This window comes from Nonomuraea sp. NPDC050536, assembly GCF_044457685.1.
In the GTDB taxonomy this organism is placed as follows: Bacteria; Actinomycetota; Actinomycetes; order Streptosporangiales; family Streptosporangiaceae; genus Nonomuraea.
In genome coordinates, this window is record NZ_JBITHD010000012.1 from 1 (window position 1) to 333453 (window position 333453).

Consider the following 333453-nt stretch of genomic DNA (forward strand, 5'->3'; position numbering starts at 1 on the left):
CCTCTCGGAGAAGATCCTTTACGGCGAGCTGCGCCCCGGCCAGGTCGTCAAGGTGACGATCGAGGGCGAGGGCGACGCCGCGAAGTTCATCTTCACCGGCGAGAACGCGACCCATGACCTGCGTCGGGCGGTGGCCGCCTCCGCATGAGACCGCATCCGCCGGTGATCATGATGCCGACCATTCTGTCGCATCTCAGACCATTGACCACCGTCGCGCGCGTGGATTCAGCGGTACGGCTGACTCTCAACCCGGCGTTGGACCGGCGTGCCGTCGTAAACGGCGCGTGGTGGCCCTACTCCCGCGACGCAGCCGCCGAACTGCCCGGTCTCATCGCCGCCGTCGACCGGCTGCTCGGACGGGTGGCCTCATCCTGTTCATGGTCCGGCTCCTGGGAGCCTCGGGCCTGGAGCATCGTTTCGCCATCGCCGTATGATCCCCTGCGCGCCACCGGCCGCCACGGCCGAGTCGCCCCAGCCTCCCGTGAGGCTTCCCTGCCGGAGCATGTCTCCATCCTCGCCGGCAGGGAGCAATCATGCGTCCATGGCATCTGACGACTCAGTCGCGCAACGGAACCACCGTGATCACCATCGTCGGCGAGCTGGACATCGCCACCCGGCCCGAGCTCGCGGCCTGCGTCGATCGAGCCCTGGCCGCCCATCGCGGTCCGCTCATCATCGACCTGAGCGGGCTGACGTTCATCGACGCTCACGGCCTGGGCGGCCTCCTCGCCCTGCGCGACGTCGCCGCGCTTTCCTTCGCCGGGAGGCCGTACGCGCTGGTGCGGATCCTCGAGCTCGCCGGGTTGGAGGGCGTCTTCGACAGCTCAGCCATCCCCCACCGCCGAACAGGATCCCGAGGACCAGGAAGTGCGGGATGGCCAGCAGCCACTTCACCACCCACAGCCAGCGGGACAGGGGGCTCTCCAACTGCCCGTCCACGCGGACCGGATATGGCCTGGCTCCGGGAGTGATACTCATGGCCGCTTCCTCTCGCGATGCCTCCAGCCAAGCCAGCCGACGACGGGGCGGAAACGCCCGATCCGAGCAATCGATATCACCGGCGCCGATTACAGTGACGACCATGAGGGTGGCGTTACTGGGACCGATCGCGTGGCGTACGCCGCCGCTGCACTACGGCCCGTGGGAGCAGGTCACGAGCCTGCTGTCCGAGGGCCTGGTCGCCCGCGGGATCGAGGTGACGCTGTTCGCCACCCTGGACTCGCTCACCGCGGCCGCGCTGGACGGCGTGTGCCCGCACGGGTATGCCGACGATCCGTCCCTCGACGGGCGCGTATGGGAGGCGATGCACGTCGCGCACGCGTTCAGCCGCTCCGCGGAGTTCGATCTCGTCCACAGCCATCTCGACTGGTTGCCCCTGGCCTTCGCCGGCCACTGCCGGGCCCCGCTGCTCACCACGGTGCACGGATTCTCCGGTGCGGGCATACTGCCCGCCTATACCCGCGCCCGGTCTGCGTACGTGTCCATCTCGGACGCCGACCGCGCCCCTGAACTGGACTACGTCGCCACCGTCCACCACGGCATCGACTTCGAGGCGTTCCCGTTCGAGCCCGTGGGCGGCGAGAGGCTGATCAGCTTCGGCCGCATCCACCCCGACAAGGGAACCCACAACGCTATCGAGATCGCCCGGCGCGCGGGGATGCCACTCGCCATCTGCGGCATCGTCCAGGACGAGCGGTACTTCGAGGAGGAGGTCGCGTCGAGGATCGACGGAGAGCAGGTCACGTTCCTCGGGTCTGTCGGGCCTGAACGGCGGGGCGAGCTCCTCGGCGGGAGTGCCGCGCTCCTGCATCCCATCACGTTCGAGGAGCCGTTCGGCCTGTCGGTGGTGGAGGCGATGGCCTGCGGAACCCCCGTCGTGGCCTACCGCCGTGGGTCGATGGCCGAAATCGTGGACCCGGGAGTGACGGGCTTCCTGGTGGATACGCTCGACGAGGCCGTCGCCGCCGTGGCGCGCATGACGACGATCGATCGTCACGGTTGCCGCGAGCAGGCCAGGCGCAGGTTCGGCCTGGATCAGATGGTTGACGGCTATCTGCGTGTATACGACGAAATGTTGAGGCCGAGGTAGCGGCTGGTACTGTCGCAATGACGCAGACCCCGCCCCATGCCGAGGGTCGCGGCGGCTGGGCCCCGCACGAGGACGGGCCCCGGTGGCAAGCCCTGGACCATCGAGCGAGTCCGTATGGCATCCACCTGGTGCGGGCGTTCTGGGAAGGCACGACCATTGGCCTGCACCTACGGTTTCCTCAGCACGCATCCGCCCACCCGATGCGGCCTGGCGACCTTCAACTCCGCCCTGGCCGCCCATCTCACTCGGGACGGCCTGCTCGGCGGGGTCGTCCGGGTCACCTCGGACGGCGACGACGAGCCGCCTCCGCCCGAGGTCGTGCACACCTGGTCCCCCTCCGGGCTCGGCGGGTGGAGAGCCGCGGCCTCCGCGCTGGAGGAATTCGACGTGGCCATCGTGCAGCACGAGTACGGCATCTATCCGGGTCCGAACGGCGAGGACGTGCTGCCGCTGCTGCGGTGCCTGGCCGTACCCAGCGTCGTCGTGCTGCACACCGTGCTGGCCGGTCCCACTCTCCAGCAGAAGGACCTGCTGGAGGAGATCGCGGCCGCCGCCGGGGTGATCGTGACCATGACCGGCACCGCGCGTGATCGGCTGCTTGCCGGCTATCGCGTCGATGCCGCCAAGGTGGTCCTCATCCCGCACGGAACCGCCGACCACCGGCGCATCCCGGCGCGGCGCCAGGTCCGGCCGCACCTGCTCACCTGGGGGCTGCTCGGTCCCGGCAAGGGCCTGGAGTGGGCGCTGGGCGCGCTCGCGCTGCTGGACGACCTGTCGCCGACCTACACCATCGCAGGCAAGACCCACCCGAAGGTGCTGGAGTCCCAGGGGGAGGCCTACCGGGAGAGCCTGTACGCGCTCGCGGCCCGGCTCGGGGTGGTGCCGGCCGTACGGCATGATCCGGTATATCGGGACCAGTGGTCGCTGGGCCGTCTGATCCGCTCGGCAGACGTCGTCGTGCTGCCGTACGACTCGACCGAGCAGGTGACGTCGGGCGTACTCATCGAGGCTGTCGCCGCCGGCGTGCCCGTCGTCGCCACCCCCTTCCCGCACGCGGTCGAGCTGCTGACGGGAGGTCCCGGGCTGCTCGTTCCGCACGCCGACCCTGTCGCGCTCGCCGCCGCCGTACGGCGCGTCCTCACCGAGCCGGGACTGGCCGACGAGCTCGCCGGCCGTACCCGCCTGCTCGTCTCCAGCTTGTTGTGGCCCGCGGTCGCGGACCGCTACGCCGGACTGGTCCGCGCGCTCCTCGCCGAACGGCCGGCCATGACGGCCGCGGCGATCCCTTGACCTCCGGATTCCAGCACCTGATCCGGCTGAGCGACGACACCGGCCTGTTCGAGCACGCGAGATACGCCACCGTCCGCCGTCAGCACGGCTACTGCACCGACGACGTGGCCCGCGGGCTCGTCGTGCTCAGTCGCGAATCACGCCCGACTCACCGGCTGACCCGGCTAGCAGAGTGCTACATGACGTTTCTCTCGCACGCCCAAGATCGCTCCGGCGCGTTCAGGAACAGGCTCGGCTTCGACCGGCGCTGGCATGACCGGCCCGATGTCGGCGACGCGTGGGGACGTGCGATGTGGGGGCTCGGCACCGCGGCCGCCCGTAATGCCGCTCCCTGGATCCGGCAGGAAGCACTGCATGCCTTCGCCCTCGGTACCGAACAGCGCTCCCCGCACCCGCGCGCCATGACCTTCGCCGGGCTCGGCGCCGCCGAGATCCTGCGGGCCACCCCGGACAGCACCATGGCCGCGGCCCTGCTGACGGACGCCGTGCAGGCGATCGGCACCCCGCCGGAGGATCCGTCCTGGCCATGGCCGCAGCCGTACCTGACCTACGCCAACGCCGCTCTCGCCGAAGTGATCATCGCTGCCGGAGACCTCAGCGGCGACCAGGAACTGCTCGGGCGCGGCCTGCGCCTGCTCACCTGGCTGTCAGACGTCCAGACACGGAACGAACGGTTCTCCGTCGTGCCGGCCGCCGGCTGGCAGCAGGGCGAGCCACGAGCGCGCTACGACCAGCAGCCCATCGAGGTAGCCGCGCTCGCCGACGCCTGTGCCGTCTCAGCGACCGTCACCGGCGACCCCTCGTGGCACCTGGGTGTACGGCGGGCCGTGGCCTGGTTCCGTGGCGCCAACGACGCCGGAACCCGGATGTGGGACCCCGCCACCGGCGGCGCCTACGACGGGCTTACCGAGTGCGGCCCCAATCTCAACCAGGGCGCCGAATCCACCATCGCGTTGATCGCTACCTTGCAGCATGTCCGGGAGCTCACATGACCAGCGGTGACCTTGCCACCAGGCTCGAGCCCACGATCGCTCCGGACCCGCACAGAATGATCATCAAACTCTTCGTGCCGGGTGAGGACGCCGCCCTCTCCCACAGCCGCTCGACCGCAGTCATCGAACGCATCACCGCCCTCGACGGAGACACAGCCACCTACGTCCTCCAGGACACGTTGCGCCGCTTCGGCGGGCGCCACCACGACCTCGAAGCGGCCTTCGCCCATCACCACGACCTGGTCCGCCATCGCATCCAGCAGGGCGTCGAGCTCTCCCTGACCACTCGCCTCCTCGTAGGCGCCTACTTCAGCCACGAGTACGCCGTCGAGGGCGCGGCCGTGTGCAACCCCTCGATGGTCCCCCACCCCGACCAGAACGGCGTGGACCCCGGCAAGCTCCGCGTGGCGATCAGCCTACGGCAGATCGGTGAGGGACATCTGTCCTCCATCGGTTTCACCACGGCCCTGCTCGGACCGGGCTCCGACCTCGTCCTCGGCGACCGCACCGGCCCGCTGTCCACCGGCCGCAGGCACTCGGTCCACCATCGGCGCGACCTGCTCGCCGCCGACGCCTGGGACAACGAGGTTTCGGCCGCCCTGCTGAGATCGCTCCCGGAATGCTTCGACGACGACGACTTCGAGCAGGCCATCGCCCGGCTCCCCGGCGAACTGCTCACCCGCGACACCGCGCAGCGGACTCTGGAGGAACTCCGCCGGGCGATCCGCTCCGAGTACGCGGTGTCCTTCCCCGCCGATCTTCCCCTGCACCAGCGCGTGCTCTGGCCCTCGACCGCGGCCGAGCGCAACGGTATGGAGGACGCCCGTCTCGTGCGCGTGCTCGACGAGGACGGCAAGGCGTCCTACCAGGCCACCTATACCGCCTACGACGGGCAGCACATCCGCTCCCACCTGATCTCCAGCGACGACCTGAGCCGCTTCGCGATCACCCCCATGCGTGGCCCCGCCTCCGCCAACAAGGGCATGGCACTGTTCCCCCGGCCAGTCGGAGGACGCAGGCTCGCGCTGTGCCGCTCAGACGGCGAGACCATCGCTCTCACGGCCCTCGATGGGACCAACACCTGGCAGCCGCCGGTCCCGCTGCATATCCCCCGCCGCGCCTGGGAGTTGATCCAGGTCGGCAACTGTGGCTCCCCCATCGAGACCAGGTACGGCTGGCTCGTCCTGACTCATGGTGTCGGCCCGATGCGCGACTACGCCATCGGCGCCCTGCTCCTCGACTCCCACCACCCGGAAAGCGTCATCGCCGAACTCCCCGGCACGCTTCTCACCGCCGATGGCATCGAGCGCGAAGGATACGTCCCCAACGTCGTCTACTCCTGCGGAGGACTCCTGCACGCCGACGCCATCTGGCTGCCCTATGGAGCGAGCGACGCCCGCGTCGGATTCGCCCACATCCCCCTGGACGCCCTCATCGAGGCCATGCGGCCGCCCAGCTGAGCACGGTGCCGTAACTGTTCCGTACTCGCGGGAGCGTGTTTTCGCAGTCGAAAAGCAGCTGGAGTGACCGAGGACTTCTCGAGCGTTGGCATTCGGTTTGCGTCGCCCCCGGAGAACCATCACCGGCCCTTTCTAAGGACCCGAAAGGCGCAGGGTGCGGGTTGAGAAACAACGGCGTCATGGTCGCCTGACCATGTGGGTGGCGAATATTGTGTCACAGGGCAGGTCTGCCCGGCGTCGGCGTACGCTTCGAGCCGCTTGCGGCCAAACCGCTCGACCAGCACCGGCATCAACAGAGAAGGGCTTGGTCACGTAGTCGTCACCGCCCAAGGCCAGGCCGCGGACGGTGTCCGCGGGGGGATGTCCCGCGCGGTCAGGAAGATCACCGGGATGCGCCGGTCGGCGAGGCGCCGGCAGACCTCGACTGGATGGGGCCCCGGCGCATCGGCGGGGCCCCACCCTCCCCGGTCAGCTCGCAGGGACGGACGGCGTCTCGAGCACCGCGCGGTCACGCGGCACGAACACGGCCGCGGCGGTCGGCCCCGTGCTGCCGGGGACGCCGATGGCGAACACGCCGTCGCCCACGACCAGCTTGGACAGGTCCGCGGGCTGCCCCAGGCGGCGGAAGCGGGTCCCCGCCTCCGTCGTCCAGGTCTGGGAGAAGCCGTCCTTGCTGGCGATCGTCACCGACGTGGCGCTCTTGGCGCTGATCGTGCCACTCTGCCAGGTGTGCCGAGGGCGACGGTCTTCTTCATCGATTTTCTCCTTGGTGAGGGTGCTGCCCGGAATGGGCAAAACCAAGGCAATCGGTCCAGCTTGTGATGATCTATGGAGGAGTATGCGCATTCCCTGAGAACCCCTGCGCAGGCGCGGTGGACGTGGACTGGTGTTGCACACCGTCCACGATCTCGCGCCTGACGTCACCCTCGACAGGGACCGAAGTCCCGTGTTGTCCTTTCCGCGGAGCTCACGCGGTTGCCGCCGCCGAGTTGGGATCTAGGTTGGGATCCAGCACGTGACGTGCGTATCGGATGGCCGACGGGGTATCGGGGAAGATCAGGTCATCTCGGCGCAGATGCTCGGCGACACCGAGCGCGGCCAGCACCTGGTCGTGACCGGGCTTGATGCCGGACAGCACGACGGTGATGCCGCGCTTCTCCAGCCGCGTGATCGCATCGCCCAGCACCTGGGCGCCGGTGGCGTCGATGGTGGTCACCCTGGACATGCGCAGGATGACCACACGCACGTCGGCCACTTCCGACAGCTCAAGCAGGAAGCGATGGGCGGCGGCGAAGAACAGCGGCCCGTCGAAGCGGTAGGCGACGATGTGCTCGGCCAGCAGCGCATGTTCCTCCTCGCTGTGGTCCCCGGTCTCCAGCGGAACCTGCTCTACTTTGACCGCACGAGCCACCGCGCGCAGCGCCAGCACGATGGCCACGCCGATGCCCACGGCGACGGCGGTGACCAGGTCCAGTGCGACGGTGACCAGGAAGGTCAACGCCATGACCAGCGCGTCGCTCCGGGTGGAGCGGGCGATGGCGCGCAGCGAGCCAACCTCCACCATGCGGACCGTGGTGGCCAGCAGCACGCCGGCCAGGGCGGCCAGCGGAATGCGGCCGACCAGCCCGGAGGCGGCGAGCACGATGACCGCCAGCACCACCGCATGGGTCACGGCCGCCAGCCGGGAACGGGCGCCGGCGCGCACGTTAACCGCGGTCCGGGCGATCGCCGCGGTGGCGGGCACGCCGCCGAAAAGCGGCGCGGCCAGATTGGCCAGACCTTGCCCGAACAACTCCCGATCTGGATCATGCCGCTCGTTCACACTCATCGAGTCGGCCACCGATGCGCACAGCAGGCTCTCCAGTGCGGCCAGCGCCGCCACCGCCAACGCCGAGGGAAGCAGCCCGGCCAGCGCGCTCACGTCCACAAATGCCACGGAGGGAGCCGGAAGCGTGGCGGGTAGCGCGCCGATGCGGGCGACATCCAGCCTGGCCAGCTCGGCGACGGCGGTCGCCGCGACCACGCCGATCAGCGAGAACGGCACGCCGGGCCGCCAGCGGCCGCCCACGAGCATCACGACCGCGACCCCCAGCGCCATCACCAGCGAAATCGGATCGGGCGAGACCGCGAAGCGGACCACCGCGTCGGCAGCCGTCTGCCAGACGCGCTCACCCTCCACCCCGGACACCCCGAGCGCGGCCGGCACCTGCTGCATAGCGATGACGACGGCGATGCCCGCGGTGAAGCCCTCGATCACCGGGGTGGGCATGAACTGCGCGAACCGCCCGACCCTGGCAACGGCCAACACCACGAGCACCAGCCCCGCCAGCAAGCCGACCGTGAGCACCCCGGCACCGCCATACCGGTGCATGATCGGCACCAGGACCACGGTCATGGCTCCGGTCGGCCCGGACACTTGCAGGTTGCTGCCGCCGAAAACGGCCGCGAGCACCCCGGCCACGATCGCGGTGGCCAGCCCGGCCTCAGCGCCCAGACCCGAGCTGACACCGAACGCCAACGCCAGCGGCAGCGCCACAATCGCGACGGTCACCCCGGCCAGCAGGTCCCGGCCAGGAGCGCGGCGCACCGCCGTCCAGTCCAGGGGCTGTGGCAGCAGCCCGCGCAGCCGCGCGGTGACGGCATTCGCGCTCACCTCATGGCCCCCGCGCACAGCTCCGCCAGCAGCTCGCGCTCCGGCAGCGGCCTCTCCTGCAGCAGCTCCAGCACGGTGATCCGGGCCGGGTGGCCGAGCGTACGAAACAGCTCCGCCTTGATCTCATAGAGCAGAGGCGGCACAGTCACTCGCTCCATACCGCCGGGAGTCGCACGTCGATGCCGTGCTCTCGGGCGATACGCAGAAGGTTGTCCAGCCGCCCGGTCAGCACCTGCACGGCGTGATCGTCGAGCGCTCCATGTGCCCGGGTCAAATCGGCTTCCACCTCGTCGATACGCACTCGAAGCTCCGCGGCGAACTCGCTCAACACGGCACTTCCCATCTCGATCACTAGGAAACAACGTTCTCATCATGTTGCAAATTGAAGAATTCTTCAAATCGTAAGCCTGCTTGACCTGGTACCAGAGCTCGCCTTCAGATCCTCCATCAGGGCCGGAAACTTCCCATCCCGGTCTCGGATCAGATGGCGCGCCCGGCAGCCCGCGTCCTCCAGATCCATCACGAGATTCTTGAACGCCTGACTGACCCAGGCCGCAGTCGGGTGTGCGGTGGTGCCCAGCACGCGGACCCGCCTGCCGGCGTGCTCGATGACCGCCAGGATGTATCGGCGCTGCCCGTTGAGTGTGACGCTCTCGATGAAGTCGCAGGCCAGCAGCGCGTCGGCTTGGGATCGCAGGAAATCAGCCCCACGTAATTGATGCCCGTGCAGGGGGCGGATCTACGCCTTCCCGCTTGAGGATCTCCCAGACGGGAAGGCGCGACCTTGATGCCAAGAGCCGCGAGCTCGCCGTGCACGCGCCTGTACCCCCAATGAGGGATTCTCTCCGACCAGCCGCAGAAGGAGCACGCTGATGGAACGCACGGTGGGCGGGCGCCGTTTCCGATGGCCCGAATCTCGACTACCTCACCCTCACCAGAGACGGCTCATGAACGCTGGTCAGCCGTGCTCGCGCGCCTTCTGATCTGCGGCTGCGCGGCATGGCTGACCAAGAACGCCGCACGCCGCAACGACCCGCGCGCGTGAGGAACATTCGGCGCCCTCGACCCAGCCAGCCTTCATGTCGGGGACCATCCCTGCGTGCGCGGGGAGCACGTGTTGCGCCGATCGGACAGGGTCTGCACGCCGGGACCATCCCCGCCACGAGCACCGGCACTCCGGTATCGGCCTGCACATCGGTCCATCTGGGCACCGTCGGCCAGATCAGGGCCGAGCGGGCACGAACGCTTCAGGCCACCTACGCCGCCAACCCCGGCCGGTTCTGTCGCAAGCCCACCCCGCACTGCCTGCCTAAGGCTTGTCTGGATCAACGAACCCGACAAGGAGGAAACCAGCTCCGATACAGAACAAGTCGCCTGAAACGTCTCAAACGGTTTGACGGCTACCGGGACCCGACCCCACCTGCCCGGTCTCTCTTATAAGGGAAATACAGAGAGAATGCCATCGCGATAGTGTTCCCTTATGGAGCTACGGCAGCTCGCCTACTTCGTCGCGGTCGCGGAGGAACAGCACTTCACGCGCGCGGCCCAGCGGGTGAAGGTGGCGCAGCCAGCGGTCAGCCAGCAGATCATTCGGTTGGAACGTGAGCTCGGCGAGCAACTGCTCATCCGGACGCCCCGAGGCGTCCTGCTCACTGGTGCCGGCATGGCATTCCTGCCGCATGCCCGGGCCACACTCGCCTCCGCGCAGAGCGGACGCGATGCGCTTGCCTCACTGCGCGGCCTGCTCGCCGGGCGGCTTTCCGTCGGCACGCTTGTGCCCGCGCCGCAGGAACTGCCGTCACTGCTTGGCCACTACCGCCGTGACCACCCCGGAGTCGAGCTGCGCCTCCGCGACGGACACACCACCTCGCTCATCGCCGAGGTCGACGAAGGAACACTCGACGTGGCCGTCATTGGGCTCGGTGTCCGCCAACCGGTGCCCGACAAGGTCGACTCCCAGGTGATCAGAACAGAACCGGCCGTCATTATCGTCTCCCGCGACCATCCGCTCGCCGCCTCTCGCTCCGTCCCACTCGCGCAGCTCCGTGACGAACCGATGGTGACCCTGCCACCGGAAAGCGGGCAGCGCATGGCACTGGACGCGGCCGCACGCAGCGCGGGATTCACGCCCCGTATCGCCGCGGAGTCGAGCGACCTGCGGATCCTCGTCGATCTCGCCGCCGAAGGCGTGGGGATCGCGCTCGTGCCACGCTCTGCAGCACCGCCGTCAGAACGGCTCGCGATCGTCCAGCTCAGCCGGCCGAAACTGACTCGGCGACTGATCTTGATCTGGCAGAAGGACGGCCTCTCACCCGCCGCGCGGGCATTCCTGCCCTACGCCAGAACCGCTCTGGCAGACCCAGCTGACTCAGTGGAGGTATAGGCCACCGTCCACGACCAGGGTTTGGCCCGTGACGAAATCCGACATCGGTCGGCACAGGAAGAGTGCAGCGCCGACCAGGTCCTCGGGCTGCTGGTCGCGTTTGATCGCGCGGGCGGAAACGGCTGCACCGCTGAGCTGGTCAGGAACCCCGCCGTGCTCCAGTACGCCCGCGCTGAGGGTGAAGCCGGGAGCGATGCAGTTGACGTTGATGCCGTCGGGGCCCAGTTCCTTCGCCAAGGCGCGGGTGAAGGCGATGATCGCCCCCTTGGAGGTCACGTAATGCAGGCGGTGCGGAACTCCTAGAAATGGCGTGGCTGATGAGATGTTGACGATCTTGCCGCCGCGCTCGCGCATGTGCGGCACGACGGCCTGGCAGGTGAGGAACATCGAGGCGACGTTGACGTCCATGACACGCCGCCATTCGGCAAGGGGAATCTCCGTGAACGGTCGCATCGCCAGCGAAGCGAACAGACCCGCGTTGTTGACGAGCAGGTCGATCCCGCCGAAACGCGTGATTGTCTCTTCGGCCATGCGCGCGACCGCATGCTCGTCCGCGACGTCCACCTCGATGCCGACACTTTTCTGCGGAAGGGCCTGAGCCGCTTCCTCGACGCCGTGGAGATCGGCGATGACGACGTGCGCGCCGTCAGCGGCGAGGCCATGCGCGATGGCGTTGCCTATGCCCTGCGCTGCACCGGTGACGATCGCGACTTTCCCCTCCAGCGGGACGTCAGGACGAGCACCTTGCGGCTTTCGGTTGGTCATCGACATGGCGTAAAGCTAGCTGCCACCTCCGCTATAAGTCCAAGACATGAGGGGTCTGGAGGCAAGACCTATTGCTTATCGCAACGAGCCCAGCTGGTCCCGATGATGCCGAGCGGCCTTGACGCCGTTTCACCAGATAACTCTCCCGCTGGGCCAAGAAACGGACTCACCTTCAAGATCGATCCCGGCCTCTACATCGCCATGACAGACTCCCCAACCCCCTTGCCAAGGCCTTAAAAAGGCTGACTACCCGGCCTTGGCCAATTCCGCATCGCGGAGCGGAATATTTTCCGCGTTTCGCTGGTTCTTAATGATGTAGCCGGTGTGTCCAGTGTCCCCGAGCGCACTTATTGCCTTCGCGGATTACCGTTCGGCTGGAGCCGTGTGGAGCCTTTCGTCGAGGGTGACCTGCACACCGGAGTACACAAAGTGTTGGAACGCCCGCTCTTCCAAAGGAGCGGGCGTTCTTGCGTGTGCGGCCACAGGCCGAGGCGTACCGCTCTCGTAACGCTCGCGCGCAGACCAGGAGTAACCGGGCGACACCGGTGACCTGGTTCGGCAGGCGCGCTACTCCTCCCGAGCCAACCGCGCCTACCTGCGCAGACGCGGCGTGCGAGGCTATGCTCGGACATGTCGGAGCGTAGGCGCGAAGGGATCCATCATCAGCGACTCCCTTCCCGCGTCGGAGGATCCCCCACGAACAGTGCGCCGCCGCGTCACCGAGGCGGCGATGCTGAGCACCCGCGAGCAGAGCCGGACCGACGTCCTCCAGTGGACCTGCCCGCATGGTCAGCACGCCGGGCACGGCTGTGTCACCTGCTACTACGCCTCAGCAGAAGCCGATCTGGCATTGCCTCTGTGGGAGGTCGCGGCGTGGTTCACCACCACGCGGCCGATCCCGATCAGGGCCCTGCAGGACGTCCACCGCCACGACCGCAGCTTCGCGCTCACCCAGCCGTCGACTCCTCTCGTCTACCTCCTGAGCGGACAGGCGAGAGCCACCCTGAGCGCGGAGGCGGTGGCGGGCGTCGTCGGGTTCCTGCTGCAGAATCGACACATCGTCGATGAGTTCACCGTTACGGAGATCCGCGCCGTCCACTCCTGACCAGCGCCCGCGATTGGGACGTGTCTTATCCGTGCAGCCACACCGGAGGCAGCGCTATGACAACCATCACCGTGCGGAACCGGTAGGCGAGGTAGTTCGGTCCGGGCCATCCCCTTGGCGACGGCTATATCGACCCCGCCCAGTTCCGCGACCTCTTCGCCACTGGAGGTCACATGACGATCGGGAAGCGGCTGTCCAAGCCAGAGATGGTCAGCAGCTGGGTCATGTGAGGGCGGAGGCCGGTCAGGGCCAGTGTGATGCCCTGTGCTCGGGCACGACCCTGGATGCCGAGCAGGACGCCCAGCCCTCCGGCGTCGCAGGACGACACCTGCGACAGGTCGACGATGAGCAGGCTGGTGCTGTAGCGCAGTGCGTTCAGCAGTTTCAGGCGAAGTGCCTTGCTGGTGAAGATGTCGATCCCACCGGATAGGTGGACGGTGGTGGGAACTGCTGGGCTCCGCTCGGCGGGCGGGACGATGTCGATGACGGTCATGGAGTTTCTCCAATCGGAGAAGGAAAGAGCGCCTGCCGGCCGGAGATCGGTGCGCCGCCAGAAAAGGTGTCAGCACCGCTCAATCCGGTCGGCAGGCAGTGCCGGGGTCACGCTGGCGTAACTAGACGTCGATGAGGTGTCCGCCCTCGTTCTCCCAGCCGTTCTCCTCGGGCGTACGGGTGGGCGGTACCGGGGGCAGGTGCGCGATGGCGAGGATGTCGGTCAGCGCGAAGCCGGCCGTACCTTGCACGGTCAGCGCCATTGCGGCCTCGGCAGGAGCGCTCGCGGTGCCCGGCGGGATGACCAGCAGGACGATCGGCTCAGCGCCCGAGAAGATCAGGGTGATCACCCGGGGGTCGGCATGGCGGAACCAGCCGACCCGGACCTGCCGGCCGCGCGCGGAGATACGGCGCGGGATGTGGTCCCACGCGTCCCGATACACGCCGACGCGCAGCGTGACCCGGCCGAGCCGCTGATCGACGGCGGTGATGAGCGCGGGCAGTTCGGCGGCGGCGTCACGCGTGCGGGGCCACCACGCCCCGTCCACTACAGCCCGCCCATCCAGCACGGGGCTAAGACTGAGCCGGAGCGCGGAGGCTACGGGGCTCAGCGGCTTGAGAGGAGAGAGGATCGTCGGCGTCATGGTCGCCTGGCCTGACCGGGCCCTCGGAAGGGCCGATACAATGCTTCGCCGCGGGCGACGCAGACCTGAATGCCAACGCTCGAAATGTCCTCGGTACTTGCAGTCTACCTGATCAATGACCATTTTCCGGGAATTGCCCGGTTCCGAAAGGGAGCCTGTGGAGTGGAGCCACGGTCGCTGACGAGGGTGCAGAGTGCGACGCTCGGTGAGTGGGTGATGCGGTCAGCTACATTTTGATCAGTGCCGTCGGTGGAGAAGCCGACTCGCCCGGCGCAACGGCGCCCGCGCCCGAAGCTCGTGTCGTAGCCGCAGGTGCTCTATCGCGGATTACTTCAGGTCGTCGGCCCACGGTGTACCGTCGGGAATGGCGAGCACACCAGGAGGTGCGCGATGAGCCGTACGGACAACACCCAGCCTTTCCGGTTCCTGAAGCGGGACGGCCGCTGGTTCAGGGAACAGTGCAAGAACCTCTCGCACGGTTCCAGCAAGGAGACCACACACCGGGAGCATCAAGCCCGGCAACGGGTGCGGCTGATTCTCGCGCGTGGCGAGGAGCCTGAGCCGACACGTCACCGCCACGGCGTCTTGCATGACGATCATGATCCTCTGCGGCGGACCGCAACCCACCTTTCGCGAGGGTAGCGCTGCTGGAGCCGGTCGCCTGGCGTACGCCTCCGCTGTCACGCACACGGCGATCAAGATCGCTCGGAGCTCTGACTTCGTGGCAGGAATGCCCGTAGTGCTCCGGGCTCATCGACCTGACCGGTGCGAACGCGTGAGCCCCGCCCGCTCTAGCGCCCAGCAGGACGCGGGAGGAGACTGGACTGTATGAGCGGTGGGCAGCTCCCGCCAGCCAACCAGCGCCGGTGGATGCATCCTGGCGCCGACACATCGTGCGGCGCACCATATCGGCGGCTGCTGGCTGCCATCGGCGGGATTCTGCCGATGGCGGTTCCCGGCCCCGGCGGGATCCTGCAACTGCGCCGAGTGGCCCGTCACACAGTGGCTGAATGATCGTCACTGACCCATTGGCCGCGGGGCGCGACAGCCGTACGTGAAGATCGCCCAACTGAGGGCGCAAACAGAACAACGGGTCGGCAGGGCAGTCATGGAGGAAATCTGCCCAGGTCCTCCATACTGGGCACGTACCCCCTTCCGATTCTGGTGAGGGGAGCCGACCGTGTCCGACAACGTCATGCTGGTCATTCGATTTCACCCGTTGGGCGGCGAGGACTTCTCCGTGGTCAGCCAGGATTTCGATAGTGAGCCCGAGGCGATGACGGCGATCGCCCGCGCGCTGGACGAGCGGCGCAGCCTGGTGTTGAACCATGCGAGGTACGACCGTGAGGCCGACATGAACGGCGTGGTCGTCAACCTGGCCAACGTGGTGTCGGTGCGCCTGTCGAAGACAGATAGCGCCGAGGCAGGCCAGTACCTGTAAGCGAAAGCGCGCTGGCTCATGGCTGCGCCTGCCGGAAATTCTGTCCACGCAGCTCACGCAGCATGCTGGTATTCGTGGAGGAATCCGCCGAGCCGGTCTCGTCGACGTACATTGATGACTTGACACGTATCGCGGCGCGGCTTCTGATAAGCCGCTTCACTGGGTTCTCCAATCCGTGCGGTGGGTGGGAACTGCGTGCGCTGCGTTACTTGACCGAGCCTGCGGTGAGACCGCCCACCAGGTGCCGCTCAATGGACACGAAGAGGATCACGACCGGGATGACCGCGACGATCGAAGCGGCGAACAGCTGGTCCCAGTGCTGCTCGTAGCCGGTGACGTAAGAGCTGATCCCGACGGTCAGAGGTTTCTTGGCGTCGTCCTGGATCAGGGTCAGAGCCACGACGTACTCGTTCCAGGCCGCGATGAACGTGAAGATCACCGCGGTCACCAGGCCAGGCCGGATCAGGGGCAGGATCACCCGTCGAAGAGTTCCGGGCCTGCTGCAGCCGTCAAGCTCGGCGGCCTCCTCCACCTCCCGTGGCACGGAGGCGATGAAGCCGTGCAGGATCCAGACGGCGAACGCCAGGTTGAACCCCGCGTTCGTCAAGATGATCGCCGCGTACGTGTTCACGAGACCCACGTCGAAGAACTCGCGGTATATGCCCACCACCAGTGACGTCGGCGAGAACATCTGGGTGACCAGGACAAGGAACAGGAACGCGGTCCGGCCGGGGAATCTGAACCGCGCCGTGAAGTAGGCCGCCGGTACGGCGACGGCGATCACGATGACGGTCGACGCCGCCGCGACCAGCACGGAAGTCTTCAACCAGTTCAGGTAGCGGTCATCGGACAACACGGTGCCGAATGTCGACCACTGCCAGGTGCGCGGCAGAACCGTTGCGGGCGAGGCGACGACTTCGCTGGAGGGCCGCAGCGCGTCCAGCAGCATGATGAGATACGGGCCCAGGAACCCGAAAGCCACGGCCGCCCCGCCGGCGGGAAGGACGAAGCGGCGAGCACGGCGCCACCGGGAGTTGCGGCCGCGGTCATGGAGGATGCGGGCCATGGACGGAGCGGAGGACATCAGATCTCCTTCCATTTGACGCTTCGCAGGTAGACCAGCACCACGATCAGGATGAGCGCGACATTGAGAACGCCGGCCGCGGCGGACATGCCGATGCTGTGTTCGGAGCTCTTGAAGGCGAGCTTGTACATGAAGGTGATGGACGTGTCATGGGCGAAGCCCGGGTTCCGGTCGTTGAGCGTGTACACGATCGGGAAGGAGTTGAAGACGTAGATGATGTTCAGCACACTCGCCACCAGGAGTGCGGGTCGAAGCAGCGGCAGCGTCACATGCCAGCAAGTCCTCCACTTCCCGGCCCCGTCGATCCGGGCGGCCTCGTACACATCCGCGGGGATGGCCGACAGGCCGGCCAGCAGGACGTAGGCGGTGAACGGCAGCGAGACGAACACTCCGACCGCGATCATCGAGGGCGTCGTCCACGAGTCGTCGGCCAGGAAGTCGATCGGCTTGTCGATGATGTGTGCGGCTGTCAGCAAGCTGTTCAGAACACCGTGGTAGTAGTCGAGGACCAGAGTGACAGGCGTGCGGTGACGATCAGGGATGTCGCCCACGGCACGATGACCGCCCAACGCACCGCTTTACGACCGAAGAACTCCTTCGACAGGAACTGCGCGAGACCGAGGCTGATGACGATCGTGACGGCGACGACCGCGAACACCCAGATCGCGGTGTTCGCTATGACGGTTGCGAACGCCGGATGATGCGACACCTGGGTGAAGTTGGCTGCGCCGACCGACCCGCGACGCAGGCCGGTGAGCGAGTAGTCGCCGGTGGAGGCTTTGACCAATTCCACGGCCGGATAGATGACCACCCCGGTGATGAGGGCGATCGCAGGTCCTAGCCACAGCAGCGCTGTACGCAGCGGGACGTTGTCGCGGCGGAAGCCGGCGCGGCGGGGCGATCGGGCCACGCCGGGTGCGGCGGTCCGCGCCGCACCCGGCGAGGCCTTCGCGGCGGGGCGCATCTCGAGCTGTGCGGCCAACGTCAGCCGCCGGCTTCGGCGGTCTGCTGCAGCTGGTCCAGGACCGCCTTCGGGTCCCCGTTCGCCTCCACCGCCGCACCGAGGTTCTGCTGCACCGCGGTGAGGGTCTTGTCCCACATCGGGTCCTGGTTCGGCGTCAGGATGATGTTGGGCAGCGTGTCCAGGTACACCTTGAGGGCCGCTTCAGATTTGAAGACTTCCAGGCCCGACTTGGTGACCGGCAGGAAGCCCTCGGACTTGATCCAGGTGTTGACCTGGTCGGGCTGGTAGTAGAGCTCGTAGAAGTCCTTCACGGCTTGCTGGTTGCCGGGCTTCTTGAAGGCTTCCAGGTAGTCGGTCACGCCGTAGGTGCGTGGGGCCGAGCCGTGCGCGGTGGGCATCGGCGCGATGCCGTAATCGACGCTCTTGTCCTTGTCCAACTGTGCGGACAGCGGTCCGAATCCCACGACCATTCCGGCCTTGCCGCTGGTGAACAAGGGGAACGCGCCGTCGGTGCGGTTGGTCTTGCCAGGGTTGTTCTGGGTGACCTTGTCCTCAACCGACAGCTTCTTCAGGAACTGCAGTGCCTTGACGTTGGCGTCGGAGTTGATGCTCCATTTGCCAGAGGCATCCTTCCAGTTGCCCCCGTTGTTGAACGCCCACATGGAGAACTCAGCCTGTGCCTCCTCGGGGCCGAGGGGCTCGGCGTAGCCGACGACCGCTTCACTCCGCGCTCCAGACACGACGAAGGGCCCCGGTGTGCGCCGGGACCCTCCATACCCAACACTTGCCCAAGTCGGGCTACTGCGCGGCGAGCGCGTGGGGGCAGATAATGGTCCACCTGCCTTGAGCTGGAGTTGTTCCCATGTTGATCATCTTCGTCTGAGCGAGCGCTCAACAAAGTTCGAGCAGATGCTCGGATCGTTGCGTCGCCACAGCTCAAGACATGGCGTTGAGTTTGGAGCATTACAGCATCAGGCGACCTTCCGGAAGACGACGTGAGCGCGGTAGCGACCCTCACGCTCCTCGTCCGACTCGGCTTCAGCGCTGATGACGTCCAGCTCGGCGCCAGGTCCGAAGAATTGGAGGGCCTGCGTCACGGCCTTCTCTCTGATCTCGTCCAGTGTTGCTTCGCTCACGGTGACGCGCAGTGTTAGCGGGAACGATCTCACGCTCATTGGTGATCTTCTTCCGCAGAGGAGTACTCGCGTCTGAGCATAACGCGGAAACGTAACCTGAATTGTGTTCTACTCTAAGTGATCATGACCATTGAGGCACAATGCTCCGATCCGCCTGGAGCGCTTCAGAACTCACCACATAGAGCTTGACCTGCAGGTTTCGTCGAGTGGCCGAATCGGCCATCGGACCCGCCGGTCAAGGACGTGTGATTACTCGGTGGTTGCTCGCGTGTATGCGGTACGGCATGGCAGGCACCGTCACGTTCAGACATGTTGGGCCGGGCAATGGCGGGCAAGCCAGCAGGAAATGGCACAGTATGGCAGCGAGCGGCACGGATCAAGGAAACCCATAATCCGTGGGTCGTGGGTTCAAGTCCCACCCGCCCTACTCTCCAACACCGCGTTCGACCTGGGGTTCCTCGGTTCTCGCCAGCCTCTGATCGTGCTGTTGATCATGATTGGTTGCTCTTGTGTACGGACCGTGTATCGCGGTAGATCATTTAGGCGGCCATCGTCAGTTCAGACCTGTACCGCGTCAAAATTCATCACATCGGGCTTGGCCTGGGAGTTCCCTGTAGTGCTACGCGGCTCGGTGATATTCATTGATTAACCCGCCGAGCATCCTCCGGCGTTCGATCCGCCCTTCCAACGCTACGACGATCCGCTCGTCGTGATCGGGTGGCTGCTGCGAGCGGGACTGGTGCGGCCGATGGCCGTTGTAGTGATCGGCATACTCGGTCAGAACCGACCACAGATGCCGTCCCCCGTAGATCAGCATGTGGTCGGTGCACTCGGCCCGTACGGTGCGCACCCACTGCTCGGCGTAGCAGTTCGCCTGCGGTGTGCGCGGCGGGATCTTCACCACCGTCGTACCCTCGCCGGCGAAGACTTCGTCGAACGCCCCAGTGAACTTGGTGTCCCTATCGCGGATGAGGAAGCGGAACGAGCCGATCCGCTCACCGAGCTCCATGAGCGTTGCGGGCCTGCTGGGCCGTACAGGCACCGGTGGGGTTGGCGGTCACACCGAGGATGTTCACACACCGGGTGGCCACTTCCATGACGAAAAGCACGTACAGGCGCTTCAAGGAGATCGTGTCGACGTGGAAGAAGTCGACGGCCAGCAGCCCTTGCGCCTGGGCGCACAGGAACGTTCGCCAGGAGGTGTCGGCGTCTCGGGGGAGCCGGGCCAAAGCACCGGCTCCGAAGGATCCGCCGGACGGTCGCTTCGCTGACCTGATAGCCGAGCCGGATGAGCTCACCGTGCACCCGGCGGTATCCCCAGCGCGCGCGACGTGGCGATCTGGCTAACGGCAGTCGAAGCCCTCTGCACCCGCACAGTCGATGCCCTCCCCACCGACGAGGAGAAGATCTACTTCGTGTCGATGGACAAGCGGGCATTCGGCGACGGCACTCTCCTCCCGGAGCCGGCCGCTGACCTGGGCCCGGCAGCGGACCGGTTCGTCAGCCGAGGGGGCCGGTCACGGCGCGAGCGCCGCGCAGGGCATCGCATGGCGACAAGCAGTCAAGATCTTCTCGCCGGGACTGTCCAGCAGGGGGTAGGCGGAGACCGATGATGTGGTGCTGGGTCAGCGGTCAGGTCGGACGGCCCGTCGGAGGTACGGCAGGCGGAGCAGCCGAACAGGATGACGAGTCGCGCCCCGCCGCTTCGGAGTAGCGCGTATGGAGCAGCCCACGGCAGAAGTCGGCGTTGCCCTCGATGCTGACCCGCACGGCACGGGCGAAGCGCAGCCGCAGCGCGGCCTCCTCGGCGGGGATCGGTTCGCCGCACTGGTCGAGAAGCAGCGGCGACTGCGGCGAGCAATCCAGCCCGAGCTCGGCCCGGCGGCGAAGCAGCCCGGCTAGCTCTGGGGACTCCGGGACGTCGCCCAGCCGCAGCCGCGCAGGCTGCAAGCCTTCGGCGGTCAACCGGGTGCCCAGCCGGTCGAGGCTCGCCAGGTAGGCCTTGCGCCGGAACGTCAGGCGCAGCTCGTCAAGCTCTCCGCGAGCCTCGCCGGGGAAGGACCCGGTGAACCTCGCGCCTTCCGCGACACCCGCGTTGATCTCGTGGGCCGCGAAGTGGTCCTCAAGCCGGATGTCCACCGAAACCACACCGGGTATCGCCCGTACGGCGTCGCAGGCGTCGGCGACCATCAGGTAGGCGAAGTTCGGCGCGCAAAAGTACGTCGGCAGGCGGAGCCGTACCGAAACGTGACCCTCATGAACCTCCACCTCGCTGACGAACCCGAGCTCGGTGATCGGCTCATCCAGCTCAGGATCTCGCACGGTCGCCAGCGCGTCCCAAATGCCGCTGTCGGAAGGCACAGTCATGCCGGCGCCTTCGGCCCGGATGCGACGGGCTCGCCGCTGCCTGCGTGGGCGTCCACGACGTCCAGCTCGGGCGGCACCGGGATGTCGTAGAGCCGGGCGGCGTTGAGACCCAGGATCTTCTTCTTCACCTCAGTGGTGAGCTCGCCGTACTCCCCGCGCATGTCTTCGGGGATCTGGAAGTCCACGAAGCGTTCGATGAGCCACTTGGGCGTCCAGATCGCGTAGTCGCTGGCGAAGGTGATCCGGTTCTCGTCGAGCCAGTACAGCAGTTCGCCGATCACCTGCGCGAAGTAGCGCGGCCTGGTGTGAATGAACGGCATCACCACGGCGAGCCCGCCGTAGACGTTGGGCTCCTGCGTGGCGATCCAGCAGAAGTCCTCCAGCCTGGGCAGTCCGCAGTGCTCGACGATGAACGTCAACTCCGGGAACTCGCTCGCGACCTCGTCCACATCGGCCACGTCGAACGCATCCAGATTGAGCGGGTAGATCGTCGGCCCCTTGTGGACGTGAATATTACGGATGCCGAGTTCCTGGCATTTCTCGAGGTACCGGTAGGACCACGGGTCGGTCAGTTTCCAGCCCTTCGAAGCGCCCTTCCATTCGGCGGTGTAGAGCTTGACCCCCTTGAGATTCCAGCGCTTCGCCAGCGCCTCGAGCCTGTCGAGTCCCGCCTCACCGTCGCGCGGATCCCACGACCCGTTCACGATGAACTTGTCTGGATACTTCTCCGCTAGCACCCCGTCCTGCTCGGTGGTGTTGAAGCCGTCCACGAAGAAATCGGTGAGGTAGGTCGGCAGGAAGATGGCCTTGTCCACATAGCCGACCTCGAAGACGTCGTGCAGGATCCGTTCCTCGCTCTGCTGCCAGAATTCCTCCAGCGGCCAGACCTCCGACGCCGGAGAGAGATTGCGGTGGTAGTCGTAGAAGCAGTTGATGAAACCCTCGCCATAGCGGTTCGCCTGATTTGACGGCCTGCCGTCCCAGAAATGGATGTGCCCGTCGACGACGAAGTACCTCTGGCCATCCTTTTCGTACATCTCAGCTCCTCATCGGTACGAGAATTCCCCGGCCTTGCAGGCGCCCGCTGTCCAGGTCGTCCATTGCCTCGTTAACGGCTTCGAGGGGATATTTCCTGGTGTGCAGGTGTACTTTCCCCTGCGCGGCAAGGGCCATCAGCTCGTCCAGATCGTTGTAGGAACCGACAAGGTTGCCGATCACGTTGATCTCTGTGGAGATGATGTCGATGGTGGGGATCTCGATACGGCCTCCATAGCCGATCACGAAGTACGAGCCCGCCCGGCGCAGCATCGCCACACCCTCGGCTTCGGTGCCTCCCTCGCCGACGAAGTCGAGTACCACATGCGCGCCGCGCCCGCCGGTGAGGTCGGCAACCGCGCGGAGCTGGCTGCCATCGGCCGGCACGGTATGCGTGGCGCCCCACCCCTTGGAGAGCTCGAGCGCCGCCGGCGACCGGTCGACGACGATGATCTCGGCCGACGTCATGGCGGTCAGGCACTGCACGCCGATATGGCCCAGTCCGCCAGCGCCGATCACCACGACCTGCGTGCCCGGGTAGAGCAGCGGCAGCGCCTTGCGTACCGCGTGGTAGGCGGTCAGGCCCGCGTCGGCCAGCGCGGCAACGTCCGCAGGCTCCAGGGAAGGATCCAGCTTGACCACGGACCGGGCGTTGGTGAGGAGGAGCTCGGCCATGCCGCCATCGGTGTTGATACCGGGGAACTTCGAACTGGCGCAGTGCACATCGTCGCCCGCGCGGCACGCCCGGCACAAGCCGCAGGTGGCGACCGGGTGCAGGATGACCGCGTCGCCGGGCTGGACGCCTGTCACGGCCGCGCCGACATCCCGTACCCAGCCGGAATTCTCATGCCCGATCGTGTACGGCAAGGCCACGCCGGACTTCTCCGCCCACTGACCTTCGACGATGTGCAGGTCCGTACGGCACAACCCGGCCCCGCCGATCTCGACCAGCACATCCAGCGGCCCGCTGACCTTGGGGTCCGGGATCTCCTCGACCACCGGGCGGTTGTTGTACTCGTGGAGTCGTACGGCTTGCATCGCCACCCCTGACCAACGAAAGGCTGTAATTCGATCGTTGGAGGGTCGCCGGTTGCGGTCAATGGCCGAGATTCCACAGAGCCGGAATTTTGCCCGATATTTCACGATGCTGGAATTCGGGGCGGCACGCGCCACACGCGGCGGGCGGCAGCGGGTATAAAGGCCAGGTCAGGCGAACACTCGCACTCTCAACGCAGTGCCACGGCATCGCCATGGCTACACCTCTATAGGGCGCTGCACATCGGGGCGAGAGCCAAGAGGTGGACGACCCCGGCCGCGCGTTAGACCCTGGCGCCATGTTCGGCAGCGAGGAGTTCTACGGGACAGCCGCCCAGGTCCTCCCCACGCTTCTGGTGGCGATCGCCGTGGAGGGCGGCCTGCTACTGCAGAAGCGGCCCCGCGGGTTGTACTCCGATGTACAGCGCGCGGCCGAGTTCGAGGTCCCCGGGCGGACCCTCCTCCGTAAGCTCGCCAACCTCCCGTACATGACCACGATCGCAGCGGTGAGCGTCGGGTTCATCCTCGGCGAGGTCGCCGCCATGACGATCCTCTTCTGGGAGGGGCCTACCTGGCTTTCGGTGGTGGCCGCACCCGTGGTGTGGCTGTGCCTGCTCATCATGATCGTCGGAGTGGTCGCGATCCCCGTCGCGCGGATCGCTGACATGATGATCCAGGAGGCCGCCGAAGAATATGAGCGGCAGCACAAGGACGACGATGAGTACCCGCCCCTGGAAGTCTGACCGCCGCGACCCTGCGCGGGTCGGGTACGTGGAGCGCGACGGATGCAGCGACAGCCGCGCAGACCGAGCGTCGTCGCGACCCGATGGAGGTACGAGGAGAGGGCGATCGGTGAACCGAGGACTGCGGCGCGCCACTCCATCACCCGTTCCTGCGGTTCTTGTTGTATTCCTCGACCAGCTTGAAGAACTCGGATTCTGAGTCGGCGAACTTCGTGAAGCGCTTCTCCGGATCGGTCGTCACGAAGTACAGCCAGGGCCCAGCGGCCGGCTTCAGGGCAGCTTCGATGGCGTCGGCGCCCGGGTTGCCGATGGGGCCGGGCGGCAGGCCGAGGCGCGCGTAGGTGTTGTACCGCGACCGGCTCTTGAGATCCTCGTGCGAGGCCTTGATAGCGAACTTGTTCAGGCCGTACAGGATCGTGCTGTCCAACTGCAGCTTCATCTCAGGCGTGTGGTTCAGCCGGTTGTAGATGACCCGCGCGATCTTGGGCATGTCGCGCTTGTTGGGCGACTCGGCCTGGAGGATGCTGGCGATGGTCAGGATCTCCAGTGGCGTACGGCCGACACGCCTGGCGCCGTCGACCAGGTTGCTGTCCTCGGCGGCGCGGTTGAAGCGTGTCACCATCGCGGCGAGGATCTCGTCGGGGCTCGATGTGGGCGAGATCTCATACGTCGCGGGGAAGGCGAATCCTTCCAGCGCGCCCTTGGCGTAGGCGGGAAGGCCGAGCGCCCCACCGTCCTTGGCTGCCCGCTCGAACTCCTCCAGCGGCTTGCCGGTGGAGGTCGACAGATCCTTCAAGACCTGGGAGATCCGCCATCCTTCGTTCACCGTTACGGTGATCCGGGTCTCCGCACGCGTTTCGCCGGAGCCCTGCCCGGTGAGAACGCCGGGGGCCGCCGTCCGCGAGGACAAGCCCTGGACCGCGAGCATGGATCCGGCCACCAGCACGGCGACGGCTGCCGCCGCCGCCAACGCGAGGCCGCGGCGACGGGATCGGCTCTCGTTGACGTGGAGGAAACGGCCAGGCGGGGGCGGCTGCTCCTCATGGGCCATGTCGGAAAGAGTCTCGCGCAGCAGATCCTCGATGTTCATCCGAACTCCCTCACCGTGCTCAGTTCAGGCGCCGCCTTCTTCAGACGCTCCAACGACCGGTAAATCTGGCTACGGACCGACCCCACCCTGAGGCCGAGCAGCCGGGCGATCTCGGTCTCGGACAGGTCTTCGAAGTAGCGGAGCACGAGCATGGTCCGCTGCCGGGGTGTCAACCGGGCGAGAGCCGTACGCATCACCACGCGAAGGTCCACCATCTCGGCGTGCCCCCCGCCAATCTGGTCGGGCAGCCATCCGGTGGGCACTTCCGCAACGCGGGAACGGCGCCGCCACCAGCTCACCTGCTCGTGGTACATGACACGGCGGACGTAACCCTCGATGGCTGCCGGGTCGCGCAGGCCGCGCCACTTCACCGCTGTCTTCGCCAACGCCGACTGCACCAAGTCCTCAGCGGCGTCTCGATCACCTGTCAGCAAGTACGCGGTACGGAACAGCGCATCTGATCGATCGATGACGAACTCCCGAAAGTCCGCCTCAAACCCTGGATCCACCCGTCCTCCTCGCAATGTCACCAAGCAAGGACGCGGACACGGCGTCGATCTATGCCAGCATGGCCGAACTGATCTGCATCAAGGGCTGCATGCCGTGGCCTGCATCATCCACCTGCGCCGCTTGCGGGCCTCAGCCTGAAACAATTTGGCGAAGGGCGCGGAGCGAGTTCTCGACGAGGACGCGGTTCTGGATCGGTGCTGCCCTCCCGATCGCCTGATGGTGGCTGATCTCCGCTCAGGGCCAGGGGCGATCGACGGCCCGGAACTTCGTTCCTCAGTCCCGCCCCACCGGATAAGGCGGGGAACCGGGGTCCTCCTGACGGCACTGGGGACGCCAGGATCGACCAAAGGCTTGAGCTCGTGGGACGGTTTTCAGAATTCTGGGACAAGACTCATGCCGTTGCGGATCAACTCCGTTACAGCGGTTTCCATGTGACCACGTGTGACTCGCTCGATCACGAGCGAAGGAATGTCACCAGGCGCTCGAAGCTATCGCTCCAATTGATGTTGCCGTTGCGCAGCGCCTCATCTCGGAGCTTCTCGACGGCTCGGAGGAGCTCACACTTGGACAGTGTCGGCCTGGCCGCGGCGAGGTACGTACCGCTGCCATATCTGGCGAGCGTCAGCGGCATACTGCGGGTCCATGGCGGTCACCGTACAACCATGCCTCCGGCGGGGGGCCTCAGGCTCCGAGATGATCGCGATGAGCCGAAGATAGTCAGTGGCTGGGGTGGGCCTGATCGTCCCGTCGCGACGATCAGACGGGGAGCGTGCGGGTCGCGTCCAAGGGGGCATGCGTGTCTGGCAAACGAATCAGAATTCGGCATGCCAGGATGCCGTGTATGCCAAATTCGGTAGGCGAGTACTCGGTTGGGTGGATGACGCTGAGTTTAATCAACGCCGGTTTAGCGCAAGGCAAGGGAAGGAGCGGCCTCAACTGGTGGCTTCTCTCGCTACTCCTTGGACCGATCGCAACCTTCCTGATCGTGTTCCTTGATCCACTTAAGTGACCTCGCCCGGCAAGAGATCACCCCTCAGTTGCAACCCTCCGTCGCAGTTCAAGGTCGTTTCACGCCGTTTAAGCAGGACCACGCATAGCCTCTGGCATGCATTGAACTACTCGGAACAGACCAAGATCGAGCTTTTAATCCGTAGGTTCCGGGTTCGAGCCCCGGGCGCCCTACCACTCCACACCCCTTCCGACCTGGGATTTCTCGATTCTCGACTCCCTTCTGAGAGGCGAAGATGGCCGAGTCGGTGCTCGGAAAGTGCTCTTCGGCACGCGTCCGGCATGGCGACAGCATGGCGGCGGTCTAGCGCGCGGGCGGCCGTAGGCTGCCCGAACCCGGCAGGCAAAGTCAGACCCGCCAGAAGCCCATCGGAAGGGTGCGGCGAACGGACTGGCGGGCAGGCTGCTCCCAGCTTGATCGCAGGCCCGTCCAAGCACTGACAAAGCGGATCCTGGATCCCGGCCTCGGTGAGGACGAGGTTCTGCCGGGCGGTCGACTGCTGGTCGGCCGAGACCCGCTTGTAGACCAGGTTCGCCATCTCGGGCCCTTCCGTACGGAGGATCGGACCCTATTTGTCGTCAAACCCTGTCATCAAACACCATCGGATCTGATCGGATCGGCGCCGCCCTGAGGCCCCGGAATGTCCGGGTTCATTGGCCGCGCGCGATGGCTGTCGTCATTCGATCGTTTGACGACAGGCACGGGGCGGCAGCCGGAACAGAGGGTGCCGGTATGAACGCTGTCAGGAGCCGCAAAAACGTAGCCCTCAAGACAACAGTTTCTTGATCCGTCCGCGCGTACGCTGGAACGCGTACGCCATCAGGCCGTTGGCCAGTATCATCAGCCAACCCCCGGGCATGAATACGGAACGGATCTCATATGCGGGGTTGTCATCCTCGATCGAGATGCCGGCAGTCATCGGAAGTATGAACAAGGCGAAGAACGCGAAGATGACGATCCAGCACCAGTAGATCGCGTGTGCGATCTCGCTGACGCGCTTGGCTTCGGGGTTTTTGGAGAGAGTCAGCAGGAACAGTGCGCAGGCGACTAGCGTGAGAGCCGTGCCGAAGATCCCGACCGGAGCCAATTGCCAGTTCGATTCCACTCCTGAGACGCCGATAGGGATCTGCGGCATCCATGGATCATGCAGGTGGAAGAAGACTGTCACGTGCGCCACTTGATTGCCGGAGGATTTGTCCGTCCAGTGCTCGGACATAATCGGCAGGAAGGCCGCCCAAATGAGCGCCCCAGCTGCAGCGAGGATAAGTGTCATGTGGGCGGCGATGATTCCACCCACTCTGGCAGGACGGGAGCGCGTCGGTGCCTGTACCGTCCGCTTCGGGGAGCCCAGCACCTCAGTAGGAGCCGACGAAGTGGTGTTTTGGTCCTGCGAGACCCTCACTTCGTCGCCCCCGTCGAGGCCGGACCGATCACTGGTTGCTGTACTGGGCGCGCTTGGACCATGGAGGGCTATGGCGCGCAGGGCAGCGGTGCGCTGCTGTATCGACTCGCGGGCGCCGGTGATACCCATCCACGCGCCCGGTCTGAGCGCGTCACCCAGCTCTTGCTCGCACCAAGCCTGCACCTGCTGCGGAGTCGGACGCCGCTCGGGGTCCTTGTTCAGGCAGGCGGTGATCAGGCGGCGCAGAGGCGAGGCGAGGCGGGACAGGTCAGGGTGATCGGCGACGACGCGGTGGACAACAGCCCACTCGTTCTCGGCGGCGAACGCCTCGCTGGCGGTGGCGAGGAAGTACAGCGTGGAGCCGAGGGCGAACATGTCCGAGGCCGGCCCGACGGTGCGGCCCATGGCCTGCTCGGGAGACATAAACAGCGGGGTGCCGACGCGGGTGGAATGGCTGCTGTATGTCACCGACTGCGTCAAGGATTTGACGATTCCGAAGTCGATGACCTTCACGCCGGTTTCGTCCAGCAGGATGTTTCCGGGTTTCAGGTCCCGGTGTACCACGTTGGCGGCGTGGATGTCGCCAAGGGCGTGCGTGATACCGAAGGCCAGCAGCATCACCTGACCGGTCGGCAAAGGCCCATGATTGACCACCAGGTCCCGGAGGGATGGCCCGGCTACATACGTGGTAGCCAGCCACGGCCGATCGTCGTTCGGGTCGGCGTCCAGCAAAGGCGCGAGGTGGGCGCCGCGTACCTTCTGCGCGGTGCGGACCTCTTGCGTGAACCGCCGTACGAACTGGGCATCCTGGGCAAACTCCGAGCGGATGACTTTCACCGCCGCCGGCTGCCCGCCAGGGGAGAGGGCGAGGAACACCTGCCCCATGCCGCCTTCACCCAGCCGCGCCACCAGCCGGAAATCCCCGAGAGTCTTCGGATCCTGCGCATGCATCGCTGGAAATAAAAATGCCGTTCCCGACATGAAGCGCTTCTCCTTCACCTCGTGCAACTTCGGGCGGCTCGCCCATCGGCCCTCCGTGAGGAGGATGGTGCGCGTCGTGACGTGGTGCCCGCAGCGTACGTTGGACACCACGGCGCTGAACACCCCCCGGGCAACGTCACGCTGGGGCCGTGGCTGCCTCGCTTTGCGGGGGTGCGCGGCCCAGGCACCGCCGCCCGTAGGGACAGGTCCAGATCGAGGTGGCTGTTCATGTCCAGCTCGAACCGGCCATACGGATTGACGTGGGTCCAGAACAGTGGCGACAGCGCCCGCCGGTCGGCGTCGGTGAGTTTGTCCGCCCTGCGGGTGCCGATTAATCATCCGGGCAGGTCAAGCCGCACGTTGGTATTCCCTGAGGACACCGCCGAGTCGATCACGTCGGCGGATATCGAGGCGGGTGATCCCGGTTTGGATGGTGTCCGGCTCAGGGAGCGGTCGGAGCGGGGCTGCCTGTCCCAGAGTTCGGTGTGGTCGGTGTTGGTTGTAGAACATCTCGAACTCACGCAGGGCATAGAGAAGATGACGCTGGTTCCAGATCAAGGTGCGGTCCAGCAGCTCGCGTCGACACGTCTGGATCCAGCGCTCCATGATCGAGTTCATCCGCGGCATGCGGATGCCGGTAGTGACGACCTGGATGGCGGCGTCGGCTGGCACGGCGTCGAAGGCCTCGGTGAATTTGGCGTCCCGGTCGCGGAGGAGGAATCTGGCCGTGGTGCCCGCCTCTTGCAGGTCCATGAGGAGGTTGCGGCCGAGTTGGGTGACCCACTGACCGGTGGGGTGCGCGGTGAGGCCGAGGATGTGGATGCGGCGGGTGGCGTGCTCGATGACGGCGAAAACCTAGAGCCGCGCCTCGGTCAGGGTGCGGACCTCGAAGAAGTCGCACGCCAGGAGCGCAGGCCTGGCCGTACAGGAAGTCGGCCCAGGTGGTGTGAGCGCGTTCAGGCGACGGGGTAATGCCGTGCTCGTTCAAGATCTCCCACACGGTGGAGGCGGCGACTTTGATACCGAGCACGGCCAACCGCTGCAAGACCATCAACTGATGCCGCAGCACCAGAATCTCGATCTCCTTGTCACGATCTCTAACCGGCAGCAGCCGCATGAACGAGAACGTGTTCGTCACGGCGAGGTAGGCCAAGCGCAGCAGCACGATAGATCATCACGCCGTTCCTCAGGCGACCTCCGCGCCGCCAGACTCGAAGCGCATGACCGCCCGTTGCCCCCTGTGACCTGCACGGACGAATTTTCGGCACCCGCAGTACTACGGCATCATCGACAAGCACAGCAGCATGGCCCTGACCGTCTACAGCGGCATGGGCGAAGACGGTACTCCTATCCAGATCTGGGACTGGGCCGGCTCGCCCCACCAGACGTGGCAGATCCGCCCCATCGGCGATGACAACTGAGCTCGTCTTACGGCTCTGTCGCAGAATCTGCGGCAGAGCCGGTCTCCTGCGGGCGCCGGCGGCTGATCGTGTGGCCTTCAGGTGACTTTCTTGATTTGATGGCCGGCGTCTCGGAGAAGGTCGGCGAGTCGCGGGAATTGGCGGGCTCGCCGTTCGAGGATTTCCCCGAGGGGGCGGTCCAGGTCGGTGCCGTAGTGCTGTTCGGCGATGGTCAGGTGATCAGCCATGGCTGTGATGGCGGCCTCGCGGTCGCGGTCGAGTATGGCGGTGAGGATCACTTCGTGCTGTGGGACGCCGAGGCGGTTGACGAGGCGGTCGGTGAGGCTGCGCAGGACGATGCCTCGGACCAGGGCCCGGATGGAGCCGAACATGATGTTCAGGACCGGGTTGGCAGCCGCGATGATGATCGACTCGTGGAAGGCGACGTCCAGGACCGCGGCGGCTGAGGGGTCGCGGGCCTGTTCCTGCAGGGCGCTGAGCAGTTCGGCCATGCGGGCCGCATCGTCGGGGGTGTGGTTGTCGGTGGCCAGGGCGACAGCCTGGCATTCCAGCATGCGCCGGGCGACGATGAGGTGGCGTGCGGTGACGATGCCCTCGCGGGCGAGCAGGTCGAGTGAGGCTTCTCCTGAGGTAGGCCGCAGGGAGCGTACGAAGGTGCCGCGGCCGGGGGTGATGGACAGGAAGCCGCGGGTTTGGAGGTCGCGGAGGGCTTCTCGCAGAATCGGTCGGCTGACGCCGAATTCCTCGGCGAGTGCCCGTTCCCCAGGAAGCCGGGAGCCGACGGGCCAGCGCCCCGAGATCAGCCGGCTTTCCAGGGAGCTGAGCAGTTGCTCGCCGGAGGGGCGGGGGTCGCCGTCGTCCTCTCCGATCAGGGCCGTGGTATCACCGGTCATACCGCGATCCTTGCACGCTCTGCCGTAGGGTGCCCACATCCTGGATGTCGATCGTGATCTCGTCGCCGGGCTGGAGGGAGAGTTCGAGCGGTGGCACGATCCCGGTCCCGGTGGACAGGATGACCCCGTCGGGAAAGGGCTGTGCGCGGAACAGCCAGCTCAGCAGCGTCTGCGGGTCGCGTCGTAGCTGCCGGGTACTGGAGGAGCCGGCGAAGTGCGTCTGACCGGCTCTGCTGATCTCCAGTGAGATCGCCAGGTCGGCAGGGGTGGCGAGCTCCCACCAGGGCCGGATTCCATGAGCGATCCCGCAGCTTCCCTCGAATATCTTGGCCTGGGGGAGATAGAGCGGATTGTCGGCCTCGATGGTCCGGGCGGTCATGTCGTTGCAAACGGTGGCGCCCACGATTTCGCCGTAGCGGTTGGCGACGACGGCGAACTCGGGTTCGGGAATGCAGGATCGGGTGTCGGCCCTGATCCCGATCGGCTCGCCGTTGGTCGTCACCCGCCAGGCGGGGGACTTGAAGAACAGTTCGGGCCGGTCGGCATCGTAGATCGAGTCATACACGGTGGTCTGGCCGCTTTCCTCGACGCGAGCGTCGCGGGAGCGCTCGTAGGTGACTCCCGCCGCCCAGACCTCCATCCGCCCGTCGATCGGCGCGAGCATCCGGGCCGCCGCCAGTGGGATCTCAGCGTCCGCCGCCGCGAGCAGTTTTCTGATCTCTTCCAGTGGCTTGGCCAGCAGCTCGGAGAGTCCGCCGGGCTGTGGCAGGCTCGCGATCTTGTCGCCGCGCAGGATCCCGACCTGGGCAGGTCCCCCGTCCCGGCTGAAACGTACGATCTGCATCGTCATCCTTCCCCGGCCCACGGCGTAGCGGGAGCCCCTGTGCTGGTGGTGGCGGCCAGGAAAAGCCCGCCGGCGGCGGGCTCGCGGGCGAGCGCGGCGGCGTCCATCTGGTGGACCGCCGAGGTGATGTACAGCGTCGCACGGCCGGGGCCGCCGAAGGCGCAGGAGGTGACCTGGGCGGTGGGCAGCTGTACGACGGTGTCCAGCCGGCCCTCGGGGGTGTAGCGGTGGACCGCGGAACCTCCCCACAGGGCCACCCAGACGCAGCCGTCGTCGTCGACGCACAGACCATCGGGCATGCCCTGAGCAGCCGCGATCTCCACGCACGCCCGTTCAGGCCCGAGGGTCGCGGTGTCGAGGTCATAGGCATAGCCGACGACACGCTGCGTGGCGGAGTCGGTGAACCACATCGTCCGGCCATCCGGTGCCCAGCCCAGCCCGTTGGCCAGGGTGAGCCCGCGCAGGACGGGAACGGCCTGAGGCCCTGGATCCAGACGGTAGAGGGTGGCCGCACCCGGGGTCTGGTCGTAGGCCATGGTGCCGGCCCAGGCCCGTCCGCGCGGGTCGCATTTGCCGTCATTGAAGCGCAGGTCCGGGCGGTCTGGGTGCACGGGCAGGACCGTCCGACAGCTCCCGTCCTCGCTCAGGTGCCGGAAGCCCTCCTGGCAGGCCAGCAGCCAGCCGCCCGCCGCGCTCGGCAGCGCTGCGCCGACGTCGACACCGACGTCGTAGGTCCGCAGCCACCGGCCGGAGGCGTCGGACAGGTGAACCAGCCCGGCTGTGATGTCGGTCCACACCAAGCAGTCGTGCGCGGCGTCCCAGGCGGGAGCCTCGCCCACCTGGGCAGCGGCCGGGTCCACCAGCTCGGCGTGGAGTTCGCGGATCACGTGGTCCTCTCAGGGGCGATGAGCAGCTTGAAGACGGACCGGTCGGTGGCCGCCCGTTCCAGGGCCGCCGCGCTGTCGGCGAGCGGAACCGTGCCAGTGTGCAGAGGCGTGGGATCGATGATGTCTCTGGCGAGCAGGGCGACCGCCGCTGTGACCTCCTCGTCCCACAGGTGCGCCGCGCTGCCCAGCAGCCGCCGCTCCCCAAGGACGACGTCCATCCACGGAAGTTCCAGGCTGCCGCGTTTGAAGCCGACCAGGACGGTCGTACCGCCCCTGCGGCTCAGCCGTACGGCCGCGTCCGGCGCGGTCTCGACCCCGGCGCACTCCAGGACGACATCCGCCCCGCGGCCGCCGCTGACCGACGCCACCACCTCGGCGGCTTCCTCGGGCGTGGCGGCGATCGCTCCGCATGCCTCGGCCAGCGCTCTGCGGGAGGACAGGGGGTCCACCGCCACCACCTCAGCGGCCAGGCCATGAACAGCCAGTTGAACGGCAAGCTGCCCGATCGTGCCCACACCGTAGACGACCACCACCGCGCCGGCCGTTTCCGGCACCTTGCGCAAGGCCCGTATGGCCACGGCGATGGGCTCCGCGAATGCCGCCCGGTCGGCGGACACCCCATCAGGAACGGGGACGCAGGTGGCCGCCGAGGCGATCATGAAGTCGGCGAGGCCGCCGTCCTGCTGCTGCCCGCGTACCAGCAGCTTCGGGCACAGTCCCTCCTCATGGCGTCGGCACCACCAGCACTCGCCGCAGCCGACGACCACGTCCGGGACGACCCGGGTTCCCTCGGCCAACTCTCCTCCCGGACATTCGGCCACGATGCCGACGACCTCGTGGCCCAGGACGATCGGGATGATCCGCCCCTGCTCGTCCACCGGCACCGAGACCGGGGCGTCCCGGTATTCCTCCACGTCCGAGCCGCACAGCCCGACCCGTTCCACCGCGATCAGGACCTCGCCGGGGCCCGGCCGGGGGCGCCGGATGTCCTCGAGCCGGACATCGCCGGGACCGTGCAGCCGCATCGCCCGCATCGTCGGTCTCATAGCGCGCTGACCCTTCGCTCCACGACTCCCTCATCCCCCTTCAGCAGACGATCGGTCAGCCGTACGCCATGGCCAGGCGCGGTCGGCACGGTGACCGTACCGCCGGTCACCTCCGGGAGCCCCTCGGCGACTTCCTGGTACCAGGTGCGCAGGAAGGCCCGGGCGGTCTCCTGGATCATCCCGTTGGGCTGGCTGCAGACCAGGTGCACCGCGCAGGCCAGGGTGACCGGGCCGGTGCAGTCATGCGGAGCGATCGGGACCCCGTGGCAGTCGGCGAGGGCGGCGACCTTGCGGGCCTCGGTGAGGCCGCCCGACCACTGCAGATCGAGGGTCGCGACGTCGATCACGCCGGTACGCAGCAGCGGCGCGAACCCGCGCCGCCCCACGCAGGTCTCCCCGGTCGCGATCGGCACATCAATCTGCCCGGCGAGACGCTCCAGCGCGTCGACGGCGTCAGGCCGGATCGGATCTTCAACCCACATCGGCTGCAACGGAGTCAGCGCCTCGATGATGGATACCGCGGCGGGCCTGGTCCACAGCCCGTGCAGTTCGACCATCACGTCCATCGCCATCCCGGCCTCGGACCGGATCGCCTCGATGACCGCCAGCCCCTCGGCCAGCTCCGCACGGGAGATCCGCGTCCCACCGCCGGCCTCGGCGGCCTTGTCGAACGGCCAGACCTTCATGGCCGTGATGCCCTCCGCGAGCAGTTCTCTGGCCAGCTCCCCTGGGCGGTTGAGGAAGGCGTGCAGGTCCTCGTAGCGGCCGGGCTCTGCTGGAAGGCCCCAATTGTCAGAACGCTGCATGGTGCTGGTGCCGACGTACCCGGTGCCGGCGCAGGTGTTGTAAATCGGTATCTCGGCGCGGACCGGGCCGCCGAGCATCCTGGCCAGCGGAAGACCGGCTTGCTGACCGAGCAGATCCCACAACGCCATGTCGATCGCGCCGTTGCCCCGCGTCTCCGCGCCTGCCCCCTGATATCCGACATACGGGGCCAGCGACGCGGCGACGCCTTCAGGGGTCGGATCGACGATCCCGAGTAGTGCTCCTGCGACTGTCTCGTGGAGATAGGCCTCCACCGCGCGGGCGCCGAAGAACGCCTCGCCCAGGCCGATCAGCCCGGCGTCGGTGTGCAGCCGGACCAGGAGCAGGTTGGGTTGCACCCGGGGACGCAGCGTCTCGATCTGAACGACCTTCAAGGAGTTCCCTTCATGAGTTCACAGGCGGACATCTAGCCGACGCGCCCGCCGACGGCGACGCTCTGCTGGATCTGGCGGCGCAGCACGAGATACCCGATGAGGGCGGGCAACGTGGAGACGGTCACGGCCGCGAAGACCAGGTCATACCGGGTGCCGAACTGGCCGCTGAACTGCAGCAGCGCCAGTGGCAAGGTCCGGTTGTCCTCCCCCGCGATGAGGACGAGCGCGAACACGAAGTCGTTGTAGCCGTTGAGGAAGGTCAGGATGGCGAAGGTGGCGATGGTGGGCTTGATGAGCGGCAGGGCGATGTGGATGACAGTCCACGGCACCGACGCGCCGTCGAGCGCCGCCGCCTCCAGGTACTCCCCGGGTAGCTGGTCGAAGGCGCCCTTGAACAGCAGGACGCCCAGTGACACCGAGAATCCGGCGTAGACCAGCACCAGCCCCAGCGGGTTGTCGGTCAGCCCCAGGCTCTGGAACTGGGTCAGGACAGGGATGAGCAGGCTGAAGGTCGGGATCATCAGGCCGAGCAGGAAGAAGGTGAACAGCGGTCTGGCGAAGGGCAGCCGGCCACGGCTGAGCGCGAAGCCGACCAGGCCGCTGACCAGGCCGCACAGCAGCGTTGCCGCGGCGTTGACCAGGATGCTGACGACCAGCGCGCGGCCCATCCCGCCCTGCTGCCAGGCCTGGGAGTAGTTGCCGCGCCGCGCCCACTCCGGTGCGCCTATCGCGTGCAGGAAGATGCCATCACTGGAGCGGAGGCTGTTGGCCAGCATCCAGAGCAGCGGTCCGAGACAGAGGACCGCCCAGACGCTCATCAGCACCACGATCAGCACGGTGAGCGGAGTCCAGCGCGGAGTCCTGCGAGGGGTGGTCCGGCGTACGGCGGTGGCCGGCCGGGTGAGGGTGTCGAGGGCCATCGCGCTCCTATCCGAATTCCAGCGGGCGGCGTCGGAAGAGCCGCTGCAGCCCCAGGGCCAGCACCAGGTTGATCACGAGCATCAGGGTGGCGACGGCGGCGGCGAAGCCGAGCCGGTTGTCCTGAAAGGCCTTGGTGTACATGTAGCTGGCCAGAACCGAGGAGGATCCGGCCGGGCCGCCCTTGGTCATCGCCCAGATCAGGTTGAAGTACTGCACCGCCCCGGTCACCACCAGGATCACCGACATCTTCACGGTGTCCAGCAGCATCGGGATGGTCAGCCAGACGGTCTGCCGCCATCCCGTCGCACCGTCCAGCTCGCCCGCCTCGTAGATCGACTTGGGGATGGACTGGAGCGCGGCCAGGAAGATCAGCATGTAGAGGCCGACGTACTGCCAGCCGACCACCACGATGACCGAGGCAAGGGCGGTGCCGGTCTCCCCCAGCCAGGCGTGGGTCAGACCGGACAGGCCCATCCCGTCCAGCACCGAATTCAGCAGTCCGTACTGCGGCTGGTAGACCTGCGTCCACAGCACGCCGATGACCACCGTCGACAGGACCACGGGGATGAAGTACACGGCCTGGAAGAAGCCTCCGCCCGGATACCGCTTGTGGATGAGGACGGCGAACAGGAAGCCCAGTGGGATCTGGATCGCCATCGCTCCTACCAGCAGGGCGAAGGTGTGCCAGAGCGCGGAGATCAGCTGCGGGTCGGCGAACATCTCCCGGTAGTTCGCCAGGCCCACCCATCGGGCAGGCTCCCCGGCCGACCAGTCGAAGAACCCGTAGTTCACCACACTGAACGTCGGCACGATCACCACGAGCAGGTAGAGGGCCGCCCCGGGAAGCAGGAACGCGACCGCCCAGCGGCGTAGGCTCCCGGTCACGATGTCACCGGATGCGCCTGTAGGTAGGCGGCGAAGTCGCTCATCATCTTCTCCGGGGTGACATCCCCGGTGGCGAGCCTGTTCTGCAGGTCGGTGAAGGCGGTGTTCTGCGCGGGAGGCAGCAGCTCATTCCAGAACAAGATGGAGGTCTTGTATCCGGAAAGCCTGTCCACCAGGTCGTTGTACATGGCGGGAACCGCGGCCCGATCGTAAGTGATCTTGTTCGGTACCAGGATCAGGGATTTCTGCGCCACCTTCGCCGCTTCGCTCGAGGCGGTCTGACCCTTGATGAACTCCCAGGCCAGCGCCTTGTCCGGGGCCCAGGTGCTGATCCCGAGCGCGCTGTTGGGACCACCCAGCACCTCGGCCGTCGTTCCCTTGCCGCCGGGGACCAGCGGGAAGTCGGCGAAGCCGGTGTCCCGGAGGACACTCGCGTTCTCGCTTGCGGCCAGCGACGACATGATCCAGGTGCCGCTGAGGATCATCCCCGCCCTGGAGCCGGTGTAGTTGCTCATGGCGGCGTCGTAGCCGGTGCCCAGGTACCCCTTCTCGAACGCGCCCGCGTCGATGAGCTGCTTGAGCTGGCGGGCGGCTTGGACGAAGGGCGGCGCGGTCCACGGAGCCCGGCCCGCCATCGCGTCGGTGACCAGCGTGGCCCCGCCGTTGCGCATGGCCAAGTAGGCGAACCACTGCTGTAGCGGCCACCCGTCCTTGCCGTCCAGGGTGATCGGGATCAGGCCGGCCGCCTTCAGCTTGCCGACCGCGGCGAGCAGGTCGTCGAAGGTTGCCGGCGGCCCGGCGAGACCCGCCTTCTTGAACAGCGCCTTGTTGTAGAACAGCTCGACGACCGGCGACTCCACCGGGGCCATGTAGGTCTTGCCGCCGGCGCCGTAGTTGTCCAGTGCGCCGGGCAGCAGCTCGCTCTTCCACGATGCGTCCGCGTTCGCGTACGGCGTGAGGTCGGTGAGCGCACCGGCCGTGATGAGCGGGGTCAGGAAGCTGCCGCCGTACCATTGCACGATCGTCGGCAGGTTGTGCGCGACGAGCCCAGCCTGCACCTTCTGCTTCATATCGTCGTCCGACATGTAGTCGATCTTGACGGTGATGCCCTGGTGCGCCCGCTCGAAGTCCTTGCCGTACTGGGTGAACAGGTCGCGCTGCGGCCCCGACAGCGAAGTCCAGACAGTCAGCGTCTTGGCGCTGCCGCCAGTGCCACCGCCGGAAGTGGTGGTGGGCGAGCAGGCCACGGCGGCGAGCGTCGCGGTGGCGGCCACCATGATGAGCCGTTTGTTCATGAGGTGCCTCCTGGAGGGGTGGGAGTGTTCCTGATCTGAGAAGTGAGGCGCTGGTGCCAGGCCACGTCCTCCCACATGCCGCGGAATTGAGGGCCGCAGAAGTTGCTGGTGGCCAGGCCGATCCACCGGCCGGTGGCCAGAGCGGCGCCGACGCCGAACTCGCACAGCTCCTTGATCCAGGCCCAGTCGAGCCCGGGACCGTCCTTCCAGTTGACGATCGCCCAGCACTCGGTGGTGATCAGCGGTCGACCGGCGACTCGCGACCAGTCGGCGACGTTCTCGACCGCCCCGGACAGTACGGCCCGCCAGCGGTCACGGTCTCGGGCATAGAGAGCGGGCGCCTCCCGCGCGAGCAGTTCGTACTGCGCCGGATCGAACATCGAGGCGGTCATGTCGTAACCGAGCTCGGCATAGAAGCCGGTCTTCTGGTTGTGTGCCATCCACACGTGCGGCTCGAGGAAGTCGAAACCGGACACGTCCTGCTCCGACCAGCTCCACAGCTCCGCGGAGACCGAGAAGCACAACGGGATAATCGGATAGGCGGTACGGACCTCCGCCAGCGCCTCATCCGTCCAGCCCATGACCGTCGGATCGGCCCGGGAAAGCCGGGCAGGGTTCTCGACGGCCGGGTCGTAGAGGTAGGGCGCCCAATCGGAATCCGGCCACTCGTTGCACAGATCTACATAGAGGATGTGATCCAGGAGGCCGGCGGCCTCGATGGACCGCAACGTGGCGGTCCAGACCCTGCCCAGGCCTGCTCCGCTCGCGATCAGCCTCCGCGCGTCAGTGGTGTCCTCGCGGAACCAGCTGGACAGCGCCACCTTTACGCCCCTGGCGGCGCACAGCGCGATGAACTCGTTCAACGCCGGCTGGACCTGCACCTGAACCGGCAGCGGACTTCCCCAGTCGTGCTGGTTCCAGATCGGTAGCAGCGTCCACGTACGGGCCGGATCGGCAGCGACCAGATGAGGGAACGCGTCGATGCGTACCGCGTCGTACCCGCGCTCGACCAGTTCGTCCAGCGCCCGCCCCCAATCGTGGTAGCCCGCGCCCGGCCATCGCCGCTCCAGCCACGAGAAGTCCCACATCGCGATCGCTACAGGCTGCCGCCACCCCTCGAATGCCATGTGAAATAGCACCTGCTCTTTCGGTCTAGCCGGTCAGACCGGTCAGACTAGGTGGGCACCATACGCACGGTCAAGGGTGCCCCCGCCGCTGTAGTGCACTCGAAACTCACGCGCGGGGCCTGACCTGGGATCTTGCGGTCGAGCTGGGAGACGTGGCGCCGGCCGTCGGCGGCCGAGGTCATCAGCCGGTTGCGGTCGAAATTGAAGGTGGGCCAGGATCCGCAACCCTCCCAGATAGGCTCGCGACCTGCGGAAACATCGATCGGCTCTTGACTGCCTCCGAGATCCATGTCTAGATCGAAACCGTTTCCCCCACCAGCGACGGGGGTTCGTGCATGAAGTGGAACCGCCACCACGCAGTCAAGATCGCCGCGATCTGCGCCGGCATCGCACTCCTCGGCACGGCCGCGGCACTCATCGACGACGCCCGCTCAGAGGCCACCCTCGAGACCCTCACCCTGCCCGACCGACCAACCCCCAGACCTATCCGACCCGCCATCCTCCGAGCCCACCCCACAGCCGTGACAGCCACCCGCCTGACCACCATTGCCAGCGCGGCCGCGATTACCGGAGCACACGCACACCACCACTCCGCGAAACCCCGCTGGAAGGGACACGGAAAACACCACCACAAATACCCACACCACGGCCATTCCAAGAAATGATCCGAAGCATCCTGCCCGAGAATCGTCGATATCAAGTACGACTCAACGCTGAATTCTTCTGCTTTTCGGGGTGCCGCGCAGTCGACGTTCATCGCGCAGGAGGCGGGCGAGGACAGGCGGCGGATTCCAGAGCCCCACGTGGATGAAAGTTTTGGGGCTTGGCCCTCATGCTGCTATTTGGAATGGCCCCGCATATTAGCCGTGGCCGACACTTCCTGTGGCTGCTAGGACGCCCGTAATGGAGAATCGACCGAGCTTTGGTGCTGTATGCGCTTGAGCATGGGCATGGATGGAAATCCTTAGTTGAAGCGCGTGATTGCCGGTGCCGACGGCGAGTACATCGACAACTCCTCACGGAAGTGACGGCCGCCTGTTCCTTCAATCCGGATGCGCCCGCGCGATCCTGGTTAGTTTCTTCAACCAACCCTCCGGCGGCTACGACACCGCCTGCGTCGACAAGCTCACCGTTCCCCCGTTCACCACCGGCTGAGTGCGTGGGGCGCGGGTCGAGCAGAGGGACTACTGGACGGGTGGCTCCGCGAGCGACAGGCTGTTGCCGTCCGGGTCGAGGACCTCCACGTGGCGTACGCCGTTGCCGTAGGTCTCCACGGGCTCGTGTTCGATGCCGTGCGCGGCCAGCCGAGCCAAGATGTCGTCGAGGTCCGTCACGCCGAACGTGATCATGGTGCCGCCCACCCGTGCGGCCCGCATGTACCGGTCGTCGATGACGACCCACGCGTTCTCACCGACCTGCCACAGGTACTCCTCGCCGAGGATCTCGTCCGCCGGCCGTCCGAAGAACACCTCGAACCACTTCTGCGAAGCCGCCCGGTCACGCACGCACACGACGCTGTACGAGTCCATCGGAACCACCCCTTCCAGTCGTTCGAGAGTGAGACCACTCCCGCGACCGAAACTCATCGGCGACGTGGTCACTGTGTTAGCAGGTCGTTCAGTTCGTCGGCGATCAGGAGGTTGGGGTCGAACCGCATCCCGGAGAAGTGGCCGGCGAGTTCGAGGGAGAGTACGCCGTGCAGGCGGGTCCAGAAGGACAGGGCGCGATGCAGGGTCGTGGCTGCTGCCGGGTGATCGTTTACCCATTCGCGGTGGCTTTCCAAGTGGGCGTCGAACGGTGTTGCCGGCTTGTCTTCCGGTAGCGCACCGCAGGCTTCGAGCAGGACCGTCATGACCTCGAACGAGATCGCGGTGATGTCGTCGGGTGCGTGGTAGCCGGGGACGGGCGTGCCGTAGATGAGGAAGTACCGCTGCGGGTCGCTCCGGGCCCATTCCCGGATGACGTGGGCCAGTCCGGCCAGGTCGGCACCTGAGTCGAACGCCGCCCGGACGGTGTCGGCGAGGCTTCGGTAGGCGTCGCGGATGAGTTCGGTGATCAACTCATCGCGGCCGGCGAAGTACCGGTAGAGGGCAGGGCCGCTCATGCCCATCTGTTTGGCGATCGCGTTGAGCGACAGCGCGGGCACTCCCGCCGCGGCGATCTGCTCCCACGCGTGTCGCTTGATCTCCGCGTGCACCTGAGCCCGGTAGCGCTCCCGCGGGCTCTGCCCTCCTGGGTCCGTCATCTGCCGCTCCTTCCTGGTCCGCGTGACACCGTCGAAGTCTAGTTAGAGCTTCTCACTTTTGCTATTGACGCTAAGATTCGCTGCGTTATAGCTTCTAACTATAGCAAGAGCTACTAACTAACGCAGTGACGAGGAGAAGAACCGTGATCAACACCAACCGCCGCCAGGCCCGGGTGCGCTCCGCCCTGCTCGCGATCCCGCTGGCCGCCACCGGACTCCTCGGCGCCACCGCCGCCGCACCGGCTCATGCCGCCACCGCCGGCCAGAGCGCGACGTACGGCCACGCCACTCCTCCGGATTCGCCGACCTGCAGGGGCGAGGGCATCGATCCCACCGCCAAGCTCCACCACCGGGCCGAAACCCTCATCAAGGCGCCGCTGAGCACCATCTGGAACCTGCACACCGACGTGGAAGGCTGGCCCTCCTGGCAGGCCCCCGTCACCAGCATGAACCGGCTGGACCCGGGACCGCTGCGGAAGGGTTCGCGGTTCCGGTGGACCACGCCGGCGCCCGCCACACCCTCGACCCCCGCCACCACCCTGGTCATCACCTCCACCGTCCAGCAGGTCAAGCACAACCAGTGCATCCGCTGGACCGGACCCGCGATCGGCAAGGGACTGCGCATCGACCGGGGCGTCCACGTCTGGAACTTCATCAAGGTCAAGGGCGGTGTCCTCGTACGCACCGAGGAGAGCTGGACCGGCGACCAGATCGAGGCCGACCCGGCCACCGCCATCAAGTACCTCGCCCCAGGCCTCGATGCCTGGCTGGCCAACCTCAAAACCGCCGCCGAAGCCCGCTCCTACGACAACTGACCGGCCCTTATCTGGCTGGACGGCAGGTCGACGCTGGGAAACGACCTGCGTCGACATCGATCGGGGCGCTCAGGTCGGTAGCGCGTACACGACGAGATTGTCTCGATAGTGGCGGGTGGCGCGGTCGAACGGACCGGTGCAGGTGATGAGTACCAGGCAAGGAGGGCCTGTCTGCGCGAACACCTGTGCGGGCAGGCGGTCCTTGCGGTAGTGACGGCGGGCCACGATCCGGTACGTACGTGACTGTCCGTCAGCCAGCTGCACGCGTACCTTGTCTCCCACCTCTACGTGGGCCAGCCGGAAGAAGGCGCCGGGCCCCTGTGCGGCGGTGTCCACGTGACCGACGATCACCACTCTTCCCGCGGCCGATCCCGGTCGCGCACCGCCGCTCCACCAGCCCAGCTGGTCCGGGTGGGCCGGCACGCGCAACGCCCCGTCGGCGTCAACGCCCACGGGGTGGATAGCGGCATCGATGTGCAGTGCCGGGATACCCAGGCGTACGGGCAGGACCCCGCCACCGACGGACGGTGCCGTCGAGGAGAGAGCCGGCGGGATGGCGCCGGTGTCCACCGGCCGGGAGGGCGCCATCCCGTGGAGGACGGCAGCCCCGGACAGGGCGAGCGCCGCGCCGAGCAGTACCGTCACGGCGCTCGCGGCCTTCAGCGTCGCCGCCACCTGGGGCGGATCCAGATCAGACCGCCGGCCAGGGCAAGAAGCAAACCGGCGGCGAGCCCTCCGTAGCCGACTCCCGCCATGTCGTTGTTCTGCGCCTGGCCGCCGTCTCCGGCCGGAACAGCACTCGGCATCCCGAGCGTCTGCTGAGCCTCGAGCAACCGGTCCAGGTGTCCCTGGATGATCGGCGCGCTGGACTCGGCGGCCTGCTTGGCCGCCGCCGCCGTACCCGTCTGGACCTGCCGCTGACCCATCTGCAGCGCCATGCGGTGGCCCTCGATCATCACGGCGACCCAGGCCTGGTCGAACGCCGAACCGGACAGGGCGGCCAGCTTCGCTCCCACCGCCTTCTGATGCGCAGACGGTCCAGCGGGCAACGACACCTGCAGGCGTCGTGCCGTCGCCTTCACTGCGACGTCGAGCTTGGTGTGGTCAGCGACGAGCTTGGCTCCGATCGCGCGGACGACGTCGGCCTTTCCCTTGTCCTGCGCGAGCTTCCCGGCGGCGATCTCGGTCAGGTTGCCCTGATGGGCCTGCCTCAGGAATTGACGGTCCTGCGCCGACACCTCAGCCGCTGCTGCCGTGGACAGCCCGCTGGCCATGACCGTCACGGCAACCGCGGCAATCGCTACAAACGACGCGCATGGAGAACGCAGCGACATCACTACCTCCGAGAAGGATGCGTGGGACAAATTGCTCACGCTCAGCGATTCCCTGCCAAGAGATGCCACATGTGCGCCAGCGCCAGAAAACTAACCAAAAGTGACTGTTTGATTACAATCTGCCACTAGGGTCGGCAGCAGTCAATCCAGGGTGAGGACGATCTTTCCAACGGCCTTGCCGACGTCGGCCAGCGGGAAGGGCCGGACAGGTCCAGGACCTCCGGGCTGCCGAATGTCTGCTGGACCACGGCCTTCATTCGTGCGCTCATGACTGCTCACGGCGGGCCGTACATGGCGCTCATCGGGTCTTCAGCGGCAGCAGGATCGAGCAGATCGCCATCGCCAGGGCGGGGACGAGTGCCAGGCGCAGGAACACGTAACCGATGTCCTGCGTGACGGTCATGGTGCCCAGGGAGGTGCCGATGTGGCTGTAGACCTGGTCGAGGGAGGCGCCGCTCGCGGCGTCGTAGGCGCGTCCGCCGGTGCCCTCGGCGAGCTGCCGCAGCGCCTCCTCGTTGGGTGGGACGTTCATCGGCTGCCCGTCGATGGAGACCGTACCGTCTGCTGTGCCGAGGGCGATGGTGGAGACAGGCACCTTGGCCCTGGCAGCAGCCTCCATGGCGTCCGGCACCACTCGCCCGGAGGTGTTGGCTCCATCTGAGAGCAGGATGACAGCCGACGGTGGCGGATTGCTCGCGGCCTGCTGGTCGAAGGAGTGGATGGCGTCCAGGCACGCGAAGACGGCCTCGCTGATGGCGGTGCCGCGTGCGGGCTTGAGGGTGTCGATCGCCCGGTTGACCGCGAGATGGTCGGCGGTGGGAGCCACCACGACGGCCGCAGATCGGGCGAACGACACGAGTCCGACGTTGAAGCGCGCGGGCAGCATGTCGACGAAGCGCTTGGCCGACCCCTTGGCGGCCTCCATCCTTGAAGGTGGCACGTCGGTGGCCACCATCGACAGGGAGACGTCGACGGCGACCATGACGGTGGCTCGCTCGCGGGGCACCCGCACCGCCGTGACAGGCCGGGCGGCGGCGACGACGAGCAGGCTCATCATGAGGATGAACAGGGCCGCGACGACGTGGCGCGACAGTCCGGGCCGAGAGGGGGCGACCAGGTCGAGCAGGCGCGGGTTGGTGAAGCGGACGTAGTAGCGCGGCCGTCTGAGCTGGGCGACGACGTACGCGGCCACGGCCACGGCCAGCGCGGCGAACAACCAGAAATAGCCCGCGGACTGGAAGGTCATGCGTCCTCCCCCGGGACCTTCGGTGGTCGGGGCCTACCTTCAGTTTAGGTTGCCCGATTCCGGAGGGCTCGCCGGCCGTCAGTCTCCGTTGTGATAGACCTTGGGGCCGATCGCGTTGTACGCCGCCTTGGAGGCGTCTTTGAGCCACGGCTTCGCGCTGGAGGTCGTGGCGCGATTGGTGTAGATCGCCATGGTGTGCAAGACATAGCGGTGGGTGTATCCGGTCCACCCGTACGTCCGCGCGTAGGACCAGTTGCCCGTGTCGCACAGGCCCGCGCCCGGACCCGTCCTGGGACACACGATGCCCCAGGCGTCCGAATAGGCGTTCTTGAGCCGCGAGTACGCGGTGTCGGCCCTGCCGTCGCTCTGCAGCGGAACGACCCACACGGCCACCATGATCCGTCTGTTCTTCGACTTCGCCGGGTTGACGTAGGCGCCCGAGACCATATCGGTGCAGTGCGCCTTGCGGAGGGCGGATCGGACATTGCTGTCGTGGTACGAAGCCGGGCAGTCGTGCACCCCACTCCCCTTGAGGTTGTAGCGCACCCCCCTGGCGGTCGTGAAGGAATCCGGGAGCAGAGCCCCCGAGGTGATCGGGGTCGAATCGGTGGACTTGCTGTTGAGGTCCGCGGGGTCGAACGCATCCACGGTAGGCGTCTCGGAGAACGTCTCCGAAGGTGTCTCCGAAGGCGTCGGCTCAGGGGTGTAGGTGTCGGTGGTCTCAGTAGAGGTGTACGGCGAGCTGGACGACGCCTCGTACGAACTTCTCTCGCTCGAGCCCTTGACCAGGGACGTCACGGCCACCACGGCCACCACGGCCGCGAGCACCAGGGCGAGCACTCCCGCCCCGACCCCGAGCCCGATCTTCGCCGACTGGGAGAGGCCGCCCCCGGCTGGTGGCGGTAACAGGGGAACCTGGAGTGGAGGCGGTGGCGGTACCAGGGTGGGCACGGTGGAGGCTGAGATCGCCGCCTCCCTCAACCGTGCGGCCCACTGCTCGGGAACGGGCCGCTGGGACGGCGGCTCGTGGAGCCCCGCCGCCGCGAACTCAGCCAGGGCGGGGCTGAGGGCGGCCAGCCGTACGGGATCCGTGGAGGCCTGGTCGCGGGCGAAGACGCGGATGGCCAGCAGCGCGAACTTGTACGCGTCGCTCTGCGGCGTGCCCTTCTGCTCGTCGGCGGGGATCCGCCAGTCGGGCGTCTCCACCTGGGGCAGAGCCTCGGCCCCGCCCAGCCGCATCGCGTCGCAGTCGATGAGGAAGCACTCCGGAGAGGCCCCCGTGGTGAACAGGAGGTTCTTGGGCGACAGGTCGCCGACGACGATGTCCATCGAGTGCAGGCGATTGAGCGTGTCAGCAAGGTCGGCCAGCACCAGCAGGCGGTCCCGATCGCTGATCTGCAGGCCGATCTGGCCGACGTACGCGTCGTCGTTGAGCAGGAACTCCATCGTCGTCAGTTTCCGCATGGTGCCCGACAGGGTCCGCAGGTCGAAGGAGAACCTCTGGGGAACGGACCTCATCAGGAACCCGGTGACCGCGCCCTCCGCCTCCACAAGCTCGGCGGGCCAGGCCGTCTTGTCGCACAGCCACGCCGCGTCCCACCCGGGGAGCCGGCCGATCAGGTCCGTCATCGCGGTGAGGGCGGCGATGTCGAGGGTGGGCAGGACGCCGGGATCGTACTCCTTGAAGGCGACGTCCCATTGGCCGTTGATCTTACGGTTGAGTACCTCGTGGACCGTCCCCTGGCCGCCCTGTCCGAGGCGCTGCCCGAGAGTGAGCGTGGCGCGGTCCGTCCGGCTCACCGGGCTTCGCTCCGCGGCCAGAGAGCCAACAGGGTCCGGTCGTCGTCGAACGTCTCCCGGGAGAAGTCGAGCAGGTGGCCCAGCCACAGCGGGGACGGCGGCGCGGCCAGGTGCTCCGCGAACATCGCGCCGACCTGGCCGTCGCCGTCGCCGAGCGGATCGCCGAACCCATCGGTCCCCACCAGCAGCACCTGTCCGGGCGCCAGCCTCCCGGACCACTGCTCCAGCGTCTGCGGCACGCTGGGGAGGGCGGTGACCGAGGTGGCGACCACGTCGCCCTCGGTCTTCCCGCTGAAGAGGGGATGGAAGCGGGGCCGGGTCAGGTCGAGCACCCAGGCGCTCGAGTCACCGACCCGGAACAGGGAGACCTCGATGCCTTCCGCGCCGGGCCGGGCCGTACCCGCCACCAGGGTGGTGGCGACGAGCTCCTCCGGGTCCTGCCGCGGCGATATCGCCGCGGCAGACCGGTGCAGCATGTCGACCGCGAAGGAGACGACCGCGGGGAAATCGTTGTCGGGGCGGCCCTCGTCGAGCTGCGCGTGGAGGGCCCAGACCGCCGCCCGGCAGGCCTCGGCCGCTCCGACCGCCGAGGCGGCGGCGCTGGACAGCCCGTCGGCCACGGCGAACACCACGGTGCCCGTCCTCTCGTGGGCCACGGCACAGGTCGCGTCCTGCCGGGGCTGGCCGTAGTAACGGTGCCGCTCCCCACGCACGGAGGCCGATCGAAGGGTCACCTTCGCGGTGGACCACCCGTCACACTCGACGTCGGGGCACGTGTCTCCCACCACGCGCGGGGGCGTCGGCTCGAACGCCGGGCCGGGAATGTCGACGACGACACGTTGCCAGGCCGGAATCCCTGCGCGCTGCATCAGACCACGTCGACGGCCAGGCGGAACTGGTCCGGCCGGTTCACGACGAGCGTCGGGTTGCCGTCCGCCATGGCCCTGCCGGACGCGATCAGGCTCGCCGTCAGCGCGTGGAAGAACTCCGCGATCGCCCTGCCGATGTCGGCGCTGGGCAGCGCCACGAACGCGAACTCCTGGCGGGTCGCCACCTGCAGCATCGTCTCCGCGCGTGCGGTCCCGATCCCGCAGGCGATGATGTTGGGCGCGACCGGCAGGGCGTTCCTGTCGACCAGCGTCCGGTGCGGGCCGTACCAGTCCTGGCCGTCAGTGGGCTGGCCGTCGCTCAGGAAGAACACCACCGGGCGGTGCACCTTGTAGCCGTCGTTCTTCATCATCTGCACGTCGTACGGGACGCGCTGCAACAGGTCGGCGAAGGCCGCGCCGTAGTTCGTCGCTCCGCGCATCGCGAGCTGCGGCAGCCTGTCGACCGTCCGCATGTCGCTCATCCCCTGGCGCACCTGCACGTCGTCGGAGAACCCGAGGATCGCCAGCCGTACCTTCGCCGCGATCATCGGCTCCGCGCGTAACCCGTTGCACAGCGACGCGAGCCCTCCGGACAGGTCCTGGTGGTACGGGCTCATCGATGCCGACTCGTCTGCCACCACGTAGGCGGGCAGCAGCACGCCCCTCGTCTCGGCCATGGCGCGCACCGCCCCCTTCGACTCTGCCCGTCTCAGAAAGACACTAGCGTCCTCATATTGAAGATCAAAGGCATGGAAGCCGCTGCGCTGGCGCCGACAGCCGATTTGTCGGTACGGCCCGCCACCATGGCCCGCATGACGACAACCGATCCCTTGGCCCCGTTCCAGTGGCTCAACGTAGCCGAGGCCGAGGGCGGCGGCCCACTGGGCGTGATCTTCAGCGTGGCCTTCTTCCGCGGGCTCGACCCGGCGGAGGTGGTGCGCCGCTTCAGCCGCGGCGAGGACTCCGGCCAGGAGTCGGACTTCGGCCGACTCAACGACAAGGCCTACGCGTTCGTCAGCGAGACGGGAGGCGGGGATGGCGGCGGCTACGTGGGCGCCTTCCAGGTCGGCGAGTGGTGCGTGGCCATCGAGCCCCATGGCTGGATGGCCACGCTCCACGAGGTGGTGACCACGTTGTCGCGGGGCTGCGAGGTGCTGGCGGTCACCCGGCACGACTACGCCGCCGAGCACAGCTTCGAGTACGCGATCGACGGAACCATCGTCACCGGCTACCCGCTGCGGCACCCTTACGAGCGTTACGGCTCCGACCCTGACCGGCTCAACGGCTTCATGCGGGAGCTGGGCATGGGGCTGGACGAGCCGGAGGACGACGCGGCCGCATGGGACGCCGCCTGGGAGGACAACTACGACACCGCCGTGCCGAGGGGCTTCGCCCTGGCGGCGAAGGTCACCGGGGTGTCGTTCACGCCGGACATGCTCGACCGTCCGATGCTCGTGGGGCCCATCGTGGAAAGATGACCCACCCGGAGGTCAGGCGACCTTGGAGTCGGGGGCCTTCCAGGTGTTGCACGCACCCGGCTTGCCGGCCTTGTAGCCCTGCTGGAGCCAGTAGAGGCGGTTGACGGGCTTTCCGCTGTACTTGTTCTTGAGGTAGCTCTCCCAGAAATCCTTCGTCCCGATGGTGGGCTTCCAGTCCTTCACCACCCGGGTCACGGCCTTCGCGGATACGCCCATGAAGCAGTCCAGCTGCAGGTAGTACCGGCGGTTCTGCTGGCTCATCTGGGATTCGGAGGCGTCGTTCTGCATCGACCACCAGGCCTCGCCGATGCCGCTCTGCCCGGTCACGACCCCGCTCCACGTTCTGACGATGGAGGTGAACACCTTCAGGTCGCTCTTGGCCTTGATCCAGTCATTGGCCAGCCGTACCCGGATCTCGGTGTCGCAGATCTCGGAGAAGGAGGCGGAGACGTCCAGTCCGGTGGAGCAGGACCGCTTGTCGTCGGCTTCCTTGAAGATCACCTTTACCGGCTGGAAGTCCTTGATCGCCGGCTCCCACACCTTGTTCAAGCAGCCGACGAGCCGGGTCACGTACTTCTTCGTGGAGGCGGCGCTGGTGCCCTTGGTCAGCTCGCATCCGACACTGGGCAGCTTGGGCGCCTTGTAGAGCGCGTTATTGGTCAGCTCGGGAGCACCGCTGACCGGCTCGGCGTACGCCACGCCGGAAAGCAGCATCATCCCGGCTGCCGTGCCTGCTAATAGACGAATGATCACGAGGTCGGATCATAAAGGTCATGCAGGCGCTGCGGTATCACGTTCTCAACCGGCTGGCGCGGGACTCCAGGTAGCGCTGCTCGGCGATGCTGGCGGTGGACTTCGCGGCGCGCCGGTAGTGCTCGTACGCCCCGGCCGTGTCGCCGGTCTTCTCCAGCAGATGCGCCCGTACGGCCAGCAGCCGGTGATGCCCGGCCATCCGCTCGTCACCGTCCAAGGTGGACAGCAGAGCCAGCCCGGCCGGCGGCCCCTCGGTCTCGGCCAGCGCGATCGCCCGGTTGAGGGTGACCATCGGATTGGGCGCGATCCGTTCCAGGATCAGATAAAGGGCGTGCACCTGCGACCAGTTGGTCTCCTCGGCCGTGGCCGCGTCGGCGTGCGTGGCGGCGATGGCGGCCTGCAGCTGGTAGGGCCCCAGCTCCGGGCCGGCCAGCGACGCCTTGACCAGCTCGATGCCCTCGTCCATCAGCTCGCGGTCCCACTTCGTACGGTCCTGCTCGTCCAGCGGCACCAGGTCGCCGGCCGCCGTCGTACGTGCCTCCCGGCGGGCGTGGGTCAGCAGCATCAACGCGAGCAGCCCGGTCACCTCGCCGTCCTCGGGCAACTGCGCGTGCACCATCCTGACCAGCCGGATGGCCTCACGCGCGAGGTCGGCGCGGTGCAACTCGCTGCCCGAGGAGGCGGTGTAGCCCTCGTTGAAGATCAGGTAGAGCACGTGCAGGACGACCCGCAGCCGCTCCTCGCGCTCCGCGCCGTCCGGCAGGCTGAACGAACTACCGGCGGCCTTGATGCGCTGTTTGGCCCGGCTGATCCTGGCCGCCATCGTGGCCTCCGGCACCAGGAAGGCGCGGGCGATCTCGGCAGTGGTCAGGCCGCCGACCGCGCGCAGCGTCAGGGCGGTCTGGGAGGCCGCGGTCAGCGTCGGATGGCAGCACAGGAACAGCAGGACCAGCGTGTCGTCGGTGTCCGGCACGTCCTCGGGCACCACCTCGTTGGACGTCGCCGACTCCCGCTCGCGGCGCGCGTGGTCGCTGCGCATCTGGTCGATGAGCCGCCGGGACGCGACCATGAGCAGCCAGCCGCGCGGGTTGTCCGGCACTCCCTCGGCCGGCCACTGGACGGTGGCGGCGAGGACGGCCTCCTGCACGGCGTCCTCACACCCCTCGAACTGGCCCTGCCGGCGTACCAACGCGCCGAGGACCTGCGGCGTGAGCTCACGCAGCAGGTCCTCGATGGCGGGTGCCGTCATGCCTCCAATTGTCCGTCAGCGAACATCACCTGACGCACCTCGATCCCCAGGCCCTCGATCGCGGCGTCCGGGATCTGCGCTGCCAGCTCGATCGCCCGCTCCTTGTTCTCGCAGTCGATCAGGTAGAAGCCGCCCAGATACTCCTTGAACTCCAGGAAAGGTCCGTCGGTCACCACCGGCTGGCCGTTGCGTACGGACACCACGGCGGCCTGCGACGGGTCGACCAGCGCCTGCGTGGTGATCAGCTCGCCGGACTTCTTCAGCGCCTCGATGAACGTGCCGTGGCCGTCGCCGATCGCCATCTTCTCCTCGTCGGTCAGCGCGTCCAGCACGGCCGGGTTGATATGCATGCTGATCAGGAACTTCATCTCGTACTCCTCGTGGTGCGCGAGCCCCGGCTGGGCCCTTTCACCGATTGGTCGGAGCCGCCCCCGCCGTCTTGACATCCCCCGCCAGAACTTTTCCATTCATTCCGGTGACGCTGAGTGCCCCTCCACGCTGCTCAGCTCTGGATGAAGGCGAGCAGGTCGGCGTTGAGCTGTTCCTGGTGGGTGATGTACACGCCGTGCCCGGCTCCCGGGTACTCCTTGTAGTCCGCCTTCGGCAGCAGCTCCGCCGTACGCCTGCCTGTGACGTCGATCGGGGCGGAGAAGTCCGCGTCACCGTGCACGATCAGCGTCGGTACGGTGACCGCGGCCACTTCCTGGCGGAGGTCGGTGTTGAGGACGGCGCGCTGGCTGTGCAGGACTGCCCAGGGCGAGGGGGTCAGGCATTGCGCGATCACCGACTCGACCAGGGCGGGTGAGACGTCGTTGCCGAGGTGGGTGGCGAAGAAGACCTGTGCCTGGCCTGCCAGCCACCGCGGGCGTTCGCGCTGAACCTGTGCCAGGGTGGCGGCGATGATCGGCTCGGGGATGCCGTGGGGGTTGTCGTCGGTCTGCTTCATGAACGGCAGCAGCGCGCTGACCAGGGCCAGCCGGGCGATCCGGCTGTCGCCGTGCCTGGCCAGGTAGCTGACCGCCTCGTGACCGCCCATGGAGTGGGTGATCACGGTGAGGTTGCGCAGGTCGAGGTGTTCGATCAGGTCGGCCAGGTCGTCGGCGCCGGTCTGGATGTCGTAGCCGGTCGAGGGGCGGTCGGAGCGGCCGTGACCGCGCCGGTCCATGCCGATGACGCGGTAGCCGTGCTCGACGAAGTAGGGGAACTGGTACTCCCACATATCGGTGCTGAGCATGGCGCCGTGGACGAACAGGATGGGCTCGCCCTGACCGTAGTCCTCGTATGCCAGCTTGGTCCCGTCTCGGGTCTCGAAGAACATACGCCACAGTTTGTCGGGATCGATGGGTGGTGCGGTATGGGGCTGGACGTACGGGTCGGTGGGGCTAGGCCTACATCTCAGAGCACGCGGCGGACCCCGGGGAGCCGACGGATCGGGCCGGCGAGCGCGAAACAGGCAGGCAGTACCACGACAGCCGCGATCGCGAACTTCGCCGGCGTGGGTAGGTCCAGCGCGCTGAGGGCGTAGCCCGCCGCGATCACCACGAACGCATGGATCACGTACACCGTGAACACGTGATGGGACAGGTACCGGCGCAGCGGCCCCTGGGTGTTGAACCTGCGGCGGAAGAAGGTGAGCAGCGCGAGAACGATGCCGACCGCGAAGGTGGAGTCCCACAGCGCGTAGAACAGCGAGCTCAGGGTGCCGTGCCCCACCCATGCGCTGATCCCGCCGCTCAACGCGAGCGGGAGGAACACCAGGGTGGCGCCGATGGCCATACCGAGCCCGGCCCAGCCCATCCGGGCGCTGGTGGCGTGGAACCAGCCGCGCCGGTACGCCACGGTTCCCAGGACGAAGAAGCTGACGTACTGCGGAAGGTAGGCACTGGTCGGGAAGTCGACGACCGGCACCCAGAAGCCGATCGGGATCGCGATCCGCAGCGCGTACGTCACCAGAGCCAGCGCAAGCACGAACCCGATCACCATCGGATAGGTGAGCGGCCGGGGAGTCCGGCGTTTCCTGGTCACCAGGCGGAAGGCGGCGTAGGACCCGTCGAAGACGAGCAGAGCGAGCACGAACCACAACGGCCCGGCACCGATGGTGTGCAGGTAGGCGTCGAGTATCGAACCGCCGTGGTAGGAGCCGACGTACAGGATCGGGTTGAGCACGAAGTAGAACGTCACCAGCGGGATCCCCAGGCGGATCAGCCGGTCGCGGAGGAAGGCGCGCGGGCCCTTGCGGTCGTACGAGCCGGGCGTGAAGTAGCCGGCGAGCAGAAAGAACGCGCCCATGAACCAGGCCTGGTTGACCAGCAGGAAGACCGTCAGGCCGGTCCCGACGGCTGCGCTGGTCGGCTTCTCGGTGTAGTACCAGAGCGGGAGCCCGCTGTAGGTGACCGCGATGTGGTGCAGGACCACCAGGGCGGTCAGGACGATCCGCAGGTTGTCCACGAACCACATGCGCGACGGGGAGGCGGTGCTCTGGCGGGGCGACGCGCTGGAAGGCGCGGCCGGGGTCGGGTCGGCCATCAGGATTTCTCCCTTGTGTTGTCTGACGTGGCCTCGACACTAGGGAGCGCATAGGTGGCGCGATATGAGCCTGGACGTACAGGTGGGTAGGCCCAGACCTACCCTGGCTCTCCACCGAAGCGGAATCCGGTCAGCCGTTTCCCCGGTACAGCCGGTAGGTGGCCAGGACGTTGAGCCGGTGCAGGTTCCTGCACAGGTCGAGCATGGAGCTGGTGGCCGCTTCCATGGGCAGCCCGTAGGTGGCCAGGGCGGCCTCGAGTGACGGGTCGAGCCGGTCGCCCGCCCAGGGGTTCGCGCAGGCGGCCATGGTCTCGTCGAGCGTGCTGCCTGCGGCCACGGCGTCGCGGACGTCCTCATCCAGTCGGTCAAGGTAGGCGAGGAGCGCGTCGACAGCCGTGTGCGCGTCGCCCATGGGACCGTGGCCGGGCACGATCGTCCGCAGGTCGGGGAGGGTCTCCTTCATCGCGCGCAGCGTGGCGGCGTACGGCCTCGGCCCACCCTGCAGCAGCATGTGCGCGATCCCGGCATGGCACAGCAGGTTGCCGGTCCAGGCGACCTCCGCGTCGGGGACGTGGACCACGGTGTCGCCGGGGCGACCATAGTGTCACCGTGTCCTCGCCGCCGTGCGGGGGAACAAGGGCGGCATGGAGGTGTTGAGCAGCCGCGTGCTGCTGCGTCCACGCGACCTCGGACGCAGCCGGCACTTCTACGCCGAGACGCTCGGCTTGGCGGTCTATCGCGAGTTCGGCCCGGCCGATCAGCCCGGAACGGTCTTCTTCCTGGGTCAGGGGTTCCTGGAGCTCTCCGGGCACTGCGACGGCGAGGCCGGCTCCGGGATGTCCCTGTGGCTGCAGGTGCGCGACGTGGCACGCGAGGAGGAACGCCTCCGCGCAGCGGGCGTCACCCTGCTGCGCGAGGCCCGCCTGGAGCCGTGGGGTCTCATCGAGCTGTGGATCGCGGATCCCGACGGCCATCGCATCGTCCTGGTGGAGGTTCCGCCCGGCCATCCCCTGCGCCGCGACCCGCGCTGACCCGGAAGCCCGCCGAACGAGAATTTGCGTAGCACCCAGCAGCGTGTGCTAGGCTTTCGCAAGCTGCAGTAACAGTACCCATAAAGACTTTGTACCCGCCCGGCAGAGTATGTGATCTACGGGCGCGTTTTTGTTTGCCGGTCATTTCCGGATGGGCTTATCGCGGCGACACGGATTTCGCACGGTGCGAAGTTCGTTGGTTTCTGCACTTACCTGAAGGAGATCGACATGGCTACCGGAACCGTGAAGTGGTTCAACTCCGAAAAGGGCTTCGGCTTCATCGCGCAGGACGGCGGCGGCGCCGACGTCTTCGCGCACTACTCCAACATCGTGGCCAACGGCGGCTACCGTGAGCTGACCGAGGGCCAGAAGGTGTCCTTCGACATCGTCCAGGGCCAGAAGGGCCCGCAGGCGGAGAACATCGTCTCTGCCTGATTTGGCGCGTGTCACGAGGCCGGGCCCGTACCCCATCGGGGGTGCGGGCCCGGTCCGCTTTCGGGACAACACCCCACGACCCTACGATGCGCGCGTGTCTCGGAGGGCGGGCAGCAGCTCCTTTTCCGACCACGCGAAGAAGGCGTCCTGGTGCTCGTGACCGATCTGGACCAGCGCCAGATGGGTGAAGCCGGCATCCACGTAGGCGCGTACCGCCTCCACGACCGCCTCGACGTCCGGGCCGCACGGGACCTTGGCGGCCACGTCCTCCGGGCGGACGCTCTCGGCGGACGCGGCGAAGTTGACCGGCGCCGGCAGCTCGGCCATGACCTTCCAGCCGGCCATCGCCCAGCGCCACAGCCGGTGCGCCCGTTCCACGGCCGCTTCCCGGTTGACATCGAAGCAGATCGGCAGCTGGCCGTACACCGGCTTCTGCTGCTCGACGAACCCCCGGACCAGGTCGGCGTCGGGCTCCACGGCGACCAGCGCGTCGCCGTACTCGGCTGCCAGGGCCGCTGACCGCTCCCCCGAGGCGGCGACGGCCAGCGGGACGCCCTCCGGCGGCCGGTCGTACAGCTTGGCCGAGTCGACGTCGAAGAACTCGCCGCGGCGCGTGACGTACCCGCCATCCAGCAGGTCACGGATGATCCGCAGCGCCTCGGCGAACATCTCGTGCCTGGTGTCCACCGTGGGCCAGCCCTGGCCGACCCCGTGCTCGTTGAGGTTCTCCCCCGCCCCCAGTCCGAGCGTGAACCGGCCCTCGGTCAGGACGCCCATCGTGGCCGCCTTCTGCGCCACCACTGCGGGGTGGTAGCGCATGATCGGGCAGGTCACGTACGTCATCAGCGGAAGCCGTGTCGCCTGGGACGCGGCGCCGAGCACCGACCAGGCGTACGGCGAGTGCCCCATCTCCTCCAGCCAGGGGAAGTAGTGGTCGGAGATCACGGCGTAGTCGAAGCCGATCTCCTCGGCGGTGGCGACGTCTGCGACGAGCTGCCTGGCGGGCGTCTGCTCGCACATCATCGTGTATCCGATCTGAGTCATCCTGCGCCCCTACCCCCAGTTCAGGCATCATTCCTGGTCACAGCCGCACGACCCCGCGTCAACTGCCGCGGTGACCGCCGTCATAGCCCGAGTGCGGGGTGCGGGTCAGGAGACGCGGGCCGTGGCCGGGTGGAGGTTGTCGCGGCGTTCCTGGATGTGGGCCCAGCCCATGAGGCCGAACAGGAGGGCGAGCAGGACAGCGGAGGAGCCCGCGGTTCCCAGGTCGAGGCCGCCCTTGGCGGTGGGCTTGGTGAGGAGGTCACCGGCGGTGGCGCCGAAGGGCCGGGTCAGGACGAACGCGAGCCAGAACAGCAGCACGTTGGGCACGGCGGGAACGTACTTGAGGGCAAGGAGTAGGGCGAGCAGAGCGGTGACGAGTCCCACCCCGCCGCCGTAGCCGAGGTCTGAGCTGTCGGAGAGGAAGTCGCCCATGGAGGTGCCGAGCGTGTTGGAGACGAGGATCGCCGACCAGAAGAGGGCTTCGCCGCGGAAGGTGTCGATGTCGCGAATCGCGAAGGTCAGCCCGGTGAATTTCCAGCTGACGAAGATGGCGATCAGGATCGAGATGAGGATCGCGGCGCCGACCGGGTAACCCAGGCCGAGCCCCTGCGGTCCCCAGCCCAGCGACGTGGCCCCGCCGGAGAGATATTCGGCGCTGGCATCGCGGTTCATGAAGTCCGACATCGTGGTACCGGCCATGCTGGTGGACAGGATGACCGTCCAGTAGAAGAACGGGTTGTACCGCTTGGAGGCGAGCTGGATCACCAGGGTGACAACGAAGATCAGGAACAGGCCGATCGTGGTGAGGAAGTAGCCGATCTTGAGCGTCTGGGCGAACAGGTCGCCGGCCGTCTCGCCGAGCGTGGTGGCGGCGACCTTCATGATCCAGAAGGCCAGCGTGACCTCGGGCAGCTTCTTCATCACGTACTTGCCTCCGCCGGCGATGTCCATCCCGGCGAAAGCGTCCGGCTTCGTCACTCCTGATCTCCCTCCATGGCCCCCGTGGCAGACGAAAATCTACATGCTTGTAGATGTTGCGTGTGGGAGTCCGCGACATCAGCGAGTCGCGGCACGCATGCCAGGCGCGTGGCAAGCTTGCTTCGATTGAGTTGTAAGAGTACGAAGGGCGGGTCTGGTGGGCGGTGGCGAGCGTCGCGCCGCGGGTGCGCTGGAGGCGGAGGTCATGGCGGTGCTGCAACGGGCGGACGGTCCGTTGAACGCCATGCAGGTACGGGATCGGCTCGGCGACGATCTGGCGTACACGACGGTGGTGACGATCCTTTCGCGACTGTACGGCAAGCAGCTGCTCACGCGGGTCAAGTCGGGTCGCGCCTTCTGCTACGCCCCGGTGAGCGACGAACCGGGGTTGGCCGCCCAGCGTATGCACCAGGTGATGGCGGGTGAATCGGACCGGCGCACCCTCCTCGCCCGGTTCGTGGACTCGCTGTCGGACCACGACGAGCAGCTACTGCGCGACCTGCTGGACGGCCGCGGCGGCTGAGCGCGGATATCGGGGGGCAATACCGGGATGAACATCGACGCCTGCGTCTCACCGGTCGCATCCATCGTCACGGCTGTCGCGGCCGGGCCGTTGTCGCGACGGCTGTCGCCTCGTGCGGCCACCTGGACGCTCACCATCGTGGGCGTGGTGCTGTCCGCGACGAGCATGGCGACACTGGCGCTGCTGGCGACCGGCGGCATCCTCGAGTCGCCGAAGGTCGCGGCGCTGGGACATCTGTCGGTTCGGTTTCTGCGCAGGATGCAGCCGCCGGAGAGCGTGGCGGAGGCGGCCGGGGCGCTCCTGGTGGCCTCGGTGTGCGGGGCGGTGTACGTGCTGGTGCGGCAGGTGCTCGCACTGCGGGCGGCGGCTCGCACCGCCGCCGGGTTGCCCGGCTCCGGTCCGGTTTCGCTGATCGAGGACGACGAAACGATCGACGCCTTCGCACTTCCCGGCCGTCCGGGCCGGATCGTGGTCTCCACGGGGATGCTGGCCGTACTGGAAGAAGGGGAGCGTGCGGCGCTGGTAGCTCATGAACGGGCGCATCTGGAGTGCCGTCACCATCTGTTCCGCGCGGCGGTGCGGGTGGCGTCGGCGGCCAACCCCTTGCTGCGGCCGTTGCGGCCGGCCGTGGCCTTCGCCAGCGAACGGTGGGCCGACGAACGCGCCGCATCGACGGTCGGGGACCGGCGCTGCATCGCCCAGGCGATCGCCAAGGCCGCCATCGCCGCTCGCTCTGGCACCAGCCGCTTCGGCAAGGCTTACTCCGCCGCTCTGGGATTCGGCCCCTGGGAACGGCCCGGCCCGGTCCCACGCCGGGTCCAGGCACTGCTGAAGCCGCCGCCACGCAGGCGGCCCGAGTTCGCCCTGGCTGTCGCCGGCCTGCTGATCGCGGTCGCGGCCGTGCAGGAGCAGGCGGCTGACCTGCACGAGCTCGTCGAGATCGCGCGGATCCATCAGGAGCGCGTGCTCGCGTGTGCTCCGCGGCACGATTGCGTACGGATCCTTACTCCGTAGGTTCCGGATGCGGTCAGCGCGGGGCGAGCCGGATCACCGGGTATTCGCGGTCGGATTTGCTTTGGTACTTGGCGATGCGGGGCTGGGCGGCGGCGATGCGCTGCCATGCCCGCTCACGGTCGGCGCCGCCGAGCCGGTACGGCGTCACCGGCACGGTGTCGCGGCCGGGCAATTCGATCGACGCCCGGTCGGGGTGCGCCATCAGATTGACGTGCCAGTCCGGGTGCCGGCCCCCACCGCCCGACGCGACGACCAGCCAGGCGTCCTCACCATCGGGGAACCACGCCACAGGCGTCTGCCGCGGCTGCCCGCTCCGGCGACCCACCGTGTTCAGGATCAGCACGTCCATGCCCATGAACGTGCCGCGGCCACGTCGGACCTTGCGATTCATCCGGGCGTTCATCTTCCGCTGCACCCACCGCGACACCGCCCCTGGCGAACCGCTCTTGCGCCCTGCGCCACTGCCTGCCTGCTGCTTCTGTGTCACCGGTTACCTCCAGTCAGTCACCGTGATGTCCGTGGCAGTCACGCTAAGTGGGGCTGCCACACGGACGCTTCTCGATTCCTGCTCTGTACGGCAAGCCGTCAGGATGGCGGCTCGTTGGTCAGGACGGCGTCGCCGAAGACGGCTCCTCGGTCGTTGGCTCGGTTGTCGCCGTTGACACGGGTCGCCGAGAGGCGGAGCTTCACCAGGCCGGTGATGTCCACTGCCATCTTCACCTGCTGGGTGTACTTCACCGTCTTTCTGTAGAGCGCTTTTCCGTTGCCGTAAACGACGAACTCGACCGACGAATCGGTGGCCAGCTCGTCACGGAGCCCCAACGTGGCTTCGAAGCGGCGATACGACCCGTCCAGTGTGTATTCGGACCAAGCGGTATAGCTCGGCTGCCAAACCTCGACACCGATGCTGTGCAGATAGGAGGTGCCATTGATCTTGAATCCCCCCGGCCCCGCGGTACCGTGCGAGTCCGTTATGGCGTCCTGCATATCAGCCAAATACGCCATCGCTCCACCCGTGGCCGGAGTGGGGCCGGGAGAGGCCGGCGGCTCCGTGGTCACGATGGGCTGCGCCGTGACCGTCCGCAGCACGGTCTGGACGACCGTGGCGGTCACCGCAGCATTGGGCGCGACCAGGCTCGCGACGCCGCTGGGGGAGAAATGGAGGCTGACCAGTGTCCCTACCAGGGTCACGACCGCCGCGGCGATGGGCGCCCCCGCCGCGATCAGCGCATTGCCCCGCGCACTTCTGCGATCTTTGTCGTTATCCAGGCTGCCTTGATCCGCAGACGTCATGGGTGTCTCACTTCCTGGCCTTAGTCCCGTCTCTATGAGACGCGCCAAGTATTCGCGCGAGATACCCAAAACTGTCTCGATCACATAACGCGCTGACCGGCATACCGAATGTAATTCGGCAGCATATGTGAGGTAAGATCTATATGTTCTCTTGAAAAGCTGCCCTATTTACAAGGCCGCTGGGCACCCGAACAATCGCTGACCGAAACCCCGATATCCGAGCCAGCGGTTCAGGAGTCCGGGCAGGAAACGGCTATCGAGGATGGTTCTGCGCCTTTGCCGCCGCCCGGGGTGGACTCGGAAGGGCCGGGCGGCGGTTTGGTTGGGCGAGATCAGTGAGCTGCGGCGACTGGGACGTGGACGATGCCGCCGCGATGGTCGTAGGCGTCGGCCTCGGGGTCGTCGGACCACGCGCCGCCCTCGCGCAGATAGCGGAAGGCGTAGCTCTGGCCTTGCGGGACCTGGACGGTGGTGGTGTGCCGACCGTCGGTGCCGATGGTCATGGGGTGAGCGTAGGGATCCCAGTCGTTGAATTCCCCGACGACGGAGATGGGCCCGCTCACCTCGGCCGGCAGCGTGAAGGTGATTGTGACCAGTCCGTCTTTGTCCGGTGCACTGCGCGTGATCATGATTCCCCCTGTAATGCGATGAGCAGTGATGCTTGTTGCCGTCCTATCGGTGCTCTTGCCGCCGGACGGGGTGACACGCCGTCAATGGTGCGCTCTTGACCGATGCGTGCTGGCGTACCCGAATCGACCGGTCATACCGCCACGCCTCCGGCATCGCGGTCACCCTCGTGGTCCACGACCACACACCGCATCGGCGGTCGAGGTGGATTTCTCGGGCCTTGTACGCCTTGAGGACCGATGAGTTTTCTCGCTGACGCCGGTCTGTACAGGCAACCACTCGCTCCGAAGGAGACGGCGATGACCAACGACCCAGCACTGCAGGCCCTGGCCAGACTCGTCGGCACCTGGAAGATCAGCGGAGGGCACGAGGGAACCGTGACCTATCGCTGGCTGAACGACTTCTTCCTCCAGCAGGATGTCCAACTGGGCGACACCCACGGCTTCGAAATCATCGGCCGGGAACGGACACTGATGGCCGAGCCCAGCACCGACATCAAGTCTCGCTACTACGGCGACGACGGCAGCACCCTCGACTACACCTACGAACTCGAGGGCGACACGCTCACCATCTGGGCGGGTGAGCGGGGTTCCCCCGCCTACTTCCAAGGCACCTTCAGCCCCGACGGCCGCAGGCTCACCGGAGCCTGGGTCTACCCGGGCGGAGGCGGCTACGACTCCAACGCCGAACGCGTCGAATAGGGCCGCCAAGCCGCCCAAGCGCCTGGCTACAGATCACCCCTCGGAGCCGGTTGACGCGCCCGGTACCGCGTGCCGGCCGGCATCGGCCAGGGCCTCTTTGAGACTGGCGTACAGGTGCAGGTGACGGATGACCCCGGTGATCTCCAGGATCCGCTTGGGGGTACGGAGTACAGCGGCCAGATGCACGCGATCGCCGCGTCGTTCCGCTGCGGTATGCGCATCCAAGATCACCCTCAGCCCCGTGCTGTCCATGAAGTTCATGTAACCGAGATCCAGGATCAATGGACGGCCGGGGCCGCAGGCCTCGTCGATCGCATGCTTCAGCTGGTCGGAGTTGGTTCTGTCGACCTCCCCCATCACTCTGATGAGGGTGCATTCGGGCAGGTGCCGGCAGGACAGCGTGAGCGTGGTCATGGCGCGCCTCGGGTTCTCGACGGTGCCTATGTGCAGCATTGACGTGATGCGCGACGCACCTCCCCCGCCATCGATGGCGTGATCGAGTGCGCACGACCACTCTAACCCCGGAAGGAGTTTTCCGGAATATGTGTTCATCTCCCGAAATATCCGGCACGCGAGCTGTACCAAGCGCGCGCAGCCTGGATCGAGGCTTCCGCGTCGATCGTCCTGCCAGGTGCCCTGATCGCGCGGCTAATCGTGCGGCTGAGATTGGAACAGGTCGCTGAGTGGGGCGAGGTCGGTCGCCGGTACGGCCAGCCGTACCTCCTGCTCGATCGATTCGACCTGGTCCCAGCCGGCGTAGCGGCTGTGGCGATGCAGGCGGCGGATGATGACGCGCACCAGCCAGGGGTTCTGCCCGCCTGGCCCGCGTTCGTAGCCGAACAGCCGGCCGGTGTTGCGTGGCACGACGATGAGCCCAGAAAGGCGCAGGGCGTGCTGGACCTGGCCGAGCATCGGACCATCCTGGGTCAGCTCGACGTCGGCGACCTGGCCCACGACGGCTCCCGCGGAGTCGATGACGGGGCGCCCGATGATGGCGCCCATGCGTAGTTCGTCGCTGGGTTGGCTGCTGCGCGGCGAAGGTCGGTCGGATTCGCGCGCCGAAACGCCGCTGCCGGGCAGCGGGGCGATGAGATACCGCCTGGCCCAGCATTCGTTTTGACATGACATCGGGCTCTTCCCGTAGTGGGAAGAGCCCGAGTACGCCGCTAGGTGCCAGCCCTACGGCTGATATGGGAAGCGACCGTAATAGTCGCCGAGCTGCTGGCGGTAGCCGGGATCCTTGTAGGTGTCCTCGTCGAATTCGGGAGCGTCCTTGATCTCCTCCTTCGTACGGGCGAGGAAGACCTTCTGGTTCTGGGTGTCGATTCGGGTGATCGTGTTGGCGGGCATCACGACTTTCTTGCCGAAAATCCAGAAGCCGGTGTCGACGACCAGGTAGCTGTCGCCGACCGCGTTGCTTTCCTCGTCCACCGAACCGATCTTGCCGTCGGTCGCCTCGACATCGAAGCCGATCAGGCTCGAGCCGATGCCGGCTCCGATTCCTTCTCGATAGCTCCATGGCTCGTTCATGGGTAGCACTTCCCTTGCGATCGTTTGCGTTGGGGCCTCAGCTACCCGGTCGCTTCACCGTAAACAAGGATTGTCATCGGCTCCTCCTGATTCGTTGACCGGGAAGTGAAAGGGTGCCCGATTTCCTGTTTCGCCAGCGAACGAAGGCCGGCTGGAGGAACCAGGCCCACCCGGCGAACAGCGCCAAGGCTGCTCCCATCAGGACCGCCGGCAGCCCGCCGTAGAGATAGTCGACGACGACGGCGGTGGCCGATGTCATGGAGATGATCAGGGCGGTTCCGCCGAGCAGGCCGTACATGTTGGAGCGGCGCACCAGCGTCTCCTTGAGTCCCTGGCGGAACAGGACGCGGTGCTGCGCGGCGGGGGCGATGTAACAGATCGAGGCCAGCGCGGCCGCACCGAGCGCGACCAGGTAGAGCCACCGGTCCACGGTTCCCAGCCGGGTGAAGCCGATGGAGAACGGCACGGTCAGCAGGAAGGCGAACAGGACCTGCACTCCGGTGACGGCGACGCGAAAGCCCTGGAGCAACTCCACGAAGTTGCGGTCGGCCCGTTCAGCGTGGGTTTCGGATGGAATGCCGGAGATGGAGGTCCTTGTGTTCGATCTTCTGATGATCTGTGCTCCTTCGCCCATGGCAGGCCGGCGTGGGCCGGCGGCCTATGTGCTGGGCCTACGGCTGGAGTACCGCGCCACTAGACGTGGAAGATGCTGACGCCGCCTGGCCCGACGAGCAGCCCCAGGACGATCAGCACGATGCCCCACAGGATGTCGCGACGTGCGATGAGTACGTAGATGCCCGCGATGACCAGGATCACGGCGATGATCCACAAAAGAGTTGCCATGCTCTGTAACTGCCCTGGGTGGGGCCGCGAAACATGGGGCGTTAGAGGCGGCGGACGAAGCGGACGGCGGCGCGCTGGCTCATGCCGGTCTCACCGCGCACCAGGAAGACGGCCTCCTGGATCTGGCCGAGCGCCTTCATTTCGCGGGCCTGTTCGGCGAGGTCGTCGGCGGGGACTAAGCGGTTGCGCGGTCGGCGGGTGAGACGGGCGGCCAGAACGATCAGCCAGATGACGGCGGCGGTGACGACCAGGGTCAGCGCGATGAGCCCGGGGAGGGAGATCGCCAGACTGGGCATGCACTGATCGTAACTCCGCCGCGCCGGAACAACACAGCGCGGAGAGAACCGGCACCTGCTCGCCTTCATCCAGAGGGTTCTGACCTTGGGCATTGGGTACGTAATGTCCATATACGAGTGGGTTCAGAGGATCCGCCGCGATAGTCCCCCCGGCTCGCGTGAGGGAGGACTGTTATGGCGGGAGACGGTTATCCGGCGATCTCCGACTACGCGTTTCTGAGCGATTGTCATTCGCTGGCGCTGGTGGGCCGGGACGCGTCGGTGGAATGGGCGTGCTTTCACAGGTTCGACAGCAGTCCTGTTTTCGCGCGGATTCTGGATCGCGATCGCGGTGGCTACTTCCGGATCGCTCCGAGTGGGGACTATCACGTCACGCGACGGTATCTGCCGCAGACCAACGTGCTGGAGACCCGCTTCGAGACCGCGACAGGTGTGGTCACGGTGACCGATTGCCTGCCGGTACGAGAGGACCTGACCCGGCCCGGCCGTCCCGAGCGACGTTCCCCTGGCCACATGCTCCTGCGCCGGGTACGAGGCGAAGCCGGTGTCGTGGAGATGGATCTGGAGTTCTTCCCGAAATTCGAGTACGGGATGACGACGCCGCTCCTCGAGCTGCTGGGCGACGATCTGGCCGTCGCCAGCGGCGGCCCTGAAACGCTGTTGCTGCAGAGCGGTCTCGGCCCGCTGCGTCATTCGGGAATCGGCGGCTGCACGGCCCGGACCAGTGTGGCAGCGGATGAGGAGCGCTATGTGGCGCTGACCGATTCCAGGGCGGGTGCGCTGGCTGTGCGACGTCTGTCCGACGTCGAGTTGCGCGGCCGGCTGGAGGAGACAGTGGAGTTCTGGAGCCGCTGGGCCTCCCGATGCACGTATCAAGGCCCGTATCGGGAGATGGTGGTGCGCAGCGCGCTCGTCCTCAAGGGCCTGATCTACGACCGGAGCGGTGCTGTGGCTGCCGCGGCGACGGCCTCGCTGCCGGAGGAGATCGGTGGTGAGCGTAACTGGGACTACCGCTACGCCTGGTTGCGGGACTCGTCCGCGATGATGGCGGTGCTCGCGGGCATCGGCTATGTGGAAGAGGCCGGGCAGTTCGCCGACTGGCTGCTGCGCACTACCGCGGGCCGAGCGGACGATCTGCAGATCATGTACGGTCTCGGCGGCGAGCGGCTGCTGCACGAGGTCCATCTCGATCACCTGGAGGGCTACCGGCACTCGCGTCCGGTGCGCATCGGCAACGGTGCGTGGAACCAGTTCCAGCTCGACATCTACGGGGAACTGCTCGCGGCGACCTGGTTCGTCGTGCGGCAGCGCAACTGGCGGCCGCGCGGCCCGGGGCGTTTCGCGTTCATCCGTGACGTGGTGGAGCTGAACATCCAGCGCTGGCAAGAGCTGGACGAAGGGATCTGGGAGATCCGCGGTGGACGCCGAGAGTTCGTCTTCTCCAAACTCATGGCGTGGCTCTGCGTCGACCGCGGCCTCCGTCTGCTCGAGGTGATCCCGGAGCTGGCCGCGGACACCGAACTCCGGGGGCGGTGGGAGCAGGCGCGTTCGGACATCCGGACCAGCCTGGAGACCCGGGGAGTGGACCCCAGGACCGGCTCGTTCCTGCAGGCCTATGATCACGACGCGTTGGACGCGTCCGCTCTGCAGATCGGGCTGCGCGGATTCCTGCCCTTCGACGATCCCCGGATCCTGGCCACCATCGATCGGATCGAGGCGGAGCTGACCCGCAACGGTCATGTCTACCGCTACCTGGGCGACGACGGGCTCCTGGGGAGCGAGGGCTCTTTCGTCTTCTGCACCCTCTGGCTGGTCAGCGCCCTCGCATGTGCGGGGCGGATCGAGGCCGCCGAGGCGCACCTGGCCCGAGTCCTCGACTGCGCCAACGACCTGGGACTGCTCGCCGAGGAGATCGACCCTGACACCGGCGAGCAACTCGGCAACTTCCCGCAGGGGTTCAGCCATCTCGGAGTCATCGCGGCCGTGCTGAATCTGGGCTTCGCGCAGGGCCATGACGTGGGATTCGTGTTGCCAGGTGCCCTGGATACGACCGGTACGGCGGACCGTACCCACAGCTGATGCTCAGCCCTGAGGAGCGTCGCGCTGCTCTTCGGAGGACGCCGGCCCCATCCAAGGACCGTGCAGCAACTCCGCAGCGGCGAAGGCCACGACGGTGGCGATGATCATCAGCGGCATCTGGTTCGCGGCGTCCTCTCCCATCAGGACCGCCGCGAGGACCACCGCGGCCACCGGGAGCCGCAGAGCCGCGGCACCGCCCGCGGCCATCCCCACGGCGATGCCGGAGGCCGCTCCGAAACCGGGCAGCCCCGAGCAGGCGACTCCCAGCGCAGCGCCCAGCAGCAGCGCCGGGAAGGCCGGGCCGCCGCGCAGGCTGCCCAGCGAGATGCCCCAGCCGAGCCCCTTGAACAGCAGCAGCATCAGCAGCGCGGGGACCGGCCAGGAATCCGGGTGCGCGGCCAGCGCCGCGAGGGTGGCCTGACCGGACAGGGCGGCCTCGGCAGGCGATCGGCCGGTGGCCAGTGCGTAGCCGGCCGCACACGCGCCGACCGCGACCGCGCAGCCGATCGTCCTTCGCGCCGTATGAGACCTGGTCCAGTCGTCCAGCCTGCGGCCGAGCGCCATCGCGGCGACCACACCGCACGCGATCACCACCGCGAGGGGGATGGCCCACAGGAAGTCACCCAGGCCAAGCCCCTGGTTCGGCGGCACCGTGGGCAGCGACAGCGCACCGATGCCCAGCCCCGTCCACTTCCCGAACCCGGTGAAGACCACGGCACCTACCCCACTGGCCACCAGGCTGGGCAGGATGACCGCGAAGAGCTGCGGCCCACCGAGCCCCACCGCCTCGATGAGCAGTACCACGGCGATGAGCGGGCTACCGAAGATCGTGGAGATGGCGGCGGCCGACCCCGCGGTACTCAGCACGGCGACCGCCCGCGGGGCGTCGCCGCGTCGCGCGGAGCGGACGGTCAACATCGCGAGCCCGCTTCCGATCGCCATCAGCGGCGCCTCCGGACCCAGCACGGCGCCGAGCGACAGGCTCGCCAGCGCGGCCAGCACCACCCCTGGCAGCTCCCGCGGCGGCGTCGGCCCACCGCCGAGCCCGTGCACGGGGACATGACCACCGCGACCAGGAAGCCGGACCACCACCAAAGCCACCAACACGCCGGCGACCGCGAGCGCGGGCAACGGCCACCACCACGGAGCGATGGGGTAGCCGACCGCGCGAGGGAGTTGCCCCCAGACCCAGTCCTGTACGGCATGCTCCAGGCTGACGAACCCGAAGGCGACGAGCGAGATCGGAACACCGATCAGAGCCGAGAGCAGCAGCAACCCCAGGTAGCCGGGGCTGCGCAGCAGGCGGTGGAGCTCGATGGGCTCGGACGTCGGCATCGACAACCTCCCCCGCCATCGACCGCGGCCACCTGGAAAACCAAACTAAGGCGGACCATCCGGCCGATGCCGCACCCACGCTTCCCCACTTCGCAAACAAACAGCAACGGGTACGGGATCCTTCAGAGCGAGCGGAACAGGCCGATGGGGTCGTAGGCGGCTTTCACCTCCCGCAGCCGCGGCAGGTTGCTCCCGTAGTACGCCTGCGTCCAGTCCTCCAGGTCCGCGTCGGGGTAGTTGGGGTAGACGGCGCCGGAGGCCCACGGCGACAGCCGCGCCCACGACCGGCACAGCCACGTGTGCGCGTCCCGTCTGCGGCTGTCGGTAGCGCGGAATCCCACCTGGACGGCCTGCTTGACCAGGAAGCGCGGGTCGCGGTGGACGAAGGCGCTCGCGCCGGAGGGGACACCGGTGATCGCGCCTCCCCAGGGCACGAACTCCAGATCCCGGATCTCGCCACGCACACGGTCGGCGGCCAGCCGTCCCAGCAGGTCCTCGATGGCGGCCTTAGGCAGATATCCGGTGAAAAATCCGGACTTGTTCAGGCGAAGCCCGGGCCGCTCGCCGCACGGCAGCTCCGTGACGGCGCCCTCCCCGCCGTCGGCGTAGGCGTGGTGACAGGCGGCCGCGGCACCCTCCAGGCGGGCGAACATGAGCCGGTCCCGTGGCGCGAGATCACCGACCAGCTTCCTGGCCCACTCCTCCGGCCCGGCGACGATGCCGAAGAGCACGGCGTAGGGCGCTTCTTCGGGTTCGTCGCCTGAGACGACGGCGATCTCCAGGTTGACCTCGTCCGGCGCTTCGGGCGCCCAGCGCTGCCAGGCGTCGACGAGGTCGGCGGCGCGGCCGAAGTCGCAGATCGCCTGGACGGTGGTGATCGGCACGATGGGGCGGGTGCGCAGCGTCACCTCCGTGACCACGCCGAAGGTGCCGCCGCCGGCTCCGCGCAGCGCCCACAGGAGGTCGTCTCCCGCCTCGACCGTTCGCCCGTCGGCCAGGACCACGCGCGCCGCCAGCAGGTGGTCGGCACCGAGCCCGTACAGGCGGCTGAACACGCCGTATCCGCCACCGAGCACGGCCCCGACCACGCCGACCGTGGGGCACCAGCCGCACGGAACCATGCGTCCGTGCCCGGCCAGGCGGCGTGACAGCTCGCCGATCCGCACGCCGGGTCCCACCCGCACGGTCTCCTCGCCGACCTCGATCTGGTTCATCGCGCCCAGGTCGATCAGCAGCCCGGTCGTGGAAGAGTGCTCGGCGAAGCTGTGGCCGCCGCCGCGCAGGGCGAACGGCAGGCCGCGGGAACGGGCGAACTCCAGGGCGTCCAGCACGTCGGCTTCCGAGGAGCAGCAGGCCACGACGGCCGGCAGCGCCTCGGTGAGCGTGCCGAGGAACGCCTTGCGCCTGGACTGGTAGCCGGGCTCGCCCGGGTGGATCATCCTCATCGGCGGGCCGCCTTCCCGGTCTGCAGCGCGTACAGCTCGGCGTAGCGTCCCCGCAGTGCCAGCAGTTCCTCGTGCGTGCCCGCCTCGGCGATGCGCCCCTGGTGCAGCAGGTAGATGCGGTCGGCGTGCCGTACGCTCGTCAGCCGGTGCGTGATGAGCAGGACGGTCCGCTCCCCCGCGATCTTGCGAAGCGTCTCGTAGACGGCGTACTCCGCCTTGGCGTCCAGCGGCGCGGTCGGCTCGTCCCAGATCAGCAGGGGCCCGTCGCGGAACAGCCCGCGGGCCACGGCCAGGCGTTGCCACTGCCCCGCCGACAGCTCGTGACCGCCCCTGAACTGCTTGGACAGCAGGGTGTGCCATCCGGCGGGCAGGCCGGCGACCACGTCGTCGGCCGCGGCGAGCGAGGCGGCCTCGCTCAGGGCGTGGTCTCCCGGATCCGGGCGGTCGTGGCGGCCCATGCGGACGTTGGTCCTGGCGTCGTGCGGCCAGCGGACCGGCTGCTGCGGCACCAGGACCACCCGGTCGGCCAGGGTGTCCGGGTCGAGGTCGGCGCTGTCGAGCCCGTCCCATCGCAAGGTGCCGCTGGTGGGCCGGTAGAGTCCGGCCAGCAGCCTGGCCAGCGTGGTCTTCCCCGAACCGTTCTCGCCGACCAGCGCGATCGTCTGGCCTGCGTGGATGGTCAGGTCGATCTCCCGCAGCGCGGGGTGCCGGCTGCCCGGATAGGTGAAGCCGACGCCGTGCAGGGTGATGCGTTCGGGTGAGCGCGGCGCCGCCGTACCACCCGAGGGTCGTCGGCGAGCCTCGGCGTCGGCGAGGAAGTCGTGGTAGTCGGCCACGTACATGAACTGTTCGAACAGCTGGTTGGCGGCCTGGGCGAGCTGCCTCAGCGCCGTGGCCGCCACCCTGACGGCGATCACCGCCGTGCCCGCCCCTGCCAGCGCTATCCAGCCGGCGTGCAGCATCAGCCCGAGTACGGCCAGCGCACCCGCCATGGCCAGACCGCCCGCCGCGCGGCCCACGGCCCTGACCCGCGCCATGGACAGCCCGACCCGGGTCTCCTTGTCCTTGAGGACGTCCGCCACCTGGCGGTATTCGGCCAGGACGTACGGCTGCGCCTGGCAGGCCCGCAGCTCGCCCGCCGGTTCGCGCTCGGTGGCCAGGTCGGCGAGCATGTCCACCCGGCGGTTCAGCGTGACCATCTCTCCCATGCCCGCGTATCCGTACTGCGCGGCCTTCAGCACCGCCCACGCCTCCGGGACGACGCTGATCACGAGCAGCGGCACCAGCAGCGGGTGGATGACGGCCAGCCCGGCGGCCGCAGCCGTCACCCCGCAGGAGGCGCCGAGCAGGTCGACGGTGTTGCCCACCGCGCGTTCGAGATGGAACAGCCCGCGGTCGCGTGCCCGGTGCAGGCCGTCGTAGAAGTCCACGTCGTCGAAGTCGGCCAGTTGCACGCCGAGGGCGGCGGCGAACAGCCGCTCCTCCGCCGCCCGCCGCAGCGCCGGCTCCAGCCGCGCCCTGGCCAGCGCCACCGCCGCCTCGGCCGCCCCGCGCAGCGCCACGATCGCGGCGACCAGGGCGAGGCCGGGCACCGCCGCCATGAGCCGATCGGGCGCGGCACCCGAGGCCAGCAGCTCGTCCAGCACGGCCGCGGTCGCCAGCAGCCCGCTGGCCGTCGCGGCGCCCAGGGCGACTTGCAGGACGACGACGGTGAGCGCGGGCCACCGTCCGCACTGCCAGATGAGGCGCAGCACCGGCGCGGTGAGCGCCGGCAGCCGCCGCAGCGACCGCCGGGGTCCGTCGTGCTGGTCCAGGTGCCAGTACGGAGTGACGAGTTCCTCCTCCACGTGGCTCACCCCAGGTCCGGGAGCAGGACGGAAGGCAGCACGCAGTCCGGGTGCATGCGTAGCAGTTGGTAGGCCACCCCGCCCAGGCCGGGCAGCAGGCCCGGCGCGAAGGCGTCCCTGGCCAGGCCGCTGATCGGGCCGTTGACCTCCAGGCTGCCGAGGATGTGGGAGTCCAGCAGGGTCCGGTCCACCGGCGCGACCCCGGCCGTCCGCGCGTGCTCGATCACTTCCCAGGATCCGAGATCGCCGTGGCAGAGCGTGTGGTTCCAACCGACGCCGTCGCTCCAGCAGGAGGCGGCGGCCCGCGCCAGCCTGTCACGCCACACGGCGCCGCCCCCGCGGGCCAGCTGGTCGGCGGCGACGATGCCGACCCCGCCCGCGCCGTGACACCATGCGGCGGCTGTGAAACCGTCGCCGCGCAGGTCCACCCAGCCACGCTGGTCCTGGTCGTACAGGGTGTCCTCGTAAGCGAAGGCCGCCTCGGCGAGCTCCTGCAGGCCGTCAAGGCGCGACAGGGCCCAGCCGATGCCGGTGGCGCCGTGAGCCAGCCCGCCGAGGCCCTGCGGGAAGCGCGGGCTGGGCCAGCAGACCCCGCCTGAGCGGCGCTCCGCCAGGTGTTCGAGGCGCGCTCCGATCGATCGGGCCAGCTCGGCCCACCGCGCCTCATCTGCCTGCTCGCTCAGCCGCAGCAGCGGGACGATCGCCCCCGCCATCCCTGAGAGCAGGTCGTAGCCGTCGTCGGCCTCGATCGCGTCCGGAAGCAGCTCGGCCAGCGCGCGGGCGCGCGTCAGCGCCTCCTCTCCGGCCACCCCGAACGCGCGCAACTGCAGCCACCCCCACACCTGCGAGGCGATGCCGAGGTAGGCGCCGGGGGGCTCCGGCCGCATCCGCATGTCCTCCCGCCGTTTGGCGGCGTCGCGGTCCTCCGCGATGCGGATGGTGCGCAGGACCGCCTCCAGTAGGCCGGGCAGCTCCTCGATCGGTTCGGCCCTGCCTTCGGCGGCTTCCTGGGTGTAGGCGGTCAGCAGGATCGCCACGCCGTGGGCTCCGCCGTACAGGTCCGCGGAGAGCGGCTGTACGGCCCAGCCGGTGGGGTTGAGCAGCGGTGTGATCCAGGTGACCGTGCCGTCTGCCCCGCGCACGGCGCTGTCGAGCACGCCGCGCATGATGCCGGCCGCGGCCGCGCGCCGCCGGGGATCCAGGCGGTCGGTGCGGACCAGGCCGGGCGAGAGCCGGCTGTCCCCCGGCGTCCAGCCCTCGTTGAGGTAGGCGCTGACCAGGGCCGCCTGCGCCACCCGGCGGTCCAGGCCGTGGTCGCGGGCCCGCCAGCGGGCCACGGCGTCGGCGATCAGGTCGACTTCCGGGCCGCACCTGGTGCCGGCGGGGCCGCGCAGCACGCCGACGCGCGGCGTGGTGTCGAACATCGGGATGTCACCGTGGCACAGCTCGTCGACTTCGGCGGCGATGATGGCGGAGTCACCGGGAGCGCCCGGCACGTTCTCCGACATCTTGGCCAGCAGCACGGCGGCCTTCGCGCGGGCGGGCGCCTCGTCGTGGAGCGCGGCGGGATGCCAGAGCATCCGGCCCAGCTCGGCGTACGACTCGGTGGAGCGCAACACCGCACGTACCGGGCAGTCCGCGAAGCCGGCAAGCAGCGGCTCCAGCTCGCCCGACCGGTCCAGCTCGGTCAGCCGCTCGTCGAGCTCGTCGAACCCGGCGATGATCGCGTCCCAGTAGTCGCCGAGCACCGGCTCGGGGCTGGGATGGTTGGCCGCGGGCGGCAGCTCCACGCGCTCGGTGCCCATCCGGGGGCTGTCGGTGCCCGCGTCGAGCACCACCGGCAGCTCGACCATCGGCTGCTGGCCGGGTAGCGCGCCGGCCGCCGACATGTCCACGCCCCGCCAGCCCAGGGCCACGCCTCGTCCCGGGAGCAGCCCGGTGCGCATCACCGAGGTGTCCACCAGCGCCACGGCCAGGTCCACGGCCTCGCCGTACCCCGAGGGACGGGCCCTGGTGTGCGGGGTGAACAGGCTCTCGCAGTCGACGACGACCGGGTGCGGTCCCGCGGCGATGAGGTTCTCGGCGTGCAGGTCGCTGCCGCCGAGCAGGCGCATGAGCGCCAGCCAGTGGCCCATGCCGCGGTAGAACGCGCGCAGCTCCCCGTCGCCGGCACAGTGGCGGTGCTCGATGTGCTCGGCCCAGCCGTACCCCTGCCTGGTCACGACCGCGGGCACGCACATGGTGGAGGCGCCGAGGTGGGTGAGCAGCTCGGCGAGTACCGCGTCCACCGCCAGCGAGCGCGGCTTGTAGATCACCCGGCCGTCCTCGCCGTGCACCACGACGACTGTCTGCCCGCCCCGGTGGCTGTCTCCTGCTCCGAACTCGACGCGCTCGAGCTCGCCCGACGGTGCTCCTGGAAGGACGGCCAGCGCCGCACGGTCCTCGGCGAAGCGTACGGCGAAGCGGTAGGCGGCCTCGCATCGATGGCGTATCACCGTGGTGAGCCTGGCCATCATGCCCGGATACGGCACCGCCAAGTCGCGCCAGAATGCCGGTTCCGCCACACTTTTCTTCCATTCCTCCCATCGAGCTGCCGGGTCGGCGGCGGTCAGGCGCCCGGACAGCCGGGCGGCATTCAGCTCCAGCACCAGCACCCTGGTGATCTTGCGGCGCACGTCCTCCTCGACAGACCGCCCGGAGCCCGCCAGGATGGCGCCGCGCTCCGCCGGGGTGAGGCCGGTGAGCGACCCCAGCCGGGCCTCCAGGTCGGCCAGAGCCGGTCCGATCAGCGGGTCCAGCGGAGGATCGAACTCACCGGCCATGTGCTCCCGTCCCCGCTCAGCAGCAGTAACGGGTGTAGGAGCCCGAGCAGGCGGTCCCGCACCTGCCGGAGTATCCCGGCCCGGTCATGGTGATCTCGGACTCGACGTACGTTCCGGGCAGCAGCGGGCCGACCGGACTGTCCTCCTCCCCACCTGCGCGCCAGGCAGCGATGATCTCCTCGGCCCTTTCGAGGGTGACGGTCATGGTTGCTCCCTTCTCGGACTTGGCGCCATGTTCCGTTGCGGGGGCTATGGCCGATAGACGCCATAACTGCGCACTTGACATGACATTCCGGATATGGGAAAGACAGTCGTGATCACCCTTTCCGCGGTAGACGACGACCGGATGCTCATCGAAGGGCTGGCCGCCTGGCTGGCGGGGGTGCCCGACGTACGGCTGACCGGATGGGCGGCAACCGTCGCCGAACTGCTCAGAACCGAGCAGTCTCCCGCCGACGTGGTGCTGCTCGATCTGCTGCTGGCCGACCGCTCCGATCCCGTGGACAACGTGCGCACGCTGGTACGGCTGCGCCGTCGGGTGCTCGTGGTCAGCGAGGTGACCTCGGGAGACATGGCCAGGCAGATGATCGACGCCGGAGCGGGCGGGTTCCTCACCAAGGACCACGACCTGGCGGCCCTGGTGGCGAAGGTCAGGGAGGTGGCCAAGGAGGACGTGGCCCTCTCGCCCGAGCTGACTCTGGGCTGGCGGGCAGACCGCGACGGCGAGCGGCCCGTCCTGTCCCCGCAGGAACGTGCGGTACTGATCGCCTACGCCTCCGGCATGACGCTCACCGCAGCGGCCCGCAGCGCGGGAGTGCAGCCGGGGACGGCCAAGAACTATTTGGAACGTGTCAAGGACAAGTACCGGAAGGCGGGCCGTCCCGCCTACACCAAGCTGGAGCTCGCCGCCCGCGTCAGGGAGGACGGGCTGGCCACCTGAGCTCCACGCATCAGTGGGTCGGTGCCGCGTCGGCTGGGTGGGCGGACGCCGGGTCGCTCGCCGACGCGGACTTGGCGGGGATGCGCTTGCCGAGGGTGACGAACAGCAGGACCAGGCCCACGGTCAGGAGGATGTGGCCCAGTCCGGCGATCATCGCGATGGCTTCGCCGCTGGGGCGGCCCAGAACGGTCAGCGTTCCGTGGAGTGTCATCATCGCGACGGTCACCGCCAGGCCGGCGTTGTAGATCCAGAAGAACCAGCCGAAGAGCTTGCTGGAGGTCAACGCGAACAACTTCTCCAGTACCAGGACGAGAAGAAAGAACAGCATCCCGAGCGTTAGCAGGTGCGTGTGGACGACACCGAGCTGCGTGTCGCCGGTGAAGTCGTTCAGCTTGGTGAGCTCTCGGTAGTAGAGGCCACTGACCACGCCAAGAATCATGTAGACGTGGGCAAAGTTGAGGATCTTCCTCATGTGCTGACCTTCACTCTCGCGCAGCAGGAAAGAGGGACCATAGTCCGATTTCTGTCGAGAAGGTACCGAAACGCCATCCGATTCCGCAATACCGGACGAGCCGCAACCGGCTATGGGTTGGGGAGCGATCGGGGTAGGCCGAAGGCTGGGAGCACGGTGTTCTCGAAGCGGGTCAAGGCGCAGATCCGGTCGCCGGTGAGAGTGAGGACGTAGAGGCCGGTCCCGTGGCGGATGCCGGCGGGGGCGCGCAGGTAGGCTCCGAACGCCGGTTGACCGTTGGCTCGGGTGGGGACGAGGTCGAATCGCCGACCCGCACGGAAGATATCTTCGGCGAGACCAGCGACACGAAGTCCCTGCGGCTCGTCGATGTGCGCACCGTCGGTGACAGCCTGGCGTTCCTCACCTACCGACCTGTCCGAGATGCCTAGCATGCTCGGTGGTCACAGGGATCGGGGCAGGCCGAAATAGGGGAAGACGCTCGTGTCCCGGAACCAGGTGATCGCCGAGATCCCCTTCGGGCTGGTGGTGAGCACCACCAGCCCGTACGGCCGGGCGATCGCGGCGTTCTGGCACGGCAGGTAGCAGCCCAGCGCCGGCTGCCCGTTCGCAAGCGTGGGTACGGCATGCAGCACGGCTCCCCGGAGCATCGCCCGGTACCGCAGGAACTCCCCGATCGCGATCGCGCCCTGGTACTGGTAGGGCTCGGGCGGCATGGTGAGCCAGGCGTCATCGGTCAGCAGGGAGAGGACGCCGTCGGTGTCGCCGGTTTCCAGGGCGGTGGCGAACAGGCCGGCCAGCTCGCGCTCCCGCGGCGACGGCGGCGCGGCGATCTCGTCCCAGCCGGCTTCGAGGGTCGTGCGGGCACGTTGCAGCAGGCCTTTCACCGCGGTCGGCGTGCTGTCCAGCATCGGCGCGGCCTCGCTGAGGCGGAAGCCGAGAACGTCGCAGAGCACGACGGCGGCCCGCTGGCGGGGCGGGAGGCGCTGGATCAGGGTGGTGAAGGCCAGGCCGACGGTCTCGCGCGTCTCGTAGCGGGCCTCGGGGCCCGCGGGCGCGGTGAGCGCGTCGTCCAGGAGGCTGTCGGGGTACGGCTCGAGCCAGAGGGGTTCGGCCAGCCGCGAGGGCTCGGGAAGCTGGTGGGCCGCCTGCTGGGGGCGGCGGGCGTTGCCTCGCAAAGCGTTCAGACTCCGGTTCGTCGCGATCCGATACAGCCAGCTGCGCAGCGTGGCGCGGCCCTCGAAACTCTCCCGGCCGCGCCACGCCGCGAGCAGGGTCTCCTGCACCAGGTCGTCGGCGTCGGCGAGCGAGCCGACGATCCGGTAACAGTGCAGGTGCAGCTCACGCCGGTAGGGCTCGATGAGCTCGGCGAAGGCGTCGTCGACGCGGGGCTGGACATGGTCGGACACGTGGTGGCTCCCTTCCTTCCCCTGTTGTGACACCGGGCGGCCCCAAGAAGGAACGGTCTGATTCCAGATCGGGTGGTGTCTTAGCCTGACATGAGCGAAACAAGAACATCCGGATGGGTTCTCGGGCTGACGGCTGTGGCGGCCCTCCTGGTCGGATTGGACGCGACCGTGGTGTCCACCGCCCTGACCTCGATCAAGGCCGCGCTGGACGCTTCGGGCGAGCAACTGGAATGGATGGTCAACGCCTACACCCTGAGCTTCGCGGTTCTCATGCTGACGGCCGCCGCGCTGGGGGACCGGTTCGGGCGCAGACGGGTGTTCGCCGCAGGACTGGCGATCTTCGGTGCCGCCTCGGTGGGGTGTGCGGTCGCGCCGGACGCCGGCTGGCTGATCGCGGCCCGCGCCGTGCAGGGCGCCGGGGCGGCCGCGGTGATGCCGCTGGCGCTGGCGCTCCTCGGGGCGGCCGTCCCGCCGGCCGGGCGGGCCAAGGCGCTGGGCGCCTTCACCGCGGTGGTGGGCGCGTCGGTCCCGGTCGGCCCGCTGCTGGGCGGCGCGGTCGTGGACGGGTTCTCCTGGCGGTGGATCTTCTGGCTGAACGTGCCGATCGTCGCGGTCATGATCCCGGCGGTCGCGCGCCTCATCCCCGAGAGCCATGGCGCGCGAACCCGGGTCGACCTGCCTGGTCTGGTGCTCGGCACCGGGGCCGCGTTCGCCCTGGTATTCGGGCTTGTCAAGGCGGCAGCCGTGCCTCTGATCGCAGGCGGAGCGCTGGCCGTGGCCTTCGTGGCGGTGGAGCTGCGCCGTGCCGAGCCGATGCTGCCGATGCGCCTGTTCCGGTCCCGCGCGTTCTCCGCCGGGAACGCGGCGATTTTCCTGCTGTCTGCGTCCACCCTCGGATCGCTTTTCTACATGGCACAGTTCCTGCAGCTCGGCCTCGGTTCCCGGCCGCTGGTGGCGGGGCTGCAGCTGGTGCCGTGGGGCGCCATGACGATTCTGGTCCCGCGGGTGGCGGGCAGCCTGATCTCCCGGTACGGCGAGCGTCCCTTTCTCGTGGCCGGGATGGCCCTGCACGGGGCGTCGATGCTGTGGATCGCCGCCATCGCGGCACCGGACCTGGAGTACTGGTGGATGATCATCCCGCTGGTGCTGTCGGGCACGGGCGTGGCAGCGGCGATCCCCGCCACGCAGAGTGCGGTGCTCGGCGCCGTCACACCGGCCGACATGGGCAAGGCGTCCGGCGCCTACAGCACGCTTCGCCAGCTCGGCGGCGCGTTCGGGGTCGCCGCGCTGGTGGCCGCGTTCTCCGCCGGGGGTGGCTTCGCCACGCCGCGGCAGTTCACCGACGGATTCACCGTCGCCATCACCGCGAGCGCCATCCTCGCAGCCGCTTCCCTGCTCGCCGGGGTGTTCCTTCCTGGCCGATCTGTCGCCAAGGCGATGAGTTCCGCGCTCCGGGGGTGAGGTTCACCGGGCGGACGTCTTTCTGCCTTCGGTGGGAGCTTTCGCCGTCATTTCGACATGTCGACATGGTCGCGAGACGCTTCCAGGGAAGGACCGCGCCCATGACGATCTCTCTTGACACTGCTCGCTACACGGTCGGCATGGCCACAAGCGCCGCCGACGTCCAGGCCGCGCAGCGGCTGCGGCACGAGGTCTTCGCGGAGGAGATGGGGGCGCGCCTCGACAGCCCCGTCTCCGGCCTCGACGTGGACAGGTTCGACGCCTCCTGCGACCACCTCCTGGTCCGCGACGGCGACAGGGTGGTCGGCACCTACCGGCTGCTTCCCCCTGGGCGTACGGACCGGCTGTACTCCGACACCGAATTCGATCTCGGCAACCTCGCGCCCCTCAGGAAGGACCTGGTCGAGGTGGGCCGTACCTGCGTGCACCCCGACCATCGCAACGGTGCGGTGATCGGCCTGATGTGGGCGGGCATCGCGCGCTACATGGTGAACGGCGGCCACCAATGGCTGGCAGGGTGCTGCTCGGTGCCCCTCGACGATGGCGGTGCCCTCGCGGCGGGTGTCGTCGAGCGGGTGCCGCTGGGCCCGGCGGAGTATCGCGTCACCCCGCGCCGCCCGTGGCACGACCAAGGCGCTGTCCGTTCCGACCGATTCGTAGCGCCTGATCTTCTGCGCGGCTACCTGCGGCTGGGCTCCTGGGTGTGCGGCGCGCCGGCGCACGACCGGGACTTCGGCACCGCCGACTTCTTCGTGCTGCTCTCGATGGCCCGAGTGAACAACCGCTACCTGCGGTACTTCCTGGGACAGCCGCTGTGAGCACGGCCGTCAATCCCTGGCTGCGGATGGGGCCGTGCTCTCCCGAAGCCTGCGTGGAGGCCCCGGCCGCCGTCGCCGGGCCCGTCCAGCGCCTGGCGCGGCTCTTCGCGACCTGTCTCGTGCTGCTCGCGGGCATCCCCATCTCCCTCGCGATGAGCCGGTCCGGAGGGGTACGGCGAGCGGAGATCACGAAGACCTGGGCCGGCCTCATGCTGCGCGCGCTCGGCCTCCGGGTGGAGATCACGGAAGCTGTCACCCCTGCGCCCGATGAGGGAGCCCTTCTGGTGGCCAACCACATCTCCTGGCTCGACCCGCTGGTCATGGCGGCGACCGTGCCGTCCCGCCCACTGGCCAAGCGGGAGGTCGGCGAGTGGCCGCTCATCCGTACGCTGGCCGCGGGCTCGGGCGCGCTGTTCATCGACAGGGACCGGCTGTCCGCGCTGCCGTCGGCCGTCGCGACGATCGCGAGCGCGCTCAGGGCGGGCGACACGGTGATCGCGTTCCCCGAGGGCACCACCTGGTGCGGGCGCGGGATGGGGACGTTCCGTCCGGCGGTGTTCCAGGCCGCGATCGACGCGGGCGCCGCGGTGCGCCCGGCGACGCTGCGCTACCGCGAGGGGGAGTCGACGTCGACCCGCGGCTGCTACGTCGGGGAGGACTCGCTGCTGGCCTCCCTCCTGCGGGTGGCCGCGACCCGGCACCTGGTGGTCGAGGTGACCATCGCCGCCCCCGTACGGCTCGCGCCCTCCGAACTCCGGCACGAGGCGCGCGCTGCGCTGGCCAGAATCGCCGAGGCCCAGGTGCGGACCGGGGTCATCGACCGTCACGAGGAACCCACAGGGGTGTCCGCGCAGTGTTCACCATACTTTTGAGGGCTTTCACTGCTATTTGACCGGGATGACCGGCGACCATGACTATGTCCGTCATATCCGCAAGGAGGCTCCGTGCACGCTCCGCAGCGCTCCAGACTTTCCTGGCCGGTACGGCTCGCCGTCATCCTCGTCGCCGGCGCGTCCCTCATCTCCCTGGGCGGCTGCTCCCCCGCCAACGCGGCCGTCTACAACTCCTGCACGATGGCCCGGTGCGCCGACGCCCGCTCGGCGAACGCGATCTGGGCGACCAAGGGCTACCCCACCACGAGCGGCTGGTACCCCTGGCCCAACGGCAGGTACAACTACACCGGCGGGCGTTTCTACAACCGGGAGGGCCAGCTCCCCAGCACCGCTACCTACTATGAGTACGACGTGTACTCCCGGTCACGTGGCGCCGCGCGTGACGCGTACCGGATCGTCGTCAACCGCAGCACCGGCGTGACGTGGTTCTCGCCGAATCACTACACCGACTTCTACCGGCTCTAGGGATTGCGATGACCGCACGTCCGCTGCCGTCCTGGCTGACGGTGTCGACCAGCCCGGCACCGGCGGTGGTGGACGGGCGGGCTTGCCGTACCCGCGCCGCCTTTTTCGAGGAGGTGGCGCGGGCGCTGCGCCTCCCCGACTACTTCGGCCGCAACTGGGACGCGCTGACCGACTCGCTACGTGATACCGGCCCCGTCGCCCTGGTCGTGGAGCACGCCGAGGAACTGCTCGGCGCGGAGCCTCCCGAGCAGTTCGCCACCCTGCTGGCAGTCCTCGCCGACGCCGCCGAGAACGGGCTGACCCTCACGCTCCGCACCGACCCCGCCCACGAGGACCTGCTCCAGCAGCGAGCCGCCGCCGCACTGAGCTAGGCCCGACGCCCTGTTCGCCTGAGCACGGGCGAGGCGTTTTGCATTCGTCGGCGGGGGTGGCTACGCGCTAGGCGGCTCTGTTTCTTCCAGAGACGGGCTGGTAAGACCCGCTTCCAGAGGGGTTGCGGCTCTGGTTGTGGTTCTGGTGAACACCCGGGACGTTTGGTAACAGCCCGGCTTACTGCAGCCCCGTTGGCGCGGGGTTGTGCCGAGAGATATCGGTACTCGGTTGGCTGCCGAGAACGGCTGATCTCCCGACGACGTAGGACACGCCCCGGTTGGCATACCGGGGCCTACGCATTTATGCGCTCAGTTGCTGGTCAAGCGGCAGGGTGTCGGCTTCCCCGGTCGTGAGCAGATGGTCAAGCTCGCTGAGACGCTCCAAGTACAGCGACAGGGACAGTCCCCGGCGCCGGGCATTCGCGTCGTAGCGGTCTTTAAGCCACTGGGGAAATGCATTCCCAACACGCGGCGTGTCGCCGAAAAGTGAAGGCCGCCACGATCTGGCGCATAAAGTCTTCCACGGCCGCAAAAGCCAGGTGTTCCAGCGGTACTACGAGGGAATGGAGGACCAATTAGGAGCCCTGGGCATTGTTTTGAACTGCCTGGTGCTGTGGAACACCGTCTACATTGACGACGCTTTACACCAGATGCGGGCGCAGGGCTATCCGGTGCTGGATGACGACGTGGCCCGGCTCAGTCCCTTTATCAGGCGGCACATCAACGTGCACGGCCGCTATTCCTTCCAACGTCCGCAGCTGGGCGCCGGGCGGCGGGCCTTGCACGATCCTGACGCCGACGACTCCGACGACGAGGATTGATGGGAATGCCCCCGCGCCGGGTCCTGAACATCTCCGCGCCCAGGGGGTGCCCGTCAAGGACGAGGACGTCGCCCGGCTCAGCCCGCTGGGCCACGCCCACGTGAATTTCCTGGCCCGCTATGCCATCGCTTCGTCCGGGCCTTCCGAGGGACTGCGCGAACTCGGCGAGATCCCCGATCTTCCCGAGATCAACAGCGGCGCGGTGCGAAGGGAGAGCTGACGGACAGCCTTCCCCGTGGGAGCCGATCAGCGAGTCAGGTCTGTGTCGCGTTCAACGAGGTAGACGTTCGTCAGCTCAGGCAGAACTCGTTGCCCTCGATGTCCTGCATCACGAGGCACGACTCGTTTTCTTCATCGGCGGGCAGGAGCCGCACGCGTTTCGCGCCGAGAGGGATCAATCGTGCGCATTCGGCCTCGAGGGTTGCCAGGCGCTCTGCACCGACGAGTCCGGTGCCGACCCGCACGTCAAGGTGCAGCCGATTCTTGGCGACCTTGCCTTCGGGAACGCGCTGGAAGTACAGCCGCGGACCGACACCCGAGGGGTCGCTGCATGCGAACCATGAGTCCCGCTGCTCGGGCGGCAGCGTGCGATTGAAGTCGTCCCAACTGGCGAACCCCTCAGGCGGTGCCGGCGCGACATACCCCAACACCTCGCACCAGAAGCGACCGACACGCTCAGGTGAAGCGCAATCGAAAGCGACTTGAATCTGCTTAACGGATACCATGGAAAAATCCTCCCATAGATCACTGTGCATATCGTAATCGTCCACCGTGCACCCCGGCCGGATTGGCGAAGTCTTGAAAAGATCCACAGCTCCAGCCTGAACGCCTCGTCCACCGAAGGGTTGCGAGATAACCTTCGTTATCTGGCAAGACCAAGATCGAACGGCCGTGGTGAGCAGGGAATCATCCCTCCACGATGGGCCGTTCGATTCCCAGTTATCTGGCAACTCGGCGCACGGGAGGGTGAGGACGTGGATCCGGTGATCGTCGAACACCTCGGGCGCGAGCATCCGCTCGCCCGTCATCTCGACGACTTCCTCACCGACCGCAAGAACGCGGGCGCTTCCCCGCACACCCTGCGCGCCTACCGCGGCGATCTCCTCCAGTTCACCGCGCACTGCGACGGCGAGATCGCCGAACTGACCGCGCCGCCCATCCGGCAGTTCCTTACCGCGATCGGCGCCCTGTCGGCCGCGACCCGCAAGCGCGCCGCCGTCGCCTCCTGGTGCAAGTGGGCCGTGCGCCACGACCTGCTCGACGCCAACCCCATGGACAAGATCGACACCATCAAGGTGTCCAAGAACCTGCCCCGGCCCGCCGCGACCGCCGACATCACCAAGGTTCTGGGCTCGATCTGTAGCCGTCGGCCGCGCACGGACGTCCCCCTCGACCGGCTCCGTGACCGGGTCCTGTTCGAGACGATCTACGTGTGCGGAACCCGCGCCGCCGAAGCCTGCTCCCTGGACCTCGATGACCCCAACCTGGCGAGACGCGTAACCGGCAATCAATCATGAACTTCGCTTTTCAGATGCCCTCTGAGAGGTTCCGTTGCGGTTACCGTGGGCGACTGGGCGACCGGCGGATAGCACGCCGCACGGGCTCGGTCGGCCTCGGCTTTCGTCAGAAGCAGTCGCCGGGCGATTCGGCGGGCCCGTATGTGTGACCGCTTTCGGTGAACCAGATCTTGCTGTAGTAGCAGTGGCCCGGGTCGACGTGTTGGCCATACTCCTGGTTGACGACATAGTTGGGGCCGTAATGCCCTTGCTGGCTGCCCCAGTCGAGGACCGCTCCGTTCCAGTGGGGTTCGCCGGGCCAGGGGTTGCCGTCCCTGCCGCGGTACTTCCAGCCGGTCTGGCTGTAGATGTGGATGTCGGTCTGCGGGGACAACACCTCGACGCCACCCCACACCCAGTGGCCGTTCGACTGGATGGAATCGAGGCATGGGTTGAGCCGGACTCCGTACGGGTAGGCGCCAGGGTTGGTGTAACCGCGGCATGCCTTAACTTGGCCGTAGTACGTCGAGGCCTCCGCCACGCCGGCAGCGGCCAGTAGGGCCCCCACGGCCAGGGCAGCCGCGAGAGTCATTCGCGTCAGGGCTCGCGCACGCTCGCGGTTTTTCATGGATCTCCGTTCCGTTTGAGAAGTGTGGAGGCTCAGGGAGATGCCGCGTGGATCCGTCTTGCATCTGGGGACGGGACCAGAGTGCCCGGGCAGGCTGGATGGAGTCACCTTTCCCGTACGAATCCATACGCTCCCGGCTTCTGGAATCTGCCTGCCGGGAGTACAGCTCCACATATCGGGAGGCGTCGCGGGGAAACAGCGAGGCACGGTTCCGGATCCGGGTCGGTCACTGATCTGACCGAGTTCATCGCTGTGCTCGGGGAGTTGCGGTGTGGGCGGGGACCGTCCTACCGGCCCTCCGCTCCCGAACATGTCCCCAGCCGCCAGGTAGCGGAGTGCCGCCTCGGCGCGCTGGACGCGGGCCTCCTGAAGGGATTGGCGTTCACCGGCGAGTCCCGCACGCAGCTCGGCGATCTGCCCGTCGTGCTGTCTCCCGGTCCTGTTCGCTGACAGCCTCGCCTTGTGTAATCGCTGCGCGTATAGCGTCTCGAGAGTCTGCAGCTGTACGGACGGGAGGTCGCCGAGCCCGAACTGTCCACCCACGCCCGCCGCTGATCGCCGAGATCGGCTGATGATCGCGTACCCAGAAAAGCCGCAGCGTGCGGGCATGTTTCGGCTATAGGGTGCGCTCGTGGACAATCTGGAGAGCCTCGTCATCGCCCGGCGGCTTCGCGTCCCCATCGATGCCCCTGCCGGCTCCACGCCGGGCTGGGGAGAGGCAGCCACCCGCCAACTCGACGCCGCGCTGTTGAGCGTCGGCTTCAAGTGCTCGGCGGCCCTGCTCGAACGCCTGTCGAGGCTGCGCGGCGAGAGCGCGGTGGATCTCGGCGTTCGGATCCTGGCCGCCGTCCGCGGCCTGGTGGGCGACCACGTCCAGCACAACTCCTACTTCATCGACTTCCCCAAGAACGTGCCCGACACCCTGGAGTTCTGGGCCGGCCTGCTGCGTGAGGCCCTGCTCGACCCGGTCGCCGCCGCGCGCCTCCAGCCGCCGACGCTCAACCTGCTGACCCTGCCGGGCTACGGCCACTACCAGCACACCTACGCCGACCTGCTGGCCGCTCACGCCGAGCTGATCCAGCTGTCCGGGGACCGGGTGACCGTGCTGGAGCTGGGCGGGAGCCTGGAATCGGAGGCGCGGGAGCTTTACTTCTCGCTGGCGGGCTCCGAGGTGCCGCTGGCCGCCGAGGATCTGGCGGCACTGCGCTCGCTGGCGTTGTTCTGCGCCGACCAGCCGGAGCGCGTCCCCGTGCGGGAGAACCGCGCTGTCGTCAACGAGGTACGGCTGGCCGCCGGCCAATCGCTGCTCGTTGACACGGTGACCGACGTACTGCGGCTCGCCTGCGGCTGCTCCGGCGGCGATGTCACGCTGGCCACCCCCACCAGGTTCCGCTCGTTCCGCCGCGCCGAGCGCCGCGCCCTGCTGCAGGCCCTGGACGGCGTCGCCACCCCGGCCAAGCTCGGCGACGTGCCGCGCCACCGGGAGCAGTGGAAGCGGCTTGGCGAGCGGCTGCATCCTCACGAGTACCCGCAGTTCCCACGGGCCGCCCGCCTCTTCGAGGTGGCCAGGGGCACGCGCCAGGCCACCGGCTTCGACAGCCGCGTCGAGGCCGCCCTGTCGGCGGGCCGTACCGCCGACGCCGTCGAACTGCTGGAGAATGCGCCCGGCGCGTTGCTGCGCCGCCTCGACCACCTGCTGCGGACCGGCCCGTCCGCGTCGACCGTACTGGACGCCGCGGAAAAAGCCGTGACGGGCGCCTCCGGCCGCGTCCTGCTGTCCCTGCGCGAGCACCTGCAAAACCGGCTCGCCCCCGCCGCCAGGCGCATCTTCACCAACCGGTACGGTAGGGCGTGGACGACATCCGATTCCCGCTTGCCGCTTGAGCAGGAGGTCCTGTCGCGGGCGGTGGCCATCCTGGATGAGGAGATCACCCGTCGCCTCCCCGATCCTGGCGAGCTGATCGTCGATCCCGACGTGCTTGATGTCGCCCTGCCGTTGTCGGGCAAGGCGGTGGCGCCCGGGCTCGGCATGCTGCCCCGCGGCTCGCTTTCGACCGTCGACGGTGAGCTGCTCAGGTTCTTCGTCCACTGGCGCCAGGCCGAGCAGCGCACCGACTACGATCTGTCGGCGCTCATGCTCGACGCCTCCTACGACAACCCGACGCACATCGCGTGGACAAACTACGCCAACGGCTTCGCCGAGTACTCCGGCGACCTCACCGAGGCGCCAGCGCCCCATGGTGCGTCGGAGTTCATCAACATCCGTCTCGCCGACGCGACCCAGCCGATCATCATTCCCCAGGTCAACATCTACGCCGGGGAGCGGTTCGACGAGGCCGCCGAGGCGTTCTTCGGGTACATGACCAGGGACGCCGAGCAGGAAGGCAGGCCGTTCGAGCCGCGCACTGTACGCATGAAGTCCGACCTGCGCGGCTCCGGGCGGATCGCCCTGCCGCTCGTCTTCCTGCGTGGTGACGACGGCGCATGGCGGGTGAAATGGCTGCATCTCTACCTGAAGGGGCATCCCGGCTTCAACCGGGTGGAGGGCAACCGGGTCACCGCCTCCCTGCTGGTGCGCTCGATCGTGGAACGCGACTACCTGCGAGTCCGATACCTGGCCGACCTGCTGCGTACGAAAAGCTCTTCGGCCAGGCACACCACCTACATCGGGCGGGAGGCTCCGGCCGGCCTGCCGTCGGGGTCGCGGATGTACACGCCAGGGACGCTGCACGAGCTGATCCCCGCCTGATACGGTTGGGACCGCGAGGCCATGGGAGGGCTTCCTTCTCAAACTCCTTTTGAATCTAGCCTTCCCGCTTTCCTCGCATACCGGTCGTGAGGCCATCCGAGGGCTTCCTTCTCACCTGGTTCGACTCCAGGTAGGCCCCCATGGGGCCTACTGGCACATCTAGCTCCTGGGCCTTCCTCACGACCGGTTGGCTGCCAAACCCCGCCGGAACGCCGCGGCCCCGAGCTGTCCACGTTCACCCGGCAGGCGGCCAAGATACAGAAGAAACACACCGCGCCGCCGCATCCCGCAGGTCATCGTCATCATGTCCGGCTGGGGCCGGTCTGGAGATGTACCGGATGACGTGCCCGAGTCGCGCGGCTCTCGACTTCGCCCCGTTGCTGGTCAACGGCACCGTGACGTCGGCTATGTACCCGATAACGGTCCCTTATCCGGTACATCGCCCCGGCCCACGGTGTCCTTCTGGTGTACTCCGGCGAACCCCCATGATCGCTGCGCGTATGCGCCCGCTGTCCTACCCCGCCAGCACCGCCGGATCCAGCTGCGTCCGCTCGGCCAACCGCACCACCGCCGCGCTCACCGCCAGGTGCTGGCCCTACGCCTGCTCCTTGTACACCGCCTCGATGTTGTTGCCGTCCGGGTCATCCACGAACGCGCAGTAGGCGCCGTACTCGGGCCAATGCCGGGGTTCGTGCCGGGACTTGCCGCCAGCCGCCAGCGCGGCCGCGTGGAAGGCGTCGACCGCGGCCCGGTCGCGGGCGGTGAATGCGATGTGCGCGCCCCGAGTCACCGTGGCATCGCCTGCGGGATACAGACCGAAGGACGGGGTTTCCAACTCCTCCTCCCAGAACTCCGCTCCGCCGTCAGCCGCCTGTCCGACGACACCGAGGGGCTTCAGCGCGGCGGTGAAGAAGCGCGTGCTCGCCTCGAGGTCCGCGGCGATGAAGGTCACGTGGTGGATGAAGGGCCATCGTTCTGTCATGACCGCGGAGTCTACGAGAGCCCGGCGCCGACGCCTCGTGCCGGGCCTCATGTAGTTCGCCGAGCTCAGTACGGCTCGAAGATCCTGGCCCCGGACACCGGGGGAACGGCCCTCCGCTCCCGAACGTGGGTCACCGGCCTAGATGGCGGCTGGGGACACGTTCGGGAGCGGAGGACCTGGTAGCGCAGCTTCCCCACGACGATCAGCCGCTGGCCGCGCTCAAACCCGGACTCGGCGAGGTACTCGGCGGGCTTGCGCCACACCGTGCAGGTCATGAACAGGGTCTCCCCGTCCTTCCACTGCCCGGCCTTGTCCTGGAAGCGGGGCGTGGAGGCGACGCGGAAGCGGGCGACGACCTGCCCGCTGGGGGTCAACCGCAGCTCGGGCGGGTCGACCAGGTTGCCGACGATGGTCATCTGGGTCATGGCGGGTTCCTCTCGCGGATGGTCAGGCGGTGATCGTGTGGTGGCAGTCCTGGCAGACGAGGATGTTCTCCTCGATGGCGGGCTCGACGTCGGCAGAGCCACACTCGGGGCACCAAACGGCGTTCATGGGGGTCCTCCAGGAGGTCAGGCGGGTATGGCGGGTTCGGCGGCCGCCGTGGTGGCGCGGGCCTCGGCCTCGGCGCACACCTTGTGGCACGGGCGGCCGTCGTCGTCGACCAGGAAGGCGGGGTTCCCGCAGATGCGGCAGGGCCGGCGCTGACCGCCGCCCCAGTGGCTGATGCCGTCATCGCCCGACCAGTCGAGCCCGTTGCCGGTGCTCCTGGCCTTGCTTGCGCTGGTGCGGGCCCGCCGTCGAGCCATCTCGCGCCCTCGTTCTTCCTGATCGGCAAAGTGTCAGGTGCCGTGATCACCGGGGCGGGTGGCCTGCATCCAACCCATTGCAAGTAGGGCCTGTTTGCATTCACCGCCAGACTCATTGCAAGTCTGCTTGATTACATGGTTTGATGCCAGATCAAGCGTTGACGAATCGATGAATGCAAGTTAGCTTTTGCATATTCGCAAACGCTAGTCGTGGTTGGAGCCCCCATGAAGTCCTGGCATCGTCCTCTGCTGCTCTGCGCGGCCCTGATGTTCGCCCTGATGCTGGTCTGCGGTGTCGGCCTGGTGATCGACGGCCGCACCCTGCTGGGTGAGTCGGTGTGGATCAAACCGTTGAAGTTCGGTTTCGCCTTCGCCCTCTACGCCGGGACGCTGGCGTGGCTGCTGTCCAAGCTGAACAAGGGCAGGCGCCTGGGCTGGTGGGTCGGCACCGTCTTCGCGGTCGCGGCGACCGCCGAGGTCGCCGCCATCACCACCCAGGCGGCCCGCGGCACCTTCAGCCACTTCAACGCCGACCAGAGCGACCCGATCACCCTGGCGCTGGTCCCGATCCTCACCTACGGCGTGATGACCGTCCTGATCGCGCAGCTGATCATCGCGATCATGGTGCTGATCCAGCGCACCGCCGGTCCCGCGCTCACCCGTGCGATCCGCGCCGGGCTGGGGCTGGCCACCGCGGGCATGCTCATCCCGCTCTACTGGATGGTCACCGGCATCCACTCTCGTACGGTCACCGACGCCAACGGCGCCCAGATCCCGATGTACCAGGGTCACGGCATCGGCGACCCCGACGGCCACGGCATGCCCCTCACCAACTGGAGCGTCACCGGCGGCGACTTCCGGGTCCCGCACTTCTTCGCCCTGCACGGCATCCAGGCCCTGCTCATCCTCACCGCGGTCCTGGCCGCCCTGGCCACCAGGCACGCCTGGCTGCGTGACGAGCGGGTGCGCGCCCGCCTGGTGGGCAGCGCCGCGCTCGGCTACGCCGGCCTGGTCGCCGTTGTGACCTGGCAGGCCGGACGCGGCCAGTCCCTGGTCCACCCCGACATGCCCACCCTCGTGGCCTTCGCCGCGGTGGTGCTGGTCACCGCGTTCACCACCACCTGGACGATCGTCTCCGCCAAGCGGGCCGCGGTCGACGTCGACCTTCGCCGGCCGGCCACCGTCTGACCCGGCGGCGCGAGGTCACGATCGGACGTGGCGCAGGACGACGCCGACCACTCGGTCGGCGGGGATCGCGCCGAAATGCCGGGAATCTCGGCTGAACTCGGGGTTGTCGCCGAGGACGACGAGGTTACCGGGCGCCACGACGCCCTCAGATCGCCGCACCCAGGCGGGCAGGAACGACGGCTGCGCGTCGCCCGGCACGGCGACGACCCGCTTGACCATCCAGCGGGGACGATGAGCCGCGCCCGGCCGGCACGGAACCGGCTCGGTGAGGACCACGACGTCGCCACGGCGCAGCGTCTCCCCCGCCACCCGGCGCACCAGCAACCGATCCCCGTGCCGCAGGGCCGGGATCATGCTGGCCCCGCTGACAGACACCACGACGACCTGCCGGCGCAACACGGCGACGGCGACCACAGCGGCGAGCAGCAGCGCCCCTGCACCGGCGAGAAGGCCGGTCACACGAGCTCCTCCGGCTCCGAAGCGCGATACCCGGCCGCCTGCAGCGCGAAGAGCCGGGCGTACGCGCCCTCATGCGCCACCAGCTCGTCGTGGGTGCCGTGCTCGACGATCCGCCCGTCCGACAGCACGACGATCGCCTCCGCCTCGCGCACCACCCCCAGCCTGTGCGAGATGAGCACGCTGGTCAGCCGGTGCCTGTGCGCGCGCAGCCGTACGTGGATCTCGTGCTCGGCCTCCGCGTCCAGGGCGGAACTGGGCTCGTCGAGCACCAGGAGGTCCGGCCGGTCGAGCACCAGGCCGCGGGCGATCGACAACCGCTGCCACTGCCCGCCGGAGAGGACCACCCCGGTGCCCGGATCGGCCCGGTCGGCCTCGGAGAAGAAGATCCGCGTCAGCATCGTCTCGTAGCCGTGGCGCAGACCGGCGAGGACGCCGTGCAGGCCCGCCCTGCGTGCCGCACCCTCGATCCGGGCATGATCGTTCAGGGCGGTCAGATCGCCGATGGCGATGTTCTCCCTGGCCGTGAAGTCGTAGGAGGTCGGGTCCTGGAAGACGGCGCGGATCCTGCGCCTCAGCTCCGCCGGATCGAGATCGCGCAGGTCGACCCCGTCCCAGAGGATCGCGCCGCGGGTCGGGTCGTAGAGCCGGCACAGGAGCTTGACCAGCGTGGTCTTCCCCGCCCCGTTGAGCCCGACCACGGCGGTCGAGACTCCGGCGGGCAGCACCAGGTTCACGCCGCGCAGGACCCATGGCTGGTCCTCGGCATAGCGGAACCAGACGTCGCGCAGCTCGATGCCACGCCGTAACGCCGGAGTCGGCACAGGGTCGGCGCGGACGGGCAGGTCGAGCTCGGCATCCACGACCGCGAGGTAGTGGCCGAAGAGCGCCAGCGCCTGGTGGACGGACACCACATCGCCGACGAGACCGGCGAGGGCGCTCTGCACAGAGCCGACCGCGGCGAGCACGAGCGCCACGTCACCGACGGTCAGCTCGCCGGCCACCGCGGCGCGGACCGCCCACAGCAGCAGGGTGGCCGCCACCGCCGCACCCAGCAGCGCGAGCCCGGCCTGCACGGTCAGCTGCCGCCGGTCCATCCGGCGGTGGGCGTCGTGGATCGTCCGCGTCTCCGCGGCCATGCGGCGCCACACGTACGGTCCGGCGCCGAACAACCGCAGCTCCTTGGCGGCCTGCGGGTTGGTGAGCAGGCCGGAGTAGAACATCTCGCGCCGCCCGGCCCTGCCTGTCTCGGCCACCATCCTGGCCCGGCGGCGGCTCAGCGCGAGCTCGGCCAGCAGCGCCGGTACGGCGGCGAGCAGGACGGCCACCGCCACCCATGGGCCGAGCAGCAGGATGGTGCCCGCGAATCCGATGACGGTGAGCAGCGCCTTGACCATGCCGAGCCCGCCGTCCACCACCATCGCCGGACTGGTGACCCCGCTGGATCGGGCGATCTGGAGGCGGTCCAGGAAGGCGGGATCCTCGAAGCGGCGCAGCCCCACGAAACGGTCCACCGCGGCGTACAGCCGCGTGGTGGCGAGAAACAGGACGCGGCGGTCGGTCTCCGCCCGCAGGTAACGGACGGCGTGCGGTATCAGGACGGTGGAGATTCCCACCGCGGCCAGCGCGGTGACCAGCCCGAGGACGTCGAGCCACCGCACCGACGCGGTCGCGAGACGGTCGATCATGAACTTGGTCAGCCACGCGGTCGCGAGCGGGGCGATCCCGCTGAGGAAGGACAGCAGCGAGTACGCGGCGATCTGCGCGGGAGCGGCGTGCCGGGCGAGAGCCAGCGCCCGCCCGGCGCTACGGAGCGACATGGACTGGGAGGTCAGCCCGCGGCCGGGACCGCGAGGTCACGGTCGGCGACGGGCAGGAAGACGTAATCCGATGCGGCGACCGTCTCACCCTCGATGAGGAGGAACGCCGGGAACCCCGTCACGCCGAGCGCCCTCTGGAGCGGCCCGGCGTCAGGCTCGACCACGACGGTCGCCACCGGACGAAGCAGCTCGGCCGTCTCTTGCGCCTCCTCCTCGGTCCCGACGATCACAGCCAGTACGGTGTCGCGGCCCCCTGGCCGGGCCGCCGCGTACTTGACGAAGGTGGGCAGTTGCTCCTTGCACGGCGTGCACCGCGGGGAGAAGAACCCCACCAGGGGGCGTTCACCGAACGTGCCGAGCGTGACGGGCTCGCCGTCGATGGTGGTGGCGGCGAACGCACCGGCCGGTGCGCCGACCGGTAGCGCGACATCGTCGACCGGGCGGGGCTTGGCCTGGCCGCTCTCGCGAAGCGCGGCCAGCTCGGCGGATTGGTCACGCAGCCGGCGCACCACGCCCACGGTGAACAGCAGGTTGAGAGCGGCCAGCAGGCCGATCAGGGCGATGGCCGCGGCCAGATACGACATCAGGTCTCCTCCGGGAAGTCGGTGCGGGCGCGAAGAGCTCGATCAGTTCGTCCAACAGGTCGGCGACGCGGCCGGTGGCGTCGCCGGGTCGCGCAGGGCCTGTCGCCGCGTGGTCCGTTCGCCGCGCGGGCGGCGGACAGGACGGCGAGCAGGCTCTGACACGGTTGAGCGGGAAGGGCCGCTCAGCAGCCCTTGCCGACACTGACGCAGTTGCCGCGCCACACCGAGCCATCGCTGAGCACGCAGACCTCCCGCTTGTACAGGTACATCCCGCTGCAGTAGCAGAACTCTTCACCGCAGAAGGTGGCCGCTCGCGCGGTCCCCTTGGGCGCGAAGACGTTGACGAGACGGTCAGTCAGCCTGGTGATGGTGCGGGTCATGGCATCCTCCTCCGCTGTCGGCCACCCAGTGCGCGCCGACAGGGCTATGGAAACGCGGAGGCCCTGTGCTGAGCCATGACGTTCAGCCCGACGTTCTACCGGACGTGCGGTAGCCTGACGAACATGATCATGGGCGATGCCCCTGAATCAGCGAGCCCGTTCGCGGTGCTGCTCCGCCGTCACCGGCTGCGCCTCCACCTCACCCAGGAAGCCCTCGCCGAGCGGGCCGGGCTCAGCTCCCGCTCCGTCGCCGAGATGGAGCGCGGCCGCGGCCGCAGTCCACGACCACGTTCGGTCGAGCAGCTCACGGTGGCGCTCGAGCTGACCGGCGACGAGCGTGCGGAGTTCGTCGACGCCGGGCGCGCGCTCTTCTGGGCCAGCCGCGCCGGCCGTCCCGATCGCCGTACTCCCGCCGGAGGCGACGTCCGGGCCGTGGACCTACCGCCGAGGCAACTTCCCGCGGACCTCCCCGACTTCGTCGGCCGCGTGGACGAGCTCTCCCTGCTGGGCGCCGTTCTCGACCCGGCCGCGCAGCGCGATGCGCGGCTGGTGGCGCTCTCCGGGCCACCGGGCGTCGGGAAGACGGCCCTGGCCGTGCACGCGGGCCACCGGTTCGCGTCCTGGTTTCCCGCCGGGCAGCTGTACGTGGCGCTTCGGGGCGCGGGCGGAGATCCGGTCGACCCGGCCGAAGTCCTCGCCCAGCTGCTGCGCGTGCTCGGCGTGGACGGATCGACGTTGCCCGCCGGGGTGGACGCCCGGGCCGGGCTCTTCCGTACCCGCCTGGCGGGGCGGCAGGTGCTGCTCGTCCTCGACGACGCCGACGGATACCGCCAGGTCGAGCCATTGATCCCGGCCAAGGAGGTGGCGGTGGTGGTCACCAGCCGACTACCGCTGACCGGCCTTCCCGGCGTGAGCGCCATCGACCTCCAGCCGCTGCCCGGCCCGCAGGCCGTCGAGCTGCTCTGCCAGGTGGCCGGGAGGGAACGCGTGCAGGCCGAGCCCGCGGCGGCGGCCGAGCTGGTCACGGCCTGTGGCGGGCTGCCGCTGGCCGTCAGGATCGCCGCGGCCCGGCTGGCCGCGCGCCCGCACTGGATGGTCAGCACGCTCAACAAGCGGCTGGCCGACGAGCGCCGGCGGCTCGACGAACTACGCCACGGCGACCTGGCCGTACGTCCGGGGCTCTACCTCGCCTACCGGGGGCTCACCTCGGGCGCCGCACGGGCGTTCGGGCTGCTCGGCGAGCTGAGCGTGCCCTCGTTCCCGGAGTGGTCGGTGGGCGCGTTGCTGGGCGTCGATCCGGTGGAGGGGACCGCCGTCCTCGAAGAGCTGCTCGACGCGCGGCTGCTGGAGTCTCTCGGTCCTGACCGGGCCGGGCAGCCGCGATACCGGCTCCACGACGTGACGAGACTGTACGCGCGGGAGCGGCGGCAGGCCGAGACCAGCGCGGAGGAGTGGACGGCCGCGCTGGCCAGGGCCGCCGCCGAATGGCTGGCCCGCGCCCGGCAGGCTCAGGACGGCCTGCACTGCCTGCGGCTCTACCTCGACGACAGGGGCGATCCGGTGCAGGCCGCCGGCGGCGACGAGCCCGTCGAGTGGTTCGAGGCGGAGCGGCAGTCGCTCGCGGCACTGGTGACGGCCTGCGCCGAAGTGGGCCTGGCCGCGGCCGCGCGCTCGCTGGCAGGTTGCAGCGCCGACTTCTACGAGCTGCGCAGCTACTACGACGACTGGCAGCGCGCCATGCGGGTGGCGGGAGAGGCCTGCCGGCGGGCGGGCGACCGTACCGGTGAGGCGGCGATGCTGCGCGGGCTCGGCACCTGCATGTCCGAGTTCGGCGATCGGGAGGCCACGCTGTCGGTACTGCGTGCCGCCCGGACCTTGGCCGAGGAGGTCGGCGACCAGGCAGGAGTCGCCCTGACCAGTCATGAGATCGGCTTCATCCTGGGCCTGCAGGGCAGCCTTGACAAGGCCGAGGTCGAGCTGGGCACGGCCGCCAAGCGGCTGGAGGCCGTCGGCCTGCCTCTCGCCAGGGCCATCGCCCTCACGAGCCTGGGATTCGTGCGGCGCCAGCGCGGCGACACGGCCGAGGCCGTCGACACCATCCGTGGCGGGCTGTCCATCGCCCGGTCTCGCGGCAACCTGTTCGTCGAGGCCTATACCTTGCGGGGCCTTGCCGGCGCGCTGCTGGCCTGCGACCGGGCCGAGGAGGCGGAGCAGGCGGCCAGACGGGCCGCCACGCTCTTCGAGCGCATCGGTGATCTCGCTGGGGCCGCCCAGGGATTACGGGCGCTGGGCGAGGCGCTCGCGCACCAGTCGCACCGGGAGGCGGAGGCCGAGCAGGCACTGACCGCCGCGGCGGACCTGTTCCGCGACCGGGGGCACGAGTGGGGGCTGGCGCTCACCGAGCTGAGTCTCGGCGAGATCGAAGCGCGCCGCGGTGACCCCGCGGCCGCCGCCCGGCTTCACCAGGCCCTGCGGTACTGGTCCGGCGCGCAGGTCCCGGCCCTGCGGGCACGTGCGCTGGTGGCTCTCGCGACCACCGCCGAGCAGGTCGGCGACGACCCGGCCGCGTGGGACTTCCTGCTGGAGGCCTATCACCTGTACCAGGCGTTGGAAGCGCCTGCCGCCGACGATCTCGCGGCCCGCCTGGGCCTGTCCCAGACCGCCGGGTCTGTGGAACGCGGTGGAACGCCTGACTCGTAGGGGGTCAGTCCACCGATCAGGAGATACCGGCATGAGACATCTACGCAGGATCGCGGGCGCGATGGGTGCGGTGGCGATCGCGGCGGCCGTCTGGTTCGTCCCCGGAGCCGCCCAGGCGGCCTCCCCTGTCCACATCAAGGAGGCCGAACAGAGCAAGTGCCTCGATATCCGGACGCAGGACAACATCTTCGTCCCCGGTGCCCGGCTTCAGCGTTTCACCTGCCACGACGTCAACGAGCAGCGGTGGGACATCATCCCGCTCGCTGGGGACACCTTCGTCCTGCGCAATCCCCTGACCCTGCTGTGTGTGGCGGTCGACACGGCGGACTTCGGCGCTCAGGTGGTGGAGCGGGAGTGCGCCGACTCCAACCCCGGCATCAAGTGGTTCACCCTGGGCGGGGTGCCGTTCGTCAAGGGTTCCGGGTTCAACCAGATCCGCTCGGTCCTGGCATCCGGTAGCTGCCTGGACACCTTCGACACCTTCGTCAAGATCTTCCCCTGCTCCCCAGGGCTGAACAACAAGGCCCAGCTCTGGGCAGCGGTCTGACCGTCCTGGGCCGGCGGGGAAGACGGCGAACCTCCGCCTTCCCCGCCCAGGCCCTCTCGATTCGTATGGTGAGCCGTGGGGTATCTGGGACTCGAGACTTCCCGCGGGATTAGAGCCACCACATGATTGACCACGAAGTTCTGGATCGTCGGCTCGACGACGTGGCCAAGACCCTGACCGGAGCGATCGCCGGGGTAGCCGGACTGCTGGCGATATTCGGCATCGCCAACGACAGGGCCCTGGTCGCCTTCAACAATCAGAGTACGGCGATGACGCTGGCCTTCATGGGGGCCATCATCGCCACGATATGCAGCGTCACGGCATTCTTCACGCCGGCCACGAAAAGGGGAAACCTGCTGGAGGGGACCCTGCTTGGCACCGGCATGGCACTGTATCTGCTCGGGCTGGTGCTCGGCGTCATGACCGTGGCCAGCGAGGCGATGGGCAACGGGCGGCCGACGCTGACCATGGTCAAGCTGGATGCGGCCCAGCGCAACGACATGACCTTGAGCTTCACCGTGCGCGCCGACGGTGTCCGGCAGGAGGACCACGTCGCCTGGACCGTACAGGCCCTCGCCAAGAACGCGAAGGGAACCCTGGACGTGCTGGACAACATGACGTTGGCCTATCTCCGCCCCAACGACCGCGGAGCGATAGAACAGACTGTGGTGGTGCCCTTCAGGCCTCCGGCAAACGCGACCCATATCGCCATCCTGACGTGGCACGAGCACAGATCCGAGTCAGGACAACGGCCGCCGCAATGCCAGGACATCACCTCGAAGCAGGGTCCCGGATGCGTGACCATCCACCTGCCGAGCTGATGATCACTTCACCGTCAGGTTGGTCTCCATGCCCTGGTCTCGGTGGCCGTCGATGGGGCACCACACGTCGTACGTCCCCGATTGAAGCTTGACGGTGAAATTGGTGGTGCCTCCGCTGGGGACCTGCTGTGAGGTCTGGTTGTCGACCCCGGGACCGTTGATCGTCAGCGCATGCGTCGTCCTCCCCACGTTCTTCAGCACGAACGTGTACGTGCCAGGAGCCAGGTTCGGCTTGGAGAAGACGATGTTGAACTCGGCCAGACTCACCGGGACCTGGATGCCCTTCACCTGGCCGGCGGCAGGCGGAGCCGAGTAGGCGGGCTGGGAACTGGGTGGCCCGGACCCACATGCCGCGGCGGCCGTCAACGTGGCCGCGAGCGCGCTCACGAGCGCCGCGCGTCTGCTGAGACTGATCATGACGATCACCACCTCACTCCCTCCAGTCTCTCGCCAACCGGGCCTCCGGATCACCCCACACCCAGGATGATCAGGTAAAACGCTCATAGATCAGCGCCGGTCGGCGAGTACTCGGGCCAGGGCGTCCAGCGTCTCCAGAGGCGTGCCGGGCGGCGGCGAGACCCTGAGCACGGGCTCGCGCAGGTCCAGCGGCGCTCGGGCAGTCGGCACGACGTTGACCAGCAGGGACGCCGCGGCCGCCCGAGCGGCGGCCTTCTCGGGCGTGTCTCCCGGCGGGGGATTGAGGGTGACGAGGGCGGAGGGCTCGTCGAGCGGCTCGGCCACGCGCCAGCCCCCGACCCCGTCGAGCAGGCGGCGTGCCGTACGGCCCAGGTCGGCAAGGTGCGCGTGGACCGCGGACGAGCCGAGCGCGTGGTGTTCGAGCGCGGCCACGCCGAGCCCGATCCGGGCCGCGATCGCCCCCTCCGAGGTCTCGTAACGGGCCGCGCCGGGCAGCGGCACCAGCGGCCCCGGGCCGTCCCAGGCGTGCCCGCCCAGGGTGGGGGCGGCGGCGTCCATGTCGGCCGCGAGGCCGGGCACGATCAGGAACCCGACGCCGCGCGGCCCGGCCAGCCACTTGCGCGAGGTCCCCACGTACGCGCTCGCGCCCGCCCCGCGTACCTCCACGTGCCCGAGCGACTGACAGACGTCCAGCACGAACGGAACGCCTGCCGTACGGCACAGCGTCCCGATCTCCCTGGCCGGCTGGACGACGCCGCGATGGGAGCCGAGGTGCGAGACGATCACCAGATCCAGCCCGGCCGCCAGCTCGGCCCGCAGCCCGCCCAGGTCGAGGCGGGCGTCGCCGTCCACCGGTAGTTCGACGAGGTCCCAGGCCAGGCGGCGCAGCAGCATCAGCGTGCTGCCGTACTCGGAGCGCGTGACGCCGACGCGGCTGCCGGGCGCGAGCCGCCACCCGCCCAGCAGGGCCGCCATCGCCGCGGTGCCGCTCTCCAGGAACGCCACGTCCTCGGAACCGGCGCCGACCAGCGCGGCCAGCGCCGACCTGGCGGCCGTGAGGTCCGGGACGGCCACGTAGCCGCCGCGCTCGCGTTCCAGCCGCAGGTGCGCCACGACCGCGTCGAGCACCCGGTCGCTGGGCACGTTGCAGCCGGCCGCGTCGAGGTGTCCGGGCGGCGCCACGCTCCGCGCGACCTGCCAGGCCCCGCCGACGGCGCTCACACCCCGGCCAGGACCAGGGTGAAGTCTCCCGCGGGGTCGGTGTAGCGGCGGCGCACCTCGAACCCGGCGGCGGCGAGCTCCTCCCGGAGCCTGTCCGGCTGGAACTTGGCGCTGATCTCGGTCCGCATCTCCTCCCCCGCGCCGAAGTCGACGTCCAGATCGAGTCCGCCGATCCGCACGCGCATGTCCCGGCTCGCGCGCAGCCGCATCTCGATCCAGTCGTGGCGCGGGTCGTACAGCGCCACGTGCTCGAACGCCTCCGGTTCGAAGTCCGCGTCCAGCGCCCGGTTGATCACTCGCAGCACGTTCCTGTTGAAGGCGGCCGTCACCCCGGCCGCGTCGTCATAGGCCGCCACCAGCCGATCCACGTCCTTCACCAGGTCGGCTCCGAGCAGGAACGTGTCCCCGGGCCGGAGCGTGAGGCGCAGTTCCTTCAGGAAAATCTCGCGGGCGGCGGGTTCGAGGTTCCCGATCGTGCCGCCGAGGAAGGCCACCATCCTGCGCCCGGTCCGCGGCAGCAACGCGAGATGACGCTCGAAGTCCGCGCACACCGCCCGTACGGCCAGCCCGGGGAAACGCCTGGCCAGCCGCTGCGCCGCTGCCCCGAGGGTGACTCCGTCCACGTCCACCGGCGTGTAGGCGCGCAACGTGCCCATCGCGGCGAGCGCGTCCAGCAGCAGTACCGTCTTCTCGCTGGTGCCCGAGCCCAGCTCGACCAGGGTGTCCGCGCCGCTGGCCGCCGCCAGGTCCGCGGCCCGCGCCCGCAGGATGGCCAGCTCGCGCCGGGTCGGGTAGTACTCGGGCAGGCGGGTGATGCGGGAGAACAGCTCGCTGCCGGCGGCGTCGTAGAACCACTTGGGCGGCAACCATTTGGGCGACGATGTCAGGCCAACCCTGACATCGTGTTCGAGCGCCTGGCGCAGATAGTCGCGATCAAGATGGTTGATCACGTGTACGGTCGACAGGCTGACGGGCACAGTGCCTCCTGGGATGAGATCACAACGGCTGGACGCGCACGTGATCGTGAGTGACGGTCAGCAGGCTGCGCTCGGGTACGGCCCGCCAGCCGGGCAGGTCGTCGAGTGGCTCGCTCGCCACGAGCACGCCGTCGTGGAGTCGGTGGTAGAAGAGCGTGTCGCCCCAGACGGTCGCGGCGATCGACGCGCCGTCGCAGGCGAGCAGGTTCAGGCGGGCACCGGGGTCCTTCTCCCCGGCACGGACGACGACCTCGGTCAGCGCCTCGCCCAGGCCGGATCCGGCCCGCGCGCGCAGGAACACGGCGGCGGCGACCCAGGCGGCGTCGCACGCGCTGTCCGCGCGATCGGGCAGATCGTCGGCGAGATCCCGCAGCGCGTCCCTGATGACGCGCCCGTTGTGGCTGAGCAACCACCTCCCGTCGGTGAACGGCGCCGTGGCGCTCTCCTCGATCGGCATGCCCACGGTGGCCGACCGCACGGCCGCCAGCAGGCAGGTCGAGCGGGCGACCTGCGCGAGCGCCGGCAGGTTGGCGTCGGTCCAGATGGGTACGGCACGGCGGTACCGCACCGGCTCGGCCCGCACCGGGTCGTACCAGCCCATGCCGTAGCCGTCGGCGTTGACCGTGCCGAATCGCTGGCGCCGGGGCGCGTACGACTGCTTGAGCAGGCCGTACTCGGGCTCGTGGATGAGCCGGGTGAGCGGACGGGTGGCGCCGAGCCAGGCCGCGTGCCTGCACATCTCAGTTCCCGGCCGAGCGGGCGCAGCGGAAGCCGGTGAAGATCTGCCGGCGGATCGGGTAGTCCCAGTTCCTGAACGTGGTCCGCACCGCCGCCGGGTCGGCCGCCCAGGAGCCGCCGCGCAGCACCCGGTACTCCTGGCCGAAGAACACCTCGCTGTACTCCTTGTAGGGGAAGCTGCGGAAGCCGGGATAGGGCTGGAACCAGGAGGCGGTCCATTCCCACACGTCACCCACCATCTGCTCGGCGCCGTACGCGCTGGCCCCTGTGGGGTAGGCGCCCAGCGGCGCGGGGTGGGCGGCGCGGTGGCCGAGGTTCGCCCGGTCGGAGGTGGGGGCCTGCTCGCCCCATGGGTATCGGTGCGCCCTCTCGCTTCGAGCGTCCCAGCCGCAGGCCTTCTCCCACTCGGCCTCGGTGGGCAGCCGTTTGCCTGCCCACCGCGCGTAGGCGTCCGCCTCGTACCAGGACACGTGCTGGACCGGCTCGTCCATGGGGACGGGCTCGGTGCGGCCGAAGCGGGTGCGCGACCAGGCGTCGCCGTCCCTGGCCCAGAACAGGGGGGCGAAGACTCCGCTTCGCTGCCTCCACTGCCAGCCCTCCGCGGACCACCAACGCGGGTCCTCGTAGCCGCCTTCCTCGATGAACGCGGCGTAGGCGCGGTTGCCGACGGGGAGCCGATCGATCCAGTAGGCGGGCAGGTCCACCCGGTGCGCTGGCCGTTCGTTGTCGTAGGCCCACGGCAGGGTGTCGGTGCCCATGGAGAAGGGACCCGCGGGCACGAACACCTCTTCGGGGCCCGCGCTCCGGCCCGCCGGCAGGTCGCCGTCGCGTACCAGGCCGGGCTGCCCGGACAGCTGCAGCGTGGCGAGCATGGTCTCGTCGTGCTGATGCTCGTGCTGGATCACCAGGCCGAACACGAAGCCGTCGCGGTGCAGCGGGGCGGGATCGTCCAGGTCGATCTTGTCGAGGACGTCGAGCACCCGCCCGCGCACGCCCTCGATGTAGCGGCGGGCCTCGGCCGGGCCCAGGAAGGGCAGGCTCGGGCGGTCCTTGCGCGGGGTCTTGAACGCGTCGTAGATGTCGTCGATCTCGGGGCGGAGCGGGGCGATGCCGCCCGCCTCACGCAGCACCCAGAGCTCCTCGTAGTTGCCCACGTGCGCCAGGTCCCACACCAGCGGCGACATCAGCGGCGAGTGCTGGCGAACCAGCAGGTCGTCGTCCGCCTCCGTGTAGGTCAGCGACCGGTCGCGCACCGCGATGAGCTCGGCGGCGATACGTTCCTTGAAGTCGGTCATCCGTGTCCCTCGTCGTTCAGCCAGGTCGGGGCGCGCCGTCCCGACATCAGGTCCATCAGGTCGGCCGCCGGGGACCGGCCGCTCGTCACGTGCCGGTCGGCGAACGCGGCCACCTCGCCCACCAGGCCGGGGCCCACGCCGAGGCTGGGCAGCGCCTCCAGCGCGGCGCGGAAGCACGTCTCGGCCGCCTGGCGGAGGCGCGGGTCGGCCAGCCCGCACCGCGCCGCCGCCGTCCACAGCTCCCGGTACGGCTCCGCGGCCGCCAGGGCGGCGTCTGCGGCTCGGTCGTCGGTGATGAGGGCGTGCGTCACGGCCACGCACACCGGCCAGGCCGCCGGGTGCTGAGCGTCGAGGTAACGGATCTCGAGCCAGCCGCGGGGCCGTACCGGCGGGAAGAGCGTGGTGGCGTGATAGGCCAGGTCCGCGGCGGTGGGCCGGCGCTCGCCACCGGCTGTCAGCCAGTCGCGGAACGTCGAGCCGTCGCGGACCGGGCGGTAGCGGTCCTCGTCCTCGCGCACCAGCATGAGCCGCGCATCCAGCAGGTATTCGGCCCAGTCAGCGGCCGGATCGCCGGAGGCGGGCACGGGCGAGGTCCTCGTGCGGTCGAGGTGATCCCAGACGTCCTGGCGGCCCGACATCCAGCCGCACGGCCGGCCGCCGCTCAGCGGCGAGTTGGCGAAGGCCGCCATCAGCACCGGGCCCAGCACGTGTGCCCGCTCCCAGCGCTTCTCCGGCCGCTCCCCCAGGTCCAGGTTGACCTGGATGGACGCGGTCGAACACATCATCAGCGCCCCGTACGGCACGCCGAGGAACTCGGCCATGGCGTCGTAGCGGGGCTGGCGCAACTGGCGGCGGGGCGGCCGTACCGGATCGAGACCCACTCCGGCGAGCGTCAGTCCCGCCGCGCGCAGGCCGGCTCGCACGGCGGCCATGTCGTCGGCCAGACCGGCCAGCGCCTCAGGCAGCGTGCGAGCCGGGCTGGACAGTTCGAGCTGGCCGCCCGGCTCGAACGTCACCCGGCTGCCGCCCGGCAACGCGGGCAGTGCCCGCTCGACTCTGGCCACCGGAATGTGACTGGCCGCCGCCGCGCTGTCGAAGACCAGGAACTCCAGCTCGACACCCACCCGGTCCGCGGTGACGGGAAGGAAACAGAGGCGCGCGAAATCCGCCACCTCAGAGGCGTCCCGAAGCGGCGTGCCCGCTGCGGTCAGCCCGATCATCGTCTGCCCTTCGCGTGGCTCATGGATCTACAGACCCACGAGCCGCGCGAGCGTTACACGCGGATTTTCGAATCGCTTCGCTCAGGGACCATCCGGTCAGGCGCTCCCGCGGGCGCTATGACTGCACGCGCTCCTTGAAGGCGGACAGGAGCCGGTCGCGCACGTCGGCGGGCAGCTTCTCCGGGGGCGGGTCGCCGACGATGGTGATGGTCGTGCGGATCTGCTCGAAGTAGCGCTCGCACCCCTCGCACGCGGCCAGGTGCATCCGCACACCGTCGCGCGCCGGCTGGTCGAGGGCGTCTTCAAGGTAGGCGGTGATGACTTCCACCAGTTCGTCGCATCTGAACCGCTTCACGACGTGACCGCCCCTTATTGCCTCGAGATGAACCGTTTAACCTATTGTGGCCCCTGCAGCGGACCGACAGAAGTCCTCGAACTATTCTGGCTGCTTCACGGACTCGAAGTAGTCGGCCAGCCAGCCGCGCACGAACACGCGGGCGCGATGCAGCAGGACCCGCTGGTTGGCCGGAGAGATCTCCAGGATCTCGCACACCTCATCGGAGCTACACCCCTCCACGTCACGCAGGATGATCACGATCCGCTGCCGAGGGGGCAGCCTGGTCAGGGCTTCGGCGATCAGCCCGCGCACCTCAGAGGCCAGCGCCTCGCCCTCGGGCGTCGGCCATGCGGCGGGGACCTCCTTCCAGTCGCCCGCCTGGAGGGAGCCGAGGTCATTGCCGTCGTGTTCGAAGGCGCTCCACGGGAGTGTGCGGCTCTCGCGCACACCGCGTTTCTTCGCGGTGTTGACCAGGATGCGGTACACCCAGGTCTTGACAGAGGAGCGCCCTTCGAAGCGGTCGATCCCGCCGATCACCGCGAGCCACGTGTCCTGGACGACCTCCTCCGCGGAGTGGTCGGTGGACACGTGCGACCTGGCCACCCGCAGCATGCCCCCGGACCAGGTGTCGAGCAGCGCCGCGAACATCTCCTCGTCGCCCGCGCGCAGGGCCGTGATGACGATGTCGTCCGAGGGCAACCCTCCGCCCGCGAAAGACCCCACGATCGCTTCCCCTTCGGTCGAACGCTGGGACATCCATGACATCGGGGCCGAGCCGAAGCCCGGCGTCGGCCCCCGGCGGGACGACACACCCAGGCTAATCCTCCCCACTGACGTTCTTCCCCGGCAGGCCGAGCCCCGTTGCGTATTCTCGTTCTCGGAGAGCAAGTCCCGGCAAAATCGGTGAGGAGCATCCCATGCGACGATCGGAAAGGCTGCTCTACACGGCGAACGGGGCCGATCTTCGCGTCGTGGACGTCGCGCAGGCCGACGGTGAGCACGTGGAGCAGCCCTTCATCCGCACGCCCCGGGCCGCGGGAGCGGTGACCTTCCAGGGCGGGCGCGTCCTGCTCCTGTGGCGGCACCACCTCGTCACCGACACGTGGGGATGGGAGATCCCGCTCGGCGAGATCGGCCCTGACGAGGAACCCGAGGCGGCCGCCGCCCGTCACCTGGAGGAGCAGACCGGCTGGCGGCCCGGGCCGCTGCTGCCGTTGATCCGGATCCGCCCCGCCGAGGACGTCGCCGACTGCGACCACCTGATCTTCCTCGCCCACGAGGCGTCCCCCGGTGCCGCCCCGGCCGGCGCCGAAGAGGCCGAGTGGCTGCCGGTGCTGCACATCCAGCAGCTGATGGACGAGCAGGCGATCACCTCGGCGACCACCTCAGCCGCCCTGCTGTACTTCCTGGCCAACCTCCTACAGGCCAGAGCGCCGCACTAGAGCTTCAGGCAGGGCCGCACGTGTGCGCCAGAGCACCGCGGCCACGCACATGACCCCGAGCGCGGCTCCACCGGCGATGACCTGGTGGACAGGGAGGAGCTCGGCGAGCGTGCCCGCCAGGGCCATGCCCACCCCCTGGGCTGTCATGAGGCCGGCGGTCATCAGCGTCATCGCCCTGCCGCGCAGCTCCTCGGGCACGGCGGCGACGAACCACAGGTCGAGGCCGAGGGTGTAGGCGATGCCGCAGCCGGTCAGGATCTGGCAGACCAGCGCCCAGCCGAACGCGGGCTCGAAGGCGTACCCGAGGGACGGCACCAGCGCCAGGGCGGCCACCGGCATCGTCAGCCGCGCCCTGCCACGCGGGCCGAGCAGCGAGCCCACCAGGGTTTCGCTCAGGATCGCCCCGACCGGCATCCCGCACATGAGCACGCCGAGCCCGCCCGGCGCGAGTGCGAGCCCGTCAGCGTACGGCGTCAGGAGAGCCTCAGACACGACGGCGAACATCGGCGGCACCCAGCCCAGCAGGAGCAGCGACCGGATCCGCCTGTCGGCGAAGAGCAGCCGCATCCCGGAGATCGAGTCGCGGACCAGCCCGCCGCCGGCCGTACCGGCCCTGGCCGGGCGGCGGCGGGTGCGGAAACGGAGCAGCAGCGCCGAGCCGAGGAAGGTGATCACCGTGATCATGAGGACGACGCGCGGTGACACGACGCTCAGGAGCAGCCCGCCCAAGGCGAAGCCCGCGAGTTGCCCGCTCTGCCCGGTGATCCGGATGACCGAGCGGCCCAGGACGAACAGATCGCCCTCTCCCAGGATGTCACCGAGCGTCGATGCCCGCGTGCCCTGGAAGATCGGGGCGACGGCGGCGGTCACGACGCGCAGGGCGAGGAGCAGCGCGACGGGCGTGCCGGGCACGGTCATCACGGCCGCGCAGGCCGCGCACAGCAGGTCGCACCCGACCAGCACCCGCCGTGCGGGGAACCGGTCGGCCACGGAGGACAGCAGCGTGCCTCCCAGGACGTAAGGGAGCAGGCCGAAGGCGAAGGTCAGCGCGCTGAGCAGGGGCGAGCCGGTGAGCCGGTAGATCAGGACCGACAGCGCGATCTCGGAGACGATGACCCCGAGGGTCGACATCGCGTGCGCGGCGAAGACGGCGCGGAACTCGCGGACCGCGAACACGGCTCGGTATGACATGACGACAGGCTGCACAGCCGCCGGCCGGCCTTCTAATCTTTCGGATACAGGCGAATCACCCGGGGGGATCGTGCCGCTGCAGCTGAGGTTCGACGCCGACGATCTGTTGCGGTGCCGGTTCGCGTTCTCCCCTCTGTGCGAGACCCACGAGGCCGTCCGCATGCTGCGGCGCACCGTACGGCACGGCTACCACCAGCCGTGGCTGCGGCGGATGCGGTCGGCGGTCGCCGGGCTGGACCTGTCCGAGCTGTGGCTGTTCATGCCCGGGCCCGGCGGCTACGTTCCTGATTTCCTCGGGCCGCCGCCGGAGGGCTCGTCGGCCTGTTTCGAGGAGGAGCTCGCGCGGTTGCGGGCCACGGATCCGGTCCTGGCGCGCGAGGAGATGGCCCGATCCCTGGCCTGCACGCCGGGTGCCGCCGAGTCCCCTCGCGGCCGGGAAATGCTCGACGACCCCCCGCGAGCCGTACAGCGGCTGGCCGACCTCACCGAGCGGGTCTGGCATGCCCTGATCGCTCCGGACTGGCCGCGGTTGCGGGCCCTGCTGGAGGCCGACATCGCCTACCGATCAAGGAGGCTGGCCGAAGGCGGCCTGGCAGCCCTGTTCGTCGACCTGCACGCCACGGTGGGGTGGTCGGAGGGCGCCCTGCTGCTCAGGAGTTCCTTCGGCCCCGTACGCGATCTCGAAGGCCGTGGCCTGCTGCTGATGCCGAGCGTCTTCGTGTGGCCGGACGTGGTCAGCGGTTTCGCCCCGCCCTGGCAGCCCACGGTGATCTATCCGGCGCGTGGCATGGCGGGACTGTGGACCGCCGCGGAGCCAGGGCGTGCGCTCGTCCGGCTGCTGGGCGCGAACCGGGCGGCGATCCTGGGCGGACTCGATGAGCCGGCCTCGACGACGACCCTCGCGCACCGGCACGGCCTCGCGCCCTCCTCCGTCTCGGCGCACCTGACGATCCTGCGCGAGGCCGGGCTGTTGATCTCACGCCGCCATGGACATCGCGTGCTGTACGAGCGCACTCCGCTGGGTGAGGGGCTGGTGGGCGAGTCCTGAATGGGCCTTGCGGGGAGATCGCGCAAGCACCTGCTGAAAGAGCCTCGCTAGGCCCGCGCGACCACCCGGGTGCCCGCCACCAGGTCGTGCAGTGCCGCCCGATCGCGACGCAGCAGCGCGAGCGCCAGGGTGACAGCGACCAGCACGTAGCCCAGCACCAGCGCGGGCACCGCGATCGCCGACTCGCCTTCCATCGTCCAGAACCGCAGGACGGCCAGATGGGCGAGCTGCCACGGCAGCAGCTTCACCGCGTTGCGGACCATGATCCGTAACGGCCCCGGCCTGCCGCCGTCCGCCGTCACGATCAGCCTCGCGCGCCGCTTTCCCCAGGTGGCCTGGGCCGTGCCGGCCTCGCTCACCACCAGATAGGCCCACACGGGCAGCACAGTGATCCCGGCGATCACCAGGTCGGCCCCGACCAGAGGTACGGCGGCCAGTGGTCTGAACCCCAGGAGGTACGCCGCGGCCAGCATCACCAGCCAGCCGACGATCAGCAGGTAATCCCATCCCAGCGCGGCCGCGCGGCGTGCCCTGGGGACCGCCTCACCCGTCATCCTCGCGACCTCCCAGCCGATCGAGCGATCCGATGCCGGGTGCGACGTTACTGGAGGCTCGCCTTGTCCACGCCACTGGCGCCACCACATGCGGCGAGGCCGAGGGCAGTGACCACCGTGACGAGTCCCAGTGCGGAGAAACGCATAACGCCGCCTTTCAATATTCACGACTCGGAATTCCACGCGAACGCATGACGGTATTTCTTTTGTTCAGCGCGGAATGATCAAAAGATTATCAGCGCTGATGAAGACCCGACCGACAAGGCCGAAAACGCCATGATCTTGTCCTCGCCTTCGGCTCAGGCGTGGCTCCTACTGTCCAACGCGCAACTCCGCCTCGCCGCCCCGGACGCGACCTGCCTGCAACCCGGCCAGCTCCCCGGCGCGGCCGGAAGGCGGTAGAACCATGGGAATGAAGGGAAACCGTGTGGGTCGATTGATCTTGTTGTGCGGGTTGCCGGGTTCGGGGAAGACCACGCTGGCCAGGCGCCTGGCCGACGAGTTGCCCGCCGTTCGGCTGTGTCCCGACGAGTGGCTGACGGGGCTGGACATCGATCTCTTCGAGACGGAAGCGCGTGACCGCATGGAGGATCTCCTCCGGCAACACGCCTATCACCTGCTGGCCCTCGGCCAGAAAGTGATCTTGGAGTTCGGTTTCTGGGCTCGCGCCGAACGTGAGGAGCTGCGGCTCCGCGCTCGCGCGCTCGGCGCCGCGGTCGAGCTGATCTACCTGGACGTGCCCCTTGCCGAACTGTGGCGGCGCGTGGAGGCCCGTGGCAGGGAGGGCGGCGCGCCCATCTCCAAGCGCTCGCTGGAGCGGTGGGCGCAGGCCTTCCAGGCCCCTGACCCGAGCGAGCTCGCCCTCTTCGACGAGCCCCTTCGGCGGTAAATCCGCTTGGCCGCGGGCTCGTGCGGCCGCGATCATCGAGGGATGCCGGATCGTGCGCGTGAGATGTGGGCGAAGTTGGCTCGGGTGCCGGTCACGTTCCCCAGGCGGGGAGACGTGAGCGTGGTGGTTTCGCCGGAGTCGTGGTTGTGTCCGCCGCGGTGGGCGGGAGTCGTGGCGCTGGACGGAGCGATTCTGGCCACCGTCCCAGACCCTCAGCTGGTCGAGCCGCTGCGTGGCGCGCTGCTCGAGCATGCCGGAGATCTCGCGGGGCTCGCGGCAGGCCTGGACGCCGCCGACGTCCTGGGGCCTGCCACGCTGGCCTACCTCGCCGCCGAGGACTTCGCCGCTGCCCATGACGACGCGATCGAGGCCCTGCCCGCAGACCATCACGACCTGCGCGACCTGATGACCTCGGTCGAGAAGCAGGACGCGGACGAGAGCGGTCTCGAGGAGATCACCTCGTCCGCGTTCGTCCTCCGCAGCGGGCCGAAGGTGATCGCCGCGGCCGGATACCGGGACTGGCTGAACACCGCGGCACACATGTCGGTGTTGACCAGCCCCGAGCATCGTGGACGTGGCCTGGCTCGCGGGGTGGCCTCGGCGGCGGTCGCGGATGCCCTGGCGAACAAGCTGCTCCCGCAGTGGAGGGCACGCCCCGAGCCCTCGCGACGAGTCGCCCGAGCACTCGGATTCCAGGAGGTCGGCTCGCAGATCAGCATCCGCCTCGCACGATGACGACCGGTCAGCAGGTCGAAGCGCGCTGCCCTGAAACCGCATTCAGGGAATGGGTCTGTTCTCCCGAGCCCAGGCCTGCTCGGCTTCGCTGCCGGGGGCGGGCGGCCAGAGGCCGGCGATCATCCACATGTCCTGCGGGGTCTCGTCCACGTGGAACTCCCAGTGCAGGCCGCGGTCCTTGGTGTAGCGGAGCATGAGGGCGTTCAGCGCCTCGGTCATACGCTTGCGCAGGTGCGGGTCCTGGGTGTGGCGGGCGATGTGCTCGACGACGACTCGTACGGTGTTGCCCGTCGGCTCCCCGCCGATGAAGAACGAGGACTCGGGGATCTCGTGGAAGAGGGCGACGACGTAGAAGTCCGGCAGCCCCACGCCGGTGTAGAACTTGGTGATGTCCCGCGCGAACTCTTGTTTGTCCTGGTCGGAGTAGGCGCCGACCGGATGGTAGATGTGCCAGAGCGGCATGATGCGACTCCTCCGGGATCAGCGGCCGATGGTTACCGTGAGGCCTTCTACCGGCCCGGCGAGCGCGGCCTTCATCCGCCGGCTCACCTCGTCGACGAGGACCTCGCTCTCGCCCTTCTCCACGCCGTGGAGAACGGCATCGGCGACCTGCTCGGGGCTGAGCTTGTCGACCTTCATGGCCTTGACCATGTCGGTGTCGGCGAAGCCCAGATGTACGCCCACGACCTGGGTGTGCTGGCCTGACAGTTCGATGCGGAGCGAGTTCGTCAGCGACCACAGCGCGGCCTTCGACGCGCCGTAGGCGGCCGCGCCGGCGCCCCACGACAGCGCCGAGTGGATGTCGACGAGAGCGCCGCCGCCGTTGGCGGCCAGGATCGGCGCGAAGGCGCGGGCGACGCGCAGCGCGCCGAACACGTTGGTCTCGAACGTGGCGACGACGTCCGCCATGTCGGCCTTCAGCAGGGACCCGGGGAAGAGGGCTCCCGCGTTGTTGACGACGATGCCGACGTCTCCGGCCTGGGCGGCCACGGCCTCGACGGCATCGGGGTCGGTGATGTCCAGGGTCAGCGGCACGATGCGCGGATCGTTGCTTTCCACGGTACGGCGGGCGGTCGCGTAGACCTTGGCCGCGCCGCGGCTCAGCAGCCCGTGGACGAATGCGCGGCCGAGACCGCGCTGGCCGCCTGTCACCAAGGCGACCGAACCTTCGATGGTTGTCATGTCTTCTCCAGATGCTTCCCGTGACGGCGCTCGGCGCCGCCCCATGCAAGATAGATTATGTCCATCATCTATTTGTTCGCAATACTGAGGCCACCGATCGAAGGAAGGGGATGGAATGCCGCGAGCATCCCGGGCCCAGGCGGAGCTGCATCGCCAGGAGGTCCTGGACGCGGCCTCGGCGCTGGTGCGCGAGAACGGGGCCGACAGGGTGACCGTGCCCGAGGTGATGGCCGCGGCGGGGCTGACCCACGGCGGCTTCTACCGGCACTTCCGCTCGAAGGACGACCTCCTGGCACAGGCCGGCGCGGCGGCCTTCGCCGAGCGCGTGCGGTTCATGGAGCGCATCCTCGAGTCCACCGACGACAAGCCGGCGGCACGGCGGGAGTTCATCGAGAACTACCTGTCCGTCACGCACCGGGACAACGCGGGCCAGGGGTGCGCGACCGCCGCGCTCGCCGCTGACGTGACGCGCGCCGAGGCGGGGAGCCCGCTACGGGACGCCTATCTGGACGGCCTGCGCAACATGATCGACAAGCTGGGCGAGCTCGGCGAGCGTCCCGCGGAGGGCTCCGACCGCGAGCGCGAGCTCCTCATCGAGCTGACCATGCTGGTGGGAGCGTTGACGCTGGCCAGGGCGTGCGCCGGGGACGACCTCTCGGAACGCATCCTCGACGCCGGCAAGGAGTTCCTCACCGCCCAATAGCCCGACAGGCGACCTCTCAATCGTGACCGATCTCTACACCGCCTGGCCTGTCGATGTGCCGGGCTCCGGCGCCGAAGACACCGGCCTGACCGGTCCCGACGGCCGCCCGATCGCGGCCGCCGTGCACTGGATGCAGCAGATCAGCGGTACGGTCGCCGTCGTGCACCGTTGCGAGCTGGTCCAGCGGCGACCGCTCCAGCCCGTGACGCTCGATCTGCCCGGCGGACGTAAGGGCACCGCCTACACCGTCGGCCACCCCGAACCGGTGACCCTGCGGCGCAGCTACCGTCCGGCCGGCGACTCGGCCAACCTCATGGTCATCACCCCGGGTACCGTGGCCTACCTGGACGTGCTGCGCGACGACATCGACGCCGGCAAGCTCAGCAACGAGACGGCCGCCGCCGACCTGGCCAGGCCCACGATGCGACGCGCCATGCGGGCAGCCGTCCGCGCCTCCAGGTTCAAGGCACCCGGCTCGCTGCCGGCGTTCTTCGCCGCCGCCACAGGAGTGCGGAACGACCGCCCCACCACGGTGCTCGCCCATCTGACGGGCTCGGGCGAACTGATGAAGGGCATGGCCGAGGCCACCGGCCTCCCGGCCGCGCTGGGCCTGGCCCACCTACTCGACGGCACCGTCCGGCCAGGAGTCCGCCCGCCGGAAACGGCCATCGACCCCGACCTCTTCTTCGCCGCCCTCGCTGACCACGCCAAACCCCTCGAGGTGGCCATCGAAACACGGGAGGCTCGGACCCGTCGGTGATCGGGCCCGAACCTCCGCTGCATCGAGCATAGGAACTTACGTATCGTCACGTCTCGAAAACGAACAGTAATCATCGACTGAAGCGTGTGCGACGGGTAGGAGAGGGCCATGGAGGAGACCGTTCTTGTGCGCTACATCGTTCGTGATGTGGCGGCCGCGCTGGAGTTCTACACCACTCACCTGGGGTTCACCGTGGTGACGCATCCCGCGCCGGGGTTCGCGATGCTCTCGCGCGGTGCGCTGCGGCTGGCGCTGTCGGCTCCGGGTGGGCCGGGAGGTGGTGGGCAGGCGATGCCTGATGGGCGCGTTCCCGAGCCGGGTGGGTGGAATCGGATCTCGCTGCCCGTGGCCGACATCGACGCCGAGGTCGCCCGGCTGCGGGCGGCGGGCGCGAGTTTCCGCAGCGACGTCATCACCGGCGTGGCGGGGCGGCAGATCCTGGTGGACGACCCCTCCGGCAACCCGGTCGAGCTGTTCGAGCCGGCCCGCTGACGGTTACGGCTTGCGGGCCAGGCCGCCCAGGACCGCGACGGGCTCGTCGAACGGGCTGTCCTCCCTGGGCCGCCATTCGTGCAGCCGCACCACCCCGGGCTCCACCAGGTCGAGCCCGGCGAAGAACGCCGACACCTCCTCCGGGCCGCGCAGCTGGGCGCTCGCCACGGTGTAGTCCGCCGACACCGCGCGCGTCTCGGGAGTGTCCTGCCCGTGCGTGATCGCCAGGTAGGAGCCCGCGGGCAGCTGGTCCATGATCGAGCGGACCAGCTGGTACGGCTCGCGCTCCCCCGCGTCGGGGAAGAAGTGCAGCACGGCCGCCAGCAACAGCAGCACGGGCTTGGACAGGTCGAGGAAGGTCAGGGAGGCCAGCGTCTTGTCCAGCTCTCGCAGGTCGCCCTCTTCCAGCTGGGTGTGCGCGTTGGTGGCCAGCAGGGCTCTGCCGTGGGCCTGCACGATCGGGTCGTTGTCCATGTAGAGCACCCGCGTGTCCGGGGCGATCGACTGGGCGACCTCGTGCACGTTGGGCAGCCCCGGGGCGGAGGTGGGCAAGCCGCATCCCACGTCAAGAATCTGCCGCACGCCGCTTTCGACGGCCAAGGAGACCGCGCGGATGATCCAGTCGCGGTTGGCACGGGCCATTTCCGGAATCTGCGGCATACGCTTGACAATCTTGTCAGCGAGCTCCCGATCGGAGGCGAAGTTGTCCTTGCCTCCCAACCAGTAGTCGTACACCCGAGCGATGCTGGGCCTGGTCGGGTTGATCCCCGCAGATGTCATACCGACCTGCTCTGGCTCATAAGAACCAGATTAACGGACGGATCACCGCAAGGATGCGTCTCTGGATGACGAGCATCGCGGAGACGGCCAAAGAATTACGTCGGTTCAATTTTCATCATTTTTATTTGGGCACATCGGCGACCAGTCGCACGCTTTCTAGACGGACCGCTTCACGTGCCGGTGAACACCGCGCTAACCCAACGTTGAGACGGCACTTCCCCGCCCGCTCCTACGGTGCTGGCCATGACGCTCGGCTCATCAGCATCGCTCCTGGTCACGGCACTGCGCGCCGCCAACAGGTACCGCTCGCTCCGCGCCGCGCCGCCAGACACGCGGCAGGTCAAGATACTGCTGCTGCACGCCAACGGCATGGGCGGCACCATCCGCACCGTGTTCAACCTGGCCGAGAGCCTGGCGGCCGAGCGCGACGTGGAGATCGTCAGCGTCATCAGGACCAAGGAGCGCCCCTTCTTCCCCGTGCCCGCGGGGGTCCGCGTCTCCTACCTGGTCGACCGGCTCGACGGCACGCCCCCTCGCGGCCCGAGCAAGCTCATCCCGCCCGACGAGACCGCCTACGACCGCTTCGACCTGCGCACCGACGTCGCGCTCGCGCGGTTCATGCGGCGTCTGCGCGGGGGTGTCCTGATCACGACGCGTCCTGGTCTGAGCCTGGCCGCCGCGCTGCTCGCGCCGCCCGGGGTCCTGACGGTCTCGCAGGAACACGTCGGCTACGGCACGATCCTGCCCGCCGTACAGAAGATGATCAAGAGGAGGTACGGCAGGCTCAGCGCGCTGGTGACCCTGACGGACGCCGACCTCAAGGACTACCGGGCGGCGCTGGGTGAGGAGGCGCCGCCGCTGCTGGCCCGGATTCCGAACGCGACCCCGGAGCTGCCAGGCGGGCCGTCGCCGCTGACCGCCAAGACGGTGGTGGCGATCGGGCGGATGACCAAGGTGAAGGGGTTCGACATGCTGCTGCGCGCGTGGGCGCAGGCCGTGGCGACGCGGCCGGACTGGAGCCTGCGGGTCGTGGGCGCCGGGCCGCAGCGCGAGAAGCTGCTGCGGCTCGTGGGCGAGCTCGGGATCGGCGGGTCGGTCACCCTGCCCGGCGCCTCACGCGACATCGGCGCCGACCTCGACGCCGCCTCGATCTTCGTGCTGAGCTCGCGGCACGAGGGGTTCCCGATGACGATCCTGGAGGCGCTGAGCAAGGGCGTGCCGGTGGTGGCCTTCGACTGCCCGTACGGGCCGGGCGAGATGCTCACCCACGGACACGACGGGATCCTGGTACCGCCCGGCGACGTCGCCGCGCTCGCGGAGGAGCTGGGCAGGTTGATGGACGACCCGGCGGCCAGGGAGCGGATGGGACGGTACGCGCTGCGCACGTCCCGGCTCTACGAGCGCGACCAGATCGGCGCCGAGTGGTCGCGACTGCTGGACGGGCTCGGCGCCGGGGCCTCATGAAACGGCGTCGTGGCCTGTGGGCGGTGTGGCGGTTGCGGTGGCTTCGGCAAGGTAAGGGCCGGTGTCCGCAGGGTGGCCGCTCGGGCCTTCGAGCGTTGTGGCCGGGGCGCGGCCGGATTCCTTCGGCAGCGGTACGGCGGGGCCCGCCGTACCGCGCAGGCCGAGCCAGACGAACAGCACGCTGACACGGCGCGGAAGGGAATCCGCGCATGCGGCAGCCGTCGTCGTGTGAAAAGGAAGGGCTAGGGCGAATCCCGCTCCGGCGCCTCGGCGGCGCGCTTGATGTTCTCCAGCCGGCGATCCCAGTCGGCCGCGAGCGTGGCCATCCACCGGGCCGTCGTGTCCAGCGCCGCCGGCCGTACCGCGTAACGCACCTCGCGTCCGACCCGCCTGCCGGAGACCAGGCCGGCGGCATCCAGGACGGCGAGGTGCTTGACCACCGCCTGCCGCGAGACGGGAAGTCGCGCCGCGAGCGTCGTCGCGGTGACCTCGCCCTGCGCGGCGAGCAGATCGAGCAGTTGACGTCGCGTCGGGTCGGCCAGCGCGACAAGGACGCTGTCGACCCCCTCGGCTGAGCCGCGACGTTCGTCCGTCACCGGAGGCCTACAGCGTGGAGGCCCCACCCTTCAGGACGGGGAGGAACACGGAACGGCGGGGGCACGATGGACTCCCGGTTTTGTCGGTGTTGATCGGTAGGTTGCTGGGCGTGTCCCGCTACCGTCTCCAACCCGCGTCTGTTCAAGAGGCGGTGCTGTTGGAGCATTGCGGGCACGCCCGATACGTGTGGAACCTGGCCGTCGAGCAGCACCAGCATTGGAAGCCAGGCCGCAAGAGCGCGCCGGGGTTCGCCGAGCAATGCCGCCAGCTGACCCAGGCGCGGGCAGAGTTCGCCTGGCTGCGAGCAGGGTCGATCGTCGTGCAGCAGCAGGCGTTGAAGGACTTCGCCCAAGCCATGGCCAACTTCTTCGGCGGCACCCATCGACGCCCGACCTGGCGCAGGCGCGGCCAAGGCGAAGGGTTCCGCATCGTCGCGGTCAAGGCGGGCGACGTGCGCCGCCTGTCCCGCCACGTGGGCGAGGTGAAGATCCCGAAGGTGGGATGGGTGCGCTTCCGCTGGTCCCGCGCCGTACCTGAGGGTGTGAAGTCCTTCCGGGTCACCCGCGACCGTGCGGGCCGCTGGCATGTGGCCTTCGCCGCGATCCCGGAGATGATCCCCGGACCCGGCAATGGCCAGGCGGTGGGCGTGGACCGGGGCGTGGCCGTGTCGGCGGCGCTGTCCACCGGCGAGAGGCTGAAGGCGCCGGGTCTTCGCGGGAGCGACAAGCGCCGCCTGTTGCGGTTGTTGCGCAGGCTGGCCCGGGCCGGACGCGGCTCCAATCGGCGCGCCACGGCCAAGGCCGCGATCGCGAAGCTGATGGCGCGTGAGGTGGATCGGCGCAGGGACTGGGTGGAGAAGACTTCCACCGACCTGGCCCGCCGTTTCGACGTGATCGCGGTCGAAGACCTGAAGATCGGCAACATGACCCGGTCCGCGAAGGGTACCAACGAGCGGCCGGGGAGCAATGTGAGTGCCAAGGCCGGACTCAACCGCGGCATCCTCGCCGCGGCGTGGGGACAGCTCGTCCAGCGGTTGGAGGACAAAGCCCCAGGCCGGGTCGTCAAGGTCAGCCCCGCGTACACGAGCCAGCGTTGCTCGGCGTGCGGGATCGTGGATGCGAAGGCGCGCGAGAGCCAAGCCGTCTTCGCCTGCCGGTCCTGCGGATACGCCTGCAACGCCGACGTGAACGCGGCCCGCAACATCGAACACGCGGCAGGGCATGCCGTGTCTGCGCGGGAAGGGCCACGGGTTGCCGGGCCGGTGCACCGCGAACCTCAACGCGACCTCCTCCTCGTGGGGTAGTCGTTGTTGGAATCCCCCGCCTTCAGGCGGGCGGAGGATGTCAAGCGGATGACTGTACGGCGCGCGTCCTGAGCGCGTCGAGCACCTCCGGCCAGCCGCCGGAGTTGTCCTTGTGCGCCTGGCTCCGCATTTCCTCGGACCCGGCGAGGGCGGCGAACCCGCTCTCGACGACGCGCAGCCGCGTCCTGTCGCCCTCCTGGGTCAGCGTGAACTCCACCAGGGTGGTGTTGTCCTCCCGCAGGTCCTGGCCAGGGAAGGCGCTGGCCCAGCGGTAGGACAGGTACGTCGGCGGCTCGACCTTCTCCACGCGCACCGGGAAGTCGCCGTACTGGGGGTTCTTGGCCAGCATCGTCTCGCCTTCCCTGGCGACGGTGCCGCGTACGCTCTCCTCGTCGGCCACCCAGAACCCGGGCTCGGCCACCAGCGACCACACCCGCTCCAGCGGAGCCTCGATCAGGGTTTCGCGCTCGATCCGATCCTCGCTCATAAGGAATCTCCTTCACTGTCTCGTTCTGAAGCAACCCCAGAGTTGCACATCAACCTCCCAACGCGCAACCCAAGAGTTGCGCATGGCCGCGTAGCATGACCGAGATGACCGGAGCGATCCAGCGTGTGCCATTCGACGTGGCGGCCTACACCCGCCGTACCCGCACAGGACCGTGCTTCATCTGCGCGATCGTCAACGGAGAGCCCAGCCAACCGGAAGAGATCGTCTACGAGGACGACGACCACATCGCCTTCCTGGCCCGCTTCGCGGCCCTACCCGGCTACGTCCTCGCAGCCCCGAAAGCGCACATCGAGCACGTCGTCCGAGACCTCGACGAGGACGCCTTCGCCGCGATCATGAAGGTGGTCCGCCGAGTCGCCCTCGCCTTGGAGGCGAGCGTGCCCTGCGAGCGGACATACCTGCTGTCCCTGGGCAGCCAGCAGGGGAACGCCCACCTGCACTGGCACATCGCCGCCCTGCCACCCGGTGTCCCCTACGAGCAGCAGCAGTATCACGCCCTCATGGCGGAGAACGGGGTGGTCGAGCACACCCCAGAAGAGGCTGCCGCTCTGGCGGCCGGGATAAGGCGTGCGCTGGATGGCTGAGGCGGTGTATGTACGGTTCCAGAGTTCCGTCCCGGACAAGCGGGGGAACTATCCGGGTGTTTTCAGCCTGGTCAACAAGCTCGCTTTCAAGCTGATGCTGTCACCCGCCGAGGAGCGCTTCAGGCTGGAGAACAACGCCTGGTACGACGCCAACTTCGCCGATCCGGCCATGGTGGATCCCGCCGTCTACAATCGCGACCTCAATCCCGGAGCGGCGGCCTGGTTCAAGCCGTCGGCCCGCCATCTCATCGACCGCGTGACCGGATACCTCGAGATCCTCGACGCCCACCACATCTCCTGCGTGCGCTTGGAGTCACGGGACCCTGGCAGGGTGATCTACGAGGACCCCGACCAGGTGGTCGTCGTCCCCTACGAGGTCAGCTGAGGGATTCGAGGATCTCGGCGAGGGCTTTGCGGTCGGGGGTGCCGGTTTTCTCGTAGACGGCGTAGAGGGTGTTGGCGACCGTACGGACTGAAAGGACGAGGCGGGCCGCTATTTCGCGGTTGGTGAGGCCCTGGGCCGCGAGGGTGGCGACTTCCCGTTGGCGTGGGGTGAGGCCCGGCAGGGAGAGGCCGACCAGGGCGGGGGTGCGAGGACCCTGGCAGCGCTGGCTGAGGGCCCAGGCGCGGGTTTCGGCGCCGGTGGCTTTGCGTGGTTCGCCGGCTTCCAGGTAGCGGGCGGCGGCCTGGGCGGCCGCTTCCGCGGCGTAGAGGACGAAGCCGAGATCGGCGAACGACGCCGAGACGGCCAGCAGGTCGGAGGCCGTGCGGGCGGCGGCGTGACGGGCGAACAGCGGGGCCAGGACGCCGTCCACCCGCAGGGCGGCGAGACGGTCCGCGACCAGATCGGGGCGGCCGAGCCTGACGACGTCGTGGAGCGCGAAGAGCGAGAACATCTTGTACGGCGTGCGGCTGATCTCCAGCGCGCGCTCGATCGCGCCCTGCTGGTCGCCGCGCGCCGCCATGGTCCACACCCGGGCCTGCTCCAGCGGCAGGTCGGTTAACGGCCCGGTGGCCAGGGCCAGGTCCGCGGCGCGCGCGAGGACCGCCTCGGCGGCGTCGGCGTCGCCTAGCAGGGCGTGGGTATGGGCGATCTCGCCCAGGCACGGGCCCGCGTAGATGGTCGGTACGGCGGGCAGTCGGACCAGGGCCTCGTCGCCCGCCTTCAACGCGTCGGAAAGCCGGCCGCGCAGCCGCAGCAGGTGCGCCCGCCGTACGCCGGCCTGCAGCATGACCCGGTTCCACGAGCCGACGTACTCGTCCCCGCTGGAGAGCATCGCGGTGAGACGGTCGGCCTCGTCCAGGTCCCCGGACATCGCGGCTGCCAGCGCCCCGTTGTCGATGATGAGGCCGGTGATGCTCGGCTTGGCCTGCGGCTCCTCGTCCAGCATCGCCATGATCTCCGCGACGCACTCCAGCGCCCGGTCGGTCTCGCCGGTGGCCACGCGCAACGGGCCCTCCATCGTGAGCACCGACCCCAGGGCCGCGGTGCTGAGCGTCCGCGTCTCCTGACGGGCCGCGCCGACCTCCGCGACGGCCACATCAAGATCGCCGACGTAGTAGTGGAGCGAGCCCACGAAGCTGCGCAGGATCTGGCGTTCGTCGGGGTCGGACGTCTGCCGCATGGCCTCGTCGAGCAGCGAGACGTCGTGGCGGCCCAGCCCCCACAGGCGGTTGAGCGTCCCCATCGCCGCGCATTCCATCCGGTGCACCGGGTCCAGCGTCGCGGTCCAGGCGCGGGTGAAGAACTCCTCGGCTTCGGCGTAGCGGTCCTGGAGGAACAGGATGCTGGCCAGCGCCAGCCACGCGTCCCCGGAATCCCCGATCGCCCTGGCCAGTCGTTCCGCCAGCGGCAGGTCGCGCACCGCGCGGGCGTAGCTACACGCCTGCAGGAGCAGCGACGCATCCGCGGGGTCGCCGGCGTCGAGCCGCCACACGGCCACGCGCAGCACGTCGTCGCGCCGCCGGAGCCCGGAGGAGGACACGGCGTCGGCCAGCGTGTGCAGGATCGTCCTGGTCCGCAGGGTTCCGCTCGAGGCGCGGATGACCTCGCCATAGAGCGGGTGCGCCAGCCGTACCTGCAGCCTTCGCCCCTCTGCCTGTACGGTCACCAGTTGCCGGTCCTCGAGCCCCTCCACCGCGGCGGCCGAGCTCAGCGAGGCCAGCAGGTCGGCGCCGAGCGGCTCGCCATGAGCCAGGAGCTCCAGCGCGGAACGTTCCTCGGTGGCCAGGTCGCCGATCCGGGCGGCGATCGTCTCGCGCATGGTCGTGCTCATCAGGAGCGGACCGTGCCAGAGCCACAGCCCGCCGACGTCCCGGAGAACTCCGGAAAGCACGAGTTCGCGAAGGTAGAGGGGGTTGCCCTGGCTGGTGCGCCAGAGCCGGGTGAGCGACGCGGATTCGATCCTGCCCCCGAGGGCCCTGGCCAGGACCTCGGCCGTTTCGTCCAGGCTCAGGGCGTCCAGGGGGAGGCACGGGAGCAGGTCGTCCTTCCAGAGCGCCACGATGGCGTCGGGCGGCCGCTCGCCGCCGCGGACCGTGACGAACAGCCGGACCGAACGCTGCGCGGCGAGGAAGTGCACGAGCGCGGCCGAGGCGGGGTCGAGCGCGTGCGCGTCGTCCACCACGAGCACGTCGGCGGAGATGGAGTCGGAAGCCCATTTCAGCAGGTTGGCGGACGGCGGCGCGGCGGGAAGCAGGTGCGCGAACGCGCCCAGCGGCAGCTCGGCCGCCGCCGTCGTGGCCCTGACCCAGGCGACGTCCTGGTGATCGCGGACGGCCTCGGCGACGAGCCGGCTCTTGCCCGCGCCGGCGGGCCCGAGCACCACGACCCCCGTGCGGGAAGACCTGAGATCCGCGAGCTGCTCGGCACGTCCGGCGAAGGGCCAGGTCCTCGACATGCGGCGAGGATATTTGAGTAATCGATGCTCATGCGAGGGAGATTTGCTGCCAGCATGCTCATGCCATGCATGACGATCTCACCGACCTGGTCAGGGAGGCTCTCGGCGACCCCGCAGCCGAGATCGCCGAGCAGCGCGTGGAACCGGTCGAGACCACCATGAACGCGCTGTCGACCGTCGGCCTGCACCGCGTCCGCGGAACGACGACCACCGGGGCGAGCTGGTCGTTCTTCGTGAAGTCCGTCCAGTCGCTGCGCGTGTGGGACGGACTCAGCCAGTTCCCCGAGGCGATGCGCCCGGCGATGGGCGAGCTGTTCCCCTGGCGCGCCGACGTCGACGCCTACCTCGCCGACGAGCCGCTGCCGGACGGCCTGCGCATGCCGCGACTGTGCCGGCTGGACGTGCTGGACGACGACCGGCTGGTCATGTGGCTCGAGGACGTCCAGCAGGCGCCGGGCGAATGGGACCTGGACCGCTACCATCGCGCGGCGCGCCTGCTGGGCGAGCTGGCCGCGATGCGTCCGACGAGCGGCCCCAACGCGTCGTTGCGCACGTTCGCCACGAACATCCCTCCCCAGGTGATGATCCCGGCGGTCCTGGACGACGCGGTCTGGCGGCATCCGCTCGTCGCTCCGCACGCGGACGAACGGCTTAGGGAGGACATCGCCTTCTTCGCCACCCAGATCGGCACGATCCTGGACGCGCTCGAACGGCTGCCGCACACGGGTGTCCACGGCGACGCGAGCCCCCACAACCTGCTCGTGCCCGCCGACGGCTCGGCGGAGTTCGTCGCGGTGGACTGGAGCTGGAACTCCCCCGGCGCCGTCGGGTTCGACCTCGGCCAGCTGCTCATCGGGCGGGCGCACGACGGCCTGCTCCCGGTCGAGGATCTGCCCACCGTCCACGAGGCCATCACCGACGGCTACGGCAGCGTGCTGAAGCATGACGGCTACCTCGGCGCGCTGGTCCTCCGCAGCCTGTGGACGGCCATCCCCGTCGAGCGCCTGACCGACGACCCGGACGACGACCTACGCGCCTTCTTCGCCCACCGCGTCGCCCTGGCCCGCTACCTCACGACCCAAGCCCGCGCCCTCGACCTCTAGCCCACAGGGCTGGATGCGGCCATGAGGGCGAGGTAGCCGTCTTCCAGGGTGGGGTGTTCGGGGCGTGCCGTCGGGTGCGGAGGGGCCGGGGCGATGACGCGGTAGGACATGCCCGTGCCCTCTGGCAGGGCGGATACGACTCGGGCGGCGGGAGGTGGGGGGCCGTCGGTGACCACGGTCCAGACCTGGCCGTCGGCCTGGCCGACGAGGGCGGTCACCGTACCCTGGAATGCCGGTCTGCCCGCGGACAGGACCGCGAGCGAGCGGCAGGTCTGCGCCACGTCCTCGACGATGTGCGTGCTGAGCAGGACCGTGCGATCCCCCGCCAGGTGCGACAGCAGCGTGCGGAATCGGATGCGCTCCTCCGGGTCGAGCCCCGTCGTCGGCTCGTCCACGATCAGCAACCGGGGGTCGGCGAGCAGCGCCTGGGCGATGCCGACCCTGCGCAGCATGCCGCCGGAGAACCCCTTGAGCCAGCGGTCGGCGACGTCCGGCAGCCCGACGACCTCCAGCAGCTCGGAGATCCTGCGGCGCCGCGCCGACGTGGCGTTCAGCCCCTTGAGCAGCGCGATGTAGTCGAGGAAGCGCCGGGCGGTCAGGTCCGGGTAGACGCCCAGGTCCTGCGGCAGGTACCCGAGCGTCCGTTGTACGGCGAGCTTGCCCTCGGCCGTGGCCAGGTCGTGCCCGCCGACGAGTACCCGGCCCGAGGTGGGTGTGAGCAGCCCGGCGAGGATGCGCATGAGCGTGGTCTTGCCGGCGCCGTTCGAGCCGAGCAGGCCGTACATCCCGGTCTCCACGCGGAGGTCGAGGCCGTCCAGGGCGCGGGCGCCGCCCTTGTAGGTCTTGGTCAGGCCGGAGATTTCGATCCGCATGTCAGGACTCGCTTCGTGATGCGTGCAAGCGAACGAGGAAGAGGATGGCCACCGCCAGCGCGATCATCAGGGCGATCCACAGCAGGGCGGTGGCCTGGGTGGCCGCAGGGCGCAGGACGTCGAAGGCGCCGGGCAGGGTCACGCCGTAGGGCGGCAACGGAGCCAGCAGGCCGTCCCTGGCGTACTCGCCGGTCGCGGAGAAGATCGTGTGGGACAGGGTGGGCATCATGTCGGCCGGGATGAGGTTGCCCCAGAACCAGTACGCCACGAACAGCACGCGGAAGAGCATCGGCGGGATCAGCAGCGTCCCTGCGTAGACCAGCGCGCCGACGAAGACCAGCCCTGGCAGCACCGCGGCGAGGAAGATCACCACCGCCCACCCGAGAGCCGCGGGCTCGCCCTTGGCGACCGCGTAGATCAGCGTCCTGCCGAAGTACCCGACGGCGATCGGCATGGCTGTCGCCGCACACGTCCCCAGATACCGGCCCACCAGGCGCGCGGTGGCGCCGGACGGCGTGGCCGCGAGGACCGGGTCGACGCGCAGCACGCGGGCGCGTTGCGGCCGGTCGGCCAGCAGACAGCCGTAGACGATGGGCATCAGGGCCATGAGGATGTTCGCGGCCACGGCCATGGCATGGCGCGGCTCCGCCGGTCTCGGCTCGCCGAGATCCAGCGTCCAGTACGCCAACATCGCGACGGTGACCGCGAAGGCCAAGCCGTAGACGATCCACATCGACGGCCTGCGGATCTGCATGACGAACTCGTAGCGCAGGGTCGGGATCATTCTGGTTCACCTCCGAGTACACGCTCGGAGTCCCCGAGCCGGATCCAGGCCACCGCACACAGCAGTACGGCGGTGCCGAGCAGGATCGCCCGGTTGGCGGGCCACCAGGCCAGGTCGGCTTCCGGGAACGGGCCCGCGAACAGCCTGAGCTCCCCCGCCAGCGACCTGCCGCCGAGCAATTCGCCCGCCCACACGAAGCCGACCAGGGACGTCGCCGCCACGGTGCCACGCAGCACGACGGCGCAGCAGAAGCCGAACGCCGCCAGCCACAGCGCCGGAGCCAGCCACACCAGGTGCCCGGCGGGCCCGCCGTAGGCGAAGGTCCACCGTCCGGTGAGCATCAGGGCAGCTGTGACAGCCGCCGAGCACGCCCCCGCGCAGCCGACCACCACTGCCAGGCGTCGCAGCATGGCGAGGCGGTAGGCCCGCGGGATGGCCAGGCGTACCTCGGCGGCCGGGTCCCGGCCCGGCACCATGGCGGCCGCCACCCCGGCCAGCAGCGGAAACCCTGCCTCCAGGACGGCCATCGGAAAGGGTCCTATCCCCAGCAGCAGGGGCGCGGCCAGCACCGGAGGTCCGAGCAACGCACCCAGGCCTGCCCGCCGCGCCTCGTGCCACCACAGCGCGATCGGCCTCACGACCGCGACCTCCGCAGCGGCTCGCCGCGCCCGGCCAGCAGGATCGCCGCAGTCCCGAGCACCAGCGCCGCCCCCAGCGGCCACGCCAGACCGACGGCCGGCTGGGGGATGCGCACCCCGATGTACGGCAGGGCGATCAAGATCCAGGCGCCCATTGTCACCCCGATCGCGGCCGCCGGATTCCAGCACACTGCCAGCAGCAGGCTGAGCGCGGCCAGCAACGTCATGGGCCCGAGCCACGAGGCGATCAGCGCGGCCGGGCCGTACGAGGTCCTCCCGAGCAGCCAGAGCAGGCCGGAGACGGCCGACGCGATCGCCAGGTCGTAGCCGTACACCAGCGTCACTCTGGCGAGCAGCACCACCCGTGGTGAGGTCGGCGTCGCGGCGACCAGCTCGAACGCGCGGTCCTGCTCCGGTCCGTAGAGCCCGGCGACGCCGAGCCCGGCGACCAGCGGGGCCGCGAGGCCGAGCAGCACCTCGGGCAGCATGCCGCTCATCAGCGACAGCCCGGCGCACACCGCCATGACCAGCAGCGAGGCCGCCCACACCGCGGAGTGCACGAGCCGCGCCTCCATGCACAGCAGCAGCCAGGCCCGCCGCGCCGGAGACACGGCGTGGGCGCGCAGGTCGCCGAGCCCGCCCTCCAGCGCGGAGGCGGCCAGCGCGGCGGCGACGATCCGCTCAGCGGGGGGTGGTGTGTTCACCGAGACACTCCCTCAGTTTCGCGCGGGCGTGATGCACGCGGCTCTTCACCGTGCCCAGCGGTATGTCCAGCACCTCGGCGATCTCCGGATAACCCAGATCGCAGAGGAAATGCAGCACGACCACCTCCCTGTGCGCCAGGGGCAGCATCGCGAGCGCCCCCTGCAGCCAGTCGTCCTCCAGGGCCCTCTCCTCGGGTCCCGGTACGGGCTCGGCCAGGTCGCGTGGCTCCGCGGCCACCGGTGGCGGCTCGCCGCGCAGGCGGTTGTAGGCCTGCCGGCGGGCCACGCCGAACAACCAGGTGCTGACGCTCGACCACCCCTGGTACGCCCCGGCCGACCGCCAGACCGCGAACAGCGTGTCCTGCAGGATCTCCTCGGCCGTGCCCTCGTCCCTGGCCAGCCTGCAGAGGAAGGCGTACAGCCGGTCGCCGAAGCGCTCGTAGAGCGCGGTGAGCGCGGCGGTGTCGCCCTGCGAGATCCTGGCCAGGAGGTCGCGATCGTTGCCGTCCGTGACACCCTCCGGCGTCAGACGTGGGTGACCAGGAGGACCACGCCCGCCTCGCCGTCGCAGTCGACGAAGACGGGGCCGACCCCGTTACCCACCCGCTTGGCGATCCGCGCCTTGGCGGTGAAGCCCTTGGGGTTGTCGTCGAGGATGCGGACGTCCTCGAGCACCGGCTTGCCGTAGCCGCTGAGCACCTGCTTGAGCCGTTTGCCGCCGCCGCAGTCGCCGGTGATCGTGATCTCCTGCCCGGACCTGGTCGTGGGGTTCGGGCTGACCTGAACCACCGCCCTGGCGCCCTGCGGCGGCTCCACCTTGTCCGCTGCCAGCGCGCTCGCGCCACTCAAGCCGAACGTCGCCATCAGCGCGACCCCGGCCAAGATTTTTCCCATCATGTCCCGTGAGTAGCGGCGAGCCCGCCTTCAGGTTCACCCCTGTGACGCGGATCACACACGACCTCCCCAAGCAACTCAAGCTGGGCATGCCGTACAAGAGGTGACCGCCGGGGTTGTCCGGCAGGCCAGAGTGCGGGGCTCGTGGTGGGGGCATGGTGGGGCTCATGAGGTTGAACGTGCTGATCGACGAGGTGCTGCGGGCGATGGCCGAGTCCGCGGCGAAGCGAGGCGGGCCGGTGCCGGCGGTGACCCCTGACGAGCTGGCCGCGCGGGTCAGGGCCGTGCTCGGCGAGGCCGGCGGGGCGCTGCCGGACCGCGGCACGGGCCCGCAGGAGGCGGTGTCCGCCATCACGAACCTGCTGGTGTACGGCGGGGCCGACCCGGCGGACCCGGCGTGCGCCGCCCACCTGCACTGCCCGCCGCTCCCTGAGGCGGTAGCCGCCGACCTGGTCGTCTCCGCACTCAACCCGTCGCTGGACTCCTGGGACCAGGCGCCCGCCGCGGTGACCCTGGAACGCGAGCTGGTCACGGCCCTGGCCGAGCTGCCCGGGTTCGATCCTGGGCGCGCCTCGGGCACGGTGACGACCGGCGGCAGCGAGTCCAACCTGATGGGCCTGATGCTGGCCCGCGACCGCCTTCCCGCCAGGACTCCCGGGCGGCGGCTGGTGTTCTGCTCGCAGGGCGCGCACTTCTCGATACGGCGGGCCGCGGCGCTGCTCGGCCTGGACGCCGTCGAGCCGATCGCCACCGACTCCGGGCACCGGATGGATCCGGCGGGCCTGGCGGCTGCCCTGGCCGACTGCGAACGAGCGGGTGACGTGCCGGTCGCGGTGGTGGCGACGGCGGGCACCACCGACACCGGCGCCGTCGATCCGCTGGCGGAGATCGCGGACGTGGCCTCCGCGCACAGCGTCTGGCTGCACGTGGACGCGGCGCACGGCGGCGGCGCGCTGCTGTCGGATCGGCTGGCGCCGCTGCTGCGCGGCATCGAGCGGGCCGACTCGGTCGGGATCGACCTGCACAAGTTCGGCTGGGTCCCGGCGGCGGCCGGGGTGTTCCTGGTGCGGGAGGCCGGGGCGATGGACGGGCTGGAGACCCGTGCCGCCTACCTCAACCCGGCCGACGACGTGGCCGAGGGATACGACGGGCTGCTCGGCCTGTCGCTGCGCACGACCAGGCGGCCGGACTGCGCCAAGATCCTGGTGGTGCTGCGCTCGCTGGGCAGGCGCGGGCTCGGCGAGCTGGTGGAGCGCTGTCATGACCTGGCTCTGCTGGCCGCCGACCTGATCGTCGCCGACCCGGAGCTGGAGCTGGTGGCGCCGCCGGTGCTGTCCACGGTCGTCTTCCGCTACCGGGGCACCGACGAGGTCAACGCGTCGCTGCGCCGCCGCCTGCTCAGACAGGGACGCGCGGTGGTCGGCCGTACCGAGCTGGACGGCCGGATCTGCCTCAAGCTCACCCTGCTCAACCCGGCGTCCGACGTCGCCTCCCTGCTGTCGGCCGTGGTCATGGCGGGCCGGGAGGAGAGCCGATGACGGTGCTTGGGAGCGTAGGCCAAAGTTCGCCGGTCAGGCGTGGTCGCGCACGCCAACGGGCATCCGCGATCGGCTGACGATACTGGCGAACATGGATCTCGAACTGGTGCAACGCGAGGTGTCCTCGCTGGTCAGCCCCGGAACGCCGGGGCTCGCGGTGGCCGTCTACCAAGGTGGGGCCCCGCTGCTCACCGCCGCGGCGGGCACGGCGTGCCTGGAGTTCGGCGTGCCGATCGACGGCGACACCCGCTTCGACATCGCCAGCTCCAGCAAGCAGTTCACCGCCGCGTGCGTGCTGCTGCTGGCGCGCGACGGCAAGCTGAGCCTGGACGACGACGTGCGCACGCACGTGCCGGAGCTGAGCCTGACCGTGCCGGTGACGCTGCGGCAGTGCCTGCAGCACACCGGCGGCCTGCCCGAGTGGTACGCGCTGCAGGCGCTGACCGGGGATCCGCTGGCGGAGATGACCGAGGAGCGGCTGCTCGAGGTCATCGCGCGGCTGCGGACGACCACGTTCGCGCCCGGCACGGACTTCTCCTACTCCAACACCGGCTTCGTCCTGGCCGCCGTGGTCGTGCGCCGGGTCAGCGGGCAGTCGCTGGCCGACTTCGCCCGTGAGCGGATCTTCACACCGCTCGGGATGGACGACTCGATCTTCCGTGACGACGCCGGGGTGCCGCTGGCCAGGATGGCCTACGGCTACGACAACCACGGTCACCCGCCGCGGCGGGCCGACACGGAGGAGAGCGCCGTGGGCGACGGCGGGCTTGTCACGTCCGTGCGCGATCTGGCCCCGTGGTTCGGCTTCCTGGCCGACGGGCGGGTCCTCGGCGCCGACCTGCGCGATGTCTTGCAGGAGCGGGCGGTGCTGGCCGACGGTACGACGCTGCCGTACGCGTGCGGCATCTACCACCACGACGTGGCGGGCAGGGCGGCGGTCAGGCACGCGGGAGGCATGCACGGTTACCTGTCGGAGCTGCTCTACGTGCCGGGCGAGGACCTGGGCGTGGCCGTGCTGTCGAACCAGCGCGACCTCGACCCGGTCAGGCTGGCCGAGCGGCTGGTCCGGCTGCTGCTCGGCGAGCCGGAGACGGCGGCAGCGCATGAGCCCGCGCGCCTGCCCGTGCCGGAGCATGCGCACTGGCACGACCCCGTGAGCGACACGGTCATGACCATCGAGGAGGCCACGAACGAGCGCATCAAGGTGAAGGACGTCGCGGAGTTCCTGGCCGGCGCCGACGGGCGCTGGCACGGGATGGGCGAGAAGGACCGGGAGTGGCTGGAGTTCTCCGGCGACTCGATGGTGGCCGGCACGCTCCTGCCGGCCCGTCGCGGGGTCACGTTCCGCGCGGCGGAGGCGCCCTCGGACAAGCCGATGCCCGACGGGGAGTGGGAGAACGACGAGCTCGGCGTGCGGGCCGCGGTACGCGACGGCGTGCTGCGCATCGGCCGCACGCTCGAGCTGCCGGTCACCTCCGCCGCGGCGGGGCTGTGGCAGGCCGACCCGTTCATCCTCCGCCTGGAGGAGGGCGCGCTGCTGCTCAGCGGCGGCGGGTTCCGCAGGCTCCGGTTCACCCCCGCGGGCTGATTGGCCTGCGGGACGAGGCGGGGGCCGTCGGTTTTGGCGGCCGGGTCAGTGAACAGCCGCTGTCCGGCTTCTAGCGTCCGACTGTCCCCGCCGCTCCATTTTCCGAGGTGGTCCCATGAAATCCGCGAAGGCCGCCACCGCGGGCGCCTTGCTCGCACTCGCCACCGCCTGCTCGGGCAGCAACGCGACCCAGCCACCCGGCGACACCCTCGTCTGGGCCTCCGCCACCGCAGCCAACAGCCTCGACATCGCGCACGGCTTCAACAACGCCTCCACCCTGATCCAGGGCGCGATCCTGGACTCCCCGGTCTCGCTGGACCTCCAGGGCAAGCCGGTCCCGCGCCTGGCGACCTGGACCCATGGCCGTGGTCGCGGCCGTGGCCGGGTCCTGGCTCGCCCCCTACGATCCCGCGGCGCAGGACCTGGCACTCGGCGCGACCGGGTCGAGCGCCGCGCACTGGCTCGGGACCGACGACCTGGGCCGCGACGTGCTGTCCCGGATGCTGGTCGGGGCCTGGTCGGCGCTGTCGTGGCCGGTGCTGGTCACACTCGGCACGACCGCGCTCAGCACGACGCTCGGGCTGCTGTCGGGATACCGCCGCGGCTGGGTGGACGCGCTGATGATGCGGACGGTCGACCTGGCCATCGCGATGCCCGGCATGCTCATGCTGATCGTGATCGTCGGCGTCCTCGGCGGCGGGTACGCCTGGGCCGTCCTGGCCATGGCCGTGCTGTTCACGCCCGGCGACATCCGGGTCGTCCGCAGCCTCACCCTGGCCCAGCGCGAGCTGGCCTACGCGGAGGCGGCCCGCACGCTGGGCCTGTCGTCGCGCCGGATCATGTTCAGGCACCTGCTCCCCAACCTGGCGCCGACCGTGGTGGCCAACGCGCTGCTCAGCTTCGTGGCGGCGCTCGTGTCACTGGCCGGGCTGTCGTTCCTGGGCGTCGGCCTGCCGGCCGGGACGCCGGACTGGGGGCTCATGGTCGAGGAGAACAGGAAGCTGCTCGACCTCAACCCGTGGGCCTCGATCGCGCCCGCGGCCCTCCTCACCGTGGTGGCCTGCGCGGCGACGCTGCTCGGCGACCGCGCCTTCGAGACGATGTCGAGAGGAGAACCCCGATGAAGCTCTCGGACCTGCGCATCGCCGGGCAGCGGCTCATCGTCGACGGCGTGGACCTGGAGGTCCTGCCCGGCGAGACCGTGGGGCTGGTCGGCGAGTCCGGCAGCGGCAAGTCGCTGACCGCCCGGGCCATGTCCGGGCTGCTGCCGCGCGGCCTGCGGGCCACGGGCTCGATCACGCTCGACGGCCGGGAGCTGATCGGGGCGCGCGAGCGCGTCTGGCGGACGGTGCGCGGGCGGCGCCTGGCGCTGCTCATGCAGGACCCGTTCGCGATGCTCAACCCGCTGCTCACCGCGGGCGCGCACATCGCCGAGTCGATGCGCTCCGCCGGCTCGGTCGCCGAACGGCTGGCCGAGGTGGGCATCGACGATCCGTCGGTCGCGCGCCGCTACCCCTTCCAACTGTCGGGCGGGATGCGGCAGCGGGTGGCGCTGGCCGCGGCGCTCGCGGGAGACCCGGAGCTGCTGATCGCCGACGAGCCCACCACCGCCCTCGACGCCACCACCCAGCACGAGATCCTCCAGCTCGTCCGCCGCATCCAGCGGGCGCGAGGGATGGGCGTGCTGCTGATCACCCACGACCTGCGGGTGGCCTTCGAGCTGTGCGACCGGGTGGCCGTCATGTACGCGGGCCGCATCGTCGAGCAGGGCCCCGCCGCCGAGCTCGGCAAGGCGCCCGCGCATCCGTACACGCTGCGGCTGCTGGCGGCCGTGCCCACAGTGGAGCGGCGGCTCGACCGGCTGGCGGGCATCCCCGGCAGCGTGCCTTCAGCCGAGGAGGTACGTGAGACGTGCGCCTTCGCGGCCCGCTGCGAGCAGGCCACGCCCGAGTGCACGCACGAACGCCCGCAGCTGCGCGAGTTCCTCCCCGACCGCCTCACCGCCTGCCTGCACCCCGTCCGCTCCCGTGTCTCGGTGTCCCTGACCGCGGCGCCGCGGCCCGCCGCAGGCCCGCACGTGCTCCGCGTCACCGACCTGCGCAAGCGGTACGGTCACCACGTCGCGCTGGGTGGGGTCTCCCTCGAGGTGGGCTCCGGCGAGACGGTCGGCGTCGTCGGCGGTTCGGGATCGGGCAAGACCACCCTGGCACGGTGCATCCTCGGCCTGGCCACCCCCGACTCGGGCAGCGTCGAGCTGGCCGGGGACGGCCCGCGTCACCGGCTGGTGCAGTGCGTCTTCCAGGACCCGTCCACCTCGCTGAACCCGGCCATGACCGTGGGATCCACGCTGGCCGAGGCCGCCGCGCAGGGCGCCCCGGGCGATCGCCCCACCGTGGCCGAGCTGCTCGACCAGGTGGGGTTGCCCGCCGCGTACGCCTCCCGGCGGCCCGCCGCACTGTCGGGCGGGGAGCGGCAGCGGGTGGCCATCGCCCGGGCCCTGGCGGTGCGGCCGTCGCTGCTGATCTGCGACGAGCCGGTCGCCTCGCTCGACGTGTCCGTGCAGGCGCACGTGCTGGAGCTGCTGCGCCAGGTGGGCACGGCGATGCTGTTCATCACCCACGACCTGGCCGTGGTCAGGCAGATGGCCGACAGGCTCGTCGTGCTGTCCCGCGGCGAGGTCGTGGAGGCCGGGGACGCGACGCACGTACTGGACGCGCCGGCGCACGACTACACCCGCAGGCTGCTGGCCTCCGTACCAGCTTCACCGTGATTTTTCATCCTTTGGTACCTAGCGCCCGCGATGCCGGGCAAGGGAGCGTTGCACCATGCATGACCTGCTGCTTCGCCACGGAACCGTGCACGACGGCCTCGGCGGCCAGCCCCGCGAGACGGATGTCGCGATTTCCGGCGGGCGCGTGGTGGCCATCGGGGCGGACCTCGGACCCGCCCGGCGCGTGCTCGACGTCGCCGGGCTGGTCGTGGCGCCCGGGTTCGTCGATCCGCACAGCCACTCCGACACCGTGCCGTTCCTCGCGCAGGAGCAGCCGTTCAAGCTGGTGCAGGGGGTCACCACGGAGATCGTGGGCAACTGCGGGTTCTCCTGCGGGCCCATCCAGGGAGAGGCGGATGGGTTCATCCCCTCCATCGTGGGGGACGCGGCTCATCCGACGCTCGGTGAGTACCTCGACGCCGCGCAGGCGGCGGGGCCGAGCAACAACCTGGCCGTGCTGGTCGGGCACAACACGCTGCGTTTGACGGCGGCGGGCATGGCGGCCGGGATCACGCCGCGGCAGCTCGAGCACATGTGCGCGCTGGCGGCCGAGGCGTTCGAGTCGGGGGCTGTGGGATTTTCCAGCGGGCTGGAGTACGTGCCCGGCGCCTACGCGGACGTGGACGAGCTGGTCGCGCTGGCGCTGGTGGCCAAGCGGTGGGACCTGACCTACGCCACGCACATGCGCAGCGAGAGCGAGGGGCTGGCCGACGCGCTCGACGAGGCCGTGGCGGTTGCCACCAGGGCGGGGATCCGGTTGCACGTCTCGCACTGCAAGGCCTCAGGGCGGGCGGTGCACGGCGCGTCCGCGATGGTGCTCGACAAGCTCGCCCGGGCGCGCAGGGCCGGGGTGGACGTGCGCGCGGACGTCTACCCCTACCTGGCGTTCGGGACCGGGCTGGTGGCGGTGCTGCCGCCCGCCGCCTGCGAGGGCGGCGAGCAGGCGCTCCTGGCCAGGCTGGCCGACCCGGCCGAGCGTGCCGCGCTGCGTGCGCTCGCCGAGACCCCGGACACCGGGACCGGAGTCGGGTTCTGGCGCGAGCTGCACCCGGACGACGTACAGATCCTCAACCACCGCGACCCGGCCATCGCCGGGAAGCGGCTGGCCGACCTCGGCGGCGACCCCTGGGACGCGCTGTGCGACCTGCTCATGGGCGACCCGCACGCGGAAGGCGTCTTCCACACCATGCACGAGCGGGACCTGCGGGCCTTCCTGTCCGACCCGCTGGTCTCGATCGGGTCCGACGGCGGCCCGCCGGTGGGCCCCAACCATCCGCGTACCTTCGGCACGTTCCCCACCTTCCTCGGCCGGTACGTGCGCCAGGAGAAGGCCGTGCCGATGGCCGAGGCCATCCGCAAGGTCAGCTCCGCCGTCGCCGCGCAGTTCGGGCTGGCCGGGCGCGGCTGGCTCGGGCCCGGCGCGGTCGCCGACGTGGCCGTGTTCGATCCGGACACGATCGGCCACGCCGGCACCTACGAGCGGCCCGACGTCCGGCCCACCGGGATGGTCCACGTGTTCCTGGCCGGGCACCAGGTGATCGCCGACGGCGAGCCGACCGGCGGCAGGCACGGGCGCGTGCTGCGGCGGGGCGCCCGATGACGGCACGCGGCCGGGTCACGCTCGGGGTCCTGATCGACAGCCTCGGACCCGAGGTGGTCAAACCGCTCGCGCTCCCGCACGGCAGGCGGCCGCTGGCCGGCGCGCCCGTCATCTACGACCCGGAAGAACCGATGACCGGCCTCGACGGCGCGGTGCTGCTGGCCACCGGCCGCCCGTCGGCCGAGACGTTGTCGCGCGCGGGCGAGAGCGGCGTGGCCGTCGTCGTGGTCAAACCGGGCACCTGCGATCTGGACGCGCTGGCCGCCGCGGCGCGGGCCGCGGGCACCGCGCTGCTGGCGGCACCGCCCGAGCTGTCGTGGGGCCAGCTCTACACGCTGATCGACGCCCTGCTCGCGGTCGTGGCCCCGGCCGAGGATCCCGGCGGCGCACGGGCCGGCGACCTGTTCGCGCTGGCCAACGAGGTCGCCATCAAGGTGGGCGGGGCCGTGGCCATCGAGGACCTGTCGATGCGGGTGCTGGCCTACTCCACGGTCGAGGGGCAGCGGATCGACGAGCTGCGCAAGGAGGGCATCCTGGGCCGCCGGGTGCCCGAGCACCCGACCAACGCCGAGGAGTACGCCACCGTGCTGCGCGCGGACAGCGCGATCTGGAGCTACGAGCCGCGCGAGTACTACCCGCGCCTGGCCATCGCCATCCGGGCGCACGGCGAGGTGCTCGGCACGATCTGGGCCGTGCAGGCCGACGAGCCGCTGGCCGCCGACGCCGCGGTGGCGCTGGCGGACGCGGCCGCCGCCGCGGCGCCCCACCTGGCCCGTATCAACCTGGCGGCCGACGAGGCCAGGCGCCGGCGCGACGAGTGCCTGGGCTGGCTGCTGCGCGGCGTCGGCGCCGTGGACGAGCTGGCCACCTCCTTCGGCCTGTCGGCCGGCGAACCGCTGACCGTGGTGTCGCTCGGCCCCGCGACCGGCTCGGCGGACGCCTTCGCCGCCTCGCACGCGGCCGACCTGCTGCGCACCACCTACCTCGCCTACCGGATCAGGGCGGCGACCGGCGTCGTGGACGGCCGGGCCCACGCCGTCGTGGCCGCCGAGGCCTGCACGCCGCTGCTGCGCAGGATCACCGCCGACACGCTGGCCAGGGTGGGCGAGCGGCTCGGCGGCGGCTGGCGGGCGGGCATCGGCAGGACCGCGCCGTCGGCCGCCGCGCTCCCGGCCAGCGCCCGTCAGGCGGCCGAGGCGCTGCGCGCCCTGTGCGGGCCGTTCGCCGACGAGCCGGTCGGCACGCACGAGGAGCTGTCGGCGGCGCTGTTCCTCGCCGACCTCGAGGCCGCGCTGCGGTCCAAGAGGTCGCTGCGCGGCGAGCCGCTGGCGCTGATCGCCGCGCACGACGCGCGGCACGGCACGGCCTTCGTCCACAGTCTCGCGGCGTGGGTGGGCGCGCACTACGACGTGCCGCGGGCCGCGGAACTGCTGTCGGTGCATCCCAACACCTTGCGGTACCGGCTGCGCAGGATCGGCGAGCTCGTCCCGCTCGACGCCCCGGACACCCGCCTGGTGCTGGCTCTGCAGCTGCGGCTGAACGGCGCCACAAACCGGGACGGGTGAACTTCGGCGTCAGCGCCAACGCGCACGAAGCCGCCCGGGCACGATGCTGTGGGCCATGGCCGAACACCTGACCACTGTCACCTTGCAGGGCACGCCCGACCTCCAGCGCGCCGACCACCTGCTGCGCGGGGTGTGGGGAACCCAGCCGGGCGACGATCCGCCGCTGGCCCTGGACCTGATGTGCGCCTTCGCCCACAGCGGGTGCTACGTGGGCGGCGCCTTCCTCGACGGCGAGCTCGTGGGCGTGGCGGCGGGGTTCCTGGCCGCCGGCCGTACGCTGCACTCCCACGTCGCCGGGGTGGCGGCGCGGGCGCGCGGGCGCGGGGTCGGCAGGGCGCTGAAGGAGCACCAGCGGGCCTGGGCGGCCGAGCAGGAGCTGTCGGCGGTCTCGTGGACCTTCGACCCGCTCGTCCGGCGCAACGCGTTCTTCAACCTGGCCAGGCTGGGTGCCCGCGTGACTGCCTACCTGCCCGACTTCTACGGCCCGATGACGGACGGGCTCAACGACGGTGGCCCCTCCGACCGGCTCTACGTCACGTGGCCGGTCTCCGGGCCGGTGCCTGGGCCGGTGTTCGCCACGGCCGAGGATGGGACGGGCCGGGCGGTGGTGGACGAGGCGGGAGCCGTACACGATCCCGCGGGGGCAGAGCTGGTGCGGTGCGCGACACCACCCGACATCGAGCGGCTGCGCACCGAGGATCCGGCCGCCGCCCGGCGGTGGCGCGCGGCGCTCGAGGAGGGGCTCGGCGGCGCGCTCGCCCAGGGATACCGGGTCACCGGCTTCAGCCGCGACGGCTGGTACCTGCTGGCGCTCGGGGGCGCGCGATGAGGCTGGAGGGCGTCGAGCTGCGCAGGATCGCGCTGCCTCTGGTCAGCCCGTTCCGCACCTCGCTCGGCACGCAGAGCGAGCGGACCGCGCTGATCGTGCGGGCCGTGAGCGACGAGGGCGAGGGCTGGGGCGAGTGCGTGGCCGATGACGAGCCCACCTACTCTCCCGAATACCTGGCGGGAGCCGCCGACGTGATCCGCGGCTTCCTCGTGCCCGCGCTGGCCGGGCTCGACCTGAACCCCGCCTCCGCCGGCCACGCGCTGCGCCACCTGCGCGGCCACCCGATGGCCAAGTCCGCCGTCGAGATGGCGGTGCTGGACTGCTGGCTGCGTGCCCGCCGCACCAGCCTGGCCGACCACCTCGGCGGAGTACGGCGGAGCGTCCGCGTCGGCGTCTCGGTGGGCATCATGGAGACCCTCGACGCCCTGCTGGAAACCGTGGACAAGCACCTGACCGCCGGGTACGCCAGGATCAAGCTGAAGATCGAACCCGGCTGGGACCTCGGGCCGGTCAGGGCGGTGCGCGAGACGTTCGGCGCCGAGGTGATGCTCACGGTGGACGCCAACACCGCCTACGCCCCCGGCGACGCCCGCCACCTGGCCAGGCTGGACGCCTACGGGCTCACCCTGATCGAGCAGCCCTTCGCGCCCGGCGATCTGCACGCCCACGCCGCGCTGGCCGCCCGCATCGACACCCCGGTATGCCTGGACGAGAGCATCACCAGCGCCGCCGACGCCGCCGACGCGATCAGGCGCGGCGCCTGCTCGATCATCAACATCAAGCCCGGCCGGGTGGGCGGCTACCTGGAGGCCCGCCGCATCCACGACGTCGCGGCCGCCCACGGGGTGCCGGTGTGGTGCGGCGGCATGCTGGAGACCGGACTGGGGCGGGCCGGCAACCTGGCGCTGGCCAGCCTGCCCGGATTCACGCTGCCCGGCGACATCTCCGCGACCGAGCGCTACTACCGCCAGGACATCACCCGGCCGTTCGTGCTCGACGACGGGACGATGGCGGTGCCCGCGGATCCGGGCCTGGGCGTCGACACGGAACCCGCCGCTCTGGAGGCCGTCACCACCGGTTCGGAGTGGATCCCCGCCGTTCCATAGCGCGGCGACACGGGCGAACTGGTACGACCACGCGGCGCCTTCAGGGAAAGTCCTGGACGAGCGGGAACAGGCCCTGCGGGTCGGGCGGGTCGACCAGGGCGCCCCCGGCGGCCAGGAAGTCGCACACGCTCGCGGCCTTCTGCAGCCGCTGCTGCACGGTCGCCTCGTCGTCGGCGTTGTCGGTGAAGGAGAACTCCTGCAGGCGGCGCAGCCAGAGCGCCGCCTGCCGCAGGCGGGCCTCGGTGTCGTCGGGACGCTGGTTGAGCGTGGTCACGTAGTCGTTGCCCGCGTCGAAGAGGCGGGGGAACTCGTGCAGGTAGCTGACCACCGCCGCGGCGAACTGCTCGTCGGTGAGGAAGCGGCCCGCGAACGGATTGCCCTGCGTTTCCTGGCGCACGTGCCATTCCACGTGGCGGGCGCTGATCTCTTCCAGGAATTCGAGCAGCACCACCACCGTCGGCCGGGGCATGGTGCCGGTCAGCTGGGCGGCCAGTGCCGTATCGAAGTAGGTCCCGGAATCCGAATCCGGGGTCAGCCGTATTCCGGGCCCTTTTCTCAGGTTGCGGAAGTGGGTGAGCTCGTGGATGACGGTTTGCCCGGTTTCTTCGCGGATTTCCTGGCCCGTCGCGGCACGTATGGTCCGCGCCTTTCCGCGCAGTAGCTCATCCGATAGCAGGATGATGCCGACCGGGTCGCCGTCCGGCTTCTGGAAGTCGAAGGTGGCGCCGCTCCAACCCCTGGCGTTCAACGCGTCCAGGCGTTCCCGCTCGAACCACTGCGCGGAGGTCTCGCCGTTGGGCTGGACGGGAGCCGCCTGCTGCAGCACCAGGTTCCTGAGGTCGCCGAACCTGCCGGCCGCGACGATGCAGGCGAGTTCGCCGCTGTTCAGCGAGTTCAGCGCGAACATCGCCGCCATGCGCCGCCACGAGCCGAACGGCGCCGCCAGATGCCCGGCCAGCACGTTGGCCACCAGCGGGTCGACCCGCTTGTCCGCTACGAGCGGGCTGAACTCCAGAAAGGCGGGGTCCAGGATCGGCGGGTCGACGAAGAAGAGGTCGTCGAGCTTGGTCATCGTGCCGACGCCTACCACCGGGTCCGAGGGCGTGAGGGCGTGCTGTTGCTTGAACAGGCTGACGGCGGTGCCTGTGGCGGGTCCGAAGAATCCGTCGGCGCCCGCGGGACCGAGGTCGAATCCCAATTCCCGCAGCGCGATCTGAACGCGGACGACGGCCAGTCCCTCCTCGTTCAGCAGCATGCGGTGCGTTCCGTCGGCACAGCTTTCAAGAACCGGATCTCCGGCGAAGCGAAGGCAGCGAAGCGCCATTTCCAGTCCCCCTCCCCTGGTGAGTACGTGTTATCACCGCCACCGGCAGTGTCGGCGGAAACATGCCGGGCGGCATGAGTACCCATTACTCAGGTGCACCGCAATCAGGCTGCTGGACTTACGGCGGGATCGCCTCGATCGCCTTTCGCAGGCGGTGCAGCGCGGGGCCGAGCTCGGCCAGTTCGGGCGTCCCCAGTGCCAGGCGTATCGCAGAAGGATGGGAGGGGCCGATGGCGAACGCGTCGGCGGTGGACACGAGGATCCCTTCCGCCGCGAGCACCGCCGCCACCTGGTCGGGCCGCTGGTGCGGCTCCAGCCCGAGCCACACCAGGTAGGACGCCGGATGCGCCATGACGTCCATCCCGGCCAGCTGGGTCTGGTCAACGCCGTCGTCCCCGCCGGCGACCTGCTCGCCGCCGCCCGCGACCTGGCCGCCAGGATCGTACGGCACGCCTCGACCGCCGTGGCGGCCTGCCTCCGGGCCGTGACCAGGGGGATCAACCTGCCGATCGACGAGGGGCTGGCGGTCGAGGCGGCGGCCTTCGCCTCAACGGTCCCCACCGACGGTGTCCGGGACGGGTTGCACCGCTTCCTCAGCCGGTGACGGTGGCGCGGGCCAGGCGGCACAGGTCGGCGGGGCGTAGCGCGTCCTGGCGATTCCACAGCTCGGGGGCGACGCAGTCGGCCTGCCGTACGTGCTCGGCGGTCTTGAGGCCGTGCCGGTCGAGGAGGGACGACAGGTCGCCGGGGGTGAAGAAGGACAGCCACGGCTCCCCGCGCTCGGCGGCGGCGGGCAGGGCGAACTCGGCGAAGGCGTGGCCCTGCTCGTCGCGGAGCGCGGGCGGCAGGGCGTACTCCATGACCAGCTCGCTGCCAGGCGCGAAGCGGGCGACGGTGGCGAGGCTGGCCGCGATCGCCTCCTCGGTGAGGTACATGGCCACGCCGAGCCAGCTCACCAGGGCCGGCTCGCGCGGGTCGAAGCCCGCCGCGACGAGCGCCTCCATCAGGTCGTCCGACTCGAAGTCCACCGGGACGAAGGCGAGCTGGGCCGGTGGCGTGAGCCCGGCCGAGGCCAGCAGCTCCCGCTTCCACCGCTGCGTGGCGGGGTGGTCCACCTCGAACACCCGCCCGCCCGTAGCGTTCCTGAGGCCGAACGTGTCGAACCCCGCGCCCAGCACCACATATTGGCCCGCCCCCTCGCCCAGCCGACCCTCCACGTAATGGCTGCGGGCGGTCACCTGGGCACGCGTGCCGGAAAGCACGACGTGGTCACCGTAGGTCCGGTGATAACCGATGACCTCTTCACCTTTCGCGCCCAGCAATGCGGCGGCCATGGTGTCGCGGAAGATGTAGGGCTCGTGGTCAACGACCAGGTGTGCCGCCCGGGCGGCGGCGGCCATGACGGCGGTCTGGCTGGGCTGCGTTTCCCGCATGTACGGTCGTTCCTTTCTTTGTGTCCGGAACGCCGATGCTAAACGCATTTCCCATTCAATAAGCACATCATACTACACCAAAATAAATTCTCGATAACGCGCGAATTCCGAAACCATTGACAAGAAAAACCGGCCGCGCACCATGGTGGGCGGCACCAAAAGCCGAGCCCGGCTTCGTGGTGACGGCTCAGGACCCGGCCGCCCGCTCCCGCCTAGCGTTTCCGCCATCCAGGCAAACGCGACGGAGGAGGAGCAACCAGATGGGTCTCGGCACTCTCGGTGAGCGGCGGAAGGCGTGGACGACCGCCCTGGTCATGCAGCTCCTCGACGACGGCTTGGTGCGCCTGGGCGGAAGGGTGGCGCCGCGTGTCTGACGTGGTCGACGTCCGGTTGCGGATCCGCGAGCTCGCCGACGTGCGGGAGCAGCGGGCGGCGGCGGCGCTGCTGGCCCGGGTGTGGCACGCCGAGGAGGCGCACCCGCCGGTCGAGCCGGTGCTGATCAGGGCGCTCGAGCACTCGGGCAACTACGTGGCGGGCGCCTTCGCCGGGGACGAGATGGTCGGGGCGGCGGCCGGTTTCACCGCCCCCGGCGGCCATCTGCACTCGCACATCACCGGCGTGCTGCCCGCCCACCGCGGGCTGCACGTCGGCTACGCGCTCAAGCAGCACCAGCGCGACTGGGCGCTGGCCAGGGGCATCGGCGAGATCCACTGGACCTTCGACCCGCTGCTCGGCCGCAACGCCTACTTCAACCTGCACAAGCTGGGCGCGCTGCCGACGGCGTACCTGCCTGACTTCTACGGCCCCATGCTCGACGGCGTCAACGCCGGCCACGCCAGCGACCGGCTCTACCTGGTGTGGCGGCTGGACTCCCCGCGCCGCGCCGAACCCGGGCCCGCGGACACGGCCACCCTGCTCGGCGCGGACCAGGACGGCGCGCCCGTGCTGCGTCCCACCGGAGCGGCCAGGGTCCTGATCCGCGTTCCCGACGACATCGAGGCGCTCAGAAGGGCATCCCCCGCGGCCGCGGCGGGCTGGCGGCTGGCCGTACGGCAGGCCATGCAGCAGGCGCTGGCATCCGGCTACCGGATCACCGGCTTCCGCAGAGACGGACACTACGTACTGGAGAACGGCTGATGCCGAGCCCGACCTCGGCCACCGGGTCGCGGCCGTCGAGGACGTCCGGCTCGAGGCCGTGCTGCTGGAGCTCGGCGACCTGCTTGAGGCCGCCGAGGCCCGCTCATGACGTCAGACGGTGATCGCCGCCGCCCAGGCGATCTTCTCGCGGAGAGTGGTGTCGGCACCTCCCTCGTGACCGTTGAACGGATGGACGGTGATCTCCGCGTTGCCCGCGTAGGCGTTGAACGCGGCGTACACGGTCGACGGCGGGCAGATGTCGTCCATGAGCCCGACGGAGAACTGCGCCGGCGCCCCAGCGCGCGCGGCGAAGTTGACCCCGTCGAAGTACGACAGAGTCTGGAAGACCCGGTCGGTCTCCCTCCTGTTGGCCGCGCAGAAGCGGGTGATCTCCGCGTACGGCTCGGTGTCCACCAGCTCAACGGCGCGCCGGTAGTGGCACAGGAACGGCACGTCGATCAGCGCTCCCGACAGGTCGTCCCGCAGCCCGGCCACGGCCAGCGCGATGCCGCCGCCCTGGCTGCCGCCCGCGACCAGGACGCGGGCCGGGTCGACGCGTGGATGGGCGCGGGCGGCGTCGACCGCGCGGACGGCGTCGGTGTGGAGCCTGCGGTAGTAGTACCCGGCCGGGTCGAGGATGCCGTGGGTGAGCATCCCGTGGGTGGCGCCACCCGGGTCCGGGGTGGCGCCCGCGTAGGCGGACGTGGTGGTGCCCTGTCCCCTGCTGTCCATGACGAACGTGGCGTACCCCGCCGCGGGCCAGGCCAGCCAGGCGTACGGCTCGCCGCGGCCGCGCCAGTACCCCAGGTACTGCACCACGCAGGGGACGGGCCCGGATCCGGCCGGGAGGAGCAGCCAGCCGCGGATGGGATGCCCGCCGTACCCGGCGAAGGTGACGTCGAAGACGTCGACCAGCGGCAGGCCCGCGTCCACAGGCGTGAAGTCCGGCGAGAGCGGACCCTGCGCGGCGAGCGTGTCCTTCCAGAAGGAGTCGAAGTCCGCGGGTGTCAGGACATCGGGACGGTAGGAACGCAGCGAGTCGAGCGGGAGATCGAACAGCGGCATGCGATCACTCCTTGACGGTCACGGCGTTGCCGAGCCGTTCCTGGGTCGCCCAGATGTCGGGGATCTGGTACGGGTAGGTGATCGGCTGGCCTGGCCAGGCCTCCACCCAGGGGCCGAAGTTCATGATGGCGATCACGCTCGGGTGGCGCTTGGCGGCGTCGAAGTAGACCTGCTGGACCGCCTGGATCTTCTCCGGCGTGTCGTACTGGCCGGTGTAGGGGCCGACGACGGTCGGCGGGAACAGGTAGGTCTTCTTCGTGCCGCCGGTCATCCGCTCCATCGTGCTGATCAGGTAGTCGAGCCTGGCCGCGTCCGCGCCGTAGTCGTCGGCACCGAGCCAGTCCACCTCGGCGGGAACGTAGGTGTTCGGGTTCACCTTCCCACCGGACAGAGTCAGCAAGATGGGCAGCGACCCGAAGTAGGAGGACTTCACGGCGCTGGCCATGGTCTGCAGGTCGGCGTTGGTGACGCCGTAGTCCTGGGGCTCGTCCTTCAGGTAGATCGCCCCGATCTTGTCCTGGTAGGGCTTGACCTTGTCCAGGAACGCCTTCCACCTGACCAGCCCTGGATCGATCGGGCACGTGCCGTTCTGGCAGGTCGAGTGCGGGAAGAACTCGTCACCGACGTACAGCGCGCACGAGTGCGCCGGGCAGCTGTCCAGATCGGAGAGGGCGTATCCGCTCGAGGGGTCGTCGTAGTCGGGGGAGACACTGATCCAGTGGAGGTTGGCGAAGCCGGTCACCTCCGGGATGTGGTTGCCCCACCGCTTCAGGATGCGCTCGGCGAAGTAGCCGTAGTACTTCAGGTTCGGGTACGGGTCGATGCGGCTGATCGCCAGGTCGTCGACGGTGCTGATCTGCTTGTCGTTGCTGACGTAGGCGCCCAGGTACAGGTAGGGCTTGGGGATGGAAACCCCCAGGTCGGCGGTACGGCTGGCGCCGTTCACGGTGACCGTGACCGAGGGGCTGGCCTTGGAGGCGTTGGCCACGGCGATGTTGACGTGGAAACCGTCGGCGGCCCGCGTGGTGGTCAACGGCGAGCTCCACAGCGCGGTACCCGAGCGGAACAGCTGCACGTCGCCGTTGCGCGCGACCGTCAATCCCAGCTGGACGTCGCCGTTGGTCACGTAGCCGCTGGAGTCCTTCGTCCGCGACAGCATGATCGAGCTCCAGTCGCTCGGCGTGCCGAGCACCTTCGGATCCGGGTCGACGGTGGCCGTGACCGTGTAGGAGTCGTTCACGTCGGGCGCGACGGGAGCGTCGAGCCGCACGGCCGAGCGGGAGATGGCGAACATCAGCTTGCCGGGGTTGTTGGGGTGGTTGACCTGCGAGTACCAGGTCGGCGGCGGGTCGTAGGACCACCAGTTGCCCGACACCCGGGTGTAGGTCTGGGTGGCCAGCGGCGCCTGCCTGCCGCCCAGCGCGTCGTTGAGCCCGTAGCCGGGGTCAACGTCGTTGGCGCCGTCGAAGCTGTCGGCGAAGCGGGAGACGCGGCTGACGGTCAGGTCGTCGACGGTGCTGACCTGCTTGTCGTTGCTGACGTAGGCGCCCAGGTACAGGTAGGGGTTGGGCAGTGCCGTGCCGAGCCCGGTCGTCTTGGCGGCGCCGTTCACGGTCACGGTGACCGAGGGGTTGGCCTTGGAGGCATCGGCCACGGCGACGGAGACGTGGAAGCCGTCGGCCGCGCGGGTGGTGGTGAGCGGCGGGTTGAACAGGGCGGTGCCGGAGCGGAACAGCTGGACGTCGCCGTTGCGGGAGACCGTCAGGCCCAGCTGGACGTCGCCGTTGGTGACGTAGCCGACGGATCCCGAGGTCCGCGACAGCATGATCGAGCTCCAGTCGCCGGGGGTGCCGAGCGACTTGGGGTCGGGGTCGACGGTGGCCGTGACGGTGTAGGAGTCGTTCAGGTCGGCCGCCACGGGGGCGTCGAGGCGGACCGCGGAGCGGGTGAGCGCGAAGCTGAGCTTGCCCGGGTAGTTGGGGTGGTTGACCTGGGAGTAGTAGGGCGGCGGCGGATCGGTTGACGACCAGTTCCCCGCCACGCGGGTGTAGGTGACGCCGCGGGCGGTGCCGCTCTGCCGTACGCCGAGCGAGTCGTTGAGGCCGTAGGTGGGGTCGGTGTCGCGGGCCTTGTCGAAGCTGTCGACGAGCTGCGGGGCGGGCGCGGCCTTGGCGGCGACCGCGGGCGAGATCGCCAAGGTCGAGGCGATCATGGCCAGGCATAACAGGGTGCGCTTCATGGGCATGCCTTTCCGAGGTCGTGTCGGGCGAGCCGGGCGGCGGCCTCCGCGCCGTCGCCCATATGGGTGATCGGTGCCGCCGGCCAGCGCTCGGCGACGGGTCGGCTTACGGCTTTCACCAGTGGAGTTCCGGCGGCGAGCAGGCCACCGGCGAGCACGATCGGCGAGTCCTCCCCTCGGTCCCGGACCACGCCCAGCGTGGTCACCAGGTGCGCGGCGGCGGTGTCGAGAATGCGGCGGGCGTCCGGATCCCGCTCGGCGGCGGCCTGGAGGACCAGGGGCGCGAGCGAGGCGGGCACGGTCACCGGGGACGCGTGCACCGCCTCGATCACCTCGCGGGTGGAGTGGCCGAGCCGCTCGAGCACGGCCTGCGCGAGCTTCGTGGTGCGCGCGCGGTCGAGGCAGCGCAGCGCGTGCTTGATCGCCTCGCGCCCGATCCACACGCCCGAACCCAGGTCGCCGAGCAGCCAGCCGTGCCCGTCGGCGGTCCGCGTCGCCGTACGGTCGACGATCCGGGCGGCGGCCGCGCCGGTGCCGCTGAGCAGGACACTGCCCGCGGCGCTGTCGGTGCCGGCGACGAAGGCCAGCTCCACGTCGCTTACCAGCCGGGGCGGCCTGGCCAGCCCGAGCCGTGGCCACAGCAGCGCGAAGTCGGGCGCGTAGCGGCTCATCCCGCCCGCCAGCCCGAGCACCCCGGCGGCGACGTGGGCTGGATCCAGCCCGGCCAGCACCTGGCGGACGGTCCGGCCGATCTCCTCCACGGCCGCGGCGCCGTGCGCCATGGGGTTGCCGCCGCCGCCGGTGGCCCTGGCGATCACCTGGCCGTCCAGGTCGGCGACCACCGCCCTGGTGGTGCTGCCGCCCACGTCCAGGCCCAGGGTGAGGGTCACTTGAGCGCCCCTTCCGTCATGCCGGCCTGGATGTGCCGGTGGAAGAGGATGTAGACGACCAGCATCGGCAGGATGGCCATGCTGAGCGCGGCGAACAGGGCGCCCCAGTCGGCGCTGTAGCCGGTGGAGGTGGAGATGTCGGCGATGCCCTGGGTGAGCACCCATTTGTCGCGGGCGTTGCCGCTGAGCAGGATCAGCGGCAGCTGGTACTGGTTCCACTGCCCGAGCACGTTGAAGATCGTGATGCTGATCAGGGCGGGTCGCGCCATGGGCAGCATCACCCGGAAGAAGATCCGTGAGTGGGAGGCGCCGTCCATGAACGCCGCCTCGGCCACCGAGGTGGGCAGCGTCTTGAAGAACGCGGTGAGGAAGAAGACGGTGAACGGCAGCGAGTAGGCGATGTAGACCAGCACCAGCCCGCCGTAGGTGTCCAGGCCGATGAACTGGCCGATGACCGGGATCGAGCCGGTGTTCTTGACCACGAAGAACAGCGGGGTGAGGGCCAGGTAGACGGGGAAGGCCATCCCGGACACCAGCAGCAGGTAGATCGCGCCGCTGCCGCGGAAGGGGTAGCGGGCCAGCACGTAGGCGGCCATCGAGCCCAGCGCCATCGTGCCCGCCGTGGACAGCGCCACGACGATCACGGTGTTGAACAGGTAGGTGCCGATGCGCGCCTGGTGGAAGGCCCTGACCCAGTTGTCCAGCCGCAGCTTGGCCGGCATCGACCAGGCGGGGCCGAAGATCTCCGCGGTGTCCTTGAAGGACGCCAGGAAGGTCCACAGCAGCGGGACGACCACCAGGATCGCCCAGAAGGCCAGCGCCACGTGGGCCAGCCGCATCAGCCTGGCCCTGGCCCGCGGCGGGCTGGCGGCGCGCTGCCGCAGTGCGGGGCGGACGTCGACGGCCATCGTCAGTACTCCAGTCGGTCGCGCCGGGTCAGCCGCAGCGTGAGCGCGGCGAAGGTGAGTGTGCAGAAGAACAGGGCCACCCCGATGGCCGAGGCGTAGCCGAACTTCGCGTAGCCGAAGGCGTTGCGGTAGACCTCGTTGGCCAGCACGGTGGTGCTGTAGTCGGGCCCGCCGTGCTCGGCCGACAGGACGAACACGATCGAGAACGCGTCGAAGGCGGCGACCCCGAGATACACCCAGCCGACCTGCACGGTGTGCCGCAGCAGGGGCAGGGTGACGTGGAAGAACGTGGTGGCCTTGCCCGCCCCGTCGATCTGCGCCGCCTCGTTCAGCTCCTTGGGGATGGCGGCCATGCCGGCGGAGAACAGCACGACGTAGAAACCGACCGCCTGCCATACCAGCACCCCGAGGATGGACCACAGCGCCAGGGCCGGATTGGTGAGGAAGCCGACCGGTTCCAGGCCCACCTGCATGAGCAGCCCGTTGATGACGCCGCTGCGGTCGGGCCGGAGCACCGACTGGAACATCACCGCGATGATCGTGACCGACAGGACCTGCGGGAAGAAGAACACCACCCGGTAGAAGCCCGACCCGCGGATGCCCCTACCCGGCCGGTCGCCGCCCGCGTTGAGCAGGTAGGCGAACAGCAGGGCCAGGACGAGGGTGATGACGGGCAGGCAGATCAGCAGGATCGCGTTGTGGCTGATCGCCTTCCAGAAGATGGGGTCGTCCAGCAGGCGCTGGAAGTTCTCCAGCCCGACGAACTCCGGCCGGGCGTCGACCCCTCGCCAGTTGGTCATCGAGATCTGGAACGCCTGCGCGTACGGGGAGATCACGTAGACCACGTAGAGGAGCACCGGCAGCGTCAGGAAGCCGACGGCGAAGCGCATCCGTCCGTGCCGCACGGCGGGCTACCTCGAGAACTTCTTGATCGAGGAGTCCTTCTTGACGGCGTCGGCCTTCTTCTGCAGGCGCTCCGTCCACTGGTCGGCGGTGATGCCGCCCGTCATGAGCTGGCCGGTGGCGGCGTCGAGCTCGGTGGCGATCTCCTTGTACCACTCCTGCACGCGCCAGTTGACCAGGTTCGTCCCGGCCGCGGACAGCGCCGCCGACGCGCTCTTGAGCCCCGGCTTGGCGTCGGCGGGCAGCGCGGCGTCCTTCACCGTGGTGAGCGTGCTGACCATGCCGCTGTAGCGGCCCGCGCCTTCCTTGGACACCATCGCCCGCAGGTACTCCATCCCCGCCAGCGGGTTCTTGCTGCGCGCCGCGACGATGAACCCGGCGCCCGGCATCGCGTGCAGCGCGGTCTGCGGGATCGCCTCGCTCGCCTCCAGCGCGGGGACGGGGAACATGGCGTAGCCGAAGTCGGCCGGCGCGACGTCCTTCTGCTCGTTCTCCAGCCACGACCCGTTGGGGATCATGGCGACCTCGTAGCTGTTCTGCCTGGCCTGCGACTCGGTGTGGTTGAGCCCCTCGGTGCCCTGCAGCAGGTAGCCCTTGGCGTGCAACTCGCCGAACGCGGCGGCCGCCTGCTTGAGCGCGTCGACCTTCCAGGCGCCGTCCTCCAGGTTGTCGACGTTCTTCATCACGTCGGTGCCGCCGTGCTTGACGGCCATGGTCAGGATCGCCTCCCAGACGTAGCCGGGATACTTGCCCGCGTAGGCGAACGGCGCGATGCCCGCCTTCTTGACCTGCCCGCACAGCGTGAGGAACTCGTCCCAGGTGGCCGCCGGCTGCCACCCCTTCTCCGCGAAGAGCTTGCTGGAGTACCAGAACCCGAAGATCATGAACACGTACGGCAGGCTGTACGGTTTGCCGTCGAACGAGCCCGCCTCGATGGCCACCGGCAGCAGCCCGTCGCGCACCTTCTTGGCAGGCTCGTCCCAGGAGGGGGCGTCGAGCAGCGGGGTCAGGTCCGCCACCTGGCCGCCCTGGATCAGCGCCGCCACGTCGAGCGCCTGGGCGCCGTCGTTGTTGATCACCTCGGGCGGGTTGCCGCCGACGAAACGCGGCTGCAGGGTGCCGGCGATCTCCTTGGTGGCCACGTGCTTGAGCTGCACCTTGGGGTGCTTGGCCTGGAACATCGGCTCGTGGATCTTGGTCGCGTAGGCGTCGCCGAAGCCGCCGTCGAAGATCACGATCTCGAGCGGGCCCGTCTCGTTCATGCCGAGCGGGTTGGCGGCGCTGCGCGCGCCTGTCACGGTGGGCTTCGGGGCGTCATCGCCGCCGCCGGGGGTGGCGCAGGCCGCGGCGAGCAGGCCGACACCCGTCAGGGCGGCTCCGCGCAGGACCTGCCGCCTGGAAAGGACGTTCATGATCGTACTCCTGGATCACTTGGTGGTACGGCGGATGCGCCCGTCGTACCGGTCTTCGAGGGCCCTGTTGTGGGCGTCGCCGCCCTGGATGTTGGCCGACAGGTACACCGGCGGCCGCACCCCCGATTCCTCCATCCGCCGTGCCACCTCGGCCACGATCTGCTGGGCCAGCAGGGCGCCGGTGATGGAGGACACGCCGCACACATGGCCGCCGTCGCGCAGCGGGATGATGGCGTCGCCGTACGGCGCGCCGTTGTCCAGCACGATGTCGGCATGGTCGGCCAGGTGAAGCCCGGACGGGTGCCGCGAGGGCATCCGCCCGGAGTGCTCGGCCGAGGTCACCGCGATCAGCGCGTGGCCGTGCGCCTTGACCAGGGCGGCCAGTTCGACGACCGAGCCGTTGACCCCCGAGTTGGACGCGATGACGAACACATCGCGCGGGTGCGGTGCGGCCAGCTCGTAGAGCCGGATGGCGACGCCGGGATCGCGCTCCAGCGCCGGGTCGGTGAGCACGTCCGGGTCGGCGCCGCCGCGCAGCACCAGGTCGCGCAGCTCGATCCGGTTGGCCGCGACCAGCCCGCCGGCCCGGCCGGTCAGCTCCAGGGCGAACGCCTCGGAGTGGCCGCTGCCGAAGACCTGCAGGATGCCGCCGGCTTCGATGGCCTCGGCGATCAGCCCTGCCGCTTTGTCCACCAGCGGCGCCTGGGACGCGCTCACGCGGGCCATGACGTCATGGAGCACGCTCAGGTAGCCGGTCGCAGAGAGGGAAGACATCCGCACCTCATTCGCATCGCGATTAATTTTTCTCCGTGTGCCGATAAGATGAGGCTTACATCCCAGATCGTCAAGAGATTGACCGCCAAGCAGCGAATAATTATTCTTCATGTCGCGGAAGAGGAGGACTCACATGCAGAGCCCGGTGGAGGGCATCGTCGATCGGCTCGCGGCGCTCGCACCTTCGATGCCGGAGGCCCAGCGCACCATCGCCGAGCTCGTGCTGAGCGATCCCGGAGCGGTGGCCCGCCTGACCATCCTCGATCTGGCGGAGCGTTGCGGGGTGTCCACCGGCAGCATCACCCGGCTGTGCCGCGCGCTCGGCCTCAACGGCTATGCCGAGCTGCGCCTGGCGCTGGCCTCCGACAGCGGCAGGACCAGTGCGGAGCCGTGGAGCGTCAGCATCGGCGCCGACGTGGCCGAGGACGACGACATCGGCCGCATCGCGGAGGTGGTCGCCGCCACGATCACGCAGGCCGCCGCCGAAACCGTCTCCGGCCTCGACCTGAACGCCGTCGACCGGGCCGTCAGCATGCTCGCCACCGCCCGCAGGGTGTGGGTGTTCGGCGCGGGCGGCAGCTCCACCGTGGCCTCTGAGCTGCAGCAACGGCTCTACCACGTGGGCGTGCCGGCGTGGACCTCGAACGACACCCACATCGCACTCAGCGGCGCCGCGCTGCTCGGCCCCAGGGACGTGGTCGTGGCCATCTCGCACAGCGGCCGCACCAAGGAGGCCGTCGACATGGTGACCGAGGCGGTCTCGCACGGCGCGGCCACCATCGCGATCTGCAACGACCACGCCTCGCCGCTCGCGGCCCGTGCCGACCTGCTCCTGCTGACCAGTGTGCGGCAGACCGGGTTCAGGACCGAGTCGCTGGCCAGCCGGCACGGCCAGCTCGCCGTGGTCGACATGCTGTTCATCGCGATAGCCCAGCGGACCTTCGAGCACGCCGGCGAGACCATGGCGGCGGCGCACCAGGCCGTCCAGCCGTACAAGAACCAGGAGCGCTGATGGACCGGATCGTGGACGTGCGCGCCTACGTCGCCGACCACGTCAACCTGCCGCCCGCGCCCGCCGAGCCAGGTGACGGCGAGGCGTTACGGCAGTGGAAGCGGCGCAAGGTGGCCAGCCCCATGACCCAGCACGCCGACTTCCGCGACGACCGGATGGCTGCCATCGGCCCGAACTCCCAGCAGACCGTCGTCGTCCAGGTCGAGAGCGCCTCCGGGCACGTGGGCGTGGGCACCACCAACGGCGGCGTGGTCGTCGCCACGCTGGTCGCGCTGCATCTGGCCTACCTCGTGAAGGGCCGGAGCGCCTTCGACCACGAGCCGATCTGGGACCGGATGTTCAACAGCACCCTGCACTACGGGCGCAAGGGCCTGGCCCTGCACGCCATCTCCGCCGTCGACCTGGCGGTCTGGGACCTGCACGGGCGCATCACCCAGACCCCGGTGCACGCCCTGCTGGGCGGCGCGGTGCACTCCGAGGTCGAGCTGTACGCCACCGGGCCGCGGCCCGACGTGGCGCGCAAGCTGGGCTTCTGGGGCGCCAAGATCCCGCTGACGTACGCGCCGGTCGAGGGCGAGGAGGGCTTCCGCGCCAACGTCTCCATCGCCGAGCAGGCACGCGAGGCCGTCGGCGCCGACTTCCCGCTCATGTACGACTGCTGGATGTCGCTGGACGTCGACTACGCCGCCCGGCTCGGGCACGCCGTCGCGCCGCTGGGCTTCCACTGGATCGAGGAACCGCTGCGGCCCGACGACTACGCCGCCCACCGGCGGCTGCGCTCGCGGCTGCCGCAGGGCATGGCGCTCACCTCGGGCGAGCACGAGTACACCGCCGCCGGGTTCCAGTTGCTGTGCGAGTCCGGGGTGGACGTCATCCAGCCCGACCCCGCCTGGTGCGGCGGCCTCACCGAGCTGCGCCGGATCTCCACGGTCGCCAGGACCCACGGCGTCCGGCTCATCCCGCACACCGGCGGCCACCACGCCTACCACTTCGTCGCCACCAGGCCCGAGCCGCCGCTGGCCGAGTTCGGCATCTTCGCCGGCGACTGCGGCGGGCTGGTGCCGCAGCACCCCATCTTCACCGGCGAGACCTTCCCGGCCGCCGGCAAGGTGCGGCTCGGCGACGCGCCCGGGTTCGGGCTGGAGCTCGACCCTTCTATCCCGCTCCAGCGGGTACGGTGACCGTCCGGCTTGGCGTGGTCGGCCTGGGCTGGTGGGCCCGCTTCGCCCACCTACCCGCCATCGCCGCCTCCCCCTCCCTGGAACTGACCGCGGTGTGCGACACCGACCCGTCCCGCTGCTCCGGAGTCCCCGCCTTCACCGAGGCCTCGCAGCTGTACGCCTCCGGGCTCGTCGACGGCGTCGTCATCGCCACCCCGCACACCACACACCACGCGCTGGCCCGCGCCGCGCTGGACACCGGGATCCACGTCCTGGTCGAAAAGCCCATGACCACCACCGCCGCGCAGGCGTGGGACCTGGTCGAGGCCGCCTCGCGCGCCGGAGTACACCTGTCGGTCGGCTACACCGGCCAGTACACGGAGGCCGCGATCCGCGTCCGCGCCGCCGTACAGGAGGAGATCGGCGAGCTGGTCTGCGTCAACGGCGACTTCTCCTCGATCATGATGGACCTGTTCGCCGGGAACGCGACCTACGGCGACCCGGCCCTGGCCGCGGGCGGGCAGGGACAGGCCCAGCTCACCCACCTCGTCGGCGCCCTGACCCGCGCCACCGGGCGCCGGGCCGAGCAGGTCTTCGCCTACATGGACAACCGCTCGCTGCCGCTCGACGTGGTGAACGCGCTCACCTTCCGCCTCGCCGGCGGCGCCATCGGGACCCTCACCGCCACCGGCACCGTCCCCGACGGTCTGCCGACCCGCCAGCGCCTGCGCTACTACGGCACGCGCGGCATGGTCGAGCACGACATCCAGTACGGCACGGCCGCCATCCACCGCGGCGACGGCACGCAGATCCGCCTCGCCCCCGACCCGAGCCAACCGGCCTGGGCCAAGCACGCCCCCGTCGAGTCCTTCGGCGCCCTGATCGCCGGCCACGGCGAGAACCACGCTCCCGGCCAGGACGCCGCCGCGGCGGTCGCCATCATCGAGGCGGCCTACACCTCAGCGAGAACCGGCCACCCCGTCATGATCGGTTGACTCACCAGTCGCCGTCTCCGCCATCGTCCCCGTCGAAGATCTCCTCGAAGATCTCGCCCACCACCAGCCCGCCGACCAGACCCGCCGCTCCCGCCGCCGCCACGCTCCCCCAACCGGGCCCGTCGTGATGCTCGTGGTACTCGTGGTGATGGTGCCCGAAGCCGTGCCTGGGCAGGCTGGACAGCCAGCGCTCGATCTCGCTTTCCCAGTCCATGTGCACGGCCTGCTCGTGCGTGACCTGGAAGCGACCGAACGCGTCGCCCGACCCGCGCTTGTCGGCCTCGAGGACGACCTCGAGCCCGCGCGGGCTCGCCACGAACGTCAGCTCCACCTCGTTGACGTGGCCCGCGTGGTGGCGCGGCGGATGGAACTCGATCTCCTGGTAGAACGGCAACTCCTGGTGCACGCCATAGATGCGGCCGGCCTCCACGTCGGCGGACTTGAAGTGGAACCCGAGCCGCAGGAACGCCTGCATGACCCTGGCCTGCGACGGCAACGGCTCGACCGCCACCGCGTCCAGGTCCCCCTTGTCGACGGCCTGCGCGATGGCCACCTCTCGTTCGACGGCATCTGACGACTCGAGGGAGCGAGCCGTACTGTCTGGGTGGGTCAGTGACGGGGAGCCGGGCTCAGCCGCTTGGCGTGGGCGTCTCTGGGATGGCGGTGGGGTTCCCCGGGGTGGGCGTCCCTGGGGTGGGCGTCGTTGGAGTGGGGGTTTCCGGGCTGGGGCTGGAGGGGCCCGGGCTGGCCGAGGCCGCCCCGACCGGGAGGTCGAAGACGTGGTTCGGGGTGACCACCTCGGTGATGGCCTTGCCGAAGAGGGTGCTGGGTTCCTGGCCGCCCTGGAGGATGTCGGTGTTGAGCAGGACGACCAGCGTCGCCTGGTCCTCCGGCAGGTATATGACGAGCGCCTCGTAGCCGGGCAGCGAGCCGTTGTGCCCGATCCAGCCCTGGACGTTGAAGATGCCCAGCCCGTATCCGACGCCGGGGACGGTGGACGTGTCCATCTTGAGGCGTTCGGCCTGCGTCTTCGAGGTCAGGAGCGTGCCCGTGGCCAGGACGCGGGCCCAGGTGCGCAGGTCGGGCAGGTCGGAGATCATCGCTCCGGCGGCCCAGCCCCAGGAGGGGTTCCAGTCAGTGGCATCCTGGACCGTGCCCGATGCGTCCTGCTTGGTGTAGCCGTGGGCGTGCGGGCTCGGGAAGGTGGCGTCCGTCGGGAAGACGGTGTGCCCCAGGCCGGCCTTCTCCACCACGTTCGTGTGGATGAAGTCGTTCAGCGGCCGGCCGCCGATCTTCTCTACCACGAGTCCCAGCAGGATCGTGTTCGTGTTGGAGTACTGGAACCGCTCATCGGGCTGGAACCGTACCGGATGCTTGAAGGAGTAGGCCAGCAGTTCCTGCGGGGTGAAGGCCCGCTTCGGGTCAGCGGTGAAGGCCTTGAAGAATTCCTGGTCCTCGGTGTAGTTGAACAGTCCGCTGCGCATGTCCGCGAGGTCGCGCAGGGTGATCTTGTCGCCGTTGGGCACCCCGTCGACGTACTTGGCGATCGGGTCGTCGAGGCCGATCTTGGCCTGGTCGACGAGCTGGAGCAGGGCGGTCACGGTGAAGGTCTTGGTCACGCTGCCGATGCGCATGTTGAGGTCGGGCGTCATGGTGGTGTTGGTCGCCTTGTCCGCGACGCCGAAGGCGCGCACGTACGAGCCCTTGCCGGGAGCCGACAGGCCGACGATGACGCCTGGCACCTGGGCATCGCGCATGACCTTCTTGATAGCCACGTCCAGCCGCGCCGTGACCGTGGGGTTCAGGTCGGGAAAGTCCGTCTGGGCCTTCGGTACGGCCAGCAGAGCGGCCACCGTCAGCCACACGATCGAGTTCCTCATGGCACCCTTTTGCCCTATAAAAAGGACAAGAACTCCATCATCATCGTAAACATGTATAAATCACGCATCAGTGGCCGCATGCCATGATCGGAGCATGACTCACGCCTCCGTCACCACACCCGTGCTCGACATCGCCTACGAGAGCAGCGGCGAGGGCTCACCCGTGATCCTGCTGCACGGGTTTCCGTATGACGTCCGGGCGTACGACGAGGTGGCGCGGATCGTGGCCGCCGCGGGTCACCGGGTGCTCGTGCCGTACCTGCGGGGTTTCGGACCGACGCGATTCCTGGTCGCGGCGACGATGCGGTCGGGCCAGCAGGCGGCGATCGCGCAGGACCTGATGGACTTCATGGACGCGCTGGGCATCGACCAGGCGGTCCTGGCGGGCTACGACTGGGGCGGCCGGGCGGCCTGCATCACGGCCGCGACGCAACCCGGCCGGGTGCGCGGGCTGGTCACGGTGGACGGGTACAACGTGCAGAACCTCGCCTACGCCGACGAGCCCGTCGACCCCGAGTGGGAGGCCACCTACTGGTACCAGTACTACTTCCACTCCGAGCGCGGCCGCCGCGGGCTGGCGGCCAACCGGGAGCGGTTGTGCGAGCTGCTGTGGCGCACCTGGTCGCCGACCTGGCAGGACGCGGCCAAGGCGTTTCCCGCCAGCGCGCCGAGCCTGCACAACCCCGACTTCGTGGACGTCGTGCTCCACTCCTACCGGCACCGCTTCAACCTGGCCGAGGGCGATCCGCGCTACCAGCCGTTGGAGGACCTCATCGCCCAGGAGCCGCCGATCGCGGTCCCCGCGATCGTCCTGGAAAGCGGCGCCGACGGCGTGGGAGGGCCCGGCCCGGAAGGCGACCGCGAGTACTTCACCGGCTCCTACGAGCACCGCCTGCTGCCGGGCATCGGTCACAACGTGCCCCAGGAGGCGCCCCAGGCCTTTGCCGACGCCGTTCTCACCTTGTGCACCTGAGGGTCTAACCTTGCTCGCTTTTTAGATGAGCCAGGGCGTCTCCGATCAAAGGCAAGGGAATCCGACATATACCTAGAGAGGGGTCGGCAATGGCGACGTCTGCTTCACCGTATAGGTCGAGTGTCCCGAGCCGCTCGGGCTGGTTGGGATTCGCCGGCACGCTCGGCATCGTGCTCGGGATCTTCAACATCATCGAAGGCATCATCGCCCTGTTCAAGGAGACCTACTACGTGACGCCCGGGGGCAGGCTCCTGGTGTTCGACTACACGACCTGGGGCTGGATCTGGCTCATCATCGGTCTGATCCAGGTGGGCGTCGGCATCGGCATCCTGGCCGGTCAGATGTGGGCCCGGTGGGCGGGCGTAGCCCTGGCGGGGCTGGCGATGCTCGGGCAGTTCGCGTTCATGGCCGCGTACCCGATCTGGGCGCTGCTCTGCATCGCGCTCTCTGTCCTGATCATGTACGGCCTCCTCAGCGCACCGAAGGGCGCGACCGGATGAAGGAGAAAGCCGTGGAAGACCTCGAGGCACTGGCACAGGGTGACGGCGACGTGCTGGAAACACTCACCCAGATGACGGTGGACACGATGGAACGCTCGGGACTCGATCCCGAGACCTACATGCTGGTACGGCTGGCCGCGCTGGTCACCCTGGACGCCTCGGAGACGTCCTACCTGCTCAACCTGGGAGTGGCGGAGAAATTCGGCGTGCCGCTCGAGAAGGTCCGCGGGACCCTGGTCGCGATCGCGCCGGTGGTCGGCACCGCGCGCATCGTGTCGGGCGCCGCCAAGATGGGCATGGCCCTGACCTAGAAGCCTGACCTAGGTGTACGCCACGGTGGCCATTTCCAGCAGGACGAACGCGGCCACCGCGGCGGCACGGTTGAGGTTGGGTCCGCGCACGAAGGCGTAGATGGCCAGCGGACCGAACAGCATCCAAGCGGTTCCCAGCAGTGCTCCGAGCATGAGCGGTCCCCCGATTCCGCGTAGATGATCTGATTACAGCGCGAATCGGATATCCCCGGCCACCAGCGTTAGCCCAAGGCTCAACCAGGAAAAACGGACCAGCGGCTTCTTCTGGAGAACCCGGTGATGCGGCGAACGTCGCGCCTGGTCCAGGCGTCGCCTTGGGTGCGTGGCCGCCCGCGGCGGGCCGGCGGCCACGGCACGGTTGCGTCAGGGGCGGACGGTCAGCTCGTAACCGGCCTGGGCGGCCGGCTGGCCGTCCGTGCTGCGGGCCGTGATGGTGAAGGCGGCTCGCTCGGCGCGCACCGGGGTGCCGATGATGCCGCCCGTGTCCTGGTTGAGGGTCAGGCCCTTGGGCAGGGCGCCGGCGGTCACCTCGTACCTGACGGTGGCCGGGGTGTTCGTGGTGACCTTCGCCTCGTAGAGCCGGTGCAGGCTCGCCTGGGGCAGCGAGGTGGTGGCCAGCCGCGGGGTAGGCACGGCGACGGGCTGCGGCGAGCCGATGGGGTTGCCGGCGGCGTCGAGCTCCTGCAGCGACCACTGCTTGCCGGGCTCGACGACCGTGAGATGCCAGTTGGTCGACTGGTCGCGGAAGCGCGCCCGCTGCTCCTCGGTGAAGGCGCCGAGGTTGCGCGCGGTCTCCCACTGCTTGATCGCGTCCAGCACCCGCTTGCCGTTCTCGCCACCCGCGTTGAGGCTGGACACCGAGGTCTGGAAGCCGGCGCCCGCGTTCAGCCCGGCGCCGCGCGCCAGCTTGCCCTCCACGCTCAGCAGGCTCTCCGAGCCGCGCAGGCTGATCCAGCCGAGCATGCCCGGCAGGAAGTTGGCCCGGTAGAACTCGTTGTTGATGAAGACCTGGTTCATGGTGGTCACGCCGACCTCGCCCCAGCTGGCCCGGGTGAGCGCGTCCCAGGTGTTGGAGGTCATGCGGCTCGTCTCGGTGATGTGGCCGTCCTTGGCGGTGGTCTGGCGGTAGGTGCCGTTCACAAGCCTGGCCTGGCCGTACGAGCCCCAGCCGGACTCCGAGGCGGACTCCACGCCGTCGTAGGAGTTGGCCAGGATGCCGGTGCCGTTCCAGGCGGTGGCCAGGCGGGTGGCGATCTCGTCGATGATGCCCACGCCGCCGATGGGCCCGCCGTAGCTGTTGACGATCACGCGGGCGGCGCGGTCGCCCTTGGCGTGAGCGGCGGCGGCCGAGCTCCACTGGCCGCGGCGCAACCCGGTCACCACCCATTCGCCGCCGGACTGCTGGACGGATCCGTAGCCGATGAACTCGTCGCCCACCCGCAGCAGCGTGTTGTACAGCCCGGGCGCGAAGGGCGCGTTGGAGTCAAGGTACAGGGTGGTGTCGCCGGGGGCGAGCGGGCGGGTCAGCGTGGCGCGCTGCGCGGTCGCGAGCCTCGGGTCGGCGGGCGCCGGGCTCACGTAGCGGTCGTTGGTGCTGACGAAGTCGGAGATGGTGTGCACGCCGAGCCGTACACCGTTGTTCTTGGCGAGCTCGACCGCCTGCGCGGCGGCGGCGTCGCTGCCGCCGAGGCTGGAGTTGAACTGGTAGTGGCCCGTCGTCTGCCACGGCCCGACGGCGTTGGGCAGGGAGTACACGTAGCCGATCCCGGCTGCCTTGGCGAAGCCTGCCGCCGCGGGGATCGTGTCGGTCCGCAGGTCGCCGAGCACGAGGAAGGACTGGCTGCTGGCCTGCGCGCTCTTCTGCCACTGCCCGTTCTGCGTCGGATACGGCAGGCCCTCGTCCTTGGCGATGTTCGACAGGACCGTGGGCGTGAGCTCGGGCGAGGCTCCGAAGAGCGCGACCTTGGATCCGGCGATCTTTCCGTCGTCGCCGGGGAGCGGGCCGACCGGGATGGGGTGGCCGCCGAGATTCCTGCGATCGCGTTCCTTGGTGTAGTCGTAGGTGAAGGCGCGCAGCACCGAGCCCCAGCCGGTCTTGCCGGCGGCGCTCCACTCCTCGTGCGGGGCGACCTGCAGCCTGGAGGGGTTGTCCTCGACCTCGCTCTCCCAGCCGAACTGCTGGTACTCCTGCGGCCAGGCGCCCTCGGTCCTGTCGGTCAGCGAGCGCAGGCCGACCGCGAAGGCGTCGTCGCGGACCACGCCGACGGTCTCGCCGATGGTCTTGGTGATGGAGGTGGCCAGCGGGCCCCACAGCAGGGTCTGCACGTCGCCGGTGGCCTCGATCCTGGTCGCCTCCAGGGTCGTGTAGCCGGGCTTGCCCTGGACCTTGACTTCGACCGTGAAGTGCTCGCCGCTGAAGGTGAGCAGGTCGCGCCGGGTACGGGTGACCTTGGTCGGCCGCTCCTGCCTGCCGTCGATCACCAGGCTGAGCAGGGAGGCGGACTTGCCGTTCGCGAGGTGGTCGGCGCCGGTCCTGGAGTCGCGCAGGCCGGTGACGGTTCCGGTGGGGTCGAGCTCGATCGTCAGGTAGCCGGCGGCGACGTCGCCCACGGGGGCGGCGCTCGCCGGTGCCGGGGTCAGCGTGAGTGCTCCGGCCACCAGGACTGCTGCGGCTAACGTCCCTGCTTGGCGCACTTGTGCCTCCATTAATTTTGGAGTTTCTTTAATAATTGCCGGAAGTGTGACACCCTCCATCTGTGTCGTCAAGACTTCGATCACCCATTCATCGGATCAATGCGGAAGTGCTCCACGCGCTCTACGCGGCGGCCGGCTCCAGCCTCACCCTCACAGAGCTGGCCGAACGCTCAGGAGTGTCCAGGCCGACCGCAGAGGAGGCCGCGCTCGCCATCGTGACGGCAGGGCTCGCGATCGAGACATCCGATGAAATGGCGGGCCCCCGGCCTGTCGGGCGGCCCGCCAAGCGTTACGCGTTCCGCGCGGACGGCGCCTTCGTGGCGGGCATCGACATCGGCGGCCACAAGATCCTCGCCTGGTGCGCCGACCTGCTCGGCCGCCCGCGCGGCAGTCACAGGATCGACGTCGACCCGGAACTGCCGCCACGGCAGCGGCTCGACGCGGCGCGCGAGGCGCTGCGCCGGGCCGTCAGGTGCGCCCGCGTGGCGCAGCGCGACGTGGTCGCCGTCGGCGTGGCGACCACCGGCATCGTGGGCGGGGACGGCGTCGTCGCCCTCAGCGCCGACCTGCCGGGCTGGACCGGCGTCGACCTGCGCGCCGAGCTCGCGGTGATCGGCGACGCGCCGGTCGTGGTCGGCAACGACTGCAACCTCGCCGCGCTGGCCGAGCAGTGGCGGGGCGCCGCCCAGGACGTCGAGGACGTCGCCTACATCCTGGCGGGCCGCCGCATCGGCGTCGGCCTGCTGATCGGCGGCCGCATCCACAGCGGCCGCCACGGCGCCGCCGGCGAGATCGGCGTCCTGGCCAGGAGCGGCTGGTTCGCCGCGCTCGAGCGCATCGAGCGGGGCACGGCGACGCGGGACGGCGCCTACACCGCCGAGTTCATCGGCGACTTCGCCACCGGCATCGCCGCCACGGTCCTGACCGTGGATCCGGACGCGGTCGTCATCGGCGGCGGGCTCGCCCACGCCAAGGAGAGCCTGATCGAGCCGCTGCGCGCCGAGCTGGACCGTCTGTGCCTGTTCCCTGTCCGGGTGGAGGCGTCCACACTGGCTGACGAGTCGGTGGTGATGGGCGCGGTCCGCATCGCCCTCGACGACGCCTCCACCCGCCTGTTCTCCGTATCCGGCAGGCCTTCGCCCGCACGCAGCAGAACCTGACCTCGGGATACCGCGACGACGGCTTGTCCAGCAGAGTTACAGGTTCGCGACTTCGCTTCCCGCGAGGAGGAAGGCGCCGACGCCGAACGCGTCGGTGTCCGTGGCGCTCCATGGGTAGTGATCGCTGGGCCTGGCGCCCGGGCCCTGGACGTAGCCGAGGAGCCCGTCGGAGCGCAGGGCGACGGTCACCAGTCCCTGCCAGGCCCGCTCCACGACCGGCCGGTAGACGGTCGGATCCAGCAGGCCGTGGTTGATCCCCCAGGCCAGGCCGTAGGTGAAGAAGGCGGTGCCGCTGGTCTCGGGACCCGCGTAGTTGATCGGGTCGGTCAGGCTCGCGTTCCAGAAGCCGTCGGAACGCTGCAGCGGAACGAGGGCGGCGGCCATCGCACGGAGCGTGTCGGTGTAGTCGGGCTGACCGGGCACCGCGCCCAGCGTCTTGGCCAGCGCGGCGACAGCCCAGCCGTTGCCGCGCGACCAGTACGTGGACGTGCGCACGTAGTTCGCGTCACGCCACCACAGCCGCCGCTGCTGGTCCCACAGCCCGAGCCGGCGGCTGACGCGGGACTTGGTGTAGGTGTAGGAGGCGTAGAGGTAGTCGGTGTAGCCGAGGCGGGCGTACACCGGCATCCCCATGTGCAGCGCGTCCACCCAGGTCCAGTACTGGCTGGAGCCGCTGGCGATCTGCGCGGTCACCCGGCTCATCGTCGCCTCGAGGTAGTGCGGCTGCGCGTCCAGCGCGTACAGGTCCAGGTAGACCTGTGCGGCGGCCTGATGGTCGGCGTTGTACGGCTTGCTGCTCACGTCGGCCATCAGCTGGTAGTCGTGGGCCTGCGCCCAGCCGCGCGTGAAGGCCAGGTAGCGCGGATCCTGGGTGAGCCGGTAGCAGGCCATCATGCCGCTGTGCAGGGTGGCGTTCTGCCAGTTGTTGTCGTTGCCGTACATCGGGGGCCGGCTCAGCCAGTAGTCGGCCGCCCGCCGCGTGTCGGCGATCACCTGCGTACGGCTCAGCGTCGCCGCCGCGGCCGGTCGCGCCACGATGGGGAGGCTCAGGGCGGCGGCCGCCAGGAAGCCCCGTCGGGATAACTCCACCTGAAGATCCATTCTCTCGACGCTCCCCCACACATAGGATGAATAGCGCGCAGGAGAAGGTCAACAGGTGGCTGATCACCACTCTACTTAATGATTCATCGGATGAGGTCAGGCGACCGTGCCGTGGGACAGGGCGCGGACCGCCTGCTTGGCGGCGTCCATCGCGCGTGCGAAGCTCGCCGGGTCCTCCAGGGCGCGGGCGAGCACGTAGGCGCCCTGGACGGAGGCGACCACGAGCGACGCGGCCGCCCGCGCGTCGACGTCGGGGCGCAGTTCGCCGCGTTCGACGCCCTCGGTGAACACCTGGGTGATGCGCTCGACCAGCCAGGCGAAGAACTCGGCCGCGGGCAGGCGCAGTGTCTGGTCGTCGACGATGTCGGCGTCCTGGACCAGCCGGCCGATCCGGCATCCGGCCAGAGGGTCACGCTCCATGTCCAGGTAGGCCGTCACCCGCTCGATCGCCGTCTCCCCCGTGCCCAGCGTGGCCTCGGCCGTCTGGCGGAGCAGGTCGGCGGAGTGCGTCATGGCCGCGGTGGCCAGGTCGGCCTTGCCGGAGAAGTGGTGGTACATGCTGCCCTGGCCGGCGTGGGCGCGCTTCTGGATCATCGCCGGGCTCGTCCCGGAGTATCCCCGCTCCCACAGCAGCTCGGACGTCGCCTCGATGAGTGTGTCCCGTGTTGCCATATCCGGACTGTACCTACTGTTAGGTACTCCTACGGGTGGAGCGAAGCCGGACGCGCGCCGTCCGGGTAGAGGGCGGCCAGGAGCGGCCAGGTCAGGGCGGCCATCTCGGCGGGCGTGCGCGGGCAGCCACGCTGCAGCCAGTCGGTCGCCACCCCGATGAGCGCCCCCGCGGTGAAGGCGGCCGGCACGTCGTGCGGAATGCCCTCGGACGGGTCCGTGATGCCGCGGGCTCCACGGTAGCTGCCCACCATGGCGCGCCGCCGTACGTGGTCGATGACGCGCGCGCTGCCCTGCGGCCCGAGCAGGCTGCGGTAGAGGCCCGCGTGCTCGGCGAGGTGGGCGAAGAAGGCCAGCAGCGAGTGCGTCGCGTCGCCGCTCGGCCTGGGCATGGAGTCGATCAGGGTGTCGATCATCGTGGTGCACGCGACCTCGGCCAGCTCGTGCACGTCGCGGTAGTGGTCGTAGAACGTGGAGCGGCTGACCCCGGCCCGCTCGACGACGTCGGCGACGCTGATGCGGGACAGGTCCTGGGCGTCGACGAGGTCGATCAGCGCACGCTGCAGGGTCTCCTGGGTGCGCCGTACGCGCCGATCTCCGCTGGTCACATCACTCATTGTACTGTTCCCTACACATGTAGGTTAAGCTACACATGTAGGCAAAGCGCGGGAAGGACTGAGGATGAGCGTTGACTATCCGATCCCCGGCGACGCGGCGCTCGACCCGCCCACCGAGTGGGCGCGGCTGCGCCAGGAATGCCCGGTCGCCAAGGTCAGGCTGCCCAGCGGCGACGAGGCGTCGCTGCTGACCCGCTACGAGGACGTCAAGCGGGTGCTGGCCGACCCGCGCTTCACCCGGCGGCTCGACGCGGACGACGCGGCCCGCCTGTCCGACACCGACTCGGGCGGGGTGTTCAACAATGAGATGTCCCAGGTGATCCCCGACGGTGGCGAGGGACACCAGCGGTGGCGCCGCCAGGTCGGCAAGTGGTTCACCGCCAAGCGCATGACCATGCTCCGGGCCCCGATGGAGCGGATGGCCGACCAGCTCGTCGACGACATGGTCAAGCGCGGCCGGCCCGCCGACCTCAAGGCCTGCCTGGGCTTCCCGCTGCCGGTGTACGTGATCTGCGACCTGCTCGGCGTGCCCGCCGCCGACCGCGACAGGTTCGCCTACTGGTCCGACGCGCTGCTCAACCTCACCAGGTACGGCCAGGCCGAGGTGGAGGCCGCGCAGGCGGAGTTCGTGGCGTACATGTCCGAGCACGTGGCCGCCGTACGCGCGAACCCGGGCGAGGACCTACTCAGCGAGCTGATCAAGGGCGGCGAGCTGTCGGACGCCGAGCTGCTGGCCACCGGGATGGGCCTGCTGGTGGCCGGGCACGAGACCACCGCCAACATGATCGGCAAGATGGTGTCGATGCTGCTGGCCGACCGCGCCCGGTGGGAGCGGTTGCTGGCCGACAGGTCGCTGGTGCGCACGGCGGTGGAGGAGGCGCTGCGGTTCGACGCCAACGCGGGCTTCGGCCTGCCGCGCTACATCGGCGAGGAGATCGAGATCGCCGGGACCACGCTGCCTGGCGGCACCACCGTGATCTGCAACATGGCCGCGGCCAACAGGGACGACGGCGTCTTCGACGGCGCTGCCGAGATGGATCTGAGCCGCTCCCCCAACCCGCACCTGGCCTTCGGCTCGGGGGCGCACTCCTGCCTGGGTCAGGCGCTGGCCCGCACGGAGCTGCAGGTCGTGCTGGAGGTGCTGCTGCGCAGGCTGCCGACGCTGGAGCTGGCCGTCCCCGCGCACGAGCTGCGGCGGGTGGACGGCCTGGTCGTGGGCGGACTCAGCGAAGTCCCGGTGCGGTGGTGAGCGCGATGAGGGTGACGGTGGACGAGGGCAAGTGCTGCGGCGCCGGTCAGTGCGTGCTGATCGCGCCCGACGTCTTCGACCAGCGTGACGACGACGGCATCGTCGTCCTGCTGGAAGCCGAGCCCGCCGAGCACCTGCACACGGCGGTCCGCGAAGCGGCCGCTGTCTGCCCGGGCGGGGCCATCGAAGCGTCCTGAGGGCCCCCGTCAGTGGGCGGTCCTCGCATCGCGTAGCAAGGGGATGCCCTCGCCCAGGTCGCGGTTGATGGGAAGCTCGACCTGCACGAGGTCCCTGCCGGCCAGTTCGATGCCCTGCATGGAGCAGGCGAGAGAGGCGGTGCAGGTGCCGGCCGTCAGGCGCATCAGGCGGCCGTTGCGGATGCTGGCCTGGACCAGGGCGAGTTTCAGCTTCAGGTCGACGCCGAGCGTGAGGCGGTGGACCGGTTGGCCGTTGACCTGGACCTCGACGTAGGGGTCGTGGTGGGAGACGATCTCGTGCTCCAGGAGCGGCACCATCTGGCCTGTGCCGGGGTTGTCGAGGGTCCTGCGAGCCGCGGCGCGCAGGGCGCGGTACGTGGACCAGCCGTTCAGCAGGACCGTGCCCAGGTCGATGCCTTGCAGCAGTTCGCCGCTCGCCATGGCGGCCTTGCGCACCAGGTCGCCGGGTGGCGCCTGGACCCGGCGGCTGAGCTCGTCCACGACCCGGCCGACGTCCACGGCGCGCGCCAGTTCCTCGACCACCTGGCTCGGGTCGGCGTTCAGCAGCAGGTCGGCCGTGCTGGGGTGAGTGGTGAAGGATGCGGTCACCGTACGATCTCCCTGATCTCCTGGCGGCCCTGGTCGTGGTGACAGACGAAGTCGATGCTGAGTGACGGCTCGCGGACCTCCACGCGCGGGTTGAGGTCGGCGTACGGCACGCACACCACGGAGACCGGAGCGGTGCGCCGAGCCGGACGGCGGGCACGGCGCAGTCCCCAGACGACCACGACCAGGCCCAAGAGCAGGAGCGGGAGCAGGAGCCACGGCGGCGGCAACGAGGTCGACGAGCCGGTCTCGGAGGGAGTGATCTCTGGGGTGGATGAGTCCGACGAGGGCGAGGGCGAGGGCTCGGGGCCCGGGGTGAGCGTGACGGTGACCGAGCTGCCGCGGTCGACGACGGTGCCGGGCGACGGGTCCTGAGCGCTGATCTCGCCCGTGGAGCCGCTGCCGACGACGAGCGTGAGGCCCAGGTCCTCGAGCCGCTTGCGTGCCGTGCTCTCGCTGAGCCCGCTGAGATCGGGGACCGTGACGCCGGTCGGCGTCGGGGCGCGCAGCTGGAGCGTGACCGTGCTGCCGGGGTCGACCTTGGTGCCGGCGGCGGGGTCCTGCGAGGCCACCACGTGCGGATCGGCCGCCTCGCCCGAGGCCACGGACGGTTCGAGCCCGGCGTCGCGGATCGTCTGCTCGGCCTGGTCCTGGGGCTGGCCTACGACGTCGGGGACCGTGACCGTGGATGCCGCCAGGTCGATGGTCACGGTGGAGCCGCAGTCGGCCTGCTCCTCGCTGGTCGGGGTCTGGTCGCTCACCTTCCAGTCGCTGCCGGCCTCGGAAGGCCGCGACTCGGTGTCGAACCCGGCCTGCGCCAGCGCGGCGACCGCGGCGTCACGGGTCATGCCCATGACGTTGGGGACGGGCCCCCCGGCGTTGCCGTCGTGGGTGGTGCTCCGCCACTCCTCCAGCGTCGGGCAGGACGGGGCGGGCGTCGGCGTGGCCCGTGCGGGCACCGCCGAGCCGATCACCATCGCGGCCAGCAACACGATCACGCTCGCGGCCCGCATCTCGCCTCCTGGCATCAGCCCGGACACTAGACGCGTCACCTGGCCAGGGCATGAGTATCCCCTACTCAGTTGGTGTCGAATCGCGATGCCAGAAAGGCGCGCCCGGCGTCGTTTTCAGCCGGCGCGATCGCCTTCTCGTACTCAATCGCGAGCGAGACCTCACGAATTCGACGGCGTGGGGAAGAAGATCGCGCTCAACAGGTGGGGGCTGCGGCCAGGAGCGGGCTCGTTGCGCCATTTCGCGGCGAGCAGGGCCCCCAGTTCGGCGACCATGTCGTCGACCTCGTCGGGGCTGAGCCAGACGACGCCCTGCCGATAGCCCACCTTGTCGGCGAGTGGGTCGGCCCCCTCCGTGTCCAGGTAGGCGTTGAACTCGGCGAGCAGGCTGGCCATGGCGGCGGCGAATCCGCGGCGGTGGTCGTCCAGTGACATCGACGCGGTGGCCTCGTCGTCGATCTTCGTGCGGTCCCTGCGCAGCCGGTAGTGGCGTTCGACGGCGCCGTGCACGCGCTGCTCGTCGGCCACCTCCAGCACGTCCGCCTCCGCGAGCAGGCCGACGTGCCGGTACACGGTGGTCTTGGGGACATCGGGCAGGTGCTCGCACAGCTCGGACGTCGTGCGGGTCTCCCCGCTCGACAGGGCGTGCACGATGCGCAGCCGCACCGGGTGCAGGAGCAGATCGAGGGTGTCCACAGACCTACGATCCCATATTTGGTACCATTCCCAAAGTTGGGAAAGCACAAGAAGGAGAGCGACATGATCTTTCCGCTGGACACGCTGGACCCGGCCGCGCCGCTGGACGACCTGGGGTGGCTGGACGAGGTGATCGGCGACGCCCGGGTGGTGGCGTTCGGCGAGAGCGCGCACTACAACCGCGAGTACCTCCAGCTGCGGCACCGCGTACTGCGCTACCTGGTGGAGCGGCACGGCTTCGGCGCCTACGCGATGGAGTCGGGGTTCCCCGAGGGGTGGCAGGTCGACCGCTGGGTCAGAGGCGGCGAAGGCGAGCTCGGCCGGGCGCTGGCCGAGGGCATGACGTCCCTGATGGGGATGTGGACGCAGACCGGCGACCAGCTGCGGTGGATGCGCGAGCGCGGCGATCTCGGCTTCTACGGGGTCGACCTGCCGGGCTCGATGGTGTCCATGCTGCCGGGGCTCGACGCCGTGCTCGCCTACCTGGCCGAAGCCGACCCCGGTTTCCAGCCCGACCCGGCCATCAGGGAGACGGCCTCGTCCACCGCCGCGCCGTCCGCGTTCTCGGTCGCCACGGCCATGGAGGGGTACGGCAAGCTCGCCCCCGAGGCCAGGGACGCGCTGACGGCGGGCCTGGCCGACCTGTCCGCCCGCCTGACCGGCCACCGCCTTGCCTATGTCCGGCGCACCGGCGCCGAGGCCTATGAGCGGGCGCTGCGAGCGATGCGCGTCACGGTCGACCTGGACGCGTTCTGCCGGCGGCTGCCCGACGGCGACCGCGAGTCGATGATGCTCATCCGCGACGCCGCCATGGCCGACACGCTCGAGTGGATCCTCCGCAAGGAAGGCCGGATCGTGCTCGGCGCCCACAACGGCCACGTCCAGCGCACGCCCCTCGCCATGCCAGGGACGTCCCCCGTGACGATGCTCGGCGCTCACCTGGCCGACCGGCTGGGCGACGACTACCTGGTCATCGGCACGACCACGGGCACGGGCCAGATCCTCAACGCGAACCCCGACTTCTACACCGGCACCCTCTTCGTCCCCACCCAGGCGCCCGAGCCCGGCAGCCTCGACGCCTTCATGGCCGCCAGGCACGACGGCCTGTTCGCCCTTGACCTGCGCCGCCTGTCACCCGCCGACGCCGAGGCCGTCCGCGCCGTCACCAGGCAGCGGGGCGGCGCCGGCGAGCTCTACGTCGACCAGAACCCGCTGGAGGCCTTCGACGTCGTCATCCACTTCCCGCACGTCACACCCGCCGACCCCGACCCTGGCGCGCTGGCCTGCGCCTCCGGCGATGTGCGGGAGGCGTTCACGCGATGGCTTGCCGTAGCCGGTGGAGCATCTCCTGAAGGATCGGACCCGAAGTAGCGAAGTTGAGACGGGCGTAGCCCCCTCCGCCCGGGCCGAAGGAGGGCCCGCTGCTGAGCTTGACGTTCGCACGCTCGAGGAGGTGCGCGGCCGGGTCCGGGCCGAGATCCAGGCCGCGGAAGTCCAGCCAGGCCAGGTAGGTGGCCTCCGGCAGATGGTGGCGCACCCCGGCGGGCAGGGATGCGGCGATCAGGCGGCGGTTCCTGTCCAGGGTGGCGCGGACCTCGGCGAGCCAGCCGTCGCCCTCACGCCAGGCGGCCAGCGTGGCGAGCACGCTCAGCGAGCTGACCTCGCCGAACAGCAGCGGCGGCTGCGCGGCCAGCGCCTCGCGGACCCGCGCGTCCCCGAGGTGGGCGACCGAGCAGCGCAGCCCCGCCAGGTTGAACGCCTTGCTCGCCGACGTCATCGTCACGGTACGGCCGGCCGCCTCGGGGCCCAACGCGGCGAACGGGATGTGCCGGTGCGGGTCGTGGGTGAGGTCGGAGTGGATCTCGTCCGAGATGACCACCAGGTCGTGGCGCTCGGCGACCTCGGCGACGACCGCCAGCTCGTCCCTGGAGAACACCCGTCCGGTCGGGTTGTGCGGGTTGACCAGGATGAGCGCCCGGCAGTCGTGCCGTGCCACGTCGGCGGCCAGCCGCTCGGGGTCGAACCCCCAGCCGTCGCCGTCGTCGAGCATCGGGATGGGGACCAGCCGCCGCCCCATGTCCTGCAGCGTCTGCAGGAACGGCGGGTAGGCCGGGGTGTGGATGGCCACGGCGTCGCCCGGCTTGGTGGCCAGGTGCAGGGTGACCTGCAGCGACTGGATCAGCTCGGTGAACAGGCGGACGTGCGCGGGGTCGAAGGTGGCGTCGTAGCGGCTCTTCATCCGCTCGGCGAAGGCGTCCCTGAGCGGGTTCAGCCACGGCTGGTCGTCCCAGGCGGGATAGCCCAGGTCGTCGCTGCCGGCGAGCACGTCGCGCACCGCCTGCGGAACAGGGAAGTCCATGTCCGCGATCCAGGCCGGCAGCACGCCTGGCGCGACAGCGGACCACTTCACTCCGGGGCGCCGCCTCAGGACATCGGGATCGAGGTCGTCGAACATAAGGACTGATACTAGACCATTCGCCCCAAAGGGGGTTAGTTCGGCGGGCGAACTACAAGGTAGGGTAAGGGGATGGGCAAGGTCGAGGAGAGCATGGGAGTCGTCACCGCGCTGGTGCGGTCGTCGTTCCTGATCAACTCCGTGTACACGGAATCGGCCAGGGAGTACGGGCTGACGCCCCAGCAGGGGCAGCTGCTGTGCGTGCTGATGGCACAGGCGTACGGGATGAGCGAGCTGGGCGCGACGCTGGGGCTGGCCAAGTCCAGTCTCACCGAGCTGGTCGACCGCACCGCCCAGCGCGGCCTGGTGCGGCGCGAGCCGGACCCGAGGGACCGCCGCGCGGTCCGGGTCGGGCTCACCGAGCAGGGCAGCGAGCTGGCCGAGGCGTTCTACACCGAGACCTGCCGCCGCATCGACACGCTCCCCGCCGGGCTGGACGGCGCGGAGCGCGCGACGCTCGCCGGGCTGCTGGCCCGCGTGGTCCAGGACAACAACGTGCCCACGGTCTTCCTCGACCCTCCTCAGTGACGGCTCACGCGGCCGCCTTGCTCTCCAGGCCGAACAGCGCGGAGAAGCGGCCGGTGAACAGATCCGCCCCCTTGTACTCCGCGACCTCGCGCGCGGGCAGCACGACAGGCCCGTCGGGTGAGGGCAGCTGCCCGACGCCGCCGCTCGGGCCGAGCGGCAGCAGCACGAAGGGCACCTCCGAGGGCCGGTAGGTCGCGGCGGGCCGCTCCCCGCGCACCTGGGCCAGGATGTTCTCCGCCACGACCTCGGCGTGCCGCATCGCGTTGCCGGCCATCTTGGCCTCGGCGAGGTCGGTGATGTCGCCGATGGCGTAGACGTGCTCGTGCCCCGCCACGCTGAGGTGCTCGGTCACCCTGATGTGCCCCTGTGGCGTCAGTACGGTGGCCAGCTCGTCACCCAGGTAGCCGGTGTTGACGCTGACGCCGTGGGCGCGGAACCAGATGTCGGCGGAGACGGGCCCCACGGTGAACGGCGCGGCGACGCCCGGCTCCACGGGCGGCGTGCCGTACGAGGCGCCCAGCCGCAGCTCCACGCCGAGCGCGTCGAGCTGGCCGCGCAGATCCTCGCGCATCTCGGCGGCGAAGCCGGGCATCAGCTCCGGCTGCGGGTCGACGATGACGACGTGCTTGTCCGGCCAGACCACCTTGATCTCGCCCGCCAGCTCGAGCCCGACCGGACCGGCCCCGGCGATCAGCACCCGGCCTGCCGCCGCGAGGCCGGCGTTCAGCTCGAGCAGCCGCCGCCGGGCGTGCCCCGAGGAGTCGGTGTCGAACTTGAACGGGAACGGATAGCCGGAACCGGTGGCGAGCACCAGGAAGTCGGCCTCCACCCGCGCCCCCGAGGCCAGCACCACGCCCCCGGGGTCCACCGAGACGGCCCGCTCCCTGATCACCCGGCCGCGCTCCATCAACCGGTCATACGGGAAGAACAGGTTGTCCGCCCATTCCGGCCGCACCAGGGCCCGCAACGACGCCGCGTTCTGCACGAAGGCGTCCTTGGGCTCGATGAGCACGACGTCGGTCTCCCCGTCCAGGGCCTTGGCCGCGCTGGCCCCGCCGTACCCGCCACCAATGATCACAACTCTCATGACGCACCCCTCTTGAAGTTCGTTCCACGAACCATATTCGTTCGTAGTCCGAACTTCAAGCCGACCTCAGGCGCAGACTCTTGCCACCTGGCGGCCGCATGTTCTAGATTTCGGCCATGCGGTCGAAAGTTGAGCCAGAGGGCCGGAAGCGGACGTTCACCGAGGAAGCGCGGCGCAGGCAGATCGTCGAGTGCGCCATCACCACCATCGCCAAAGAGGGGCTGGCGCAGGCGTCGCTGGCCAGGATCGCGGGCGAGGTGGGCATCGCCAAGAGCGTCATCTCCTACCACTTCGCCGGCAAGGACGAGCTGATCAGCGAGGTCATCAACGCCCTGCTGCGCGAGTCGAACCAGTTCATCAAGGGCTGGGTGGAGCGCGCGGACACCGCGCAGGACAGGCTCAGGGCCTACATCGAGGCGAGCTTCGCCTTCATGGCCGAGCACAGGGAGAACTTCGCCGCGATGGTCGACATCTGGGGCAGCTTCGGCACGGTCGAGGCCAAGCGCGCCTTCAACGCCACCGCCTACGACCCCTGCCGCCGCCACCTGGAGGGCATCCTGAAGGCGGGCCAGGACAGTGGCGAGTTCCGCGCGTTCACCCCGCGCACGATGGCCGCCACCATCCAGGGCGCGATCGACGGCGTGATGCTCCAGTGGGTGTTCGACGCGCAGGCCATCGACCTGCCCGAGTGCGCGGCGGAGCTGACCGCCATGTTCGACCTGGCCACCCGGTCGTGACAAGCCTCGGGCACCTGCTGCGCGAGCGGGCGCGGCAGGCGGGCGACCGGCCGCTGTTCGTGTTCGACGGCGCCACGACCACAGTCGGCGAGGTGGAGTCGCTGACCAACCGGCTGGCCGGGGTGCTGCGCGCGCACGGCGTCGAGCGGGGCGACCGGGTGGCGGTGATGCTGGCCAACGGGATCGGCTTCCCTGTCGCCTGGCTGGCGATCGCCAAGCTCGGGGCGGTGGCCGTTCCCTTGAACGCCGGATACCGCAGTGCCGACATCGCGCACGTGATCGGCGACTCGGGGGCGCGGCTGGCGCTGGCCGGCACCCCGGAGGCCGCCGCAGACCTGCGCGCCGCGGGCGTCACGGTCGGCCTGCTCGACCCGCGGCTGCGCGAGGCCCCTGGCGTAGTCGAAGCCGTGGCCGCCGTGGGTCAGGACGCCTTCGATGCCACGGCCGAGCTCGCCGCCGCTCCCGACGACTTCCCGCTGCCGGACCTGGGTCCCGATGACCTGGTCAACCTGCAGTACACCTCGGGCACCACCGGCTTCCCCAAGGGCTGCATGCTCACCCACGGCTACTGGCTACGGCTGGCCGAGCTGGCCGCCGAGATCGCGGACGTGCGCGAGGGCGACGTGGACCTGACCGCGCAGCCGTTCTCCTACATGGACCCGCAGTGGAACACGGTGCTGTGCCTGATGGCGGGCATCCCGCTGGTGGTGCTCCCCCGCTTCTCGGCCACCACGTTCTGGCGGTCGGTGCGCGAGCACGGCGTCACGTTCTTCTACGTGCTCGGCACGATGCCCGTCTACCTGCTCAAGCAGCCCGCCGATCCGCTCGACAGGGCCAACCGGGTCCGGCTCGTGCTGTGCTCCGGAATCGTGCCCGAGCTGCACGCCGTACTGGAGGAGCGGTGGGGTGCGCCGTGGCGGGAGGCGTACGGATCGACGGAGACCGGAGTGGACCTGGCCGTGCCGATCGGCGACGGGGCGAGCGTGGGCAGCGGCGCCGTGGGGCGGGCCGTACGCGGCAAGCAGGTCCGGGTCGTGGACGGCGAGCTGCTGGTGCGCGGCGAGCCGATGATGCTCGGCTACTGGAACGGCGCGCAGCCGGACAAGATCCGCGACGGCTGGCTGCACACCGGCGACCTGGCCCGCCTCGACGAGCGCGGCCACGTGCACCTCGCAGGAAGGCGCAAGGACATGATCAGGCGCGGCGGGGAGAACGTGGCCGCCGCCGAGGTGGAGGCCGTGCTCGCGCGTCATTCCGCCGTCGAGGCCGCCGCGGTGGTCGGCGTGCCGGACGAGCTGCGCGGCGAGGAGGTCAAGGCGTACGTGCTGGCCGCCGGGCCTGTGACGGCGGCCGAGCTGGTGGCGTTCGTGGCCGAGCGGCTGGCCGGGTTCAAGGTGCCGCGCTACGTGAGCTTCGTCGAGGAGTTCCCGATGACCCCGTCCGAGCGGATCGCCAAGCATCTGCTGGACGCGCCCCATGACTACGACCGGTTAAGGGAGCACCCGTGACAACGCTGCGCCGCGACCTGAAACGACGGCACATGACCATGATCGGGCTAGGCGGCGTGATCGGCGCGGGCCTGTTCGTCTCCAGCGGCGCGGTCATCGGTACGGCGGGCCCCGCCGCCGTCGTGGCCTACGCCGTGGGCGGCCTGGTCGTGGTGCTGGTCATGCGGATGCTCGGTGAGCTGGCCGCCGCCCACCCGACCAGCGGCTCGTTCTCGCGGTACGCGGAGCTGGCGCTGGGCCGGTGGGCGGGGTTCCTGGTCGGATGGAGCTACTGGTACTTCACGGTCGCCGTGATCGCCTTCGAGTCGGTCGCGGGCGCGAAGCTGCTCGGCGTGCCGGTGTGGGCGGGCGCGCCCGTCCTGCTGGCGGTGCTGACCGGGGCGAACCTGATCTCGGTGCGGCTGTTCGGCGAGACCGAGTTCTGGCTGGCGTCGGTGAAGGTCGCGCTCGTGGTGGGTTTCCTGGCCGTCGGCGTGCTGTACCTCGTCGGGCTGTGGCCGGGCGGCGGCGTGGGGCTGTCGGCGCTCACCGCGCACGGCGGGTTCGCCCCGAACGGCTGGGCGGCGGTGCTGACCGCGCTCATCACCGTGATCTTCTCCTACTTCGGCGCCGAGGTCGTCACCATCGCCGCCGCCGAGTCCGCCGAGCCCGCCAAGGAGGTGGCCCGCGCGACCATCCGCGTCGTGTGGCGAGTGCTGATCTTCTACGTCGGCTCGGTGCTGCTGATCGTCACGATCGTGCCCTGGAACCAGGTCCCCACCGACGGCACGGGCAGCCCGTTCGCGACGGCCATCGGCCGGTTCGGCATCCCGGGCGCGGCCACGATCATGAACGTGGTCGTCCTGGTGGCCGTGCTGTCGATCCTCAACGCGGGGCTGTACGGCTCGTCGCGGATGCTCATGTCGCTGGCCGAGCGCGGCGACGCCCCGGCCGCGATGTCCCGGGTGACCTCGGCGGGCGTGCCTGCCCCGGCCATCCTCTCCGGCGCCGTCACCGCGCTCGCGCTGGTCGTGGTCGCGAACCTGATCGCTCCCGAGCAGATCTTCGCGTTCCTGCTGAACGCCTCGGGCCTGCTCACCCTGGTCCTCTACGTCTTCATCGCCGTCAGCCAGCTACGGCTGCGCGGCCGCGGCGAGCCGGGGCCCGTGCGCATGTGGGGCCATCCGTGGCTGGGCATCGCCGTGCTCGTGCTGCTGGTCGCCGTGCTGCTCGCGGTGACCACCTCGCCCGGAGTCCTGCCGATCGTGGCCGGGCTCGCCGCCGTCCTCGCCGTGACCCTCGCCGCGTACGCGGCCCGGGTCAAGCTGCACCCCATGGAGGTTTCCGATGCGACGGATCACTAGCGTCCTCGTCGCGGCCGTCGCCGCGGCGGGGCTCATCGCGGGCCCCGCACATGCGGACGCCGGGTTCGCCTGCCTGGTCGCCAAGGCGGCCAAGCCTCCGGTGCCGGGGGTGATCCTCGACGTGCACGGGCCCGGCGCCGACTACACGGGCGCCGCGGGCAAGTTCGCTGTGGGCGGGCGTGACCTGCGTCCGTCGGACGCGTTCCGCGCCGCCAGCGTCAGCAAGACGTTCACCGCGGTCACGGTGCTCAAGCTCGCCGAGCAGGGGAAGCTCGGCCTCAACCAACAGATCGGGAAATATCTGGATTCGCGGCTCATCGGGGTCTACAGCCCGAAGATCACGCTGCGCCAGTTGCTCGACCACACCGCGGGCTTCTACGACTACGCCACCGACAAGGCGTGGATGGCCGCCGTCCAGGCACACCCTCGGCGCACGTGGACCGCGGACGAGCTCGTCGGGTGGGCGCTGCGCCACGGCAAGCCGTACTTCCCCGCGGGCAAGGGCTACCACTACTCCGACACCGGGTACGTGCTGGCCGCCAAGGTGGTCGAGAAGGTGACGGGGCAGCCGCTCGCCCGGGCGTACCGGTCGCTGATCATCGATCCGCTCGGGCTGAAGCACACCTACCTCGAGGGCCGCGACCGGCCGCGGGTCAAGGCGCCCCTCTCCCATCCCTACCTGGGCTCCGTGGACACCCGTGGCTGGAATCCCAGCTTCGACACGCACGGCGGTGGCGGGCTGGTCACCACCGCCGGTGACCTGACGGTGTTCGCCCGCGCTCTGTTCGAGGGCAAGGTCTTCGCCAGGCGGGCGACCCTGGACACGATGCTGACGCCCACCCGGCAGAGCGGCGAGGAGGCCTACGGGCTCGGCATCCAGCGGCTCGGGTCGGGCAAGGCCGCGCTCTGGTACCACCCCGGCTTCTGGGGCGCGATCATGGGCTACTCCCCCGGCACCAAGATCTCCCTCATCGCCACGGTCAACCAGGCGGACGACGCCGGCCACCTCGCCACCCTCGTCCAACAGGCCTACACCCTCGCCGCCACCGCCACCGCCACCACCACCACCTGCAAAAACTAACCCCCGTCCAGTACGGCCAGCCCTCCAAGCCCGCCGAGCCGCTCCCTACCCTGCGACGTCACCGGCTACCCCCGTCCCTGAGGGGTTGCGGTGGAGGGGGACGGGGGTGGGGGTGAAGCGGGCTGTGCGGGGGTCGCGTTCGTCGCCGAAGCGGTGGGTGAGGATGGCGTAGAGCTCGGGGCGGCGGCCCTGGATCCAGCGGCGGCCCGTCGAGAGCGGGAGGAGCGTGAGGTCGAGGTCGGCGACGATCATGGCGTCGGCCGCGGACCAGGTCTCGTCGATGATCCTGCCGTAGGGGTCGAGGATCATGGCGTTGCCGGTGCGGATCTCGTCGTCGTCCTGGCCGATGCCGTTGCTGAACACGATGAACAGGCCGTTGTCGTGGGCGCGGGACGGCAGCCAGCGCATCAGCCATTCGCGCCCGTTCGGCCCGCGCAGCTCGGCCTCGATCGCCTGCGGGTTCTCGTGCCGCTCGTGCCAGAGGTGGGCAGGGACGGGACGCATGCCGTACGGGCTGCGCGAGGCCGTGCCACCCGTCTGGTGCGGCGCGATGAGGACCGAGGCGCCGAGCAGCGCGGTGGCGCGGACGTTCTCGACCAGGTTGTTGTCCCAGCAGATGAGGATGCCGGCGCGCACGCCCCACGGAGTGTCGAAGACGGTGTAGGAGTCGCCGCTGCCGATCGCCTCGTGCTCGAAGGCGTGCAGCTTGCGGTGGCGGTGCACGGCTCCGTCGGGCATGCAGACGGCGTAGCTGTTGAACAGCCCGCCCTCCGCGTCGAGCTCCAGGAAGCCGGCTCCCACGGCCATGCCGTACCGGATCGCCAGGTCGCGGACGGCGGTGACGGACGGCCCGTCGAGCGGCTCGGCCAGCTCGCGCAGGCGCTCGGCGGTGTGCCTGCGCAGGTGCCAGTACCCCAGCAGGCACATCTCGGGGAAGGCGATCAGCTGGACGCCGTCGGCGGCGGCCTGGCCGACGTACTTCTCCACCTGGGCCAGGTTGTAGGCCTTGTCGTCGGGGCGGTGCTCGAACTGCACCGTCGCACATCGCAGCTGCTCCACGGGACACCTTTCTCGTTGCCGGTCTCCGGTCCAGGAGAACCCCGCGGCGAGCCATTCGTCCAATGAATCTTTTTGGTTCTCCGATAGATTCGTGGAATGGATATCGGGCTGCTGCGCGCCTTCCTGGCGGTGGCCGAGCACCGCAACTATGGGCGCGCCGCGCAGGACCTGCTGGTGACGCAGCCGACGCTCACCAAGCAGATCCAGTCGCTCGAGGCCAGGGTCGGCGGGCGGCTGTTCCGCCGTGGCAGGCACGGCGCGACGCTGACCGAGCTGGGGACGAGCCTGCTGCCGGAGGCGCAGGACCTGGTGCGGCGATCCGACGCACTCGACCGGCGGATGGCCAGGATGGCGCGCGGCGAGGTGGGCAGGTTGTCGATCGGATTCGGGCTGTCCAGCATCGATCTGGCGCCGCGCCTGGTGGCGGCGTTCAGGCGGCGTCACCCCGAGGCGCAGCTCGTGCTGGACGACATGTCCTCCAGGGAGCAGCTCGACCGGCTCGCGACCGGCGAGCTCGACCTGGGCTTCATGCGCCCGCCGCCGGGCGATGCCTGGGGGTGCCTGGCGCTGGGCACCGACCGCCTGGCCCTGGCATCGACCTCCCGCGCCGAGCTTTCGGACCTGGCGGACTTCGTCCAGCTGAGGCGGGACAGGGGCCCCGGGCTGGTCGGGCAGATCGACCGGCTCTGTGCGGCGCTGGACCTCCGTCCGCGTGTCATCCAGGAGTCGCAGGATCTGCTGACCGTGCTGGCGCTGGTGGCCGCCGGGGTCGGAGCGGCGTTCGTGCCCGCGGGTGCGGCCCGCGTCGCGCCGCACCCGGTCGTCATCACCCCGATCGATCACCCGGCCGCGGAGTGGGAGGTCGCCGTGGTGTGGAACCGCGACCGCGCCCACCCGATGACCGCCCGCTTCCTCGACCTGGTGCGGGAGACCGTCTAGCGGGTGGCCTGGTGGAAGTCGTAGGGCAGCTCGTCGAAAACGTAGTAGACGCAGTCGGCGCCGGGCGCGCAGCGACCCCAGTGGACGGCCTTGCCCGGGTAGTAGAGGAAGTCGCCCGCGCCGACCTGGTAGGTCTGCTTGTGTCCCTGGACGTGCCAGAGCATCGTGCCCTTCACGCCGACCACGTGCTCGGGGCTGGTGTGCCAGTGGGGTGAGAACGGCGTGCCGGCCTTGAGGGTGAACCTGGCCTCGGACGGTCCCTTCTTCGGGTCGCCCTTGAGCTGGACGTAGGTGCAACCTGCCAGGCCCTCGCACGGGGACCCCTTCTCGTGGTCGCTGTGGTAGGTGACCGGGTCCTGGGCGGCGGCCGAGGCGGCCGATCCCGTCGCGATCGCCGCCAGCATCGCGGCCGACACGGCCACGAAGACCTTCTTCATCATGTGCGCGCTCCCTAAGTGGACTGTGGTCCGATTATACGGACCACAGTCCGGAAAGCAAGATGGGTCCGCAGGCCGGCCCGCCAACGCTCCCGAGCCGCCGCGGCCCGCGACTGGTTCGGTGGTACGGCCGGCCGTACGCGTGAGCCGTCGTAGGCCTAGAAGGCGGATTCCTGGGCACTTCAAGGGTCTTTGACGGACTCCGGGAGGAACAAGGTGGCTGAGGCCGAAACCACGGCACGACGGGCGGCCAACAGCCGGACGATGCACCGCATCGCGCGGTTCGGGCTGGCCTGTCGTGGCACGTTGTACGGGTTAATCGGGGTACTGGCGGTCCAGATCGCGCTGGGTCACGGCGGCCACGAGGCGGACAAGAGCGGCGCCATCAAGACGGTGTCCGACCTGCCGTTCGGGGCCGTGGTGCTGTGGGCCATGGCCGCCGGGTTCGCGGCGCTGGCGCTCTGGCAGGCGTCGGAGGTGTTCTTCGGCTCCCACAAGACCGAGGACCGGATCCAGGCGGTCAGCCGGGTCGTGGTGTACGCGTTCGTCTGCTTCTCGCTGCTGATGGTGCTGCTGGCGGGCAGGACCCGGTCGGACGACAAGCAGTCGCAGGACATCACCGGCAAACTGCTCAACCTGCCCGCCGGACAGATCCTCGTGGGCGCGATCGGGCTCGGCATCCTCGCGCTCGGCGTCTACTGGATCCGCCAGGCGGTCACCAGGAAGTTCAAGCGGCAGCTCGGACCGATGCCGCCACGCGCCGCGGCGGTGATGGACAAGCTGGGGCTGGCCGGATACCTGGCCCGCGGGCTGATCGCCGGGCTGGCGGGGATCTTCGTCGTCCAGGCCGCCGTCACCTTCGACCCCGGCAAGGCGGGCGGCATCGACGCGACGCTCAGAGCGTTCGCCCGCACCCCCGCGGGTCCCTGGCTGCTGGCCGTAGTGGCGGCGGGCGTACTGCTGTTCGCCTGCTACTGCTTCGGGGAGGCTCGCTGGCGGCGGACATGAGACTCGACGACTGGTTCCTCACCGGGGAGGAACGCGGCAACGACGCCACCCGGCTCGCGCCGTGGACGCGGGGCAACCTCGTGCGCCCGCTCATCCACGGCGCCACCTACTTCCGCGAGCTGCGCGACCGGCTGGCCGCGCTGGGCAAGGGCGGTCTGCTGCTGTTCGCCGACTGGCGCGGCGACCCCGACGAGAGGCTCACCGACGACGGTCCCGGCGTGGGCGCCGCCATCGCCCGGGCGGCGGAGCGGGGCGCCCTGGTCAGGGGCCTGATCTGGCGCTCGCACCTGGACTTCCTGCGCTTCAGCTCCGCCGAGAACCGCCACCTGGGTGAGGAGATCGAGGCGGCGGGCGGCCAGGCGGTGCTCGACACGCGGGTACGGAGCGGCGGCTCGCACCACCAGAAGTTCGTCATCCTGCGCCACGACGGCGCACCCGAGCGGGACGTGGCCTTCCTCGGCGGCATCGACCTGTGCCACAGCCGCCGCGACGACGGCCTGCATCTGGGCGATCCGCAGGCGGCGCCGATGCCGCGGCGCTACGGCCCGCGTCCGCCCTGGCACGACGTGCAGGTGGCCATCGGCGGCCCCGCCGTGGCCGAGGTGGAGCAGGTCTTCCGCGAGCGCTGGGGCGACCCGGCGCCCGAGACCAGGCAGCCCTTACACCGGCTGCGCGACCGGCTGGCCCACATGGCCGACGTGCCTGCGCTGCCCGAGCCGGGACCGCCGCCGCCGGAGGCGGGGACGCACGCCGTACAGCTGCTGCGGACCTATCCGCACCTGCGGTGGGCGTATCCGTTCGCGCCGGAGGGCGAGCGGAGCGTGGCGCGGGCCTACCGGAAGGTGCTGGCGCGGGCGCGGTCGCTGGTCTACCTGGAGGACCAGTACCTGTGGTCGACGGACGTGATCGAGCCGTTCGCCGAGGCACTGGAGCGGGAGCCGGAGCTGCGCATGATCATCGTCGTGCCGCGGTACCCCGACCAGGACGGCTGGCTGGCCGGGCCCGCGAGCCTGATCGGGCGGGTGGAGGCACTGTCGCGGCTGATGCGCGCGGGCGACGGGCGGGTGGCGCTCTACGACCTGGAGAACCATGACGGGACGCCCGTGTACGTGCACGCGAAGGTGTGCGTGGTGGACGACGTGTGGGCGAGCGTGGGGTCCGACAACGTCAACCTGCGCTCGTGGACGTTCGACTCCGAGCTGAGCTGCGCGGTCCTCGACGAGCGGGAGGACCCGCGCCCGCCCGCCGGCGCCGGGCTGTTCGCCAGGCAGTTGCGGCTGGCGCTGGCCGCCGAGCATCTGGACCGCGATCCCGGCGAGGTCGACGAGCTGTGCGCCCCGCGGACCGTGTTCGAGGCGTTCGCCGAGTCGGCCGCGCGGCTCGAGGCCTGGCACCGGGGCGGCCGGCGCGGGCCGCGACCGCCGGGGCGGCTCCGGCCGCATCCGCAGCCGGAGCTCAACCGCTTCCGCAAGGCGCTGGCGATGCCGCTCTACCGGCTCGTGGTCGACCCGGACGGCAGGCCTCCTCGGCTGCGCCGCTCGGGCGGGTTCTGAGCCTCGCCGTACAGGATGCGCGCGGTGATGGCGACGCAGCAGGTGCCGAGCAGCAGGCCCCAGCCGATGTCGGTGAGATGGTGCATGCCCCGGTAGAGCCGGGAGAAGGCGACGATCAGCGGCGCGGCGACGGCGAGCACCCAGATCACCACTTGCAGCGCCCGGTTGCGGAGGTGTGTGGTCAGCACGAGCGCCACCGCGCAGTAGAAGCAGACGGCGGCGCTGACGTGGCCTGAGGGGAAGCTGGAGGTCGGCGGCGCGGGGTCGAGGTGGGACACGGGCGGCCGGTGGCGGCCGACCAGCTCGGTCGTGGCCAGGAAGATGAGCGACTGGCTCCAGACCGCCGCCACCAGGAAGATCGACTCGCGCCAGCGCCGGTAGATCAGGCGGCAGGCGATGGCCGCCGCCGCGGTGAGCGCGACGATGTACGGAGTGTCGGACAGGCTGCTGCCGAAGTCGGTCAGCGTGTTCAGCAGCGGTGTCCGATCGGCGGCCAGGGTCCTGCTGATGGCCTCCTCGCCGGTGGGCCAGGCCAGGATCAGCTCGCCGGCGCCGAACGTCACGGCACCCAGCAGGACAAGTGGTAACAGGATCGTCAGTGCGTAGTACTTGACCATGATTCCGGTTCCGATCCCTCGTTGGATTTCTCTTCTCGCCAGATCTCGAATGCCGCCGCGGCGGCGACGACCACGGCCGCGCCCAGCACGATGCCGCCGACCACGTCGCTCACCCAGTGCACGCCGAGCGCGATCCTCGTGTAGCCGACCGACAGCACCAGGAAACCGGCAACCGCCCAGGCCACCCACCGTCCTCGGCGCGGCAGCGCGGGAAGCACCAGCAGGACGATCACCCCGGCGCCCAGCGCCGCGTTGGCCGCGTGCCCGGACGGGAAGGAGTCGCCCGGCGCCAGCGCGACGGGATCGGGCAGGAGCGGCCTGGCCCTGGCAACCACGATCTTGACCGCCAGGGCCAGCATTCCGCCCACGGTGATGGTGGTGACCGCCCAGAGCGCCAGGCGGGGCGCGCCGTGGTACAGCATCCAGCCGGCCAGCACGACGACCGCGATACGCCAGGTCCACGGCCCGAACACGTCGGTCCACACCGCCAGGAACCTGGTCAGCGCCGGATGCGACAGCGCGTAGACGTGCAGGTCGTAGGCGACGCCGCGGTCCAGCCCGTTGACCGGCATCCTCGCCACCACCAGCAGCAACGAGAACGGGATCATGATGAGCGCTGCGGCGAGCGCGAGTCTCGGTCGCATTCGCGGCAGCTACCCGGTTCGAGGCACATGAGTCATGGGTAGTCGCGCTGGCGTGTCCACCACAGTGGCGGTGATCGCGCACCGCAAGAAGACGTTAGGCGCCGGGCTCGACCGGCTGCGCGTACTCATCAGCGAGCAGGACGTCGGCGACCTGATCTGGTACGAGGTCCCCAAGAGCAGGAAGGCGCCCAAGAAGGTCCGCAAGGCGCTGTCCCAGGGCGCCGAGCTGGTGTTCGTCTGGGGCGGCGACGGCATGGTGCAGCGGTGCGCCGACGCGCTGGCAGGCACGGGCGTGCCCATGGCGATCCTGCCCGCGGGGACGGCGAACCTCTTCGCCGCCAACCTCGGCATCCCGGTCGACCTCGACGAGACGGTACGGCTCGGCTTCCACGGCCGGCGCGCCGTCCTGGACCTGGGCAAGGTGAACGGCGAGCACTTTGCGGTCATGGCCGGGGCGGGGTTCGAGGCCGAGATGATCGCCGACGTGGACGGCGGCACCAAGGGCAGGCTCGGCAAGCTCGGCTACGTCGCCGCGGCGATCAGGCACGTCGGCGGGGCACCCGTGCCGATGAAGGTCAAGGTCGACGGCGCGACCTGGTTCGACGGGCGGGGCAGCTGCCTGCTGCTGGGCAACGTCGGCACCATCGCGGGCGGGGTCGAGGCGTTCGACGACGCCAGGCCCGACGACGGCTGGCTGGAGGTGGGCGTGTCCACCGCCTCGGGGCCGGTCGAGTGGGCCAGGGTGCTCGGCCGGATGGTCGCCGGGCGCTCGGAGAACTCGCCGTTGGTGCGCGTCACGCGCGCCAGGCGGGTGTCGGTGCGGTTCGGCTCGCCTCTGACGTACGAGCTGGACGGCGGCGACCGCGGCACGACCGACCGGCTCAAGGCCAGGGTCGTGCCCGGCGCGCTGACCGTCTGCCTGCCCGAGCTGGCTCAGCAGGGGCGAAGCGCCGGGAGCCGGCCCGCGAAGTAGGCCGCGGGAGTGACGCCCATCAGCGTGCGGAACTCGGCGGTCATGTGGGACTGGTCGTAGTACCCGGCCGTCACGGCGAGCTGCGCCCAGCGACTGGTGCCGCCGCGGGCGAGCACCTTGCGCAGGCGGGCGAGGCGCTGGAAGCGCTTGGGCGGCAGGCCGATGCCGTCCGAGAACAGGTCGCGCAGATGGCGCTCGCTGACGGCCAGCCTGCCGGCGAGCGTGGGCAGCGCTTCGCGCCGTTCCCCGTTGAGCGCTCCCGCGGCGGTGCGCAGGAGTCCCGCGCGGTCCAGGTCCGCGGTGGAACGAGCGGCGAGCATGGCAGGCAGCGCCTCCTCCAGGCGCCCCACGACGTCCTCGCCCGATTCCGCCGCCAGGTCGCCGGCGCCGTCCCAGAGCTCGCCGACGGGGACGATCCGGTCGACCAGCTCGCTCACCGCGACCCCGAACAGCAGCCGGGCCGCCCCCGGGCGCAGCCGGAACCGCAGGCACACCGGCAGGTCCTTGCCGTTGTGATAGGACGCGCGGGTGCGCGGCCCGACCACCAGGAGGTCGCCGCGGCCTGCCGTACGCGCGCGGAAGACCAGGCACGTGTCAGGGTCGGGAAGGTGGACGAGGGACGGACCGCCGGACCTCACTTCCGTGATCTCGCTGACAAGCCACCGCAACCGCTCCGGCACCACCATGGCCCCCACGCTACCCGTGCCGGAACTTCCTATAAGCGCTGGTGGGCCCGCTGGCAGGCTGGCGGCCATGATCCTGGTTACCGGTGCCACAGGCACCATCGGTGGTGAAGTGGTCCGTCTGCTGGCGGCGCGGGGCGAGCGGGTGCGCGCGATGACGCGGAAGGACGTCGCGCTGCCCGGAGTGGAGGTCGTGCGCGGGGACTTCGACGACGCGCCGTCTCTCGATGACGCGGTCCGCGGCGTGGAGGCGCTCTTCCTGCTCAGCGCGCCCGGCCCGTGGATCGCCCGGCACGACGCGGCCATGCTCGCCGCCGCGCGGGCCGCGGGCGTGCGCAAGGTGGTCAAGCTGTCGGCGATCAGCGCGGTCTCGTGGCATGGGGCGGGCGAGCAGGCGTTGCGGTCGGGCGAGCTGGAGTGGACGGTGCTGCGTCCCTCCAGTTTCGCCTCCAACGCCCTGCGCTGGGCCCCCGCGATCCGCCGCGGCGACCCCATCCAGAACAGCACGGGGACGGGCACGCAGGGCGTCGTCGATACCCGTGACGTGGCCGAGGTCGCCGTCCAGGCCCTCACCACCGGCGCCCATGTCTCCCGTGTCCTCACCCTGACGGGCCCCGACCTCATCAGCGTCCCCGACCAGGTCGCCGTCCTGGCCAAGGTGCTCGGCCGCGACCTCGCGACGATCGACATCTCCCCGGAGGAGTACCACGAGCAGCTGATCGCCGCCGGCCTGGACCCCGCCTTCGCCGAGACGGCCGCCGACGGCTCCCGTCTGGTCGCCTCCGGAGGCAACGCCCGCATCACCGACGACCTCGCCCGAGCCCTCCCCCATCCACCCCGCACCTTCGCCACCTGGGCGCACGACCACCGCGCCCGCTTCCGCATCACCGGCGCCCGCTGACCGAGTGCGGACAATTCCTTGCACATGCCTCCGTGAAGAGGGACAACCGCCGTGTTGGAGCGGTCCATCAATCCCGGAGGAGACAGCGATGAAACGTCAGCGGGTCACGAAGCAGGAAGCGCGCTGGAGAAGGACCTGGAGTCCGCCGTCATCAAGCTGGATGCGCTCCTGCCGCTCGCCCAGCTCGAGGGAGGCCAGCTCGGCGCGCTCTTCGACGCGGCACTCGCCACGCTGACCGAGCCCACGGCGGGCGAGTCGGCCACGGCCTACCTGACCTTCCGCAACCTGCTGCCCTACGCCACCGTGGACACGGGCGACCGCGGCGGGCACGGCGAGCGCGCCGACGGCACACTCAGAGGCAACTACGACGCCGACGCGCTGGGCGATGCGATCCACGTGCTGGAGCAGGACATCGAGCGCGAGTGGAAGACCTATCCCAAGCGGCTCGAAGCGGTGGCCACGAGCCTGGCCGCGGGGCTGAAGGAGGACGACGGCTGGAGCACGGACGGCCGAGTGCGCGACGCGGTGGCCGCCTCGGCCAGACGCCTGCGCGCGATGGCCCGGACGATGCGTGCCGGCGGTGAGCACAACGCGGCCCAGCGGATCAACGCCGCCCGCTGGGACGAACACGAGCGCCTCTTCCGCCAGACATAGCTAAATCGGCGGCGCTGCCCCTAGGCCAGGACCGCGCCGCCGATCACCAGCCCCTGGACCAGGAGGGAAGCTCGCCTACGACGCGGGCGCGCAGTCCAACGGCGGCATGACCGTCATCGCGGGCGACCGGGGCGTGTCGACCTGGTCGTACACCTACCCGAACGCCGTCGAGGTGCGCGGGTGCGACGTGTACGAGTTCGACGGCGACCGCATCCGGGTCAAGGACGCCTACCGCAAGGTCTCCGCCGACATCACCCGCCCGTTCCTCCAGGACGGTTAGCGTGGTGCGCCCACCCGCGGATCCGGAGGAGGTCACCGGGCTGCCCGCCGACGTGGCGCTGGTGCACGCCTTCGTCAACTCGCTCGACCTGCGCGAGTACCGCGTGCACGGGAAGCGGATGGCGCCCGGCGACGCCTGGGAGGGCGGTCCCGCGGCGCTCGCGCGGTGGTTGCGCGCGCACGGGCTGCCGCAGGGTGAGGATCCAGATGGCTTCGAGCGGGCCGTGCGGCTGCGCGCGGCCCTGCGCGACAGCACCCGCCAGACGCCGCCGGCGGAGCCGGTCCCGCTCACGGACTTCCCGCTGCTGGTCGCGGCCGGTGCGGGGGCCGGTCCGCGGCTGGTCTCGGCCGCCGCGGGGGTGGATGCCGCGCTGGCCCGGGTTCTGATCACCGCGGTGGATCTGTCGGCTCGCGGGCTGTGGGCACGGTTGAAGATGTGCCTGGCCGACGACTGCCAGTGGATCTTCTACGACCAGTCCCGGCCGGGGCGCGGGCGCTGGTGCTCGCCGCAGCTGTGCGGCAACCGGTTCAAGATCCGCGCGCACCGGGAGGGTCGTCGTGACAGTCTCCCCAGGTGAGACAGGTCGGCCGCCCGACGGGCGGTTCGCTCGGCCCGCCGTACACCTCCTTGTGACGCGTTCGGGTGGGCTTGGGGGTGACCGTGACCCTGCTGGTGACGGTGACCGTCGGCCGTGGTGAGGGCTTCGGCGCCGCAGTCGGTGTCGGTGTCGGTGTCGGTTTGGGACTCGGGGTGCGGCTTTTCGCGTGGCTGGGCTTGACGGGCCAGGCCGTGCGGGTGGTGAGCGGCTGGAAGACGGCGCCGGTGCCGGTGGTGGTGTGGAGCGTCAGTCGGGCGGTCGACGCGATGGGCGAGGGTACGGCGGGCGGCGACTCCTGGTTCCGCCACACCAGGACGATCAAGGCCGACACCACGAGCACGGCCGCCCCGGCCAGCCACCAGCGCTCCGTCCGACGCGGCCGGACCAGCCGGACCGGCTCGTCGTCCGGCGGTTCGATCCGCCCGGGCAGCGGGTTGTACGGCATGCGCCGCGAAGCCCGCCCGCCACCCGGACCCGGAGGATCGTCGGGTGCCATGGATCAGACGAGGATGAAGATCTCGGAGACGCCCTGGGCGAGGGTCGCGATGTCGGCGGCGGCTCCGCGCTCGGTGCTGGCGGGGTCGACGACGACGGCGAGCCGGTCACGCAGGCCCTTGCCGGTCAGCGCGGTCCACAGGAGGTTCGGGGCGAGCCCGGTGTCGAGCAGCCGGTAGGTGTCCTGGCCGGCCAGGCTCTTGTGCCCCCACAGGGTCACCGAGGGGACGCCCCTGCCGATCACGTTGCCGACGAGCGTGTCGACCTGGGCGGTCGCGGTGGCCTGGTCCCACGGCGAGGTGTCGCCGGTGTGTGCCAGGCCGTACTGGCGGGAGGTGACCTGCGTCCAGGTGTCCCAGCCGAGAGCCCGTACGGCCTGCCACTGCGCGGCACTGGCTCCCGCGGCCGTGATCTTGTACGTGCGGTAGCTCGGCCCCCAGAGCCCGTCGGCGAGCTCGACCCTGTCCAGGGTGACGGCCGCGAGGTAGTCGCCGACCGTCTTCTTGGTGGCCAGCGGCGCCTTGGCGCGCATGGCGGTCGCGCAGGCGGCGTTCGAGCCGCAGCCGAGCTCGGGCACCGCGACGCCGATCGCCAGCCGCTTGCCGGGCAGGGCCGCCCGCAGCGCGGTGGCGGTCGTGGCGAGGAACTGCTTCACGTCGGCCTCGCCGGTGAACGTGCGGCCGTCGCGCGGGTAGCCAAGGTAGTCGGCGAACTTCACGCCGGTGACGCCCGGCTGCTTGGCGGCCGCGATCAGCGCCTGCAGTGCGGTGCGGTACTGCGGTCCGCCGGTCAGGTAGTCGGCGCTGAGGTCGTGCTCGACCCAGGTCCGCAGCTTGGCCGCCTTGGCGGCGCGGATCGCGTCCGCGGTGCCCGCGGGGACCGTGCTGGTCGGGACTGTGTTGGTCTGGACTGTGCCGGTCGGCTGCGTGGGTGTGCTGCTCAGGGTCGGCTGCGGTGCCGCGGCGGTCACCGTGGGCTGCGGTTCCACCCCGGGGTAGACCGTGGGCTGCGACCTCACCTCCGGGAAGGCGGTGGTCGTGGGCGCGCTGGTGTAGACGGCGTAGGGCTGGAGGGTGGCCACGTAGACGGAGTTCGGGTCGTCGCACACGTAGTACGCCCGGTCGGCCTTGTTGCGGCAGGCGGGCGGCGCGACAGGCATGCCCTTGGCGTTCTGGCAGCGGTACTTGTGCAGGGACGCGTCCATCAGGCACGTGATCGCCTGCGAGCAGCCCGTGCCCAGCCGGTACTTCTCGTCGACGTAGATGCCGGCCTCCTTGCAGAACCGCACCGGGGCCACCCGGTTGGGACCCGTGAGGCTCGAGGAGGGGGGAGCCGGGGGGACCACGTCCGCGCCGGGTGTCAGGTTCTCCGCGCTGGCCAGAAACGGGGTGAAGATCAGAGCGCAGATGATCACGGCCCCTGCGGCGATCTTCTCCTTGCGGGACAGGCGCAGCCGGCGAAGCCGTTCGACGATCCTTTTCATGGTGAACCTCATCTCGACTCGGGGGCTAGCACTTGCCGCCGGAGTTGTTCAGGGGCGAGCCGTCGTAGACCCGGTAGCCGCCGGTGGCCGGGTTGACGGCCTTGTAGCTGACCGTGAGCGTGAGCGTTCCGGAACCGCTGGTGCTCCCCTGGGTGGTCTTGCCGTCGCCCGTCGCGGTGCCCGTCCAGCTGACCGTCACCGTCCCTTCCTGCGTGACGAAGGAGCAGTCGGGCGCGGGTGCCTTGGCGGCCACGGAGACGCTCGTGCCCGATACCGAGATCCCGTCCGTGCCCGAGGCGGAGGTCACCTGGCAGCTGGCGCCCGGGCAGGCCAGCGAGAACGAGCCCGAGCGGCTGGAGCCGAGGTCCAGGCGAGAGGGCGACAGGCTCGCCTCGGGCGCCGCCGGTTTGGGCAGGGCGGCGGCGGCCAGCGGCTTGGAGCTCGCCCGCTTGGCGTTGGACTGGGGAGGCTCACTCGGACCCTGGCGGACCGGCTGATCGGTGGACGCCGGCTGCTTGGTCGGGGCGGGCGGCGGGCTGGAGGGGTGCTTGGCCGGCCGGCCGGTGTTCTGCGGGGTGGCGGGCTTGCCGGTGTTCTGCGGTGAAGCGGCGGGGGTGGTGGGCGGGTCGTCCAGGCCGGTGGGCGGGGTCGTGGCGGGCAGTGTGACGGCGGGCTGGCCGACCTGGACCGTGGGCTGACCCGTGGGCTGGCCGACCGGGACGCTGGGCAGCGGATCGAGCGGGGCCGCCGTGCGGGACGGATCGAGGGGGACGGTCGTGCCGGACGGGGCCAGGCCCGCACCGGCCCGTTCGGGCCCGGCGAGCGACGTCGGCTGTACGGCCTGCCGTCCCGACCAGGCGAACGCCACCCCCAGCACGACGGTCACCACCGTGCCCGCGATCAGGGTCACCTTCACCGCCGGGCCGAGCCGCCTGGCCAGGCCCATCAGCCAGAGCGGGGACAGGCGCGCCTCGGGATCGCTCTCGTCCGGGCGCTTGTCCCACACCTCCTCCCAGGCACGGAACGGCCTGTCCTGGCGCGCCTCGGTGAGCGCGTCATGCTGCCGGGGAAAGCCGTCAGGACGCCAGTCCAGGTCGAGGTCCTCGGCCTCGGCCAGGTGATCGGTCAGCGTCGCGGGCGCCTCCTCGATGGGCAGGCCCCGCATCAGCTCGGCGGCCGAGCGCTCCCGCGGCGCGGCCTGGCAGGTGGGACAGCCCTCGATGTGGTGACCGATCTGGGTCCTGGCCAGGCGTCGCGGCGCCCGTTCCCAGGCGGACACCAGCTCGGCCAGCACGTGGCACCCCCGGCCCGAGCGGGCGACGCAGACCGCGGCGTACCACCGCTCCAGGCTCTCGGCCGCGTCGTCGACCAGGATCTCGATCTCCACGATTCCCGCGTCGAAGATCAGCGCGATCTCGGCGAGCGTCAGGCCGTGCCGGTGCACCAGGTCGAGCGCCTCCCGCTGCGGTTTCCGCAGGCCGGCCAGCCCCTCGGGCAGCAGCTCCAGCGCCGCGTCCTGGCCCGGGCGCACCCACGACCCGGTGCTCGTCGCCCCGGCCGCCGCGCTGCGGTGGGCACGCAGCAGGCCATACAGCCAGGGCCGCAGGTTGTCCAGGTCGGTGAGCCTGGCGGCGTTGACGACGGCCGCGACCAGCGTGGCCGCGACCACCCGCTCGGCCTCCCGCTGCGGGAGCGTCGTGCGGGCGTAGTCGTACAGGAGGGAGCCGTACTCGCGGCCCGCGTCTTCGACGAAGTCGATCGCCTCATCGGGTAACGATTGCCACATGTGTCGGATACCTTCCGGTGGAAGCGGACAGAATCATCGGGTGGCGGACGATCGGGAACGAAAGGACGGCTACCAGCCCCGGCACGGCCGTGACATCCCGCCGGACGAGGGGTCTCCGGAGCCGGACGACGAGCCCACGCTGCGGCTGCCCGCCGTACCTGATGCCGTGCCGTATCTGGAGCAGCAGATGGCGGCGCTGCGCAAGGTCGCGCAGGCGGCCAGGCAGAGCGCCGACGTGCTGGGCGAGAAGCTCGACGAGACGCACGACCACTGACCTCACCGCCTCCCCCGTCGCAGCGCACGGAAGGCCTCCGCCGCGTGCCCGTCCGTCTGCTCGTACGGCCGGCGTCGCGCCGGCCCGTCAGCGCCGGTCAACGCCAGCCGCGGCTCGCGATCGGTCACCGCGGCACGGCTCGGCCTCCCGCCAGGCAGGGCGGCAGGCACTGAAGGGAGGGCGGCCCTGCGCCCGGTGAGGGTGGCGATCGCCTGCTCGGTGCAGTCGGCGGCGACGTCGATGCCGTCGGCGAGTTCGACCAGGCGCCGATGGACGAGGACCACCAGCGCGCGCGGCAGCAGGATCATGCTTTCCGCGGGCGCGAGCCCCCGGGGCACGCCCAGGCTGAGCACGGCCGAGCACGCCGCGAGCACCAGGCCGGGAGCCAGCAGCACCCGCCAGCCCACCGCGGGCACCAGCCCGGCGGCCAGGGTGTGCGCCAGCAGCGCCCCGGCCAGCGCGGCCCCGCTGTTGGCGCGTAACGCGGCGCCACGCCGCGGCCCGTGCGCCAGCAGCAGCCCGAGCGCGAAGGTCAGCATCAGCGCGCAGCAGCACCCCTGCACCGCCCGCGCCACCAGGAGCAGCGGCCAGGAGTCGGTGAACATCACCAGGCCGCAGCCGGCCGCGAACCCGGCCTGCGCGGCCGCGGTGAGCACCGGCCATGACGCCACCCTGGCCAGCTGGCGGCACAGCAGCATGGCCGCCGCCCATGACCCGACGTAGGCCAGGCTGGCCCACGGCAGATCCTGGGTTCGCAGCATGGGCAGCGCCGAGGTGAAACCGATCAGGTCCGACAGCGCGGCGCCCTGAGCCATCAGGCTCACGCCCAGCGCCGGCCCAGGACCGCTCATGCGACCCGCCGAACCCGCGCGGGATCGAGCCTGGCCAGCTCGTCCAGCGCCGTGTCGAGCCCGGACAGCGCCTCGACCAGCCGGTACGTGGACGAGTGCGGATGTCGCAGCGCGGCGGGCTGCGTGCCGGGCGCGAGGTTGAGCAGCGCCACGCCCACGATGATCAGCGCGATCCCGATCATCTTCGCCGGGTGGAGCGACTCGCCGAATCCGAGGGCCCCGATGATCGCGATCGCCGTGGTCCCGACGCCCGACCAGACCGCGTACGCCACCGACGCCTCCATCTGCAGGCGCAGCGCCCCGTCCATCAGCAGATAGGAGACGATCACCCCCGCCAGCGCCGTCACCGTCCACCCCAGGTGGGAGTCGCTGCTCGCGGCGGCCTTGAGCGCGGTCGTGGAGGCCACCTCGACCGCGATCGCGGCGCACATCAGCAGCCAGGCCGTCACCATGGCTTCGACCCCACCAGGACGTGCCGCGCGTGGTCGATCCAGCGCGCGCACTGCTCCGCGTCGCCGCCGATGACGATCACCTCCGCCTCGCCGTCGTGCCAGATCACCGAGTCCACCCAGGCCATGCCGCGCAGCCGATCCCGGGATTCCGGCCGATCCGGCGCCGGGACCCAGGCCCGGCGGGCCATCGTGCACCTGGTGGAGGCCAGCTCCCGCGGCCCGCGCACCCCGTAGGCGAGCCAGGCGGCCTCGCGGACCAGGTCGAGCCCGGTGGCCAGGCGTACCGTCCGGCCCAGGTCGTCGCCGAGGCCGGGGCTCGCGCCGGTGATCGCATGGGACAGGTCGAGGTGCAGCCGGGTGATGCCGCTCTGGACGCCGAGCGCGCGCATGGCCTCCGCCGCCAGTTCGCGCACCGCCGGGTCGGCCAGCGCGGGATCCTCCACGTCCACCAGCTCGTCGGCCCGCGACCCCGGATGCGGCAGGAGCCGGGTGACGGCCGCGACGACCGTGTGATGCGGGGGCGCGGTCACGCACCAGGCGACCAGCTCGGCGGGTTCGCCGGGCGCGATCGGCAACCCGGCGTTCCCCAGCCGGTCGAAGGTGCGGATCGGATGGGTGACCACGTCGGCCGCGGCCATGCCGTACCCGGGCAGGCCCAGCTCGCTGGCCAGGCGGGTGCCGACCGCGCAGAGCCGGGACTCCAGCGTCAGCACGGCGCGTACCGGCGGCAGGAACTCGCAGGTGGCCAGTGCCGCCATGATGGCCTGACGGGTCATCGCCTCCGGCCTGATCTGCCGGTGGACGACGGTACGGCCGGCGGGCTCGGCGCCGGCCAGCAGCAGCGGCCAGCGTTCCGCCAGCTCGGCCACGGCTGCCTGCTGGTGCGGGGTGAGCGTGCGGCCCGCCGTACCGATCAGCACGAGCAGGCCGCCCGGCGTGGACGTGGTGCGGCGGCTGCGGCCCCAGGCGGCCGGTGATGCGGCGGTCGGATACATGGGAGCCTCACAGCGCCAGGGGTTCGACGGGCCGCACGTCCACCGGGGCGACCTCGGGGTGGAACGTCTCGCGGATGTAGAGCGCGGGCCTGCCGGAGACCGTGATCAGGTAGTCGCGCCAGCAGCTGGACAGATGGCCGTACCCCGGCCAGTACCAGGAGGTGGTGCCCGCGGCGAGCTGGTCGCGGTGCTGTTCCAGCCGGTTCGCGCGCAGCACCAGGCCGAGCGGCCGGTCCTGGGCGGCGAGCGCGAGCTGGGCGGCGGGGTGCAGCGGGTTGCCGACCACCTTGTTGGAGGTGACGACCCAGCCGGAGCGGGTGACGAGCTGCGAGCGCCGCAGCACGACGGGGTCGGCGGGTTCGACCTGCAGCCGCGCCCGCAGGTGCCGGGGCAGCACGGCGTGTGCCTCCCTGAGCGTCTGCAGCGTGGTGCGCAACGACAGCGGCTCACGCAGCAGCTCTTCAAGCAGGCGGGTCGTGGACCCGTCGTGCGACAAGATCATGCGCGTGATGGGGTGTTCCATGATCGGCCGATCCTTCCTGGTTACTGCGGTCACCCCGGAGCACCGTTGGCCGGGGTGATGAGGCTGCGGTCGACGGCGGCGAGCGTCGGGCGGCCGCACTGGCCCATCGCGTCGTGCAGCTCGTCGGCGAGGATGCCCAGCACCTGCTCCACCCCCTGGCGGCCCGCGTACGCCAGCCCGCACAGGACCGGCCGGCCGACCAGCACCGCCCGCGCCCCGAGAGCCAGCGCGACGAGCACGTCGCGGCCGGTGCGGACGCCGCCGTCCATCAGCACCGGGATCCGGCCGGCCACCGCCTCGACCACCTCGGGCAGGGCGTCCAGGCTGGCCAGCGCGCCGTCGAGCTGGCGGCCGCCGTGGTTGGAGACGACGACCGCGGCGGCGCCCGCCTCGATCGCCTTGTCCGCGTCGCCGCCGGTGCCGATGCCCTTGCAGATGACGGGCAGGTCCGTCTGCTCGGCCAGCCAGGCCACGTCGCGCCAGGTGACGGGCACGATGTCGCCCAGGTTGCCGGGTCTGATGTGCTCAGGGATGCGGAAGCCGCTGCGCATGTCGCCGATCCGGCGTCCCGTCCATGGCGTGTCCATGGTGAGCACCAGGGCGGTGGCCCCCGCGGCCTGCGCGCGCCGCGCGACCGAGGCGGTCACCGTACGGTCGCGCAGCAGGTAGAGCTGCTGCCACAGCACGGTCTGCGGGCCGGCGACCACCTCGACGGAGTACGAGGCCAGCATGCCGAGCGTCATCGGCACGCCCGCCGCCGTCGCGGCCGCGGCGCAGGCGAGCTCGCCGTCGTGGTGACACAGCCGCATCGGCGCGAGGGGCGCGATCGCGATCGGCATCCGCCAGTGCGAGCCGAGCAGCTTCATCTCCGGGTCGATCGCGGAGACGTCGACGCCGACGGAGGGCCGCAGCCGCCATCTCGCGAACGCCGCCGCGTTGGCCCGCACGGTGTCGCCCGCTCCGCCCTGCACGAAGTCCCACACGGCGCCGTCGAGCCGGGCGCCGGCGGCGGTCTCGACGTCGGCCAGGGTCAGCGGGTGCATCCTGGTGTCCGCGGCGGGCCTGCTCGTGCGCATCTCAGCCGGCCCGCCCGAGCACTTCGTCGATCTTCGTCATGGCCTGCGCGGACACGTGCCGCATCCGCTGCAGCTGGTAGACGGTACGGGCCGAGGCCGCGGGGATCCGCGGCAGCGGGCTGGTCAGCACCTCGTTCGGGTCGTTCTGCGCCTCTGCCGCGCCGTATGGGCGCCGATGCGCCGGCCTGCGCGAGACAGCCTGGTCGGGCATGCTCGTTCTCCTTTGCTACGAACGCTCGAAGAGATCGCGGTTCGCCCACCCCTCGGGCAGGCGCGGCCGCGGCAGATCCACCTGCAGCCGGGTCAGCTCCAGCTCGGCCCCGTCGTGCACCTGGGCGAAGGCCTCGCGCAGCTCCACCAGCAGCCGCCGCAACACCACCACCTCCTGCTCCGCCGACAGGTCCGATGCGCCGCGGGCCGACTCGACTGCTCTGCCGGGAGTACGGCGGGCCGGCTCGACCGCCTTGCCGGGAGTACGGCGGCCCGACTCGACCGCCTTGCCGGGAGTACGGCGAGGCGTCCCTGTCCGTCCGGGCGGCTCGACCGGCGTCCGGCGTGGCGCCGCCGTACTCATCGGCGTGCGGTGGGGGCGACCGCGGATGAGTACGGCGGCGCAGATCAGGGCGGCGACCGCCAGCAGCCCGGCGGCGACCGTGGCGAAGGAGGGCGCGGGGCCGATCGGCAGCGGACGCTCCATCGCGGCGGAGGCCGCGGCCACACCGAGCGCGCCGCCCAGCATGCGGGCGGTCGTCACCGCCCCCACCGCGGCGCCGTACTGCGCGGGCTCGGCGGCCAGCGTGCCCATCATCGACGTCGAGGCGGCCAGCGCTCCGAGCCCCAGGCCCATCACCGTCGCCGCCAGCACGCTGCGCGCCCCCGGCACGCTCTCGCCGAGCATCAGCAGCGCGGCCACGCCCACCGTCACCCCGCTGAGCAGGATGACCGGTGCGGGCCCGCGCCTGCGGGCGAGCATCGCCGACAGCGGCGCGGCGACGATCACGGCCAGCGACATCGGCGCGAGCCCGAGCCCGGCCTGGCGGGCGTCCATGCCGTGCGCGCGCAGGTACATCGGGGCGACCATGAGCACGGTGAAGCTCTCGATCCCGTAGAGCAGCGTCGTCAGCCACCCGAACCCGAACCCGGGCCGGCGCCACAACCGCAGATCGATCGCTCCAACGCCACCGTGCCGGACCGACGTGGCCACCGCCCCGCCGAGCGCGACCACTGCGAACCCGGCCAGCCCGAGCGTCCTGGGCGACGTCCACCCCCACCGGCCACCCAGCGAGAGCACCAGCACGGCCCCGCCGATCGCGGCCACCAGCAGCAACGCCCCCGCCAGATCCGGCCCCTCCCTGAGCGCACGGGAGCGCGGCAGCGGCAGGTCGGCGCGTGGGTTGCGGGAGCGTGGGACTTCGGCGGTCAGGAGGAGGACGGCCAGGGCGCCCACCGCGCAGGGGACGTAGACCGCCCGCCAGCCGGCGGCCGCCAGGATCGTGCCGCCGCCCGCCTGGGCCAGGACGGCGCCGATGCCGGAGGCGGCGCTCCACCAGGCCAGGGCGCCGGTGCGGCGGCCGGGAGGCAGCTCGGCCAGCAGCAGGGCCAGCGAGGCGGGCACCATCATGGCCGAGCCGACGCTCTGCGTGAGCCGCCCGGCCAGCAGCACGGGGAACGTCGGCGCCGCGATCACCGCGCACGCGCCGAGCCCGAAGGCCGCCATGCCGAGCGCGAGCACGGCTCGCCGCCCGACCAGGTCCGCGAGCCGCCCGGCCGTCGCCAGCAGGGCCGCGATGGTGGCGAAGGAGATCGTGCTCATCCAGCTCAGCTGGGTCACCGGCAGCGCGCTGCCGATCCTGTCGTCGGCCAGCGCGGGCACGACCAGCGTGGTGGCGGTGCTGTCGGCCATCCACAGCGCCATGGTCGCCGCGGCCACCACCTTCACCAGCCCCGGCCGTCCGGGATTGCGATGCCGCGCCCCACCGTTACCCCGAACGGGAGCAGGAGCGGGTGGGCGGGCAGCGTGCCGTACCGAGGGCTGGGTTTGGTGGAACAGCGTGGGAGCGTCCGGGCGGAGGGCGGGCCAGGTGGTGGGCGACGGGAGGCCGGCGGCGGTCACCGCGATCACCGTCCGGGCTGCGGCAGATCCGCCGGGTCGCGATGGGCCGTTACGGCGTGGTTCGGAGTGCTGGCGGCCACCCGCCGTTCGGTCAGGTTCATCGGCCCGGCCTGCGGCGGCTCAGCGTCCGAACCGGCTCCCGTCGCCGGTCTGGTGTCCGGGCCGTGCGTGGGCCAGCCCTGGGCCTCGGCCAGCGCGCGTAACCGGGCACGTTCCAGCGAGCCGCCGGCGGCGGCGTCCTCGCAGACCGCCCGGCTGACCCGGGCCGCCAGCGCCAGGTGCTCCTGGCAGGCGTGGGCGAGCTTGCGCTCGAGCCCGGCGATCTGGGCCAGCGCCAGCTGCATGCGCTGCACCTGCGACGTCCGCTCGTAGCGGGCGATCTCGGCCAGCCAGGCCGGCCAGCGCAGGGCCCGTGCGATGAGGGCGCAGGTGCGGTCGACGACGAAGTCGCGCTCGAACTCGCTGGGTGAGGTGCACAGCCCCGCCAGCAGGTCCCCGGTGAGCGTGGCGGCCCGGTACGCGGTGGGACCGAAGCCGGTCAGCCGGCCCAGCGCGGCCTGCAGCATGCGGGCGCGATGCCGCAGTGCGGACAGGCTCCACCCGAGCACCAGCACACGGCGCGCGTCCACCTCGGTGTGCCAGCCGACCAGCGCGAGCTGGCGGGCCATCTTGTGGTGCAGCACCCAGGCGGCGCCTTCGTCCAGCGGCCTGCCGCTGCCGGGTTCCCTGGTCCAGATCTCAACGCCGCCCAGCGGCCAGTTGCCGCTGGCGACGTCCGCGCCGGCACCGGCGACGCGACGGCAGATCGCGACGATGAGCGCCTGCTGAGCGCGGGGGAAGCAGCCCTCGCAGGTGTGGTCCTGGTCGGTGTCGGGAGGGGTGATGGGCGGCGGCGCTGGGTTGAACGCCCAGTGCCTGGGGCTTGCGGTCACCGGTACCACCACCTCCAGTGCGGCGTGGGGCTCATGGGGTGGAACACGAACGCAGAGATCAGCGTGGTGGACGGCCCCACTAACTGTCAAGCCTTTGACAGTTGCCATCTAGATATTTTCTAAATAGAGAGAATGCCTGGTCAGTGGCCATTCATCTGACCGTCGTCAAATATTTGACATGCGGGACGATCATCCGCTTCAATCGCCCCTGTGATCCCCCCGCTCAGCTCGCCCTTCCCCTCGGAGATCAGCCCGCACGTCGAGGAGATCCAGGCGGCGACCATGGCCTGGGCAGCCGCGCACCGGCTGCTCGACCCGCACCACACCCGGCAGTTCCTGCGGGCCCGCTACGGCGAGCTGGCAGCCCGGGTCTACCCCTACGCCACGCGCGAGCGCCTGCAGATCGGCGCCGACCTGTGCACGTGGCTGTTCGCCGCCGATGACGTGATCTTCGAGACCTCGCGCGGGGTCGCCGACACCGCGCGGCTGATCCCCGACATGTGGCGGGTGCTGGAGGGCGGGCAGGCCCGCGAGCCGACGCCGTTCACCGAGGCGCTGGCCGACCTGCGCGAGCGGATCGATCGGTACGACCGCGGCTCGGGCGCGCTGCGCCGATGGGCCGACGCCATGATCACCTATGCGCTGTCGCAGGCGTGGGAGGCGGCCAACAGGGAGCTGACCCTGGTGCCGAGCCTGGACGACTACCGGTGCATGCGGCGCGACACCGGCGCCATGTTCACCGTGTTCGCGATCATCCCGCTGGCCACCGGGCTGCCGCTGACCGAGCGGCAGTGGACCGACCCGGACGTGCGCGCCGCCACCGTGGCGGCCGTCGACGTGGTCGTCTACGACAACGACCTGTTCTCCTACGCCAAGGAACGCCTCGGCCCGAACGCGCCCAACAACCTGGTCGCTGTGCTCGTCGCCGCCGGCCGCACGTTACGGCAGGCCATCGCGGAAACCGTGGCCATGCGGGAGGCGGCCCTGGCCCGCATGCGGGCGGCCTGCGAGCGCGACCGTGGCGGCGCCCCTGAGGTACAGGCCTACCTGCGCGGGCTCGGCTGCTGGATCAGTGGGTCGGTCGACTACTCCGCCTCCAGTTCCCGCTACGCGACGATGCTCTAGAAGGTGCTCCCCGCCAAGTCGTCGGACATGGTGCCCAGGTCGGCGCTGTCGCCTGTGGCGTAGGCGACGGCATCGGGCAGGCTCATCGTCTTGCCGCGGGCCAGCGCCGCCTGGTAGGCGTCCTCGCCGATCAGCCGGCGTATCTCGGCCGCGCACCGGTCGTGGTCGTCGCTGAAGAACGGGCTGCCCATCAACGGCAGGCCGTACTCCGTCCAGTTGACCATGGCAGCGCCCTGCAGCTGGGCCGCCGTCTCCGGTGGGAGGCCCGCGGTGATCACCATCTGCGACAGGGCCTCCAGGTCCAGGACTATGCCGAGCACGTCGCGGAAGTGGCGCTTGATGCGCAGCGAGGCCCTGATCGACTCGATCGCTTCGGTGATGCGGCCCAGCTGTCGGTAGGCCATCGCCCGCACGTACTCGGCGTAGGAGCGCAGCCACTGCTCCCCCGCCGCCTCACAGGTGGCCAGGCAGTCCTCCAGCGTCGGCAGCGCCTCGGCGGCCTGTCCCTGCATGACGTGGACGAGCGCCAGCTCCACGATGGCCGGCATCAGCACCGGCTCGAGCGTGGCCGGGTCCTGGCGCAGGCTCCTGATGGCCAGGCCCAACAGCGTGTTGGCCTTGTCCAGCTGGGCGGTCAGCACCGCGGCCGTGCCGAGCATCTTCGTGCCGATGATCACCGCGTCGCTGTCGCCGATCTCGGCGCCCTCCCTGCGGCACTCCTTGGCGCGTGCCACCGCGGCAGGGATGTCGCCCTGCGCACAGGCCAGGTACGCCTCCACCCACAGCGCCTTGCACCTGGCCGAGGAGGGCAGCTGGTTGGCGTGCAGGGCCCGCACCAGGTAGTGGCGCCCTTCGGCGGAGAACCCGCAGGCCACCCAGAGGAACCACAGCGACGTGACCAGTTCCAGGCCGAGCGCCGCCTGGTCGGGGTGGGACAGGCTGTAGTCGATGGCAGTGCGGATGTTGGCGTTCTCGGCGCGCATGCGGTGCCACCAGCGCACCTGGCCGGGTCCCCACCAGGCGTCCTCGCCGCGCTGTGCCAGGCGCAGGTAGTAGTCGCGGTGCCGGATCCGCATCGTCTCGGTGCCGCCCAGCTGCTCGAGCCAGCCCGCGCCGTACTCGCGCAGCGTGTCGAGGATGCGGTAACGGATGGTGCGGGTGTTCTGCTGCACGGTCAGGATCGACTTGTGCACCAGCCCGTCGAGCAGGTCGTCGATCTCGTCGGGCAGCAGCCCGTCGCCCCCGCAGGCCTCGCGGGCGGCCACCCCGTCGAAGTCGGCGGCGAAGACCGACAGCCTGGCCCACAGCAGCCGTTCCGCCGGCTCGCACAGCTGGTGGCTCCAGCCGATGGCCGCGCGCAGCGTGTGATGGCGCGCGCCGCCGCTGAAGGGATAGTCGGGCGGTACGGCGGGCGGCTGCGGCGCGGGCAGGATCCCGTCGGTGATGTCGTCCACGGCGCTCTGCTGGGCCAGGTGGTCGGTGGTCTGCGCGACGAGGTCCAGGATCTGGTCCACCGACAGGCCGCGTAACCGGACCGCCGCCAGCTCCAGTGCCAGCGGGATCCCTTCCAGCCTGCGGCACAGCCTGGCCACGCCGGCGGCGTTGTGCGGGCCGAGCTCGAACTGCGGCAGCACGTCCCTGGCACGGCTGACGAACAGCTCGACCGCCTCGGCCTCGCGCTCGCCGTCGCGGGTGACGCTCATCGGCGGCACGACGATCACCAGCTCGTCGGGCAGGTTCAGCGTCTCCCGGCTGGTCGCCAGGATCGTCATCCCCGGCGCGGCCTGCAGCAGCGTCGTGACGAGCTTGCGCACGGCGCCGATCATGTGCTCGCACGTGTCCAGGACCAGCAACAGGTGCTTGTCGGCGAGGAACTCGATGAGCACCTCGACATCGGGTCGCGCCGACACGTCGGCCAGCCCGAAGGCCGAGCTGATCGCGCTGCCCAGCACGTCGGGGTCGTCCAGCGCCCATAGCTCCGCCAGCCACACACCGTCCGGATAGCGGCCCTCGGCCTGCAATCGCCGGGCGGCCTGCAACGCCACGCGCGTCTTGCCGACGCCCCCGGTGCCCAAGGCGGTGACCAGCCGCGCCGACCCCACCGCGGCGGAGATGCGGGACACCAGCTCCCGCCGTCCTACGAAGCTCGTCCTCTCCGGCGGGAGGTTGCCCTCCCGGCGCCAACGAAGAGATCCCAAAGCGGCACCCTTCCTACCCGAACCTGCACGTCACGGCGATGGGCGCGGTGATCGTCCTGCCGATCACACACACCGGTGAGCTGTTCGTTCGCCGAGGAGGTGCATCCGGCGAAAGTGGTGCATTCTTATTACTCTCGATCGACGAGCGATCAGGCCCGGCCCTAGAGTGGGAGCCTCCAGGCGGGTCATCCACGGACTGAAGGGACGTTCATGGCGCTGTCGCCGCTCGCCCAGCAGGTGGCAGACACCCTGCGGGCATTGATGGAGCGGACGCTCGCGCCGAACGGCCTGCCCTGGGCGGACAAGGGAAACGGCAGCAGGCGGCTGGCCGCGGCCATCAAGGAGCACAACGGCGGCACAGGACCCAGCTACCAGACGCTGCTCAACCTGCTCGAGGGCACGATCATGACGCCCCTGCCGGGCACGCTGCTGCCGATCGCGCGTTTCTTCGGCGCCACTCTGGCCGACTTCGGCCTCGAGGAAGACCCCGACACCAAGCTGCTGCAATTGCTCGACCGCGCTCCCCATCTGCGCGCGATCGCGCTGAAATTGGCCGAACTGCCCGACGAGGTCGTCGACAGGTTCGAGCAGCAGCTTCTCCAGGTGGACCTCGCCGCTTCTGAGCTCGACGGTCCCGTGTCTCCCGCGGCGTACGAAGAAGTCTCTGACAGCTGAGTGCGGATTGTCGGGTACGGCGTGCCGTGCCATGGCCAATGAGGCAAAAGACCAGGTCAGAGCGCTTTCTACCACTTCGCCCCATACCTCCTTTGGCCTCGGACCCCCACCTGCTGTACCCATTTCCACAAGATGACCATCGTCAATGATCCGAGTCATAGTCCACCAAAGGTGGCGAGTATCGCAATAGACGCATTTCAAAGCGGTACTTTCGTTATCAGGTCAGCCCGCTGACCCATTTATTCAAGATCACGTCTTGTACCCATTTCCCGGGAATGCCTCGCCGTGGGGCGGGTCGCTCCTTACCGTGGAGCATGATCGGAGCTACGGGACAGCATCGTGGTCGAAAGGCGAGGGACCGATGCTTGAACAGCAGCCCGCGCACTTCGTGCTGGCCGCTCGGCTCGCACGATTGCGTCAACAGGTCGGGCTACCCATCAGGGCGGCGGCATCGGCGGCGGGGGTCAGCCCCACGACGATCGCCCGGATCGAGAACGGACAGGTCGTGCCCAGGCGTTCCACCGTGGAGACGCTGTTGACGCAGTACGGCGTGCTGGACCAGCGTCACCGCGACCATCTGCTCAGCCTGCTGAGCGGCGAGCGGCACGCCGGCTGGTTCGACGCGGCGGAGATCCCGGTGTGGCTGTCGACGGTGCTCGCGCTGGAGGACCAGGCCAGCCATCTGATGACCTATTCCCCCACGATCCTGCCGCCGCTGTTACAGACGCCGGCCTACGCGCGGGCGACGATGCCGGGCGCGCAGCCGGCGCAGGTCCCCGGGGGAGTCGACGTCATCCGCAGCCGGCAGCAGGCGCTGGAGCGCGAGGGCAGGCCGACGCTGTGGGCGGTGATCGATCCCAGGGCGCTGCTCGATCCGCCGCTGGCCAATCCGGCGGATCGGCTGGAGCAGATCGACTGGCTGATCGCGGCGGCCGAGCAGCCGTACATCACGATCCAGATCATGCGCCCGGCCTCCCAGTCGGAGTTCGTGCCCGACGCGCCGCGCTTCACGATCGTGCGCCTGCCGGATCCCGACAGCTCGGACCTGCTGCTCCTGCACCTGCTGCACGGCCCGAGCCTCATCGACGACCCGCTGGTGGTGGAGGACCACCAGCTGGCCCTGGCCGGCCTGTACGCCCGGGCGTTCGGGCCGAGCGAGACGGTGGAGATCCTCCAGCGGTTCCGTACCGTCATCGCCAAGTGCGACCCCTTCGAGGCGCTCGCTACGAGGCCGCAGTTGTAGGCCACAGGCGGTACTCCCGCAGGAGTTCGCGCAGTTGCCTGGGCATGTTCCAGCCGAGGAGGCCGGTGACGCGGCCGTCGCCGGTGTAGGTGGCGACGAACCTCCGGCTGGAGACGTCGCTGCGGACCACGGTGACCTCGGCGTCCGGTGACAGGTGGCCGTAGGCCTGGATCTTGGTGTCGTACTGGTCCGTCCAGAAGTACGGGACCGGGTCGAAGGGGCGGGCGGCGCCGAGCAGGTTGGCCGCGGCGGCCATCGCCTGCTCGGTGGCGTTCATCCGGTGTTCCACCCGCATGGAGGTGCCGTAGCGCGGGTTGACCCAGCGGGCCACGTCGCCGGCCGCGTAGATCCCGGGCGCCGCCTGGCAGGCGGGGTCGCAGACGATCCCGTCGTCGAGGGTGAGCCCGCTGCCGGACAGCCAGCCGGTGGCGGGCGTGGCGCCGATGGCCACCAGAACCAGGTCGGGCTCGACCAGGGTGCCGTCGGTGAGCTCGACGGCGCCGTCGCCGCGCTGCCGGGCGATCCCGGTGTTCATCCGCAGGTCCACGCCGTGCTCCCGGTGCAGTTCAGCGACCAGTTCGCCGATCCGCTCGCCGAACTGCCGCGCCATGGGCACGGGCAGCGGGTCCACCAGCGTCACCTCGACGCCCAGCGTGCGGGCGGACGCGGCGGCCTCCGCGCCGAGGAACCCCGCCCCGACCACCAGCAGGTGCTTCGCCCCGCGCAGGGCGGCACGCAGCGCCAGCGCGTCGTCCAGGGTGCGCAGCACGTGCGCGTCCGGCAGGCAGGGCAGCCGCTTCGGGGTCACGCCGGTCGCGATGATCAGCCCGTCGAAGCCGAGCCGCTCGCCGCCGCGCAGCGTGACCGTCCTGGCCGCGACGTCCAGGGCGGTCGCGGCCGTCCCCAGCCGGAGGTCGAGATCGAGCTCCCCGTGGCGCAGCGCGACGCGGTCGGGCTCCCACACGCCGGCCAGGATCTGCTTCGACAGCGGCGGCCGGTCGTAGGGCGGGCGTGCCTCCTCCCCGATCAGCGTGATGTGCCCGTCGTGCCCCTGTCTGCGGAGGGTCTCGGCGGCGGTCAGTCCCGCCGCCGAGGCGCCCACGATCACGACGTGATCCGGACGGCCCATCACTCCTCCACGCTGATCGCCCGGGTGGGGCACAGCAGCGCGGCCTGCCGTACGGCGTCGAAGTCCGCAGCGGGCGGGGTGGGGCGCAGGAGCAGCACCAGGCCGTCCTCGTCCCGCTGGTCGAAGACATCGGCGGCGGCCAGGACGCACTGGCCCGCGCCGGTGCACAGCTCGGTGTCGACTGAGACACGCATGGTTCCCCCTACTTGATGGCGCTGGTGGCGAGGCGGTCGAAGGCCCGGTCGGGCAGGTACCTGTCCAGGAACAGCAGCAGCCTGGCCAGGTAGCCGACCGCGTAGCGGGCCTTGGGTCTGGGCGAGTCGACAGCCTGCCTGATCGCCCGGGCGACGACGACGGGATCGGAGGCCTTGCTGCCGCCTCCCAGCTCGGTCTCGGCTCGCTTGGCCATCGCCTCGGCCATCCGGGCGTAGGCGCCGTGTCCGGAGATGTCGCGCAGCTCCTGGGCCGTGCCGTTCTCGAACTCGGTCTTGATGATGCCGGGCTGGACGATCACGACGCGGATGCCGAACGGCCCGAGCTCCTGCCGCAGCGAGTCGGAGTAGGCCTCGAGCGCGTGCTTGGAGGAGTAGTACCAGGCGCCGAGCGGCAACGCGATCTCGCCGCCGATGGAGGAGACGTTGACGATCGTGCCGGACCTCTGCTCGCGCATGTACGGCAGGCAGAGCTGGATCAGCCGTGCCGGGGCGAACACGTTGACCTCGAACTGGTCGCGGGCCTGATCCAGCGGCACGTCCTCGATCGCGCCATGGAGCCCGATTCCGGCGTTGTTGACCAGGACGTCGATCCTGCCCTGCTCGTCGACGACGGTGCGGATGGCGCGTTCGAGGTCGCCGTCCTTGCGGGCGTCCATCTCCATGACGTGGCCGCCGGCGGCGCGCAGGCGCTCCATCTTGGGCACGCGGCGCGCCGCGCCGTACACGGTGTGGCCGGCCCGCCGCAGTTCGAGCGCGGCGGCCAGGCCGATGCCGGAGGACGCGCCGGTGACGAGGCAGACCTTCATGGGTCACACCTCCCAGGCGACGGGCAGCGCGTGCACGCCGTAGATGATCATGTCGGTGCGCATGGCGATGTCCTGCGGCGGAACCGCGAGGCGCAGCGTGGGGAAGCGGGTGACCAGCGCGGGCAGCGCGACCTGCAGCTCCACGCGGGCCAGCTGCTGGCCCAGGCACTGGTGGACGCCGTGGCCGAAGGCGACGTGCCCGCCGGTGGCGCGCAGCAGGTCGAGCGTGTCGGGGTCGGCGAAGTGCGCCGGGTCGCGGTTGGCCGCGGGGACCGAGACCGTGATCGACTCGCCCGCCTTGATCGTCTGGCCGTCCAGCTCGACGTCCTCGAGCGCGGTGCGCACGGTCATCGGGATGACGCTCAGGTAGCGCAGCAGCTCCTCGACCGCGTGGTCGGCCATGCCGGGGTCCGAGCGCAGCAGCGCGAGCTGGTCGGGGTGGGTCAGCAGGGCGTAGGTGCCGAGCGCGAGCATGTTGGCCGTGGTGTCCAGCCCGGCGCCCAGCAGCACGAAGCCGATGTTGACCAGTTCCTCGTCGGTGAGGTCGGTGGCCATCAGCCCGCTGAGCAGGTCGTCGTCAGGCTTGGCCCGCTTGGCGGGCACCAGCTCGGCGATGAATCCCTGCACCGCCGTGTAGGCGGCGATCATCTCCTCCTGCGCGGTCCCGAGGCGGAACAGCTTCAGCGCGTCGGCCTGGAAGCGCGCCCTGTCGGCGTACGGCACGCCGAGCAGCTCGCAGATGACCTGGGCGGGAATCGGCTGTGCCAGCTCGGCGACCAGGTCGGCGGGCGAGCCGTGGCGCGCCATGGCGTCCAGGTGCTCGGTCGTGATCGCCTGGATGTGCTCGGCCAGCTGCCGCATCCGGCGGACGGTGAACTGGCCGGTGAGCAGGCGGCGGTAGCGCGTGTGCTCGGGTGCGTCCATCGCGGTGAAGATGCCCGGAGGGGCCGGGCGGTCGCTGCCGGGGACGCCGGGGATGGGCAGGTGCTTGATCTCGGGCCGGACGCTGAAGCGCGGGTCGGCCAGCACCGCCCTGACCAGGGCGTGGCTCGTGGCCAGCCAGCCGATGTGGCCGTCCGGGTACCGCAGCCGGCTCAGCGGGGCCAGCTCCGCCAGGCCCGCGGGCGGATCGAACGGGCGACCCGCGGGCCGCTCGGTGGGCAGCGAAGGGATCGTGTCGTGTGCCATGTCCAGCACGCTAGGAAGGTGTTTCGCACACTGACAACGCGCGAAAGCCGCTCCCCCAGGTAGAAGCGATATCGTCGGTGCAATGACATTGAAGCTGAATGCACCAGGGGTTTGAATGCCGGGAGGTCGTCTCACCTACGAAGATCGACAGCGCATCGCCGCCGCGCTGTCGTCGGGGCTCAGCTACGCCGAGATCGCCCGCCGCCTGGGCAGGCCCAGGTCCACGATCAGCCGCGAGATCACCCGCAACGGCGGGCCCGGCCACTACCGCGCCAACCACGCACAGCAGGCGACCAGCTGGCGGGCCCGCCGTAAGCCCGGCCTGCCCCACGCCACACCGGTCAGCGCCGACACCCACGGGCGCGACCCGGAGGAGGTGCGCGCGTTCGAGGAGGGCTTCGCCGAGATGATGATCCAGACGGGCGTCCCGGCGATGATGGCCAGGATCCTCGTCTGCCTGTTCACCTGCGACAGCGGCGGGTTCACCGCAGCCGAGCTGGTCACCCGGCTGCAGGTGAGCCCGGCCTCCGTTTCCAAGGCGGTGAACTGGCTCGAGCAGCGCGGCCTGCTCAGGCGCGAGCGCGGAGACAGGCGGGAGCGCTACCTCATCGAGGACCACGTCTGGTACATGGCCTGGCAGGCCAGCCTCCGGTCGATGTCGATGTGGACGGAGTTCGCCCAGCGGGGAGCCGCCGTCCTCGGCACCGCAACCCCCGCCGGCGCCCGGCTCCACACGACGAGCCAGTTCTTCCAGCTCGTCACCCACGACATGACCCAGGCAGCCGAGCACTGGCGCCTGAGGCTGTCGACTACCAGATGACGGGCAGCCTGCGCACGCCGTAGATGCTCAGGTCCGTGCGTCCAGGGACCGCTATTCGCGGGCGCCGAGCGCGTCGGCGGGGCGGGCCCGGAGGGCGAACCTGGCCGGGATCACCGTGGCCGCCAGCGCCAGCGCCGCGACGGCGGCGATGACCGCGGCGTAGGCCTGGGGTGGCACGTAGGGCAGCGCCGACCCGGTCATCCCCCTGCCGAAGGCGCCCAGCGTCACCAGCGCGATCGCCGTCCCGATGAGCACGGCGGCGACGGTCGCCGTCACCGTCTCGGCGCACAGCATCCGCATCGCCTGGCGGCGCGTGGTGCCCACCACGCGGAGCAGCGCGAGCTCCCTGACCCTGCCCAATGTCGACATGGCCAGCGTGTTGACCACGGCGATCGCGCAGAAGGCGATGATCAGGCCCATGGCCACGAAGGCGACCGCCGCGTTGGCCGTGCCCGCCTGGGCCGCGCCCGCCTCGTCGGCCAGGGTCACGCCGGGCAGCCGCCGCAGCGCCTCCCGCTCGCCGCCGGCGACCAGGACGGTGCCCCGGGGATCGTCGACGTGGGCCGCGACGAGCCCGCGTGCCAGGGTCAGATCGCCGAAGCCGAGTCCGCGACCGTAGATGGCCACCACCCGGACCGTGGCCGGCGTGCCGTCGCCGAGCACCAGCGCGATCGGGTCGCCGAGCCCGACTCCCAGCCGGTCGGCCGCGGTACGGCTGACCGCCGCCGACGTCTCGCCGAACCCGCGCAGCGAGCCCGCCTCGACGCCGAGGTCCATCGTCTGGTCCAGGCCCTCGGGTGTGACCGCCTGCGCGCCGTACTTCTCCAGGTCGATCCTGACCGTGGTGCGCAGCACCTCGGTGACGGCGCGGACGCCCGGCAGCGCGCGCACGGCGGCGGCGGGAGAGCCCGCGCCGAGCAGGTGGTCGGCCTTGACGCCCGCGTTCACCTGCCCCTGGGCGGCGTGACCCACGGTGGTCTGCGAGAACAGGATCGTGCACGTCATCGCCGTCAACAGGCTCAGCGGCACGATCACCGAGGCCAGCCGCGCCGTCCCCGCCCGCAGGTTCCTGCCCGCCAGGTAGCCGCCCGCGCCGGGCGCCCGCAGCGGCAGCGCCGCCACCGCCCGCGCGATCGGCGGCCCGAGCAGCGCGACCGCCGTCGTCCACACCAGCGCGGTGAGCATGGTCACCGGGCTGGCCGCCGCCTCGGTCGACAGTGACGACAGCGCCACCGTCAGCACCGCGCCCCCGGCCACCGCCAGCAGCCCGGCGACCAGCCGCGCCCGCGGCAGCCGCGCCGCGGGCAGCGCCATCTCACCCAGCGCCTCCACCGGCCTGATCCGCGCGGTACGGCGGGCCGAGACGCGAGCCGACACCCACGCGGCCACCAGCGTGGCCACCACCGCGACGATCGCCGGGAACGGGCTGACCACCAGGGGTAGGTTGGCGGGCATGGCGCCCAGCGCGACGAACCTGGTCCGCAGCCAGAACGCCAGCAGGATCCCGGCGCCGGACCCGGCCAGACCGGCGACCACGCCGATGAGCAGGGCCTCGCCGCCGATGAGCTTCCTGGCCTGCCGCGGCGTGGCGCCGACGGCGCGCAGCAGGGCGATCTCGCGCCTGCGCTGCTGCGCCGAAAGGGCGAACGTGCCCACCACCACGAGGATCGCCACCAGCAGCGAGGTGCCGCCGAGCGCGCCGCCCAGGCTGATGAGCCTTGCACGGGAGCCTTCCGCCTCGGGGAACTCGGCCGTGCCGCGCTCGTCGCCGGTGTAGGCGACGGCGCCCTTGACGGTGACGTCGACGCGGGGCCAGACGCCGATCGCGGTCAGCAGGCCGTCGTGCCCGGCCAGCCGGCGGGCCTCGGCGGTGGCGAAGAAGAGCGTGTCCTGGCCGGGCAGCGCCTGCCGGGTCACACCGACCACGCGGTAGCCGGGGATCGCCTGGCCGGCATGGCGGGCGTCCACGACCACCTCACCGGCGGCCCTGGGCGGGCGGCCCGAGGCCAGTGTGAAGGGCGTGAGCGCGGCCGACTCCCAGCCGTGCGCGGTGAACCCGGCGTAGGGGAAGCTCACCTCGGTGACCACCTTGGTCACGCCGGGGACGCGCTCGACCTCCCTGGCCAGGGAGGCGGGGATCCACCGGCGCTCCGACAGCGGCTTGGCCTTCTGCTTGCCGCTGTCCTTGGTCTGCCTGACGAACTGGTCGCCCGCCACGATCACCGGGGCTCCGGCGTACCGCTCGGGCGCGACCTTGCCGCGCAGGCCGGTGTCCAGCAGCATGCCGCACGCGGTCACCAGCGCGGCGGCACAGAGCAGGGCCACGAACGCGCCGGCGAAGGCGGCCTTGCGATGCCGCAGCGTCTTCAATGCGAAGGAGATCATCACGTCCACGCCCCCAGCCGGGTCATCCGCTCGGCCACCTTCTCGGCGGTCGGGCTCGTCATCGCGTCCACGATCCGGCCATCGGCCAGGAACAGCACGGTGTCGGCGTAGGCGGCGGCCAGCGGGTCGTGGGTGACCATGACCACCGTCTGGCCCAGCGCCGAGACCACCTCGCGCAGCAGGGTCAGCACGTCGCGGGCGGTCATGGTGTCCAGCGCGCCGGTCGGCTCGTCGCCGAACACCACTTCCGGCCTGGTCACCAGCGCCCTGGCGATCGCCACCCGCTGCTGCTGGCCGCCCGACAGCTGCGCCGGGCGGTGCCCGGTGCGCCCGGCCAGGCCCACCCGGTTCACGACCTCGTCCAGCCACGCCCGGTCCACCTTGGCCCCGGCCAGCATCAGCGGCAGGGTGATGTTCTCCGTCACGGTCAACGCCGCGACCAGGTTGAAGGCCTGGAACACGAAGCCCACGCGGTGCCGCCTGAGCTCGGTCAGCGCGTTCTCTGCCAGGCCCGTCAGGTCCGTGCCACCCAGCCGTACCGCTCCCGAGCTGGGCACGTCCAGGCCCGCCGCGCAGTGCAGGAACGTGCTCTTGCCCGAGCCCGACGGGCCCATCACGGCGGTGAAGCTCCCCTTCGGGATGCCCACCGACACCTCGCGCAGGGCCGCCACCGCGCCCTGGCCCCTGCCGTACACCTTGCTCACCTGGTCCAACCGGACTGCTTCCGTCATGAGGACAAGCCTGGTGATCTGCGGTTTCCGTCACCAGAGAGCCGATCACCGACCGGCCATGACATCCTCATGATCCGGACATAATGGTCAGGTGATTCGCTTGCTGCTGGCCGAGGATCAGCACGTCATCAGGGAAGCGCTCGTGGCGCTGCTCGGCCTCGAACCCGACCTCGAGGTCGTCGAGGCGGTCGACTCGGGGGACAAGGTGGTCGCCGCCGCGCTGGTGCACCGGCCGGACGTGGCCGTCCTCGACGTCGACATGCCGGGCACGGCCGACGGGCTCGACGCCGCGGGCGAGCTGCGCGCCAAGCTGCCGGAGTGCCGCACGCTCATGCTCACCGGCCATGGCAAGCCGGGGCACCTGCGCCGCGCGCTGGCCTCGCAGGTGGACGGCTTCATGCTGAAGACCGCCTCGCCGGAGGAGCTGTCGGCCGCGATCAGGAAGGTGGCGCGTGGCGAGCGGGTCCTCGATCCCGCGCTGGCAGCCACCGCGTGGAACCTGGCCGACAACCCGCTCACGCCCCGCGAGGCCGACGTCCTGCGGCTGGTCGCCGGGGGTGCGGAGGCCGCCGAGATCGCCGGCGGGCTGTTCCTGAGCGCGGGCACGGTGCGCAACTACATCACCGCGATCATCGCCAAGCTCAACGCCCGCACCCCCACTGACGCCGTGCGCATCGCCTCCGAGGCGGGCTGGATCTAGGCGGGCTCCCACACCCGCGTCGGGACCGTGGCCGTCAGCTCGAACCAGCCGTCCTCGAGCCCGACCTCCAGGTGCCCGTCGAGCGCCGCCAGCCGGGTGGTCAGGTTGCCGATCCCGGCCGAGCCGTGGCGTTCCTTCGACGTGCCCGCCCCGTCGTTGCGCACGCTCAGCCGTACGGTGCCGTCCCGCGTGACCGTGGTGATCGCGCACCGGCGGGCCGAGCTGTGCCGCAGCACGTTCGTGACGGCCTCCCTCAGCACGATGCCGAGCGTGGTGTCCACGTCCGCGCCGAGGGCGTCGTGGCCCAAGTCGAGCTCGACCTCGATGCCGGCGGCGGCCAGCAACGAGGCGGCCGAGCGGGCCTCCGCGGTCAGCGACAGCTCTCCCTGCTCTCCCGAGACGGTGCGCAGGTCGCTCATCGCCCGCTCGGTCATGGTCAGCACGTCGTCCAGCTCCTCGCGCGCCCGGCCGGGGTCGAGCCTGCGGGCCAGCTCGCACTTGAGCAGGATCGCGGCCAGGCTGTGGCCGAGCAGGTCGTGCAGGTCGCGGGCGGCGCGCAGCCGCTCCTCGACCACGGCCGCGCGGGCCAGGCCGTCCCTGGACTCGCGCAGCTCCCTGGCCAGCTGGGCCAGCCTGAGCAGGCCGTACACGACCAGACCCGTCACCACCGTGCTGATCGCGTAGTTCAGCGTCACGGGGAACGGCAGGCCGAGCAGGACCGCGGCGGCCACGGTCGCGCCCACGACGGCCGCCACCAGTGGCAGCGCCATCGCCCACGGGAAGGCCAGCAGGATCGGCCCCGCCAGGAATCCGGCCACGCCCAGCCAGACCTTCCCGAACAGCGGGATCGGCGCGAACGTCAGCACCGCCATGATCGCCAGCGCCCACGGGTGGCGGCCCTGGACCGAGCGCAGCTGCATGAAGACGATGACGGCCAGCGGTACGGCCGGCCACGGCGAACCGGCCATCAGCAGCGCCTTCACCGAGAACCCGATCACCACGGCCGCCAGCAGCGCCATCGCCAGCGCGCCATCGTGCGCCGGTTGGACGGGCGGCCGGGTGGTGGGCAGGCTCGCCTCCACGGTCATCGAGGCGTCGTCCGCCAGACCGACGGCCAGCCTGCCGCCCGCCGCCTCGACCTGGGTGGGCAGGTCGCCGAGGTTCTCGTCGCCCGCCGTCCGGGCTCCGTCGTTGGTGACGCGCAGCCGGACCGTGGCGCCCTCGGTGAGGGTCTCGATGAGGCAGGTGGTGGCGGTGCGCCGCCGTACGATCTCCGTCACCGACTCCCTGAGCACCGCGGCCAGCAGCGCGCCGGCGGGGCCGAGCGGCTCCGTGTGCCCGGCGCGCACCTCCACGGTGATACCCGCGGCGGCCAGCATCGCCTTGGCGGTGGTGATCTCGGGAGCCAGGGACATGGCCCGGTAGTTCGCCGCCGCGGCCCGGGCGTCGGCCAGCGAGCGGCGCGCGGTCTCCACGTCGGGGGTGCCTTTCCTGGCTCCGTCAGCGATCGTGGCCAGCGCCCGACCCAGGCCGGTACTGAGCTCCGCGGCGATGCGCAGCCGCTCCTCGCCCGCGGCCGTCACCGCCAGCGACAGCCTGGCCGCGTTCACCTCTTCGATCCGGTCGAGCATCCTGGTCAGGCCGTAGACGACCAGGGCGACCAGGATCATGCTGATCGCCGGGTCGGCGGGGCCGATCAGGGCGGCGCTCGCGGCCACCGCCAGGGCGAGCGGCCAGAGCCGGGTCAGCAGCAGCGACCCGCCGACGAACCCGAGAATGCCCACCGAGCTCCCGAACCACCACACCGACCCGTAGGCGAGTACGGCCTGCAGGCCGACCACCCACCACGCCCGCCAGCGGATGAAACCCACCTGGACCGCGAACACGGCCACGGCCACGGGCGAACCGGCTCCCAGATAGATGCTCGCGAAGCCGGCGAACGCCGCCACTACGATGAGTTTTGCCCGGTTGTGCACCTGTGCAGCCTAGAAGACCGCTTCTCCCAGCCCTTCGGAGCCCTAGGCCACCCGCCATGGTCACCGCTTCGGGCCACCGCTTCGGGCCAGTTCGCCGCGACGGTCGCCGCTCCGGGTCAGCGGGACGGGGCGGGCGCTGCCTCGGGTCAGGCGGGCTCGGACGTGGGCTGTGCCGAGCACCAGCACGACGGCCGCCGCCACCAGCCCGGCGAGGCCCGCCGCGGCCTGCAGCGTCAGCGCGTCGGGGTGGACGAGGGCCTGACCGCGCCGCGCCTGCCACAGCGTCAGCGCGATGAGCCCGCCGTACCCGGCCGCCGCGACGATCACGAGCAGGGTGCGGGTGACCGTACCGGCGAGCAGCGCGAAGCGGCGGGACAGCAGGCGCAGGCCGATCGCGATCAGCGGGATCACCTGCAGGGCGTGCAGGCCGACGAAGTGCGCCACCCGCAGGTCGCCCGCGCCGGTCTCCCAGCCGGTGACCGGCATGCCGGGGCCGCCGTCGGGCGCGCCGACGCTGTGCGCGCCGATCGTGGTCAGGCGCAGGCCGGCCGCCAGGCCTCGCGCCTGGTCGGGGGTGGGCGCGGTCATCAGGTAGCCGATCGACATGCCCGCCAGCGAGATGGCCAGCCCGAGCGGGATCGCCCAGGACATCACCCGGTCCACCCGCCGCTGCGCCACCAGCAGGATCCCCATCCCGAAGGTCAGCAGCCAGCCCAGGTACGCGGCCCCGCCCATGACCATGAACACGGTCTGGTCGAACCCGGTCTCGAAGTTGAAGTGGCTGCGCACGCCGCGCGTCGCCTGGAGCGTGATGGACACGATCTCCGGTGTGACGAACCCCGCCACGGTCACGGTCCCCAGCCACCACAGCGTCCGCCGCCACCGCCCCGCCTGCCCGATCATCCACGCCAGCGTCGCGGCGTACAGTCCGAGCGAGACGGAGAACTTGAACGGCTTCAGCCACACGCCCTGCCCCGACACCATCCGCCCGTCGACCAGCAGCCCGACCAGGCTGACGACGGCCAGCACCGCCATCACCGCCGCGCATCCGACGAGCGGCCCATGCCACGCTCCCGTGGCCCTCCTGCGCACCCAGGCACCCATGACGTCTCCTTCACATCGCCTGGGCACAACCCTTTCGCCCACCGGCCACGCGAACCAGAGACCCGATCACCGCCCACCCATGACCTCGTCACGAACCAGACAGACGGGGAGGGCCGGGATCTCGCATCACCCCGGAAAAGCGATGCGGGATCCCGGTGGTTAGAAGTATGTCCGGATGAGGTCGACTACGGCGTCGTCCTCGTCTGCCACCAGGAGGGTGCGCCATTTGTCGAAGGCCGTGCACGGGTGGGAGACGCCGAAGCGGAGCAGGTCTCCGGGGGTGAGGGTGATTCCGGATGGGACGTCCAGTTGGGCGTGGTGGTCGTTGACCGCGCGGACCTTGAGGCCGGGATGGTCGAGCGAGACGGGGAGGTCGATGTCGTAGGGGGCCTCCCGTTTGCCCATGAGGGCGTAGGCGACTCCCGGTTCCGGGACCGAGAGGACGGGGGCCCAGAGTTCGAGGGCAGCGTGGATCGGGCCGTGGGCGGTCAGGCGCTGGAAGGGAGTCAGGCGCTGGTAGTAGCCGTGGTCGTGGCTGACGTAGGCGCCGCTGCGGATGATCAGCTGGGCCTCTCCCGCCAGGTGGTCGGCGACCAGGTCGAACCAGATGCTGCCGCCCGCGCTGATGATGAACTCGTCCTCGGCGTAGGGCGCGACCGCCTGGGCGGCCTCGCGGAGCGTCTTGAGGTAGCAGATCACCTCCTCGGCGTCCGCGATGCCGCCCTCGTAGCCCGAGATGCCCGCCACCCTGACCCGGCCGGCCGCGTAGGACGCCAGGGAGGCCGCCTCCTCGACGGACCTGACGCCGGTACGCCCGCCGGGGTACCCGACGTCGATCAGCACCTGGATCCCGGTGCCCGCGAGCAGGTCGACGCCCGCCCGCGAGTCCACCAGGCACACGAACGTGCAGGGCTTCGAGGCGATCCACGCGGCCAGACGCCGGTCCACCAGCTCGTTGGCCAGCAGGATCCGCTCCACGCCGAAGCTGCGGTAGGCCCGGACCTGGCTGGGCGTGGCCGCGGTCATGCCCCAGGCACCCGCCTCCAGCTGCTGCCGGAACAGGGCGGGCGCCATCGTGGTCTTGCCGTGGGGTGCCAGCAGCACGCCGCGCCGGGCGCAGAAATCGGCCAGCGCGGCGATGTTGGCCCGGACCGCCGCCCGCCGCAGCACCATGAACGGCGGCGTGAACGGGCCGTCGTGCAGGCTGTGGCGGGCGGCGGCGAACTCGGTGAAGCTCACCGGTTCACCCGGCCAGTGGATGCCGGTGGTCCTGGCATCCACGTATTCGGTCGGGATCTTCAGTGGCATCAGCGGCAGGGGCGGTAGGGCTGGGAGAACAGGGTGGCGTTCTTGTTCTTGTGGATGGAGTTGAGGTTGAGGCTGTTGGCGGTTGCGCAGCGGCCGGATGCCGAGTCGTTGGTGTTGCTGCTCATGGTGTACTCGACCTGGAAGACGGCCTTGCCCGCGCCGGTGAACTGGCTGTAGTCGCCGCACTCGCTGTACTGGACGCACTGCTCGTTGACCGCGAAGTCGAAGTCACCGACGAGGTCCGAGATCTGCGAGATGTCGTTCTTCAGCGCCACGGACATCCCGTGCCGGTGCGCCATGGCCGCGAGCGCCTTGTTGTAGATCAGCTGGGTGGCGGCGCTGATGTTCCAGCCGGTCGTCGCCTGGCCGTCCTCGTAGGTGTTGACCACGTCGAACTCGACAGCGTCGAAGCCGGCCTGCTCGCAGGCCGTCACGCGCTTCTCCATGCGCTGGAGCATGAAGTCACGCTGGCCGACGTTGTTGTTGATGTTGGCGTACGACTCGTTCGTGAACCCGGGGTACGGCTTGCCGATCAGCTGGTGGTTGTGCGCGTTGTCCCAGTCGACGGCCTCCTGGTAGTCGGGGCGGAAGTTCTCGATGCCCCCGGCGTCGACATAGCAGAGCACGTGCCCGCCGTTGGCGTGGATCGCGTTGACCGCGGCCGTGTTGACGGTGTGGTTGTTGCCGGAGACCAGCTCGTCGACGTACAGGTCGATGTCGAAGACGCTGGGCTTCACGCACGAGCCCCCGGTGTACGGCACGGCGCAGATGTTGACGTCGATGCCGCCGGTCGAGGCGAAGGCGGCGTCACCCTGGAGCTGGTACTGCCAGCGGCTGTTGAGCGCCGGCTTCCACATGGTGCCGCCACCGCCGCCACCCGAGGTGGTGGTGCCGGTCACCGCCGTCGAGGCGGCCGACTTGTTGCCCGCGGCGTCCAGCGCCTTGACGGTGAAGCTGTAGGCGGTGGAGGCGGCCAGGCCGGTCACGGTGGCGCTGGTCGAGGTGACCGTGGCGGCCACGGCCCCGTCCTTGAGCACCTCGTAGCCGGTGACACCCACGTCGTCGGTGGCGGCGTTCCACGACAGCGAGGCCGAGCTCGCGGTCGTCCCGGTCACGGCCAGCCCGGTGGGCGTGGAGGGCGGCGTGGTGTCGCTGGAGGACGAGCTCGTCACGGTGACGGCCTCGTAGTCCACGTCGGCGCTGTCGGAGGTGTTGCCGGCCGCCAGCCGTACCCGGATCGAGCCGGTGCTGGAGACGAACCCACCGCCGGCGCTGAACGACAGCAGCTTCCACGAGCCCCAGGAGGGCGCGCCCGCGTTCGTGCCGATCTGCGTCCAGCTGCTGCTCGTCCAGTCGTACAGCGACCACGTCCACGTCTGCTGGGCGGTGGCGGGGCCGCGGTAGTTGGCCTCGACCTGGATCCCGGTGACGCTCGACGGCGGCACCGAGGAGGGCACCGTGTAGGTGCGGTAACCGGCATAGGCGGCGCTGCCGGAGGGCGAGAACTCCACGTACTTGGTGTAGGTGTCCTGCGTGCCGCTCTGGTCCCTGACCGCCAGGTTGGAGACCGTCTGCCCGCTGCCGGTGGCTCCCGCGGTAGTGGTCATCGAGACCGGTGCGAGCGTGTTGGTGGCGGCCTGTGCGGAGCTCGCCGTGGATAACCAGGCCGCGAGTACGGCTCCCGCCACCATGGCGGCCTTCATCCGGGTATGGTTCACCATTGTCCTTCCATTGTGCGGAATCGGATTCCATCCAAATGGCAAAGGGATCACCCCTTGAGGCCGCTGAAGGTCATGGTGGCCACGAACTGGCGCTGGGCCAGCACGAAGCCGAGGATCAGCGGCATGGTGGCGACCACGTTCCCGGCCATCAGCAGCGACCAGCTGGTCCGCCGCGCGCCGTGGAAGGTGGTCAGCCCGACCTGCAGGGTGAAGGAGTCCTGGTCGCTGATGGCGATCAGCGGCCAGATGAGGTCGTTCCACGACCCGAGCAGGGTGAAGATGGCCAGCGTGGCCAGCGCGGGCTTGGCCAGCGGCAGCACGATCCGCCAGAACACCCCGAACCGCCCGCAGCCGTCGATGCGCCCGGCGTCCTCCAGCTCGGGGGGCAGCGACAGGAAGAACTGCCGCATCAGGAAGATCCCGAACGCCGAGGCCAGCCACGGCACGAACGCGGCGGCCAGCGTGTCGACGATGCCGATCCGGGCGAACATCAGGTAGGTCGGGATCATCAGCAGCTGCGGCGGGATCATGATCGTGGCCAGGATCCCGAGGAAGCCCAGGTTGCGACCGGGGAACTTGAGCCGGGCGAACCCGTAGCCGGCCAGCGAGCACAGCACCAGGTGCGACACGATCGAGATCGTCGACACGATCACGGTGTTCAGCAGCCAGCGCAGGATCGGCGTCTCCTGGAACAGGCCGATGTAGCCCTCCAGGTGCAGGCTGGTCGGGATCAGCCCGGGCGGGAAGCGGTTGATCTCCGCGTCGCTCATGAACCCGGTCAGCAGCATCTGCACCAGCGGGAACAGGAACAGCAGCGCCAAGGGCATCAGCAGCAGGTGCCACCGGCTGAAGCGCATCAGAACGCACCCACCTTGCTCCGCCGGGAGTACAGCACCATGCCGACCGTGATCAGCAGGGTGATCACGAACAGCGTGTACGCGACGGCCGAGCCGTACCCGTAGCGCTGGCCCTGGAAGGCGGTCTTGTAGATGTAGTAGACGATGGTCTGGGTCGCGCTGATCGGCCCGCCGCGGGTGGTGGTGTACACCAGGTCGAACAGCTGCAGCGCGGTGATCGTCTGCCACACGGCGGTGAAGACGGTGACGGGGCCGAGCTGGGGCAGCGTGACGTGGCGGAAGACCCGGATGGGGCTGGCGCCGTCGACCACGGCGGCCTCGACGAGGATCTTGGGGATGTCCTGCAGCGCGGCCAGGTAGACGACCGCGGTGAAGCCGATCTGGCCCCACAGCGCGATCACCACGATGACCGGCATGGCCTGGGCGGGGCTCTCCAGGTACTGCTGGGCCGGCAGGCCGACGCGGCGCAGGAGCTCGTTGGCGGCGCCGAACTGCGGGTTGAAGACGAAGCTGGCCAGGATGCCGGTGGCGGCGGCCGAGGCGACGAACGGCACGAAGATGGCAGTGCGGTAGAAGCCGATGAACCGGATCTTCCTGTTCAGCGCGACCGCGACGACCATGCCGATGATGATCGAGGCGGGCACGAACAGCGCGGTGAACACCAGCGTGTGCTGGACCGCCGAGATCACGTTGGGGTCCTGGATCATCCGCTCGTAGTTGCCCCAGCCCACGTCGACCGGGTCGGTGATGCCGTTCCACTTCGTGCGCGAGATGAAGAACGCCCAGACCGCGGGGAACACGGACAGCCCGCCGATGACCAGGCAGGCGGGGCCGATGAAGGCCCAGCCGGTGAGCGCGTCCTTGCCGCGCTTGCCGGTGGCCTTCCGGTGACCGCGGACGGCGGTGCGGGCGATGGTCTGCGAGGTGGCCATCACTGGGCCAGCGCTTCCGTCGACTTCTTGGCCGCCGCGTCCAGCGCCGCCTTGGGTTCGGCCGCGCCCTGCAGGACCTGGGAGACGGCGTCGCCGACGTACTGCGACAGCTCGACGTAGCCGGGGACCGTGGGCCTGGGCTGCATGGCGTTGGCCAGGTTCTCGACGAACTTCTGCGCGCCAGGGAAGTCCTTGGTGAACTTCTGGTAGGCCGGGGTGGTCTTCTCCGAGTCCCGCAGCGGCAGGTTGCCGTTGACCAGGCTGTTGCGGGCGTCGGTGTCCTTGCTGGTCAGCCAGATCACGAAGTCCTTGGCGGCCTTGGCGCGGTTGGGATCGGCGTGGTCGTACAGGGTCCACAGGTCCGGGCCCGAGATGGTCTGGTGGTCGCCGTTGAACCCGGGCAGGAAGGCCACGCCGTACTCGAGTTTGCGCTGCTTGATGTCGTACATCTGCCAGGGGCCGGTGATCAGCATGCCCACCCTGCCGTCGAGGAACAGGGGACCGAACTTCTCGTCGGTCTGGTCGAGGTACATGGACTTGTCGGTGACGGCCATGTCGCGCAGGAACGTCAGCGCCTGGACTCCCGCGTCGGAGTTGAACTGCGGGGTCTTGCCGTCCTTGCTGAGGATGGCGCCGCCGTGCTGCCACAGCAGCGGCCACAGCATCCACGTGGTGTTTTCGCTACCGGAGACCGGGTAGGCCGTGCCGTACACATTGGTCGCGTGGTTGGTCAGCTTCTTGGCCGCCGCGCGGAAGTCGTCCCAGGTCCAGTCGTCCGTGGGATAGGCGAGCTTGGCCTGGTCGAAGAGCTTCTTGTTGTAGATGATCCCGAGGTTGTCCACGACCGCGGGCAGGCCGATGACCTTGCCGTCTACCGTGGCGGTGGCCCTGGCGGCCGGCGGGAACTCCTGCCAGCCGAGCTTGGGATCGGCGACCTCGGCGCTGAGGTCCTGGGTCCTGCCGCTCTGCGCCAGCTGGGTGGCCCAGCTGCCGTAGGCGTAGGAGATGTCCGGATGCGTGCCGCTGACGAAGGCCGCGGACAGCTTGGTGAGCAGCTCGTCCGTGGTGGGCGCGCCCGCCGAGACCTTGATCGTCACGTTCGGGTGTGCCGTGTGATACTCCGCGGCGAGGGCTTCCAGCAGTTTCTCCGCGTCTTCTGCCTGCCCGGTCCACCAGGTGATGGTTACCGGGGCGTTGGGGTCCGCCGTCTTCTTCCCGCCCGAGCAACCGGCGAGAAGCAGGGCGGCCACGGTCATGACGGCCAGGGGCCGCGGAAATGCCAAGGCCATCGTTCGACCTTTCCGTATGCCGGAAACCAATTCCAGTTATTAGGAAAGCAGTGCCGGATCGGTGGTGTCAAGGTTCACGCATCGGAGGCGAGCGGGTCGTCCTGCTCGGCGACCACCCTGGCCAGGGTCTCGGCGGCGGCGGCCAGCTTCTCGGTGGGGAAACGGCTCTTCGGGGCGGTGACGCTGATGGCGGCCAGCGGTGTGGGCCGCCCGAGGAACACCGGCACCGAGGCGCAGCGCACGCCCTCCTCGTTCTCCTCCATGTCGAGCGCGTGACCGGCGGCGCGGATGCGGCGCATCTCCTCGGCCAGCTTGGCCGGCGAGGTGATGGAGTGGCGGGTCCTGGCCTGCAGCGGCTGGTAGCTGCGCGCCCACAGGCCGATGGCCTCGTCCGTGGGGTACGTCCAGGCCAGCAGCGCCTTGCCGACGCCGGTGGTGTGCGCCGGGTTGCGCCCGCCGATCACCGAGGTCATCCGGATCGGGTGGTTGGCCTCGACCTTGTCGACGTAGACCACCTCGCCGCCGTCGAGCACGGCCATGTGCACGGTCTCCTGCAGCTCCTTGCGCAGGCGCAGCAGCAGCGGGTGGACCAGGGCGCGCAGGTCGAGGTTCTCGCTGTAGCGGAAGGCGATCGCGAGCATCTCGGTGCCCAGGAAGTAGGGCCCGTTCGGCTCCGGCTGGGCGGCGAAACCGCGATGGCGCAGCGCGCTGAGCAGGCGGTGCAGCGAGCTGCGCGGGATGCCGGAGCTGGTGGCCAGCTCCTCCAGGGTGATGCCCTGGCCGTTGCCCGCCAGCAGCTTGAGGATGCGCAGAGCCCGGTCGACGCTTTCCACCGGCGAGGACTTCATCCGACTCTCCTGGTAGGGGATTTCGCTAGGCGGAATCCTATCCACGGACAGGGGGAGGTTGCTACGGTCGCGCAATGCGTGGACTGACTGGCAAGGCAGTGCTGATCTCCGGCGGGAGCAGTGGTATCGGGGAGGCGGCCGCGGCCCGCTTCGTCGCCGAGGGCGCCCGGGTCTTCCTGTGCGGGGTGGACGCCGAGCAGGTGGCCGAGGTGGTCGCCCGGCTGGGCGCGGCAGGCGGCACCGCCTGCGACGTGAGCCTTCCCGGAGACGTCGAAGCGTTGGTCGAGGCGGCAGAGGCCGCGCTCGGCGGGATCGACGTGCTCATCAACAACGCGGGGGTGGCCTGGCGGGAGCCGTTCCTGGAGATCACCGCCGAACACTGGGACCGGCTGATGGCGGTCAACCTGCGCGGGATGTTCCTGGTCGCCCAGGCGGTGAGCAGGCGCATGGTGGCCCGCGGCACGGGCGGCGCGATCGTCAACATGGCCTCGACCAACGGACTGAAGGGCGAGGCCGACTACGCCCACTACAACGCCTCCAAGGGCGGGGTGCTGCAGCTGACCAGGACGATGGCGGTCGAGCTCGGGCGGCACGGCATCAGGGTGAACGCCGTGTGCCCCGGCTACATCAGCACGCCGCTCAACGCGCAGATCGCGGCCTCGCTGGGCGAGGACTTCGTGGCCGCCTACGCCCGTGACCAGATCCCGCTCGGGCGCACGGGCCTGGCCGAGGAGGTGGCCGCGGTGTACGCCTTCCTCGCCTCGGACGAGGCCTCGTTCGTGCACGGCGCCGAGCTCGTCGTCGACGGCGGTCAGCTCGCCGTCATGTAGCCGGGGCACTTGACCCGTTCCAATCCATGGCCATAATACGGAATAGCATTCCGTATGATGGAAGGTGATGATGAGAGCTCTGGTCTTCACCGGTCCGGGCGTCGTCGAGGTCGACGACGTGGCGGATCCGGTGGTCGGGTCCGGTGAGGTTCTCCTGCACGTCGCCGCGGCCGGGATCTGCGGCAGCGAGCTACACGGCGTCAAGACACCCGGCTTCCGCGTCCCGCCGCTGATCATGGGGCACGAGCTGGCGGGCATGACCGACGCGGGCGATCCGGTCGTGGTCAACCCGATCCTGTCGTGCGGGCGGTGCGACCTGTGCCTGCGCGGGCTGCGCCAGATCTGCCGGGAGCGGCAGATCATCGGTGTGCACCGTTCCGGCGGGTTCGCCGAGCGGGTCTCCGTGCCGGCGACAGCCGTACGGCCGCTGCCGTCGGAGCTCGGCTGGGAGCGGGCCGCGATCGTGGAGCCCGCGGCCAACGGCGTGCACGCGTGGTCGCTGTCCGGCAGGCCCGAGGGCGGCACGGTGGGCATCATCGGCGCGGGCGCGATCGGCCTGGTGTGCCTGGCGGTGGCGCTGGCCAAGGGCGCGGCCAGGGTGGAGGTCGCCGACCGGGCGGCCTCGCGCCTGGAGGCGGCCGCCCGGCTGGGCGCGCACGCCACGGTCCCCGCTCTGACCGGCGAGTACGACGTGGTCTTCGACGCCGTGGGCACGCCGGAGACGCACCGGCAGGCCGTCGAACGGCTGCGGCCGGGCGGCACCACGGTGTGGCTGGGGCTGGCGAACCCGGAGGCCGGGTTCGACGCCTCGGGACTGGTGCGGACCGAGAAGCGGATCATCGGTTCGTTCGCCTACACCGACGAGGAGTTCGAGGAGGCGGTCGGCCTCGTCGCAGACTGGGAGCTGCACTGGGTACGCAGTTACCCGTTGGACGAGGGCGCGCGGATCTTCACGAACCTGATGGAGGGCGGCGACAGTCCCATTCGGGCGCTGCTTCGCCCGAATTGAGAGGAGAAGGCATGCCGAGGATCGTTTTCATGGGCGCGGGGAGCGTGGAGTTCACCAAGAACCTCCTCTCTGACCTGCTGTCGATGGAGTTCGCCGACTCCGCGACGATCGTGTTGCACGACATCGACGCCGAACGGCTGGAGACCGCCACGGCCATGGCGCGGTGGATGGTGGACAAGCTGGGCAGAGGGACGCGGATCGAGTCCCGCACCGACCGCAGGGCGGCGGTCGAGGGTGCCGACTATGTGATCAACGAGATCGCGGTGGGCGGCTTCAACGCCACGAAGACCGACTTCGACGTGCCCGCGCGGTTCGGGGTGCGGCAGACGATCGCCGACACGCTCGGCATCGGCGGGATCTTCCGTGCCCTGCGCACGATCCCCGTCATGGTCTCCCTGGGTCAGGACCTGGCCGAGCTGGCGCCCTCCAGCATGCTGATCAACTACACGAACCCGATGTCGATGATCCCGCGCGCGGTCTACGAGGGCTCGCCGTTCAAGCGGGTCGTGGGCGTGTGCCACTCGGTGCGCGACACGCAGGCCCGCCTGGCGAACCTGGTCGGGGTGCCGGTGGAGGAGGTCGCCTTCCAGACGGCCGGCGTCAACCACCAGGCGTTCGTGCTGCGCTTCGAGCACCGCGGCGAGAACCTCTACCCGCGCCTGGACGAGGTGATCGAGGCCGACCCCGAGCTGCAGCGCACGGTCCGGGTCGCCGTCTACAAGGCGTTCGGCCACTTCCCGACCGAGTCCAGCGAGCACGGCTCGGAGTACCTGCCGTGGTTCCTGCACCGCGACGACCAGATCGCCCAGCACCGCATCCCGGTGGGCGTCTACCTGGAGTGGTCGCAGGAGAACCTGGACACCTACGACGAGGCCAAGCGCGCCCTGGCGGCGGGCGAGGGCGTCGAGATCGAGCCCACCTCCGAGCTGGCCTCGGAGATCATCCACTCGATCGAGACGGGCACCCCGCGCGTGCTGCACGCCAACCTGCGCAACGACGGCCTGATCACCAACCTGCCCGCCGACGCGTGCGTCGAGGTGCCGTGCCTGGTGGACAGGGCGGGCGTGCAGCCCACCCGCATCGGCGACATGCCGGCGCAGCTGGCCGCGCTCAACCGCACCTTCCTCAACGTCAGCGAGCTGACGCTCAAGGCGGCGCTGGAGGGACGCCGCGACCACGTCTACCACGCGGCCATGCTCGACCCGAACACCGCGGCGACGCTGTCGTTGACGGAGATCAGGCAGCTGGTCGACGCCATGATCGAGGCGCACGGCGACCTCATGCCCGCGGGCATCCGGTGAGGCTCGCCGACTACCGGCCCGTCGCCCAGGTGGTGACCGAGGTCCACGACGTGGCGCGCGCCGCGCACCCGGTCGTGGACGCGCACACCCACCTGGGCCGCTGGCTGACCGGCGACGGCCGCTGGATGGTCCCGTCGGTGGACGACCTGCTCGCCATGCTGGACGCCGCGGGCGTCACCACGATGGTCAATCTGGACGGCCGCTGGGGAGACGAGCTCGAGGCCAACCTGGACCGCTACGACCGCGCCCATCCAGGCAGGTTCGTCACGTTCTGCCACGTCGACCTGACCGAGCTGAAGGTGCCCGGCTTCGGCGAGCGGATGGCCGCCTCGCTGGCTGCCTCGGCCCGCGCCGGGGCGGCGGGCCTGAAGGTGTGGAAGGACCTCGGCCTGCACGCCCGCGACCACCGCGACGAGCTGGTCCTCCCAGATGACGTACGGCTGGCGCCGGTGTGGCGGGCGGCGTCCGAGCTCGGCCTGCCCGTCTGGATCCACACCGCGGACCCTGTGGCGTTCTTCGAGCCGGCCGACGAGCGCAACGAGCGGGTGGAGCAGTTGCTGGCCCACCCGGAGTGGTCCTTCGCCGATCCCCGCTTCCCGCGCTTCGAGCGGCTCATCGCCGCGCTGGAGGGCCTGGTGGCGGCCAATCCGGACACGACCTTCGTGGGCGTGCACGCCGGCTGCTACCCGGAGAACCTGGGCTGGGTGGGGCGGATGCTCGACACGTATCCCAACTTCAACATCGACATCGCCGCCCGCCTGGCCGAGCTGGGCCGCGTCCCGCGGGCGACCAGGGCGCTGATCCTGCGGCACCCCGACCGGGTACTGTTCGGGACGGACGACTTCCCTCCTGCCGCGGCCACGTACGCCACCCACTTCCGCTTCCTGGAGACCGCCGATGAGGCCTTCCCCCACTCCGCCGAGGACCCTCCGCTGATGGGCCGTTGGACGATCAGCGGTCTCGACCTGCCCGCCGAGGCGCTGCGCGCGCTCTATCGCGACAACGCCGTCCGCCTGATCCCGAAGCTCGATGCGCGCTGAGGTCGCCTACGAGCTCGGCGCGGAGCTCGGCGAGGGCCCGACCTGGGACGCGCGCACCGGGCGGCTGATCGTCGTGGACATCCTGCGCGCCCGGGTGCACCAGCTCTCCCCCGGCGGCGACGAGGTTCTGCGCACCTCCCAGCACGTGGGCGCCGCCAAGCCGCGCGCCTCCGGCGGGCTGGTGGTCAACCTGCGCGACGGCGTCGGCTGCTACTCCGCCGACGGCACGTTCAGCTGGCTGGCCGAGTGGCCGGTGCCCGGCAGGCGCGGCAACGACGCGGCCGTGGACCCCTGGGGCCGGCTGTGGGCCGGGACCATGCGCTACGACGAGGGCGAGGGCGGCGGCTGCCTGTACCGGGTGGGCGAGACGATCGATCTCATCACCGACGCCACGGTCAGCAACGGCATCGCGTGGAGCCCGGACCACCGGCTGATGTACTACATCGACAGCCACACCCGGCGCATCGACGTCTTCGACGTGGACACCGACACGGGGCTGGTGCACGACCGCCGTACCTTCGCCACGGTGGACACCGGCTTCCCCGACGGGATGACGGTCGACGCCGACGGCTGCCCGTGGGTGGCGGTGTGGGACGGCTCCGCCGTCCACCGCTACACGCCGGACGGGCGGCTGGACCGGGTGGTGGAGGTGCCCTGCGCCCGGCCGACGGCCTGCACGTTCGGCGGCGCGGACCTGCGCGACCTGTACGTCACGACGGCCACGATCGGCCTGGACGATCCCGGCCCCTTCGCCGGGTCGGTGCTGGTCATCCCCGGCGCGGGCCAGGGTCTGCCGTCCCCCGCCTTCGCGTGGTGAGCCCGTAGGCGAGCCAGACGACCGCGGCGACCATCAGCGAGAAGGCGGGCACCAGCCACCAGGGGCCCGCCGGCCAGGGACGGCCGAGGAAGCCGACGCTCAGCATGCCGAGCGGCACCGCGGACAGCGCCAGACCCGATCCGGCCGCCAGGACCGCGATCACCAGCGCCTCCCAGCGGACCATCCGGGCGAGCTGGCCGGGCGTGGCGCCCAGCCGCCGCAGCGCGCCGAACTCGGCCCGCCTGGCCGTCGTGGTCACCACCAGCCGGTTGGCCACCGCGACCAGCACGTACCCGAGCAGCACGAACAGCACGACCAGATTCACCATGACCTCGGCGGGCACCGTCCCGGCCGACGCCCACGGCAGTCCCGATGACGGCCGCGTGCCGGGCCATCTGGCCAGCACGACGTCCAGGTTCGCGCCGGCCGGCCGTACCAGGATCGCGGAGGCGAGCCCGGTCGTCGTGTGGCCGGCGGCCAGATCGCGGGAGACCACCACAGGCCCGAAGCCGAGCGCGCGCCGGTAGGTGGCCACCACGCGCGCCTTGACCGGCACGCCGTCGCCCATCACCAGCTCCCGGGTCTGGCCGATCTCGCCCAGCCGTTCGTCCAGCGCGATCGAGGCTCCACGCAGCGCGCCGAGCGAGCCGCGCGCGACCTCGAGGCCGACCACGCCGTCCGCGTCGGGCCCGAGCACCAGCGCCGCCCGCGCGTCCAGCCCCGGATCGTCGCCGAAGGCCAGGCCGCGCGTCAGCACGGTGGTCGTCGCCACCTCGGCCGCCGCCACGCCGGGTACGGCCCGCAGCTCGGCGGCCAGCCCGTGCGGGATGCCACCCAGCCCCTCGGCGGTGACGACCCGCAGCCCGCGCAGGGCCGCCGCCACCTCGTCGGCCTTGGCCGCCATCACGGTGGTCTGGCTGTAGGTGAAGCTGACGCCCAGCGTGACCACCATCCCCAGGGCGGCGACCGCCCCTGCCGTCCTGAGCGCGTAGCCTCGCGAGTTCCGTACGGCCAGCCACAACGCCGCCGAAACCCCGGCGGGCAGCCGGTCGGCGAGCACGCCGGTCAGCACCTGGACGAGCCGCGGACCGGCCAGCGCGAGGCCGATCACCGCGAGCAGCGCGGCGTTGGCCGGACCGATCACGGCCACCTCCGAGCGCAGCAACAGCGGCAGCACCGACAGCACCCCCGCGGCCAGCATCAGCAGCAGCCCAGCCCCGGTCCGCGCACGGGAAGGCTCGCGCGGCTCGCTGCGCGACTGGGCCACGCCCGCGACAGGCGAGATCCGCGAGACGCGCAGCGCGGCAGCCCACGCCGCCACCCGCACCACGGCGCCCAGCAGCAGCGCGGCCGCCACGGAGGGCAGCGGATCGTAGGTCAGCGGCAGCTCGGCGGGCAGCACCCCCTTGGCGACGAGCAGGTCGCCGAACCTGCCCGCCAGGTAGTAGCCCAGGAAGGCCCCCGGGATCATCCCGGCCCCCGCCGCCGCCAGCCCCTGCACCGCGACCAGCCGCCTGACCTGGCGTGGGGTGGCGCCCGCGGCCCGCAGCAGGGCCAGGTCGCGGCGCTGCCGATTGATGGCCAGCGACAGGCTGCCGCCGACCACGAAGCCGACGACCAGCAGGCTGATGCCGGCGATGGAGCCGGCCAGCGCCACCAGCAGCCCGCGCGCGGCGGCCGTCCCCGGCGCCTCGACGTCGCCCTTGAACCGCCCGGCGGCCACCTGGTACCGGTCGCCGAGCAGCCCGGCCAGCCGGTCCTGCACGGCCTCGAGGCCGGCGCCCGGCGCCAGGCGCAGGGCGACGAGGTCCACCGTGTTCGCCCGCGGCCCGGCCGTCCTGCCGGCCAACTCGGCCGCGACGGCGTCGGCGAAGTACATCCCGGGCGCCTCCACCAGCGCGGTCACCCGGTAGGTGCCTGGTTGACCGGCCACGACCAGGCGCACCATGTCGCCGACTTCGCCGAACCGCACAGCCACCTCGCCGGGTCCGGCCGGTGGCCGCCCCTCCTTCACGCGTCCCGCGAGCGCTACCGACGACCAGCCGTGCCCCGCCACCGCGGGATCGCCTGCCGAGGGGCCGGGGACGGCGGCGGTTGGGAAGCCGATGTCACCCACGGCCTTCGCGACGCCGGGTACCCGGGCCAGGCGTGTGACCAGGGATGCGGGGACCACGGCCCGCTCGGGCAGCGCCACCGGCAGGTCCTCCTTGCGCGGCATCGACTGCCTGGCGGCGACCACGAGGTCGGCGTTCACCAGGCGCTGGGCGGTCACGCTCGACCGCAGGCCGGACTCCACGACCACGCCGGTCCCCGTGACCAGCGCCATCCCACCCAGCACGGCGAGGAAGACGGCCACCAGTCCGCCGATCCGGGCCAGGGCCAGCGAGGTCCTGATCATGCCGGGTCCTCGACCAGGCGGGCCCCTTGCTCGCCGGTGAGGTGGGCCAGCCGTACCGCCAGCTCGTCGGCGGAGGGCGCGTGCAGGAGGTCCACCACCCTGCCGTCCACCATGACCAGCGTCTGGTGGGCACGGGCGGCGGCGAGCGGGTCGTGCGTGACCATGACCACGCTCTGGCCCAGCTCGTCGACCAGCTCGCGGAGCAGGTCGAGCACCCGGGAGGCGCTGGTCCGGTCGAGGGCGCCGGTGGGTTCGTCGGCGAAGACGACGTCGGGGCGGGCGGCGAGGGCGCGGGCGATCGCGGCGCGCTGCTCCTGGCCTCCGGACAGTTCGGCGGGCGTGTGGTGCAGCCTGTCGCTCAGGCCGACCCGGTCGATCAGCTCGCGCAGCCAGGCCCGGTCCGGGCGGATTCCGGCCAGGCGGAGGGGCAGTGTGATGTTCTCCTGGACGTCGAGGACGGGCAGCAGGTTGTAGGACTGGAAGACGAACCCGATGTGCCGCCTGCGCAGCTCGGTCCGCCTGGTCTCCGACAGGCGGGCCAGGTCGACGCCGCCGATCACGACCGAGCCCGAGGTGGGCGGGTCGAGCCCGGCGGCGCAGTTGAGCAGCGTGCTCTTGCCCGATCCTGACGGCCCCATCACGGCCACGAACCGGCCGCGCGGGAAGTCGAGCGTGACCTCGTCGAGCGCGCGTACCGAGCCGTAGGTCCTGGTGACCTTGTCCAAGGTGACGGCCGCCGTCACCGGCGGCCCGACCTGACGTGGTGGACCACGAGGCCCACGAGGCAGGCGACCGCCACCAGACCCGAGCCGAGTCCCAGGTACAGGCCGCCGTCGCCGATCGTGTTGGCCACGACGTTGATCGCCACGGCGACCACGAGGACGGCCCACAGCAGCGCGCGAAGCGCCCAGGGCTTGCGCGGGGGCGCGTGGCGGCGGGTTTCGATGCGGTACGGGTCATTCATACCGGGCACTCTAGGAACGCCTCCCACCTGAGGAAATCCCGCCCGCTGGCCCCTCGTGGTAGAGCAGGCTGGAGTGTGTCGGCCCTGATGAGCGGCCTACAGTGTGGGCGTGACTCGTGACGCCTTCGAGGCGCTGGACCGCCTCGCGGGCGGGCTCGGCACCGCGCTGCTGGCCCTCGGCACGCTGGTGTGCTGGCTGTTCGTCGGGGCGACCTGCCTGATCGGCGTCGGCGTGGCGATGGTGCCGCCGATGCTGTCGATGACCCGCTCGGTGGCCGAGCGTGAGCGGGCGCGGCTGGGCCGCTGGGGCGACCAGGTGGTCAGCCCGTATCCGGAGGCCTGGCCGGCCAAGGGCTGGCACGCCGACCCGGCGACCTGGCGGGACCTGGGCTGGCTCGCCGTGCACGGCCTGGCCGGGCTCGTGCTCGGCCTGATCGGGATCGCCTTGCCGATCATCGGGCTCCGTGACGTGACCTTCCCGCTGTGGTGGCGGCTGCTGCCGGCCGGGGAGGCGGGCTCGTCGCTCGGCATCCCGGTGACCACCTGGCCGGCGGTGCTGGTGGTGTGTCTGTCCGGGCTGGCGTGGCTGGCCGCCAGTGCCCTGCTCGGCCCGCCGATGGCCCGGCTGCAGTCGCTGCCGGGGCGGCGGCTGCTCGCCCCGCATCCCTCCGTCGACCTGTCGGAGCGGGTCGCCAGGCTGACGGCGACCCGGGCGGGCGCGCTCCGGGCGCACGCGGCCGAGCTGCGCAGGATCGAGCGCGCGCTGCACGACGGCTCGCAGAACCGGCTGGTGGCGGTCGTCGTCATGGTCGCGGCGGCCAGGCGGGCGCTGGAGCGCGACCCGGCCGGCGCCGCGCCCGCGCTCGACCGCGCGCAGACCGCCGCCGAGCAGGCGCTCGCCGAGCTGCGCGGGGTGGTGCGGAGCATCCTGCCGCCGATCCTGGAGGACCGGGGCCTGGCCGGGGCGCTGAGCGCGCTGGCCGCCGGGTGCACGGTCCCCTGCGAGCTGCGCGTGGGCGAGCTCGGGCACCTGCCGCTGTCGGTGGAGGCGACCTCCTACTTCGCGGTGGCCGAGGCGCTGACCAACCTGGCCAAGCACAGCGATGCCACGCGAGCCCTGGTCGAGCTGTCCAGGCGCGGCGAACTGCTGCGGATCGCGGTGGAGGACGACGGCCACGGCGGAGCATGCGAACGCGACGGGTCGGGGCTGTCCGGGATCCGCCGCCGCGTGGAGGCCCACGACGGCGCCTTCACCGTGACCAGCCCCGAAGGCGGGCCGACGAGGATAGAGGTGGAACTGCCGTGCGCATCGTGATCGCCGAAGACGACGCCCTGCTCCGCGAGGGGCTGGTGCTGCTGCTCGGGGGCGAGGGGTTCGAGGTGGCCGCGGCCGCGGCCAATCCCACCGAGTTCCTGGCCGCCGTGACCGCGCACCGGCCCGACGTGGCGGTGGTGGACGTGCGGATGCCGCCCACCCACACCGACGAGGGGATCAGGGCGGCGGTGGAGGCCAGGCGGGTGCACCCGGAGCTGGCCGTACTGGTGCTGTCGGCCTATGTCGAGCAGGCCTTCGCCACCGAGCTGCTGGCAGACGGGGTGAACGGGGTGGGCTACCTGCTCAAGGAGCGGGTGGGGCAGGTCAAGGAGTTCCTCGACGCGCTGGAGCGGGTGGCGGCCGGTGGTGTGGCGATCGACCCTGAGGTGATCGCGCAGCTGTTCACCCGCCGCCAGGGGCCGCTGGACCGGCTGACTCCCCGGGAGCGGGAGGTGCTGGCGCTGATGGCCGAAGGGCTGGGCAACTCCGTGATCGCGGAGCGGCTGCTGATCACCGAGGGCGCGGTGCACAAGCACATCAGAAGCATCTTCGACAAGCTGGACCTGGCCCCGACCGACCGCGTGAGCCGCCGGGTGACCGCGGTACTGCGCTACCTGGAGGGGTGAGGCTACTCCCCCGTCTGGCCGTCGACGGATTCGCGCAACAGGTCGGCGTGGCCGTTGTGGCGTGCGTACTCCTCGATCATGTGGAGCAGCATCCAGCGCAGGCTGGGTGAGCGGCCGTCGGGCCAGCCGCGGCGCGCGAGCCGGTCGAGGCCGCCGTCGGCGATGGCCTCGGCGACCAGGACACGGGAGCGTTCGACGGTGTACTGCCAGAGCGTGAACAGCTGCTCGGGAGAGTCGTCGGCGGCCGAGTGCCAGTCCCAGTCGGGGTCGGATTTCCAGTCGACGGTGTTCCACGGCGGCTCCGGGTCGTGGCCGTGCAGCCACACGGAGAACCAGTCCGCCTCGACGAGCGCCAGGTGCTTGAGCATCCCGCCGAGGGTCATCGTCGAGGCTCCGGCGGTCGCCTTGAGGCCGTCGGCGTCCAGTCCCGAGCACTTCCAGGCCAGGGTGGCGCGCTGGTAGTCGAGGAAGCCCAGGATGCTGTCGATCTCCCCGGCCGCCAGTGGCGGCTCGGGACGGCCGTACTCGTCCACATCGGTCATGGGCCGAGAGTGTAGACGTCGCCTCCGAAATCTCTACGGCCGCGGGGGCGGCGACGCGCACTGCGTCACCATGCAGCAGCCCGCCTAGCCGGCGTCCCCCAGCTCGAGCGCGATGCCGCCGCGCAGCAGCTCGCGCGCCCGCTCCAACGTGATCGAACCGCTGAGCCAGCGCTCGCTCAGCCCCTCCACCAGCGCGGTGAGCCTCTCCGCCGCGTCGGTGGAGGCGTCCGGGCGCACGCCCTTGACCAGCTCCGCGATGTCCTCCACCCACCGCCGGGTGGACAGGCCCAGCTGCTCGCGCAGGTCGGGGTCGAAGATGGCGCTGGCCCGCAGCTCTCCCCAGGCGGTGCTGTTCTCCCGCACGGACGGCTCGTCCTGCAGCTCGAGCAGCAGCGTCCGCTCCAGGATCGCGCGCGGCTCCCCCTCCGGGGTGACGCCCGCGGCCGTGTAACGGTCGGCCCGATCGTTGATGAACTCCAAGGTACGGCGCAGCAGCCCGGCCCGGTCGCCGAAGTGGTAGTAGATCAGCGCCGTGGAAACCCCGGCCTCCGCGGCCAGCTCCTCGACCCGGAGCCCGCGCACGCCCTTGCGGGCGATGCACCGCGTGGCCGCCTCGAGGATCGCCGTCTGCCGATCTGACACATCGCCCCCCTTGACCAAATCTTCAGTCAGACCTCACCATAGCAGGCACGCGAAAACTGACTGAAATTTCAGTCAGGAGGAGGTGCAGGAAAGATGCGAATGCCCGCAGAGTGGTCCGCGCACGAGCGCTGCCTGATGGCCTGGCCCACCCGTGAGGACCTGTGGGGAGACGTCCTGGCCGAGGCCAGGGCCGAGTACGCCGCCGTGGCCAGGGCGGTCGCCGCCTTCGAGCCGGTCACCATGGTGGCCCTGCCCGACCAGGTCGAGCAGGCGCGCGCGGCCTGCGGCGAGGGCGTCGAGGTGATCGCCCTGCCCATCGACGACTCCTGGCTGCGCGACTCGGGCCCGATCATCCTGAGGGGAGACGACGGCCGCCGGGCCGGCGTGGACTTCCGCTTCAACTCCTGGGGCGGCAAGCACTCCCCCTGGGACGCCGACGACCGTGTCACCGCGGCCCTGCTCGAGCGGCTCGGCATCGAGGCGATCCGCTCCGAGATGGTGCTGGAGGGCGGCTCGGTCACCGTAGACGGCGAGGGAACGCTGATCACCACCGAGCAGTGCCTGCTCCACCCCAACCGCAACCCCGGCTGGACCCGCGAGGAGATCGAGCGCGAGCTCAAGGCCAGGCTCGGCGTGGAGAAGGTGATCTGGCTGCCGTACGGCGGCCTGGAGGACACCGAGACCGACGGCCACGTGGACGGCGTGTGCGCCTTCACCGCGCCCGGCTCGGTGCTGGTCTCGGTCCCCTCCGACCCCGGCCACCCCGACCACGCGCGGATGCGGGCCAACCTGGCCGTACTGGAGGCCTCGACCGACGCCCGCGGCCGCCGGCTGCGGATCACGCAACTGCCGCAGAGCGCGTTCGTGCCCGTGGACGGCGTGCGGACCGAGGTCGGCTACCTGAACTTCTACGTCGCCAACGGCGGCGTGGTCGTGCCGGTGGCCGGGGTGCCCGACGACGAGGGCGCGCTGGCCGTGATCGCCGAGGCGTTCCCCGACCGCAAGGTCGTCGGGGTCCGCACGCCGACCATCGCCTTCGGCGGCGGCGGCGTGCACTGCATCACCCAGCAGATCCCCGCCTAGGAGGTCGCCGTGCGCAGATATCTGGTCGTCCCGCTCGCGCTCCTGCTGACCGCGTGCGGCGGTACGGCGGCGCCACCCACCCCCGCCTACACGCTGTCGGCGAGCACGCCGCCGCCCAAGGGGGACATCGACTCCTTCACCTGGGCGCTGTACGCCGAGCCACCGAACCTCGACTACATCTACGCCTTCGACTACCCGCAGAACATGATCCTGTCCAACGTCTGCGAGAGCCTGATGCGCTGGACGCCGCAGCTCACGATGGAGCCGGGGCTGGCCACGCGCGTGACGAACCCCGACCAGCAGACCTTCGTCTACACGATCCGGCCCGGCGTGCGCTTCCACGGCGGAGGGGAGATGACCGCCGACGACGTGGTCCGCAGCCTGCGCCGCCACCTCGATCCCGCCCTGGGTTCGTACTGGAACAAGGCGGTCAGCAACGTCCAGTCGGTCACCAAGACCGGCCCGATGCGGGTAACCGTCAAGCTGAAGCGGCCGGACGCGCTGTTCCCGCAGTGGATGGCCACCTCGGCCGGCACTGTGGCCAGCGCGAAGAGTCCCACCGACTGCACCGGGCCGTTCAAGCTGGGCACCTGGACCAAGGGCCAGTCGATCGAGCTGGACCGCTTCGACGGCTACTGGGGCAGGCGGGCGAGGGCAGGCAAGGTGATCTTCCGGTTCGTCCCCGACGTGAACGCCAGGACCACCACCATGGTCACCGGCGAGGCGGACGGCGGCTACCTGATCACGCCCGACAGCTACGCCAGGCTGCAGTCCAGCGGCAAGGGACGGCTCTACTTCGGCAAGAGCCTGACCACGGTCAACCTCAGCGTGACGAACCTCAAGGGCGCCATCGGCGACGTCCGGGTCCGCCGGGCGCTCATGCTGGCCCTGGACCGCCAGGGATTCCTGAAGACCGGTCTGGCCGGGATCGGCTCCCTGTCCGCCGCCCCGGCGCCCCGCGACGCCTGGCAGGGCGCCACTCCCGGCGTCACCACGCCCGAGACCCCGGATCTCGCCCGGGCCAAGCAGCTCGTCAAGGAGGCGGGCGCCACCGGCAAGAAGGTCGTCGTGGCCACCAGCCCGATCGGGCCAGACGTGTCGCTGCTGGCCACCGCCGTCCAGGCCGCGGGAACCCAGATCGGCCTGCGCATCGAGCTGAAGACCATCGCGCCGGACGCCTACACCTCGCTGTTCTCCGATCCGCAGGCGCGGGCGGCGGTGGACCTGTTCCCCAACACCTACTACCTGTCGGTCACCGACCCGCTGGCGAGCTACGCGCTCTTCCGCACCGGCGACTTCGAGAACTACACCGGGTACAGCGACCCCGCCTACGACAAGCTCGTCAACCAGGCGCTGGCCGAGTACGACCCGGTCAAGCGGGCCGCGCTGACCGCCCGGCTGGAGCGCAAGGCGGTCGACCAGGCGCTGTGGATCCCGGTGGCCGAGTGGCCCACCAGCCTGTTCCTCGGCAGCCGGATCACCGGGGCGCCCACCACGATCTCCTATATGTACTACCCGTGGGCGGCCGACGTGGGTGCGGCAGGATGAGGCTCCTGCTGCGGCGCCTGGCGTGGCTGGCGGGGACCCTGCTGGCGGCCTCGTTCCTGGTGTTCGGCGCGATCTACCTGGCCCCGGGGCGGCCGGAGACCCTGCTGCTCGGCGGGCGGGCGGCCAGCCCCGAGGCACTGGCCGCCATCCGCGCCCGCTACCACCTGGACGATCCGTTCCTGCTGCAGTACGCCAAGTGGCTGGGCCGGGTGCTGACCGGCGACCTGGGCCAGTCCACGCAGTACCGCAGCCCGGTACTCGGCCTGATCGAGGCGCGCCTGCCCACCACCCTGCTGCTGATCGCGATGGCCGCCGCGCTGGTCGTCGTGCTGGGGGTGGGGCTCGGCTGCGTCAGCGCGGTCCGCGGCGGCGGCCTGGACTCGACCGTGCTGGTCGTGACGACCGTCGCGCTGGGCACCCCGTCGTTCGTCGCGGCGATCGTGCTGCTGTGGCTGTTCTCCGTACGGCTCGGCTGGTTCCCGACCATCGGCGGCGGCCAGGGCCTGGGCGACATGCTCTACCACCTGACCCTGCCCGCCGTCGCGCTGTCGCTCTACTGGACCGGCGTGCTGTCCCGGGTGACCAGGTCCTCGATGCTGGACGAGCTCGGCCGCGACCACGTCGAGGTGGCCCGCGCCCGCGGCGTCCCCGAGCGCACGGTGATCCGCCGCCACGTGCTGCGCAACGCGCTCGGCCCGATCGTCACGATGAGCGGCCTGACCGTGTCCGGGCTGGTGATCAGCACCGTGCTCGTGGAGTCGGCCTTCGGCCTGGGCGGGCTGGGCGAGTTCCTGGCCCGTTCGGTGGCGGTCAAGGACTTCCCCGTCGTGCAGGCCGTCAGCCTGCTCGTCGTGGGGCTGTTCGTGCTGGTCAACCTGATCGTCGACCTGCTGTACCCGCTCATCGACCCTCGGGTGAGGCTCTCATGAGGACGCTCCATCTGGTCTGCCTGACGATGGCATGTCTCGTGGTCGCCATCGCTGTCGCCGCTCCCTGGCTGGCGCCCGCCGACCCCAACGCCACCGACCTGGGCGCCGCGCTGTCCGATCCGTCGCCCGCCCACCTGCTCGGCGTGGACGGCTCGGGCCGCGACACCCTGTCGCGGCTGCTGCTCGGCGCGCGCACGTCCCTGCTGGGGCCGCTCGGCGTGGTCGCCTGCTCGACGGTGCTCGGCCTGGCCGTCGGGGTGACCGCCGGCTGGCGCGGCGGCTGGCTGGACTCCCTGCTCTCGCGCGGGGGCGAGCTGCTGCTGGCCTTCCCGGGCCTGCTGCTGGCCATCCTGTTCGTCGCCCTGTACGGCGAGGGCCTCGCCGCCCCGGTCATCGCCCTGTCCCTGGCGTACGCGCCGTTCGTCAGCCGCCTGGCCCGCAGCCTCACGGTCAGCGAGCGGCAGCGGCCCTACCTGGCCGCCTACCGGGTCCAGGGGTTCTCCGGGCCGGCGATCTGCCTGCGCCACCTGATCCCGAACATCGCGCCGGTCGTGCTGGCCCAGTCCACGGTCAACTTCGGGTACGCGCTGCTGGACCTGGCGGCGCTGTCGTTCCTGGGCCTGGGCGTGCCGCCGCTGACGCCGGACTGGGGGGCGATGGTCAACGCCGGGCAGACCGCCCTGCTGCAGGGCAGGCCGCTGTCGGCGATCCTGCCGTGCGCCGCGATCGTGCTGACCGTGGTCGCCTTCAACGTCGTCGGCGAGCACTGGGCCGACCGGGTCGCCAGGAGGCGGTCGTGAACGTCCTGGAGATCGAGGGCCTCACCCTGCGCCTGCCCCGTACGGCACGCCCCGTACTGGACGGGGTGGACCTGACCGTCGGCGCCGCCGAGATCGTGGCGCTGGTCGGCGAGTCGGGCTCGGGCAAGTCGCTCACCCTGCGGACCGCGCTCGGGCTGCTGCCACGCGGGGCCGTCGCGGGCGGCTCAGTGCGGGTGGCCGGCGACGAGGTGCCGGCGATGCGGCCCGCCCGGCTTCGCGACCTGCGCTCCCACACGGTCTCGATGATCTTCCAGGACCCGCGGGCGGGCATCAACCCGGTGCGGCGGCTGGGCGACTTCCTCACCGAGGGCGGCCCGGTGAACCGGGCGCCGGAGATGCTCTCCGCCGTCGGGCTGACCGACCGGGTGCTGCGTCAGTATCCGCACGAGCTGTCCGGCGGCATGCTGCAGCGCGTCATGATCGCCGCCGCGCTGATGGGCGATCCGCGGCTGCTGCTGTGCGACGAGCCGACCACGGCGCTGGACGTCACCATCCAGGCCGAGATCGTGGCCCTGCTGGCCGAGGTGCGCGGCCGGTTCGGCACCGGGATGCTCTTCGTCACCCACGACCTGGAGCTGGCCGCCGCCATCAGCGACCGCGTCGCGGTCATGTACGCCGGGCGGATCGTCGAGCACGGCGAGGCCGGCAAGCTGTTCGCCGCCCCGCGCCACCCCTACACGGCCGCGCTGCTGGCCGCCACGCCGCGCCTCGACCTGCCGGACCAGCTGCCCGCCGCCATCCAGGGGCAACCGCCCGGCCTGGATCGCGAGCTGTTCGGCTGCCCGTTCGCCGACCGGTGCCCACGGGTGATCGAGCGCTGCCATACCGAACGGCCACGTCTGCTGGAGGGGGTCGCCTGCCACCATGAATGAAGTTCTGAGAGTGGATGGCCTGGTCAAGTCCTACGGGACTGTTCGCGCGGTCGACGGCGTGTCCTTCACGCTGGCCCGCGGCCAGTCGCTGGGCGTGGTGGGCGAGTCGGGCTCGGGCAAGACCACCACCGCCCGCATCATCGTCGGCCTGGAGCGGGCCGACGCGGGCCGGGTGACCGTCGAAGGGCGCGACCGCGCCACCGCCCGGCTGCGGCGCGCCCGCGAGGTGCAGATGGTGTTCCAGGACCCGTTCCTGTCCCTGGATCCCCGGATCCCGGCGGGCTCCGCGCTGCGCGAGACCCTCCGGCTGCACTTCCCCCGGCGCGACCACCGCGCCCGCGTCGCCGAGCTGCTCGACCTGGTGGGACTGGGCGAGCGGGCCGCGTCCGCGCTGCCGCGCGAGCTGTCCGGCGGGCAGCGGCAGCGGGTGGCCATCGCCCGCGCGCTGGCCGTCGAACCGGCCGTGCTCGTGCTCGACGAGGCGGTCGCCGCGCTCGACGTATCCGTGCAGGCGCAGATCCTCACCCTGCTGGCCGGCATCCGCGCCGAGACCGGCGTCGGCTACGTGTTCATCACCCACGACCTGGGCGTCGTCCGCGCCGTCACCGACGACCTCGTCGTCATGCGGCACGGCGCCGTCGTCGAACGCGGGCCCACCGGCAAGGTGCTGACCTCGCCGGAACACCCCTACACCCGGCTGCTGCTCGACTCGGTCCCCCGGCCAGGATGGGACCCGGGCCGCATCGCCGCAGCCCGCCGTACTCTCACCTAGGAAGAAACAGAATGCGTCTGACCCCGACAGAGCAGGACCGGCTGCTGCTGTTCACCGCCGCGCAGCTGGCCAGGGCCCGGCTGGCGCGCGGGCTGCGGCTGAACGTGCCCGAGGCGACCGCGATCGTCGCCGACACCGTGTGCGAGGCCGCCAGGGACGGCGCCCGGCTGGCCGAGGCGATCGCCGCGGGGCGGGCCGTGCTCGGCGCCGACGACGTGCTGCCCGGGGTGGCGGACATCGTCACCGAGGTGCAGGTGGAGGCGGTGTTCGACGACGGGACGCGGCTGGCCGTGGTGACCGACCCGATCGGCTCCGGCTCGCTCGGCTCGGACGCGCCGGGGGCGATCGTTCCCGGTTCGAACGGCGAGCACGTGCCGGAGGCGGTGACGACCGTCCAGGTCACCAACACGACGACCGTGCCCATCAGCGTCACCTCGCACTTCCACTTCTTCGAGGTCAACCCGCGCCTGCGCTTCGACAGGGCGGCCGCCTACGGGCTGCGCGCCGCCATCCCGGCCGGGTCCACGCTGCGCTTCGACCCGGGTGCCGTGGTCGACGTGCCGCTCGTGCCGATCGGCGGCGAGCGCGTGGCCATCGGCTTCGCCGGGCTGGTCGACGGCCCGCTCGACGCGCCAGGAGCCCGCGAGCGGGCGCTGCACCGCGCCCGCGCATGCGGCTATCTCGACTGTGAGGAGAGCAGTTCATGACCTACGCCGCCGTTCACGGCCCCACCACCGGCGACCTGGTACGGCTGGGCGACTCCGGGCTCGTGGTCCGGGTCGAGCACGACGCCCAGCGGCCGGGGGACGAGTTCCTCACCGGGTTCGGCAAGACCGCGCGCGACGGGCTCCACCTCAAGGCCGCCTCGGTCCGCGAGACCTGTGACCTGCTCGTCAGCAACGTGCTGGTGATCGACGCGATGCTCGGCATCCGCAAGGTCTCCATCGGCATCAGGAACGGCCGGATCAGCGCGATCGGCCGAGCCGGCAACCCCGACACACTCGACGGCGTGGACGTGGTGGTCGGCACCGGCACCACCATCGTCTCCGGCGAAGGGCTCATCGCCACCGCCGGAGCGATCGACACCCACGTGCACCTGATGTCGCCCCGGATCATGGAGGCGTCCCTGGCCTCCGGCGTGACCACGATCATCGGGCAGGAGTTCGGCCCCGTCTGGGGCGTCGGGGTGAACTCGCCGTGGGCGCTCGGCCACGCCTTCGACTCCTTCGACGCCTGGCCCGTCAACGTCGGGTTCCTGGCCCGAGGCTCGTCCTCCGAGCCCGCACCGCTGGTCGAGGCGTTGGTCGAGGGCGGCGCCTGCGGGTTCAAGGTGCACGAGGACCTGGGCGCCCACACCCGTGCCCTGGACACCGCGCTGCGCGTGGCCGAGGAGTACGACGTGCAGGTCGCCCTGCACACCGACGGGCTCAACGAGTGCCTGTCGGTCGCGGACACCCTGGCCGTACTGGATGGGCGGACCATCCACGCCTTCCACATCGAAGGATGCGGCGGCGGCCACGTCCCCGACGTGCTGCGGATGGCGGGCGTGCCGTACGTCATCGGATCGTCGACCAACCCCACGCTGCCCTTCGGGCGCGACGCGCTCGACGAGCACTTCGGGATGATCGTCTCGGCGCACGGGCTCAAGACCGACCTGCCCGGCGACGCCGCGATCGCCCACGACCGGATCAGGGCCGGGACGATGGGCGCCGAGGACGTCCTGCACGACCTGGGGGTCATCCCCATCACCTCCTCCGACGCGCAGGGCATGGGCCGGGCCGGGGAGACCGTGCGGCGGACCCTGGCGATGGCCGCCAAGATGAAGGGCGAGCTCGGCGCCGAGGGCTCCGACGACAACGAGCGGGTGCTGCGCTACATCGCCAAGCTGACGATCAACCCGGCGATCGCGCACGGCCTCTCCCACGAGATCGGCTCTCTGGAGGTCGGCAAGCTGGCCGACCTCGTGTTGTGGCGCCCCGCCTTCTTCGGGGCCAAGCCGCAGCTCGTGCTGAAGGCCGGCTTCCCCGCCTACGGCGTGACCGGCGACCCCAACGCCTCGACCGACGCCTGCGAGCCGCTCGTCCTCGGCCGCCAGTTCGGGGCCTACGGTGCCACCGCCGCCGATCTGTCGGTCGCCTTCGTCAGCCAGGCCGCGGCCGCCTCGGGCAACCTGCGCACCCGTCGCCGCGCGGTCGGCATCCGCGACACGCGCGGTATCGGCGGCACGGCGATGGTCCGCAACACCCGCACCGGCGAGGTCCGCGTCGACGCCGCCACCGGCAGGGTCACGCTCGACGACCAGCCCATCTCCTCCCCACCCGCCGAAACCGTCAGCCTCAACCGCCTCTACTTCCTCTGAGCCATCCGTGGAGGCCCGAGATACGGTCGATGAATGACCGCCGCGTCTCACCTGGGCGGGCAGGAACTCCTGGCCGAAGCCTCGAACTCCTGAGGCGTCAGCAGCACATCCACCTCTGCGTCCTTCTGGTCCCTTTGCTGAACAAGCATCTTGTCCGCCCTCATCGAGCCGAACTCGGCAGGCCTGAAGTCAACAGACGAAAACGACGAATACGGCGTCTTCCCCGCTGCAGCAACTCTGTAAGTCGCGCCGACGTCGAACTCGAGTTTCCCGCGCGCGATGACCCACCCATCGGCCGCTTCCGCCAACGAAACCCTCGCCGACTTCCCCTGCAGCTTGGGTGCCGTCAACCGGACCGTCTCGAGCCACACACCCCGTGCACCCCGCCGATCGACGACCACGAAGGTCGGCTGCTCATCACACCAGGCCAAGGCCAACACCGGCCGATGCCGCCCATCCACGGTCACCGCCACACGACCCACAATCGCCGGAGACGTCGGTATACACCCCGCTACCCCCACCACCAGAGCAACCAGCCCTGATAACACCGATCTCCGCCCACCCACCGAAGCCCTCCCTTAAAGCACTGTCCCGGCAAGAAAGCGATCAACCTCATTCTGCAGCCTGATGATCGACTGCGCCGAGCAGAGCCGCACCGCCGAACAACGAGAAGCGCGGAGGATCCCGGCTCTGGTCCGGCCGAACAAGCCACCGGTGGGGCGAAATGGGTCATAAGGTCGTTGGGTGCATCAACTCGCGACCGAGGATCCCCGGCGGCTCGGTGACTATGTGGTGACCGGTGTGCTCGGGCGGGGCGGGCAGGGGTCGGTTTACCTGGGGGAACACGCCGGCGGCGGGCGGGTCGCGATCAAGGTGTTGCATGCCGCGGACCCGGACGCGCATCGGCGGTTTCTGCGGGAGGCCGATGCGGCGCGGCGGGTGGCGGCCTTCTGTACCGCCAGGGTGCTGGACGTGGGTGTGCGGGAGGGCAGGCCGTACATCGTCAGTGAGCACATCCCGGGGCCGTCGCTCGACCTGCTGGTGAAGAACGAAGGGCCGCGGTCGGGGAGCGGGCTGGAGCGGCTGGCGGTGGCGACGCTGACCGCGCTGGCGGCGATCCACCGGGCGGGGGTCGTGCACCGCGACTTCAAGCCGAACAACGTGATCATGGGTCCCGAGGGGCCCGTGGTGATCGACTTCGGGATCGCCAGGGCGCTGGAGCACACGGCGACCAGCACGGTGATGGGCACGCCCGCGTACATGGCGCCGGAGCAGTTCGAGGGCGGCACCGTGACGGCCGCGGCGGACATGTTCAGCTGGGCCAGCACGATGGTCTTCGCGGCGACGGGACGGCAGGCGTTCCGCGGCGAGACGATGCCCGCGCTCATGCACTCCATCCTCACCAACGAACCCGACCTGACCGGCGTGCCGGAGAACCTCCGCCCGCTGCTGGCCGCGTGCCTGACCAAGAACCCGGCCGCCCGTCCGACGGCCGCCGACCTGCTGGCCACGGTCACGGGAGACGTTCCAGTGGCACAGACCCGGCGGCTGATGGGAACGCAAACGGCCCACATAGCGCCCCCTGCAGCACCGCGGGACGAAGCAGGATCCATCGTGGGCACCGCGGGGGTCGGGCTGGCGTTCGCCGTGCTGGCGGGGATCGTCGCGCTGGTGCAGACGGGCGCGAACATCATGTTCCGGGACAGCTGGCCGCAGTCCAGCGCCTGGAGCACGACGCAGTACCTGCGCGACGCGATCCTCGCCATCACCGTTCTCGCGCTCGTCACGGCCCTGTGGCCGATACGGCGGCCCGCGGCGATCACCATGGCGCTCCTGGCTCCCCCGGCCCTCGCCTATGTGGCCTGGAACTGGATGGACCTCTCGCTTCGGATCGGCATACCGGCTCTGGCCCTGGTAGGCCTGGTGATCTTCGTGGCCGGGATCCTGACGTGGCCGGCGGGCAGGATCGCCTCCGTCGTGGGAGCCGTGGCGGGCGCGCTGGTGGGCCTCCACGCCGTGCTCTGGGCCGTCAAGAGGGCCGACCTGCTTCAAATCCCCGCGGTAAGAGGGGTCATCGACGACACGGGCCGCGTGATGGTCGCCGCCTGGCTGATCGCCCTGGCCGTCACGCTGCTACGGCACGCCGTACTCGCCAGAAGAGGTGGCCGGCCGAAAAGCGCGCCGGGCAGGCACACGGCTGTGAGCTGAATCACAGGAACCTTCGAGAGTGTCGGGTGCTCTTCCTGGCGACACAAGGGAGGTTCCTGATGACCAAGAAGCTGCTCGCCGCCGCCGTCGCCGGGGTGCTGGCGTTCGGGGTCGCGCCGGCGGCCCACGCCGCCCGCACGGCCGAGCCGTACGTCTCGATCGATGACGCGCACGTGCTGAAGGTGGGCGATCCCGCGGCCAGGAAGGTGGTGGTGCTGGTCTCCGGCTGGTACGGCGCGGCCAATGGGTTCCGCGAGCTGGCCAGGGACCTGGCGGCCAGGACTCCTAGCACGCAGGTGTGGGCGGTGGACCGCAGGGAGCAGCGGCTGGCCGACTTCACCGGTTTCCGGACCAAGGACCCGGCCACCTACTACCTGGACGGCCGCTACCAAAGCCCGAAAAATCCGGAAAAGGGGCCGGGGCTGCGCGAGACGCTGGACGACCTGCGCGCGGTGGTGTTGAAGGCCTCCGATCATGGCAGGCGGCAGGTCGTGCTCGGCGGACACTCCTGGGGCGCGACGACCGCCCTGGCCTACGCCGCGTGGGACTTCCACGGCAGGCCCGGATACCAGGACCTGGACGGGCTGGTGCTGATCGACGGCGGCGTGCACGGCGCGTTCGCGGGCGAGGGCGGCGAGATCCACAACTCGCCGGAGGAGATCAAGGCCCGCCTGGCCGAGCTGGACAAGGGCGAGCCGTTCGAGACGTACCTGTCGCTGGGCACCGGGCTGGGCGCCAAGCCCGAGTCTGCGGCCATCTGGTACCAGCTGATCGCCTGGTACGCGCACCGCGCCCCGCACGAGCCGTCGGCGCTGGTGAACAGGCTGCCCGAGAAGCTGCGCCCGCCGCGCCCGGTGACGAACGCGGGCCTGCTGGGCTGGCTGGTCCAGGCGGCGCCGGGCACGTCTCCCGCGCTGGCCGTGGTGTCCGGGCGGCTGGGCGAGGACGGCGACTGGATCGACGACGGGATGACCCCGCTGTCGCGGGTCGCGGAGGCGATGGCGGGTCCGAAGCCGGCCACGTTCGAGTGGTACTGGCCCAAGCGGCTCAGCATCGACCTGGACGCCGTCGACCCGTACGCCGACACCGAGTCCGCCAAGCTGCTCGGCCTGCGGATGTGGCACACCCGCGAGGTGAACGTGCCGCTGTACGCCTTCGAGACCGGGCTCGACAAGGGCACCGAGCTGACCGCGGCCCGCTGGGTGGTCGAGCACTCGCGGATCCCGCGCGCCACCTACGCGGCTGACAGGACGATGAACCACCTGGATCCGCTGTTCGCCGCGCCCGACGGCAACGAGCTGACCCGGACGCTGGTCCCTTTCCTGCGCGATCTCTAATGGTCTACGTGGCAACCGAACCGGACGTCGCCGCGCTGGTGCGCACCGCCCAGCGTGGCGACGCGCTGGCCATGCAGGAGCTGCTGGCCGTACTGGCCCCCTATGTGGGGCGGCTGGCGGGCCCGATCGCGCTGGACGACGGGCAGGACGCGGCCCAGGAGGCGCTGATCGCCATCTTCACCAACCTCAAGCAGCTCAAGGAGCCCGCCGCGCTGTTCGGCTGGGCCCGGGCGATCACCGTGCGGGAGGCGGTGAAGGTGGCGCGCAAGGCGGGCCGGGCCAGGCCCGCCGAGCTGCACGAGGTGCCCGACCGCGGCGATCCGCAGCTGTCGGCCGACGTGCGTGACGTGCTCGAACGCCTCTCGCCCGAGCACCGCTGTGTACTGGTGCTGCGCGATCTGGAGGGGCTGGACGAGGAGAGCATCGGCGCGCTGCTGGCGGTGCCCGCGGGCACCGTGAAGTCCCGGCTGTTCCGGGCCCGGCGGCGCTTCAGGAAGGAGTGGGAACGATGACCTGGCCGATCGCCGAGGTTGACAACGTCGCCCGGCTGCGCGTCCTGGCGGCGGCCCAGCCGAGCGCGCTGTTCGTGGAGGAGGTGGTGGACGCCCCCTTCGACGCGGTGTGGGCGGTGGCCGCCGATCTGGAGCGAGAGCTGCCCGAGCTGTTGCCGGACGTGCGCTCGCTCCAGATCACCGCCGAGCACGGCGAGCGACTGGAGGCTCGCGCGCGTGGATACGTCGGCCTGCGTGCCCGCTTCGACATCGTGCTGAGTCCCGGCTGGTGCGTCATGCAGAGCCGGTTCCTGCTCGGCGGGATGGCAGCCGTCGCGGACGGGGATCGCACGCGCTTCGCCTTCCTCGGCGCCTTCCGGTTTCCCGGGATGGGGATCCTGGGTCCGGTGGTGGAGCCGCTGATCGGCGGTTTCGGGCCGAAGGTGGTGGCCAGGCTGCGTGCCCGCGTCAGCGGCGGGCCGCCCACTCGGCCATGAGCGCCATCAGGGGGATCCGGTCGACCGCGGGCCGGCCGGGGTCCAGCTCCCGGTAGCGCTGGTAGAGGTTGACCACCACACGCTCGGCGTCCAGCCAGGTGGCGTACTCGCCCAGGTCGATGCCGAAGGCGGCCTCCTTGAAGTCCAGCCCCTTGGCATGCGCCGCCTCGGCCTGCTCGCTGACGTAGGACAGGTAGCCGCGCACGTCGCGGATGCCGTCCTGGTCGGTGACCGGCCCGTGCCCGGGCACGACGACCGCCGGGTCCAGGGCGAGCATGCGGTCGCAGGCGTCGATCCAGCCGGCGATCGGCCCCGCCCACACGATCGGGGTGCACCCGATGAACAGCAGGTCCCCGGCGAACAGCACGCCGGCGTCGGGCACGTGCACCACCGAGTCGGCCTCGGTGTGCGCGGGCCCCAGGTCGAAGACGTGCACCTCGCGCCCGCCGACGTCCAGCGTGAGCCGCCCCTGGAAGGTCTCGTCGGGGGTGCGCAGCGTGATGCCGCTGAAGTCGAAGGCGGCGAAGCGCTCGCGCAGGTAGGGCGACATGACCGGCCCCAGGTCCGCCACCTGCAGCATCCGGGTCATCTCCGGCGGGATCTCGGTGCGCATCTCCCGCGCGGTGCCCTCGGCGGCCACCACTCGCACGTCCTGGCCGAGCAGCTGCCCGCCGTGGGTGTGGTCGCCGTTGGCGTGGGTCAGGACGGCGTGCGTGAGCGGGTTCGCCGCGGTGATGCCGCTCATCGCGGCCAGCATCTCGGTGGTGAGCGGCAGGTCGTAGAGGGTGTCGACCAGCAGCGACGCCCCGTGGCCCGCGACCAGCCCGGCGTTGCTCATCCCGTAGCCGCCGTCGGGCAGCAGCCACGCCCACACCCGGTCGCCGACCTCGTGCAGTCCCCTGGTGTACGGCACGGCCGCCCGTGCCCGGTTCACCCGCTGCGGCCGGGGCTTGGCGTCGGGACGCGGGCGGGCTTCGAGCGGCAGGGGCGGGGCGGAGGCGCGTACGGCCTGCCGTACCTCGCCCAGACCCGTGACGCTCAGCGTGACGACGTCGCCGTCGTGCAGCCAGCCGGGGAACGTCGACGGGTCGGCGAGGCTGAGGTGCTCGATGAGGCAGCACCCGGGCACGGTGCCGGAGGCGACGACGTCGCCGGGACGCAGGTCGACGCCGCGCGAGGCGTAGGAGATGGCCTCGCCGAAGGACCAGTCCATGGCCGCGGTGCTGCCGGAGCCGATCAGCCGGCCGTTGACCTTGGCCTCGACCCGCAGCGGAAGATTCAGCTCGTCGGGAGTGACCAGCCAGGGCCCGAGCGTGGTCGCGCAGTCCTTGCCCTTGGCCTGCCCGATCTTGAGCTGGCCTTCCAGGAGCTGCAGGTCGCGGGCGCTCCAGTCGCAGTAGATCATGTATCCGGCGATGTGCCGCTCGGCTTCCTCGGGGCTCAGGTCCCGGCCGCCCTCGCCGATGACGGCGGCGATCTCCAGCTCGAAGTCGAACCAGGCGCTTCCTGGAGCGATGTGCACGTCGTCGTGGGGGCCGATGACCGAGGAGGGAGCGGCGAAGTAGAAGGCGGGAATCTGGTACCAGACGTCGTCCAGCTCGCCCGAGCCTCCGCCGGCGCGCAGGCAGTTGCGCATGTGGTCCAGGAAGCACAGGCAGTCGCGCATGGACGGCGGCTCGGGCAGCGGGGCGCGCAGCGTGGCCGCGGACAGGGGGACGATCTCGGCGGGCTCGGCCAGCGCCCGGGCGCCCGCTTCGGCGAGCGTGCCGGCCGACAGCAGGCCGAGCAGGGATTCACCGGCGGGCAGGGCGTGGATCCGGTCGCGGTTGAGGATTCCGACCCGGTCTCCGTTGACCGAGGCATAGGTGACCCAACGCATGACACCTCCAGAAGAGAGAAGTCTCTGTGTTGGCCAACATATAAGATGGCGATGGACATAGGAGATTCGGCATGGGTGCGAGACGAGAGCAGACCAGCCGCGAGAGCCGGGAGCTGATCCTGGCCGCGGCCGCGGAGCTGTTCGCCGAGAAGGGATACCGGCAGACCACGTTCGCGGACGTGGCCGAGCGGTCACAGATCAGCAGGGGGTCGATCCCCTGGCACTTCGGCAGCAAGGAGGGGCTGCTGGTGGCCGTGCTCGAGCATTCGGTCGAGCAGCTGAACGACCAGATGCACGAGGATGCGGCCGGGCTGGACCAGCTGCTCGACGGGGCGATCAGCTATCTGCGGCTCCCCATCTCCAAACTCTTCGTCACGCTGCTGGTGGAGGCGCTGGAGCCGGACTCGCCGATCCACGACCGCTATGTGGCTATCCAGGACACCCTGCGCGAGCGCATCAGGGTGTGGGCGGAGCGACACCCGCTGCCCGAGGGCGTCACGGCGAGCGCGCTGTCCGTCGCGATCATGGGCGCCCTGATCGGCATCCACCAGCAGTGGCGGCTGTCCCCCGGCAAGATCGACCTCGACGAGGCGTTCGCCGCGCTGCGCATGCTGCTGGCCGGAGCGCTCATGTGAGCGAACATCGTGCGCACTTGCGCACGATAATCCTCACGCGTACGCTGTTCGCACACGAGAACCACGTACGCTTGAGAGGAATGCCGACATGGTGAAGCTGCCCACGGAGCGTCCCGCCGGATGCCCCTTCGACCCGCCCGCCGAGCTGCGCGACTTCCCGCCGATCACGCGGATGACCTTCCCCGACAGGCACGAGGGCTGGCTGGTGACCGGGCACACCCTGGCCCGCGCGGTGCTGGCGGACCGGCGCTTCAGCTCCAGGTACGAGCTCATGCACTACCCGCTGGCCGACCTCGGCGAGATGCCGCCCGCCCCGGTGGGCGACATGACCGGCATGGACGCTCCCGAGCACACCCGCTTCCGCAAGCTGCTCACCGGCAAGTTCACCGTCCGCAGGATGAGCCTGCTCACCGAACGGGTCGAGCAGATCACCGCCGAGCACCTGGACGCGATGGAGCGCCACGGCGGCCCCGTCGACCTGGTCCAGGCCTTCGCGCAGCCCATTCCCGCGCTGATGATCTGCGAGCTGCTCGGCGTGCCGTACGCCGAGCGCGACACCTTCCACCGCCACACCGTGGCCCTCAGCGGGGCGGACGCCAACCATGAGGAGCAGTTCGCCGCCTACACCGCGATCCAGGCCTACGTCCGCGAGCTGGTCGAGGCCAAGCGCGCCGAGCCGACCGACGACCTGCTCAGCGACCTGACCACGACCGACCTCACCGACGAGGAGCTGGCCGGGGTCGGTAGCTTCCTGCTCGGCGCCGGGCTCGACACCACCACCAACCTGCTCGCGCTGGGCACGTTCGCCCTGCTCCAGCACCCCGACCAGGTGGCCGCGCTGCGCTCGGACCCCGAGCTGGCCGAGCAGGCCGTCGAGGAGCTGCTGCGGTACCTGACGATCGCCCACACCGGCGCCCGCTCGGCGCTGGAGGACGTCGAGCTCGACGGCCACCTGATCAAGGCCGGGGAGACCGTGGCGATCTCCGCCCAGGCCGCCAACCGCGACCCCGGCAGGTTCCCCGACCCCGACCGGCTCGACCTGCGCCGCCAGGCCACCGGCCACCTGGGCTTCGGCCACGGCATCCACCAGTGCCTGGGCCAGCAGCTGGCCCGCGTCGAGATGCGGGTGGCCTTCCCCGCGCTGCTGCGGCGCTTTCCGGCACTACGGCTGGCGGTGCCGGCCGAGGAGGTGCCGATGCGCCACGGCCTGGACGTCTACGGCGTGTACCGGCTACCGGTCACCTGGTGACGGCCAGCGCGGCGGTGCGTGCGGGGCGAGCTCGAGCCCGTTCCAGTCGTCGCGGATCGGGGCGAACGCCTCCACCACCACCGCACCGTGCGGTCCCGCCTCCACCTCGTGCGGCACCTCGGCCAGGATCCGCCACGTGCCGCCGGGCCCGAGCTCGCGCCTGTCGTCGCCTACCCGGAAGGTCAGGCTGCCCTGCAGGCACAGCCCCAGCTGCTCGTTGGGGTGATGGTGCTCGGGCACCACGCCGCCGGGCGGGATCTCCACCACCGACAGTGTGAGCTTCTCGCCGTGCACGACGCGGGCCAGCACGTCGTTCCAGATCCGGGTGGGCTGGATGTCCTCGAGCTTGCGCAGCATTACCGTCCTCCGTACACAGGGGTGGTCCATTCCGGGTGCCGCCCGTCCCGGCGGCACGAGATCGCCCGCAGCGCGTCCTGTACGGCGAGCGTCACCGCACCCGCCTCCCCGTCACCCACCGGCCGACCGTCGACCTCGACGATCGGCGCGACCAGCGCGGCCGTGCCGCACAGCAGGGCCTCGTCGCAGGAGTACAGCTCGGACCGCTGGACGCGCCGCTCCATGGTCTCCATGCCGTGCTCCTCCAGCAGCAGCCGCATGACCTGGCCGCGGGTGATCCCGGCCAGGATGTCGTCGGCTGGTGCCGGGGTGATCCACTGCTCGCCGTACCTGAGCAGGATGTTGGACGTGGTGGCCTCGGCCACGTAGCCGTCGGCGGTCAGCATGATGGCCTCGTCGTAGCCCGCTCGGATGGCCTCGGTCTTGGCCAGGGCGGGGCCCACGTAACCGCCGATCACCTTGGCTCTGTTGGGCATCGTGGCGTCCGGGGTCCGGCGCCACGAGCTGACCATGCAGCGCACGCCGCGCTGGTCGATGTAGTCGCCGGGCATCGGGGTGGCCGCGACGCACAGCCGTAGGCCCGAGTCGTGCATCCGCACGCCGAGCTGCTCGCCCGCCTGGAGCAACAGCGGGCGCACGTAGGCGTCGCCGCGCACCTGGTTGCGGCGCAGCAGCTCCGCGGTCACCTCCACCAGCCGCTCCGGGCCGTGGCCGAGCGCCAGCCCGAGGATGCGGGCCGAGCGGGCCAGCCGCTCGTAGTGGGCGAGCGCCTCGAGCAGGTAGAGCTCCCCGTGACCGGCGTTCCAGCCGGCCCTGATGCCCTCGAACGTGCCGGTCCCGTAGGAGACGACGTTGGCCAGCACGCTGAGCCGCGCCTCCTTCTCCGGGACGAAGGCGTCGTCGAGGTAGACCTCTTCGTAGGGTGTGCCGAATCGCATGCCGTTGACCTCGGCTTTCTTGTGATCCAAGGCCAATCTAGGAACCACGAGCGTTAAGCACAATCGACACCTACTTAAGGCAGGCTTTAGCGTTGCCGTATGCTCGACGTCTCCAGGCTCCGGGTGCTGCACGAGGTCGCCCGGCATGGCTCGCTCACCCACGCCGCCGCCGCGCTGTCCTACACGACCTCCGCGCTGTCACAGCAGATCTCCGTCCTGGAGCGGGAGGCCGGCACGCGCCTGCTCGAGCGGCACGCCCGCGGCGTGCGCCTGACCGAGGCGGGCAGAGCTCTGGTACGGCATGCCGAGCGGATCCTGGCCGAGCTGCGCGCCGCCGAGACCACCCTGGCCGCGATCTCCGCGGCGGACGGCGGGCGGCTCAGGTTCGGCTCGTTCACCACGGCCAACGCCACGCTCATGCCGCAGGCCGTACGGGCGTTCGTGCGCGCGCACCCCCGGGTGGAGGTCGAGCTCGTCGAGGCCGACAGGGACGAGGCGATGGCCGCGGTGCTGGCCCACGAGCTGGACCTGGCGCTGGTCTACGAGTTCCCCGTCGTCCCCATGGAGGTCCCGGACGGCGTCGAGGTCATCCCCCTGATGACCGATCCCCTCCACATCGCCCTCCCGCCCGGCCACCGCCTGGCCTCGCGGCGCCGGATCCGCCTGCGCGACCTGGCCGAGGAACGCTGGATCCAAGGCGTGCACCACGGCTCGACCATGGACGTCCTCCCGCGGGCCTGCAGGGAGGCGGGCTTCGAACCCAGGATCGCCTTCAGAACCGACGACCAGATGACCGTCCGCGGCCTGGTGGCCGCCGGGCTCGGCGTCGCCCTCGCGCCCTTCCTCACCCTGTCCGCGACGGGCCCCGACCTGGTCGTGCGCCCGCTCAGCGAGAGGTCGCTGACCAGGACCGTCATGACGGCCACCCCCGCGGGCACCTACCGGCTGCCCGCCGCCACGGCGATGATCGAGCAGCTCGAGGCCGCGGCCCGCGAACTCGAAGAGGGCCGCGCCCCCGTGAGGGAGCGCGGCCCGGTTTCAGCTGCTAGACCGTGAAGCGGCCGTAGTAGTCCGCCAGCCGCGTCCGGTATTCGGGTTCCTTGAACGTGCCCTCGTCGAACTCGGGCGCGTCCTTGATCTCCTGCTTGGTGCGGGAGACGTGGACCTCGCGTTCGCCCGGGTCGATCTGGGTGATCGCCGACGCGGGCAGCATGACCTTCTTACCGAAGATCCACGGTCCGGTGTCCACGACGAGATAGCTCTCGCCAGTCTCGTACGTCGCCTCGTCCACCGTCCCGATCCGCCCGTCGGCGGCACGCACGTGGTACCCCGCCAGGTCCAGCGGCTGGCTCCGGTCATAGACGTCGGGTCGATAGTTCCAGAGCTCCATGGGGGCTCCTCCCTTCGATCGCTTTGTCTTGCCTCGGCGCCACACCCTCTACCCCGTCTCAGGCGGCCAAACGGCGACTGCTTCGCCCTAGGCCGGATAGGTCTTGATCACCCTGCCGTGCGCGTCCGCGACGAGGTAGGCCGTGCGGTAGTCGTCTCCCACGTAGATCATCATGAATGGGCTGTTACCGAACAGCGAGGCGAACCCGGGATCGATGACCAGATAGTGCGTGGTGGGCTTGCGCACGCCGAGCACCCTGTCGGCCTTGCGGAACAGCGCGGGCAGCCTGTTCCAGTCGAACCTGGCCAGGTCCACCGGAGGGTTGTCGATCTTGCTGCCCTTGCTCTGCTTGCCGGCCGTGCCGTCCCTGAAGAAGTAGGTGTCGTAGACCTCCTTGTCGGTCTTGACCGGCGCGTTGAAGGAGGCGTAGGTGGGATAGGCGGCCAGGCTGACGACCTTGGTGCCGCCGGTGAGCCGCTTCACCTGAGCCATCAGGACCTGCATCCCCGCGGCCGTGTGCAGGTTGACCTGCTGCGCCTGCTGTGTCGGCTCGTCTGACGGCTCGGTCGTCGCCGACTTCTTGGGGAGCGAGCTCGCCGGCGGCGTGAAGGTCGTGCCGGGGTCCTGGATCTGCGTGCGCGGGATGAGGTTCCACCCGACCACCCCCAGTGCCACGACCGCCGCCACGACCGCCGTGGTCACCCCGACCGCCAGCCCGCGCTTCGGGCGCGGCCGCATCGGCATGGTCATCGAGCCCGTCAACCCCCCGGCGAGCATCCGGTCCAGGCTGTCGGGATCGGGCCGCGCGGCCGGGTCGCGCCGCAGCAGCGCGGCCAGCACCGGCGCCAGCGGTCCCGCCCGCTCCGGCTGCGGGATCTCGCCCTGCAGCACCGCGGCCAGCGTCGCCATCACGGTCTGCCGGCGCATCGGGTGGCGGCCCTCCACCGCGACGTACAGCAGCATCCCCAGCGACCACAGGTCGGAGGCGGGGTTGCCCTCGTAGCCATTGACCCGCTCGGGCGCCATGTACTCCGGCGACCCGATGAACGATCCCGTCGCCGTCAGGTTCGGCGTCTCCCGCACCGCCGCGATCCCGAAGTCCGTCAGCACCGACGACCCGTCCGGACGCAGCAGCACGTTGGCCGGCTTCACGTCGCGGTGCAGGATGCCCACGGAGTGCGCGGCCCGCAGCGCCGACAGCACCTCTCTGCCCAGCCTGGCCACCTCGTGCGGCGGCAGCGGCCCGTGGGCAAGGCGGTCCTGCAGCGAACCGCCCTGCACCAGCTCCATGACGATCCACGGGAACCGGTCTTCCACGATGTGATGGATCGTCACCACGTGCGGGTGGTTCAGCCGGGCCAGAGCCTGCGCCTCGCGCAGCACCCGACCCCGGATCTCCTCCGCCACGTCGGCCGAGTCGGGCGGACGCACCTCCTTGATCGCGACCTCGCGGTGCAACGCGAGGTCGCGGGCCCGCCACACGAGCCCCATCCCGCCGCTCCCGAGCCTCTCGACCAGCTCGAACCGGTCGTCAATGATGCGCACCGGATGAGGCTACTGGTGGGGATATTTGTCAGGAAATCAAGCTGGTACGGCAGGCCGCCCCACCGGCCGCCCGCCGCCATTCGCCGAGGACCCGCGCCCGGCGCTCCCGGCGAGTCGATGCCACTCACCCGCCGCAACGGCGCTGCGTCACCCTGGCTCCAGGGGTCCGGTCAAGGCGCTGTCATGATCCGGGGGCACCGGCACGCCGTACCCGGGGCTCGGTGTGCACCTCCGCACGAGGTGCGGAGAGGGTCAGCGGAGGTCTGATACGCCGGGGGGGACGTCGCCGCCGAGGGCGCGCCAGATGAGGGTGGCGGTGCGTTCCGGCCAGTGGGGTGGGACGTCGGCGCCGGCGAGGGCGCGGCCGTACCAGGCGCCCGTGCACATGGTGAGCGCCACCTCCAGGTCCGCGTCCGGGGAGATGCGGCCCAGCCGGCGGGCGTGTTCGAGGATCGCGAGCAGGCGACGGCGCCGCGGGGCGATGACGCGGGCGCGGTAGCGCGCGAGGACGTCGGGGTCGGTGGTGTCCTGGAGCATGGTGCCGACCAGCGACAACCGGCCGGGCCGGGAGACGCCCTGCTGGAAGTCCGTGAGCTCGGCGACCAGCGCGGTGAAGGGGTCGTCGGCGGGCTCGGCCTGGCGTTTGTCCTCCATGGCGGCGACCGCGGCGGCGGCGAGCTCGGCCTTGCCTGGCCAGCGGCGGTAGAGGGCCTGGCGGGTGGTGCCCGCCTCCTCGGCGACCGCGGCGAGGGAGACGCCGACGTAGCCGTACATGGACAGGTGGCGGCTCACCACGTCGAGGATCCGGGCGTCGATCGCGGAGTCCCTGGCGCGACCCTTACGCGCATTAGCATCCACACCTGTATTGTATTGGAAATCGATCCCTCAGGAAAGGTGACCCATCGTGGTCGTCGAATACATCCGTTACACCGTGCCCGCGGACCGCGCCGCGGAGTTCGAACAGGCCTACAAGGCGGCCTCCGCCGTGCTGGACGGCGACGAGCACTGCCTGGCCTATGAGATCTCCCGGGGCGTGGAGGAGCCGGAGCACTTCGTGGTGCGCATCGAGTGGGACTCCGTGGAGGGCCACGAGCAGGGTTTCCGCCGCAGCCCTCGCTTCGGTGAGTTCTTCCAGGCGGTCAGGCCGTTCTTCGACCAGATCGACGAGATGAAGCACTACGAGGTCCGGCAGTCATACCGTCCGTAGCGCCTCGGTGGGCGACATCCGTGCCGCCCTGATCGCGGGCAGCAGCCCGGCGACCGCGCCTATCAGGACGGCTGCGGCGATGCCGCCCGCCCACGCCTGCGCGGGAACGATGACGTCCCACTGTTTGGCGGTGGCGTAGCCGATGGTGGCCAGCACGCCTGCGGCGACGCCCGCCGTACCGCCGAGCAGGGCGAGCACGATCGCCTCTGCGAGGAACTGCGTGCGGATCTGGCCGCGGGTGGCGCCGAGCGCGCGCCTCAGGCCGATCTCCGAGCGCCGCTCGAGCACCGAGATGATCATGATGTTGGCCACGCCGACCGCGCCCACGACCAGCGCCACGGCGCCGAGCCCGAGGAAGAGGCTGTTGAAGGCGCCGCTGGCCGCTGCGCGCGCGGTCAGGGCGGCCGAGGGGCGGCTGACGTCGACCTCGTTCGGCGACTCGGGGTTGACCGCCCGCGCGAGCAGTTCCTGCACCTGCCGCACCCGGCTGGTGTCCGACCGCACGTAGATCGTGGTCGGCGGCGCGTGGGTGAAGTACCGGCGCGCCGCCGGGTAGCCGATCAGCACGCTCGCGTCGATCTCCGGCGCGAGCGTGGCGGGCCGCAGGATCCCGGCGACGTAGAACCATTGGCCGCCCAGCCAGACCCGCTGTCCCGGGTGGACGCGCGCGATCCCCAGCCGCTCGGCCGCGAGCGAACCCAGCACCGCGACCGGCTGGGTGGCCGTGGCGGGATTGAGCCAGCGGCCCTGCGCCACGGAGGTGGCCACGACCGGCGGCAGGTTCAGGCTGACGGCCCTGACCTGCAGCGCGTTGGTGTTGGCGACGGGGATCAGCGGGCTGCGGTAGACCTTGGCCGAGCCGATCGCGCCCGTGTCGGCCACCTGCTCGACGGCCTCCACCCGGGAGACCCGCGCGGGCGCGGCGGCGGGCAACTCGGCGTCCTCGCCGGTGAGCGTACGGCCGGTGCTCGCGGTCAGCAGGTTGGTGCCCAGCCGGTCGATCTCGGCCAGCAGCCCCGCCTGCGAGGAGGACGACAGCCCGAGCACGGCCACGATGGCCGCCACCCCGATCGCGATGCCCAGCGCGGACAGCGAGGACCGCAGCGGCCGTGCCCGCAATCCGACGCCGGCCACCCGGGCGTGATCCGCGAGCCTCATGACCGCACGATCCTTCCGTCGAGCACGTGCACCTGCCTGGGCAGCCCGGCGGCCAGCCCGGCATCGTGGGTGATCATGATGATGGTGGCGCCGCCCGCGTTCAGCTCGTGCAGCAGCCGCATGATCGAGGCGCCGGTCTCGCTGTCGAGATTGCCGGTCGGCTCGTCGGCCAGCACGATCGCCGGCCTGCCCACCAGCGCCCTGGCGATCGCCACCCGCTGCCGCTGCCCACCCGACAGCTTCCCCGGCCGGAAGCTCGAACGATCGGCCAGCCCCACCTGCTCCAGCGCCTCGGCGGCCCGCGCCCGCCGCTCCTTGACGTGGACTCCGGAGTACAGCAGCCCGTCGGCCACGTTCTCCAGCACGGTCGCGTGCTCGGCCAGGAAGAACTGCTGGAAGACGAAGCCGATCCGCCTGGCCCGCAGCCCGGCCAGGGCACGGTCGTCCAGCCCGGCCGCGTCGACGCCGCCGATCCGCACGGTGCCGCCGCTCGGCCGCTCCAGCGTGCCCATCACGTGCAGCAGCGTGGTCTTGCCCGACCCTGACGGGCCCACGATCGCGACCAGCTCGCCCTCCTCGACGGAGAAGCTCACCCCGCGCAGCGCGGCCACCAGCCCGTAGATCTTGGTCACCTGCTCCAGCTCAAGAACCGTGGTCATGTCGCCGGCACCACCACGTGCTGCCCTGGGGCGAGGTCCCCGAGCACCTGGACCAGCCCGTCGGCGTCGTCGAAGAGCCCCAGCCTGACGGGGACGAGCCGGTGGTCCTCGGTCTCCACCGCGTACCCGCCGCCCGCCCGCACCACCAGCGCGGTCACCGGCACGATGAGCGCGTTCTGCACCCCGCCGGTGGTGATCTGCAGCTGCACCGGCGCGTGATCGAGCGCCCGGGCGTCCCGTGGCCTCCGCAACGCGATGTACACGGGCACGGTCGAGGTGGAGGCGGCCACCGTCCCGATCCTGCTGACCGTGCCCGGCGTGATGCGGCCGGACGGCAGCGTGATCCGCACCTTGTCGCCTGCCCGGACCTCGGCCTGCTGCGCGGGGTTGAGGTTCGCGGTGACCTGCCGCCCTGTCGAGGTCGCCTCCGCGAGAGGCGTGCCTGGCACGGCGGTCATGCCGAGCTTCACGCTCACTGTGCCGATCCGCAGCGGCCCCGGCATGATCACGGTCGAGCCCAGCTCCAGCTCCCCCGTCACCTCGGCGCCGACCCGGTCCTGCAGCCTCCGTACGGCCCTGCGCGTCCGCCACCCGAAGTAGCCGGACGAGCTCCCCAGCAGCGCGCGGTTGAGCTGCCGCACGTCCCCTCCGCTGTCTCCTTCCGACAGATCCCGGTACGGCGGAGCCGTACCGCACAGCAGCACGACCGGGGTGTTTCCGACCCGGTAGAGCGGCTTCCCGCAGCCGATCTCCTGCCCTGGTTCCGGCAGCCTGGTGTAGATACCGGAGGCCCGGTTCACCACGGACCGTGGCGCGGCGTAGGACAGCGTGCCGGTCTGGTTGACCTGCGATGACAGCCGCCCCTTGCGCACGGCGGCCAGCGCGGTCTGCCCGCTCGCCACCGGCTGCGGCCTGGCCCTGGCACGGAACGGGTCGGCGACGACGACCGCGACGGCCCCCGCGATCACCACGATCAGCACGACGAGCAGGGCCTTCACGGGCCGCCGCCCGGCATGTACTGCTTGCAGGCCGTCATCGCGGCCTTGAACTGCGGCGTGTTCGGGTCGACGCCGTCGATGAGCAGGTTGCCGTCCTTGGGGTCGGGGAAGTCCTTCACGCCGTGCTCGCGCATGCAGGCGGCGAACTTCAGCAGCTGCTTGACCTGCTGGTTGTCGGCCGGTCCCTGCTGGGTCCCGGCGGGGGCCAGCGACTTGCAGGCCTGCTGGGCGGCCTTGAACTGCGGAGAGTCGGGATCGACGCCGTCCTTGCCGTAGTGGATCTCCAGGCGGCCGTTGACCGGGTCGGGGAAGCCGGCCACGCCGTTGGTGCGCATGCACTGGGCGTACTTGACCTGCGGGTCTTCTCCGCCCCCGGGTTTTCCGGCGTCCGTCGTGCCGCAGGCCGTGGCCAGGATCGCGACGGCCGCGAGCGTTCGCATCAGGTTCATGGGGCTGTTTCTACGGATCCGGGGGTCACGTCCAGGTCCGGGGTTGTGTGACCGGGGTGTGACCGGTGCCCGGCATATCCTCGTCAACCATGAGGGTGCTGGTGGTCGAGGATCACCTGGAGCTGGCCCAGTCGGTGGCCAGGGTGCTGCGCAGGGAGGGGATGGCGGTCGACCTGGCGGGCGACGGCCGGGCCGCGCTCGACCGGGCCTCGCTCATGGACTACGACGTCGTGGTGCTGGACCGTGACCTGCCCGGCGTGCACGGCGACGAGGTCTGCGGCCACCTGGTCGAGCACGCCCCGCGTACCCGGGTGCTGATGCTGACCGCGTCGGGCACGCTGGCCGAGCGGGTCGAGGGGCTCAGCCTCGGCGCCGACGACTACCTGGCCAAGCCGTTCGCCTACGCCGAGCTGGTGGCCAGGATCCGGGCGCTGGGCAGGCGCTCGCAGCCCGCCCAGCCGCCCGTGCTGGTCCACGGCGATCTGCGGCTGGATCCGGCGCAACGCTCCGCCACCCGGGCCGGGATGCGGCTGGCGCTGACGCCGAAGGAGCTGGCCGTACTGGAGTACCTGCTGGCCGCGCGGGGGCGGGCGGTGCCGGCCGAGGAGCTGCTCGAACGGGTGTGGGACGAGGCGGCCGACCCGTTCACCACGACGGTCAAGGCGACGGTCAACCGGCTGCGGGCCAAGCTGGGCGAGCCGCCGCTGATCGAGACCGTGCCGCGCAGCGGCTACCGCATCTGATGCGCCGCAGCATCCGCCTGCGCCTGACCGCGCTCTACAGCGCCGTGTTCGCCGCCTCCGGCGCGGTGCTGCTGGGCATCACGTACCTGCTGGTGAGCCGGTCGGCCGGGCAGGTGCTGTTCGGCGTCGACACGCCCGCCGGGCTGGGGGATCCCGGCGACACCTTCCACCGCGAGGTGCCCGCGCTGCCCGGCGTCGCGCAGCGGCTGCAGGCCGAGGCCGCGCGGCTGCGCGAGGCGGTGCTGCACGAGCTGGTGACGCAGTCGGGGATCGCGCTGACCGTCATGGTGATCGTCTCGGTGGCGCTGGGCTGGCTGGTGGCCGGGCGGGCGCTTCGTCCGATGCGCGCGATGGCCTCGTCCGTCCGCGACATCTCCGCGCGCAACCTGCACGAACGGCTGGCCGTACGGGCGCCGCACGACGAGGTGAAGGACCTCGCCGACACCGTGGACGGGCTGCTCGGCAGGCTGGAGGCGGCCTTCGACGCGCAGAAGCACTTCGTCGCCAATGCCGCGCACGAGCTGCGGACCCCGCTGACGCTGGAGCGGGCACTGCTGGAGGAGACGCTCACCGATCCTGACGCCACGCCGGAAGCGCTCCGGGCGACCTGCGAGCGGCTGCTGGCGCTCAGCAAGGAGCAGGACCGGCGGCTGGAGGCGCTGCTGGCGCTGGCCGCCGGCGAGCGCGGACTGGAGCGCAGGGAGCCGTTCGACCTGCGGGCGCTGGTGGAGCGGGTCCTGCTGGCGCATCCCGATCCACGGATCTCGGCCTCCCTCTCCCCGGCGTCCGTCGCGGGCGATCAGGCGCTGGTGGAGCGGCTGGTGGCCAACCTGGTGGGCAACGCCGTGCAGTACAACCTGCCGGGCGGCCGAGTCGAGATCGGCACCGGGACCAGGGAGGGGCGGGCGTTCCTGTCGGTGGCCAACACCGGTCCCGTGGTCCCGGCGGATCAGGTCGAGCGGCTCTTCGAGCCGTTCGAGCGGCTGGACAGCGAGCGGACCGCGCGTGACGGCGGGCACCACGGGCTCGGGCTGTCGATCGTGCGGGCCATCGCGGTGGCGCACGACGCCGAGCTCACGGCTCGCCCTGGTCCGGCGGGCGGTCTCGTGGTGGAGGTCCGCCTTCCCGGGTAGGCGGGTGCTCCACGACGACCTGCATCGGCGGCTTGCCGGAGACCAGCAACCAGGCGGGCAGGATCATGATGATGGCCAGCGGCAGCAGCTCGATCTGGCCCACGACGGCCACCGCGGTGAACAGGCTGAGCCAGCCCTGCTGGGTGACCACCAGGACGAACCCGAGCACACCCGCCGTGGCCCCGAGCGCGGGCGGGATCGCCGGCACCAGCGCGTGGGCCAGCAGCCCGAACGCGACCCCGAGGAAGACGACGGGGAAAATCCGCCCGCCGCGGAACCCGGAGGTGGCGGCCACGATCAGGGCCACCAGCTTCACCACGACGATCAGGGCCAGCTGTCCGGCCCCGTGCGAGCCGGCGACCAGCTCCTTGGCCTGCTCCAGCCCCTTGAACAAGGTGATCCGTCCGCCGATCACGCCCAGGACGCCCAGCACCAACCCGCCGAGCCCGGCCATGAGCACCGGGTTGGGCAGGGCGTGGAAGAAGCGGTGCGCGTGCGGGAACACGTACACGCCCGCCAGCGCGAGCAGCACGGCCACGACCGCGACCGCCGAACCCGTCACCAGGTCGAGCAGATGGAAGCCGGGATAGGGGGGCAGCCCGACCGTGAGTTCCTCGCCGCCGAGCGCCTTGATGGTCAGCGACCCGGCGGCGGCGGCCACCAACGGCCCGAACAGCCGATCCCACAGCGGTATGTCCGGTTCTGCCGCCCGCAGCTCCGACAGCATGAGCGCCGCCGCGACCGGCGTGCCGAACAGCGCCCCGACGGTGCCCGCCACGGCCATGCCCACCCACAGCGGCGCCGGCAGTTTCGGCAGCAGACGTGCGCCGAGCCCGGCCGCGAGCCCGTTGTTGATCACGACGATCGGGTTCTCCGGGCCCAGGCTGACACCACCGGCCAGCGTGATCATGGCCGCCAGCGCCACGCTCGGCAGCACGGGCAGCGGGTCGGGCGGCGCGACCAGCGACTCGGTCGCCGGGTCAGTGCCCGCGTGCCCGGGCACCTTCCACAGCACGAGCCCGGTCAGCACGCCGGCCACGGTGAGGACGACCACCGTCCACCACCAGGCGGTCGGCCGCCACACCACGTGCTCGATGAGCGTGGACACCTCGGTCAGCGCCATCAGGATCAGGGCGGCGCCGATGCCCACCACCAGGGCGGGCACCACCAGCGGCAGCAGCCTCTTGGCCGGTGGCGAGATCACGACCGCCACAGGAAGTCCTGCACATCAGTAGCGCTCACACATACCTCCCGTACGGGTGAGGCATCCCCGAAGGTCCCTTATCGGAGCGGTGCGAGTTGGCAAAGGTTCTTGACGCTACGGGGCATCCCGGAGCATTATCACCGTAATCATCATGCTGAATTAGGGAGACTTGTCGATGCGCGTGGCGAATCTGAACGGGCGGCTGGTTCTGGTCAGGGACGGCCTGGCCGTGGACGTGGAACAGGCCAGCCAGGGCCTGTTCGGCGCCGATCCGCAGGCCGTGTACGAGCGCTGGGCCGAGTTCCGTGCCTGGGCCGCCGAGGCCGCGCTGCCCGGCGGGGAGTCGTTCGCGCCGGAGGATCTGGGAGCGCCGGTACCCGTGCCGCGCCAGGTGTTCGCCATCGGGCTGAACTACCGGGACCATGCTGCCGAGTCGGGCTTCGCGGTGCCGGAGGGGCTGCCGCCGGTGTTCACCAAGTTCGTCTCGGCGATCACCGGCCCGGTCAGCGAGGTGGCACTGCCGCCCGGCGGGAACACCGACTGGGAGGTCGAGCTGGTCGCCGTCATCGGCTCCCTGGCCAGGAACGTCGCAGAAGAGGACGCCTGGGGCCACATCGCCGGGCTCACCGTGGGCCAGGACCTGTCCGAGCGCGTCTCGCAGCTGGCCGGGGTCGCACCGCAGTTCAGCATGGGCAAGTCGTTCCCCGGGTTCGCGCCGACGGGGCCGTGGGTGGTCACGCCCGACGAGTTCGCCGACCCCGACGACCTGACGCTGGGCTCGGCCATCAACGGCGAGGAGGTCCAGAAGGGGCACACCCGGGACCTGATCTTCTCGATCCCGATGCTCATCACGCGGCTGTCGGCCCGGCTGCCCCTGCTGCCCGGCGACCTGATCTTCACCGGCACCCCCGCGGGCGTCGGCATGGGACGCACCCCGCAGCGGTGGCTGGCTCCCGGCGACGAGCTGGTCAGCCACGTGGAAGGGATCGGCGAGCTCCGTCAGAGGTTCACTGGAGGACAGTGATGGCCCTGTGGGCGTGCCCAACGTGACGGAGACCGCGGCCTACTACACCGACCCCGACGGCGACGGCTGGTTCACCACCCGCGACGGCGGGCGTCGGCTGCGCGTCGTCGCGGCGCCCACCCGGCGGCTGGTCCGGCCCGACCAGCACGTTGCCTGGTCGGGACCGGACGACTCGCGAGCCCTCGAGGTGCTGCGGATGGCGATCAGTCGGGCGCCCAGTACTTCTGCAGGACCTTCTCCATCCGCCTGACCACCGGGCTCCACGTCTGCGTCAACGTGTAACGGCTGACGTGGCGCCCGCGGTAGGTCAGCGTGTACTTCAGGAAGTCGGCGCCCTGCGGCTGCGCCTCGTTCCTGCCCAGCTTGAGCTGCTTCAGGCTCCCCCGCAGCCCGCGCCACTCGGCCCCGGTCAGGCACTTGTCGATCACGGGCCCGGTCCGCCGGCTCAGCCGCACGCACCCGTTGGTGTAGACGACCACCCTGTCCTGCAGGCCCGCGAACCCGCCCTCCTTCCGCAGCTCGACCAGCACCTTCTTACGTACGGCCACCGCCGCCCCACCCGGCACCCGCACGGTCACCACCGAGCCCGCCTTCCCCCCGGCACCTCCCGCGATACTTCCGGCACTTCCCGCGTTGCTTCCGGCGCTTACTGCGTCGCTTCCCACTGTGCCTACGGCCACCCCGGCGTTACCCGACCCGCCTGCGGTCGCCGCCGCACCATCCGCCTGCGCCGGAGCCCCGACACCGATGCCCAGCGCGACCACGCCGACGCCGAGCATTCCGATCCGCCACGTCTTCATACTCCTTTGGACGCACCAAAGCCCCAATCCGCTCACTCCCCACCCAATCTCATGCCACCCGCCCACTTCCCCGCCGAGCCACCTACGACATCACCGCACCAATCCCCACTTCCCCGCCGCTGCAGATAACACGCCAGGAGGCCGGACACGCTCCGCCGGCGACGGTCAGGTCTCGCCGAGGTCGGTGCAGTGTGCGATCGTCGCATCGTCCGCCGCAACCCCGTGGCGCGCCTCCGCCTGCCGTACACGACGGATGATTTCGGCGGGTCCCCGTGCTGGCAGATTGATTCGGTGCCGGGGATGCCGGCGCCGTCGATCAGCACCGCTGCCGTCGGTACGGCGCCGGTGAAATCCTCGTTTGCGCGGTCAGTCCGTTTCGCAGCGCTCGTCATCGTCACCCGCATGGCCCGTCGCCGCCCTCCAGCCGATTCAAGGCAGCGATCATGACCACCACCGACGCGCTTGGGCCGCACACCTCTGCCGCCGCGCAGACGCGTCGGGCCATCCGCTGTGGTTCTCGCGCTGGCATGGCCGGCCTTCGGCCCGCGGCACATTCGTCGGCTGCGACATGATCCCGGGGTGCTTTAGTGTGACCCGTGTGAGCCCTCGTGAGGTGGCTGCCGGCCGATTATCGCGTCTGGTGGCGCGGGTCCGCTCAGCCGTACTTGTCGGGAGGATGGGTGGGCGGCGCCCTGCCCCGCTCGTCGAAGTGGCCGGTCTGCTGCTCGTGACCCTGCTCTTCTCACGGCTTCATGCCGCCGCCGGGAAGGGCGTCGCAGCCGCCACCGCCAACGCTCTGGCCTTGCAATCCATAGAACGGGCCAGCCACCTGGGCATCGAACTGAGGGCGAACCAGTGGCTGACCGAGCACCCGTCCTTCATCCAGCCGGCGGTGTATTACTACCGCCTGTACTACGTCGTGATCATCGGTGTGCTGGTGTGGGTCTTCGTTCGGCATGCCGAGGTCTACGTCAAGGTCCGCCGGACCCTCATCGCGATGGCCGTTCTTGTGCTGCCTGTTTTCTGGGCGCTGCCCATGTCGCCCCCGCGGTTCGCCTTACCGGGCGTCGTCGACATCATCGCCGAGCACGACATCTTCGGCGGCCATGCCTCACGAGAGATCGAGAACGGCCAGAACCTGTATTCGGCGATGCCCAGCATGCACGTGGGATGGTCGTTGTGGTGCGCGTATGCCGTGTGGTGCGCGCTGCGGGCCTCCCATCCGCGATCGGCGTTGCTGTCGTGGATCTTTCCGCTGGGTATGGCGGCAGTCGTGCTCATCACGGGGAACCACTACGTGCTCGACATCGCCGGAAGCGCTGTGTTGCTGGTCGTCTCCATCGCTGTCGTATCAGCGTGGGGCCACCTGGCCGAGCGCCGGCCTGCTCGGGATTGACCGCCTGCGGACAGCCGGGAGGTCGGCGGGAAGCTAACCTCGCGAAGGGAATGGTATCGGGGCGGATGCTGCGGCGTGGGCGGCTCCGCGGCCTTCGGCTCTGGCCACGATCCGGCCGGCCCGGACGCGGATGGCGACCTCCGTCTCGTCGCTCACCGCGGTCACCCCCGCGGCCGCGGCCACGGTCCCGGGCTCGTCGAACACCACCTGCAAAGCGGGCCACGCCTCCCGCGGGAACGCCTGCCGTACCCCCACGCACACCTCGCCCACCACCAGCCGCGCCAACGGCCCGAACTCCGCCGGATCCGACGTGACCAGCACCGCCGTCACCCCGACGCCTGGAGGTACCGCCCGCACAGCCTCCTCCACGGCCTCGACCCGCTGCAGCCCCACCACGACCACAACCTCCTCGTACTCCCCGCCGACGCTCGGCCCGGCGGCACGACGACCGGGAGGGGCTTCAGGGCCGCCGAGGTAGGCGGATTCCGCGTGTACGACATCGACGGCGGGCGGTGGCGACCATCGCTCATCGACCGGACGCGCGGGAGGCGCCCACGGCAGATGCGCCGGAGCCCACCCCGTGTCGAGCTCGACCCCCACCAGCCGCTCGCAACCCGTGATGACATCGAACGGCTCCACGAACCCCGTAGCCGCAGCCGCCAGCTGCCGAGCCCCATGCAACGTGGTCAACACCGCCTCAGCCACCCGCACAAGCCGCCCATGCGGTACGGCGGGCTGCCGGACCCGCTCCAGCCGCTCGGCCGCGGTCCCCAGCACCCGAACCCGCTCCATCGCCAGCCCGAGCAGCAGCGCATCCAGCTTCAGCAACTGCCCGTAAACCCGCCGCGTCCGCTCATCGGCCAGCACCTCCCCCACGAGGTCGATCCCCAGCCACGCCTCCGACTCCGCAGTAGCCAGCGGCAACCCCCCGACCCACCACCGCGCAAACGCGCCAACAGCATCCCGGACCCCCGCCATCGAGTCCCGCCCCCGCCCGCCCTCCACACCACGCCCACCCCAAGCCGTCAGATCACCGTGCCCCGCCACCTCTGAACCACGCTCGCCTCTGACCGTCGTATCGGCGTGGCCCGCCACCTCCGTACCGCGCTCGCTGCCCGTGCCGGGCTCGCTTCTGGCAGTCGGAGAGGCGGGGTGGGGGGTGGCGAGGTGGGCCAGGACGGCGAAGTAGAGGGCGCGTTTGCTGGGGAAGTTGGAGTAGACGCCGCCGCGGGTCAGGCCGGCCGCTTCGGCGATGGCGTCGATCCTGGCCTCGCGGTAGCCGCGGGCGGCGAACTCCTCCTTGGCGGCGGCGAGCACTCTGGCCCGGTTGCGCTCCTGCGTCTCCGCTCTGGTGAGGCGTGCCATCGATTCCCTCGCTGCGCGTTTGCCGGGCGGTGGGATCCAAGGATACTGTCACCATCCAGATGATGTGAACATGTGATCTGAGCATGCGGGAGGGTTCATGACCGGAGTACCCGAGATCGATCTCACGGACGTGGCGGTGATCAGAGACCCGTTCGGGACGTACGGCGCGGCACGCGAGCAGGCACCCGTGGCCCGGCTCCTGATCCCCGGGATGGCGCCGATGTGGGTCGTCACCCGGCACGCCGAGGCCCGGGAGATGCTGGGCGACCCCAGGTTCGAGATCAACGCGGGCAGTTTCATGCGGCCGGACGTGCCCGACGACTGCCTGCCGTACATGAGCACCATGAGCGAGATGAACGGCCAGGAGCACGCCCGCCTGCGCCGCCTGGTCGCTCCGGCCTTCACCCCCCGCCGCGCCAACGACTTCCGCCCCCGCATCCAGGCCCGCGTCGACCACCTCCTCGACACCCTGCAAGCCACCGCCGGGGAAGCGCCGCGGTACGTGACCGCCGAGGAGGCGTTGCCAGGGACAGGGACCAGGGAGAGCTCTGCTCAGGACGCGCGAGCAGACACGCAACCAGCGCCCCGGCAGCAAGCGGGCGCGCCGCAGGTGGGGTCGCCGCAGGCGGAATCGGCGCGAGAGGGGTCGCCGCGGGTGGAGTCACCGGGGGTGGAGGTGGTGGACCTGCTGACCGGGTTCGCGCGGGCGTTGCCGATGGATGTGATCTGCGAGCTCGTAGGCATCCCCGACGAGGATCGGCCGCGGTGGCGGGAGTACGGGGCGACCGTCGCGATGGGCATGGGCGAGGCGTTCGCCAAGGCGATTCCGAGAGTCATGGAGGGCGCGAAGGCAGCCGTGGCGCGACGGCGGGAAGAGCCCGGCGACGATCTCGTGACCGATCTGGTGCAGGCGGTCGACGACGGCGACCGCCTGAGCGAGACCGAGCTGGTCACGATGATCTGGCAGCTGGTCCTGTCCGGCCAGACCCCGACGAACCTCATCGCGAACTCGATCGCGACCCTGCTCACCCACCCTGACCAGCTCCAGGCCCTGCGCGCGGACCCGGCGAAGATGCCCATGGCCGTCGAGGAGCTGATCCGCTGGTGCGGCCCGACGCTGCTGTCCATCCCGCGCTACGCCCGCGAGGACCTCGACCTGTACGGCGTGCAGGTCCGGAAGGGCGAGGCCGTCTGCGTGTCCGTGGCCGCGGCCAACCGCGACCCGCGAGCGTTCCCGGACCCCGACAGGTTCGACATCGCCAACGGCAGGCAGAACCATCTGGGGTTCTCCTTCGGCCCGCACTTCTGCGTGGGCGCGTCCGTGGCCAGGGTGGAGACCGAGGTGGCGCTCACGTCGCTGCTGCGGAGCTTCCCCGACCTGGCGCTGGCCGCCGAGGTGGACGAGATCCGCGCCCCCGACCCGGGCACGTGGCGCCTGACGTCGCTGCCGGTGACGCTGCGATGAGCGAGCTCGCCTGCGCTTTCTGCGGCAAGCCCCAGAGGCAGGTCAAGAAGCTCATCGCGGGCCCCGGCAGGATCTGCATCTGCGACGGTTGCGTGGCCGTCTCCACCGAGCTGATCGCCGACGACCGCCCCGACCCGCCTGCGCTGCCCAAGCCGAGGGAGATCCACGCCTTCCTCGACGAGTACGTGATCGGCCAGGACCACGCCAAGCGGACGCTCGCCGTAGCGGTCTACAACCACTACAAGCGGGTCAGATCCGGGGCCGGGGAGCTCGGCAAGTCCAACATCCTGCTGGTCGGCCCGACGGGGTCGGGCAAGACGTACCTGGCCCAGACGCTGGCCAGAATGCTGGAGGTCCCGTTCGCGATGGCCGACGCCACGGCGCTGACCGAGGCCGGGTACGTCGGCGAGGACGTCGAGACCATCCTGCTCAAGCTCCTGCGGGCCGCCGGCGACGACGTCGGGCGGGCCGAGCAGGGCATCGTCTACCTCGACGAGATCGACAAGCTGACCCGCAAGAGCGAGAACCCGTCGATCGTCCGCGACGTCTCAGGCGAGGGCGTCCAGCAGGCGCTGTTGAAGATCATGGAGGGCACCGTCGCGGAGGTGCCGCCGGACGGCGGCCGCAAGCATCCGCAACAGGACACCATCAGGCTCGACACCACGAACGTGCTGTTCATCGCGGGCGGCGCGTTCGAGGGCATGGAGGTGCCCGACCAGCGCCACGCCGGGTTCCTCCCCAGAGCCCGGAAGGCCAGGAACCTCCCCCGCGAGCTCATGAGATTCGGGCTCATCCCCGAGTTCGTGGGCCGCCTGCCCATCATCGCCACCCTGGAGCAGCTCGACGTCGAGGCGCTGGTCCGCATCCTCACCGAGCCGCGCAACGCGCTGGTCAAGCAGTACCGCAGGCTGTTCGAGCTGGACGGCGTGGACCTGGAGTTCACCGACGAGGCCGTGGCCGAGATCGCCGGGCAGGCCCTGCTGCGCCGCACCGGCGCCAGGGCCACCAAGGCGATCATGGAGGAGGTCCTGCTCAACCTCATGTACGAGGTTCCGAGCCGCGACGACGTAGCCCGCGTGGTGATAGATCGGGACACCGTACGCAACAAGGTGAATCCCACCCTGATCCCTCGAAGTGACGACGAACCCACCGAGAAATCCGCGTAATCCGGAATACACTCACCAAGCGGAGCCGTTAGTCACCGGGAGGCGCGACAGGCGCCGATCCGGCGGCCAAGTAAGTCCTCAGCTACATCCGCGCTGTGGCTGCCCGCCCTCGAAAACAGGGAGCCACGCATGCCGCAGCCCGTGCTCGACCCTGCCGACCTGCGCACATGGTCGAGCGCCGTCTATCTGACGGACGAGCCCGCGCTCCCGCCGCGCACGCTGATCGACGTGCTGGCCGCCACCGCCCACCGCCACCCCGGCGACCCCGCCCTGGACGACGGCGCGACCGTCCTCACCTACGAGCAGCTGCTCACCGAGGTCGACGCGCTCGCCGACAGGCTCAAGCAGTACGGCGTGGGCCGCGGCGACCGGGTCGGCATCCGCATCACATCCGGAACGATCCGCCTCTACGTGACAATCCTCGCGGTCCTCCACGCGGGCGCCGCGTACGTCCCCGTGGACGCCGACGACCCCGACGAGCGCGCGGAAACGGTCTTCACCGAGGCCGACGTGTGCGCGGTCATCCAGGACGACATCATCGTGCGCGGCCCCGCCATGGGCGTCGAAGGAGAGCCGGAGCTCGACGACGACGCGTGGATCATCTTCACCTCCGGCTCGACCGGCAAGCCCAAGGGCGTGGCCGTCAGCCACCGCAGCGCCGCCGCGTTCGTCGACGCCGAGGCCCGCATGTTCCTGACCGACGAGCCGATCGGCCCGGGCGACCGCGTCCTGGCCGGCCTGTCGGTCGCCTTCGACGCCTCCTGCGAGGAGATGTGGCTGGCCTGGCGCCACGCCGCCTGCCTGGTGCCCGCGCCGCGCGCGCTGGTGCGCACCGGCATGGACCTGGGCCCATGGCTGGTCGAGCGCGGCATCACGATCGTCTCAACGGTCCCCACGCTGGCCGCGCTGTGGCCGGCGGAGACGCTCGACGACGTCCGGCTGCTGATCTTCGGTGGCGAGGCGTGCCCGCCCGAGCTGGCCGACCGGCTGGCCGTACCGGGCCGAGAGGTGTGGAACACCTACGGACCGACCGAGGCGACCGTGGTCGCCTGCGCCGCGCAGCTGACCGGCGAGGGTCCCGTCAGGATCGGCCTGCCGCTGCGCGGCTGGGAGCTCGCGGTCGTGGACAAGCAGGGCGAGCCGGTGGCCATGGGCGAGACGGGCGAGCTGGTGATCGGCGGAGTCGGCCTGGCCCGCTACCTCGACCCGGCCAAGGACGCGGAAAAGTACGCCCCGCTTCCCTCGCTCGGCTGGGCGCGCGCCTACCGCAGCGGCGACCTGGTCAAGGCCGAGCCCGAGGGCCTGATCTTCGTGGGCCGCGCCGACGAGCAGGTCAAGCTCGGCGGCCGCCGCATCGAGCTGGGCGAGGTGGACGCCGCCCTGCAGGCCCTGCCGGGCGTGGCCGGCGCCGCGGCCGCGGTCCGCGGCCAGCTCCTGGTCGGCTACGTCGTGGTGTCCGATGACTTCGACCAGCAGACGGCCCGCGTACGGCTGGCCGAGGCGCTGCCCGCCGCGCTGGTGCCCCGGCTGGCGATCGTGGAGGAGCTCCCGACCCGCACCTCCGGCAAGATCGACCGGGACGCGTTGCCGTGGCCGCTGACCACCGAGGTGCCGGACAACCTGACCGGCGCGCAGCGGTGGCTGGCCGAGTGCTGGCAGCAGGTCCTGGGCCAGGGCGTCGGCGACGCGGAGGCCGACTTCTTCACTGAGGGCGGCGGCAGCCTGGCCGCGGCCCGCCTGGTGACGCTGCTGCGCGAGCGCTACCCGTCGGCCGCCGTGGCCGACATCTACGAGCACCCGACGCTCGGCGCCCTGGCCGCCCGCCTCGCGGAGACGGCTCCCGCGGCCGACACCGGGCGCACGGTCGAGCCGATGCCGCGCCGCGTCGCGTTCGTGCAGACCGTGCTGATGCTGCCCCTGCTCACAGTCACCGCGGTGCGCTGGCTAGCCGTGGTCGCCGCGGTCATCGGCCTGCTGACGGGCAGCCCGGCGGCCCTGCTGTGGGGCGTCGCGGGGATCGCGGTGTTCTTCACCCCGTTCGGCCGGATCGCACTGTCCGCGGCCGCGGCCCGCCTCCTGCTGCGTGGGCTGGAGCCGGGCACGTATCCGCGTGGCGGTGCCGTACACCTCAGGCTGTGGTTCGCCGAGCAGCTGACCGTCCGGCTGGGCATCCAGGACCTGTCGGTCGCGCCGTGGATCACGCACTACGCCAGGGCGCTGGGCGCGCAGGTGGGCGCGGACGCCGACCTGCACAGCATGCCGCCGATCACCGGCCTGCTCCGGCTGGGCCGCAACGCGGCCGTGGAGCCCGAGGTCGACCTGTCCGGTTACTGGCTGGACGGCGACCTGCTGCACGTGGGCGAGATCAGGATCGGCACGGGCGCCCGGGTGGGCGCGCGGGCCACGCTGCTTCCCGGGGCCAGGATCGGCAAGAACGCCCAGGTCATGCCCGGCTCCTCGGTGGCGGGGGCGGTGCCGTCCGGGCAGCGGTGGGCGGGCGCGCCTGCCGTACGGACGGGCAAGGCGAGCAAGCGGGGCGAACGGCCGGCGCGCAAGCGGCGCTGGACGACCGCGTACGCCATATCGGCGCTGGTCCTGAGCCTGGTACCGGTGCTGGCGGCGATCCCGGGGCTGATGATCGTCAGGGCCGGGTGGGCGTGGACGCCGCTGGCGGTCGTGGTGTCGATGGCGGCGTTCGCGCTGATCGTGCTGGTGTGCGTGCGGCTGCTCGGGATCGGGCTGCGGGCGGGCAGCCATCCGGTGCACAGCGCGATGGCCTGGCGGGCGTGGGCGACCGGGCGGCTGATGGAGATGGCCAGGGTGTGGCTGTTCCCGCTGTACGCCAGCACGTTCACCCCGGCCTGGCTGCGCGCGCTCGGCATGAAGGTCGGCAGGGACGTGGAGCTGTCGACCGTGCTGGCGCTGCCGGCGATGACGTCCGTCGGCGACGGCGCGTTCCTGGCCGACGACACCATGGTCGCGCCGTACGAGCTGGACGGCGGCAGGCTGCGCATCGACCACGTGCGCATCGGCAAGCGCGCCTTCCTCGGCAACTCCGGCATGACCGCCCCGGGCCGCAAGGTCCCCAAGGACGGCCTGGTCGGCGTGCTGTCGGCGGCGCCGAAGAAGACCAGGGCGGGCTCGTCCTACCTGGGCATGCCGCCGGTCGAGCTGCGCAGGACCGTCCAGGACGCCGACCGCAGCCGCACCTACGACCCGCCCGCCCGGCTCAAGCTGGCCAGGGCGCTGGTCGAGCTGTGCAGGCTCCTCGCCGCGGTGGCCAGCGCCTCGCTCGCGATCCTCGTCGCGGCGGCGCTGGGCCGGCTCCTGATCCAGTACGGCCCGGCCGCCGCGATCTCGCTGGGCGGCCTGGTGATCGGCGGCGCCGGGATCGCCGCGGCGCTGGTGACCTGCCTGGCCAAGTGGGCGCTGCTGGGCCGGATCAAGGCGGGAGACCGGCCGCTGTGGAGCTCGTTCGTGTGGCGCAACGAGCTGGCGGACAACTTCGTCGAGGTGCTGGCCGCGCCCTGGTTCGCGCAGCCGTGGCTGGGCACGGCGCCGCTGAACCTGTGGCTGCGCGCGATGGGCGCCAAGATCGGGCGCGGGGCGTGGTGCCAGACGTACTGGCTGCCGGAGATCGACCTGGTGCACCTGGGCGACGGGGTCTCGGTCAACCGGGGGTGCGTGCTGCAGACGCACCTGTTCCATGACAGGGTGATGAGCATCGACACGGTCGAGCTGGCCGAGGGCGCAACCCTCGGTCCGCACGGAGTCATCCTGCCGGCCGCGAGCATCGGCCGGCACACCACGGTCGGGCCCGCGTCGCTCGTGATGCGCGGCGAGTCGCTGCCCGCGCGGACGCGCTGGTTCGGCAACCCGATCGCGGCGTGGCTGGAGTGAATACTTGGCGCAGTACTTCCCGTCGCACGGCAACGACGGCTACCGGGTCGAGCACTACGACCTCGAGCTCGACTACCGGGTGGCGGCCAACCGGCTGAGCGGCGTCGCGGTGCTGACCGCGCGTGCCCTCGATCCGCTGGAGCGCTTGGAGCTCGACCTGGGTGCCTTCCGCGTGGGGCAGGTGCTGGTGGACGGCGAGCGGGTCCGTCACACGCACCGGGCGGACAAGCTGCAGATCACGCCGCGTCACTGGATCCAGGAGGGCAGGCGCTTCACCATCGAGGTGCGCTACGCGGGCAGCCCGCGGCCTGTGCAGTCCCCGTGGGGCGGGCTGGGCTGGGACCAGCTGACCGACGGGGTGATCGTGGCCAGCCAGCCCATCGGCGCGCCGTCCTGGTATCCGTGCGACGACCGGCCCGACAACAAGGCCACCTACCGGATCACGGTCAGGACGGCCTCGCCGTACCAGGTGATCGCGAACGGCGAACTGGCCGCCAAGACGCACGCCGGCGGCACCACCACCTGGGTCTACGAGCAGGCCGAGCCCATGGCCGCCTACCTGGCCAGCGTGCAGATCGGCCGCTATCGCCGGGTGGAGCAGACCGGGCCGGTGCCGATCCGGCTGCTGTACCCGACGCGGCTCGCCACCCGGGTCCAGTACGACTTCGGGCGGCAGCGGCAGATGCTGGACGCCTTCACCGAGCTCTTCGGCCCGTACCCGTTCCGCGCCTACACCGCGGTGGTCACCGACGACCCGCTGGAGATCCCGGTCGAGGCGCAGGGCATCTCGATCTTCGGGTCCAACCACGCCGACGGGCGGCGCGGCAACGAGCGGCTGGTCGCGCACGAGCTGGCGCACCAATGGTTCGGCAACAGCCTGACGCTGGGCCACTGGCGCGACATCTGGCTGCACGAGGGGTTCGCCTGCTACGCCGAGTGGCTGTGGTCGGAGGCGTCGGGCGGCAAGCGGGCCGACGAGCACGCCGCCCGCTGGCATCGCAGGCTGGCCGCCCAGCCGGGCGACTTCGTGCTCGCCGACCCAGGGGCCAGGCGGCTGTTCGACGACCGGGTCTACAAGCGCGGCGCGCTCACGCTGCACGCGCTACGCGGCGCGCTCGGCGACCCGGCGTTCTTCTCGATGCTGCGCGAGTGGACGGCCGACTACCGGCACGGCACGGTATCCACCGGCCGCTTCACCGAGCTCGCCCGCCAGTACACCGCCCAGCCGCTCGACGACCTCTTCGACGCCTGGCTGTACAGCCCCGCCGTACCCGATCAGTGAGCCGGCGCGTTGGCGTAGGCGGCGCCCCTGAAGTACTCCCGCAGCGTGTCCTTGCCCTGGCGGAGCACCCCGGGCAGGACCACAGAAGGATGTACTTCGCCGGACCGCCGTACTCATCGCCCGCTAGGCGAGATTTTCCGCGCAGGCTCTGAGCAGCCCCGCCAGCTCGTCCGCGGGGAGTCCCGCGATCATGCGCTCCTCCACCTCGAGCACGATCGCTTCGGCCCGCTCCAGCAGCGCCCGCCCCTCGTCGGTCAGCGTCACCGGCAGCGCCCGGCCGGCCGTCGCCTCGCGCGCCACCGACGCCAGTCCCGCCGCCGTCAGCCCGCCCAGCACGTCCCGCAGTGACTGCCGGGTGACGAAGGTACGGCGGGCCAGCTCGGCGGCCGGCGCGCCCGGCACGTCGGCCAGCGCCCGCAGCACCGCGTACTGCGCCATCGACAGGCCCAGCTCGCGCAGCCGTCGCTCGCTCGCCCGGCGGAAGGCATCGGCCACCTGCTTGACCAGGTAGGCGACCCGCTGATCGAGTTGACTCATGACAGGAACCTTACACATAATGGCCTATGTAAGGAACCTGACATAGGAGGCGTCCATGACCACCACCATCTCCACCGAGGCCGAGCTCGCCACGCTGATCAACGTGTTCACCGTCCGCCCCGAGCGCCAGCGCGAGCTGGTGGACCTGCTGGTCACGGCGACCGAGGAAGTGATGCGGCACCGGCCGGGGTTCATCTCGGCCAACATCCACGCGAGCCTCGACGGCGATCGGGTCGTCAACTACGCCCAGTGGGAGAGCGCCGAGGCCTTCCACGCGATGCTCGCCGACCCGGAAGCCCAGGTGCACATGGGCCAGGCGGCGGCCATCGCCGAGAGCTTCGAGCCGCGCCTGCACACCGTGGAGTCCGTCCATCACCGCTGACCTCCAGTTGCGCTACCCGGCCCGGCGCCTGGGGCGCATGTCGAACATGTAGAAGACGAGCAGCAACACGTAGAACACGAGCGCGGCTACCGCGCTGAACGCGCCGATGACGGTCGCCACGAGGTAGGACACCGGCCCCATGCCCCAGCGGATCCGCAGCGAGCGTGCCTCCGCCGGGGTGATGTGCCCGCCCAGGTGGCGGTGCCCCGACGAGGCGTACCACCACACGGCGTTGTAGAAGATGCCGCCGATCACCAGCACGATTCCGTAGAAGACGGCGGCCATCTGGGTGCCGTGCTCGGCGTGCAGCGCCTCGGCCAGCACGTGCGTGGGAAACGGCAGGAAGGCGACATCCATCAGCAGGAGCACGTTGAGCGCCAGCAGCATGCCGTCGGTCCTGCGGATGAAGTGGAACATCCGATGGTGGTTCATCCAGACCATCCCCACCAGCAGGAACGTCACCACGTAGGCGAGGTAGGACGGCCACAGGCCGATGAGCACCCCCCCGAGGTCCTTCTCCCAGCCTTCGGGCAGCCGGATCTCGAGCACCAGCAGGGTGATCGCGATGGCGAACACGCCGTCGCTGAACGCCTCCAGGCGTCCGGTGCTCATCACGAAAGAGTCGTCGCTCACGCCGCGCATCGTACAGAGGATGAATTGTCGAGGTTCGTCCTTGGCTGACCGAACCGCGGATCATCGCTAGCGGGGTCCGGTCTGACGATCTACTCTGACCGGAAGCAACCGGAGGAGTGGCGTCTTCTCCACGCTGTCGCCCGCCTCAGGCACGCTGGCCTCCTTCGCCACCCTCGGCGTCGGCTTCCTGGCCAGGCCCGTGGGCGGGATCCTGTGGGGGCACTTCGGCGACCGGCTCGGGCGCAAGGCCATGCTGATCGCCTCGCTGCTGCTGATGGGCCTGGCCACGGTCGGGGTCGGGCTGCTGCCCACCTACTCCTAGGCCTCATCAGCCTGGCCGCCGTCATCGCCCTCCGCGAAACCCACGTCCCCAGCCCGGCCGGCCGATGACCGGAACCACCTCTACGCCGGATGACGACTGAGATGGCTTGCCCCGCCACGTGCGGGGCGGGAAAGTCGATGGCAGTCATCTCCGGAAAGGAACGACAGTGCGACGGCAGATGCTTCTCGTGCCGGCGATCATCGCCGGCCTGTTATCGGCCGGTTCCCCGGCCCAGGCCTCCCACGCCCCGCGCGTGGCGGGCCGCTTCACCCACCTCGTGGTGATCTACCAGGAGAACCACAGCTTCGACAACCTCTACGGCATCTGGGACCGCGTCGGCTGGGAGCCGGTGGACGGGCTGCGCTTCGCGCGGCACACCACGCAGGTCGGCCAGGACGGCACGCCGTACAAGTGTCTGCCGCAGACGGACGTGAACCTGAGCTCGCCGCCGCTGCCGGCGACCTGCGACAACAGCGCGTTCACCGACCAGCCTTTCCTGATCGACGACTACATCAAGCCCGCCGACAAGACCTGCCCCGCGCCGGGAGTCTTCGCGCCGAACGGGGTGCTGAAGGACAGCGCGGGCGCCGAGCCCGGCGGCTGCACGCGGGACCTGGTACACCGCTTCTACCAGGAGCAGTACCAGATCGACGGCGGCAAGCAGGACCGCTACGTGACCGGCAGCGACGCGACCGGGCTCACCATGGGCCACTACGACACCAAGAACCTGCCGATCTACCGCTACCTGCACGAGCACGGGCACCCGAACTACGTCATCGCCGACCGGTTCTTCCAGGCGGCCTTCGGCGGTTCGTTCCTCAACCACCAGTACCTGATCGCGGCCCGCGCGCCCGTCCACACCAGCCCCGACGGGCTGCACTCGATCGTGGACGCCAACGGCTTCCCGAACGCGAGCTACCCGCTCTACCACCCGGCCACCACGGTCAAGGACGCCCAGCTCACGCAGTCCTGCGGGGCTGACGCGAATCCGAACCTGGCCTGCGGCGACTACGCGGTCAACACGATCCAGCCGGCCAGCGCGCCGCACGGCGGCGGCCCGCAGCTGCCGCTCGTCGATGACACGAAATATCCAAACATCGGGGACCGGTTGAGCGACGCCGGCGTCTCCTGGGCCTGGTACGCCGGAGGCTGGAACGACGCCGAGGCAGGCCACCCCGGGCCGCTGTTCCAGTACCACCACCAGCCGTTCAACTACTTCGCCGCCTATGCCCCCGGCCAGCCGGGCCGCGCCCACCTCAAGGACGAGACCGAGTTCATCGCCTCGGCCAAGAACGGCACGCTCCCGTCGGTCAGCTTCGTCAAGCCGTACGGCGCGGAGAACGAGCACCCCGGCTACGCCAGCGAGCCCAACGGCAACGACCACCTGGTCGAGCTGCTGAAGGCGGTCGTGAACGGCCCGCAGGCCAAGGACACCCTCGTCGTGGTCACCTACGACGAGAACGGCGGGCAGTGGGACCACGTCTCGCCACCCGCCGTCGACAAGTTCGGCCCCGGCACCCGGCTGCCCGCGCTGCTGCTGAGCAAGGCCTTCTTCAGGTCCGGCGTCGACCACACCGTCTACGACACGACCTCGATCATGGCGACCTTGGAGCGTAGCCTCCGGCTCGACCCGGTGGACACGCGCGACGCCAGGGTCAACGACCTGTCGCGAGCGCTACACGGTTTCGCGCTTCCGTTCTAGCGGCGACCGCCACCGTGGCCAGGGCGGCCAGGGCGAGCGCGGCGCCGAGCCAGGCCACCGACTGGTAGCCGAGCCCGGCGCCGATCGCCAGGCCGCCCAGCCACGGACCGGCGGTGATGCCGACGTTGAAGGCCGAGAAGTTGGTGGCCGTGGCCAGCGTCGGCGCCTCCCCCGCTTCGGCGAACACCCGCGTGTTCAGCGCCGGGTTGATGGCGAACCCGAAGGCGCCGAGCAGCACGACCAGCGGTACGGCGAGCAGCGGCACCCTGGCGAAGAGCGCGATGGCCGCGGAGATCACCACCAGCGCCAGGACGCCCGCGTACAGCGTGGGGAACGGCCGCGCGTCCGAGGTCCGTCCACCGATCGTGATCCCCACCAGCGACCCGACCCCGTACACGGCCAGCACTGCCGGCACCCAGGCGGCGGGCAGCCCGGTGACGTCGGTCAGCAGTGGCGCCAGGTAGCTGAAGGTTGCCAAGATCGCCCCGGTGGCCAGCGCGGTCGTCGCGTACGACAGCCACAGCCTGGGGTTGGCCATGGCGCGCAGCTCGTCCTTGATGCGGGGCACCGCCCCGGAGATCCGGCGCGGGATCGTGGCGAACACGCCGATCATCACCAGCACCGACATCACCGCCACCGCCCAGAACGCGGCCCGCCAGCCGAGGTGCTGCCCGATCACGGTCCCGGCGGGGAGCCCGACGATCGTGGCCACGGTCAGCCCGCCCGCCACGACGCCCATCGCCTTGCCCTTCAGCTCGGTCATGCCGATCGCGGTGGTCGCCGCCACGGCCCAGAACCCGGCGTACACGAACGCGCCCACCACCCGGGTCGCGAACAGCACGCCGTAACTGGGCGTCAGCGCCGCCACCACGTGCGTCAGCGCGAAGATCGCCAGGAACACCAGCAGGGCGGTACGGCGCGGCCACCGCAGCGTGACCACCGCCAGGACCGGCGCGCCGACCAGCATCCCCAGCGCGAAGGCGGAGATCAGCAGCCCGGCACCCGGGATCGACACCCCGAGGTCGGCGGCCAGCTCGGGCAGCAGGCCCGCCAGCATCAGTTCGGACGTGCCCTGGGCGAAGATCGCCAAGCCCAGGACGTAGACGGCGAGAGGCATCAGAACTCCCGAAAGTTTTAGATAGATCAGTTCAAAATGAGGGCACGAAAAACTCAGAGAGCGCTCAGCGCGGTTTCCGCGATCTGCTCGAGCTCCTGCCTGGCGGCTCCCGACCTGGCCGCGACCCGCATGCCGGCGATCGTGGCGATCACGAAGCGGGCCAGCGCCTGGGGATCCTTGCCCCGGTCGATCTCGCCTGCCCTGATGCCCGACTCGATCGCCGCAGTGAGCGCCGCGAAGCGCACGTCGTGGTCGCGCCGCAGCATCTCGGCCACGACCGGGTCGCGCGGGGCCAGCTCGACCAGGGTGTTGACGACCAGGCAGCCGCGCGCGTCCTCGATCGCCTGCCGCAGCAGGGTGCGCACCTTCTGCCTGGTGGGCGCCTCGCCGTCGAGGATCTCGGCCAGCTCGGCGTTCTTGCCCGTCGTGTAGCGGCGCAGCGCCCGCTCGAACAGGTCGTGCTTGCTGGCGAAGGTGTTGTAGATGCTGCTGCGGCCCAGCCCGGTCGCGGTGCAGAGGTCGGCGGTCGAGGTGGCTTCGTAGCCCGCGTCCCAGAACGCGCGCATCGCCGCCTCGACCGCCCGGTCCTCGTCGAACTGCCTCGGTCGTGCCATGCCGATGACACTACCAGGTTTTGGACCGATCGTTTCAAATCGCTAGATGCTGATCTTGTCCACGTTCGGCCCGCCGGTCGCGCCGGTCCCGGTCGCCCTGATCTTGTTGGCCCCGGCCACGAGCTGTACGGTCACCGACTTCGTCGCCCAGGTGTCCCAGTTCGTCGTGGGCGTGAACACGACGGACGACACCGTCGCGCCGTTCACGGCGATGTCCACCGGCCGGTCGGCCGTGGTCCCGTTGGCGTAGCGGACCACCAGCGTGTACGAGCCCGCCGTCGCGGCGTTGACGGTCCACTCGATGTACCCGCCCGCCGCGTTGACATAGTCCACGAACCCGGTGCCCGTGAAGCCGGTGTGGTTGCTGAACACCCCGGCAGCCGACAGCACCGCGTCCTCGGCCTGGTAGTCCGTGGCCGCCACGACCGGCGTCACCGTGATCTTGTCCACGTTCGGCCCGCCGGTCGCGCCGGTCCCGGTCGCCCTGATCTTGTTGGCCCCCGCCGCCAGCTGTACGGTCACCGACTTCGTCGCCCAGGTGTCCCAGTTCGTCGTGGGCGTGAAGACGACCGACGACACCTTGGTGCCGTTGACCGCGATGTCCACCGGCCGGTCGGCCGTGGTCCCGTTGGCGTAGCGGACCGCCACGCTGTACGAGCCGGCGGTGGCCGCGTTGACGGTCCACTCGATGTACCCGCCCGCCGCGTTGACGTAGTCCACGAACCCGGTGCCGGTGTAGCCGGTGTGGTTGGTGAACACCCCGGCCTGGGACAGGACCGCGTCCTCGGCCTGGTAGTCGGGCGTCGAGCCGGTGACCGTGAGCGTGTAGGTGGCCGTGGCCCCCGCTCCGGTGATCGTCACCGGGTAGGTGCCCGGCGGTGTCGCGTCGGTGGTGGCGATCGTCAGCGTCGAGTTGCCCGGCACGGTGACCGAGGCGGGGTCGAAGGAGGCGGTCGCCCCGGCGGGCAGGCCGGAGGCCGACAGCGTGACCTGCTGCGCGGCGCCGGTGGCCGCTACGGTCGCGGTGACCGATCCGCCCGGGGCGGTGGAGCCCGAGGCCGGCGTCGCGCTCAGCGAGACGTCGGAGGCGGGGGTGAAGGTCCACTGGCTGGCCGAGCCCGAGCAGCTGCCCGCCACCGCGTTCGATCCCGACTGGCGGATGCACTTCTGGCCCGTCTGGATGTCGGAGATCGTGCCGCTCGGGTTGATCGACCACTGCTGGGACGGACCGCCGGTGCAGGTGTTGATCACGATGGTGCTGCCCGACATGGCGGCGCACAGGTTGTTGATGACCAGGAACGCGCCGTGGAAGGTGAAGCGCTGGTTGGCCGCGCCGGTGCAGGCCGCCACCTTCAGCGCGGTGCCCGAGGTGGAGCTGTTGTTCGGGTCGTCCAGGCACTGGCCCGACGAGCCGTTCTGGTAGGAGCCGACCGTGGTGTTCGGCTTGGCGCCGCCGTAGCACTCGCCGGTCGAGGTGTTGAAGATCGGCGTGGGGTCGTAGGTCTCGTTCGAGCCGGGGTTGATGATGACCGGCTCCATGGTCGGGGTGCTGTCGGCGTTGTAGTGGGTGAGGGCGTCCTCGCAGTCGATGGCGTTCATCGCGTTGCCGCCCTTGCCGCCCAGCCACAGGTCGAAGTGCCAGAGCCCGGGCCCGCCGTTGGGGCCGTGGCCGCTCCAGTCCTCGCCGCACTCCTGGCAGGAGTCCTCCATGATGAAGTACTTCTTCACGCGGGGGACGTAGATCTTCGTGCCGGGCTTGGCCTCGGCCGAGGAGGTGGCGAACGTGATCGGGTCGGCGTAGGTGCCCTTACCGCCCGCCGTACTGTGGATCTGGGGGTAGGAGATGTCTCCGCCGGGTGGCGTGTTGTCCCACCACCCGTAGAACGTCAGGAACGTCTGCTGCGTCGTGGCCGCGTAGGCGTGCGTGGTGCCACCTAAGAGCAGAGCGATCATCGATAACAGGACCAGAGCGGCGCGGCGGCCCATGGTTCCTCCACAGATCGATTCCGGTGAACGCAGCGTCACCGGACGCACCTGCTCGGGTCAAGGGGTTCGTTAGGAAAATTTCCTAACGAACCCGGATTTCCGCGCCGACGTCGTGGAGATGCCTGAGCGCCTGCCCCCAAGAGGCCAGCAGCCCGGCCTCGGCGTACGGCACGCCGATCTCCGCGCAGTAGGCCTTGACCAGCGGCCGGGCGCGGCGCAGGTTCGGCGTCGGCATGCTCGGGAACAGGTGGTGCTCGATCTGGTAGTTCAGCCCGCCAAGCGCCGTGGTGACGAGGTGGCCGCCGAGCACGTTGCGCGAGGTGAGCACCTGCTTGCGCAGGTAGTCCAGCTCGTCCTTTTCAGTCAGCACCGGCATGCCCTTGTGGTTGGGCGCGAACGTGCAGCCCAGGTAGATCCCGAAGCAGGCCTGGTGCACGGCCAGGAAGACCAGCGCCTTGCCGAAGGGCAGCACCGCGAAGATCACGCCCAGGTAGGCGGCGAAGTGCGCGAACAGCAGCCACCCCTCCAGCGCGCGGCTCTTCACCTTGCCGCCGACGACCGCGCGCACGCTGGAGACGTGCAGGTTGAGGCCCTCGAGCGTGAGCAGCGGGAAGAACAGGAACGCCTGGTGGCGGCCGATGAACCTGGGCAGGCCGCGGCTGACCGCCGCCTGCCCGCGCGACCAGAGCAGCACGTCGGGCGCGACGTCAGGGTCGCGCTCCTCGTGGTTGGGATTGGCGTGGTGGCGGGTGTGCTTGTCCTGCCACCAGCCGTAGCCCAGCCCGATCAGCAGGTTGCCTACCACCAGCCCGGCCACCTTGCTCGCCCGCCTGGTCCTGAACACCTGGCCGTGCGCCAGGTCATGGGCCAGCAGCGCCACCTGGGCGAACATCACGGCCAGGAAGACGGCCACGGGCAGCTGCGCCCAGGAGTCGCCGATCATCACGAAAGCCGCCCAGCCCGCGGCGAACAGCCCGCCGACCAGGCCGATCCTGGCGGCGTAGTAGCCGGGTCGCCGATCGAGCAGCCCGACCTCGGCGATCCTGCGTGACAGGCGAGCGAAGTCGCTTCCTCTGATGGGCGCGGACGTGACCAAGGGGGCCTCCAGGGCTCGGTTTTCCGATCTTCCTTAGCATCCCGAGCACTGCCCGCGCACGTACCCTGGCCACCACCCATCTTCAAGGTAGTGCAGGCCCTACTTGTCAGCGGTTGGTCCAGTAGCTGTCCACGATGGGCTCGCGGGCCAGCAGCTCGGCGAACAGGTCCTCGTACAGCGGCATGACGACCTCGGCAGCGTAGTTGCCGGCGGTCTGCGCTGCCGCCTCTCCCATCCGCCTGCGCAGCCCGTCGTCCGACATTAGCCGCTCCAGCGCCGTGGCCAGTCCTCCGGTGTCGCCCGGCGGCACCAGCAGCCCGTCGACCTCGTGCGCCAGCACCTCGCGCGGCCCCGACGGGCAGTCGAAGGCGGCCACGGGCAGCCCGTGTCCCATCGCCTCCAGCATCGCCAGCGGCAGCCCCTCCGAGCGGGAGCTGAGCGCGTAGATCGAGGCGCCGGCCAGTTCCTCGTCCAGCTGGTCGCTGTGCCCCATGAGCGTGACGTTCTTGGCCAGCCCCAGATCGTCGGCGAGCCCGGCCAGCCGGTCGCGGTCGGGTCCTGTGCCGAAGACGCGCAGCTCCCACTCCGCGTGCCGCCGCATGGCCTGCCCGAACGCCGGGATCAGCAGGTCGAACCCCTTGCGCGTGACCAGCCTGCCGGCCGCCACCACGACGGGCTCCCGCCGCTCGCGCGGCGGCCGCTCGGCGGGGTGCACCGCGTTGGGGATGCGCACGATCGGCGCGCCGGGCAGGATCCGCCGGTAGTCCTCCTGGTTGGCCCTGGTCACCACGACCACGGCGTCCAGCCGCCGGTAGTGGCGGGCGATCCTGTCGCGCACCGCCTGCGGGTAGTCGCCCAGGTTCAGGTGATCCTGCGCCACCCGGACGACATCTATGGGCGTACGGCGCGCCGAGATGAGATTGAGCGACGGCCGGGTCGTGACCAGGATGCCGCCCGTCCGCGTCGAGACGTAGTCGACGACCGCCCGCTCCTCGCGCTCGCTCAGCGACCCGTCGCCGAGCCTGCCGCCCAGCCGTGGCCACCGCCCGCGCCCGGCGGGACCCGGCCGCCTGCCGTCCCTGCGGTCGATCAGGTCGGTCACCCGCACGTCGGGCCGGATCCGGTAGGCCGGCTCGTCGCGGTCGCGGGTCACGCCGGCGATCTCCACCCGGTGCCCGGCCGCGGCCATGGCATTGGCCTGGTCGATGACCGCCCGGGCGGTGCCGCCCTGGCTGTAGGCGTCGGGCAGGAGATACCTGATCCTCATGCCGGCCACGCTAACGAGCGTTCCTGGTAATTAACTGGGAGCCGTCACATCCCTGGTGACGCCGTGCACGCGGTGGATCCGGCCGTCCTGGCCGTACTCGGCGAACAGGTGGACCTGGGTCGACAGCCGCCTGCCCTTGCGCAGCACCGCGTGCAGGGTGAATCTGGCGGCGGCGCTGTGGCCGTCCACCAGCGCCTCGCGCACGTCGATCTGGCAGCTCGACGAGGTAGTCGGCGAAACGCTGTCGGATGTCCATACCGGCAGGATCTTCCATCGGAGGCCGCCAGTCGTCGCCCCACAGGACTACTCCTGCGGGAGTACGTTGACGTTGCCCCGGAACAGGTTGTCCGGATCGTAGGTGGCCTTGACGACGGCCAGCCGCTTGCGGGTGGCGTCCGGGTAGACGGCCTCCAGGTCGGCTTGGGTGGTCTCGGAGAAGAAGTTCACGTAGGCGCCTGAGGTGTGCGGCTCGAGCACCCGCCAGACGGCCTCGAACTCATCGCGGACCGGCATGTGGTCGTCCGGGCTGCCCAGCACCACCGTCAACAGCATGATCTCCGCGGACCGGTGGGCGAACGCGGTGTCGTCCGCGGGCACCCGCGCCATCGCGCCGCCCACGGCGCGCAGCTCCACGTACATCATCGGCACCCGGTCCTTATGGGCGAGGATGTCGTCCACCAGCTCGTCGGTGAGCACGTCGGCGAAGCGGTTGCGCACGATGGGCAGCCAGCCGGGCGGCAGCGCGGCCTCCTCCAGCACCTCGGCGTAGGGCTTGACGGTGATCTCGGAGTCCACCACCTCGCCCAGGCCGAGCAGCGGCTCGACGGCCGCGGGGTCGGCGCCGGCGTAGGCGGCCATGATCCCCACCGTCGGCGGCACGTCCTCGCCGAAGGCCGGATACAGCTGCAGGGTGGTGGTGAGCCCTTCGCCGGCGGTGCGCATGAGGTCCCGCCAGCCCTTGACCACGGCCTCGGTGCCGGCCACGTCGTAGATGATCCTGGCGAAGGTGACATCCGACTCCCGGGTGGCCCGCAGCTCGAAGCGGGTCACGATGCCGACGTTGCCACCGCCCCCGCGGATCGCCCAGAACAGGTCAGGGTTGTCCTCGGCACTGGCCCTGACGATCTCGCCGGAGGCGGTGACGACCTCGGCGGCGACCAGGTGGTCAAGCGCCAGGCCGTGCTTGCGCACCATCCAGCCGATGCCGCCGCCGAGCAGCAGCCCGCCCACGCCCACCGAGCTCGTGTCGCCGGAGGAAACGGCCAGCCCGTGCGGGGCCAGCGTGGCGGCCACGTCGCCCCAGTGGGCTCCGGTTCCGACCCGCACGAGGTCGTCGCCGAGCAGCTCGACACCGTTCATCGGGGACAGGTCGATCACCAGGCCGCCGTCGTTGGTGCCGAATCCGGCGGCGCTGTGCCCGCCGCTGCGCACCGCGATCGGCAGGCCTTCCCGCCGGGCCAGCATGATCGCCTCGGCCACGTCCGCGGCGGTCTCGGCCCGAACGATCCGCGCGGGGCTGCCCTGGTGGATGAAGGTGTCACGCAGCTGCTCGTAGCCCTGGTCACCTGGGCGAATCACCTGCAGAGCCATCTCATGGTCCTTCCTCGGAGTGCTGATTCACCCCTGAGTCGGAACCGCCCGCGGATTCTCTACACGCTTCGACGAGCGATGTGCGAAAGCCGCGACGGCCAGCAGGACCAGCGCGGGCACGGGCAGCACGGCGGCACCCAGCAGCGGCAGCAGCGTGCCGCCGAGCAGGCTGCCCAGGCTCATGCCCAGGTAGAGCGCCGAGGCGTTCATCGCCAGGATGAGCCCGGGCTGGTCGGGCAGCAGGGCCACCAGCCTGGCCTGCTGCGGCGCCATCACCAGCGAGCTGAAGAACCCCCACACCGCGAACACCGCCATCGCCACGGCCACCGTCCCCGGCGCCACCAGCACCGCGACCAGCGCGACCGCCAGCCCGCCCAGCGCCAGGCTCACGGTACGGCCGGCCCCGAGCCTGCCGCTGATGCGCGCGGCCAGCCCGTTGGCCAGCACGCCGACGATCCCGAACACCAGCAGCGTGGCGGACACCGCACCGGCCGACGCGCCGAACCGGTCGGCCAGGAACGTGCCCGCCACGCCGTACACGGTGAACTGGGCGGCCAGCACCAGCAGTGTGGTCAGCACCGCGGCGAGCGAGCCGGGTGTGCGCAGCGCCTGGCGGTAGGCCCGCGCGGTGGGCGGCTCGGCGACGGGCAGTGCGGGCACGAGCAGCGCCACCAGCAGCAGCGCGAGGGCGGCCAGCGCGGCGACGCCGATCATCGCCGGCTGCCAGCCGAGCGTCACGGACAGGTAGGCGGCCAGCGGCACGCCGAGCACCTGCGCAGCAGGTACGGCGCGGCGGGGGCGGCCAGCGCGAAGGTCAGGGCGAAGACGGTGACGAGGTAGCCGATGCGGGCCGGCGCCACGTGTAGGGAGGCGCCCATGGGTGCGCCCAGGCCGACCACGGCCAGCGAGAGCGTGCCCATCGCGAAGTAGCCGAGCGAGAGAGTCAGGAGGGAGTATCTCGATCGCGTCATGCGCCTTTCAATACGGACCGTTGCGGATTTATTCCGCCATCGACCTGATCTTCGCCGACGCGGCGGGCGGCAAGCAGGAAGCCGTACGCCGGCGGCTGCCGGCCGACGAGCGGCTGGTGGCAGTCGAGCTGGCGCACGGCTCCGGCGTCATCCTGGCGACCAGGAGGATCTAGGACAGGGTCCAGGTCTGCTTGTCCGGCTGGTTGCAGTCCAGCGCCCACAGGCTGCCGTCGCCGTTGACGGTCAGGCAGCCGCCCTGCGGGTAGCCGTGCTCGGTGTTGTACCTGTTGACGATCTGGTACCTGCCGCCGCCGATCCCGCGGAAGCGCCACAGCTGCGTCGCGCCGTGGTTGACGGCTCCGTACTGGACGTTCCACCTGTTCGGCACGACCTCGAAGACCTTGCCGGTGGCGTTGGGCTCGATCTCCCAGAAGCCGCCGCCCTTGTCCCAGACGGTGAGGTTGGAGATCTCCCTGCCGCCGCCGTGCAGGGTGATCCGCTTGCCGTGCGCGGGTTCGGCGCCGCCCGGGTCACGGGGCTGGTCGCCCTGGTCGTGCTGGGCCTTGGCGGGCGAGGGGTGGAAGGTGACGCGCACGGCGCCGTTGCCGTCGTGGCGGTCGGCCTGCGTGCCCTTGGCGGGGATGTAGGCCCAGTTCACGTAGCCGCCGTCGTGGTAGTAGTTGAAGTCGCCGCCCTCGTCGCTGATGACCAGGCGGTAGCACATCGCCTTGGCGTAGGCGCTGCCGGAGCTCTTCTCGTCCATGAACTCGGCGTACGTGCCGTTGCCGTGGTCGTCGTTGAAGTCGGCGCCGTTGAGGAACGATCCGTCGTACCTGTGGTCGTAGTCGCCGCTCAACGACTTGGGCTGGTCGCAGTGGCGGTCGCGCGGGTAGTTGTTCTGCCTGCGCTCGCTCTCGAGGAAGACCAGCACGTTGGCCTCCCCGCCGAGGTCCTGCCACGCCTCGCGCGCCACGTCCTGGGTGAACTGGGAGCGCTCCTCGTGGCCCTCCTTGGTCTGCTGCACCAGCTTCATGATGGCCTTGAAGACCTCGACCAGCGCGTTGCCCACCTTGGCGCCCCAGCCGCTCGCGGCCGAGGCGGGCGCGGGGGTGACCACGAGCAGCATGCTCAGGACAGCGACTCCTGCGGCCATCCCTTTGAGTGTCCGTTTCATGGCCGACAGGGTGAGAGAACCGCATTGACGTGAGGTTGACGGATCCTCAGCGCGCCTGGTCGGACTCCATCTTCTCCAGCGCGTCCGACAGCTTGCGCAGCGCCGCCGGCACCTCGCGGAAGGCCTCGAGTCCCAGCTGATCGGCCAGCCGCGCGGCGGCCTCGGCGTGACCGGGGATGATCTTGCCGATGGCGGCCCTGCCCTCGTCGGTCGGCTCGAGCAGCTTGGCCCTGCGGTGAGCGGGGTTGGGCTTGTACGCGGCCAGCCCCTTGTCCACCAGCAGGTCGGCGATGCGCTGCACGCCCTGTCTGGTCATGCCCATCACCCGGGCGATCCCGGCCACGGGCAGCGGCTCGTACAGCACCGCGCCGAGCACCTGCCACCACGCGGCGGTCAGCCCGGCCGGGCGGGCCAGCCCCTCTGCCAGGTCGAGGACCTGGCCGTTGAGCCGGAACACCGCCAGCGCGGTCGCCGCCAACAGATCCGCCTCTTCGCTCATCTGGAACTCCTCGCCGGGCGCGGCCTCTCTAGCCCGCCATCAGGTCGAAGAAGGCCGCCGGGTCGCTCTTACCGTAGAGCCTGTACCAGGCGTCGAGCTTTTCGGGGGTGTACAGGTCGAGCTTGGCGAAGATCTCGCGGGCGAAGGCCACCGGCTCGGTCGGGCCCGCCGAGATGAGGTCGCCGCCGGTCACCGCGTCGGCGTCGACGTAGCACTCGGCGCCCTTGTAGGCCTCCTGCGCCTGCAGGAACTCCACGACGGCCGAGGTGTGGGGGCGCTCGTTGAACAGCCCCTGCCTGGCCATCCCCGCCGTCGCCCCGCAGATGGCCGCGACCGGCGTGCCCGCGTCGAGGAATTCGGCGGCCTTGCGCCCGAAGTCGTCCAGCTCGCCGGTGATCCAGTCGTCGGAGCCCGCCAGGATCAGCATCTCGCTGTCGGCCGGGTCGAGGTCGTCGAGCGTCATGTCGGGGACGATCCGGTTGCCACCCAGCGTGGTGATCGGGTCGAACGTGCGGGCGACGGTGACGACCTGGAACGTGCCGGGGCGCTGCTGCCACAGGTCGCGGTTGATGTGCGCGGTGGCGTATCCGGCCTCCCAGTCGGCCAGTCCGTCGTAGATGGCCACGTGTACCGTCTTCTTCGTTTCGCTCATGACAGTATCTTGTCAAAACGACAGCATGTTGTCAATAGATTTCATGCGAAGATGGGCGACATGGCAGAGATCGTCGGGGGCGGACGTCCGGTCAACGACGCGGAGCGGCGCGTGATCGCCCACCTGCGTGACCACGCGCCCGCCGACTGGCTGCTGCTGCACAACATCGAGATCCCCCGCGGCGACGACGTCTTCGAGGTCGACCTGATCGTGCTGACGGGCCACTCCGTGGTGGTCCTCGACGTCAAGGGCACCCGCGGCCGCATCGAGGTCTCGGGCACGCGCTGGTTCCCGCCGCGCAGGGAGGCGTTCGGCTCGCCGGTCGCCAAGATCAGGGGCACCGCCAAGGCGCTGAAGGGGCTGCTGGTCGCCCATGACACCCGCCTCGAGCGGGTCTACGTCGACAGCCTGGTCGTGCTCACCTCGCCCGACGCCGAGCTGGTCGACCCGGCCGGCCGCGACTCGGCCAACACCACCAGGTTCGACCGGCTGCGGCAGGTGCTCGGCGACGTCTCGCGGGTGCGCCGCGGCTGCAGCCCTGACGCCCGGCCGTACCGCACCTCGATCATCGACGCGCTCAACCACGCCGTACGGCGCAGCACCGCGCCGCCCAGGTTCGGCAACTGGGAGGTCCAGGAGCGTCTCGGCGGCGACGCCAAGGTGGATGAGTACCGGGCCTTCAACGTGACGCTGCCGGGCAGCGAGACCGTGCTGCTGCGCGTCTACCGGGCCGACCCGCTGGCCGACCAGGAGGCCAGGGTGGCCGAGCGGCAGCGCATCGCCAACGCCTACGCCTCGCTGGCCAGGATCCCGCCGCACCCGTGCGTGGTACGGCCGCGCGACTTCTTCGCCATCGACGACGAGAGCCGCTTCGTGCTCGTGCTCGACGACGTGCACGGCGAGGCGCTGCACCGGCGGATGGGCCTCGGGGCCCGGCTCGTCGTCATCCAGGACCTGCTGGCCGGGCTGGCCCACGCGCACGCCCACGGGGTGATCCACCGGGCGCTGAGCCCCGCCTGCGTGCTGGTCACCGACGACGGTCACGCCGTGCTGACCGGGTTCGACTACGCCAAGCCCGGCAAGCGCACCTACACCGTCGCCCACGAGCTGGGCAACGTGCTGGACGCGCACTACGTGGCGCCGGAGTGCCAGGAGCGGCCGGAGCGGATGACGCCCGCCTCCGACGTGTACGCCGCCGGGGTGATCGCCTACCAGCTGCTCACCGGCGAGCTGCCGACCAGCGCCGACGCCCACGGTCCCGACGTACCCGAGGTGGTGCGCCGGATGCTCGACGCGACGCCGGCCAAGCGGCCCTCGGCCGCCGAGTCGCTGGCCGCCCTGCAGGGCGCCGCCACGCGCCCGGAGTCCCGGCTCAGGCGGCTGCTCCGTCGCATAGTGTCCTGATCATGGAAATCTCCCTGCGCGCGGTCTCGGAAGACGACCTGGCGTTCCTCAACCGCCTGACCAACGACCCCGAGGGCGCCGGCGCGTTCCAGTGGTACGGCTGGCACGACCCGCACGAGCACCGCCGGCGCTGGGAGGACAACGGCATGCTCACCGACGACGGCGGATTGCTGATGATCGTGCGCGGCGTCGAGCGGGTCGGCTTCCTGTCCTTCCGCAAGCAGGTCACCTCCAGGTCGGCCTTCTGCTGGGAGATCGGGCTGATCCTGGCGCCGGAGTTCCGCGGTCAGGGATACGGCACGCGGGCCCAGCAGCTGATGGTCGGCTACCTGTTCGACCACACGCCGACCAACCGGATCCAGGCGACCACGGAACTGTCCAACATGGCCGAGCAGCGCGCGCTGGAGAAGGCCGGGTTCACCCGCGAGGGCGTGATGCGCGGCGGCGGCTTCCGCGCGGGCGAGTGGCAGGACGGCGTGATCTACGGCATCGTCCGGTCGGACCGCTCCTGAGCTTTTACGGGCGCTGGCCCGGCTTGTCGACGAGCTGTGTCTCCATCAGAGCGGTCCAGACCAATGGCGTCCCCGCCTTGACAGGAACCTTGCCGTCGCTGCCCCCGTCGTACATGCGGTCCTGCGTCATGACGCCGTACGTCCCGAGGAACCGGTAATCGTCCGAACTCAGGATGAGGTCGTAGCGCATGCTCGAGCCGGTGTAACTGAATGCCACGCCACGCCTGCCTTCTGCGTCAGCCGCGTCACGGGTGATCGTCACTCCTGGGATCATCGGCAACGCGCGGAACAGCGCCGCTCTCACCCGAGCAGGTAGTCGCTGCTCGCCCATCAGCTGGTAGATGGCCTGAAATCGCTGGTCGTCCATGGACGGAGGCGGGTCTCCGAACGCGCTGGTGAAAGATTTCGGATCGATAGGGTGGAGCTTGGCGCCGATCCGCTCCAACATGGTCTGCGGCGTCACCGGCTCCGCGTCCAGTTCCTTGGCCCCGATGCCGGGATTCGTCCCCTGCACGAGCAACTGGCCGTTCTCCTGGTACCAGGCGGACTGCTGCCCGTCCACGCTCGTCCACTGTTCCCACTCCGTGCGCCTGTCGGGGTCGACGCCCAACCCGTCCGCAGGTGGTGCGGTACGCTCCTTGAGATACAGCCACTGCCCTGACTTCGCCTCGGGCACCGGCGTGTATTCCGCCGCTCGCGCGGCCCGCTCGCTCAACTCCTTCACACTGGCTACCTGGGCCATGTCCGGCTGGTCTCGCGTCATCACCAGCCCACCTCCGATGAGTACGGCGAGCGCCGCCGCGACAGCCAGCCGCCACCCGAGCTTCAGCCTGAACCGGGGCTCCGACGAGTGCATGGCATTCATGAGCGTGTGCCGTGCCAGGGCCTCCGCTTCCCGCGTGATCTCCGGGACATCGCGCCGCATCGTGCGTACGGCCTCCATCTCGTCCATCACAACTCCTTCCTGATCGTCTTCCTGGCCCGGTGCAGCCTGGACCTGACGGTCCCCACCGGGATGCCGAGCGCCTGCGCGGTCTCCTCGTAACTGAGCTGCTCCCTGGCGATCAGCAGCATCACCTCGCGGTCGCCGCGCGACAGCTTCGCCAACGCCCCCGCGAGCCGGCGCTCCTGTCCCTGGGCGGTCACCCGCTCGACCACCTCGTCCTCCATGGGCGCGCCGAGCGGGTCGATGCCGGTCCGCGCCAAGGCGCGTAACAGGCGTTCCTCCGCACGCCAATGCCTGGCGACGAGCGTGGCGGCTATGCCGTACAGCCATGGGCGGGCCATTCGATAGGCCAGGTCATACGATCCGCGCCGGCGGAAGGCCGCGAGGAAGGTCTCCCCCACGATGTCGTCGGCCGCCTGAGAGCCCAGCCGCCTGGCGGCGTAGTGGTGGATCTGCCGCACGTATCGGTCGAACAGCACGCCGAACTGCTCGGGATCGTCTACGGATCGCCGGATGAGCTCTGCGTCGTCCAGCTCAGCCGTCTCCAGTACATTCACGTGTCTCCTCGCGGATCTTGTCGGTCACCCTGTTGTCTCCCGACGGGCTGGATGAGGTTCTCAGCGAGGGCGACGCCCATGTAGCACCAGAGCTCCTTTTGACAGGGCTTCGGAGCTTCTGCTAGGCATTAACCGGAATCGGATTCCGTATCCGCTTAAGTCTGAGGAGATCTGATGGACCGCTTCTACCTGCTGGACCAGGGCGACTCCCGCGCGCCGGGGCTGGAGCTCAAGGCCGGCCCGGAAGACACGCAGGGGCGTTTCTCCCTGGTCGAGACCCGCTCCGAGCCGCACAGCGGAGCCCACGACATCGGCGACGAGTTCGTCTACGTCATCGACGGCGAGTTGGACGTCGAGTTCGACGGCAAGACCCACCGGCTCACGCCCGGCATGAGCGCGCTGCTGCCCCGCGGCGTCCCGCACACGATCGGCGAAGGCGGGCACACCCTGCGGCTGACGGCGCCCGGCGGGCCGCAGGAGGCCGGGTCGGGCGACTGGGGCGACACGGACCGCGGCTACGTCCTCGATCGGGGCCAGGCACGGCCTGGCCGGGTCGCGGTGCCGCCCGCGTTCAGCGTGAAGGCCCGCACCGAGGACACCGACGGGCTGTTCTCGCTGCTGGAGGTCACCGTGGCGCAGCCGGTGCCGCGCCACGTGCACCATGTGGCCGACGAGTGCATCTACATCCTCGACGGCGTGCTGGAGGTCGAGTTCGGCGGCCGGATCCACCAGGCGGGCGCGGGCCAGTTCGTGCTGCTGCCGCACGGCGTCCCGCACGCCATCAGGCCCGGATCGAACCCGCCGCCGCGGGTGATCCAGATCTCCTCACCCGGCGGCTGGGAGTGCGTGGTGGAGGCCCTGATCGAGCACAGGACCGAGGTGAGCAAGGGCGGGCGGTTCGATCCCGCCGCGCTCAACCGGTACACGCGCCGGTACCACGTCGCCTACGAGGAGGTCTAGGAACGCATCGCGTCGAGCGCGAGCCGGGCGAAGCGGCGCCAGTCGCCGCTGCCCGTCCTGATCACCGCCGCCAGGCCGCAGACGAGCATGTAGACGTCCTCGACGGTGGCGTCGGCCCGGATCACCCCCGCCTCCTGGCCGCGCTCGATCAGCGTGCCCGCGACCTCCTCCAGCGCGCTCCTGCTCTCGCCCGACGGCTCGTTGGAGCCCATCGCCGACTCGATCGCGCCGGACAGGCCGCGGTCCCTGTCGAGCACCTCGCCGATGTGGCGCAGCAGGAGGTCCAGCCCCGCGCCCGGGTCAGGGGCGGCCAGGCACTCCTGACGGGCGAAGACCAGAATCTCGGTGAAGCGGTGTCCCGCCGCGGCCTCGACCAGGGCCTGGCGGGTGGGGAAGTGCCGGTAGACGGTGCCGATGCCGACCTCGGCGGCCCGGGCCACGTCGGCCATCTGCACCTCGTCGCCGCGCTCGGCGAACAGCGCGCGGGCCACCTCGAGCACGCGCGCCCTGTTGCGCTCGGCATCGACCCGCGTCCGACCGGATGGCACCATCGGAGGCTACCAGCGCCCAGGTCACGGGGACGCTGATCCCTTGGCCGCCTCGGCTGCCAGGAGTCCGGCGCCGAGCTGGACGGCGACCAGGGTGCGGAGGGGGATCGGCGTGGCGGTGAACCCGGTCTCGGCTTCTGCGAACCAGGCTTCGAAGAGCGCCTGCATCCGGGCGTGCTCTTCCCTGATGGCCGGGGTCGGGTTTCCCGCGGCGAGCTCGGCGTCCAGCAGGCGCAGGTACGTCCCCAGGTACCTCAGCCGCATGCTGTGCTTGAGCTGCTCGTTGCCGATGACCTCGGCCACCGTGGCGGGCCGGTCGGCGCCGGGGTGGTCCTCCCATTCGGAGATGTAGTCGTCGTGGGTGCCGACGAAGTCCTCCAGCGCGCGGCGGAACGGTGACCGTACGGTCAGCTCGGACTCGACCCTGGCCAGTGACCGGCCCAGCTCGCCGATCAGAGCGCGCTGATCGGCGAGGTAGGTCTTGATCACCTCGGCGTACGACCGGTCGGTGGGGGTCTCGTCGGAGACGCGGGGGTCGGCCCAGTACGGGAGTTCGGTCACCAGGTGTAGGGCGCCGAAGCGGTCGGCGTAGTCGATGCTGCCGCCGCCGATGCCGTAGATCGCGCCCAGCTCGGCGCCGCGTGGTGTCACGTACGCGGCGGGGCCGATCTGGACCGCGCTCGGGACCTCCGGCGGGCCCATGTGCAGCGGCAGCCCCTGACCGGCCGCCAGGGCGGCCAGGGCGGCGGCCAGGGCGGGCTCGTTCCTGCTGAGGTAGGAGAAGGCGCCCTGCAGCTCGCCGTTGTGCAGGGAGTAGACGAAGGCCGGCCGGACCTCGTCCATCAGCCGCATCAGCGCCTCGGTCTCCGGCAGCGTGCGGTCGAAGCTGTAGCTCTCGCCGGTCAGCGGGAACGTCCACTCGACCTGGTCGGCCTCGCACGGGCGGTAGAAGTGCTCGGCATAGGCGCGGCGGTCGCCGGGACGGACGTACCAGCCCTCGTTGAGTCGGGCGCCGTCGGGGTCGACGCACGGGATGAGGTGCCAGCGGTAGCCGAACTCCTCGCGCAGCCAGGAGTCGTCGATGAGCCGGCGCAGCAGGCTGCTCACCGTGAGCGCGCCGATCGGCTCGTTGGGGTGGGGCCCGCCGATGATCACCGCGTCGTGCGGGCCGGTGCCGATCGTGGCCACGCGCAGCGGTTCACCCAGGCGCGAGGTGCCGATGCGGCGCAGCCGTACCAGGTCGGGGTGGGCGGCGGCGAGCTCGTCGAGCTCGGCGTGCATCTGGTCCACGGTCGGGAACGCGGCGTAGTCGGGCACCAGGGTCATGTACTTGTCGACGTCCATGTGCGAAACAGTAATCTGGATTATTCTAATAATCTAGATTATGGTTCTGCCAACCTCGGGAACGGAGACCTCGACACCATGCGGCTGACCAGGGCGGAGAGCAAGGCTGCCAACAAGCGTGCGCTGATCGACGCGGCCCGCGAGGTCGTCGGAAGGCAGGGAGCGCAGGCGCGGCTCGAGGACATCGCCGACCTGGCCGGGCTGACGACGGGGGCCGTCTACTCGTTGTTCGGCGGGAAGAACGGGCTGATGGTCGCGATGGTCGACGACTACGTCGGGCCGCTCGACCTGCGGCCGATCGAGGCCGCCGGGCCCGGCCTCACGCTGGAGGAGGTCGTGGCCGTGATCGCCCGCCAGTTCTGGCGGATGTCCGCCGACCCCGAGGCCGCCGGGCAGCTGCTGTTCGAGATCCGCGTGATGGATCTCGTGCTGGCGGATCCCGACCTGCTCGCCAAGCTCAACGCGGCGATCAACGCGGCGGAGGTCCAGCTCGCCACGCACCTCACCGGCCGCGAGTACGGCGGGACGCCGATCACCCGCGAGCAGGCCGTACGCCTGGCCCGAGCGCTCAAGGCGCTGCTGTCCGGCCTCGGGCAGGGCGTGGTGCTCGGCGGCCACGGCGGCTCGGAGGAGTACTTCGCCGACGTCGCGCGGGCGCTGGTCACGCGGCAGGTGCTCGGCCCGGCATAGCCAGGACGCGGGTTCGGGGGGAACGCGCGGACACACACCCCACCCGAAAGGCAGGACCATGCGTAGATCCGGATTCGGCGTCATCGGCGCGCCGGTGATGTTCATCGGCGTCTTCCAGCTGATGGAAACGATGCTGTCGCCCGCGATCCCGCTCATCCAGCGGGACCTGGCCGCCTCGCCGGGCGAGTTGGCGTGGATCTTCACCAGCTCGCTGATCAGCTCGGCGATCGCCACCCCGATCGTCGGCCGGCTGGCCGACATGTACGACAAGCGCACCCTGCTGCTCACCCTGATGGCGATCAGCAGTGCCGGGGTCCTGATCTCGCGCCGTCAGGCGGGCAGGCTGCGGCGCAGGGCGTTGGCGTGTTTGAGGTAGTCGCGGGCCAGGTTGGCGCGGCCCGCCGAGCGGTGCAGCTCGCCGAGCAACTGCGTGGAGGAGGCCTCGCCGCTGCGGTCGCCGAGCTCCTGGAAGATCTCCAGCGAGCGTTCGAGCCCGGCCGAGGCGGGCGCCCACTCGCCCCTGGCCGCCTGCAGCCCGGCCAGGCTCTGCATGGCGTAGGCCCCGCAGTGCCTGTCACCCAGCGACTCGAAGATGTCCAGAGCGTGCCTGTGCAGCGCCATCGCGCCGTGCAGCCGGCCCAGCTGCACGCACACGCAGCCCTCCCGGTGCGCGTCTCCCAGCTCCTGCGCCAGGCGCATGGCCTGCCCCAGCCACTGCGAGGCCTGCGCCACGTCGCCGGACCTCAGCAGCACCCGCCCGATGGCCTGGCGGGCGAACGCCTCGCCGCTGCGGTCGTCGGCGGACATGAACATCCCCAGCGCCCGGCGGAAGTGGCCGAGTGCCTGCACCAGGTGTCCGCGGAACTGGTTGACCGCGCCGAGGCCGCAGATGGAGGTGGCCTCGGCCCGCCTGTCGCCCAGGTCGCGGAAGATGCGACGGGAACGGGTGAAGCCGTCGGCGGACTCGTCGTAGCGGTCCTGGTAGAGGCTGACCTGGGCCAGTCCGCGGAGCATGGCGGCCTCGCCGTAGCTGTCGCCCTGTTCGCGGGCGGCCTGGAGGGCCACGCTGTGCGTCTGCCGCCAGGTCTCGAAGTGGCAGTGCAGGTCCAGGTAGGGGACCATGGCGGCGGCCAGGCCCCAGGCCGATTCGGCCAGGCCCGACTCGGCGGCCACGCGCACGGCCTCGGCCAGGGCGTGATGCTCGGCCACGAACCAGGTGAGCGGGTCGGCGGTGAGGCGTTGCAGCGTCGGCTCGGGCAGCCGCCACCTGGGCGCCCGCGCGGCGGTGAGGCTGAAGACCGTGGTGGGCAGCCTGGCCATGGCGTGCTCGGTGGTGGCGGTCCAGGCGGCCAGCACCCTGGCGAGGTCCGCGCGGGAGGGGCCGCGTTCCAGCGCGTGCCTGCGGACCAGTTCCGGCACGCGGTAGCGGGGCTGGCCGACGGGGTCGGTGCCGACCAGTTCCAGCAGGTTGATGTCGACGAGCAGGTCGGTGACGTCGTCGGCGCGGTGCCTGCCGAGCGCGGCGTCCACCACCCAGCCCGGCTGCGCCTGCCCGCCGAGCAGGCCGAGCGTGCCCAGGGTGCGCACCGCCTCGTCGGGCAGGCGCAGGTAGCTGCGGTCCAGGCTGGCCCGTACCTCGTCGAGTACGGCCAGCCGGTCGTCGTCCAGGCGGCGCCGCAGCACCTCGAGCGACCAGCCGGGCCTGCGGGCCAGCCGGGCGCCCACGTCGCGGATCGCCAACGGCAGCCGCCCGCACGCCTCGACGATGGCCAGGGCCGCCGCCGGCTCGCGGCGTAATCGCTCGGCGCCCGCGATGCCGCCCAGCAGGGCCAGCGCCTCGGCCTGGTCGAGCTCGCCCAGGTCCAGGTGGAAGGCGCCGGGCAGCTCGGTGATGCGCCGTCTGCTGGTCACGATCACCGCGCTGCCGTTGCCGGGCAGCAGCGGCCGCACCTGCCCGGCGTCCAGTGCGTCGTCGAGCAGGATCAGCATGGGCCGCTCGGCCAGCAGCGAGCGCAGCAGTGCGGACCGCTCGTGGCACGACTGCGGTGGCACCGCCACGCCCAACGCCCGCAGCGCCTCGCCCAGCAGCTCGCCCGGCTCCCGCTCGCCCAGCTCGAGATGGAGCTGCCCGCACGGGAACCGCTCGCGCATCGCGTGGGCGGCGTGCACGGCGAGCGCGGTCTTGCCGATCCCGGGAGGCCCGGAGATCACCGTCACCGAGAGCCCTCCGACGAGCGCCACCAGCTCTCCGGCCCTGCCCACGAAGTCGGGCACGTCCGGCGGTAACTGCCGGGGCACGCAGCCGGGCGCGGCCACGGCCTCGTCGGCCAGGACCCTGGCGTGGGCCGCCCGCAGCTCGGTCCCCGGCTCGACGCCCAGCTCCTCGACCAGCCTGGCCCGGATGTCGGCGTAGGCCCGCAGCGCCTCGGCCTTCCTGCCGCCGGCGTGCAGGGTCAGCAGGAGCCTGGCCCACAGGTCCTCGCGGTAGGGGTGCTCGGCCAGCAGGGCACGCAGCTGGGTCACCGCTCCGGCGTGGTCGCCGGATCCCGTCAGTTCGCCGATCAGGGCCTCCGCCGCGGCCAGCCGTACCTCCTGCACGGGGCCCAGGCGGCGGTCCCAGAGCGGCTGGTCGGGCAGGTCCGACAACGGCGCCCCGCGCCAGAGCGCCAGCGCCTCGGCATAGGAGCCCGCGGCGACCAGCTGCTCGAAGGCGAGCAGGTCCAGCGCGCCCGCGGGCACGTCGATGGCGTAGCCGGAGCCGTCACCGCGCAGGAAGCCGCCACCCAGGTCGGCGCGCAGCGAGCTGACGTAGGTGCGCAGGTTGGCCTGGGCCGAGCGGGGCGGCCGGCCTGGCCACAGCACTTCGACGAGGCGATCGGCGTTGACCACGTGCCCCGCCTCGAGCAGCAACGTGGCCAGGAGTAACCGCGGCTTCCTGCCGGAGACCCGGACGGGCTGCCCTTGCGCGGACCGCACTTCCAACGGCCCGAGCACACCAAAAGTGACCGTCATGACCGCATCAGCTCCTCAATGGAGGCCTGACAGCTCTTTGTATCGGTTCTGGACGATTCTTGTGCGGCTAATGCCGACGCTGGTCTCAGGGATCCCAGCCGAAAGGATCATTCCCATGAGGCTCATCGGAGCAACGATCCTCACATTGTTACTCAGCCTCGGTTCAGCCACAGCCGCCTATGCCGACCCGCAGCCGGACCCCACCGCGGACTCGGCGACATCGGATTCGGCGGAGACACTGGCCGCTCCCGCCTTCCAGATGCCCTTCCCCTGCGGTCAGACGTGGACGGGTGACTCCGACGACAGCAGCGCGCACCAGTCCTGGGAGATCGACTGGAACCGCGGCAGCACCCCCGACGCCGACCTCGGCGACCCGGTCGTAGCGGCCGCGGGCGGCACGGTGGTCATCGCCACCAACCAGGGTTCGGTCAACGGCTACGGCAATCTGATCAAGATCGACCACGGCGGTGGGTGGACGAGCTACTACGCCCACCTGCAGACCATGCGGGTCAGTATCGGCCAGACCGTCTCGCAGGGCCAGCTCATCGGCAACGTCGGCAACACCAGCAAGCCGGGCAACAACATCTCGCCCCACCTGCACTACGAGGTACGGCTCGGCACCAACTACCCGGCCAACATCCAGAAGGCCGTCTTCGACGGCGTCACGTACGGCTACCCGGACCAGACGCTGACCTCACACAACTGCGGTAACCCCTACAGCCCCGAGCAGGTCTGCGGCACCGGCTACAAGGTGATCGACTCCGCGGCCCTCGGCAGCGACGGCGCCGTCTACCTGCTGTACAACAGCGGCAACGGCAACAACTGTGTGACCACGCTGAAGTCCAAGTCGCTCGGCACGGCCACCGCCACCACCGCCTACCTGGAACCCCAGGGCGGATCGCGCGTGACCGACTCCGGCAACTTCGGCTACTACGCCGGCCCCGTCTACGTGAACGCCCCCGGCAAGTGCGTCAAGTGGGGCGGCAAGGCCGGTGCCTCCAGCTACGACTCACCTTTCGAGCACTGCGGATGAAACGAGCACTGCGGATGAAGCGTTTAGCCACCATCGCCCTGGCCGGACTGCTCGTCCTGGCCGGCCAGACGGCCCACGCGAACACACTTTCCGGCACGCTCGCCGACGCCTTCGACAAGGCGGCGAGCACCTACGACGTGCCGCGTGACCTGCTCGTCGCGCTGGCCTACGCCGAAACCCACCTGGACGGGCACGCGGGCAAGCCCTCCGCCAGCGGCGGCTACGGCATCATGCACCTGGTCAGGCAGCGGTCCCTGAACCAGGCGGCCAAGCTGACCGGCCAGTCCGCCCAGGCGCTCAAGAGCGACGACGCGGCCAACGTGCTGGGCGGCGCTGCCGTCCTGCGCGCCCAGGCCGACACGCTCGGCCTGTCCGCCGACGCCCGCAAGGACCCGGCCCACTGGTACGGCGCCGTCGCCGCGTACGGCGGGGCCGCGCAGAAGGCCACGGCCAGGATCTACGCCGACGCGGTGTACGAGACGCTGGCCAAGGGCGTGCACGCGCGTGGCGTGGACGCCGCGGCGCTGGCCGTACAGCCTGACCGGTCGGGGTATGAGGAGATCAGCCCGCTGGCGGCGAGCACCGACTACCCAGGGGCGCTGTGGGCGCCGGCCAGCACCGCCAACTACGCGGTCTCCAACCGGCCGACCAGCGACCCGATCAATCTGATCATCATCCACGTCACCCAGGGCTCCTACGCGGGGACGATCTCCTGGTTCCAGAACCCCTCGGCCGCGGTGTCGGCGCACTACGTGATCCGCTCGTCCGACGGGCAGATCACCCAGATGGTGCGGGAGAAGGACCGGGCCTGGCACGCGGGCAACAGCGACTACAACCACCGTTCCGTCGGGATCGAGCACGAGGGCTACGTCTCGGACGCGTCCTGGTTCACCGACCAGATGTACCGGTCCTCGGCGGCGCTGACCCGCAACATCGCCGACCGCTACGGCATCCCGAAGGACCGCTCGCACATCATCGGCCATTACCAGGTGCCCGGCAGCGACCACACCGACCCCGGGCCGTACTGGGACTGGACCAAGTACATGAGCTACGTGACCGGCAGCGGCAACCCCTACAGCGCCGAGCAGGTCTGCGGCAGCGGCTTCAAGGTCATCGACTCCCAGGGGCTGGGCACGGCGGCCACGGTCTACCTGCTGTACAACTCCACCAGCGGGGAGAACTGCGTGGCCACGCTCAAGCAGTCGTCGCTGGGCACGGCCACCGCGACCAGTGCCTTCCTCGAACCCGAGGGCGGGACGCGGCTGACCGACTCCGGCAACTTCACCTACTACGCGGGCCCGGTCAAGACCTCGGCGCCAGGAAAGTGCGTCAAGTGGGGCGGCTCCGCCGGTTCCAGCAGCTACGAGAGCCCCTTCGAACACTGCGGTTAGAGCCTGTCGATCACGTCGATCAGGTAACCGGCGCCAGGGGTGCGCACCGCCACCCGGCTGCCGACGCGCTGTCCTGCCAGCGCGTCGACCCAGCCGGGCGGTACGGCCCCTGGCGCCAGCACGACCGCGGTCGGACCGCGCGGCCGGTCCACCGCGTGGCCCGAGATGACGGCGTACTGGACCACGATCCGGCAGCCGCGCGTCACGACCGGCCCCGACCCGCCGATCAGCGTCGTCACCGGAGCGGCCAGCTCGCCGGGCAGGTCGGTCAGATCCTGGCCGACCAGGCGGGCGTCGGGCGGGTAGCCGCCGAGCACGTCGAACACGGCCACCACGATCTCCGCCCCTGCGGAGCCCGACACCTGCGACGCCGGACCGACCAGCATCACCCTGCTGCCCGCCGGCCGCCCCACCAGCGCCTCGCGCCACAACCGCGACGCGCTGCCGAGGTCGACTCCTACGGGCTGGCCGGCGTCATAGGTGCTCAGGTACGGCAGGCCGTCCGACCACCGCCTGATCTCCACGTCGGCCAGCACCACGTCGCCCGGCACGGTCGTGCGCCCGCGCCCCAGCGACAGCACGGTCATCCGCGGCGCGGAATCCGGCGTGGCCCTGGGGATGCTGATCACCGGCCGCGAGCCGAACGCCCCCGACACCGCGGGAACCGTGTCGCGCGCGACCAGGCCGCACGAGGCGAGCAGGGCGAGCACGGCCGGCACGACGGCCATCCCGGATCTTCCCCCCATATCCCCCGACGCTAGTTCGATCATGAGCGCGGGGCACGCAGGCTGAGGCAAGCTAGAGGGCGTGAGCCGGTCAAACCTCGCACGCAGGGTCGCGGACGCAGCCGAGATCGCGCTCGCCGCCAACAAGTACGTGACGTTCATCGACGTGGTCACCAGCCTGCGCTGGCTGCACCGCCGGCACGTCGACGTCTGGCGGCAGGGGCGCGCGGCCACGCTGGCGGAGCTGGCCGCCGTGGACGAGGACCGCCTGCTGACCACCGCGGCGCTGCTGCGCGAGTGGGCGCAGGCCAAGGGCCTGCGGCCCGCGGAGACGCCGTACGTGTCCGGCAGCCGCGACCGCCGCCCGCTGCGCTTCACCTCGGCCCCCGACCAGGCGCCCTTCCAGACGCACTGGCTGTCCCCCGACCTCACCGAGGCCCGGGTCCGCAGGCTCGCCGAGCGCCACAGCAAGGCGCCCGACCTGACCGCCGTCGCCCCGCTGGAGCCGTGGACGTGCGCCGAGTGCGGCGACACCGGCGCGTACCTGATCATGGAGGACGGCCGGTCGCTCTGCCTGACCTGCGCCGACCTGGACCACCTGGTCTTCCTGCGGGCGGGCAACGCGGCGCTGAGCCGCCGGGCCAAGAAGGAGAGCGGCCTGTCGGCCGTGGTCGTCCAGTACAACCGGCGGCGCAAGGTCTACCAGCGCCTCGGGATCCTGGTGGAGGAGGCCGCGCTGGCCCGCGCCGAGGAGCAGTGCCTGGCCGATGAGGAGGTCCGCCTGCGCAGGCGCGAGCGCGACAGGGAGCGCAGGGCCGAGCAGGACGTGGAGTTCCAGGCCAGGTTCGCCGGCGAGATCGCCCGGCTGTTCCCCGGCTGCCCGCCCCGCCGCGCCGAGGAGATCGCGGTGCACGCCGGCCAGCGCGGCAGCGGCAGGGTCGGCCGCACGGCCGCCGCCAAGGTGCTCGACGAGAACGCGATCACCCTGGCGGTCGTCGCCTCCATCAGGCACCTCGACACCGACTACGACGAGCTGCTCATGGCCGGGGTGCCCAGGATGGAGGCCCGCGACCGGATCAGGGACCGGATCGACGAGCAGCTGCGGCTCTTCCGGCAACCGCCTCGATAGCCGGCCGCCAGACGGTCAGGTCCGCGGGCGCCAGCCCCACCACCTTGCCGAGATCGTCGGCCCGCCGCAGCCTCACCGCGTCCATCCCGTACGGCGAAGCCGCGAACGCGGCCACCTCGGCGGACGACATCGCCCCGCCCTGCAGCTCGAGCGTCCTGGCCGACTCCGGCGACAGCCCGCGCGCGGGTTCCGTGGCGGCCAGGTAGCGCTTGGCCTGCACGTGCAGCCCCACCAGCGCCGCCACCCACTCGCCGAGCAGCGGCTGGACGGCCTCGGCCGCGGTGGAGGCGTGTCCCGCCTCGTCGCCGGGGTCGAGCAGGTGCCCGATGTCGTGCACGAGCCCGGCCACCTGCAGTTCCAGGTCGTCGGGGTGCCTGCGGCGCAGCACGGCGGCCACCTGGAGCCCGTGGTCCAGGATCGGAACCGGGTCGCCGGTCCTGTCGGGGGTGTCCCAGGTGTCCTCGCACCTGGCCAGGACGTCCATGAGTTCGTCGACCGTCACGGGAACCACTCTGGGGCAGTTGACGGCATGCCGTACAGAGGGTCTGTTTCGATAGCGTCTATCGCATGAGCGACTGGCGCGACGTGCGGGAAGAGCTGCGGACGTTCGCACTCGGGCTGCCCGAGACCCACGAGGACCACCCGTGGGGCGAGACGGTGATCAAGGTCAACAAGAAGGTCTTCCTGTTTCTCGGCCTGGACGAGCAGACCGAGAAGTGGGACCCGACCTTCGGCGTGAAGCTGCTGTCGCAGACGCACGGCCACGCGCTGACCGTGGAGGGGGCGGCGCCCAGCGGCTACGGGCTCGGCAGGGCCGGGTGGGTGACCGTGCCGTTCCTGTCGCCGCTGCCGGAAACCGACGTGCTGATCGACTGGGTCGAGGAGAGCTACCGGGCGATCGCCCCCAAGCGCGCGATCAAGGTGCTGGACGAGCGTTAGGTGACCGCCAGGCGCTGGGCGTACTTCTCGTCGCGCCACAGCTCCTTCTCCAGCACCTCGTCCAGGATCGTGGCGGCGTCGAAGACGTCGACGTAGCGGGTGTAGAGCGGCGCGAAGCCGAAGCGCAGGATGTCGGGCGCGCGGAAGTCGCCGTGCACGCCGCGATCGATGAGCGCGCGCATCACCGGGTAGCCGTCGGGGTGGTAGAAGCTGACCTGGCTGCCGCGCCGCTGCGGGTCGCGCGGCGAGGCCAGCTCCAGCCTGTCGCCGACCAGGTCCACGAACAGCGAGGTCAGCGCCATGCTCTTGGCCCTGATCTGGTCCATCGGCACCCGCTCCCACACGTCGAGCGCCGCCTCGAGCGCGGCGAACGACAGCACGTGCGGCGTGCTGACGGTGAAGCGCCTGATCCCCCCGGCCGGGGTGAAGCCGGTGTCGAAGGCGAACGGCTCGGCGTGGGAGTACCACCCGGGCAGCACGTTGCGCGCCTCGGCCTGGTGGCGCGGGTTGACGTAGAGGAAGGCGGGGGCGCCGGGCCCGCCGTTGAGGTACTTGTAGGTGCAGCCGACCGCGAAGTCGGCGGCCGAGACGTCCACCTGCATCGCGCCCACACTGTGGCAGACGTCCCACACCATGAGCGCGCCCGCGGCCTGCACCCTGGCGGTGATCTCCGGCACGTCGTAGCGGGCGCCGGTGCGGTAGTCGACCTCCGACAGCAGCACCACGGCCGCGTCGTCGAAGCGGCCCTCGCCGAAGTCCCTGACCTCGTAGCCGGGCAGGCCCGCGACCATGTAGTTGTCGGTGGGGAAGTTGGACCTGTCGAGCACGATCACCCGGCGGTCGGGGCGCAGCCCGACGGCCGCGGACACCGCCTGGTAGACCGCGATCGAGGTGGTGTTGCCCACCACGACCTGGCCGGGTCCTGCGCCGATGAGCGGCGCGAGCCGGTCGCCCACGGTCAGCGGCTGGGCGTACCAGCCGCTCTCGTTCCACCCGCCGACCAGGTGGGTGCCCCACTCGTCCTCGACCGCCTGCCGTACCCGCTCGGCGGCGCGGCGGGGCGGGGCGCCCAGGGAGTTGCCCACGAGGTAGACGACCCCCTCGGGCAGCACGAACTCGTCCCTGAATGCGCCCAAGGGGTCCTCTGCGTCGAGGGCTAGGCAGCGGTCGCGGTCCAACGGTCACTCACTTCCTGGAGAAATCGTGCTAATTACCCGGTTTTCGCCATTCTGGTACTGGCGGACGTACCAGTTCTGCACCGGGTTGTGCGTGGCGTCGAGGTGAAGGGGGCCGCGGGGGCTCGGGATGTCGCTGATCTGCGACAGTGCCCGGGCCAGGTCGCCGCCCTTGTCGGCGGCCAGGTCGATCATGCGCATGGCGTCCCAGCCCTGGACGGCGACCGCCGAGGGGTTCCGCCCCGTCCTGGCCCGCCACAGGGCCACGAAGACGGTGTTGTCCTTGTTGGGCAGCGTGGGGGCGTACATGCCGACGCTGGTCATGCCGTCGGCGTCGGGGCCGACGGCCTGGGTGACGTCCTCGTCGGCCAGATGCTGGCAGGCCAGCAGCGGGATCTTGACGGCGGAGAACGCCTTGGCGAACATGATCGCCTCGCTGCCCGCGTAGAAGGCGTAGACGAACTTCGCCTCGGCGGGGATCTGGGCCAGGTAGGACGCGAAGTTCTTGGTCCGGTCGAACGGGGTGAGGATCCGCTTGAGCGCCTTGGCGCCGTAGCCGGCCTCGAACCCGTCCAGCGTCTCGGTGCCCGCCGAGTAGTCGGGGGCCATCAGCACGGCTCCCGAGGTGCCGAAGTGCTCGGCGGCGTACTTGCCCGCGGCGTAACCGTGCTCGTGGTTGGTGAACGACACCCGGTAGACGCCCGGCCCGCCCAGCCCGTCGGCCCCGGCGTTGGCGATCACCACGGGCACGCCCCTGGCCTGCCTGACCACCGTGACGGCCACCGGCGACGACAGCAGCCCGGTGATCACGCTCGCGCCGTCGCGGTCGATCAGCTGCCTGGCCTGCTGGCCGCCCGTCTCCGGGTTGCCGGCGTCGTCGGCGACCACCAGGGCGGCCGGCCTGCCGCCCAGCCGCCCGACGTGCTCGTCGAGGTAGAGCCGCATCCCGGCCTCCATGTCATCGCCCAGCGCGGCGTAGACGCCGGTCTGCGAGATGATGGCGCCCACCTTGAGCACCGCGTCGTGCTGGGCCTGCATGGTCGGCGACACACCGCAGGCCGCCACGGCGAACACCATGAGGAGGACCACCGGCACGCGCATCGGGCGCTCCCTTCACAGGCCGAGGAACGCCTCGGCGTTCGCGCCCAGAAGCTTGGCGCGAGCCGTACCGGAAAGAAAGCCCGCCCGCCGGATCAGGTCTCCCACGGGCGACTCGCCGAGCGGGTAGGGGAAGTCGGAGCCCAGCATGACGCGGTCCTCGCCGACCGTGTCGACCAGCAGCCGCAGCGCCCGCTCGTCGAAGACGACCGAGTCGACGTGGAAGCGGCCCAGGTAGTGCGAGGGCGGCTGCTCCGAGACGCCGATCAGGTCGTTCCTGCGGTGCCAGGCGTTCTCGAAGCGACCCAGCCAGAAGGCGAACGAGCCGCCGCCGTGGGCGAAGCAGATCTTCAGCGTGTCGGGGACCCGGTCGAAGACGCCGCCGAGGATCATCGCGATGATCGACAGGTGGGTCTCGGCGGGCATGCCGACCAGCCACTGCGCCATCCACCGGTTGAGCCTGGGGCTTTCCGGCATGTCCCAGGGGTGCACGAAGACCGGGACGTTCCTGTCGGCGCAGTGCTGCAGGAACTGGACGATGCCCGGGTCGTCGAGGTCCTTGTCGCCGACGTGGTTGCCGATCTCGACGCCCTTGTGGCCGTTGGCCAGGCACCGGTCGAGCTCCTCGCAGGCAGCGTCCGGATCGTTGAGCGGCACCTGACAGAACGGGATGAGCCGCTCATCTCGGCATATTTCAAGAGCTAGGTCGTTGAAGACTGCGGCAACCTTTTCCGGGCGGTCGTAGCAGAAGAACACCGGCGTGGGTGAGACGACCTGTTTGTCGACGCCATCCCGATCCATGATCTCCAGGCGAACCGCGGGATCCCAGCAGTCATCGTGAATTTTCCGGAAATCGCGGTCGTTGACGAGGATCATCGCCTCGCGCTCGGAATCCACCCGGAGCCGCGGCGCCCCCGGCCAGCCCAGGTCGGGCCAGCCCTTGGGGACGTAGTGCGTATGGACGTCGACAATCACGGGTCAGCCCTTGCCCGGGTGGACAGCCCCGCAGTTGTCGCAGGTGCGGGCCTTCTCGTCGTCGTAGAAGGCCTGGAAGACCGGCGGCAGGTCCTTGACGATGTCGCGCACCTGCAGCTCGACCTCGTGCACCTTGTTGCTGCAGTCGAGGCAGTACCACTGGAACTTCTCCAGCAGCCCCTCCTCGCGGATCTTCTCCACGACCAGCCCCACCGAGTTGGCCTCCCGCTGCGGCGAGTGCGGCAGGTTGCCGGGCAGCAGGAACATCTGACCCTCGCGGATGTGGATCGCGTCGGGCCCCTCCGGGGTCATCACGTTCAGGTGCATGTTCCCCCTGATCTGGAAGAACAGCTCCTCGTAGGGATCGACGTGGAAGTCCGTGCGCTGGTTGGGCCCGCCGACGACCATGACGATGAAGTCCTTGCCGTCCTCGAAGACGAGCTTGTTGCCCACCGGGGGCTTGAGCAGATGGGCGTGCTCGTCGATCCACTTGGTGAAGTCGATGGGCGGGATCATGATCGCTCCTGTGGGTGGTAGGCGACTGCCTGCATTTCGATCAGCAGGTGGGGGTGCGGCAGCTGGTGCACCGCCACCGTGGTCCGCGTCGGGCCTTCTTCGTCGAAGTACTCGGCGTAGACCTCGTTGTATCCCTTGAAGTCATTCATGTTCACCAGGTACGTGGTGATCTGCACGAGATCGGCGAGCGACCCGCCGGCCGCCTTGAGGATGTCGCCGATGTTCTCGATCACCGCCCTGGTCTGCGCGCGGATGTCCAGCGAGGTGGCGCCGAACTCGTCCACCTCGACACCCTCGAAGGTGTTGTCCGGCCTGCGCGAACTGGTGCCCGACACGTACAGGAAGTCGCCGGCCCGCTTGACGTGCGGAAACCTGCCCCGCGGCGTGGCCTTGCCCTCGACCAGCATCACGCCTCCATCCTGAACGCGGCCTCGCCCAGATCCTGGATCTCGACCCGCACGTGCGCTCCCGGGCGCAGCGGCTCCGCCGGGGTGGCCGCCCCCGCCAGCAGCACCGAGCCCGCCTCGATGACCAGCCCGATCGCCGCGGCCAGCCGGGCCGCCTCCACGACCGCCCTGCGCGGGTCGCCGAGGATGGCCCCGGTCGAGCCGATCTGTACGGCGCGGCCGTCGATCTCCATGACCACACCCAGGTTCCACCGCGCCGGGTCGTAGGGCCGCCACGGCCCGATCGCGTAGCCCGCCGCGGAGGTGTTGTCGGCGATCACGCTCTCCAGCGAGAAGCGGAAGTTCTCGTAGCGCGAGTCGATGATCTCCAGCCCCGGCGCCACGGCCGCCACCGCGTCCGGGTGCACGGCGTCGGCCACCGAGGCGATGCGCCTGCCGGTGAGGTAGACGACCTCGGGTTCGACGCGTGGATGGATGTAGCGCCGCGGCCCGCTGTGGACGGACATGGCGTCGGTCAGCCGCCCGAGGATGAGGTCGTTCACCCCCATCTGCCGGCGTTTGCCCTCGCTGGTGAACCCCAGCTTGACCCCGACGAGCCGCTCGCCGCGGTCCAGCCGCAGCCCGATCAGCTCCGACTGCACCTCGTACGGCTCGAAGTCGTCCACAGGCTGTGGAATGGCGACGCCGGTACGGCAGGCCTCGTCCAGCCGGGCGGCCAGGTCGGTCATTTCTCACCCGCCAGGTCGAGCGCGATGTCCACGATCATGTCCTCCTGGCCACCCACCATGCGGCGACGGCCCGCCTCGGTCAGGATGGCCCTGGTGTCGACGCCGTAGCGCTCCGACGCGGCCTCGGCGTGGCGCAGGAAGCTGGAGTAGACGCCGGCATAGCCCAGCGTCAGCGTCTCGCGGTCCACCCGGACGGGCCGGTCCTGGAGCGGCCTGATCAGGTCGTCGGCCGCGTCCATCAGGCCGTACAGGTCGCAGCCGTGCTCCCAGCCCATCAGGTCGGCCACGGCCACGAACACCTCGATCGGGCAGTTCCCTGCCCCGGCGCCCATCCCGGCCAGCGAGGCGTCCACGCGCAGGCAGCCGTTCTCCACCGCGACCACCGAGTTGGCCACGCCCAGGCCGAGGTTGTGGTGGGCGTGGATGCCGATCTCGGTCTCCGGCTCCAGCACGTCCCGGTACCGGCGGATCCGGTCGCGGACGCCGTCCATGGTCAGCCCGCCGCCCGAGTCGGTCACGTACACGCAGTGCGCGCCGTACGACTCCATCAGCTTGGCCTGTTCGGCCAGCACGTCCGGCGGGGCCATGTGCGACATCATCAGGAAGCCGGCCACGTCCATGCCCAGCTCGCGGGCGGTGGCGATGTGCTGGGCGGAGATGTCGGCCTCGGTGCAGTGGGTGGCGATCCGTACCGAGGTGACGCCGAGCGCGTGCGCCCTGCGCAGGTCGCGGACGGTGCCGATGCCGGGCAGCAGCAACGTGGTCAGCTTGGCCCGGTGGACGGCGGCGGCCACCGCCTCGATCCACTCCTCGTCGGTGTGGGCGCCGGGGCCGTAGTTGAAGCTGCCGCCGGCCAGGCCGTCGCCGTGGGCCACCTCGATGGCGGCCACGCCTGCCGCGTCGAGCGCCCTGGCGATCTCGGCGGCCTGGTCGATCGTGTAGCGGTGGCGGATGGCGTGCATGCCGTCCCGCAGGGTCACATCCTGCATGTAGAGCTTCATACGCGGGCCACCTCGGCGATCCGCTCGGCCGTGCGCAGGGCGGCGGCGGTCATGATGTCCAGGTTTCCCGCGTAAGCGGGCAGGTAATGGGCGGCGCCCTCCACCTCGAGGAACACGCTCACCCTGGTCCCGCCCTTCTGCCCGGGTAGCAGCGTCCAGACCGGCTCGTCCCAGGGCACCTGCGAGAACTGGACGCGCTGCTTCAGCCGGTAGCCGGGCACGTACTCCTGGACCCTGGCCACCATCTCCTCCACCGATCGGGTCACGGCCGCCTCGTCGCACTCGTCGACCAGGCAGTAGACCGTGTCGCGCATGATCAGTGGCGGTTCTGCGGGGTTCAGCACGATGATGGCCTTACCCCGTTCGGCGCCGCCGACCTTCTCGATGGCCCTGGCGGTGGTCTCGGTGAACTCGTCGATGTTGGCTCTCGTGCCCGGTCCCGCGGACTTCGACGCAATGGATGCCACTATTTCGGCGTATTTCACGGAAGCGACCGAGGAGACCGCGGCCACGATCGGGATCGTGGCCTGGCCGCCGCAGGTCACCATGTTGAGGTTCGGCGCGGACAGGTGGTCGTCCAGGTTCACGGTGGGCACCACGTAGGGGCCGATGGCGGCGGGCGTCAGGTCGATGATCCGCTTGCCGTGGGCCTGGACCGTCTCGGCGTTGACCCGGTGCGCGCCCGCGGAGGTGGCGTCGAGCACCACGTCGACCTCGGCGAACTCGGGCAGCTCGACCAGCCCGCGGACCCCGTCCGAGGTGGTCGCCAGGCCCCGGCGCCGCGCCCTGGCGAGCCCGTCGGACTGCGGGTCGATCCCGGCCATGGCCACGACCTCGACCTTGCGCGACAGCAGCGCCTTGAACATCAGGTCGGTCCCGATGTTCCCTGAGCCGATGATGGCGATCTTCATGCGGAGAACACCGCCCTGACCGAGCCCAGGCCCTCGATCCGGGCCTCGAAGACGTCTCCCGGCTCGACCGGCACCATCGGGCCGAGCGCGCCCGTCAGCACCACGTCGCCCGCGCGCAGCGGGAAGTCGGTGCCGCTCAGCGTGTCCGCCAGCCAGACGGCCGCGTTGAGCGGGTGGCCGAGGCAGGCCGCGCCCGCGCCGGTGGAGACCTCCTGCCCGCGCTTGGCCATCGTCATCCCGGCCAGCCGCAGGTCAAGCCCGCGCAGGTCGACGGGCGTGTTGCCGAGCACGAACGCCCCGCTGGAGGCGTTGTCGGCGATCGTGTCGGCCAGCGTGATGTCCCAGTCGGCGATGCGCGAGTCGACGATCTCGATCGCGGGCAGCACGAAGTCGACCGCCCTGATCACGTCGGCCACCGTGAACGGCCCGCCCTCCAGGTCGTGCGCCAGCACCAGCGCGACCTCGGCCTCGGCCTTCGGCTGCAGGAACCGCTCCACCGGCACCGGCAGCCCGTCCAGGTAGGCCATGTCCGCGAACAGCATCCCGAAGTCCGGCGAGTCCAGCCCCAGCTGCTTCTGCACCGCCGGGTTGGTCGCGCCGATCTTCCTGCCGACCAGGCGCCGCCCCTCATTCAGCGCGCGCCGCGTGTTGACTTCCTGTACGGCGTAGCCGTCCGCGGCCGTGGCCACCAGGTCGCGCACCGGCGGGCACGGCTTGCCCGAGCGCTGGGCCTCGCGCAGCCGGTCGGCCGCCTGGGTTCGCGCGTCGACCGCGTCTGACCATTCGTCATGCATCGGACTGCTCCAGCTTGATGGTGATCGTCGTGGGTTCGGAGTAGAAGTCCAGCGACTGGGTCCCGCCTTCCCTGCCGATACCCGACAGCTTGACGCCGCCGAAGGGGGTACGCAGGTCACGCAGGTACCAGGTGTTGACCCAGACCAGGCCGGCCTCCAGGCGCTGGGCGACTCGGTGCGCGCGGTCGAGCGATCCCGTCCAGACCGTGGCGGCCAGGCCGTACTCGCTGGAGTTGGCCAGCGTGACGGCCTCCTGCTCGGTGTCGAAGGGGGCCACGTGGCAGACGGGTCCGAAGATCTCCTCGGTGTTGAAGCGGGAGTCCTCCGGCAGGCCCGTCACGATCGTGGGCTCCACGAAGTATCCGGCGTCGCGGCCGGCCGGGACGCCGCCGCCGGTGAGGATCTTGGCGCCCTCGGAGCGGGCCAGCTCGTAGTAGGACAGCACCTTCTCGCGGTGCTCGGCGGAGATCATCGGCTGCGGCTCGACGGTCTGCGCCCGCGCGGCCAGCCTGGCGCAGAACTCCTCGAAGATCGGCCGCTCGACGTAGAGCCGCTCGGTGCACAGGCACACCTGGCCGCCGTTGGTGAACACCGACTTCACGGTGCCGTCCACGGCCCTGTCCAGGTCGCAGTCGGCGAAGATCACGCCCGCGTTCTTGCCGCCCAGCTCGAAGGAGACCGGCTTGACCCGGTCGGAGACCGCCCGCATGATCGCGGTCCCGGTCCTGGTGGACCCGGTGAAGGTCACGCCGTCCACGCCCGGGTGCTCCACGAGCAGTTGCCCGGCCGTGCCGTACCCGTAGATGACGTTGACGACTCCGGCGGGCAGCCCGGCGTCGGCGCAGATCTCGGCGAACAGCGCGGCCGAGGACGGGGTGTTCTCCGACGGCTTGACCACGACCGTGTTGCCCGCGACCAGGGCGGGTGCGAGCTTCCAGGTCATCAGCAGGAACGGCAGGTTCCACGGCACGATGACCGCGACCACGCCGAGCGGCCTGCGGACGGTGTAGCTGAGTACGCCCGGCAGGTGGAAGGCGTCGTCGGGGCGCTGGGCGGCGATCTCGGCGAACGCGCGGAAGTTGGCGGCGCCGCGCGGGATGTCCAGCGTCCTGGTCTGCTCCAGCGGCTTGCCCGTGTCGGCGATCTCGGCCGCGACCAGGTCGTCGAAGCGGGCCTCGATCCCGTCGGCGAGGCGGCGCATCCAGGCGGCCCGCTCGGCCACGGGCAGCGCGGCCCAGCCGGGAGCCGCCGCACGCGCCGCTTGGACGGCGCGGTCCACCACCCCTGAGTCCGCCTCGTGGACCTGCCGGAGCGCCGAGCCGGTGACGGGGTCGTACACGGGGAACGCGCGCCCCTGGGCGACCTGCTCGCCACCGATGAAGTGGGTCAACACCTGAATCTCCTCATATTTCCGTCCTACCGGTATAGATCGGTGAGGGGGTGGTGAACAACAATGAGTTCCGTGACACGGAACGCGCTGTCGATGCTGGAGAAGTCATGGCTGGTCCTTGACGCGTTCCGCCCGACCGGCGGACCGCTGCGCCTCGTCGACGTCGCCGAGCGTTGCCACCTGCCCAAGACCACCGCCTTCCGGCTGCTCACGGAGCTGACCGAGATCGGCGCCGTCGCCCGCAGGGCGGACGGCTACTACCTCGGCCGCCGGCTGTTCGAGCTCGGTAGCATCGTCCCTCTCGAGCGCGACCTGCGCCACGCCGCCCTGCCGTTCATGCACGACCTGTACGAGGCCACGCACGAGACCATCCACCTGGGCGTACGCGACGGGCTCGACGTGGTCTACGTGGAGAAGATCAGCGGCCAGTCGGCGTTCTCGCTGCCGTCGCGGGTGGGCGGGCGGCTGCCGCTGACCTGCACCGGGGTGGGCAAGGCGCTGCTGGCCTTCTCCGGGCCCGACTTCATCGACGAGGTGCTCGGGCGGCCGCTGCGCAGGCTGACGCCGCAGTCGATCGTGGATCCCAAGCGGCTGGAGGAGGCGATCGGGCAGATCCAGGCGGCCGGGCTGGCCTACGAGCGGGAGGAGGCGCAGGTCGGCGGCGCCTGCATCGCCGCGCCGATCTTCAGCGACGGCGAGGCGGTGGCCGCGCTGTCGGTCTCGGTGCCGCTGGCCCGCTTCCACCCCACCCGCCTGGCCCCCGCGGTCAAGACGGCCGCGCTGGGCGTCTCGCGCGCGCTGGCCCGGACCCTGTGAGGGCGGGCATGGAGACAAGGATCGATCTGGACGCGGTGCTGTCCTTCTACGGCTCCGAGCCACACCACGTGGCGTTTCCCCGGCGCGGCCGAGCCCGTGGGGGTGTGCAAGGCGGCGCTCCCACCGGGTGGCGACGGTGCCGGGGCACGCACCGGTGGGCCGAATGGAGGGCCTGCTCGGCGGGAGGTTCGACGAGCTGAAGGACGGGATCGACCCCGCCGTCATCGACTCGCTCCCTGAGGGCCCAGACGACGAGTTGCGGCGGCAGAGCAGGTGGACGATCTCCGTGGAGGCGGCGGGGCCTTCGATCCGGAGTCGTTCCTCGGCTGCCTGTCCGGCCACGGAGTGCGCTGGCACGTTACGGAGAGTTGAACGGACGTCCCGGGGCGGCTGCTGGTGTGGTGACTGAGCGCGACCGGAAACGGTCGGGCGAAAGGCTGTCCGAAAGGACATCTTTCCGTATCCCTGGGGCGCCTCCATGATTGTCCCGTGACGCGGACTTTGGACATGTGGGGACATGTCATCCTCGCCGGTTTCCTGGCTCTCCCCCTGGCCGTCCTGGCGATCGTCGTCCTGGCCCGCGTCCGGGGCCGCGCCGACCATCCGGCGCCCGTCCGCACCAGCCTGGCCGACGTCGGCATCGTGGTCGGCACGGCGCCGTGGATCTGGATGATTCTCACTCCGGTCACCGGTCAGACCGGAGTCAATCTCGTGCCGTTCAAAGACCTCACCGCGGTCCTGTCGGCGCCGTGGGACACGGCGTTGGTGCAGGTCGGAGGCAACCTGCTGGTCTTCGCCGCGCTCGGCGCGCTGCTGCCGGTGCGCACGTCGCGGATGGCCTCCGCGGCCAGGATCGCGGCCGTCGCCGCGGCCTGCTCGACGCTCGTGGAGGTCCTCCAGTATGGCCTGCGGCTCGGCCGGTTCTCCTCGATCGACGACGTGATCGTCAACACGGCGGGAGCCGTACTCGCGGCGCTGGTTACTCGCCGCTGGTGGGCAAGGTCAATACCGGCGGGGACCGTTCCAAGGTAACGGCCCGCGAAAACCCCCGAGGATCACCACACGGGCACGATCCGCTCAAAAGAAGCACGGGACCAACCTGCGTATCTGTGCGATCGTGGACAAGACGGGGCAAGTTCTCTGGAGACGCCAAACCCGGTTGGTGACAGAGGGTGGTCAAACGTGTCTGAATCCCCGGTACCCCATGAGCCCCCAATCTATCGACGCATCGCCGACGGACTCCGCGCCCGCATTCTCTCCGGCGAATTGCGCGACGGGGACCGGCTACCGGGCGAGAACGCGCTCATGGCCGAATTCGCGATCGCACGCGCCACCGCGAGGCAGGCGCTTGCCGTACTCATCAACGAAGGGCTGGCGGTGCCGAAGAGAGGCTCGGGGGTCTACGTGCGATTGTTCAAACCCATACGCAGGCACGGCTCGCGCCGCCTGTCCCGCGAGCAGTGGGGTCAGGGACGCGCCATCTGGGACGCCGACACCCGCGGCCGTCCCTTCGCGGTCGACCAGGTCGAGGTGGTCCACGAGATCGCCGCCGACGAGGTGGCCGAGGTTCTGGAGAGCAGCGAGGTCTGGGTACGGCGGCGCCGCTACTCCGTCGACACCCGCCCGGTCCAGCTGGCGACCTCCTCCTTCCCCGCCCACCTGGTCCAGGGCAGCGCCATCACGCTGCCCGACACCGGACCCGGCGGCGTCTACGCCAGGCTGGGCGACCTCGGGCTGCCGCCCGCCCACTTCACCGAGGAGATCAGGGCCAGGATGCCGAGCCCCCGCGAGTCCAGGCTGCTCGACCTGCCCGGCGGGACACCCGTCATCGTGATCGCCAGGACCGCCTACACCTCGGGCGGCCTGCCCGTCGAGCACAACGAGATGGTCCTGGACTCGGCGGCCTATGTACTTCAGTACGACTTCGACGCCTAGGTCAAGGGGATATGTCAAGCGATAGGTTGACCTGTCCCTTGCGATCATTGCGTTCTCTAGAGAACTGACGCACCTTCGAAGGAGATGGAAACTTCGCAAAGCGGGCTCCGGAAAGGGTGATCATGTCCTTTGACCGGCACCTGGCGGAAATCGCCCGGGAGTTCCCGCACTGGACCATCTGGCGGAGCGACGCGGGCCGCTGGTGGGCCACCCGGCACCATCCGCTCAGCGCGGAGCAGCGAGACGCCGGCTGCGCGATGACCATCGACGCGGACGACCCGGAGGGACTGCGCGAGCAGCTCCGGGACCAGGAGGGGCGGGCAGGCACCGCTCCTCCCTAGCGTGCCGTGGACCGTTCCCCGGTCCGCGGGACGCGCGCGAGCCGCCCGGTGCCGGGTCCAGCGACTCGGCGGCCCCGGCACCGGGCTACCAGTGGGAACGGGGCCATGGACGCGGAAGTCTCCGACCCTATCGGGGGCGGGGGCTTCCGCCCGCGTGACACACGAGGAGCCCCACCGGCGCGCGGCGGGGCTCCTCGTGGTCACGTGCCTACTTGTGGACTTCCGACAGGGTCCCGAGGTTGACCACGTCGGTGTCGTCGGAGATCTCCCGCTGCTGCTGCTCCTCCGCCTCCCCGGCAGGGGTGGGCTCCGGGTCCTCGACGATGACGCGCACGTCGTCCTGCGGCGTCGGCATCGGGACGTCGATCAGAGCACCGGAGGCCGCCTCGTTGTGCATGAGGTCGCCGAGCACCGAACTGATCTCCGTGAGCCGCCGTACCACCTCGGTGTGGGTGTCGGTGAGGTAGGACACCCGCCGCCCCGCGTGCTCGTCGAGCGCGGCCACCCGGTTCTTGGCGGCCGTCAGCGTGGAGTCGGCCTCGGTGCGCGCGGCCGTGAGCGTCTGCTCGGCCTCCGCCCTGGCGGCCTCCAGCGTCTGCTCCGACTCGTGGTTGGCCGCCGTGACCAGACGGTCGGTCTCGGCCCGCGCGTCCCGCAGAGTGTCCTCCGCCTCGGTGCGCGCCGTGGTGAGCGTCTCCTCGGCATCGGCGCCCGCCTGCGCCAGCATGCGCTCGGCCGCCCCCGTGGCCTCGTTCACCCGCCGCTCGGCCTCCGCCTGGGCGGAGGTGAGGATGTTGTCAGCCGTCTCGCGGGCCGAGGAGACCAGCCGCTCGGCCTCCGCCTTGGCCGCCTCCCTGAGGCCGGTGGCCTCATTGACGGCCTCCTCCTTCTTGGCGGCCGCCTCCTCCTCGCCCAGTTTCAGAATCTGGGCCAGCCGGGGACTCAGGTCGTCATAGCTCTGCGGCGCCTCGACCATGCGCCTCCTGGCCTCCGCCAGCTCCAGGCGGCCCTGCTCCGCCTGGTCGATCGCGCGTGCCAGCCGCTCTTCCAGATCTCGAACTTGGTTGCGGGTACGGATCATGTAGTCGTGCACCTGACGGCGGTTGTAGCCGCGCATCACGACTTCGAAGCTGTCCTCGTGCATCAGATCGGGAATGCTCTCGTGCTGGTTTGTCATGGGGGTTACCTATGGTTTGCGTGAGGCGGGGGAAAATTGCGGGTTGTAAGGGTCTGACGACGTGACGTCAAGAATCGACTTTCCTGCCATCTGCCCACGTCCGCAACCGGAACGCCACACCTCGGCCAGGAATTACGATGAGGTGGGTGTACATCGCAGCGTTGGACAACGGGGCAGTCCCGGACATTCATCCCGAGGCGTACATAGCGCCGGGCGCCGTCGTGGTCGGGCAGGTCAAGATCGGGCGTAACTCCAGCATCTGGTACGGCTCCGTGCTTCGGGGAGACGATGAGCGGATCGAGATCGCCGAGGAGTGCAACGTCCAGGATCTGTGCTGCCTGCACGCCGACGCCGGGGAGCCGGCGATCTTGGAGTCCCGGGTCAGCCTGGGGCACAAGGCGATGGTGCACGGCGCCCACATCGAGCCGGGCGCGCTGATCGGCATCGGCGCCATCGTGCTGGGCGGCGCCCGCATCGGCGCGGGCACCCTGGTGGCCGCCGGGGCGCTGGTCGGGCCGGGCAAGAAGATCCCGGCGGGAGTGCTGGTCGCGGGCGTGCCCGGCCGGATCGTGCGCGAGCTGACCGACGACGACCGCGCCTCCTTCGCGCGTACGCCGGACAACTACATGGCCAAGGCGATCAGGCACCGGCAGGCGTCAACGCCTTGATCAGGGCCTGGTCGTCGACCGAGGCGGTGTTCAGCGGGTCGGCCCAGTCGGGCAGCTCGGGACGCAGGAACCTGACGAAGTCCACCGACATCTTCACGTCGGGCTGACCCTTCTTGATCAGCTGGGCGTTGGCCTTGGCCTCGTCCTTCTTCAGCGCGCCGTAGCTGTCCCAGTCGGTGTAGGCGGTCACGCCCCACTCCATGACGTTGTTGGCCGGCACGTCCACCGGCCAGCGCCTGGCCACCTTCCACGCGCCGCCCTGCTCCCGGTACAGCGCGGCGGCCGCCCGGCCCACCCTGGCCAGCACCAGGTCCAGCCAGCCGCCCTTGACGGTGACATAGCCGGGCTTGGAGCTGCCATCCTTGGTGATCTTCGCCTCGACCTGGCTCGGCACGTCGGAGGTGCCCGTGGTGATGGAGAACCAGCCGGCCTTGGCGTAGGTGTTGGGCACCCGGGCCATCAGCCCGCCCAGCGAGAACTTCCGCTTGGGCTTGGCCGCCTGCTTGCCCGTCACCTTGACCCTGGCGTACATCACGATGTCGCCGGCCAGATCCTGGTAGACGAACGGGCCGCGGAACCCGTCGAACCAGGACGAGGTCTTGGGCTGCAGGTACAGCGAGCCCTTGACGGTCTTGTCGATGTCGTACTTGTCGATGCGGTCCAGGTCCTTCTCGGTGTCGCTCAGCTTGCTCCACACCGACATGTGGGCCGGGTCGTCGAACTCGTCGGAGGCCGATCCCACCTCGCCGCCGGGTGTGGGCGCCTTGGCGTCCTTGACCGACAGCACGCCTGGGGCGTCCGCCGAAGGCTGCACCGAGGTCGCCGATCCGCATCCCGCGAGGACGCTCACGACCGCCACGGTTCCCACCACCTTCGCCCTCATAGCGGACATTCTGCCAGTCGTAGATCCTCGACCGGCCAGTACGATGGCCGCCGTGCGGTCCTGGGATGCGTTCAGCGCCAGTGAGGCCGAGATCCGCGGCATGGTCGTGGATCCCCGCTGGCGAGGACTTCCCGTGCCCGCCCAGGCCCAGGTGATCGCGGCCAGGGTGCTGGTCACGCCGGACGGGGACCGCTGGCTGTTCGGCGCGCACGCCCGCTGGTACCTGCACGATCCGGCCGACGGCCGCTGGCATCCCGCGCCGCCGCCCAGGAGCGCCAAGGCCCGCCAGGTCAGCCACCAGGCCGCGGTGCTGCCCGCCCGGCTCATCCCGCGCGGACCTGACTTCTCCGCCGAGCCGGGCTCCACGCAGGCCTTCGTCGGCCCCGACGTGCCCGAGGAGCTCACCGAGCAGGTCCGGGTGCTGCTGCGCGCCAGCGGGCGCAAGTCGGAGCTGGACTTCCCGCTGACCGCCTTCGACGAGATCTTCGCTTCCGACGTGCCGAGCACGGTCGCCGCGATCTGGGGCACGGTGATGTGGTGCTCCTACGCACCGGCCTTCGACGGCAACGAGCGCCTGATCACGATCTTCGGCGAGTACCTGCGCAGGCCCCTGCCCGGCGACGAGTGGGTGCGCTGGCTGCCGCAGCCGTCGCTGCTCGACCTGGTCGCTCTGGTGGCCGAGCGGGCCCGGTCCGGCCGGGCGCGCTCGGCGCTGCGTCTGCTCGCGCTGCTGGCCGACACCGCGCAGATCCTGCTCGCCGACGCCCGTTTCAGACCGCGCGCGCTGGCCCTGCTCACGATGATCGAGCCCGCGCTGCGGGCGCAGGGCCTGGACGACCCGGCCGCCCGGATCGACGACGAGGCGGTACGGCAGGCCTGGCTGTCGCGGTGCCCGCCACGGTTCGGCAGGGCCCTGCTGGCCGAGACCGATCCGGCGGAGAACTTCCGCCACAGCGTGTACGACCTGCTCGAGGCGGTGGCCTACACCCCCGATCCGTACGCGGCGGCGGCCGGGTTCCTGGCCGACCTGTCGGACTCCAAGGAGCGGCTGCCGCGGATGCTCTGCCACCGGCTGCGCGAGGCCTACAGGGAGCTGGACCAGGCCGGACTGACCAGGACCTCGGCCGCCGAGCGCACCCAGCCTGACGGGTTCCAGATCCCCCAGACGGGCGAGTACGTGGTCCCCCAGGAGTGGACGGGCTCCGGCAGCTTCCCGGCGCTGCCGGTTCCCCTACCCGCCACGGTCACGGGCGGGCACGCCGTACCCGGGACGAGCGATGAGGGCGGGCCCGACAGGGCGAGCGCGGCGGCGGTGCTGGGGGCCGCGTACGCGACGGGGCTGGCCTGGCAGCGGCTGACGGGGGCGCGGGTGCCCGCCAAGGGGTTCGCCGGGTCACAGGGGCTCGTACAGCGGCTCATCCTCGAGCGCGACGACAGCCACCACCCGTAAACCACTAATACCGATATTTCACCCTTACTCCGCCTATATCGTTCTAACACTTCTTTCGCGGGAAATTAGCTGAATTGTGATCTCGGAATCGGGAAATGATCCCCATGGGGCCGTAGAGGCACAGAAAGGAATGACTCCGATGGGCCATGTTGCCTGAAGGGCCCCCGCCGTAACCTCGTAGAGGGTGTGGGCTGCGGAAGGAAGGACGACGCGGTGGGGCACGACGACCTGGACTCTCGGGTCCATGACCGTGTCGCGTTGGACGAGATTGCGCTCTACGCCGAGGTGCTCACCGCCGTCGCTATCAGCGAGCGGCGGCTGACCTTGGACGAGCTCGACGACGCGCTCGGATTGCGGACATCGGCGAGTCACTGAAGACCGTCACAATGACCTAGTCCCGGGCTCTAACAGAGCCCGGGACCGGCGCACGAGATAACTAGTCCTTACGAACGCACGAGCCGCGCGATTGCCGCGGACGCCTCCTTCACCTTCGCGTCCGCTTCAGGCCCCCCACTGCTGATGGCGTCGGCCACGCAGTGTGAGATGTGCTCCTCGAGCAGCCCCAGAGCCACCGCCTGCAGTGCCCGCGTGGCCGCGGAGACCTGGGTGAGCACATCGATGCAGTAGGCGTCGTCCTCCACCATCCGCTGCAGCCCCCTGATCTGACCCTCGATCCGCCGCAGCCGAGTCAGATAGGCCTGCTTGTCTGCGCTGTACCCATGCATGGCTCTACGGTACCCCGAACCCGTATGCCTCAGCGGAGACCGGCGATCAGCTTCTCCCACTGGTCGGCAACCTCGACGGCCGCGTGGCGGATGGCCGTCTCCAGTGCCCCGGCAGCCAGGGAGCGCCGCCTGCGCTCGTCGTCGATGAGCGCGAGCAGGGCGGCCGAGAACAGGTCCTCCTGGTCGTCGGGCACCAGTACGCCGTTGTAGCCCGTGGCGACGAACTCCGTGGGCCCCCGCGGCCCCTCGAAGGCCACCACCGGCACCCCGCACCCCATCGCCTCCAGCACGCTCATGCCCAGGTCCTCGGTGCGCGAGGTGCTGGCCACGATCGAGGCCTTGGCGAACTCGCCCGCCAGGTCCTGCGTGGTGCCCATGAAGTAGACGTGGTTGTGCAGGTCCAGCTCCCTGACCAGGGCGCGCAGCCTGCGCTCCTCCGTCCCGCCGCCGTACAGCCGCAGCCGCCAGTCGGGCCGCTTGTCGGCGACCACGGCGAAGGCTCTGATCAGCCTGTCGTAGGCCTTGGCGGGCACCCACCTGCCGCCGGCGGCCACGATCCTGTTGTCCATCCGCGAGCGCGGCCACGGCCCGTCCGGCAGCGCGTCGGGCACCGCGTGCACCTCGGGCCCCGGGCCCTCGCCCAGCAGCCGCGTCCACTCCTCCTGCGCCGCCTCGGTGGCCGTCACGACCGCGTTCAGCCGCGGGTAGGAGCGCTTCACCGGATGGGGTACGGCGGGCCGGCTCCACTCCCTGGCTATCTTCAGCGTCTCGCGCGGGGCGTGCTTGGCCGCCTGGACACCGAGCCCTGGCCGGGTGGTGATGAGCACGTCACTGCGCAGCGAGCGCAGCATCCGCCACAGCGCCACCTCGGTGCGCACCTGGCCGCGCGGGAGCAGGTGCCTGACGCCCGGCCTGAGGTCGATCAGGGAGCGCAACTGGACGTTGGGGCCGACGGGGAAGAACGGTTTCTCCTTCTGCCGCCTGATGCTGATCACCTCGACCTCGTGCCGCTCCGCCAGGGCGGTGGCCAGGTTGAGGGTGGACCGGACGTCGCCGCGCATGACGTATGCGGATGCGAGCATCAGGCTGATCTTCACCCGCCCACCTCGATGCGCAGCTCGTCGTCGGCGGTGTAGGAGGGCCTGATGGGCACCCCGTCCACTCTGGCAGACGGATAGTGCAGGCGGCGCCGTTTCCCGTCCACGTCGTCGAGCCTGGAGCCCAGCTTCAGCGGCCTGTCCAGCCCCTCCACCTCCAGGAACGGCTCCCAGGTGCCCGCCTCGAGCACGTCGACGAGCGAGACCGCGGCGTGGAAGCGCACGCCCTTGACCGTGGCGGCCGTCTTCACCGTCGAGCCGGCGTCCTGCCTGCGGTGCAGTGCCAGTGTGGCCTCGTGGCGGGCGTCGTCGTCCTCCAGCCCGGTGAAGGCGAGCAGGCCCGTGACCTCGAAGCGGCCCTCGCGGAACCAGACCGCCCGCACCTCCGCCACCGGCTCGGCATCGGCGATCTTCAACGCCAGGAACCCGTTACGCGTCCGATACGAACGGTAGGCCATGGTCCGCTCGCACAGCGCGTAGGCGTCCAGGTGGTCGAGGGAGAACCCGGGATCGATGCTGCGCAGCCGTACCTTCTTGCCGTCGTGGCGCAGGTAGGTGTCCCACCGGCCGGCGCTGAGCTCCAGCGGCGTGAGCGAGACCGCCAGCGTGGCCTCGCGCGCCCGCGCGCCCGGAGTGCCGAGCAGCACGTCACGCTCCACGCCCGTCTGCCGGTGCCTGAGCACCAGCTCCGTGCCGGCTTCCAGCGGCTCGTCGATGGCCAGTCGCAGGGAGAGCACGTCGGCCAGCGTGACTTCCGCGTCTGTGACGACGACGCGCATCACGAGCCCCCTCCCCGTCGAATGAAGCCATGCGACGTTGAGGTTACCGTGATTTTCCCGTTATGTGGATGGCAGATTTCTTGCACTTGACCCCTCTGACGTGCGGAACTCCTCCACAACGGCTGTGGAGGAGTCCGACTTTCAGTGGTCAGGAAGGGGTTTTGACCGATTTGATCAAGAGCTGCGCCACGTCCACGACCTCCAGCGACTCCTTGGCCTCGCCGTTGTTCTTCTTCTCGTTGATGGCGTCGCCGAGCATCACCATGCAGAAGGGGCAGGCGGTGGAAACCGTGTCAGGATTGGTTGTCAGAGCCTCGTCGACGCGCTCGGTGTTGATGCGCTTGCCGATGCGCTCCTCCATCCACATGCGCGCGCCGCCGGCGCCGCAGCAGAAGCCGCGGTCCTTGTGCCGGTGCATCTCCTGGGTCTGGACTCCCGGGACCTTGGACATGATGTCGCGGGGCTGGGAGTAGACCTTGTTGTGGCGGCCGAGGAAGCACGGGTCGTGGTAGGTGATCTTCTCCTCGATCGGCGTGATCGGGGTGAGCTTGCCCTCGTCGACCAGCTTGGCCAGCAGCTGCGTGTGGTGCACGACCTCGTAGGTGCCGCCGAGCTGCGGGTACTCGTTGGCCAGGGTGTTGAAGCAGTGCGGGCAGGTGGCCACGATCTTCTTGACGCCCGCCTCGTTGAGCGTCTCGATGTTCTGCTGGGCCAGCATGTTGAACAGGTACTCCATGCCCAGGCGGCGGGCCGGGTCACCCGTACAGGCCTCCATCGGGCCGAGCACCGCGAACTTGACGCCCGCGATGTGCAGCAGCTCGGCGACGGCCTTGGTGGTCTTCTTGGCCCGGTCCTCCAGAGCGCCGGCGCAGCCGACCCAGAACAGGTACTCGGTGTCCTCGGGCATCTTGTCGTCGATGAGGGCGACTTCGAAGTCGAGCTCCTCGATCCAGTCGGCCCGCTTCATCTCGGACATGCCCCACGGGTTGCCCTTGTTCTCCAGGTTCTTCACCATCACTCCCGCCTCGGACGGGAACGACGACTCCACCATCACCTGGTAGCGGCGCATGTCGAGGATGTGATCGATGTGCTCGATGTCGACCGGGCACTGCTCGACGCAGGCGCCGCAGTTGGTGCACGACCAGAGCACGTCGGGGTGGATGACGCCCTCCTCGCCGACCAGCGGCTTGTCCAGCAGCGCCAGCACGTCCTCGTGCAGGTCCTCGCGGGCGGCCGACAGGTACGGCGCGATCTGGAAGGCGTGGTCGCGCTGGTCGATGATGAGCATCTTGGGCGACAGCGGCTTGTCGGTGTTCCAGGCCGGGCACTGCGACTGGCAGCGGCCGCACTCGGTGCAGGAGTAGAAGTCGAGGAAGCCCTTCCAGGTGGTGTCGGCCACCTTGCCGCGGCCCAGCCGCTCCGGGTCCAGGTCCTCGTCCTCGAAGTCGACCGGCTTGCCGTCGATCCGCAGCTCGGGGGCGCCGCCCAGGCCGTCGGGGCGGCGGGAGAAGAGCACGTTCAGCGGCGCGGTGAAGATGTGCAGGTGCTTGGAGTGCACCACGATGACCAGGAACACCAGCATGAAGCCGATGTGCAGCAGCAGCGCGACGCCCTCGAGCACCTCACTGGCAGGCAGGATCTTCCCCAGCGCGAGCGAGACGAAGGCGCCGCTGGAGTAGGGGAAGTGGCCGTTGGCCGCCGCGACGCCGCGCGCCAGGAACAGCGTCCAGATGATGTTGAAGATCATGAACAGGACGAGCCAGGCGCCGCCCAGGTGGGAGCCCTCGAAGCGGGACTTGCGGCCGAGCGTCTTGGGCGAGTTCTTGAGGCGGATCGCGGCGAACACCAGCAGGCCGGCCAGACAGGCGACCGCGATGAAGTCCTGCAGGAACCCCAGCACCGCCCACGTCCCGATGAGCGGGATGTGGAAGTCGGGGGTCCCGGTGATGGCGCCCTGGATGACGGCGCCGTAGGCCTCGATGTAGACGGTCAGCAGGATGAAGAACGCCCACATCACGAAGAAGTGCGCGGTGCCCGACGGCGTCCACTTCAGCAGCTTCTTCTGGCCGAACACCTCGACGAGCTGCGTCTTGATCTCACCGCCGACGTGGGTCCTGGCGTACTCGATGCGCTCGGGTGCGGGTGGGCCCATGGTGGCGAGCTTGTACAGGAACAGGGCCCGTCGCCCGGCGACGGCCACCGCCAGGACGGTCATGACGAGCCCGATGATGGCTACCCAGAGCACGGGGTCCTCCCACAGACGACGTTGGCTGCCAGCGTACGGTCACCGGCTACGCACGCCTACGACCAGTATCCTACCGATGAGTAACTTACCGGCCGACAGGTCCCAGACTACAGAACAATGCTCTATTCCGGTACGGCGGGCCACCCCGGGAGCCGGGTGCTAGACGGTGAAGTAGCGCTGGATCGTCGGAGCCAGCAGCTCCACCAGGTCCTCGACGTCCGCGCTGGCCAGCGGCTCGATCTGGAGGATGTACCGGCCGATGACCAGGCCGAACATCTGCCCGAAGGCCGCCTCCACCCGCAGGTGCGGCACCCCCAGGGTGTCGGCCACGCGGAACAGCAGCGCGCTGGTGAGGAAGCTGCGGAACATGGCCGCGACCTCGTCGTTGGTCATCGCCGACCGCAGCAGCGCGATCATCGGCTGCCGCGTCTCCGGATCGGCGGTCACGGTCAGGATCAGCCGGACGATCCGCTCGCCCACCTGCTCCCGCGGCCCCTCCAGGATCTTCGGGATCACCTCGTCGGGGTTCATCGGAAGCCGCATGGCCTCGGCGAACATGCCCTCCTTGGTGTCGAAGTAGTGGTGCACCAGGGCCGGGTCGACCTTCGCCTCCTTGGCGATGCCGCGCACCGTGGCCTTGTCGAACCCCTTCTCCGCGAACACCCGCTTGGCGGCCTCCAGGATCTCCCCGCGCGTGTCCGCGGTGCCGGGCCGGCGGCCCGGGCGTCGCTTCACCGTCACCGGCCCACCGCCAGATACGTGCGCATCGGCACGGCCAGCAGCCCTTCGGGGAAGACCTCGGCCAGCTCCGCGCGCCTGCGCCCGACCAGCTCGTCGGCGGTCTCGCGCGGCAGCACCGCCATGTAGGAGTGCGAGCGCAGGTCCAGCAGGAAGTCCTCGATGTCGATCATCCTGGTCCACGGCACCCAGCGCTCCTCGACCAGGTCGAAGGTGGTCGCCATGGGCGGCACCGTCCACTCCTCCCGCGCCTGGCCCCAGTAGCCGGGGCACTCGCCGGCCAGGCGGCCCTCGTGCTCGGCCAGCCAGCCCGGCCTGCGCGCGTCGGTGAAGTTCCAGCAACCCGCGATGGTCCCGCCGGGGCGCAGCACCCTGCGCGCCTCCGCGATCGAGGCCACCGGGTCGAGCCAGTGCCAGGACTGCCCGTAGATCACCAGGTCGGCCACGGCGTCGCGCAGCGGCAGGGCGTTGCCGTCGGCCCGCAGGGCGGCAGCCGTACGCTCCGAGCGCTCCGAATCCGCCCGTGACAGCAGGCGGGTCAGCATTTCCGCGCCCGGGTCGATCGCGACCACCTGCGCGCCGCGGGACTGCAGGCCGCGCGTCAGGATGCCGGTGCCGGCACCGACGTCCACGACGCGGGCGTCGGCGAGCGTGACACCGGATATTTCCGACAGGGCGTCATACATCCCGTCCGGATACCGCGGGCGGGCCGCGTCGTAGGCGTCGGCCACGTTGTCGAAGGCGCGTGCGAGCTCCGTCATGCCGACGCCGCCAGGTAGAGACGGGCGAAGGCGAGCGCCTCGGCCAGGTCGTCGATCCGCTCGCTGCGGCTGGCCGCCTTGCGCGTGTTGATCTCCAGCACGACCAGCCCGGAGTAGCCGTTGCCCGCCAGGCGCTCCAGCATCGGCGCGCACGGCTGGTTGCCCCGGCCGGGCACCAGGTGCTCGTCCTTGTTCGACACCCCGAGCCCGTCGGCCAGGTGCAGGTGGGCCAGCCGGTCGCCGAGCTTGGTGGCCATCTCCATCGCGTCGGAGCCCGACACCGCCGTGTGCGACAGGTCCAGCGTCACGTGCGGGAAGTCGTAGTCGGTCGGGTTCCAGTCGGGAGAGTAGGGAACGACGTCGTTGGCGCGCGCCTTGAGGGGGAACATGTTCTCCACCGCGAAGGTCACATCGGTCTCGTCCTGCATCCTGGCCAGCCCGGTCTCGAAGTCGCGCGCGTAGTCGCGCTGCCAGCGGAAGGGCGGGTGCACCACCACGGTCGAGGCGCCGAGCCGCTCGGCCGCCTTCTGCGCCTTGACCAGCTTGGCCCACGGATCGCGGCCCCACACCCGCTGCGTGACGAGCAGGCACGGCGCGTGGATGGCCAGCACGGGCAGCTCGTAGTGCTCGGACAGGCGCTCGATCACCTCGATGTCCTGGCTCACGGGATCGGCACCGACCATGATCTCGACGCCGTCGTATCCCAGGCGCGCGGCGAGCTCGAACGCATCGGGAGTGCGTTCCGGATATACCGAAGCGGTGGACAATGCGATCTTCGCATTGGGCACGCGGATGACGTCAGCCACGTTGCCAGCCTAAGCCGGTAACCCGCATCCGTGGCGCTACCCCTACGGTTGGGGACTGTGAGAGGCGTCATTCCGAGTCCGAACATCTGGAACGCGCCGCAGACCTACGAGCTGGAGAACCGCGCCGTCGATCCCGACCGGGTGGCCGACTCCGCGATGCGGGAGCTGCGGGCTTGGCAGGGCGCGACCGTCCTGGACGTCGGCTGCGGCACCGGCTACCACCTGCCTTCGCTGGCGGCCGAGGCCGCGCAGGTCATCGGGGTGGAGCCGCATCGGGACCTGGTCACGCTGGCCCGGCGGCGCTGCGCTTCCCTGGAAAACGTCCGGATATTTCACGCTACGGCGCAGGACATGCCGCTGCCGGATTCCTCCGTTGACGTGGCGATCGCCCGCTGGGCCTACTTCTTCGGCCCCGGCTGCGAGCCGGGCCTGCGCGAACTGTCGAGAGTGGTACGGCGGGGCGGCGCGGCCTTCGTGATCGACCTGGACGCCACCAGGGGCGAGTTCGGCACCTGGTTCCAGCGGACCGTGCCCACCTACTCGCCGGCCAAGGTCGAGGCCTTCTGGTCCCAGCAGGGCTGGCAGCGCCGCGAGCTGGACCTGCGCATGGCCTTCGAACGCCGCCAGGACCTGGAGGCCGTGCTGCGCATCGAGTTCGCCCCCGAGGTGGCCGAGCAGGCCATCGCCCAGGTCCGCGGCCTGGAGCTGGCCTATCCCAACGTGCTGCGCTGGCGTTTCTTCTGACGGCTTGACCTTGACGCCGGTGTCAACGTTTACGGTAGATGCATGCGCATAGGAGAGCTGGCCGAGCGGACCGGGGCGAGCACCCGCTCCCTCCGGTACTACGAGCAGCACGGCCTGCTGTCAGCCGCACGCGGCTCCAACGGCTACCGGGAGTACGACGAGGACGACATCAAGCTCGTCTCGGAGATCCGCGCGCTGCTCTCCTTCGGCTTCACGCTCGAGGACACGCGCCCGTTCGTGGACTGCCTGCGCGCCGGCCACGCCTCGGGCGGCTCGTGCCGCGAATCCGTCGATGTCTACCGGCGCAAGCTGGCCGAGATCGATGCGGAGATCGGCGTGCTACTGGCCCGCCGCGCCGAGGTGGCCGCCCAGTTGGCCGCACCCTGCATGAGGAGACGGAAATGATCAAGCTGACCACCGACAACTTCGAGGAGCAGGTGCTCAAGAGCGACAAGCCGGTGCTGGTCGACTTCTGGGCGGAATGGTGCGGCCCGTGCCGGATGGTGGCGCCGATCCTGGAGGAGATCGAGTCCGACCACGGCCTGGCCATCGGCAAGCTCAACACCGACGAGAACCCCGCGATCATGGCCCGTTACGGCGTGATGAGCATCCCCACCTTGATCCTCTTCGAGAACGGCGAGCCGGTCAGGCAGATCGTCGGCGCCAAGCCCAAGCGCATGCTCGTCAACGAGCTGGGCCTGGCGTAGTCACTTCGATGTAGGCCGAAGCTCGTTCCCTGGAGCCAGGAGAGGCCGATCTTCGCACCCTAGCGTCGAGGGCATGACCAGGAACGCGCTGTTCGGCCTGCTCGCCCTCGCCGCCGTCGTGGCCGTCACGGTGTGGGCCCAGCTCCCGGGCACCCGGGCGGCCACGGCCTTCGACGGCTCCCGGGCCTTCGACGACATCAGGGCGATCGCCCGCGCCCCGCACCCCGTCGGCACGCCCGAACACGACCGGGTACGCGAACACCTGGCCGCCGAGCTGCGCGGCCTCGGCCTCGACATACGCGTCCAGGAGGGCGTCGGGGTGCTGCCGCTGGACTTCGACGGCATCACCCCGATGGGCCGGGTCCGCAACCTCGTCGCCGAGCGCCGCGGAACCGCGCCCACCGGGCGGCTGGTCATCGCCGCGCACTACGACTCCGTGCCGGGTGCTCCCGGCGCCTCCGACGACGGCGCCGGGGTGGCCACGATCCTGGAGGTCGCCAGGAACCTGCCCAGGTCGGTCCGCAACGACGTGACGTTCCTGGTGACCGACGGCGAGGAGCCGGGCCTGCTCGGCGCCGGCGCGGTGCCTGCCGACGGGCGGACCGTGGTGCTCAACAACGAGGCCCGCGGCAGCCGCGGCACCGTGATGATGTTCCGCACCTCCAAGGGCTCGGGACCGCTGATCGACCTGTACGGTTCGGCCGCGCCGCATCCCCAGGCGGACTCCGGGTTCGCGGCTCTGCTCGCCGTACTGCCGAACAACACCGACTTCTACGTCTTCGAGAAGAACGGGTGGCTGGGGTTCGACTCGGCCTACACCGGCGGCGGGGCGCACTACCACACGCCGCTGGACGATCCCGCGCACCTGTCGCGGGCCAGCCTGCAGCAGATGGGCGACAACACGCTGGCCGTCGCGCGGGTGCTGGCCGAGGCCGACCTGGGACGCATGCGGGGCGGCGAGTCCGTCTACTTCACGATTCCGTGGCTGCTGGTGCGGTATCCGGCCGGGCTTGAGCTGCCGATCGCGCTCGGCGCGCTGGTGGCGGCCGGGGTGCTGGTGGTGGTGCTGCGGCGGCGGCAGCTGATCCGGCTGCCCAGGACCGCGGCGGCCGTCGGGCTCGGACTGATCCCGGTGCTGATGGCCGGGGTGGTGGGGTACCTGTTCTGGCCGTTGCTCGGGGTGCTGCGGCCGGAGTACGCGGACATGCTCACCGGGGATCCCTACCGGCCGTGGCTGTACCAGGGGGCGCTGGTGACGCTCGTCGTCGCCCTGACTTCTGCGTGGTGGGCGCTGGCGCGCAGATTGACGGGCGAGCGGGAACTGGCCGCGGGGGGCGTGGTGCTGGTGGCTCTGCTCGGGGTGGCCCTCGCGGTGTTACTGCCCGGCGGGTCGCACACGCTGGTGTGGGCGGCGCTGTTCGCTTCCTTTGGTGGGCTCGCGGCGGTTTTCGTGCGGTGGGAGGTCACCGCGCTCACCCTGGGGCTCGTGCCGGCGGCAGTCCTGCTCGGGGGCGGGCTGGTGCTGGGGTTCGACATCGGGTTGAAGCTCGGCGGGGTGCAGGCCGGGCTGTACCTGGCTCTGCTGTCGCTGCTCCTGCTGCCTCTGCTCCAGCGTGTGCGCGTGCTTGCCGTGGCATCCGTCGCGGCCGTGCTGCTCCTGGTGGCGGGGCTGGTCGTGGACCGCTTCGACGCGGCCCATCCCCGGCAGGCTCATCTGGCCTACGCGATGGACACGGGGTCGGGTACCGCCGTCTGGGGTGAGCCAGGTTCCGGCTCCGCCTCCGCCGACAGTGTGCGGTACTTCGGTGACTCCGGGTACGGCACGCGGCCCGCGCCCGTGGCACGGCTGGCGGATCCCCGGCTGACCGTGGTGAGGTCGGGGCCCGGGCGGCGGGTCGTGGTGCGGCTCACGCCTTCCGGGGACGTGCCCGTGGTCGGGCTCAGCCTGGGGCAGGCCGTACCCATCAGCGTGGACGGGAAGGCGCTGGGGAAGCGGAAGGGGTTCGCCTATCACGCTCCGCCCTCCGGTGGGGTGGAGGTGACGCTGGACCTGCCTGACGGGCCTACGGCGGTGCGGGCCTTTCAGCAGGTGTACGACCTGACGGTGGTGCCCGGGTTCCGGCCCGCTCCCGACACGGCCTACCTGCGGCCGTCGGTCACCGCCTTCCGGGTGCACCCGCTGTGACGACGCCCGCCGTACCTCGTGATCGCGTGGACTGTCGGCGGCGACCGCTAGCCTGCTCGGCATGGCCAAGACGACGACCGCGGGATACCGCTGCACCGAGTGCGGGTGGCGCACGCTCAAGTGGGTGGGGCGGTGCGGCGACTGCCAGGCGTGGGGCACGGTCGACGAGGAGGGCGCGCGGCAGGGCGTGCGCGTGGTGCAGGCGGGCGCGACCACCGCGCCCGCCGTGCCGATCGGCCAGGTCAAGGCCGAGGTGGCGATCGCGCGCACGACCGGCGTGGGCGAGCTCGACCGGGTGCTGGGCGGCGGCCTGGTGCCCGGCGCGGTGATCCTGCTGGCCGGTGAGCCCGGCATCGGCAAGTCCACGCTGCTGCTCGAGGCCGCGGCCCGCATCGCCGAGCGCGACACCGTCCTCTACGTCACCGGCGAGGAGTCGGCCGCCCAGGTCCGGCTGCGGGCCGACCGCATCGGCGCCATCCGCGACGGGCTGTTCCTGGCCGCGGAGACCGAGCTGTCCGCGCTGGTCGCCCACGTGGAGAAGGTCCAGCCCAGGCTGCTCGTGGTCGACTCGGTGCAGACCATCGGCTCGGCGCAGGCCACCGGCGTGCCCGGCGGGGTGACCCAGGTGCGCGAGGTGGCGGCCAACCTGGTGCGCGTCGCCAAGGAGCGCGACATGGCCACCGTGCTGGTGGGACACGTCACCAAGGAGGGCTCGATCGCCGGGCCGCGCACGCTGGAGCACCTGGTCGACGTCGTGCTCAGCTTCGAGGGCGACCGCCACTCGCGGCTGCGCATGGTGCGCGCGGTCAAGAACCGGTTCGGCCCCACCGACGAGGTCGGCTGCTTCGACCTGCATGAGCGCGGCATCGAGGGCATCGCCGACCCCAGCGGCCTGTTCGTCTCCCGGCGCAGCAGCCCGGTCCCCGGCACCTGCGTGACCGTCACCATGGAGGGCACCCGCCCGCTGCCCGCCGAGGTACAGGCCCTGGTCGCGCGCACCGAAGCGCAGCAACCCCGGCGCACCTCCTCCGGCCTCGACACCTACCGGGTGCAGATGATCCTTGCCGTCCTGGAGCGGCGGCTGAACGCCAGGCTCGGCGGCTGCGACGTCTTCACCGCCACCGTCGGCGGGCTCAAACTCGCCGACCCCGCCATCGACCTGTCCGTGATGCTGGCCGTAGCCAGCGCGGCCGGCGACAAGCCCCTGCCCGCCGGCCTGGTCGCGCTCGGCGAGGTCGGCCTGGCAGGCGAGCTCCGCCCGGTCAAGGACGTCCGCAGGCGCCTCACCGAAGCCGCCAGAATGGGCTTCACCCGGGCCCTGGTCCCAGCCGGATCCCTCGAAGAAGGCACCCGCAAACAGGGCGGCCAACGCTCCCTCGTCCCCGTCGGCCCGATCAAGTTCACCCCCGGCTTCGAGGTCGTCCAAGCGGAAAACGTCTGGGACGCCCTCACCCACGTCACCTAATGTGCTGCGCGGTCAGGACCAGGCGCACACGCGTGGCAATGTCCACCCTCGGCCTCACGCCCAGTGCATCTTCATCGCGATGTACGAAACGCTCATCAACCGCCCGCGGAGGTCTCGCGCTGGGCATCGTGTCAGTGCGAGTGGCAGCCGTTTCCCATGGCGGGTGATCTACAACGGCTGGCATCGCGGTTGGTCCCAGGAGTATCAGCGGTCACGACAATCCACCTAGAACTTTGACCTGGTTCGGCAATAGCACGGCTAAGCTGGGCTTGACTATTCGACACGGGGGTCAGGTGCCAGACGACAGGAGTCTCGACGAACGCCGTCGCGAAGCCCTGGCCGCGGTTGCTCCGGGCACGCCGCTGCGTGACGGCCTGGAGCGCATCCTGCGAGGGCAGACCGGCGGCCTGATCGTGCTCGGCTACAACGGCGTGGTCGAAGAGCTGTGCAGCGGCGGCTTCGAACTGGACGTGGACTTCTCCGCGACCCGGCTCCGCGAGCTGGCCAAGATGGACGGCGCGATCGTGCTGACGAACGACGACTACAAGATCGTGCGCGCGGCGGTGCATCTCGTGCCCGACCCCTCCATCCCGACCGACGAGTCCGGCACCCGCCACCGCACCGCCCAGCGGGTCGCCCGCCAGACCGGCCTGCCGATCATCGCGATCTCCAAGTCGATGCGGATCATCGCGCTCTACCTCGACGGCATCCGCTATGTCCTGGAGGAGTCCGCGGCGATCCTGTCCAAGGCCAACCAGGCCCTGGCCACGCTCGAACGCTACAAGCACCGCCTCGACGAGGTCTCCGGCACGCTGTCGGCCCTCGAGATCGAAGACCTGGTCACCGTGCGCGACGTCGCCGCCGTGGCGCAGCGCCTGGAGATGGTCAGGCGCATCTCCGACGAGATCAAGGGCTACGTGGTCGAGCTCGGCACCGACGGCCGCCTGCTGTCGCTGCAGCTCGACGAGCTGGTCGCCGGGGTCGACTCCGAGCGCGAACTGGTCGTGCGCGACTACCTGCCCGTCCCCTCGGGCCGCCGCCAGCGCCGGCTCGCCGACGCGCTCCACGACCTCGACAGGCTGTCGTCCACCGAGCTGCTCGACCTCAGCACGGTCTCCCACGTCCTGGGCCACAGCGGCACGGAGACGCTCGACAGCCCGGTCAGCCCGCGCGGCTTCCGCCTGCTGGCCAAGGTCCCCCGGCTGCCGCAGACGGTCGTGGACCGTCTCGTCGACCACTTCGGCGGACTCCAGAAACTGCTGGCGGCCAGCATCGACGACCTCCAGGCCGTGGGCGGCGTCGGCGAATCCCGCGCCCGCAGCGTCCGCGAAGGCCTGTCCCGCCTCGCCGAAAGCAGCATCCTCGAACGCTACGTATAGCCCTCTTGGTCGCCCCTCTTCTTTCCAGAGACCCCTCGCCGCCCGCGACCGTCACCTCTCCTAAGGCTTCCTGCCGCCACCCGCGACCGTCGCCTCCCCAAAGGATTCCTGCCACCTCCCGCCGCCCGCGACCTTGGCCTCCCTTTCCTGTACGGCAAGCCGCCCCACCGCCACCCGCCGCACGGGGCCGGCCTCTGTCCAGGGAGACGCCAGGCCAGCAGGACGTGGCCGGCCGCCGCTACGACGCCGCGCAGACGTGACTACGCGGGCCGAGCCGGTATCGCAGGAGGGCGTTGCGGTCGTTCGTCCTCTCAGCGGAGGTGGAAGACCCCCATGGGGGTCTTGAGCTTGCCCATGTGGACGACTGACACGTAGGTGCCTGGGAGGGCGGGGCGTCGGTCGTTGGAGCAGTCGGTGCTCGAGCGGCGTCGATCCCAGTCGACCGACCGGACGTAGGGGATGCCGCGCGGGAGTTCCCTGATGTCCGTGCCTTCGCCGCTGACACAGTCGGAAGTGGACCAGATGCGGTCCTGGCCCGACGTGATGCGCATCTCCAGGGCCCGGGGGCCGACGTCGGCGGTGCACATGACCGAGCCCGTGTTGACCAGGGTGATCATGAAGGTGGGCTTGGCGCCCGGACCGTAGACGTCCTCGCTGCCGTGCATGCTGAGCACCAGGTCGCCGGGTGCGCAGGGCTCGCCGGGGCGCTTGGCCTTGGCCTTGGCGGCTGGAGCGGCATGCGCTTTGGTGGGAGTCGGTGTGGGGGTCGGGCTCGGGGTCGGGGTGGTCATCGCCAGCGTGCGGAGTCCCGCGAGCAACGGATCCGCGGCGGATGCGGTGGGTGACGACTGGGCGCTCGAGGCACGTTGCGGACCACTGGACCCGCTGGAGCACGCCCAGGCCACCACGGCCACCACAATCAGCACCGCGACCAGCACGCTCATGCGACGCCGCCAGTAAACATCGCCACCGTCGCCACGCAGGGTATCCGGGTCCATACGCACAGCATGGTAATCCATTGGCCACGGACGGTGACGACACGCCGTCCTTGGGCATCTCGCAATACGCTGGGGCGCGTGGTTGAGCTACATGCCCCCATTCTGGAGTCGTACGAGACCAACGCCCGAGATCTCCCCTGGCGTCACGCCGACGCCTCGCCATGGGGCGTGCTCGTGAGCGAGATCATGCTCCAGCAGACCCCGGTCGTCCGTGTGCTGCCCATATGGCACGAATGGATGGAACGCTGGCCCACTCCCAAGGCGCTGGCCGCCGAGCAGCCCGGCGAGGCCGTGCGTCACTGGGGCCGCCTGGGCTACCCGCGCCGCGCCCTGCGCCTGCACGCCTGCGCCAAGACCATCACCGAGGAGCACGGCGGTGAGGTTCCCGCTGACCACGCCACGCTGCTCAGGTTGCCGGGCATCGGCGAGTACACCGCCGCCGCGGTCGCCAGCTTCGCGTACGGCGGGCGGCACGCGGTCCTGGACACCAACGTTCGCCGCGTGCTCGCCAGGGTCGTACGGGCCGAGGAGTACCCACCGACGGCCACCTCCGCGACGGAGCGGAAGCTGGCCGAGTCGCTGCTGCCCGCCCTGGGCGCCCCCCGGTGGGGCGTGGCGGTCATGGAGCTGGGCGCCCTGGTCTGTACGGCTCGCGCGCCCCGCTGCGCCGACTGCCCGGTCTCCGCGCAGTGCGCCTGGCGCCTGTCGGGCAAGCCCCCCGGCACACCACCCAAGGGCCAGACCTACGCGGGCACCGACCGCCAATGCCGCGGCCGCCTCCTGGCGGTCCTACGAGACGCCCACGGCCCCGTCCCCAAGGCCGCCCTGGACACCGTCTGGGACGACCCCATCCAACGCGAACGCGCCCTGGACGGCCTCATAACCGACGGCCTAGCCGAAGCCCTCGAAGACGGCACCTACCGCCTCCCCCACGCCTAACAGCCACGTCCACGCCACCCGATCCGCGGCCCACCCGCGCGCCTTCGCGGCCAGCCTCTTCACGCCCAAGTCAGCCCGCCATGCGCCTTCCGCCAACGGACAGCTGCGCATGGCTGCTGCCCGCACGAAAGCCGAGGTGCACGTCTCCCCCTGGCATCTTCGCGGCCGGCCCCTCACGCCTAGGACCTCCGCGGTCCACAGACGGTCAACGACATGTGGCTCGCCGCCGCACGAAAGCCCAGGTGGACGACGCCGGAAACCGGGTAGGCGGTCTACAGCGGAGTCGTAGCGGCGCGCGACCCCGCATCACCGGAGGAGCGTCTCCCTGGACAGAGCCCGGCCGGAGTGCGGCGACTGGCGGGCCCACGGCCTGCCGTAAAAGAGATCAGTCATATGGCCTGCCGTTACGCCCAAAAGAGGTCAGAGGCGTAGTACCCACGGCCAGCGGCTGGGAGAGATCAGGCGGCGAGTTGCAGGCCCAGGCTGGTGAGGTTGGTGCGGGCCCAGTCGAGCTCCTCGGCGAGGAGGGACACCAGCGCCCCGGGGCCCTTGGCGCGGCCGGGGACGGACAGGTTGTGGGTCTCGACCTCGACGTGGGCGGTGCCGTTGACCGCGCCCGACAGCATGGCCGTGAGCGTGTCGTGCAGCACGGCGCCCGTGCTGGGGGTCTCGTGGTTGTGCAGGTGGCCGAGCTTGACCACCGGCGCGCCCGCCGCGGCCAGCCCGCGCAGCGCGGCGCCGGGCTCCTCGGAGGAGCCGCAGGCCAGGTGGCAGGCATCCAGGCAGACCCCGAGGTGCTCGGAGTCGATGCCGCACACCCGCTCGAGCGCCTGCTCGGTGGTCTCCAGCACGCACCCGGGCCACGGCTCGAAGCCGACCCGGATGGTCTTGCCGGTGACGCTGTAGATGCCGCGCAGCTCCCGCGCCAGCCGCTCGAGCCGCTTGGTGGCGATGGTGTGCAGGTCGGAGGGCCAGTCGCGGCGCCACCCGATCGGAATGGTGGAGATGCTCCCGAACCGCACGTCCTCCGGCAGCAGGAACGCCAGGATCCTGGCCAGCGCCATCGTGTACCGGTACCGCTCGGGCTTGGCCCAGTCGGGACCCGGCACCTCGAGGTTGCGCCCGCCGGTGCCGTTCAGGCTCACGACCTCGAGCCCGCGCTCCTCCAGCGAGCGCCGCAGCCGCACCAGCTCGATGCGGTCGGCGACCAGGTGGTCGGCCACGCTCGGGGCGAGCCACAGCCCGATGCCCATCCGCTCGACGCGTAGCCGCTTGCGCACCGGCACCGCGTACCGGGTCAGGTGAGCGATCAGGTTCTCAAGATCCTCCGCGGGGTGAACGCCTGCGTTGTAGGAAAGATGAACGAGCGTTCCATCGTCGTGACGCAGGCGCATCGGTGTCCTCCACGGCTTTCACTGGTGTCGTCCGCCCGAGCATGCCTGCTCCTTGGGGGCGTACGCGTCCGCCCTGAGTTGATTCCTCAGTACTCCCCAGGGAGCAGCCTCAGCCTAGAGACGCGATCTTGCGACTCACTTGGACGAGACTTGGCGAACCTAAGCTCTACGCAGTGTAGTACTACTCGCGGTGGCGGTACACCATCACCCAGAAAATTCCTCTGGTACGGCAAGCAAGCAGAAACCCCCGGATGGTGGCATCCGGGGGTCTCTGGTGGACCGATTAGTTCTTGATCGGTGCCGCGATGGCGGCGGCCGAGTCGGGAACCTTGGTCGCGGTCTCGCCGGTGAAGATGAACTTCGCGGCGTCGCCCTCGCCCTCGATCGTCACCTTGACGACCTGGCCGGGGCGCAGCTCGCCGTACAGGATCTTCTCCGACAGA

General features: G+C 70.3%; 351 protein-coding genes and 1 pseudogene. 144 read left to right on the forward strand and 208 right to left on the reverse strand.

Features of this window, described 5'->3' with window-relative positions; translation table 11 throughout:
- Positions 1 to 171: 171 nt before the first annotated feature.
- The 6 genes from ACIBHX_RS29855 to ACIBHX_RS29880 all read left to right on the forward strand — a co-directional run bounded on the left by ACIBHX_RS29855 (position 172) and on the right by ACIBHX_RS29880 (position 5831).
- Positions 172 to 552 (forward strand): DUF5994 family protein, encoded by a 381-nt coding sequence (locus ACIBHX_RS29855; protein ID WP_397070990.1) that lies wholly within the window; start codon positions 172 to 174, stop codon positions 550 to 552.
- Positions 534 to 971 carry an STAS domain-containing protein gene (locus tag ACIBHX_RS29860; protein ID WP_397070629.1) on the forward strand — a complete coding sequence of 146 codons (438 nt, stop codon included), beginning with the start codon at positions 534 to 536 and terminating at the stop codon, positions 969 to 971. Before ACIBHX_RS29855 ends, ACIBHX_RS29860 begins: the two co-directional genes overlap by 19 nt.
- A 110-nt stretch (positions 972 to 1081) precedes the next feature.
- Positions 1082 to 2089, forward strand: a complete 1008-nt coding sequence (locus ACIBHX_RS29865; RefSeq protein WP_397070630.1) for a glycosyltransferase family 4 protein — start codon at positions 1082 to 1084, stop codon at positions 2087 to 2089.
- A gap of 114 nt (positions 2090 to 2203) precedes the next feature.
- Positions 2204 to 3379, forward strand: a complete 1176-nt coding sequence (locus ACIBHX_RS29870) for a glycosyltransferase (RefSeq protein WP_397070631.1) — start codon at positions 2204 to 2206, stop codon at positions 3377 to 3379.
- On the forward strand, positions 3376 to 4371 hold the full coding sequence (locus ACIBHX_RS29875; RefSeq protein ID WP_397070632.1) for a glycosyltransferase: 996 nt from the start codon (positions 3376 to 3378) through the stop codon (positions 4369 to 4371). Before ACIBHX_RS29870 ends, ACIBHX_RS29875 begins: the two co-directional genes overlap by 4 nt.
- Positions 4368 to 5831, forward strand: a complete 1464-nt coding sequence (locus tag ACIBHX_RS29880) for a glycosylase (protein ID WP_397070633.1) — start codon at positions 4368 to 4370, stop codon at positions 5829 to 5831. The genes ACIBHX_RS29875 and ACIBHX_RS29880 overlap by 4 nt, the downstream gene beginning before the upstream one ends.
- A gap of 468 nt (positions 5832 to 6299) precedes the next feature.
- Here ACIBHX_RS29880 and ACIBHX_RS29885 read toward each other — a convergent pair whose 3' ends face one another.
- The 4 genes from ACIBHX_RS29885 to ACIBHX_RS29900 form a co-directional block, all read right to left on the reverse strand.
- Positions 6300 to 6518, reverse strand: a complete 219-nt coding sequence (locus ACIBHX_RS29885) for a hypothetical protein (RefSeq protein WP_397070634.1) — start codon at positions 6516 to 6518, stop codon at positions 6300 to 6302.
- A gap of 280 nt (positions 6519 to 6798) precedes the next feature.
- The gene (locus ACIBHX_RS29890; protein WP_397070635.1) at positions 6799 to 8484 is read right to left on the reverse strand and encodes a SulP family inorganic anion transporter; all 1686 of its coding nucleotides are present in this window, start codon (positions 8482 to 8484) and stop codon (positions 6799 to 6801) included.
- Positions 8481 to 8633 carry a hypothetical protein gene (locus ACIBHX_RS29895; protein ID WP_397070636.1) on the reverse strand — a complete coding sequence of 51 codons (153 nt, stop codon included), beginning with the start codon at positions 8631 to 8633 and terminating at the stop codon, positions 8481 to 8483. The genes ACIBHX_RS29890 and ACIBHX_RS29895 overlap by 4 nt, the downstream gene beginning before the upstream one ends.
- The gene (locus ACIBHX_RS29900; RefSeq protein WP_397070637.1) at positions 8630 to 8812 is read right to left on the reverse strand and encodes a hypothetical protein; all 183 of its coding nucleotides are present in this window, start codon (positions 8810 to 8812) and stop codon (positions 8630 to 8632) included. Before ACIBHX_RS29900 ends, ACIBHX_RS29895 begins: the two co-directional genes overlap by 4 nt.
- Before the next feature lie 1152 nt (positions 8813 to 9964).
- Between ACIBHX_RS29900 and ACIBHX_RS29905 the strand changes: the two genes are divergently transcribed.
- The gene (locus ACIBHX_RS29905) at positions 9965 to 10867 is read left to right on the forward strand and encodes a LysR family transcriptional regulator (protein WP_397070638.1); all 903 of its coding nucleotides are present in this window, start codon (positions 9965 to 9967) and stop codon (positions 10865 to 10867) included.
- Here the strand turns inward: ACIBHX_RS29905 and ACIBHX_RS29910 are convergent.
- A complete protein-coding gene (locus ACIBHX_RS29910; RefSeq protein ID WP_397070639.1) occupies positions 10853 to 11638 on the reverse strand; it encodes an SDR family NAD(P)-dependent oxidoreductase in 786 nt (261 codons plus the stop codon). The two genes, ACIBHX_RS29905 and ACIBHX_RS29910, sit on opposite strands and share 15 nt — an antisense overlap.
- Positions 11639 to 12335: 697 nt before the next feature.
- On the opposite strand from ACIBHX_RS29910, the gene ACIBHX_RS29915 reads away from it, so the two are divergent.
- Positions 12336 to 12737 (forward strand): hypothetical protein, encoded by a 402-nt coding sequence (locus ACIBHX_RS29915; protein WP_397070640.1) that lies wholly within the window; start codon positions 12336 to 12338, stop codon positions 12735 to 12737.
- Positions 12738 to 12906: 169 nt separating this feature from the next.
- Here ACIBHX_RS29915 and ACIBHX_RS29920 read toward each other — a convergent pair whose 3' ends face one another.
- Both ACIBHX_RS29920 and ACIBHX_RS29925 read right to left on the reverse strand, forming a co-directional pair.
- Complete coding sequence (locus tag ACIBHX_RS29920; protein WP_397070641.1) at positions 12907 to 13230, reverse strand: STAS domain-containing protein; 324 nt, start codon at positions 13228 to 13230, stop codon at positions 12907 to 12909.
- Positions 13231 to 13351: 121 nt separating this feature from the next.
- Entirely contained in the window at positions 13352 to 13996 is a 645-nt protein-coding gene (locus ACIBHX_RS29925; RefSeq protein ID WP_397070642.1) for a DUF5994 family protein, read from the reverse strand.
- A 1057-nt stretch (positions 13997 to 15053) separates the two neighbouring features.
- Between ACIBHX_RS29925 and ACIBHX_RS29930 the strand changes: the two genes are divergently transcribed.
- Positions 15054 to 15314, forward strand: a complete 261-nt coding sequence (locus ACIBHX_RS29930; protein WP_397070643.1) for a hypothetical protein — start codon at positions 15054 to 15056, stop codon at positions 15312 to 15314.
- Positions 15315 to 15519: 205 nt separating this feature from the next.
- Here the strand turns inward: ACIBHX_RS29930 and ACIBHX_RS29935 are convergent, their stop codons facing one another.
- The 10 genes from ACIBHX_RS29935 to ACIBHX_RS29980 all read right to left on the reverse strand — a co-directional run bounded on the left by ACIBHX_RS29935 (position 15520) and on the right by ACIBHX_RS29980 (position 22899).
- Entirely contained in the window at positions 15520 to 16398 is an 879-nt protein-coding gene (locus tag ACIBHX_RS29935; RefSeq protein WP_397070644.1) for a carbohydrate ABC transporter permease, read from the reverse strand.
- Positions 16398 to 16874 (reverse strand): carbohydrate ABC transporter permease, encoded by a 477-nt coding sequence (locus ACIBHX_RS29940; protein WP_397070645.1) that lies wholly within the window; start codon positions 16872 to 16874, stop codon positions 16398 to 16400. Before ACIBHX_RS29940 ends, ACIBHX_RS29935 begins: the two co-directional genes overlap by 1 nt.
- A 5-nt stretch (positions 16875 to 16879) precedes the next feature.
- Complete coding sequence (locus ACIBHX_RS29945) at positions 16880 to 17380, reverse strand: carbohydrate ABC transporter permease (RefSeq protein ID WP_397070646.1); 501 nt, start codon at positions 17378 to 17380, stop codon at positions 16880 to 16882.
- Positions 17381 to 17382: 2 nt separating this feature from the next.
- Entirely contained in the window at positions 17383 to 18102 is a 720-nt protein-coding gene (locus ACIBHX_RS29950; RefSeq protein ID WP_397070647.1) for an extracellular solute-binding protein, read from the reverse strand.
- 231 nt (positions 18103 to 18333) lie between these two features.
- Positions 18334 to 18537, reverse strand: coding sequence for a hypothetical protein (locus tag ACIBHX_RS29955; RefSeq protein ID WP_397070648.1), 204 nt, complete (start codon positions 18535 to 18537; stop codon positions 18334 to 18336).
- A 580-nt stretch (positions 18538 to 19117) separates the two neighbouring features.
- Positions 19118 to 19507 (reverse strand): integrase core domain-containing protein, encoded by a 390-nt coding sequence (locus ACIBHX_RS29960; RefSeq protein ID WP_397070649.1) that lies wholly within the window; start codon positions 19505 to 19507, stop codon positions 19118 to 19120.
- On the reverse strand, positions 19494 to 19727 hold the full coding sequence (locus tag ACIBHX_RS29965) for a hypothetical protein (protein ID WP_397070650.1): 234 nt from the start codon (positions 19725 to 19727) through the stop codon (positions 19494 to 19496). The genes ACIBHX_RS29960 and ACIBHX_RS29965 overlap by 14 nt, the downstream gene beginning before the upstream one ends.
- 403 nt (positions 19728 to 20130) lie before the next feature.
- Positions 20131 to 20865, reverse strand: a complete 735-nt coding sequence (locus tag ACIBHX_RS29970) for an iron-sulfur cluster assembly protein (RefSeq protein ID WP_397070651.1) — start codon at positions 20863 to 20865, stop codon at positions 20131 to 20133.
- Entirely contained in the window at positions 20862 to 21902 is a 1041-nt protein-coding gene (locus tag ACIBHX_RS29975) for an amidohydrolase family protein (protein WP_397070652.1), read from the reverse strand. The genes ACIBHX_RS29970 and ACIBHX_RS29975 overlap by 4 nt, the downstream gene beginning before the upstream one ends.
- Before the next feature lies 1 nt (position 21903).
- Positions 21904 to 22899 carry an NAD(P)-dependent alcohol dehydrogenase gene (locus ACIBHX_RS29980; protein ID WP_397070653.1) on the reverse strand — a complete coding sequence of 332 codons (996 nt, stop codon included), beginning with the start codon at positions 22897 to 22899 and terminating at the stop codon, positions 21904 to 21906.
- Between the two features lie 335 nt (positions 22900 to 23234).
- On the opposite strand from ACIBHX_RS29980, the gene ACIBHX_RS29985 reads away from it, so the two are divergent.
- The gene (locus ACIBHX_RS29985; protein WP_397070654.1) at positions 23235 to 23678 is read left to right on the forward strand and encodes a hypothetical protein; all 444 of its coding nucleotides are present in this window, start codon (positions 23235 to 23237) and stop codon (positions 23676 to 23678) included.
- A gap of 139 nt (positions 23679 to 23817) precedes the next feature.
- Here the strand turns inward: ACIBHX_RS29985 and mltG are convergent, their stop codons facing one another.
- The 5 genes from mltG to ACIBHX_RS30010 form a co-directional block, all read right to left on the reverse strand.
- Positions 23818 to 24768: an endolytic transglycosylase MltG gene (gene mltG, locus ACIBHX_RS29990; protein ID WP_397070655.1), complete on the reverse strand. Its 951-nt coding sequence runs from the start codon at positions 24766 to 24768 to the stop codon at positions 23818 to 23820.
- On the reverse strand, positions 24765 to 25277 hold the full coding sequence (locus ACIBHX_RS29995) for a SigE family RNA polymerase sigma factor (protein ID WP_397070656.1): 513 nt from the start codon (positions 25275 to 25277) through the stop codon (positions 24765 to 24767). The genes mltG and ACIBHX_RS29995 overlap by 4 nt, the downstream gene beginning before the upstream one ends.
- A 455-nt stretch (positions 25278 to 25732) precedes the next feature.
- Positions 25733 to 25909, reverse strand: coding sequence for a hypothetical protein (locus ACIBHX_RS30000; protein WP_397070657.1), 177 nt, complete (start codon positions 25907 to 25909; stop codon positions 25733 to 25735).
- 1144 nt (positions 25910 to 27053) lie between these two features.
- Positions 27054 to 28688, reverse strand: a complete 1635-nt coding sequence (locus tag ACIBHX_RS30005; protein ID WP_397070658.1) for a serine/threonine protein kinase — start codon at positions 28686 to 28688, stop codon at positions 27054 to 27056.
- A 330-nt stretch (positions 28689 to 29018) separates the two neighbouring features.
- Positions 29019 to 29423 (reverse strand): integrase core domain-containing protein, encoded by a 405-nt coding sequence (locus ACIBHX_RS30010; protein WP_397070659.1) that lies wholly within the window; start codon positions 29421 to 29423, stop codon positions 29019 to 29021.
- A gap of 527 nt (positions 29424 to 29950) precedes the next feature.
- Here ACIBHX_RS30010 and ACIBHX_RS30015 point away from each other — a divergent pair.
- Positions 29951 to 30091 (forward strand): annotated as a pseudogene (locus ACIBHX_RS30015) (RICIN domain-containing protein); the annotation flags it as partial.
- Positions 30092 to 30168: 77 nt separating this feature from the next.
- On the opposite strand, the gene ACIBHX_RS30020 reads toward ACIBHX_RS30015, so the two are convergent.
- The 9 genes from ACIBHX_RS30020 to ACIBHX_RS30060 are packed head-to-tail and all read right to left on the reverse strand — an operon-like array spanning position 30169 to position 39188.
- Positions 30169 to 30984, reverse strand: coding sequence for a FadR/GntR family transcriptional regulator (locus ACIBHX_RS30020; RefSeq protein WP_397070660.1), 816 nt, complete (start codon positions 30982 to 30984; stop codon positions 30169 to 30171).
- Positions 30974 to 31828 carry a fumarylacetoacetate hydrolase family protein gene (locus tag ACIBHX_RS30025; protein WP_397070661.1) on the reverse strand — a complete coding sequence of 285 codons (855 nt, stop codon included), beginning with the start codon at positions 31826 to 31828 and terminating at the stop codon, positions 30974 to 30976. The genes ACIBHX_RS30020 and ACIBHX_RS30025 overlap by 11 nt, the downstream gene beginning before the upstream one ends.
- Before the next feature lie 2 nt (positions 31829 to 31830).
- Positions 31831 to 32715 (reverse strand): SMP-30/gluconolactonase/LRE family protein, encoded by an 885-nt coding sequence (locus ACIBHX_RS30030; RefSeq protein WP_397070662.1) that lies wholly within the window; start codon positions 32713 to 32715, stop codon positions 31831 to 31833.
- Positions 32712 to 33761 (reverse strand): zinc-binding dehydrogenase, encoded by a 1050-nt coding sequence (locus ACIBHX_RS30035; protein ID WP_397070663.1) that lies wholly within the window; start codon positions 33759 to 33761, stop codon positions 32712 to 32714. Before ACIBHX_RS30035 ends, ACIBHX_RS30030 begins: the two co-directional genes overlap by 4 nt.
- The gene (locus ACIBHX_RS30040) at positions 33758 to 34960 is read right to left on the reverse strand and encodes a mandelate racemase/muconate lactonizing enzyme family protein (RefSeq protein WP_397070664.1); all 1203 of its coding nucleotides are present in this window, start codon (positions 34958 to 34960) and stop codon (positions 33758 to 33760) included. The genes ACIBHX_RS30035 and ACIBHX_RS30040 overlap by 4 nt, the downstream gene beginning before the upstream one ends.
- A gap of 32 nt (positions 34961 to 34992) precedes the next feature.
- Positions 34993 to 35880 (reverse strand): carbohydrate ABC transporter permease, encoded by an 888-nt coding sequence (locus ACIBHX_RS30045; protein ID WP_397070665.1) that lies wholly within the window; start codon positions 35878 to 35880, stop codon positions 34993 to 34995.
- Between the two features lie 7 nt (positions 35881 to 35887).
- Positions 35888 to 36766: a carbohydrate ABC transporter permease gene (locus ACIBHX_RS30050; RefSeq protein WP_397070666.1), complete on the reverse strand. Its 879-nt coding sequence runs from the start codon at positions 36764 to 36766 to the stop codon at positions 35888 to 35890.
- Complete coding sequence (locus ACIBHX_RS30055) at positions 36763 to 38061, reverse strand: extracellular solute-binding protein (RefSeq protein ID WP_397070667.1); 1299 nt, start codon at positions 38059 to 38061, stop codon at positions 36763 to 36765. Before ACIBHX_RS30055 ends, ACIBHX_RS30050 begins: the two co-directional genes overlap by 4 nt.
- Positions 38058 to 39188, reverse strand: coding sequence for a cellulase-like family protein (locus ACIBHX_RS30060; protein WP_397070668.1), 1131 nt, complete (start codon positions 39186 to 39188; stop codon positions 38058 to 38060). The genes ACIBHX_RS30055 and ACIBHX_RS30060 overlap by 4 nt, the downstream gene beginning before the upstream one ends.
- Before the next feature lie 335 nt (positions 39189 to 39523).
- Here ACIBHX_RS30060 and ACIBHX_RS30065 point away from each other — a divergent pair, with 335 nt between their 5' ends.
- The gene (locus ACIBHX_RS30065; RefSeq protein ID WP_397070669.1) at positions 39524 to 39853 is read left to right on the forward strand and encodes a hypothetical protein; all 330 of its coding nucleotides are present in this window, start codon (positions 39524 to 39526) and stop codon (positions 39851 to 39853) included.
- A 519-nt stretch (positions 39854 to 40372) separates the two neighbouring features.
- Here ACIBHX_RS30065 and ACIBHX_RS30070 read toward each other — a convergent pair.
- Positions 40373 to 40717 carry a VOC family protein gene (locus ACIBHX_RS30070; RefSeq protein ID WP_397070670.1) on the reverse strand — a complete coding sequence of 115 codons (345 nt, stop codon included), beginning with the start codon at positions 40715 to 40717 and terminating at the stop codon, positions 40373 to 40375.
- A 68-nt stretch (positions 40718 to 40785) separates the two neighbouring features.
- Positions 40786 to 41385: a TetR/AcrR family transcriptional regulator gene (locus tag ACIBHX_RS30075; protein ID WP_397070672.1), complete on the reverse strand. Its 600-nt coding sequence runs from the start codon at positions 41383 to 41385 to the stop codon at positions 40786 to 40788.
- A gap of 191 nt (positions 41386 to 41576) precedes the next feature.
- Here ACIBHX_RS30075 and ACIBHX_RS30080 point away from each other — a divergent pair, with 191 nt between their 5' ends.
- Positions 41577 to 42248: an SRPBCC family protein gene (locus ACIBHX_RS30080; RefSeq protein WP_397070673.1), complete on the forward strand. Its 672-nt coding sequence runs from the start codon at positions 41577 to 41579 to the stop codon at positions 42246 to 42248.
- Positions 42249 to 42317: 69 nt separating this feature from the next.
- On the opposite strand, the gene ACIBHX_RS30085 is transcribed toward ACIBHX_RS30080, so the two are convergent.
- From ACIBHX_RS30085 to ACIBHX_RS30110, 6 genes are all read right to left on the reverse strand, one after another.
- Positions 42318 to 42923, reverse strand: a complete 606-nt coding sequence (locus ACIBHX_RS30085) for a class F sortase (protein WP_397070675.1) — start codon at positions 42921 to 42923, stop codon at positions 42318 to 42320.
- The gene (locus tag ACIBHX_RS30090; protein ID WP_397070676.1) at positions 42908 to 43621 is read right to left on the reverse strand and encodes a DUF4142 domain-containing protein; all 714 of its coding nucleotides are present in this window, start codon (positions 43619 to 43621) and stop codon (positions 42908 to 42910) included. Before ACIBHX_RS30090 ends, ACIBHX_RS30085 begins: the two co-directional genes overlap by 16 nt.
- A gap of 259 nt (positions 43622 to 43880) precedes the next feature.
- On the reverse strand, positions 43881 to 44828 hold the full coding sequence (locus ACIBHX_RS30095; RefSeq protein ID WP_397070677.1) for a VWA domain-containing protein: 948 nt from the start codon (positions 44826 to 44828) through the stop codon (positions 43881 to 43883).
- Positions 44829 to 44906: 78 nt separating this feature from the next.
- On the reverse strand, positions 44907 to 46628 hold the full coding sequence (locus tag ACIBHX_RS30100; protein ID WP_397070678.1) for a hypothetical protein: 1722 nt from the start codon (positions 46626 to 46628) through the stop codon (positions 44907 to 44909).
- On the reverse strand, positions 46625 to 47497 hold the full coding sequence (locus tag ACIBHX_RS30105) for a protein phosphatase 2C domain-containing protein (protein ID WP_397070679.1): 873 nt from the start codon (positions 47495 to 47497) through the stop codon (positions 46625 to 46627). The genes ACIBHX_RS30100 and ACIBHX_RS30105 overlap by 4 nt, the downstream gene beginning before the upstream one ends.
- Entirely contained in the window at positions 47497 to 48174 is a 678-nt protein-coding gene (locus ACIBHX_RS30110) for a VWA domain-containing protein (RefSeq protein ID WP_397070681.1), read from the reverse strand. Before ACIBHX_RS30110 ends, ACIBHX_RS30105 begins: the two co-directional genes overlap by 1 nt.
- A 135-nt stretch (positions 48175 to 48309) precedes the next feature.
- On the opposite strand from ACIBHX_RS30110, the gene ACIBHX_RS30115 reads away from it, so the two are divergent.
- Entirely contained in the window at positions 48310 to 48975 is a 666-nt protein-coding gene (locus tag ACIBHX_RS30115) for a DUF6461 domain-containing protein (RefSeq protein ID WP_397070682.1), read from the forward strand.
- A 12-nt stretch (positions 48976 to 48987) separates the two neighbouring features.
- Here the strand turns inward: ACIBHX_RS30115 and ACIBHX_RS30120 are convergent, their stop codons facing one another.
- The 6 genes from ACIBHX_RS30120 to ACIBHX_RS30145 form a co-directional block, all read right to left on the reverse strand.
- Entirely contained in the window at positions 48988 to 49728 is a 741-nt protein-coding gene (locus ACIBHX_RS30120; RefSeq protein ID WP_397070683.1) for a hypothetical protein, read from the reverse strand.
- Positions 49729 to 49765: 37 nt separating this feature from the next.
- Positions 49766 to 50977, reverse strand: a complete 1212-nt coding sequence (locus ACIBHX_RS30125; protein WP_397070684.1) for an RNA polymerase sigma factor — start codon at positions 50975 to 50977, stop codon at positions 49766 to 49768.
- Positions 50974 to 51345: a YciI family protein gene (locus ACIBHX_RS30130; RefSeq protein ID WP_397070685.1), complete on the reverse strand. Its 372-nt coding sequence runs from the start codon at positions 51343 to 51345 to the stop codon at positions 50974 to 50976. The genes ACIBHX_RS30125 and ACIBHX_RS30130 overlap by 4 nt, the downstream gene beginning before the upstream one ends.
- A 134-nt stretch (positions 51346 to 51479) precedes the next feature.
- Positions 51480 to 52295: an alpha/beta fold hydrolase gene (locus ACIBHX_RS30135; protein ID WP_397070686.1), complete on the reverse strand. Its 816-nt coding sequence runs from the start codon at positions 52293 to 52295 to the stop codon at positions 51480 to 51482.
- Positions 52296 to 52372: 77 nt separating this feature from the next.
- Positions 52373 to 53503 carry an acyltransferase family protein gene (locus ACIBHX_RS30140; protein ID WP_397070687.1) on the reverse strand — a complete coding sequence of 377 codons (1131 nt, stop codon included), beginning with the start codon at positions 53501 to 53503 and terminating at the stop codon, positions 52373 to 52375.
- Between the two features lie 130 nt (positions 53504 to 53633).
- Positions 53634 to 54083: a hypothetical protein gene (locus tag ACIBHX_RS30145; RefSeq protein ID WP_397070688.1), complete on the reverse strand. Its 450-nt coding sequence runs from the start codon at positions 54081 to 54083 to the stop codon at positions 53634 to 53636.
- Between the two features lie 64 nt (positions 54084 to 54147).
- On the opposite strand from ACIBHX_RS30145, the gene ACIBHX_RS30150 reads away from it, so the two are divergent.
- Both ACIBHX_RS30150 and ACIBHX_RS30155 read left to right on the forward strand, forming a co-directional pair.
- Positions 54148 to 54534, forward strand: coding sequence for a VOC family protein (locus ACIBHX_RS30150; RefSeq protein WP_397070991.1), 387 nt, complete (start codon positions 54148 to 54150; stop codon positions 54532 to 54534).
- A gap of 228 nt (positions 54535 to 54762) precedes the next feature.
- A complete protein-coding gene (locus ACIBHX_RS30155) occupies positions 54763 to 54969 on the forward strand; it encodes a cold-shock protein (protein WP_397070689.1) in 207 nt (68 codons plus the stop codon).
- A gap of 81 nt (positions 54970 to 55050) precedes the next feature.
- Here ACIBHX_RS30155 and ACIBHX_RS30160 read toward each other — a convergent pair whose 3' ends face one another.
- Both ACIBHX_RS30160 and ACIBHX_RS30165 read right to left on the reverse strand, forming a co-directional pair.
- On the reverse strand, positions 55051 to 56013 hold the full coding sequence (locus ACIBHX_RS30160; protein ID WP_397070690.1) for a TIGR03557 family F420-dependent LLM class oxidoreductase: 963 nt from the start codon (positions 56011 to 56013) through the stop codon (positions 55051 to 55053).
- Positions 56014 to 56118: 105 nt separating this feature from the next.
- Positions 56119 to 56991, reverse strand: a complete 873-nt coding sequence (locus ACIBHX_RS30165) for a hypothetical protein (RefSeq protein WP_397070691.1) — start codon at positions 56989 to 56991, stop codon at positions 56119 to 56121.
- 157 nt (positions 56992 to 57148) lie between these two features.
- Between ACIBHX_RS30165 and ACIBHX_RS30170 the strand changes: the two genes are divergently transcribed.
- Both ACIBHX_RS30170 and ACIBHX_RS30175 read left to right on the forward strand, forming a co-directional pair.
- Complete coding sequence (locus ACIBHX_RS30170; protein WP_397070692.1) at positions 57149 to 57514, forward strand: BlaI/MecI/CopY family transcriptional regulator; 366 nt, start codon at positions 57149 to 57151, stop codon at positions 57512 to 57514.
- A gap of 27 nt (positions 57515 to 57541) precedes the next feature.
- Positions 57542 to 58528, forward strand: a complete 987-nt coding sequence (locus ACIBHX_RS30175; RefSeq protein ID WP_397070693.1) for a M56 family metallopeptidase — start codon at positions 57542 to 57544, stop codon at positions 58526 to 58528.
- A gap of 13 nt (positions 58529 to 58541) precedes the next feature.
- Here ACIBHX_RS30175 and ACIBHX_RS30180 read toward each other — a convergent pair whose 3' ends face one another.
- The 3 genes from ACIBHX_RS30180 to ACIBHX_RS30190 form a co-directional block, all read right to left on the reverse strand.
- Complete coding sequence (locus ACIBHX_RS30180) at positions 58542 to 59015, reverse strand: nitroreductase family deazaflavin-dependent oxidoreductase (protein ID WP_397070694.1); 474 nt, start codon at positions 59013 to 59015, stop codon at positions 58542 to 58544.
- Positions 59016 to 59113: 98 nt separating this feature from the next.
- On the reverse strand, positions 59114 to 59821 hold the full coding sequence (locus ACIBHX_RS30185; protein ID WP_397070695.1) for an NPCBM/NEW2 domain-containing protein: 708 nt from the start codon (positions 59819 to 59821) through the stop codon (positions 59114 to 59116).
- Between the two features lie 332 nt (positions 59822 to 60153).
- Positions 60154 to 60450, reverse strand: a complete 297-nt coding sequence (locus tag ACIBHX_RS30190; RefSeq protein WP_397070696.1) for an isoamylase early set domain-containing protein — start codon at positions 60448 to 60450, stop codon at positions 60154 to 60156.
- 297 nt (positions 60451 to 60747) lie between these two features.
- Here ACIBHX_RS30190 and ACIBHX_RS30195 point away from each other — a divergent pair, with 297 nt between their 5' ends.
- Entirely contained in the window at positions 60748 to 61149 is a 402-nt protein-coding gene (locus ACIBHX_RS30195; RefSeq protein WP_397070697.1) for a hypothetical protein, read from the forward strand.
- A 33-nt stretch (positions 61150 to 61182) separates the two neighbouring features.
- Here ACIBHX_RS30195 and ACIBHX_RS30200 read toward each other — a convergent pair whose 3' ends face one another.
- From ACIBHX_RS30200 to ACIBHX_RS30225, 6 genes are all read right to left on the reverse strand, one after another.
- Positions 61183 to 61701 carry an STAS domain-containing protein gene (locus ACIBHX_RS30200; protein WP_397070698.1) on the reverse strand — a complete coding sequence of 173 codons (519 nt, stop codon included), beginning with the start codon at positions 61699 to 61701 and terminating at the stop codon, positions 61183 to 61185.
- 96 nt (positions 61702 to 61797) lie between these two features.
- The gene (locus ACIBHX_RS30205) at positions 61798 to 62151 is read right to left on the reverse strand and encodes a hypothetical protein (protein ID WP_397070699.1); all 354 of its coding nucleotides are present in this window, start codon (positions 62149 to 62151) and stop codon (positions 61798 to 61800) included.
- Positions 62152 to 62328: 177 nt separating this feature from the next.
- Positions 62329 to 62679, reverse strand: a complete 351-nt coding sequence (locus ACIBHX_RS30210; protein ID WP_397070700.1) for a PRC-barrel domain-containing protein — start codon at positions 62677 to 62679, stop codon at positions 62329 to 62331.
- A 73-nt stretch (positions 62680 to 62752) separates the two neighbouring features.
- A complete protein-coding gene (locus ACIBHX_RS30215; protein WP_397070992.1) occupies positions 62753 to 63295 on the reverse strand; it encodes a DUF6328 family protein in 543 nt (180 codons plus the stop codon).
- A 77-nt stretch (positions 63296 to 63372) separates the two neighbouring features.
- A complete protein-coding gene (locus ACIBHX_RS30220) occupies positions 63373 to 63522 on the reverse strand; it encodes a GPGG-motif small membrane protein (RefSeq protein WP_397070701.1) in 150 nt (49 codons plus the stop codon).
- A gap of 41 nt (positions 63523 to 63563) precedes the next feature.
- Positions 63564 to 63818 (reverse strand): hypothetical protein, encoded by a 255-nt coding sequence (locus ACIBHX_RS30225; protein WP_397070702.1) that lies wholly within the window; start codon positions 63816 to 63818, stop codon positions 63564 to 63566.
- Between the two features lie 174 nt (positions 63819 to 63992).
- On the opposite strand from ACIBHX_RS30225, the gene ACIBHX_RS30230 reads away from it, so the two are divergent.
- A complete protein-coding gene (locus ACIBHX_RS30230) occupies positions 63993 to 65897 on the forward strand; it encodes a glycoside hydrolase family 15 protein (protein WP_397070703.1) in 1905 nt (634 codons plus the stop codon).
- A 3-nt stretch (positions 65898 to 65900) separates the two neighbouring features.
- Here ACIBHX_RS30230 and ACIBHX_RS30235 read toward each other — a convergent pair whose 3' ends face one another.
- The 5 genes from ACIBHX_RS30235 to ACIBHX_RS30255 form a co-directional block, all read right to left on the reverse strand.
- Positions 65901 to 67232, reverse strand: coding sequence for a chloride channel protein (locus ACIBHX_RS30235; protein WP_397070704.1), 1332 nt, complete (start codon positions 67230 to 67232; stop codon positions 65901 to 65903).
- 122 nt (positions 67233 to 67354) lie between these two features.
- A complete protein-coding gene (locus ACIBHX_RS30240; RefSeq protein ID WP_397070705.1) occupies positions 67355 to 68677 on the reverse strand; it encodes an FAD-binding oxidoreductase in 1323 nt (440 codons plus the stop codon).
- Positions 68674 to 70524, reverse strand: coding sequence for an ABC transporter ATP-binding protein (locus ACIBHX_RS30245; protein WP_397070707.1), 1851 nt, complete (start codon positions 70522 to 70524; stop codon positions 68674 to 68676). Before ACIBHX_RS30245 ends, ACIBHX_RS30240 begins: the two co-directional genes overlap by 4 nt.
- A 5-nt stretch (positions 70525 to 70529) precedes the next feature.
- A complete protein-coding gene (locus ACIBHX_RS30250) occupies positions 70530 to 73346 on the reverse strand; it encodes a type 2 lanthipeptide synthetase LanM family protein (RefSeq protein ID WP_397070708.1) in 2817 nt (938 codons plus the stop codon).
- 16 nt (positions 73347 to 73362) lie between these two features.
- Positions 73363 to 73551, reverse strand: a complete 189-nt coding sequence (locus ACIBHX_RS30255; RefSeq protein ID WP_397070709.1) for a DUF6229 family protein — start codon at positions 73549 to 73551, stop codon at positions 73363 to 73365.
- Between the two features lie 93 nt (positions 73552 to 73644).
- Between ACIBHX_RS30255 and ACIBHX_RS30260 the strand changes: the two genes are divergently transcribed.
- On the forward strand, positions 73645 to 74286 hold the full coding sequence (locus ACIBHX_RS30260) for a response regulator (protein WP_397070710.1): 642 nt from the start codon (positions 73645 to 73647) through the stop codon (positions 74284 to 74286).
- 10 nt (positions 74287 to 74296) lie between these two features.
- On the opposite strand, the gene ACIBHX_RS30265 is transcribed toward ACIBHX_RS30260, so the two are convergent.
- Positions 74297 to 74758: a DUF2871 domain-containing protein gene (locus tag ACIBHX_RS30265; protein ID WP_397070711.1), complete on the reverse strand. Its 462-nt coding sequence runs from the start codon at positions 74756 to 74758 to the stop codon at positions 74297 to 74299.
- A 224-nt stretch (positions 74759 to 74982) separates the two neighbouring features.
- Here ACIBHX_RS30265 and ACIBHX_RS30270 point away from each other — a divergent pair, with 224 nt between their 5' ends.
- On the forward strand, positions 74983 to 75186 hold the full coding sequence (locus ACIBHX_RS30270; protein WP_397070712.1) for a hypothetical protein: 204 nt from the start codon (positions 74983 to 74985) through the stop codon (positions 75184 to 75186).
- A gap of 12 nt (positions 75187 to 75198) precedes the next feature.
- Here ACIBHX_RS30270 and ACIBHX_RS30275 read toward each other — a convergent pair whose 3' ends face one another.
- Positions 75199 to 76164: an RNA polymerase subunit sigma-70 gene (locus tag ACIBHX_RS30275; RefSeq protein WP_397070713.1), complete on the reverse strand. Its 966-nt coding sequence runs from the start codon at positions 76162 to 76164 to the stop codon at positions 75199 to 75201.
- Between the two features lie 90 nt (positions 76165 to 76254).
- On the opposite strand from ACIBHX_RS30275, the gene ACIBHX_RS30280 reads away from it, so the two are divergent.
- From ACIBHX_RS30280 to ACIBHX_RS30310, 7 genes are all read left to right on the forward strand, one after another.
- Positions 76255 to 77625 carry an MFS transporter gene (locus ACIBHX_RS30280; RefSeq protein WP_397070714.1) on the forward strand — a complete coding sequence of 457 codons (1371 nt, stop codon included), beginning with the start codon at positions 76255 to 76257 and terminating at the stop codon, positions 77623 to 77625.
- Between the two features lie 101 nt (positions 77626 to 77726).
- Complete coding sequence (locus ACIBHX_RS30285; RefSeq protein WP_397070715.1) at positions 77727 to 78443, forward strand: GNAT family N-acetyltransferase; 717 nt, start codon at positions 77727 to 77729, stop codon at positions 78441 to 78443.
- Positions 78440 to 79315, forward strand: a complete 876-nt coding sequence (locus tag ACIBHX_RS30290; protein ID WP_397070716.1) for a lysophospholipid acyltransferase family protein — start codon at positions 78440 to 78442, stop codon at positions 79313 to 79315. The genes ACIBHX_RS30285 and ACIBHX_RS30290 overlap by 4 nt, the downstream gene beginning before the upstream one ends.
- 72 nt (positions 79316 to 79387) lie before the next feature.
- Positions 79388 to 79801, forward strand: coding sequence for a ribonuclease domain-containing protein (locus tag ACIBHX_RS30295; protein ID WP_397070717.1), 414 nt, complete (start codon positions 79388 to 79390; stop codon positions 79799 to 79801).
- Between the two features lie 8 nt (positions 79802 to 79809).
- Positions 79810 to 80172, forward strand: a complete 363-nt coding sequence (locus tag ACIBHX_RS30300) for a barstar family protein (RefSeq protein WP_397070718.1) — start codon at positions 79810 to 79812, stop codon at positions 80170 to 80172.
- A 473-nt stretch (positions 80173 to 80645) separates the two neighbouring features.
- The gene (locus ACIBHX_RS30305) at positions 80646 to 80993 is read left to right on the forward strand and encodes a Tn3 family transposase (RefSeq protein WP_397070719.1); all 348 of its coding nucleotides are present in this window, start codon (positions 80646 to 80648) and stop codon (positions 80991 to 80993) included.
- A 46-nt stretch (positions 80994 to 81039) separates the two neighbouring features.
- A complete protein-coding gene (locus ACIBHX_RS30310; protein ID WP_397070720.1) occupies positions 81040 to 81213 on the forward strand; it encodes a hypothetical protein in 174 nt (57 codons plus the stop codon).
- Between the two features lie 70 nt (positions 81214 to 81283).
- Here the strand turns inward: ACIBHX_RS30310 and ACIBHX_RS30315 are convergent, their stop codons facing one another.
- Entirely contained in the window at positions 81284 to 81718 is a 435-nt protein-coding gene (locus ACIBHX_RS30315) for a VOC family protein (RefSeq protein ID WP_354923011.1), read from the reverse strand.
- Between the two features lie 249 nt (positions 81719 to 81967).
- Between ACIBHX_RS30315 and ACIBHX_RS30320 the strand changes: the two genes are divergently transcribed.
- Positions 81968 to 82510: a tyrosine-type recombinase/integrase gene (locus tag ACIBHX_RS30320; protein WP_397070721.1), complete on the forward strand. Its 543-nt coding sequence runs from the start codon at positions 81968 to 81970 to the stop codon at positions 82508 to 82510.
- Between the two features lie 106 nt (positions 82511 to 82616).
- Here the strand turns inward: ACIBHX_RS30320 and ACIBHX_RS30325 are convergent, their stop codons facing one another.
- On the reverse strand, positions 82617 to 83081 hold the full coding sequence (locus tag ACIBHX_RS30325) for a hypothetical protein (protein WP_397070723.1): 465 nt from the start codon (positions 83079 to 83081) through the stop codon (positions 82617 to 82619).
- 667 nt (positions 83082 to 83748) lie between these two features.
- Between ACIBHX_RS30325 and ACIBHX_RS30330 the strand changes: the two genes are divergently transcribed.
- On the forward strand, positions 83749 to 85866 hold the full coding sequence (locus ACIBHX_RS30330; protein ID WP_397070724.1) for a hypothetical protein: 2118 nt from the start codon (positions 83749 to 83751) through the stop codon (positions 85864 to 85866).
- Positions 85867 to 86461: 595 nt separating this feature from the next.
- On the opposite strand, the gene ACIBHX_RS30335 is transcribed toward ACIBHX_RS30330, so the two are convergent.
- The 3 genes from ACIBHX_RS30335 to ACIBHX_RS30345 form a co-directional block, all read right to left on the reverse strand.
- Positions 86462 to 86848, reverse strand: coding sequence for a VOC family protein (locus ACIBHX_RS30335; protein WP_397070725.1), 387 nt, complete (start codon positions 86846 to 86848; stop codon positions 86462 to 86464).
- 65 nt (positions 86849 to 86913) lie between these two features.
- On the reverse strand, positions 86914 to 87273 hold the full coding sequence (ssb, locus tag ACIBHX_RS30340) for a single-stranded DNA-binding protein (RefSeq protein ID WP_397070726.1): 360 nt from the start codon (positions 87271 to 87273) through the stop codon (positions 86914 to 86916).
- 144 nt (positions 87274 to 87417) lie between these two features.
- A complete protein-coding gene (locus ACIBHX_RS30345; protein WP_397070727.1) occupies positions 87418 to 87654 on the reverse strand; it encodes a hypothetical protein in 237 nt (78 codons plus the stop codon).
- 225 nt (positions 87655 to 87879) lie between these two features.
- Here ACIBHX_RS30345 and ACIBHX_RS30350 point away from each other — a divergent pair, with 225 nt between their 5' ends.
- Positions 87880 to 88842 carry a hypothetical protein gene (locus tag ACIBHX_RS30350; RefSeq protein ID WP_397070728.1) on the forward strand — a complete coding sequence of 321 codons (963 nt, stop codon included), beginning with the start codon at positions 87880 to 87882 and terminating at the stop codon, positions 88840 to 88842.
- A gap of 15 nt (positions 88843 to 88857) precedes the next feature.
- Here the strand turns inward: ACIBHX_RS30350 and lepB are convergent, their stop codons facing one another.
- The 4 genes from lepB to ACIBHX_RS30370 form a co-directional block, all read right to left on the reverse strand.
- On the reverse strand, positions 88858 to 89301 hold the full coding sequence (gene lepB / locus ACIBHX_RS30355) for a signal peptidase I (RefSeq protein WP_397070729.1): 444 nt from the start codon (positions 89299 to 89301) through the stop codon (positions 88858 to 88860).
- Positions 89298 to 91118 carry an ABC transporter ATP-binding protein gene (locus ACIBHX_RS30360; RefSeq protein WP_397070730.1) on the reverse strand — a complete coding sequence of 607 codons (1821 nt, stop codon included), beginning with the start codon at positions 91116 to 91118 and terminating at the stop codon, positions 89298 to 89300. Before ACIBHX_RS30360 ends, lepB begins: the two co-directional genes overlap by 4 nt.
- An 11-nt stretch (positions 91119 to 91129) precedes the next feature.
- Entirely contained in the window at positions 91130 to 91702 is a 573-nt protein-coding gene (locus tag ACIBHX_RS30365; RefSeq protein WP_397070731.1) for a TlpA family protein disulfide reductase, read from the reverse strand.
- A 182-nt stretch (positions 91703 to 91884) separates the two neighbouring features.
- A complete protein-coding gene (locus ACIBHX_RS30370; protein WP_397070732.1) occupies positions 91885 to 92082 on the reverse strand; it encodes a hypothetical protein in 198 nt (65 codons plus the stop codon).
- 123 nt (positions 92083 to 92205) lie between these two features.
- On the opposite strand from ACIBHX_RS30370, the gene ACIBHX_RS30375 reads away from it, so the two are divergent.
- The 3 genes from ACIBHX_RS30375 to ACIBHX_RS30385 all read left to right on the forward strand — a co-directional run bounded on the left by ACIBHX_RS30375 (position 92206) and on the right by ACIBHX_RS30385 (position 96150).
- Positions 92206 to 94782 (forward strand): ATP-binding protein, encoded by a 2577-nt coding sequence (locus ACIBHX_RS30375; RefSeq protein ID WP_397070733.1) that lies wholly within the window; start codon positions 92206 to 92208, stop codon positions 94780 to 94782.
- A gap of 31 nt (positions 94783 to 94813) precedes the next feature.
- On the forward strand, positions 94814 to 95329 hold the full coding sequence (locus ACIBHX_RS30380; RefSeq protein WP_397070734.1) for an RICIN domain-containing protein: 516 nt from the start codon (positions 94814 to 94816) through the stop codon (positions 95327 to 95329).
- Positions 95330 to 95451: 122 nt separating this feature from the next.
- Positions 95452 to 96150, forward strand: a complete 699-nt coding sequence (locus ACIBHX_RS30385) for a hypothetical protein (RefSeq protein WP_397070735.1) — start codon at positions 95452 to 95454, stop codon at positions 96148 to 96150.
- Between the two features lie 3 nt (positions 96151 to 96153).
- Here ACIBHX_RS30385 and ACIBHX_RS30390 read toward each other — a convergent pair whose 3' ends face one another.
- From ACIBHX_RS30390 to ACIBHX_RS30425, 8 genes are all read right to left on the reverse strand, one after another.
- Positions 96154 to 96567, reverse strand: a complete 414-nt coding sequence (locus ACIBHX_RS30390; protein ID WP_397070736.1) for a hypothetical protein — start codon at positions 96565 to 96567, stop codon at positions 96154 to 96156.
- 90 nt (positions 96568 to 96657) lie between these two features.
- A complete protein-coding gene (gene egtE, locus ACIBHX_RS30395; protein ID WP_397070737.1) occupies positions 96658 to 97788 on the reverse strand; it encodes an ergothioneine biosynthesis PLP-dependent enzyme EgtE in 1131 nt (376 codons plus the stop codon).
- A complete protein-coding gene (gene egtD, locus ACIBHX_RS30400) occupies positions 97785 to 98765 on the reverse strand; it encodes an L-histidine N(alpha)-methyltransferase (RefSeq protein ID WP_397070738.1) in 981 nt (326 codons plus the stop codon). The genes egtE and egtD overlap by 4 nt, the downstream gene beginning before the upstream one ends.
- A gap of 19 nt (positions 98766 to 98784) precedes the next feature.
- Positions 98785 to 99504 carry an ergothioneine biosynthesis protein EgtC gene (gene egtC, locus ACIBHX_RS30405; protein WP_397070739.1) on the reverse strand — a complete coding sequence of 240 codons (720 nt, stop codon included), beginning with the start codon at positions 99502 to 99504 and terminating at the stop codon, positions 98785 to 98787.
- Between the two features lies 1 nt (position 99505).
- Positions 99506 to 100798: an ergothioneine biosynthesis protein EgtB gene (gene egtB, locus ACIBHX_RS30410; protein ID WP_397070740.1), complete on the reverse strand. Its 1293-nt coding sequence runs from the start codon at positions 100796 to 100798 to the stop codon at positions 99506 to 99508.
- Positions 100795 to 102018, reverse strand: a complete 1224-nt coding sequence (gene egtA, locus ACIBHX_RS30415) for an ergothioneine biosynthesis glutamate--cysteine ligase EgtA (RefSeq protein WP_397070741.1) — start codon at positions 102016 to 102018, stop codon at positions 100795 to 100797. The genes egtB and egtA overlap by 4 nt, the downstream gene beginning before the upstream one ends.
- Positions 102019 to 102133: 115 nt before the next feature.
- A complete protein-coding gene (locus ACIBHX_RS30420; protein WP_397070743.1) occupies positions 102134 to 102373 on the reverse strand; it encodes an anti-sigma factor family protein in 240 nt (79 codons plus the stop codon).
- 81 nt (positions 102374 to 102454) lie between these two features.
- Positions 102455 to 103078 carry an RNA polymerase sigma factor gene (locus ACIBHX_RS30425; RefSeq protein WP_397070744.1) on the reverse strand — a complete coding sequence of 208 codons (624 nt, stop codon included), beginning with the start codon at positions 103076 to 103078 and terminating at the stop codon, positions 102455 to 102457.
- Positions 103079 to 103272: 194 nt separating this feature from the next.
- Between ACIBHX_RS30425 and ACIBHX_RS30430 the strand changes: the two genes are divergently transcribed.
- Positions 103273 to 103797, forward strand: coding sequence for an NUDIX domain-containing protein (locus ACIBHX_RS30430; protein ID WP_397070745.1), 525 nt, complete (start codon positions 103273 to 103275; stop codon positions 103795 to 103797).
- Here ACIBHX_RS30430 and ACIBHX_RS30435 read toward each other — a convergent pair.
- On the reverse strand, positions 103774 to 104988 hold the full coding sequence (locus ACIBHX_RS30435; RefSeq protein ID WP_397070746.1) for an MFS transporter: 1215 nt from the start codon (positions 104986 to 104988) through the stop codon (positions 103774 to 103776). The genes ACIBHX_RS30430 and ACIBHX_RS30435 overlap by 24 nt on opposite strands.
- A 70-nt stretch (positions 104989 to 105058) precedes the next feature.
- On the opposite strand from ACIBHX_RS30435, the gene ACIBHX_RS30440 reads away from it, so the two are divergent.
- Positions 105059 to 106036 (forward strand): DUF5937 family protein, encoded by a 978-nt coding sequence (locus ACIBHX_RS30440; RefSeq protein WP_397070747.1) that lies wholly within the window; start codon positions 105059 to 105061, stop codon positions 106034 to 106036.
- A gap of 47 nt (positions 106037 to 106083) precedes the next feature.
- On the opposite strand, the gene ACIBHX_RS30445 is transcribed toward ACIBHX_RS30440, so the two are convergent.
- Complete coding sequence (locus ACIBHX_RS30445) at positions 106084 to 106590, reverse strand: RDD family protein (RefSeq protein ID WP_397070749.1); 507 nt, start codon at positions 106588 to 106590, stop codon at positions 106084 to 106086.
- A 427-nt stretch (positions 106591 to 107017) separates the two neighbouring features.
- On the opposite strand from ACIBHX_RS30445, the gene ACIBHX_RS30450 reads away from it, so the two are divergent.
- On the forward strand, positions 107018 to 107479 hold the full coding sequence (locus tag ACIBHX_RS30450; protein WP_397070750.1) for an AAA family ATPase: 462 nt from the start codon (positions 107018 to 107020) through the stop codon (positions 107477 to 107479).
- A gap of 114 nt (positions 107480 to 107593) precedes the next feature.
- Positions 107594 to 108214 (forward strand): GNAT family N-acetyltransferase, encoded by a 621-nt coding sequence (locus tag ACIBHX_RS30455; RefSeq protein WP_397070751.1) that lies wholly within the window; start codon positions 107594 to 107596, stop codon positions 108212 to 108214.
- A 42-nt stretch (positions 108215 to 108256) separates the two neighbouring features.
- Here the strand turns inward: ACIBHX_RS30455 and ACIBHX_RS30460 are convergent, their stop codons facing one another.
- Together ACIBHX_RS30460 and ACIBHX_RS30465 are read right to left on the reverse strand one after the other, a co-directional pair.
- Positions 108257 to 108676 carry a tautomerase family protein gene (locus tag ACIBHX_RS30460; RefSeq protein ID WP_397070752.1) on the reverse strand — a complete coding sequence of 140 codons (420 nt, stop codon included), beginning with the start codon at positions 108674 to 108676 and terminating at the stop codon, positions 108257 to 108259.
- Positions 108677 to 108694: 18 nt separating this feature from the next.
- Positions 108695 to 109396 carry an SDR family oxidoreductase gene (locus ACIBHX_RS30465; protein ID WP_397070753.1) on the reverse strand — a complete coding sequence of 234 codons (702 nt, stop codon included), beginning with the start codon at positions 109394 to 109396 and terminating at the stop codon, positions 108695 to 108697.
- A 115-nt stretch (positions 109397 to 109511) separates the two neighbouring features.
- On the opposite strand from ACIBHX_RS30465, the gene ACIBHX_RS30470 reads away from it, so the two are divergent.
- The 3 genes from ACIBHX_RS30470 to ACIBHX_RS30480 all read left to right on the forward strand — a co-directional run bounded on the left by ACIBHX_RS30470 (position 109512) and on the right by ACIBHX_RS30480 (position 111351).
- Positions 109512 to 110099, forward strand: coding sequence for a TetR/AcrR family transcriptional regulator (locus ACIBHX_RS30470; protein ID WP_397070754.1), 588 nt, complete (start codon positions 109512 to 109514; stop codon positions 110097 to 110099).
- 22 nt (positions 110100 to 110121) lie between these two features.
- The gene (locus ACIBHX_RS30475; RefSeq protein ID WP_397070755.1) at positions 110122 to 110859 is read left to right on the forward strand and encodes a hypothetical protein; all 738 of its coding nucleotides are present in this window, start codon (positions 110122 to 110124) and stop codon (positions 110857 to 110859) included.
- Positions 110860 to 110967: 108 nt separating this feature from the next.
- The gene (locus ACIBHX_RS30480; RefSeq protein ID WP_397070756.1) at positions 110968 to 111351 is read left to right on the forward strand and encodes a VOC family protein; all 384 of its coding nucleotides are present in this window, start codon (positions 110968 to 110970) and stop codon (positions 111349 to 111351) included.
- A gap of 3 nt (positions 111352 to 111354) precedes the next feature.
- Here the strand turns inward: ACIBHX_RS30480 and ACIBHX_RS30485 are convergent, their stop codons facing one another.
- Entirely contained in the window at positions 111355 to 112131 is a 777-nt protein-coding gene (locus ACIBHX_RS30485) for an SAM-dependent methyltransferase (protein ID WP_397070757.1), read from the reverse strand.
- Positions 112132 to 112374: 243 nt separating this feature from the next.
- On the opposite strand from ACIBHX_RS30485, the gene ACIBHX_RS30490 reads away from it, so the two are divergent.
- The gene (locus ACIBHX_RS30490) at positions 112375 to 113595 is read left to right on the forward strand and encodes a glycosyltransferase family 4 protein (protein WP_397070758.1); all 1221 of its coding nucleotides are present in this window, start codon (positions 112375 to 112377) and stop codon (positions 113593 to 113595) included.
- A gap of 242 nt (positions 113596 to 113837) precedes the next feature.
- Here ACIBHX_RS30490 and ACIBHX_RS30495 read toward each other — a convergent pair whose 3' ends face one another.
- Positions 113838 to 114191 carry an ArsR/SmtB family transcription factor gene (locus ACIBHX_RS30495; RefSeq protein WP_397070759.1) on the reverse strand — a complete coding sequence of 118 codons (354 nt, stop codon included), beginning with the start codon at positions 114189 to 114191 and terminating at the stop codon, positions 113838 to 113840.
- A gap of 110 nt (positions 114192 to 114301) precedes the next feature.
- On the opposite strand from ACIBHX_RS30495, the gene ACIBHX_RS30500 reads away from it, so the two are divergent.
- Positions 114302 to 115495, forward strand: a complete 1194-nt coding sequence (locus ACIBHX_RS30500) for an RNA-guided endonuclease InsQ/TnpB family protein (RefSeq protein WP_397070760.1) — start codon at positions 114302 to 114304, stop codon at positions 115493 to 115495.
- Positions 115496 to 115535: 40 nt separating this feature from the next.
- Here ACIBHX_RS30500 and ACIBHX_RS30505 read toward each other — a convergent pair whose 3' ends face one another.
- Complete coding sequence (locus ACIBHX_RS30505; RefSeq protein ID WP_397070761.1) at positions 115536 to 115982, reverse strand: SRPBCC domain-containing protein; 447 nt, start codon at positions 115980 to 115982, stop codon at positions 115536 to 115538.
- 104 nt (positions 115983 to 116086) lie between these two features.
- Here ACIBHX_RS30505 and ACIBHX_RS30510 point away from each other — a divergent pair, with 104 nt between their 5' ends.
- Both ACIBHX_RS30510 and ACIBHX_RS30515 read left to right on the forward strand, forming a co-directional pair.
- Positions 116087 to 116587 (forward strand): HIT family protein, encoded by a 501-nt coding sequence (locus ACIBHX_RS30510; protein ID WP_397070762.1) that lies wholly within the window; start codon positions 116087 to 116089, stop codon positions 116585 to 116587.
- Positions 116580 to 116972, forward strand: coding sequence for a hypothetical protein (locus ACIBHX_RS30515; RefSeq protein WP_397070763.1), 393 nt, complete (start codon positions 116580 to 116582; stop codon positions 116970 to 116972). The genes ACIBHX_RS30510 and ACIBHX_RS30515 overlap by 8 nt, the downstream gene beginning before the upstream one ends.
- Here the strand turns inward: ACIBHX_RS30515 and ACIBHX_RS30520 are convergent.
- Entirely contained in the window at positions 116965 to 119487 is a 2523-nt protein-coding gene (locus tag ACIBHX_RS30520; RefSeq protein WP_397070764.1) for a LuxR C-terminal-related transcriptional regulator, read from the reverse strand. The two genes, ACIBHX_RS30515 and ACIBHX_RS30520, sit on opposite strands and share 8 nt — an antisense overlap.
- Before the next feature lie 65 nt (positions 119488 to 119552).
- On the opposite strand from ACIBHX_RS30520, the gene ACIBHX_RS30525 reads away from it, so the two are divergent.
- On the forward strand, positions 119553 to 120590 hold the full coding sequence (locus tag ACIBHX_RS30525; protein ID WP_397070765.1) for a hypothetical protein: 1038 nt from the start codon (positions 119553 to 119555) through the stop codon (positions 120588 to 120590).
- Here ACIBHX_RS30525 and ACIBHX_RS30530 read toward each other — a convergent pair.
- From ACIBHX_RS30530 to ACIBHX_RS30555, 6 genes are read right to left on the reverse strand one after another with little or no spacing between them, the layout of a single operon-like run.
- Entirely contained in the window at positions 120587 to 121462 is an 876-nt protein-coding gene (locus tag ACIBHX_RS30530) for an ABC transporter ATP-binding protein (RefSeq protein WP_397070766.1), read from the reverse strand. The genes ACIBHX_RS30525 and ACIBHX_RS30530 overlap by 4 nt on opposite strands.
- A 1-nt stretch (position 121463) precedes the next feature.
- Positions 121464 to 122246 (reverse strand): hypothetical protein, encoded by a 783-nt coding sequence (locus ACIBHX_RS30535; RefSeq protein ID WP_397070767.1) that lies wholly within the window; start codon positions 122244 to 122246, stop codon positions 121464 to 121466.
- Complete coding sequence (locus tag ACIBHX_RS30540; protein WP_397070768.1) at positions 122243 to 122884, reverse strand: hypothetical protein; 642 nt, start codon at positions 122882 to 122884, stop codon at positions 122243 to 122245. Before ACIBHX_RS30540 ends, ACIBHX_RS30535 begins: the two co-directional genes overlap by 4 nt.
- Positions 122881 to 123588 (reverse strand): hypothetical protein, encoded by a 708-nt coding sequence (locus tag ACIBHX_RS30545; RefSeq protein ID WP_397070769.1) that lies wholly within the window; start codon positions 123586 to 123588, stop codon positions 122881 to 122883. The genes ACIBHX_RS30540 and ACIBHX_RS30545 overlap by 4 nt, the downstream gene beginning before the upstream one ends.
- Positions 123566 to 124159 carry an RNA polymerase sigma factor gene (locus tag ACIBHX_RS30550; protein WP_397070993.1) on the reverse strand — a complete coding sequence of 198 codons (594 nt, stop codon included), beginning with the start codon at positions 124157 to 124159 and terminating at the stop codon, positions 123566 to 123568. Before ACIBHX_RS30550 ends, ACIBHX_RS30545 begins: the two co-directional genes overlap by 23 nt.
- A complete protein-coding gene (locus tag ACIBHX_RS30555; RefSeq protein WP_397070770.1) occupies positions 124114 to 124485 on the reverse strand; it encodes a hypothetical protein in 372 nt (123 codons plus the stop codon). Before ACIBHX_RS30555 ends, ACIBHX_RS30550 begins: the two co-directional genes overlap by 46 nt.
- Before the next feature lie 164 nt (positions 124486 to 124649).
- Between ACIBHX_RS30555 and ACIBHX_RS30560 the strand changes: the two genes are divergently transcribed.
- The 8 genes from ACIBHX_RS30560 to menC all read left to right on the forward strand — a co-directional run bounded on the left by ACIBHX_RS30560 (position 124650) and on the right by menC (position 135478).
- On the forward strand, positions 124650 to 126020 hold the full coding sequence (locus ACIBHX_RS30560; RefSeq protein WP_397070771.1) for a pyridoxal phosphate-dependent decarboxylase family protein: 1371 nt from the start codon (positions 124650 to 124652) through the stop codon (positions 126018 to 126020).
- A 91-nt stretch (positions 126021 to 126111) separates the two neighbouring features.
- Positions 126112 to 127608, forward strand: coding sequence for a serine hydrolase domain-containing protein (locus ACIBHX_RS30565; protein ID WP_397070772.1), 1497 nt, complete (start codon positions 126112 to 126114; stop codon positions 127606 to 127608).
- Positions 127609 to 127967: 359 nt separating this feature from the next.
- Positions 127968 to 128732 carry an ABC transporter permease gene (locus ACIBHX_RS30570; protein ID WP_397070773.1) on the forward strand — a complete coding sequence of 255 codons (765 nt, stop codon included), beginning with the start codon at positions 127968 to 127970 and terminating at the stop codon, positions 128730 to 128732.
- Entirely contained in the window at positions 128729 to 130378 is a 1650-nt protein-coding gene (locus ACIBHX_RS30575; RefSeq protein ID WP_397070774.1) for an oligopeptide/dipeptide ABC transporter ATP-binding protein, read from the forward strand. Before ACIBHX_RS30570 ends, ACIBHX_RS30575 begins: the two co-directional genes overlap by 4 nt.
- Before the next feature lie 55 nt (positions 130379 to 130433).
- Positions 130434 to 131978, forward strand: coding sequence for an amidohydrolase family protein (locus ACIBHX_RS30580; RefSeq protein WP_397070775.1), 1545 nt, complete (start codon positions 130434 to 130436; stop codon positions 131976 to 131978).
- Positions 131975 to 133543 (forward strand): PucR family transcriptional regulator, encoded by a 1569-nt coding sequence (locus ACIBHX_RS30585; protein WP_397070776.1) that lies wholly within the window; start codon positions 131975 to 131977, stop codon positions 133541 to 133543. The genes ACIBHX_RS30580 and ACIBHX_RS30585 overlap by 4 nt, the downstream gene beginning before the upstream one ends.
- A 55-nt stretch (positions 133544 to 133598) precedes the next feature.
- Positions 133599 to 134372 (forward strand): GNAT family N-acetyltransferase, encoded by a 774-nt coding sequence (locus tag ACIBHX_RS30590; protein WP_397070777.1) that lies wholly within the window; start codon positions 133599 to 133601, stop codon positions 134370 to 134372.
- Positions 134369 to 135478, forward strand: a complete 1110-nt coding sequence (gene menC, locus ACIBHX_RS30595) for an o-succinylbenzoate synthase (protein ID WP_397070778.1) — start codon at positions 134369 to 134371, stop codon at positions 135476 to 135478. The genes ACIBHX_RS30590 and menC overlap by 4 nt, the downstream gene beginning before the upstream one ends.
- Before the next feature lie 40 nt (positions 135479 to 135518).
- Here menC and ACIBHX_RS30600 read toward each other — a convergent pair whose 3' ends face one another.
- Complete coding sequence (locus ACIBHX_RS30600) at positions 135519 to 136733, reverse strand: peptidoglycan-binding protein (RefSeq protein WP_397070780.1); 1215 nt, start codon at positions 136731 to 136733, stop codon at positions 135519 to 135521.
- 187 nt (positions 136734 to 136920) lie between these two features.
- Positions 136921 to 137154: a hypothetical protein gene (locus ACIBHX_RS30605; protein WP_397070781.1), complete on the reverse strand. Its 234-nt coding sequence runs from the start codon at positions 137152 to 137154 to the stop codon at positions 136921 to 136923.
- Between ACIBHX_RS30605 and ACIBHX_RS30610 the strand changes: the two genes are divergently transcribed.
- On the forward strand, positions 137146 to 137406 hold the full coding sequence (locus ACIBHX_RS30610) for an enoyl-CoA hydratase-related protein (RefSeq protein ID WP_397070782.1): 261 nt from the start codon (positions 137146 to 137148) through the stop codon (positions 137404 to 137406). The genes ACIBHX_RS30605 and ACIBHX_RS30610 overlap by 9 nt on opposite strands.
- Here ACIBHX_RS30610 and ACIBHX_RS30615 read toward each other — a convergent pair.
- Positions 137396 to 138235, reverse strand: a complete 840-nt coding sequence (locus tag ACIBHX_RS30615; RefSeq protein WP_397070783.1) for a class I SAM-dependent methyltransferase — start codon at positions 138233 to 138235, stop codon at positions 137396 to 137398. The genes ACIBHX_RS30610 and ACIBHX_RS30615 overlap by 11 nt on opposite strands.
- A 366-nt stretch (positions 138236 to 138601) precedes the next feature.
- Between ACIBHX_RS30615 and ACIBHX_RS30620 the strand changes: the two genes are divergently transcribed.
- The gene (locus ACIBHX_RS30620) at positions 138602 to 139372 is read left to right on the forward strand and encodes a GNAT family N-acetyltransferase (RefSeq protein WP_397070784.1); all 771 of its coding nucleotides are present in this window, start codon (positions 138602 to 138604) and stop codon (positions 139370 to 139372) included.
- Between the two features lie 111 nt (positions 139373 to 139483).
- On the opposite strand, the gene ACIBHX_RS30625 is transcribed toward ACIBHX_RS30620, so the two are convergent.
- From ACIBHX_RS30625 to ACIBHX_RS30655, 7 genes are read right to left on the reverse strand one after another with little or no spacing between them, the layout of a single operon-like run.
- Complete coding sequence (locus tag ACIBHX_RS30625) at positions 139484 to 140437, reverse strand: acetylxylan esterase (protein ID WP_397070785.1); 954 nt, start codon at positions 140435 to 140437, stop codon at positions 139484 to 139486.
- Positions 140438 to 140441: 4 nt separating this feature from the next.
- Positions 140442 to 142676: a hypothetical protein gene (locus ACIBHX_RS30630; RefSeq protein ID WP_397070786.1), complete on the reverse strand. Its 2235-nt coding sequence runs from the start codon at positions 142674 to 142676 to the stop codon at positions 140442 to 140444.
- Complete coding sequence (locus tag ACIBHX_RS30635) at positions 142673 to 143566, reverse strand: N-acetylglucosamine kinase (RefSeq protein WP_397070787.1); 894 nt, start codon at positions 143564 to 143566, stop codon at positions 142673 to 142675. Before ACIBHX_RS30635 ends, ACIBHX_RS30630 begins: the two co-directional genes overlap by 4 nt.
- Positions 143563 to 144474 carry a carbohydrate ABC transporter permease gene (locus ACIBHX_RS30640; protein ID WP_397070788.1) on the reverse strand — a complete coding sequence of 304 codons (912 nt, stop codon included), beginning with the start codon at positions 144472 to 144474 and terminating at the stop codon, positions 143563 to 143565. Before ACIBHX_RS30640 ends, ACIBHX_RS30635 begins: the two co-directional genes overlap by 4 nt.
- 2 nt (positions 144475 to 144476) lie before the next feature.
- Positions 144477 to 145379 (reverse strand): carbohydrate ABC transporter permease, encoded by a 903-nt coding sequence (locus ACIBHX_RS30645; RefSeq protein WP_397070789.1) that lies wholly within the window; start codon positions 145377 to 145379, stop codon positions 144477 to 144479.
- A 6-nt stretch (positions 145380 to 145385) separates the two neighbouring features.
- Complete coding sequence (gene ngcE / locus ACIBHX_RS30650) at positions 145386 to 146789, reverse strand: N-acetylglucosamine/diacetylchitobiose ABC transporter substrate-binding protein (protein ID WP_397070790.1); 1404 nt, start codon at positions 146787 to 146789, stop codon at positions 145386 to 145388.
- 15 nt (positions 146790 to 146804) lie between these two features.
- Positions 146805 to 147563 (reverse strand): sugar isomerase domain-containing protein, encoded by a 759-nt coding sequence (locus ACIBHX_RS30655; RefSeq protein ID WP_397070792.1) that lies wholly within the window; start codon positions 147561 to 147563, stop codon positions 146805 to 146807.
- 133 nt (positions 147564 to 147696) lie between these two features.
- On the opposite strand from ACIBHX_RS30655, the gene ACIBHX_RS30660 reads away from it, so the two are divergent.
- The 3 genes from ACIBHX_RS30660 to ACIBHX_RS30670 are packed head-to-tail and all read left to right on the forward strand — an operon-like array spanning position 147697 to position 150730.
- Positions 147697 to 148575 carry a MurR/RpiR family transcriptional regulator gene (locus tag ACIBHX_RS30660; protein WP_397070793.1) on the forward strand — a complete coding sequence of 293 codons (879 nt, stop codon included), beginning with the start codon at positions 147697 to 147699 and terminating at the stop codon, positions 148573 to 148575.
- Positions 148575 to 149756, forward strand: coding sequence for an L-rhamnonate dehydratase (rhmD, locus tag ACIBHX_RS30665; protein WP_397070794.1), 1182 nt, complete (start codon positions 148575 to 148577; stop codon positions 149754 to 149756). The genes ACIBHX_RS30660 and rhmD overlap by 1 nt, the downstream gene beginning before the upstream one ends.
- Positions 149753 to 150730, forward strand: coding sequence for a Gfo/Idh/MocA family protein (locus ACIBHX_RS30670; RefSeq protein WP_397070795.1), 978 nt, complete (start codon positions 149753 to 149755; stop codon positions 150728 to 150730). Before rhmD ends, ACIBHX_RS30670 begins: the two co-directional genes overlap by 4 nt.
- 1 nt (position 150731) lies before the next feature.
- Here ACIBHX_RS30670 and ACIBHX_RS30675 read toward each other — a convergent pair whose 3' ends face one another.
- Positions 150732 to 151343: a sporulation protein gene (locus ACIBHX_RS30675; RefSeq protein ID WP_397070994.1), complete on the reverse strand. Its 612-nt coding sequence runs from the start codon at positions 151341 to 151343 to the stop codon at positions 150732 to 150734.
- Between the two features lie 16 nt (positions 151344 to 151359).
- Positions 151360 to 152610: a serine hydrolase domain-containing protein gene (locus ACIBHX_RS30680; protein WP_397070796.1), complete on the reverse strand. Its 1251-nt coding sequence runs from the start codon at positions 152608 to 152610 to the stop codon at positions 151360 to 151362.
- Between the two features lie 94 nt (positions 152611 to 152704).
- Here ACIBHX_RS30680 and ACIBHX_RS30685 point away from each other — a divergent pair, with 94 nt between their 5' ends.
- The 3 genes from ACIBHX_RS30685 to ACIBHX_RS30695 all read left to right on the forward strand — a co-directional run bounded on the left by ACIBHX_RS30685 (position 152705) and on the right by ACIBHX_RS30695 (position 154394).
- On the forward strand, positions 152705 to 153583 hold the full coding sequence (locus ACIBHX_RS30685) for an alpha/beta fold hydrolase (RefSeq protein ID WP_397070797.1): 879 nt from the start codon (positions 152705 to 152707) through the stop codon (positions 153581 to 153583).
- 170 nt (positions 153584 to 153753) lie between these two features.
- A complete protein-coding gene (locus ACIBHX_RS30690; RefSeq protein ID WP_397070798.1) occupies positions 153754 to 154083 on the forward strand; it encodes a hypothetical protein in 330 nt (109 codons plus the stop codon).
- Positions 154084 to 154094: 11 nt separating this feature from the next.
- Entirely contained in the window at positions 154095 to 154394 is a 300-nt protein-coding gene (locus ACIBHX_RS30695; protein ID WP_397070799.1) for a hypothetical protein, read from the forward strand.
- 9 nt (positions 154395 to 154403) lie between these two features.
- Here the strand turns inward: ACIBHX_RS30695 and ACIBHX_RS30700 are convergent, their stop codons facing one another.
- Both ACIBHX_RS30700 and ACIBHX_RS30705 read right to left on the reverse strand, forming a co-directional pair.
- Positions 154404 to 154547 carry a hypothetical protein gene (locus tag ACIBHX_RS30700; RefSeq protein ID WP_397070800.1) on the reverse strand — a complete coding sequence of 48 codons (144 nt, stop codon included), beginning with the start codon at positions 154545 to 154547 and terminating at the stop codon, positions 154404 to 154406.
- A 210-nt stretch (positions 154548 to 154757) separates the two neighbouring features.
- Positions 154758 to 157088: an Ig domain-containing protein gene (locus tag ACIBHX_RS30705; RefSeq protein WP_397070801.1), complete on the reverse strand. Its 2331-nt coding sequence runs from the start codon at positions 157086 to 157088 to the stop codon at positions 154758 to 154760.
- 107 nt (positions 157089 to 157195) lie between these two features.
- Here ACIBHX_RS30705 and ACIBHX_RS30710 point away from each other — a divergent pair, with 107 nt between their 5' ends.
- On the forward strand, positions 157196 to 158248 hold the full coding sequence (locus ACIBHX_RS30710) for an ROK family protein (protein WP_397070802.1): 1053 nt from the start codon (positions 157196 to 157198) through the stop codon (positions 158246 to 158248).
- Positions 158249 to 158284: 36 nt separating this feature from the next.
- Here ACIBHX_RS30710 and ACIBHX_RS30715 read toward each other — a convergent pair whose 3' ends face one another.
- The 3 genes from ACIBHX_RS30715 to ACIBHX_RS30725 form a co-directional block, all read right to left on the reverse strand.
- The gene (locus tag ACIBHX_RS30715; protein ID WP_397070803.1) at positions 158285 to 159337 is read right to left on the reverse strand and encodes a glycoside hydrolase family 88 protein; all 1053 of its coding nucleotides are present in this window, start codon (positions 159335 to 159337) and stop codon (positions 158285 to 158287) included.
- A 108-nt stretch (positions 159338 to 159445) separates the two neighbouring features.
- Positions 159446 to 160021 (reverse strand): TetR family transcriptional regulator C-terminal domain-containing protein, encoded by a 576-nt coding sequence (locus tag ACIBHX_RS30720; protein WP_397070804.1) that lies wholly within the window; start codon positions 160019 to 160021, stop codon positions 159446 to 159448.
- 29 nt (positions 160022 to 160050) lie between these two features.
- The gene (locus tag ACIBHX_RS30725) at positions 160051 to 160635 is read right to left on the reverse strand and encodes a TetR/AcrR family transcriptional regulator (RefSeq protein WP_397070805.1); all 585 of its coding nucleotides are present in this window, start codon (positions 160633 to 160635) and stop codon (positions 160051 to 160053) included.
- 64 nt (positions 160636 to 160699) lie between these two features.
- Here ACIBHX_RS30725 and ACIBHX_RS30730 point away from each other — a divergent pair, with 64 nt between their 5' ends.
- A complete protein-coding gene (locus ACIBHX_RS30730; protein ID WP_397070806.1) occupies positions 160700 to 161884 on the forward strand; it encodes a cytochrome P450 in 1185 nt (394 codons plus the stop codon).
- A gap of 5 nt (positions 161885 to 161889) precedes the next feature.
- Positions 161890 to 162081 (forward strand): ferredoxin, encoded by a 192-nt coding sequence (locus tag ACIBHX_RS30735; RefSeq protein ID WP_397070807.1) that lies wholly within the window; start codon positions 161890 to 161892, stop codon positions 162079 to 162081.
- A gap of 9 nt (positions 162082 to 162090) precedes the next feature.
- Here the strand turns inward: ACIBHX_RS30735 and ACIBHX_RS30740 are convergent, their stop codons facing one another.
- From ACIBHX_RS30740 to ACIBHX_RS30750, 3 genes are all read right to left on the reverse strand, one after another.
- Positions 162091 to 162690 carry a hypothetical protein gene (locus ACIBHX_RS30740; RefSeq protein ID WP_397070808.1) on the reverse strand — a complete coding sequence of 200 codons (600 nt, stop codon included), beginning with the start codon at positions 162688 to 162690 and terminating at the stop codon, positions 162091 to 162093.
- Positions 162687 to 163739 (reverse strand): PASTA domain-containing protein, encoded by a 1053-nt coding sequence (locus ACIBHX_RS30745; RefSeq protein WP_397070809.1) that lies wholly within the window; start codon positions 163737 to 163739, stop codon positions 162687 to 162689. Before ACIBHX_RS30745 ends, ACIBHX_RS30740 begins: the two co-directional genes overlap by 4 nt.
- 120 nt (positions 163740 to 163859) lie before the next feature.
- Positions 163860 to 164393, reverse strand: a complete 534-nt coding sequence (locus ACIBHX_RS30750) for a helix-turn-helix domain-containing protein (protein WP_397070810.1) — start codon at positions 164391 to 164393, stop codon at positions 163860 to 163862.
- A gap of 63 nt (positions 164394 to 164456) precedes the next feature.
- Between ACIBHX_RS30750 and ACIBHX_RS30755 the strand changes: the two genes are divergently transcribed.
- On the forward strand, positions 164457 to 165764 hold the full coding sequence (locus ACIBHX_RS30755; RefSeq protein ID WP_397070811.1) for an erythromycin esterase family protein: 1308 nt from the start codon (positions 164457 to 164459) through the stop codon (positions 165762 to 165764).
- Here the strand turns inward: ACIBHX_RS30755 and ACIBHX_RS30760 are convergent.
- On the reverse strand, positions 165706 to 166848 hold the full coding sequence (locus ACIBHX_RS30760) for a MalY/PatB family protein (protein ID WP_397070812.1): 1143 nt from the start codon (positions 166846 to 166848) through the stop codon (positions 165706 to 165708). The two genes, ACIBHX_RS30755 and ACIBHX_RS30760, sit on opposite strands and share 59 nt — an antisense overlap.
- 72 nt (positions 166849 to 166920) lie before the next feature.
- Here ACIBHX_RS30760 and ACIBHX_RS30765 point away from each other — a divergent pair, with 72 nt between their 5' ends.
- On the forward strand, positions 166921 to 167376 hold the full coding sequence (locus tag ACIBHX_RS30765) for a MarR family winged helix-turn-helix transcriptional regulator (RefSeq protein ID WP_397070813.1): 456 nt from the start codon (positions 166921 to 166923) through the stop codon (positions 167374 to 167376).
- A gap of 4 nt (positions 167377 to 167380) precedes the next feature.
- Here the strand turns inward: ACIBHX_RS30765 and ACIBHX_RS30770 are convergent, their stop codons facing one another.
- Positions 167381 to 168463 carry an NAD(P)/FAD-dependent oxidoreductase gene (locus tag ACIBHX_RS30770; protein ID WP_397070814.1) on the reverse strand — a complete coding sequence of 361 codons (1083 nt, stop codon included), beginning with the start codon at positions 168461 to 168463 and terminating at the stop codon, positions 167381 to 167383.
- A gap of 116 nt (positions 168464 to 168579) precedes the next feature.
- Here ACIBHX_RS30770 and ACIBHX_RS30775 point away from each other — a divergent pair, with 116 nt between their 5' ends.
- The 4 genes from ACIBHX_RS30775 to ACIBHX_RS30790 are packed head-to-tail and all read left to right on the forward strand — an operon-like array spanning position 168580 to position 173132.
- Entirely contained in the window at positions 168580 to 169200 is a 621-nt protein-coding gene (locus ACIBHX_RS30775) for a TetR/AcrR family transcriptional regulator (protein WP_397070815.1), read from the forward strand.
- Positions 169197 to 170708 carry an AMP-binding protein gene (locus tag ACIBHX_RS30780; RefSeq protein WP_397070816.1) on the forward strand — a complete coding sequence of 504 codons (1512 nt, stop codon included), beginning with the start codon at positions 169197 to 169199 and terminating at the stop codon, positions 170706 to 170708. The genes ACIBHX_RS30775 and ACIBHX_RS30780 overlap by 4 nt, the downstream gene beginning before the upstream one ends.
- On the forward strand, positions 170705 to 172051 hold the full coding sequence (locus ACIBHX_RS30785; protein ID WP_397070817.1) for an amino acid permease: 1347 nt from the start codon (positions 170705 to 170707) through the stop codon (positions 172049 to 172051). Before ACIBHX_RS30780 ends, ACIBHX_RS30785 begins: the two co-directional genes overlap by 4 nt.
- Complete coding sequence (locus ACIBHX_RS30790) at positions 172035 to 173132, forward strand: serine hydrolase domain-containing protein (protein WP_397070818.1); 1098 nt, start codon at positions 172035 to 172037, stop codon at positions 173130 to 173132. The genes ACIBHX_RS30785 and ACIBHX_RS30790 overlap by 17 nt, the downstream gene beginning before the upstream one ends.
- 45 nt (positions 173133 to 173177) lie before the next feature.
- Here ACIBHX_RS30790 and ACIBHX_RS30795 read toward each other — a convergent pair whose 3' ends face one another.
- The gene (locus tag ACIBHX_RS30795) at positions 173178 to 174191 is read right to left on the reverse strand and encodes a nitrilase family protein (protein WP_397070819.1); all 1014 of its coding nucleotides are present in this window, start codon (positions 174189 to 174191) and stop codon (positions 173178 to 173180) included.
- A 96-nt stretch (positions 174192 to 174287) separates the two neighbouring features.
- On the opposite strand from ACIBHX_RS30795, the gene ACIBHX_RS30800 reads away from it, so the two are divergent.
- Positions 174288 to 175130 (forward strand): LysR family transcriptional regulator, encoded by an 843-nt coding sequence (locus tag ACIBHX_RS30800; protein WP_397070820.1) that lies wholly within the window; start codon positions 174288 to 174290, stop codon positions 175128 to 175130.
- Here ACIBHX_RS30800 and ACIBHX_RS30805 read toward each other — a convergent pair.
- A complete protein-coding gene (locus ACIBHX_RS30805; RefSeq protein WP_397070821.1) occupies positions 175127 to 175570 on the reverse strand; it encodes a cupin domain-containing protein in 444 nt (147 codons plus the stop codon). The genes ACIBHX_RS30800 and ACIBHX_RS30805 overlap by 4 nt on opposite strands.
- A 213-nt stretch (positions 175571 to 175783) precedes the next feature.
- Between ACIBHX_RS30805 and ACIBHX_RS30810 the strand changes: the two genes are divergently transcribed.
- Together ACIBHX_RS30810 and ACIBHX_RS30815 are read left to right on the forward strand one after the other, a co-directional pair.
- A complete protein-coding gene (locus ACIBHX_RS30810) occupies positions 175784 to 176575 on the forward strand; it encodes a DUF1206 domain-containing protein (RefSeq protein WP_397070822.1) in 792 nt (263 codons plus the stop codon).
- Positions 176572 to 178128: a phospholipase D family protein gene (locus ACIBHX_RS30815; protein WP_397070823.1), complete on the forward strand. Its 1557-nt coding sequence runs from the start codon at positions 176572 to 176574 to the stop codon at positions 178126 to 178128. Before ACIBHX_RS30810 ends, ACIBHX_RS30815 begins: the two co-directional genes overlap by 4 nt.
- Here the strand turns inward: ACIBHX_RS30815 and ACIBHX_RS30820 are convergent.
- Complete coding sequence (locus ACIBHX_RS30820; RefSeq protein ID WP_397070824.1) at positions 178065 to 178745, reverse strand: phosphatase PAP2 family protein; 681 nt, start codon at positions 178743 to 178745, stop codon at positions 178065 to 178067. The two genes, ACIBHX_RS30815 and ACIBHX_RS30820, sit on opposite strands and share 64 nt — an antisense overlap.
- A complete protein-coding gene (locus ACIBHX_RS30825; protein ID WP_397070825.1) occupies positions 178724 to 179389 on the reverse strand; it encodes a phosphatase PAP2 family protein in 666 nt (221 codons plus the stop codon). Before ACIBHX_RS30825 ends, ACIBHX_RS30820 begins: the two co-directional genes overlap by 22 nt.
- A gap of 52 nt (positions 179390 to 179441) precedes the next feature.
- On the opposite strand from ACIBHX_RS30825, the gene ACIBHX_RS30830 reads away from it, so the two are divergent.
- Positions 179442 to 180362, forward strand: a complete 921-nt coding sequence (locus tag ACIBHX_RS30830; protein ID WP_397070826.1) for a diacylglycerol/lipid kinase family protein — start codon at positions 179442 to 179444, stop codon at positions 180360 to 180362.
- Here the strand turns inward: ACIBHX_RS30830 and ACIBHX_RS30835 are convergent.
- Entirely contained in the window at positions 180323 to 181048 is a 726-nt protein-coding gene (locus ACIBHX_RS30835) for a helix-turn-helix domain-containing protein (protein WP_397070827.1), read from the reverse strand. The genes ACIBHX_RS30830 and ACIBHX_RS30835 overlap by 40 nt on opposite strands.
- A gap of 67 nt (positions 181049 to 181115) precedes the next feature.
- On the opposite strand from ACIBHX_RS30835, the gene ACIBHX_RS30840 reads away from it, so the two are divergent.
- The 4 genes from ACIBHX_RS30840 (at position 181116) to ACIBHX_RS30855 (ending at position 183457) form a co-directional block, all read left to right on the forward strand.
- Positions 181116 to 181946 (forward strand): NAD(P)H-binding protein, encoded by an 831-nt coding sequence (locus tag ACIBHX_RS30840; RefSeq protein WP_397070828.1) that lies wholly within the window; start codon positions 181116 to 181118, stop codon positions 181944 to 181946.
- 51 nt (positions 181947 to 181997) lie between these two features.
- Positions 181998 to 182600, forward strand: a complete 603-nt coding sequence (locus ACIBHX_RS30845; protein ID WP_397070829.1) for a hypothetical protein — start codon at positions 181998 to 182000, stop codon at positions 182598 to 182600.
- 106 nt (positions 182601 to 182706) lie between these two features.
- Entirely contained in the window at positions 182707 to 182880 is a 174-nt protein-coding gene (locus ACIBHX_RS30850) for a hypothetical protein (RefSeq protein ID WP_397070830.1), read from the forward strand.
- 1 nt (position 182881) lies between these two features.
- Positions 182882 to 183457, forward strand: coding sequence for a CGNR zinc finger domain-containing protein (locus ACIBHX_RS30855; RefSeq protein WP_397070831.1), 576 nt, complete (start codon positions 182882 to 182884; stop codon positions 183455 to 183457).
- Here the strand turns inward: ACIBHX_RS30855 and ACIBHX_RS30860 are convergent.
- The 3 genes from ACIBHX_RS30860 to ACIBHX_RS30870 are packed head-to-tail and all read right to left on the reverse strand — an operon-like array spanning position 183408 to position 187242.
- Positions 183408 to 183974, reverse strand: coding sequence for a hypothetical protein (locus ACIBHX_RS30860; RefSeq protein ID WP_397070832.1), 567 nt, complete (start codon positions 183972 to 183974; stop codon positions 183408 to 183410). The genes ACIBHX_RS30855 and ACIBHX_RS30860 overlap by 50 nt on opposite strands.
- A 3-nt stretch (positions 183975 to 183977) precedes the next feature.
- Positions 183978 to 185456 (reverse strand): hypothetical protein, encoded by a 1479-nt coding sequence (locus ACIBHX_RS30865; protein WP_397070833.1) that lies wholly within the window; start codon positions 185454 to 185456, stop codon positions 183978 to 183980.
- Positions 185457 to 185481: 25 nt separating this feature from the next.
- The gene (locus tag ACIBHX_RS30870) at positions 185482 to 187242 is read right to left on the reverse strand and encodes a hypothetical protein (protein ID WP_397070834.1); all 1761 of its coding nucleotides are present in this window, start codon (positions 187240 to 187242) and stop codon (positions 185482 to 185484) included.
- 40 nt (positions 187243 to 187282) lie between these two features.
- On the opposite strand from ACIBHX_RS30870, the gene ACIBHX_RS30875 reads away from it, so the two are divergent.
- On the forward strand, positions 187283 to 187516 hold the full coding sequence (locus ACIBHX_RS30875) for a hypothetical protein (RefSeq protein WP_397070835.1): 234 nt from the start codon (positions 187283 to 187285) through the stop codon (positions 187514 to 187516).
- A 2-nt stretch (positions 187517 to 187518) separates the two neighbouring features.
- On the opposite strand, the gene ACIBHX_RS30880 is transcribed toward ACIBHX_RS30875, so the two are convergent.
- Genes ACIBHX_RS30880 through ACIBHX_RS30915 form a run of 8 tightly spaced genes read right to left on the reverse strand, consistent with a single transcriptional unit; the run spans position 187519 to position 194458 of the window.
- Complete coding sequence (locus ACIBHX_RS30880) at positions 187519 to 188367, reverse strand: hypothetical protein (protein ID WP_397070836.1); 849 nt, start codon at positions 188365 to 188367, stop codon at positions 187519 to 187521.
- The gene (locus ACIBHX_RS30885) at positions 188364 to 188819 is read right to left on the reverse strand and encodes a DMT family transporter (protein ID WP_397070837.1); all 456 of its coding nucleotides are present in this window, start codon (positions 188817 to 188819) and stop codon (positions 188364 to 188366) included. The genes ACIBHX_RS30880 and ACIBHX_RS30885 overlap by 4 nt, the downstream gene beginning before the upstream one ends.
- Positions 188813 to 189814 carry a hypothetical protein gene (locus ACIBHX_RS30890; protein WP_397070838.1) on the reverse strand — a complete coding sequence of 334 codons (1002 nt, stop codon included), beginning with the start codon at positions 189812 to 189814 and terminating at the stop codon, positions 188813 to 188815. The genes ACIBHX_RS30885 and ACIBHX_RS30890 overlap by 7 nt, the downstream gene beginning before the upstream one ends.
- A 7-nt stretch (positions 189815 to 189821) precedes the next feature.
- A complete protein-coding gene (locus ACIBHX_RS30895) occupies positions 189822 to 190337 on the reverse strand; it encodes a chorismate pyruvate-lyase family protein (RefSeq protein ID WP_397070839.1) in 516 nt (171 codons plus the stop codon).
- Positions 190338 to 190366: 29 nt separating this feature from the next.
- Positions 190367 to 191413 (reverse strand): alpha-hydroxy acid oxidase, encoded by a 1047-nt coding sequence (locus tag ACIBHX_RS30900; RefSeq protein WP_397070840.1) that lies wholly within the window; start codon positions 191411 to 191413, stop codon positions 190367 to 190369.
- 1 nt (position 191414) lies between these two features.
- The gene (locus ACIBHX_RS30905) at positions 191415 to 191624 is read right to left on the reverse strand and encodes a hypothetical protein (protein ID WP_397070841.1); all 210 of its coding nucleotides are present in this window, start codon (positions 191622 to 191624) and stop codon (positions 191415 to 191417) included.
- Between the two features lie 15 nt (positions 191625 to 191639).
- A complete protein-coding gene (locus ACIBHX_RS30910) occupies positions 191640 to 193526 on the reverse strand; it encodes an MFS transporter (protein WP_397070842.1) in 1887 nt (628 codons plus the stop codon).
- A 5-nt stretch (positions 193527 to 193531) separates the two neighbouring features.
- Entirely contained in the window at positions 193532 to 194458 is a 927-nt protein-coding gene (locus tag ACIBHX_RS30915; RefSeq protein ID WP_397070843.1) for a hypothetical protein, read from the reverse strand.
- A gap of 210 nt (positions 194459 to 194668) precedes the next feature.
- Here ACIBHX_RS30915 and ACIBHX_RS30920 point away from each other — a divergent pair, with 210 nt between their 5' ends.
- Positions 194669 to 195583, forward strand: a complete 915-nt coding sequence (locus ACIBHX_RS30920) for a hypothetical protein (RefSeq protein ID WP_397070844.1) — start codon at positions 194669 to 194671, stop codon at positions 195581 to 195583.
- On the opposite strand, the gene ACIBHX_RS30925 is transcribed toward ACIBHX_RS30920, so the two are convergent.
- The gene (locus ACIBHX_RS30925; RefSeq protein ID WP_397070845.1) at positions 195580 to 197706 is read right to left on the reverse strand and encodes an ATP-binding protein; all 2127 of its coding nucleotides are present in this window, start codon (positions 197704 to 197706) and stop codon (positions 195580 to 195582) included. The genes ACIBHX_RS30920 and ACIBHX_RS30925 overlap by 4 nt on opposite strands.
- Positions 197707 to 197991: 285 nt before the next feature.
- Here ACIBHX_RS30925 and ACIBHX_RS30930 point away from each other — a divergent pair, with 285 nt between their 5' ends.
- Together ACIBHX_RS30930 and ACIBHX_RS30935 are read left to right on the forward strand one after the other, a co-directional pair.
- The gene (locus ACIBHX_RS30930; RefSeq protein WP_397070846.1) at positions 197992 to 198456 is read left to right on the forward strand and encodes a hypothetical protein; all 465 of its coding nucleotides are present in this window, start codon (positions 197992 to 197994) and stop codon (positions 198454 to 198456) included.
- A 361-nt stretch (positions 198457 to 198817) separates the two neighbouring features.
- Complete coding sequence (locus ACIBHX_RS30935) at positions 198818 to 199699, forward strand: helix-turn-helix domain-containing protein (protein WP_397070847.1); 882 nt, start codon at positions 198818 to 198820, stop codon at positions 199697 to 199699.
- Here the strand turns inward: ACIBHX_RS30935 and ACIBHX_RS30940 are convergent.
- The 4 genes from ACIBHX_RS30940 to ACIBHX_RS30955 are packed head-to-tail and all read right to left on the reverse strand — an operon-like array spanning position 199680 to position 203037.
- On the reverse strand, positions 199680 to 200828 hold the full coding sequence (locus ACIBHX_RS30940) for an NAD(P)/FAD-dependent oxidoreductase (protein WP_397070848.1): 1149 nt from the start codon (positions 200826 to 200828) through the stop codon (positions 199680 to 199682). The genes ACIBHX_RS30935 and ACIBHX_RS30940 overlap by 20 nt on opposite strands.
- Entirely contained in the window at positions 200828 to 201022 is a 195-nt protein-coding gene (locus ACIBHX_RS30945) for a ferredoxin (RefSeq protein ID WP_397070849.1), read from the reverse strand. Before ACIBHX_RS30945 ends, ACIBHX_RS30940 begins: the two co-directional genes overlap by 1 nt.
- Before the next feature lie 8 nt (positions 201023 to 201030).
- Positions 201031 to 201849 carry an oxidoreductase gene (locus ACIBHX_RS30950; RefSeq protein WP_397070850.1) on the reverse strand — a complete coding sequence of 273 codons (819 nt, stop codon included), beginning with the start codon at positions 201847 to 201849 and terminating at the stop codon, positions 201031 to 201033.
- A 3-nt stretch (positions 201850 to 201852) separates the two neighbouring features.
- Positions 201853 to 203037, reverse strand: coding sequence for a cytochrome P450 (locus ACIBHX_RS30955; RefSeq protein WP_397070851.1), 1185 nt, complete (start codon positions 203035 to 203037; stop codon positions 201853 to 201855).
- A gap of 115 nt (positions 203038 to 203152) precedes the next feature.
- Between ACIBHX_RS30955 and ACIBHX_RS30960 the strand changes: the two genes are divergently transcribed.
- The gene (locus ACIBHX_RS30960; protein WP_397070852.1) at positions 203153 to 203857 is read left to right on the forward strand and encodes a helix-turn-helix domain-containing protein; all 705 of its coding nucleotides are present in this window, start codon (positions 203153 to 203155) and stop codon (positions 203855 to 203857) included.
- Between the two features lie 51 nt (positions 203858 to 203908).
- Here the strand turns inward: ACIBHX_RS30960 and ACIBHX_RS30965 are convergent, their stop codons facing one another.
- Positions 203909 to 206242 (reverse strand): FtsX-like permease family protein, encoded by a 2334-nt coding sequence (locus ACIBHX_RS30965; RefSeq protein WP_397070995.1) that lies wholly within the window; start codon positions 206240 to 206242, stop codon positions 203909 to 203911.
- Positions 206242 to 206973 carry an ABC transporter ATP-binding protein gene (locus tag ACIBHX_RS30970; protein ID WP_397070853.1) on the reverse strand — a complete coding sequence of 244 codons (732 nt, stop codon included), beginning with the start codon at positions 206971 to 206973 and terminating at the stop codon, positions 206242 to 206244. Before ACIBHX_RS30970 ends, ACIBHX_RS30965 begins: the two co-directional genes overlap by 1 nt.
- Positions 206974 to 207064: 91 nt before the next feature.
- On the opposite strand from ACIBHX_RS30970, the gene ACIBHX_RS30975 reads away from it, so the two are divergent.
- Positions 207065 to 207673, forward strand: coding sequence for a response regulator (locus ACIBHX_RS30975; protein ID WP_397070854.1), 609 nt, complete (start codon positions 207065 to 207067; stop codon positions 207671 to 207673).
- Here the strand turns inward: ACIBHX_RS30975 and ACIBHX_RS30980 are convergent.
- From ACIBHX_RS30980 to ACIBHX_RS31015, 8 genes are all read right to left on the reverse strand, one after another.
- Positions 207670 to 209649 (reverse strand): histidine kinase, encoded by a 1980-nt coding sequence (locus ACIBHX_RS30980; protein WP_397070855.1) that lies wholly within the window; start codon positions 209647 to 209649, stop codon positions 207670 to 207672. The genes ACIBHX_RS30975 and ACIBHX_RS30980 overlap by 4 nt on opposite strands.
- A gap of 60 nt (positions 209650 to 209709) precedes the next feature.
- Positions 209710 to 210753, reverse strand: coding sequence for a hypothetical protein (locus ACIBHX_RS30985; protein WP_397070856.1), 1044 nt, complete (start codon positions 210751 to 210753; stop codon positions 209710 to 209712).
- A gap of 159 nt (positions 210754 to 210912) precedes the next feature.
- Positions 210913 to 212061: an alanine racemase gene (locus ACIBHX_RS30990; protein WP_397070857.1), complete on the reverse strand. Its 1149-nt coding sequence runs from the start codon at positions 212059 to 212061 to the stop codon at positions 210913 to 210915.
- Positions 212061 to 213782 carry an endo alpha-1,4 polygalactosaminidase gene (locus ACIBHX_RS30995; protein WP_397070858.1) on the reverse strand — a complete coding sequence of 574 codons (1722 nt, stop codon included), beginning with the start codon at positions 213780 to 213782 and terminating at the stop codon, positions 212061 to 212063. Before ACIBHX_RS30995 ends, ACIBHX_RS30990 begins: the two co-directional genes overlap by 1 nt.
- 47 nt (positions 213783 to 213829) lie before the next feature.
- The gene (locus ACIBHX_RS31000; RefSeq protein ID WP_397070859.1) at positions 213830 to 214639 is read right to left on the reverse strand and encodes a carbohydrate ABC transporter permease; all 810 of its coding nucleotides are present in this window, start codon (positions 214637 to 214639) and stop codon (positions 213830 to 213832) included.
- Positions 214639 to 215571, reverse strand: a complete 933-nt coding sequence (locus ACIBHX_RS31005; protein WP_397070860.1) for a carbohydrate ABC transporter permease — start codon at positions 215569 to 215571, stop codon at positions 214639 to 214641. Before ACIBHX_RS31005 ends, ACIBHX_RS31000 begins: the two co-directional genes overlap by 1 nt.
- The gene (locus tag ACIBHX_RS31010) at positions 215571 to 216860 is read right to left on the reverse strand and encodes an ABC transporter substrate-binding protein (protein ID WP_397070861.1); all 1290 of its coding nucleotides are present in this window, start codon (positions 216858 to 216860) and stop codon (positions 215571 to 215573) included. Before ACIBHX_RS31010 ends, ACIBHX_RS31005 begins: the two co-directional genes overlap by 1 nt.
- 74 nt (positions 216861 to 216934) lie before the next feature.
- Positions 216935 to 217708, reverse strand: a complete 774-nt coding sequence (locus ACIBHX_RS31015; RefSeq protein WP_397070862.1) for an IclR family transcriptional regulator — start codon at positions 217706 to 217708, stop codon at positions 216935 to 216937.
- A gap of 74 nt (positions 217709 to 217782) precedes the next feature.
- Between ACIBHX_RS31015 and ACIBHX_RS31020 the strand changes: the two genes are divergently transcribed.
- The 5 genes from ACIBHX_RS31020 (at position 217783) to ACIBHX_RS31040 (ending at position 222705) form a co-directional block, all read left to right on the forward strand.
- Positions 217783 to 218538 (forward strand): SDR family NAD(P)-dependent oxidoreductase, encoded by a 756-nt coding sequence (locus tag ACIBHX_RS31020; RefSeq protein ID WP_397070863.1) that lies wholly within the window; start codon positions 217783 to 217785, stop codon positions 218536 to 218538.
- A 67-nt stretch (positions 218539 to 218605) separates the two neighbouring features.
- Positions 218606 to 219547, forward strand: a complete 942-nt coding sequence (locus ACIBHX_RS31025) for a zinc-binding dehydrogenase (RefSeq protein ID WP_397070864.1) — start codon at positions 218606 to 218608, stop codon at positions 219545 to 219547.
- 11 nt (positions 219548 to 219558) lie between these two features.
- On the forward strand, positions 219559 to 220848 hold the full coding sequence (locus tag ACIBHX_RS31030) for an alpha-glucosidase/alpha-galactosidase (protein ID WP_397070865.1): 1290 nt from the start codon (positions 219559 to 219561) through the stop codon (positions 220846 to 220848).
- Positions 220845 to 221888 carry an amidohydrolase family protein gene (locus ACIBHX_RS31035; protein ID WP_397070866.1) on the forward strand — a complete coding sequence of 348 codons (1044 nt, stop codon included), beginning with the start codon at positions 220845 to 220847 and terminating at the stop codon, positions 221886 to 221888. The genes ACIBHX_RS31030 and ACIBHX_RS31035 overlap by 4 nt, the downstream gene beginning before the upstream one ends.
- Positions 221878 to 222705 carry an SMP-30/gluconolactonase/LRE family protein gene (locus ACIBHX_RS31040; protein WP_397070867.1) on the forward strand — a complete coding sequence of 276 codons (828 nt, stop codon included), beginning with the start codon at positions 221878 to 221880 and terminating at the stop codon, positions 222703 to 222705. The genes ACIBHX_RS31035 and ACIBHX_RS31040 overlap by 11 nt, the downstream gene beginning before the upstream one ends.
- Here ACIBHX_RS31040 and ACIBHX_RS31045 read toward each other — a convergent pair.
- The 3 genes from ACIBHX_RS31045 to ACIBHX_RS31055 are packed head-to-tail and all read right to left on the reverse strand — an operon-like array spanning position 222656 to position 226067.
- Positions 222656 to 225103, reverse strand: coding sequence for an FtsX-like permease family protein (locus ACIBHX_RS31045; protein ID WP_397070868.1), 2448 nt, complete (start codon positions 225101 to 225103; stop codon positions 222656 to 222658). The genes ACIBHX_RS31040 and ACIBHX_RS31045 overlap by 50 nt on opposite strands.
- Positions 225100 to 225846: an ABC transporter ATP-binding protein gene (locus ACIBHX_RS31050; RefSeq protein ID WP_397070869.1), complete on the reverse strand. Its 747-nt coding sequence runs from the start codon at positions 225844 to 225846 to the stop codon at positions 225100 to 225102. The genes ACIBHX_RS31045 and ACIBHX_RS31050 overlap by 4 nt, the downstream gene beginning before the upstream one ends.
- A complete protein-coding gene (locus tag ACIBHX_RS31055; RefSeq protein ID WP_397070870.1) occupies positions 225843 to 226067 on the reverse strand; it encodes a hypothetical protein in 225 nt (74 codons plus the stop codon). The genes ACIBHX_RS31050 and ACIBHX_RS31055 overlap by 4 nt, the downstream gene beginning before the upstream one ends.
- A 109-nt stretch (positions 226068 to 226176) precedes the next feature.
- On the opposite strand from ACIBHX_RS31055, the gene ACIBHX_RS31060 reads away from it, so the two are divergent.
- Both ACIBHX_RS31060 and ACIBHX_RS31065 read left to right on the forward strand, forming a co-directional pair.
- A complete protein-coding gene (locus ACIBHX_RS31060) occupies positions 226177 to 227382 on the forward strand; it encodes a sensor histidine kinase (protein ID WP_397070871.1) in 1206 nt (401 codons plus the stop codon).
- Complete coding sequence (locus ACIBHX_RS31065; RefSeq protein ID WP_397070872.1) at positions 227370 to 228008, forward strand: response regulator; 639 nt, start codon at positions 227370 to 227372, stop codon at positions 228006 to 228008. The genes ACIBHX_RS31060 and ACIBHX_RS31065 overlap by 13 nt, the downstream gene beginning before the upstream one ends.
- Positions 228009 to 228010: 2 nt before the next feature.
- Here the strand turns inward: ACIBHX_RS31065 and ACIBHX_RS31070 are convergent, their stop codons facing one another.
- Positions 228011 to 228550, reverse strand: a complete 540-nt coding sequence (locus ACIBHX_RS31070) for a DinB family protein (RefSeq protein ID WP_397070873.1) — start codon at positions 228548 to 228550, stop codon at positions 228011 to 228013.
- An 84-nt stretch (positions 228551 to 228634) separates the two neighbouring features.
- Positions 228635 to 229192: a TetR/AcrR family transcriptional regulator gene (locus ACIBHX_RS31075; protein ID WP_397070874.1), complete on the reverse strand. Its 558-nt coding sequence runs from the start codon at positions 229190 to 229192 to the stop codon at positions 228635 to 228637.
- Between the two features lie 93 nt (positions 229193 to 229285).
- On the opposite strand from ACIBHX_RS31075, the gene ACIBHX_RS31080 reads away from it, so the two are divergent.
- The 8 genes from ACIBHX_RS31080 to ACIBHX_RS31115 are packed head-to-tail and all read left to right on the forward strand — an operon-like array spanning position 229286 to position 237576.
- Entirely contained in the window at positions 229286 to 230275 is a 990-nt protein-coding gene (locus ACIBHX_RS31080) for an agmatine/peptidylarginine deiminase (RefSeq protein ID WP_397070875.1), read from the forward strand.
- 9 nt (positions 230276 to 230284) lie between these two features.
- The gene (locus ACIBHX_RS31085) at positions 230285 to 231823 is read left to right on the forward strand and encodes an ABC transporter substrate-binding protein (protein ID WP_397070876.1); all 1539 of its coding nucleotides are present in this window, start codon (positions 230285 to 230287) and stop codon (positions 231821 to 231823) included.
- Positions 231820 to 232752 (forward strand): ABC transporter permease, encoded by a 933-nt coding sequence (locus ACIBHX_RS31090; protein ID WP_397070877.1) that lies wholly within the window; start codon positions 231820 to 231822, stop codon positions 232750 to 232752. Before ACIBHX_RS31085 ends, ACIBHX_RS31090 begins: the two co-directional genes overlap by 4 nt.
- Positions 232749 to 233552 carry an ABC transporter permease gene (locus ACIBHX_RS31095; RefSeq protein WP_397070878.1) on the forward strand — a complete coding sequence of 268 codons (804 nt, stop codon included), beginning with the start codon at positions 232749 to 232751 and terminating at the stop codon, positions 233550 to 233552. Before ACIBHX_RS31090 ends, ACIBHX_RS31095 begins: the two co-directional genes overlap by 4 nt.
- Positions 233549 to 234445: an ABC transporter ATP-binding protein gene (locus ACIBHX_RS31100; protein ID WP_397070879.1), complete on the forward strand. Its 897-nt coding sequence runs from the start codon at positions 233549 to 233551 to the stop codon at positions 234443 to 234445. Before ACIBHX_RS31095 ends, ACIBHX_RS31100 begins: the two co-directional genes overlap by 4 nt.
- A complete protein-coding gene (locus tag ACIBHX_RS31105) occupies positions 234438 to 235217 on the forward strand; it encodes an ABC transporter ATP-binding protein (protein ID WP_397070881.1) in 780 nt (259 codons plus the stop codon). Before ACIBHX_RS31100 ends, ACIBHX_RS31105 begins: the two co-directional genes overlap by 8 nt.
- Positions 235218 to 235228: 11 nt before the next feature.
- Positions 235229 to 235924, forward strand: a complete 696-nt coding sequence (gene ureA, locus ACIBHX_RS31110) for an urease subunit gamma (protein WP_397070882.1) — start codon at positions 235229 to 235231, stop codon at positions 235922 to 235924.
- Positions 235921 to 237576, forward strand: coding sequence for an urease subunit alpha (locus ACIBHX_RS31115; RefSeq protein WP_397070884.1), 1656 nt, complete (start codon positions 235921 to 235923; stop codon positions 237574 to 237576). The genes ureA and ACIBHX_RS31115 overlap by 4 nt, the downstream gene beginning before the upstream one ends.
- Before the next feature lie 47 nt (positions 237577 to 237623).
- Here the strand turns inward: ACIBHX_RS31115 and ACIBHX_RS31120 are convergent, their stop codons facing one another.
- Positions 237624 to 238049, reverse strand: coding sequence for a hypothetical protein (locus tag ACIBHX_RS31120; protein ID WP_397070885.1), 426 nt, complete (start codon positions 238047 to 238049; stop codon positions 237624 to 237626).
- A 271-nt stretch (positions 238050 to 238320) separates the two neighbouring features.
- On the opposite strand from ACIBHX_RS31120, the gene ACIBHX_RS31125 reads away from it, so the two are divergent.
- Genes ACIBHX_RS31125 through ACIBHX_RS31140 form a run of 4 tightly spaced genes read left to right on the forward strand, consistent with a single transcriptional unit; the run spans position 238321 to position 242109 of the window.
- On the forward strand, positions 238321 to 239784 hold the full coding sequence (locus ACIBHX_RS31125; RefSeq protein WP_397070886.1) for a serine/threonine-protein kinase: 1464 nt from the start codon (positions 238321 to 238323) through the stop codon (positions 239782 to 239784).
- A 59-nt stretch (positions 239785 to 239843) separates the two neighbouring features.
- Positions 239844 to 241121: an alpha/beta hydrolase gene (locus ACIBHX_RS31130; protein WP_397070888.1), complete on the forward strand. Its 1278-nt coding sequence runs from the start codon at positions 239844 to 239846 to the stop codon at positions 241119 to 241121.
- A gap of 8 nt (positions 241122 to 241129) precedes the next feature.
- A complete protein-coding gene (locus ACIBHX_RS31135; protein WP_397070890.1) occupies positions 241130 to 241633 on the forward strand; it encodes an RNA polymerase sigma factor in 504 nt (167 codons plus the stop codon).
- Positions 241630 to 242109 carry an SRPBCC family protein gene (locus ACIBHX_RS31140; RefSeq protein WP_397070891.1) on the forward strand — a complete coding sequence of 160 codons (480 nt, stop codon included), beginning with the start codon at positions 241630 to 241632 and terminating at the stop codon, positions 242107 to 242109. The genes ACIBHX_RS31135 and ACIBHX_RS31140 overlap by 4 nt, the downstream gene beginning before the upstream one ends.
- Here ACIBHX_RS31140 and ACIBHX_RS31145 read toward each other — a convergent pair.
- Positions 242081 to 243988: a fumarylacetoacetate hydrolase family protein gene (locus tag ACIBHX_RS31145; RefSeq protein ID WP_397070892.1), complete on the reverse strand. Its 1908-nt coding sequence runs from the start codon at positions 243986 to 243988 to the stop codon at positions 242081 to 242083. The two genes, ACIBHX_RS31140 and ACIBHX_RS31145, sit on opposite strands and share 29 nt — an antisense overlap.
- A gap of 71 nt (positions 243989 to 244059) precedes the next feature.
- Between ACIBHX_RS31145 and ACIBHX_RS31150 the strand changes: the two genes are divergently transcribed.
- Entirely contained in the window at positions 244060 to 244623 is a 564-nt protein-coding gene (locus ACIBHX_RS31150; RefSeq protein WP_397070894.1) for a TetR/AcrR family transcriptional regulator, read from the forward strand.
- 88 nt (positions 244624 to 244711) lie between these two features.
- Positions 244712 to 245872, forward strand: coding sequence for a cytochrome P450 (locus ACIBHX_RS31155; protein ID WP_397070895.1), 1161 nt, complete (start codon positions 244712 to 244714; stop codon positions 245870 to 245872).
- Here ACIBHX_RS31155 and ACIBHX_RS31160 read toward each other — a convergent pair.
- Both ACIBHX_RS31160 and ilvE read right to left on the reverse strand, forming a co-directional pair.
- Complete coding sequence (locus ACIBHX_RS31160) at positions 245855 to 246229, reverse strand: cupin domain-containing protein (RefSeq protein WP_397070897.1); 375 nt, start codon at positions 246227 to 246229, stop codon at positions 245855 to 245857. The two genes, ACIBHX_RS31155 and ACIBHX_RS31160, sit on opposite strands and share 18 nt — an antisense overlap.
- Positions 246229 to 247167 (reverse strand): branched-chain-amino-acid transaminase, encoded by a 939-nt coding sequence (gene ilvE, locus ACIBHX_RS31165; RefSeq protein WP_397070898.1) that lies wholly within the window; start codon positions 247165 to 247167, stop codon positions 246229 to 246231. The genes ACIBHX_RS31160 and ilvE overlap by 1 nt, the downstream gene beginning before the upstream one ends.
- A 99-nt stretch (positions 247168 to 247266) precedes the next feature.
- On the opposite strand from ilvE, the gene ACIBHX_RS31170 reads away from it, so the two are divergent.
- On the forward strand, positions 247267 to 248223 hold the full coding sequence (locus tag ACIBHX_RS31170) for a LysR family transcriptional regulator (protein WP_397070899.1): 957 nt from the start codon (positions 247267 to 247269) through the stop codon (positions 248221 to 248223).
- On the opposite strand, the gene ACIBHX_RS31175 is transcribed toward ACIBHX_RS31170, so the two are convergent.
- The 3 genes from ACIBHX_RS31175 to ACIBHX_RS31185 all read right to left on the reverse strand — a co-directional run bounded on the left by ACIBHX_RS31175 (position 248213) and on the right by ACIBHX_RS31185 (position 250960).
- Positions 248213 to 248557 carry a PRC-barrel domain-containing protein gene (locus tag ACIBHX_RS31175; RefSeq protein ID WP_397070900.1) on the reverse strand — a complete coding sequence of 115 codons (345 nt, stop codon included), beginning with the start codon at positions 248555 to 248557 and terminating at the stop codon, positions 248213 to 248215. The two genes, ACIBHX_RS31170 and ACIBHX_RS31175, sit on opposite strands and share 11 nt — an antisense overlap.
- 87 nt (positions 248558 to 248644) lie before the next feature.
- Positions 248645 to 250102, reverse strand: coding sequence for a serine/threonine-protein kinase (locus ACIBHX_RS31180; protein ID WP_397070901.1), 1458 nt, complete (start codon positions 250100 to 250102; stop codon positions 248645 to 248647).
- Between the two features lie 252 nt (positions 250103 to 250354).
- Positions 250355 to 250960, reverse strand: a complete 606-nt coding sequence (locus ACIBHX_RS31185; RefSeq protein WP_397070902.1) for a TetR/AcrR family transcriptional regulator — start codon at positions 250958 to 250960, stop codon at positions 250355 to 250357.
- 46 nt (positions 250961 to 251006) lie between these two features.
- Here ACIBHX_RS31185 and ACIBHX_RS31190 point away from each other — a divergent pair, with 46 nt between their 5' ends.
- Positions 251007 to 251309 carry an antibiotic biosynthesis monooxygenase family protein gene (locus tag ACIBHX_RS31190; protein WP_397070903.1) on the forward strand — a complete coding sequence of 101 codons (303 nt, stop codon included), beginning with the start codon at positions 251007 to 251009 and terminating at the stop codon, positions 251307 to 251309.
- On the opposite strand, the gene ACIBHX_RS31195 is transcribed toward ACIBHX_RS31190, so the two are convergent.
- The 4 genes from ACIBHX_RS31195 to ACIBHX_RS31210 are packed head-to-tail and all read right to left on the reverse strand — an operon-like array spanning position 251295 to position 254573.
- Positions 251295 to 252467: an ABC transporter permease gene (locus tag ACIBHX_RS31195; protein ID WP_397070904.1), complete on the reverse strand. Its 1173-nt coding sequence runs from the start codon at positions 252465 to 252467 to the stop codon at positions 251295 to 251297. The genes ACIBHX_RS31190 and ACIBHX_RS31195 overlap by 15 nt on opposite strands.
- Positions 252464 to 253126 (reverse strand): ABC transporter ATP-binding protein, encoded by a 663-nt coding sequence (locus ACIBHX_RS31200; RefSeq protein ID WP_397070905.1) that lies wholly within the window; start codon positions 253124 to 253126, stop codon positions 252464 to 252466. The genes ACIBHX_RS31195 and ACIBHX_RS31200 overlap by 4 nt, the downstream gene beginning before the upstream one ends.
- Positions 253123 to 254124 carry a peptidoglycan-binding protein gene (locus ACIBHX_RS31205; RefSeq protein WP_397070906.1) on the reverse strand — a complete coding sequence of 334 codons (1002 nt, stop codon included), beginning with the start codon at positions 254122 to 254124 and terminating at the stop codon, positions 253123 to 253125. Before ACIBHX_RS31205 ends, ACIBHX_RS31200 begins: the two co-directional genes overlap by 4 nt.
- Positions 254121 to 254573 carry a hypothetical protein gene (locus ACIBHX_RS31210; protein WP_397070907.1) on the reverse strand — a complete coding sequence of 151 codons (453 nt, stop codon included), beginning with the start codon at positions 254571 to 254573 and terminating at the stop codon, positions 254121 to 254123. Before ACIBHX_RS31210 ends, ACIBHX_RS31205 begins: the two co-directional genes overlap by 4 nt.
- An 89-nt stretch (positions 254574 to 254662) precedes the next feature.
- On the opposite strand from ACIBHX_RS31210, the gene ACIBHX_RS31215 reads away from it, so the two are divergent.
- Together ACIBHX_RS31215 and ACIBHX_RS31220 are read left to right on the forward strand one after the other, a co-directional pair.
- Entirely contained in the window at positions 254663 to 255316 is a 654-nt protein-coding gene (locus ACIBHX_RS31215) for a response regulator transcription factor (protein ID WP_397070908.1), read from the forward strand.
- Positions 255316 to 256449 (forward strand): sensor histidine kinase, encoded by a 1134-nt coding sequence (locus ACIBHX_RS31220; RefSeq protein ID WP_397070909.1) that lies wholly within the window; start codon positions 255316 to 255318, stop codon positions 256447 to 256449. The genes ACIBHX_RS31215 and ACIBHX_RS31220 overlap by 1 nt, the downstream gene beginning before the upstream one ends.
- Here ACIBHX_RS31220 and ACIBHX_RS31225 read toward each other — a convergent pair.
- Positions 256391 to 257662 carry an ion channel protein gene (locus tag ACIBHX_RS31225; protein WP_397070910.1) on the reverse strand — a complete coding sequence of 424 codons (1272 nt, stop codon included), beginning with the start codon at positions 257660 to 257662 and terminating at the stop codon, positions 256391 to 256393. The two genes, ACIBHX_RS31220 and ACIBHX_RS31225, sit on opposite strands and share 59 nt — an antisense overlap.
- A 166-nt stretch (positions 257663 to 257828) precedes the next feature.
- Here ACIBHX_RS31225 and ACIBHX_RS31230 point away from each other — a divergent pair, with 166 nt between their 5' ends.
- Positions 257829 to 258677: a fumarylacetoacetate hydrolase family protein gene (locus ACIBHX_RS31230; RefSeq protein ID WP_397070911.1), complete on the forward strand. Its 849-nt coding sequence runs from the start codon at positions 257829 to 257831 to the stop codon at positions 258675 to 258677.
- Between the two features lie 13 nt (positions 258678 to 258690).
- On the forward strand, positions 258691 to 258927 hold the full coding sequence (locus ACIBHX_RS31235) for a hypothetical protein (protein ID WP_397070912.1): 237 nt from the start codon (positions 258691 to 258693) through the stop codon (positions 258925 to 258927).
- Here ACIBHX_RS31235 and ACIBHX_RS31240 read toward each other — a convergent pair.
- A complete protein-coding gene (locus ACIBHX_RS31240; RefSeq protein WP_397070913.1) occupies positions 258881 to 259477 on the reverse strand; it encodes a hypothetical protein in 597 nt (198 codons plus the stop codon). The genes ACIBHX_RS31235 and ACIBHX_RS31240 overlap by 47 nt on opposite strands.
- Positions 259478 to 260186: 709 nt before the next feature.
- On the opposite strand from ACIBHX_RS31240, the gene ACIBHX_RS31245 reads away from it, so the two are divergent.
- Positions 260187 to 260873 carry a phosphatase PAP2 family protein gene (locus ACIBHX_RS31245; protein ID WP_397070914.1) on the forward strand — a complete coding sequence of 229 codons (687 nt, stop codon included), beginning with the start codon at positions 260187 to 260189 and terminating at the stop codon, positions 260871 to 260873.
- Between the two features lie 33 nt (positions 260874 to 260906).
- On the opposite strand, the gene ACIBHX_RS31250 is transcribed toward ACIBHX_RS31245, so the two are convergent.
- The gene (locus ACIBHX_RS31250) at positions 260907 to 262238 is read right to left on the reverse strand and encodes a TetR/AcrR family transcriptional regulator (RefSeq protein WP_397070915.1); all 1332 of its coding nucleotides are present in this window, start codon (positions 262236 to 262238) and stop codon (positions 260907 to 260909) included.
- Between the two features lie 97 nt (positions 262239 to 262335).
- On the opposite strand from ACIBHX_RS31250, the gene ACIBHX_RS31255 reads away from it, so the two are divergent.
- The 4 genes from ACIBHX_RS31255 to ACIBHX_RS31270 all read left to right on the forward strand — a co-directional run bounded on the left by ACIBHX_RS31255 (position 262336) and on the right by ACIBHX_RS31270 (position 270051).
- Positions 262336 to 263703, forward strand: coding sequence for a cytochrome P450 (locus tag ACIBHX_RS31255; protein ID WP_397070916.1), 1368 nt, complete (start codon positions 262336 to 262338; stop codon positions 263701 to 263703).
- Positions 263700 to 264869, forward strand: coding sequence for an ATP-dependent Clp protease ATP-binding subunit ClpX (gene clpX / locus ACIBHX_RS31260; protein ID WP_397070917.1), 1170 nt, complete (start codon positions 263700 to 263702; stop codon positions 264867 to 264869). The genes ACIBHX_RS31255 and clpX overlap by 4 nt, the downstream gene beginning before the upstream one ends.
- 129 nt (positions 264870 to 264998) lie before the next feature.
- Positions 264999 to 268769 carry a Pls/PosA family non-ribosomal peptide synthetase gene (locus ACIBHX_RS31265; RefSeq protein WP_397070918.1) on the forward strand — a complete coding sequence of 1257 codons (3771 nt, stop codon included), beginning with the start codon at positions 264999 to 265001 and terminating at the stop codon, positions 268767 to 268769.
- Positions 268770 to 268773: 4 nt separating this feature from the next.
- Positions 268774 to 270051, forward strand: a complete 1278-nt coding sequence (locus tag ACIBHX_RS31270; RefSeq protein WP_397070919.1) for a M1 family metallopeptidase — start codon at positions 268774 to 268776, stop codon at positions 270049 to 270051.
- Between the two features lie 123 nt (positions 270052 to 270174).
- Here ACIBHX_RS31270 and ACIBHX_RS31275 read toward each other — a convergent pair whose 3' ends face one another.
- Positions 270175 to 270588 carry a MarR family winged helix-turn-helix transcriptional regulator gene (locus ACIBHX_RS31275; protein ID WP_397070920.1) on the reverse strand — a complete coding sequence of 138 codons (414 nt, stop codon included), beginning with the start codon at positions 270586 to 270588 and terminating at the stop codon, positions 270175 to 270177.
- Positions 270589 to 270643: 55 nt separating this feature from the next.
- Between ACIBHX_RS31275 and ACIBHX_RS31280 the strand changes: the two genes are divergently transcribed.
- Complete coding sequence (locus ACIBHX_RS31280; RefSeq protein ID WP_397070921.1) at positions 270644 to 270970, forward strand: antibiotic biosynthesis monooxygenase family protein; 327 nt, start codon at positions 270644 to 270646, stop codon at positions 270968 to 270970.
- Positions 270971 to 270982: 12 nt separating this feature from the next.
- Here ACIBHX_RS31280 and ACIBHX_RS31285 read toward each other — a convergent pair whose 3' ends face one another.
- Positions 270983 to 271603, reverse strand: coding sequence for a TMEM175 family protein (locus ACIBHX_RS31285; protein ID WP_397070922.1), 621 nt, complete (start codon positions 271601 to 271603; stop codon positions 270983 to 270985).
- Between the two features lie 199 nt (positions 271604 to 271802).
- Between ACIBHX_RS31285 and ACIBHX_RS31290 the strand changes: the two genes are divergently transcribed.
- Both ACIBHX_RS31290 and acpA read left to right on the forward strand, forming a co-directional pair.
- Positions 271803 to 271925 carry a hypothetical protein gene (locus ACIBHX_RS31290; protein WP_397070923.1) on the forward strand — a complete coding sequence of 41 codons (123 nt, stop codon included), beginning with the start codon at positions 271803 to 271805 and terminating at the stop codon, positions 271923 to 271925.
- Positions 271926 to 272091: 166 nt separating this feature from the next.
- Positions 272092 to 273627, forward strand: coding sequence for an acid phosphatase (gene acpA, locus ACIBHX_RS31295; RefSeq protein ID WP_397070924.1), 1536 nt, complete (start codon positions 272092 to 272094; stop codon positions 273625 to 273627).
- Here acpA and ACIBHX_RS31300 read toward each other — a convergent pair.
- The 9 genes from ACIBHX_RS31300 to ACIBHX_RS31340 form a co-directional block, all read right to left on the reverse strand.
- Positions 273581 to 274744 (reverse strand): Cmx/CmrA family chloramphenicol efflux MFS transporter, encoded by a 1164-nt coding sequence (locus ACIBHX_RS31300; RefSeq protein ID WP_397070925.1) that lies wholly within the window; start codon positions 274742 to 274744, stop codon positions 273581 to 273583. The two genes, acpA and ACIBHX_RS31300, sit on opposite strands and share 47 nt — an antisense overlap.
- Positions 274745 to 274797: 53 nt before the next feature.
- The gene (locus tag ACIBHX_RS31305) at positions 274798 to 275358 is read right to left on the reverse strand and encodes a TetR/AcrR family transcriptional regulator (RefSeq protein WP_397070926.1); all 561 of its coding nucleotides are present in this window, start codon (positions 275356 to 275358) and stop codon (positions 274798 to 274800) included.
- Positions 275359 to 275400: 42 nt separating this feature from the next.
- A complete protein-coding gene (locus ACIBHX_RS31310) occupies positions 275401 to 277311 on the reverse strand; it encodes a CBM35 domain-containing protein (RefSeq protein WP_397070927.1) in 1911 nt (636 codons plus the stop codon).
- A gap of 115 nt (positions 277312 to 277426) precedes the next feature.
- A complete protein-coding gene (locus ACIBHX_RS31315) occupies positions 277427 to 278440 on the reverse strand; it encodes a fatty acid desaturase family protein (protein ID WP_397070928.1) in 1014 nt (337 codons plus the stop codon).
- A gap of 106 nt (positions 278441 to 278546) precedes the next feature.
- A complete protein-coding gene (locus tag ACIBHX_RS31320; RefSeq protein ID WP_397070929.1) occupies positions 278547 to 279707 on the reverse strand; it encodes a glycosyltransferase in 1161 nt (386 codons plus the stop codon).
- Positions 279708 to 279737: 30 nt separating this feature from the next.
- On the reverse strand, positions 279738 to 279911 hold the full coding sequence (locus ACIBHX_RS31325; protein ID WP_397070930.1) for a hypothetical protein: 174 nt from the start codon (positions 279909 to 279911) through the stop codon (positions 279738 to 279740).
- A 99-nt stretch (positions 279912 to 280010) separates the two neighbouring features.
- On the reverse strand, positions 280011 to 281297 hold the full coding sequence (locus tag ACIBHX_RS31330) for an FAD-binding oxidoreductase (RefSeq protein WP_397070931.1): 1287 nt from the start codon (positions 281295 to 281297) through the stop codon (positions 280011 to 280013).
- Between the two features lie 27 nt (positions 281298 to 281324).
- Positions 281325 to 282059 (reverse strand): MFS transporter, encoded by a 735-nt coding sequence (locus tag ACIBHX_RS31335; protein ID WP_397070933.1) that lies wholly within the window; start codon positions 282057 to 282059, stop codon positions 281325 to 281327.
- Positions 282032 to 282268: a hypothetical protein gene (locus ACIBHX_RS31340; protein WP_397070934.1), complete on the reverse strand. Its 237-nt coding sequence runs from the start codon at positions 282266 to 282268 to the stop codon at positions 282032 to 282034. Before ACIBHX_RS31340 ends, ACIBHX_RS31335 begins: the two co-directional genes overlap by 28 nt.
- Before the next feature lie 20 nt (positions 282269 to 282288).
- Between ACIBHX_RS31340 and ACIBHX_RS31345 the strand changes: the two genes are divergently transcribed.
- The gene (locus tag ACIBHX_RS31345; protein WP_397070935.1) at positions 282289 to 282441 is read left to right on the forward strand and encodes a hypothetical protein; all 153 of its coding nucleotides are present in this window, start codon (positions 282289 to 282291) and stop codon (positions 282439 to 282441) included.
- Here ACIBHX_RS31345 and ACIBHX_RS31350 read toward each other — a convergent pair.
- Genes ACIBHX_RS31350 through ACIBHX_RS31360 form a run of 3 tightly spaced genes read right to left on the reverse strand, consistent with a single transcriptional unit; the run spans position 282438 to position 284593 of the window.
- Positions 282438 to 283442, reverse strand: a complete 1005-nt coding sequence (locus ACIBHX_RS31350; protein WP_397070936.1) for an RICIN domain-containing protein — start codon at positions 283440 to 283442, stop codon at positions 282438 to 282440. The genes ACIBHX_RS31345 and ACIBHX_RS31350 overlap by 4 nt on opposite strands.
- A gap of 46 nt (positions 283443 to 283488) precedes the next feature.
- A complete protein-coding gene (locus ACIBHX_RS31355; protein WP_397070937.1) occupies positions 283489 to 283941 on the reverse strand; it encodes a MarR family winged helix-turn-helix transcriptional regulator in 453 nt (150 codons plus the stop codon).
- Positions 283942 to 283969: 28 nt separating this feature from the next.
- Positions 283970 to 284593: a DJ-1/PfpI family protein gene (locus tag ACIBHX_RS31360; RefSeq protein ID WP_397070938.1), complete on the reverse strand. Its 624-nt coding sequence runs from the start codon at positions 284591 to 284593 to the stop codon at positions 283970 to 283972.
- A gap of 60 nt (positions 284594 to 284653) precedes the next feature.
- Between ACIBHX_RS31360 and ACIBHX_RS31365 the strand changes: the two genes are divergently transcribed.
- Positions 284654 to 285997, forward strand: coding sequence for an NERD domain-containing protein kinase family protein (locus ACIBHX_RS31365; RefSeq protein WP_397070939.1), 1344 nt, complete (start codon positions 284654 to 284656; stop codon positions 285995 to 285997).
- A 2-nt stretch (positions 285998 to 285999) separates the two neighbouring features.
- Entirely contained in the window at positions 286000 to 286509 is a 510-nt protein-coding gene (locus ACIBHX_RS31370) for a GNAT family N-acetyltransferase (protein WP_397070940.1), read from the forward strand.
- 4 nt (positions 286510 to 286513) lie between these two features.
- Here ACIBHX_RS31370 and ACIBHX_RS31375 read toward each other — a convergent pair whose 3' ends face one another.
- Positions 286514 to 287461, reverse strand: a complete 948-nt coding sequence (locus ACIBHX_RS31375) for a CU044_5270 family protein (RefSeq protein WP_397070941.1) — start codon at positions 287459 to 287461, stop codon at positions 286514 to 286516.
- Positions 287461 to 288012, reverse strand: coding sequence for an RNA polymerase sigma factor (locus tag ACIBHX_RS31380; RefSeq protein WP_397070942.1), 552 nt, complete (start codon positions 288010 to 288012; stop codon positions 287461 to 287463). Before ACIBHX_RS31380 ends, ACIBHX_RS31375 begins: the two co-directional genes overlap by 1 nt.
- 174 nt (positions 288013 to 288186) lie before the next feature.
- On the opposite strand from ACIBHX_RS31380, the gene ACIBHX_RS31385 reads away from it, so the two are divergent.
- Positions 288187 to 288972 carry a cupin domain-containing protein gene (locus ACIBHX_RS31385; RefSeq protein WP_397070943.1) on the forward strand — a complete coding sequence of 262 codons (786 nt, stop codon included), beginning with the start codon at positions 288187 to 288189 and terminating at the stop codon, positions 288970 to 288972.
- On the opposite strand, the gene ACIBHX_RS31390 is transcribed toward ACIBHX_RS31385, so the two are convergent.
- Together ACIBHX_RS31390 and ACIBHX_RS31395 are read right to left on the reverse strand one after the other, a co-directional pair.
- The gene (locus tag ACIBHX_RS31390; RefSeq protein WP_397070944.1) at positions 288969 to 289523 is read right to left on the reverse strand and encodes a TetR/AcrR family transcriptional regulator; all 555 of its coding nucleotides are present in this window, start codon (positions 289521 to 289523) and stop codon (positions 288969 to 288971) included. The two genes, ACIBHX_RS31385 and ACIBHX_RS31390, sit on opposite strands and share 4 nt — an antisense overlap.
- Before the next feature lie 21 nt (positions 289524 to 289544).
- On the reverse strand, positions 289545 to 290864 hold the full coding sequence (locus ACIBHX_RS31395) for a M14 family zinc carboxypeptidase (protein WP_397070945.1): 1320 nt from the start codon (positions 290862 to 290864) through the stop codon (positions 289545 to 289547).
- A gap of 78 nt (positions 290865 to 290942) precedes the next feature.
- Between ACIBHX_RS31395 and ACIBHX_RS31400 the strand changes: the two genes are divergently transcribed.
- Together ACIBHX_RS31400 and ACIBHX_RS31405 are read left to right on the forward strand one after the other, a co-directional pair.
- The gene (locus tag ACIBHX_RS31400; protein ID WP_397070946.1) at positions 290943 to 291554 is read left to right on the forward strand and encodes a TetR/AcrR family transcriptional regulator; all 612 of its coding nucleotides are present in this window, start codon (positions 290943 to 290945) and stop codon (positions 291552 to 291554) included.
- Between the two features lie 58 nt (positions 291555 to 291612).
- Complete coding sequence (locus tag ACIBHX_RS31405) at positions 291613 to 291930, forward strand: MFS transporter (protein ID WP_397070948.1); 318 nt, start codon at positions 291613 to 291615, stop codon at positions 291928 to 291930.
- On the opposite strand, the gene ACIBHX_RS31410 is transcribed toward ACIBHX_RS31405, so the two are convergent.
- Entirely contained in the window at positions 291885 to 294566 is a 2682-nt protein-coding gene (locus ACIBHX_RS31410) for a BTAD domain-containing putative transcriptional regulator (protein ID WP_397070949.1), read from the reverse strand. The genes ACIBHX_RS31405 and ACIBHX_RS31410 overlap by 46 nt on opposite strands.
- 115 nt (positions 294567 to 294681) lie before the next feature.
- On the opposite strand from ACIBHX_RS31410, the gene ACIBHX_RS31415 reads away from it, so the two are divergent.
- Positions 294682 to 295599, forward strand: coding sequence for a M23 family metallopeptidase (locus tag ACIBHX_RS31415; RefSeq protein ID WP_397070950.1), 918 nt, complete (start codon positions 294682 to 294684; stop codon positions 295597 to 295599).
- A gap of 14 nt (positions 295600 to 295613) precedes the next feature.
- A complete protein-coding gene (locus ACIBHX_RS31420) occupies positions 295614 to 296990 on the forward strand; it encodes an N-acetylmuramoyl-L-alanine amidase (protein WP_397070951.1) in 1377 nt (458 codons plus the stop codon).
- On the opposite strand, the gene ACIBHX_RS31425 is transcribed toward ACIBHX_RS31420, so the two are convergent.
- The gene (locus ACIBHX_RS31425) at positions 296987 to 297736 is read right to left on the reverse strand and encodes a hypothetical protein (RefSeq protein WP_397070952.1); all 750 of its coding nucleotides are present in this window, start codon (positions 297734 to 297736) and stop codon (positions 296987 to 296989) included. The two genes, ACIBHX_RS31420 and ACIBHX_RS31425, sit on opposite strands and share 4 nt — an antisense overlap.
- A 61-nt stretch (positions 297737 to 297797) precedes the next feature.
- On the opposite strand from ACIBHX_RS31425, the gene ACIBHX_RS31430 reads away from it, so the two are divergent.
- Positions 297798 to 298844 (forward strand): DUF2293 domain-containing protein, encoded by a 1047-nt coding sequence (locus tag ACIBHX_RS31430; protein WP_397070953.1) that lies wholly within the window; start codon positions 297798 to 297800, stop codon positions 298842 to 298844.
- Here ACIBHX_RS31430 and ACIBHX_RS31435 read toward each other — a convergent pair.
- On the reverse strand, positions 298792 to 299346 hold the full coding sequence (locus ACIBHX_RS31435; protein WP_397070954.1) for an HD domain-containing protein: 555 nt from the start codon (positions 299344 to 299346) through the stop codon (positions 298792 to 298794). The two genes, ACIBHX_RS31430 and ACIBHX_RS31435, sit on opposite strands and share 53 nt — an antisense overlap.
- A gap of 65 nt (positions 299347 to 299411) precedes the next feature.
- Here ACIBHX_RS31435 and ACIBHX_RS31440 point away from each other — a divergent pair, with 65 nt between their 5' ends.
- Positions 299412 to 299783: an MmcQ/YjbR family DNA-binding protein gene (locus ACIBHX_RS31440; RefSeq protein ID WP_397070955.1), complete on the forward strand. Its 372-nt coding sequence runs from the start codon at positions 299412 to 299414 to the stop codon at positions 299781 to 299783.
- On the opposite strand, the gene ACIBHX_RS31445 is transcribed toward ACIBHX_RS31440, so the two are convergent.
- The 10 genes from ACIBHX_RS31445 to ACIBHX_RS31490 are packed head-to-tail and all read right to left on the reverse strand — an operon-like array spanning position 299780 to position 308781.
- Positions 299780 to 300919 (reverse strand): kynureninase, encoded by a 1140-nt coding sequence (locus ACIBHX_RS31445; protein WP_397070956.1) that lies wholly within the window; start codon positions 300917 to 300919, stop codon positions 299780 to 299782. The genes ACIBHX_RS31440 and ACIBHX_RS31445 overlap by 4 nt on opposite strands.
- A 45-nt stretch (positions 300920 to 300964) precedes the next feature.
- Positions 300965 to 302059, reverse strand: coding sequence for an ABC transporter substrate-binding protein (locus ACIBHX_RS31450; protein ID WP_397070957.1), 1095 nt, complete (start codon positions 302057 to 302059; stop codon positions 300965 to 300967).
- Positions 302060 to 302071: 12 nt separating this feature from the next.
- Entirely contained in the window at positions 302072 to 303031 is a 960-nt protein-coding gene (locus ACIBHX_RS31455; protein ID WP_397070958.1) for an amidohydrolase family protein, read from the reverse strand.
- A gap of 3 nt (positions 303032 to 303034) precedes the next feature.
- Complete coding sequence (locus tag ACIBHX_RS31460) at positions 303035 to 303547, reverse strand: 3-hydroxyanthranilate 3,4-dioxygenase (RefSeq protein ID WP_397070959.1); 513 nt, start codon at positions 303545 to 303547, stop codon at positions 303035 to 303037.
- Positions 303544 to 303954: a RidA family protein gene (locus tag ACIBHX_RS31465; protein WP_397070997.1), complete on the reverse strand. Its 411-nt coding sequence runs from the start codon at positions 303952 to 303954 to the stop codon at positions 303544 to 303546. The genes ACIBHX_RS31460 and ACIBHX_RS31465 overlap by 4 nt, the downstream gene beginning before the upstream one ends.
- Positions 303954 to 304682, reverse strand: coding sequence for a 2-keto-4-pentenoate hydratase (locus ACIBHX_RS31470; RefSeq protein ID WP_397070960.1), 729 nt, complete (start codon positions 304680 to 304682; stop codon positions 303954 to 303956). The genes ACIBHX_RS31465 and ACIBHX_RS31470 overlap by 1 nt, the downstream gene beginning before the upstream one ends.
- Complete coding sequence (gene dmpG, locus ACIBHX_RS31475) at positions 304679 to 305683, reverse strand: 4-hydroxy-2-oxovalerate aldolase (protein WP_397070961.1); 1005 nt, start codon at positions 305681 to 305683, stop codon at positions 304679 to 304681. The genes ACIBHX_RS31470 and dmpG overlap by 4 nt, the downstream gene beginning before the upstream one ends.
- Positions 305680 to 306594 (reverse strand): acetaldehyde dehydrogenase (acetylating), encoded by a 915-nt coding sequence (locus ACIBHX_RS31480; RefSeq protein ID WP_397070962.1) that lies wholly within the window; start codon positions 306592 to 306594, stop codon positions 305680 to 305682. Before ACIBHX_RS31480 ends, dmpG begins: the two co-directional genes overlap by 4 nt.
- Positions 306591 to 307388, reverse strand: coding sequence for a 2-keto-4-pentenoate hydratase (locus tag ACIBHX_RS31485; protein ID WP_397070963.1), 798 nt, complete (start codon positions 307386 to 307388; stop codon positions 306591 to 306593). Before ACIBHX_RS31485 ends, ACIBHX_RS31480 begins: the two co-directional genes overlap by 4 nt.
- Positions 307381 to 308781, reverse strand: coding sequence for an aldehyde dehydrogenase family protein (locus tag ACIBHX_RS31490; RefSeq protein WP_397070964.1), 1401 nt, complete (start codon positions 308779 to 308781; stop codon positions 307381 to 307383). The genes ACIBHX_RS31485 and ACIBHX_RS31490 overlap by 8 nt, the downstream gene beginning before the upstream one ends.
- Positions 308782 to 308841: 60 nt before the next feature.
- Between ACIBHX_RS31490 and ACIBHX_RS31495 the strand changes: the two genes are divergently transcribed.
- The 4 genes from ACIBHX_RS31495 (at position 308842) to ACIBHX_RS31510 (ending at position 311870) form a co-directional block, all read left to right on the forward strand.
- Complete coding sequence (locus ACIBHX_RS31495; protein WP_397070965.1) at positions 308842 to 309594, forward strand: IclR family transcriptional regulator; 753 nt, start codon at positions 308842 to 308844, stop codon at positions 309592 to 309594.
- Between the two features lie 489 nt (positions 309595 to 310083).
- On the forward strand, positions 310084 to 310626 hold the full coding sequence (locus ACIBHX_RS31500) for a VanZ family protein (RefSeq protein ID WP_397070966.1): 543 nt from the start codon (positions 310084 to 310086) through the stop codon (positions 310624 to 310626).
- A 150-nt stretch (positions 310627 to 310776) separates the two neighbouring features.
- Positions 310777 to 311529, forward strand: a complete 753-nt coding sequence (locus tag ACIBHX_RS31505) for a GntR family transcriptional regulator (protein ID WP_397070967.1) — start codon at positions 310777 to 310779, stop codon at positions 311527 to 311529.
- A gap of 122 nt (positions 311530 to 311651) precedes the next feature.
- Positions 311652 to 311870: a hypothetical protein gene (locus ACIBHX_RS31510; RefSeq protein WP_397070968.1), complete on the forward strand. Its 219-nt coding sequence runs from the start codon at positions 311652 to 311654 to the stop codon at positions 311868 to 311870.
- Positions 311871 to 312078: 208 nt separating this feature from the next.
- On the opposite strand, the gene ACIBHX_RS31515 is transcribed toward ACIBHX_RS31510, so the two are convergent.
- Positions 312079 to 313047: a hypothetical protein gene (locus ACIBHX_RS31515; protein ID WP_397070969.1), complete on the reverse strand. Its 969-nt coding sequence runs from the start codon at positions 313045 to 313047 to the stop codon at positions 312079 to 312081.
- Between the two features lie 137 nt (positions 313048 to 313184).
- On the opposite strand from ACIBHX_RS31515, the gene ACIBHX_RS31520 reads away from it, so the two are divergent.
- Positions 313185 to 313715, forward strand: a complete 531-nt coding sequence (locus ACIBHX_RS31520; RefSeq protein WP_397070970.1) for a gamma carbonic anhydrase family protein — start codon at positions 313185 to 313187, stop codon at positions 313713 to 313715.
- Here the strand turns inward: ACIBHX_RS31520 and ACIBHX_RS31525 are convergent.
- Positions 313687 to 314598: a hypothetical protein gene (locus tag ACIBHX_RS31525; protein WP_397070971.1), complete on the reverse strand. Its 912-nt coding sequence runs from the start codon at positions 314596 to 314598 to the stop codon at positions 313687 to 313689. The genes ACIBHX_RS31520 and ACIBHX_RS31525 overlap by 29 nt on opposite strands.
- Before the next feature lie 52 nt (positions 314599 to 314650).
- Here ACIBHX_RS31525 and ACIBHX_RS31530 point away from each other — a divergent pair, with 52 nt between their 5' ends.
- A complete protein-coding gene (locus ACIBHX_RS31530) occupies positions 314651 to 316048 on the forward strand; it encodes a hypothetical protein (RefSeq protein WP_397070972.1) in 1398 nt (465 codons plus the stop codon).
- A 443-nt stretch (positions 316049 to 316491) separates the two neighbouring features.
- Here the strand turns inward: ACIBHX_RS31530 and ACIBHX_RS31535 are convergent, their stop codons facing one another.
- The 7 genes from ACIBHX_RS31535 to ACIBHX_RS31565 form a co-directional block, all read right to left on the reverse strand.
- The gene (locus ACIBHX_RS31535; RefSeq protein WP_397070974.1) at positions 316492 to 316773 is read right to left on the reverse strand and encodes a metal-sensitive transcriptional regulator; all 282 of its coding nucleotides are present in this window, start codon (positions 316771 to 316773) and stop codon (positions 316492 to 316494) included.
- A gap of 29 nt (positions 316774 to 316802) precedes the next feature.
- Complete coding sequence (locus ACIBHX_RS31540; RefSeq protein WP_397070975.1) at positions 316803 to 317870, reverse strand: glycosyltransferase; 1068 nt, start codon at positions 317868 to 317870, stop codon at positions 316803 to 316805.
- A complete protein-coding gene (locus ACIBHX_RS31545) occupies positions 317867 to 318649 on the reverse strand; it encodes a hypothetical protein (protein WP_397070976.1) in 783 nt (260 codons plus the stop codon). Before ACIBHX_RS31545 ends, ACIBHX_RS31540 begins: the two co-directional genes overlap by 4 nt.
- Before the next feature lie 148 nt (positions 318650 to 318797).
- Positions 318798 to 320894, reverse strand: coding sequence for a (Fe-S)-binding protein (locus ACIBHX_RS31550; RefSeq protein WP_397070977.1), 2097 nt, complete (start codon positions 320892 to 320894; stop codon positions 318798 to 318800).
- Between the two features lie 159 nt (positions 320895 to 321053).
- Complete coding sequence (locus tag ACIBHX_RS31555) at positions 321054 to 321635, reverse strand: TetR family transcriptional regulator (protein ID WP_397070978.1); 582 nt, start codon at positions 321633 to 321635, stop codon at positions 321054 to 321056.
- Positions 321632 to 322393: a class I SAM-dependent methyltransferase gene (locus ACIBHX_RS31560; protein ID WP_397070979.1), complete on the reverse strand. Its 762-nt coding sequence runs from the start codon at positions 322391 to 322393 to the stop codon at positions 321632 to 321634. The genes ACIBHX_RS31555 and ACIBHX_RS31560 overlap by 4 nt, the downstream gene beginning before the upstream one ends.
- Complete coding sequence (locus ACIBHX_RS31565) at positions 322390 to 323199, reverse strand: sugar phosphate isomerase/epimerase family protein (RefSeq protein WP_397070980.1); 810 nt, start codon at positions 323197 to 323199, stop codon at positions 322390 to 322392. The genes ACIBHX_RS31560 and ACIBHX_RS31565 overlap by 4 nt, the downstream gene beginning before the upstream one ends.
- 57 nt (positions 323200 to 323256) lie before the next feature.
- Between ACIBHX_RS31565 and ACIBHX_RS31570 the strand changes: the two genes are divergently transcribed.
- From ACIBHX_RS31570 to disA, 6 genes are all read left to right on the forward strand, one after another.
- On the forward strand, positions 323257 to 323943 hold the full coding sequence (locus tag ACIBHX_RS31570) for a class I SAM-dependent methyltransferase (protein WP_397070981.1): 687 nt from the start codon (positions 323257 to 323259) through the stop codon (positions 323941 to 323943).
- A 42-nt stretch (positions 323944 to 323985) separates the two neighbouring features.
- On the forward strand, positions 323986 to 324348 hold the full coding sequence (locus ACIBHX_RS31575; RefSeq protein WP_397070982.1) for a MerR family transcriptional regulator: 363 nt from the start codon (positions 323986 to 323988) through the stop codon (positions 324346 to 324348).
- Positions 324345 to 324650, forward strand: a complete 306-nt coding sequence (trxA, locus tag ACIBHX_RS31580) for a thioredoxin (RefSeq protein ID WP_397070983.1) — start codon at positions 324345 to 324347, stop codon at positions 324648 to 324650. The genes ACIBHX_RS31575 and trxA overlap by 4 nt, the downstream gene beginning before the upstream one ends.
- Positions 324651 to 324723: 73 nt before the next feature.
- The gene (locus ACIBHX_RS31585) at positions 324724 to 326835 is read left to right on the forward strand and encodes a M28 family peptidase (protein ID WP_397070984.1); all 2112 of its coding nucleotides are present in this window, start codon (positions 324724 to 324726) and stop codon (positions 326833 to 326835) included.
- A gap of 61 nt (positions 326836 to 326896) precedes the next feature.
- Positions 326897 to 328300: a DNA repair protein RadA gene (gene radA, locus ACIBHX_RS31590; protein ID WP_397070986.1), complete on the forward strand. Its 1404-nt coding sequence runs from the start codon at positions 326897 to 326899 to the stop codon at positions 328298 to 328300.
- Between the two features lie 293 nt (positions 328301 to 328593).
- On the forward strand, positions 328594 to 329679 hold the full coding sequence (gene disA, locus ACIBHX_RS31595; RefSeq protein ID WP_397070987.1) for a DNA integrity scanning diadenylate cyclase DisA: 1086 nt from the start codon (positions 328594 to 328596) through the stop codon (positions 329677 to 329679).
- Positions 329680 to 329990: 311 nt separating this feature from the next.
- Here the strand turns inward: disA and ACIBHX_RS31600 are convergent, their stop codons facing one another.
- A complete protein-coding gene (locus ACIBHX_RS31600) occupies positions 329991 to 330677 on the reverse strand; it encodes a hypothetical protein (protein WP_397070988.1) in 687 nt (228 codons plus the stop codon).
- Positions 330678 to 330863: 186 nt separating this feature from the next.
- Between ACIBHX_RS31600 and ACIBHX_RS31605 the strand changes: the two genes are divergently transcribed.
- Positions 330864 to 331616 carry an A/G-specific adenine glycosylase gene (locus ACIBHX_RS31605; RefSeq protein WP_397070998.1) on the forward strand — a complete coding sequence of 251 codons (753 nt, stop codon included), beginning with the start codon at positions 330864 to 330866 and terminating at the stop codon, positions 331614 to 331616.
- 458 nt (positions 331617 to 332074) lie between these two features.
- On the opposite strand, the gene ACIBHX_RS31610 is transcribed toward ACIBHX_RS31605, so the two are convergent.
- The gene (locus tag ACIBHX_RS31610) at positions 332075 to 333010 is read right to left on the reverse strand and encodes a TIM barrel protein (protein WP_397070989.1); all 936 of its coding nucleotides are present in this window, start codon (positions 333008 to 333010) and stop codon (positions 332075 to 332077) included.
- Between the last annotated feature and the right edge of the window lie 443 nt (positions 333011 to 333453).

Excerpts from the sequence above, each read along its gene's own strand:
- ACIBHX_RS31025 (WP_397070864.1), top strand. The coding sequence starts at position 218,606 with ATGATGAGAGCTCTGGTCTTCACCGGTCCGGGCGTCGTCGAGGTCGAC.
- ACIBHX_RS31170 (WP_397070899.1), top strand. The coding sequence starts at position 247,267 with ATGCTCGACGTCTCCAGGCTCCGGGTGCTGCACGAGGTCGCCCGGCAT.
- ACIBHX_RS31130 (WP_397070888.1), top strand. The coding sequence starts at position 239,844 with ATGACCAAGAAGCTGCTCGCCGCCGCCGTCGCCGGGGTGCTGGCGTTC.
- ACIBHX_RS30950 (WP_397070850.1), bottom strand. The coding sequence starts at position 201,849 with ATGAAGGTCTGCCTCGTCACCGGCGCGTCCTCCGGCATCGGCCTGGCC.
- ACIBHX_RS31000 (WP_397070859.1), bottom strand. The coding sequence starts at position 214,639 with ATGCGCTTCAGCCGGTGGCACCTGCTGCTGATGCCCTTGGCGCTGCTG.
- ACIBHX_RS31365 (WP_397070939.1), top strand. The coding sequence starts at position 284,654 with ATGGCAGAGATCGTCGGGGGCGGACGTCCGGTCAACGACGCGGAGCGG.
- ACIBHX_RS29925 (WP_397070642.1), bottom strand. The coding sequence starts at position 13,996 with ATGGTCATTGATCAGGTAGACTGCAAGTACCGAGGACATTTCGAGCGT.
- ACIBHX_RS30755 (WP_397070811.1), top strand. The coding sequence starts at position 164,457 with ATGATCTTTCCGCTGGACACGCTGGACCCGGCCGCGCCGCTGGACGAC.
- ACIBHX_RS30300 (WP_397070718.1), top strand. The coding sequence starts at position 79,810 with ATGACCGCACGTCCGCTGCCGTCCTGGCTGACGGTGTCGACCAGCCCG.
- ACIBHX_RS29935 (WP_397070644.1), bottom strand. The coding sequence starts at position 16,398 with ATGTCCTCCGCTCCGTCCATGGCCCGCATCCTCCATGACCGCGGCCGC.
- ACIBHX_RS30175 (WP_397070693.1), top strand. The coding sequence starts at position 57,542 with ATGAACATCGACGCCTGCGTCTCACCGGTCGCATCCATCGTCACGGCT.
- ACIBHX_RS31210 (WP_397070907.1), bottom strand. The coding sequence starts at position 254,573 with ATGAACCTGATGCGAACGCTCGCGGCCGTCGCGATCCTGGCCACGGCC.
- ureA (WP_397070882.1), top strand. The coding sequence starts at position 235,229 with ATGCGTCTGACCCCGACAGAGCAGGACCGGCTGCTGCTGTTCACCGCC.
- ACIBHX_RS31300 (WP_397070925.1), bottom strand. The coding sequence starts at position 274,744 with ATGCCTCTCGCCGTCTACGTCCTGGGCTTGGCGATCTTCGCCCAGGGC.
- ACIBHX_RS31525 (WP_397070971.1), bottom strand. The coding sequence starts at position 314,598 with ATGAGGGCGAAGGTGGTGGGAACCGTGGCGGTCGTGAGCGTCCTCGCG.
- ACIBHX_RS30025 (WP_397070661.1), bottom strand. The coding sequence starts at position 31,828 with ATGCAGATCGTACGTTTCAGCCGGGACGGGGGACCTGCCCAGGTCGGG.
- ACIBHX_RS31605 (WP_397070998.1), top strand. The coding sequence starts at position 330,864 with ATGCTCCAGCAGACCCCGGTCGTCCGTGTGCTGCCCATATGGCACGAA.
- rhmD (WP_397070794.1), top strand. The coding sequence starts at position 148,575 with ATGGACCGGATCGTGGACGTGCGCGCCTACGTCGCCGACCACGTCAAC.
- ACIBHX_RS30230 (WP_397070703.1), top strand. The coding sequence starts at position 63,993 with ATGGCGGGAGACGGTTATCCGGCGATCTCCGACTACGCGTTTCTGAGC.
- ACIBHX_RS31340 (WP_397070934.1), bottom strand. The coding sequence starts at position 282,268 with ATGACGCGATCGAGATACTCCCTCCTGACTCTCTCGCTCGGCTACTTC.
- ACIBHX_RS30375 (WP_397070733.1), top strand. The coding sequence starts at position 92,206 with ATGATCATGGGCGATGCCCCTGAATCAGCGAGCCCGTTCGCGGTGCTG.
- ACIBHX_RS30505 (WP_397070761.1), bottom strand. The coding sequence starts at position 115,982 with ATGAGCGAGGATCGGATCGAGCGCGAAACCCTGATCGAGGCTCCGCTG.
- ACIBHX_RS31485 (WP_397070963.1), bottom strand. The coding sequence starts at position 307,388 with ATGCATGACGAATGGTCAGACGCGGTCGACGCGCGAACCCAGGCGGCC.
- ACIBHX_RS30600 (WP_397070780.1), bottom strand. The coding sequence starts at position 136,733 with ATGCTGCTGAACGAGGAGGGACTGGCCGTCGTCCGCGTTCAGATCGCG.
- ACIBHX_RS31090 (WP_397070877.1), top strand. The coding sequence starts at position 231,820 with ATGAGGCTCCTGCTGCGGCGCCTGGCGTGGCTGGCGGGGACCCTGCTG.
- ACIBHX_RS30735 (WP_397070807.1), top strand. The coding sequence starts at position 161,890 with ATGAGGGTGACGGTGGACGAGGGCAAGTGCTGCGGCGCCGGTCAGTGC.
- ACIBHX_RS30660 (WP_397070793.1), top strand. The coding sequence starts at position 147,697 with ATGCAGAGCCCGGTGGAGGGCATCGTCGATCGGCTCGCGGCGCTCGCA.
- ACIBHX_RS29880 (WP_397070633.1), top strand. The coding sequence starts at position 4,368 with ATGACCAGCGGTGACCTTGCCACCAGGCTCGAGCCCACGATCGCTCCG.
- ACIBHX_RS31460 (WP_397070959.1), bottom strand. The coding sequence starts at position 303,547 with ATGATCCCGCCCATCGACTTCACCAAGTGGATCGACGAGCACGCCCAT.
- ACIBHX_RS31375 (WP_397070941.1), bottom strand. The coding sequence starts at position 287,461 with ATGGACGAGATGGAGGCCGTACGCACGATGCGGCGCGATGTCCCGGAG.
- ACIBHX_RS30515 (WP_397070763.1), top strand. The coding sequence starts at position 116,580 with ATGGCTGAGGCGGTGTATGTACGGTTCCAGAGTTCCGTCCCGGACAAG.
- ACIBHX_RS31150 (WP_397070894.1), top strand. The coding sequence starts at position 244,060 with ATGGGTGCGAGACGAGAGCAGACCAGCCGCGAGAGCCGGGAGCTGATC.
- ACIBHX_RS31410 (WP_397070949.1), bottom strand. The coding sequence starts at position 294,566 with ATGACGGTCACTTTTGGTGTGCTCGGGCCGTTGGAAGTGCGGTCCGCG.
- ACIBHX_RS30380 (WP_397070734.1), top strand. The coding sequence starts at position 94,814 with ATGAGACATCTACGCAGGATCGCGGGCGCGATGGGTGCGGTGGCGATC.
- ACIBHX_RS31600 (WP_397070988.1), bottom strand. The coding sequence starts at position 330,677 with ATGGACCCGGATACCCTGCGTGGCGACGGTGGCGATGTTTACTGGCGG.
- ACIBHX_RS30205 (WP_397070699.1), bottom strand. The coding sequence starts at position 62,151 with ATGGGCGCCATCATCGGGCGCCCCGTCATCGACTCCGCGGGAGCCGTC.
- ACIBHX_RS30365 (WP_397070731.1), bottom strand. The coding sequence starts at position 91,702 with ATGTCGTATCTGGCCGCGGCCATCGCCCTGATCGGCCTGCTGGCCGCT.
- ACIBHX_RS30805 (WP_397070821.1), bottom strand. The coding sequence starts at position 175,570 with ATGATGAAGAAGGTCTTCGTGGCCGTGTCGGCCGCGATGCTGGCGGCG.
- ACIBHX_RS30825 (WP_397070825.1), bottom strand. The coding sequence starts at position 179,389 with ATGCGACCGAGACTCGCGCTCGCCGCAGCGCTCATCATGATCCCGTTC.
- ACIBHX_RS31265 (WP_397070918.1), top strand. The coding sequence starts at position 264,999 with ATGCCGCAGCCCGTGCTCGACCCTGCCGACCTGCGCACATGGTCGAGC.
- ACIBHX_RS30510 (WP_397070762.1), top strand. The coding sequence starts at position 116,087 with ATGACCGGAGCGATCCAGCGTGTGCCATTCGACGTGGCGGCCTACACC.
- ACIBHX_RS31350 (WP_397070936.1), bottom strand. The coding sequence starts at position 283,442 with ATGAAACGGACACTCAAAGGGATGGCCGCAGGAGTCGCTGTCCTGAGC.
- ACIBHX_RS31425 (WP_397070952.1), bottom strand. The coding sequence starts at position 297,736 with ATGGGGGGAAGATCCGGGATGGCCGTCGTGCCGGCCGTGCTCGCCCTG.
- ACIBHX_RS30895 (WP_397070839.1), bottom strand. The coding sequence starts at position 190,337 with ATGGAACACCCCATCACGCGCATGATCTTGTCGCACGACGGGTCCACG.
- ACIBHX_RS30265 (WP_397070711.1), bottom strand. The coding sequence starts at position 74,758 with ATGAGGAAGATCCTCAACTTTGCCCACGTCTACATGATTCTTGGCGTG.
- ACIBHX_RS30965 (WP_397070995.1), bottom strand. The coding sequence starts at position 206,242 with ATGATCTCCTTCGCATTGAAGACGCTGCGGCATCGCAAGGCCGCCTTC.
- ACIBHX_RS30970 (WP_397070853.1), bottom strand. The coding sequence starts at position 206,973 with ATGACGGAAGCAGTCCGGTTGGACCAGGTGAGCAAGGTGTACGGCAGG.
- ACIBHX_RS30065 (WP_397070669.1), top strand. The coding sequence starts at position 39,524 with ATGAAGTGGAACCGCCACCACGCAGTCAAGATCGCCGCGATCTGCGCC.
- ACIBHX_RS30130 (WP_397070685.1), bottom strand. The coding sequence starts at position 51,345 with ATGAAGTTCCTGATCAGCATGCATATCAACCCGGCCGTGCTGGACGCG.
- ACIBHX_RS30060 (WP_397070668.1), bottom strand. The coding sequence starts at position 39,188 with ATGGCATTCGAGGGGTGGCGGCAGCCTGTAGCGATCGCGATGTGGGAC.
- ACIBHX_RS31520 (WP_397070970.1), top strand. The coding sequence starts at position 313,185 with ATGAGGTGGGTGTACATCGCAGCGTTGGACAACGGGGCAGTCCCGGAC.
- ACIBHX_RS30020 (WP_397070660.1), bottom strand. The coding sequence starts at position 30,984 with ATGACCGGTGATACCACGGCCCTGATCGGAGAGGACGACGGCGACCCC.
- ACIBHX_RS30225 (WP_397070702.1), bottom strand. The coding sequence starts at position 63,818 with ATGCCCAGTCTGGCGATCTCCCTCCCCGGGCTCATCGCGCTGACCCTG.
- clpX (WP_397070917.1), top strand. The coding sequence starts at position 263,700 with ATGAGCGAGCTCGCCTGCGCTTTCTGCGGCAAGCCCCAGAGGCAGGTC.
- ACIBHX_RS31045 (WP_397070868.1), bottom strand. The coding sequence starts at position 225,103 with ATGATCAGGACCTCGCTGGCCCTGGCCCGGATCGGCGGACTGGTGGCC.
- ACIBHX_RS30240 (WP_397070705.1), bottom strand. The coding sequence starts at position 68,677 with ATGAGGATGATCCACCCGGGCGAGCCCGGCTACCAGTCCAGGCGCAAG.
- ACIBHX_RS30210 (WP_397070700.1), bottom strand. The coding sequence starts at position 62,679 with ATGAACGAGCCATGGAGCTATCGAGAAGGAATCGGAGCCGGCATCGGC.
- ACIBHX_RS31420 (WP_397070951.1), top strand. The coding sequence starts at position 295,614 with ATGAAGCGTTTAGCCACCATCGCCCTGGCCGGACTGCTCGTCCTGGCC.
- ACIBHX_RS30360 (WP_397070730.1), bottom strand. The coding sequence starts at position 91,118 with ATGTCGCTCCGTAGCGCCGGGCGGGCGCTGGCTCTCGCCCGGCACGCC.
- ACIBHX_RS30585 (WP_397070776.1), top strand. The coding sequence starts at position 131,975 with ATGACGGCACGCGGCCGGGTCACGCTCGGGGTCCTGATCGACAGCCTC.
- ACIBHX_RS31145 (WP_397070892.1), bottom strand. The coding sequence starts at position 243,988 with ATGCGTTGGGTCACCTATGCCTCGGTCAACGGAGACCGGGTCGGAATC.
- ACIBHX_RS30860 (WP_397070832.1), bottom strand. The coding sequence starts at position 183,974 with ATGGCACCCGACGATCCTCCGGGTCCGGGTGGCGGGCGGGCTTCGCGG.
- ACIBHX_RS31330 (WP_397070931.1), bottom strand. The coding sequence starts at position 281,297 with ATGGCTCTGCAGGTGATTCGCCCAGGTGACCAGGGCTACGAGCAGCTG.
- ACIBHX_RS30575 (WP_397070774.1), top strand. The coding sequence starts at position 128,729 with ATGAAGCTCTCGGACCTGCGCATCGCCGGGCAGCGGCTCATCGTCGAC.
- ACIBHX_RS30885 (WP_397070837.1), bottom strand. The coding sequence starts at position 188,819 with ATGGTGACGGCCTGGCTGCTGATGTGCGCCGCGATCGCGGTCGAGGTG.
- ACIBHX_RS30125 (WP_397070684.1), bottom strand. The coding sequence starts at position 50,977 with ATGACGGCACCCGCCATCGAGGACCTGCTGCGTGAGCTCACGCCGCAG.
- ACIBHX_RS30390 (WP_397070736.1), bottom strand. The coding sequence starts at position 96,567 with ATGATCAGTCTCAGCAGACGCGCGGCGCTCGTGAGCGCGCTCGCGGCC.
- ACIBHX_RS30325 (WP_397070723.1), bottom strand. The coding sequence starts at position 83,081 with ATGACTCTCGCGGCTGCCCTGGCCGTGGGGGCCCTACTGGCCGCTGCC.
- ACIBHX_RS30985 (WP_397070856.1), bottom strand. The coding sequence starts at position 210,753 with ATGGGTGCCTGGGTGCGCAGGAGGGCCACGGGAGCGTGGCATGGGCCG.
- ACIBHX_RS30445 (WP_397070749.1), bottom strand. The coding sequence starts at position 106,590 with ATGACGGGTGAGGCGGTCCCCAGGGCACGCCGCGCGGCCGCGCTGGGA.
- dmpG (WP_397070961.1), bottom strand. The coding sequence starts at position 305,683 with ATGAAGCTCTACATGCAGGATGTGACCCTGCGGGACGGCATGCACGCC.
- ACIBHX_RS31070 (WP_397070873.1), bottom strand. The coding sequence starts at position 228,550 with ATGACCGATGTGGACGAGTACGGCCGTCCCGAGCCGCCACTGGCGGCC.
- ACIBHX_RS30435 (WP_397070746.1), bottom strand. The coding sequence starts at position 104,988 with ATGTCATACCGAGCCGTGTTCGCGGTCCGCGAGTTCCGCGCCGTCTTC.
- ACIBHX_RS30725 (WP_397070805.1), bottom strand. The coding sequence starts at position 160,635 with ATGAGTGATGTGACCAGCGGAGATCGGCGCGTACGGCGCACCCAGGAG.
- ACIBHX_RS30195 (WP_397070697.1), top strand. The coding sequence starts at position 60,748 with ATGACCAACGACCCAGCACTGCAGGCCCTGGCCAGACTCGTCGGCACC.
- ACIBHX_RS31480 (WP_397070962.1), bottom strand. The coding sequence starts at position 306,594 with ATGAAGATCGCCATCATCGGCTCAGGGAACATCGGGACCGACCTGATG.
- ACIBHX_RS30930 (WP_397070846.1), top strand. The coding sequence starts at position 197,992 with ATGGCGCTGTCGCCGCTCGCCCAGCAGGTGGCAGACACCCTGCGGGCA.
- ACIBHX_RS30945 (WP_397070849.1), bottom strand. The coding sequence starts at position 201,022 with ATGCGTGTCTCAGTCGACACCGAGCTGTGCACCGGCGCGGGCCAGTGC.
- ACIBHX_RS31030 (WP_397070865.1), top strand. The coding sequence starts at position 219,559 with ATGCCGAGGATCGTTTTCATGGGCGCGGGGAGCGTGGAGTTCACCAAG.
- ACIBHX_RS31450 (WP_397070957.1), bottom strand. The coding sequence starts at position 302,059 with ATGCGCGTGCCGGTGGTCCTCCTCATGGTGTTCGCCGTGGCGGCCTGC.
- ACIBHX_RS31275 (WP_397070920.1), bottom strand. The coding sequence starts at position 270,588 with ATGAGTCAACTCGATCAGCGGGTCGCCTACCTGGTCAAGCAGGTGGCC.
- ACIBHX_RS30935 (WP_397070847.1), top strand. The coding sequence starts at position 198,818 with ATGCTTGAACAGCAGCCCGCGCACTTCGTGCTGGCCGCTCGGCTCGCA.
- ACIBHX_RS31310 (WP_397070927.1), bottom strand. The coding sequence starts at position 277,311 with ATGATCGCTCTGCTCTTAGGTGGCACCACGCACGCCTACGCGGCCACG.
- ACIBHX_RS30110 (WP_397070681.1), bottom strand. The coding sequence starts at position 48,174 with ATGGCCGAGACGAGGGGCGTGCTGCTGCCCGCCTACGTGGTGGCAGAC.
- ACIBHX_RS30590 (WP_397070777.1), top strand. The coding sequence starts at position 133,599 with ATGGCCGAACACCTGACCACTGTCACCTTGCAGGGCACGCCCGACCTC.
- ACIBHX_RS30350 (WP_397070728.1), top strand. The coding sequence starts at position 87,880 with ATGAAGTCCTGGCATCGTCCTCTGCTGCTCTGCGCGGCCCTGATGTTC.
- ACIBHX_RS29975 (WP_397070652.1), bottom strand. The coding sequence starts at position 21,902 with ATGTACGAAAAGGATGGCCAGAGGTACTTCGTCGTCGACGGGCACATC.
- ACIBHX_RS31535 (WP_397070974.1), bottom strand. The coding sequence starts at position 316,773 with ATGCATGGGTACAGCGCAGACAAGCAGGCCTATCTGACTCGGCTGCGG.
- ACIBHX_RS31055 (WP_397070870.1), bottom strand. The coding sequence starts at position 226,067 with ATGAATGACCCGTACCGCATCGAAACCCGCCGCCACGCGCCCCCGCGC.
- ACIBHX_RS30470 (WP_397070754.1), top strand. The coding sequence starts at position 109,512 with ATGCCGCGAGCATCCCGGGCCCAGGCGGAGCTGCATCGCCAGGAGGTC.
- ACIBHX_RS31255 (WP_397070916.1), top strand. The coding sequence starts at position 262,336 with ATGACCGGAGTACCCGAGATCGATCTCACGGACGTGGCGGTGATCAGA.
- egtC (WP_397070739.1), bottom strand. The coding sequence starts at position 99,504 with ATGTGCAGGCACGCGGCCTGGCTCGGCGCCACCCGTCCGCTCACCCGG.
- ACIBHX_RS30640 (WP_397070788.1), bottom strand. The coding sequence starts at position 144,474 with ATGGCCGTCGACGTCCGCCCCGCACTGCGGCAGCGCGCCGCCAGCCCG.
- ACIBHX_RS30485 (WP_397070757.1), bottom strand. The coding sequence starts at position 112,131 with ATGACATCTGCGGGGATCAACCCGACCAGGCCCAGCATCGCTCGGGTG.
- ACIBHX_RS30070 (WP_397070670.1), bottom strand. The coding sequence starts at position 40,717 with ATGGACTCGTACAGCGTCGTGTGCGTGCGTGACCGGGCGGCTTCGCAG.
- egtB (WP_397070740.1), bottom strand. The coding sequence starts at position 100,798 with ATGACCGACTTCAAGGAACGTATCGCCGCCGAGCTCATCGCGGTGCGC.
- ssb (WP_397070726.1), bottom strand. The coding sequence starts at position 87,273 with ATGACCCAGATGACCATCGTCGGCAACCTGGTCGACCCGCCCGAGCTG.
- ACIBHX_RS31415 (WP_397070950.1), top strand. The coding sequence starts at position 294,682 with ATGAGGCTCATCGGAGCAACGATCCTCACATTGTTACTCAGCCTCGGT.
- menC (WP_397070778.1), top strand. The coding sequence starts at position 134,369 with ATGAGGCTGGAGGGCGTCGAGCTGCGCAGGATCGCGCTGCCTCTGGTC.
- ACIBHX_RS30525 (WP_397070765.1), top strand. The coding sequence starts at position 119,553 with ATGCATGACGATCTCACCGACCTGGTCAGGGAGGCTCTCGGCGACCCC.
- ACIBHX_RS31515 (WP_397070969.1), bottom strand. The coding sequence starts at position 313,047 with ATGACAAACCAGCACGAGAGCATTCCCGATCTGATGCACGAGGACAGC.
- ACIBHX_RS30480 (WP_397070756.1), top strand. The coding sequence starts at position 110,968 with ATGGAGGAGACCGTTCTTGTGCGCTACATCGTTCGTGATGTGGCGGCC.
- ACIBHX_RS30190 (WP_397070696.1), bottom strand. The coding sequence starts at position 60,450 with ATGATCACGCGCAGTGCACCGGACAAAGACGGACTGGTCACAATCACC.
- ACIBHX_RS30010 (WP_397070659.1), bottom strand. The coding sequence starts at position 29,423 with ATGGACCTGCAAGAGGCGGGCACCACGGCCAGATTCCTCCTCCGCGAC.
- ACIBHX_RS31360 (WP_397070938.1), bottom strand. The coding sequence starts at position 284,593 with ATGAGCGAAACGAAGAAGACGGTACACGTGGCCATCTACGACGGACTG.
- ACIBHX_RS30905 (WP_397070841.1), bottom strand. The coding sequence starts at position 191,624 with ATGCCCGACCAGGCTGTCTCGCGCAGGCCGGCGCATCGGCGCCCATAC.
- ACIBHX_RS31005 (WP_397070860.1), bottom strand. The coding sequence starts at position 215,571 with ATGGCCACCTCGCAGACCATCGCCCGCACCGCCGTCCGCGGTCACCGG.
- ACIBHX_RS30770 (WP_397070814.1), bottom strand. The coding sequence starts at position 168,463 with ATGAGAGTTGTGATCATTGGTGGCGGGTACGGCGGGGCCAGCGCGGCC.
- ACIBHX_RS31355 (WP_397070937.1), bottom strand. The coding sequence starts at position 283,941 with ATGAGCGAAGAGGCGGATCTGTTGGCGGCGACCGCGCTGGCGGTGTTC.
- ACIBHX_RS31400 (WP_397070946.1), top strand. The coding sequence starts at position 290,943 with ATGCGGCTGACCAGGGCGGAGAGCAAGGCTGCCAACAAGCGTGCGCTG.
- ACIBHX_RS31220 (WP_397070909.1), top strand. The coding sequence starts at position 255,316 with ATGCGCCGCAGCATCCGCCTGCGCCTGACCGCGCTCTACAGCGCCGTG.
- ACIBHX_RS29860 (WP_397070629.1), top strand. The coding sequence starts at position 534 with ATGCGTCCATGGCATCTGACGACTCAGTCGCGCAACGGAACCACCGTG.
- ACIBHX_RS30605 (WP_397070781.1), bottom strand. The coding sequence starts at position 137,154 with ATGGCGCATCCGGCGTCCTACCTGGTGTGGCTCGGGCTGGAGCCGCAC.
- ACIBHX_RS31395 (WP_397070945.1), bottom strand. The coding sequence starts at position 290,864 with ATGGACGTCGACAAGTACATGACCCTGGTGCCCGACTACGCCGCGTTC.
- ACIBHX_RS30520 (WP_397070764.1), bottom strand. The coding sequence starts at position 119,487 with ATGTCGAGGACCTGGCCCTTCGCCGGACGTGCCGAGCAGCTCGCGGAT.
- ACIBHX_RS30835 (WP_397070827.1), bottom strand. The coding sequence starts at position 181,048 with ATGGTGGTGCCGGAGCGGTTGCGGTGGCTTGTCAGCGAGATCACGGAA.
- radA (WP_397070986.1), top strand. The coding sequence starts at position 326,897 with ATGGCCAAGACGACGACCGCGGGATACCGCTGCACCGAGTGCGGGTGG.
- ACIBHX_RS30315 (WP_354923011.1), bottom strand. The coding sequence starts at position 81,718 with ATGGTATCCGTTAAGCAGATTCAAGTCGCTTTCGATTGCGCTTCACCT.
- ACIBHX_RS31390 (WP_397070944.1), bottom strand. The coding sequence starts at position 289,523 with ATGGTGCCATCCGGTCGGACGCGGGTCGATGCCGAGCGCAACAGGGCG.
- ACIBHX_RS30045 (WP_397070665.1), bottom strand. The coding sequence starts at position 35,880 with ATGGCCCTCGACACCCTCACCCGGCCGGCCACCGCCGTACGCCGGACC.
- ACIBHX_RS31175 (WP_397070900.1), bottom strand. The coding sequence starts at position 248,557 with ATGGAGCTCTGGAACTATCGACCCGACGTCTATGACCGGAGCCAGCCG.
- ACIBHX_RS30790 (WP_397070818.1), top strand. The coding sequence starts at position 172,035 with ATGCGACGGATCACTAGCGTCCTCGTCGCGGCCGTCGCCGCGGCGGGG.
- ACIBHX_RS30565 (WP_397070772.1), top strand. The coding sequence starts at position 126,112 with ATGGATCTCGAACTGGTGCAACGCGAGGTGTCCTCGCTGGTCAGCCCC.
- ACIBHX_RS30655 (WP_397070792.1), bottom strand. The coding sequence starts at position 147,563 with ATGTCTTCCCTCTCTGCGACCGGCTACCTGAGCGTGCTCCATGACGTC.
- ACIBHX_RS31575 (WP_397070982.1), top strand. The coding sequence starts at position 323,986 with ATGCGCATAGGAGAGCTGGCCGAGCGGACCGGGGCGAGCACCCGCTCC.
- ACIBHX_RS30775 (WP_397070815.1), top strand. The coding sequence starts at position 168,580 with ATGCGGTCGAAAGTTGAGCCAGAGGGCCGGAAGCGGACGTTCACCGAG.
- ACIBHX_RS30570 (WP_397070773.1), top strand. The coding sequence starts at position 127,968 with ATGGCCGTGGTCGCGGCCGTGGCCGGGTCCTGGCTCGCCCCCTACGAT.
- ACIBHX_RS31560 (WP_397070979.1), bottom strand. The coding sequence starts at position 322,393 with ATGACGGAGCTCGCACGCGCCTTCGACAACGTGGCCGACGCCTACGAC.
- ACIBHX_RS31215 (WP_397070908.1), top strand. The coding sequence starts at position 254,663 with ATGAGGGTGCTGGTGGTCGAGGATCACCTGGAGCTGGCCCAGTCGGTG.
- ACIBHX_RS29870 (WP_397070631.1), top strand. The coding sequence starts at position 2,204 with ATGGCATCCACCTGGTGCGGGCGTTCTGGGAAGGCACGACCATTGGCC.
- ACIBHX_RS30955 (WP_397070851.1), bottom strand. The coding sequence starts at position 203,037 with ATGGCACACGACACGATCCCTTCGCTGCCCACCGAGCGGCCCGCGGGT.
- ACIBHX_RS30385 (WP_397070735.1), top strand. The coding sequence starts at position 95,452 with ATGATTGACCACGAAGTTCTGGATCGTCGGCTCGACGACGTGGCCAAG.
- ACIBHX_RS30820 (WP_397070824.1), bottom strand. The coding sequence starts at position 178,745 with ATGGTCAAGTACTACGCACTGACGATCCTGTTACCACTTGTCCTGCTG.
- ACIBHX_RS30580 (WP_397070775.1), top strand. The coding sequence starts at position 130,434 with ATGCATGACCTGCTGCTTCGCCACGGAACCGTGCACGACGGCCTCGGC.
- ACIBHX_RS30680 (WP_397070796.1), bottom strand. The coding sequence starts at position 152,610 with ATGAGGAACTCGATCGTGTGGCTGACGGTGGCCGCTCTGCTGGCCGTA.
- ACIBHX_RS30255 (WP_397070709.1), bottom strand. The coding sequence starts at position 73,551 with ATGACCGTCACCCTCGAAAGGGCCGAGGAGATCATCGCTGCCTGGCGC.
- ACIBHX_RS31240 (WP_397070913.1), bottom strand. The coding sequence starts at position 259,477 with ATGAAGACGTGGCGGATCGGAATGCTCGGCGTCGGCGTGGTCGCGCTG.
- ACIBHX_RS30630 (WP_397070786.1), bottom strand. The coding sequence starts at position 142,676 with ATGAAGCGCACCCTGTTATGCCTGGCCATGATCGCCTCGACCTTGGCG.
- ACIBHX_RS30625 (WP_397070785.1), bottom strand. The coding sequence starts at position 140,437 with ATGCCGCTGTTCGATCTCCCGCTCGACTCGCTGCGTTCCTACCGTCCC.
- ACIBHX_RS30730 (WP_397070806.1), top strand. The coding sequence starts at position 160,700 with ATGAGCGTTGACTATCCGATCCCCGGCGACGCGGCGCTCGACCCGCCC.
- ACIBHX_RS31280 (WP_397070921.1), top strand. The coding sequence starts at position 270,644 with ATGACCACCACCATCTCCACCGAGGCCGAGCTCGCCACGCTGATCAAC.
- ACIBHX_RS31305 (WP_397070926.1), bottom strand. The coding sequence starts at position 275,358 with ATGGCACGACCGAGGCAGTTCGACGAGGACCGGGCGGTCGAGGCGGCG.
- egtA (WP_397070741.1), bottom strand. The coding sequence starts at position 102,018 with ATGATCGGGCTGACCGCAGCGGGCACGCCGCTTCGGGACGCCTCTGAG.
- ACIBHX_RS31200 (WP_397070905.1), bottom strand. The coding sequence starts at position 253,126 with ATGACCACGGTTCTTGAGCTGGAGCAGGTGACCAAGATCTACGGGCTG.
- ACIBHX_RS29955 (WP_397070648.1), bottom strand. The coding sequence starts at position 18,537 with ATGAGCGTGAGATCGTTCCCGCTAACACTGCGCGTCACCGTGAGCGAA.
- ACIBHX_RS30335 (WP_397070725.1), bottom strand. The coding sequence starts at position 86,848 with ATGACAGAACGATGGCCCTTCATCCACCACGTGACCTTCATCGCCGCG.
- ACIBHX_RS30460 (WP_397070752.1), bottom strand. The coding sequence starts at position 108,676 with ATGCCGCTCTGGCACATCTACCATCCGGTCGGCGCCTACTCCGACCAG.
- ilvE (WP_397070898.1), bottom strand. The coding sequence starts at position 247,167 with ATGCGATTCGGCACACCCTACGAAGAGGTCTACCTCGACGACGCCTTC.
- ACIBHX_RS31385 (WP_397070943.1), top strand. The coding sequence starts at position 288,187 with ATGGACCGCTTCTACCTGCTGGACCAGGGCGACTCCCGCGCGCCGGGG.
- trxA (WP_397070983.1), top strand. The coding sequence starts at position 324,345 with ATGATCAAGCTGACCACCGACAACTTCGAGGAGCAGGTGCTCAAGAGC.
- ACIBHX_RS31140 (WP_397070891.1), top strand. The coding sequence starts at position 241,630 with ATGACCTGGCCGATCGCCGAGGTTGACAACGTCGCCCGGCTGCGCGTC.
- ACIBHX_RS30430 (WP_397070745.1), top strand. The coding sequence starts at position 103,273 with ATGCGACGATCGGAAAGGCTGCTCTACACGGCGAACGGGGCCGATCTT.
- ACIBHX_RS30560 (WP_397070771.1), top strand. The coding sequence starts at position 124,650 with ATGAGGTTGAACGTGCTGATCGACGAGGTGCTGCGGGCGATGGCCGAG.
- ACIBHX_RS30815 (WP_397070823.1), top strand. The coding sequence starts at position 176,572 with ATGAGACTCGACGACTGGTTCCTCACCGGGGAGGAACGCGGCAACGAC.
- ACIBHX_RS30490 (WP_397070758.1), top strand. The coding sequence starts at position 112,375 with ATGACGCTCGGCTCATCAGCATCGCTCCTGGTCACGGCACTGCGCGCC.
- ACIBHX_RS30840 (WP_397070828.1), top strand. The coding sequence starts at position 181,116 with ATGATCCTGGTTACCGGTGCCACAGGCACCATCGGTGGTGAAGTGGTC.
- ACIBHX_RS30800 (WP_397070820.1), top strand. The coding sequence starts at position 174,288 with ATGGATATCGGGCTGCTGCGCGCCTTCCTGGCGGTGGCCGAGCACCGC.
- ACIBHX_RS30155 (WP_397070689.1), top strand. The coding sequence starts at position 54,763 with ATGGCTACCGGAACCGTGAAGTGGTTCAACTCCGAAAAGGGCTTCGGC.
- ACIBHX_RS30850 (WP_397070830.1), top strand. The coding sequence starts at position 182,707 with ATGACCGTCATCGCGGGCGACCGGGGCGTGTCGACCTGGTCGTACACC.
- ACIBHX_RS30370 (WP_397070732.1), bottom strand. The coding sequence starts at position 92,082 with ATGACCCGCACCATCACCAGGCTGACTGACCGTCTCGTCAACGTCTTC.
- ACIBHX_RS30140 (WP_397070687.1), bottom strand. The coding sequence starts at position 53,503 with ATGGCCGACCCGACCCCGGCCGCGCCTTCCAGCGCGTCGCCCCGCCAG.
- ACIBHX_RS31370 (WP_397070940.1), top strand. The coding sequence starts at position 286,000 with ATGGAAATCTCCCTGCGCGCGGTCTCGGAAGACGACCTGGCGTTCCTC.
- ACIBHX_RS30900 (WP_397070840.1), bottom strand. The coding sequence starts at position 191,413 with ATGCGCACGAGCAGGCCCGCCGCGGACACCAGGATGCACCCGCTGACC.
- ACIBHX_RS29920 (WP_397070641.1), bottom strand. The coding sequence starts at position 13,230 with ATGACCGTCATCGACATCGTCCCGCCCGCCGAGCGGAGCCCAGCAGTT.
- ACIBHX_RS31440 (WP_397070955.1), top strand. The coding sequence starts at position 299,412 with ATGAGCGACTGGCGCGACGTGCGGGAAGAGCTGCGGACGTTCGCACTC.
- ACIBHX_RS31155 (WP_397070895.1), top strand. The coding sequence starts at position 244,712 with ATGGTGAAGCTGCCCACGGAGCGTCCCGCCGGATGCCCCTTCGACCCG.
- ACIBHX_RS31405 (WP_397070948.1), top strand. The coding sequence starts at position 291,613 with ATGCGTAGATCCGGATTCGGCGTCATCGGCGCGCCGGTGATGTTCATC.
- ACIBHX_RS30700 (WP_397070800.1), bottom strand. The coding sequence starts at position 154,547 with ATGCTCGGAGCACTGCTGGGAACCGCTTGGATGCTGTTCGGTCCGCTG.
- ACIBHX_RS29970 (WP_397070651.1), bottom strand. The coding sequence starts at position 20,865 with ATGACTGTGCCTTCCGACAGCGGCATTTGGGACGCGCTGGCGACCGTG.
- ACIBHX_RS30185 (WP_397070695.1), bottom strand. The coding sequence starts at position 59,821 with ATGACGTCTGCGGATCAAGGCAGCCTGGATAACGACAAAGATCGCAGA.
- ACIBHX_RS30865 (WP_397070833.1), bottom strand. The coding sequence starts at position 185,456 with ATGAAAAGGATCGTCGAACGGCTTCGCCGGCTGCGCCTGTCCCGCAAG.
- ACIBHX_RS31105 (WP_397070881.1), top strand. The coding sequence starts at position 234,438 with ATGAATGAAGTTCTGAGAGTGGATGGCCTGGTCAAGTCCTACGGGACT.
- ACIBHX_RS30160 (WP_397070690.1), bottom strand. The coding sequence starts at position 56,013 with ATGACTCAGATCGGATACACGATGATGTGCGAGCAGACGCCCGCCAGG.
- ACIBHX_RS30285 (WP_397070715.1), top strand. The coding sequence starts at position 77,727 with ATGACGATCTCTCTTGACACTGCTCGCTACACGGTCGGCATGGCCACA.
- ACIBHX_RS29960 (WP_397070649.1), bottom strand. The coding sequence starts at position 19,507 with ATGGAGCTCGGTGAGCGGATCGGCTCGTTCCGCTTCCTCATCCGCGAT.
- ACIBHX_RS30535 (WP_397070767.1), bottom strand. The coding sequence starts at position 122,246 with ATGATCCCGACCCTGCGCTACGAGTTCGTCATGCAGATCCGCAGGCCG.
- ACIBHX_RS31020 (WP_397070863.1), top strand. The coding sequence starts at position 217,783 with ATGCGTGGACTGACTGGCAAGGCAGTGCTGATCTCCGGCGGGAGCAGT.
- ACIBHX_RS31010 (WP_397070861.1), bottom strand. The coding sequence starts at position 216,860 with ATGGCCTTGGCATTTCCGCGGCCCCTGGCCGTCATGACCGTGGCCGCC.
- ACIBHX_RS30890 (WP_397070838.1), bottom strand. The coding sequence starts at position 189,814 with ATGTATCCGACCGCCGCATCACCGGCCGCCTGGGGCCGCAGCCGCCGC.
- ACIBHX_RS30095 (WP_397070677.1), bottom strand. The coding sequence starts at position 44,828 with ATGACCTTCCAGTCCGCGGGCTATTTCTGGTTGTTCGCCGCGCTGGCC.
- ACIBHX_RS30465 (WP_397070753.1), bottom strand. The coding sequence starts at position 109,396 with ATGACAACCATCGAAGGTTCGGTCGCCTTGGTGACAGGCGGCCAGCGC.
- ACIBHX_RS31495 (WP_397070965.1), top strand. The coding sequence starts at position 308,842 with ATGAGTTCCGTGACACGGAACGCGCTGTCGATGCTGGAGAAGTCATGG.
- ACIBHX_RS30765 (WP_397070813.1), top strand. The coding sequence starts at position 166,921 with ATGGGCAAGGTCGAGGAGAGCATGGGAGTCGTCACCGCGCTGGTGCGG.
- ACIBHX_RS31465 (WP_397070997.1), bottom strand. The coding sequence starts at position 303,954 with ATGCTGGTCGAGGGCAAGGCCACGCCGCGGGGCAGGTTTCCGCACGTC.
- ACIBHX_RS31095 (WP_397070878.1), top strand. The coding sequence starts at position 232,749 with ATGAGGACGCTCCATCTGGTCTGCCTGACGATGGCATGTCTCGTGGTC.
- ACIBHX_RS30250 (WP_397070708.1), bottom strand. The coding sequence starts at position 73,346 with ATGGCCGGTGAGTTCGATCCTCCGCTGGACCCGCTGATCGGACCGGCT.
- ACIBHX_RS31545 (WP_397070976.1), bottom strand. The coding sequence starts at position 318,649 with ATGCGCGTCGTCGTCACAGACGCGGAAGTCACGCTGGCCGACGTGCTC.
- ACIBHX_RS31320 (WP_397070929.1), bottom strand. The coding sequence starts at position 279,707 with ATGAGGATCAGGTATCTCCTGCCCGACGCCTACAGCCAGGGCGGCACC.
- ACIBHX_RS31160 (WP_397070897.1), bottom strand. The coding sequence starts at position 246,229 with ATGCTGCGCAAGCTCGAGGACATCCAGCCCACCCGGATCTGGAACGAC.
- ACIBHX_RS30345 (WP_397070727.1), bottom strand. The coding sequence starts at position 87,654 with ATGGCTCGACGGCGGGCCCGCACCAGCGCAAGCAAGGCCAGGAGCACC.
- ACIBHX_RS30555 (WP_397070770.1), bottom strand. The coding sequence starts at position 124,485 with ATGATGGGAAAAATCTTGGCCGGGGTCGCGCTGATGGCGACGTTCGGC.
- ACIBHX_RS30200 (WP_397070698.1), bottom strand. The coding sequence starts at position 61,701 with ATGAACACATATTCCGGAAAACTCCTTCCGGGGTTAGAGTGGTCGTGC.
- ACIBHX_RS30035 (WP_397070663.1), bottom strand. The coding sequence starts at position 33,761 with ATGAGACCGACGATGCGGGCGATGCGGCTGCACGGTCCCGGCGATGTC.
- ACIBHX_RS30115 (WP_397070682.1), top strand. The coding sequence starts at position 48,310 with ATGACGACAACCGATCCCTTGGCCCCGTTCCAGTGGCTCAACGTAGCC.
- ACIBHX_RS30000 (WP_397070657.1), bottom strand. The coding sequence starts at position 25,909 with ATGCCGCTGACGCTCGCCAGATATGGCAGCGGTACGTACCTCGCCGCG.
- ACIBHX_RS31510 (WP_397070968.1), top strand. The coding sequence starts at position 311,652 with ATGTCCTTTGACCGGCACCTGGCGGAAATCGCCCGGGAGTTCCCGCAC.
- ACIBHX_RS31585 (WP_397070984.1), top strand. The coding sequence starts at position 324,724 with ATGACCAGGAACGCGCTGTTCGGCCTGCTCGCCCTCGCCGCCGTCGTG.
- ACIBHX_RS30135 (WP_397070686.1), bottom strand. The coding sequence starts at position 52,295 with ATGTTCTTCGAGACCCGAGACGGGACCAAGCTGGCATACGAGGACTAC.
- ACIBHX_RS31470 (WP_397070960.1), bottom strand. The coding sequence starts at position 304,682 with ATGACCGACCTGGCCGCCCGGCTGGACGAGGCCTGCCGTACCGGCGTC.
- ACIBHX_RS30530 (WP_397070766.1), bottom strand. The coding sequence starts at position 121,462 with ATGCGGATCGAAATCTCCGGCCTGACCAAGACCTACAAGGGCGGCGCC.
- ACIBHX_RS30720 (WP_397070804.1), bottom strand. The coding sequence starts at position 160,021 with ATGGCAACACGGGACACACTCATCGAGGCGACGTCCGAGCTGCTGTGG.
- ACIBHX_RS30105 (WP_397070679.1), bottom strand. The coding sequence starts at position 47,497 with ATGCAGCGCGCAGGGATTCCGGCCTGGCAACGTGTCGTCGTCGACATT.
- mltG (WP_397070655.1), bottom strand. The coding sequence starts at position 24,768 with ATGAACATCGAGGATCTGCTGCGCGAGACTCTTTCCGACATGGCCCAT.
- ACIBHX_RS29865 (WP_397070630.1), top strand. The coding sequence starts at position 1,082 with ATGAGGGTGGCGTTACTGGGACCGATCGCGTGGCGTACGCCGCCGCTG.
- ACIBHX_RS31115 (WP_397070884.1), top strand. The coding sequence starts at position 235,921 with ATGACCTACGCCGCCGTTCACGGCCCCACCACCGGCGACCTGGTACGG.
- ACIBHX_RS30870 (WP_397070834.1), bottom strand. The coding sequence starts at position 187,242 with ATGTGGCAATCGTTACCCGATGAGGCGATCGACTTCGTCGAAGACGCG.
- ACIBHX_RS30260 (WP_397070710.1), top strand. The coding sequence starts at position 73,645 with ATGGGAAAGACAGTCGTGATCACCCTTTCCGCGGTAGACGACGACCGG.
- ACIBHX_RS31610 (WP_397070989.1), bottom strand. The coding sequence starts at position 333,010 with ATGCGCCTGCGTCACGACGATGGAACGCTCGTTCATCTTTCCTACAAC.
- ACIBHX_RS30995 (WP_397070858.1), bottom strand. The coding sequence starts at position 213,782 with ATGGTGAACCATACCCGGATGAAGGCCGCCATGGTGGCGGGAGCCGTA.
- ACIBHX_RS30235 (WP_397070704.1), bottom strand. The coding sequence starts at position 67,232 with ATGCCGACGTCCGAGCCCATCGAGCTCCACCGCCTGCTGCGCAGCCCC.
- ACIBHX_RS31080 (WP_397070875.1), top strand. The coding sequence starts at position 229,286 with ATGCGAATGCCCGCAGAGTGGTCCGCGCACGAGCGCTGCCTGATGGCC.
- ACIBHX_RS30150 (WP_397070991.1), top strand. The coding sequence starts at position 54,148 with ATGGAGGTGTTGAGCAGCCGCGTGCTGCTGCGTCCACGCGACCTCGGA.
- ACIBHX_RS31195 (WP_397070904.1), bottom strand. The coding sequence starts at position 252,467 with ATGAGGCTCGCGGATCACGCCCGGGTGGCCGGCGTCGGATTGCGGGCA.
- ACIBHX_RS31040 (WP_397070867.1), top strand. The coding sequence starts at position 221,878 with ATGCGCGCTGAGGTCGCCTACGAGCTCGGCGCGGAGCTCGGCGAGGGC.
- ACIBHX_RS30220 (WP_397070701.1), bottom strand. The coding sequence starts at position 63,522 with ATGGCAACTCTTTTGTGGATCATCGCCGTGATCCTGGTCATCGCGGGC.
- ACIBHX_RS31015 (WP_397070862.1), bottom strand. The coding sequence starts at position 217,708 with ATGAAGTCCTCGCCGGTGGAAAGCGTCGACCGGGCTCTGCGCATCCTC.
- ACIBHX_RS30685 (WP_397070797.1), top strand. The coding sequence starts at position 152,705 with ATGACTCACGCCTCCGTCACCACACCCGTGCTCGACATCGCCTACGAG.
- ACIBHX_RS29855 (WP_397070990.1), top strand. The coding sequence starts at position 172 with ATGCCGACCATTCTGTCGCATCTCAGACCATTGACCACCGTCGCGCGC.
- ACIBHX_RS30760 (WP_397070812.1), bottom strand. The coding sequence starts at position 166,848 with ATGTTCGACGACCTCGATCCCGATGTCCTGAGGCGGCGCCCCGGAGTG.
- ACIBHX_RS31230 (WP_397070911.1), top strand. The coding sequence starts at position 257,829 with ATGCGCGTGGCGAATCTGAACGGGCGGCTGGTTCTGGTCAGGGACGGC.
- ACIBHX_RS30610 (WP_397070782.1), top strand. The coding sequence starts at position 137,146 with ATGCGCCATGACGTCCATCCCGGCCAGCTGGGTCTGGTCAACGCCGTC.
- ACIBHX_RS29905 (WP_397070638.1), top strand. The coding sequence starts at position 9,965 with ATGGAGCTACGGCAGCTCGCCTACTTCGTCGCGGTCGCGGAGGAACAG.
- ACIBHX_RS30615 (WP_397070783.1), bottom strand. The coding sequence starts at position 138,235 with ATGCGGGAAACGCAGCCCAGCCAGACCGCCGTCATGGCCGCCGCCGCC.
- ACIBHX_RS30280 (WP_397070714.1), top strand. The coding sequence starts at position 76,255 with ATGAGCGAAACAAGAACATCCGGATGGGTTCTCGGGCTGACGGCTGTG.
- ACIBHX_RS30940 (WP_397070848.1), bottom strand. The coding sequence starts at position 200,828 with ATGGGCCGTCCGGATCACGTCGTGATCGTGGGCGCCTCGGCGGCGGGA.
- ACIBHX_RS30960 (WP_397070852.1), top strand. The coding sequence starts at position 203,153 with ATGCCGGGAGGTCGTCTCACCTACGAAGATCGACAGCGCATCGCCGCC.
- ACIBHX_RS29985 (WP_397070654.1), top strand. The coding sequence starts at position 23,235 with ATGTTCGGCAGCGAGGAGTTCTACGGGACAGCCGCCCAGGTCCTCCCC.
- ACIBHX_RS29910 (WP_397070639.1), bottom strand. The coding sequence starts at position 11,638 with ATGTCGATGACCAACCGAAAGCCGCAAGGTGCTCGTCCTGACGTCCCG.
- ngcE (WP_397070790.1), bottom strand. The coding sequence starts at position 146,789 with ATGAACGTCCTTTCCAGGCGGCAGGTCCTGCGCGGAGCCGCCCTGACG.
- ACIBHX_RS30990 (WP_397070857.1), bottom strand. The coding sequence starts at position 212,061 with ATGCCACTGAAGATCCCGACCGAATACGTGGATGCCAGGACCACCGGC.
- ACIBHX_RS30055 (WP_397070667.1), bottom strand. The coding sequence starts at position 38,061 with ATGAACAAACGGCTCATCATGGTGGCCGCCACCGCGACGCTCGCCGCC.
- ACIBHX_RS31250 (WP_397070915.1), bottom strand. The coding sequence starts at position 262,238 with ATGGCACGCCTCACCAGAGCGGAGACGCAGGAGCGCAACCGGGCCAGA.
- ACIBHX_RS30880 (WP_397070836.1), bottom strand. The coding sequence starts at position 188,367 with ATGAGCGGTCCTGGGCCGGCGCTGGGCGTGAGCCTGATGGCTCAGGGC.